The following is a 456,587-nucleotide window of genomic DNA, read 5'->3' as shown; positions in this document are numbered from 1 at the left end:
TCTTGAGCTGATCGGTCATGGAGGAATGTTAGCCGATCAGGCCCGTCTATTCCCCCTGCCGCCAGCAGGGTCGAAGCGCCGCCCCGGGGCGCTCAGCCGATCCGTTTCAGCGCGGTCTTGTAGTGTTGGCCGCGCGCCACGTAATGGGCGGTGTTCTTGTGCAGATTGGCGATTTCCTCGTCCGAGAGCTCGCGGACGATCTTGCCGATGCCGATGACCAGGGAGTTGTCGGGAATGATGCGGTCTTCCGGAATGATGGCGCCGGCGCCGATCAGGCAGTTGCGGCCGATGACGGCATTGTTCAGTACGATGGCCTGCATGCCCACGAGGGCGCCTTCATGGATGGTACAGCCGTGCAGCATGGCCTGATGGCCTACCGTGACGTTGGGGCCGATGGTCATGGGACAGCCGTCGTCCACGTGCAGCACGCTGCCTTCCTGGATATTGGTGCCGCTCTTGATCAGGATGGCGTCGTTGTCGCCGCGGATCGACACGTTGGACCAGATGCTGACGCCTGCCTCCAGCGTTACGTTGCCGATGATGTCGGCGCTGTCGGCCACATAGGCCGCCGGGTCGATGCGGGGAATCAGGTCGTCGAGCTGGTAAATGGGCATGCCTAGGTCTCCGGTTGCGGCGTCACGCCTTGGGGGCGTGCGGCGCGTCTGTAATGGCTGCGGTCATCCGCGAGCGCTCTTCTTCGCGCAGGCGCAGGATGCGGCGCTGGATTTTACCGGTGGTGGTCATGGGCAGCTCGTCGACGAATTCGATCTCCTTGGGGTACTCATACGGGGCCAGGCGCTCGCGCACATGTTCCTGCAGGTTCTCGATGATGTCGTTGCGGTCGCGCTGCGCGAACTCCGGCGTCAGCACCACGTAGGCCTTGACCAGGGCGCCGCGCTCGGCGTCCGGCTTGGGCACGACGGCGGCGTTGGCCACGGCCGGATGCCCGATCAGGCAGCTTTCGATTTCGCCCGGCCCGATGCGGTAGCCGGCGGACTTGAATACGTCGTCGGCGCGGCCTGCGTACCAGAGGTAGCCGTCGGCGTCGATCTTGGCCAGGTCGCCAGTCAGGCACCAGTCGCCCTTGAACTTGGCCTGGGTGGCGGTTTCATTGCGCCAGTAGCCCAGGAACATCACGGGATCCGGGTAGCCATGGATATCGAGCCGGTTGACGGCGATCTCGCCGGTGGCGCCGGGCGCGACCGGCTTGCCGTCCTCGTCCAGCACCGCGACGTTATGGCCCGGGTAGGGGCGGCCCATGCTGCCTGGTTTGGCGGGCCAGCGCTTCTGGCTGTTGCCCACCACGTAGTTCATTTCCGTCTGGCCGAACATTTCGTTGGGCGTTACGCCCAGCGCCGATTGGCACCATTCGAAGACGGTCTCGCCCACGCTTTCGCCGGCGCTCATGATGGAACGCAGGGCCAGCTGGTAGCGGCCGCGCGGCTCCGGCACCGCTTTCATCATCATCTTGAGCGCGGTGGGGAAGAGGAAGGTGTTGGTGACCTGGTAGCGTTCCAGGAGCTCGAATGCGCGCTCGACCGAGAAGCGGCCGCGCGTGCCGACGATGGGGTGGCCGAAGTACAGGGTGGGCAGAAGGGCGTCCATCATGCCGCCGGTCCAGGCCCAGTCGGCCGGCGACCAGAACACGTCGGCGGGCTTGGGGAACCAGTCCTGCGAGGCCACGAAGCCCGGCAGGTTGCCGATCAACACGCTGTGCGGCAGCAGCGCGCCCTTGGGGGCGCCGGTGGTGCCGGAGGTATAGAGCAGGATGGCCGGATCCGAGGAACGGGTCTGGACCATCTTGAATTCGCTGGGTTGGCGCGCCAGCAGGCTGCGCCAGGGCAATACGCGTTCGTCGGCGAAGCCGATGCCGATGACCTGCTGCAGGTTGGGACAGTTGTCGCTTACGGCCAGCAGGTTGGCGCTGGAGGCGTAATCCACGATCGCGACCCGGGTTTCGGAGTCGCGCAGGCGGCTTTCCAGGGCCTCGGGGCCGAACAGGGCGGACAGCGGCAGCACTACCGCGCCGACGCTGTAGATGGCCATATGGGCCACCACGGTCTCGGGCCGTTGCCCCAGCACCACACCCACGCGGTCGCCGCGCCCAACGCCCATTTTCACCAGGCCGTTGGCCAGCTGATTGGCCGCTTCCGCCAGGCGGGCATAGGTCCAGACCTCGCGGTTGCCAGATTCATCTTCGTAGTAGATGGCAATGCGCCGCGCATCCGGACTGCTGGATGCCCAGCGGTGGCAGCACGCTTCCGCGATGTTGAACTGGGTGGGTACCAGCCAGCGGAATGTTTGGTAGAGCGCCTGATATTGGTCGTTCATGGCCCTATGTTGTGAGCATGTTGCAGCGTGAACGGGTCAAGTTGGCCCGTTGCCCCAGATGCAAGCATGACCTAGAGGGCCGTGAACTGCAACATCCCCGTTGCGTAACGGGGACGCATACGGGTTATCACGGGTGTTTGCCTTGGCGGCGCAGTGCGGAGGGCAGGGCCGGCAGCGTCAGCGAGCGGGGCGGCCGGGCGGCGGGATCGGCTTCGCGATCCGCCATGACAGTGGCCCAGTCCAGCAACTGGAGCTGGCCGTCGTGCGTCTCCGCCAGGGCGGACAAGCTCTCCACCCAGTCGCCGTCGTTGCAGTAGAGGATCTCGCCCACGTAGCGCAGTTCGGCCTTGTGGATATGGCCGCAGACCACGCCGTCCAGGCCCCGTCGCCGGGCTTCGCCCGCCAGCGCCTCTTCGAAGTCCGTGATGAAGGACACGGCGTTCTTGACCTTGTGCTTCAGGTATTGCGACAGGGACCAGTAATGCAGTCCCAGACGGTGGCGCAGCCGGTTGAAATGATGGTTGATCCACAGCGCCAGTTGGTAGAGCCCGTCGCCCAGGTGGGCCAGCCAGCGGCTGTGCTGGATCACGCCGTCGAACTGGTCGCCATGCAGCACCAGCAGGCGCTGCCCCTTGGCGGTGGTGTGCACGTCCTCGTCCAGGATCTCGATGTCGCCGAAGGCATAGCCAGCGAACTCGCGCGCGAATTCGTCATGGTTGCCCGGGATGAACACGACCCGGGTACCGTTGCGCGCCTTGCGCAGGATGCGCTGGATGACGTCGTTGTGCGCCCGGGGCCAGTGCCAGTGCTTGCGCAGCTGCCAGCCGTCGACGATGTCCCCCACCAGGTAGAGCGTGTCGGAATCGTTGTGGTCCAGGAAGTCGAGGAGGAATTCCGCCTTGCACCCGGCGGTGCCCAGGTGAATATCGGAAATCCAGAGGGCGCGCCAGTGCGCGGGGCGGATTTCGTTCACGGTCGCTTTCCCAGGGGCTGTGCTCATGCCTGGGAATGAAACCATCCGGCGATGACCGGAACGTGAACGCTGCGTGACGCTGTTGTGACGGCGGGCGAGGCTCTGCGATGCACGGCGGACCGCCGTGCATCGGGTTCATGGGTTCGGGGGGGGCCGCGACCGGAGTCGGCGGTCAGGGCTGCTGCGGGTTGGCCTTCTTGGCCCGCAGGCGCTTCCAGATGCCGCCGCCCAGCGCGGCCGCGGCCAGCAGGCCGACCTTGGCGAACTTGGCCAGGAAGGCGGCGATCACGGCGAACAGGCCCAGTTTTTTGGCCGCTACGCCAGCCACCAGGGCGGCCAGGCCGTACTCGGCCACCTTGTCGGTCGAGGAGTTGAAGTCGGCGTAGCGCTTGCCTTCGACGTAGTTCAGGTTGTCCAGCAGGGTCAGCACGGCCGTCTTGTCCTTGGGCACCATGCTCTTCTGCGTGATCAGGTCCAGCGTGATGTAGCCGTCGCGGCCCAGCGCGTAGGTGTTGTAGTTGACGGTGGGGTTCTCGGTGGCGCTTTCGCCCTTGTGCTTGACCGCGACCGACCAGACCAGGCGCTGCGAGTTGCTGTCGTACTTCGGCGCCTCGACCCAGCCGTCCATGATCAGTTCGGGGAAGCCACGCTTCTTGCGCTCTTCGTTGGACTGCTCGGTGCCTTCGCGCAGGCTGTCCAGCAATTCGTTGACGTTCCAGTTCTTGGCGTCGTCGTCCTTGATGTAGCCGGCCTTGTCGAAATTGACGGTGATGACCCAATCGTCATCGTCGCTCTTGGGCATCACCACGCCCAGCAGGGAAGGATCTTTGCCGTTGCCGTAGGCCGCCATCAGCCGGTCCGCCTGCAGGCGCGGCACGAAGAACATGGATTCGGGCAGATGCACGACCGCCTGCTCGCCCAGTTTGACGTCGGCGGGCCCTTCCTGGGCAGCGGCGAAGGCGGCCTTGGTGGCCGCTTCGATTTCCTGTTGGGCGGCGGCGTTCTGCGCCAGGGCGCCGGCGGGCAGCAGGAACAGGGCGCTGGCGGCGGCCAGCGCAACACGGGAAAGGAAAGCGCGCATGATGGTTCTAGGGCGTCTGAAAAAAGGGGCCCCATTGTCTTTGCGGTCGACTTTCAACTTTCTGAAAGCAAACAGCTAATTCGGCGCACGATGTTGCCGTTTGTCGCAGAATGTATACGGCGCGTCGGCTGACGCTGCCGGCGCAGGCTAGCGGGCCTTCTTGTGGCGCGGCGCGTTGCGCAGCCGCGTGCCCAGGATGCGATCGTGCAGGAACTGGCCGTCGGGATCGAACCAGGACCAGACGAAGATGGTGAAGGGCGCGGCGACGATGAACATGTCCATCGAAGGCCAGCCGGTGGCGCTGGCGGCCGCCCACACGACCGCCGCGCCGGCCAGCACCAGAGGCCAGACCAGGACGTAGCGCAACATCAGGCGGGTCGTGGACGGGGTGTTGCCGTCGCGGTCGACCAGGCGGATGTTCCAGGTTTTCATGGGCAGGGTCTGGCCGCGGCGGCGCCAGCACAGCACGAAATACGCTCCGATGGCGACGAACAGCCAGGCCTGCCGGGCGCCGCGCAATTCCAGCGCGTTCTTGCTCTGGGTCAGGGTATCCAGCAGGTAGCCAGCCAGGAACACCACGCCAAACAGCAGCACGGCTTCGTACATCATGCAGGCGAACCGGCGCAGCCGGTTGGGGGTCTGGTCGAGGAGGGCGTCGGTCGTCATGGGTCGCTATTATCCGACAAAGCCCAGGCCTTCCAAGGCAAAAAAAAACCCACCGGTAAGGGCGGGTCTTAAAAGGGGCTATGCAGCCCCCAAGGGGAAAACTGTTCAGGCCGTAAGCCTGGGCCTTGCTCAGGCGGCGGAGTGCGCGTTCTTGGCGCTCGTCTTGCCAGCCAGGGCACGGATGCCGTGGGCCAGCTTACGCAGGCCGGCGGCCAACGCCCGCATCGGGTGCGGACGGAATTGTTCTTCGATAGCCTGGAGCATCAGTTGGCGCTCGAGTTCGTCGGTCAGGCGGATGGTGTTGTTCGGGTTGATCACAATAGCCTCCACGGGCTTGCACTGTTTGTTTAGCTACTAGGGATAACCCGAATTATAGGGGTTAACCCTGAACTTGTGCAAGTGCCTGGTGCATATTGGCAACACCTTGGTGCGATGATGCGCTCAAACAGTGCTGGGGAAAACCATAAGCAAAGATAAGCGCGCCATGTTGCGGCGCCTTTACAACGCGCTGTTCAAGGGGAAGGGGGCGCCCGGGGGCCGGAACCTCCCGGGGCGCAGGGGCGCTCAGGCGTCGCGGTAACCGGCCGCGACCAGCTCGAAACCGAACATGCGGCAGTCCAGCGAACCGTTGTGCAGCGGCACGCGGCGCTTGGGCTTCAAGCGCATCTGGTTGGGCAAGGTGAGGTCGCTGGTGATGACGTGCAGTTGCCAGCCCGCGAAATTGCGCTTCAGGCAGGTGGCCCAGTCGCGCCACAGATCCGCGTCCTGTTCGGTCCCCATGCGCTCGCCATAGGGCGGGTTGGTGACGATCCAGCCGTGGTCGGCGGGCGCCGTGACGTGGCGGGCATCGCCGACCTCGAAGCGGATCGAGTCTTCGGTCAGCCAGGCGCGTTCGGCGTTGTTGCGGGCGAATTCGATCGCGCGCGGGTCCAGGTCGTAGCCGACCAGCGGCGCGTCCAGTTGCGGCAGGATGCGCGCGCGGGCATCGTCCTTCAGGTCGCGCCAGCGGTAGGCGTCATGTCCGCGCAGGCGTTCGAAGCCGAACGGGCGCGAGATGCCCGGGGGCACGCCGAGGGCGATCCAGGCAGCCTCGATCAGGATGGTGCCCGATCCGCAGAACGGATCCAGCAGCGGGGCGGCCGGATCCCAGCCCGCCAACGCCAGCATGCCTGCGGCCAGGTTCTCGCGCAGCGGCGCCTCGCCCTTGTCCAGGCGCCAGCCGCGCTTGAACAGCGACTCGCCCGAGGTGTCCAGGTACAGCGTCGCGGTATGCCCTGTCAGGAACAGGTGCACGCGGGCGTCCGGACGCACGGTGTCGATGCTGGGGCGTTCGCCTTCCAGTTCGCGCAGGCGGTCGCAGATGCCGTCCTTGGCGCGCAAATTGCAGTACTGCAGGCTTTGCACCGGGCTCTTGATGGCCGAGGTATCCACGCGCAGGGTCTGCTCCGCGCCGAACCAGCGCTCCCAGGGAGTGTCGCGGGCCAGGTCCAGGATGTCGTCTTCGTGCGAAATCTCGGCATGGGCGACCTGCACCAGGATACGGGTGGCCAGGCGCGAATACAGGTTGGCGCGCTGCACGCCGGCCCAATCGGCCGTGAACGAGCAGCCAGCGCGGCCGGCCTGGGCGTCCTCGAAGCCCAGCGCCTGCATTTCGGCCGTCAGCGCCTCTTCCAGTCCTTGCGGGCAGGGGGCGAAGATGGGAAATGTTTCCGCCTGGCGGGTTTCGCGCGGACGGCGGCTGCGGACCTCGACGGCGGGTTCGCGGTGGTCTTGGTCCCGGTTACGTGCTTCGACAAAATCCGATTCGTGCTCGGGTTCAGCCTGATATTCCGGCGCCGGACCGTCGTCCTCGAACGGGTCGTAGAAGCGTCCCGCCGGGGTGGCCGGCGCGATGTACTGGTCGTCGCGCAGGCGCGGCGCGCGCTGCGGGGCGCGGCCGGAGCGGCCGCCGGATTCAGTTTCGCGGCGCGGGCTGTCGGCCCGCTTGCGGTCCGTAGCAGGTCGCCCCGATGCCGCCCGGTCCGAGGCGCCGCGTCCCGGCGCCGCCCGGTCCGACGCGCCGCGCGCGGACTGGCCGCGGCCGGCGCCGCGCGGGCCACGGGCTTCCTCGTCCTTGCGCCGCTGATAGGCGGCGGGATCTTTCTGGCGTTCGATGCTTTCCTTGGTGCGCTCCTGTTGCGCGACCAGACGGGCGCGGGCGCCGCTGCGGGTGCGCTTGGGGGCGTCTTCGGCATAGGCGTCGCGCGCCGTTTTCTTGATCGTCAGCGTCTTGCGCGGGCGGTCCTGTTCATCAGAGGACATACAAATCCTGGCGAATGTGCAGAGGTAGGGGTATCAGAAGGGTTTGACGACGACCAGCGCCACCACCACCAAGAGCAGCAAGACGGGAACTTCGTTGAACCAGCGATAGAACTTGTGCGAACGGGTGTTTTTGCCCTGTTCGAATTTGCGTAGCATCAGGCCACAGGCGTGATGGTAGCCGATGACGAGCAGGACGAAAAAGAGCTTGGCGTGCATCCAGCCGTTGCCGGGGCCCACGCCGATGCGATAACCCAGATAGAGCCACATGCCGAATACCACCGCGACCACGGCCAGGATGGTGGTGAAACGGTACAGGCGGCGCGCCATGCCCAGCAGGGTGGTCTGGACCGCGGGGTCCGATTGCTGCGCCAGATTCACGAATATGCGCGGCAGGTAGAACAGGCCGGCGAACCAGGAAGCGATAAAGACAATATGAAAGGTCTTGACCCAAAGCATGGCCATGGCGCGATCCAGTCGAGGAAAGCCGCATTGTAAGCTGCGCCACTACGCGTTCAGGCCAAGAGGCAAAGCCCCGCGGGCAGGGCTTTGCGAGGAGGCGGCTCAGATCACGTACAGGTCGACGTACTCGTGGACCGGCATGGCTTCCAGCCGCTTCTGGTCCAGCGAGGCCTGCAGGATGCGGTCTTGCTGGCGGGCTGGAAACATGCGCGCCAGATTGGTGCGGAACTTGGTTTCCAGCAGCGGTATGCCTTCGGCGCGGCGGCGCTTGTGGCCGATGGGGTACTCGCAGACGATCTCGTCCAGCCGCGTGCCGTCCTTGAATTCCACCGTCAGCGCATTGGCGATCGAACGCTTGTCGGGGTCGTGATAGTCGCGGGTATAGGCCGGGTCTTCCACGCACACAATCTTGTCGCGCAGCGCGTCGATGCGCGGATCCCGCGCCACCGTGTCCTCGTAGTCGGCCGCGGTCAGGCGGCCGAACAGCGTCGGTACCGCCACCATGTACTGGATGCAGTGGTCCCGGTCGGCCGGGTTGGCCAGCGGTCCCTTCTTGTCGATGATGCGGATGCAGGCTTCGTGCGTGCGGATTGTGATTTTCGCGATGTCGTCGGCGTTCTTGCCGGCGGCCTGCAGCCGGGCGTGGAGTTCCATTGCGCACTCGACGGCGGTCTGCGCATGGAATTCGGCTGGAAACGAAATCTTGAACAGCACGTTTTCCATCACGTAGCTGCCGTAGGGGCGCTGGAACCGGAACGGCTGGCCTTTGAACAGCACGTCGTAAAAGCCCCAGGTCTTGGCCGTCAGCACGGACGGATAGCCCATTTCGCCGGTCCGGGCGATCAGCGCCAGGCGCACGGCGCGGCTGGTGGCGTCGCCCGCGGCCCAGCTCTTGCGGCTGCCGGTATTGGGCGCGTGGCGATAGGTGCGCAGGCTCTGGCCATCGACCCAGGCCAGCGACACCGCATTGATCACTTCATCGCGGCTCAGGCCCAGCATCTGCGCCACCACGGCGGTGGAGGCAACTTTCACCAGCACGACGTGGTCCAGGCCGACCTTGTTGAAGGAGTTTTCCAGTGCGATGCAGCCCTGGATCTCGTGCGCCTTGATCATGCCGGTCAGCACGTCGCGCATCAGCAGGGGCGGTTTGCCGGCCGCGACCGCCGTGCGGGACAGCCAGTCGGCGGTGGCCAGGATGCTGCCCAGGTTGTCGGACGGGTGGCCCCATTCGGCGGCCAGCCAGGTGTCGTTGAAGTCCAGCCAGCGGATCATCGTGCCGATGTTGAAGGCGGCCTGCACGGGATCGAGCTGGAATTGCGTGCCCGGCACCTTGGCGCCGTGGGGCACGGTCGTGCCGGGGACGATGGGCCCCAGCAGTTTCCTGCACGCTGGATACTCCAGCGCTTCCAGGCCGCAGCCCAGCGTGTCGATCAGGCAGTTGCGCGCCGTTTCGTACGCCAGGCCGCTCTGGATTTCATACTTCAGGACGTAGTCGGCGATATCGACCAGAACCAGGTCGGGATCGGGACGGACGTTGGAGATCGGGGCAGACATAGCGGTACCTCTCCATGGAATGAATACAGGTGGCCATGCCGTGCCCTCGTCCGCGCCCTGGTGTCGTGGCTTACTTGCGCTTTTCCAGCGGCACGAACTTCTGGTCTTCCGGGCCCACGTAATTGGCGGTGGGGCGGATGATCTTGTTGTCGATGCGCTGCTCGATGATGTGGGCCGACCAGCCCGCCGTGCGCGCGATGACGAACAGCGGCGTGAACATGGCGGTGGGGACTCCCATCATGTGATAGCTGACGGCCGAGAACCAGTCCAGGTTGGGGAACATCTTCTTGATGTCCCACATGACCGTTTCCAAGCGTTCGGCGATGTCGAACATCTTGGTGCTGCCGGCCTTCTTGGACAGTTTCTTGGCCACTTCCTTGATGACCTTGTTGCGCGGGTCGGACACGGTATAGACGGGGTGGCCAAAGCCGATGATAACTTCCTTGGCTTCGACGCGGCGGCGGATGTCGGCCTCGGCCTCGTCCGGGGTTTCATAGCGCTTCTGCACGTCGAAGGCCACTTCGTTGGCGCCGCCGTGCTTGGGGCCGCGCAGCGCGCCGATGGCGCCCGAGATGGCGGAGAACATGTCCGAGCCGGTGCCGGCGATGACGCGGGCCGTGAACGTGGACGCGTTGAACTCGTGTTCGGCGTACAGGTTCAGCGAGATGTGCATGGCCTTGACCCACTCGTCGCTGGGCTTTTCGCCGTGCAGCAGGTGCAGGAAGTGGCCGCCGATGCTGTCGTCGTCCGTCTGCACGTCGATGATGCGGCCGTTGTGGCTGTAGTGGTACCAGTACAGCAGCGCCGAGCCCAGGTTGGCCATCAGGCGGTCGGCGATGTCGCGCGCGCCCGGGGTGTTGTGGTCGTCTTTTTCAGGCAGCACGCAGCCCAGCACGGACACGGCGGTGCGCATCACGTCCATCGGGTGGCTGGCGGCGGGCAGGGCTTCCAGTGCGGCTTGCAGTTGGGCGGGCAGGCCGCGCAGGCTGCGCAGCTTTTCCTTGTAGGCCTTCAGTTCGGCCTTGTTCGGCAGCTTGCCGTGGACGAGCAAGTGGGCGATTTCCTCGAACTCGCTGGCGTCGGCGATGTCCAGGATGTCGTAGCCGCGGTAGTGCAGGTCGTTGCCGCTGCGGCCGACCGTGCACAGTGCGGTGTTGCCGGCGACGACGCCGGACAGCGCAACCGACTTCTTGGGCTTGAAGCCGGCTTTTTCTTCCGGCTGGGCGTCCGTCTTGGCCACTTGCTTCTTGGGAGCCGTGCTCATGTCTCTACTCCTTCCTTTCGCGATGGTCGTTGCTATTGGGGGTGGGCATGCAAGGCGCCGGGCGGCTGCCGCGACGCCGGAAACCGTGGGCTGGCTTAGGCCTTGCCCTTCTGGAACAGCGCGTCCAGCTTCGATTCGAATTCGTGGTAACCGATGCGGTCGTACAGTTCCTCGCGCGTCTGCATCAGGTCCACCACGTTCTTCTGGTGGCCATCGCGGCGGATGGCGGTGTAGACCGCTTCGGCTGCCTTGTTCATGGCGCGGAAGGCCGACAGCGGGTAGAGCACCATGCCCACGCCCACGCTCTTCAGTTCTTCCACCGAGAACAGCGGCGTCTTGCCGAATTCGGTGATGTTGGCCAGCACCGGCACCTTGACCGCCTTGACGAAGCGGTCGTAGGTAGGCAGGTCGTAGGCGGCTTCGGCGAAGATCGCGTCGGCGCCCGCTTCCACGCAGGCCAGCGCGCGCTCGATGGCGGCGTCCACGCCATGGGAGGCAATCGCGTCGGTGCGGGCGATCAGGTAGAAGTCCGTATCGGTGCGGGCGTCGGCCGCGGCCTTGACGCGGTCGGCCATTTCTTCGGTCGAGACGATTTCCTTGCCGGGGCGATGGCCGCAGCGCTTGGCGCCGACCTGGTCTTCGATGTGGCAGGCGGCGGCGCCGAACTTGATCAGGCTCTTGACGCTGCGGGCGATGTTGAACGCCGACGGGCCGAAGCCGGTATCGATGTCGACCACCAGGGGCACGTCGCAGACGTCGGTGATGCGGCGCACGTCCGTCAGGACGTCGTCCATGGTGTTGATGCCCAGGTCGGGCAGGCCCAGCGAACCAGCCGCGACGCCGCCGCCGGACAGGTAGATGGCGCGGTAGCCGGCGCGCTTGGCCAACAGCGCGTGATTGGCGTTGATGGCGCCGATGATCTGCAGGGGGCTTTCTTCGGCAAGCGCGCGGCGAAAGAGGGCGCCGGCGGATTCGGGTCTGGACATGGGTGGTCTCCGTAATTTGGACCGGGTGTTTTCGTGGGCCCCGGATGAAACGACTGGACTGCGGACTGGCGCGTTGCAGGCCAGGCCGGGATGCGTCCCGTCCTGGTTCCTGACCTTACAGCGGGCCCGGAAAATAAATCTGTCCCCTTCGCGACATTCCTTTGCGCAGGGGCAAAGGGACAGGTTTATGTTTCGGTCTTGCCTAGGAATTGGGCCCGCGCAAACGGGCCCAATTCTTTACTCATGCGCTGCTTACTTCAGCAGGTCCTTGACGCCGTCGCGCTCTTCGAGGAGCTCTTTCAGCGTGAAGTCCAGGCGCTCGCGCGAGAAGGCGTCGATTTCCAGGCCTTCGATGCGTTTGTATTCGCCGTTTTCGGTCGTGACCGGCACGCCGTAGATGATGCCTTCGGGGATGCCGTAGGAGCCGTCCGACGGGATGCCCATCGTGACCCACTTGCCGTTGCTACCCAGGACCCAGTCACGGACGTGGTCGATGGCGGCGTTGGCAGCCGAAGCGGCCGAGGACAGGCCGCGGGCTTCGATGATGGCGGCGCCGCGCTTGCCCACGGTGGGGATGAACGTGTCGCGGTTCCAGGCGTCGTCGTTGATCAGCTTGGACAGCGATTCGCCGCCGACGGTGGCGAAGCGGTAGTCGGGGTACATCGTGGGCGAGTGGTTGCCCCACACGACCAGCTTTTCGATGTCGGCGACGGCCTTGCCGGACTTGGCAGCCAGTTGCGACAGGGCGCGGTTGTGGTCCAGGCGCAGCATGGCGGTGAAGTTCTTGGCGGGCAGGTCCGGCGCCGACTTCATGGCGATGTAGGCGTTGGTGTTGGCCGGGTTGCCGACGACCAGGACCTTGACGTTGCGGCTGGCGACGTCGTTCAGGGCCTTGCCCTGAGCCGTGAAGATCTGGGCATTGACCGACAGCAGGTCCTTGCGTTCCATGCCGGGGCCGCGCGGGCGGGCGCCAACCAGCAGGGCCACGTCGGCGTCCTTGAAGGCGGTGCGCGGGTCGCTGTGGGCGGTGACTTCTTGCAGCAGCGGGAAGGCGCAGTCATCCAGTTCCATGATGACGCCCTTCAGGGCCTTTTGCGCTTTCTCGTCGGGGATTTCCAGCAGTTGCAGGATGACGGGTTGATCTTTACCCAGCATTTCGCCGGAGGCGATGCGGAATAGCAGTGCGTAACCGATTTGGCCGGCGGCGCCGGTGACGGCGACACGCAAGGCAGGCTTGGACATGGACGTTCTCCGTAATGGTTTGGCGAGAAAAAATCTCACCAAGCAGTGTAATCGTTGGGCGTGAAAATCAACGCGTGTGCAACGGCGTGCGCAGCGGCAGGCGCGGGGCCCGGACAGCGTTGAATCCTAGATCGAATTTACGTGTCCGTCAATTGCTCTTCTATCTTATATAAGACATAAGACGTTGGACAGCCGCCCGGCCGATATGCCACAATAGCGCGTTTATTCGAATGCGCCGCAACCCGGTTTCGGTTGCGCGCCTGTATCAAGCCAGAACACTGGCGGCAGCAGCGCATTGCGGATGGGTTCGCTGCCTTGCGCCGCCCTCCCATTTCCCCGGATAAACATGACTCAATCAAAAAGATCCATGGCAGAGCCCCGGCCCGAAACCTCCTTACGCATTCGCGCCGCCCGCACGGCGGGCGAGGGGGCCGCTTTCAGTCCGCTCTACCGGCAAATCAAGGATCTGCTTGTCCAGAGCCTGGAACGCGGCGAATGGAAGCCCGGCGAACTCATCCCCAGCGAAATCGATCTGGCTGCCCGTTTCCAGGTAAGCCAGGGCACGGTGCGCAAGGCGGTCGATGAGCTCGCTGCCGAGCACATGCTGCTGCGCCGCCAGGGCAAGGGCACTTTCGTCGCCACCCACCACGAAGCGCGCGTGCGCTACCGCTTCCTGCGCCTGGCCGCCGATGACGAAGGCGAGGCCGGCCGGGCCGAAAGCCGCATCCTGGAATGCCGGCGCCTGCGGGCGCCCGCCGAGATCGCGCGCGCCCTGGACCTGCGTGCTGGCGAAACCGTCGTCATGATCCGCCGCCTGCTGTCCATGGGGCAGACGCCCACCGTCGTGGACGACATCTGGCTGCCCGGTTCCATTTTCCGTGGACTGACCCTGGAGCTGTTGACCGCCAACAAGGCGCCGCTCTACGGTCTGTTCGAATCCGAATTCGGCGTGAGCATGGTGCGCGCGGACGAAAAGCTGCGCGCGGTGATCGCGCCGGCCGAGGTCTGTCCGCTGCTTAATGTTCCCGCCGGGACGCCGTTGTTGCAGGTTGATAGGGTGTCTTATACGTATGGTGACCGCCCCATGGAAATCCGCCGGGGGTTGTACTTGACCGATCGATACCACTACCGCAATAGTCTGAATTGATGAGTTTTTTACCTACGATTTGATACCGACCCTATCTCTGGGCGAAAATACCGTGTTTGCCCGCAAGGGCTACGGCATTTCCGCCGTAACGATTCCCTAGTTCCGAAACACCGAGGCCGTCATGTCCGACACCGCTGCCAAGCCACGTCCGCAGTTTCGCAATATTGGTATTGCGCAACTCGCCAGCTACCGCCTGCCCCTGGCCGGCAAGCTGTCCATCCTGCACCGCGTCAGCGGTGCGCTGCTGTTCCTCTGTCTTCCCTTGGTCATTCTGCCGCTGTTCGCGGCCAGCGTGGCCGCACCGCAGACGTTCGCAGCCGTGGCCGCGTACGCCGGCAACCCGATCGTCAAGCTTGTCTTCCTGGTCCTGATCTGGGGCTATCTGCACCACTTCTGTGCCGGCATCCGCTACCTGCTGCTGGACCTGCACATCGGTATCGACAAGCTGTCGGCCAAGAAGAGCGCCGGCGTGGTTTTCGGGGTGAGCCTGGCGCTGACCCTGGTGTTCGCTCTCAAACTGTTCGGAGTGCTGTAATGGCCGACGTCAAAAACTACGGACCCAAGCGTCTGGTCGTGGGCGCCCATTACGGCGTCATGGATTTCATCATCCAGCGCATCACCGCCGTCATCATGGCCGTGTATACGCTGGTGCTGCTCATCGGCATCCTGATGATGCCGGCCTTCACGTACGAGCACTGGACCGCGCTGTTCAACTTCTACGTGGGCGTTCTTCCGGTTGGCCAGATCCTGGCCACCCTTGCATTCATTGCGCTGGCCTGGCATGCCTGGATTGGTGTGCGCGACATCTGGATGGACTACGTCAAGTCGGTGGGCGTGCGCCTGCTGCTGCAAGTGCTGACGATCCTCTGGCTGGTCGGTTCGGTCGTTTACTTCGCGCAAATCCTCTGGAGCATTTAAGCCGTGGTCTCTGTCATGAAATCCCTGCCGCGCCGCCAGTTTGATGTGGTGGTCGTTGGCGCCGGTGGAGCCGGCATGCGTTGTTCGCTGCAACTGTCCCAAGCGGGCCTGTCCGTTGCAGTGCTGTCCAAGGTGTTCCCCACGCGTTCGCACACGGTTGCCGCACAGGGCGGCGTGAGCGCCTCGCTGGGCAACATGAGCGAAGACAACTGGTACTGGCACATGTACGACACCGTCAAGGGTTCGGACTGGCTGGGCGACCAGGACGCCATCGAATTCATGTGCCGTGAAGCGCCGAACGCCGTGTACGAGCTCGAGCACTTCGGCATGCCGTTCGACCGCAACCCCGACGGCACCATCTACCAGCGTCCGTTCGGCGGCCACACCGCCAACTTCGGTGAAAAGCCGGTCCAGCGCGCCTGTGCCGCTGCCGACCGCACCGGCCACGCGCTGCTGCACACCCTCTACCAGCGCAACGTCGCCGCGCGTACCCAGTTCTTCGTCGAATGGATGGCGCTGGACCTGCTGCGCAACGAAGCGGGCGACGTCGTGGGCGTGACCGCCCTGGAAATGGAAACGGGCGAAATCTACATCCTGGAAGCCAAGACCACGGTGCTGGCCACCGGCGGCGCCGGCCGCATCTGGGCCGCTTCCACCAACGCCTTCATCAACACCGGTGACGGCCTGGGCATGGCCGCCCGCGCGGGCATTCCGCTGCAGGACATGGAATTCTGGCAATTCCACCCGACCGGCGTGGCCGGCGCCGGCGTGCTGATCACCGAAGGCGTGCGCGGCGAAGGCGGCATCCTGCTGAACAAGGATGGCGAACGCTTCATGGAGCGCTATGCGCCCACGCTGAAGGATCTGGCCCCGCGCGACTTCGTGTCCCGCTCGATGGACCAGGAAATCAAGGAAGGCCGCGGCTGCGGTCCGGACGGCAGCTACGTGGTCCTCAAGCTGGATCACCTGGGCGCCGACGTGATCAACAAGCGTCTGCCCTCGATCCGCGAAATCGCGATCAAGTTCGGCAACGTGGACCCGATCAAGGAACCGATCCCCGTCGTTCCGACCATCCACTACCAGATGGGCGGCATTCCGGCCAACTACCACGGCCAGGTGCTGACGCGCGAAAACGGCGAGAACAAGATCGTCAACGGCCTGTACGCCATCGGCGAATGCGCCGCGGTGTCGGTGCACGGCGCCAACCGCCTGGGCACCAACTCGCTGCTGGACCTGATCGTGTTCGGTCGCGCCACCGGCAACCACATCGTCAATTCGCATCCGGAACGCCAGCACGCGCACCAGCCCGTGCCGCAGCAAGCCGTCGAATTCTCGCTGGACCGCATCAACAAGCTGGAATCGCGCACCTCGGGCGAGAAGACCCAGGACATCGGCAACGCCATCCGCTTCTCGATGCAGCGCCACTGCGGCGTGTTCCGCACGCTGGAACTGCTGAACGAAGGCGTGACCCAGATCGAAGATCTGGCCAAGCAAGCCGACAACATCTACTTCAAGGACAAGTCCAAGGTGTTCAACACCGCGCGCGTCGAGGCGCTGGAATTGGCGAACATGACCGAAGTGGCCCGCGCCACGATCAAGTCGGCCGCCAACCGCACCGAAAGCCGCGGCGCGCACGCGCTGGACGACCACCCGACGCGCGACGACGAGAACTGGCTGAAGCACACGCTGTGGTACTCCGAAGGCAGCCGCCTGGATTACAAGCCCGTGCAGATGAAGCCGCTGACGGTCGAGTCCTTCCCGCCCAAGGCGCGTACCTTCTAAGTCCGGATTGAGCCCACTATGAGCACCAAGAGAATCGTCAAGTTCGAAATCTACCGCTACGATCCGGACAAGGACGAGCGCCCGTACATGCAGAAGCTGGAAGTCGAACTCCAGCCGACCGACAAGATGCTGCTCGATGCGCTGGTGCGCATCAAGAACGACGTCGATGACAGCCTGGCCCTGCGCCGCTCGTGCCGTGAAGGCGTGTGCGGTTCGGACGCCATGAACATCAACGGCAAGAACGGTCTGGCGTGCACGACCAACCTGCGCGAACTGAAGGAACCCATCGTTCTGCGTCCGCTGCCGGGCCTGCCCGTCATCCGCGACCTGATCGTGGACATGACGCACTTCTTCAACCAGTACCACTCGATCCGCCCGTACCTCATCAACGACACGCCGCCGCCCGAAAAGGAACGTCTGCAGTCGCCCGAGGCCCGCGAAGAGCTGGATGGCCTGTACGAGTGCATTCTGTGCGCGTGCTGTTCCACTTCCTGCCCGTCGTTCTGGTGGAACCCGGACAAGTTCGTCGGCCCGGCCGGCCTGCTGCAAGCCTACCGCTTCATCGCCGACAGCCGCGACGAAGCCACGGGCAGCCGCCTCGACAATCTGGACGATCCGTACCGCCTGTTCCGTTGCCACACCATCATGAATTGCGTCGACGTCTGTCCCAAGGGACTGAACCCGACCAAGGCGATCGGCAAGATCAAGGAACTGATGGTTCGCCGTACGGTCTAGTTTTTATTAAGCGCATTTTGCCTCCGGCGGCATTTTTTGCCGCCGGGCCGTCCCAAGGCAAAAACGCCCCCAAGGGGGGGGCAGCAAGCCCGCGTAGCGGGTGCGGCGTGGGGGCTTTTAAAGGTGTAAAGAAGGATGAGCAAGCTAACTGAATTGGAGCGGGCGCGCTTGCGTTGGCGGGCGCGCCGCGGCTTGCTCGAAAACGACTTGATCATCACCCGGTATCTGGATGCCCACGAGGCTGAGCTTACCGATGATGACGTAGCCGCATTGACGCAGCTTTTCGAGATGGGAGACAACGACCTTCTCGACCTGCTGCTGGCCCGCAAAGAGCTTGAGGGCGCGCTGGACACGCCCAGGCTTCGGAGCATCATTGGCCAGATGCGCGCGCTCTGATTAATTGAGAGGAATGAACATGAACCTGTCTGACAAAAAAGCCACTCTATCCTTCTCGGATGGCAGCGCCCCCATTGAGTTCCCTGTTTACAAGGGTACGGTTGGTCCGGATGTGATCGACATCCGCAAGCTGTACGGCCAGACGGGCATGTTCACGTTTGACCCCGGCTTCATGTCCACCGCTGCCTGCGAATCGGGCATCACGTACATCGACGGCGACAAGGGCGAACTGCTGTACCGCGGCTACCCCATCGAGCAATTGGCCGTCAATTGCGACTTCATGGACATCTGCTACCTGATCCTGAACGGCGAACTGCCCAACAAGGACCAGAAGGCCGATTTCGATTCGCAAGTGACCCATCACACGATGGTCAACGAGCAGCTGCACTTCTTCCTGCGCGGCTTCCGTCGCGACGCGCACCCGATGGCCGTGCTGACCGGCCTGGTCGGCGCGCTGTCCGCGTTCTACCACGACTCCACCGACATCACGAACCCGCAGCATCGTCACATCTCGGCCATCCGCCTGATCGCCAAGATGCCGACGCTGGTCGCGATGGCCTATAAGTATTCGCAAGGCCAGCCCTTCATCTACCCGCAGAACGACCTGTCCTACACGGGCAACTTCCTGCGCATGATGTTCGCCACGCCGTGCGAAGACTACAAGGTGAACGAAGTCGTCGAGCGCGCGCTGGACCGCATCTTCATCCTGCACGCCGACCACGAGCAGAACGCTTCGACCTCGACCGTCCGCCTGTGCGGTTCGTCGGGCACCAACCCGTTCGCCGCCATCTCGGCCGGCGTGGCTTGCCTGTGGGGCCCGGCTCACGGCGGCGCCAACGAAGCTTGCCTGCAGATGCTGGAAGAGCTGCAAGCCAACGGCGGCATCGCCAAGGTCGGCGAGTTCATGGAGAAGGTCAAGGACAAGAACTCGGGCGTGCGCCTGATGGGCTTTGGCCACCGCGTCTACAAGAACTACGACCCGCGCGCCAAGCTGATGCAGGAAACCTGCAAGGAAGTGCTCTCGGCCCTGGGCCTGGAAAACGACCCGCTGTTCAAGCTGGCCATGGAACTGGAACGCATCGCCCTGTCGGATCCGTACTTCGTCCAGCGCAAGCTGTACCCGAACGTGGACTTCTACTCGGGTATCGTCCAGCGCGCCATCGGCATCCCGACCTCGCTGTTCACGGCCATCTTCGCGCTGGCCCGCACGGTGGGCTGGATCGCCCAGTGGAACGAAATGCTGTCGGATCCCGATTACAAGATCGGCCGTCCGCGCCAGCTGTTCACCGGTTCGGTCACGCGCGACGTGCCCCCGATGGACAAGCGTTGATACGCAGTCTGGCTTGAACAAGAAACCGCCTTCGGGCGGTTTTTTGTTGCCTGTACGCCGTGTGGCCGCGGCGCGATGGTTTGGCGTGTACCATCCTTGCCATGATTCCGATAGCGCTGCCTTCTGCTGGCTTCTACATTTTTGTTTCCCTGGGTTTTCTTGCCGGTCTGGCGCTGCTGGCCTGGGCCGTGGTCCTGGTCGCCAGCGGCGGCGCGCGCCGTACGGTGCGCAAGTACTGGAAGACTTCTTCCCTGGTGTTCGTCGTGCTGGCCGTGCCGTTCGCCTTCTATGCCTGGGTGCAGACGGTGATCTGGCAAATCGAGCGAGAGGGCGCCCGTGCCGAGGCAGCCCGCAATGTCACGCTGCAGGAAGTCACGACCGTCGGCGGCATCGCCATGCCCGCGGGCACTCGACTGAAGCTGCAGGACGAAGGGCAGCTGGAGACCTATCTCGAAGCGGAATTTCCGCAGCCCGTGGCCATGTATGGCGTGCAGGCGTCGAGCGCGCGGCGCTATCTCAATTCGGACTATGACGACGAAACCTACGCCTTGCGGGGCCGCTATCCGCGCAACGTCATCCTGCGTGGCGCGGGCAGCCAGACCGTGCTGGGCTGGCAGTGCGACGCCACGCAGGATATCGAATTCGAGGTGGCGCGCGATGGCGCGATGAGGGCGCTGGACAAGTGCGTGCTGGGGCCGGGCAACCGCGCCGAAACCCTGGACCTTGCGCCGGGTTCCATCGTCTACGGCTCCGGCGGCACGGTCTACACCGATGGCTCGAGCGATCCGGACCGCTGGCGCATCGAGGTCAAGGATCCGATGGCGGTCCGGATATTCGGGCTGCCCTTGAGCGAGCCCCGGCTGTACCTGGACGAGGCGCGGCGCCTGCTGCGGGTCAGCGATGCGGAACTGGCCTGCCCGACGCGATTCGGCGGCGTGAGCTATGCTGCCGGCACCCAGGTCAAGTCGGTGCGCCGCGGCCGCGGCGATGCGCGCGAGCCGTTCCCGGGCGTGCTGGTGCTGAGCCCCTGGAATGGCCAGGCCGCCACACGCGACGGCCAGGCGGACGTGCCGGAAGGCATGTCGGTGATGCAGACCTTGGCTGGCGAGGTCGTGGACGTGGTCCGGAACGACACGGTGGGCGTCTTCCACTTCGCCACCTTCGTCGTGGGCGACGAGGAACCCGAGGCCCCCCGTCGCGCATCCTGCCCTTGAGCGCACGGCCCTCGCGGGCGGGTGTTACGCGCCGATGCCGCGCGCCATCAGCACGGCGAACAGCGGCAGGAAGATGAACAGGTGCGATTCGATCATGACCCAGCGCCGCGCCCGCTTGATGTCGGCGGCCGCAGGCAAGAAGCCCGGCTGCTGCCGCGACTGCTTGGCCCAGCGCAGGAAGGTCATCGTCGGCGCGATCGAACAGAGCCCGATGATGACGAAGAGCGTGATCTTGGCATGGAACCAGGGATTGCTCATGTAGAACGCGGCGCCCTTGATGCCCAGCGTCAGGCGCAGCACACCAGTGATGAGCACCACCACGGCGCTCAGCGCATAGAGGCGGTCATAGATGACCAGGCGCTTGAGGCCGGCGGCAGTGAGATCGGGCCGCAGCAGCACGGCTTCGGCGGTCAGGACCACCACCAGCAGGAAGATGGCCAGGTAGTGAAACCAGGCATACAAGGCGTCGGCCAGCATGTTGACTCCAGAAAACAAGGTTGAACTTGGTTTTTACCATCAGCCCGTGCCGGCGGGCTATCGCGGCGGCATGAGCCCGCGCAATGAAAATGGGCGCCCCGAGGGGCGCCCATTGCTCAGCGGCTGACTATCATCAACGGCGCTTCTTGGCGGCCTCGGCGGCTTCCTGCTGCGCGTCCACCACGGCCAGCGCCGTCATGTTGACGATGCGGCGCACGGTGGCGCTGGTGGTCAGGATGTGCACGGGGCGCGCCGCGCCCAGCAGGATCGGGCCCATCGCGACGCCATTGCTGCCAGTCATCTTCAGCATGTTGTACGTGATGTTGCCGGTGTCCAGCGTGGGCATGACGAGCAGGTTGGCGCGGCCCTTGAGCGTGCTGTCCGGGTAGGCCAGGACGCGGATCTTTTCCGACAGGGCGGCGTCGGCGTGCATTTCGCCGTCGACTTCCAGGTCGGGAGCGCGGTCCTGCACCATCTGGCGCGCGGCGGCCATCTTGCGCGAGGATTCCGTCACGCGGCTGCCGAAGTTGGAGTGCGACAGCAGGGCGATCTTCGGCACCACGCCAAAGCGCAGCATTTCGTCCGCGGCCTGGATGGTGATGCTGGCGACTTCCTCGGCCGTCGGGTTCTCGTTGACGTGGGTGTCGGTGACGAACAGCGTCTGGTCGGGCAGCATCAGCACGTTCAGGGCGGCGTAGGTCTGGCCTTCCTTCTTGCCGATGATTTCGTCGATGTACTTGAGCTGGTTGTCGTACTTGCTGGCCACGCCGCACAGCAGGGCATCCGCGTCGCCGCGACGCAGCAGCATCGCGCCGATCAGCGTGTTGTGCTTGCGGATCATCGCCTTGGCGATGGCCGGCGTCACGCCTTCGCGGCCCTTCAGCTGGTAGTACGCGTTCCAGGTTTCGTTGAAGCGGCTGTCGTCTTCCGGATCCACGATCTCGAAGTCCTGGCCGGCCGCCAGGCGCAGGCCGAACTTCTTGATGCGCATTTCGATGACGGCCGGGCGGCCGATCAGGATCGGGAACGCCAGCTTCTCATCGGCCACGGTCTGTACCGCGCGCAGCACGCGCTCGTCTTCGCCGTCGGCGTAGATGACGCGCTTGGGCGCCTTCTTGGCCTGGGCGAACAGCGGACGCATCAGCTGGCCCGAGTGGTACACGAAGCCCATCAGCTTCTGGCGGTAGGCTTCGATGTCCTCGATGGGGCGGGCGGCCACGCCGGAGTCGGCGGCGGCCTGGGCCACGGCGGGGGCGATCTGGACGATCAGGCGCGGGTCGAAGGGCTTGGGGATGATGTAGTCCGGGCCGAACGACAGTTCCTGGCCGGCGTAGGCGCGGGCCACTTCGTCGTTCTGCTCGGCTTGCGCCAGTTCGGCGATGGCCTTCACGCAAGCCAGCTTCATCTCTTCCGTGATGCGCGACGCGCCGGCGTCCATGGCGCCGCGGAAGATGAAGGGGAAGCACAGCACGTTGTTGACCTGGTTCGGGTAGTCCGAACGGCCGGTGGCGATGATGCAGTCCGGGCGGGCGGCCTTGGCCACTTCAGGACGGATTTCCGGTTCCGGATTGGCCAGCGCCAGGATCAGCGGGCTGGCGGCCATGGTCTTGACCATGTCGGCGGTCAGCACGCCGGCGGTCGAGCAGCCCAGGAACACGTCGGCGCCGTTGACCACGTCGGCCAGCGTGCGTGCGTCGGTCTTCTGCGCGTAGCGCTTCTTGTTGGCTTCCATGTTTTCATCGCGGCCGTCCCAGATCACGCCGCGCGAATCCACCACGTAGATGTTCTCGCGCTTGACGCCCAGGTGGACCAGCAGGTCCAGGCAGGCGATGGCGGCGGCGCCGGCGCCGGAGCAGGCCAGCTTGACCTTGCCGATGTCCTTGTTCACGACCTTCAGGCCGTTCAGGATGGCAGCCGACGAAATGATGGCGGTGCCGTGCTGGTCGTCGTGGAAGACGGGGATCTTCATGCGCTCGCGCAGCTTCTTCTCGATGTAGAAGCACTCGGGCGCCTTGATGTCCTCGAGGTTGACGCCGCCCAGCGTGGGTTCCAGCGCGGCGATGATGTCGACCAGCTTGTCGGGGTCGTTCTCGGCCAGTTCGATGTCGAACACGTCGATGCCGGCGAACTTCTTGAACAGGCAGCCCTTGCCTTCCATCACGGGCTTGGCGGCCAGCGGGCCGATGTTGCCCAGGCCCAGCACGGCGGTGCCGTTGGTGATCACGCCCACCAGGTTGCCGCGCGAGGTGTACTTCGAGGCGGCGTCATCGCCCTGGTCGAAGATGGCCATGCAGGCGGCTGCCACGCCGGGGGAGTAGGCCAGGGACAGGTCGTCCTGGTTGGCCAGCGTCTTGGTCGGAGTGACCGAGATTTTGCCGGGGGTGGGGTAGGCGTGGTAGTCCAACGCCATTTTGGTGAGGGTTTCGTCCATGGGATACAGGCCTTGCGGGCGCTAAATGGAAAGGAAATGGGATTGCAAAAAGCGGGCTCGCGGCCCGCCGTATTTTCTGGGAAATGCTTGGGAACACCCGTATTTCAACAGAAAGCGCGGGTGCTTGGTTGTTGCGCTGCAGCGAATGGACGATTTTGCGCAAAACCTCGCTGCATTGCGGATTGCAATCCTATCTATCCCAAGGCGGCGTTTGCCGCGCGCCGGCATTCAGGCGCGCGCGCAACGCCTGGGCATCTTCCTGGCGGTCCAGGCTGTCCAGCGCGTACAGCACGATCCAATCCGCGCTGACCTCGAAGAAGTCGCGCAGCTGGGCGCGGGTATCGCTGCGGCCGAAGCCGTCGGTGCCCAGCGTGCGGTAGGGCGCGGGCACCCAGGCGCGGATCTGTTCCGGCACGGCGCGCACGTAGTCGCTGGCGGCGACTACCGGGGCGTTGCTGGCGCCCAGGCAGCTGCGGACCCAGTCGGCGCCGGATGCAAGGCCGAGCACGCGGGCGCGTTCGGCTTCGCGGCCGTCGCGGGCCAGTTCGGAAAAGCTGGTGACGCTCCAGACTTCGGCGTCCACGCCGTAATCGGCCTGCAGGCGCTCCGCCGCGAGTTCGGCCTCGCGCAGCATCGGGCCCGCGCCCAGCAGGCGCACCTGGGCCTGCCCGCGCGCGGGCCGCAGGCGGTACATGCCGCGCAGGATGCCCTCGCGCACGTCGTTGCCTGCCGGCATGTCCGGCTGTGCCAGGTTCTCGTTGGTGACGGTCAGGTAGTAGAACTCGTCGCGCTGTTCGTCCAGCATGCGGCGCATGCCGTGCTCGACGATGATGGCGACCTCGTAGGCATAGGCCGGGTCATAGGCGCGGCAGTTCGGCACGGCGGCGGCCATGATGTGGCTGGAGCCGTCCTGGTGCTGCAGCCCCTCGCCGCCGAGTGTGGTGCGGCCGGAGGTGGCGCCGACAAGGAAGCCGCGCGTGCGCTGATCGGCGGCAGCCCAGATCAGGTCGCCGATGCGCTGGAAGCCGAACATCGAGTAATAGATATAGAAGGGCAGCATCGGCAGGCCGTTGACCGAATAGCTGGTGCCCGCGGCCGTCCACGAGGAAATCGCGCCGGCCTCGGTAATGCCTTCTTCCAGGATCTGGCCGTCGCGCGCCTCGCGGTAATACAGCACCGAGCCGATGTCTTCGGGTTCGTAGAGCTGGCCTTGCGCGGAATAGATGCCGATCTGTCGGAACAGGTTGGCCATGCCGAAGGTGCGCGCCTCGTCCGCCACGATGGGCACGATGCGCGGCCCCACGTTGGCGTCCTTGAGCAGGGCGGTGAGCATGCGCACGATGGCCATGGTGGACGACATTTCCTTGCCGTCGGCGGCCAGCGCGAAGCGCGCCCAGTGCTCCGCGTCCGGCGGCGCCAGGCGCGGCGCCTCGGTATTGCGGCGGGGAATGTGGCCGCCCAGCGCGGCGCGGCGCGCCTGCAGGTGGCGCAGTTCGGCGCTGTCCTCGGCCGGGCGGTAGAACTTCAGCGCCAGGCAATCGGCGTCCGAGATCGGCAGCGCGAAGCGGTCGCGGAAGGCCAGCAGCGCCTCGTCATCCAGCTTCTTCTGCTGGTGCGTGGTCATCTTGCCCTGGCCGGCCGAGCCCATGCCGAAACCCTTCTTGGTCTGCGCCAGGATCACCGTGGGCTGGCCGCGATGGCGCACGGCGCGGTGGTAGGCCGCGTGGATCTTCACCATGTCATGGCCGCCGCGGTGGAGGCGGTCGATGGCTTCGTCGCTCCAGTCGGCCACCAGGGCGGCCAGTTCGGGATTCTGGTTGAAGAAGTGGGCGCGGTTGAAGGCGCCGTCGTTGGCCGCGAAGGTCTGGAACTGTCCGTCCACGGTATTGGCGAAGGCGCGCGCCAGGGCGCCGTTGGTGTCGCGCCGCAGGAGCGCGTCCCAGTCGCTGCCCCAGACCAGCTTGATGACGTTCCAGCCGGCGCCCGCGTACAGCGTTTCCAGTTCGTCGATGATGCGGCCGTTGCCGCGCACCGGGCCGTCCAGGCGCTGCAGGTTGCAATTGACCACGAACACCAGGTTGTCGAGCTTTTCGCGCGCGGCCAGCGTCAGCGCGGCGATGGATTCAGGTTCGTCCATTTCGCCATCGCCGAAGATGCCCCAGACCTTGCGGTCGCCGCCGGGCATCAGCGAACGGTGCTCCAGGTAGCGCATGAAGCGCGCCTGGTAGATGGCGTTGATGGGGCCGATGCCCATCGAGCCCGTGGGGAATTGCCAGAAATCCGGCATCAGCCACGGGTGCGGATACGACGACAGCCCGCGCAGGCCGCGCGCGCCAGCCGTGATCTCCTGGCGGAAATGCGCCAGGTCCTCTTCGCCCAGAAAGCCTTCCAGATAGGCGCGGGCATACACGCCGGGCGCCGAGTGCGGCTGCATGTAGACCAGGTCGCCGGGGCCGTCCGGGCTCTGCGCGCGAAAGAAATGGTTGAAGCCGACCTCGAACAGGTCGGCGGCCGAGGCGTAGCTGGCGATGTGGCCGCCCAGTTCTCCATGCGCCTGGTTGGCGCGCACCACCATGGCCAGCGCATTCCAGCGGTTGATGCGGGCGATCCGTTCCTCCACGGCGAGGTTGCCGGGGAAGGGCGGCTCCTGATCGGCGGGGATGGTGTTGAGGTAGGCGGTGCGGGTCTGGCTGTTGGCGCGCAGGCCCAGCGACGCCGCATGACCCAGCAGATTGTCCAGCACGTAGCCCGCGCGCTCAGAACCTTCCGCCTGTACCAGCGATTCCAGCGCCTCACGCCATTCGGCGGTTTCGGCGGGGTCGGCGTCGTGCTGGATGTCTTGCCCGGGGCGGGCGGAACTGGCGTCGCGCATGGTCTTGTCGTCTCCTGGTTTGACGTCCATGCTAGACCCTAGCCCCTGGCATGGGTGATCAAAATTCTGGGGAAACTTCGGAAAATTCAGCATAATCTTTTGCAAGTTTTACCGCTTGCGGCAGCTTCTGCCGAGGATATGCTTGGTGGTCGTATCAGAGGGGTGACCGCCAGGTGGACGCGAAGGCGCTAGAATTCGCGCCTGGCAAGATAGGAATAACTGCAATGACCCAACCCATCAGCGTCCCGGCAGAGGTCACGTTGCCCGAACTTACGTTCCGCGGCATCCTCCTGGGCGCAATCATCACCGTCATCTTCACGGCTTCCAACGTCTTTCTCGGACTGAAGGTCGGCCTGACGTTCTCATCCGCCATTCCGGCGGCGGTGATCTCGATGTCCGTCCTGCGCCTGTTCAAGGACGCGAACATCCTCGAAAACAACATGGTGCAGACCCAGGCCTCCGCGGCCGGGACGCTGTCGTCCATCATCTTCATCCTGCCGGCCCTGGTCATGATGGGGCACTGGCAGGGCTTCCCGTTCTGGCAGACGCTGGGCATCTGCGCCGCCGGCGGCATGCTGGGCGTGATGTTCACCATTCCGCTGCGCCATGTCATGGTGGTGCAGAGCGACCTGCCGTATCCGGAAGGCGTGGCTGCCGCTGAAATCCTGCGGGTGGGCAGCGCCGAGCGCGCCCAGGACGAGGCCGCGGACAACGGACGCGCGCCAGCCAAGGCCGAGACCGGCATGGGCGACATCGTGGCCGGCGGCGTGGTCGCCGCCGCGGTCAGCTTCGCGGCCAGCGGACTGCGCGTGCTGGGAGACAGCGTCAGCGGCTGGTTCGCGCTGGGCGGCGCGGTGTTCCGGCTGCCCATGGGCTTTTCGCTGGCGCTGCTGGGCGCGGGCTACCTGATCGGCATCGTCGCGGGCCTGGCCATGCTGACCGGGTTGATCATTTCCTGGGGCATCGCCGTGCCCATCCTCACCGCCATGGGCGACATCCCGGCGGGCACGTCGCTGGCGAAGTACGCCACCGGCCTGTGGGCTTCGCAGGTGCGCTTCATCGGCGCCGGCGTGATCGGCGTGGGCGCCATCTGGACGCTGGCCACGCTGTTCATGCCGATGGCGCGCGGCGTCAAGGCTTCGTTCGCGGCGCTGACCAAGGCGGGCGCGGCCCGCGCCGGACGCGCGCCGCGCACCGAGCGCGACCTGTCGGCCGGCTGGATCTCGGCCGTGACGCTGGTGCTGGTGGCGGTCCTGGTGGTGACCTTCCAGGTGTTCCTGTCCGGCGCGCCGCTGTCGCCTGCCGGCATCTGGAAGCTGGTGGCCTACGCCGTGCTGTTTGCCTTCGTCTTCGGCTTCCTGGTGGCCGCCGCCTGCGGCTACATGGCCGGCCTGGTGGGGTCGTCGACCAGCCCGATCTCGGGCGTGGGCATCGTTGCCATCGTGCTGGTGTCGCTGCTGATGCTGGCGCTGGGCGGCGAATTGCTGGGCGCGCAGAACGGCGTGCAGATGGCGATTGCACTGTCGATCTTCAGCACCTCGGCGGTGGTGGCGGTGGCCTCCATTTCCAACGACAACCTGCAGGACCTGAAGACCGGCTGGCTGGTGGGCGCGACGCCCTGGCGTCAGCAGGTGGCCCTGCTGATCGGCTGCGTCGCCGGCGCGGCAGTGATTTCGCCGGTGCTGGAACTGCTTTACAACGCCTACGGTTTTGCCGACGCCATGCCGCGCGAGGGCATGGACCCGGCGCAGGCCCTGTCCGCGCCGCAGGCGACGCTGATGCTGGCGATCGCGCGCGGCATCTTCACGCACCAGCTCAACTGGACCATGATCCTGATCGGCATGGCGGTCGGCGTGGGCCTGATCGTGGTGGACGAGATCATGAAGCGCACCTGCCGCGTGGCCCGGATTCCGGTGCTGGCCGTGGGTATCGGCATCTATCTGCCGCCCACCGTCGCCGCGCCCATCGTGGTCGGCGCGGTCCTGGCATGGCTGCTGGAACGCGCCCTGCGCCGCCGCGCGGCCGCCACCGGCAAGCCCTACGAGCAGTTCGCCGACGCAGCCAATCGCCGCGGCGTGCTGATCGCCTCGGGCCTGATCGTGGGCGAAAGCCTGGTCGGCGTGCTGATGGCCGGCATCATCGGCGCGGCCGGCACCGAAGCCCCGCTGGCGATCGCCGGCGCGGGCTTCGAGCACACGGCCTCGTTCCTGGGGTTGGCCGTCTTCGTGGCGGTGGCGATCCTGTTCTGGCGCCGGGTGATGAAACTGGCGTGAAGCGCCTGGCCATTCCTGCCGGGCGGCCGCCTCAGGCGGCGTCCAGCAGGTCGGCCAGCGTGCGGGCGATGACCTTGGTGGCGCGCCGCAGGTCTTCCAGCACTACCCGCTCATCGTTGCGCTTGGCGTGCGATTCCAGCACGGTGCGCGGTCCGGCGCCGTAGATCACGCCCGGAATGCCCGCTTCGGCGTACAGGCGCACGTCGGTGTAGAGCGGCGTGCCCATGGCGGCGATGGGCTCGCCGAACAATTCCTCTCCATGCTTCTGAATGGCCTGCACCAGCGGCTGGCTGCCGGGCAGCGGGCGCATGGAATTGGCCAGTAACAGGCGCTTGATGTCCACGCTGATGCCGGGCACGGCAGCAGCGGTTTCCTGGATGATGCGGCGGATGTCGGCCTCGACCTCGGCCGCGCTTTCTTCGGGGATCATGCGCCGGTCCAGCTTGAACGCCACCTTGCCCGGCACCACATTGGTGTTGGTGCCGCCTTCGATGCGGCCCACGTTCAGGTAGGGGTGGCTGATGCCCGGCACCTTGGAGCGGATTTCCCGGTACCGTGCGTTCTGCGCGTACAGCGCGTTCAGGATGGCAACCGCGCCTTGCAGCGCGTCCACGCCGCTGCTGGGGATGGCGGCATGCGCCATCTTGCCGTGGACCGTCACTTCCATTTGCAGGCAGCCGTTGTGGGCGGTTACGACCTCGTAGCTGAAACCCGCGGCGATCAGCAGATCGGGCTTGGTCAGTCCTTGGGACAGCAGCCAGCCGGGGCCGAGCAGGCCGCCGAATTCCTCGTCGTAGGTGAAGTGCAGTTCGACGGCGCCGCGGCTGGGGCGGGCGACGGCTTCCAGCGCGCGCAGGGCGAACGTGTAGCTGGCGAAGTCGCTCTTGCTGACCGCGGCGGCGCGGCCGTACAGGCTGCCGTCGTCGATCTCGCCGCCGTAGGGGTCATGTTCCCAGCCTTCGCCCGGCGGCACCACGTCGCCGTGGGCATTGAGCGCCACGCGCGGGCCGCCCGCGCCGTATTCGCGGCGCACGATCAGGTTGGTGATCGATTGCAGGCCATAGTCCCGCACGGCCTCGGCGGGCACGGGATGGGCTTCCGCCTGCAGGCCGAAGCCTTGCAGCAGCTCGGCCGTGCGCTCGGCATGCGGTGCGTTGTTACCGGGCGGCGTGTCGGTCGGCACGCGCACCAGCTCCTGCAGGAAGCGGACTTCCTCGTCAAAGTGGGCGTCAATCCAGGCGTCGAGTCGGGCGTAGTCGGTCATGGTCGGCTATTGGGTGTCGTGGGCAAGGTCGTCGAGCAGGTTCAGGAACGCCAGCACGGCAAGCTGGATGTCGTCGCTGGAGGTGGATTCGCGCGGGTTGTGGCTGATGCCGGAATTCTGGCCGCGCACGAACAGCATGGCCTGGGGCATGACTTCGTGCAGCTTCATGGCATCGTGGCCTGCGCCGCTGGGCATGCGGTGGACCGGCAGTCCCAGCGCATCGACGGCGCGTTCCCAGCGCTGCTGCCAGGCGCGATCGCTGGGCGCGGCGGCGGCGCGCATGGTTTCTTCCAGCGTGTAGCGCAGGCCGCGGCGCTGGCAGATGGCTTCCAGTTCGGCCAGCACGTCCTGCGCCAGCGCATCGCGCTGCGCGTCGCTGGGTGCGCGCAGGTCCAGGCTGAAGCGGCACTCTCCGGGCACCACGTTGATCGACCCGCCGGGCACTTCCAGCATGCCCATGGTGCCCACCGAGTCGCCGTCGCGGGCGGCGCGCTGCTCCACGTACAAGGCCAGTTCGGCGGTGGCGGTGGCGGCGTCGCGGCGGCGGTTCATGGGCGTGGTGCCGGCGTGGCAGGCCAGGCCGTTGATCCGCACCTGGTAGCGCACGCAGCCATTGATCGACGTGACCACGGCCAGCGGCAGCCCCATTTCGTAGAGCACCGGACCTTGTTCGATGTGGACTTCGACGAAGCCCAGATAGAGGGCAGGGTCGCGCTTGAGCTTGGGAATGTCTTCACTGCGCAGGCCGGCTTGCGCCATGGCGTCGCGCATGCTGACGCCGTCGACGTCCTGCTGGTCCAGCCATTGCGGCTTGAAGTCGCCGATCAGCGCGCCCGAGCCCAGGAAGGTGGCGCGGTAGCGCTGGCCTTCCTCTTCCGCGAAGCCGATGACTTCCAGGTGGTAGGGCAGGCGCTTGCCCTGGCGGCGCAGTTCGCGCACGCAGGCCATCGGCACGAAGATGCCCAGCCGGCCGTCGTATTTGCCGGCGTTGCGCACGGTGTCGTAATGGCTGCCCGTCATGAGCGTGGGGGCGTCGGGGCTGGCGGCCAGGTAGCGGCCAACCACGTTGCCGACCGCGTCGATGCCGACCTCGTCGAAGCCGCAGTCGCGCATCCATTGCGACAACAGTCCGGCGCAGGCGCGGTGGGCTTCGGTCAGGTAGGTGACGGTGAGCTGCCCTTTTTCGGCGTAGCCGGGATCGCTGTGGACGGCCAGTTGCTCGCCCCAGTCCCAGATGTCGTTGCCGATGGCGGGTTCGGCGCCGAAGCCATCGCGCAGGCGGATCTCGGCGATGCGGTGCAACTGCTGCTGGGCCTCATCGAACTCCAGGTCCGGCGGGTTGTCCAGGCGTCGGGTGAACTCGTCGATCACCTGCTGGCGCGTCATGCCGGCGCCGCGCGGGCCGCGCACGGCCAGCACGAAGGGAAAGCCGAACCTGGCGCGGTAGTCGGCGTTCAACGCTTGCAGGCGGGCAGATTCGGCGGGCGTACACGCGGCCAATCCGGCCAGGTCCTGTTCGCGCGCCGAATCCGCGTCCTGGGGCGTCCCTGCTGCCAGCTCGGGATGGGCGCGCAGTAGCGCCGTCCGGGCATCGGCATCCGCGTCGTTCACGGCGCGGCGCAGGCGCTGCGCCAGGTCGGCCAGCGAGCGGAACGGCCGGTGGCCAAGCGCGCGTTCGGCGATCCAGGGCGCGCGGCCGTACAGGCCGTCGAGCATGGCGGCGGCGTCCGCGGGCGCTGCCGCATTGAGTTGGGCTAGGGTGTGGGCCATGGCCGTCCTGTTCAGGCGTTGGGGGTGTAGGGATGCGCCGTCTTCCAGTGGCGCGCGATGTCCAGGCGCCGGCAGACCCAGACGCGGTCATGGCTGGCAATGTGGTCCAGGAAGCGCTGCAGCGCAGTGATGCGGCCGGGCCGGCCCAGCAGGCGGCAATGCATGCCGATGCTCATCATCTTGGGGGCCTCGTCGCCTTCGGCGTAGAGCGCGTCGAAGCTGTCCTTCAGGTACTGGAAGAAGGGATCTGCGTGCGAATAGCCCTGCGGCAGCGCGAAGCGCATGTCGTTGCAGTCCAGCGTGTAGGGCACGATCAGTTGCGGCACGACGCTGCCGTCCGTTTTCTGTACGCGCATCCAGAAGGGCAGGTCGTCGCCGTAGTAGTCGCTGTCGTACTCGAAGCCGCCGTAGTCGGCCACCAGACGCCGCGTGCGCGGGCTGTCGCGTCCGGTGTACCAGCCCAGCGGACGGCTGCCGGTCAATTGCGTGATCGCGTCCATGGCCAGGCGCATGTGTTCGCGCTCGGTGGCCTCGTCGATGTGCTGATAGTGGATCCAGCGCCAGCCGTGGCAGGCGATTTCGTGTCCCAGCTCGACGAAGGCGGCGGTCAGCTCGGGGTGGCGCTGCAAGGCCATGCCGACGCCGAACACCGTCAGCGGCAGGCCGCGCTTCTCGAATTCGCGCAGGATGCGCCAGACGCCGGCGCGCGAGCCGTACTCGTAGATGCCTTCCATGCTGAGGTGGCGCTCGGGATAGCTGGCGGGGTTGAACATTTCCGACAGGAACTGTTCGGACCCGGCGTCGCCATGCAGCACGCTGTTTTCGCCGCCTTCCTCGTAATTCAGCACGAACTGCACCGCGATGCGCGCCTGCCCCGGCCATCGGGCATGCGGCGGATTGCGGCCGTAGCCGGCCAGGTCGCGGGGGTAGGGGAGCGTGGAATCGTAGACGGTCATGGACAGGCGGGCGGAGTGCAACGGCGCGCGGCGGCCGGGCGTGGGTGGGCGGACGACTTCCTGATGATCAGCACCATAGCTGGAAATCCTAGTTTTGTATACAAACTATGTACATAATTTTGCGGAGGCGATGTGTCGGGAAGGTCCGGCCACGGAAAAAAGCCCAGCCGGCGGACACGCCGGCTGGGCTGCGCTTCCTGCGCTCATCATGGGCGCTGGCGGCCAGGGCTGGCAAGCCCTGGGGCAAGGCTGGACTTTCAGCGCAAGTCGCCGCAAGGCCAGCCGAAGGCGCCGTAGGCGCCCTTATCCGTTGCGGTAGAGAAAGCTGTAGGCGTTGATCGCCGGCACCCCTCCCAGGTGCGCATACAGAACCCGCGAACCGGCCGGAATCTCGCCGCGGCGGATGATGTCCATCATGCCCTGCATGGATTTTCCTTCGTAGACCGGGTCGGTCATCATGCCCTCGAGCCGGGCGCAGAGGCGGATGGCCTCGTTGGTCTCGGCCGAGGGCAGGCCGTAGGCCGGATAGGCATAGCGGGTGTCCAGCACCACGTCGCGCTCTTCGATGGCAGCCCCGAGTCCGACCATATCGGCCGTGCGCCGCGCGATGCGCAGGATCTGCGCGCGGGTTTGCTCGGGCGTGCCCGAAGCGTCGATACCGATGACGCGGTCCGCGCGGCCATCCGCCGCAAAGCCCACCACCATGCCGGCCTGCGTGCTGCCCGTGACGGCGCAGACAACGATGTAGTCGAACTTGAAGCCCAGCTCGGCTTCCTGGCGCCGCACTTCCTCGGCGAAGCCGACGTAGCCCAGGCCGCCAAGTTCATGGTCGGATGCGCCGGCCGGAATCGCGTAGGGCTTGCCGCCGCGCTTGCGGACGTCTTCCAGCGCCTCTTCCCAGCTGCGGCGAAAGCCGATGTCAAACCCCTGGTCCACAAGACGCACGTCGGCGCCCATCAGGCGGCTCATCATGATGTTGCCGACCCGGTCGTAGACCGCGTCTGAATAGTCCACCCAGTTTTCCTGCACCAGCACGCAGGCCAGGCCCAGCTTGGCGGCCACCGCAGCCACCATGCGGGTGTGGTTGGACTGGATGCCGCCGATGGTGACCAGCGTGTCGCAGCCCTGTTCCAGCGCCTGCGGGATCAGGTACTCCAGCTTGCGCAGCTTGTTGCCGCCGAACGCGAGGCCGCTGTTGCAGTCTTCGCGCTTGGCGTAGATCTCGACCTTGCCGCCCAGATGCGCGGACAGGCGCTCGAGCTTTTCGATGGGGGTGTCGCCGAAGGTCAGGCGATGGCGCGGAAATCGTTGCAGATCCATGGGACTCTCCTGGGCCGGGCCGGGTGGCGCGGATGGAAAAATCATAGGAATTTCAAGGATTTGCCGTCAATTGCGTATTTTTATTATTTAAAAGGAAAATAATTAAATAAACGTCCAGATTTATATTTAATATTTCCTGATTGGCTTTTTGATCGAAATTTAATTTTCAGGGACGTATCAAATGTCGGCAAATTCTGAGCTGGACCGCATCGATCGCCACATCCTGCGCGTGCTGCAGCAGGACGCGCAGATCACCAACCTGGAGCTGAGCGCGCGCGTCCACCTGAGCCCGGCCGCCTGCCTGCGCCGCGTGGAAAAGCTCAAGAACGAGGGCGTCATCCGCAAGACGGTCGCCCTGCTGGAGCCGGCGGAAGTGGACATGGCCACCCTGGTCATCGTGGGCGTGGTGCTGGACCGCTCCACGCCGGAATCCTTCACCGATTTCGAAGCCGCGGCGCGCGGCATCAGCGGCTGCCTGGAATGCCACCTGGTGGCCGGCGAGTTCGACTACTTCCTGATGCTGCGCATCCGTGATCTGGAACGCTTCAACAAGCTGCATGCGGGCGAGATCATCAAGCTGCCCGGCGTACGCCAGATCCGCACCTTTTTCGTCCTGAAAGAGATCCTGTCGACCACCGAATTGCCCGTATGAACGAGGCTAATGCGCAACACTGCAATTTCTGCCAGTGAAAATGATGCGGCGCGGCATTTTGGGTTACCGGAAATTGAATGTGAGTAGACGGCGCAATGGAAGGGGTTGCCTGGACATTCCAATGCTGCATGACGGCATTCCGAATGCGCTTTTGCGTCACGCAAACGCAAGAAGACGTCCTTAAACTCAAAGGGCTATACTCTTATCCCATACGGCTTTTAAGGCTTGTACGCGCCTTCTGCCCCTGCTATCCGCCTAACGGGAAGCCCGTGTCGCGGAAGGTTTTCCTGCATCGTGTCGAGTGAAGCACTCGTAAAGGTGAAGCGATATGTCTTCGGAAATAGAATCTCTATCCACGTCTTATCTCTTTGGGGGTAACGCCCCTTATGTTGAGGAGCTTTACGAAGCCTACCTCGACAATCCCGGTTCGGTACCTGACAACTGGCGCGAATACTTCGACCAGCTGCAACACGCTCCCGCTACCGACGGCCAGGAATCCACCCGCGACCAGGCCCACGCTCCCATCGTCGAATCGTTCGCCCAGCGCGCCAAGGCCAATGCCTTCGTGCAACGCGCGGCCGAACCCGACCTGACCGTGGCCAGCAAGCAGGTTTCGGTGCAGTCGCTGATCGCGGCCTACCGCTCCCTGGGTTCGCGCTGGGCCGACCTGGATCCGCTCAAGCGCCAGGAACGTCCCCCGATCCCCGAACTCGATCCGGCCTTCTACGGCCTGACCGAAGCCGATCTGGACCAGACCTACTCGGCCACCAACACCTACTTCACGACCGCCAGCACGATGACGCTGCGCGACATCCTGAAGGCGCTGCGCGACACGTACTGCCGCAGCATCGGTGCCGAATTCACGCACATCTCCGACCCCGCCGCCAAGCGCTGGATCCAGGAACGCCTGGAAGCCACCCTGGGCGCGCCCGCCTACTCGGCCGAAGAAAAGCGCCACATCCTGCAGCAGCTGACCGAGTCCGAAGGCCTCGAGCGCTTCCTGCACACCAAGTACGTCGGCCAGAAGCGCTTCTCGCTGGAAGGCGGCGAAAGCTTCATCGCCTCGATGGACGAAGTGGTGAACCACGCCGGTGAAAATGGCGTCCAGGAAATCGTGGTCGGCATGGCCCACCGCGGCCGCCTGAACCTGCTCGTGAACATCATGGGCAAGATGCCCGGCGACCTGTTCGCCGAGTTCGAAGGCAAGCACGCCGAAGGCCTGACCGACGGCGACGTGAAGTACCACAACGGCTTCTCCAGCGACCTGTCCACCCGTGGCGGCCCGGTCCACCTGTCGCTTGCGTTCAACCCGTCCCACCTGGAAATCGTCAACCCCGTGGTCGAAGGCAGCGCGCGCGCCCGCCAGGAACGCCGCGGCGACGCCGAAGGCAAGCAAGTGCTGCCGGTGCTGGTGCACGGCGACGCGGCCTTCGCCGGCCAGGGCGTGGTCATGGAAACCCTGAACCTGGCCCAGACCCGCGGCTACGGCACGGGCGGCACGCTGCACATCGTCATCAACAACCAGATCGGCTTCACCACGTCCGACCCCCGCGACTCGCGCTCGACGCTGTATTGCACCGACGTGGTCAAGATGATCGAAGCGCCGGTGTTCCACGTCAACGGCGACGATCCCGAAGCCGTCGTGTTCGTGACCAAGCTGGCGCTGGACTACCGTCTGCAGTTCCGCCACGACGTGGTCGTGGACATCGTCTGCTTCCGCAAGCTGGGCCACAACGAGCAAGACACCCCGTCGCTGACGCAGCCCCTGATGTACAAGCGCATCGGCCATCACCCCGGCACGCGCAAGCTGTACGCCGACAAGCTGACCACGCAAGGCGTGCTGGCCGACGGCGAAGCCGATCAGCTCGTCAAGGATTACCGCCAGCTGATGGAAGACGGCCAGCGCACCATCGAACCGGTGCTGACCGACTACAAGAGCAAGTACGCCATCGACTGGTCGCCGTTCCTGGGCGCCAAGTGGACCGACCAGGCCGACACCGCCGTGCCGCTGGCCGAACTCAAGCGCATCGGCGAACGCATCACCAGCGTGCCGGAAGGCTTCACGGTGCACCCGCTGGTCGCCAAGCTGCTGAACGACCGCCGCACCATGGCCAAGGGCGAAATGAACCTGGACTGGGGCATGGGCGAACACCTCGCCTTCGCGACCCTGGTGTCCTCGGGCTACGCCATCCGCATCACCGGCCAGGACTCGGGCCGCGGCACGTTCACGCACCGCCATGCCGTGCTGCACGACCAGAACCGCGAACGCTGGAACGACGGCACCTACATTCCGCTGCAGAACGTCTCGGAAGGCCAGGCTCCGTTCACCGTCATCGACTCCGTGCTGTCCGAAGAGGCTGTGCTGGGCTTTGAATACGGTTACTCCAGCGCCGAGCCCAACACGCTGACCATCTGGGAAGGCCAGTTCGGCGACTTCGTCAACGGCGCCCAGGTCGTGATCGACCAGTTCATCAGCTCCGGCGAAGCCAAGTGGGGCCGCCAGTCGGGCCTGACCCTGATGCTGCCGCACGGCTACGAAGGCCAGGGTCCCGAGCACTCGTCGGGCCGCATCGAGCGCTTCCTGCAGCTGTGCGCCGACAACAACATGCAAGTGGTCCAGCCGACCTCCGCGTCGCAGATCTTCCACGTGCTGCGCCGTCAGATGATCCGTCCGTTCCGCAAGCCGCTGGTGCTGTTCACGCCCAAGTCGCTGCTGCGCAACAAGGACGCCGGTTCGCCCCTGACCGACCTGGCCGGCGGCAGCTTCCGCCCGGTCATCGGCGAGGTCGACGAGGCCATCGACGCCAGCAAGGTCAAGCGCGTGCTGGCTTGCTCGGGCAAGGTCTACTACGATCTGGTCAATGCCCGCCGCGAGCGTGGCGCCGACAACGTTGCGATCGTCCGCGTCGAACAGCTGTATCCGTTCGCGCACAAGTCGTTCGAAACGGAACTGCGCAAGTACCCGAAGGCAACCGAAGTGATCTGGGTTCAGGACGAACCGCAGAACCAGGGCGCCTGGTTCTACGTTCAGCATCACGTGTACGAGAACATGGTCGAAGGCCAGAAGCTGGGTTACGCCGGCCGCGCCGCGTCGGCATCGCCGGCCGTGGGCTACCTGGCCAAGCACCAGGAGCAGCAGAAGGCCCTGATCGAAACGGCTTTCGCGCCCAAGTTCAAGGTCATGTTGACGAAGTAACACTCGCTTGATGCACGCGCCGCGCGCGCAGGTTTCTGGAATTCCGATTCGAAGCTTGCCGCGCAGCGCGACCAGAACACAAACTTTACGGAACAAACAAAATGGCTATTACCGACGTCGTCGTCCCCCAACTCTCCGAATCCGTCTCCGAAGCGACGCTGCTGACCTGGAAGAAGCAGCCGGGCGCTGCCGTTGAAGCGGACGAAATCCTGATCGAAGTCGAAACCGACAAGGTCGTGCTGGAAGTGCCGGCTCCCGCTTCGGGCGTGCTGGCTGAAATCGTCAAGGGCGACGGCAGCACCGTCACCTCCGGCGAAGTGCTGGCTCGCATCGACACCGCCGGCAAGGCCGCCGTTGCCGCCGCCGCGCCCGCCGCCGAAGCGCCCAAGGCCGCCGAGCAAGCCGCTGCCGCTCCGGCCGCCGCTCCCGCTTCGTCGGCTGCCGCCGGCGTGGCTTCGCCCGCCGCTGCCAAGATCCTGGCCGAGAAGGGCGTTGACGCCGCTTCCGTGGCTGGCTCCGGCCGCGACGGCCGCGTGACCAAGGGCGATGCCCTGGCCGCCAGCGCGCCCGCCAAGGCCGCTCCGGCCAAGGCCGCCGCTCCGGTCGCGCCCCCGACGCTGTCGCTGGACGGCCGTCCGGAACAGCGCGTGCCGATGAGCCGCCTGCGCGCCCGCATCGCCGAGCGCCTGCTGCAATCGCAACAGGAAAACGCGATCCTGACCACGTTCAACGAAGTGAACATGCAGGCCGTCATCGACCTGCGCAACAAGTACAAGGACAAGTTCGAGAAAGAGCACGGCATCAAGCTGGGCTTCATGTCGTTCTTCGTCAAGGCCGCCGTTGCCGCGCTGAAGAAGTTCCCGCTGATCAACGCCTCGATCGACGGCAAGGACATCATCTACCACGGCTACTTCGACATCGGTATCGCTGTCGGCAGCCCGCGCGGCCTGGTTGTGCCGATCCTGCGCAACGCCGACCAGCTGTCGATCGCCGACATCGAAAAGACCATCGCCGACTTCGGCCGCCGCGCCGCTGACGGCAAGCTGGGCATTGAAGAAATGACCGGCGGCACGTTCTCGATCTCCAACGGCGGCGTGTTCGGCTCGATGCTGTCGACCCCGATCATCAACCCGCCGCAATCGGCCATCCTGGGCGTGCACGCCACCAAGGATCGCGCCGTGGTTGAAAACGGCCAGATCGTCATCCGCCCGATGAACTACCTGGCGCTGTCCTACGACCACCGCATCATCGACGGCCGCGAAGCCGTGCTGGGCCTGGTCGCCATGAAGGACGCCCTGGAAGATCCGCAGCGCCTGTTGCTGGACCTGTAATCTCGACGCCCCGGCCCGGCGCCCACCCGACCCCTGGGTCTTGCGGCGCCCTGGCCGGCTTATTGCCGGCCCGCAGGGCGGGGCGTGCTCCACTCAATACCTCATCGCGAGAACACTATGTCCAAACAATTTGACGTCGTCGTCATTGGCGCGGGCCCCGGCGGCTACATCGCCGCCATCCGCGCCGCGCAGCTCGGCATGTCGGTGGCTTGCATCGACGCCTGGCAGAACGGCCAAGGCGGCCCGGCTCCCGGCGGCACCTGCACCAACGTCGGCTGCATCCCGTCCAAGGCGCTGCTGCAATCGTCCGAGCACTACGAACAAGCCAATCACCACTTCGCCGAGCACGGCATCGAAGTCAAGGGCGTCAGCCTGAAGCTCGACACGCTGATCGGCCGCAAGAACACGGTGGTCAAGCAGAACAACGACGGCATCCTGTACCTGTTCAAGAAGAACAAGGTCACGTTCTTCCATGGCAAGGGCGCGTTCGCCGGCCAGGTTGAAGGCGGCTGGGCCATCAAGGTCACCGGCACCGCCGAGGAAGACCTGGTTGCCAAGCACGTGGTGGTCGCCACCGGTTCGTCGGCGCGCGAGCTGCCCGGCCTGCCGTTCGACGAAAAGGTCGTGCTGTCCAACGACGGCGCGCTGAACATCGGCGCCGTGCCGAAGACGCTGGGCGTGATCGGCGCCGGCGTGATCGGCCTGGAAATGGGCAGCGTGTGGCGCCGCCTGGGTTCCGAAGTCACCATCCTGGAAGCCATGCCGGAATTCCTGGCAGCCGCTGACGGCCAGGTGGCCAAGGAAGCCCTGAAGGCCTTCACCAAGCAAGGCCTGAACATCCAGATGGGCGTCAAGATCGGCGAGATCAAGGCGACCGCCAAGTCCGTCACCGTGCCCTACGTCGACGCCAAGGGCGCCGAGCAGAAGCTGGTGGTCGACAAGCTGATCGTCTCGATCGGCCGCGTGCCTTACACCGGCGGCCTGAACGCCGACGCCGTGGGCCTGAAGCTGGACGAGCGCGGCTTCATCGCCGTGGACGGCGACTGCAAGACCAACCTGCCGAACGTCTGGGCAGTCGGCGACGTGGTGCGCGGCCCGATGCTGGCGCACAAGGCCGAGGAAGAAGGCGTGGCGGTTGCCGAGCGCATCGCCGGCCAGCACGGCCACGTCAACTTCGACACCGTGCCGTGGGTTATCTACACCTCGCCGGAAATCGCCTGGGTCGGCAAGACCGAGCAGCAGCTCAAGGCCGAAGGCCGCGAGTACAAGGCTGGCAGCTTCCCCTTCCTGGCCAACGGCCGCGCCCGCGCGCTGGGCGACACCACCGGCTTTGCCAAGGTGATCGCCGATGCCAAGACCGACGAGGTCCTGGGCGTGCACATCGTGGGCCCGATGGCCTCGGAACTGATCTCGGAAGCCGTGACCATCATGGAATTCCGTGGCGCAGCCGAAGACATCGCCCGCATCTGCCACGCGCACCCGACGCTGTCGGAAGCCGTGAAGGAAGCCGCATTGGCCGTGGACAAGCGCGCATTGAACTTCTGATACGCGCATAGCCGATGCAAGACGGGGGCGGGTTCACGGATCCGCCCTTTTTTCATTCTGCTTTTCCTGCTCCCACATGAACGTCCGCGAATACTACGAACACGCCCTGGCCGAACGCGGCTACAAGCCCGACGAAGCCCAGAAAAAGGCGATCGACCGGCTGCAGCGCTATTTCGACGAATGGGTCAAGTTCAAGTCAATGCGCTCGAACGCGCTGAAGAAGCTGCTGAACCGCCCCGACGTGCCGCGCGGCGTGTACCTGTGGGGCGGAGTGGGGCGGGGCAAGAGCTTCCTGATGGACGCCTTCTACGCCACCGTGCCCGTGGTGCGCAAGACGCGCCTGCACTTCCACGAATTCATGCGCGGCGTGCACCGCGAACTCGAAGAAGTGAAGGGCATGCAGGATCCGCTGGACGAAGTGGCCAGGCGCGTGGCCAAACGCTACCGCCTGATCTGCTTCGACGAGTTCCACGTATCCGACGTGGCCGACGCGATGATCCTGCACCGGCTGCTGTTCAAGCTGTTCGAGTACGGCACGTCCTTCGTGATGACGTCCAACTACGAGCCCTCGACCCTGTATCCGGACGGCCTGCACCGCGACCGCATCCTGCCCGCGATCCAGCTGATCCAGGCGCGCATGGACATCATGAACGTGGACGCCGGCGTGGACTACCGCCGCCGCTCGCTGGAACAGGTGCAGTGCTATCACACGCCGCTGGACGAGCGCGCCCAGAAAGCATTGCAGGAAGCATTCGACAGCCTGGCCGACACGCCGCCCCAGGATCCGGTGCTGCATATCGAGCACCGCGAGATCCGCGCGCTGGCGCTGGGCGGATCGGTGGTGTGGTTCGATTTCGCCACGCTTTGCGGCGGGCCGCGTTCGCAGAACGATTATCTGGAGTTGGCCAACCGCTTCCATGCGGTGATCCTGTCGGGCGTGCCGCGCATGGGACCGCGCCAGGCTTCGGAGGCGCGCCGCTTCACCTGGCTGATCGACGTGTTCTATGACCACCGCGTCAAGCTCATCATGTCCGCCGAGTGCGAACCCGAGGAGATCTACACGGAAGGCGCGCTGGCCAATGAATTCCACCGCACGGTCTCGCGCATCCTGGAAATGCAGTCGCGCGAGTACCTGGAATCGGAACGCCGCCACACCGTGTCGTTGTAGTCGCGCCGCATCTGTCCGAATTTTCCGGGCAGATCGCGGTTGAAATTGGTAATACAAGTCATTATCAATTAAGATTTGGAGACTTCTGGTCCAGCACCGCAGTTTCCAACGTGTCTTCCACCCTCTTGTCCGCATCGGCCGCGCGCACCGACCCTTCCGCCGCGCCCGTCGATGGCCTGTACCGCGATCACCGCCCCTGGCTGTTCGGCTGGCTGCGCCGCAGGCTTGGCTGCGAGCACCGGGCCGAAGACCTGGCGCAAGACGTGTTTCTGCGCGTGATCCAGCGCCGCAAGGCGGTGCGCGCCGGCGAAGCCCGCGGACTGCTGACCACCATTGCCAAGGGCCTGGTGGTGGACCACCAGCGGCATGCGGCATTGGAACGGGCCTATCTCGCCTACCTGGCCGCCATACCCGAGGCTTATGCGCCGTCCCCCGAAGAGCAGACCGAGCAACTGCAATCGCTGGCGCGGTTGGACCGCCTGCTGGACGGCTTGCCGCCCAAGGCGCGTTCCGCGTTCCTGCTGTCGCAGCTCGACGGGCTGACCTATCCCGAGATCGCCCAGCGGCTTGAAGTCTCCTTGAGTTCGGTGCAGCAATACATGGTGCGCGCCATGACCGCGTGCTACGCGGCCTTTGATGACTAGCGCCGCGGACCCCGTCGCCGACCAGGCGATCGCCTGGTGGGTGCGGCTGCAATCCGGCCTGGCCGGTGCGGCAGAGCGGCAGTCCTGCGAGGCATGGCTGGCGCAGGATCCCGCGCATCGCTGCGCGTGGGATCGCTTGCAGCGCATCAGTCAGGATGCGCGGCGCGTGCCGGCGGCGTTGGCGCATGACGCGCTGACGCGTTCTGCATCGTCCTCGCCCCGATCGGCCGGCCGTCGCACGGTATTGCGCGGATTGCTGGCTGTTGGCGGCACGGCTTTTACCGGTTGGGCGGGCTACCGGCATACGCCGTGGCAGCGACTGGCGGCGGACCTCAGCACCGGCACAGGCGAACGGCTGGCCGTTGCGGTGGCTGATGGATTGCACATCACCTTGAACAGCGACAGCGCGGTGCGCCTGCACTTGCAGGACGATGCCCGCGGCCTGGACCTGTTGCGCGGCGAAGTGCTGGTGCGGACCGAAATGCGGCCCGCTATAGCGGCTCTGCGCGTGGATACCGGGCATGGCGAACTGCGCGCCGAACGGGCGCGCTTTGACCTGCGGCGCACCGCCGCAGGCGCGCGCTTGGGCGTGTACGAAGGCAGCGTGACGCTACTGCGCGGCGGCGTGGCTACGCATGCGGAAGCCGGGGAGCGCCTGGAATTCTCCGAGCATGGCGAAGTCGGCCGTCTTGCCTCCGATCCCGACCGGCTGGCCTGGACCGACGGGCTGGTGGTGGCCAAGGACTGGCGCCTGGACTACTTCGCGCAATACCTGGCTCGCCAGCGCCTGGGCATGATCCGGGTGGATCCGGCGGTGGCCGGTCTGCGGCTGTCGGGCGTATTCCCGCTGGACGACGCCGAGCGTGCGCTCAAGGCACTGGAGCCCGCCTTGCCCATCCGCGTGACGCGGCATACGCAGTATTGGCTGCAGGTCGGTCCGCGCGAGGCCTGAGCGTTACAAATTTTTTTGCCTGCGGCTTGCAGGTTTTCCGATCCCGTACGGAAGGCAGGGATAGATACCACCGTACAGGGAGAGTTTTGTGTCCGCTTCATCTCACTCGCGCTTGCGCGCCCCCTTGTCTGCCGGCCGCATGGCCCTGCTGGCCGCCATGTGCGCGGGCGGGCTTGCCGCCGGCATGCCGCAGGCCTGGGCGCAGCCGGCGCCCGCTACCGCGAACGCGCCGCGCAGCTACCAGATCGCTGCCGGCTCCTTGGCCGATGCCCTGACGCAGTTCGCGCGCAGCGCTGGCGTGGTCCTGTCGTTCGACCCGGCGCTGGTGCGGGGACGCCGCTCGGACGGGTTGGACGGCGCCTACTCGGTGGGCGCGGGATTCGCCCGCATCCTGTCGGGCAGCGGTTTGCAGGCGCGTGCGCAGTCGGGCAATACCTGGACGCTGCTGCAGGTTGCCGCGCCCGCGGGCGACACGCCCACGCTGGCGCCGGTGACCGTGTCGGGCATGTCCGACAGCGCAATCACGACGGTGGGCTACGTGGCTACGGTGAGCGCCAGCGCCACCAAGACCGACACGCCGCTGATCGAAACGCCGCAGTCGGTATCGGTCGTCACGCGCGAGCAGATCACGGAGCAGGGCGCGCAGACACTGAACCAGGTGCTGCGCTACACCGCGGGCGTGGCCACCGAATCGCGCGGCGCCACCGCCACGCGCCTGGACCAGTTCAGCGTGCGCGGCTTTCAGGCTTCGTCCTACCTGGACGGCTTGCGAGTATTCGGCGGGCGCGACGCCTTGCCGCAGGTGGACACCTATCGCCTGGAGCGCGTGGACGTGCTGAAGGGACCGGCCTCCGTCATGTACGGGCAGGGCGGCCCGGGCGGCGTGGTCAACCAGGTCAGCAAGCGCCCGCTGGAAGAGACGCTGCGCGAGGTCGAGGTGCAGGTCGGCAACTATGACTACCGTCGCGCCAACTTCGATTTCGGCGGTCCGGTCGATGAAGACGGCAAGTTCCTGTACCGCCTGGTCGGCTCGGGCTACATGTCAGACGGCCAGGTCAAGGACACCAAGGAACGCCGCTACTTCGTGTCGCCGGCCTTTACCTGGAAGCCCAGCAGCGACACGACGCTGACGGTGCTGACCAACTTCCAGCGCGATCCCGACATGGGTTCCTATGGCAGCGTGCCGGCCATGCGCACGCTGCTTTCCGCGCCCGACGGCATCCGCCTGCCGGCCGATTACTACGACGGCGACGCCAATTTCGAAAAGAGCGACCGCAAGAGCTATTCGCTGGGCTATGTGCTGGAGCACCGCTTCAATGACAACATCAAGGCATCGCAAAGCCTGCGCTGGACGCGCGCGGAAGCGCAGTACCGCAGCATCTACGGCGCGATGACCAATAACTACGGCTATACCGACAAGACCTACCGCTACCAGCAGCGCGCGTCGATCGCGACTGATGTGGATGTGGGCGCGCTGGTGCTGGACAACAATGTGCAGGCGCGCTTCAACACCGGCCCCTTCGCCCACACCACGCTGCTGGGCTTTGACTATCAGCACGTCAAGACCGACACGCTGTCCGGCTTTGGCACCGCGCCCGCGCTGGATGTGCTGAACCCGAACAATCATCAGAACATCCCGACGCCGGCGTTCTCGACGGATGCGACCAACAAGCAGTACCAGACCGGCCTGTACTTCCAGGACCAGATCAAGATCGATCGCCTCTCGGTGTTGCTGGGTGGCCGCTACGACTGGTCGCGCACCGTGGGCGAGACCACCACGATCGCCACCGGACGGGTCGCGCCGTCCTCGCTGAATGCGGAGAAGTTCACGGGCCGCCTGGGTGCGATCTACAACTTCGACAACGGCGTGGCGCCGTACTTCAGCTATTCGGAATCGTTCGAGCCGCAGTCCGGCACGGGCTGGCAGAACAAGCCGTTCAAGCCGATCGAAGGCAACCAGTACGAGGTCGGCATCAAGTACCAGCCGCCGGGCAGCGCCACGCTGCTGTCGTTTGCGGCGTTCGACATCCGCCGCGAGAACATGACCACCACCGATCCGGATCCGACCCACATCTGCGGCACGGCGGGCGGACGCTGCTCGATCCAGGCGGGCGAGCTGCGCACGCAGGGCATCGAGCTCGAAGCCAAGACCGAGCCCCTGCGCGGCCTGACGCTGGTGGCTGCTTACTCCTTGATGGATAACGAGTACTCCAAGGGCTATCCCAACGCCGCGGGCATGAACCTGAAGGGCAAGACGCCGGTGGGCGTGCCTTCGCAACAGGCGTCCGCCTGGGCCCGCTACCAGTTGCAGGACGGTCCGCTGGCGGGCGTGGGAGTGGGTGGCGGCGTGCGCTACATCGGTTCCTCGTATGCCAACGAGACCAACACCCTGAAGGTGCCGTCGGTCACGCTGTTCGACCTGATGCTGGACTACGACCTGGGCCGCGCGTCGCCGTCGCTCAAGGGCATGCAGGTGGCGCTGAACGTGCAGAACCTGTTCGACAAGGAATACATCGCGTCGTGCTCGGGCGATTCCTGGTGCTGGTACGGCTACCAGCGCTCCATCAAGGCCAGCCTGCGCTATCGCTGGTAAGTCTTGCTGCTAGTTCGAAGTGAGAATGGTTATAATTTAAAACCCTCCGAATCGGGCTTGGGCCGCGGGGCTGGTCCGATCCGGTCCTCTAAAGGAAATCAATAATGACATTCGCAAGAACCTTGGCCGCCATTGCCCTGTTGGGCACGGCGGGCGCCGCGCAGGCGCATTTCGTTTGGTTGGAACGCAGCGCCGAGGGACCGGCCAAGGCGTATTTCGGGGAATGGGCGGATGACGTGCGCGAAAAGCGTGACGGCCTGCTCGGCAAGATCATGGTCGCGCCCGTCGTTACGGGCGCCGATGGCAAGCCGCTGAAGGCCTCGGGCGAAGGCGCCGACTTCCTCGAATTCGCGGCGGCGGGCAAGGGCGACGTGCGCTTGCGCCAGGCCTACCAGTTCAAGGACACCCTGGTGCAGTACGGCGCCAAGGCCGGCCGCGCGGACACCGAGGGCAAGCTGGACCTGGAACTCGTGCCGGTCGCGGCCGGGACCAACGCTTTCGTGCTGCAGTTCAAGGGCAAGCCGCTGGCGAAGACGGAAGTCACCGTATTCGGCCCGCCCAAGTGGGAGAAGCGCTTCCACAGCGATGAGAACGGCCGCATCGAAATCACCACCCCGTGGCCCGGCCAGTACGTGCTCGAAGCCGCCCACGTCGAAGACAAGGCGGGCGAGGCCGACGGCAAGGCATACGCCAAGATCCGCTACGTTTCCACTACTACCTTCAACGTGTCCCAGTGAAAGCTCCCGCTGCCGGCGCAGGCATGATGCGCTACCGTCTGGCCGTCTTTTCCAGGGCGGCGGCCGCCATCCTGGGCGGCTATGTTCTGGCGTCGGCGGCAGCCGCCTGCCTGGCGATCTGGCTGCCCATGCGGCGGCCGGACGCCGTGGTCACGGCGCAGATGCTGTCCTTTGTGTTCTACGCCTGCGGCGTGATCTGGGTTTTTGCCACGCGCAATGCCTGGCGCGCCTGGGCCGGCGTGCTGGCGCCCGCCGCGCTCCTGGGCGGGCTGTTCGCGATCGGCCGCGCGATGGGGGCGGCATGAAGGCGAAAGTGGAAAAGGCGCCGGGCGAGGAAGGCCTGCGCCAATCCATGTCCTGGCTGCACACCTGGTCGGGACTGATCTTCGGCTGGGTGCTGTTCGCGATGTTCCTGACCGGCACGCTGGCGTTCTTCCGCCCCGAGATCACGGCCTGGATGCAGCCCGAGATCCAGACGCGGCCCGCGCCTGCGGCGCAGTCCGTGACTGCTGCACAGAACTACCTGGCGGAACATGCGCCCGACGCCACGCGCTGGTTCATCACGCCGCCGTCCGACCGCGAACCGCTCATCCAACTGCTCTACCAAGTGCCCAAGCCCAAGCCGGGCGAACGCGGTTTCGTGCGCGTGAAGCTGGACCCCGCCACCGGCCAGGCCCTGGCCGCGCGCGAGACGCGTGGCGGCGACTTCTTCTACCGCTTCCATTTCGAACTGGAAACCGCGTTTCCCTGGGGGCGCTGGCTGGCCAGCATCGCCGGCATGTTCATGCTGGTGGCCATCATCAGCGGCATCATCACCCACAAGAAGATATTCACCGACTTCTTCACGTTCCGGCCCGGGAAAGGCGGGCAGCGCGCCTGGATGGACGGCCACAACGCCTTGTCCGTGCTGGGGCTGCCGTTCCACCTGATGATCACGTTCAGCGGGCTGGTGCTGTTCATGGCCATGCTGATGCCGGCCGGCATACTGGCCGTCTACGAGAGCCCCAGGCAGTATTCTGACGAGGTCTTCAAGTCCTTCAGGATCACTCCCGCGCGCAACGAGCCCGCGCCGCTGACCGCGCTGGCGCCGCTGGTGGAGCAGGCGCAGCAGCACTGGCAAGGCGGCCGGGTGGGGCGCATCACCGTCAATCATCCCGGCGATGCCGGCGCGACCGTGACCCTGGTGCGCGACGCCGCGGATGGCGTGTCGTTCGGCAAGCTGGCGCCCTACATGCGTTTTGACGGCGTCACGGGCGCATTCCAGGAAGGCGAGGACGAGCTCGGCGCCACGGCGCGTACGGCGGGCGTCATCGTCGGCCTGCACCTGGGATTGTTTGCCGAACCGTTTTTGCGCTGGCTCTATTTCCTGGTCAGCATGGCGGGCACGGCGATGGTGGGCACGGGCCTGGTCCTGTGGATCGCCAAGCGGCGGCAGAAGGCGCGTCCGGGGGCGCGCGAAGCGTTTTCGTTGCGCCTGGTCGACGCGCTCAACGCCGGCACGGTCGCTGGCCTGTTCATCTCGATCGCCGCCTTTTTTTGGGCCAACCGCCTCCTGCCGATCGACCTGGCGGGCAGGCAGTTCTGGGAGTCGCGCGCCTTCTTCGCCGTCTGGGGCTTGTCGCTGGTCTACGCCTTCCTGTTCCAGCGCAGCAAGTGGCGCGACCTGTTGGCCGCGGCCGCGGCCTCCCTGGCGCTGGTGCCGGTGGTCAACGCCCTGACGACCTCGCGCCATCTCGGGGTGTCGCTGCCTGCGGGCGATTGGGTCATGGCTGGTTTTGACCTGACCTGCCTGGCCGGGGCGCTGCTGCTGGCCTGGATGGCGCGCAAGGCGGCCCGCGCCAGCAAAGCGGGCGCCAAAGCGCCCGCCAAGGGCCGCGCCGCATCCAAGCCGTCCCAGCCCGCCTACGAACCTAGAGGTGATACGCCATGACGCTAGCTGCCTTCTGCCTGGCCTACGCGGGCTTTTCCGCCCTGTGCCTGGGCATGGACCGCCACTACGAAGACCTGTTCGACCGCGCGCTGCCGCGGCGTCACAGGTTGCCTTTGCGCCTGTTCGGCTGGGGGGCGCTGGCTTTGTCCTTGTGCGCCTCGGCGGCGGTCTGGGGCTGGAGCTACGGCACGGTGGAATGGATCGGCATTCTGAGCATCGCCGGGCTGCTGCTGATCTGGTTCCTGACGTTCCGGCCGCGCGCCGCGCTGACCGCGGGCGGGCTGTGCGCGCTGGCGGCGCCAGTGTTGGCCGTCCTGTAGCCGCGCGCCCGGCAAGTTACACTGGGCGTTTCCCCCAGCAAACGCCTCTTCGCCTCATGAATACCCGCGTCCTCACCGGCATCACCACCTCTGGAACTCCCCACCTCGGCAACTACGCGGGCGCGATCCGTCCCGCCGTTCAGGCCAGCGCGCAGCCCGGCGTGGACGCATTCTTCTTCATGGCGGATTACCACGCCCTCATCAAGTGCGACGACCCTGCCCGCGTGGCGCGCTCGCGCCTTGAAATCGCCGCGACCTGGCTGGCGGTGGGCCTGGACCACGAGCGCGTGACCTTCTACCGCCAGTCGGACATCCCCGAGATCCCCGAGCTGACCTGGCTGTTGAACTGCGTCACGGCCAAGGGCCTGATGAACCGGGCGCACGCCTATAAGGCGTCGGTGGACCAGAACACGGAAAAGGGTCTGGAACCGGACGATGGCGTGACCATGGGCCTGTTCTCGTACCCGGTGCTGATGGCCGCTGACATCGTCATGTTCAACGCCAACAAGGTGCCGGTGGGCCGTGACCAGATCCAGCATCTGGAAATGGCGCGCGACATCGCCCAGCGCTTCAACCACCTGTACGGCCGCGACTATTTCACGCTGCCGGAAGTGGTGATCGAAGAAGACGTGGCGACCTTGCCGGGCCTGGACGGCCGCAAGATGTCCAAGAGCTACAACAACACCATTCCGCTGTTCGAGGGCGGCGCCAGCGCGCTGCGCGCGGCGGTGATGCGCATCGTGACCGATTCGCGCGCGCCGGGCGAACCCAAGGACGCCGAGAACTCGCACCTGTACACCATCTACCGCGCCTTCGCCACGCACGAACAGGCTGCCGCGCTGCGCAAGCAGCTCGAAGAAGGCATGGGCTGGGGCGAAGCCAAGCAGGCGCTGTACGACCACCTGGAAAACCTGCTGGCGCCCATGCGCGAGAAGTATTTCGACCTGATGGCCAACCCCGGCCGCATCGAAGACATCCTGCAGGCCGGCGCCGCCAAGGCGCGCAAGCTGGCCACGCCTTTCATGCAGGAACTGCGCCAGGCCGTGGGCCTGCGCAACCTGGAAGCCGGCTCGGGCGCCAAGGCCGCGCAGCCCAAGAAGGAAAAGGGCAAGGGCGCGCGCTTCGTCAGCTTCCGCGACGAGGACGGCAGCTTCCGTTTCCGCCTGCTGGCAGCGGATGGCGAGGAACTGCTGTTGTCGCAGCGTTTCGCCGATCCGAAGGAAGCCGGCGCGTTGATGCGCCGTCTGCAAGCGGAACCGGCCGATGCGGTGCTGAAGGCCGACGGGCAAGGCTATGCCGCGATGATCGACGGCGTGGCCGTGGCCACCGCGCCGGCTGGCGCGCAAGACGAATCCGGCGCCTTGCTGGAACGCGCGCGCGCCGCGCTGTCGTCTTTGTCGCAGGAATAAACCCAAGGGGCCGGCGCGCAGCCGGCCCGGCGGTTCAGGCCGCGCGGGCGCTGGCTACGATGCGCCCGTCGCGCACCTGGAAGCGCTGGGCGCTGCCCTGTCCGGCGATTTCCAGCATGTCGCCTTCCGTGTAGCCCGTGACATTCGGGCAGTCCAGCCATTCGGGGTTGATGAACGGGAAGTACTTGAGCGTGCCGCTGCCCTGGCTGGCAAAATCGAAGGTGGTGTTGGCGACCACTTCCGGATCCCATTGGCTGGCATCGAAAGTCAGCGCGCAACCCGCGCCGATACGGTAGGTGATGCTGGCGCCCATGCTGGCGAATCCCAGTGCGCCGACGTGCAACTGCGCCCCATTGCTCAATTCGATGATGCGGCTGCCCAGCCGCTCCAGCGTGATGTGCTTGAAACTGACTACGGCGCCATCGACAAGCAGGTGCGAATACTGGCCCAGGGTGATTTCGCTGTAGACGCCGCTGGCGTTGGCTTCCTTGGCGGTGAGGGTTGCCGTTTCATTGGCGGCAAGCGTGATGGTATGGGACATGGCTGGGCGGATCTCCGGTCGTTCGGGGCAGGGCGCTGTTGTTCTTGTGCTGCTCCCCGGCAGGCGCTATGCGCCTTGGCTCGCCTGCTCGCGGGGGGCTTGTGCCGCCTTGCGGCCTGGCGCCGCCGGGTTTTATTATTTGGACACAATTAGATATTTTCTATCATTTTTGATAGGTTTGGCTTGAGAGAAGACAAGTAACCCGCCTCTTTACGGGTAAGCCCTAGGTAAAAAAAACCGGCGCATCAGGCGCCGGTTTTCCGTGGGGCGGGTCTCGCTCAACGCTTGAGCTTGGCGAACGCGTCCGCCATGGCGCTGTTCATGCCGGCGCCGGCCCCGGCGCCGCCGCGGCTGCCGTCGCCCTGCGGACGGCGGTTGCGGTCGCCGCCCTTGGGGGCGTCGCCGCTGCGGCGGGCGGGAGCTGCGGTGTCGTTCAGGCGCATGGTCAACGCGACGCGCTTGCGCGCCACGTCCACTTCCAGCACCTTCACGCTGACCGTCTGGCCCACCCGCACGACGTCGCGCGGATCCTTCACGAACTTTTCGGCAAGGGCCGAGATGTGGACCAGGCCGTCCTGGTGCACGCCGATGTCCACGAACGCGCCGAAGTTCGCCACGTTGGTCACAACGCCTTCCAGCACCATGCCCGGGTACAGGTCGTTCAGGGTTTCGACGCCTTCCTTGAACTGCGCCGTCTTGAACTCCGGACGCGGATCGCGGCCGGGCTTTTCCAGTTCGGCGAAGATGTCGCGCACCGTCGGCAGGCCGAAGCGCTCGTCGGTGAAGTCGGACGGCGACACGCCCTTGAGCGCTTCGCGCTGGCCGATGATCTGCTTCACCTCGGCCTTGATCTTGGCGACGATGCGTTCGACCACCGGATAGGCTTCGGGGTGAACCGACGAGGCGTCCAGCGGGTTGTCGCCGTTGGGAATGCGCAGGAAGCCCGCGGCTTGTTCGAATGCCTTGTCGCCAAAGCGCGGCACCTTGCGCAGGATCTCGCGGGTCGGGAAGGCGCCGTTCTCGTCGCGCCAGGCGACGATGTTCTTGGCCAGCAGCGAATTCAGGCCGGACACGCGGGCCAGCAGGGCGGCCGACGCGGTGTTCACGTCCACGCCCACGGCGTTCACGCAATCCTCGACCACGGCGTCCAGCGAACGCGCCAGCTCGCGCTGGTTGACGTCGTGCTGGTACTGGCCCACGCCGATGGCCTTGGGATCGATCTTGACCAGTTCGGCCAGCGGATCCTGCAGGCGGCGGGCGATGGACACCGCGCCGCGCAACGTCACGTCCAGGTCGGGGAATTCCTGGGCCGCGGTTTCAGACGCCGAATAGACGGAAGCGCCGGCCTCGGAGACCACCACGCGGGTGACCTTCAGGTCCGGGAAGCGTTCCATCATGTCGCCCACCAGCTTCTCGCTTTCGCGCGAGGCGGTGCCGTTGCCGATGGCGATCAGGTCGACCTTGTGGCGCGCCACCAGGGCGGCCAGCGTGTTGATGGTGCCGTCGCGGTCGCGGCGCGGTTCGAACGGGTAGACGGTGGTGGTGTCCACGACCTTGCCGGTCTGGTCGATCACGGCGACCTTGCAACCGGTGCGGATGCCGGGGTCCAGGCCCAGCACGGCCTTGGGGCCGGCGGGCGCGGCCAGCAGCAGGTCCTTAAGGTTGGCGGCGAACACCCGGATGGCTTCGGCTTCGCCGCTTTCGCGCAGGCGGCCGATCAGCTCGCTTTCGAACGCCGTCAGCAGCTTCACGCGCCAGGTCCAGCGGCAGACTTCGCCCAGCCAGCGCGCGCGCGGCGTGGCGTCCAGCGCGAACAGGCCGTTGCCCAGCTTGAGGAAGCCGGCGATGCGGGCCACGCAGGGATGCGGCGTCTGCGCTTCCAGTTCGGCTTCCAGGCCCAGGCGCAGTTCCAGCACGCCTTGCTGGCGGCCGCGCAGCAGCGCCAGGATACGGTGCGAGGGCAGGGTGCGCAGCGGTTCGTTGAAGTCGAACCAGTCGCGGAAATTGGCGCCCTCGGTTTCCTTGCCGTCGACCACCTTGGAATGGATCAGGCCGGTGGACCACAGGTGCTCGCGCATGTCGGCCAGCAGATCCGCGTTTTCCGCGTAGCGCTCGGCCAGGATGTCGCGCGCGCCGTCGAGCGCGGCCTTGGCGTCGTTGATGGACGCTTCGGGATTCAGGTATTGCGCGGCGAGCGCGGCGGGGTCGCAGGCGGGATCGGCGAGGATGCCGTCGGCCAGCGGCTCCAGGCCCGCTTCGCGGGCGATCTGGGCGCGGGTGCGGCGCTTTGGCTTGTACGGCGCGTACAAGTCTTCCAGGCGCTGCTTGGTGTCGGCCGTGGCGATTTCCTGCTGCAGCGCTTGCGTGAGCTTGCCCTGTTGCGAGATGGATTCAAGAATGGAGCCGCGGCGCTCTTCGAGTTCGCGCAGATAGCCCAGGCGCACTTCGAGATTGCGCAGCACGGTATCGTCCAGGCCGCCCGTGGCTTCCTTGCGATAGCGGGCGATGAAGGGCACGGTGGCGCCATCGTCCAGGAGTTCCACCGCCGAAGCGATCTGGGAGGCGCGCGTGCCCAGCTCGGTGGCGAGCTGCGCGACGATGCGGGCGTTGTCGACGCCGGCGGCGACGTACGTGATAGCGGAAGTTTCAGACATCTCGATACGACGACAAAAAGGAAAAACAAGGGGCGGATTGTGCCATAAGCCGCTGTTACAAAACGTGCCAGGGTGGACGGATATGTCCCCCTCGCGACGGCCTGGCGGCCAATCCGCGGCCCGGCAGCGGGTATCATTTGGTCCTTTCCCACCCAAGTGTCTGGCGCCCGAACCGCAACCGGCACCGGTTCACCGTTGACTCGCTATGCTGGACCTGGATATCTCCGAATTCTTCGACGCCGACGGGCCTTTGGCCACGGCTTTGCCCGGCTACAAGCCCCGGCCTTCACAGGTCGAACTCTCGCAGGCCATAGGGCAGGCCATCCAGGACCGCGCCACCTTGGTGGCGGAGGCAGGCACCGGCATCGGCAAAACCTGGGCCTATCTTGTACCCGCCTTCATCCAGGGCGGCAAGGTGCTGATTTCCACGGGTACGCGCACCCTGCAGGACCAGCTTTTCGCCCGTGACCTGCCGCGCGTGCGCGCGGCGTTGGCCGCGCCGGTGACGGCCGCGCTGCTCAAGGGCCGCGGCAACTACGTCTGTCATTACCACCTGGATCGCCTGCAGGGCGACGAGCGCGCGCTGAAGTCGCGCACCGAAATCCAGCAGTTGCGCCAGATCCAGGTGTTCGCGGGCATTTCCAAGACGGGCGACCGCGGCGACCTGGCGCAGGTACCGGAAGACGCCGACATCTGGCAGCGCGTGACCTCCACGCGCGAGAACTGCCTGGGCCAGGAATGCCCGCGCATCCGCGACTGCTTCGTGGTGAAGGCGCGCCGCCAGGCGCAGGAAGCCGACGTGGTGGTCGTGAACCATGCCCTGTTCATGGCCGACCTGGTGCTGCGCGAAGAGGGCGTGACCGACCTGCTGCCCGAAGCGGACACCGTGATCTTCGACGAAGCGCACCAGTTGCCGGACACGGCCACCCGCTTTCTGGGCAGCAGCGTGTCCACGCACCAGTTGCTGGATTTCGGCCGCGCGCTGGAAGCGGCCGGCCTGGCCTACGCGCGCGAAGCCGCCAAATGGAGCGACGTCAGCCGCCATGTGGAAACGGCGGCGCGCGAGCTGCGCCTGGTCTGTGCGCCGCTGGACCGTATGCCCGGCCGCAAGGCGACTTTCGAGGCCATCCCCAATCCCGAGGAATTCGACGAAGCGCTGTTGGCGCTGCGCGAGGCCGTGGACGGCGCGGCCAAGGCGCTGGGCGCGGTGGCCGAAAAGCACCCGGACCTGATGGCGGCCGCGCGCAGCGGCGCCGAGATTTCGGTGCGGCTGAAGCGCTGGGCCACGCCGGGACGGGCGGGCGCAGACCATTCCGACGAAGGCTGGGGCCGCGACGACCAGGCGTCCGAACCCGTCGTGCAATCGGCGCTGGGCGACGGACTGCCCACGCCTGCCGCCATCCTGGAGGGCGCGGCCGCCGCGGAACAATGGACCGGCCCGGCGGTGCGCTGGGTCGAACACGGGCAGCACCACGTGCGCCTGCATTCGGCGCCGCTGTCGGTGGCCCAGGCTTTTTCCAAGTACCGCAAGCCGGGCCAGGCCTGGATCATGACCTCGGCCACGCTGTCCGTGAACGGCGAGTTCACGCACTTCACCAGCCAGCTGGGGCTGGAGAAGGCGCGCACGGGCAAATGGGAATCGCCCTTCGACTATCCCGAACAGGCCTTGCTGTTCGTGCCGCGCGGCATGCCCGAACCGCAATCGCCGCAGTTCCTCGACCGCTTCGTGCAGACCCTGCTGCCGCTGCTGGAGGCCAGCCCCGGCGGCACGCTGGTGCTGTGCACGACGCTGCGCGCGGTGGACAAGGTCGCCAACCTGCTGGCCGACGCCTTCGACGATGCCGGCCATGAATGGCCATTGCTCAAGCAGGGCGAGGGCACGCGCCGTGATCTGCTGGACCGCTTCTGCAAACTGGAGCATCCGGTACTGGTGGGCAGCGCCAGTTTCTGGGAAGGCATAGACCTGCCCGGCGACGTGCTGACCCTGGTGGCGATCGACAAGCTGCCGTTCGCGCCGCCCGACGATCCGGTCATCGAGGCGCGCCTGCGCGCCTGCCGTGCGCATGGCGGCAATCCCTTTGCGGAATACCAACTGCCCGAAGCCGCGATCTCGCTCAAGCAGGGCGCGGGCCGTCTGATCCGTACGGAATCGGACTGGGGCGTGCTCATGGTGGGCGACGCGCGCCTGGTCGAAAAGCCTTATGGCAAGCGCCTGTGGCGCGGTCTGCCGCCGTTCGCGCGGACGCGCGAACTGGAAGAAGTACTGGCGTTCTACCGGCGCAAGCAGGAACCGCAGGACTAGCGGCCGTTCACGCCACAATCAGCCAGCCCTGGGGGCTGCCCGCGCCAGCGGGCGCCCCTGCCAGCCGCCTCAGGCCGCGACCCGTTCCGTCCGCCGCGACATCGCCCACCACCCGGTCATGACCGCGGCCAGGCCCACGATGGGCAGCATGGCGGCGTTCAACGTTTCCCAGCCCATGCGCACGAGCGCCGGACCCGCGGCCAGCGTGGCCAGGGCGGTGGTGGCGTAGCGCAGCATTTCGGCGGCTCCTTGTACGCGCGCCCGTTCGGCGGGACGGTAGGACTGCGCCAGCAGCGTGGTGCCGCCGACAAACATGAAGTTCCAGCCCACGCCCAGGCAGAACAATGCCGCGTGGAAGGCCGTGAGCGAAGTCGATTGCATCGCGATCAGCGAGCAGGCCGCGTTCAGCGCCATGCCCATGCCAAGCACGCGGGGCAGCCCCAGCCGGTTGATCAGCGCGCCGGCGAAGAAGGCCGGGGCGTACATGCCGATCAGGTGCCACTGCATGATGCTGGCGCCATCGGCGATGCTGTGCTGGCAGGCGACCGCGGCCAGCGGCGCGGCCGTCATGACAAACATCATCGACACCGAACCCACGACATTGTTGGCCAGGGCCGCCACGAAAATCGGCTGCCGCATGACCTCGCCCAAAGGACGGGCCGGCAGGCCTGCGGCCTGCGTGTCGGCGGGCTGGCCGCCTTCGCCTTCCTGGTCGCGGTAGGCGAAGAGCAGCAGCGCGCTGGCGGCTCCCAGCAGCGCCACCATCAGATAGGCGCCGGAGAAGATCGCGGCGGGAAAGATGTCCTTGGCCCAGGCCGCCAGCGCCGGCCCCGCGATGGCGGCGATGACGCCGCCCGTCAGGACCACGGATATGGCGCGGCTCTTGGCCTCGGCGGGTACCGCGTCGGCGGCGGCCAGGCGGTAGTACTGCGCAAACGCCTGGAACACGCCGACCAGCGCCGTGCCCAGGCAGAAGAGCCAGAAGTCGCTGGCGAACACCGCGGCCACGGAAATCAGCCCGCCGGCCGCGCCCGCCAGCGATCCCAGCATGAAGCCCGCACGGCGGCCGATGCGCTGCATGAGCAGCGATGCATACCAGGTGACCGCGGCGCCCGCCACGGTGATCAGCGCGAACGGCAGCGTGGCCAGGGCCGGATGCGGCGCCAGCATCTGGCCGGTCAGCGCCGTCAGGGTCAGGTCGATGGAGATCGCCGCGATGTACAGGCCCTGGCAGACGGCGAGGATGCGGGCATTGCGCAGGCCGCGCGTGGAGGAGGTCATGGCTGTGGGAGTCCGGAGGATTGACAGGCCCCACTCTAGCGCCGGAAGCTATGGCAAGAATGACTATTTTCCCTCATTTCATGCCATGACCCATCGCGTTTGCATCCTGCCCGTACCCAACTTCCAGCTGCTCGACATGGCAGGCCCGCTGTCGGTCTTCCAGATCGCTGCCGAACTGGTGCCGGGCGCCTACGAAGTGGCCGTGGCGTCGGCCGAAGGCGGCCTGGTCCGCTGTTCGGCCGGCGTGCCCGTGCTGACGCGGCCCTGGCGCGGTCTGCGCGCCGACACCGTGCTGGTGCCGGGTGGCCAGGGCGCGCGCGAACCCCAGGCGGCCCCGGCCATGCTGGCCTATCTGCGCGCCGCGCATGCGCGCGGCCGGCGCGTGGCCAGCGTCTGCACCGGCGCGTTCGTGCTGGCGCAGGCCGGCATCCTGCAAGGGCGCCGCGTGACCACCCACTGGCGTCATGCCGCCGAACTGCAGCAGCGCCATCCTGCGCTTGCGGTGGAAGCGGACCGCATCTACGTCGAGGACCGCGCGGTCTGGACCTCGGCGGGCATCACGGCCGGCATCGACCTGGCGCTGGCCATGGTGCAGGCGGACCACGGCGAGGCGGTCGCCCGCGCCACCGCCCGCGAGATGGTGGTCTATCACCGGCGCACGGGAGGGCAGTCGCAGTTCTCTGCATTGCAGGACCTGGCGCCAGCCAGCGGACGCATGCGCGAGGTGCTGGCCCATGTGGGCCAGCACCTGGACGAAGTCCTGGACATCGAGCGCCTGGCCGGCGTGGCCTGCCTGAGTCCGCGCCAGTTCTGCCGCCAGTTCAAGCTGGAAACCGGGCAGACCCCGGCCAAGGCCGTGGAGCGCGTGCGCGCCGAGGCTGCGCGTGAACTGGTCGAGGAAGGCGAGGCCGGCATGGATGCCATCGCGCGCCGGGTGGGCTTCGGCGATACGGAGCGCATGCGCCGCGCCTTCATCCGCATCTACGGGCAGCCGCCGCAAGCGCTGCGGCGCGGCGCGCCGGCATGAAAAAGCCCCTGCGTGGCAGGGGCTTTGCTTGGTGCGGCGGGCGTTACGTCAGTTGAACGGGTTCCACCAGCTCTTGTCGGCCTTCAGGCCCTTGGTCTTGAATTCGCTGTTGGGGAAGTTCTTGTCGTACACGCGCTGCGAGTCGTTCTTCAGTTCGGTCAGGCCGAGCTTGTCGTAGGACTCGACCATCAGATAGAGCGCTTCCTCGGTGGCGGGGGCGCCTTCGAAGTCGGTGATGACGGTCTGCGCACGGTTGGCCGCGGCCACGTAGGCGCCGCGCTCGTAGTAGTAGCGGGCGACGTGCACTTCGTTCATGGCGATGGTGTTGACCAGCCAGGCGACGCGCTTCTCGGCATCCACCGTGTACTTGCTGTCCGGGTAGCGCTTGATCAGCTCGTTGAACGCGTCGTAGGACGCGCGCAGGCCCTTGGGATCGCGCTCGGCGGGATCCTGGCCGGTGATGCTGCTCATGAAGGCGCTGGCCGGGGTGAAGTTGATCAGGCCCTTCAGGTAAAGGGCGTAGTCGGTGCCGGGGTGATTGGGGTAGAGCTGCTGGAAGCGGTCGATGGCGGCCAGGGCCTGCTCGTTTTCGCCGTCCTTCCAGTTGACGTAGGCAAGCTCAAGCAGGGCTTGCTGGGCGTAGACGCCGAAGGGGTAGCGGCTTTCGATCGCGGTCAGGCGTTCGCGCGCTTCTTTCCAGCCGCCCGAGGCCATTTCCGCCTTGGCGTCTGCGTAGAGCTGTTCGGCGCTCCAGTTGGTGGTCTTGTCGTACTTGCTGTTGCTCGAGCCGCAACCGGCGATGACCATCACGGCGAGCAGCGCGATAACCACGCGCAAGACCGGCCCGCTTCGGGAGGCGGGATTCGAGGGAGCTGCGGAGTGGTGAATCACGAGAATCGTATCCTTGGTGTTAGCATGCAAGGCTGATTATATGATTTGTCTCCATGTCTGATACAGCCTCCGGCGCGGATCTCGTTTCCGACGACGAACTCCTGGGTATTTCCGAAGAAAACCCGCAGGGGGAACCGCAATTTGTAACAGTGCCTTCCGGCACGCGCGCCGACCGGTTGGACAAGGTGCTCGCGGGGCTGATGCCCGAGCATTCCCGCAGCCGGCTGCAGGGCTGGATCGAGGCCGGCAACGTCCACGTGAACGGCAAGCCCGGCAAGATCCGCCAGACGGTCGGACCCGACGACGAACTCACCGTCTGGCCCCAGCCCGCGCCCGAAACCCTGGCCTTCGCGCCCGAACCCGTGGAGTTCGCGGTCGTGGCCGAAAGCCCCGACTGGATCGTGGTGAACAAGCCCGCCGGCCTGGTGACGCATCCTGGCGCTGGCAACTGGAGCGGCACGCTGCTCAACGGCCTGCTGTACCGCTATCCCGAACTGGCGCAGGTGGCGCGCGCCGGCATCGTGCACCGCCTGGACAAGGACACCTCCGGCCTGATGGTCGTGGCGCGCAACGAAACCGCCCAGACCCACCTGGTGCGCCAATTGCAGGCGCGCAGCATGGGCCGCGAGTACGTGGCGCTGGTCCACGGCTGGCTGGCCGCGGCCGGCAAGGTCGATCGTCCCATCGGCCGCGATGCGCGCGTGCCGGTCCGCATGAGCGTGGAGCGCCCGGTGGCGCCCAAGCCCGCCATCACCCATTACATGCCCGCCCGCCGCGGCGAGGCGGATCCCGGCGGCCGCGTCACCGAAGTGGTGTGCCGCCTGGAAACCGGCCGCACCCATCAGATCCGCGTGCACATGGCCAGCCTGGGGCATCCGCTGCTGGCCGATACCATCTACGGCGGCAAGAACATTGCGGGCGCGCAGCGGCAGATGCTGCATGCGCGCGCGCTGCATTTCGAAGATCCGGGCGGTCGCGGCGAAGTCGACTTCACCGCGGCCGTGCCTCCCGACATGAGCTTGGTCCAGGAAGAGATTGCATGGAACGCGTAGTGGCAGGCTTGCCGGTGGTGACGGGCCCGCAATGGCCGGGCGTGAACTACTTCTGCACGACCCGGGCAGGGGGCGTGGGCGTCGCGCCGCACGACACCTTGAATCTGGGCCGCCGCGCCGGGGACGATCCGGACACGGTGACTGAGAACCGGCGCCGCGTGCGCGCTGCGCTGCCGGCCGAACCCCTGTGGCTGCGTCAGGTCCATGGCAGCGTAGTGGTGGATGCCGATCAGGCCGACCTGCCGGATGAGCCGGCGGTCGACGCCAGCGTCACGGCGCAACCCGGCCGCGTGCTGGCCGTGATGGTTGCCGATTGCCTGCCCGTGGTCATCGCCGATGCGCAAGGCACGGTGCTGGGCGCGGCGCATGCCGGCTGGCGCGGCCTGTCGGGCGGCGTGCTGGAGAACACGCTCGCGGCCATGCGCGCCAAGGCGCCGCAGGCCTCGGGCTGGCGCGCCTGGGTCGGCCCCGGCATCGGCCCGCAGGCGTTCGAGGTCGGGCAGGACGTACTGGACGCGTTCACCAAGGACGATCCGGCAACCCTGCGCTACTTCACGCCGCGGCCGGGCATTTCCGGAAAATGGCTGGCCGACCTCGCCGGATTGGCTGATTTCCGCCTGCGCCGCGCCGGAGTACAAGAAGTGTCCTTGAGCGGGATGTGCACGGTGGCCGGGGCGGACCGGTTCTTCTCGTACCGCCGCGACGGCGAAACCGGACGCATGGCTTTGCTGGCCTGGCTAGGCCCGGTTTGATCTGGCGCAAGGCCCGCAGCCGGCCTTGCGTCATACCCTGTCAGGCCTCCTTGTATACCCGCATTGACAGTCCCGGACCCGGAATGCAACATCAATCGCGTAGTTTCGATAACAAGGTGTCGAAGTGAATGCCAATCTCTCCGCAGGGCCCATTCCGGTGAGCGTGGCACCGGAAGTCCTGGCCGACATTCAGGCCGAATTCTCCCGCGAGTGGCAGCGCCTTTGCGATGACGCCCGCCGTGGCGCGCTTGCGCCGCCGCCAGACCGCCGTTTTTCGGGTGATGCCTGGGCCTCCAATCATTCGCACCTGCTGCTGGCGCATACCTATCTGCTGTCGGCCCGCGCCATGTCGCGCATGGTCGACGCGGCCCAGGTCAGCGAGCCCATGCGCGATCGCCTGCGCTTTTCCATCATGCAATGGGTCGACGCGCTGTCGCCGTCGAACTTCCTGGCGTTGAACCCGGATGCCCAGCAATCCATCGTCGAAAGCGCCGGACGCGCGCTCAACGAAGGGCTGGCCAATCTGCTGGGGGACGTCAAGAAAGGCCGCATCACGCAGACCGACGAATCGCAGTTCGAGATCGGCCGCAACGTCGCCGTGACGCCGGGCGAAGTGGTGTTTGAAAACCGGTTGTTCCAGCTCATCCAGTACGCGCCGTCGACCGCCACCGTGCACGAACGGCCGCTGGTCATCGTTCCGCCGAACATCAACAAGTTCTACATCCTGGACCTGCAGCCCGAAAATTCCTTCGTGCGGCACGCGGTGGACCAGGGCTACACGGTATTCCTGATTTCCTGGCGCAATCCGGTGTCCAGCGACACCGATGGCGTGGACCGCGCGACTTGGTCCGATTATCTGGACGACGCGGTGCTGCAGGCGCTGCGCGTGGCCAGCGACATCACCAAACAGCCGCAGGTCAATGCGCTGGGCTTCTGCGTGGGCGGCACGATGCTGGCTTCCGCGCTGGCCCTGGCCGAGGCGCGCGGCGAGCATCCGGTCGCGTCGCTGACCCTGTTGACCTCGCTGCTGGATTTCCACGATACCGGCATCCTCAACGTCTTCGTCGACGAAGCGCACGCGCTGCTGCGCGACCACCAGTTGGGGCAGGGCGGGCTGATGCCCGGGCGCGATCTCGCCACCACGTTCTCGTTCCTGCGGCCCAACGAGCTGGTCTGGAACTATGTGGTCGGCAACTACCTGAAAGGCCAGAAGCCGCCCGCGTTCGACCTGCTGTTCTGGAATGGCGACAGCACCAATCTGCCCGGCCCGTTCTTCTCCTGGTATTTCCGCAATACCTATCTGGAGAACAACCTCAAGGTGCCGGGCCGCGCGCAGGCCGCGGGCCTGCCGCTGGACCTGACGCGCCTGGAAATGCCTGCGTACATCTTCGGGTCACGCGAGGACCATATCGTGCCCTGGGTTTCGGCGTATGCGTCGACCCAGGTGCTGCGCGGACCGCAGCGCTTCGTGCTGGGGGCGTCCGGCCACATCGCCGGCGTGGTGAACCCTCCGGCGAAGAAGCGCCGCAGCTACTGGGCGGCTGACAAGCTTGAACAGTCAGGCCATCATCTGCCTGGCGACCCGAACACCTGGTTCGCGCAAGCGGTCGAGACGCCGGGCAGCTGGTGGCCCGATTGGGCCGGCTGGCTGTCGGGCCATTCCGGCAAGCAGGTCAAGGCGCGTGAAAAATTGGGCAATGCCAAGTACCGGCCGATAGAGCCGGCGCCTGGCAGATATGTGAAAGTCCGGGCAGCCTGAAGCCGCGACCAGCGGTTAGGCCCAGACGAGAAGAAGGTTAATCAACGAGGCGTCCGTCGCACACAGGAGGAAGTCCAATGAGCGGAAAACTGGCTTACGTTACAGGCGGGATGGGCGGTATCGGCACCTCTATTTGCCAGCGCTTGGCCAAGGATGGCTTTCGCGTGGTGGCAGGTTGCGGCCCCAGCCGCAACTACCAGCAGTGGCTGGATGAGCAGGCAGCGCAGGGCTACACGTTCTACGCGTCCGTGGGCAACGTGTCCGATTGGGACTCCACGGTAGAAGCCTTCGAACGGGTCACGAAGGAGCTGGGCCCGGTCGACGTGCTGGTCAACAACGCGGGCATCACCCGCGATGGCCTGTTCCGCAAGATGAGCGCGGACGATTGGCGCGCGGTCATCGACACCAACCTGAACAGCTTGTTCAATGTGACCAAACAGGTGATCGACGGCATGGTCGAACGCCAGTGGGGGCGCATCATCAACATCAGCTCGGTGAACGGGCAGAAAGGCCAGTTCGGCCAGACGAACTATTCGACCGCCAAGGCCGGCATCCATGGCTTCACCATGGCGTTGGCCCAGGAAGTCGCCAGCAAGGGCGTCACCGTCAACACGATTTCGCCCGGCTACATCGGCACCGACATGGTCCGCGCCATCCGTCCCGACGTGCTGGAAAAGATCGTCGCCACCATCCCGGTGCGCCGCCTTGGCACGCCGGAAGAAATCGCGTCCATGACGTCGTGGTTGGCCTCGGACGAGTCCGGCTTTTCGACGGGCGCGGACTTCTCGCTCAATGGCGGCCTGCACATGGGCTGACCCATCGCGGGCCGCCAGCGGGCGGCCCGTCGGCGCCGGAGGGCCTCGGGGAGAGGGCCCTCCGGATTACACTAACCCTATCCGAAGCCTTAGAGATCGCCCGATCCGGGGACAACCATGACGCAAGCACAAACCGGCGCCAGCCTGCGCCTGATTAAAAAGTACCCCAACCGTCGCCTGTACGACACCCGGACCAGCACCTACATCACCCTGGCAGATGTCAAGCAACTGGTCCTGGCAAACGAAGAATTCCAGGTCGTCGATGCCAAGAGCAGCGAAGACCTGACGCGCAGCATCCTGCTGCAGATCATCCTTGAAGAGGAAAGCGGCGGCATGCCCATGTTCTCCTCGAACATGCTGTCGCAGATCATCCGTTTCTATGGCCATGCCATGCAGGGCATCATGGGTTCCTACCTGGAAAAGAACATCCAGGCCTTCATGGAAATCCAGCAACGCATGGCGGAGCAATCCAAGGGCCTGTACGGCAGCCAGTTCGGCCCCGAGGCCTGGGCCCAGTTCATGAACGTGCAGACGCCCATGCTGCAGAACATGATGAACAACTACATCGACCAGAGCAAGAATCTGTTCGTGCAGATGCAGGACCAGATGCAGGATCAGACCCGCGCCATGTTCTCGACCTTCCCGTTCACGCCTGGCGGCACGCAAGGTCCCGGCCGCAAGTAATGGCGGGGCCGTGCCTGGCGCGGCCTCATCGATCAGCACCCCAAAAGCCGGACAGGGATCTGGTTCTTGGGGTGTTTTTTCATCACCGCGTGCAGGTTTTGTTCGCGCAGCAAGCAAGAACAGATACCCCGGAGAGCAAGCATGAGACTGAACAAGGCGTTTTCCCGCCTGGCCTGCGCGGCGCTGGCAGGCTTGACGGCCATGTCCGCGTCGCCCGCCGCTTGGGCTTGCACGCGCGTGGTCTTCCATGGCGCCAACCAGCAGGTGGTTACCGCACGCTCCATGGACTGGAAGAACGACATCACCAGCAACCTGTGGGTATTGCCGCGCGGCATGGCGCGCAGCGGCGAGGCCGGCCCGAACTCCCTGCGCTGGACTTCGCGCTACGGCAGCGTGGTCACGTCCGGCTATGACGTCTCCACCACCGATGGCGTGAACGAGGCGGGCCTGAGCGCCAATCTGCTGTGGCTGGCCGAATCGCAGTACCCGCAATTCGATGCGAAGAGCAAGCCCGGCCTGACCATCGCGGCGTGGGCGCAATACGTGCTGGACAACTACGCCACCGTCAAGGAGGCCGTGGCGGCGCTGGAGCAGGAACCCTACACCATCGTCTCGGACAACGTGCCGGGCGAGGACCGCCTGACGACGCTGCACCTGTCGATCTCGGACGCCAGCGGCGACAGCGCCATCATCGAATACATCGGCGGACGCCAGGTGATCCACCATAGCCGCGACTACCAGGTGATGACCAACTCGCCTCAGTTCGAGCAGCAGCTTGCGCTCGATGCCTACTGGCAGCAGATCGGCGGCACCACCATGCTGCCGGGCACCAACCGCGCAGCCGACCGTTTCGTGCGCGCATCGTTCTACATCAACGCCATCCCCAAGGATCCCGATCCCAACAAGGCGCTGGCCAGCGTCTTCAGCGTGATACGCAACGTCTCCGTACCCTATGGCATCAGCACGCCCGGACAACCCAATATCTCGTCCACCCGCTGGCGCACCGTCTTCGACCACCAGCGCAAGCTGTACTTCTTCGAATCGGCCCTGACGCCCAACACGTTTTGGGTGGACCTGAAGGCCCTGGACTTCAGTCCGGAAACCGGCAAGGTGCTGAAGCTGGACCTGGGGCCGGATCAGCGCCACACGTTTGCGGGCGACGCCACGCGCGACTTCCAGCCCGCGGCGCCGTTCAAGTTTCTCGGGCTCTGAAAAAAGGTCAGGGCCTTTTTCGCCGCTTGATCAAACGCAATGATCCGCAGATTTTCCTGATCCGAGGTTCAGGGTTCTGTCAGTTGATTTGGTTACATTAATGAAAACGGTTCTTGTTTGTATTTTAGGAGCCGTCGTCTCATTTGTGTCTCAAGGATTATGCACATGATCAAGAAAGCCTTGGCCCTGGCCATTGTCGCCCTGAGCGTTTCCGCCGCGAACGCGGCCGAATACCCCATCGGCAAACCGGTGGAAAAGGGCGGCATGGAAATCGGCGCGGTGTATCTGCAGCCGATCGAAATGGACCCCCCGGGCATGATGCGCCCGGCCAAGGATTCGGATGTGCACCTTGAGGCCGACATTCACGCCACCGCCGGCAACAAGACGGGCTTCCCCGAAGGCGAGTGGGTGCCTTACCTGGTCGTGAAGTACGAAATCCAGAAGGTCGGCAGCCAGAACGTGCAGAAGGGCACCTTCATGCCGATGGTCGCCAACGACGGTCCGCACTACGGCGAGAACGTCAAGCTGGAAGGTCCGGGCAAGTACAAGCTGAAGTACTCCATCCTGCCGCCGACCGCGGACAAGATGAGTCACTTCGGCCGTCACGTCGACAAGGAAACCGGCGTGGGGCCGTGGTTCGAGCCCTTCGACCTCGAATATGAATTCGTCTACGCCGGCACCGGCAAGAAGGGCGGTTACTGATCGTGCGCAGCCTGCTTCGCGTTGCCGTCGCATTGCTGATCGGCCTGGCCGGCCTGGCCGGCGGGGCGCCCGCGCAGGCTGACGAACTACCCACGTTCACGCTGACCTTCAAGCCGAACGGTACGTTCGAGCCCGCCACGCTGGAAGTGCCGGCGGGCCGTTTCAAGATCGAGCTCATCAACGAGAGCAACGAGCCGGTGGAGTTCGAAAGCATTCCGCTGCGCAAGGAAAAAGTCCTGGGGCCGGGTGTGAAGTCTTTCGTGGTGATCACCATTTCCCGCCCCGGCGAGTATCCATTTTTTGATGACTTTCACCAGAGCGTGAAAGGCACCTTGGTCGTCAAACCCAAGGAATAAGCGGTAGCAATATATGGAACAGGTCCTCTTTATCGTCTGGCGTGAAAGCGTCGAAGCCATGCTGGTGGTGGGCATACTCTACACCTGGCTGCGCTCCACGCCGGAGGGCAAGCGCGGCCTGAACTACCTGTGGGGTGGCGTCGCGGCAGGCCTGGCGCTGGCCGTGGCCCTGGCGCTGGTGCTGCTGGGCGTCTCCTCCTGGCTCAGCGACGAAGGCCAGGAATGGTTCCAGGCCATCATGTCGCTGGCCGCGTGCGCGCTGGTGGTGCAGATGGTCGTGTGGATGAAGAAGCACGGCCGCACGCTCAAGGGCGAACTCGAAGGCGGGGCCCGCGCTTCCGTCGCCAGCGACAACTGGTGGGGCCTGTTCGTGCTGGTGGCCATTGCCGTGGCGCGCGAAGGCAGCGAAACCGTGGTGTTCCTGTACGGCACCGTGTCGGCGGGCGAGGGCGGCAGCGACATGCTGATGCTGGCGCTGGCTGGCGTGGCCGGTTTTGTGGTGGCGTTGCTGACGTTCTGGCTGTTGCAATTGGGCGGCAAGCTCATCACCTGGCGCCGCTTCTTCCGCGTGACCGAAATCCTGTTGCTGCTGTTGGCCGGCTCGCTGCTGGTGGGCGGCCTGGATCACCTGATTTCGCTGGACGTGCTGCCGACCATCGTGGATCCGGTCTGGGACAGCTCGTGGCTCTTGAGCGACAGCACCGGCGTGGGCAAGGTCCTGGCCGACTTCGCCGGCTACCGCGCGCTGCCTGCGTTGATCTCGGTGCTGTTGTGGGTGGCTTACTGGATCATTGTGTGGGCGCTGCTGCGCTGGGTGGGGAGCAAGCCGGCAGGCGCTGCCACCGCCGCCCGCAGCGCCACCTGAACCCGACTGTTGCCGGACTGAATATTTGAAGGTTTGACCATGGCAGTTGCACTCGGGAGGGCGACCTCCCGTATCGCCGACTTTCTCCGTGACCATGCCCCGCTGTTGCGCAAGCTGCAGTGGGGCATTGTTGCGATATACGCGTTCCTTTTGATCGTGCCCGCGATCCTGCCCTTGCCGGACAACGCGGCCTCGGTCTTCAACAATCTGACCATCGTCGCTCAGTTCGCGTTCTGGGGCGTGTGGTGGCCGTTCGTGCTGATTTCCATGCCCATCCTGGGCCGGGCCTGGTGCGGCTGGCTCTGTCCCGAGGGCATGCTGACTGAATGGGCCAGCGAGCGCGGCCAGGGCCATGCGATTCCGAAATGGATGCGTTGGGGCGGCTGGCCTTTCGTCGCGTTCGCGTTGACGACCGTCTACGGGCAACTGGTCAGCGTCTACCAATATCCGCTGGCGGTGCTGGCGGTGTTGGGCGGGTCCACGGTGGCGGCCATGATCGTCGGCTGGCGCTACGGCCGCAGCAAGCGCGTGTGGTGCAAGTACCTGTGCCCGGTCAACGGCGTCTTCAACCTGTTGGCCAAGCTGGCTCCCTGGCACTTCAAGGTCGACGAAGAGAAGTGGCGTCATCCTGTCATCCGCATCGAGCCCATCAACTGTGCGCCGCTGGTACCGCTGCGCCACATGAAGGGCGCGGGCGACTGCCATGTCTGCGGACGCTGCAGCGGCTATCGCGGTGCGATCGAACTGACGCCGCGTTCGCCCGAAGAAGAAATCGTGCATGTCACCCATGGCGATCCATGGCAGACGGCGCTGCTGTGCTTCGGCCTGATGGGCATCGCGATCGGCGCCTTCCTCTGGAGCGCCAGCCCCTGGTACGTGACCGCCAAGCAGTGGGCCGCGACCTGGCTGGTCGAACACGACATCATGTGGCCGCTGCTGGACAACGCGCCCTGGTTCATCCTGACGCATTACCCGGAAGTGAACGACAGCTTCTCGTGGCTGGACGGCGCCGGCATCCTGATGTTCGTCGTCGGCGCCACGATCTGTGTCGGCGGCGCTTCCTTCCTGTCGTTGTGGATCGCCGACCGCCTGGCGCCCGCCGCGCCTGTGGAAGGCGAACCCGCGACGCGCTGGGGCCGTCCTGGCCTGCACAAACTGGCGCAGGCCCTGATTCCTTCCGCCGGCATCGGCGTGTTCCTGGGCCTGTCGGCCACCACCGTAAATCTGCTCAAGCACGAAGGGATGCAGGCCGCCTGGGCCGCGCCGGTGCGGTTCACGCTGCTGAGCCTGGCGGTGCTGTGGACGCTGCGCCTGTATGCGCGCCTGCTCAAGCCGCGCGCGGCAAGCGGTTGGCGCAAGGGGCTGGCCTGGCTGGTGCTGGCAGCCGGCCTGGCGCCGTTCTGCCTGGCATGGGTGTTGTTCTTCGCGGTCTGGTAGTCCGGGCCCGAGGCTTGCGATAAAGTAGGGAACGCGCCGGCTCAAGCCGGCGCAATGTTTTCAACTATCGCTACCGCCATGGCCACCTACGCTTTCCGCCTGCTCAACGTTTTCGCTTCCTCCACCTTCAGCGGCAACCAGCTCTGCGTGTTCGAAGACGCGCGCGGCATGGACGACGCCACCATGCTGAATCTGGCGGCGCAATTCAATCTGTCCGAAACGACCTTCATCCTGCCCTCCGACAAGGCGGCAGCGCGCGTGCGCATCTTCACGCCGGGCTTCGAGATGAAGTTCGCGGGCCATCCCACCATAGGCACCTCGCAGGTCGTGCGTGACTTGCGGCAGACGGGCGATGCATTGACCCTGGAGTTCGCTGCCGGCGTGGTGCCGGTGACGGCGCGCGGCGATGCCTGGACCTTTACCGCGCCGTGCCCGGATGGCGTGCGCACCGCCGCGCCCGAGCTGGAGCGAGGCGAAATCGCCAGCCTGCTGGGTCTGGATGCGAGCGATCTGCTGGACGATCCGATCTGGCTGGACACCGGCGCCGATCAACTGCTGGTGCCGCTGGCCAGCGTGGACGCGGTACGCCGCGTTGCGCCCGATGCCTCGCGGCTGGACCGTTGGCAGGCCAACAGCCTGGGCCGCAAGGTCATGTATGCCTACGCTTTCGACGACAGCCGCCAGCAGGATGGGCGCCAGGTGGTGGTGGCGCGCTATTTCTACGCCAAGGCGGGCGGCGGCGTGAACGAAGACGCCGGCACGGGTTCGGCCTGCGCCAATCTGGGCGGCTGGCTTTTGCATCAAAAGCGACCCTTGCCCGCCAGCATCCTGGTGGAGCAGGGCGACCAGATGGGCAGGCCCTGCCGGTTGTTGCTGGACGTCCAGGCCGATGGCCGGATCCAGGTGGGCGGACGCGCCCTGGAGATAGGCCGGGGCATAGTGGACGTCTGATCAGGACCGCCGCGCGGGACGCGGCGCAAAAGCAAGGCGGCGCCTGTGTCCGACACAGGCGCCGCCTTGTTTTCAAGACCGGGCCGAAGCGGCCTGGTCGGGCTTACTTCTTGTTCTTGGCCGGGTCGACCTTGATGTTGTTCATCACTTGCTTGACGCCTTCGACGCCGCGCGCCACGGTGGCGGCATGATCGGCTTCGGCTGCGGTGCCGACGGTACCCGTCAGCTTGGTGACGCCCGCATTGGTCTCCACGGCGATGTCCAGCGCGCTCAGCTGCTTGTCGGCCACGATGGCAGCCTTGACCTTGGTGGTCACGGTGGCGTCGGACGCGTACTCACCCACGGACTGTTTCGGCTTGCCGTCATCGGCGGCAAAAGCCATGGAAGTGAAGACGGCGCCCGTGCCCAGTGCAGCGGCGGCGATCAGCTTGCGGAATTCCATAGTCATGCTCCTTGTTAGTGGTTCAGCGCGTCGGGACGCGAGGATTGTGTGGTGTCTTGGGTCCGAGTTCTATTTTTTGCGGAATGCGCCGCCGAGGATGGACAGCAGCGCCAGTACCAGGAAGACGAAGAACAGGATCTTGGCGATGCCGGCAGCGCCGGCGGCGATGCCGCCGAAGCCCAGGACAGCCGCGATGATGGCGATGACGAAGAAAACTACGGCGTAGTGCAACATGTCAGCTTCTCCTGGTGGTTTGTCGGATCAAGGATTGCGGTCGAAGAAGTCGCGGACTTCTTTTTCAGCTTGTTCCTTGGTCTTGCCATAACGCTCCTGGATCAGGCCCGCCAGACGTTCGGCGTTGCCTTCGGTGCGGGTCAGCTCGTCGTCGGTGAGCTCACCCCAGGCGGCCTTGGCCTTGCCTGTCAGTTGCTTCCATTTGCCAGCGATGATGTCGTTGTTCATGGTGACCTCTCCTGTTGCTAGCGGCATCCGGTTTGCGGCCTGTAAACCGGGTTGTCGCGGTTGAGTGGGACACTGATCAGCTAGGGCCTGCCGGTTCAAGAAGTTGCCGTGCAGGCCATGTACTTACCGTACGAGCCTGCGGCATGGCCGTCAAACCTGGCTGTGGGCAAATGTAACGGCCTGGGGGCGGCAAAATGGCCTGGTTTCCGGCGGGGGGATATTGCAGGCGCACTAGGTGCCGCAGTTACATTCCGGCAATGTCTTGTCCCCTTTTGAGGGAGGCTGGTAACTGGATCTGCAAGGCTGGACGCGGGCATGCGCGCTTGGCTTGCCGACGCGCGCGCCGGTATAGTGTCCGCGGAACCCGCAAGCAGGTTCGGCCACAGAATATGGAAAGAGGAACTCGCATGACGCAACGACTTTGCCGCGCTATCTTGCTGACGCTGGCCGCGATGGCCGCGCTCGGATGCACGCACGTGACGGACCGTTATCAGGCCGCTGCGCCTGTGGTGTCGTCCAGCAGCTGATCGGCGCGCGCCGAAGCAAACGGGGCGCCCTTGGGCGCCCCGTTTGCACTTCAGGAACCGCGTACGGCTCAGGCTTGCGCGATGCGGCGCGCGATGTGATCCAGCGCCTCTTCGACCTGGTCGACCAGGATCAGGCACAGGTCGCCTGCGCCCAGGCGCGCCAGCGCAGTGTCGATGGCGAGAAACTCGCCGTGGATCTCTTCGACGTGCTTGCTGCGCGTGGCGTTGGCCAGGCCTTGTTGCAGCAGGGCCAACACTTCGCCGTCGGCGCGGCCGCGCTGGCATTGGTCCTGGTAAAGCAGCACGTCGTCGAAGGCTTCGCCGAGGATCTCGGTCTGCATCCGGATGTCTTCGTCGCGCCGGTCGCCCGCGCCGCTGATGACCACGGAACGGCGCTTGGCCGGCATGGCGTCCACCGCGCGCACCAGGGCCAGGATGGCATCGGGATTGTGGCCGTAGTCGGCGATCACCGTGGCGCCGCGGTAGTCGAACACGTTGAAGCGTCCGGGCGCTGTCTGGGCGTCGTTGACGAAGCTGGCCAGGCCGCGGCGGATGATGTCCGTGTCCAGACCCAGCGCCCAGGCCGCGGCGATTGACGCCATGGCGTTTTCCACCTGGAAGGTGATCGTGCCGTTGCGCGTGAGCGGAATGGCGGCCAGCGGGTAACGGGTCTCTTCGCCGCCCTGCGCGGTGACGATGGAGTCGCCGTCGCGGTACACGCAGCGCAGGCCTTGCGCGCGATGGGTGGCCAGCACGGGATGATTGCGGTCTTCGGCGAAGTAGGTGATGGAACCCGGGCAGCTCGCCGCCATTTCAGCCACGATGGGATCGGCCGCGTTCAGCACCGCGGTGCCGCTGGGGTGCACGTGCTGCACGATCACGCGCTTGACCACGGCCAGGTCCTCGACCGTGCTGATGTAGCCCAGGCCCAGGTGGTCGCCCATGCCGATGTTGGTGACGATGGCCACATTGCAGCGGTCGAAGGCCAGGCCTTCGCGCAGGATGCCGCCGCGCGCGGTTTCGAACACGGCCGCGTCGACGTCCGGGTGCATGAGCACGCTGCGGGCGCTGCGCGGGCCGCTGCAATCGCCGGTGTCGATGCGCAGGTTGTCGACGTAGACGCCGTCGGAATTCGTCATGCCGACGCGGTTGCCGGCGACGCCCAGGATGTGGGCGGTCAGGCGCACGGTGGTGGTCTTGCCGTTGGTGCCGGCCACGGCCACGACCGGGATGCGGCCGTCGTCGCCGTCCGCGTACATGTTGGCGATGATGGCCTCGCCCACGGCGCGGCCCTTGCCGAAGGACGGATTCAAGTGCATGCGCAGGCCGGGGGCGGCGTTCACTTCCACCACGCCGCCGTTCTGGTCTTCAAGCGGGTAGAGCACGCTTTCGGCGACCACGTCCACACCGCAGATGTCCAGCCCGATCATGCGGGCCGCCGACACCGCGCGCGCGGCCATTTCCGGATGCACTTCGTCGGTCACGTCGGTGGCCGAGCCGCCGGTGCTCAGGTTGGCGTTGTTGCGCAGGAAGATCAGGGTGCCGGACGGCGGCACGGAGTCGGCCTCGAAACCCTGCTTCTTGAGCGTCGCCAGGGCAATGTCGTCGAAGCGGATCTTGGTCAGCGAGGTCGCGTGGCCGTCGCCGCGCAGCGGGTCGGCGTTGACCTGGTCCACCAGTTGGCGGATGGTCTGCACCCCGTCGCCCGTGACCTGCGGCGGGTCGCGGCGCGAGGCCGCGACCAGTGCGCCGCCGACCACCAGCAGGCGGAAGTCGTGGCCGGGGATGTAGCGCTCGACGATGACCTCGGAGCTGATTTCCTCGGCCACTTCAAAGGCCTGGATCACGCGCTCGCGGGATTCGATGTTGACGGCGACGCCGCGGCCCTGGCTGCCGTCGCGCGGCTTGACCACGACCGGGCCGCCCAGTTCCTCGGCGGCGGCCCAGGCTTCCTCGGCGGTGGTCACCGAACGGCCCATGGGCACCGGCACGCCGGCGGCGTCCAGCAGCATCTTGGTCAGGTCCTTGTCCTGCGCGATTGACTCGGAGATGGCGCTGGTCAGGTCGGTTTCGGCGGCCTGGATGCGGCGCTGCTTGCTGCCCCAGCCGAACTGCACCATGCTGCCCTGGGTCAGGCGGCGGTACGGGATGTTGCGGGCGGTGGCGGCATTGACGATGGAGCCGGTGCTGGGCCCCAGGCGCACGTCTTCGTCCAGTTCGCGCAGGCGCTTCAAGGCGTCGGCGAGATCAAAGGGGGTGTCGTCCAGCGCGGCGCGCACCAGCACTTGCGCCAGTTCCATCGCCAGCTTGCCGACTTCTTCCTCGCTGTACTCGACCACCACCTGGAACACGCCAGGCTCGATAGTGGAGGCGGTGCGGCCGAACGTGACGGGGCAGCCGGCATGCGCCTGCATCGTCAGGGCCACGATCTGCAGCACGTGCGCGATGGAGACCGCGCCCTGATGGCCTTCCGGACGCAGTAGCCCGGTCTGCGGCAGGCGCGCGCGCAAGCGCGCTTCGAAATCAGGCAGGTTGTCGATGGAGCATTCGGCGTCGGCGCAGGAAACGATGGCCTCGATCGCGGTGTTCTTGCTCCACAGATTGGGGCCGCGCAGTGCTCGGATACGGGAAACTTCCATGGCAGGTATTCCTGTCTAGCTCACGCGCGCCCCGCTAGTGCGAGGGCGCGCGCAGATATTGTCAGTATTGCTGAATCCAGCGGCGGACCAGGTCGATGGTGGGACCGGAGAAGGCTTCGTCGGACTGCAGCAGGACGAAGTCGCCTGCGGCGATGGCGTCGAGCTGGCTCTGGATGGCCTTGCCGTGGTCGGGTTCGTCCTGGATGTCCTTGACGCGGGAGCCTTGCGCCAGGCCCTGGCGCAACAGCGCGCGCGCCTCGCCTTCGGGACGCTTGCTGCGCACGGTCAGGTCGTCGTAGAGCACCACGCGGTCGAAGGCGTCGCCCAGCAGCTTGCCCTGTTCGATCAGGTCCGCGTCGCGGCGGTCGGCGCCGGCCGAGTAGACGGCGGCGCGCGTGGTCGACGGGAACTGGTCGATGGCGGCGATCAGGGGGCGCAACGCCGAGGCGTTGTGCACGTCGTCGACCACCACGGTGCTGCCGTTGCGTTCGAACAGCGTGAACTGCCAGGGAGCGTCGGCCTGGTCGATGTCGAAGGTCTCGATGCCGGCGCGGATCAGCTCCACGGGTATGTCCAGCGCCCAGGCCGCGCCCACCGCGGCCAGCACGTTCTCGACCTGGAAGGCCACGCGGCCGCCATGGGTCAGCGGGATCGAGGCCACCGTGGCCAGGCGCTCCTCGCGGGTGCCATGCGCCAGCACGATGCCGCCGTCGCGCACGAACACGGCGCGGCCGTCTTGTTGCAGGTGAGCGACGATGGCGGGCAGGGCGGGATCGATGCCGAAGAAGATCACGGCGCCGTCGGATAGCTCGGCCATTTCCACCACGCGCGGATCGCGCGCGTTCAGCACGGTGGAGCCGCCGGGCAGCACCACGTCCACCTGCGTGCGGAACACGTTGAACATGCGCTCCGTTTCATTGATGTCGAAGTCGCCCAGGTGGTCGGCGTCGTCGATGTTGGTGACCACGCCAACCTGGCAGCGGTCGTAGGCCAGGCCTTGGCCCAGGATCACGCCGCTGTCGTTCTCGATGACGGCGGCATCCACGTTGCGGTTCATCAGCAGGCGCGTACCGGAAGCGAAATCGGCGCGGTCGCCCTTTTGCACCAGGCGGCGGTCCAGGTACAGGCCTTCACTGCAGGCCAGGCCGGTGCGCTTGCCGGACAGGCTCAGCAGGCGGGCCACCAGGCGCGCCACCACGGTTTTGCCGTTGGTGCCGGTAACGCCGACGATGGGGATGCGGCCCGCATCGCCTTCAGGGAACAGGTGGTCGACGATGGCGCGGCCGACCGGACGCGGCGTGCCGTCGGCAGGCTTCAGATGCATCAGCAGGCCGGGGCCGGCGTTGACTTCGACGATGGCGCCGCGCTGTTCTTCCAGCGGGCGCGAGATGTCCTCGGCCACCAGGTCCACACCGGCGATGTCCAGGCCGACGATGCGCGCGGCCAGGGTCACGGTGGCGGCGATGCTGGGATGCACACGGTCGGTGACGTCGAAGGCGACGTTGCCGCTGCGTTGCACCAGCACGCGCTGGCCTTCGGGCGGAACGCTGTCTTCCGACAGGCCCTGGCGGGCGATTTCCAGCCGCGCGGCGGAATCGAGGCGCACCGGGTTCAGCGGGTGGTTCTCGGTGCGGCCGCGGCGCGGGTCGGTATTGATCTGGCTGTCGATGAGTTCGGTGATGGTGGACTTGCCGTCGCCCGTCACCCAGGCCGGTTCGCCGGCGGCGGCGGCCACCATGCGGTCCCCCACGACCAGCAGGCGGTGTTCGTTGCCCAGCACGAAGCGTTCGACGATGACGCCGCTGCCTTCGTCCACGGCCACGCGGTAGGCCGACACCACTTCCTCGCGCGTCGTCAGATTGGTGAACACGCCGCGGCCGTGGTTGCCGTCATAGGGCTTCACGACCACCGGCAGGCCGATGTCCTCGGTAGCTTCCCAGGCGTCGTCCTCGCTGCGTACGAGGCGGCCTTCGGGCACGGGCACGCCGCAGGTCGACAGCAGTTCCTTGGTTAGGTCCTTGTCGCGCGAAATGCCTTCGGCGATGGCGCTGGTGCGGTCGGTCTCGGCAGTCCAGATGCGGCGCTGGGCCGAGCCGTAGCCGAACTGCACGAGGTTGCCCTCGAACAGGCGGATGTAGGGAATGTCGCGGTCGTCGGCGGCATCCACGATGCAGGCGGTGCTGGGGCCGAGACAGTGCTTGTCGATCAGGCTGCGCAGCTTGGCGATGGCGGCGGGCACGTCGAAGGGGCGGTCTTCGATGCCGGCCATGACCAGGTCGCGGGCTTCGTTCAGGGCGGTGCGGGTGACCTGTTCCTGCCAGGCGCGCACGACGACCTTGTAGACGCCGCGGGTGGAGGTTTCCCGGGCCTTGCCGAAACCGCCGCGCAAGCCGGCCAGGTTCTGCAGTTCCAGGGTGACATGTTCAAGTATGTGGCAGGGCCAGGTGCCTTCTTTCAGGCGCGACAGGAAACCGCCCCGGACTCCCGGACTGCAGCGGTGCTCGATCAGCGTCGGCAGCCATTCGGTCAGGCGTTCGTAAAAGCCGGGAATGGTGTTGGAGGGATAATCCTCCAGTTCACCGATATCCACCCACGCTTCGAGTACCGGACGGTACGTCCAAATGTTCGGGCCGCGCAAAGCCACGACATCGAGAAATTCAATGTCTTTCTTTTTCATGTTTTAATTTACGAGAGAAGCAGGTTGGCACGCGCGGACGCCCCTATGCAAGACCGCGAATTTATTGGGGTTGCGCCTTTAGAATAATGCCAACGAGTGGGGGATCCCAGATATTCCTAATTAGAAAAATCGGCTGCTACTATACGACGCCTTCAAGGCGTGAAATCGTTATGTTGTAAGGAAGGGACACGTTTGCCGCCAGTCCTGGTTGCGAACCGGTTGCCGCCTAGTAGGGCAGAGTCCTGGCCCGGCATGCGTACCAATGAAAAAACCAAACCTGCTTTCCGGCCTTGCCGAAGCCTTTCCTGCCCGCTGGCGCGATGAAATCAGCGCCGAACTGGCGGACGGCGAAACCTTGTTGGCCTGGGTTGAAATAGACCTGGATCAGCGCCTGAAGTTCCGTCCGGGGCTTATCGCCGCCACCGACCGCCGGCTGTTGGCGCGCCATCCCGACGAACCGCGCTGGGAATCCTGGGCATATGGCCCCCAATTAAAACTGAGCCTCACCGACCACGCTGGCGCCGCGCTGCTGGAATTGCACGACGACGGCTCCCGCCTGGGCGCGTGGCGCTTCACGCTGGCGCGCAATCCGGCCGCGTTGCGGCTGCTGGCGCAGTTCGAAACGCAGCAGGCCATCCGTTTGTCCGGCCATCAGGACGAGGATCTGGCGGAGCGCACCTGCACCGTCTGTAATAACGTCATCCCGGCGGGCGAGGAAGAATGCCCGACCTGCAACCAGGAACAGGCAGCGCCATCCACCACTTGGGCGCTGCTGCGCCTGTGGCGTTTCGCCCGCCCTTACCGCGGGCCGCTGCTGGCGGGTTTCGTGCTGACCCTGCTGGGCACCGCCGCCACCCTGGTGCCGCCGTACCTGACCATGCCGCTGATGGACGACGTGCTGATTCCGTTCCAGAACGGCGCGCCCATCGATTACGACAAGGTCCGCCTCTATCTGGGCGGGCTGCTGGCCTCGGCTTTCCTGGCCTGGGGGCTGGGCTGGGCCCGGACCTATATCCTGGCCTGGGTCAGCGAGCGCATCGGCGCGGACCTGCGCACCACCACCTATGAGCACCTGCAGCAGCTGTCGCTGGAGTATTTCGGCGGCAAGCGCACCGGGGATCTGATTTCCCGCATCGGCAGCGAAACCGACCGCATCTGCGTGTTCCTGTCGCTGCACTTGCTGGACTTCGCCAACGACATCCTGATGATCTGCATGACCGCGGTCATCCTGGTGTCCATCAACCCGTGGCTGGCGCTGGTCACGCTGGTGCCGCTGCCGTTCATCATCTGGATGATCCACGCGGTGCGGGACCGCCTGCGCCATGGCTTCGAAAAGGTCGATCGCATCTGGTCGGAGATCACGAACGTCCTGGCCGATACCATTCCGGGCATCCGCGTGGTCAAGGCTTTCGCGCAGGAAAAGCGCGAAGTCGCGCGCTTTCGTGAAGCCAACAACCGCAACCTGGAAGTCAACGACCGCGTGAACACCACCTGGTCGCTGTTCTCGCCCACTGTCACGCTGCTGACCGAAGTGGGCCTGCTGGTGGTGTGGATCTTCGGCATCTGGCAGGTGTCGCAGAAGCAGATCACCGTTGGCGTGCTGGCCGCCTTCCTGGCCTATATCGGGCGCTTCTACATGCGTCTGGATTCGATGAGCCGCATCGTCTCGGTCACGCAGAAAGCGGCGGCTGGCGCCAAGCGCATCTTCGACATCCTGGACCATGTCTCCAGCGTGCCGGAACCGCAGAATCCCGCCAAGCTGCCGCACATCAACGGCCGCATCGAGTTGCGCGACGTGGGCTTCCGCTACGGCAACCGCCAGGTCATCCGCGGCTTGAACCTGAACATCGCGCCGGGCGAGATGATCGGCCTGGTGGGCCACAGCGGCTCGGGCAAGAGCACGCTGATCAACCTGATCTGCCGCTTCTACGACGTATCCGAAGGGGCGGTGCTGGTGGACGGCGCCGATATCCGTTCGGTGCGCGTGGCGGACTACCGCCGCAACATCGGGTTGGTGCTGCAGGAGCCGTTCCTGTTCTTCGGCACCATCGCCGAGAACATTGCCTACGGCAAGCCGGACGCCACCCGTGACGAAATCGTGGCTGCGGCGCGCGCCGCGCATGCGCATGAATTCATCCTGCGGCTGCCGCACGGCTACGACTCGCTGGTCGGCGAACGTGGCCAGGCCTTGTCCGGCGGCGAACGCCAGCGCATCTCGATCGCCCGCGCGCTGCTGATCGATCCGCGCATCCTGATTCTGGATGAAGCCACCTCGTCGGTGGACACCACCACCGAAAAGGAAATCCAGAAGGCGCTGGACAACCTGGTGCGTGGCCGCACCACGATCGCCATCGCCCACCGTCTGAGCACGCTGCGCAAGGCGGACCGCCTGGTGGTGCTGGACCGCGGCCAGATCGTGGAGCAGGGCCCGCACGAAGAACTGATGGCCCGCGAGGGCGCCTACTACCGCCTGTACCAGGCGCAGGCGCGCCAGGCCGAGGCCGACGCGCAGGCGTCGGGCAGCGAAGACATGGCCGCCGTGGCCTGACGCGGAACCGGAATTATCGTCATGACCTTGCCGTCTTTTCAGCTGCGCCGCAATGCCTTCGGGCGCCTGGAGTTCCAGTCCGCCGATGGCCAGAACCACGAGGGCGTGCTGCCCGTGCGCGCCTTTCCCATCAGCGAACCGGGCCGCGGCCTGTCGCTCGTGACAGTGGACGGGCGCGAACTGCTCTGGATCGAGCACCTGTCCGACGTGCCGGCTCCGCAGCGCGAGTTGATCGAGGAAGAACTGGCAAGCCGGGAATTCATGCCCGAGATCCGCAAGCTGGCCAGCGTTTCCACTTTCGCCACCCCCAGCACCTGGCAGGTCGATACCGACCGCGGCCCCACCTCGTTCACGCTGCGCGGCGAAGAGGACATCCGCCGCCTGAGTCCGCAGACCCTGTTGATCGCCGACAGCCACGGCATCTTCTATCTGGTGCGCGACATCCAGTCGCTGGACAAGCACAGCCGCAAGCTGCTGGACCGCTTCCTCTAACCCTCAGCCTTCACGCGGCCGCTTGAACGGGGAGTGCGTTTCCAGCTCTCCCAGATAGTTCGCCACCGCGGCGGTTTCCTCGTCCAGGAAGTTCTGGATCGCGTCCGCGAAACCGGGGTGCGCGACCCAGTGCGCCGACCAGGTGGGCGTGGGCAGCAGCCCGCGCGCCATCTTGTGTTCGCCTTGCGCGCCGCCCTCGAAGCGCGCGATCCCGTGGGCAATGCAATAGGCGATGGACTGCATGTAGCAGGTCTCGAAGTGCAGCCCCGGCACGTATTCGGTCGCGCCCCAGTAGCGCCCATACAGCGCGTCGCCGCCCGCCAGGTTGAGCGCGGCCGCCACCGGCTGGCCGTCGCGTTCTGCCAGGATCAGCACGAAGGCACCGGCCTGTTCGCGATACGCGCGGCGGAAGAATTCGTGGCTCAGGTAGGGTGGATTGCCATGGCTGAAGTAGGTGCGGCAATAGCATTCGTAGAAGAAGTCCAGCTCGACCGCGCCGATCTCGGCCCCGCGCAGCCAGCGGTACGACAGCCCGGCGGCCGCGACCTTCTTGCGGTCCTGGCGGATCTTCTTGCGCTTGTCGTGGCTCATCGTGGCCAGAAAGGAGTCGAAGTCCGCGTAGCCCGGATTGGTCCAGTGGAACTGCACGCTTTCGCGGATCATGAAGCCGGCCTCGCGCAGCGCGCGCATGTCGGCCTCGGCGGGGAACAGCAGGTGCAGCGAAGACACCTTGATCTCTTCGGCGAAGGCGACCAGCCCGCGCACCAGCGTGGCGCGATCCTCATCGTTGCGGGCCAGCAACCTGGGGCCGGTGACCGGCGTGAAGGGAATGGCCGACAGCAGCTTGGGGTAGTAGCGCAGCCCGTGGCGCTGGAAGGCGTCGGCCCAGGCGTAGTCGAATACATATTCGCCGCGCGAATGGGATTTCAGGTAGAGCGGCGCAGCAGCCGCCAGCGCATCGTCGCGCCACAGCGCCAGGTAATGCGGCGCCCATCCGGTCTGGGGCGCGGCGCAGCCGGTCTCGTGCAGCGCGCGCAGGAATGCATGGCGCAGAAAGGGCTGGTCGCCCGCCAGCGCGTCCCATTGCTGGGCGTCGATGCGGGACAGGTCGGTCTCTATGGTCAGGCGCAGGGAATCCATGGGTGAATGATAAAGTCTCCGTGTATGCGCGAGGCCTGCGGCCACGGCGCTTTCAAGGGATTTCGGGCGGGCGCGAGGCCGCCCGGCACAGAGAAGCATATGGATATCAACACGACGCCCGACGCGGCCGGGCATCGCCAGGATTGCCTGCGTGGGCAGGCGCTGGCGGCCCTGGCCGCCACGGCCTGGCAGGACAAGCTGGCGGCAGTGCGCGCCATGTCGGATGAGACGGTGCTGCACTGCGAGCAGGCCTACACGCCCACGGCGGAACTGCCGGGCCGCCCGGCGCGGCCTGAGCTGGTGGTCCCCGCCCAGGTCAAGCAGCGTTCCATGGCCACCGAGGAAGGGCGCGCGGCGCTGCTGCACGCGCTGGCGCACATCGAATTCAATGCCATCAACCTGGCTCTGGATATCATGTGGCGCTTTGCTGGCATGCCGCCAGCCTTCTACCGCGACTGGCTGCGCGTGGCGCGCGAAGAGGCCTATCACTTCGATCTGCTCAGGCAGCGTCTGGCCGCCATGGGCTACGCCTATGGCGACTTCCCCGCCCACAACGGGCTGTGGGACATGGCGCAGCGCACGCAAGACGATCTGCTGGCCCGCCTGGCGCTGGTGCCGCGCACGCTGGAGGCGCGCGGCCTGGATGCTTCTCCCGCGATCCGTGCCAAGCTGGCGGGAGCGGGCGATGCGGAAAGCGCTGCCATCGTCGACATCATCCTGGCCGACGAGATCGGCCACGTGGCCATCGGTAATTATTGGTACAAGCAGCTGTGCGCGCAGGCGGGCAAGGATCCCGTGTCCTGTTATGCCGAACTGGCGCAGCGCTATGACGCGCCCCGGCTGCGCGGTCCCTTCAACCTGGAGGCGCGCCGCGCCGCCGGCTTCGACGACGCCGAGCTTGCCGCGCTGCAGGCCGGCTGACTGGACGACATGAACAACCATAACTTCTTCAAGACGCTGCGGGCCCGCCCGCTGCGCGCGCTGGCCTGCGCCCTGGCCGGCGGCGCCCTCATTTCGCTGGCGCCCGCGGCGTCGGCCGCCGACGCGTTCGCGGCCTGCCTCGCGCAATTGCGCGGCGCGGCGCTCAAGGCCGGCGTGTCCGGCGCCACGTTCGACACCCAGACCGCCGGGCTTGCACCGGACATGACAGTGCTGGATCTGCTGGACGCCCAGCCGGAGTTCAAGACGCCTATCTGGGACTACATGGCGGCCCTGGTCGACGACGAGCGCGTGGCCGACGGCCGGGCCGGCATGGCGCGCTGGCAGTCCGACCTGGACCGCGCCGCGTCGCGCTACGGTGTGGACGCAGCCACCATCGCCGCGGTGTGGGGCGTGGAAAGCAACTACGGCCGCACACTGGGCGGCCGGCCCCTGCTGACGTCGCTGTCCACGCTGTCCTGCTTCGGCCGGCGTCAGGCATATTTCCGCGGCGAATTCTTTGCCACGCTGAAGATCATCCAGGACGAGCACATCGCGCCCGAACGCCTGACGGGCTCCTGGGCGGGCGCTTTCGGCCAGACCCAGTTCATGCCCTCGACGTACTTGCGGCTGGCGGTGGACTTCGACGGCGACGGCCGCCGCGACCTGGTCGACAGCGTGCCGGACGCGCTGGCATCGACAGCCAATTTCCTCAAGCGCGCGGGTTGGAACAGCGCGCTGCAATGGGGCTATGAAGTCCGCCTGCCGGCGGGTCTGGACACTTCAGGCGCGGGCCGCAAGAACAAGCGCGCGATGTCGTACTGGGCAGGGCGCGGCGTGACGCGCGCCGACGGCCAGCCGCTGCCCGCGGGCGACACGCCGGCGGGGCTGCTGCTGCCGGCGGGCAGCAAAGGTCCTGCCTTCCTGGTCACGCGCAATTTCGACGCCCTGTATTCCTACAACGCAGCCGAAAGCTACGCGCTGGCCATCGCCCACCTGTCCGACAGGCTGCGCGGCGGCGGCCCGCTGGTGCAAGCCTGGCCAACCGACGATCCAGGCCTGTCGCGGGCGCAGCGGCGGGAATTGCAACGGCTGTTGATTGCCCGCGGCTATGAGATCGGCGAACCCGATGGCATGATCGGCGCCCGCACCCGGCAGGCCCTGCAGACGGTGCAGCGCGAACTGGGCCTGCGGCCGGACGGCCGCGCCGGCCTGAAGTCGCTGCAGGCCTTGCAGGCGGGAAAGGCCGTCAACTGACGGGATGCAATCGACAAGCTTTGTAAAGATGCCGGGTGTCATCCATCGGATGACAGGCGGGGCGGCAGGCATGGGCCTATACTGGATCTCCGTTTTTTCAGGAGCACGATGATGAGCCTATTGGATACCTTGGCCTCGATGGCCGGCGGCGGTCAGCAAGGGGGCTCGGCTTCGCTGCTGCCCGCGTTGATCGAGCAACTGAACAAGTACCCGGGCGGCCTGACCGGCCTGATCGCCAGCTTCCAGAAGGGCGGCTTGAGCGAGATCGTGGCGTCATGGGTGGGCACCGGCCAGAACATGCCGGTCAGCGCCGATCAGCTCGGTTCCGTGCTGGATCCCGGCGTCGTCAACGAACTGGCCGCCAAGACCGGTCAGGACACGGACTCCGTGCTGGGTTCGCTGTCCTCGCTGCTGCCGCAGCTGGTGGACAAGGCCACGCCCAACGGCGAGGTCCAGGGCGAACAGCAATTCAACCCTGCCGACCTGCTGGCGTCCCTGTCGGGCATCTTCGGTAACCGCGCCGGGTAAATCCTATCGCCAGGCAGCCCATGCAGGCGTCTGCGCCTGCTTCCACCGGCCGGCGACGCCTGTTGCAGGGCTTGGGCGTGGCGGCGCTGGCCGCCAGCCTGCCCGCCTGCGCGCCGGCCTGGTCGGTGCAAAGCACCTTCTGGCAGCTTTGGCCCAGCCACCTGGAATTGAGCCCGCAGGCGTGGCGCGAACGCATCGCCGCCATGCACGCGTTGGGATTCCGCGAGATCATCATTCAGTGGGTGGGCGCCAGCGGCGGGGCGCAGCCCTGGCAACTGCCCGCGTCCACGCTGGCGCTGATCTTCGACGAGGCCGAGCGCCTGGGCATGGGGCTGCAGTTGGGCCTGCCCTACGACGAGCGCTGGTGGCGACAGTTGGGCAATCCGGATGACGCCGCGCTGGCCGCATTCCTGCAGGCCGCGCAGGCGCAGGCGCTGACTTATGCGCAAGCGTCGAACGCAACCGGGCTTGCCGCTTTCCGCGGCTGGTACATCCCTTACGAGATCGAGCAGCACAGCTGGGCCGCGCCCGGCCGCCAGGCGCTGCTGGCGCAATGGCTGCGCGAGCTGTCCGATCCGCTCGTGCAACAGACGGGACGCGTGCCCGCCATCTCCACGTATCACAGCAAATTGCCGGGAGCGCTGAGCCTGGCCGACCTGTGGAACGGATTGTTGGATGTGGTCAGGCTGAGGCCCATGCTCCAGGACGGAGTGGGCGTGTCCGGCATGGCGGCGTATGAGGCGTTGGAGCCCTTGCATCGCATGCTGCTGGCGCGTCGTGCGCCGTTCGACCTGATCGTCGAACTATTCGAGGAACTGCCGTCCGAACGCCAGGACGGCACCACCTTCAATGCCCGCTCCGCCGACGCGGCGCGCGTGCGCCGGCAGTTGCGCATCGCGCGGCGCTACCGCGCGCAACGCGTGGTCGCCTTTGCGGCTGATCCCTGGCTGATCGGGCCTACGCCCGAGGCCGAGCGCCTGAAGCGGGAATGGCCGCTCTAGGCGGCCGATCAGCGGTCTGACGCGGAATGGTTAGCGCGGTTGCGCCGCGGCCATGGCCTTGAGCTGCGCGCAGGTCTTTTCCTTGTCGGCCGCGCTCAACGTGCCCAGTTGCACCTTGGCTTGGCTGTAGGACTTCGAAAAAGCGGCGTCGAAGTCCGCCGCCGACATGCCCTGGGCGCTGGTCGCAGTCTTCTGTTGTTGCTTCATCTGCTCGAGCTGCGCTGCCGTGTAGGCGCCGCAGTACTCGGCGGCGGCATGCATCTGGCCACTCACGGCCGCCAGGTTGGGCATCTGGCCCTGCATGGTCTGCTGGGCAAGGGCGGCGCCGCTGGCCAGGGTCAGGGCGGCGGCGGCCAGGGCGATACGGGCTTGTTTGAACATCGGCAATTCAATCTCCAACGCGGTGAGGGATGAGGTTTGCACGCCTGGCGATCGCTCAGCCTGCGTGGCGCGGAGCACTATGCCCGATTCATTGTTATAGGCTTATGAACCGATGTAATCGTGTGTATCAGCGGCTCAGTACGACAGCGTCATGTTCATGAACCAACCCTTGGCGCGGTCGCTCTCGCCCCCGCCCAGGCTGGTACGGTACTGGACGCCGAAGTCCAGGTAAGAGCGCGGCGCGTTGTAGTGGTCTTCGCGGAACCAGTAGCGCACGTTGAAGCCCGGCCCCACGCCCAGCGACCAAGAAGTGCCGTGGTCGGACAGGACCACCGACTGGCTGCCGTAGCCGGGCAGGTCGTCCAGCTTGGCCACGCTCTTCTGCCACAGCCAGTCCGCGCCGACCACCGCGTACGGAAACAGCACCAGCTTGTCGCTGATGCTGGTGGCGCGGAAGCTGCGGCCCACGCGCAGTTCGCCGGACAGGAAGGCCTGGTCGCGCTTGAGGCGGCCCGAGGAACTGCCCAGATCCTGCTGACGCTGGCCCTTGGAGTCCACCGAATAGGCGGTATAGCGGGCGCTGTTGTCGTCCCAGGCGTAGCCGGCCTGCGCATAGCCTTCGATCGTCAGCCAGCTGGGTACGTCCACGCGCAATTCGCGGCCTTGGTAATAGCCGTAGGTGACGTAGGACATCCAGCCCCCGGCATTGCCGTTGAGTTTGTAGCGCGCCACGGCGCTCTGGTCCTGCAGATTGGGATAGGCGTTGTGGAAGGCCTGCTGCGCCGCGCACTGCACCGCGCTGGATTCGGGGTAGGCATAACCCTGGCGGGTGGCGGATCCCAGAAAGAAGCGGCGTTCGATGCCGAAAGTTATGCCGGTATCGGCCAGCAGATAACGCAGGCCCAGCGCGCCGATGGTGCTGGGGATGCCGGATGAGGTGCTGTTGTTGCGGAAGCGTTCTTCGTTAGAGCGTTCGTCCCGGGTGCTTTCCCCGGTGCAAGGGTCGACATTCCTGCGCGACTCGTAGGTGCTGCCGCTGTCGTACAGCGTGTTGGAGCTGCGCGCGTACGCCTCGAGCATGCCCCAGCGGTTGTTCAGTTGCGGCGGACGCCAGAAGATTTCCGCAGTGCTGAAGATCACGTCGCCAGGGGTGTTGATGGCGGCCCCGCCCAGGCTGGAGCTGGCCGGCCGTGCGCCGCGATAGGACGCGGAGAACGAGCCGCCCCATTCGCGCGACAGGGCGGCGACGCCGCTGCGCGTGTTGTAGCGCTCCAGCGGCGTGAGGCCCAACTGGCCGGCATCGTCCATGTCGATGGCTTGCTTGAGCGAGTCGGTGGCGGCGCGGTTGTCGCCCATTGCCGACTGCGCATAGGCCTGGTCCAGGATCAGGCGCGGCGGCGCCTGGCCGGTGGCGCGCGCGGCCGCGAAGTCGGACGCCGCGCCTGCGGGCTGGCCCAGGCGCTGGCGCGCATAGCCGCGCTGCGCAAGCAGCTGGGCCGAGTCCGGCTGGCGGGCGATGGCGTCGCTCAGCCGGGCTTCCGCCTCGGCGGCTTGCGCCTTGTTGCCCGCGGCCAGCGCGGTCGTCAGCAGCTGGGCATAGCTCTCATTGTCCGGCGCTTGCGCCACGGCCTGGCGGGCCAGCGTGATGGCTTCCTGGTAGGCGCCCTTGTCGTAGGCGGCGTAGGCGCCCGTGGCGGCCTCGCTACCCGGAGCCGGCGCCGCGGGCGCCTGGCTTGCGGCGATCTGCTTCTGATAGGCCTGCTGCCTCGCCTGCAGCGCCGCCTTGTTGGGCGCGCCCAGCGCCAGCGCCGTGTCGACGGCCTGGCTGGCGGCTTCGTAGCGCTGTTGCGCGCCCAGCGATTCCACCCACAGCAAGGCCCATTCGCCTTGCCTGGGCACGGCGCGGAAGGCGCGTTCGGCGCCTGCGGCGGACGCGGCGTAGTCCTGGCGTCCATAGTCCGCATAGGCGCGCGCCGCCACGGGATAGGCGCGCTGGTACGGGGTTTGCGGCGCGGGCTTGCGGACAGGGGCGGGCGTCTGCACGGGCGTCTGCCCGGAAGCTTGCGCAGGCGTTTGCGCCGCGGGCTGTGTGGGCGTGGCGGCCACGGCAGGCGGGCGCTGCAGGTTGGCCTTGGCCTGCCGCAGTTCCGGGGTGCCCAGGCCGTCGGCGATCGCCGCGTCGGCCGCACGGGCGGCCTCCTGCCGTTTGCCTTGCTTTTCCAAGGCATAGACCAGCAACAGGCGCAGGCGAGCCACGTCGGGCCGCAGGCGGATGGCGTTCTCCGCCATGATCTGGGCGGTTTCGTAATGGCCGGCGTCGTACTGCTTGTAGGCCTGGTCGGCCAGTTGGTAGGCGTCGCCTTCCAGCGGACGTTCGGCTGCGGCGACAGGTTGCGCGGCCGCTACAGGGACTGCGGCCACGCACAGCAGGGCGCTGAAAGCCAGCGTACGGGAAAGGACGGTCATGGAGGAGTGGGCCTGTGCGATAGCGGGTCCGCGGGGTGTTCGGTTTGCGTCGGGGCGCCTTGCTGGAATGACAGCGCTTCGTGCAGCGTCTTTTCGTCGAGCCAGCCCCGCTCCATCAGGATTTCGCCCAGCGGCCGCTTCTCGCGCGCCTGGATCTCCAGCGCCTGCTCCAGCATCTGATGATCGATGGCCTGCCAGGACAGCAGCAGGTCGCCCAGGCGCTGGCGCTGCTGCGCCAACTGGTCGGTGGAGGGGAAGTCATGCATGGTCTTGTCCCAGGCCAGCCGCTTGCCCGTGATCAGGTGGCCGATGAACAGGCGCCAGGCCCGCGCCGCCGCCATGGCGTTGATGAAGTTGCCGACGATCATGCGCGGCATGGACAGCAGGGCGTGCTCCCAGCCGTACATGCGGCCGACGAAGTACGCGCGCTGCACCACGCGCAGCAGCAGGGCCCCCGCGTTCAGCCACATCAGCGTCACCAGCCAGCCGCCGGGGCGGAAGTAGGAAGGGTAATAAACCTTCCACCAGCCAAAGCGGTCGGCCAGATAGAAGAGAAAGAAGTTGGCCAGCAGCAGATAGGCCAGTATCGCGATGAACGACGTGAACAGTCCCTTGCGGTCGCGGAACAGCAGATACTTGGTGGCCAGCGAGCCGGTCCATCCCACCTGCTGCCAGCCTTGCAGGCCGATGCCCAGCGTCCAGCGCGCCTTTTGCCGGTAGGCGGTGCGGAAGGTGTTGGGGAAGTATTCGCGCACGCCCAGCGGCATCCTGATGGCAGAGATCTTCTCCCGCCCCAGGCCGAACCATGAGCGGCGGCGCGTCACGTACTCGACCTCGAATTTGCCGAAGATCTGGCGCATGCCGCGCTGGGCCAGGCGCGCGCCGATGTCGTAGTCCTCGGTCAGCGTGTCGGTATTGAAGGGCTGGTTGTTGGTCTCTGCCGCCAGCACCTCCAGCGCGTGGCGCGAGAAGCAGGTGCCGACGCCGGCGGACGGCACCATCTTGGACAGGCTTTCCCGCACCACCAGGTCCTTGGTGTGCCATTCGGCGAACTCGTCCATGTAGGTGCCGGCGACCAGCTCGTGCCACTCCCGTTCCAGCGACGTGACTGGCAACTGGATGAAATCGATGCGCGGCAGCAGATAGTTGTAGTACTTGAGTTCCAGCGGGTGCAGCACGTCTTCGCTGTCGTGCAGGATCACGCCGGCGAAGGGCTCGGGCTGCATGGCATTCTGGGCGAAGATGGCCTGCACGATCCAGTTCAGGCAGTCGGCCTTGCAGGTCGGCCCGTCGTGCGGCACTTCCACCCGTATCAGTTGGCGGTAGCGCCGCCGCATGCGTTCCACTTCCTTGATGGTGCGCTCGTCGTTCTGGTACGTGCCCGCGAAGATCATGTAGTTCTTGTATTCCAGCGTCGACACCATGTTCTCCAGCATGGGCGCGATCACGTCGTACTCCAGCCAGGCCGGCACCATGATCGCCAGCGGCTGTTCCCGCTTGGCGCGCAACTGCTCGGCGGTCAGCGGCGCATACTGGCGCTTGACCGTCAGCCCGCGGCGCAGTTCGCGCAGCCAGAACCAGCCGTCGATGAACAGGTCGTCCAGGCTGGACAGCAGGATGATGACGCCGACTACCGCCGTCACGATCTCCAGGCCGCGGTAGTAGTCGGCGATGAGGTAGGGCCAGTAAAGCGAGGACATGGCGCCTCCGGGTTACTTGCTGTCCTTGTTCTTCCTGCGGGTGACGCGCAATGCGGCGATCAGGATCAGGAGCAGGACCAGCAGGCCCACGCTCAGCGCCGGGACGCTCCACGACAGGTAGTTGCGCCATTCGAAGAAGGCGCTTGCGCCCGCCCCCGGCGGCTGGCCCGCCGCGGGATTGGCGCTGTCGATCCAGGCCAGCGGCCCTGCCGCGCCGATGATGGCGATGTTGCCGCGGTTCAGCACGAAGGGCGCCTGCGGCATGACCGGGCGCTGGCCCAGCGTGTGCCACAGCAGGCCGTCCTGGCCGCCGGCGCGCACCACTTCGGCCGTGCTCAGGTTGTCCAGGCCGGAAACGTCGAGCCAGGGCGCGCTCTTGCCGTCCACCGTCAGCTGCTTGCGGTCCGTGACCTTGACCATGGGCTTGGCGCCGTCGACCGCGACTTCCATCGCCACGAAGGGGCCGCCGGGCTTGGCCGCCTGGCCCGCCGGCGTGAGCGACAGCGCCGCGCGCGTGGCGGACAGGCCGCTGGCCGTGGCGATGCCGATGACGCGTTGCAGGCTGGCCGGCGCGTCGGCCAGATAGCCGTCGGGGATCAGCAACTGGGGGCTGCCGGCCAACAGCGGCAGCAGCCCCACGAAGGTGCCGTCCGGCTGCGCGCGGCCCGGCTTCACATAGCTGGTGGGCAGCACGTTGACGGGGTAGCCTTGCGGGATTTCATTGCAATCCACCGATACCGGCTGGCGCTGGAACGTGACGCGCACCGCGTTGGTAAGGCCCAGGGCGTAGCCGGGCACGCGCGCCGTCAGGCGTTCGGGATGGCCGTCGGCGTCCATCTGCTTGGCGGCCAGCAGGATGCCATTCCAGAACACCGAGGCGACCGGCCGGGTGGCGGACGCGCCCGGCGCGGCGGCCAGGTCCATGACCAGTTCGTCCGGCATGCTGCCGTCCGCCGACACCGCGGCCAGCGCGAACGTGGCGTTCCAGTCGCCGCGCGCGACCACGTCGAAGCTGGCGGACGATCCGCCCAACGCGGTCAGGCGCATGCCATCTTCGCCCGAAGCCTGCGGCGGCTCCGCCGTCTTGACCTGCGCCTGGCGCGTGACCAGGATGCGGCGCCAAGCCGTGTCGAAGGCGCCCGCGCCTTGCGCGCCGGCGTCGGCGGCCACGGCGATGACCGCCTGCCGGCCCAGCGGCGCCAGGCGGATCTCCTTGGAGGGCAGGTCCTGGCCGGCCAGGGGCATGCGCCGCTGGCGCCAGACCTGGAAGGCCTCGGCGGCGTCGCCGTCCTGCGCCAATTGCGCCTGCAAGGCGTCCAGCGCCTCGTTGTAGCGGGCGCGCAGCGCGGCGTCGGCGATCACCACGTCGCCGCTGACGGCGGGCGCGCCCATGACCAGCAGCGCGCCGATCTCCGCGGCGTTGGCCAGCTTGTGCTTGTCCTTGCCCGCCAGGGCTGCGAACGCCTGCACTTGCCCCAGTCCGTTCGGGGCCTGCAGGCCGCGGGTGTCGATCTCGTCGCCCACCGCCGGGAAGGCGCGGACTGCGACCCGCTTGCCGCTGCGCTCCATCGCCACGCCCATGCGCCAGGCGCTGTCGAAAGCCTGCTGGTCGAGCTTGGCGCCCGCCACCATCAGCACGGGCTTGCCGGGCAGGGTGCTCCAGGCTTCGTCCAGGCTGCCGATGGCCGAGGCGTCGTAGCGGTAGCTCAGGCGCGTGCGCGGCGACACCATCAAGGCGTTGGCGGTGGCGCGGTTGCTTTCGCACTGGCGCTGCGCGATCTCCGATTGCCAGTCCACCGCCAGGCGCACGAAGCCGGTGTCGCGCACGCGTTGCTCCACGTTCAGCTTGCGCGTGGCCGACCCCTCGCCGTCGGCGATGCGCTGCGCCGTCTGCGGCACGCCGTCCACCCATAACACCATGCTGGCGCGGCCTGGTTCGCCCTTGATGTAGCGCGCGTCGAAATCGAGCGTGGCGTCGGCTATCGCCACGCCGCGGGGTACCGGCAGGTAGAACTCCTGGCGCGCATCGCTGTTGCTCAGCACCACCGGTTCGCGGATGCCCAGGTCTTCCAGGCTGGTGTCGCGCGTGACCCAGTCGTCGCCCAGCAAGCGCCGCAAGGCGTCGCCCGCGGGACTGGCCATCGCTCCCAAGGGGAGCAGCAACCCGGCGGCGATCAGCGCGCGGCAGAGGGTGCGGGCGGCGGGGGAATGCGGGGCATGGGGCATGAGGGCTCCGGTGGTGGGGGGCATGGGGCGGCTAACGGGCCGCGGCCGGTGCTTGAGGCGCAAACTCGGATACGGCGCGGCCGCAAAGCGCATCGACGATGCGCTGGCTGGCGAGGCCGTCGCCATAGGGATTGATGCGGCGCGAGAACGAAGCGTGCAGTTCCGGGTTGTCGAGCAAGCGGTTCACTTCGGCCAGGATGCGCTGCGTATCGGTGCCGACCAGCGTCACGGTGCCGGCCTGCACGGCTTCCGGGCGTTCGGTGACGTCGCGCATCACCAATACCGGCTTGCCGAGGTAGGGCGCTTCTTCCTGCACCCCGCCCGAGTCGGTCAGGATCAGGTAGGCGCGCTGCATGAACCAGACGAAGTCCAGGTAATCCAGCGGGGCGATCAGATGCACCCGCGACAGGCCGTCCAGTTGAGCCATCACCACGTTGCGCACCTGCGGATTCAGGTGCACGGGGTAGACGATCTGCAGGTCTTCGCGCCGCGCCAGTTCGGCCAGGGCGGCGCAGATGTTCCGGAAGCCCTCGCCGAAGCTTTCGCGCCGGTGTCCGGTCACCAGCAGCAGGCGTCGCTGCGGATCCAGCCAGCCGTAGCGTGCCGCCAATTGCTGCGCCAGCGCACCTTCGGGCGCGAGCTTGGCGCAGGTCATGGCCAGCGCGTCGATCACGGTATTGCCTGTGACCGTGATGCGGCCCGAGAGGTTTTCGCGCAACAGGTTGGCGCGCGATTGCGCAGTCGGCGCGAACAGCCAGTCGCCCACCGCGTCGACCACGCGGCGGTTCATTTCCTCGGGGAAGGGCTTGGCCAGATCGCCGGTGCGCAGGCCGGCTTCGACGTGGCCGATGCGCGCGCGGCGGTGGAAAGACGCCAGCGCGCAGGCCGATGCGGTGCTGGTGTCGCCGTGGACCAGCACGCAATCGGGCTGCTCCGCCTCCAGCACGCTGTCCACCCGGCTGATCAGCCGCGCGTACAGGCCGTTGAGCGTCTGGTTGGGCACCATGATGTCCAGGTCGTGCTGCGCCCGCAGGTCGAACAGGGCCATCACCTGATCCAGCATCTCGCGATGCTGGCCCGTCACGCAGACGACGCTCTGGATCCGGGGTTCGCCTTGCAGCGCGGACACCAGGGGCGCCATCTTGATCGCTTCGGGACGGGTCCCGAATATGGAAAGGACTTTCATCGCAAGAGCGGGCCCCCTACGCCGGTGGCATTTTCTTGCGTAGATTATGGATTGAAAGTAATCGTAATATGTGACGGTTTATTTCAATAAAAGGGGATTGCCGGAAAATTTGGGGACAAACTGTTGCTTTCGCGCGATACCCCGAACTATTTACCCAGCGTCATGCCGCCGTCGATGGTGACGACCGAACCCGTCATGAACAGGAACGGCGGCCTGGTCAACGCGATGATCGACGCCGCGATTTCCTGGGTAGTCGCCAGGCGGTTCATCGGATGCATGGCCGCAAGCCGCGCTTCGTCCAGTTCGCCCGCGTCGATGGAATGCTGGATCAAGGGCGTCTTGACGTAGCCCGGCGCCACCGCGATGACCCGGATGCCGTCCTCGGCCCATTCATTGGCCAGCGACCGCGTCAGCGTCGCCACGCCGGCCTTCGATACGGCGTAGTGGGCGCGGCCCTTCATCATGACCATGCCGGCCACCGACGCGATGTTGACGATGACGCCGCCGCGGGCGCGCAGCGCCGGATACAGGGCATGCGCGCAATGGAAGGTGCCGTTGAGGTTCACCGCCAGGACCTGGGCCCATTCCGCGGGGTCCTTTTCCGCGACCGGGGCACGGCTGCCGGCGATGCCGGCGGCGTTGATCAGCAGGTCTACGCCGTCCAGCTGTGCCGCCGCGCGGGCTACGCTGGCGTAGTCCGAAACGTCGACGGCCACGGCGTCATCCGCGGCGCTCCGGTCCCATACCACGACCTGCCAGCCTTCGGCGCGCAGCTGCCGCGCGCATTCCTGGCCGATCCCGCTTGCGCCGCCGGTGATGACGGCGGTCCTTGCTTGAGTGTTCGTGCTCATGTCTGACTCGCTATGTAGGTTGTGTCGATTTCAGGTGCCGGAGGCCGCTGCTTGCGCGGCCGGCGCCGCGCGCCGGTTGCGCACGCACAGGATCGCCAGGCCCGCGCTCGCCAGCGTCGCCAGGGCGAACACCTGGGCCGCGAGTTCCCATTCGCCGCCGCTGGCCTGCATGACCGCGCCGGTCAGGGTCGGGCCGAAGAAGCCACCCAGCGAGCCGATGGTCGTAACCAGCGCCAGGGGGCCAGCGCTCGCGCCGATGTAGTTCTGCACCGCGGCATTGAGCGGACCGTAGTACGCGATGGTGTAGCCGGTGATGATGGACACCACGGCCAGGAATGCCGCCAGGGACACCGTCGCCGCGCCGTGCAGCATCAGGAAGCCGCCCGCGCCCGCCAGGCAGACGACCGCCAGGTGCCAGCGGATGTCGCCGGTGCGTTCGCTGCTGCGTCCGACCACGTAGCTGAACACCAGCGCCACGACGTTGGGAATCATCAGCAGCGCGCCGATTTCCAGCGGCGTGATGCCGTACAGCTGCTTGAGTATGGTCGGAAGAAAGTACGCCAGGGCAAAGGTCGCGGCATACGCGGCCAGCAAGATCAACAGCAGGCCCCACAGCATGGGCTGGCGGAAGACGGCGAATCCGTGCGTCCAGGAAGCGGAGGGGAAGGCCGTGCGGGCCGGAGCCTCGTGTTCCATGACGGCGCGCAAGCCCTGGCGCTGGCCGTCGCTGAGCCAGCGGGCCTCCTGCGGCGTGCCGGGCAGGTAGCGCAGGATCAGCAAGCCCAGCAGCATGGTGGGCAGGCCTTCGATGAGGAACAGCCAGCGCCAGCCCGGCATGCCGGCGTCGATCTTCAGCAGCGCGCCCGCCAGTGGCCCGCCGAAGATCATGGCCAGCGGCAGCGCCATGATGAAGATCGAATTGATGCGGCTGCGGTAGCGCGGCGGAATCCAGGATGCGATGTAGAAGTTGACGGCGGGAATGAAACCGCCTTCCGTCACGCCCAGCAGGAAGCGCAGCGCGTAGAACGATTTTTCACCGTGCAGCGCGGCCATCAGGCAGGAGACCAGGCCCCAGGCCAGGAACATGCAGGCCAGCCAGCGCCTGACGCCGAAGCGTTGCAGCGCCAGGTTGGCGGGCACGCATACGCTGGCATAGCCGATGAAAAAGAGGCCCGCGCCGAACCCGTAGGCCGCCAGGGAGATGCCCAGGTCCGCGCCCATCTGCAACTGCGCATAGCTGATGTTGGTGCGGTCCAGGAAGTTGAGCAGATATCCTGCGAACAGCAAGGGCAGGACGCGGTTGCGAAAGCCGGCGACAGCCTGTTCGGCATGCGCCAGATCTTCATTGCGGATCATGGTAGGTCTCCTGTCGTCCGCCTTGGTGGCGGATCTCTCTCTAGGCTGGGATGGCGGCGGCGCGGGGCAGCGCAGCGCCGGCTGTGGTTTCAGTTGCGCCCTGTCACCCGGGCGTACAGGTCGGTATCCGGCCACGCGGCGCCGCGCCAGGCGACGTGCTGATCGGGCCGGATCAGGGTGAGCGGGGCGGGGTAGAGGTTGGCCACGCCGCCTTCGTCCGGACGGATCAGCGTCAAGGGCACGCCCGCAGCCTGCGCTGCGGATACGGCGGCATCGACGTCGCGGGCGGCTGCCATGGGCAAGGCCAGCAGGGTAAAACCCGGGCCGAAATGGTCGTACAGCGAGCTGCCGTCATGCAGCCAGGCATGCGGCGCCAGGGCGCCGGGACGGGACGAGGGCGTGTAGTTGATGAAGTCCCGGGCCGGCTCGGGGCTGCCGTCGGGCACGATGACGGGAGAGTCCGCGTACTGGTAGCCCAGCACCACGCCCAGGGTGGAGAACTCGCGCATCTTCGCCGCGCGGATGCGCGCGCCGGCTTCCTGGCGCGCCCGCTCGCCTGCGGCGCCAGCGTCTTCAAGATGGTCCGCCAGCAAATGATTGCCGAGGATCGAATGGTTGTGTTCGGCTTCGTCGAGCACCCATTGGTGCACGGGCCGGCGTTCCCGTTCATAGCTGTCGATGAGGGCGGGGCCGCCCCAGCCTTGCAGCGCCGCGGCCAGCTTCCAGCCCAGGTCCACGCTGTCGGCCACCCCCATGTTCATGCCATAGCCGCCGAAGGGCGGATGCAGATGGCAGGCATCGCCCACCAGGAAGACGCGCCCTTGGCGGTAGCGGTCGCCCAGCAGCTTGCTGGCGGTCCACTCGTCGCTGCTGAGCACCTCGTATGGCAGGTCGATGCCGGTGGCGCGGGCGATCATGGCGCGCGCGTCGATGTCGCTGGCGCGTTGCTGCGGGTCCACGTGAGTGGGCATGAAGAACCAGGTGTCGCCGCTGTCCATCGGACCGATCAGGCTGGGCGCGTCGCCGTTGATCTGCCAGTACATGATGGCGGGGCCGTGCCGATGGGCCTGGGCCAGTCCGGGGGCGCGGAACACGATGTTGTAGTTGCGGGACAGCCCGTAGCTGCCTTCCATGCGCGTGCCGATCAGGTCCCGCACCAGGCTGCGGGCGCCGTCGGCGCCCACCAGGTAATCCACTTCCAGTTCGATGTCCCGGCCTTGCGCCAGATCGCGCAAGCGCGCGTGCACTCCGCCGGCATCCTGCGTCAGGTCCAGCAGCTCGGAGCGGAACCGTATCTCCACGTCGGGTAGCGAGGAGGCATGCGAACGCAAGACCTCTTCCACGGTGTACTGGGGTATCCACTGCGCGTGTTCCGAGTACAGCGGATTGCGGCCGGGGGCGCAGTACATGGCGTTCTCGTGCCGCCCGAGTTCGACGCCGGCCAGGCGGGTGCAGAACACGACGTTGGAGGGGTAGTACGCGCCCAGCGGCGACGCCGCGCGCAATCGGTCGGCGATGCCCCAGCGGCGCAGGTGTTCGCGCGTGCGCACATTGGTCGTCTTGGCGCGCGGCGCGTATCCCACGCGGTCGTTGCGCTCGATGAGCAGGCACGGAATCCTTCTGTGCCCCAGTTCGATCGCCAGACTCAGTCCGGCCGGTCCGGCGCCCACGATCAGCACGCGGGGCGAGGCTCGCTTCTCCACCTTCGGTCTCCTCGGTTGCCTGCTCACCTGCAGGCTTTGGAAGCATCCTAGGCCTATGTCCATGATGCCGAAAGATGGCAGAATTGGCTTGCCGATATCAAATTTGATTCACTTCCATGAAGCTCAACACCCTGCGGGATTTCCTGGCCGTGGCCGAACGCGGCGGCGTCAGGGCCGCGGCCCGCCATCTGGACGCGCCTCAGCCGGCCATCTCGCGCAGCATCCGCGAACTCGAGAAAGAGCTGGGGTGCGTGCTGTTCGAACGGCATGCCAAGGGCGTGCGCCTGACCCCCATGGGCGCCGTGTTCCTCAGGCGGGCCAACGCCATCCGCCATGAGCTGCAGCGTGCGCGCGACGAGATCGGCCAGTTGAACGGCGCGTCCCGCGGACGCGTCACGCTGTGCATGTCGACCGCGCCGCATCTGGGACTGTTCGCCGAAGTGTTGCGCGAGTTCCGGGCGCGCTACCCGGATACTCATCTGGAGATCATCGACGGGGTCTACCCGCTGGTGGAGGCGTCCCTGCTGGATGGCACCGTGGACTTCTACATCGGGCCGGTGCCCGCGCGCACGCCTGGCGAACTACAGGTGGAAAAGCTCTTCGACAACACGCGCGTGATCATCGGCCGCAAGGGCCATCCGCTGGCGCGCGCCCGTTCCCTGCGCGACCTGGCCGGGGCGCAATGGATCACCACCTCCATCACGCACAAGGCCGAAGAAGAGCTGGGTCCGCTGTTCGAGAAGCATGGCCTGCCGCCGCCGCACCTGGCCTTGAAGGCCCAGTCCGCGCTGACCTTCATCACGGCCCTGACCAATTCCGACCTGCTGATGATGCTGCCGGTGCAATGGCTGCAGTATCCGCTGCTGCAAGGCGTGTTCCAGGAAATCCGCGTCAAGGAACCGCTGCCCGCGCCGCCGGTATGCATCGTGCAGCGCGCCGGCCTGCCGCTGACGCCGGCGGCCGAGTACTACTGCACGCTGGCGCGGCGGGCAAGCGCGCGGACCTCGGGCTAGAGGCCGGCCGCCGGCCACTGGAAGCGTTGCGCCACCTTGTCGAGAAAGCGGCCGGCCGCCTCGCGGTGGTAGTCGGTGGAGCGGGCCACGCCCTGGCCCGCGGCTTCCAGGTCCAGCATCGCGTTCAGGTCGCTGTTGAGCGAAGCGTTGAAGCCGCGCTTGGTGATCGCCAGCGCCGCCATGGGCAGTTCTGCCATGGACAGCGCGATCTGCCGCGCGCGCTCGTGGATCGCCTCCTGCGGCTGGATCTCGAACACGATGCCCATGTCGCGGGCTTCCTGCGCCTCGAATTCGCGGGTGGAGAAGGCCAGTTCCTTGGCGCGTTGCAGGCCCACCATGCGCGGCAGCGTGTACATGGTGGCGCAATCGGGGATGGCCCCCAGCCGCAGGAAGGACAGGCAGAAGCGCGCCCGCGGCGAGGCCAGGATCAGGTCGGCGGTCAGGGCCAGGCCCAGCCCGGCGCCATAGGCCGGGCCGTCGACCGCCGCGATCACCGGCCGGTCTAGCGTGATCAGGCCTTCTATCGTCAGGAGCAGGCTGGCCATGCGTTCGCGCGCCTCTTCGGCGGAGCCGCCGGAGCCCATGGTGGAGATGTCGCCGCCCGAGCAGAAGGCGCCGCCCGCGCCGGCCAGGATCACGACGCGCACGCCTCGGTCGCGCCGGATCTCGCCCACCAGATGGGCCAGCTCTTCGCGCATGACCATGTCCAGCGCGTTGCGCTGGGCGGGGCGGTTCAGCGTGATGGTGGCGACGCCGCCTTCCACGGCATAGAGCAGGGTCTTGAACTCGCTAGAGATGACTTGCATCGGATCGGTCTCCATGTCTGCCTTCCATGATGGCCGGGCCGCGCCATGCGGATCCGGCCGCAAGCTGCCGCGGGCGCTCAGGCGATGGCGCCGCGTTCGCGCAGGGCCTGGATCTCGGCTGGCGCCAGGCCCAGTTCCGCCAGCAATTCTTCTGTGTGCGCACCGGGCGCGGGCACTGCGCGAGCCTGCCCGGGCGTGCGCGAAAGCCGCGGCGCGGGGGCGGGGTGCACGATGCCGCCGGTTTCGATGAAACTGTTGCGCGCCACATGGTGGGGGTGCCGCGGCGCTTCCTCGAAGTCCAGCACCGGCGCGAAGCAGGCATCCGTGCCTTCGAGCAGCGCGCACCATTGCTCGCGGGTGCGGCCGGCGATGATGCCGGCCAGCTTGGCGCGCAGCTGCGGCCATTGCGCACGTTCCCATTGCTGCTGGAAGTCCGGGTCGTCGATGCCGCAACGCTCCAGCAGCAGGCGGTAGAACTGCGGTTCGATCGCGCCGATGGAAACGTACTTGCCGTCCGCGCAGGCATAGCAGCCGTAGAAATGGGCGCCGCCGTCCAGCATGTTGGACTGGCGCTGGTTGATCCAGCCTCCGTCTTGCAGTTTGCCGTGGTAGGCGCTCGCCAGCAGGGACGCGCCGTCGCAGATGGCTGCGTCCACCACCTGGCCCCGGCCCGTGCGGCCGGCCTCGAGCAGGCCGCAAAGCACGCCGAAGGCCAGCATCATGGCGCCGCCGCCCATGTCGCCGACCAGATGCAGCGGCGGCGTCGGCGGCCGGTCGGCATGTCCCATGGCGTGCAGCGCGCCGGTGATGGCGATGTAGTTCAGGTCATGGCCGGCCGCCTGCGCCAGCGGTCCGTCCTGGCCCCAGCCCGTCATGCGTCCGTACACCAGCCGCGGATTGCGCGCCAGGCATTCGTCCGGCCCCAGGCCCAGCCTTTCCATCACGCCCGGCCGGAAGCCTTCCAGCAAGGCGTCCGCCCGGTCCAGCAGCCGCAGCACGATGTCGGTCGCGCCGGGCTTCTTGAGATCCAGCGCGATCGTGCGCCGGCCCCGGTCGATGATGGTGCCGCCGCCGCCCAGGAAGCCGGGCGCAAGCCGGTCGATGCGGATCACGTCCGCGCCCATGTCCGCCAACATCATGGCGCAGAACGGGCCGGGCCCGATGCCGGCCATTTCCACCACCGTCAATCCGTTCAGGGGACCAGCCATGTCTATCGTCACTCCATGATGTGTCGGGTTCTCAGGATTCGAAGAATTCGGCGCGCGCGTCCAGGATGACCTGGGTGTACTTCTCCATGTTGGCGTCCATGCGATGGGTCGGGCCGACGATGGACAGGGCAGTCAACTGTCCGCCGACACGCCCGGCGATGCCGATGGCCGAGACGCCTTCATTGCCTTCGTCGCGGGTGTGGAAGTACTTCTTTTCCAGCTGGGATTCGATCTGCGTGCGCAAGGTGCCGGGGTCGGTGATGCTGCTGGCCGTGACGTGTTCGAACGGCAGCGCATCGATCACGGCGTTGCGTTCTGCGGCGTCCATTTCACCCAGCAGCGCCTTGCCCAGCGCCGCGACCTGCAGGTCGAAGGTGGTGCCGGGCTGCACCACGTAGCGCAAGGCGCGCGGGCTTTCCTGGCTGGCGTAGATCTTCACCTTGTTGCCGTCCAGCAGGCCGCACATCGAGGATTCGCCGGACTGGCGCGTCAGGATCTCCAGCGCTTCGGACGCGAAGGCTTGCAGCGGATCGGCCGCCGAAATGCCCTGGGCCACGTCGAGCAGCCTGCCCGTCGGGTGGAAGTAGCGCGACTTGGGCGTGCGCAACAGGTAGCCTGCCTGGCGCAGCGTGTAGAGCAGGTCCGAGCAACTGCTGTCGGCCAGGTCGAGAAAGCGCGCCATTTCCGAATTCGTCAGGGGACGGCGTTCCCGCGCATAGACTTCGAAGACTTGCAGCACGCGCTGTGCGGTAGGGAGGATTTGCGGCATAGGATGTCGGAGTGGATAGTGGAACCGGCCCGGGCGTTTGCGTAGCCGGTCATTTCAACGCGGAAATGCCTAATACGCTTTGCGCCATGAGCAGGGCCTGGATCTGGTTGGTGCCTTCGGCAATGCTCAGGTGGCGGGCGTCGCGGTAATGACGCTCGACGGGGAACAGCGTGGTGTAGCCCGCGCCGCCATGCACCTGCATGGACAGTTCCGCCACGCGCAGCACGGCGTCGGTGGCATGGCGCTTGGCCATCGAACATAGCATCTGGCTGTCGGCGGCGTTGCGGTCCAGCGCGTCGGCGGCGCGCCAGCACAGCAGGCGCGAGGTTTCGACCAGCGTCATCATGTCGGCGATCATATGCTGCACCAGCTGGAAGCCGCCTATGGGCCGGCCGAACTGGACCCGGTCGCCGGCGTATTTTACCGCCGCCTCATAGGCGGCCTCGGCGATGCCCAACGCGGAAAACGCCACCACGCAGCGGCCGATGTTGAGGTACTTCTTGGCCAGCGCGAAGCCCTTGCCCTCGGCGCCGATCAGGTTGGCCGCGGGGATCTCCACGTCTTCGAACAGCAGCTCGCCCAACGGGCAGCTCAGCATGCCCATCTTGTCGATGGGGCTGGACGAGAAGCCTTGCATGGCGCGCTCGAATAGCAGGCAGGACACGCCGCGTTCGCCGCCATCCCGCTGGGTCTGCACGAACACCACGCCCAGCTCGCAGACCGTGCCCAGGCTGATGTAGAGCTTGCGGCCGTTGACCCGCCAGCCGGTTTCGGTCTGCACCGCGCGCGTTTCGACATGGGCCGCGTCCGAACCAATGTTGGGTTCGCTCAGCGCGAAGCTGGCGATCGCGTCGCCCGACAGGACGCGCGGCAGGTACTTTTCCTTGAGGTGGGGCGAGCCGCCGTCGCTCAGCACCGAGGCGGCGAGATTGCTGGTGCTGACGATGCTGCGCAGCGACGGCCAGACGCGCGCGAGCTCGGCTATCAGCATGCCGTAGGTCGTCATCGGCAGGCCGTAGCCGCCGTCCTTTTCCTGCAGCATGCCGCCCAACAGGCCGAAGTCGCGCATGGCGCGGACCATGTCCTGCGGCACCACGCGGGCTTCGGCCTCGTAGCGGTTGACGATGGGCGCGACTTCGGCCGTCAGGTAGCGGCGCAGCGAGTCGCGCAATTCGATCTGGGTGGAGTCCAGTGAGAAGTCCATGCGAGTCCTAGGCGGAGATGGTCGAGGAGGGCGTTGCGGCGGCGGTCATGAGGGGCGTTGCTCCAGGCTGGCATCCGCGCCGGGGCGCAGGCCGATCAGCGCGTCCAGCGGCATCGCGCCCTGTCCTTCGGCGCCGACCCAGACCGGGTTGAGCTCCAGTTCCTGCAAGGTGTCGCGGCGGCTCCAGGCAAAGTCCGAGACCCGCAGGATCAGGTCCTCCAGCGCGGCAAGGTCGGCGGGCGCCTGGCCGCGCACGCCGTCCAGCACGTCGGCGTAACGGATCTCGCGCAGCAGGGCGCGCGCATCGTCGCGCGACAACGGCACCATGCGGTGGGCCACGTCGCGGATGGTTTCGACGAAGATGCCGCCCAGGCCGAAGGTCAGCACCAGGCCGAAGGCCGCATCGCTATGCACGCCGACCAGCACCTCGCGGCCGCCCGGCGGCAGCATGCGCTCCACCAGGATGCCGTCGATGATGGCGTCCGGCTGGTGGCGTGCGACCGATTCATGAATGGTGGCATAGGCTTCGCGCGCCGCGCCGGCGCTGGCGATGCCCAGCTTGACGCCGCCCGCTTCGGTCTTGTGCGCGATCTGGGCGCTGACCACCTTCATCACCACGGGAAAGCCCAGGCGCTCGGCCTCGCGGGCTGCCTGCTCGGCGCTGGCGGCAACCACTCCTTCGGGTATTGGCAGGCCGGCCGCGCGCAGCATGGCCTTGGCCGCGGCTTCGCTAAGCATGCGGGCCTGGTCGGATGCGGCATCGGCGTGCGCGGGCGCTGCCGCCGTCGCGCGTTCGGGCCGCTTCCACGGTATGGCCTTGGACAGGGCCGCGATCGCGTCCGACAGCGACAGGAACGGCAGCAGGCCGGCGGTTTCCAGCAGTTGGAAACCGCCGCCCAACCGCCGGCTCATCCAGACCGGCACGATCAGGGTTTCGGTTTCGGCCGCCACCGTGGCGATGGCCTGCGCCATGCCGTCGGTGATGGAACCGTAATCCATGGGGATGGGGAACAGCACCGTGCCCACCGCCGGGTCGGCGCATATCGCGCGCAGGCAGGCCGCCGAGGCCTCGGGGTTGCGCAGGATGTCGGCAGTGGTGTCTACCGGGTTGTCGATACTGGCGAAATCCGGCAGCAGCTTGCGCAAGGCGGCCTTGGTCTCGGGCGCGAACACCGCCATCGGCAGGCCGGCTGCGCCGGCGATGTCGGCGGCCAGCGCGGCGGTGCCGCCCGAGAAGGTATGGATGCACAGGCCGTTGCCGCTCTTGGGCGTGATGCGCGTCAGCAGGCGCGAGACCGCCAGCAGCTGGTCCAGGTCGTCCACTTCGATTGCGCCGAACTGCCGGAACACAGCGCTGTTGACCGCAGCCGTACCGGCCACCGACGCCGTGTGCGACTGCGCGGCGCGTACGCCGGCTTCCGACCGGCCCACCTTCAGCACCACCACCGGCTTGTTGCGGGCGCGCGCCAGTTCCAGCGCCGCCGTCAGCCGCCTGCCGTGCTTCACGCCTTCCATCAGCAAGGCGATCACGCTGGTTTTCGGATCGTTCGCCATGTGGGCGATGAAGTCAGGAATCTCCAGGTCGACCTCGTTGCCGGCGGAGAACCACAGGCCCACTCCCTGGCCGTAGGACAGGCCCTGCAGCAGGTTGCGGCCCAGTCCGCCGCCCTGGGTCGCCAAGCCGATGGAGCCGGTGTTCAGATCGTCCTTGAAGGCGGGCGAAAAGGTCATGCCCAGGCGGTCACGCACGTTCACGAAGCCCGGACAGTTCGGCCCGTAGACGTGCAGGCCGGTAGCCTCGCACAGCTCGGCGATCTCGCGTTCCAGGCGCCGGCCTTCCTCGCCTGCCTCGGAAAAGCCGGAGGTCATGACCACCGCGAAAGGGATCCCGCGCGCCGCGCATTGCCGCAAGGCATCCAGCACCAGCGAGGCGTTGATCATGATCAGGGCCACGTCGATCTCGGCTGGCGGCAGGGCGCTGATGGATGGCCAGCAGGGCCGGCCGCCGATTTCCTGGTAGGCCGGGTTGACCGCGTACACCTCGCCCGGCACCGACGAATGCAGCACCAGGTTGTCGTACAGGCGGCGCCCCTGGCTGGATTCGCGGGCAGAAGCGCCGACCACGGCCACATTGCGCGGATTGACGAAGCGCGTCAGGTCTGCGAACGGTTTCATGCCGCGCCCTCCATGGACCGCAGCACCATCGCGAAGTCGGCCTGGACCACCACCTCGCCGCGCTGGTTGACGGCTTCGCGCCGGAACACCACCTTGTCCTTGCCCGGCCGGTACTGCCCGGTTTTTTCGGTCACCGTCACTCGCACGACGATGGTGTCGCCGATGAAGGTGGGTTTGGGAAAGCGGCAGTTGATGTCGATCAGCGCCAGCACGTAGGGTTCCAGCTGGCGGTAGCCGCTGGACTGGGTGGTCAGCCCGGACAGCACGGACAGCACCAGCAGGCCGTGGGCGATGCGCTGGCCGAAGGGCGTGGCGCTGGCGTACTCGTGGTCGACGTGCAGGCGGTTGAAGTCGCCGGACAGGCAGGCGAAGTTGACGATGTCGCTTTCGGTAATGGTGCGGCCGGCGGATTCGAAGCAATGGCCGACCTCCAGCGGCTGCTGGACGGGAAGCGGGGATGGGCTGGCAGGGCTTGCGCTTTGCATGGCTGATCGGATTCCGGAAGGGAGGAGCGTTTTACGAAGCGTAGCGGCCGCCGGTCACATGCAGCAGTTCGCCCGTGATGAAGGAGGACCGTTCAGAAGCCAGGAAGGCCACCGCGTTGGCGATGTCCTCGACCGCGCCCAGGCGTGGCACCGGCTGGCGCGCCAGCGCATTGGCGCGCAGGGTTTCGTAGGTGGACAGGCCGCGCACCAGCGGCGTTTCGATCAGTCCCGGGGCGATGGCGTTGGCGGTGATGTTGAACTTGCCCTGTTCCAGCGCCAGCGCGCGGGTGAAGCCGATCAGGCCCGCCTTCGCAGCCGAGTAGTTGGTCTGGCCGGGATTGCCCCAGTGCGCGCGCGAGGCGATGTTGATGACGCGGCCCCACTTCCTTTCCATCATCGAGGGCAGGGCGGCCTTGGTGCAGTAGTAGGCGCCTTTCAGGATGGTGTCGACCACCGAATCCCAGTCCTCCACCGGCATCTTGAGCAGGTACTTGTCGCGCGTGAAGCCGGCGTTGTTGACCAGGATGTCGATGCCGCCGAACTTGTGCGCGGCCAGCTCGGCCATGGTCTGCACCTGTTCCGCGTCGCAGACGTCGAGCACGGCGCCGATGGCCTCGTGGCCGGCCTGCTTCAGGTTGGCTACCGCCTGTTCCACCGATTCGGGATTGATGTCGGTAATGACGATGCGGGCGCCTTCCTGCGCCAGGGCCAGTGCCGACGCGTAGCCAATGCCGCGGCCGGAACCCGTGATGACGGCGACTTTACCGGTGAGTTGCAGGTCCATCTCCATTCCCCTTCTGTAGCTGATGGCGCCCGGCACGCTGGGCCCGAAATCCGATATCCCGGGATAGGCGCCTGGCAAGTTTGAATTTATTCCGAGGTTCCGAACAAATATACACACCACCGGAATTCTTGACAATTAATATCGGCACGTCGTTATACTGTTCGGCATGTCGGAATAAGTTGGCCCGGCATTCCCATATCTCTAAAAAAGCGGAAGGAGATCGACTCATGGCAATGTTGAAGGGATTGTTGGCCGCGGTACTGAGCCTGGCTGCCGCAGGCGCAGCCAGCGGGGCCGACGCTTATCCGGACAAGCCGGTGCGGGTGTACGTGGGCTTCGCGCCCGGCGGCGCCACGGACTTGCTCGCCCGCCTGTACGCCAAAAAGCTCGGCGAACGTTTCAACCAGACATTCATCGTGGAAAACCGCCCCGGCGCGGGCGGCAACATCGCGATCCAGGCGCTGACGCAGGCCCCGGCCGACGGCTACACCATCGCGATGGCGGCCAACTATGTGGCGGCCAACGCCGCCATGAAGCGCAACCCCTACGACTGGGAGCGCGACCTGATGCCCATAGGCATGGTGGCCTCCACGCCCAACATCCTGGTGGTGCCGCCCGGCTCCAGCATCCAGGGTGTCGACGACCTGATCAGCAAGGCCAAGGCCGGCGGCAACAAGCTGACTTTCGCCTCGGCCGGCATGGGCTCGTCCATTCACCTGGCGGGCGAGCTGTTCAAGGTCATGGCCGGCGTCGACATGACCCACGTGCCCTACAAGGGCGTGTCGCCGGCCGAGGTGGACCTGATGTCGGGCACCGTGGACATGATGTTCGGCAGCGTTTCCACGGCCATTCCGCTGGTGCAGTCCAAGAAGCTGAAGGCGCTGGCTGTCACCGGGCGCGAGCGCATGAAGGCGATGCCCGACCTGCCCACCATCGAGGAAGCCGGCCTCAAGGGCTACGACGTGGAAGCGGTGTACTTCATGGCGGCCCCCGCCAAGGTGCCGGCGCCGGTCCTGAAGACGCTGGCCGATGCCGTGGCCGACATCAACAAGCAGCCGGATGTCCAGGAATTCATGGACCGGATCTACGCCCGGCCCCTGACCGGCGGCCCCGAAGAGGCGCGGGCCTTCCTGAAGAGCGAAGTGAAGAAGTGGCAGGGCGTGGTCGATGCCACCGGCATGAAGGTGGACTGACGCGCGGCAACGGGTCCGTTTGCCGGATTCGAGACAGCGGGCGCCACAAGCCCGCGGACACAAGACCAATCAGGAGACATACATGAACACACGCAGGCGATACACGCTGGCAGTGCTGGCCGGCCTGATGACCGCAATGACCTTGCCGCAGATGTCGCACGCGGCCGATGACTATCCGAACAAGCCCCTGCGCCTGATCGCGCCCAGTTCGCCCGGCGGGATCCTGGACATCACCAGCCGGGTGATAGGCAAGAAGCTGTCGGAGCGGCTCGGCCAGCCGGTGGTGGTGGAAAACATGGCAGGCGCGGCCGGCATCCTGGGCATGCAAGGCCTGCTGCGCGCCGAGCCCGACGGCTACACGATGGTCATGGGCAGCAGCGGCCCGAACGCGGTCAATTACACGCTGTACAGCAAACTGCCGTATGCCATGTCCGACTTCGCCCCGGTGATCCGCATCATCACCATGCCGAACGCGCTGGTGGTCAACGCCAACGCGCCGGTCAAGACGCTGGCCGAGTTCCGCGACTATGCCCGCAAGAAGCAGGGCAATCTGTCCATGGCGGTTTCCATGATCGGCACGTCCGGACACCTGGGCGGCGAGCTGCTGAAGAACCGCCTGGACTTCACCGCTGTCACCGTGCCCTACAAGGGCGCCGCGCCCGCGACCAACGACCTGGTCGCAGGCCAGGTCGACTTCACGGTCGAGAACGTGATCACCGTGGCGCCGCTGGTCAAGGCGGGCAGGCTGCGGGCGCTGGCGGTCACCACCCGCGAACGCAGCCAGATCCTGCCCGACGTGCCGACGCTGGCCGAGCAAGGCTATCCCGATGTCGACGTCGGCGCCTGGCTGGGCGTGCTGGTCGCGGCGCGCACGCCGCCAGCGGTGGTCGCGCGGTTGAACAAGGAGCTCAACGCGGTCCTGGCCGATGAAGAGGTGAAAAAGCAGCTGGCGCAGCAGGGCGGCATTCCGCTGGGCGGCACGCCGGCCGAGTTCGACAGCTTCATCCAGTCGGAAAAAGACCGCTGGGAAAAAATCATCAAGGCCGCCGGCATCAAGGCGGAATGACCAGCATGCCGGCGGCCTGGCGCCGCCGGCATGCGTAGGGAGGCATGATCCATGGCAATCGATTATCAAAACCTGCGCAACTGGAAGTTCGAGGACCGCGTCGACCGCTACAGCGCGCGCGACTGCATGATCTACGCGCTGGGCCTGGGCTACGGCAGCGATCCGGCCGATGAAGCCGAGCTGCGCTACGTGCACGAGGACGGGACGGCCGTGGTGCCGACTTTCCTGGCCACCATCGGCGCGCCCAATGGCTGGGCCGCCGATCCGGCCACCGGCATAGACTGGGTCAAGATCCTGCACGGCGAGCACCGCATGACCTTCCATGCGCCGCTGGCCGCGGCCGGCGCGGTGCGCAGCCAGACCCGCATCACGCGCGTCGTGGACAAAGGCGCCAGCAAGGGTGCGCTGGTAGTCACTGTGCGCGACATTTCGGATGCTGAGAGCGGCGCGCCGTTGGCCACGGTGGAGCATGTGTCGTTCTGCCGCGCCGATGGCGGCTTCGGCCAGGGCGACGAGCCGCCCGAGGCATTGCCGGCCACGCCGCAACGCGAACCCGATCAGGTCGTGCTGCTGTCCACGCTGCCGCAGCAGGCGTTGCTCTATCGCCTGAACGGCGATCTCAATCCGGTGCACGCGCTGCCGCACATGGCGCGCACCGCCGGCTTCGACCGGCCCATCCTGCATGGCCTGTGCACCTACGGCATGGCGGCGCGAGCCTTGCTGCAGGCTTGCGCGCCGGCGGCGCCGCAACGGCTGGGCGCCATCGCCGCGCGCTTTTCCGCGCCGTTCTTCCCGGGCGAAACGCTGCGCGTGGAGATCTGGCGCGACGGCGACCGCCTGCAATTCCGCGCGCTGGCCCACGAGCGCGGCACGGTGGTGCTGAGCCACGGCGCCGCCAGCCTGGCGCATTGAGAAAAACCAGAGGTGAACCATGTCAGTACTTGAAGCCCATGCCCGGGAGATGCCCGATGGCATCGCCTACCGCATGATTCCGTCCGGCACCACGGTGACCTGGCGCGAGTTGGAACTGCGCAGCCGCAAATGCGCGGCGGCCATGCTGGACGCCGGCCTGCAATCCGGCGATGTGATCGCGGTATTCCTGGAAAACCATCCGCGCTTCTTCGAACTGTTGTGGGCCGCGCACCGCGTCGGCCTGTACTACACCACCATCAGCCGCCACCTCAAGCGCGAGGAAGCGCGCTACATCATCGAAAACTGCGACGCGCGGGTGCTGTTCTATTCCGGTCACACGCAGGCCGAAACGGATGCGGACGAGCTGGATGCGCGCGGCGTGCTGCGCGTCAGCATGGACGGCGCGGACGCCAGCGCAATCCCGTACGAAGACTGGATCGGCCGCTACGCCGATGACGTGGCCCTGCCTGAAACCCCGGAAGGCACGGACTTCCTGTATTCGTCGGGCACCACCGGGCTGCCCAAGGGCATCAAGCGCCCGCTGTCGGTGGCCAACCGCTATTTCCGCGTTGGCGATGCGCCCAGCAGCGCCTGGAAAGCTTTCGACCGCGACACCGTCTATCTGTCCACCGCGCCGTTCTATCACGCGGCCCCGGTGCGCTGGAATATGGCGGCGCTGCGGGCGGGCGGCAGCTGCGTGATGATGGAAAAATTCGACGCGGCCGCTGCGCTGGAGGCCATCGCCACCCATGGCGTCACGCATTCGCAATGGGTGCCGACCATGTTCATCCGCTTGCTGCGCCTGCCGCAGGAGGAGCGCACGCGCCACGACCTGTCCACGTTGCGCTACGCCGTGCATGCGGCCGCGCCGTGTCCCGCCGACGTCAAGGAAGCCATGATCGCGTGGTGGGGGCCGATCCTGTACGAGTACTACAGCGGCACCGAACTGGTGGGACGCACCTCGCTGGGCTCCGATGAGTGGCTGGCGCACCGCGGCTCGGTCGGCCGGCCGGAGTTCGGCCAGGCCCACATCATGAGCGAGGACGGGCTGAACGAACTGCCCCCGGGCCAGCCAGGCGTCATCTATTTTTCCGGCGGCGGCTCCTTCGAATACCACAAGGACCCGGCCAAGACGCGCGGCGCCTACAACGCGCGCGGCTGGGCCACCTACGGCGATATCGGCTATCTGGACCAGGACGGCTATCTGTACCTGACAGACCGCCTGTCCAACATGATCGTGTCGGGCGGCGTCAACATCTATCCCCAGGAAGCCGAGAACCTGCTGAGCACGCATCCCGCGGTGGCGGACGTAGCGGTGGTCGGCGTGCCGAACCCGGAGTTCGGCGAGGAGGTCAAGGCCGTCGTGCAATTGCGCGATCCGGCCGCGGCCAGCCCCGACCTGGCGCGGCAGTTGATCGACTATTGCCGCGACCGGATCTCGCCCATCAAGTGCCCGAAGAGCGTGGACTTTTCCAGCGACATGCCGCGCACCGAGACCGGCAAGCTGCTCAAGCGCCTGGTCAAGCAACGTTACTGGCCGCAAGCCTAGGCGGCCCGCCATGAAAGATCAGGAGGCAGCATGAATCGGCAGCGCAAGCTTTTCTCGGCGGAGCATGACCTGTTCCGCGACACCGTGGCGCGCTTCATCGCGCAAGAGATCACGCCGCATCACTACCAATGGGAACAGGAAGGCCTGGTGCCGCGCGAACTGTGGCGCAAGGCCGGCGCGGCCGGCATCCTGCTGCCCAGCACGCCCGAGGAATACGGCGGGGGCGGCGGCGACTTCCTGCACACGATCATCGTGGTGGAAGAGATCGCCCGTGCGCTGGCCACCGGCGTCACCGGCTTCACCACCCATTCCGATATCGTCGCGCCGTATCTGCTGAACTTCGGCACCGAGCGCCAGAAGCAGCGCGACCTGCCCGGCATGGCCCAGGGCGATATCGTGGCGTCCATCGCCATGACCGAGCCGGGCGCGGGCAGCGACGTCAAGGCGATACGCACCGCGGCGGTCCGCGCGCAGGGCGGCTACGTCATCAACGGCCAGAAGACCTTCATCACCAACGGCTTCCATGCCGACCGCGTGCTGGTGGTGGCCAAGACCGATCCGGCAGCCGGCGCGCGCGGCATCAGCCTGTTCTGGGTCGATACCGCGACGCCCGGATTCACGCGCGGACGCCTGCTGGACAAAGTCGGGCAGAAGGCGCAGGACACGGCCGAACTCTTTTTCCAGGACATGTTCGTGCCGGACGAGGACATGCTGGGCGAGCCAGGCCAGGGCTTCGGCTATCTGATGAAGGAACTGGTGCGCGAGCGCCTGATGATCGCGGTGCGCTGCGCCATGGCGCTGGAAAGCGCGCTGCAATGGACCGTCGACTACACCAAGGACAGGCGCGCCTTTGACAAGGCATTGATCGACAACCAGCACATCCGCTTCAAGCTGGCAGACATCAAGACCCTGGCCGCCGCCACTCGCGCCTTTGTCGACGGTTGCGTGCAGCAATACCTGGATGGCGAGCTCGATGCCGGCGGCGCGGCCATGGCCAAGCTGTGGGCATCTGAAGCCACCAGCGCCATCGACGACCTGCTGCAGTTCCACGGCGGCTACGGCTACATGCGTGAATACCCCATCGCCCGCGCCTACACCGACGTGCGGCCCAACCGGATCTACGGCGGCGCCTCGGAAGTGATGCGAGAGCTGATCGCACGGACGCTTTGAACTTTCTTCTTCTTCGACTTCGACAGGAACAGATCCCTACATGAGCAAGCATCTCTCGAAATCGGTTGCCATCGTCGGCGCCGCCGAATCCGACCTGGGGAAAGTGCCCGGGATGACCTCGCTGGACCTGCAGGCGCAGGCAGCGGCCCGCGCGCTGCGCGATGCCGGCCTGACGCTCAAGGACGTCGACGGCGTGTTCGCGCACGTGGACGACAAGTTCGCCGGGCTGCACCTGGCGGAATACCTGGGCATACGGCCGCGCTATGTGGATTCGACCAGCGTGGGCGGCATGTCCAGCGTCATGCACATCCGCCACGCCATGGCCGCCATCGAGGCCGGCATGTGCGAGGTGGCGCTGGTGGCCTACGGCAGCACCCAGCTGTCGGACGGCACGCGCAAGGTGGGCGGCACGCCCGAAGACATGCGCATGCCGCGCGGACAGTTCATCACGCCGTATGGGCAGCTGAGCCCTATCGGCTACTACGCGATGGTGGCGCAGCTGCACATGCAGCGCTACGGCACCACCCACAAGGACCTGGCCGAAGTGGCGGTGGCGGCGCGCAAATGGGCGCAGCTCAACCCCAAGGCCTACCGCCGCGAGGACACCTCGATCGAGGAAGTCATGGCGTCCAAGTTGATTGCCGACCCCTTGCGCCAGCGTGACTGCTGCCTGGTGACCGACGCCGGCGGTGCGGTCATCATCACGTCCGCGGCGCGAGCGCGAGAGCTCAAGCGGCCGCCGGTCTACGTGATGGGCATCGCCGAATCCTTCTCGCACCACTACACGCCCTTCAACACGGCGGACTGGCTGGACACCAATGTGGCGCAGACGGCCGACGCCGCGCTCGCCATGGCCGGCGTCACGCGCGCCGACATCGACGTGGTGCAGATCTACGACCATTTCACCATCGGCGTGATCCAGTCGCTGGAAGAACTGGGCTTCTGCAAGCGCGGGGAGGGCGGGGCCTTCGTGGCGGACGGACGCCTGGCTCCGGGGGGCGACTTCCCCATCAATACCTCGGGCGGCGGCCTGTCCTACAACCATCCCGGCCAGTTCGGCATGCTGCTGCTGCTCGAGGCCGTGCACCAATTGCGCAAGGAATGCGGCGAGCGCCAGCTGCCCCGCGCCGAACTGGCCCTGGTGCACGCGCCAGGCCTGGTTTTTTCCTGCAACACCACCCTGATACTCGGAGTCTGACCATGGAACTCGCCCAACGCCCGCTGCCGCAACCGACCCGGATCACCCAGCCTTACTGGGATGCGGCGAAGGAAAGCCGCCTGGTCATCCAGCAATGCGCCTGCTGCAAGACGCGCCAGTTCTATCCGCGCGAATTCTGCACCGCCTGCCTGTCCGACGACATCGAGTGGATCGACTCCGCAGGACTGGGCACCGTCTACACCTACACCGTCAACCGGCGCCCGAGCAATGCCGCCCTGAGCGAAAAAGTGCCATATGTGGTCGCCATGATCGACCTGGACGAAGGCGTGCGCATGATGGCCAACATCATCGACACCCCGCCCGAGGCGGTCCGGATAGGAAGCCGGGTGCGGGTGTGTTTCGAACAGGTGTCGGACGAGATCAGCTTGCCGCAGTTCAGGCTGGAGGTGTGAGCACAGCGCCGGCCGGCGCAGGCAAATAAAAAAGGCCGGTCTGACTTTGAATCAGACCGGCCTTCTGCGGTATTTGGTGGAGCCGGGGGGAATTGAACCCCCGTCCGCAAGCCCTCCGCAACCAGTTCTACATGCGTAGTCGATTTATTTGGTTTTAACCCTGGACTTAGCCAACCGACAGGCCGGACCAGAGCGATTCACGTAATTTAAATTTGAACCGTGTGACCCCAGTTCAAACCGATTCCTTGTGAATGTCGCTGCTGCGGTTCGAGGGTTGCCCCCCTAGGAAGTTGCCTTCCCCCGCCTGACCCAAGGACAGATCAGTGCAGCGGCTCACCGCTTAAGCGGCGAGAGCGAAACGCTCGTCGTTGGCGTTTGTAGTGTTCCAGTGGTTTAACGAGCGTACTGGTGCTCGGCATGCCCTGAGTTGTTTCGCGACCCACGTCGAATCCGGATCGGCCCCAAGAGGATCTATTGTACTGGGAAACGCCATAGCCTGCTGCATCGTCTGCGCCGCCATGCCCGGGCGTGGCGCAGACGATACAGGCGGGCCGTCACACGGCGTTGGCGCAGGCCGCCTTGGGCTCCCGGCGCGGGCGCGAAGCCGCCATCAGCGCGAAGGCCAGGACCACGGAGATGCCGACGATGACGGCCGCGGCCCAGCCCAGCGAGGCCAGTCCGTAGTTGTCGATGACGTACCCGCCGACCACGGCGCCCAGGCCGATGCCGGTGTTGGCGCCCGAGATATTCAGGGACGCGGCAAAGGCCGGCGCTTCCGGCGCGGACTTCATCAGCCGCACGTGGCAGACGATGAAGAGCGCGGCTTGCGCAATGCCCCAGACGCCCAGCGCCACGGCCAGCAGTCCGTGCGACTGCATCACGGGGGCGATCACGGCCAATCCTGCCGCCATCAGCGCCGAGAACAAGGCGGTCGCGCCCAGGGGGCTGCGGTCCACCATGCGGCCGCCCAGGGTGTTGCCGATCAAACCGACGGCGCCGAATGCCATCATCGTCCAACCGACGATCTGGCCGTTGAAACCGGCCAGCCGCTCCAGCATGTCCGCCAGGTAGGTGTAGGCCGTGAACATGCCGGTGAAAACCAGCAGCGACAGTAGCACATGGCCGACCACGATCGGGTTGCGCAGGATGCGCAGCTGCGTGATGAGCTTGACGCTGTCGGCGCGGATGCGGGTGCTGGGGAAGGCGAACAGCAAGAGCAGGGCCTTGGCGAACGCCACCGCCGACAGCACGCCAAAGGCGGCGCGCCAGCCGAAGGCGTCGGAAATCAGCACGCCGATGGGGATGCCGAATACCGTGGCCGCGACGATGCCGAAGGCAACCATGGAGATGGCGCGGCCGGCGCGCGCCGGGCCGACCAGTTCCACGGCCGTGGCGCTGGCCAGCGACCAGAACACCGGCAGAGCCAGGGCAGGGACGAGGCGCGCCACGGCCATGACCCAGATGTTCGGCGCGACGGCCGCCAGGGCGTTGGACAGGCCGAACAGCACCAGCACGCCAATGAACAGGCGCTTGCGCTCTATGTTGGCCATGAGCGCCGTGAGCAGCGGACCGGTCGCCGCCACCGTGAAGGCGAACAGCGATACCAGCAGGCCGGCCTGGGACACGGTGACGTTCAGGTCGCGGGCCAGGCCGGGCAGCAGCCCGATGATCAGGAACTCTGTCGTCAGGATGGTGAAGCCGGCGGCGGAAAGTAACAGGATGGGCAATAGCATAGGCATTCCTCTGGCGCGACGCGGCAAGGCGGCGCGCGGGGGGCGTTGTGGGCGGTCTAAAAAAGGTCAGGTGTGCGCCGGCCTGAATGCCGGGCAGAGCAACGGGGCCGAAGGGCGCCGTGGCAGGGATCAGTGGCGGACGGCGGTGTCCGCAACCTCCGGCATCAGCCGGAAAAGGCAATCGGGAAGCACCCGCATGCCTTGCATAAGCCACACTTTAAGTGACTTTGGTTTCAGGATAAAGGCCCTGGTTTCGGAAATATTGTTCGGGAAACTCAACTAATTTTCGCGAACAACAGCAAGACAGGAGCCGGGCCGCGTGGCGGCCCGGTCAGGCAGGCTTACCGCAGGTCGCTGGGCAGCAGCGGCTGGATGGCGGACCAGAGTTCCGCGGGGGAATTGGCGCAGGTTTCCGCTTCCCAGGCCGTGATGTTGTCGTCTTCGCCGACGTAGCCGTAAGCGGCCGCGACCGCCGGCATGCCCGCCGCGTGCGCGGCCTGGATGTCGCGCAGATCGTCGCCGACATAGACGCAACGGTCTACGGCGAAGCCGGCTTCGCGCGCGGCGTGCTGCAGCGGCAGCGGGTGCGGCTTGGCGTGAGCCGTGGTGTCGCCGCAGACCAGGACGGCACTGTCGCGCGTCAGGTCCAGGTATTCGACGATGGGCAGGGTCAGATAGGTGACCTTGTTGGTCACGATGCCCCAGGACAGTCCGCGGTTGCGGATGTCCGCCAGCAGCGCTTCGATGCCGGGAAACAGCTTGCTGTGGACGGTGGAGCCGGCGGCGTAGTCTTCCAGGAACTGCAGCCGGGTGGGCTCGTAGTCGGCGTCGCCCGGCTTCAGGTCCAGCGCCACGCGCAGCAGGCCGCGGGCGCCCTGGGATGCGACCGGGCGCAGGGCCGCGTACGGCATGGGTTCCAGTCCCTTGCGGGTGCGCTGGCGGTTGGCTGCGGCGGCCAGGTCGGGGGCGGTGTCGGCCAGCGTGCCGTCGAAGTCAAACAGGATCAGGGCGCTCATTTGCGGGTAGCCATCAGGTAATTGACCGAGGTGTCGGACGACAGGGTGTAGATCTGGGTGATCGGGTTGTATTCCATGCCGCGCATGCTGACCGGTTCCAGGTTGGCGCCGCGCGCGGCTGCCGACAGCTCGCTGGGCTTGATGAACTGGTCATAGCTGTGCGTGCCGCGCGGCAGCAGGCGCAGGACATATTCCGCGCCCACGATGGCGAACAGGAAGGACTTGGGATTGCGGTTCAGCGTCGAGAAGAACACCCAGCCGCCCGGTTTCACCAGGGTCGAGCAGGCGCGCACGATGGACGCCGGATCCGGCACGTGTTCCAGCATTTCCATGCAGGTCACCACGTCGTACTGGCCGGGTTGTTCCGCTGCGAGTTCCTCCACCGGAACCTTGCGGTACTCCACCTTCACGCCCGATTCCAGGCCATGCAGGCGAGCCACCTTCAGGGACTTGTCGGCCAGGTCGATGCCGGTCACCTCGGCGCCGCTGCGCGCCATGGCTTCGGACAGGATGCCGCCGCCGCAGCCCACGTCCAGCACCTTCTTGCCCGCCAGGCTGCCTGCGCATTCCTGGATCCATTCCAGCCGCAGCGGGTTGATGGCGTGCAGGGGCTTGAACTCGCTTTCGGGATCCCACCAGCGGCTGGCCAGGGCGCCGAACTTGTCGATTTCAGCCTGGTCGGCGTTGATGGGGCGGGCGGTATCGTGGGTTTGCGTAGTCATGGGCAGGTTCAGCGTAAGGCGACTCTATGACTCTATATATAGAGGGGTCCATCGCGCCGGGCGAGGGAGGGGCGGCGCAGCCCTGCACCGCTTTGGTGCGTGGCTGGCGAAAAAAAGGGCCTCGCTATGCGAGGCCCCCTTATTGTAGCTAGTCCAGCAATTACTTGCGGCTACCCACGATTTCGATCTCAACGCGACGGTTTTGGGCGCGGCCTTCCTTCGTCTTGTTGGAAGCGATCGGGTTCAGCTCACCCTTGCCTTCCGTGTAGATACGGTTCGGGTCGATACCCTTGCTGACCAGGTAGGTCTTGACCGAAGCGGCGCGGCGCTCGGACAGCTTCTGGTTGTAGGCTTCGGTACCGATCGAGTCGGTGTGGCCCACAGCAATGATGGTTTCGAGGTCGATACCGCGAGCTTGCTGGGCGACTTGGTCCAGCAGCTGACGGCCTTCGGGCTTCAGCGTCGACTTGTCGAAGTCGAAGAACGTGTCAGCATTGAACACGACCTTGGCCGCCATCGGGGCCGGCTTCGCCTTCTGTTGTGCAACCGGCACGCCGTCGCAACCGGGGATACCGGTGGCCGGGGTCCAGAATGCATCGCGCCAGCACAGTTCGTTCGTGCCGTTCTTCCAAACGTCACCGAACGGGTTGCGCCAGTTGTCCACGGTTTGCGCGGAAGCTACACCAGAGGCCGTGACGGCGGCGAAGGCGAGCGCCAGAGCGAATTTGGAGGGTTTGTTCATGTTTCTCCTCGTTGAGCTTGAAGCTGGATAAGTGACTCGCAGCGAACCCCCGCCGCATATCAGGAAAACGGGGCCAGTATAGCAACGCCAAGAGCTGGTTCAAAGGAATAGCTACTGGGTTTCCTGCGTGCTGGAAACAATCTTAAGGCATTTGGGGGGCTTTGGCTTCCCTGGAGAGGCGCATTGGCGCTGGATATGACGTTTTCGGCGCTCCTTCGGTTTTCCATGTTGGTTTTTGACAACAGGGCCGCGGGACGCGGGCGGACGCGCGGTTGGTCGCCGCCCCATATCTTCCCGTCCGGCCGGTCGAGGCGCCGCTTGGGGAGCGCCTTCTGACCGCCGCGGGAATCGGATGATAGAATTTCCTGTTTACCCGGCCCGGGTTCCTCCTTACACGATTCTGTCGTTATATATATGGATTCCTTTGCCAAGGAGACGCTTCCGGTATCGCTGGAAGAAGAGATGCGCCGCAGTTACCTCGATTACGCGATGAGCGTGATCGTCGGGCGGGCGCTACCGGATGTGCGGGACGGCCTCAAGCCTGTCCACCGGCGCGTGCTCTACGCGATGCACGAACTGAACAACGACTGGAACCGCGCCTATAAGAAGTCGGCGCGTATCGTCGGGGACGTCATCGGTAAATACCACCCCCACGGCGACCAGTCCGTCTACGACACCATCGTCCGCATGGCGCAGGATTTCTCCATGCGCTACATGCTGGTCGACGGCCAGGGCAACTTCGGCTCGATCGACGGCGACAACGCCGCGGCGATGCGTTACACCGAAATTCGCCTGGCCAAGATCGCCCACGAATTGCTGGCCGACATCGACCAGGAAACGGTGGACTTCGGCCCCAATTACGACGGCAGCGAACAAGAACCGCTGCTGTTGCCGTCGCGCCTGCCCAACCTGCTGGTCAACGGCAGCTCGGGCATCGCGGTGGGCATGGCCACCAATATTCCGCCCCACAACCTCCAGGAAGTGGTCGACGGCTGCCTGTACTGCCTGCGCAATCCGGGCTGCTCGGTCGATGAGCTCATGGAGCTCATCCCGGCCCCCGATTTCCCCACTGGCGGCATCATCTACGGCATGTCCGGCGTGCGCGAAGGCTATCGCACCGGTCGCGGCCGCGTCATCATGCGCGCCAAGACCCACTTCGAGGACATGGAGAAGGGCAACCGCCAGGCCATCGTGGTCGACGCGATCCCCTACCAGGTCAACAAGAAGACGCTGCAGGAACGCATCGCCGAGCTCGTCAACGACAAGAAGATCGAAGGCATCTCGGACATCCGCGACGAGTCCGACAAGGACGGGATGCGCCTGGTCATCGAGCTCAAGCGCGGCGAGGTTCCCGAGGTTGTCCTGAACAACCTCTACAAGAACACGCAGCTGCAAGATACCTTCGGGATGAACCTGGTGGCGCTGGTCGACGGCCAGCCCCGCCTGCTCAACCTGAAGCAGATGATCGACTACTTCCTGCAGCATCGCCGCGAAGTGGTCACGCGCCGCACGGTGTTCCAGCTGCGCAAGGCCCGCGAACGCGGCCACGTGCTGGAAGGCCTGGCCGTCGCGCTTGCCAACATCGACGATTTCATCGCCATCATCAAGGCAGCTCCGACTCCGCCGGTCGCGCGCCAGGAGCTGATGGCGAAGTCGTGGGATTCGTCGCTGGTGCGCGAAATGCTGTCGCGCGCCGACGGCGACACGCCGGGAGGCCGCGCGGCCTTCCGTCCGGACGACCTGGGCGCCGAGTTCGGCCTCCAGGGCGACGGCCTGTACCGTCTGAGCGACACGCAGGCCCAGGAAATCCTGAACATGCGCCTGCAACGCCTGACCGGGCTGGAGCAGGACAAGATCGTCGGCGAATACAAGGACATCATGTCCACCATCGCCGACCTGCTGGATATCCTGGCGCGTCCTGAGCGCATCACCACGATCATTGGCGAAGAGCTGCAGGCCATCAAGGCGGAGTTCTCGACCGGCGCGAAGGATACGCGCCGCTCGGAAATCGAACTCAACGCCACCGAGCTCGACACCGAAGACCTGATCACGCCGACCGACATGGTCGTGACCCTGTCGCACGGCGGCTACATCAAGAGCCAGCCGCTGTCCGAGTACCGCTCGCAAAAGCGCGGCGGACGCGGCAAGCAGGCCACGGCCATGAAGGAAAACGACTGGATCGACCAGTTGTTCATCGCCAACACGCACGACTTCCTGCTGTGCTTCTCCAACCGCGGCCGCGTGTACTGGCTGAAGGTCTGGGAAGTGCCGCAAGGCACGCGCAACTCGCGCGGCAAGCCCATCGTCAACATGTTCCCGTTGGCCGAAGGCGAGAAGATCACCGTGGTGCTGCCGGTCAAGGAATTCAGCGAAGACCACTACGTCTTCATGGCGACCTCGCGCGGCACGGTCAAGAAGACCCCGCTGTCCGACTTCTCCAACCCGCGCAAGGCCGGCATCATCGCCGTGGACCTGGACGACGGCGACTACCTGATCGGCGCCGACCTGACCGACGGCCAGCATGACGTCATGCTGTTCTCGGACGCCGGCAAGGCCGTGCGCTTCGACGAGAACGACGTGCGTCCGATGGGCCGCAACGCCCGCGGCGTGCGCGGCATGATGCTGGAAGACACCCAGACCGTCATCGCGCTGCTGGTGGCTGGCGACGAAACGCAAAGCGTGCTGACCGCCACCGAAAACGGCTACGGCAAGCGCACCCCGATCACCGAGTACACGCGTCACGGCCGCGGCACCAAGGGCATGATCGCCATCCAGACCAGCTCGCGCAACGGCAAGGTCGTGGGCGCGGTGCTGGTCATGCCTTCGGACGAGATCATGCTGATCACGACCGGCGGCGTGCTGGTGCGCACCCGCGTCTCTGAAATCCGCGAAATGGGCCGCGCCACGCAAGGCGTCACGCTCATCAACGTCGACGACGGCAGCTCTCTGTCCGGCGTGCGCCGCGTCGTGGAAAGCGATGCGGACGATGACGGCGACCTGGGCGAAGACGGCCAGGACGCGGACGGCGGCGACGACAACGGCGCTGCGGACTCGACGGATTCGACGGAACCTACGGAGCAATAATGGCCCGCCCCTGGAACTTCTCGGCAGGCCCCTCGGCCTTGCCCGAGGTGGTGCTGCAGCAAGCCGCTGCGGAAATGCTGGACTGGCACGGCAGCGGCATGTCCGTGATGGAAATGAGCCATCGCGGCAAGCATTTCGTGCAGATCTGCGATGAAGCAGAGTCCGATCTGCGCGACCTGCTCGGACTGCCGGCGGACTACGCCGTCATGTTCATGCAGGGCGGCGGTTCCGGGGAAAACGCCATCGTTCCCATGAATCTCATGGGACGCCGCGGTACGCCGGCGGCCGACTTCGTCGTGACGGGCCATTGGTCCAAGCGTTCGTACAAGGAAGCCGGCCGCTACGGCAGCACCCATGTGGCGGCAAGCAGCGAGCAGGCCATCCAGCTGGATGGCCGCGAGCAGGCGCCGCTGACCTGGGTGCCGCCGGTCGATACCTGGCAAGTGCGCCAGGATTCGGCCTATCTGCACCTGTGCAGCAATGAAACCATCGGCGGCGTCGAGTTCATGGACTGGCCCGACACCGCCGCGCTGGGCGCGCCCGACGTGCCGCTGGTCGTCGACGCGTCCTCGCATTTCCTGTCGCGTCCGATGGACGTGACGCGCTGCGGCATGATGTACGCCGGCGCGCAAAAGAATGCCGGCCCGGCGGGCGTGACCATGGTCATCGCGCGCCGCGACCTGATCGGCCACGCCTTGCCGATCTGCCCGTCCGCGTTCGATTACGCCAACGTGGCCGCGGAGCATTCGCGCTACAACACGCCGCCCACCTTCGCCATCTACGTCGCCGGCCTGGTCTTCAAGTGGGTCAAGGCCAATGGCGGCGTGGCCGGCATGGAAGCCGCGAACAAGGCCAAGGCCGATCTGCTGTACGGCTATCTGGACAGCACCAGCTTCTACCGCAATCCCATCCACGCACCGGTGCGCTCGCGCATGAACGTGCCGTTCGTGCTGCGCGACGAATCGCTCAACGACGCCTTCCTGCAAGGCGCGGACGCGGCCGGCCTGACGCAGCTCAAGGGCCACAAGAGCGTGGGCGGCATGCGCGCCTCGATCTACAACGCGGTGCCCCTGGCTGGGGTCACGGCGCTGGTCGAGTACCTCAAGGAATTCGAGCGTCGCTATGGATGACGATCTGCAGCGCAAGCTGCTCCCCTTGCGTCAGCGCATCGACGCGTTGGACGCCCAGATCCTCGACCTCCTGACGCAGCGCGCAAGCGCCGCGCTGGAAGTGGGCGAGGCCAAGCACGCCGCGAATGCCGATGGCCCCGTGCTGCGCCCCGAGCGCGAAGCCGAGGTCATCCGCCGCCTGCAGCAGACCAATCCCGGCCCGTTCCCGAACGCTGGCGTGGCCGCGGTCTGGACCGAAATCATCTCGGCCTGCCGCGGCCTGGAGCGCGGCATGACGGTCGCCTTCCTGGGACCGCAGGGCTCGTTCTCGGAACAGGCGGCGCAGGAGCATTTCGGCCACGCCGTGCAGAAGCTGCCTTGCGCTTCGTTTGACGAAGTCTTCCGCGCCGTCGAGGCGGGGCAGGCCGACGTCGGCATGGTTCCGGTCGAAAACTCCACCGAAGGCGCGGTCAACCGCAGCCTGGACCTGCTGCTGAACACGCCGCTGAAGATTCTGGGCGAGCGTTCGTTGGTCATTCGCCATTGCCTGATGTCGCAGTCCGGCAGCATGGACGGCATCAAGACGATTTCCGCGCATCCGCAGGCGCTGGCCCAGTGCCAGGGCTGGCTCACGCGCAACTATCCCGATGTGGCCCGCGTGGCCGCGTCCAGCAATTCCGAGGCCGCGCGCGCTGCCGCGGGCGACCCGAGCATCGCGGCGATCGCCGGTGAAGTGGCGGCGCCCGCCTGGAACCTGCAGATCGTGGCCGCGGGCATTCAGGACGACCCACATAACCGCACGCGCTTCCTGGCGATCGGCAACATCGAGCCGCTGGTCAGCGGCAAGGACAAGACCAGCCTGATCCTGGCCGTGCCGAACCGCGCTGGCGCCGTCTACGAAATGCTGGCGCCGCTGGCGGCCAATGGCGTGTCCATGACGCGCTTCGAGTCGCGGCCGGCCCGCACCGGCCAGTGGGAATACTATTTCTATGTGGACGTCCTGGGTCACCGCAATGACCCGAACGTCGAACGCGCCCTGGCCGCCTTGCAGGCGCAGGTTGCCTACCTGAAAGTGCTGGGTTCCTACCCGGCGCCGTGAGCCCTTCCGACATGACCACCGCATCCAAGCCCCTCGTTGCTCCGGCGCACGTCAGCGCCATCGCGCCTTACCAGGCCGGCAAGCCCATCGAAGAACTGGCCCGCGAATTCGGGCTGGACCCGGCCGGGATCGTCAAACTGGCGTCCAATGAAAACCCGCTGGGCATGCCCAAGTCGGCGCGCGAGGCGATGCTGGCCGCGGCCGAGTCGCTGGCGCGCTATCCCGATCCCAACGGCTTCGACCTGAAGTCGGCGCTGGCTGAACGCTACGGCGTGCCGATGAGCTGGGTCACGCTGGGCAACGGCTCCAACGACATCCTGGAAATCGCGGCGCTGGCGCTGCTGGAGCCGGGCGTGTCGGCGGTCTATGCGCAGCACTCGTTCGCGGTCTACCGCCTGGCCACCCAGGCGCGCGGCGCCCGCCACATCGTGGTGCCGGCCAAGGACTACGGGCATGACCTGGATGCGATGTTCGATGCCATCGCCGACGATACGCGGCTGCTGTTCATCGCCAACCCGAACAACCCCACCGGCACCTTCGTGCCGGGCGACCAGGTCGCGGCCTTCCTGGAGCGCGTCCACGCCGCCCACGGCGATCGCGTGACGGTGGTCCTGGACGAGGCCTACAACGAGTACCTCGATCCCGAGTTCCGCTTCGACAGCACCGCGCTGGTGCGCCGCTATCCCAACCTGATCGTGTCGCGCACCTTCTCCAAGGCCTACGGCCTGGCGGGGCTGCGCGTGGGCTTCGCGGTGGCGCAGCCGGCCCTGACGGATCTGCTGAATCGCGTGCGCCAGCCGTTCAACGTCAATACGCTGGCGCAGGCCGCGGCCATCGCCGCGTTGCGCGACGCGGCCTACCTGGAAGAGGCCTATGCCTCCAACAAGGCGGGCAAGGCGCAGTTGTGCGCCGCGTTCGAGCGCCTGAAGCTGCGCTACGTGCCCAGCTACGGCAACTTCGTGCTGGTGCATGTGGGCGACGCCCCGCGCATCAACCTGGAGCTGCTCAAGCGCGGCGTGATCGTGCGCCCGGTTGCCGGCGACGGCTTGCCGGAGTGGCTGCGGGTGTCCATCGGACTGCCGCAGGAAAACGAGCGGTTCATCGAAGCCTTGAGCGCCATCCTGTCCGCATGAACGACGCGTCACCGAAATCCGATCAGGGGGCCGCTGGCCCCCTGATTCCTGTATTGGCCGTAGTAGGCGTGGGCCTGATCGGCGGATCCTTCGCCGCGGCCTTGCGCCGGGCGGGGCAGGTGGGCCGGGTGCTTGGGGTAGGGCGCAACGCGCAATCGCTGGCCCGCGCCGTTGAACTAGGGCTGATCGACGAAGCCGCTTCCGCAGAGGATGCCGCGGCGCACGCCGATCTGATCCTGCTGGCGACGCCAGTGGGCGGGCTGGGCGACGTGCTGTCGCGCATGCGCGCGCATCTGCGCTCCGATACCGTGCTGACGGATGGGGGCAGTACCAAGGCCGAAGTGGTCGAGGCCGCACGCGCCGCCCTGGGCGACCGGATCGCGCAGTTCGTGCCTGGCCATCCCATCGCCGGCGCAGAGCGCACCGGACCGGAGGCGGCCGATGCCGAGCTGTACCGCAAGCGCACCGTCATCCTGACGCCGCTGGTCGAGAATGGCGCGGCCTCGCTGGAGCTGGTGCGCCGGGCATGGCAGGCTTGCGGGGCGGACGTGATCGACATGGACGCCGACGCCCATGACCGCGTGCTGGCTTCGGTCAGCCATTTGCCGCATCTGCTATCGGCGGTGTACATGGAGCAAGTGGCCGAGGCCACCGATGCTTCCACGCGCCTGGCGCTGGCGGGCAGCGGTTTTCGCGACTTCACGCGCATCGCCGCGGGTTCGCCCGAGATGTGGCGCGACATTTTTCTGTCCAACCGCGACGCCATGCTGGCCGAACTGGCCGACGTGCGCACGGTGCTGGATCGTGCCGAACGCGCCATTGCCGATGGCGATGGCGCGGCTTTGCTGACGCTGCTGGACACGGCGGCCCGCGCCCGCCGCAACTGGCGCAAGGAGTAGCTGACATGGGCGCTTTGCCTTATCTCGATCTGCCGCGCGTGCGGCAAGCGCGGGGCGTGATGGCCCTGCCGGGTTCCAAGAGCATTTCCAACCGCGTGCTGCTGCTGTCCGCCATCGCCGAGGGTAGCACCGTCATCACCGGTTTGCTGGATTCCGACGACACCCGCGTCATGCTCGGCGCCTTGCGCCAGCTGGGCGTGCAGGTGTCGGAACTGGAGGCGGGCAGTGTCACGGTGCAGGGCGTGCGCCGTTTTCCGGTGGAAAGCGCCGACCTGTTCATGGGCAACGCCGGCACCGCGATCCGGCCGCTGACCGCGGCGCTGGCGCTCATGGGCGGCGATTACCGCCTGTCGGGCGTGCCGCGCATGCACGAGCGCCCCATTGGCGACCTGGTCGACGCACTCAAGGGCTTGGGCGCCAGCATCGATTACCTGGGCCAGCCTGGCTATCCGCCCCTGCATATCGGCCGCGGCGACATCGCGGCGGACGCGGTCACGCGCGTGCAGGGTTCGGTGTCCAGCCAGTTCCTGACTGCCTTGCTGATGGCCGCGCCGCTGCAGGCCGGCCGCAGCGGCGAGCCGGTCACGATCGAAGTGCTGGGCGAGCTCATCTCCAAGCCGTACATCGAGATCACGTTGAACCTGATGGCGCGCTTCGGCGTGCAGGTGCGGCGCGACGGTTGGAGCCGTTTCGTCATCGACGGCGGGGCGGCCTATCGCAGCCCCGGGCAGATCGCGGTCGAAGGCGACGCCTCGACGGCTTCCTATTTCCTGGCGCTGGGCGCGATCGGCGGAGGGCCGCTGCGCGTGACCGGCGTGGGCGCGGACAGCATCCAGGGCGACGTCGCCTTTGCCGGCACGCTGGCCGACATGGGCGCGACCGTGACCTACGGTCCCGACTGGATCGAGGTGACGGGCGCGCGCGTCGCCCAGGGCGAACGCCTGAAGGCCTTCGACACCGATTTCAACCTGATCCCGGACGCCGCCATGACCGCGGCCGCCCTGGCGCTGTACGCCGACGGCCCGTGTCGCCTGCGCAACATCGGCAGCTGGCGCGTCAAGGAAACCGACCGCATCCACGCCATGCAGACCGAACTGGAAAAGCTGGGCGCGCAGGTGGAATCGGGGCCGGATTGGCTGCGCGTGACGCCGCCGGCGCAGGATGCCTGGCGCGATGCGCACATCGGCACCTGGGACGACCACCGCATGGCAATGTGCTTTTCGCTGGCGGCTTTCGGGCCGGCGGCCGTCCGTATTCTCGACCCGGGCTGCGTCAGCAAGACCTTCCCGGGTTACTTTGATGTTTACGCGGGCCTGGTAGCGGCCTAGCGAAGAATCGCCCATGACTTCGATTTCCCCTGCAACTTCCTCCACTGTCCCCGTCATCACCATCGACGGCCCCACCGCGTCCGGCAAGGGCACGGTGGCCCACCGCGTCGCCAAGGCCCTGGGCTGGGCCGTGCTCGACAGCGGCGCGCTCTATCGCCTGACCGCGCTGGCGGCGCTCAACCGCGGCTTGTCCCCCGAGGACGAGCCCGCCGTGGCGCGCGTGGCCGAAACCCTGGATGTGCGTTTCGAAGGGCCTCATGTCTACCTCGAGGGCGTGGATGTCGGCCACGATATCCGTCGCGAGGAAGTCGGCAACTTCGCCTCGCGCGTGGCCGCCTTCCCGGGCGTGCGCCAGGCGCTGCTCGAGCGCCAGCGCGCCTTCCGGCTGGCTCCGGGCCTGGTTGCGGACGGGCGCGACATGGGTACGGTGGTGTTTCCCGATGCGCCCCTGAAGGTGTTCCTGGTAGCCGATGTGGTCGCGCGGGCGCAGAGGCGCTGTAAGCAGTTGATCGAAAAGGGAATTTCTGCTAATCTTGATGACCTCCTACGGGATATGCGCGAGCGGGACGCCCGCGATATGGGGCGGACTACCGCTCCCTTGGCTCCCGCAGCGGATGCACACGTGCTGGATTCGTCTGATTTGACGATTGCAGAAACGGTGCAGGCAATACTGGATTTCTGGAAGAACGCCGCCGCGGATTGAATTACCGGTCCCGGACTTTTCTCTCGAATCCTCCGCAGTTTTCTGTTTTTTTTATCGGCCCTGTTCAAGCCAGGCGCAGCCCCCACGGGACACCCCGCAAGGGTAAACCGGCAAGCAGGCATTTTGACTCCACTGTGGCGGGCAATCCGCTGCGGTGTGTTTTTAACGGCCATTTCGGCCCAATGGATTTCAACCCCATGTCTTCCGTTTCCACTACCGCCACCGGCGGCGAAAGCTTCGCCGACCTTTTCGCACAAAGCCTCAAGAGCCAGGACATGAAGTCCGGCGAGGTCATCAGCGCCGAAGTCGTGCGCGTCGACCACAACTTCGTCGTCGTCAACGCCGGCCTGAAGTCCGAAGCGCTGATCCCCCTGGAAGAGTTCCTGAACGACCAGGGCGAGCTCGAAGTGCAACCTGGCGATTTCGTCTCGGTGGCCATCGATTCCCTGGAAAACGGCTACGGCGACACCATCCTGTCGCGTGACCGCGCCAAGCGCCTGTCGGCCTGGCTGCAACTGGAAAAGGCCCTGGAAAACGGCGAACTGGTTACCGGCACCATCACCGGCAAGGTGAAGGGCGGCCTGACCGTCATGACCAACGGCATCCGCGCGTTCCTGCCGGGTTCGCTGGTGGACCTGCGTCCGGTCAAGGACACCACCCCGTACGAAGGCAAGACCCTCGAATTCAAGGTCATCAAGCTCGACCGCAAGCGCAACAACGTCGTTCTGTCGCGTCGCCAGGTGCTGGAAGCCAGCATGGGCGAAGAGCGCCAGAAGCTGCTCGAAACCCTGCACGAAGGTGCTGTGGTCAAGGGCGTGGTCAAGAACATCACCGACTACGGCGCGTTCGTGGACCTGGGCGGCATCGACGGCCTGCTGCACATCACCGACATGGCCTGGCGCCGTGTGCGTCACCCCTCCGAAGTCCTGCAAGTGGGTCAGGAAGTCGAAGCCAAGGTGCTCAAGTTCGACCAGGAAAAGAGCCGCGTCTCCCTGGGCGTCAAGCAGCTGGGCGAAGATCCGTGGGTGGGCCTGGCTCGCCGCTACCCGCAAGGCACCCGCCTGTTCGGCAAGGTCACCAACCTGACCGACTACGGCGCGTTCGTTGAAGTCGAAGCCGGCATCGAAGGCCTGGTGCACGTCTCCGAAATGGACTGGACCAACAAGAACGTCGATCCGCGCAAGGTCGTGACCCTGGGCGAAGAAGTCGAAGTCATGGTCCTGGAAATCGACGAAGACCGTCGTCGCATCTCGCTGGGCATGAAGCAGTGCCGCCAGAACCCGTGGGAAGAGTTCGCCACCAACTTCAAGCGTGGTGACAAGGTCCGCGGCGCCATCAAGTCGATCACCGACTTCGGCGTGTTCGTCGGCCTGCCCGGCGGCATCGATGGCCTGGTTCACCTGTCCGACCTGTCGTGGACGGAAACCGGCGAAGAAGCCGTGCGCAACTTCAAGAAGGGCGACGAGATCGAAGCCGTGGTTCTGGGCATCGATACCGACAAGGAACGCATCTCGCTGGGCATCAAGCAGCTGGAAGGCGACCCCTTCAACAACTTCGTTGCCACGTTCGACAAGGGCGCCGTTGTTCCGGGCACCATCAAGTCGGTCGAAGCCAAGGGCGCTGTTGTCACGCTGTCCGTGGACGTTGAAGGCTACCTGCGCGCTTCCGAGATCTCCTCGGGCCGCGTTGAAGACGCCACCACTGTTCTGACCGCCGGCGAGAACATCGAAGCCATGATCGTCAACATCGACCGCAAGACGCGTTCGATCCAGCTGTCGATCAAGGCCCGCGACAACGCCGAAACCGCCGAAACGATCCAGCGCATGTCCGACGCCAGCGCTTCGTCCGGCACCACCAACCTCGGCGCGCTGCTGAAGGCCAAGCTGGACCAACAGCGCAACGACGGTTAATTCGTGACCAAGTCGGAGCTGATCGCCGCCTTGGCGGCCCGCTATCCTCAGCTGGCCGCCCGCGACACCGATTACGCGGTCAAGACCGTGCTCGACGCAATGACCCAGGCCCTGGCCTCGGGTCAGCGCATCGAGATCCGCGGTTTTGGCAGCTTCTCGCTGTCGCAGCGGTCTCCCCGCATCGGTCGCAATCCGAAATCCGGCGAACAGGTGCTGGTGCCTGGAAAACAGGTGCCGCACTTCAAGGCGGGCAAGGAATTGCGCGAGCGGGTGGACTTGGCCGGCGGCAATGACGAGGACGCTCAATCTTCTGGATCGAGTGAACCGATGCCGTCGATGGTGAGTCTGCACGCCATGCATTGACGGCACGGCAGTAAGGCCGCCTTCGGGCGGATCGGACCGAGAACCTAGCCCCTTGAGCAATCAAGGGGCTTTGTTTTTTGGCGCCAGGCGGGATCCGTCGCTTACAATTGATAGTCTTGAATTCTTTGGAGCATGCGCCATGCGCTACCTAGTCTGGGCCCTGCGATTGCTCGTGTTTGTTGCAGTATTGATGTTCGCGTTGAAAAACACGGATCCGGTCGCCGTGAAGTTCTACGCCGATTACGTGGTGCAGGACGTGCCCCTCATCGTTGTGATGCTGGTCGTGTTCGTCTTGGGCGCCTTGTTTGGCTTGTTGCTGACCGTGCCCGCCGCCATGCGCCGCCGCCGCGAAGCCATGCGCCTGCGCCGCGAGCTGGACCGTGTCCAGGCCGCCGTCGCCGGCACCACGCCCGCCGTGCCGCCGGAGGCCGTGGCCCCGATGTCGCCGCTGTGATGCCGTTGCGTCAGCACTGAATCCCTTTCCGCACTGAATTACCGCAAGAGCCCGCATAGTGGATTTTGAACCTTGGTGGTTGATTTTCGTGCCGGTATTGTTCGCGCTGGGCTGGCTGGCCGCGCGCTTCGATATCCGGCAAATGCTGCGGGAAACCCGCAGCCTGCCCGACTCCTATTTCCGCGGGCTGAACTTCCTGCTCAATGAAGAGCCGGACCGCGCCATCGACGCCTTCGTCGAAGTGGCCAAGCTGGACCCGGAAACCACCGAGCTGCACTTTGCGCTGGGCAGCCTGTTCCGCCGCCGGGGCGAAATGGAGCGCGCCATCCGCGTGCACCAGAGCCTCCTGAACCGTTCCGACCTGCCCGCCGCCGAACGCGAGCATGCGCAGCACGAGCTGGCGCAGGATTTCCTCAAGGCCGGCATGCTGGACCGCGCCGAAAACGGCTTCGAGCAGCTCAAGGACACCCGCTACGCCTTGCCCGCGCTGCGTTCGCTGATCCGCATCTACGAATCCGAGCACGATTGGCCGCGCGCCATCGAAGCCGTGAAGACGCTGCAGGGCCTGGTCGACGAGCCGGTGCCGCAGCTCGTGCACTATTACTGCGAACAGGCGCAAACCGCGCTGTCGGCCAAGCCCGCCGACATCGACGCGGCCCACAAGGCGCTGGATGCCGCCGACCATGCCTTGTCGACCATCGATCCGGCGTCGAGCAAAGGCGCCATGGTGCGCACCGCCATGCTGCGCGCCCGCCTGGCCCTGATCGAACAGGACCCGAAGCGCGAACGCCTGTACCTGGAGTCGATCATGACCGACGCTCCCGAGTACGCCGGCCTGGTGGCCGAGCAGGTCCTGGCGAACTACCGCGCCGCCAATCAGGAAGCGGCTGGGCTCGACGTGCTGCAGAAGCAGTATGCGCGCCACGCGTCGCTGGACCTGTTCAACGTGCTGTTCCGCGAACTGCGCGCCCAGCAGGGCTCCGCGCCGTCATGGGCATTTGCCCGCAATGCCTTGCGCAGCCATCCGTCGCTGCTGGGGCTGGACCGTCTGCTGGAGGCCGAGCTGGCCAATCCGGAAAGCGGCGCCGAGCAGGCGCCAGTGCCGGGCGCCGACCTGACGTTGTTGCGCAGCCTGATCCACAAGCATACGCAGCGGCTGGACCGCTACGCATGCCGCAGTTGCGGTTTTCAGGCGCGTCGCTTTTACTGGCAATGTCCCGGCTGCAACGCCTGGGAAACCTACGCGCCGCGCCGCTTGGAAGAACTTGAATGAATGCATTTCCCGCCGAAGCCATTTCGCATAGCCGCGTCCTCGTGGTGGGCGATGTGATGCTGGACCGGTACTGGTTCGGCGAAGTCGAACGCATTTCGCCCGAAGCGCCGGTGCCCGTGGTACGCGTGGCGCGCCGCGAAGACCGCCTGGGCGGCGCGGCCAACGTCGCGCGCAACGTGGCGGCCCTGGGCGGCCATGTGACCTTGGTCGGCGTGCTGGGCGAAGACGAGGCGGGCGACAGCGTCCGGCGCTTGTCCGCCGAAGCCGGCATACAGGCCGAGCTGGTCGCCGATCCGTCCTTGCACACGACCTTGAAGATGCGCGTGCTGGGCCGCCAGCAGCAGTTGCTGCGCGTGGACTTCGAACAGCATCCGGCACAGGCCGCGCTGGACAACGTCGATGCCGCTTTCGCGCGCCATCTGGCCAACCACGACATCGTCGTGCTGTCCGACTATGCCAAGGGCGTGCTGGCGCGGGTCGAATCGCTGATCGCGCTGGCCCGCAACGCCGGCGTGCCGGTGCTGGTGGACCCGAAGGGCCACGATTACACCCGTTACCGCGGGGCGACGCTCGTCACCCCCAACCGCTCGGAAATGCAGGAGGCCGTGGGCCGCTGGAGTTCCGAGGCCGAACTCACCGATCGCGCGCAGCGCCTGCGCGCCGACCTGGATCTGGAAGCCTTGCTCGTGACCCGTTCCGAGCAGGGCATGACTTTGTTTACCGACGCGGGGCGCGACCACATCGACGCGCAGGCGCACGAAGTGTTCGACGTGTCCGGCGCAGGCGACACCGTGCTGGCGACGCTGGCCGTGTCGCGCGCCATCGATCTGCCGTGGGTCGACGCGATGGGCTGGGCCAACAAGGCCGGCGGCATCGCCGTGGGCAAGCTTGGCACGTCCATCGTCACCGCCGCGGAATTGGCAGGAGAACTCTCATGATCGTCGTTACCGGAGCCGCGGGCTTCATAGGCAGCAACCTGGTGCGCGGGCTCAACCGCCGCGGCATCAAGGACATCATCGCGGTCGATGACCTGACCGAAGGCGACAAGTTCGTCAACCTGGTCGATTGCCAGATCGCGGACTACATGGACAAGGACGACTTCCGCCGCCGCGTCCTCGACGGCAGCCTGCGGGAAGTGCGTGCCGTGCTGCACCAGGGCGCGTGCTCGGACACGACCGAGCGCAACGGCCGCTACATGCTCGACAACAACTACCGCGTCACGCTGGAGCTGTTCGAGTTCTGCCAGGAGCGCCGCATTCCGTTCCTGTACGCCTCGTCGGCGGCGGTCTACGGCGGTTCCTCGATCTACGTGGAAGACCCCGCCAACGAAGGCCCGCTGAACGTCTATGGCTATTCCAAGCTGCTGTTCGATCAGGTCCTGCGCCAGCGCATGGACAGCCTGACCGCACAGGTGGTGGGCCTGCGCTACTTCAACGTCTACGGTCCGCACGAACAGCACAAGGGCCGCATGGCTTCGGTGGCGTTCCACAACATGAACCAGTTCCTGGAGCATGGGCACGTGCGCCTGTTCGCGGGCTGGGACGGCTACGTGGATGGCGGCCAGAGCCGCGACTTCATTTCCGTCGAAGACGTGGTCGCGGTCAACCTGCATTTCCTGGACCACCCCGAGCAGTCTGGTATTTTCAACTGCGGCACGGGCCGCGCGCAGCCCTTCAACGATGTGGCGGCCGGCGTGGTCAATGCGCTGCGCGCGGAGCGCGGCGAAGCCGAGCTGACGCTGGCGCAACTGGTGGAACTGGATCTGATCCGCTACATCCCGTTCCCGGACGACCTGAAAGGGCGCTATCAGAGCTACACGCAGGCCGATGTCACGCGCCTGCGCGCAGCGGGGTTCCAGGCGCCGATGCGCGATGTGCGGACCGGCGTCACCGAGTACGTGCGTTACTGGCGCGCCCGCAAGTAAGTCTGCGCCACTGCGCCGGGTCTGCAAGAAAAGCCACCGTTCGCGGTGGCTTTTTTTCGCCTGGCGGTTTGCCGGGGCGGATGTTTCCATTCACTGCGCCGCCGTGGCGGGGCGCGTCGCCCGCATGATCTGAGCGTGGCGTGACAGCCGTTGCGCCAGACACCTGGGAGACCCTCCATGAATCCATTCCTTCAATCCGCCGCTGCCCACCCGGCCCCTTTTGCCAGATGGCGCAGGGTGCGCGCCACCCTTGCTTCCGGCGCCCGGCCGCGCCCTTTGCGGCAGGCCTTGGGCGCGCTGCTGGTGACGGCGGGCCTGGGCCTGGCCGCGCCGCAGGCGCACGCGGTGGACCTCAACCAGGCCAATGCCCAGCAGCTCGAAGGCGTCCGGGGCATCGGCCCGCGCATGGCGGAAATCATCATCAAGGAACGCGAACGGGGCGGCAAGTTCGAATCCTTGAACGACCTGGCTGAACGCATGCGCGGCATCGGCCCGAAGAAGGCGCAGGCCCTGCAAGAGGCCGGCCTGCAGGTGGCAGGGACGGGCCCTCAGGCCGGGCAGGGCGATACGGCGGCCAAGCCGGCGCAGGGCAAGCCGGCTGCGGGCAAGGCCGAAGCCAAATCCGAAGCGAAACCGGCGGCGTCCCAGCCCGCGGCCCGCGCCCGGCCCTGAGCGCGTCGCGCGCCGCGCGGGTAGCCCTGGCGGGAGCGCGGCTTTTGGCGGCGCGCGCCGCCAGGCGGGGTTATCATCGTCCGCATGACTACTACCTATCCCACTATCGAGCAAACCGTCGGCAATACGCCGCTGGTGCGCCTGCAGCGCATTCCCGGGGCCGCGGGCGCCGCCCGGGGCAATGTCATCCTGGCCAAGCTGGAGGGCAACAACCCCGCCGGCTCCGTGAAGGACCGTCCGGCCCTGTCGATGATCGCCCGCGCGGAAGAGCGCGGCGACATCAAGCCGGGCGACACCCTCATCGAGGCGACCAGCGGCAATACCGGCATCGCGCTGGCCATGGCTGCCGCCATGCGCGGCTACCGCATGATCCTGATCATGCCGGACAACCTGTCGGTGGAACGCCGCGCGGCCATGACGGCCTACGGCGCCGAGCTGATCCTGACGCCCGCGGACAAGGGCGGCATGGAATACGCCCGCGACCTGGCGTCGGCCATGCAGGCGGACGGCCGCGGTCTGGTGCTGGACCAGTTCGCCAACCCCGACAACCCCCGCGCCCACATCGAAACCACCGGGCCGGAAATCTGGAACCAGACCGAAGGGCGCGTTACCCACTTCGTGAGCGCCATGGGCACCACCGGCACCATCATGGGCGTGTCGACCTACCTGAAGTCGCGCAACCCCGCGGTGCAGGTGGTGGGCGCGCAGCCCGCCGAAGGATCGTCGATCCCGGGCATCCGCAAGTGGCCCGAAGCCTACCTGCCCAAGATCTTCGATCGCAGCCGGGTGGACGCCTATGAATCCATCGAGCAGGCCGAGGCCGAACAGATGGCGCGCCGGCTGGCGGCGGAAGAAGGCATCTTCGGCGGAATTTCATCGGCGGGCGCGCTGGTTGCTGCCCTGCGCGTGGCCGAACGCGTCAACGACGCCACCATCGTGTTCATCGTGTGCGACCGCGGCGACCGCTACCTGTCCACGGGCGTCTTCAACTGAACGCCTGATCGCCTTCGGGCAGAACAAAACCGCCATGCCGGGTTTGCCGGGCATGGCGGTTTTTCATTGGTCGGGCGCGGCGTGCGTCCGTGTTTCTTGCGCGCTTATTCGGGCTGGATGCCGGCGTCCTGCATCACCTTGATCCAACGCTCGCTCTCCGCCAGGTTGAAGGCTTCGGCTTCCTGGTAGCTCATGGTGCTGGGCAGCGTGCCTTGCGACTTCAGCGCTTCAACCACCTTGGGCGATTGCGAGGCTTCGATCATGACCTTGTTCAGCTTGGCGATGATGGGCTGCGGCGTGTCTTTGGGCGCCCACATGCCGTACCAGGTGACGATGTCGAAGCCGGGCAGGACGCTTTCCGCGATGGTCGGCACGTCGGGCAGTTCGGCCAGGCGGGTCTTGGTCGTCACGGCGATCGGGCGGATCTTGCCGCTCTGGATCAGCGGGAGAGCCGGCGCCAGCGGCGCGTACATCAGGTCCACGTGGCCGCCCGCGACGTCGGTCAGGGCCGGGCTGCTGCCGCGGTAGCCGACGTGGGTGATCTTGGCCTTGGTGGAGGTATTGATCAGTTCGCCCGCCAGGTGCGGCAAGGTGGCCACGCCGGGGGATGCGAAGGTCAGCGAACCGGGTTGGGCCTGGCCCTGCTTGATCAGTTCGCCGAAGGTCTTGAACTTCGAGTTGGGCGGGACGACGGCCACCATCGGCACCGTACCCAGCACGCCCACCATCTTGAAGTCCTTGATCGGGTCAAAGCTCAGATTCTTGAATTGGGCCGGATAGATGCCCTGCACCGACGGGTTCATCAGCAAGGTGTAGCCATCCGCCGGCGCCTTGGCGACCTGGGCCGTGCCGATGGTGCCGCTGGCCCCCGCGCGGGTTTCGATCACCAGCGGCTGACCCAGGATCTCGCCCATCTGGACCGCGATCAGGCGGCCGACCACGTCTGTCGGTCCTCCTGCCGCCCAAGGCATGATCACGCGGATGGGCTTGTCCGGATAGTCCGCCTGCGCGTAGGCGGTTGCTGCCGGCACGGCCGCCGTGGCGATCGCCGAGCAGGCCGCGGCGAGGAAGGTGCGTTTGTTCATCTACTGTCTACTCCTACAAAGGTGAGATTGGCCGAGGGCAGCGCTGCTTGCAGCATCGCCTTGACCTCGGCCAGCTGTTTCCCCGTGGTGGCTTCGTTCTTCAGCATCCGGCTCAGCGGGCCGGCCACCACGATGGCAAAGGGTTGTTCGTATGCGCGGAATCCGAGCGAAATGGACATCACGTCCTCGACGTTCTCGCCCACCGAGCGCTGCCAGCCGCGCGCCATGCCCGCCTCCAGGTCGCGGTCGAAGGCTTCCCGGCTGGTGAGCGTGCTGTCCGTGTAGGCGGCAAAGCCGCTGTAGGCCTTGAACCACTTCTGCCGTTCTTCCTGCGACAGCACCGATAGCAGCGCCTTGCCGGAGCTGGTGGCGTGCACCGCCTTGAAGCCGCCCGGCTGATGCGAGAAGCGGATGGTCTGCTTGGACTCGGCGACGATCAGGTACACGACCTTGTCGTCGGCCAGCTTGGCCAGCAAGGCCGTCTCGCCCGTCAGGTCCCGCACCCGGGCCAGCACCGGCTCGATCACCGCGTTCAGCGGGTCGCTATGGCAGATCAGGGTGGCCACGTGTATCAGTTTCTGGGTCGGGTAATAGCCGTGCTTCTTGCCGATTTCGTAGAGATAGCCGCGCGCCACCATGGTCTTCAGCAGCCCATGGCAGCTCGACAGCGGAATCCCCATCTGGGCAGCGATCTCGCTGTACAGCAGGGGCTTCTGCTCCTCCGCAAAAAGGTTCAGCACATCCAGCACTCGGCCAGCAGTTTTCACATCCATGATGTTAGTATCCTATACGTGATAAATTTATGTCAAACAGCATTCAATCGACCAGGAGTTGCAACGCATGAGATGGAAGAACCGTCCTGAGGGATCGAACTGGGGAGATTTCGGGCCTGACGACCAGCGAGGTTGCCTGAATTACATCACCCCCGCGAACGTGCTGAGCGGCATGCGGGAAGTGCGCGAAGGCCTGAGCTTCTGCCTGTCGCTGCCGCTGGATTACCCGGGCGGCAACGGCGTGAACGTGCGGCGCCACCCGCCCAAGCTGCGGCCTACCGAGAGGGACGGCGACCAGTACCTGAATTTCCCGCTGGGACGCCTGCGTCCCGGCTGCGTCGACGTGCTCAGCGACGACATCGTCGAAATGAGCTTGCAGTATTCGACGCAATGGGATTCGCTGGCCCACGTGGGCGCGCTGTTCGACGCCAATGGCGACGGCCTGCCCGAGCGCGTCTACTACAACGGCTACCGGCCCAACGAGCACGTGGTGGGTCCGGTGGACTACGACGTGGACAATGGCTATGCCAAGACCGATCTGGGCCAGGGGCCGGCCTCCAACGCCAAGAAGCTGGACATCACCCAGCTGGCCGAATCGTGCCTGCAGACGCGCGGCGTGATGGTCGATCTGGCGCGCCACTACGGACGGGAGCAGAAGTCGGTCGGCTATGACGAGCTGATGCGCATCCTGGACGCGGACCGGATCGAGATCGAGCAGGGCGATATCGTGCTGTTCCATACGGAATTCGGCGACGCCCTGCTGGAAAAGAACCGCGAGCCGGATCCCCATACGCTGCACGAGATCTGCGCCGGCCTGGACGGCAGCGACGAGAAGCTGCTGCAGTGGATCACCGACTCGAAGGTGGCGGCTATGGCCTCGGACAACCACGCCTTGGAAATCTATCCCACGCAGAAGCCCAATGCCTGCTGCGCGGCGCTGCCTCTGCACCACCACTGCATTTTCAAGCTGGGCCTGCCGATAGGCGAGATGTGGTACCTGGGGGCGCTGGCGCGCTGGCTGACGGCCAACGGCCGCAGCCGCTTCCTGCTGACGGCGCCGCCGCTGAACCTGCCTGGCGCCGTGGGTTCGCCCGTGACGCCGGTTGCGACGGTGTAAAGCGCAGGACCGCGGCGCCTGGCGCCGCGGTCCTGGGGGCTTCAGCGGCCCACGCGCGCTTCGATCTCGCTTGCCAGATCCGCTACCGAGGTCGCGTAGAAGTAGCTGCGGTTGTACTTGGTGAGCGCGAAGAAGTTGGGCGTGCCGACGCGATATTGCGCCGTGCCTCGGGCCTCCTCGACCAGGTCGACCACGCCCAGCGGCTGGCTGCCCCAGCCCGAGGCCGATGCGCCTGGCTGCAGGCGGGCGCCGGCGGCGGTGAGCGTGCCCCAGCTTTGCTTGGGTTCCAGTCCGCCGTCGACGAGCGCGGTGGGATCGGCAGGCAGCACCACGGGTGCGAACACCGGCAGGCCGCGCTGCCAGCCGTGCTGCGACAGGAAGCTGCCCACGGACATGATGGCGTCGCGGGTGTTGTTGCTCAGGTCGATATGGCCGTTGTCGTCGCCGTCCACCGCGTAATGCATGACGCTGGTGGGCATGAACTGCGGCATGCCGATGGCGCCGGCGTACGAGCCGCGGGTTTCCAGGTCCAGCTTGTCTTTCATGACCAGGGTCAGGAAGTCGGCAAGCTGGCCGCGGAACATGGTGGCGCGTTCGGGCTTGGCGGGGTCCGGGTAGTCGAAGGCCAGCGTCGTCAGCGCATCCAGCACGCGGAAATTGCCCATATTGCGGCCGTACAGCGTTTCCACGCCGATGATCGAGGCAATCACCGGCGCCGGAACGCCGAAGCGCTGCGCCGCCTGGTTGAGCAGGTCGCGGTTCTCGTTGTAGAACTCCACGCCCCAGCCGATGCGCTTGGGTTCGACGAAGCGCGAGCGGTAGGTCAGCCAGCTGCGCCAGATCTTCTTGCCCGGGGGCGACGGCGCGATCAGGCGCGCGACGGTGGCGTTGTAGCGCGAACCGGCCAGCGCGGCGACCATGGGGTCCAGCGGCAGTTGGCGCTCGGTGGCCAGGTTTTCCACGAAAGTGCGGACTTCAGGCCGCAACGTGCCATTGGCGGCCAGCGCGGCGGGGGCGTCGTCCGCCAGTTCGGATCCAGGTGTCGGCGCGCTGGGTCCGATGCGGATGGGGGCCGGGGTTGATTCGGCGGCCGGCTGGCCGGCGACGGTGTTGGGTGCAGAGGGGGCGGTGGTGGAGCAGCCCGCCAGCAGGGCGGAGAGCGTTCCGAGTTGCAGTAATCGCCGACAGATGAACATAATCTTCCTTATGGAGACCATGTATCTTACCCACCCGGCATGCCGCCTGCATGAAATGGGCAGTTGGCATCCCGAAAGCCCCCAGAGGCTGGACGCCATTTCAGACCAGTTGCTTGCCAGCGGCTTGATGCCTTACCTGGACGACCGCCAGGCGCCGCAGGCATCCCGCCATGACATATTGCGGGTGCACACTGTCCAGTATCTGAACAGTTTGCGTGAACATACGCCGGAGCAAGGGTATTTCCCTATCGATCCGGATACGCTGATGAATCCCCATACCTACGAAGCCGCCCTGTACGCGGCCGGGGCAGGGGTGGCCGCGGTGGATGCGGTGATGGGCGGAGAGGCCCGCACGGCCTTCTGCGCGGTGAGGCCCCCGGGGCATCACGCCTGCCGTTCTCAGGCCATGGGATTCTGCTTTCTGAACAACGTCGCTATTGCGGCGCAGCATGCGCTGGACTTCCACGGCCTCTCGCGCGTGGCCATCGTCGATTTCGACGTGCACCACGGCAACGGCACCGAAGACATCTTCGCCGGCAACGACCGGGTGCTGATGTGCAGCTTCTTCCAGCATCCGTTCTTTCCCAATAGCGGCGCCGAGAGTCCCGCTTCGAACATGCTGAACGTGCCCGTGGCCGCGTACACCGGCGGGGCGGCGGTCAGGACCATCGTCACCGATACCTGGTTGCCGGCGCTGGAAGCGCACCGGCCCGAACTGATCCTGGTATCGGCCGGTTTCGACGCGCATCGCGAGGACGACATGGGCCAGATGGGCCTGGTCGAGGCGGATTACGCCTGGATAACAGAACAGCTCGTGGAGGTGGCCGAGCGCCACTGTCAGGGGCGCATCGTCAGCACGCTGGAAGGCGGTTACAACTTGTCCGCCTTGGGCCGCAGCGTGGTCGCCCATATACGAGCGCTGGCGAAGCTGTAGAATCGAGAAAAAATTGTGCAATGCGATCCCGGCGCATGCCGGGTAATTATTTTCCATTTGGAGGCAGCGGGATGAAGGTTTTGGTACCTGTCAAACGCGTCGTTGACTACAACGTCAAGGTGCGCGTCAAGTCTGATCAAACCGGCGTGGATATCGCCAATGTGAAGATGTCCATGAACCCCTTTGACGAGATCGCCGTCGAGGAAGCGACCCGCCTGAAGGAGAAGGGTGCTGTCGCCGAGGTCGTGGCGGTTTCTTGCGGCGTTGCGCAATGCCAGGAAACGCTGCGCACGGCCATGGCCATCGGCGCCGACCGCGGCGTGCTGGTCCAGACCGATGCCGAACTCCAGCCGCTGGCCGTGGCCAAGCTGTTGAAGGCGCTGGTCGACAAGGAACAGCCGCAACTGGTGATCCTGGGCAAGCAAGCCATCGACGACGATGCAAACCAGACCGGCCAGATGCTGGCCGCGCTGCTGGACTGGCCGCAAGCCACGTTCGCCAGCAAGGTCGAGCTGGCCGATGGCAAGGTCACGGTCACGCGCGAAGTCGACGGCGGCCTGGAAACGCTGACGTTGAAGCTGCCCGCCATCGTCACCACCGACCTGCGCCTGAACGAGCCGCGCTACGTCACGCTGCCCAACATCATGAAGGCCAAGAAGAAGCAGCTGGACACCGTCACGCCTGAAGAGCTGGGTGTGGACGCCGCGCCGCGCCTGAAGACGCTGAAGGTCAGCGAGCCGCCCGCCCGCAAGGCCGGCATCAAGGTGGCCGATGTCGCGGCCCTGGTGGACAAACTCAAGAACGAAGCGAAGGTGGTCTGAACATGACGACGCTGGTTATTGCCGAACACGATAACGCCCAGCTCAAGGGCGCAACCCTGAACGCCGTCGCCGCCGCCGCCAAGATCGGAGGCGACGTGCACGTGCTGGTCGCCGGCGCCAACGCGCGCGCCGTGGCCGACCAGGCCGCCGCCGCCGCCGGCGTGGCCAAGGTCCTGCTGGCCGACGCGCCGCAACTGGCCGACGGCCTGGCCGAGAACGTCGCCGCCCAGGTGCTGGCCGTGGCCTCGGGCTACAGCCACATCCTGTTCCCCGCGACCGCCTCGGGCAAGAACGTGGCTCCCCGCGTGGCTGCCAAGCTGGACGTGGCGCAGATCTCCGACATCATCGGCGTGGAATCGGCCGACACTTTCCAACGCCCGATCTACGCCGGCAACGCCATTGCCACGGTGCAGTCGGCCGATGCCGTCAAGGTCATCACCGTGCGCACCACCGGCTTTGACGCCGTGGCCGCGCAGGGCGGTTCGGGTGCGGTGGAAGAAGTCGCCGCCGTGGCCGATTCGGGCCTGTCCACCTTCGTGGGCCGTGAAGTCGCCAAGAGCGATCGTCCGGAACTGGCTGGCGCGCGCGTCGTCGTCTCCGGCGGCCGTGGTCTGGGCAGCGCCGAAAACTTCAAGATCCTGGATCCGCTCGCCGACAAGCTGGGCGCAGCGCTCGGCGCCTCGCGTGCCGCGGTCGACGCCGGCTACGCGCCTAACGACTGGCAAGTCGGTCAGACCGGCAAGATCGTTGCCCCGCAACTGTACGTCGCGGTTGGTATCTCGGGCGCCATTCAGCATCTGGCCGGCATGAAGGATTCGAAGGTCATCGTGGCCATCAACAAGGATCCGGAAGCGCCGATCTTCGGCGTGGCCGATTATGGCCTGGTGGGTGATCTGTTCCAGGTCGTGCCCGAACTGACCGGCGCGCTGTAAGCCACAACGCGCAGCCGTATCGAAGGCCCGCCAGCTTCGCGCTGGCGGGCTTTTTTATTATTTTGACGCGAGGACTACACATCTTGTGATTTCAGTATTCCAAATCTTTTGATTTCTCGAAAGATTCTGATAATGTGTTCCGCGCGCAGCTAGATTCGCGCAAGTGCTTGGCCTGTACAGAACGAAGGAGATTCGGGATGGAATGGTTCTTTGACACTCTGCGAAAATATCCGGAACTTGCGATATTCCTTACCCTCGGTCTCGGGTACTGGATAGGCGCCAAGAAACTCTTCGGATTCAATCTGGGAGCCGTGACTGGCACGCTGCTGGTCGGCGTGCTGGTGGGACAGCTCAATATCACGATCGCTCCCGTCCTCAAGCAGGTCTTCTTCCTGCTCTTCCTCTTCGGTCTGGGTTACGGCGTCGGACCGCAGTTCTTCCGAGGGATGAAAAGCGACGGCCTTCCGCAGGTCATCTTTGCCGTCATTATTTGCGTGATCTGCCTGTTGGTGACATGGGCGACAGCCGTAGGCTTTGGCTTCGATGCCGGCACCGGCGCAGGCCTGCTGTCAGGGGCCCAAACCATTTCCGCGGTCATGGGCGTGGCGACGGACACCATCAACGGCTTGGGCATAGACGCAGCAACCAAAAAGAAATGGATTGACAGCATTCCCGTCGCGTACGCGGTCTGCTACATCTTCGGCACGGTTGGAAGCGCCTGGATCCTGGCATCCCTGGGCCCGAAGCTGATGCGCGTGGACATCGTCAAAGAATGCCAGGAATACGAAGCCAAGATGTCGGGGGGCGCCGACTCGATGGAGTTGTCGGGCTACCGCAAGTTCATCGCGCGCGCCTACAAGCTGGACCGCGAGGAATTCGCCGGCAAGACGGTGGGAGAGCTGGAGTCCCGCTTCGTCGAGGCCCGGGTGTTCGTGGAGCGCATCCGGCGCGGCGACCAGATCATCGACAGCGATGCCAAGACGGTGCTGCAGCAAGGCGACGTGCTTGGCGTGACCGGCAGGCATGATGCGTTGGTTACGCAGGCCGCCGGCATCATCGGCACCGAAGTCGAGGACCGCGACCTGATCAACATGCCCGCCGAGGTCGTCGAAGTCGTCTTGACCAACAAGAACATCGCCGGCAAGACCATCAAGGAAATCGCCGACAGCGAAGCGGGCCGCGAACTGGGACGCGGCGTGTTCCTGCGCAAAGTCGTGCGCGGCGGCCACGACATGCCGATCAACTGGGGCTTGAAGCTTGACCGCGGCGACCGCCTGTATGTGCTGGGCGCCAAGCGCGACGTAGAACGCGTGGTCGGCCGGCTGGGCTACGTGGATCGCGCCACCAGCCAGACCGACATGGTCTTCGTCGGCTTCGGCATTCTGCTGGGCGGCCTGTTCGGCTCTCTGGTGCTGACCGTGGGCGGCGTTCCCGTCACCTTGTCGACCTCCGGCGGCGCGCTGATTTCCGGCCTGATCTTCGGCTATCTGCGTTCGGTGCATCCGACCTTCGGCCGTGTGCCGGAACCGGTGCACTGGTTCCTGACATCGGTGGGGCTGACGACGTTCGTCGCGGTCGTGGGTATATCGTCAGGGCCGGGATTCGTGCTGGGCTTCCAGCAATTGGGCGCCAAGCTCTTCATCGCGGGCATCATCGCCACCAGCGTTCCGATGATCGTGGGCGTATACATTGCGCGGTATGTATTCAAGTTCCATCCCGCCATTGCGTTGGGAGTCTGCGCCGGAGCCCGGACCACCACCGCGGCCATCGGCCAGATAACTGAAACGGCGAAGAGCCAGGTGCCTGCCCTGGGCTACACGGTTCCTTACGCCATCGGCAATACCCTGCTCATCATCTGGGGGATTGTCATCGTCATGCTCATGTCCTAGCAGAACGCCCCGCCAGCCCCGCGCTTGCGGGGCGTTTTGCAAGCGCGCCGGCGCGGCCGGCGACGCTCAGCGCCTGTCACCATGCAAACCAGGAGTACTGAACAATGGCTTCCACCGCGCCTCTTACCGTCAGCCTGGCTTCGGCCTTGAAAACCACCCGTTCGCGCCAACGCGACCTGGAGCAGCTTTCTCCGTTTGAACTCAAGGACTACCTGATCACGCTGGCCAAGGACAACCAGCACACCGCCGCCATCACCATGCTGAACGCGGGCCGCGGCAACCCTAACTGGATCGCCACCGAACCGCGCGACGCCTTCTTCCTGATGGGCCAGTTCGCGATGAAGGAAGCGCGCCGCGTGCGCGACGAGTCCATCCTGGCGGGCATGCCGGCCAAGAAGGGCTGCGCCGACCGGATGCGCAAGTTCCTGGCCAAGCACAAAGGCATGGACGGCTACGATTTCCTGGTCGGCGTGCTGGAGTACGGCGTCAAGGTCAAGGGCTTCGACCCCGACGCGTGGGTCCATGAACTGACGGACAGCATCATCGGCGACAACTATCCCGTGCCGCCGCGCGCGCTGGTCCATCTTGAACAGATCGTGCACGATTACCTGATCAAGGAAATGTGCGACGGCCGTCCGCCCAAGGGCAAGTTCGACCTGTTCCCGGTCGAAGGCGGCACTGCGGCCATGTGCTACATCTTCGATTCGCTGATGCAGAACGGCCTGCTCAAGCAGGGCGATACCATCGCGCTGTTCCTGCCGACCTTCACGCCCTATATCGAGATCTCGCATCTGGAGCGCTTCCAGTTCAAGATCGTGCCGATCAACGCCAGCAGCCTGCGGGCCGACGGCACGCACGACTGGCACTATCCGGCGTCCGAAATCGCCAAGCTGGAGAATCCCAAGATCAAGCTGGCGGTCACGGTCAACCCCAGCAACCCGCCGTCGGTGGCGTTCAGCCCGGTCGAGATGAAGCAGATCGTGCGCCTGATCCGCAAGAATCCGGACCTGGTGCTGGTGACGGACGATGTCTATGGCACCTTCGTGCCGAACTTCCGCTCGCTGATGGCGGAAGTGCCGCACAACACCATCTGCGTGTACTCGTTCTCGAAGAACTTCGGCTGCACGGGATGGCGCCTGGGCGTGATTGCGACCCATGAAAAGAACACCATGGACCGCCGCATCGCCGAATTGCCTGCATCCTGGAAACAGCGCCTGAACAAGCGCTATGGCGCCATGACGATGGAGCCCGAAAAGCTCAAGTTCATCGACCGGCTGGTGGCCGACAGCCGCAACGTCGCGCTGAACCACACCGCGGGCCTGTCCTTGCCGCAGCAGGTGCAGATGGGATTCTTCGCGCTGTCGCACCTGATGGACCTGAAGGACTCCTACAAGCACCTGACGATGAAGATCGTGCGCGCGCGCCGCGATGCCTTGTGGCGCGGCCTGGGCATACCCATGCCGCCCGAAGATCCGATGCGCGCCTGGTACTACGTCGAGCTGGATTTCATGGTCTGGGCCAAGATCACGTACGGCGATGCGTTCTGCAAGTACATGATGGCCAACTACGAGCCGGTCGACTTCCTGTTCCGCCTGGCCGAGAAATCCGGCGTGGTGCTGATGGACGGCGGCGGCTTCGGCGGTCCGCCGTGGTCGATCCGCGTGTCGCTGGCGAACCTGGACGACGGCGACTACGCCAAGATCGGCAAGCATATGGTCGAAGCCGCCACCGAGTACGTCGAGGCGTGGAAGGCCGGCGAACTGGTGCGTTCGGGCCCGACGGCCGGCAAGGGCCAGACCACGAAGGCGCCCGCGGCCAAGCGCAAGGCGGGCAAGACCGCGGCAGCCAAGAAAGCGGTCAAGAAGGCAGTGAAGAAGGCCGACACGGCGGCGAAGTCCGCCAAGAAGGCCGTGGCGCGCAAGTAGGCGGGCCGGGCAGCAACCTCCAGGGCGACATGACGACATGACTTGTACGGTCGGGTTTTTCAATAGCGTTCCCATCGCGGTGCTGTTTGTGACGGTGGGCTTGGGATACCTGATCGGCAAGCTGAAAGTCGGACCGATCCAGCTAGGCGGCGTGTGCGGAACACTCATCGTCGCCCTGCTGATCGGCCAGACGGGTTGCCAGATGCGCGGCGACCTCAAGGAAGTCGCCTTCGCCCTGTTCATATTCGCGATGGGGTACTCGGGCGGGCCGCAGTTCTTTGCCAACCTGAACCGCTCCAGCTTGCGCTACATCGCGCTGCCTATCATCGAAGCATTGCTGGTGCTGACCATCGTGCTGGCCGCGGTGCCGCTGTTCGGCCTGGACGCTGGGACGGCGGCGGGCCTCGCGGCCGGCGCGGCCACCGAATCGGCCGTGGTAGGCACGGCGGCAGAGGCGCTCAAGCATCTGGGCCTGGCGGATGCCGAGGTCCAGCGCATGGAAGCCAACATCGCCACGGCCTACACGCTGACCTATCTGGTTGGCCTGATCAGCATCGTGTTCTTCACCAGCCAGGTAGCGCCAGCGCTGTTGCGCATGAATCTGCGCGAGGCTTCCAAGGCATTGGAGGAAAAGCTCGGCGTGGCGGCCGGAGAGGGCGAGGACGCGAACATGCCCACCTTGCCGCGGCTGGTGGGACGCTCGCACGTGGTCAAGGACGCGGATGGCAAAAGCGTGGCTGAAGTGGAAGCCGCGCTGGGCGGACGCACCGTCATCAGCCGCATCCTGCGCAATGGCGAGGCGGTGGACGCCACGCCCGGCGACATGCTGGCCACGGGCGACATCGTGGTGGTGCTGGGCTTGCGGCGCTTCGCGCTGCGCGCGGGTTCCGTCATCGGACCCGAAATCCAGCTGCCGGAGGCGCATGCCGACGACTTGCAGCTGAGCGAGCTGGCCGTCATCGTCAACAAGAAGGCCGTCAATGGCCATACCGTCGGTGAACTGGCGAAGCGGCCCAACGCCCAACGCGCACGTGGCGTGTTCCTGCAGTCCATCGTGCGCTCGGGCCATTCCTTGCCGATCACGCCAGCCACCGTGGTGCAGTACGGCGACCTGGTTACGCTGGTCGGCGCCGAGCCCGAACTCTCCCAGGCCGGCGCGGCGCTGGGCAACGAGCTGCGGCGCAGCGGCGTGACCGACCTGGTGTTCCTGGCGTTCGGCATCCTGGCCGGCTTGTTGATCGGCAGCCTGAGCGCGCGGATGTGGGGCATCCCCGTATCGCTGGGCAGTGGCGGGGGCGCGCTGGTCAGCGGTCTGGTCTGCGGCTGGATCAACGCCAAACGGCCCTCGATAGGCCACATGCCGGACCATGCCGTGCAGTTGCTGAAGGATCTGGGCCTGGCTGTGTTCGTGGCCTGCGTGGGCTTGTCGGCGGGGCCGGAAGCCATCGCGCTGATCCGCGAGCACGGCGCGGTATTGCCGCTCATCGGCCTGCTGGTGTCGCTGGGGCCTGCCTGCCTGTCGCTGTGGGTGGGACACAAGATCCTGAAGATCGAAGGTCCCTTGCTGGTCGGCGCCATCGCTGGCCAGCATGTCAGCACGCCGGCCATCAGCGCCATCCTGACCTCCAGCGGCAGTTCCGTGCCGCTACTGGGCTACACGGTGACCTACGCCATCGCCAACGTGCTGCTGCCAGTGCTGGGGCCGATCATCGTGTCGCTGGCGCACCATCTGGGTTAGCGCGGGCTCTGCTTCAGCAGCGCGCATCCCTGCCACGCCTGATCGTCGATCAGGCGTTTTATTTCGTCCTTGCACAAGGCCATGATCTGGCTCACCGCCGGCGTGGGGGGCAGGCTCTCGCTGGCGCATAGCACCAGTTCGCGCGACAGCGTGTCGTCCAGGGCATGCGCCACGATCGACCCTTCCGCGATTTCGGGCTGCGCGGCCGAGCAGGGCAGGATCGTGGCGGCCATGCCGCTGCGCACCGCGGGGACGAGGATGGCCGAGGTGCTGGCTTCGGCAAACAGATTGCAGGTCAGGCCGGCGGTCAGGAAGGCATGGTCCAGGCGTGCGCGCAGCGTGTTGGGCAGGCTGGGCAGAACCAGGGGCAAGGCGGCGAAGTCCGCGATGGCCAGCGTGCGGCGCGGCAGCGCGACGCTGGCGTGAGCCAGCAGGAACAGGCTCTCGCGCAGCAGTGGCGTGCGCAGCAGTCCCTGCATGGGTTGCTGGTCCGGCGACAAGGAAAAATCGATGCGTCCCTGCAGCACCAGCTTGGTCAGGTCCGCGCTGGGCACATCGACGATTTCCAACACCACCGAAGGCAGCTCCGCCTTGGCCCGGCGCATCAGCGGCAACGCCAGCATGCGCGCGGTGCTGGAGGCCAGTCCTATCGACACCGTGCCGGTGACCTGGTCCCCGGTCTTGGACAGCAGGCTGCGAGTGCTGTCGACCTGACGCAGGATGGTTTGCGCGTGCCGGTACAGCAACAGGCCTTCCGCGGTGGGCTGGGCGCCTTTGACCCCGCGCACCAGCAGTGCGACGCCCAGGCTTTCCTCCAGCAGCGCCATCTGCTGACTCAGCGCGGGTTGCGCCACATGCAGACTTTCGGCGGCCCGGGTCATGTTGCGCATTTCAACCACCCGGACGAAGTACTTGAGCTGACGCAGATTCATTGGATAAGAAAATCTTATGAATGGATCGGAAAACAGTATTTTCGGGACCTGTGAAGCGCTGCCTAGAATGGGCTTCGCATCACGGGAGGACGAACATGAGTCTGCCATTGGCAGGGCTGAAAGTGCTGGATCTGACTCGGGCCCTTTCCGGGCCTTTCTGCACAATGATTCTGGGAGACCTGGGCGCCGAGGTCGTCAAGGTGGAACCCATGCCCGCCGGCGAGATGGCGCGGCAGTGGGGCCCCTTCGATGATGACATAAGTGTTTATTATCTTAGTGCCAATCGCAGCAAGCAAGGCATAGGCGTGGACTTCCGCAAGCCGGAAGGGATCGCGCTGCTGCGCAAGATGGCCCTGGCTTCCGACATCGTGGTCGAGAACTTCAAGGTCGGAACGATGGAGGCGATGGGCCTGGGATACGAGGCGCTGGCGCAAGAGCATCCGGGCTTGATCATGGCGTCGATTTCCGGCTTCGGCAGCAAGGGGCCGGCGCGGGACTGGGCCGGATTCGATCAGGTCGCGCAAGGCTATTCGGGCTTCATGAGCCTGACCGGCACGCCGGAATCGGGGCCGATGCGGGTGGGCGTGGCCGTGGGCGACTTGAGCGCCGGCATGTGGCTGACGATAGGAATACTGTCCGCCGTCGCGCAGCGTGCCTCGACCGGCCGCGGGCAGCATGTCGAAACCTCGCTGCTGGCGGGCCTCATGGCGTTGCTCAGCGTGCAGGGCCAGCGCTATCTCAGCAAGGGAGAGATCCCGGAACCCTGCGGCAACGTGCATCCGGTCATCGCGCCCTACGGCACCTTCGAGACCGCGGATGGGCCGCTCAACCTGGCGCCCGCGACCCAGGCGATGTGGGTCAGGCTTTGCGGCATTCTCGGACTGTCCCATCTGGTGTCCGACGAGCGGTTCCTCACGAATGCCGAACGCATGCAGCACCGCTATGCGTTGAAGCAGGAGCTGGAGGCGGGGCTCAAGCGCAAGACGCGCATGGAATGGACCGCGCTGATGATCGAGGGCGGCATTCCCGCAGGGCCCATCAATACCCTGGAGGATGTGTTCGCCGACGCGCAGGTGCAGGCTTGCGGAGTGGTCCGCTCGTTGACGCATCCGGTGTTGGGCGAATTGCGGCAGGTGGACCTGCCCCTGGGCCTGAGCGGCGCGCAGGCGCCGAGCCGCCGCGCTCCGCCCGTGTTCGGCCAGCACACGCGCGAGGTATTCGCCCGTTACGGGATGGCAGATGCCGAGATCGACCGGCTGCTGGCCGAGGGCGTGGCGCATCAGGCGGAGACGTGCACATGACGGGTCCCGCCGATACGCCCAGCCTTGCCGTCGACGGCCACGTGGCGACCATCCGGCTGCGCAGGCCCGGCCATGCCAACCGGCTCGGGCCGCAGGACCTGGCGGTCCTCAGAGAGCATCTGGACAGGGTCAACGCGGACGACGCCGTGCGGGTGCTGCGCTTTCAATCCGACGGCAAGTATTTTTGCAGCGGGTATGACATTTCGTCCCTGGCGTCCGACAGCGCGCCCAGCTCTCTTTATTTTGGCCAGACCATGGACCTGATCGAGGCGGCGCGGCCAGTGACCATCGCGGCGGTGCAGGGCGGGGCCTATGGCGGCGGCACGGACCTGTGCCTGGCTTGCGATTTCCGCATCGGCACGCCGCAGTCCGACATGTTCATGCCGGCCACGCGCCTGGGCCTGCACTTCTACGCGGGCGGCATGTCGCGCTATGTGACGCGCCTGGGCCTGGACCAGGCCAAGCGCCTGTTCCTGACGGCGGAAAAAATCCAGGCCGACGAAATGCTGCGCATCGGATTCCTGACGGAGCTGGTGCCGCAAGAAATGCTATCGGCCCGGCTGGACGCCTTGAGCGCGCAGATTGCGGCAATGGCTCCGATTCCGCTGCTCGGCGTGAAAGCGCATCTGAACCGCATCGCGCGGGGCGAGCTCGATCTGGCCGCAATCGAGCAGGCGGTGCTGCGTTCCGAGCAGTCCCGCGACCTGGCCGAGGGCGCGCGGGCGTGGAAGGAGAAGCGCGCGCCGGATTTCACCGGCCGCTGACGCGGCCGGCGCATGACCAGAGAGCCGCGCCACAAGCGGCTCCGATTCCATCAAAGGAGACCCTGATGAAACCTGCTATTGCCGTCCATGGCGCCTTGCTTGCCGCCATCGCCTTGTCCGCGATGTCCGGTGCCGCGCATGCCGCCGATCCTTATCCCTCCAAACCCCTGACCTTGGTGATCGGGTTCCCGCCCGGCGGCGGGGCGGATCAAGTGGGGCGGGTCTATGCGAATGCGCTGGCCAGGCAATTGAAGCAGCCGGTGGTCGTGGAAAACCGCCCTGGCGCCGGTTCCACGATCGGCGCCAGCCTGGCCGCGCGCGCCGCCGCCGACGGCTACACGCTGTACCTGGGGAATTCCAGCGTCATGGGCAGCGACAGCGCCTTGTACAAGGTGGATTACACGCCGGACAACTTCGTGCCCGTGGCCCAGCTCACGACCGGCCCCATGGTCCTGATCGCGAATGCAAAGCTGGGGCTGAAAAGCGTGCAGGACCTGATAGACCGGGCCAGGAGCAAGCCGGGGTCCATCAATGTCGCCTCGTCCGGCAACGGGGTCATCACGCATCTGGCCGCGGTCGAGTTCATGACGCTTGCCAACGTGAAGCTGATGCACATTCCCTTCAAAGGGGGCGCCGCGGCGGCGCAGTCCGTGGCGGCGGGCGACACCGATATCTCGTTCGCCACGGCGCCTTCGGCCAAGTCGGTGATCGATACGGGCAAGGTGGTGGCCCTGGCGGTCACGTCTGGCCAGCCCTCGCGCCTGTTGCCCTATCCGACCATCGCGCAGACCGTGCCCGGCTATGACGTGTCCAACTGGTGGGGAATCTTTGCTCCCAAGGGCACGCCGCCGCAGGTGCTGGACACGCTGTTCAAGGCCAGCAACGATGTGCTGGCGCTGGCCGATGTGCAGCAGGGCATGGCGGCCGGATACGAGGAAGTGACGCCGTCCGCGTCCTTGGCCGCGTTCGGGGAGTATGCCCGCAAGGAAGGAAGCAAGGGTTTAAGATTGGCCAAAGAGAGTCAGGAAACGGCCAATTGATGGAGACCCCATGCCCTACGTAACCCCGCTGCAGGACTTCCGCTTCGCTTTGAAGGAGCTGGCAGGACTCGATGACGTCCTGAAACTGCCCGGCTTCGAAGAAGTCACGCCGGATCTGGTGGACGCCATCCTGGAAGAAAACGGCCGCTTCGTCGAGCAGGCCGTGGCGCCTTTGAACGTGCCGGGCGATACGCAGCCGCCGGTCTGGAAGGATGGCCAGGTCACGACCACGCCGGGCTACGGGCAGGGCTTCAAGGATTACGCCGCGGGCGGCTGGCAGGGCTTGCAGCATCCGGTGGAGTGGGGCGGGCAGGGCCTGCCCAAGCTGGTCGCGGCGGCGCCGGGCGAGAACATCCAGGCGGCCAGCCTGGCGTTTTCCCTGTGTCCCATGCTGACGGACGGCGTGATCGAAGCCTTGTTGACGGTCGGATCGGACGCGCAACGCAAGCAGTACGTGCCGCAGCTGATCGGCGGCAAGTGGACCGGCACGATGAACCTGACCGAACCGCAGGCCGGCTCGGACCTGGCGCAGGTCGCGACTCGTGCGGTGAAGCAGGACGACGGCAGCTACCGGCTGACGGGCCAGAAGATCTTCATCACCTATGGCGACCACGATCTGGCCGAGAACATCATCCATCTGGTGCTGGCGCGCACGCCGGACGCGCCGGCCGGCGTGAAGGGGATCTCGCTTTTCATCGTGCCCAAGTTCCTGGTGCAGGCCGACGGCAGCCTGGGCAAGCGCAACGACGTCTGGTGCGCGTCGCTGGAGCACAAGCTGGGCATCCACGGCAGTCCCACCGCCGTGCTCATGTACGGTTCGGGCAAGGGCGACGTGGGCGAAGGCGCCATCGGCTATCTGGTCGGCGAGCAGAACCGCGGCCTGGAATACATGTTCATCATGATGAATGCCGCCCGCTATTCGGTGGGGCAGCAGGGCATAGGCGTGTCCGAACGCGCCTATCAGCATGCCCTGGCCTATGCGCGCGAGCGCGTGCAGGGCCGCGCGGTCGAAGGGTCGGCCGGCCCCGTGGCCATCGTGCGCCATCCGGACGTGCAGCGCATGCTGATGACCATGAAGGCGCTGACCGAGGCGGCGCGCGCCGTGTCCTACGTGACGGCGGCCGCGCACGACAAGGGCACGCATCATCCGGATCCGGAGCAGCGCTCGCGCAACCGGGCCTTCTATGAGTACATGGTGCCCATCGTCAAAGGATTCTCCACCGAGACCGCGGTCGAGGTCGCATCGCTGGGCCTGCAGGTGCACGGCGGCATGGGCTATATCGAGGAAACCGGGGCCGCGCAGTATTACCGCGACGCGCGCATCCTGCCCATCTACGAAGGCACGACCGCGATCCAGGCCAATGACCTGGTCAGCCGCAAGACGCAGCGCGACGGCGGCGCCACCGCCCATGCCGCGATCGCGGCGATGCGCGAGACGCTGCGCGCAGTCGAGAACGAGGCGATGCGCGCGTCGGCGGACGATCGCGAAGGACTGCGCCTGCTGCGCGACAACCTGGACAGCGCCATCCAGGCCTACGAGGCCGGCGTGGCATTCATCCTGGAGCAGTCGCCGACCAATATCAGGGCGGTCTATTCCAGCAGCGTGCCCTATCTGATGCTGGCCGGTGTGGTGCACGGCGGCTGGCAGATGGCGCGGGCCGTGCTGGCCTGCCGCCGGCATCTGGCGGCAGGTTCCACCGATCCGTTCTACGGGGCCAAGCTGGCGACCGGATTGTTCTACGGCGCCCACATCCTGCCGCGCGCGCTGGCCCTGTCCGCCGCAGTGCGGGCCGGGGCGGTGGCGGACGCCTGCGGCGCCAGCTTGAATATTGCATAAGGTTATATGACTTGCGTATTTCCCCGGCTACAGGTTTGATGGAAGAATCGTTTCACAGACGCTGACCTGCGCCATGAAACGCTTTTCCTGCGCTGCCCGCCGCGACGGGCGGCCAGCCCCCAACCTGCATCCGCACACTGGAGACACCATGAGTCATCTACGCCTGGGCGACACCGCCCCTGATTTCGAACAGGAATCTTCGGCAGGGCCGATCCGCTTCCATGAGTATCTGGGCAACAGCTGGGGTGTTCTTTTCTCGCACCCGGCCGATTTCACGCCCGTCTGCACCACTGAACTGGGCTACACCGCCAAGCTGGCCGACGAATTCGCCAAGCGTAACGTGAAGGTGCTGGCGCTGTCCGTGGACGGCACCGATTCGCACACCAAGTGGATCGAGGACATCAACGACACGCAGTCCACCAAGGTCAACTTCCCGATCCTGGCCGACAAGGACCGCAAGGTGTCCGAGCTTTACGACATGATCCATCCGAACGCCAACGCCACGCTGACCGTACGCTCGGTGTTCATCATCGACCCCAACAAGAAGGTGCGCCTGACCATCACGTATCCGGCCAGCACCGGCCGCAACTTCAACGAGATCCTGCGCGTCATCGACTCCCTGCAGCTGACCGACAGCCACAGCGTGGCCACGCCGGTGAACTGGGAAGACGGCGACGATGTGATCATTGTTCCGTCCTTGCAGGACGAGGCCGTGATCAAGCAGAAATTCCCGAAGGGCTACAAGGCCGTGCGTCCCTATCTGCGCATTACGCCTCAGCCGAATAAGTAAATTCGGAAATCGAAGGGGCGGGTCCCCGTTAGCAACCGCCGCCTGCCCCTTGGGGAGGCGGCGGTTTTTCATTGGGGCGCGCATGGGGCCAGGGCAAATTCCCATTGCTGGGACACCGGTCCTATATGCCTGCGAGCGATGAGCAACCAAATAATGATTCGTTCCGTTCAGAACGCCCAGCCAGCACACTTGCTCCCACATTGCCGAACACAGGGAGCATGGGATGTCTTTCAGGAAAGCCGGTTGGTTGGCCGCCTTGGCCGCAGTGACGATGTCGTTTGCCGCGATTGCGCCGGCGCAGGCACAGCAGAAGCAGACGCTCCTGAATGTCTCATATGACCCGACCCGCGAGCTGTATCGCGCCATCGATGATGCGTTCATCAAGCAATACAAGGACAAGGCCAACGTCGACCTGACCATCCGCCAATCGCACGGCGGTTCGGGCCGCCAGGCGCGCTCCGTCATCGACGGCCTGGAAGCCGACGTGGTGACGCTGGCGCTGGCTTATGACATCGACGCGGTTGCCGACCGTGGGCTGCTGCCTGCCGATTGGCAGGCCCGCCTGCCGCAGAACAGCTCGCCCTACACCTCCACCATCGTGTTCCTGGTGCGCAAGGGCAACCCCAAGCAGATCAAGGACTGGGACGACCTGGTCAAGGATGGCGTGCAGGTCATCACGCCCAATCCCAAGACCTCGGGCGGGGCGCGCTGGAATTACCTGGCCGCCTGGGCCTATGCGTTGGAGAAGAACGGCGGCAGCGAGGACAAGGCCCGCGCCTTCGTGGGCGACCTGCTCAAGCACGTGCCGGTGCTGGACACTGGCGCGCGCGGCGCCACCACCACCTTCGTGGAGCGCGGCGTGGGCGATGTGCTGCTGGCCTGGGAAAACGAGGCTTTCCTGGCGCTGGAAGAGCTGGGTCCGGACAAGTTCGACATCGTGGTGCCGTCGCTGTCCATCCTGGCCGAGCCGCCGGTGGCCGTGGTCGACAAGGTCGTGGACAAGAAGGGTACCCGCGCCGCGGCGCAGGCCTATCTGGAATTCCTCTACACGCCCGCCGCGCAGGAAATCATTGCCAAGAACTACTACCGGCCCATCGACAAGACCGTGGCCGCCAAGTACGAAAGCAAGTTTCCCAAGGTCAAGCTCGTGACCATCGACGACAAGATCTTCGGCGGGTGGCGCAAGGCGCAGAAGGACCACTTCAGCGACGGCGGCACCTTCGACCAGATCTACCTGCCGCAAAAGAAATAAGCATCTGACGATCGGATGACGGCCATGACGACAGCCTCGAACCCGGTGGCAAGCGGCGCGCAAGCGCCTTTTGCCTTTCGGCGCAACAGCCCGGGCGTGCTGCCCGGATTCGGCATCTCGATGGGCTACGCGGTGCTGTACCTCAGCATCCTCGTGCTCATTCCGCTGGCGGCCTTGCCGATCAAGAGCGCGGGCCTGGGCTGGCAAGGCTTCTGGGACGCGGTGACCGCGCCGCGGGTGCTGGCCTCGTACAAGCTGACCTTCGGCGCGTCGTTGATCGCGGCGCTGGTGAACCTGGTGTTCGGCACGGTGGTGGCCTGGGTGCTGGTGCGCTACCGCTTTCCGGGCAAGAAGATTCTGGATGCGTTGGTGGATCTGCCGTTCGCGCTGCCCACGGCGGTGGCGGGCATCGCGCTGACCTCGCTGTATTCGCAGAAGGGCTGGCTGGGCGGACCGCTGGCCGACTGGTTCGGCTGGAAGGTGGCATTTACGCCCTTGGGCATCGTGATCGCGTTGATCTTCATCGGCGTGCCGTTCGTGGTGCGCACGGTGCAGCCGGTGCTGGAAGACGTGGAGCGCGAAATCGAGGAGGCCGCGGCCAGCCTGGGCGCCAACCGCTGGCAGACCATACGCCGGGTGCTGCTGCCCATCATCATGCCCGCCTTGATGACGGGCTTCGCGCTGGCGTTTGCACGCGCGGTGGGCGAGTACGGCTCGGTGGTGTTCATTGCCGGCAACATGCCGATGGTGTCCGAGATCACGCCGCTACTGATCATCGCCAAGCTCGAGGAATTCGACTACGCGGGCGCTGCCGCCATTGCCACGGTGATGCTGGTGCTGTCCTTCGCGCTGTTGCTCGTCATCAATCTGCTGCAGGGCTGGCAGGCCCGCCGCAACCTCGGGAGGCTCGCATGAGCGCCGCGGACCGTCCCGCCCATCTGACCGAGCCGCGCTGGGTGCGCGGCGTGCTGCTCTTCATCGCGCTGGGATTCCTGGCGCTGTTCCTGCTGGTGCCGCTGGCAGCGGTATTCGCCGAAGCCTTCAAGAAGGGCTGGCAGCTGTACCTGGACGCCATCGTCGAGCCGGACGCGCTGTCCGCCATCCGACTGACGCTGCTGGTGGCGGCCATCGCGCTGCCGGTAAACCTGGTGTTCGGCGTGGCCGCGGCCTGGGCGATCACCAAGTTCCAGTTCCGCGGCAAGCAGTTCCTGATCACCCTGATCGACCTGCCGTTCTCGGTGTCGCCGGTGGTGGCCGGCCTGGTGTTCGTGCTGCTGTTCGGCACCCAGGGCTGGTTCGGCGGCTGGCTGCAGGAACATGACATCAAGATCGTCTACGCGGTGCCGGGCATCGTGCTGGCCTCGCTCTTCGTGACCTTTCCGTTCGTGGCGCGTGAGCTTATCCCCCTGATGCAGGCGCAGGGCAGCGAGGAAGAGCAGGCTGCGCTGACCCTGGGCGCCAACGGCTGGCAGATCTTCTGGCGCGTCACGCTGCCCAACATCAAGTGGGGCCTGCTGTACGGCGCCATCCTGTGCAACGCGCGGGCCATGGGCGAGTTTGGCGCGGTGTCGGTGGTGTCCGGGCAGATCCGCGGCCTGACCAACACCATGACCCTGCACGTCGAGATTCTCTACAACGAGTACCAGTATTCCGCGGCGTTCGCCGTGGCGTCGTTGCTGGCCCTGCTGGCGCTGGTGACGCTGGTGGCCAAGAACGTCGTCGAGTGGCGCAACGCGCGCTTTCAGCAGGCCGCCGACCTGCCGGTCGAGTATCCCGGCCAGCCGGCCGCCATCAAGCCGGCCCTGGCCTGACAGGAGACAAGCATGAGTATCGAAGTCCGCAATCTATCCAAGCGCTTCGGCCAGTTCCGCGCGCTCAACGACGTCTCGCTGCATATCGAGACGGGAGAGCTGGTCGCGCTGCTGGGCCCGTCGGGCTGCGGCAAGACCACGCTGCTGCGCATCATCGCGGGGCTGGAGTCGGCTGATTCCGGCAGCGTGCTGTTCGCGGGCGAAGACGCTACCGCGGTGGACGTCCGCCAGCGCCAGGTCGGTTTCGTGTTCCAGCACTACGCGCTGTTCAAGCACATGACGGTGTTCGAGAACGTGGCCTTCGGCCTGCGCGTCAAGCACCGCTCGCAGCGTCCTTCGGAGGACGTGATCCAGCGCAAGGTGCATGACCTGCTGGGCCTGGTGCAGCTGGACTGGCTGGCCGACCGCTATCCCGCGCAGCTCTCCGGCGGCCAGCGTCAGCGTATCGCGCTGGCGCGCGCGCTGGCGGTGGAGCCGCGGGTGCTGCTGCTGGACGAGCCCTTCGGCGCGCTGGACGCCAAGGTGCGCAAGGAATTGCGGCGATGGCTGCGCCGCCTGCACGACGAGCTGAATGTGGCCAGCGTGTTCGTCACCCATGACCAGGAAGAAGCGCTGGAAGTGTCGGACCGGGTGGTGCTGATGAACTCGGGCCGCATCGAGCAAGTCGGCACGCCGCGCGAGGTCTGGGAAGCACCGGCCACGCCCTTCGTCTACGGCTTCCTGGGCGACGTCAACCAGTTGCAGGGCTTTGCCACGCGGGGCGTCTGGAACGGCGCCGGCCTGTCCTTGCCCGCGCCAGAGCTGGCGCAGGCCGAAGCGCAGCGCGCCACGGCCTACGTACGGCCGCACGAGTTCGAAGTCGAGCGCTACCGTGCCGGCGCTGACGGCATTCCGGTGCGCCTGGCACACGCCTTCCTTGCCGGTCCCAGTGCCTATCTGGAGCTGGCGAGCGAGGATTCCGACGCCATCATCGAAGCCGAGGTGCCCGAGTCCCTGTACCGGGAGTTGGGCCTGCGCGATGGCGAAATTCTGTTGGCGCGTCCGCGGCGGGCGCGCATTTTCGCGACGCAATCATGAGCACTACCGATCTTTTGCCTGAACTCGAGGCGGGCCTGGCCGCGCGCTGGCGCGAGCTGGGCGCACGCCTGGCCGACGTGCAGCAGCGCTACCCGGACGCCGCGCTGGCGTCCTCGCTGGCGGCCGAGGACATGCTGCTGACGCACGCCATCTACAGCGCCGGCCTGGACCTGGAGGTCTTTACGCTGGACACGGGCCGGCTGCACGCCGAAACGCTGGGCGTACTGGACGCCGTGCGCGAACGCTACGGCCGCGAGGTCTCCGTGTACCGGCCGATAGCGACCGCGGTCGAGCAGCACGTCGCCGTACACGGCGCCTATGCGTTCTATGAAAGCGTGGAGCTGCGCAAGGCCTGTTGCCAGATCCGCAAGGTCGAGCCGCTCAAGCGCGCGCTGGCCGGACGCGGCGCCTGGATCACCGGGCAGCGGCGCGCGCAATCCACCACCCGCGGCGAACTGCCGCTGGAAGAACACGACCAGACCTTCGGCCTCTACAAGTTCAATCCGCTGGCCGAATGGAGCGAAGAGGAAGTCTGGTCCGCCATCCGCGCGCTGGGCATCCCGTACAACCCGCTGCATGACCAAGGCTACCCGTCCATTGGTTGCGAACCCTGTACCCGCGCCATCCGTCCGGGCGAGGACCTCAGGGCAGGGCGCTGGTGGTGGGAGTCGTCGGACTCCAAGGAATGCGGCCTGCATGCGGGCAACCGGGTCATCAGCATCGCGGCGCGCGCCGACTGATGCGGCCCACGAATTCGAAATCTGTTTTAGGGGAAGTGCATATGTCTGCAGTGATCCAACGCAGCCACCTGGATTGGCTGGAATCGGAAGCAATATTCATCCTGCGCGAGGTGGCCGCCGAAAGCGAGAAGCCCGTGCTGCTGTTCTCTGGCGGCAAGGACTCCGTGGTGCTGCTGCGCCTGGCCGAGAAGGCATTCCGGCCGGGACGCTTTCCGTTCCCGCTGATGCACATCGACACCGGCCACAACTTCGACGAAGTGATCGCCTTCCGCGATGCGCGCGCGGCAGAACTGGGCGAGACCCTGATCGTGCGCAGCGTCGAGGATTCGATCGCGCGCGGCAGCGTGGTGCTGCGCCGCGAGACCGATTCGCGCAATGCCGCCCAGGCCGTGACGCTGCTGGAGGCGATCGAGGAATTCGGCTTTGACGCCTGCATCGGCGGAGCGCGCCGCGACGAGGAAAAGGCCCGCGCCAAGGAACGCATCTTCTCGTTCCGCGACGAGTTCGGCCAATGGGATCCGAAGGCGCAGCGTCCGGAGCTCTGGAACCTGTTCAATACCCGCGTGCATCGCGGCGAGAACATGCGCGTGTTCCCGATCTCGAACTGGACCGAGCTGGACGTCTGGCAGTACATCCAGCGCGAGCAGTTGGCGCTGCCGTCGATCTACTACAGCCACCAGCGCGAGGTCGTGCGCCGCAAGGGCCTGCTGGTGCCGGTCACGCGGCTGACCCCGCCGCAGGATGGCGAACAGGTCGAACGCCTGCAGGTGCGCTTTCGTACCGTGGGCGATATCTCCTGCACCTGCCCGGTGGCGTCCGATGCCGCCGACACCCGGGCCATCATCGCCGAAACAGCGGTGACCGACATTACCGAGCGCGGCGCCACGCGCATGGACGACCAGACTTCCGAGGCCTCGATGGAGCGCCGCAAGAAGGAAGGCTATTTCTGATCGCTTGACACGCCGGCATCAGCCGGCGACCAGGAACGCACATGAACGCACTCAACGATTCTTTTCTTTCCGGCGCCGATACGGGCGTGCTGCGCCTGATCACCGCCGGCTCGGTGGATGACGGCAAATCGACGCTGATCGGCCGCCTGCTGTATGACAGCAAGGGCGTGTTCGCCGACCAGCTGGACGCGATCTCGCGCGCCAAGCACAAGCGCGTGGCGGGCGACGGCATCGACTTTTCGCTGCTGACCGACGGCCTGGAGGCCGAACGCGAACAGGGCATCACCATAGACGTCGCCTACCGTTACTTCTCGACGCCCGCGCGCAAGTTCATCATCGCCGACGCGCCGGGCCACGAGCAGTACACGCGCAACATGGTCACGGGCGCGTCGACCGCCGACGTGGCCGTCATCCTGATCGACGCCACCCGCGCGGCCGACGGCGTGCTGCTGCCGCAGACCAAGCGGCACAGCACCATCGCGCGCCTCTTGGGCATCCGCCATATCGTGGTGGCGGTCAACAAGATGGACCTGGTGGACTGGGACCGCGCCGTCTTCGAGCGCATCCGCGATGCTTATGCGGATCTGGCAGGCAAGCTGGGCATCGAGCACTTCGACGCCTTGCCGCTGTCGGCGCTCAATGGCGACAACGTCGTCACCTTGTCGCCGCAGACGCCGTGGTACGGCGGGCAGCCTTTGCTGGCCTTGCTGGAATCGCTGGACCTGGCAAGCGACGGCCGCGCCTTGCCGCTGCGCTTTCCGGTGCAATGGGTGGCACGCCATGACGGCAGTCGCAAGGATGACTTCCGCGGCTATGCCGGCCGCGTCGCCAGCGGCGTGCTGCGGCCGGGCGACGAGATCACGGTGCAACCCTCGGGCGTGACGGCTGTTGTGAGCGAAGTGCGCGCCTTCGACCGCGCGCTGGATGAGGCGGTGGCGGGCGACTCGATCACGCTGGTGCTGGATCGCGACGTGGACGTGTCGCGCGGCGACGTGATCGTGCATGCGTCGGCGCCGGCGCAGGTCGCGCGCGAATTCGAAGCCGAGCTGTGCTGGCTCGATGCGCAGGCCTTGAATCCCGCGCGCAAGTATCTGTTGAAGTCGGGTACGCGCCTGACCTCGGCGAAGATCCGCGCGGTGCTGTCGCATCGTGACATCCACGAATTGCAGGAAGTGGAGAACACCGAGGGCACGCTGCGCATGAACGACATCGGACGCGTCACGCTCACCACGCGCGAGTCGTTGGCGGTCGATCGTTATGCCGATGTGCCCGCGACGGGCGCATTCATCCTGATCGACGAGGCCACGCATCAGACTGCTGCGGCAGGCATGTTGCGCTAATCCGCAAGAGGCCGGAAAACAACGGGTTTCCAGCCCCTGCGGGACCTGTTGTTTTTCTGCTAGATCCAGTATTGGCGCGGGTTTCCGGGCGATCTCGCCTGGTGAAATCGATTTGTCCGGACGGCGCCGGCGTCTTGCGGTAAAGTGGGGCTGTCTTACGAAAAGGCTTTTGGTGCTTGTCAAAACCACTGTGTTTTTGTACAGTAGTTTTCATGGCACGCACCGATCATTCTTTTCCCGCCGGTTCTGGGTCCCCGGCTGCCGCCCCCGCCGCCTTGCGCGGTCGGGGTGCGGTTACTAATGTTCGGCATCGCTTTCAGCGCGATGACCGCGTGCAGGTCGACGACGGCTGGTCCTCCTCCGGCCTGCCCGCCGACTTCATAGATTCCGTCCCCGATAATTTCCCCGAAGCTGCCGCCGGCGAGCAAGCCGCCCGCGTCATTCCCATCCTGCCGGATGCGCGCATAGCGCCCGCCGCTCCCAAGACCACGGTCACTGCTGAAGAAGCGCGCAAGATGCTGTCGCGCAACGATTCGCCCGATATCCCCTTCGACGTGGCGGTGAATCCGTACCGGGGCTGCGAGCATGGCTGCGTCTATTGTTACGCCCGGCCCACGCATTCCTACCTGGGCCTGTCGCCCGGGCTGGACTTCGAAACCCGGCTGGTGGCCAAGGCCAACGCGGTAGAGGCCCTGCGCGCCGAACTCGCGCGGCCCGGCTACAAGCCGTCTCCCATCAACATCGGTTCCGCCACCGACGCCTACCAGCCCATCGAACGCGAATGGCGGCTGACGCGCGGCCTGCTGGAACTGATGCTGGAAACCCGCCATCCGCTCACCATCGTCACCAAGAACGCGCTGGTCGCCCGCGACCTGGACCTGCTGGCCGCGCTGGCCGAGCAGAAGCTGGTGGTGGTGTACATGAGCATCACCACGCTGGACGCCGGCATGGCCCGCACGCTGGAACCGCGCGCCGCCGCGCCGTGGCGCCGGCTGGAAGCCGTGCGCAGCCTGACCGACGCCGGCGTGCCGGTCGGCGTGCTGGTCGCGCCCATCATCCCGTTCATCAACGACGAGTCCATGGAGCACATCCTCCAGGAGTCCAAGGCGGCCGGCGCGCACTATGCCAGCTACACCGTCCTGCGCCTGCCCTGGGAGGTCAAGACCCTGTTCGAGGATTGGCTCAACGCCCATTTCCCGGACCGCGCCCAGCGCGTCCTGCATCGCATCGAAGACCTGCGCAATGGCCGCCGCAACGATCCCAACTTCGGGTCGCGCATGCGCGGAACCGGCGTCTGGGCCGATCTGCTGCGTCAGCGGTTCACCATCGCCACGCGCAAGCTGGGCCTGAACCGCCATCGCCTGGCGCTGGACTGCGACCGTTTCCTGCCTCCTGCCGCAACTGCGGCGAAGGCTGCCGATTTCCTATCCCCGGTTGGCGCGCAAGCGTCTTCAGGGGTCCCTTTTCTCGCCGTATCGCCCGCAGCCGGCGGCGCGCACGGGCGCGTAGCGCGCCAGTTGCAAGCCATGGCCGCAGGCCAGTTGTCATTGTTCGATTGACCGCCGGCTGCCGCCGCGGATGCCTGCCGGGGGGCTACGCCTGGCGCTGGACCGTCTTTCCTAGGAGTTCCCATGAACACCGCTGATATTTCCGTCTTGTCGGACGAACTCGTCGTTACGCTGAACCCGCTGCGCCGCGGCACGAACCGCGCCCGCGCCTGGTGCGCCCGGGTGGCCGGCATGGCGCTGCCCTGGAACACCTCCGTGGCCGATGTCGAGCCGCGCCGCCGCGTGCGGCCCGGCTCCGCGCCGGCTCGCTGGCCGTTCCCGCCCGCGCCGGCCGAGGCTGGAGCGCCGGCAGGCCCGGCCGTCGCCGCGCCGATGCCTGCGCCCGCAGCACCGGTCGAGGCCGCGGTTGCCGCCGCGCCTGCCGCGCGCGAGCGCAGCCTGGGTAACGCCACGGTGGAACCCGTGACGGCTCAAGTGACCATGAAGGCCATGGTCATAGATGTGGTGATGGTGCTGGCCTGGGGCGCGATCATTCCTGGCCTGATGTGGCTGGGTGCGGCCGCCGGATTCTGAACGGTCGGATGCCCGGCGGTAGCCGGCAGGCAAGGCGTAACCGGTACGCGCCAGCCCCGCCAGCCGGAACTGCCCGGAGCAGGGTTCGTCAGCTTGAACCCAGCAGAACGACGCCCGCCAGGATGGCCAGGCAGCCAGCCAGCCGGCCCGGCCCGACTTTTTCGCGCAGCAGGAACATGCCGGCCAGGGTGCCCAACATCATGGACATTTCCCGGGCAGGGGCTACCAGGCTCAGCGGCGCGCCGTTGCGCAGCGCGTACAGCACCAGGATGTAGCCTAGCGGCGACAAGAGGCCCACGGCCAGCGCCAGATGCCAGTGCCCGCGCATGGCCTCCCAGGACTGGGGGCGGCGGCGCAGCATGTGGGGGGCCATCATGGTCGTGCGGGTCACGCAGGTAAACCAGTCGAACAGCACGGGGCTGATCAGCAGCACCTTCACGCCGTAGGCGTCGACGACGGTATAGGCCGCGATGAACAGGCCGATCACCACGCCCCAGCGCACGCCCACCCAGGCCTGGGCCTGCTTGAAAATGGCCAGGCGGCCCTGGGTTGCGATCAGCAGCACCCCGCCCACTACGCAAAGCATGCCGATGATGCCGGTGCTGGTGGCGGGTTCGCCCAGCAGCAGAAAGGCGCCGGTGGTGGACAGCAGCGGCCCGGTGCCCCGTGCGATGGGGTAGACCACAGACAGGTCGGCCACCTGGTACCCGCGTTGCAGGCACAGGCTGTAGCCCAGATGCAACAGGCTGGAAGTCAGGATGGCGCCGACCACGGGCCAGGTCCAGGTCATGCCGTCGTGCAACAGCACCCAGATGACCCACGGCGCATACAGTACCGAGGCGCACAGGCCATAGGCGAAGACGAAGGGAGCGCCCACCATGGCCGCGCGCTTGGCGAGCAGATTCCACGTGGCGTGGGCCATTGCCGCCAGGACGACCAATATCAGGGACGAATACGACATGAAGGAACAGCGCCAGATGACGTGTTTGTTACAGAAGACGGAAGGGTACTCCAAACCGCGAGAACCGGGGCCATGTTACCTGATGCCCGGAGCGATTTTTGGTGTAGAATCATTGGTTTGCCAAATCTCATCCTCTGCTTGCGGCACATGCAACGGGAGCTGGCCTTAGCGTCAGTTGGCCGTGCAACACGCGATGGATGCGGGCTTGTGCTTATAGCGCAATCCTGCAGAAGCCGCGTGAACAACATCGAACGGCAAAAGTTTTAGTCCGCAAAGACATGATGATCTAGGAGTTCTCATGAACCTTATCGCTATCCTGGAACAGGAAGAAATTGCCCGCCTGACCGGCGGTCAAGCCAAGCCTGAATTTGCTCCTGGTGACACCGTCATCGTGAGCGTGAACGTCGTTGAAGGCACCCGCAAGCGCGTGCAGGCTTTCGAAGGCGTCGTGATCGCCAAGCGCAACCGCGGCCTGAACTCCGCGTTCACCGTGCGCAAGATTTCGTCGGGTGAAGCCGTGGAACGTACGTTCCAGCTGTACTCGCCGCAAATCGCCGGCATCGAAGTCAAGCGCCGCGGCGACGTGCGCCGCGCCAAGCTGTACTACCTGCGCAACCGCTCGGGCAAGTCGGCGCGTATCAAGGAAAAGCTGGTCAGCAAGCAAGCCTCGGCGGCTTGATCGCTTATCGGCACACGGCCCTACCAGTGTCGGACGCTCACGCCATCCAGCGTTTTCGTTCGGCACGGGTTTCCGGGTTAAAAAGGCACCTGCGAGGGTGCCTTTTTCTTTTTGCAGAGTCTTTTGCAGAGACGTATGTCTGATTCCTCGTCTTCCCCGCGGCCCCGGCGGCCGCTGGCGCGTCCCGGCTTCGATCCGGCGACGCAACCCTGGGTGGTGGCCAACGCGTCCTTGCCGGCCGTGCCCGCCAGCCTGTTGACCCCGGATTCGTTGCGGGGCACGCTCAGCCAGCCGTCCACCTGGACGCTGGAGCTGTCGCGCGACACCGACCTGCGTTATCCGGGCCGCGAAGGCGTGCCCGTGCCTGCGGCGGTGCTGATTCCGCTGGTAACGCGCGACAATGGCGTGCACATCATGCTGACGCAGCGCGCCGCCCACCTGCATGACCATGCCGGCCAGATCAGCTTTCCGGGCGGGCGCATCGAAACCAGCGACTCCACGCCGGAGGCCGCGGCCTTGCGCGAAGCGCAGGAAGAAACCGGGCTGCCCGCCAACCACGTCGAAGTGCTGGGCAGCATGCCGCCGTATCTGACGGCGACGGGGTTCTCCATCATTCCGGTTGTTTCGCTGGTGCGTCCAGGCTTTGACCTGGCGCCCGACGCCTTCGAGGTGGCGGAAGTATTCGAAGTGCCGTTGTCCTTCCTGATGGATCCCGCCAATCACCGGCTGTACGAGGCCCGTCTGGACGACGGCCGGGTGCGCCAGTACTACGGCATGCCTTACGGCAAGCATTTCATCTGGGGCGCGACAGCCGGCATGTTGCGCAACCTCTACCATCTGCTGCGCCACGGCTTTACGCCCCGTTGATCCCCGCCGCAAGCCGGCCTTGGTTTCCGCCTTTCGCTGCCAATGAATACGGCCCCGTACAGGGGCCGTATTCATTACGGGACGTCCAGGGGAGAGTGTGTCGGACTCCGCAGCAGGTTCCCATTGGACGACACGCTAGTAGCGCTGCTGTCCCGCCAGGTTTTCTTCCAGGATGCGCTGGTACAAGGCGTAGCGCGCCGGATCGATTGCGCCCGCCTGCAAGGCCGCGACCACGCCGCAGCCGGGTTCCTGGCGGTGGGTGCAATTGTAGAAACGGCACTCCTCGATGGGCTTGGTGAACTCCGGGAAGCCGCGGATGATGTCCTCACGGCTCAGATGCTGCAGGCCAAAGGCCTGGAAGCCCGGCGAGTCGATCAGGTCGCCGCCCGGCGCGGGCAGGTGATAGAGCCGCGTGCTGGTGGTGGTGTGCTTGCCCATGTCCAGCGCGGTGGAGTGCTCGCGGGTGGGAGCGGCCGCGTCGGGCACCAGGGCGTTGAGCAGCGTGGACTTGCCCATGCCGCTCTGGCCCAGCAGCAGGCTGGTGTGTCCGGCCAGGCGCGGCGCCAGCAGCGTATGCACCTTTTCGGGTTCCAGCGCGCTGAGTTCGATCACGTCCACGCCCAGCGCGGCGATCGGCGCCAGCCGCGCGCGCGCCGCCGGCAGTTCGTCCGCCAGGTCGGTCTTGTTGAGGATGATGATGGGCGCGATATCCGCGCTCCAGGCGCCGGCCAGGGCGCGGCCGGTCAGGTCGTCCGAAAACGTGGGCTGCACGGCGACCACGATCAGCAACTGGTCGACGTTGGAGGCGAACTGCTTGGAACGCATTTCGTCCGAGCGGTACAGCAGATTGCGCCGCGGCAGGATGGCGTCGATGGCGCCTTCGTCCTTGCCCTGGGGGGTGATGCGCACGCGGTCGCCGACGGCGGCGCCTGCCTTCTTGCCGCGCGGGAAGCACTTGCGCAGCGTGCCGTCGGCGAGCTCCACCGTGTAGTGGCGCCCGTGGGCGGCGATGATGCGGCCTTCGTTGGACGGCGCGGTCATGCAGCGGCCGCCGTCAGGTGGCGGATGCGCACGGCGGCGGGGGGATGGCTGTCGTAGAAGGCGGAGTGCACGGGGTCGGGAGTCAAGGTGGCGGCGTTGTCGTCGTAGAGTTTGACCAGCGCGGACACCAGGCGTTCCGGCGAGCTCTGTTCGGCCGCGTAGCGGTCCGCTTCGAACTCGTCGCGGCGCGAGTACCAGCTGGCCACGGGCGTGAGCATGAAAGTGAAGACGGGGATCACGAGGAAGAACAGCAGCAGCGCCATGGCGTCGTTGCGTCCGCCCAGTTGCGGCATGACGCCCAGTCCCACGTAGAACCAGGGCTGTTGCGAGATCCAGCCCAGGATGGCGAAGAACACCAGCGCGGCGGCGAAGCTGAAGACGATGCGCTTGACGATGTGGCGCTTGGCGAAATGGCCCAGCTCGTGCGCCAGCACGGCTTCGATCTCGTCGCCGTTCAGGCGCGCCAGCAGGGTGTCGAAGAACACGATGCGGCGCGAGCGGCCGAAGCCCGTGAAGTAGGCATTGCCATGGGCGGAGCGGCGCGAGCCGTCCATCACGAACAGGCCGTTGAGCGCAAAGCCGCAGCGCTGGGCCAGGCGCTGGATGCGGCCGGCCAGCTCCGGGTCGAACAGCGGCGTGAATTTATTGAAGAGCGGGGCGATGAACATCGGGTAGACGATCAATAGCGCCAGGTTGAACGCGGTCCACAGCGCCCAGGCCCACACCCACCAGTAGGCGCCCGCGCTGCCCATCAGCCACAGCACCGCGGCCGCCAGCGGCAGGCCCAGCACCGCCGCGACCAGCAGGCCCTTGGCGGCGTCGGCGATGAACAGGCCAGGCGTCATGCGGTTGAAGCCGAAGCGCGCTTCCAGCTTGAACTGCCGCCACAACGTGAAGGGCAGGCCCAGCACGCCCAGCAACAGCGCCACCACGACCAGCAGCAGCATCTGGCGCAGGAAGTCGTTGCTGGTAATCTGGGCCACCATCAGGTCGATGAGCTGCAGTCCGCCCATCAGGGTCAGGCACACCAGCAGGATGGCGTCGTAGGTGCGTTCCAGCATGCCCAGCTTGACCCGCGCCACGGTGTAGTCCGCCGCCCGCTGGTGGCTGGCCAGCCCGATACGGTGAGAGAATTCGGACGGCACCTGGTCGCGGTTGCGCGCGACATGGCGGATCTGGCGCGTAGCCAGCCACAGGCGCACGGCGATATCGGTCAGCAGGAAGGCAACGAACAGCAATGTGAACATGGGCGATGCGGCGTGCTCAAGTGTGGGTATGTGCGAAAATCGAACGTTTTATAGGCAAATTATATGGCTGTGAACGAAAACCGCCTGGTTTGGCTGGACATGGAAATGACCGGCCTGGACCCCGAGAAAGAACGCATCATCGAAGTCGCCGTGGTGGTGACGGAACCCGACCTGACCGTCGTGGCCGAGGGCCCCGTGCTGGTGGTGCACCAGCCCGACAGCCTGCTCGACGCCATGGACAGCTGGAACAAGTCCACGCACGGCAAGAGCGGCCTGATCGACAAGGTCAAGGCGTCCACGATTTCCGAGGCGCAGGCCGAGGATACGCTGCTGGCGTTTCTGGCGCAGCATGTGCCGGCGGGCAAGTCGCCGCTGTGCGGCAACACCATCAGCCAGGACCGCCGTTTCATGTTTGCTTACATGCCGCGCCTGGAGCAGTTTTTCCACTATCGCAACCTGGACGTGAGCACGCTGAAGGAACTGGCCCGCCGCTGGGCGCCGGCCGTCTACAAGGGATTCGAGAAGAAGAGCCGCCACGAAGCGCTGGCCGACATCTACGAATCGATCGACGAGCTCAAGTACTACCGCGAACACTTCCTGAAGGTATAAGCGGCCCCCGCCCATGCCTGCCGCCCCGTCCGCCTGCGAGCCGCTCATCGGGGATCACCCGTCGATGGCGGCGCTGCGCGATCTGGTCGGCCGGGTCGCCCGCAGCAAGGCCAGCATCGTCCTCATCTACGGCGAAACCGGCACCGGCAAGGGGCTGGTCGCCCGCAACCTGCATGCGCAGTCGGCGCGCGCGGCCAAGGGCTATACCGAGATCAACTGCGCCGCCATCCCGGGCAACCTGCTCGAGTCCGAATTGTTCGGCCATGAACGCGGCGCGTTCACCGGGGCGGTGGCGCGCAAGACCGGCCTGCTCGAAGCCGCCAATGGCGGCAGCGTGTTCCTGGACGAAATCCGCGAGCTGGATCCGGTCATGCAGGCCAAGATCCTGACCTTGCTGGACAGCCGGCGCTTCCGGCGCATCGGTTCCGTCCAGGAGGTTTCAGTCGATGCGCGCTTCATCGCCGCCACCAACAAGATCCTGTTGGGGGAGGTGCAGGCCGGGCGCTTTCGCGACGACCTGTATTACCGCCTGCAGGTGGTGTCGATCAACCTGCCACCGTTGCGCGAGCGCGGCGACGACGTGATCGTGCTGGCGCAGCGCTTCCTGGAACGCTACAACGCCACCCACGGCAGCCGTTTCACCGTCATCGATCCCGAGGTGCGGCGCATTTTCAAGGCCTACGCCTGGCCGGGCAATGTGCGCGAACTGAGCAATCTGCTGGAGCGCATCTGCATCCTGGAAGACGGCGACACGGTACTGGCGCGACACCTGCCGCAGCGCATCCTGCGCGAAGCGGGCAAGCCCGCGCCGGCGGCCTCGTCTGCCGCCGCCGGCACCTACGCCGAACTGTCCGCGCAGTTCCAGCGCGGCCTGATCCGGGCGGCCTTGCAGGCCCAGGACGGCAACCTGGGGCGCGCCGCCGAGTCCCTGGGGCTCACGCGGCACGCCCTGCGCCACCAGATGCTCAAGCTGGGGCTGGAAGGCTGAGGCCTATTCCGCGCTGATGTTGTGCTTGCGCGCAATGCCTTGCCACAGGGCCAGTTCCTCGCGCACGCGCGTGCCGAATTCGGCGCTGTCCATGCGCGACGGCACGGTGCCGTCCAGGTCCAGCAATGCCTTCATTTCGGGCGAAGCCGAGATCTCGACGAGCGCGGCGTTGAGCTTGTCGATATAAGGCTGCGGCGTGCCCGCCGGCGCGAACACACCCACCCAGATCTGCACCGAATATCCCGGCAGCGCCTGCGCGGCCGGCGGCAGGTCGGGGAACGCCGCGGAGGGCGATTGCGCGGTGGTAGCCAGCAGCTTGACCTTCTTGCCCTGCACCACGGGGGCCAGCGTGCTGTAGTTGGACAGCATGACATGGATCAGCCCGCCGGCCAGGTCGGAGGCGGCGTTGGCCGCGCCCTTGTAGGGCACGTGGGTCATCTCCGTGCCGGCCGCGTCGTCCAGCATGACGGTGGCCAGATGCGCCAGCGAACCGACGCCGGCGCTGCCGTAGTTCAGGGCGCCCGGCTTGCTGCGCGCCGCTTCCAGCAGCTGCTTCAACGAGGTATAGGGCGTCTGCGCCGAGGCGGCGATGACCAGCGGCCCCTGTCCTATCATCGCCACCGGCGCGAACTGCTTCAGCGGGTCGTAGGGCAGGTGAGGCTGCGTGGCGGCGGTGGTCAGGAAGGTCGACGAGGTCAGAAGCAGCACCGAGCCGTCCTTGGCCGAGCGGGCCACGTACTCGGAACCGATCGCGCCGGCCGCGCCGCCGCGGTTTTCCACGATCACCGTGTTGCCGAAGCGGGCCGCAAGCTGCGGCGCGATCGCGCGGGCGATCGCGTCATTGCTGGCGCCGGCGGTGAACGGCACCACGATCTTGACCTGCTTGGGCACTTCCGTCTGGGCCGCTGTCGCGCCGGCCAGCAGGGATGCCGCCAGGAACAACGTTGTTTGCATTAGCGCTTTCATGATCGATTCTCTAGGAGAGCGGAGGTTGGAGCGGGCGCCGGGTGCGGCGCCCGCGGCGTTCAGTCCGGCATGGGGACGGCGACGTCCAGCAGCGGCGCATATTGCTGCGCGCCGAAGATGTCGCCATCGCCCGCGGACCCGCTGGGAGCCAGCCGGTAGATCGTGAACTTGATGGCCAGGCCGGGATCGTAATGCACGAAGTCCGATATGCGGCTGTCGTCGATGCGGTACAGGGCCGCCATGCTGGCGCGCGTCAGCGCGCCGGAGCGCTTGACCGCCTCGTAGGTCGCCGGCTCGCGGAAGATGATGTCGAAGGTGATCTTGTTCACGCCCGCGTTCTTGCTGCGGATGGTCTTGGCCAGGGTGCTGAGTTTCTGGGTGCTCATGGTCTTGCCGGCTCAGGCGCCAGCCTCGGTGAGGTGGGTCGGGAAGAGTTCGCCGGCGTCTTCCACCGGCAGCGTGTGGTTCAGGGTCCAGCGGTAGGCGGCGCTGGTGCGCACCACCTCGTCCAGCGGGAACGACACCGAACCGGCCGTGCCTTTCACGTCGGGCAGGCGGGCGTAGAACATCTGGCGCAGGCCCGTAAGCGTCAGTTCCTCGGCCATTTCGGCGGTCGGCGCCACGCCCTGGACCATGACGCACAGCTCATGGCCCGGCTGGTCGCGCAGCGGCTCCAGGTCGCCCATGACGCCGTCGCGCCCGTAGACCTTGTAGTGCAGCTCATAGCCCGAGTCGCCGAAGCGTTCGCGCACCTTGTCTCGAGCCCAGGCGATGACGCGGTCGACGTTGGCGATGGTGTAGGGATCGCGTATGCCGCAAAGTCCCATGTAGCGCTCGCCGACCTTGCCGGAGCCTTCCAGCTTTACGCGCACCTGGGCGGCGGGTTCGAAGCGCGAGCCGGTGATGCGGGTGGTCTTTTCGCTCAACTGCTCGTAGCGGCAATCGGCCATGTCCAGCCGGCCGCCTGCGAAGAATTCTTCGTAGGGATTGGAGCGCTCGTACATCGCGTGGCCCGCGACCGACGCGATGGTGCAGCGCTGGTCGGGATGCATGGCCGTGACGCGCACGTCCTCGGCCGAGATCTCGCCCATCACGGTTTCCTTGCCGCCATAGGGTTCGGCGCAGAACGAAGCGCACTCCAGCACCTTGCCCAGGTAATAGGCGCGGTCGGCGTCGTAGCCCCGGTGCAGGGCAGGGGCGGCGAACACGGCGGCATCCGAGCTGCGGCCGCCGATGATCACGTCCGCGCCAGCTTCCAGCAGCTTGATGTAGGGATGCACGCCGGCCACCGCCACGATGCGGTCGCTGGCATCCAGCTCGGCTTCGGTCAGGTCAGCGTAGCCGTCCAGGCCGGCCACCTGCTGGCCCGCGCGCAGCGCGCGGCGCACGCGTTCCTTGTCGACTTCGGAATAGAAGTAGCCGACCTTGAACGGCGCCAGCTTGTGCTCGGCGGCGATCTCCTTGATCAGGCGCACGTACAGGTCGACCCGGCTGTTGGAGCCGGTGTCGCCGGCCGAGCCGATGACCATGGGCACGCCCAGCTTGCGCGCGGCCAGCAGCATCTGTTCCAGGTCGTGGCGCTGCCAGGCTTGCGGGCTGGTGGAGGTGTCGGAGCCCAGCGGCACGGGACCCACGTCGTCGCTGCCCGAGTCGGCGGCGATGCAGTCCGGCCCGGCGGCGACGCCGAGCTGGAAGCTCTCGGTGCGCAAGGGGGCGAATCCTAAGTGCCCGTTCGGGCAGATGATGCTCATGGAACGCATGGGTGTAGTCTCTTCAGTTGAGTCGTCCGGTCTCGCTCGTACCGGCAATGACTACAACGCAAGATGCGTGCCAACTGGCGGGAAGCGTAAATCCCGCGCATTTGCGGGCTTGTCGGCGCGACCTCTTTAAATTTGCGGGTAAATTTTCACGCAATGCGTGAATTTCACACATAAAAAGCGATGCCATCTTCATACCCGGTCGCCCGGATCCGCGACGCCGAACGCCAGGCCTTGGCCGCCGGCAGAAACTTGATGCCCCTGGCGGGGGCCGCTGCGGCCCGTTACGCGGCGGCGCGGCTCGGGCCGGGGGCGAGGGTGCTGGCACTGGCGGGGCCTGGGAACAATGGCGGCGATGCGCTGGAAGCTGCGGCCGGCCTGCGCGCCATGGGACATGACGTGCGGGTGCTGTTGCCGGCGGGGGCGCAGTGCCTGCCGCCGGATGCCGCCCGCGCCTATGCCGGCTGGCTGGCCGCGGGCGGTGAAACCTGGTCGGAACTGGAACCGGGCTTCGTGCCGGAATTGGTCATAGACGGCCTGTTCGGCATCGGCTTGAATCGCCCGCTGGGCGCGGATTGGCAGGCGCTGGTGGACACGGTCAACGCCTGGAGCGTGCCGGTGCTGGCGCTGGACGTGCCCAGCGGCATAGACGCGGACAGCGGCGAGGCCCTGGGGCGGCCCATCCGGGCGCGCTGGACGCTGTCTTTCATCGGCCGGGCCAGGGGGCTGGAACGGCCAGGCCCGGGACGCGACGCCTGCGGCGTGTCGGCAGTGGACACGCTGGGCGTGACCATCGAGCCGGCAGCCTGATCCGAAAGGCAGGTCTTGGCGTCTTGGCCTAGGCGGGCTTGCCGCCGAAGCGCGAGGCGATGTCGGCCGCCAGCGGCGCGTAGCGCTCGTTGTCGCGGCCGGCCAGTGCATCCAGATGCGCTTCCGACGCGTCGAACACCTGCCAGTAGATGCGGCCGCAGATCTCGCGGGCGGCATGGCCGGGCCAGTCGTCAGGGAGCATGGGGCCCGGCAGTTGCGGATCGTGCAGCACGATCCGGCGCCAGCTGTGCAGCAGCATGACCCGCACGATGAACGCATCGGCGGGGGCGGGCGGGGTTTCCAGCAGCTTTTCCAGCGGGCCGAAATTCTTCGCGAACTGGCGGTACTGCTCGGCCAGCTCGTCCAGGTTCCAGCATTGCGATGCCAGGCTGGCTATCGGCAGACCGCCTGCGCCGGCCAGGTCGCGCGCCGACAGCACCAGCGCGCGGTCGGGGATGCCCAGCTTTTCCAGGATGTCGTGCGCGGCGCTTGCCTCGGTGTGCGGATGCGCGAACAGCCCGGGCGCGATCATGCCGAAACCTTCCCAGACCAGTTCCCGGCGCAACTCGGCGCGCTCGGCCAGTCCGTTGCCGGTGCGCGGCAGGGCGACCAGCGTCCATTCGCCGTTCCATTCCAGGGGCGGACCGACATAGATGCGCTGCGAGGCGTGCGCGGTGTGGCGCAGGCCCTGCTCGGAGATCAGGTAGAGGCTGCGCCTTCCGTGGCGTTCGGATTGCAGCCAGTTCTGCGCCACCAGGCGGAACACGCTGGTGCGCAGCAGCCGTTCATTGATGCCCAGCGGGGCCAGCAGCTCGATCAGATCGCCCAGCCAGATGGCGCCGCCGTGCGGCGCCAATGCGTCCCCGAGCAGGCTGACGCAGAGCGATTTCGCGCGCGGCGGATCGTTCTTGATCAGGCGTGACAGAAAGCGGTCCAGGGGCGACTGAGGGTTTGCCATTAGAGGGGGCCAGAGTGGCCGATATCGGGATCCGCAATATGATACATAAATCCAATGTGATACAGATTTGAGTTTGACAATGAATTTTTTGTATTAAATAATCCGCCTATGACATGACGGCACTGCGGAACGTTTGCTTTGCGTTTTCGCAAACCGTCTTCAAGGAGACAGACATGTACGCTCAACTCGTCGAAACCGGCGTCAAGCAGGTCAAGACCGCGGACCAGCTCGAAGGCCGGGAACAGACGTTCCAGCGCCGGATCGACGACGGCGTCCGCATCGAGGCCAAGGACTGGATGCCGGACGCCTACCGCAAGACGCTCGTGCGCCAGATTTCCCAGCACGCGCACTCGGAAATCGTGGGCATGCTGCCCGAAGGCAACTGGATCACCCGCGCGCCTTCGCTCAAGCGCAAGGCCATCCTGCTGGCCAAGGTCCAGGACGAAGCCGGCCACGGCCTCTACCTGTACAGCGCCGCGGAAACCCTGGGCGTGTCACGCGACGACCTGATCGACGACCTGCATGCCGGCCGCGCCAAGTACTCCAGCATCTTCAATTACCCCACGCTCAGCTGGGCCGACATCGGCATGATCGGCTGGCTGGTCGACGGCTCGGCCATCATCAACCAGATCCCGCTGTGCCGCTGTTCCTACGGCCCCTATGCGCGGGCCATGGTGCGCGTCTGTAAGGAAGAGTCCTTCCACCAGCGCCAGGGCTACGACCTGCTGATGCAGATGTGCCTGCACGGCACGCCCGAGCAGAAGGCCATGGTGCAGGACTCCCTGAACCGCTGGTGGTGGCCCGCGCTGATGATGTTCGGTCCCTCGGATGCCGACTCGCCCAACAGCGCCCAGTCCATGGCCTGGAAGATCAAGCTCTTCTCCAACGACGAACTGCGCCAGAAGATGGTGGACCAGACCGTGCCGCAGGCCGAATACCTGGGCCTGAAGGTGCCGGATCCCGAGCTCAAGTGGAACGCCGAACGCGGCCACTATGACTTCGGCGAGATCGACTGGTCCGAGTTCTACGCGGTGCTCAAGGGCAACGGCCCCTGCAACCGCGAACGCCTGGCCGCGCGCGTCAAGGCGCACGAGGACGGCGCCTGGGTGCGCGATGCGCTAGTCGCCTACGCCGACAAGCAGGCCGAGCGCAAGGTAGCTTGAGCCCGCGAGCGGGCTCCACTCTTCTTCACCACCATTGCAAACCGGAGCGCGCCGCGCGCGCCCGGCATTCAAGGACATCCATCATGAGCAAAGACTGGCCCCTGTGGGAAGTGTTCATCCGCAGCCAGCACGGCCTGGCGCACAAGCACGTCGGCAGCCTGCACGCGCCCGACGCCGAAATGGCGATCAACCACGCCCGTGACGTCTACACGCGCCGCAACGAAGGCCTGAGCATCTGGGTGGTGCGCGCCTCCGATATTTCGGCCAGCAGCCCCGGCGACAAGGATCCGCTGTTCGAACCGGCCAACAGCAAGGTCTACCGGCATCCCACGTTCTTCCCGATGCCCGAAGAAATCAAGCACATGTAAGACGGCGGGGGAGACATGGACAAGACTCTGTTTGAATACCTGCTGCGCCTGGGCGATTCCTCGCTCATCCTGTCGCAGCGGCTGGGCGCCTGGACCGGCCACGGCCCGATCCTGGAAGAAGACCTGGCGTTGACCAACACCGCGCTCGACCTGCTGGGCCAGGCCCGCATGTGGCTGACGCTGGCCGGCGAAGTCGAAGGCGCCGGCCGCGACGAAGACGCGCTGGCCTATTTGCGCGATGCGCACCAGTTCCATAACGCGTTGCTGGTCGAACGCCCCAACGGCAACTACGCCGACACCATGGCGCGCCAGTTCCTGTTCGACGTCTGGCACTATTTCCTGCTGCAGCGCCTGGAAAAGTCCAGCGACGAACGCGTCGCCGGCATTGCGGCCAAGGCCATCAAGGAAGTGACCTACCACGTGCGGCGTTCGTCGGACATGGTGGTGCGCCTGGGCGACGGCACGGCGGAAAGCCATGCCAAGATGCAGGCCGCCATCGATGATGCCTGGCGTTTCACCGGTGAGTTGTTCGCCGACGACGCCGTCGACCTGGACGTCGCCGCCCGCGGCATCGGCTGTGAACTGTCGGCCCTGCGCCAGCCCTGGCTGGCCCATGTGCGCGAAGTCCTGGAAGAAGCCACCCTGACGGTGCCCGACGAAGCCGCCGCCAGCCATCTGGCATACCGTGGCGGACGCCAGGGCAAGCACACCGAGGAACTGGGCTACGTGCTCGCCGAAATGCAGTTCCTGCCGCGCGCCTACCCGGGAGCCACCTGGTGAACGCGCTGGCGCCCGTTTCCGCCGACCAGGTCTACGCCTGGCTGCAGGAGGTCCCCGACCCGGAGATCCCCGTGCTGTCCGTGGTGGATCTGGGCGTGGTGCGGGACGTGTCCTGGGACGGCGAGGCCTGTGTCGTGGTCATCACGCCCACATACTCCGGCTGTCCGGCCATGCGCGAGATCACGCAGGATATCCAGCAGACGCTGGCCCGCCACGGCGTCGCCGAGGTCCGCGTGGAAACCCGCCTGGCGCCGGCCTGGACCACCGACTGGATGAGCGAGAAGGGACGCGAGGCGCTCAAGGGCTACGGCATCGCCGCGCCCGCCGAACGCGCCGTCGACATCTCGGGCATCAGCCGGCGCGCGGTCGGCCCCGCCATCGCCTGCCCGCGCTGCGGCTCGAAAGACACGCGCCTGGTCAGCAACTTCGGGTCCACGTCGTGCAAGGCGCTGTATCGCTGCGTGTCTTGCCGCGAGCCCTTCGATTATTTCAAGACTCACTGAGAGCGGTTTCGCAATGAGCCAGAACCAATTCCATTCCTTGACGGTGGCTTCGGTGGCGCGCAACACGCGCGACGCCGTGGTCGTGACCTTCGACCTGCCCGAGACGCTGGCGCAAGAGTTCGCCTTCCTGCCGGGCCAGTACCTGACGCTGCGCACCGAGCTCAACGGCCAGGAACAGCGCCGCTCCTATTCCATCTGTTCCGCGCCCCACGACAAGCTGCTGCGCGTGGCCATCAAGAAGGTGGACGAGGGCGTTTTCTCCAGCTGGGCCAACCATGAACTGCAGCCCGGCCAGACCCTGGAAGTCATGGCGCCGGCCGGCAACTTCACCGTCGATTTTTCCCCCGAGAACAAGCGCCACTATGTGGCGTTTGCCGTAGGCAGCGGCATCACGCCGGTGTTCTCTCTGGTCAAGACCGCGCTGTCGACCGAGCCCGACAGCAAGTTCACGCTGTTCTTCGGCAACCGCGCTTCGTCCGCGGTGCTGTTCCGCGAAGAGATCGAGGACCTGAAGAACCTCTATATGGAGCGTTTCTCGCTGGTCTACATCATGAGCCGCGAGACCCAGGACATCGAACTCTTCAACGGCCGCCTGGACGGCGACAAGGTCGACCAGCTGATGTCGGCCTGGATGAGCCCTGAGGATATCGATTACGCTTTTGTCTGTGGTCCGCAGACCATGACCGAAAGCGTGGTCGAGCGGCTGCAGGCCCGCGGCATTCCGAAGTCGAACATCAAATTCGAACTCTTCGGCGCGCCCAAGGGGCCGCGCGCATTGCGCACCGGCCAGGACGCCCGCCAGGCGCCCGGCAAGGGCCAGTGCGAGGTGACCGTGGTGCAGGACGGCCACAGCCGTATGTTCGTGATTGAAAAGAATAAAGACAGCGTGCTGGATTCGGCGCTGGCGCAAGGTATCGAACTGCCGTATTCGTGCAAGGGCGGGGTGTGTTCCACCTGCCGCTGCAAGGTCATCGAAGGCGAGGTGGACATGGACGCCAACTTCGCCCTGGAAGACTACGAAGTGGCGCGCGGATTCATCCTGAGCTGCCAGAGCTTTCCGGTCAGCGACCGCCTGGTCATCGACTTCGACCAGGAAACCTGACCCGGCCCGCGCCAGGCAGATAAAACCATATCCATTTGGAGAGACGCAGTGTCCCAACAATTCTTCGAACGCCATCAGCCCCTGCTGGAACAAGCCATGGCCGCCGCCTCCCTGCGCGGCTACTGGAGCCCCTTTGCCGAGTCGCCCAGCCCCCGCAACTATGGCGAAACCGCCAACGACGACGGCCGCGCGGCTTTTGAAGCGCTGCAAGGCAAGCCTTTCCCGCTGAACCTGCACGACGCCGACGGTACCGTCGGCGGCGAAAAATCGCCGTTCGGCTTCGACTTGGGCATCACCTATCCGCACGTGCCCGCCGACAAGCTGATCGCCGCCTCCAAGCGCGCGCTGGAAGACTGGCGCCGCGCCGGCCCGCGCGCCTGGGTGGGCGTGTCGCTGGAAATTCTGGCGCGCCTGAACAAGCGCAGCTTCGAGATCGCCTACGCGGTCCAGCACACCACCGGCCAGGGCTTCATGATGGCCTTCCAGGCCGGCGGCCCGCACGCGCAGGACCGCGGCTTCGAAGCCGTGACCTACGCCTGGCAGGAAATGTCGCGCATCCCCGGCGTGGCCGTCTGGGAAAAGCCGCAAGGCAAGAACGACCCGATCCGCATGGAAAAGCAGTTCACCGTGGTGCCGCGAGGCGTGGCGCTGGTGATCGGCTGCTCCACCTTCCCGACCTGGAACGGCTACCCCGGCCTGTTCGCCAGCCTGGCTACCGGCAACACCGTCATCGTCAAGCCGCACCCCGGCGCGATCCTGCCCCTGGCCATCACCGTGAAGGTGGCGCGCGAAGTTCTGCAGGAAGCGGGCTTCGACCCGGACGTCGTCCTGCTGGCCGCGCACGCTGCCGGCGATGACACCGCGCAGAAGCTGGCGCTGGACCCGGCGGTCAAGATCGTCGACTTCACCGGCAGCACCGCCAACGGCGACTGGCTGGAGAACAACGCCCGCCAGGCGCTGGTCTACACCGAGAAGGCCGGCGTCAACCAGGTCATCATCGATTCCACCGACGACCTCAAGGGCGTGGCCCGCAACCTGGCGTTCTCGCTGGCCCTGTACTCGGGCCAGATGTGCACCGCGCCGCAGAACATCTACGTGCCGCGCGACGGCATCCAGACGCCGGAAGGCCGCGTCAGCTTCGACGAGGTCGCTGCTGCCCTGGGCGCCGCGGTCGAGAAGGTCGGCGCCGATGCGGCCAAGGCCGTCGAGCTGACCGGCGCGATCCAGAACGAAGGCATCGTCGAGCGCATCGAGAAGGCCCGCGCGCTGGGCCTGCCGGTGGTGGCCGACAGCAAGGCGCTGACGCACCCGCAGTTCGAGAACGCCCGCGTCCGCACGCCGCTGCTGCTGCGCACGGAAGCTGGCAACGCCGCTATCAGCCAGGAATGGTTCGGCCCGATCGCCTTCGTGGTGGCTACCGATTCCACCACCCACAGCATCCAGCTGGCGCGTGACAGCGTCATCAAGCATGGCGCGTTGTCGCTGTCGGCCTACACCACCAGCGACGCCGTCGCCGACCAGGTGCAGGACGCGGCTGAAGTCTCGGGCGTGTCGCTGTCGCTGAACCTGACGGGCGGCGTGTTCGTCAACCAGACCGCCGCTTTCAGCGACTTCCACGGCACCGGCGCCAACCCGGCCGCCAACGCCGCGCTGTCGGATTCGGCTTTCGTGTCCAACCGCTTCCGCGTGGTGCAAACCCGCCGTCATGTCTGAACGGGGGCGATGACATGAGCTACCAGGATATCCAATTCGACCTGTCCGGCGGCATCGCGCGCCTGACGCTGAACCGTCCCGACAAGCTGAACAGCTTCACCGCCAACATGCACGGCGAAGTGGCCGACGCGTTGACGCGCGTGGAGACCGAGGGCGCGCGTGTGCTGCTGCTGACGGGAGCCGGCCGCGGCTTCTGCGCCGGCCAGGACCTGAGCGAGCGCAAGCCCGCCGCCGACGGCACGCCGCCCGACCTGGGCGAAACCGTCGACAAGTTCTACGGGCCGCTGGTGCGCCGCGTCAACGCCTTGCCCATGCCCGTCGTGGTGGGCGTGAACGGCGTGGCGGCCGGCGCAGGCGCCAACCTGGCGTTTGCGGGCGACATCGTCATCGCCAAGGCTTCGGCAACGTTCATCCAGTCGTTCTGCCGCCTCGGGCTGATCCCCGACACGGGCGGCACCTTTGTGCTGCCGCGTCTGGTCGGCCGTGCCCGCGCCATGGGCCTGGCCATGCTGGGCGACAAGCTCAGCGCCAAGCAGGCCGAAGAGTGGGGCCTGATCTGGCAATGCGTGGCGGACGAGGAATTCGATGCCACGCTGGAACGCCTGGCGCAGCACTTCGCCAAGGCGCCGACCAAGGGCCTGGCGTACACCAAGCGGGCCATGCAGGCCAGCCTGGGCAATGACCTGTCCACGCAGCTGGACCTTGAGCGCGACATGATGCGCGAACTCGGCCGCAGCGCAGACTACGCGGAAGGCGTGGCCGCCTTCCTCGGCAAGCGCGAACCGCAATTCAAGGGGCAATAAGAATGAACGCACACGTTCCCGCGGTCGAAGTGCCGGCCGATCCCCAGGAGCTGGCGCAGGCCGTCGGCACCGTCATGTTTGCGGGCGATGCGGCCTCGCAGGGCCTGGACATGAAAGTCGAGGAAATGGCGCCGGGCTACGCGCGGCTGACCATGCGCGTGCGCGCCGACATGCTGAACGGCCACAAGACCTGCCACGGCGGATTCATCTTCGCCCTGGCGGACAGCGCCTTCGCCTTTTCGTGCAATTCGCGCAACGTCAGCACCGTGGCCTCGGGCTGCACCATCGACTATCTGGCCCCGGGCTTCGAAGGCGATCTGCTGACCGCCGTGGCGCAGGAGCGTTCGCTGGCCGGCCGCACCGGCGTCTATGACGTCACCGTCACCAACCAGGAAGGACGCAACGTGGCGCTGTTCCGCGGCCGCTCCTACCGCATCAAGGGCCAGATCGTCGGCGTCCCCGCGGACGCTTGAGGCAGCCAGCCAACCAAAGCTATACGGCCGCGGGCCGCGCCGCGAGCGGGCAGGGCATACGCCCGCCGCGATCCGGCCCCGCGCAGAGAGAATTTCAGGAGAGAGATAACCATGTCCAACACCATGAGCAAGCCGGGGCTGGACCCCATCGAGCATGCCAGCCAGGATGAGCTGCGCGCGCTGCAGCTCGAGCGCCTGAAGTGGTCGCTCAAGCATGCCTACGACAATGTGCCGCACTACAAGAAGGCTTTCGATGAAGCCGGCGTGCATCCCGACGATCTGAAGCAGCTGTCCGATATCTCGAAGTTCCCCTTCACCACGAAGAAGGAACTGCGCGAGAACTATCCTTTCGGCATGTTCGCCGTGCCGCGCGAGCGCATCTCGCGCATCCACGCCTCCAGCGGCACCACCGGCAAGCCGACGGTCGTGGGCTACACCAAGGGCGACCTGGACAACTGGGCCAACCTGGTGGCGCGCTCGATCCGCGCGGCGGGCGGCAAGCCCGGCGACACGGTGCACGTGGCCTACGGCTACGGCCTGTTCACGGGCGGCCTGGGCGCGCATTACGGCGCGGAACGCCTGGGCTGCACGGTCATCCCGATGTCGGGCGGACAGACCGAAAAGCAGGTGCAGTTGATCAACGATTTCCGTCCGGACATCATCATGGTCACGCCCTCCTACTTCTGCAATATTCTGGAGGAACAGCGCCGCCAGGGGATTGATCCGCGTCAAAGTTCGCTGCGCATCGGCATCTTCGGCGCCGAACCCTGGACCGGGCAGATGCGCGCCGACATCGAGGCCGAAGCCGGCATCGACGCCGTGGACATCTATGGCCTGTCCGAAGTGATGGGGCCTGGCGTTGCCAGCGAATGCGTCGAGACCAAGGACGGTCCGGTGGTCTGGGAAGACCATTTCTACGCGGAAATCATCAATCCCGACACGGGCGAGCCCGTGGCCGACGGCGAGCCGGGCGAACTGGTGTTCACCTCGCTGACCAAGGAAGCGATGCCCATCATCCGCTACCGCACCCGCGACCTGACGCGCCTGCTGCCGCCCACCGCGCGCAGCATGCGGCGCATCGGCAAGATCACTGGCCGCAGCGACGATATGCTGATCGTGCGCGGCGTGAACATGTTCCCGACCCAGGTCGAGGAACTGGTCCTGAAGATCGCCCAGCTGGCGCCGCATTACCAGTTGGTGCTGTCGCGCACCGGCAATATGGACGAGCTGGAAATCCTGACCGAACTGCGCGCCGAATTTTCCACCCTGTCGGATGCCGAGCGCGCAAACCTGGGCAAGCAGCTCCAGCATGCCGTGAAGACGCACATCGGCGTGAGCGCGCGCATCCAGGTGTCGGATTCCGGGCACGTGGAACGCACGCTGACCGGCAAGGCTCGCCGCGTGATCGACAAGCGGCCGAAATAAGGTCCAAAAAAAGCAGCCGCAAGGCTGCTTTTTTACTTGATCGTCCCGCGCACGATGCGCCGGTACCAATAGTGCAGCAAGGCCGCCGACAGTCCCAGGCCGACCATGGCCATCAGCCACATGCTGCCCGCGCCCTGGGGGGAGCCAGGGACCAGGATGGCGCGCACGCCGTCCAGGCCACCGCGGCCCGGGCCGAAACCGAACCACCAGCCGCCGACCAGGCCCACGCCCGCCAGCGCCACCACCTGCAGCAGCAGCGGCACCACCGCGACCTTGTAGGCGCGCAGCAGGTAGGAGTTGATGCACTGCATCGAGTCGAACAGGTGGAACAGGGGCAGGACGGCCAGCAGCGTGGTCGCCACCGCGGCCACCTCCGGATTGTCGGTATAGGCGGCCAGGATCAGCGGACGGCCGGCCAGCAGCACCGCCGCCGTCAGCAGGGCGCCCAGGATGCCCAGCGTCAGGCCGGCCATGCCGGTGCGATGCGCATGGGCGAGGTTGCCCGCGCCGATGGCCTGCGCGGTCAGGGCTGCCGTGGCGACGCCCAGCGCCATGGGCATCATGTAGCAGAGCGCGGCCAGGTTGGACATGATCTGATGGCCGCCGGTCACGTAAGTGCCTTCGCGCGCCACCAGCAGGGCCATGAAAGTGAAGGCCGACACTTCGACCAGGTAGGAACCGCCCATGGGGATGCCCAGGCGCAGCAGTTCCTTGAGCGTCTTCCAGTCGGGCTTGCCGACGTGCAGCTTGAAGCGGCGGTAGTAGCGGTCGTGGGTGATGACCCACAAGCCGAGGCCCAGGCTCATCCACGACACCACGGCGGTGGCCAGTCCGGCGCCGGTGGCGCCCATGGCGGGCAATCCCAGCTTGCCGTAGATGAACAGCCAGTTGAAGAAGGCCTTGAAGACTATGGCTGTCAGGTTGATCGCCATGACCAGCTTGGGCCGCGAAACCGACGTGCCCAACGCGTATATGGTGCGGAACACCAGCGCGGCGGGCAGGGCCAGCACCAGGGCCTGCAGATACGAGCCGATGCGTTCGCGCACGCCGGGAGCGACCTCGCCGGACATGGACAGCCACATGTTGGGGAACAGCATCAGCACGGCGCCCACCACGGACAATCCCAGCGCCAGCCAGACGCCCTGGCCCCAACTGCGGCCGACCTCAAGATTGTTGCCTGCGCCGAAGTGCTGGGCCAGGATGGGGATCAGGGCGTGCACCACGCCCATCAGTCCGACGAAAATGGTGATGTAGATCGACGCGGACAGCGCCATTGCCGCCAGGTCGGCGGCGCTGGAATGGCCGGTCATGGCGGTGTCGAGCACGCCGAAGGAGATGCCGGCCCATTGGCTGACCAGCACCGGCCAGGCCTGCCTGGCGATGCCGCGCAGGGTGGCGCCGAAACTCATCGGCGCGGCGGGCGCGGGCGTCATCGGGGGGCGCCGACTCGGAGCAGGCGGAAAACTTCCTGGCGGTCGGCGCGCCGGCCGCCTTGCCACAGCACCTCGGCGCCGTCGCTGTAGGCGGCGGTGTTGTCCCGCAAGCTCTGGTTGCTGGTCTGCTGCAGCACCAGCGTGCACTTGGAGTCGAACGTGAACGTGAGGTTATTGAAGATCAGGAACGAGGCGCGCTGCCCGCTGCCCAGGCTAAGCCCGCGCACGCACTCGCCGGGGCGCACGTTCTGCTGTAGCGCCTGGGCCAACTGGCCCGACACGGTGCGGTAGCTGCGGGCGTAGTCCACGGCGGGTTGCCACAGCAGCACCAGCAGGATCCAGGTCACCGTCAGGCCGCCGGCCGACAGCACCGTGCCGCGCCACAGCGCCTGCGGCCGCACCCGCAGCCGCCACACCACCAGCGCGATCCAGCCCACGGTGAAACCCACGGCCAGCGCGAACGCGACCCAGGAGATCTCGGGTTGGTAGCCGGTGGTCTGGCGGGCGATATTGCGGGAAATCTGCGCCGGCCAACCGAAGTGCAGGGCAACCCAGCCCAGCCAGACCGTGATGGCCGTCAGCGAAAAGCACATGACGGCGAACCAGTCCAGCGTGTTGACCACGCCGCGGCGCAGCGTGGGCAGCGAGAACGCGCCCAGCACCGCGCAGGGCACGGCCAGCAGCACGTACTCGGAATCCGAGGCTTCTTCCAGGCCGAACAGCACGACCGCCGAGCACACCAGCAGGACCAGCGGCAGCCAGATGTGCGGCGCGTAGAGCCAGGCGCGCCAGCGCCAGATGGCCAGCAGGGCCAGCGGCCAGGTCGGCCACAGGTACCAGGGCAGGTCGCGCAGGGTGCGCCCGATGTCATGCCAGGGCGGCACGGCGAAGGACGACAGGTTCCAGGTCTTCCAGTTGCGGATCCAGTATTCGCTGCTGTGGCTGGCGGGTATCCACCAAGCCAGAATCAGGACGGCGGCCAGCAGCGCGGCCCACGGCAGCCAGCGCCGGCATTTCCACAGTCGGCTGCGGGGGTAGAACGCCAGGGCCGCGCCCACCATGATGGGGATGGCGCCGACCCAGCCGCGGGTCAGGAAACTGGCCGCCAGTGCGATGCCCAGGGTGGTGCTGCCGGTGAATGGCCGGTCTATGCTGCGCGCCAGCGAATAGAAGGCAAGCGCCTGCCAAGCCATGATGGCGGGCACCACGGTGGTTTCGTGGGTGCGCTGCAGGATGCCGACCGTGGCCAGCAGCAACAACAGCGCGGCGTCCGCCAGCATGCGTCCGTAGTCGCGCGGTTCGGGTTCGCCGCCGAAGGGCAGGGCCAGCGGTTGCGCCTCGGCGCGGCGGCCCAGCAGATAGGTGCCGTACCAGACGCTGGTGGCGGTGATGCCGAACCACAGCAGATTGGGCAGGCGGCCGGCGGTGATGTCGCCGATGTAGGGGCCGAACAGCCAGATGCAGATCGCGCCCACCCAGGTGATCAGGGGGCCTTCCTCGGCGTGCGCCAGGTGTCCCACCTGCGGCAGCAACCAGGTGATGCCGCCTTCGCGGATCGCCGTGATCATGGTCGCCAGCCCCACGGCATCGTCTGTTTTCCACGGGTCGCGCATGAACAGGCCGGCCACGATATAGGCCAGCGACAAGCCCAGCAGAATCAGTCTGGGCAGTTTCGCGGTAGCCACGGACGTGAGCCGGGCTGGAGTGGAAATGGAAAGTGGGGACACGGGCGTTAATGTAACCGAGTGGTCTGGTTGCGCTAGTACCCAGCGTCAGAATCGGACGGCCAGGGAGAAAAAAAAGCAGCCCGGAGGCTGCCTTTTCGCTGCGGCTCCCGGGGGAGCGACAGATCAGGAAGCGGACTTGACCGTGCCTGCGGTGCGGGCGAAGCGGGCGCGGAACTTTTCCACGCGGCCGGTTTCGACGATGCGCGTCTGGGCGCCCGTGTAGAACGGATGCGATTCGGAGGTCACGTCGCACTTGAAGAGCGGGTACGTCTTGCCATCCAGTTCGATGCTTTCGCGCGTCTGGACGGTCGAACGGGTGATGAACTTGTTGCCCGTTTGCAGGTCGGCGAAGACGACTTCGCGGTATTCGGGGTGAATGCCTTCTTTCATGGTGCTTTCCTAGGGCTCTGTCGAGCCTTGCAAGTTGTTAGGGTCGCCAGCCGGGTGTCCGGTGTCCCGCCTGCCTGGCGAACCCGCCGATATGCGGATCGGGTTTGCCCAGCGGCCGGATACTCGTTGACTGTTCCAGCCACGTATCCAAAAAGTAACCCCAAATTCTAGCATGGGAATTTTGGCCAGGCCAAGAGGAAAGGAGGCCCCGCTCAGGGGCTCCCCTTGGCCAAAAATTGGGGCCAGATAAATTCGGCGCTTAAAGATCCGTGCGCAGCTTCCAGATCTCGGGGAACAGCACCACTTCCAGCATGCGCCGCAGGTAGTCCACGCCCGACGTGCCCCCGGTGCCGCGCTTGAAGCCGATGACCCGTTCGACCGTCGTGACGTGGCGGAAGCGCCACAGGCGGAACGCGTCTTCCAGGTCGGTCAGCTTTTCTCCCAACTGGTACAGGTCCCAGTAGCGGTCGGGCTGGCGGTAGACCGTCAGCCAGGCAGCTTCCACGCCAGCCGACGATTGGTAGGGTTGGGTCCAGTCGCGTTCGAGGTGATCGGCCGGCACGTCCAGGCCGTGGCGCGCCAGCAGCCGCAGCGCCTCGTCGTACAGCGACGGGGCTTCGTAGGCGCTGCGCACCTGGGCCAGCAGGTCCTCGCGGTGCGCATGCGGCTTTAGCATGGCCGCGTTCTTGTTGCCGAGCAGGAATTCGACCTGGCGGTACTGATAACTCTGGAATCCGCTGGAACGCGCCAGATAGGGACGCAGCGCCGAATACTCGGGCGGCGTCATGGTCGCCAGCACGTCCCAGGCATGGACCAGCTGTTCCATGATCTTGCTGACGCGGGCCAGCATCTTGAAGGCGGGCTGCAAGCGGTCGGCTGCCACATTGGCGATGGCGGCGCGCAGTTCATGCAGCATCAGCTTCATCCAGAGTTCGCTGGTCTGGTGCTGGATGATGAAGAGCATCTCGTTGTGCTCGGGCGACAGCGGATGCTGCGCGCCCAGCAGTTCGTCCAGATGCAGGTAATCGCCGTAGGTCATGTCGCGCGTGAAATCCAGCTGCGCTTTTTCCTGGCGGACGATGTCTTCGGGGCGTTCGGAGTGGCTCATGCGCGGCCTCCCTTGCAGGGCGGGGCGGCGCGGCGCGCCGAGGCGGGCAGGGCGCGCCACGAGGGCGCGTGGGGGCGGGCGCAGGCAAGCGCCGCATGCAAATCGGAATGGTCTTTCATGGTCGTGCTTCCAGAACCGGCGGCCGACTTCGGATCGGCCGCCATGGCCAGCGGACCAGCCTACAGTTCGCGCAGGACGGCGCGAACCGGGCTGGCATCGGCCTGGACCAGCGCCAACGGCAGTGCGATCAACTCGTAATCGCCTTCCGGCACATCGTCGAGCACCAGGTTCTCCAGTACCCGCATGTCGTGCCGCAAGATCGTGTGGTGGCTGTCCAGGGTCTTGCTGGACGCGGGGTCGATGCTGGCCGTATCCAGGCCGATCAGCATGACGCCGCGTTCGGCCAGCCATTCGATGGTCTGGGGCGCGTAGGCGGAGAAATCGTCGGTCCACCAGTCCTGCGCGGCATGCTTGGCGGTGCGGACCAGCACGCGCGGCGGCAGGTTCAGGGCCGCATGGGCCAGGTGGTCCACCGTGATGAGGGGGCCGCAATCGATGGCGTGGATGACGCGACAGGGACCCAGGAATGGTTCCAGTGATACGGCCCCGATGGCTGCGGCGCCGTTCTGGTAGTGCAGGGGAGCGTCAGCGTGCGCGCCGATATGCGGCGACATGGTGATTTCGCTGACATTCACCGGACAGCCGGGCGCAAGCGACCATTTCCATTGCTGGCGGTACGGCGTGTCGCCAGGAAAGACTGGCGATGCGGTGGACACGGGCGGGGAAATGTCCCACAAGCGTTTCATGTCAGGCGGGGGGATCGAGAGATGCGTTAAGCCTAAAGCAATTGCGGGCGCTAGTCTAACGAATTCCGGCGCGGGCCGCAGCCTACAGGCCGCCGAGTTCGGCCATGGACACGACCGTGCCGGCAGCCACGATCAGGTGGTCCACCAGCCGGATGTCCACCAGCGCGAGCGCCTGCTTCAGGTGCTGGGTGAATATGCGGTCCGCGGCGCTGGGCTCGGCCAGGCCGGACGGATGGTTGTGGGCGATGATCAGGGCGGCCGCGTGATGGCGCAGGGCTTCGCGCACGACCTCGCGGGGATAGACCGATGCTTGCGACAGGGTGCCGCGCGCCAGCTCGCCCGTGGCGATCAGGCGCAGGCGGTTGTCCAGGTAGAGCGCAATGCAATGTTCCACCTGCCGGTGCCCCAGCGCCATCTTGCAATATTGTTTTACCGGCAGCGGGTGATCCAGATTGCTGTTGCGGGCCAGATCTTCCTCGATGGCGCGGCGGGCCAGTTCCAGCAGGGCGGCCAGCATGCACGCCTTGGAAACCCCCAGGCCGGGAATCGCGGTCAGTTCCTCGGGCGTCGCGCCCAGCAGGCCTCGCAGGCCGCCAAATCGGGTCAGGAGCCGGCTGCCCAATTCAACCACGTCCAGGCCGGGAATACCGGTGCGCAGGGCGATGGCGAGCAGTTCCGAGTCCTGGAGCGCAGCGGCGCCGTGGCGCAGCAACCGCTCCCTGGGGCGCTCGTGTTTGGGCAGCCGGTCGGACAATTTCATAAGAGGCTCTAAAATCAAGGTTTACTCAATTGCATATACGGTGGCAGATCTTGAGCATCGCCTCTAATGAAGTGAACGTTTTGGTCCGTCCGGATTCTTACCTGACGCTGCACTATCGCATCACGCTGGCCTCGGGCCCGGGCAAGGATTCCGTGTTCGCCGACACCTTCGATGGCCGTCCCGGCACGCTGCAGATGGGCAGCGGCCAATGGGCGCCTGGCCTGGAAGCGGCGCTGGTCGGCCGCGCCGAAGGCGAGCGCTTCAGCGTCACGGTCGAACCCGCCGACGCCTACGGCGAACGCAACCCCGAACTGATCCAGCGCGTCACGCGCGCCATGCTGGCCGAGCATGCGGGCGCCGACGCCACCTTCGAACCCGGCGACCTGGTGGAATTCACCGCGCCCAACGGCGGCCGCTATTCGGGCGTCCTGAAGGAAATCAACGACGAATCGGCCCTGTTCGATTTCAACCACCCGCTCGCGGGCATCAGCTTGCGGGTCGACGTGGCGCTCTTGGGAGTCCTCTGATGAGCCAGGTTGTCACCGCCACCGACGCCGAAGTCCTGCTGGCGCAGCCGCGCGGCTTCTGTGCCGGTGTGGATCGCGCCATCGACATCGTCGAGCGCGCGCTTGAATTGCATGGCGCGCCCATCTATGTGCGCCACGAAATCGTCCATAACCGCTACGTGGTGGAAGACCTGCGCGCCAAGGGCGCCATCTTCATCGATGAACTGGACGACGCGCCCGCCGGCGCCATCGTGGTGTTCTCGGCGCACGGCGTGTCCAAGGCGGTGCGGGCCGAAGCCGACGCCCGTGGGCTGCGCGTGTTCGACGCCACCTGCCCGCTGGTCACCAAGGTCCACATCGAGGTGGCCCGCATGCGCGCGGCCGGCCGCGAGATCATCATGATCGGCCACAAGGGCCATCCCGAGGTCGAGGGCACGCTGGGCCAGGCCCAGGGCGGCATGTACCTGGTCGAGACCGTCGAGGACGTCGCCGGCCTGCAGGTCACCGATCCCGAGAACCTGGCCTACGTCACGCAGACCACCCTGTCGGTGGACGACGCGGCGGCCGTGTCGCGGGCGTTGAAAGAACGCTTTCCCAACATCGTCGAGCCCAAGAAAAGCGATATCTGCTACGCCACCCAGAACCGCCAGGACGCGGTCAAGGTGATGGCGCCGGATTGCGACCTGGTGCTGGTGGTGGGCAGTCCCAACAGTTCCAACTCCAACCGGCTGCGCGAAGTGGCCGAGCGCAAGGGCGTCGCGTCCTATCTGATCGACGGTGCGCAATCGATCGATCCGGCCTGGCTGGTGGGCCGCAAGCGCATCGGCGTGACCGCGGGCGCTTCCGCGCCGGAGATCCTGGTGCAGCAGGTGATCGATCGGGTCAAGGAATTGGGCGCGGTGTCGGTACGCACCATGCCCGGCCTGGAAGAGAATGTGGCGTTCCCGCTGCCCAAGGGCCTGTCCCGCAAGTCGGCGCAGACGGAATCGCTGGAATAAGCAGGCGGGCGCCGCGCGCATGCGCGGCGCCGCAACAGAAAATCAAGGAGACTTCATGCAGTTGTACAGCTACTTTCGCAGCTCGGCCGCGTACCGCGTGCGCATCGCCCTCAACCTGAAGGGCTTGCCCTACGAATACCTGCCCGTGCATCTGCTGAAGGACGGCGGCCAGCAACTGTCGGCGGATTATCGCAAGGTGAATCCGACCGCGCTGGTGCCCACGCTGGTCGATGGCGACGCCGTCATCGGCCAATCGCTGGCCATCATCGAATACCTGGAAGAAACGCATCCTGAAGTGCCGTTGCTGCCGGCGGACGCGGTAGGCCGCGCGCGGGTGCGCGACCTGGCGCTGGGCATCGCCTGCGACACGCATCCCCTGAACAACCTGCGCGTGCTGAAGTACCTGAAGCACACCCTGGGCGTGGACGAGGCGGCCAAGACCGCCTGGTACAAGCACTGGGTGCATCAGGGCCTGGAAGCCCTGGAGGCGCAATTGGCCGGTTCTTCCGCCACCGGCCTCTTCTGCCATGGCGATACGCCCACCATTGCCGATCTGTGCCTGGTGCCTCAGGTGGCGAACGCCCAGCGTTTCGACTGCGACCTGTCGGCCATGCCCAACGTCGTGCGCATCGATGCCGCCTGCCGTGCATTGCCGGCGTTCGACGCGGCCGCGCCGGGCAAGCAGCCCGACGCGGAGTAGCGCCTATCCGGGTGCAGACCGGCTCAGCCGATCTGCACCGGCACGAAGATCTTGTCTTCGCCGCGCTGTACCAGCAGGGCGACCGTCTTGCCCGCCTTGGACAGCGCGTCCTTCACCTGAGCGACGTTGCGCACCGGTACGCCGTTCAGCGACAGCAGCACATCTCCCGGTTCGATCCCGGCCTTGGCGGCCGGTCCGATCGAACGTTCGATCAGCAGCCCCTCGGCGCCAGCCGCCTGCTGCTCTTGCGGGCTCAGCGGACGCAGCGCGAGGCCGAGCTGGCCGCGCTGAACCTCCTGGTCGCCAGCCGAGGCCTGCGTCTTGTCCTTGGGCACGCCGCCCAGGGTGGCGACCAGCTCCTTCTGCGAGCCGTTGCGCCAGACGTCCAGCTTGATCTTTTCGCCCGGAGTCGCCAGCGTGATGGTGGAGGCCAGGTCGCCCGAGGACACGATGGTCTTGCCGTCGATCTTGCGCACCACGTCGCCAGGCTGCAGGCCGGCCTTGTCGGCGGCGCTGCCTTTCTCCACGCTGGAAACCAGCGCGCCCGAGGGGGTATCCAGCTTGAAGGAGTTGGCCAGATCCTGGTTCACTTCCTGCACCGTCACGCCCAGCCTGGCGTGCTGCACCTTGCCGTGTTCGAGGATCTGGTCCTTGATCTTGTAGGCCACATCGATCGGGATCGAGAACGACAGGCCCTGGAATCCGCCGGTGCGGCTGTAGATCTGCGAATTGATGCCCACGACTTCGCCGCGGTCGTTGAACAGCGGGCCGCCCGAGTTGCCGGGGTTGACCGCCACGTCCGTCTGGATGAAGGGCACCGAGGTGTCGTCGGGCAGCGACCGGCCCTTGGCGCTGACGATGCCGGCGGTGGCCGTGTTCTCCAGGCCGTAGGGCGAGCCGATGGCCAGCACCCATTCGCCCACCTGCAGCTGGTTGACGTCGCCCACCTTCACCACCGGCAGGTTCTTGGCGTCGATCTTGAGGACGGCCACGTCGGTCTGCGGATCCGAGCCCAGCACGCGGGCCTTGTATTCGCGGCGGTCGGTCAGCTTGACCGTGACTTCCTTGGCGTCCTGGACCACGTGCGCATTGGTCAGGATGATGCCGTCGGCGCTGACGATGAAGCCGGAGCCTTCGCCGCGCATGGGCACTTCACGCGCGGGCCGCTGGCCGCGCGCGCCGGGAATCTGGCCGAAGAATTGGGCGAACGGATCGCCTTCGTCGGCGGACACCTTGCGGGTGCCGCTGACGCTGATGTTCACCACGGCCGGACCGAAGTCGCGCGTGATCTGCGCAAAGTTGGGCGGGCTGGACGTGCCCGGCGCCTGGAAGGAGGAAGCGATGGCCGGCGCGGTGGCCGCCATCGAAACGCCGCCGGTGAAGGCGGTTGCGCCCGCGCCGCCTATGGCGCCGGCTGCCAGCAGCGCCAGCACCAGGCGCGAGGGTTTCATTTGGGTGGTCTTCATGTCGGCTCCTGCGTTCATGTTGAAGGACATGGCGCTATCTTCGGGCCTGACACTTAGGCGAGTCTTAAGTCGGAAAAACCACCTTCACGCGCAGGCCTGCGCCCACCGGCGTGTCCTGCAGTTCTATGGTGGCGCCGTGCTGGTCGGCGATGCTGCGCGCGATCGCCAGCCCCAGGCCGCTGCCGTGCTGCGAATTGCCTTCGACGCGGTAGAAACGGTCGAACACGCGCTCGCGCTCGTCCGGCGCAATGCCGGGGCCCTCGTCGTCGATCAGCAGGGTCGTCTCGCCGGGAGCCTGTTCCAGATGGAGGTGGACGCGCTTGCCGGCGGGCGTGTACTTGATTGCGTTGTCCAGCAGGTTGCGTGCCAGCAGCGTCAGCGCGTCGCGATGTCCCTGCACCGATGCTTGCGGCGCGCCGTCCAGGTCGATGCTGATCGATTTCGCGTTGGCCTGGGGCAGCATTTCAGAGAGCGCCTGGCGCAGCACGTCGGCCAGGTCCACGGTTTCGGCGGGTGCCTGTCCGGCCGCGCTTTCATGGCGCGCCATGGATAGCAGCTGTTCGACCAGGCGTGTCGCGCGGTCGATGCCGGCTGCCAGCCGCTGTTCGGCCAGCCGGCGCGCTTCCGTGTCGCCCGCGCGTTGCAGGGCCTGCAATTGCAGGCGTAGCGCAGTCAGGGGCGAACGCAGTTCGTGCGCCGCATCGCCGACGAACTGCTTTTGCTGCGCGAAGGCGCCGCGCATGCGCTCCAGCAGCAGGTTCAGTTCCAGCACCAGCGGCCGGATCTCATCGGGCAGGCCCTCCACGCTGACGGGCGACAGATCTTCCGGCTGGCGCGCCGCAACCTGGGCGCGCGCCCGCTTCACAGGCCGTAGCGACCAGCTGACCACGCACCAGACGATCAGCATGAGCAGGGGAGCGGCGGCGGCGATGGGGGCGATGGTGCGCAGCGCCAGCGCGCGCGCCATGCTGGTGCGCACGGTCATGTCCTGCGCCACCTGGATGACCTGGAAGGGCGTGGCCAGCGAATATACGCGGTAGGTGCTGCCCTCCATCTTCGCGTCGGAGAAGCCGAGGATGATCTGGTCCGGCAGCGGCCGGCGGGATCGGGAATTGAAGACGCGCACGCCGTCGGGCGTCCAGATCTGGATGATCAGGTCGTCCGCCACGGGCGAACCCGCGCCGCGCGCGTGCGCCGGACCTGTGCTGAGCAGTCCGTCGCCGGTGCCCAGCGACAGGGCGGTGCGCTGCAGCAGCGAGTCGAAGATATCGTCGGCCTGCGCCAAAGTGCTGCGGTAAGCGATGGCGCCTTGCACCAGCGCGCCGACCACGATGGCGGCCAACAGGAAGAAAAGCAGCCTGGCTCTCAGTGAGTAGCTAAGCGGAATGCTCATGTTTTGGGGATGACATAGCCGACGCCTCTGACGTTCTGGATCAGGTTCGGACCCAGCTTCTTGCGCAGGCCATGAATATAAACCTCAACAGCGTTGCTGCTGATGCCGTCTTTCCAGCTGTACAGCTTTTCTTCCAGCTGGGCGCGCGAAAAAATCATGCCCGGGCGAGCGATCAGCGGTTCGAGCACCGCCCATTCGCGCGCGGTCAGCGTGACCGGAGCGCCGTCCACCATGGCGGCGTGCGACTGGGGATCGATGGCGATGCCCTCATGCTCGAACACCGGTTCCGCGCGGCCTGCGCTGCGGCGGATCAGGGCGCGCATGCGGGCCAGCAATTCATCCACGTCGTAGGGTTTGACCACATAGTCGTCGGCGCCGGCGTCCAGTCCCGCGATCCGGTCGCTCACGGCATCGCGGGCGGTGGCTATCAGCACCGGCGTGCGGTCCTTGCGCGTGCGCAGGTCGCGTAGGAGCGACAGGCCGTCGCGCTTGGGCAGCCCCAGATCCAGAAGTATGAGGTCGTACGTATCGGTGCGCAGCGCGAGCTCCGCGGCATTGCCGTCCTTGACCCAGTCTACGGCGTAGTGTTCGGCGCGCAGGCAGTCCAGCACGCTCTCGCCTATCATGAGGTCATCTTCGACTAGAAGGATGCGCATGGTCGTGTCCGCCAGGATGGTCCAGCAGATTGGACGCGTGGCGGCGGACGGGAGTTCCCGGGTGAGGGTTCGGCGCGCGAACCGGCGCGGAAATGAAAAAAGCAGCCCGAGCGGGCTGCTTTTTGGAATCTGGTGCCGGCAATAGGAGTCGAACCTACGACCTTCGCATTACGAATGCGCTGCTCTACCAACTGAGCTATGCCGGCAAGACCATTTGCTCCGCTCCTGTAAGAGCCGCAAGCAAAACATCTTCGTTTTTTCCGGTCCGTCACCCTGTTTATGGGGTCCGATCTGGAAAGACCGAGATCATATCAGAGTTTTTTTGCGATGGGAAACCAAGCGGGCCAAACAGGCGAAAAAATCAGCGATTTGCACACTTCAAATTTTTAGTTCATAATCTCGTTTCTTAGCAGTTCCCCGATAGCTCAGTCGGTAGAGCGACGGACTGTTAATCCGCAGGTCGCTGGTTCGAGCCCAGCTCGGGGAGCCAAAGAATTCAGGGCCATTCACGCAAGTGAATGGCCCTTTTGGTTTTCTCCATCAGGGCGGCGAGCATGGAAGATCGGGTATGGACGACAAACGCATAGGCGTGACGGTGATTTCCGGCTTCCTGGGTAGCGGCAAGACGTCGCTGCTCAATCGCCTGCTGAGGGATCCGGCATACGCTGACGCTGTCGTCATCGTCAATGAGTACGGTGAGATCGGTGTGGACCATCACCTGGTGCGCCAGGCCCGCGACAACATTGTCCTGGTTGAAGGCGGCTGCCTGTGTTGCGTCGTCAGCGGCGCGGTAGTCGACGCTTTACGCGAATTATTCATGTTGGCGCTCAGCCGCAAGATCAAGCCCTTTCGTCGCGTGGTCATCGAAACCAGCGGATTGGCCGATCCCGCGCCCATCCTGTTCACCCTCAAACACGACCGTTTCCTCGCCGAGCGCTATGCGTACCGGGGCGCGATCGTCCTGGCGGACGCCCGCAATGGGTTGGACCAATTGGAGCGGCAGCCCGAAGCCCCGCGGCAACTGGCCCTGGCGGATGTCGTGGTGTTCAGCAAGCCGGACCTGGCGGACGCCGCGAGTCTGGATCTTCTGGATCAGGCCGTCGCCGCCATTAATCCGGGGGCGCAGCGCTGCGTGCAATGGCCTGATGCGCCGCTTGCGGATCCGCTGCGCACGGGTCTCGACCTGCGGGCCAGGCGCGATGGCGTGACTCTTGCGAATTGGTTGCGGCCCTTCGCACAGTCGAGAGCCGCCGTTCATGGAGATGTGGGCAGTTTCTCGCTGGTATTGGCTGCTCCTGTCGGGCGGGCGGCGTTTCTTGCGGGCATGTCGCGGGTTCTGGAACGCTTTGGGCAGGGCTTGCTGCGCATGAAGGGGCTGGTGTGCTTTGAGGGTGAGGCGCTGCCGTGCGAGGTGCATGGCGTGCGTGGCGAGCTCTATCCGATCAATCAGCTGGAGCAGTGGCCGGACGAGGAGCGGGCGTCACGGCTGGTCTGCATCCTGCGGGGGTTGGATGTCATTGAGGTTCGTGCCGCCTTGGGCGTTGCGCTCGGGCAGCCGGCTCCTTGATCGTCTGCGTCTGAGCGTCTGGTCTGGTCAGGGCTTGCGGGTGGCCGTCTCGATTATGGTGTCGATGTTGCGCCGAAATACGGTATAACCGGAGCGGTCTGGTGCAAGAATCGAGACAATCATGGATCGTTTGAAAGCCATGCAGGTATTCGTGGAAGTCGCTGACAGGGGCAGCCTGTCGGCGGCGGCGATCCATCTGGACATGTCGCGCGCCATGGTGTCGCGCTATCTCGCGGAAATGGAGCAATGGGTGGGGGTGCGCCTGCTGCACCGCACGACGCGGCGCCTGAGTCTGACGCCGGCCGGCGCCGAAACGCTGCCGCGCTGCCGCCAGATGCTGGACATGGTGGGAGACCTGCGCAATGCGGTATCGACCCCGGACGACACGCCCCGCGGGCTGCTGCGCATTACCACCAGCATGTCGTTTGGCTCCCGCCATCTGGCCAGCGCCATTACCGACTACGTCAAGCTGCATCCGGGCACCTCGGTTGACCTGATGCTGGTCGACCGCGCCGTCAATCTGGTGGAAGAGCGCGTGGATCTGGCGGTGCGTATCACCAATGACCTGGATCCCAACCTGATCGCCCGCAAGCTGGCGGTCTGCCGTTCGGTGGTGTGCGCCTCGCCCGAGTACCTGCAGCGCGAAGGCGTGCCGGCGCGCATCGAGGACCTGTCCTTGCGCAACTGTCTGACTCATTCGTATTTCGGCAAGAGCCTGTGGCGCTTCGAGCGCGACGGCGAGCCGGTGGATGTGCCGGTCAGTGGCAATATCAGCGCGAACGAGGTGTCGGTGTTGTCGCGCGCGGCGCTGGAGGGTGCGGGTATTGCGATGCTGCCGACCTACTATGCCGCGGACTACATCGCATCGGGCCGCCTGCGGGCCATCCTGACGCAAAGCAAGCCGCAGGAGCTGGGTATTTATGGTGTTTATGTCTCGCGCCGCCAGATGCCTCTGATCTTGAGGTCCATGCTGGATTTTCTGGTGGACCGCCTGGAATCCACGCCGTGGGACAAGCCTGCTCCGTAGTTTTTGCGCCGCGCAAGGCGCTGTGCGGGCTTGAGGGTGGGGTATATGGCGGTATAATGAAACAACTGCTTGAATATGTTGGACGCGGCGGGCGGATGCCGGCCTTGTCTGGTTAGAAAACATCCAAGAATCGTGGTTGCGGCTTATGTGGGCCGCGGGCATTGCGGAACTGGTTTTTCGCGTGCGCCAGGGGAAGCGTATCGGGTTTGTGGGTTGTGGCGGTCTGTCCGTGGCGCCCGAACCTTGATGATTCAGGTCCTTGATATCGATTGCCGCGGGAAGGCGGCGCCGGGTTGCCGGCGTGCTCCGCGGGCTGGCTGGCGATTTGTGCCGGCTTTTCCAGAATTTGCTTGAGTGTTTGCTGCGCGGGGCGCGGCAGGCATCCCGCTCAATCCCGATTGGCGCGGTCGTTTCGGCACATGTCCGGGGTATCTCTATCCGGGGCGCATGGCGGTAAACACAGGAATCCAGTGAGAACTACGCAAACCCATGCAGTCTGTTGCTGGCGAGCCGCCGAGGCTGCCGGTGCGGCGGCGGGTGCCTGTGCTGCCGTGCTGCGCACGTCGGTGCAGCCGGGTTTGCTGGATCTGCGGATTTTTTCCGGCGCCGCAAATGAAAAAGGCCCGGCGAAATCGCCAGGCCTGAATCAATTTGGTTGCGGGGGCAGGATTTGAACCTACGACCTTCGGGTTATGAGCCCGACGAGCTGCCAGACTGCTCCACCCCGCGTCTGAGAAATGAATAGTAGCCTTATTTTCAACCTAGCGCAAGTTAGCCCTTTTTGAATTTGAATGTCGATGAACGATAGCGAGGCAATACTCGTGTTGGAAACCGCGCTGCTTTGCGCGGCGCAGCCGATGCAACTGTCCGATATGCGCAAGCTGTTCGGGGACGATGAACAATTCGACAACAGCGCATTGCGCACGCTTCTGGAAACGTTGCAGGCCAATTGGGCCGATGGCGGGCTGGAGCTGGTGCAGTTGGCCACCGGATGGCGCTTTCAGAGCCGTCCGCGCATGCAGCGCTACCTTGAGCGCCTCAATCCGGAAAAGCCGCCCAAATATTCGCGCGCCGTGATGGAAACGCTGGCCATCGTGGCCTGGCGCCAGCCGGTGACGCGGGGCGACATTGAGGATATCCGCGGCGTCACCGTGTCTTCGCAGATCGTGAAGGCGCTGGAGGACCGCGGTTGGATCGAGGTCATCGGCCACCGCGACGCGCCGGGCCGTCCGGCGCTGTTCGGCACGACGCGCCAGTTTCTCGATGACCTGGGTCTGCGCGCCCTGGACGAATTGCCGGCGCTGGAATCCGCGCAGGCCGCGGCCGCGCTCGCCGGGCTGGATCTGGGTGAAGTGCAGCAGGTGCTGGGCGGGGAAGCGCCCGCCGCCGAAGACGCGTCCACCGAGGACGCCGAGGCTGCCGGTCAAGCGGTTGCCGAGGCTGCGGAGGGCGTCGAGGGTGAGGCGAGCGCCGAGGGCGAGGTTGGCGGCGAAGCCGAGGCTCGTCCTGACGGCGAACCTGCGGCTACGGCAGGCGAGGGTGAGGCGTCCGAAGTCAGTATTCCGGTTGCGGAATTGTCTGTTTCGGAACAGGATGTACCCATCGCTCCCGTCGATAGCGTAGAATCCATGCTTTCGCGCGCAGAAGAAGGCGCGGATCCCGCCGACGAATCCACCGTCCGGGAGCAAGCCGAAGGCTTGTCCAATACGTCAGCCACATCCGGTTTTCCCGACGATGCGGCTGACAACGACATTTCCGATATGGCCGCCGATGCCCCAGAAGCCGGCGCTGCAAAGGAAAGCGTCGAGAACGCAAAACACGCGGAACCGACCGACCCGATTGACGAGACCGATACCGCGGCGCCTGACGCCGCCGGGCATGAGCCCGCTTCCGGTCTTGCCGATCCTGTTCGGCCTGGCCCGGATGCCGCCTCTCCGGAATCGGACGAGGCAGGCGTCGAGCGGCCCGAGGCCGATCGACAGCCGGCGTCCCCAGATGATGACGAGCCTGCCGCAGGCAGGCCCACCCAAGTTTGAAATTCGGAGCTGTCCCAGTGACAACGAATACAGCAATGCAGGACGACAATCCCCGTTCGGATGATGCCGCTTCCAATGGCCAGCCGGAATCCGCCGCGCGTGAGCCGGCGGCTGAAGGCGAGACGGGAGCCCGCGGCAGGGGCCGCAAGCTGAGAACGCCGTTCCGCCGTCGCCGCGGCGATACCGCCGCCGAGCAGGCGCCGGCCGGCGAAGCGCAGCCCGCGGCGGCTGCCGCCCCTCAGGCCGAGCCGCAGGAGTCGCGCGGCACCGAGCAGGAAGCCGAGCAGGCGTTGTCGTACCTGGAAACCGCTGACCGCATGGAGCAGCGTCTGGGCAAGTACCTGAACAGCGATTCGGTCATGCCCAAGCTGCACAAGGTCCTGGCGGACGCCGGCATCGGTTCGCGCCGCGAAATGGAAGAACTGATCGTTGCGGGCCGCGTGTCGGTCAACGGCGAGCCGGCCCATATCGGCCAGCGCGTGGCGCCCAATGACCAAGTGCGCGTCAACGGCAAGCCCATCATGCGCGTCAATACGAAAAAGCCGCCGCGCGTGATCCTGTATCACAAGCCCGCTGGCGAGATCGTCAGCCATGACGACCCGGGCGGCCGCGCAAGCGTTTTTGCCCGCCTGCCGAAGCTGCGCACGGGCAAGTGGCTGTCGGTCGGCCGTCTGGATCTGAACACGGAAGGCCTGTTGATCTTCACGACCTCCGGCGACATGGCCAACCGCATCATGCATCCGCGCTACGGCACGGAACGCGAGTACGCGGTGCGTGTGCTGGGAGAAATGGACGAGGCTCAGCGCCAATCGCTGGTCGACGGCATCGAGCTGGACGACGGCATGGCTGCCTTCGGCGCCCTGGACTACCTGGGCGGCGACGGCAGCAACCGCTGGTACCGCGTCACCCTGCAGGAAGGCCGCAACCGCGAAGTCCGCCGCATGTTCGAGGCCGTGGGCGTCACGGTCAGCCGGCTGATCCGCACCCGTTTCGGCGACGTGGTCCTGCCGCGTACGCTGCGCCGCGGCCGCTGGGAAGAGCTGGATTCTTCCCTGGTCACGGCCTTGATGGTCCAGTTGGGCCTGGTACGCGACGACGATGAATCCGGCGGCAACCGTCGCCGCTCCAAGCAGCCGCAGTCGCATGACAGCGCGCTGCCCCCGGGTTTCGGCACCATGGACCGCAACGGCATGAACGGCGCGCGCATCGGCCGCCGCGGCAAGCTGCAAGGCGGCCGCTTGGGCAGCGCAGGCCAGGCGGCCGCGTGTCCGTCGGATCCTTTTGGCACGGGCCTGATGATTGCCGGTGGTTATGCCAACGGCCATCCCCTGTCGGGAGAGGGCGCTGGGGGCAACCGCAAGGGCGGCAAGCCTGGCGGCGGCCGTTCCGCAGCGGGGGCGGGCGGCAAGGCCGGCGGCAAGCAGGGCGGGGGCAAGCCTGGTGGCAAGTCCGGCGGCAAGCCGCGCGGTCCGCGCGCGGCTGCGGCGGGCGGCCAGCCTGGCAATGCCGTGTCGGTCGAGGCTGGCGGCGGCAACGTCGCGGAAGCGCCGGCTGGCGGTCGTCGCTCGGCTGGCGGCAAGCCTGCCGGTGCGCGTGGCAATAGCGGTCGCGGCGGCAAGCCGGCAGGCGCCGGTGGCGGCCGTAGCGGTAACAAGTCGGGCGGCGCCGGCGGCAATAAGGGGCCGAACGCTGGCGGCAAGCCGCGCGCACCCCGTAATGCCTCGTCGTCCCCGCGCGGCGATGACTGGCAGCCGCGCGGCGCTTCGGCGCACGAATCCCGTCTGGGCGTGATGGGCGGGCGCGGTCGTCAGGGTCGCTGAAGGCCTGCGGGCGGCGCGCCGGACGCGCCGCTGCGCGGGATATGTCCCGCATAAACGTAAGCCCGCGACGAATCAGGCGTTTTTCCAGTTTATCTGGTAAAATCAATGGTTTTCATGGCTTCGCGCCGTTGCCTTTTGCGTGCCCGCAAGGAAAAGCACGCAAATACAGGGGCGGCAAGAGCTGGCAGTTTGCATCGGACTTTGCGCCTGGTGCTGCCTGGCCCGGGTTGCGGGTTGGGGCGGCGGGTCTTAATGGCCTGGGGCGGCGCAAGCCAAATTTAGGTCGCAATATAGGGCACTGCCCAGCATTGCTCCTTACGTGCAGTAGGGTGGCGGCTGGGCGCTGTGCAATACGGTGGGCTGGGCGTGCAGCCCATTTTTTTTGAGTATATGGCTGATTTATTCGCATTGACCAAAGAGGCTCTGGCCGGCATGGACGTCGAACTCGTGGACGTCGAGCGTGCCGCCCTGGGCCTTTTGCGCGTCACGATCGATCGGGTCGGCGGTGTGCGCATCGAAGACTGTGAACAGGTGTCCCGCCAGTTGTCGCGGGTGTTCGAAGTCGAGAACGTCGACTACAAGCGGCTGGAAGTCGGTTCGCCGGGCGTCGACCGCCCGCTGCGCAACGAGGCCGACTTCCGCCGGTTCGCAGGCGAGCGCATCGAAATCAAGCTGCGCGAGGCATTGGACGGCCGCAAGGTCTTTGCCGGCACCCTGACGGTGCCCGAAGACGACGCCGCAGCCTCCGACGCGGCTGCTGGAATGCAAAAGACCGTGTTCGGTCTCGAATTTGAGGCAAAAAAGAACGACGTCCAGGTATTGAATTTCACGGTCGACGATATCGAACGTGCAAAACTGGATCCCGTTCTGGATTTCAAGGGCAAAAAGCGATGAGTCGCGAAATTCTTCTGTTGGTCGATGCCTTGGCGCGTGAAAAGAACGTCACGCGCGACGTCGTGTTCGGAGCGCTGGAAAGCGCGCTGGCCTCGGCGATGAAAAAGCGCTTCAAGGATGATGCGGACATCCGTGTCGCCATCGATAGGGACACGGGCGATCACGAAGGCTTCCGCCGCTGGCTGGTCGTGCCTGACGAGGCTGGCCTGCAAGAGCCCGACAAGCAGGAAATGCTGTCGGACGCGCAGGAAATCGTCCCCGGCATCAAGGAAGGCGAGTACATCGAAGAGCCGCTCGAACCCATCGAGTTCGGCCGCATCGGCGCGCAGGCCGCCAAGCAGGCCATTCTGCAGAAGATCCGCGACGCCGAGCGCGAGCAGGTGCTGAACGACTTCCTGGACCGTGGCGAGACCATCGTGTCCGGCACGATCAAGCGCATGGACAAGGGCGACGCCATCGTCGAAACCGGCAAGATCGAAGCGCGCCTGCCGCGTTCCGAAATGATCCCGAAGGAAAACCTCCGGGTGGCCGACCGCGTCCGCGCCTTTGTGTTGCGCGTAGACCACGCCGCGCGCGGCCAGCAGGTGATCCTGTCGCGCACCGCGCCGGAATTCATCCGCCAGCTGTTCGAGAACGAAGTCCCCGAAATCGAGCAGGGCCTGCTGGAGATCAAGGCCGCGGCCCGCGACGCCGGCGTGCGTGCGAAGATCGCCGTGGTGGCATACGATAAGCGCATCGACCCGATCGGCACCTGCGTGGGCATGCGCGGTTCGCGCGTGACCGCCGTGCGCAACGAGCTGGGCGGCGAACAGGTCGATATCGTGCTGTGGTCGGAAGACCCCGCGCAGTTTGTCATCGGCGCCCTGGCGCCGGCCAACGTCGAGTCCATCGTCGTTGATGAAGACAAGCACGCGATGGACGTCGTGGTGGACGAGGAAAACCTGCCCAAGGCCATCGGCGCCAAGGGTCAGAACGTTCGCCTGGCTTCCGAGCTGACCGGCTGGCAGATCAACATCATGACGCCGGAAGAAAGCCTGAACCGCCAGGAAGTCGAGCGTTCGGGCCTGCGCGCCACGTTCATGAGCAAGCTGGACGTCGACGAGGAAGTCGCTGACATCCTGATCGACGAAGGTTTTACCGGTATCGAGGAAATCGCCTACGTGCCCATGCAGGAACTGCTGGAAATCGAGGCCTTTGACGAAGACACCATCAATGAGTTGCGCGCCCGTGCCCGCAATGCGCTGCTGACCGAGGCGATCGCCCAGGAAGAGCGCCTTGAGACCGCGCAGGATTTGCTCGAACTCGAAGGCATGACGCCCGAACTGGCTGCCAAGCTGGCCGAGCGCCAAGTGCATACGCGTGATGATCTGGCCGAACTGGCGACGGACGAACTGGCGGAAATCGCCGGTCTGACCGAGCAGGAAGCCAGCGATCTCATCATGCGTGCCCGCGCCCATTGGTTCGACGAGGAATAACCAAAAGGACACGGGTCCGCGGCGGACGGAATATCCGCCGCCGCGAGTTCACGTTGTTTGTAATAGCTGCATATAGGGAAGAGAGAGCCTAATGTCGAGTAATACCGTCGCGCAGTTCGCTACCGAGCTGAAAATGCCTGCCAATGTGCTGCTGGATCAGCTGCGCTCGGCTGGCGTTGACCTCAAATCGGTCGACGATTCCGTCACCGACAGCGACAAGGCGAAATTGCTCGAATCGCTGCGTCGCGCCCACGGCGCGACCGAAGGCAAGAAGATCACCTTGACGCGCCGCCAGACGTCCGAGATCCGCCAGGCGGATGCCACCGGCCGTTCGCGCACGATCCAGGTCGAAGTGCGCAAGAAGCGCGTGTTCGTCAAGCGTGATCCCTCCGAAATCGCCCTGGAACAGGCCGCGTCCGCGCGTGCCGAAGATGAGGCAGCCGCCGAAGCGGCGCCGCAGGAAGTGTCGGCGCCCGTCGCACCCGAAGCTGCCGCTCCTCGCGAGACCGCTCCCGTCCAGGCTGAGGCTATTGCCCCGGCCAAGGCGGAAGAGCCCGTTGCTGCAGAAGCGCCCGCGCCGGTCGAAGCGCCCGCGCCTGTTGAATCCGTCGCGGCCGAAGCGCCCGCTCCCGTCGAGGCGAAAGCCGCCGAAGTCCAGGCCCAGCCTGAACCCGAACCGACGCCGGCGCCTGCTCCTGCCGAGCCCGTGGCCGAAGAGGCCAAGCCCGAAGTCAAGACTGAATCCACCGAGCCCAAGGCTGAAGAAGCCAAGCCGGAACCCGTTGTGCTAGCCAATAAGTCCGAACCATCTTCCTCCCAGGCCGCCGCGCCTGTCGCCCAGGCTCAGCCTGCCGCGAAGTCCGAACCCGTCAAAACCGCCGCGAAGCCCGAGCCCGCCGCGCCCGCCGTCAAGGTTGGCAACCGTGCGGACAACCGCCGCGCCGGCCCGCCTCTCGCGGCTTCCGCCGCGCCGGCGGCCCGCGACGAGGCCCGCCGCAAGGCCGAGGCTGAAGCCGCCGCTCTGCGCGAGATGCTGAACCGTCCGCGCAAGGTGCTGCGCGCTCCCGAACCGGAAGCGCCCGCCGCTGCCGCGCCGATCTCCGGCACGCTGCACAAGCCGGCTGGCAAGCCGGGCGCCGCTCCCGGCGCCAAGAAGGACGCCAAGCCCGCCGCTCCCGGTGCGAAGAAGACCATCAAGACCGCCGAAGTCGCTTCGACCTGGTCCGATGACGCTTCGCGCAAGAAGCCCGCGGACAAGCCGGCAGCCCCGGCCAGCCGCGACGGCTGGCGCGCTGGCGGCAAGGGCGGCGGCAAGGGCGGCCGAGGCGGCCGCAACCAGCAGAACGATCGCCGCAACGAGCCGGCGCCGCAGGAATTCATCGCGCGTGAAGTTCACGTGCCGGAAACCATCAGCGTGGCCGACCTGGCCCACAAGATGTCCGTCAAGGCCGCAGAAGTCATCAAGCAATTGATGAAGCTGGGCCAGATGGTCACCATCAACCAGGTGCTGGACCAGGAAACCGCCATGATCGTGGTCGAGGAACTGGGCCACGTGGCAATCGCCGCCAAGCTGGACGACCCGGAAGCCTTCCTGGACGAAACCGCCAGCGTGTCGGAAGCCGAACAACTGCCGCGCGCGCCGGTTGTCACCGTCATGGGCCACGTCGACCACGGCAAGACCTCGCTGCTGGACTACATCCGCCGCGCCAAGGTTGCCGCGGGCGAAGCCGGCGGCATTACTCAGCACATCGGCGCCTACCACGTTCAGACCGAGCGCGGCATGGTGACCTTCCTTGACACCCCGGGCCACGAGGCGTTTACCGCCATGCGTGCCCGCGGCGCCAAGGCGACCGACATCGTCATCCTGGTCTGCGCGGCCGACGACGGCGTGATGCCGCAGACCCGCGAAGCCATCCACCACGCGAAGGCCGCCGGCGTTCCGATGGTCGTGGCCATGACCAAGATCGACAAGCCTTCCGCCAACCCCGACCGCGTCAAGCAGGAACTGGTTGCCGAGGAAGTGGTGCCGGAAGAATACGGCGGCGACGTGCCGTTCGTGTCCGTGTCGGCCAAGACCGGCGAAGGCATCGACGATCTGCTGGAAAACCTGCTGCTGCAGGCCGAAGTGCTGGAACTGAAGGCTCCCGTCGACGCGCCCGCCAAGGGCCTGGTGATCGAAGCTCGTCTCGACAAGGGCCGCGGCCCGGTCGCGACCATCCTGGTGCAAAGCGGCACCCTGCACCGTGGCGACGTGGTGCTGGCCGGCGCAAGCTTTGGCCGCGTGCGCGCCATGCTGGACGAAAACGGCAAGCCTATCCAGGAAGCCGGTCCGTCGATCCCCGTGGAAATCCAGGGCCTGACCGAAGTGCCGGCCGCTGGCGACGAGCTGATGGTGCTGTCCGACGAGCGCAAGGCGCGCGAAATCGCGCTGTTCCGCCAGGGCAAGTTCCGCGACGTCAAGCTGGCCCGCCAACAGGCCGCCAAGCTCGAGTCCATGTTCGACAACCTGGGCGAGGGCACGCAGACCCTGGCCCTGATCGTGAAGACCGACGTCCAGGGTTCGCAGGAAGCGCTGGTGCAGTCCCTGGTCAAGCTGTCGACAGACGAAGTGCGCGTGCAGGTCGTGCACGCCGCCGTGGGCGGCATCTCGGAAAGCGACATCAACCTGGCCATCGCCTCGAACGCCGTCGTCATCGGCTTCAACGTCCGCGCCGAAGCCAGCGCCAAGAAGCTGGCCGAGAACAACGGCATCGACGTGCGCTACTACAACATCATCTACGACGCCGTGGATGAAGTGAAGGCAGCCATGTCGGGCATGTTGGCGCCCGAGAAAAAGGAAGAAGTCATCGGCTTGGTCGAGATCCGCGAGGTTTACAGCATTTCCCGCATCGGCAACATCGCCGGTTGTATGGTGCTGGACGGCCTGGTGCGTCGCGATTCGCAAGTCCGCCTGCTGCGCAACAACGTGGTCCAGTGGACCGGCCAGCTCGATTCGCTGCGCCGCTTCAAGGACGACGTCAAGGAAGTCAAGTCGGGCTTCGACTGCGGCCTTACGCTGCGCGGCAACAACGACATCCAGGTGGGCGACCAGCTGGAAGTCTTTGAAATCAAGGAAATCGCGCGTACGCTGTAAGGCGACCGCGAGGCATTTTTTCTAATGAGCCGTCACAAGTCCAAAGCCATCCCCGGCCGCAATCTGCGGCTGGCCGACCAGATCCAGAAGGATCTGGCCGGGATCATCCAGCGCGAGATCGACACGACCCGCGCTGGACTGATCACGCTCTCTGGTGTGGAATTGTCGACCGACTACGCGCATGCCAAGGTGTATTTCACGGTTCTGGGCGCCGAGCCCGAAGCCGCGACCGCCTTGCTGAACGAGAAAGCCGGTTGGCTGCATTCCCAGCTGTACAAGCTGCTGCACATACATACTGTCCCCACTTTGCGCTTCTTCCACGACGAGCAGATCGCCCGTGGCATCGAAATGTCGATCCTCATCGACCGCGCAAACCGGCCCGGCCCGCATTCGGGCGTGCCCGACGAACCTGAAGACCAGTCCTGATCGGGCTGTCGTCACTGCTTTAAACCGGATTCCGACGATGGCTAAACGACGCGGGCTTACGCTCGACGGTGTGCTGTTGCTCGACAAACCCGTGGGTTTGTCGAGCAACCACGCCCTGCAACGCGCCAAACGCGCCATGGACGCGGCAAAAGCCGGCCACACTGGCACGCTGGATCCCTTCGCCACCGGTCTGCTGGTGTGCTGCATGGGACGCGCAACCAAGATTTCCGGCGCGATGCTCAACGCCGACAAGGCATATCGCGCTACGCTGCAATTTGGCTCCGAAACCGACTCCGGCGACCTGACCGGCAATGTCGTGTCCACCGCCGAGCCGGGCTTTACCGTGGATGAGCAGGCGCTGCGCGACGCGCTGTCACGTTTCTCGGGCACGATCGAGCAGATTCCGCCCATGTATTCCGCGCTCAAGCGCGACGGCAAGCCCTTGTACGAGTACGCGCGCGCCGGCATCGAGCTGGAACGGCCGCCGCGCCAGATCACGATTTACCGCATCGAACTGCTGTCCCTGAACGGAACCGAGGCAGAGATCGATGTGGCATGCAGTAAAGGCACATACATCCGGACGCTGGCCCAGGACATCGGGCGCGTGCTGGGCTGTTACGCCCACCTGACGGCGCTGCGGCGCACGCACGTCGGGCCGTTTTCCCTGGAACGCGCCGTTGCGCTGGATGCCTTGCAGGCCATGCCAGACCCCAAGCAGGCATTGCTTGCATTGAACGAATTGCCGGAGGGCTTGCTGCCCTCCACCCTGACCTTAAAGGACTCGCTATGACTCGCGCCTTGCGCAACGTCGCCATCATCGCCCACGTGGACCACGGTAAAACCACCCTGGTCGACCAGCTGCTGCGCCAATCCGGCACCTTCCGCGAAAACCAGGCGCTGACCGAACGGGTCATGGACTCGAACGACCTGGAAAAAGAACGCGGCATTACGATTCTGGCCAAGAACTGTGCCGTCGAATACGAAGGCACGCACATCAACATCATCGACACCCCGGGACACGCGGACTTCGGCGGCGAAGTCGAGCGCGTGCTGTCCATGGTCGATGGCGTGCTGCTGCTGGTGGATGCGGTTGAAGGCCCCATGCCCCAGACCATCTTCGTGACCCGCAAGGCGCTGGCCCTGGGCCTGAAGCCCATCGTCGTGGTCAACAAGGTCGACCGTCCGGGCGCCCGCACCGATTTCGTCATCAACGCCACCTTCGACCTGTTCGACAAGCTGGGCGCCACCGACGAGCAGTTGGACTTCCCGGTGATCTACGCCTCGGGCCTGTCGGGCTACGCCGGCCTGAATCCTGAAGTGCGCGAAGGCAACATGCGCCCGCTGTTCGAAGCCATCCTCGAACACGTGCCGCAGCGCGACGACGATCCCAATGGTCCGCTGCAGATGCAGATCATCTCGCTGGACTACAACAGCTACGTCGGCAAGATCGGCGTGGGCCGCATCAACCGCGGCCGCATGCGTCCCGGCATGGAAGTGGCTTACAAGTTCGGTCCTGAAGGCCAGGGCGGCCGCGGCCGCATCAACCAGGTGCTGAAGTTCCACGGCCTGGAGCGCATCGTCGTGGACGAAGCCGAAGCCGGCGACATCGTGCTGATCAACGGCATCGAAGAGCTGGGCATCGGCTGCACGGTGACCGACACCGCCAATCAGGACGTGTTCCCGATGCTGCGCATCGACGAGCCCACCCTGACCATGAACTTCATGGTGAACACCTCGCCCTTGGCCGGCCGCGAAGGCAAGTTCGTGACCAGCCGCCAGCTGCGCGACCGCCTGGACCGCGAACTGAAGTCGAACGTGGCGCTGCGCGTGCGCGACACGGGCGACGACACGGTGTTCGAGGTGTCGGGCCGCGGTGAACTGCACCTGACCATTCTGCTGGAAACGATGCGCCGCGAAGGCTACGAGCTGGCCGTGTCGCGTCCGCGCGTGGTGTTCAAGGATATCGACGGCGTGAAGTGCGAGCCGTTCGAATCGCTGACCGTCGACGTCGAAGACGCCCACCAGGGCGGCGTGATGGAAGAGCTGGGCCGCCGCAAGGGCGACCTGCAGGACATGCAGCCGGACGGCCGCGGCCGTACCCGCCTGGAATACCTGATCCCGGCTCGCGGCCTGATCGGTTTCCAGAACGAGTTCCTGACGCTGACGCGCGGCACCGGCCTGATGAGCCACATCTTCCACGAATACGCGCCCATCAAGGAAGGCTCGATCGGCGAGCGCCGCAATGGCGTGCTGATCAGCCAGGATCACGGCGACGCCGTGGCCTACGCCCTGTGGAAGCTGCAGGATCGCGGCCGCATGTTCGTGAGCCCGGGCGATGCGCTGTACGAAGGCATGATCATCGGCATCCACAGCCGCGACAACGACCTGGTCGTGAACCCCATCAAGGGCAAGCAGCTGACCAACGTGCGCGCCTCGGGCACCGACGAAGCCGTGCGCCTGGTTCCGCCTATCCAGATGTCGCTGGAATACGCCGTGGAATTCATCGACGACGACGAACTCGTGGAAATCACGCCCAAGTCGATCCGTCTGCGTAAGCGCTTCCTGCTGGAAAACGAGCGCAAGCGCGCCGCGCGCGAATCCGCCGTCTGATGGCACGGCGCGCAGCTTGGCTGCGCTGCTACAAAAAAACGCAGCCTTCGGGCTGCGTTTTTTTTGGGGCCGCAGTGTCAGGGGCGATTCGCGCTTGCCGCGCCAGGCAGGCGCTGCACCGCGTCCAGCAGCCGGGCGGCGAACTCCTGGGCGGCGCGGCTGCGCGAGGCTTCCTTGCGCCACAGGATGGCCGCGCGGCGGATGGTGGTGGGGTCGGTCAGCGCGATGCTCTTCAACCCCGATCCGGCCGCGCCCGCCGCATGCTCGGCGGCGATGGTCGCCAGTTCGCCCTGCCGGCACAGGTGGATCAAGGCGTCCACCGACTCCATTTCGACCCGCACGTCGGGCGTCAGCCCTGCCTGGGCGCAGGCCGCGTCTATCATGCGGCGCGTGGCGAAACTGCGCGGCAGCAGCGCCAGCGGCACACCCGCGAGATCGCGCATGCGCAGGCTGCGCCGCGAGGCCAGCGGGTGGTTTTTGCCAACCACGACCTGCAGGCGTTCGTCGAACAGGGGTTGCGCCTCGATTTCTTCCCGCAGCGCCGGATGGAATGAAATGCCCAGGTCCAGCTGGCCGCTGACCAGCAGGTCTTCAATGGGGCCAGCCCGCAGATCGCGCACCTGGATCTGGACCTTGGGAAAGGCCAGGCTGAACCCGGCCACTGCGTCCGGCACGAAATGGGTCAGGAAGGTGGGGATGACGCCTATGGTCAGGGACCCCGCCTGCAGGCCGGCCAGATCCGCCAGCGCCATCTTGCCGGCTTCGATTTCCTGTAGCGCCCGGCTGGCGTGGTCGCGCAGCACCCGGCCCGCCTGCGACAGGCGCAGCCCCCGGCCGATGCGGTCGAACAAGGGCATGCCCAGCTCTTCTTCCAGCTGGCGCAGGCCATGCGACAGGGTGGATTGGGTGACGTGCAGGGCGTCGGCCGAGCGGGTCAGGTGCTCGGTGTCGGCGACGCTGAGAAAGTAGCGCAGCTGGCGCAATTCCATCGAGGGGCTCCTGGCGCTATGCCGGTCTGGGCGGTCGATGATTGTAAGTGTATCGTTCGACCATATCGAATAATAAATGCAATATAAATCATTGGATGCAAAACCGGCCGAGCCCTAACCTTGCCGCATCACTCACGCAGGGCTTCAGGCTTTATGACATCCGTTTCGACCCCGGCTCCGATCACGGCAGACGATGCCACCTGGCGCATCGAGCGCATCCACGCAAGAATCGTCGACATCCCGACGATCCGGCCGCACAAGTTTTCGTTCGGCGCCATCAACCGGCAAAGCCCGGTGATCGTGCAGCTCTGGCTAGCCAACGGCGCCTGCGGTTTTGGCGAAGCGGCCACGATAGGCGGCCCGTCGTGGAACGAGGAATCGCCGGAAACCATCCTGCATGCGATCCAGAACTACCTGGCTCCCGCCGTGGCCGGCGCGGATGCGCGCAGATTCGCTGAGCACCTCAACCGCTTCGATGCGGTCTGCAAGGGCAATACCTTCGCCAAGAGCGCGGTCGAGATGGCGCTGCTGGACGCCGTGGCGCGCAGCCTGGGCGTGCCGGCCTGGCAATTGCTGGGCGGCAAGCGCATCGAACGCCTGCCGCTGGCCTGGACGCTGGCCAGCGGCGATTCGCAACGCGATCTGGAGGAGGCCGAGCAGATGATGCAGGCGCGCCGCCATCGCCTCTTCAAGCTCAAGATCGGCGCGCGCAGTCCGGCGGACGACGTGGCGCACGTGACGCGCATTGCGCGCGGCCTGGACGGCCGCGCCGACATGACGGTGGACGTCAACCAGGCCTGGGACGGCAACACCGCCCGCCGCTATCTGCCGCAACTGGTGGAGGCCGGCGTGACCCTGATCGAACAGCCCGTGGCGAAGTGGGACGTGCAGGCGCTGCGCGAAGCGACGCAGTCGCTGGGTTCGGCCGCGCTGATCATGGCGGATGAAACCGTGTGCTCCGCGCAGGACGCCTACATGCTGGCCGCGCAGCGCGCCTGCCATGTGTTTTCCCTGAAGGTTGCCAAGCACGGCGGGTTGCTGCGCACGCGCGAGGTCGCGGCCGTGGCGCAAGCGGCCGGCATCGGCTGGTACGGCGGCACCATGCTGGAAACCTCGCTGGGAAGCGCGGCGTCGGCGCACGTGTTCGCCACGCTGTCCGACCAGCACCACGGTTGCGAACTGTTCGGCCCGCAATTGCTGGTTGACGACATCGTCGAGCAGCCGATGACCGTGCGCGACTTCGAACTCCACCTTCCCGACGGCCCCGGCTTTGGCGTCGTCGTCGACGAAAAACGGCTGGAACGTTTTGACCGCGCAAGGGCGAGCGTGACGCCCGTCACGGTCGACTTCGGCCGCCGCGGCGAGGCCGCTGCGACCTGACCCATCACTTTCCCGATCATTCCAAAAAGCAGGAGACGCATCATGGCTGAATATACCCAGCAACAACTACTTGACCTGGTCAACAGCTCCCAGGTCAATCCGGGCAACGACCGCGTGCGGCAGATCACGCAGCGCATCGTGTCGGACCTGTTCCGCGCGATCGACGATCTCGACATCAAGCCCGATGAATTCTGGGCGGGCGTGGACTGGCTTGCGCGCCTGGGCGGCAGCGGCCAACTGGGGTTGATCACGGCAGGCCTGGGCTTTGACCGCCTGATCGACATCCGCGAGGAAGAGGCCGACGAGGCCGCCGGCCGCGCCGCCGGCACGCCGCGCGCGATCGAGGGACCGCTCTACATCGCGGGCGCGCCCTTGTCCGACGGCGAAGCCCGCCTGGACGAGGATCCCGCAGCCGGCACGGTGCTGGTGATGGAAGGGCAGGTGCGTGACGTGGACGGCAATCCCGTCGCCGGCGCACTGGTGGACGTGTGGCACGCCAACGAGCTGGGGCGTTATTCGCACTTCGATCCCGACCAGGCGGACTACCACCTGCGCCGCAAGATCAAGACCGACGCGCAAGGCCGCTACCGCTTTCGCAGCTTCATCCCGCCGGGCTACGCGATTCCGCCGAACAGCCCCACGTCCGAACTGTTCGGGGCGCTGGGCCGCCATGGCAACCGGCCGGCCCACATCCACTTCTTGGTGGCGGCCGACGGGCAGCGCACCTTGACCACGCAGGTCAACATCCCGGGCGACACCTTCCTGGACGATGACTTCGCCTTTGCCACGCGCGACGGCCTGGTGGTCGAACTGCAGCCCAATACGCCGGCCGCCGGCTATGAGAGCCTGGGCGTGAACGCGCCGTTCACGCGCGTCTGTTTCGACTTTGTGCTGCAGCCGGCGCTGGACGCCGACGAGGCCCGTCCGCAAGCCCGCATGGACCGCGCCACCGCCTGACCGATGCCCGGGCGGCGCCCGCAAGCGGCGCCGCCATTTTTTCCCCCAAATCACCTAGAACAACCCGCAGGCGCGAGGCCGGGTTCGGCCGCGCCATGGAGACAACCATCATGACCGCGACTTCCAGCTGGTCGATTCCGACGCTGATCGACCAGGAACGACTGGGCGCCTTTCAATGGCGCGTGTTGATCCTGTGCTTTCTGATCGCGCTGTTCGACGGCTTCGACACACAGGCGATCGCCTTCACCGGGCCGGCGATCCTGGCCGCCTTCGATCTGAAGGCGGGCGCGCTGGCGCCCATCCTGACCGCTGGCATCGTCGGCATGACGGTGGGCGCCATGACCCTGGGCCTGATCGGCGACCGCATCGGCCGCCGTCCGGCCATCATGCTGGGGCTGGCCCTGTTCGGCCTGTCCACGCTCGCGACGGCCTGGGCCACCGACACCACCCATATCCTGGTGCTGCGCTTCATCGCCGGCCTGGGCATGGGCGGCTGCACGCCGGTGCTGCTGGCGCTGGCCGCCGAGTACGGTCCGGCCCGTTTGCGCGGCGCCATCATGACCGGCGTGCTGCTGGGCCTGCCGGCCGGCGCCATGCTGGGCGGCCTGTTGGCCGCCCGCATGCTGCCCGTCATCGGCTGGGAAGGCATCTTCATCGTGGGCGGCCTGGCGCCGCTGGTCCTGCTTGCCGTCGCCTTTCTGATGCTGCCCGAGTCGCTGTACTTCAAGGCCACGCGCCGCGATCCGGAAAGCCAGCGCTACATCGCGCGCGTCTTGTCGGCCATCTCGCGCCGCAAGCTGGACGCCGACACGCAGTTCACCGTGCCGGAGGAATCCGTCGCGCGCGCCGGCGTCGGCGCCTTGTTCTCGGATGGCCACGGCGCCAAGACCGTGGCGATCTGGGCGGTGTACCTGCTGAACTGGGTGGCGTGGTTCATGCTGCTGTCGTGGCTGCCCACGGTGCTGAAGGCCGCGGGCCTGCCCGCCGAGCAGGCGCCCATGGGCACGGTCATCGTCAACGCCGTCTTCATCATCTGCGCGATTCCGCTGTCCTTCGTGCTGCCGCGCGTCAACACGAGGAGGCTGCTTGGCGGCATGTTCGCGCTGGGCATCGTGGTGGCCGTAGGCCTGAGCCAGGCTGGCGACAACTGGACGCTGGTCTTCATCCTGGTCGGCGCGGCCGGCTTCGGCATCGGTGGTCAGCAGATTGCACTGAACTACCTGGTGGTGGGCGCTTACCCCACCGCCTTGCGCGCCACCGCCACCGGCTGGGCTATCGGCATGGGCCGCGCGGGCGCGATCGCGGGTTCGGCCATCGGCGGCAGCTTCCTGGCCTGGGGCGGACCGTCGGGATTCTTCATCGCGTTGGCGATACCCCTGGCGGTCGCGGCCCTGGCGGTGCTGAGCCTCAAGCTCAAGCACGCGCGGCCGGACGGCGCGCTTTCGGCGGCCCATTGATATAGCAAAGGACGATACAAGCATGAGCACACATCTACGCTTCGAGGGCCTGGTGGCCCTGGTCACCGGCGCCGCCCAGGGTGTGGGCCGGGCAACGGCCCGGCGCCTGGCGGCTGAAGGCGCGCACGTGGTCGTGGTGGACCGGGCGGAGGAGCAGGGCGCCGCCGTGGCCGAGGAGATCCGCGCCGCGGGCGGACGCGCGAACTTCGCACAGGCTGATCTGGAAACCCATGAGGGCGCGCAGTCCATGGTGCGCGCCGCGTTGGAGATCAACGGCCGCATCGACGTGTCGGTGCATAACGTGGGCGGCACGATCTGGACCCGGCCGTTCTGGGAATACACGCCGGAGCAGATGCAGCGCGAGGTCAACCGTTCGTTGTGGCCCACGCTGTGGTCCTGCCGTGAAGTCATACCGGTGATGCGGGCGCAGGGCGCGGGCGCCATCGTCAACGTGGGTTCCAACGCCACGCGCGGCATCTACCGGGTGCCGTATTCGGCCTCCAAGGGCGGCGTGCACGCCGCCACCGTCTGCATGGCGCTGGAGCTGGCGAAGTCGGGCGTGCGTGTCAATTGCGTGTCGCCGGGCGCGCTGGACAACGGCGTGCGCGCGATTCCGCGCAATCACGAGACGCCATCCGCGCAGGAAGCCGCCTGGGTCAGCGAGATGTATGCCTCCTGCCTGCGCGACACGCCGCAGGACCGCCTGGGCCAGGCCGAGGAAGTCGCCGCGGCGATCTGCTTCATGGCGGCGCCCGAGGCGTCCTACATCACCGGGCAGATCATGTATGTGGCGGGCGGCGACATAGGCTGAAGACCTGGCTGGCTCAGCTGGCCTTGCGCCCGGCCGCCAGCCAGTCCAGGAAATCGCGGCCCGGTCCCTGGTCGCGCACGATCGCGCCGATGGGCTGGAATGAACCGGGCGATTCGATGCGCACGCGCTGGAAATGTCCGTGCTGCATGTACCAGTTGCCCAGGGTCTGCGGCACCATGGCCAAGGCCTTCTGCGCCTGCATGACGGCGATGAGCAGCGGCATGGGCGGGGCGGCGCTGCTCAGCCGGCACAGCCGCGGCACCACGCCGGCGCGTTCGAAGAAGGCCTTGAAGACCGCATGGATGGCCAATTCCGGGCGAGGTTCTATCCATAGTTGGGATGCCACCTGCGCCAGCGTGGGGGCGTCGTCCGGATCCAGCAGCGGGTGGCCGGCAGCGGCTACGATCACCGCCGCGTCTTCCTGCAGCGGCACGAATTCCAGGCCGGCGGGCACGGCCTCCGGACGCCGGCACAGCAACATGTCCAGGCTGCCGCTGGCGGCTTGCGGCAGTAGTTGCTCGCGGCTGCCTTCCACCACCTCTACTTGCAGTCCGGGCCGCGCGTTCATGTAGGCGGGCAGGCGCTCGGCCAGCAGGCCGCCCGTGGCTGCCGGGATGGCGCCCAGGCGCAGATTGCCCGTGGCGCCCTGGCGCAGGGCCGCCACCGAATCGGTGGAAGCGCGCAGCGTCGTCAGCATGCTGCGGGCGCACTCCGCCATGAGCTGGCCGCTGCGCGTGGTGCGCATGCCGCGGGCATGGCGCTCGAACAGTTGCACGCCCAGCAGATCTTCGATGTCGGCCAGCGCATGGGTGGCCGCGGGTTGGCTCAGGCCGATATGGCTGGCCGCCTGCTGAATGCTGCCGAGGTCGGCGATGCTGGCCAGCAATTGCAGGTGGCGCAGGCGGCCTTTGGCGAGCAGGCGGGACAGCAGGGTGGCGGGAGCGACGTCCATGGCTCGGGGAGGGAAGCTATTCAAAACACGAATATATCCACGCATTAATGTATTTGAAATAAGGATATGCCCTGGACACAATGCAGTGATCCCTTACATCGCTTCCGTTCCCCAGGAGTGGCCGGTCCATGAAGTCCCGTCTGCTGCACGCGCTGGTTTGCGCCGTAACTTTCAGTGTTTCGTCCCTGGCCGCCGCCCAGGATGCCTATCCCTCCCAGCCCTTGCGGCTGATCGTGCCGTTCGCGCCCGGCGGGTCCACGGACGCGCTGGCCCGCGCGGTGGCCGAGGGCCTGCGCAAGGAACTGGGCCAGAGCGTGGTGGTGGAGAACCGCGCCGGCGCGGGCGGCCTGCTCGGCACCGAGGCGGTGGCCCGGGCCGAACCCGACGGCTACACGCTGGGCATGGCCACGGTCAGCACCATGGCCGTCAATCCGCTGCTGTACGGCACCAAGCGGGTCAACCCCGAAACGCAGCTCAAACCAGTGGCCTCGGTGGCGACGGTGCCGGTCGTGTGGATGGTGAATCCGGCGTTTCCGGCGCAGGATTTTGCGCAGTTCCTGGCTGAGCTGCGGGCCCATCCGGGCAAGTATTCCTATGGTTCGCCCGGCGTCGGTTCGCTTGGCCACCTGAATCTGGCGGCGATGAATGCCGATCTGAAGGTCGATGTGCTGCACGTGCCGTACCGCGGCATGGGGCCGGCGCTGACCGCCGCGGTGGGCGGCGAGGTGCAGGTGCAGCAGGACCAGTACGCGTCCGCGCAATCGCTGGTCAAGGCTGGCAAGCTGCGCGCCATCGCCGTGTCGGCGCCCGCGCGGATGCCTGATATGCCGGACCTGCCGACCATGACGGAACTGGGTTATCCGCAGCTGAACGCGCTGGGCCAGACCTGGTTCGGCCTGGTCGTGCCCGCCGGTACGCCCGATGCCGTGGTGCAGCGCCTGAATCAGGCCGCGGTGCGTGCGCTGGCCGAGCCTGGGCTGGTGCAGCGCCTGGCGGGCATGGGCGCGCAGCCCGACGCCGGCACGCCGCAGGCCTTTGCCGAGCGCATCGCGCAGACGCTGGCCGCCAACCGCAAAATCATTGAAACTGCCGGCATCAAGCTCGACGAGTGACCTGACCGGTTTTTTCCCCGCCATTACAGCCACAGGAGAAACAATGGGTGCCATCGATAAACTTGCGCCGTTCATCGACGCGCGCAGCGAGCGCTACGCGGAACTGAGCGACCGCATCTGGAGCCTGGCCGAACTGCGCTACGACGAACACAAGTCCGCCGAGCTGCACATCGCGATGCTGGAAGTAGCGGGTTTCCGCGTCACGCGCGACGCCGCCGGCATTCCCACCGCCTTCGTGGCCGAGGCCGGCAACGGCGGCCCGGTGATCGGCATCCTGGGCGAGTACGACGCGCTGTCGGGCCTGAGCCAGGAGAGCGGCGCCTACGCCTGCCAGCCTTCGCCGGAAACGCCGAACGGCAACGGCCACGGCTGCGGCCATCATCTGCTGGGCACGGCCGCGCATTTTGCGGCGGTGGCGGTGAAGGAATTCCTGGAGGCCAACGGCCTGCCCGGCACCATCCGCTTCTACGGCTGTCCGGCCGAAGAGGGCGGTTCGGGCAAGACCTTCATGGCGCGCGCGGGCCTGTTCGACGACGTGGATGCGGCGCTGACCTGGCATCCCGCATCGCACACCGGGATCTTCCACCAGTCCTCGCTTGCCAACATCCAGGCCTATTTCCGTTTTCGCGGCGTTGCCGCGCACGCGGCCAATTCGCCGCACCTGGGCCGCAGCGCGCTGGACGCGGTCGAGCTGATGAACGTGGGCGTGAACTACCTGCGCGAGCACATGGTGCCGGATGCGCGCGTGCATTACGCCGTGACCAACAGCGGCGGCATTTCACCGAACGTGGTGCAGGCACGCGCCGAAGTGTTGTACCTGGTGCGCGCACCCATCAATTCGCAGGCGTCCGAACTATACGAGCGCGTGCAGAACGTGGCGCGTGGCGCGGCGCTGATGACGGGTTGCGAACTGGAAATCGTGTTCGACAAAGCCTGCTCGAACTACATTCCCAACGGCGTGTTGAACCAGATCATGTACGCCAACATGCTGGCCTTGCAGGGGCCCGATTACACCGCGGGCGAGCAGCAGGCCGCTCGCCGCATGTGGGATGCGATCTCTACGGACGACATCGACAACGCCGGCAAGAACCTGGGCGCGGTGCTGCGCAATCCCACGCCGCTGTTTGCCGGCGTGGCGCCCTACGAGCCCGGCAAGGCTGAGATCACCTACGGTTCCACCGACGTGGGCGACGTGAGCTGGGTCGCGCCCACCGCGCAATGCTGGGGCGCTTGCTACGCCTACGGCACGCCGTTCCATTCCTGGCAGATGGTGGCGCAGGGCAAGATGTCCATGGCGCACAAGGGCATGGTGCACGCGGCCAAGATCATCGCGGCGACCGCCGCCGATCTGTACACGCAGCCCGAGGCGCTGGCGCGCGCCAAGGAGGAACTGATGGAGACGCGCCGCGGGCAACCTTACGTCTGCCCGATTCCGCCGGACGTGCTGCCCTCGTTCATGCGCAAATAACAGGGAAAGGGCCCCCACGCTGCGCACGCTTCGCGCGCTTGCTGCCCCTCCGAGGGGGCGGCAAGCGGGCCTTGAGCTACATGCGATTTCAGGCCGGCAGGGACGGCGCGTATTGCGCGTCCGAATTGACCTTGGCGTGGAATTCCACCACCTTGCGCACCACCTTGACGGGATCGTCTTCGATGATGAAGAGATCCAGGTCATGCGCGCCTATCATGCCATTGGCCAGCACCTGGCCGCCCAGCCATTCGACCAGTCCGGACCAGTACTCGCTGCCCACCAGCACGATGGGAGCGGGCGGGACCTTGCCCGTCTGGATGAGCGTCAGCGCTTCGAAGAGTTCATCCAGGGTGCCGAAACCGCCAGGCATCGCCACATAGGCGAAGCTGTGCATGAAGAAGGTTGCCTTGCGCGAGAAAAAATACTCGAATGACAGGCTGATGGTTTGGTATTCGTTGTTGTGCGCTTCGTGGGGCAGGCTGATGTTCAGACCGATGCTGGTGCCGCCTGCTTCGAACGCGCCCTTGTTGGCTGCCTCCATGATGCCGGGACCGCCGCCGGCGATCACCGCGAAACCCGCATCCGCCAGGGCGGCGGAAATTGCGACGGTGGTTTCATAGTGGGGGGAATTACGGCTGACTCGCGCACTGCCGAAGACGCTGACAGCAGGCCCGATGTTCGCGAGCTTGTCTGCCGCCGTCCGTATCTCTGACATAATCAGCGGAATTTGTTTGTTGGCGGGTGTTTCCGCAGCTATTGCCATATCTGCCTTTGTAACCATGAAAAAAACCTTATTACTGGTCGACGGTTCAAGTTACTTGTACCGCGCTTTCCACGCTATGCCTGATTTGCGCAACGCGCAAGGCGAACCCACGGGGGCGCTCTACGGCGTGGTGAATATGCTGCGCAAACTTGTCTCTGATCATAAGGCAGAGTATGCCGCATGTATTTTCGATGCCCGCGGCAAGACCTTCCGTGACGATATCTATCCGGAATACAAGTCGCATCGCCCGCCCATGCCGGAAGACCTGGCCGCGCAGATCGAGCCCATCCACCGCGCCGTGCGCGCGCTGGGCTGGCCGGTGCTGGCCATCGAGGGCGTCGAGGCCGACGATGTGATCGGCACCCTGGCCAAGCGCGCCGCCGAGCATGACGTGCACACCATCGTGTCCACCGGCGACAAGGATCTGGCGCAGTTGGTCAACAGCCACGTCACCCTGGTCAACACCATGACGGGCGAAGTGCTGGACGAGGCCGGCGTGGTCAACAAGTTCGGCGTGCCGCCCGACCGCATCGTGGATTACCTGATGCTGGTGGGTGACGCCGTGGACAACGTCCCCGGCGTCACCAAGGTGGGCCCGAAGACGGCGGTCAAATGGCTTACGGAATTCGGCTCGATAGACAAGCTGATTGAAGGCGCGGAAGGCGTCAAGGGCGTGGCGGGCAGCAACCTGCGCGAGGCCATTCCCAACTTCCCGCTGACGCGCCAATTGCTCACCGTGAAGTACGACTGCGACCTGGCCGGCCACGTGGACAACGTGGATGACCTGACGCCGCGTCCGCGCGACGATGCGACGCTGACCGAACTCTATGAACGCTACGGTTTCCGCACCTGGCTGCGCGACCTGACCGGTGACGCCGAACGCGTGCCCGCGGGCGACGCCCGCGTTGCGCACGAGGCGCCCGCCGCGCCCGTGGAGCTGGATTATCAGATCATTTCCGATTGGGCCGCGTTCGACGCCTGGATGGAAAAGCTGAAGGACGCGCCCCTGGTCGCGGTGGACACCGAGACCACCTCGCTGGACGAAATGCAGGCCAGGATGGTGGGCATGTCGCTGGCGGTGGCGCCGGGCGTGGCGTGCTACATCCCGGTCGCGCATCGCGGTCCGGACAATGCGCCGCAGCTGCCCAAGGCCGAGGTGCTGGCGCGCCTGAAGCCCTGGCTGGAAGACGCGTCCCGCGCCAAGCTGCTGCACCACGCCAAGTACGACGCGCACGTGTTCGCCAACGAAGGCATCAAGCTGGCCGGCATCGCCGAAGACACGATGCTGCAGGCCTATGTGCTGGAATCGCACCGCGGCGTGGGCCTGAACGACCTGGCCCAGCGCTATCTGGGCCGCAGCGGCGTGTCCTACGAGGACCTCTGCGGCAAGGGCGCCAAGCAGATCGGCTTTGACGAAGTGGCGGTGGACAAGGCGGGCCATTACGCGGCCGAAGACTCGGACTTCACCTTGCAGCTGCACCAGGTGCTGCGCCCCATGGTGACGGCCGATGCGGGACTGAACCGTATCTACCTGCTGGAAATGCAGGTGTCCTCGGTGCTGACCACGGTCGAGCGCAACGGCGTCAAGGTAGACGCCGCGGAGCTTGGCCGCCAGAGCCACAAGCTGGGCCAGGAGATGCTGCAGCTGGAACAGAAGGCCTATGAACTGGCCGGCCAGCCCTTCAACCTGAATTCCCCCAAGCAGCTGGGCGAGATCCTGTTCGGCCGTATGCAGCTGCCGGTGGTGCGCAAGACCGCCAGCGGCGCGCCGTCCACCGACGAAGAGGTGCTGAGCAAGCTGGCCCAGGACTATCCGCTGCCGCAGGTGCTGCTGGAGTACCGCGGCCTGTCCAAGCTGAAGTCCACCTATACGGACAAGCTGCCGCGCATGATCAACCCGGATACCGGGCGGGTGCACACGCATTATTCGCAGGCCGCGGTGATTACCGGCCGCCTGGCTTCGTCCGATCCCAATCTGCAGAACATCCCCGTGCGCACCGAGGCCGGCCGGCGCGTGCGCGAGGCGTTCATCGCCGAGCAGGGCATGCTGCTGTCGGCGGACTATTCCCAGATCGAGCTGCGCATCATGGCGCACGTGTCGGACGACGCCAACCTGCAGCGCGCCTTCGCAGCGGGCGAGGACATCCACCGCGCCACCGCTTCGGAAGTGTTCGGCGTGTCGCTGGCCGACGTCTCCACCGACCAGCGCCGCGCCGCCAAGGCCATCAACTTCGGCCTGATCTACGGCATGGGGGTGTTCGGCCTGGCGTCCAACCTGGGTATCACGCGCGATGCCGCGCAGGCCTACATCGACCGCTATTTCGCCCGCTATCCCGGCGTGGCCATGTACATGGACGACACCCGCCGCCGCGCGCGCGAGCAGGGCTACGTGGAAACCGTCTTCGGACGCCGCCTGCAGCTGCCGGAAATCCGCGGCGCCTCGGGTCCGCGCCGCCAGGCGGCCGAACGCGCGGCCATCAACGCGCCCATGCAGGGCACGGCGGCCGACCTGATCAAGATGGCCATGGTGGCGGTGCAGGACTGGCTGGAAGCCGAAAAGCTGCAGACGCGCATGATCATGCAGGTGCACGACGAACTGGTGCTGGAAGCGCCCGACGCCGAGCTGGAACTGGTCAAGGAAGCGCTGCCGCGCCTCATGTGCAACGTGGCGGAACTGCGCGTGCCGCTGGTGGCGGAAGTCGGCATGGGCAAGAACTGGGAGCAGGCCCACTAGAGCCGGGAGCACCCGGTCCCAGGACACATGGGCCGCCTGCGGGCGGCCCATTTCCGTTTTTGGTATTGAAACAATATAATGTTTCGCTTCCCTCCGCCTTAAAGCATCCCCCCAAAAATGTTGCTGCTCTGGATTTTGCTCGCCACCGTCACCGGCGGGCTTATCGCCGTCCTTGTCGCCAGCTGGCTGGCCTACAAGGTTTTCGCGCAATACCTGCACCACATGGTCAGCCTGTCGGTGGGGGTGCTGCTGTCGGTGGCGCTGCTGCACCTGCTGCCCGAGGCCTTCGAGACGGGGGTGGGCGATGCCCACGTGCTGTTCGGCCTGATGCTGGCATCGCTGATCGGCTTTTTCGTGCTGGAGAAGATTGCGCTGCTGCGCCACAGCCATCACCACGAGGGCGACGGCCATCACCACCACAAGGGGCATGACCGCCACGAGGCGGGCCGCGGCGGCGTGCTGATCCTGATCGGCAGCTCGCTGCACAACCTGTGCGACGGGGTGCTGGTGGCGGCGGCTTTCCTGACCGATCCGCTGCTGGGCGTGCTGACCGCGGCGTCCATCATCATCCATGAGGTGCCGCACAAGCTGGGTGACTTCGTGGTGTTGCTCAACGCGGGCCTGGCGCGCCGCCGCGCGTTCTCCCTGATCCTGTTCACCAGCTTGTGTTCAGCCGTGGGCGGCATAATAGGGTACTTCGTGCTGCAGCAGGCGCAGCAATGGGTGCCGTATGTCCTGGTGGTTGCAGCCAGCAGCTTCCTCTACATTTCGGTGGCCGACCTGATGCCGCAGATGCACGAACGGGTATCCCTGGCCGATGCCGTCCCGCAATTGCTGCTGGTCGGCGTGGGCGTGGTGCTGATCTACAGCGTCACCACGGTGATGCACCATGGGCACGACCACGAGGCCGAAGCCGGCCAGGCCGCGCCGCAAGTGGAGCATGGCCACCGGCACTAGGACAGGCGCGGGGCCGTGCATGCGCTGACGGGATATCCGGCTTGGTTGATCATCCCTACACAGGAGTTCTTCATGAGTTTTTCCGCCGCAGCCGGCAACGTCGCGCCCACCGTGATCCACACGGACACCCAGGGCCTGGTCCACGGGGATTTCAAACTGCCCGTGGCCGACGGCACGATCGCCGCCTATTACGCCGCGCCCGAAGGCAAGCGCGACCTGCCCATCGTGCTGGTTGTGCAGGAGATCTTCGGCGTGCACGAGCACATCAAGGACCTGTGCCGCCGGGTCGCCAAGGCCGGCTACCTTGCCGTCGCCGCCAATCTGTACGAACGCCAGGGCGATGCCTCGGTCTACACCGACATCCCGAAACTCATTGCCGAGCTGGTCAGCAAGGTGCCGGACGAACAGGTGTTCGCCGACCTGGACGCCAGCGTGGCCTGGGCGGCCGCGCACGGCGGCGATCCCAAGCGCGTGGCGGTGACGGGCTTTTGCTGGGGCGGTCGCCTGACCTGGATGTACGCCGCGCACAATCCCGACGTGAAGGCGGGCGTGGCCTGGTACGGCAAGCTCAGCGTGGGCCATGGCCCGCTGATCAAGCGCGTTGCCTTCGACGTGGTCAACGAACTGCACGCCCCGGTGCTGGGCCTGTATGGCGGCAAGGACGCCAGCATTCCGCTGGCCGATGTCGAAACCATGAAATCCAAGCTGGCCGCCGGCAACGACAACGCCCGGCGCTCGGAATTCGTGGTGTATCCCGAGGCCGACCACGCCTTCCTGGCGGACTACCGCGCCAGCTACAAGGCCGAGGCCGCGCAGGATGGCTGGAAGCGCATGCTGGAGTGGTTCAAGCGCTATTTGTAGGATGCGGGGCAGCGAAAGCTGCCCAAGAGCGCGGTGAAAAAAGCCGACCACATAAGGTCGGCTTTTTCGTTCTGCTCAGTTCCCAGCCTCGCGCAAGCGGCTGGGCAGCAGTTCGCCGTGCCGCGCCAGCAGCGGATAGGCCGCCGCGCCGACCAGATGGGAATTGATGCCCTTCATGTCGCGCAGGATGTCCAGGTAGAGCGCGCCCACCTCGGCGGCGTCGACCTCGCCGCCCTTGATTTTCTGCAGGTGCGTGTCCGCGGCATGGGTTTCGATCGAGCGGAAGCGCGCCTTTTCACCCGCCAGCGCACGGGCCTGGCGCAGGTCGTCGTTGACGAACAGGGCGGCGGCGGTGCGCTGGTTGGCGATGAGCTGGCCCAGCGTGTCGTCCAGGCTGGCGCGCTGTTCGGGCGAAAAGATCCAGCCCTGCTTGCGCAGCTTGGCGACGTGGCTGAGCAGGCCGTGGTGGGCGATGTCGCCGGCATGGCCGATATTGCTGGTGAAGGCCAGGATGTCGTCCAGGCGCTGGATGTCCTCGCGCGTCATGTTCTCCTGGTCCAGGGTGGCCAGGTAGGTGGTGATGGCGTTTTCCAGCTTGTCCAGCGCGGCGTCCAGCTGGCGCGCCTGCACCATGCGGTGGCGGTTGTCGCGCTTGAAGCCGGCGCGGGCGTAGAGCAGCAGCGTCTGCAGCATGTCGGCCATGCGCAGGGCCTCGCGCGCGGCGTTGCCCAAGGCCACGGCGGGCACGTCATGAGCCCATTCATCCAGGTACTGCGGGCGCGACGGGTCGTTCGGATCCGCGCGCTTGGGAAGCCAGCGCGTCAGCAGGGCGGCGTAGGGCGTCAACAGCGGCAGGAACACCAGGGCGATGACGGCGTTGAACAGGGTGTGGAAGTTGGCCACGGCGCGGGCTGGGTCGGAGGCCAGATCGCTCATCATCGGCTGCAGGTAGGGCAGCAGTATCAGCCCGATCAGCACGCCCAGCACCCGGGTCAGCAGGTTGCCCAGGGGCAGGCGGCGCGCGGCGGGGTCGTCTCCGGTCACGCCTTCGATCATGGGGTTGATGGCAGTGCCCAGGTTGGCGCCCAGCACCAGCGCGAAGGCTACGTGCGGGGCCACCATGTGGTGGCTGGCCAGCGACATGACCAGCACCACCACGGCCACGCTGGAATGCGCCGCCCAGGTGAAGGCGGCCGCCAGCAGTACCGTGGCCACGGGCTGGGTCGCCAGCGCGTCCAGGATCATGCCCAGCATGGGCGCGGTCTGGAAGGGCTGGAACAGTTCGACCAGTTGGTGCAGCGACAGTAACAGCAGGCCCAGGCCGATGAAGACGCGCCCCAGGTCGCGCGTGCGCCCCGGCGGGTAGCGGCGGAACATCCATACGCCCGCGAGGATCAGGATGGGGGCGAGCGAGGTCAGGTCGAAGGACAGCAGCTGGACGATGAGCGTGGTGCCGACGTTGGCGCCCAGCATGGCGGCCAGGGCCGGCGCCAGGCCGACGACGCCGCCGGCCGCGAAGCCGGTGATCATCAGGCCCGTGGCGGTGCTGCTCTGCAACGCGGCGGTAATGCCCAGTCCGGCGGCGAATGCCCGCAGCCGGGTTCCCAAGGCCTTGCCCAACGCCGCGCCCAGGGCGGCCCCGAAGGCGCGCTGCACGCCTGTTTGGACCATATGCACGCCCCAGAGGAGCAGGGCGACGTAGCCGGCGAAGTCAAGCAGGGTAATGAGTCCGGACATCCTGGCGTATTTCCATTCTTTTATGACAAGTAATAATTCTGTAATGATCGCATGCGTGGCGCTGCCGGGGGAACCTGTCCCCGCAATACAGCATACGCCTGCGGGCGCATCTACGGGGCAGGACGCTAGCTGCGCGTGGGCTGGCCTACGCGTATCATTGCCTCATCAATCGCAGATGCAATGGAGTTTTGCGTGGCTGTTTCCGTATTCGACCTGTTCAAGATAGGCATAGGCCCGTCTAGCTCCCATACGGTGGGCCCCATGCGGGCCGCCCTGTTGTTCGCGCAAGGCCTGGAGCGCGACGGCCTGATGCCCAATGTGGCCACGGTGCGCGCCGAGCTTTACGGCTCGCTGGGCGCCACGGGCAAGGGCCACGGCACCGACAAGGGCGTGCTGCTGGGCCTGATGGGCGAAGCCCCCGACACCGTCGACCCCGCCGCCATCGCCGGCATGATCGCGTCGGTGCGGGCCAGCCGCCAATTGCCGCTGCTGGGACGCTATCCGGTTCCTTTCGTCGAAAAGGAACACATGATGTTCTACCGCCGCGAAGCCATGGCAGAACATCCTAACGGCATGAAGTTTCACGCCTTTGACGCCAATGGCGAATCCCTGCGCGAGGCCCGCTACCTGTCGGTGGGGGGCGGTTTCGTGGTGACGGCCGGCGCGTCCAACAGCCAGGTCATCGCCGCGCACGACCAGTTGCCGTACCCGTTCCGCATGGGTCGCGAACTGATGGGCATGTGCAGCGAGAGCGGCCTGTCGGTGGCGCAGCTGATGATGAAGAACGAGCTGACCTGGCGCGACGAGGCCGAGGTGCACGCCGGGCTGGACCGCATCTGGCAGGTCATGCAGGACTGCGTGTCGCGCGGCTGCGGCATCAACTATCCGGAAGCGGACGGTGAACTGCCCGGCCCCCTGCGCGTGCGCCGCCGCGCGCCCGAGCTTTACCGCAACCTGACCCAGCGCGCCGAGCGCACCCTGTCCGATCCCCTGTCCGTGATGGACTGGGTCAATCTGTACGCCATGGCGGTCAACGAAGAGAACGCCGCGGGCGGGCGCGTCGTGACGGCGCCGACCAATGGCGCGGCCGGCATCATCCCGGCAGTGCTGCATTACTACGACCGCTTCGTGCCTGGTTCCAACCGCGAGGGCGTGCGCGACTTCCTGCTGACCGCGGCGGCCGTGGGCCTGCTGTACAAGTACAACGCCTCGTTGTCGGGCGCCGAAGTCGGCTGCCAGGGCGAGGTCGGCGTGGCCTGCTCGATGGCGGCGGGCGGCCTGGCCGCGGCCCTGGGCGGCACGGTCGAACAGGTCGAGAACGCGGCCGAGATCGGCATGGAGCACAACCTGGGCCTGACCTGCGACCCCGTGGGCGGCCTGGTGCAGATCCCCTGTATCGAGCGCAACGCCATGGCCTCCATCAAGGCCGTGAACGCTGCCCGCATGGCGCTGCGCGGCGACGGCCAGCACTACGTGTCGCTGGACTCCGTCATCAAGACCATGCGCGAGACCGGCGCCGACATGAAGACCAAGTACAAGGAAACCGCGCGCGGCGGGCTGGCGGTGAACATCGTCGAGTGCTGAGGGCACGGGGTGACGACGATGCGGGAGGGCGAGCGGCTGTCATGGCCTCGGGGTTCCTTCCCGAAGCAAGGGAAGAACGCAGGCCGGGGAGGAAATGGCAAACGGCACGCCTGCAGCCTGCAGCTGGCCGCTGTCCGGGTCGATGCGCAGGCAGGAAATGCGGTGCTCGTCCTGGCTGGCGACCAGCAGGAAGCCGCCGTCCGGGGTGATGGCGGCGTCCCGCGGGGTGCGCCCGCCGGCGGGCCACAAGCCTATCGGCTCAAGCCAAGGGGCGGATTCCAATAGCCGAAATCCTGCGATGCTGTCGTGGCCGCGGTTGGTCGCGTAGAGCCAGCGTCCGCTCGGATGCAGGCAAAGCGCGGACGCGGAGTTGGCGTTTTGCCAATCTGCCGGCAGCGTGCCGATCCGGGCGAGCGCTTGTGCATGGGGATCGCGTGCCGTGGGCAGTTGAACGACGCTCACGCTATTGGACAGTTCGTTGAGCACGAAGGCGCGGGTACCGGCCGGATTCAGCCGCAGGTGGCGCGGCCCGGAACCCGGTCCTATCTGCACCTGCAGGTCCGGGAGCAGATCCAGCGCGGCGCCCCGCAAGGCATGGCGGGCGACGCTGTCGGTACCCAAGTCACACAGGTAGACCGCATCGCCGGACGGGGTCGGCTGGGCGCAATGCACATGGGGGCTCGCCTGGCGGTCGCTGCGCGGACCGCTGCCATGGCGCACGATGATGTCGGGCGGGGCGCTGGGCAACCCCTGCCGGTCGAGCCGGTAGCTCAGGAGTTCGCCGCTGCCATAGTTGGATACGAAGAGGCGGTCCGCCGCAGGCGTCAGGCTGATGTGGCAAGGGCTGGCGCCAGGCGTAGGCACATTGAGCAAATGCCGCAGCGTGGCCGCGCCGTCGACCGCGTAGACGTCGATGCTGGCGCCCACTTCCTGCTCGCTCACGCCGTACAGCAGGCCGAGGGACGCGGAATGGCACAGGTAAGAGGGATTGACGCCATGGCTGTCCACCTGCAATTCACGCAGCGTGGCCGTCGCGGCGTCGAACCTCAGCAAGTGGATGCCGCGCCCTATGCCGTGCACATGCGGCATCGGCCGCGTATACGTGCCCACGGCAACCAGCCAGCTGCCCGTTCCGCGGGCCGGGGAGTGCGTACTCGATTCAGCCACGGTCTGCCCTCGACATCACGTCTATCCATACGGCCAGGACCGGCGCCAGGCCCCTGAAATTATGCGCCCACCCCATTGAAGCAGGAATGTCTGATCGTTGGTCGTCTTCGGGGTCTGCCTCGCATCCTGGGGACCTTTTTTGGCCGGAGCCGGAAAAGACGATGGCCCGCGCAAGCGGGCCATCGAGTCAGGGCTGCAGGGCGCGAGGCCCGTCTGAGCGAAAGGCTTAGATCACGCGCGCATTCTGCAGCGCGGCGATGCGGGCCGGAATCGGCGGGTGCGAGGCGAACATCGCGGCCAGGCCGCCCTTGCCGGTGATGCCCGAGGCCTCGAAGGACTTGGGCAGCTCGCCCGGTTCCAGGCCGCCCAGGCGGGCCAGGGCGCGGATCATGGGTTCGCGGGCGCCCATCAGGTGGGCCGAGCCGGCGTCGGCGCGGTACTCGCGCTGGCGCGAGAACCAGGCCACGATGATCGAGGCCAGCACGCCGAAGATGATTTCACAGACCAGCACGGTGATGTAGTAGCCCGGGCCGATGCCGCGTTCGTTCTTGAACACCACGCGGTCGATGAAGTAGCCGACCACGCGGGCCAGGAACACGACGAAGGTGTTCACCACGCCCTGGATCAGCGTCAGCGTGACCATGTCGCCGTTGGCGATGTGCGCGACTTCGTGCGCCAGCACGGCGGCGACTTCTTCCTCGCTCATGCTTTCCAGGAGACCGGTGGACACCGCGACCAGCGAGTCGTTCTTGAAGGCGCCGGTGGCGAAGGCGTTGGGGGCGCCTTCATAGATGGCGACTTCCGGGCGGCCGATGCCGGCGCGGTCGGCCAGCTGGTGCACGGTGTCGACCAGCCAGGCTTCGCGCTGGTTGCGGGGCGAATTCGGGTCGAGCACCTGGGCGCCGGTGCTCCACTTGGCCATGGGCTTGCTGATCAGGAGCGAGATGATCGCGCCGGTGAAACCGACCACCACCGAGAAAATCAGCAGGGCGTTCAGGTTCAGGCCGTTGGCGGTGATGTAGCGGTCCACGCCCAGGATGCGCAGCGTGGCCGACAGCACCAGCATGACAGCCAGGTTGGTCAGGACGAACAGGACAATGCGTTTCATGTTTTTTGTGTTCCTCTGCGAGCAGGATATGCCGGGATTCGACACTGCTGCGGGCCGCCAGTTCCCCGACTCGCGGCGCCGCTTCCGGTGACGGAGAGTATAGTATCGCTTTCCCTTATTCCTCCTCACTTTTCCCTTAGCGTAGACCCCCATGCAGGCACTCTGGATGTTGCTGGCGTCCGCCATGTTCGCCATCATGGGTTCGTTCGTGAAGCTCGGCACCGAACACGGCGCCTCGCTGCCGCAAGTCGTTCTATTTCGCGGATTGCCGTCGGTCATCCTGCTGCTGATCTGGGCCCGCGCCGGCCGCCAGTCCATCATCCCCGTCAGCTGGAAACTCCACCTGTGGCGCAACCTGTCCGGCGTCACCTCGATGTGGCTGGGCTTTTTCGCCATCGCCCATCTGCCCCTGGCCACCGCCACCAGCCTGAACTACACCGCGCCGCTGTTCATCGCCTGCTGGATGCTGGGCTGGGGCGGCGCGCAGCGCGACCCCGTGCGCATCGTGGCGGTGGCGCTGGGGTTCCTGGGCGTGATCGCGGTGCTGCGGCCCAGCATCAACGAGGACCAGTGGCTGGCTGCCCTGCTGGGGATGACCGCCGGCGCCATGTCGGCCATCGCCATGATGCAGATCCGCCAGTTGGGCCGGGTCGGCGAACCCGAATGGCGCACGGTGCTGTTCTTCTCCGTGGCCGTTTGCGTGTCCAGCCTGGCCGGACTGTTGTTCGAGGGCTGGGGCCACGCCGACTGGACCGGCTACCTGTCGCTGCTGGGCGTGGGCGTGACGGGCCTGTTCGGCCAGTTGGCCATGACCCGCGCCTTCGGCCTGGGGTCGGCGCTGCTGACGGCGGCGCTGCAGTACAGCACCATCATCTTCGCGGCCCTGCTTGGCATGGGTTTCTGGGGCGAACAGCTGGACGCTCTGGCCTGGGCCGGCATGGGCTTGATCATTTTCGCGGGCCTGTTGTCGATCTGGCGCACCATGCGCGATCCCAAGCCGGCCTGAGCCGCGGTCGCCCAACACCCTTACAGGAGCACACCGAATGACGATGACCCTGATTTCCGCCGCCGACCTGGCCGCGCGCCTGGATGCGCCGGACGTGCGCGTGTTCGACGTGCGCCACGACCTGACCAACCATGCGGCGGGCCGTCAGGCCTATGACGCGGGCCACATCCCCGGCGCGCGCTACCTGGACCACGAAACCGAACTGGCCGCGGCCCGCACCGGCAAGAACGGCCGTCATCCGCTGCCGTCGCGCGCCGCGTTCGGCGCGCTCATGGCCGCCCACGGCGTGACGCCCAAGACCCTGGTGGTGGCCTATGACGCCAGCGGCGGCATGTACGCTGCGCACCTGTGGTGGATGCTGCGCTGGCTGGGGCATGACCAGGTGGCAGTGCTGGACGGCGGCTGGCAGGCCTGGACGGCGGCCGGTTTGCCGACCACGACCGAGGCGGGCGCCGCCGTGCGCGCGGGCCAGCCCGTCGAGCCGGGCGCCTCGCTGGCGGGTTCGGTGGATGCGCAGGCGGTGCTGGACAACATTCCCCGCCAGGCCTTCACCGTGATCGACGCGCGCGCGGCCAACCGCTACCGCGGCGAGGTCGAGCCCATGGACCCGGTCGCCGGCCACATTCCGGGCGCGCTGAACCGCCCCAACGGCGAGAACCTCCAGGCCGACGGCCGTTTCAAGCCGGCCGCGCAGTTGCGCGAGGAATTCGCCACGCTGCTGGACGGCCGCGATCCGGCTGCCATCGTGCACCAGTGCGGCTCGGGCATCACGGCTTGCCACAACCTGCTGTCCATGGAGATCGCGGGCCTGTCCGGTTCGCGCCTGTACCCGGGCTCCTGGAGCGAGTGGTGCAGCGATCCGTCCCGCCCGGTGGCTACGGGCGCTCAGTGACCTGAGGCCTGGACCTGATGCCCGGGCCTGGACGCCCGGGCGTCGGCAAAGACCCGGGAACCCAGAAAGTCCACTAGCGCCCGGACCTTCGGCGACGGGTGCTTGCTGGCGGGCCACAGGATGTGGAAGACGTTGGTCCGCTCCGATTTTCCTTTCAGGACCTGCACCAGGCGGCCGTCCGCCAGGGGTTCGCGGATGGCGAAGTCCGGCAGGTAGGCAATCCCCAATCCTTGCAGCGCGAAGCAGGCGCGCGTCTCGATGTTGTTGCAGATCATCGAGACGGGCAACTGCAGTTCAGGCTCGTCGTCGGCTTGCCGCAGGGCCCAGGTCTCCAGCTTGCCGCTGCTGGGAAAGCGGTAGTGCAGGCAGCTGTGGCGCGCCAGGTCGGCCGGCGTTTTGGGCGTGCCGCGGCTGGCCAGGTAGGCGGGGGAGGCGACCAGCAGGATCTGGAAGGCGCCCAGGCGGCGCGCCGACAGGCGTGAGTCGGCCGGCTCGCCCGTGCGCACCACGGCATCGAAGCCTTCTTCGATCACGTCCACCATCCGGTCGGTGAAATCCAGGTCGAGTTCGATCTCGGGATACTCGCGCATGAACTCGCCCAGCACCGGCAGCACCAGCCCGCTGACCAGCGGCAGGCTGACGCGCAGGCGTCCGCGCGGCGCGGCGGCGGCCTGCGACAGCTCCAGTTCGGCCGCTTCGATCTCGGCCAGGATGCGGCGGCTGCGTTCCAGGAACAGCGCCCCCTCGGCCGTCAAGGTGACGCTGCGCGTGCTGCGGTGGAACAGGCGCACGCCCAGTTTTTCTTCCAGCCGCGCCACGCTTTTGCCGATGGCGGATGCCGACACGCCCAGCAGCCGGCCGGCGGCGACGAAGCTGCGCGTTTCGGCGACCTGCACGAATACGACAAAGCCATTGAGGCTATCCATCTGTTTCCTCGATTGCGGACATATAGTTCCGCATAAGAAGGAAATGTAGCCTACTTTTTCTTTAATCCGGGGGGCTCTATCGTCTCGGCACCAAGCTTCAACCAAGGTGCCTGAGATGAAAAAAGCCACGAATTCCCCGCGTCCGCGCACTGCGCCCACGCATCCCCCCGCCGGTCGCGACCGCCTGCCGCTGGGCGCCTTGCTGGCGCTGGCGATGGCCGGCTTCATCACCATCCTGACCGAGGCGCTGCCGGCCGGGCTGCTGCCGCAGATGGCGCAGGGCCTGGCCGTGTCCCAGGCCAGCATCGGCCAGACCGTCACCATCTACGCGATCGGGTCGTTGGTGGCGGCGATCCCGCTGGTCGCCGCGACCCAGGGCGTGCGGCGGCGTCCGCTGCTGCTGGCGGCGATCGCCGGGTTCGTGCTGGCCAACACGGTGACCGCGCTGTCATCCGGCTATGTGCTGACCCTGGCCGCGCGCTTCCTGGCCGGCGTGTCGGCGGGACTGTTGTGGGCGCTGCTGGCAGGTTACGCCGCGCGCATGGTGCCCGCACATCAGCAAGGGCGCGCGATCGCGGTGGCGATGCTGGGTGCGCCGCTGGCGCTGTCGCTGGGCGTTCCGGCCGGCACGTTCCTGGGCGCGCTGTGGGGCTGGCGCGCAGGCTTTGGCATCATGAGCGGGCTGGCCTTGGTCCTGATGGTCTGGGTGCGTTTGCGGGTGCCGGACTTTGCGGGACAGGCCCGAGGCCGGCAACTGCCGCTGCGGCGCGTATTCCTGCTGCCCGGCGTGCGCCCGGTGCTGTTCGCGGTGCTGGCGTTCGTCCTGGCGCACAACATTCTCTACATCTATATCGCGCCGTTCCTGGCATCGCTGGGCATGGCTGCAAACACCGAGCTGGTGCTGCTGGTGTTCGGACTCAGCTCCCTGGCCGGCATCTGGCTGATCGGGACGTTGATCGACCGTCATCTGCGGGCGCTGATTTTGGCCTGCATCGCCCTGTTCGGCCTGGCCGCGCTGGCGCTGGGTATCGCGGGCGGCATGCCGGCCATGCTTTATCTGTCGGTGGGGGCTTGGGGCGTGGCGTTCGGCGGCTCGCCGACGCTGTTCCAGACCGCGCTGGCCAAGACGTCGGGCGATGCCGCGGACGTGGCGCAGTCCATGCTGGTGACCGCGTGGAACACGGCGATTGCCGCAGGCGGGATCGTAGGCGGCGCGTTGCTCGAACGCCTGGGCGTGGCCGCGTTCGTACCGGTGCTGCTGGCGCTGTTGGCGGCGACGCTGGCGGTGGTCTGGGCCGCCAGGACGCACGGCTTTCCGGCCAGCCCTACCAGATGGCAGCCAGCTTGACCCGGCCCGAGATGCTCTCGGCGATTTCCAGGAAGTGGTCCAGGGGCGGCGTTGCCAGCCCCGGAACCTTGGCCATGTCGTCCCAGCGCCTCAGGCGGATCGCATCCGGCGCGCCCGGCATGCTCGCGAATTCCACCGCCTGGCTCGCATCGAAACTGCCCCCCTGCAGCGCCAGGCTGCGTTTCGAATCCTCCGAGAGCGACGCTTCATATTGCGGTTCCACATAGCAGAGGTAGCGCTTGGCTTCCACGTGCAGCCGGATCGGGTCCAGCACCGCCGAGCTGAACAGGCCGCGCAGGAAGGGCAGGACGAAGTACTGGTGCTTGTCGTCGATGCCGCGCAGCGTCGGCGTGCCAGGCCGGTCGGCGATGAGATGGCCCAGGTCGTGCAGCAGGCTGGCGGTGATCAGGTGGGCGCCGGCGCCGTTGCGCTCGGCCAGCGACGCGGTCTGCAGCGCATGCCGCAGGTGGCTGACGGATTCGCCGTCATAGGAGCGGTGCCCGCGCTCCAGGAAAATCTGCTCGATATCTTGCAAGGTCAAGGCCATGGTTGTCTCCTGGGTGGCCGCATAGGGGAGGGCGGCGCTCAGCCGGCGGCTGGCGCCATCTCCAGAAAGCGCGCGATCAGCTGCACCGGTTGGCGCTCGCGCAGGCAGTACAGGTATTCGTGCATCACGATGTCGGCGCCCTCGATGTCCAGGGCCGCCAGATCGGGATGGGACGGGATTTCGCGCGAGGGGATCAGGCTGATCCCCAGGCCGCACAGGATGGCCTGGCGGATGGACTCGCGGCTGCCGATTTCCAGCGTGCGGCTTACCGTGACGCCGGCCGCCTGCAAGGCGTCCTCCGTCAGTTGCCGCGTCATGGAGCCGGGTTCGCGCAGCAGCAGCGCGTGTTCGGCCAGGTCGGCCAGGCGGACGTGGCCGTGGCGCGCCAAGGGATGGTCGCGATGCGCCACCACCCGGATGGGGTCGGCCGCGATCATGCGGCGGTACAGGTGCTTGTCATCCATCAGAAACGACGACGTGGCAATCTCGATGCGATAGTCATGCAGCGCCTGCAGCATGCTTTGCGAATTGCCGATAGCCAGCGTCAGGTCTATGCCCGGATAACGCTGGTTATAGGCGCGCACCGTGTCCATGATGTAGTAGGGGCCGGTGGCGCCGATGCGCAGATTGCCTTCGCGCAGGTCGCTGGCGTCGCGCAGCCGGAAGTCGATCTCGGTTTCCTGCTGGACCAGCTTTTCGACCATGGGCATCAGGCTGTGGCCGGCGTCCGACAGGCGCATGCCGCGCCCCTGGCGGTGGAACAGTTCGACGCCGTAACGCGACTCCAGCTGGCGCAATTGCCCCGTCACCGTGGGCTGGCTGACGCCCAACTGGGCGGCGGCCTTGGTGACGGTGCCGCAGCGGGCCACGGCGTAGAAGGATTTGAGTTCGGCGACAAGCACGGTGCAGGGGGCGGAATAGGGGCGCAATGCGCAAGACCGCCAGTACACCAAAATAATTTGATGTTTTTATTACTGCATTTGCGCGAAGTGTCATAAACACTCAATACGCGTCTTCCATACTGCCTTCGTTCCCAAACCGGAGGCCCCATGGCCGAACGCGATACCGCATTTCTCTCTGTCAGGCATCTGGTGAAGCGCTTTGGCAGCCACACCGCGCTGTCGGACGTCTCGCTCGACATCCGCGCCGGGGAGTTGGTGTGCCTGCTGGGCCCCTCGGGCTGCGGCAAGACCACCTTGCTGCGCGCCATCGCCGGCCTCGAGCGCCAGGACAGCGGCACCATCGTGCTGTCCGGGCGCGACATCTCGCACGCCGAACCGCAGGCGCGCGACTACGGCATCCTGTTCCAGTCGTACGCGCTGTTTCCCAACCTGACGGTGGCCCAGAACGTGGCCTACGGCCTGAGCGGCAAGCGCGCCCACCGCAACCACGTCGCCAACCGCGTCGAGGAAATGCTGACGCTGGTCGGCCTGGCGGGCGCGGCGGATAAATATCCGGGACAGATTTCCGGCGGACAGCAGCAGCGCGTGGCCCTGGCGCGCGCGCTGGCGCCATCGCCGTCCCTGCTGCTGCTGGACGAGCCCATGTCGGCGCTGGACGCCCGCGTGCGCGAGCATCTGCGCATCGAGCTGCGGGCCCTGCAGAAGCGCCTGTCCATCACCACGCTGATGGTCACGCACGACCAGGAAGAGGCCATGGTGATGGCCGACCGCATCGCCGTAATGAATGGCGGCATCATCGAGCAGTACGGCACGCCGCGGGAACTCTACCGCCAGCCCGGCTCGGCCTTCATCGCCGATTTCGTGGGCGAGGCGAACTGGCTGCCGTTCGAACGCATGGACGCGCACCGCGCCCGCGTCGGACGCCAGGAGCTGGCCGTGGACGAGGCGCTGGACGCCGCCAGCGGCAAGCTGTTCGTGCGCCCGGAAGCGGTGCGCGTCAGCACCGCGCGCCCGGATCAGCCCAACGCCATGCTGGCCGATGTGCTGGACGGCGTGTTCCTTGGCCGCGGCTATCGCCTGGCCTTGCGCCTTGAGGGCGTGCCCGGCAGCACGGTGCATTCCATCGTGTCCCCCGAAATCGGAGACGCCCTGCTGGGCCCTCACGCCGCCAGCCGCTGCTGGGTGGAGCTGCCGCGCCATGCGATACGCGCCTACGCTTGATCCGGCCATGAACCGTTCCTCCAACGCCGCCGCGCCGGCTGCTGGAAATATCGCAGCGCCCATGCCGGCCCCGGCGCTGGGCCGCCGCCCGCTGCCGGCCTGGGTTGGCGCCTTCGGCCTGGCCACCGGGCAGGGCGCCCTGGCGCTGGGCCTGTTGCTATTCCTGGCGCTGCCGCTGGCCGCCATCCTGCTCAAGTCGGTGACCGACAGCGATGGCGCCTGGGCCGGGTTGTCGGTGCTTGCGGACATCATCGGCGGCGACGGCTTCATGGCCATGGTCGCGCGCAGCCTCGCGGTGGGCGTGGTGACGACCTTGCTGGTCGTGCCCTGCGCCTATGGATTCGCCTATGGCCTGACCCGCACGCGCCTGCCGGGCAAGGGCCTGCTGCGCACCGTCGCCTTGCTGCCGCTGCTGGCGCCGTCGCTGCTGCCGGGTATCGCGCTGGTGTACCTGCTAGGCAACCAGGGTCTGCTCAAGAGCCTGACGGGCGGCGCGACCATCTACGGTTTCTGGGGCATCGTCGTGGGCGAGGCTTTCTATACCTTCCCGCACGCGCTGATGATTCTGCTGACCGGCCTGGCCCTGGCCGACGGCCGTCTTTATGACGCCGCGCGCGCCATGGGCGCCGGCCCCTGGCGCACCTTCCTGACCGTGACCCTGCCGGGCACCCGCTACGCCGTGTTTTCGGCCTGCTGCGTGGTGTTCACGCTGACGGTGACCGACTTCGGCGTGCCCAAGGTCGTGGGCGGCGATTACAACGTGCTGGCGATGGAAGCCTACAAGGCCGTGGTCGGCCAGCAGAACTTTCCCAAGGGCGCGGCCATCGGCATCCTGCTGCTGCTTCCCGCGATCCTGACCTTCGCCCTGGACCGGCGGCTGCGCGCCCGACAAGGCGCTCAGCTGAGCGGCCGGGCCCAGCCCTATGCCGCGGGCGTCAACCGCCGCCGCGATGCCGCGTTCCTGGCGCTGGCCGGCGTGCTGGCGGCGTTCCTGCTGCTGATCATCGGCGTGGCGGTGTGGGCGTCCTTCGTGAAGATGTGGCCCTACAACCTGTCGATGTCGCTGCGTTCGTACGACTTCGACAATATGGACGGCGGCGGCTGGCTGGCCTGGCGCAACAGCCTGCAGCTGGCGTTCTGCACCGCCCTGGCCGGCACGGCCGTGGTCTTCACCGGCGCATGGATGATGGAGAAGGTGCCCGCCCGCGGCCAGCTTGCGCGCGGCCTGCGGGGCATGGTCGGCATGCTGGCGTTGATGCCCATGGCGGTGCCGGGCCTGGTGCTGGGCCTGGGCTACATCTTCTTCTTCAATAGCCTCTCGAACCCGCTGAACGTGTTGTACGGCACCATGCCGCTGCTGGTCCTGTGCACCATCGTCCACTTCTACACCAGCGCGCACCTCACCGCCGCCACCGCGCTCAATGCGCTGGACCCGGAATTCGAAGCGGCCTCCGCGTCGCTCAAGGTGCCGCGCCTGACGACCTTCCTGCGCGTGACGCTGCCGATGTGCCTGCCGGCCGCGCTGGACGTGGCCCGCTATCTGTTTGTTTCCGCCATGACCACGGTGTCCGCGGTCGTGTTCCTGTACAGCCCGTCGACGGTGCTGGCCGCGGTCGCGGTGCTGAACATGGACGACGCCGGCTTCATCGGTCCCGCTGCCGCCATGTGCACCGTGATCATGGCCAGTTCGGCCGTGGCCGCCCTGGTCCTGCATCTGGCCAGCCGCGCGCTGGTGGCGCGCAGCCAGGCCTGGCGCCGCCCCGCGGCCCATTGAACGATTTTTCAAGGATGACCCTCATGACTGTTTCGCCTTTGCCCGTCCGCCTGGAGGCGGTGATCTTCGACTGGGCCGGCACGCTGGTCGACTTCGGTTCCTTCGCGCCCACCAAGGTGTTCGTGGACGCGTTCTCGCAGTTCGGCGTGGAAATGTCGCTGGCGCAGGCCCGCGGCCCGATGGGCATGGGCAAGTGGGACCACATCCGCACGCTCTGCAATGAGCCGGTCATCGCCAGCCAGTACCAGGCCCAGTTCGGCCGCCTGCCCACCGATGACGACGTGACCGCCATCTACGAGCGCTTCCTGCCGATGCAGCTGGACAAGGTTGCCCAGTATTCGGCGGCGATCCCCGGCGCGGCAGAACTGCTGCGCGCTCTGCGCCAGCACGGCCTGAAGATCGGCTCGTGCTCGGGCTACCCCGCCAGCGTCATGCGCCGCGTGGTCGAGCGCGCCGCCACCGAAGGCCTGGAGCCTGATTGCATCGTCGCCAGCGACGACGTGCCGCGCGCGCGCCCGGCGCCCGCGATGGCACTGAAGAATGTGGTCGAACTCGGCCTGTCCGACGTGGCCGCCTGCGTCAAGGTCGATGACACCGCGCCCGGCATCGAAGAAGGACGCCGCGCCGGCATGTGGACCGTGGGCCTGCTGCTGTCGGGCAACGCCGCCGGCCTGACGCTGGAGGAATACCTGAGCCTGGACGACGCAGGCCGCCAGAAAGCGCGCACCGCCGCCAGCCTGGAGCTGTCGCCCGCCGCGCCGCACTACCTGATCGATACCGTCGCCGACCTGCCTGGCGTGATCTCCGATATCGAAGCCCGCTTGTCCGCAGGCCAGCGCCCCTAACCCTCTCACCTGTCTGCACCGCTTGCCGGGGCCGGTTCGCGCCAGCCCCGGGGGCCTCCCTCAGCCTTTTTCCGCCTACCCACGGAGTACTTCATGAATCGCTACAAGCTGCTTGCACTGGCCGCCGCCCTGACGGGCGTGATGGGCGCCGCCTCCGCCGAGACCACGCTGACGGTCTACACCGCGCTCGAAGCCGACCAGATCAAGGTCTACCAGGCCGCGTTCGAGAAGGCCAATCCCGACATCAAGATCCAGTGGGTGCGCGACTCCACCGGCATCATCACCGCCAAGCTGCTGGCCGAAAAGAACAACCCCAAGGCCGACGCCATCTGGGGCCTGGCCGGCACCTCGCTGGGCCTGATGGACAAGGAAGGCATGCTGCAGCCCTACGCCCCCAAGGGCCTGGACCAGATCGCCGCCAACATGCGCGACGCCAAGGCCGAGCCCAGCTGGGTCGGCATGGACGGCTTCGCCGCCGCCATCTGCTTCAACACCATCGAAGCCGAAAAGCAGAAGCTGCCCAAGCCCACTTCGTGGCAGGACCTGACCAAGCCGGTGTACGCCGGCAAGATCGTGATGCCGAACCCGGCTTCGTCGGGCACCGGCTTCCTGGACGTCAGCGCCTGGCTGCAGATCTTCGGTGAAGAGAAGGGCTGGGCCTACATGGACGCCCTGCACAAGAACATCGGTTCGTACACGCACTCGGGCTCCAAGCCCTGCAACATGGCTGCCGCCGGCGAATTCCCGATCGGCGTGTCGTTCGACTACCGCGCCGCCAAGCTGAAGGCCGACGGCGCGCCCGTCGAAGCCGTGTTCCCCTCGGAAGGCCTGGGCTGGGAAGTGGAAGCCACCGCCATCATGAAGGGCACCAAGAACCTGGAAGCCGCCCGCAAGCTGGCCGATTTCTCCGCCAGCCGCGAAGCCAACGAACTGTACAAGGCCAACTTCGCCGTGCTGGCCATCCCGTCGATCGCTACGTCCAATCCGAACCTGCCGGCCGACCTGATGCAACGCATGATCAAGAACGACTTCACCTGGGCCGCCACCAACCGCGACCGCATCATCGCCGAGTGGACCAAGCGCTACGACGGCAAGTCCGAGCCGAAGAAGAAGTAAGTCCGTTTGACCGCGGCGGCGCCGGACGCCGCCGCGCCCCGGGGGCGCCCGCCAGGGCGGCTCCCGCCGCATTTCCCTTTGCAATGTTCCACAGATGAAAAATTTCGACGTAGTCGTGGTGGGCGCCGGCATGCTGGGCATCGCCCACGCCTGGGCCGCCGCCAAGCGCGGCCTGTCGGTGGCCGTGATCGAGCGCAGCCGCCAGGCGCATGGCGCCACCATCCGCAATTTCGGCCAGGTCATCGTGACGGGCCAGGCCCCCGGCATGATGCTGTCGCACGCCCAGCAGGCGCGCGAACTGTGGCTGGAACTGGCGGACCGCGCGGGTTTCCATGTGCGCGCCAACGGCGCCCTGGTGCTGGCGCGCAATGCCGAAGAGGCGGACGTGCTGCAGGAATTCGCCGACACGCGCATGCGCCAGGAAGGCTATCGCGCCGACCTGCTGTCGGCCCGCGAGGTGGCCCGGTTGTACGGCGGCCAGCTGGCGCACCACTGCGCGGGTTTGCAAGGTCATGACGATCTGCAGATCTATTCGCGCGAGGCGCTGCCGGCCATTACGCGCTACCTCGCGGAATCGCTGGGTGTGCAGTTCATCACCGGCACGCTGGCGCGCGCGGTCGAGGGCGGGCTGGTGTGTACCTCGGCTGGCGAATTCAAGGGCGGACACGTGTTCGTCTGCCCCGGGCATGACTACCTGACCCTGCTGCCCGAGCGCTTTGCGCCGATGAACCTGGAGGTCACGCGCCTGCAGATGTTGCGCGCCGCGTTCGAGACTCATCCCATCGCGCTGGACCGCCCCTTGCTGACCGGCCTGTCCTGCGTGCATTACGGCGCATTCTCGGACCTGCCGTCGGCGCTGGCGTTGCGCGACGTGATCCAGGCGCGCACGCCCATGCTGCTGGAGAACGGCATCCACCTGCTGATCAGCCCCACGCCTTATGGCGAACTGATCATCGGCGATTCGCACCGCTACGGCCAGGACGCGCCGCCGTTCAACGACGAGGCGGTCGACAATGCCATGCTGGACCTGGCGACCCAGGCGCTGGGCGCGCGCCTGCGCGTGCTGGAGCGCTGGCAGGGCGTCTATGGTGCGCATGGCCCCGCGCCGTTCTCGGTCATGCCGGTGGACCCGGCCACGACGGTTGCGGTGATGCATTCGGGCGTGGGCATGACGGTGGGACTGGCCATCGGCGAGCGCACGGTGGCGGGTGTGCTGGGCCGCTGATCGCGGCAGCCGGAAAGAAGAAAGGCCTCGCATGTGCGAGGCCTTTTTGCATGGGACAGGCGCCGGAGCCAGGCTTCAGACCCGCTCCTGCATGATGCGGCGATACCATTCATGGAAGTGCTGCATGCCGTCTTCCATGGGCGACTGGTAGGGACCGGTTTCGTTCACGCCGCGCAGCATCAGCGCCTTGCGGCCCGCGTCCATGCGCTCGGCGATCTCGTCGTCCTCGATCGCCGTTTCCATGTAGGCGGCGCGCTGCGCCTCGACGAATTCGCGTTCGAAGGCGGCGATTTCCTCGGGGTAGTAGAACTCGACCACGTTCACAGTTTCCTGCGGGCCCTTCGGATACAGCGTGGAGAGCACCAGCACATGCGGATACAGCTCGATCATGTGGGTCGGGAAGTACGTGACCCAGACCGCGCCGAAATCAGGCGCATCGCCTTCGCGGAACGCCAGCAGGCGGTCGTGCCATTGCTTGTACACGTCGGACCCCGGCTGCGCCAGGGCGTTGTGCACGCCGACCTTCTGCAGGCTGTACCAGTCGTTGAACTCCCAGCTCAGGTCGTCGCAGGTGACGAAGCGGCCCAGGCCCGGATGGAACGGACCGACGTGGTAGTCCTCGAGGTAGACCTCGATGAAGGTCTTCCAGTTGTAGTTGCACTGGTGCACTTCGACGTGGTCCAGCACGTAGTCGCCGAAGTCGAATTCCGGGCGCGAGAACAGCGGCGCCATGTCGGCGGCCGGATCGCGCGGGCCTTCGAACAGCAGGCCATGGCAGTCGCGCAGGCGGAACTTCTGCAGGTTCATGCAGGGCGTGGTGGCGAACTGGGGCGCGCCCAACAACTCGCCCTGGTTGTTGTACGTCCAACGATGCAAGGGGCAGACGATATTGCCGCCGGTTGCCTTCAGATTGCCATGCGTATTGCAGTTGCCGGCCACATTGCCGGTTTCGCCGCCAAGCATCAGCGCCTGGCGGTGGCGGCAGACATTTGAGATGAGTTCGACGCCTTGCTGGTTGCGAACCAGCACGCGTCCTCCGTCTTCCTGGACCAACGTACGCCAATCCCCGATTTCGGGCACCACTTTCTGGTGGCCGACGTATTGTGAGGATTGCTTGAAAATGAGTTCTTGCTCGCGGGCAAAGAGGGCTTCGTCAAAATACGCGCTGACGGGTAGCTGGGTGCGAGCTGGCACTACATGTGCCATCCGACCGATGTCGGTCATGATTCCCCCCGCTCGGATAAAAAAGCCAGGACGGAGGGGCTTTTGCCTGGCGGCTTTGAAATCCGCAGGATGCGTTCCGTGCTGGCGCGAAGAAAAATCGGTGTCTGGCCGATCAAATAAGCCGTGAATTGTACCCCAAGCCCTTACCCCGCGCCCGTGAAGATCTGCGAAGCTTCGTGAAGTTATGCCGTAGCCGTCGTGCACGCGCTGCGCGAGGCATAACCCCTTGAAGATGTAGGCCTTTCAGACGAAGCGCCGGGTGGCCGGATGGCGTCTCATCAGCCAGCTGCTGGCCGCCGACAACATGAACACGGCCACCGCCAGCATGGGCAGCGTCCAGGCCTCGTTGCGCGCGCCCGTCAAGGCGCCGGCGCGATGCGCCACGTCCAGGAACAGTGGATGGATCAGGTAGACGCCGAAGGTCAAAGGCGCCAGCGAGGCCAGCCGCGGCAGGCGCGGCGACCCAACGATCCACTGGAATGCGGCCAGCGACATGAACGGCACCGTGAGACTGAAGTAATCGTAGAAGTAGGTATCCAGCGCGCGGTTGCTCGACATCGTGTACACGCCCAGCGCGGTCGCGGCGACGCTGGCCGCCAGCATCAGGCCCGGACGCGGGATGCGCATCTGGCCGTCGAAGATCAGGCGGCCCGCCACGAAGTAGCCCAGATAGGGCAGGAACCAGGTCAGGAAGAAGCCCGCGGGCGCGCCCAGCGCGCGGCGGTACAGCGCGTCCAGGATCGCCACGCCCAGGATGCCGACCACCCACAAGGCGCGGGCGCGCGGCGTGCTGCGCGCATACAGGACGCGCACCAGCGGCGCGAACAGATACAGGCCCACGATCATGTACAGGTACCACAGGTGGTAGTACGGCTCGCCCTGCACCAGCTTGCGCGGCCAGAACGAAAAATCGATGCGGCCGTCGTCCCACCAATCCAGCGCCGTGCGCCAGGCCAGATAGAAAAACGTCCAGAACAAGAGCGGCGCGCAGATCCGCGCCATGCGCCGGCTGTAGAACTGGCGCGCGTCCTGCGGCTTGTCGGGATCCAGCAGCAGGGCGCCGCTGACCATGACGAACACGGGCACGCACCAGCGCGCCGCCGAGTCGTACAGATTGGCCGCCAGCCACGCTCCCCCGCCGTACACCGCGGGGTTGCTTACCACCATGGCGGCGCTGTGCAGCAGCACGACGGCTACCGCCGCCAACCAGCGGGCGGCATCCAGGCGCGCATATTTCTCTTCGGCGTACGGCATCGGGCTCCCATGGCGGTGTCTACTTTTTCACCATAGCAGCGGGCAGCGTCCTGGTTCTGTATCCAGGGGTTAGAGGGCATATCGACGCGCATGAAAAACCGGCAGGGGCGCTGGAGCCCTCTGCCGGCGGACGCCGCGCGGCGCGGCGCATTCACGGGCGGGCGCGGGCCCGCCTACGTTTTGTCACGAAACCAGCCGCGCCATCATTGCAGGACGATATTGGCCTGCTTGATCAGTTGCGCCACGATCGGCTGTTCGGTCTTGATCTGCTTGTCCAGTTCGGCAGCCGTGCCCGAGCGCGGGTCGATGCCCATGTCCAGCATGCGCTTCTTGATGGTCTCGTCCTGCAGGGTCTCGGCCAGGGCCTGCTGCAGCTTTTCCATCACGGGGGCGGGGGTGCCCTTGGGCGCCACGAAGCTGAACCAGGCGGTCATGTCGAACGCGGGATAGCCTTGTTCGGCCAGCGTCGCCAGCTTGGGCTGCGTCGCCAGGCGGCCCGGGCTGGTGATGGCGAAGACCTTGACCTTGCCGGCATCGGCCTGCGGCATGCCGGTGGCCACCATGTCGAAGAACAGGTCCACGTCGCCGCTGACCAGGGCGGGCAGGGCCTGGGTCGCGCCCTTGAAGGGCACGTGCAGGATGTCGATGCCCGCGCGTTCCTTGAAGAGTTCGCCCGCCAGGTGCGAGGACGTGCCCGGGCCGAAGGTGGCGAAGGTCAGCTTGCCTGGATTCTGCTTGGCGTAGGCCACCACGTCCTGGGTGCTGTTGAACGGCCGCTTGGGGCTGGACAGCAGGACCAGCGGCCCGACGCCGACCATGCCGATGCGGGCGAAGCCATCGGGATCGTAGGGCAGTTCCTTGTACAGATAGCGGTTGGTGACCAGCGTGGAGTTGGTCGCCATCAGGATGGTGTAGCCGTCCGGCGCTTCGCGCGAAACAAAGGCCGCCCCGATCGAGGTGCCGGCGCCTGCCTTGTTCTCGACGATCATGGGCTGGCCCAGCGTCTTGGCCATGCGCTCGGCCAGGATGCGGGTCAGCACGTCGGTGGCGCCGCCGGCGGGGAAGGGCGAGACCACCTTGATCGGCCGGGCCGGATAGGTTTCGGCCTGGGCGCCCAGTGCGGCGGCGCTGAGCAGCAGGGTGGCCAGCAGTTTGAAGCTAGTGCGAATCATGTTTTCCCCTTGAAATCGCGTGCATGAGTGGATGGTCGGGCCTGGCTTGGCGCTGCGGGTAGCGCTTGCCAAGTCTCCTTGGGTACATTAAATTCCGTCAAATGGAATTTAATTTTGTTATTCGAAATAAACTATAAAAACGAAGCGAATAGAAATGCAATCTTTTTCTGACGCCAAGCGCATCGCCCATCCCGCCGCCAAACCGGACGGCAAGGTCGAACTCAGCCTGCCCGCGCGCCGCAAGCGCGCCGCCGGCGCGGGCGGGGGCGCCAACTCGCCTGATTTCATTACCGCACTGGCGCGCGGGCTGGATGTACTGCGCTGTTTTCGCCATGGCGTGACGGCCTTGGGCAATCTGGACCTGGCGCGCCTGACCGGTTTGCCCAAGCCCACCATCAGCCGCATCACCTACACCCTTACTGAATTGGGTTATCTGCGCTATCACCCGGACACCGGCAAATATTCGCCTGGCTATGGCGTGCTGGCGCTGGGCTTCGGCCTGCTGGCCGGGCTGGAGGTGCGCGAACTGGCCAAGGCCTCGATGACCGAGCTGGCGCGCGCCACCGGCGGCGCGGTGGCCCTGGGCGCCTTCGATGGCGATGCCATGACCTACGTCGAGGCCATCCATGGGTCTTCGGCGCTCTACCTGCGCCTGCCCGTCGGCTATCGCGCCAGCCTGGACAGCGCCATGGGCCGGGCCTACCTGGCCAGCCTGCCGCCCCAGGCCTGCGCCGACGCGTTGGCCCGGCTGGGCGAGACCGCGCCGGACGCGGCCGCCATGGAGCGCGCCCGCGCCGAACTGCGCGACACGGGCTGCTGCTACGCCATCGGCGAATGGCAGTCGGGGATCAATGCGGTCGCCGTGCCGTTTGCCTCCATCACGGGCGAGGGCGTCTTCGTCATGAGCTGCGGCGGGCCCGCCAGCCTCTTGCCCGAGGCGGACCTGCGTACGCGCGTGGCGCCGCTGCTGCAGGGCGCCATTGCGGGGCTGGCAGGCGCTGCGGCCTGAGACGCGCCGCGCGCGGCGGCAAGCCCGACGGCCTTGCGGGTATCTCGTACAATTCACGGATTGATCCACCCCTAGCGCCCTCGGAGACCCGTTTGGCCAAATCTTCACAAGCCGATCCGCAGATCGATGACCGTCCCTTGCCCCAGGATTTCGAAACGGCGCTGGCCGAACTCGAATCGCTGGTAGCGGCCATGGAAGACGGCTCGTTGCCGCTGGAGCAGTCGCTGGCCGCCTACCGGCGCGGCGTGGCGCTCACGCGGGTCTGCCAGGAACGCTTGGCGCAGGCCGAACAGCAGGTCAAGGTCCTGGAGGGCGACTTGCTGCGTCCGCTGGACCCGGCGGCGCTGGATGACGAGTAAGAACCCGATGAAGCAAATTCAACTCGCCTTCCCGGAATGGTTGCAAGGCCGTGTCCAGCACGTCGAAGACGTCCTGGACGATCTGCTCCCCCCGGCGGACGCGTTGCCCGCGCGGCTGCATGAAGCCATGCGCTACGCCGTGCTTGGCGGCGGCAAGCGGGTGCGCGCCGCGCTGGTCTACGCGGCGGGGCAGGCCTGCCCCGTCAGCGGCAGCGTGCTGGCCGTGCAGGCCTCGCTGGACCGCGCCGCCGCGGCGGTGGAACTGATCCACGCCTATTCGCTGGTGCATGACGATCTGCCCTGCATGGACGACGACACGCTGCGCCGCGGCCGTCCCACCACCCACGTGAAGTTCGACGAAGCCACCGCCATGCTGGCGGGCGATGCGCTGCAACCGCTGGCCTTCGATCTGCTGGCTTCCATGCCGATCGCGCCCGCGCTGATCGTGCAGGCCACTCAGTCGCTGGCGCGCGCCGCCGGCAGTCAGGGCATGGCCGGCGGCCAGGCCATTGACCTGTTCAGCGTCGGCCGCGCGCTGTCGCGCGACGAGCTGCAAACCATGCACAGCATGAAGACGGGCGCCATGCTGGCTTGCAGCGTGGCCCTGGGCGGCATCGTGGCGGGCGCCAGCTCGGCCTCGCGCCAGGCGCTGGACGCCTACGCGCAGGCGGTGGGCCTGGCCTTCCAGGTGGTCGACGACATCCTGGACGTGACCGCCGACAGCGCCAGCCTGGGCAAGACGCCGGGCAAGGACGCCGCCGAGAACAAGCCCACCTATGTATCGCTTCTGGGCCTGGACGGCGCGCGCGCGTTCGCTCAGGAACTGCGTGAGGACGCGCTGGCCGCCCTGGCTCCGCTGGGCGAGGCCGGATCGCGCCTGGCTGAACTGGCCGACTTCATCGTCCTACGAGACCGCTGAACCGGGACCAGCCCGGGCTGGAGGCAGGCCGGGCCAACGAACCACATAAAAGCATGACGACAGATTTACTGGACCGCATTCAATCCCCGGCTGACCTCAAGCGCCTGGATCGCCGCGAGCTGAAGAAGCTGGCCGACGAGCTGCGCGGCTTCGTGCTGGAATCGGTGTCCAAAACGGGCGGGCACCTGTCGTCCAACCTGGGCACGGTCGAGCTCACCCTGGCCCTGCATCAGGTGTTCGACACGCCGCATGACCGCATCGTCTGGGACGTAGGCCACCAGTCCTACCCGCACAAGATCTTGACTGGCCGCCGCGCCGGCATGGCCAAGCTGCGCCAGCAGGGCGGGATTTCGGGTTTCCCCAAGCGCAGTGAATCCGAGTACGACGCCTTCGGCACCGCGCATTCGTCCACTTCCATCTCGGCGGCGCTGGGCATGGCGGTGGCCTCGCGCAACGCCGGCGTGCAGCGCCAGCACATCGCCATCATCGGCGACGGCGCGATGTCGGCGGGTATGGCCTTCGAAGCCATGAACAATGCCGGCGTCACGCCCGACATCAACCTGCTGGTGATCCTGAACGACAACGACATGTCGATCTCGCCGCCAGTGGGGGCGCTGAACCGCTACCTGGCGCGCCTGATGTCGGGCCGCTTCTATGCGGCCGCCAAGAACGTCGGCCGCGCGGTGCTGCAACACGTGCCGCCGGTGCTGGAACTGGCGCGCCGCTTCGAAGAGCATGCCAAGGGCATGGTCACGCCGGCCACGCTGTTCGAGGAATTCGGCTTCAACTACGTCGGCCCGATCGACGGGCACGACCTGGACGCGCTGGTGCCCACGCTGCAGAACCTCAAGGCCCTGGAAGGCCTGCAGTTCCTGCACGTGGTCACCAAGAAGGGCCAGGGCTACAAGCTGGCCGAGGCCGACCCGGTGCTGTACCACGGTCCGGGCAAGTTCGATCCGGCCGTCGGCATCCAGCAATCGAAGGCGCCGGGCAAGCGCAGCTTCACGCAGGTGTTCGGCCAGTGGCTGTGCGACATGGCCGAACAGGATTCGCGCCTGGTCGCCATCACGCCCGCCATGCGCGAGGGCAGCGGGCTGGTGGAATTCGAAAAGCGCTTTCCGCAGCGCTACTTCGACGTGGGCATCGCCGAGCAGCACGCCGTGACGTTCGCTGCGGGCATCGCCTGCGAAGGCCAGAAGCCCGTGGTCGCGATCTACTCCACCTTCATGCAGCGCGGCTACGACCAGTTCATCCACGACGTGGCCCTGCAGAACCTGGACGTGACCTTCGCGCTGGACCGCGCCGGCCTGGTGGGCGCGGACGGCGCCACGCATGCGGGCAATTACGACATCGCCTTTCTGCGCTGCGTGCCCAACATGGTCGTGGCCACGCCCTCGGACGAAAACGAAACGCGGCTGCTGCTGTCGACCTGTTATCAGTATCCCGGCCCGGCGTCGGTGCGCTATCCGCGCGGCGCGGGCTGCGGCGCGGCTGAAGCGCCCGGCCTGGACACGGTCGAGCTCGGCCGCGGCGTGGTGCGCCGCGAGGGCCGCAAGATCGCCATCCTGGGTTTCGGCATGCTGCTTCAGGCCGCGTTGGGCGCGGCTGAAAAGCTCGATGCCACCGTGGCCGACATGCGCTTCGTCAAGCCGATCGACCGCGAACTGATCCTCGACCTGGCCAGCCGCCATGACGCCCTGGTTACGCTGGAAGACGCTTCCATCATGGGCGGCGCCGGCAGCGCGGTGCTGGAAACGCTGAGCGCGGCGGGGGTTGCGATCCCGGTCCTGCAACTGGGCCTGCCCGACGAGTTCATCGACCACGGCGAGCAGTCGGCGCTGTGGGCCGGCATCGGCCTGGACGCGGCGGGCATCGAAAGCGCGATCCGCGCCCGTTACGCCAATCTGCTGGGCTGAATCCGGCCCGATTCCGCGGGCAGGGGCCAGGCCACTGTCCGCGGCAATGAAACACACTGTTCCGGCCCCGCCAACCTACGGATAAAAGGGTTTTCCCTGGCGATCCGCGGACTATGGGCGATAATGGCCCCCTTCTCAAAGATTCCTAGGCCCGTGCGTTTTCACGACTGATTGCCTAGACAGGTAAGCCGAAATGAATTCTCCGATCGACCCCGCCATCGTGATGCCCGACGTCCAGAGTTCGGCGGACACCCGGCACATCCCGATTCAGCGCGTGGGCATCCGTGGCGTGCGCCACCCCATGTTGATTGAAAGCGGCGACGGCTCGCCCCAAGGCACCGTGGCCAACTGGACGCTCACGGTGGCGCTGCCGCCCGAAGAAAAAGGGACGCACATGTCCCGCTTCGTGGCCCTGCTGGAAAAGTACCGCAGCATCCCCATGACGCCGACCCTGTTCCGCGCCATGGCTGCCGACATGCTGCCGCTGCTGCATGCCGAGCGCGGCGACATCACCGCCGCCTTCCCGTACTTCATCAACAAGTCCGCCCCGATTTCCGGCGTGCAAAGCCTGTTGGACTACGAAGTGCAATGGATCGCCCGCGCCCAGGGCGACGAGGTCGAGTTCGAGTTGATCGTGCAGGTGCCCGTCACCAGCCTCTGTCCCTGCTCCAAGGCCATCTCCGAATACGGCGCGCACAACCAGCGCTCGCACGTCACGGTGTCGGCCATCCTGAATGCCGACATCGGCATGGACGGCGTCATCCGCCTGATCGAAGAAGAAGGCTCGTGCGAACTGTGGGGCCTGCTCAAGCGCCCGGACGAGAAGTACGTCACCGAGCGCGCCTACGACAATCCCAAGTTCGTCGAGGACCTGGTGCGCGACGTGGCTGCCCGCCTGAACGCGCATCCCGGCATCGCCCGCTACCGCGTGGAAGCCGAGAACTTCGAATCCATCCACAACCACTCGGCCTACGCCGTCGTGGAAGGCTGAGCTTTCCGTGAGCCATCCGGCGGCCAATGACTGGCCGCTCATCGCGGGGCTGCAGGAGTGGGAATCGCGGCTGGCCAGCAATCTGGCCGGCCGCGGCCGTTTTGGCGTGGCCCTTTACGAGTTCTTCCGCTTTGGCGTGAAGCAGGCCTGGGCCTGCCTGTTCGGCGGCCTGATGTGCGCGCTGCTGCTGGGCACGCACTGGTGGTATCCGAAAGACGCCGCGCTGGCCCGCTACGACTTCCTGACCCTGGCCGCGCTGGGCATCCAGGCGCTGCTGCTGGCGCTGCGCATGGAAACCTGGAGCGAAGCCCGCGTGATCCTGCTGTTCCATGTGGTGGGCACGGGCATGGAAGTGTTCAAGACCGCCGCGGGTTCGTGGATCTATCCCGAGGCCAGCGTGCTGCGCATCGGCGGCGTGCCGCTGTTCACGGGCTTCATGTACGCGGCGGTGGGCAGCTATCTCGCCCGCGTCTGGCGCCTGTTCGACTTCCGCTTCCGCGCGCATCCGCCGCTGGCGGCCTGCGTGGCGCTGTCGGTGCTGATCTACCTGAACTTCTTCGCGCACCACTACATCATGGATATCCGGTGGGCGCTGTTCGCGCTGACCGCCATCCTGTTCGCCCGCACCTGGGTGTATTTCCGCATTTGGCGAGTCTACCGCCGCATGCCGCTGCTGCTGGGTTTCGTGCTGGTGGCCCTGTTCATCTGGTTCGCCGAGAACATCGGCACCTTCGCCAACGCCTGGCGCTATCCAAACCAGTCGCAGGGCTGGCAACTCGTGTCCATCGCCAAGCTGGGCTCATGGTTCCTGCTGATGATCATCAGCTACGTGATGGTCGGCGTGGTCAACCGTCCCCAGGAAATCGATGTTGCCGATTTGCCTCGGCAGGCGGGGCAGGGCGATGGAAATAGTCCGTCCCTTATTTCCTGACCTGCCTCTGGCTTGCGTCTGACCGCTCAATCGGTGATAATCGAGAGCTTTCTTGCTCGACCGCCCATGGTTTTTGGGTAGCGGGCTGCCCCTTGCGGGCCACTGTTCAAGATGCATATTGCGATCCGCCCCTGATGGGAAAGCGGGGGCGCAGGACGGTCGGCCAGCGAGACATCCTCAAGGAGTTTTACTCATGCGTCACTACGAAGTGGTGTTTATCGTTCACCCCGACCAAAGCGAGCAAGTGCCCGCCATGGTCGAGCGTTACCAAGCGCTGGTCACGGGCCAAGGCGGCTCGGTTCACCGCCTGGAAGACTGGGGTCGCCGTCAACTGGCCTACCCGATCCAGAAGCTCGTCAAGGCTCACTACGTCTGCCTGAACATCGAGTGCGGCCAAGCCACGCTGGATGAGCTGGAACACTCGTTCCGCTACAACGACGCCGTTCTGCGCCACCTGGTCATCAAGACCAAGAAGGCTCAAGCCACGCCCTCGATCATGATGAAGTCGGTCGAACGCGAAGAAGCCCGCAAGGCTTCGGCTGAAGCAGCAGCGCCGGCTCAGGCCGAGTAAGCAGGGCTCACGCAGAGCTCATCCCATGAAGTCCCCTCGGTGCCTGGCAGGATGAACAAGCTGGAACTCAGCGCCCGCGTTCTCGAATGCGAGCCTTTGCGCCACACTCCCGCCGGTTTGCCCGCACTGGAAATGGTGCTGGCGCACGAGTCCGAAGTCATCGAAGCAGGCCACCCGCGCCGCGTCGAACTGACTATCGCGGCCGTGGCACTGGGCGATCTGGCGTTGCTGCTGAAGGACACCGCGCTAGGGTCCGAATTGCTGGTGCAGGGGTTTCTGGCTCCCACCCGCAAGGACTCGGTGAAGGTCAAGCTGCATTTGCAGCAGGCACGCAGGATCAGCGGCAGCGCAGGGCGCGATCCGCTGGTGGCTTGAAGGGAATTGGGCAAGAGGCGCGATGAGCGCCTTCTGATTACGGATAGGTTATGGGGGTTTGGGCCCGTTTTGGGTAGAACCCGGCCCCCTCAAACAAAGAGGCACATATCATGGCTTTCTTCGGAAAACGCAAGGAAAAACGCAAATTCACGCAGCAGAACCCGCTCTTCAAGCGTCGTAAGTTCTGCCGCTTCACCGCTGCCGGCGTGGAAGAGATCGACTACAAGGATCTGGACACCCTGCGCGACTTCGTGCAAGAAAACGGCAAGATCATCCCGGCTCGCCTGACCGGCACCAAGGCAATCTACCAGCGTCAGCTGGACACCGCCATCAAGCGCGCGCGCTTCCTGGCCCTGTTGCCTTACACCGACAACCACAACTAATCCGGGGCACTGAAATGCAAGTTATTCTGCTCGAAAAAGTCGTCAACCTGGGTAACCTCGGCGAAGTCGTCCGCGTGCGTGATGGCTACGCCCGCAACTTCCTGATCCCCCAGCGCAAGGCCCGTCGCGCAACCGACGCCGCCCTGAAGGAATTCGAAGCGCGCCGCGCCGAACTGGAAAAGGCCCAGGCTGAAAAGCTGGCCGCCGCCCAGGCTCTGGGCGAGCGCGTCGCCGGCTTCCAGCTGAAGATCGTCCAGAAGGCTGGCGTCGACGGCCGCCTGTTCGGCTCGGTCACCAACGCCGACATCGCTGAAGGCCTGCGCAAGGCCGGCTTCGAAGCCGTGGAAAAGGCGCAAATCCGCCTGCCCAACGGCCAGCTGAAGTCGATCGGCGAGTTCCCGGCCCAGGTTGCCCTGCACGCCGACGTTCTGGTCGACGTGACGATCCTGGTCGAAGGCGAACTGTCCTAAGCCGGTACCCGCAGTAAAAAAGAAGCCGGCCCGCGCGCCGGCTTTTTTTCTTTTTGTCCATCGCGTATTGCGTGTAGTCTTCGGACTCCACGATCCAGGCCCCGCGCCGCATTCCTCAGAGGACGTCTTGACTCAGCCCCCCGTTCACCACAACGCGCCCCCCGGCCTGCGAGCCTGGTTGGATAGCGTGGATGCGTCGCGTGAACCTTCGGTGAGGGATGTGACGATAGATGGCGTGCGCTGCATCATCAAGCGCCGCCGTCCCGGCATCGGTCAGGGCGTGAGCTACGCGCTGCGCTATGTGCGCGCCCTGTTCCTGGGCGTGGGATGCAAGATTTTCCTCGGCGAGTTTCCACGTCCGGGCGTGTTGCTGCGCAACGGCCTGACGCACGAGTCGCAGCGCCTGGCGCAACTGCTCAAGGCCGGTTGCCGCGTGCCCGAGGTCTGGTGGCAGGAGCAAGGCCTGCTGGTGCTGGAATACGTGGGCGAAGACCTGGCCGACCTGATCCGCAACGAGGACACGACGTCCCGCTTGTGGCTGGCGCGCGCCGCGGCAGCAGATCTGGCCGCTTTCCATGCCCGCGGCATGTGGCATGGCGGCGCCCAGATCCGCAACATCACCCTGCAGGACGGCGAGCTGTGGCGCATCGATTTCGAAGAGAACATCGGTTCGACCCTGTCGCGCCCGCTGGCCCAGGCCTATGACCTGTTCCAGATGCTGGCCTCTCTGGTGTCTTTGCGTAAATTGCCGGACGACGTGGCCCGCACGCTGGGTAAACTGGCGTTCGAAGTCTATTTCGAAAGCAACCCCGACCCCGAGGTCCGAGCCCGCCTGACGCGCCTGGCGCGCGTGCTCTGCGGCATTGCCGCGCCCTTGCGCGTGGTGCTGGGCCGATTGCCCTCGCGCGATATCCAGGGATTCTTCCGCGTCGCGGACATCCTGCAGCCGTTACTATTGAAGTCATGAATACACCTGCCGACTCCCAGCTCGAATACCTGCGCGTTCCCCCCCATTCCATCGAGGCGGAACAGTCGGTTCTGGGCGGCCTGCTGCTGGACAACGCAGCCTGGGACCGCATCGCCGACGTGCTGGTCGAAGAGGATTTCTACCGGCACGACCACCGGCTTATCTGGCACCATATTGCCCGCCTGATCGGGCTGGCGCGCCCGGCGGACGTCATCACCGTCCACGAGTCGCTGGTCAGCGCCGGCAAGGCCGAGGATGCCGGCGGCCTGGCCTATTTGAACGCGCTGGCCCACAACACGCCGTCGGCCGCCAACATCCGCCGTTATGGCGAGATCGTGCGCGAGCGCGCCATGCTGCGCAAGCTGGTCGCGATCGCCGACGAGATCTCCGCGGCCGCCATGAGCCCGCAGGGCAAGGAAGCGCGCCAACTGCTGGACGAGGCCGAGTCCAAGGTGTTCCAGATCGCCCAGGAAGGCGCACGCGGCGCCGCGGGCTTCCAGGAAATCCAGCCGCTGCTGACGCAGGTGGTGGAGCGCATCGACGAGCTCTATCACCGCGAGAGCACCTCCGACGTGACCGGCGTGCCCACGGGCTTCACCGATCTGGACAAGATGACCTCGGGCATGCAGGGCGGCGACCTGATCATCGTGGCCGGCCGCCCATCCATGGGCAAGACCTCGTTCTCGATGAACATCGGCGAACACGTCGCCATCGAGGAAGGGCTGCCGGTGGCGGTGTTCTCCATGGAAATGGGCGCGGTCCAGCTGGCCATGCGTATGCTGGGCTCCGTGGGCCTGCTGGACCAGCATCGCATGCGGACCGGCAAGCTGATCGCCGAGGACTGGCCACGCGTGACCCACGCAGTCCAGCTGATGCAGGACGCGCAGGTCTACATCGACGAATCGCCGGCGCTCAGCCCGATGGAAGTGCGGGCGCGCGCGCGCCGCCTGGCGCGCCAATGCGGCCAGCTCGGCCTGATCATCATCGACTACCTGCAGCTCATGTCGGGCAATGGCTCGGGCGAAAACCGGGCCACCGAAGTGTCGGAAATCAGCCGCTCGCTCAAGGGTCTGGCCAAGGAACTGAACTGCCCGCTGATCGCGCTGTCGCAGCTGAACCGAAGCCTGGAACAGCGTCCCAACAAGCGCCCCGTGATGAGCGACCTGCGCGAATCCGGCGCTATCGAACAGGACGCGGACGTGATCCTGTTCATTTACCGCGACGAGGTCTACAACCCCGATTCGCCGGACAAGGGCACCGCCGAGATCATCATCGGCAAGCAGCGTAACGGTCCCATTGGTTCCGTGCGTTTGACCTTCCAGGGCTCCAGCACGCGCTTCCTGAACTTCTCGGGCGCGCAGCCGCGCGACATGTACTGAACCTGTCCGCTCCAAGAAAAAACCGCGCCTCGGCGCGGTTTTTCATTGCAGCTGCGAACCCGCTTCAGGCTTGCGCCTCGGGACGCTTGCCGAAGCGCGCGGCCAGCACGCCGCACACCATCAGCTGGATCTGGTGGAACAGCATCAGCGGCAGCACGATCGCGCCCACGGCGTGGCCGGCGAACAGCACCTGCGCCATCGGAATGCCGCTGGCCAGGCTTTTCTTCGAGCCGCAGAACAGCAGCGTGATGCGGTCTTCGACATTGAAGCCGAATACGCGGCCGGCCAGGGCCGACAGACCCAGCGCCAGCGCCAGGATGACGGCGCAAGCCACCACCAGGCCGGCCAGCGCGGGGATCGGGGTCGAACTCCACAGACCTTCGTTGATGGCTTCAGAAAACGCCGTGTAGACCACCAGCAGGATGGAGCCCTGGTCGACGAACTTCAGCATGGCCTTGCGCTTGTGCACCCAGGCGCCGATCCAGCGGCGGGCGAACTGGCCCAGCACGAAGGGCAACAGCAGTTGCAGCATGATCTTGCCGACGGCGTCGAACGAGATCGGCGCGCTGCCCGCGTTGGCGACCACCGTGCCCACCAGCAGCGGGGTGATGAAGATGCCGAGCAGGCTGGAGGCGGAGGCGCTGCACACGGCAGCCGGCACGTTGCCGCGCGCCATCGAGGTGAAGGCGATGGCCGATTGCACCGTGGCGGGCAGGCAGCACAGGAACAGGATGCCCAGATAGAGTTCGGGCGTGACCAGCGGTTCCAGCACCGGCTTGAGCGCCAGGCCCAGCAGCGGGAACATGAGGAAGGTCGCGGAGAAGATCGTGAGGTGCAGCTTCCAGTGCGTCAGGCCGGCGATGATGGCCTCGCGCGACAGGCGCGCGCCGTGCAGGAAGAACAGCAGGCCGACCGCGATGTTGGTGATCCAGCCGAACACCACCACGCCTTGCCCATGAGCGGGCACGATGCTGGCGATGATGACGGTGCAGATCAGGTAGAGGGTGAAGCGATCGGGAAGAAGGCGGGCAAGGCGTGACATGAGGGATGGAAGGGGGAGGGCGGACGGAAAGCGCCGCGGGCGCCGTAAACGGGCAGTATTGTAGTCCCCGGGACGTCTTGCTTCCTGACATCCAGTTGTCAGCGCTGCAGGTCGCAGCAGCGCCGCAGCGCGGCGCTCAGGGCGTCATGGCCAGCGCCAGGTCGAACGCCGCGACCAGCGAGGCATGGTCGGCCAGGCCCTTGCCCGCGATGTCGAAGGCAGTGCCGTGGTCCACGCTGGTGCGCACGAAAGGCAGGCCTACCGTCACGTTCACGCCGTGGTCCAGGCCCAGGTACTTGACCGGAATGAGTCCCTGGTCGTGGTATTGCGCCACCACGATATCGAACTCGCCGCGCCGGGCGCGCATGAAGATCGTGTCGCCGGGCCAGGGCCCGCTCGCGTCTATGCCTTGCGCGCGGGCAGCGGCGATTGCGGGCTCGATGATGTCGATGTCTTCGCGGCCGAACTTGCCGCCTTCGCCCGCGTGCGGATTCAGGCCCGCGACCGCGACGCGCGGCTGGGCGATGCCCATCTGGCGGCAGGCCTGGTCGGCCAGCCGCATGGCAGTCAGTTCCGCCTGCGGCGTGATGCGTGCGATCACGTCGGCCAGCGCCACGTGTATGGTCACCAGCAGCACGCGCAACTCGTCGTTGGCCAGCATCATCGCGAAGTCTTGCGTATCCGAGCGTTCCGCGAGGATCTCGGTGTGGCCGGGATAGTCGATGCCGGCGGCATGCATGGATTTCTTGTTCAGCGGCGCGGTGACGATGGCGCGGATGCGGCCGGCCTGCGCGTCGTCGATGGCGGCGCAGACATAATCGTAGGCGCCGCGTCCCGCGGCCGCGCTGATCTGCCCCAGGGGCAGGTCGGCGGGCAGGGCGGGGCTGCAGGCGATGACGTTGATGTGGTCCGCGCCCGGCGCTGCCTGGCCGACGTCGGCGACCTCGACGATCTCCAGCCTTGCGCCCAGCTGGGCGGCGGCGCGGCGCAGTGCGCCCGCATCGCCATACACCACGCAAGGCGCGTTCAGGCCTTGCGCGTAGGCCTTGACGACGATTTCGGGACCGATGCCGGCGGCATCGCCCATGGTGATGCCTACGGGCAGGGAGGTGTTCACGATGCGGGGACTGAGGTTGTGTTGCGGATCTGGGTGGGCCGCCGCCTTACTTCGAGGAATTCTTGGGCGGCTCGATGACGCCGCATTCGAAGGTCACGGTGGCGCGCTTGGGGCCCAGGCCGGTCGCGTGGTTGGAGGTGATCTTGGGCTTGACCAGCTTGCGGTCGATCGACTGGCAATACTGTTCGGCCCGCAGCAGGGCCTGGTTCTTGATTTCCACCCAGGTCATCATCTGCGAGCCGGAGCTGTGGGTGACGCTGTAGGTGTCCTTGCCGGCGGGCGTGACCTCGCTCATGCTGGAACAGGCGGTCAGCAGGGCAAGCAATACGGCGGCGGGGGCAAGGCGTGCAAACATGAGGCGTCCTGGAATGGCGATTACCTCAATTACACCATCATTTCATGGCGCGGCCACGGCGCTGCGGCGGTCGAGCTTGCGGCTCAGGACGATGGAAGTCTGGGTCTGCTTGACCCCGTCGATCAGGCCGATGCGGTCCAGCAGTTCGTCCAGCTGTTCGTGGGTTTCGCAGCGCAGGAAGATGAGGTAATCGTAGGGGCCGCTGACCGAGGAGACCTCCTCGACTTCGGGCATCTTCTCCAGTTCGCGTATGACCGCGGCGGGAGTCTTGGGCAGCACGCTGATGAAGCAATAGGCGCGCACCGCCGCTTCTTCCAGCAAGCGCCCCAGGCGCACGCCATAGCCCGCCACGATGTGCTCGCGTTCGAGCCGCGCAATGCGCGCCACCACCGTGGTACGGGCCAGGCCGAGCTTGCGCGCCAGGATGGCCGCGGGTTCGCGCGCATTGGCTTGCAGCAGGCTGAGCAGTTGCCGGTCGATGGCGTCGAGTCGTTCGTTCATACGGAAATGGGCGGCATGGAGCGAGAGGGCGCGAGTGCCGACGGTACAGGCCCGGGCCTGCCCGCGTCAATGCGCAGCCGGCCCTCGCACGCCAGCATGGCGCCAGGCGCTAGCCATCGGATTCGGGTGGAATGCCGCCTTGATAGATGCGCCCGTCGAACTCGAAGCGCGTGATGGTCTTGCGCGCAGCATCGAAGATGCGATCGCGGCTGGCATCGTCCAGGCCGTCGTGGTCGGCGAAGCTGAAGCGGCACAGATCGATGTCGCTATCGTAGAAGGCCGAATGCACATAGCGGCTGACATCGGCCTCGTGCGCGAAATGCGCGAATTCGCGCAACTGCTCCATTTCGTGGAAGGAGCCGTTACGGCTGACCAGCAACATGCCGAACTTGCGCTCTTCGTCGGCGACGGGTTCCGGCGCGGGCAGGGCGTCGGGATGCCGGGTGTCCTGATAATCGAAACGCGCGCCCAGGTCATGCATGGCCGCCAGCACACGCTGCCATTGCGCTTCGTCCAAGGTGAGGCGGGCCGCCACGTAGAACAGGCGCTGGCGGCCCAGCGAGCGCGGTTCGGGGCCGCCGATGAAACTGTGCCAGGGAATGGCTGCGTCGAGTCCGGCAAGCTCCGCCATGCGCGCGTCGCTGTATCCCAGCCGGTCCTGCAGGCGCCGCATGGACTGGGCGTCCGGCGCAACGTAGTTCTGGATCGTCTTCATCGGAGGCCTCCGGTTGCACCGGATGCTCGCGGGCGCGCAGCCCTGGAGACGGAGCCGGTGACGTGCGCCGCCGTGCCTCTGCGGCTACGCTTCATGCTAGCGCGGCGCGCAGGGCTTGCCTAGCATGGGCCGGCGTGGCGCCGTGCTAGGATTTGCGCCGACTTCAATGCCAGGAGGCTTACACATGGACATCCAGGAACAAATCGCCGTCATCGTGCATACCATTTCGCATCAAGGCGGCCGCATCGATGCGCTGAATTCGACCGTGCTGTCGATGCTGCATCTGGCCAAGGCTTCGCCCGGCCTGCGCGAGGCCATCGAAGCCCAGCTCGAACAGAACTATTCCAGCCTGCTGGCCCGCTCCGAGAATCCGCAGTACGTGGCCGGTTTCGAGAGCGTGCGCGACATGATTCTGGGCGCCTTGAAATAGGCTGGCTTGCGGGTCCAGGCTTGCGGGAGTTACCCACAACTTCTGTGGACAAGCCTTGGGATAGTGCGGGCATAGATGTTCATTTTCCTTTAATTACAAAGGCTTGCATGGGGCGGTCAAAGCTGGCTCCATTTGCTCGCTGCGGCAGCGCTTGCTGCACGCTGCCGCAGGTCACGCAAGCCGGGTAATATGCGGCCCCATGCGGAATCAGTATTCATTGGAATGCCGGGGCGGATCGATCGCGATGCGCGTCTCGGAAGCAGCAAAGCTGGCGGCGTTCGACCCCGGCAAACTTTCCCCCGAGGCGCGCCAGAGCTGGGAGCGCATGGGGCATGGCTTCAAGGCCTGGCACGACTTCGACCAGCGCCACCCCATCCTGCGCCGCCTGGCGCGCTTGCCCCTGGTGGGCCGCTGGTACCGCAACGCGCGGCGCCGTTATGTGCTGCGCGCCAGCGGCAAGCTGGTGGTCTGAGCGCAGTTATTTGCGGCGCCTGCCCAGCAGGTGATAAGCCAGCCAGATGAGCACGCCGATCGCGATGGCCACGGCCAGCTTGGTCTCGACGCCGTGCAGGCGTCCCAGCATGGATTCGATCGTCTGGCCGAACAGATAGCCCAGGGTGCTGAAGCACACCGCCCAGATGGCGGCGGCGATGGCGTTGAGCACCAGGAAGCGCAGCGGCGGCACATTCGACACGCCCAGCGCCACTGGCCCCACCGTGCGCAGGCCGTACAGGAAACGCAGGCTCAGGATGAAGCCGTGCGGATAGCGGTCCACCGCGGCCAAGGCCTTTTCGAAAGCGGGCTTCTCGCGGATGCGCCGGACATAGCGATGATCGCGATAGCGGCGGCCCAGCAGGAACAGGGCCTGGTCCGCAAGGAATGAACCGGCGAACGCGCACAGCACCACATAGGGCAGGTGCAGCAGGTGCTGGTGTGCCAGGAAGCCGGCGAAAACGACCACGCTTTCGCCTTCGAGCAGCGTGCCGGCCAGCACCGCCCACAGGCCGTAGTCGACGATGAACTGGTGCAGGGCGGGATTCATCTGGGCCGCTCGCCCACGATGCGCGCGAGCGTTTGCAGCGCAGCGGTGATCTCGGGCGTGGTGCGTTGTCCGCAGCTGATGCGCAGGAAATGGTTGTAGCGTGTGCCATTGGAGAACATGGCGCCCGGCGCGACCCGTATGCCTTGCCGGAGCGCGGCTTCGAACACGTCCATGCCCGAGCGTCCGTCGGGCATCTCCACCCAAAGCAGCATGCCGCCCTGCGGCACGCTCAGGCGGGTGCCGGAAGGGAAGTGCGCAGCGATGGTCTCGGCCGTCTGGTCGCGCTGCATCTTCAGGTGCCGGCGCAGGCGCGACAGATGGCGGTCGTAGGCGCGCGAGCCCATGAACTCGGCCACGGCAATTTGCGCCAATGGTTCGTTGGGCCGGCTCTGGGCGAACTTCAGCATGGCGATGCGGGCCTTCCAGCGGCCGCCCAGCAGCCAGCCCAGGCGCATGCCTGGCGCCAGCGTCTTGTGCATGGACGAACAATAGATGACGTTGCCGGTCGCGTCCCAGGACTTGGCGGCGGCCAGCGGCGTGTCGTCGTCCGTCAGCGCGCCGTAGGTGTCGTCTTCGATCAGGGGCACCTGCTGGCGTTCGCACAGCGCAACCAGCCGCGCCTTTTCCGCGTCGGGCATGACGCAGCCCAGCGGGTTCTGGAAATTGGGCACCACCACCACGGCGCGGATGTTGCCGTGGGTCTGGAACGCCAGGTCCAGCGCTTCGATCGACAGGCCGTGCTGCGGGCTGGTGGGAATCTCCAGCGCCCGCATGCCCAGGCTTTCCAGGATCTGCAGCAGGCCGAAGTAGGCGGGCGATTCGACCGCAATCGTGTCGCCGGGGCGCGCCACCGCGCGCAGCGCCAGGTTCAGCGCCTCGATGCAGCCATGCGTGACGATGACGTCGTCCGGCGTGGCGTTGATGCCGTTGGCCAGTGCGCGGCGGGCGAGCACGGTGCGCAGGTCCGGATGCCCCTGCGGCGGAACCGGGCTGACCAGCACCTGCGGCGACTGGCGCAGAGCGCGGATCATGGCCTGCTTAAGTTCTTCCAGCGGATAGGCTTCGGGCACTGCCGCGGCCAGGGCGAAGTTGGCGCTGACCGGATGCGCTTCGCACTTGGCCACGAAGTCCGAGACCCGATCGTGGATGCCTACGTATTGCGCCGCGCCCAGTGCCTGGCGGATGTCCGGCTCGTCCACGGGCGGGATGGTGTTGCGGCGGGGCTTGAGCACGAAGTAGCCCGAGCGGGGCCGCGCTTCGATCAGGCCGTCGTCTTCCAGCTGGCGGCAGGCCTGCAAGGCCGTGGACAGGCTGACGTGGTGGGTGCGCACTAGCGTGCGGACCGAGGGCATGCGCTGGGCGGGCGCCAGCACGCCGGTCTGGATGGCGCGCCGGTAATGGTTGGCCAGGCGTAGATAGAGCGGTTGCGGATCCATGCGCCGATCATGCTCCCCGAGGTTGGTGTGAGACTAGGCACAGATTTAAGCAAAGTACACCATAACAGCGACGAAATCGAGGATCTGCATCGGTACAGAAACCTCAGGGGTGTGACTGTTGCGCATAGCAGGGCGCGCGTAGTCTGTAGTTGTCCGACAGGAGACGACGATGATTGCGACTTACACCCCAGATGCCCAGGCCCGCCGCCTGGAACTTGCCGCCGGCGCCAGCCGGAAACTGGTCCTGCGCGCCGGCGCCACGCTGGTGTGCGTCAGCGGCAGCGTGCGGATCGAGGAACCCGTGAATGGCCCGGAAGCCGCGGGCGGACTGCCTCGCGCGGTATCGGTGCGCATTAATGCGGGTGAGGGGCATGGCCTGGGCTACGGCGGCGTGGCGCAGGTCACGGCCATCGGCCAGGCCGAGGTGATATGCATGGATGTACCGGGCTATGCGCAGCGTTTTTTTCAGGCAGCGGCCGCATTTTTTCGGCTGGATTTGGCCAGAAGCCGAAAAAATTCCCTCGGTGCGCTGCACAAGATTTCAAAATGATGTATGATTCACACATCAGACGCGGGGTGGAGCAGTCTGGCAGCTCGTCGGGCTCATAACCCGAAGGTCGTAGGTTCAAATCCTGCCCCCGCAACCAGTTTCAAGCAGAAGAAAGCCGCGATACTAATCGCGGCTTTTTTTCGTCTTGCGGCAGGATTTCCCGCGCCGCTTGCTCTGCGTCAAACCTTTGTTCCAGTCCGGACTTTCCCTGGTGTTCACGGCCGCACAGGCCCGCAGCCCTGCGCTACCATGGGTCACGCGCGCTAGGTTGCCGCACTCGAGGAGGGTCCATGGGAACAGCAAAATACGATCATCCCGGCTATGTCGCCGATACGGGCGCTGACGGCAAGTACCACGTGGGCATCTGGTGCCCCCATGGCTATCCCGCCCATATCCATATCGGCAGGCCCGCCGAACGTGGCGATCCCCAGGCGATGCTGCGCCTGCGCATACCGGACGGGGTGTTCCAGTCCTTGCCCGACGATCCTGAAACCCTTTGCCGCCGTGCGCTGGGGCAGGCGCTGGGCGCGGGCCTGTTGCCGTCCGTCTCGGTGGATGGCGAATACCAGGAACTGCGTTTCCAGATCGACGCCGAACCCTGGTCCGGCCCGATGCAGTCGGCCGCCCACGCCTGAATCCTGGCCGCGAGCCCAGGTTGAATTACCCACAGCAACTGTGGACAAGCCTTGGGATAGCCTCTGCGCATTTCGGGTTTTCCCCGCCAGAACAATGACTTGGTAACGCCGGTCAATAAACGCCCCACTGGGGCGTTTATTGCTTCCCTCCTGCACGACGGTCCGGCTATGCGACAATCTTTTCCCTCCCTGGCGTGCCCGCCCCTGTTTTGCCATTCCCTCCCGGTCCGTTCCCCATGCTTAGTGCTACGCGTATCCATTCCTGCGGCCTGAAGGCGCCGACGCCATGAGTCCAGCTGTCGCGCGCGTCGCCGTCATCGGCGGCGGTCCCGCCGGTCTGATGGCCGCCGAGCGCCTGAGCGCGCAAGGCGTGCAGGTGGATGTGTTCGATGCGATGCCATCGGTCGGCCGCAAGTTCCTGATGGCGGGGCGGGGCGGCCTGAATCTGACCCACAGCGAGCCGGCCGAGCCGTTCCTGGCGCGTTACGGCGACCGCGCGTCCCATGTCGCGCCTTGGCTGCAGGCGCTCGACGCGGACGGATTGCGGGAATGGACCCACGGACTGGGCATCCAGACCTTCGTGGGTTCGTCCGGCCGGGTTTTTCCCCAGGAGATGAAGGCGGCGCCCCTGTTACGGGCCTGGCTGGCCAGGCTGCGCGCCGGCGGCGTGCGCCTGCACATGCGGCACCGCTGGCTGGGATGGCCGGCGGGTTCCCGGCCTGGCCCGGGCGCGCTGCGCTTTGATACGCCCGAGGGCGAGCAGTGCTACGCGGCTGACGCCGTGGTGCTGGCGCTGGGCGGAGGCAGCTGGGCCAAATTGGGATCGGATGGCGCCTGGGTCGACGGACTGCAAGCGCACGGCGTTGCGGTCGCGCCGCTGCGGCCGGCCAATTGCGGATTCGACGTGGCGTGGTCGGATCATTTTCGCGAACGCTATGCGGGACAGCCCGTGAAATCCGTGGCCATGGCCTGCGAAACCGCAGCCGGCGTGGCTCCCGCCCGTCAGGGAGAGTTCGTCGTGTCGGAAACCGGCATAGAAGGCAGCCTGGTGTATGCCCTGTCCGCGCCGCTGCGCGACCGTATCGATGCCCAAGGCCATGCCGTCGCCATGCTGGATCTGGCTCCGGACTGGTCGCAGGAGAAAGTGATGGCTGCCGTGACGCACCCGCGCGGCTCGCGGTCAATGTCCAGCCATCTGCAAAGCCGGTTGGGGCTGACCGGGGTCAAGGCGGGGTTGCTGCGCGAATGCGCCTCGGCGGAAGATTTCCGCGCCCCCGAGCTGCTGGGCCTGCGCATCAAGGCCTTGCCGCTGCGTCTGCTGCGTGCGCGGCCTATCGACGAAGCGATCAGCACCGCAGGCGGCGTGTCGTTCGCCGCGCTGGATTCCGGCCTGATGCTGCGCGAAATCCCTGGCGTGTTCTGCGCAGGGGAAATGCTGGATTGGGAGGCGCCGACAGGCGGCTATCTGCTGACGGCCTGCATGGCGAGCGGCGTGGCCGCCGCGGCCGGGGCGATTGAATTCTTGCGATCGGGTGGGCGCGGCCAGGCGGATGCCTGAAGCCGCATGAGCTCAGGAGCCCGAGGAATAGGGCGCCAGGCCCAGCGGCGCGCGCGGCGCCAGATCGCCGACGACGTGGCCCACGACGGGTTCGCCCCCTTCCGGTTGCGTGACGATGCCGATGACGCGGGTAATCGCGCTGGCCGGAATGTCCGTGCCGTGCGCGGGATCCTGCACCAGTTGCCAGATGGTGGCTTCTTCGGGGACTGCGGTCTGTTCGGTCAGGTCGGAGCTGTCCAGGCAGCTGCGGGCAAAGGCCGACCAGTCCGATGCGTTGCAAGGCAAGCCGTGAGCGGTGGCCAGGCGGGCCAGGGCCAGCGGCGCGTCTGCCTGGCTGGCCGCATGCTGGGCGGCGGCTCCCAGGGAGACATCCAGCGACAGCAGGCGCAGGAACTCTACGACGTTGTCGGTATTCTTCATTGTGCGGTCTCCTGTGGTGACTGTTCTGGTTATGGCCCTGAGCCTGCAGGCAAGCCGGGCGGCGTTTCAGGCCGGGCCTTGGCCCAGCATCGATACCAATGACTTTTTCAGGCGTGCCGAAAAAATCGGTACCGTATGGGACACCCCATCGCGGTCGACGCCCTCTTTGAGTTCGACCGATTGGCCGAGGAAAATATCCGGTGCGGCGCCAATTTCGTTGTAGCGGGCCAGCAATTCGTTCACGTTCTGCTGCGCGTCGGCGAGCGTGCTGCTTTCAGCCAGCTTGCCAGCGGCATGCGCCTGCAAAATGCGATGGAGATCGTCGATGAAGAGCGCCAAAGCCGCCTGCCCGCGGCACTGCGGCTGTTCCCAGCCCCAGCCCTGGTGGGCCGAGCCGGCGCTTTGCGATGTGTGTTTCTTGGTCATGTCCGCATCCTAATCGATTGGCGCTAAATGCGCGACAGGCGAACGCAAGCCTTTCCAACGGCGTTTGATCCCGGCTCAGCCTCCCATAGGGGAGCCGCCGCGAGCCGGTCCGGTCGATGCGCAAATGAGGGTCTTTGGGGTATGCTGGCTTCACTTTCCAAGCCCAGACAGGAGATGTCTATGAAGAACAAAGTCTTTCTCGTCATGTTGCTTTCGATCGCCGCGCTCTCGGCCGGTTGCAACACCGTAGCGGGGGCAGGCAAGGATATCCAGCGGGGCGGCGAGAAGATAGAGGGCGCCGCCACCAAGTAGGCCCGCGCCCTGCGCCGCAATCCGGCCTGGAAGCCGCGAGACATGCCTTGGCATCCCTCTCGCGGCTTTTTTTGTTGGCGCGCTACGTAGGGAGGAGCTGCAAGCGGGAGGCGATGCGAGGGCTTTCCCCCTGGCATAATTCGCGGAGTTGAATTCGATCGTGGGAAGTGTCATGCGCAAGTCTTTGTGGTTGGGAATGGCGTTTGCGGCCTTGTTGGCCGGCTGCGCGAGCAAAGGGGTCTACGAATCCGATGCCGTCGTCACGGAGACCTTCACCGTCAATACCAACTACGAAGCGGCTTTCCGCCGGGCCGGCGAGTACGTGCGCACCTGCCACGTGCAAGTGCAGCACGCCTATAACGTCGCCTATGCCTGGCGCCACGTGAAGGGCGAAAAGGGTGCGCCGGACGAAGTGCAGCTCTATAAGGTGACGGAACCCGCCAAGGTGCTGGAACTGATTGCCGCCGAAAGCGCCAGCCCCTCCACCGCCAAGGTAACCATCACGGTCTTGGGCGAAGGGCGTTGGGACGCTGCTGAAATCGCCGCTGCCCGCGCCTCCATCCAGAGCGCAACGCCGGTCTGCCGCAAGGGCGGCGAAGGCTGATCCATGGATGCCCGCGCCCAGCAGATCCGTGCTAGCGGCCTGTCGTTCTCGCTGCTGGCGGGGGCGTTCCGCTTCCTGGGCTGGCTCAATGGGGGCGCGGCGCTGGTCCTGACGGGGTTTTCGCTGGGCGTGGTCGGCGGCGATATCGCCGCGCCGGATCTGCAACTGCCGCTGGCGCTGCTGCTGGGCGGCCTGCTGGCCGCCTGCCTGGGAATTCTGTTTGCCTACCTGGCGCAGGTCAGCCTGTTGCGCCAGGGCTACACCGGACATCTGACGCGTGCCCACTGGCCCGCGCAGCTTCTGGCCATGGTTTGTTATCTGATCAGTGCGCTTGCCTTCTGCGCCGCCTGCTGGCTGGCGGCTGGACAGGCGGTCACGGATGCGCCTCAGACGACGACCGCCTATGCGAGGCGGTAGTTGCGGGTAAACCCGTGTGCGCAAAAGTGTTGGACTTGAATTTGTGTTGAGAATAATATGCGCAGTGCGTATATAAATCTCCTGTTCGGGGCCCGTCATGACCATTTCCCAGCAAGCCTTCCTGCGCGACGCCATGCGGCGCCTGAATCTCACCCGCGACGTGTTCGCGACCCGCATCGGCGTCAAACGCCGGGCGCTTGATACCTGGTTGCTGCCCGAGGGCTCGCAGGAATTCCGCGCCATGCCGGAAGTGGTGCAGCGCTTCGTCAGCGAAATCGTCCAGAACGGTGTTTTGCTGGAAAAATATACGCAAAGCGTACAAGAAGGTCCGCTGCGTGACCGCATCGCCGTGGAAGGCAAGCACCAACTGCTGTCGGTGGACCAGTTCACCCGTGAATCGGTCGAGGACCTGTTCCGCGTGGCCGACATGATGCAGCCCATCGCCCGCCGCCAGAAAGTGTCGCGCGTGCTGGAAGGCGCGGTGCTGGGCAACCTGTTCTTCGAGGCCAGCACCCGTACCCGCGTGAGCTTCGGTTCGGCATTCTGCCGCCTGGGCGGCTCGGTCTGCGACACCACCGGCTTCACGTTCTCGTCCATGGCCAAGGGCGAGTCGATCTACGACACCAGCCGCGTCATGAGCGGCTACGTCGACGCCATGGTCATCCGCCATCCGGACCAGGGTTCGGTCGCGGAATTCGCGCGCGCCACCAACATCCCCGTGGTCAACGGCGGCGACGGCCCGGGCGAACACCCTAGCCAGGCCCTGCTGGACCTGTACACGATCCTGACCGAGTTCTCGCGCCTGGGCAAACTGCTGGACGGCGCGCACATCGCCATGGTCGGCGACCTGAAGTACGGCCGCACCGTGCACTCGCTCATCAAGCTGATGGCGCTGTACAAGAACGTGAAGTTCTCGCTGGTGTCGCCCAAGGGCCTGGAAATGCCGGCCTACATCATCGAGCAGGCCAGCCGCAACGGCAACATCATCGAGCAGAAGAGCACGCTGGCCGAAGGTCTGGCCGGCGCCGACGTGATCTACGCGACGCGCGTGCAGAAAGAGCGCTTCGCCAACGAAGAAAACGAAGGCTACACGCCGGATTTCCAGATCAGCCGCGCCATCATCGACGCCTACTGCGGCCCCGATACCATCGTGATGCACCCGCTGCCGCGCGACAGCCGTCCCGGCGCCAACGACCTGAGCGTGGACCTGAACCACGATCCGCGCCTGGCCATCTTCCGCCAGACCGACAACGGCATTCCCATCCGCATGGCGATCTTCGCAGTGCTGCTGGGCGTGGAGGGCCTGGTGCAGCACTCCTTGCGCGACGTGACCTGGCAGCATCCGTCGCACGTGGGTCCGGACGATTCCGCTTTCCACGGACTCGAATAAGCGCGCGGCGGCGGGTCGAATACCCCTTGGACTCCAGCCGCTACGCGGCCTGGAGCCGGGGTTTTCAAGCATAATCCGCGCTGGCTTTTTCTGTCGCGTGTCGTTTCCGGACACGCCGTAGGGCCTACGGACGGATTATCTATGTCTACTAGCAGTGTTGGCGTCGCGCCATCTTCCGATCGGCACGCCGGCGCATCCGGCCAGGCGTGCTACCTGAGCGCATCCGACGAGCAGGCCTGGATAGCGGTCTACCAGTCGGTTGACGCCTATACGCGCGGGCAGGTCGCCGCAGTGGTGGGCGACAGCCTGTCCGCCCTGGTCGACGCCTTTTATTCCACGCTGCTGGCCGACGCCGAAGCCGGCCCCCGCCTGTCCCACGACATCGTATCCAGCCGTTTGCACGCGGGCATGACCCGCTGGCTCAAGGGGCTCCTGTGCGTGCGCGACCAGGGCGACATCGCCGTCCTGATGGCTACGCAGAAAAAAGTGGGCGAGGTGCACGCCCGCGTCCACATTCCGATCCATCTGGTGATGGCGGGCGCCCGCATCCTGAAGAACGAGATCGCGCTGCGCCTGCGCGCCAGCGACCTGGACGGCATGGCCGCATCGGTCGCCACCCAGTACGTGTGCAATCTGTTCGACCTGGCGGTCGAGCAGATGAGCCGCGCCTTCATGCGCGACATCAGCCGCGGCGCCCGCAACGACGAGGCCTATCGCCTTTTCGCCCTGGGCCAGAACATTTCCACGGAACGCGAACGCCAGCGCGCCGCCTTGCTGGAATGGAGCCAGGCGGTGCTGATCGGCTTGCATTACCGTGCGCCAGGGCAAAGCCTGCCGCGGCTTGCGGCCTCGGAATTCGGGCTGTGGCTGCAGCACAAGGGCGGGGCGATGTTCGAAAGCGCTCCGGGCCTGCAGCAGATCACGGACGCCGTCGCGCAGTTGGACTCGGTAGTGCTGCCGCAATTGATGCGGGGCGAAGAACAGGGGCTCGCCGCCTCGATGCCGGACCACGTGCGCGAATTGCAGGAACTGGTGGCGCGCATCAAGCATCTGCTCAACGGCCTGTTCGACATGGTGGCCGAGATCGAGAGCGGCAGCGATCCGCTGACCAATGTGCTGAACCGGCGCTTCCTGCCCTCGGTGGTCGGGCGCGAAATCTCGATCGCGCGGCGCCAGCGCAGCGCATTCTCCGTCCTGTTGCTGGACATCGACCATTTCAAGGCCATCAACGACCAGCACGGCCATTCGGGCGGCGACCAGGTGTTGCGCCAGTTTGCGGAAGTGCTGCACCAATCGTGCCGCTCCAGCGATTTCGTGTTCCGCTACGGCGGCGAGGAATTCCTCGTGGTGCTGGTGGATGCGCAGCAGGAGGCCGCGCTGGCGACGGCCGAGAAGCTGGGCGCGGAGATCCGCCGCCATGTGTTCAACATCCCCGAGGCGGGGCCGCTGCATATCACGGCCAGCATTGGCGTGGCGACCTTCGACGGCCACCCGGACTATGCCTATCTGATCGACCGCGCCGACCAGGCGCTCTACCAGGCCAAGCAGGCCGGCCGCGACCGCGCCGTGGCGGCCTGAGGCCCGGCGCGCGCATGAAAAAGGCCGCCCGGTCAGGGGCGGCCCGCGGTTTGCCTGGCGCCATGGCGCCCGCGGCTTACACCTTCTTTTCGCCGCCGAGCGCGTCGACCAGTTCGGCCATCATCTTGGCCAATTCGCCCGTCATCAGCATCATGTCGGAATCGAACTTCTCGTCGTCGTTGGCGGCCACGCCTTCGTTGCCTTCCTTCAGCACGTCCAGGGGCGCGACGCGCTTGACGTCCAGGCCTTCGGTCAGCACGAACGAAATGCGGTCGGCCCAGGTCATGGCCAGGCGGGTGCACTGCTTGCCCGACTGGATATGGCGGCGCACGTCATCGGCGTCGATCGAATGCTTGACGTAGCGGATCGCTGCGCCGCTTTCGCCCGACGAACGCAGCTCGGTGTCCTGGTCGATCGAGAAGTTGGCCGGAGCCTCGTCCTCGGCCAGCCAGCCGGTCATGGCCGAAGCCGGCGACTGCGCCACGTACAGGTTTTCGAGCGGGAACGGATCCACGCACTTGGCCAGGAGGCCGATGACTTCGTCGGCCTTGGCCGAGGCGGCCGCGTCGATCACCAGCCAATGGTTCTGCGGATCGATCCAGACGCGCGTGTCGCGGTACACGCTGAAGGCGCGCGGCAGGAGCTCGTCGGTGACGCGTTCCTTGATTTCCTTCATTTGCTTGCGGCCCGGCTTGTAGCCTTGCTGCTCTTCGATTTCCTGGGCGCGGGCCTTGGCGACCTGGTTCACCACGGTGCCAGGCAGCAGCTTCTTTTCGGCGCGCAGGCTCAGCAGGATCTGGCCGTTGACCACATGCGCCAGGCCGCCGTTCTCGCGCGGAGGAACCCAGCCCAGGCTTTGCATTTCGAGGTTGTTGCCGCTTTGGTAGGCATGCCGCGCGAGCGTTTCTTCAAGCTGGTCGCCGACCAGCGTCCACGGCGAGGAGAGGCGATAAATCTTGAGATTCTTGAACCACATGAGCGTCGGCCAAAAGGGTTGATTCTATACGACCCGGCCGCTTTGCCGAAGTGCGGCAATACCGCAGCGTGACGCGACACCTTCTGTCACTGACAGCGGCGGGCCGATGCGCTACTGTCCGCGCAGCAAGTCGAACTGGAGATAAAAAATGAAGATCATCGGCGCCATTCTGATCGGCCTGGGTATCGCCGCCCTGGCCTACAAGGGCTTCAACTACAAGTCCGAGGAGACCGTGCTGCAGATCGGTTCGGTGAAGGCCACCGCCGAGACCGAGAAGTCGGTGGCGATTCCGGCCTGGGCCGGCATTGCGGCCATCGTGGCCGGCGTGGTGGCGATCGGCGTCGGCATGCGCCGCTGACTGCGGGCTGTCTGCAAGATCCGCCGATGGCGACCGCAGGGTCGCCATTTTTTCGCGCGCAGGCAAAAAAAAGCGGCCCGGCTCATTGAGGGCCGGGCCGGTACGGGAGCACGCAATACCGCGTCATAAAAGGCTCGCGGGGAACGCGGTATCGGTGTCAGAACACTGGCCCTGCAATCGGCCGACAGGGGGATCAATCGTCGGTCAATCTGGCGCAAGGCCGTAATCTGAGCGCCCAGTCTAATGGCGCGGGTCTGACATGGTCCTGAAAGTGCGGACTCAATTGCGATGGAGCGACATAGGCGAATTCGGACAGGGCCTATCGTCGGCGACCTTGGTCTGGGACTGGGCTGATTTTCCGCCTCGGGTCGAAAAAATACACTTTTCTCTCGCTATCGAGGTTTGTCGATGCCGGTCTTCGGTACTCAGAACTCGTACTTTTCGGCGAGGTGATGCGTGATGCGAGGTGAAACATGAAGAAAGCAGTCCGGCTCCTGGCTGCGGCTGGCGCAATTGTCCTGTCGCACTTGTTTGCAAACGACAGCTCGGCGGCAATTTGTACGAATCCGTACGCGTTCACGCTTCAAGGTCCCGCTTCTATTGCCTTCGACCCTGCGCTTACTGTCGGCGCCACGCTTTGGAGCGGTTCTGTCAATGCATCCAGTGGCGGTAGCGGTGGCTGCAGTTCCGGTACGTTCAGGATTGATTTCGTGGGTTCGAAGACCTACCAGGGAAACAATCTCTACGATTCTGGGATTTCGGGGATCGGCTACAGGCTGAAGTTCACAAGCTCGGGATCTTGCACCAAAGTCTGGTGGCCGTCTTCGTGCACCGACTCATGGTCGGGCACGATGGGTACTCACAGCCTTCTGGTCGAACTGGTGAAGACCGGGCCGATCACAACCGGCGGAACGTTGAGCGGGATATTCGCGGAATGGAAGGTCGGCGCTGAACAGTACTTGCGCTACAGTTGGCGGGGCAGTGTCACCGTCAAGCCGGTGATCCCTACCTGCAAAGTCGCCACGCCGTCCATTCCCGTCCCGCTCGGCACCATTCCAGCCAGCAAGTTCTCTGGGGTGGGAAGCACTTCGAAGTCCGAGAGCTTCAACATCGCATTGCAGTGCTCGGGTGGCGACGCCGGCCGCACCACCGACATCCATCTGACCTTGACCGACCAGACTGCGCCTTCCAACCGCACGGCCGTGCTGTCGCTGACCTCGGGGTCAACGGCGCAGGGTTTAGGCATTCAGGTCAAGAGCGGGACGACGCTTATCAGCTATGGCCCCGACTCGGCTGCGCAGGACAACCCCAATCGTTGGTACGCGGGGGCGGCCGCCAATGGCACGTTCCTGATCCCGCTGTCGGCGAGCTACGTGCAAACCGGGGCCACGGTCAAGGGTGGATCGGCCAATGGCCGGGCGACGTTCACGATGAGCTATCCATAGCCCCCAATGCGCGCGCAAAAAAAAAGCTCCATAAGGAGCTTTTGAAAGGCCGGGCGGGCGCAGCAGTCCCGTCCGGCGGGGGATGGCCTTTTAAGCGTTGATGTCGTTGTCCTTGGATTCGCGCACGAACAGCGTGCCGATGACCAGGGTCATGACTGCAATGATGATCGGATACCACAAGCCGTCGTAGATGTTGCCGGTGGCGGCGACCACGGCGAAGGCGACCGGGGGCAGGAAGCCGCCGAACCAGCCGTTGCCGATGTGGTAAGGCAAGCTCATCGACGTGTAGCGGATGCGCGTCGGGAACATTTCCACCAGCATGGCGGCGATCGGGCCGTAGACCATGGTCACGTAGATCACCAGGATGGTCAGCAGCACCACGACCATGACGTTGTTGCTCTGGGCCGGATCAGCCTTGGCGGGGTAGCCGTGGCTGCGGATGGCGGTGGTGAGCGACTTGTCCAGTTCGGCGGCCTTGGCCTTGAAGTCGGCGGGCGCCAGGGCCTTGCCGTCGAACGAGGCGAACTCGTCGTTGCCGATCTTGACCTTGGCGACCGAGCCGGCCGGGGCCGCTTCGTTCTTGTAGTTCACCGAGTTGCGGGCCATGAACGACTTGACCACGTCGCAAGAGCTGGTGAACGAGGCGGTGCCCACGGGGTTGAACTGGAACGAGCAGGTGGCCGGGTCCGCGATCACGGTGACCGGCGCCGAAGCCTGGGCCTTTTCCAGCGCCGGGTTGGCGAAGTGCGTGATGCCCTGGAAGATCGGGAAGTACGTCGCCGCGGCGATCAGGCAGCCGGCCATGATGATGGGCTTGCGGCCGATCTTGTCGGACAGCGCGCCGAAGATCACGAAGAAGGGCGTGCCGATCAGGAGCGCGATCGCGATCATGATGTTGGCGGTGTTGGCGTCGACCTTCAGCGTCTGCGTCAGGAAGAACAGGGCATAGAACTGGCCCGTGTACCAGACCACGGCCTGGCCGGCGGTCAAGCCCAGCAGCGCCAGGATCACGACCTTCAGGTTCTTCCACTGGCCGAACGATTCTGCGATCGGCGCCTTGGAACCCTTGCCTTCGTCCTTCATGCGCTGGAAGGTCGGCGATTCGTTCAACTGCAACCGGATCCACACCGAGATGCCCAGCAGGACGACCGAGATCAGGAACGGAATGCGCCAGCCCCAGGCCTTGAAGTCGTCTTCGCCCATGAACGTGCGGATGCCGAGGATGACCAGCAGCGACAGGAACAGGCCCAGGGTCGCGGTGGTCTGGATCCAGGACGTGTAGAAGCCACGGCGGCCATGCGGCGCGTGTTCGGCGACATAGGTCGCCGCGCCGCCGTATTCACCGCCCAGCGCCAGGCCTTGCAGCAGGCGCAGGACGATCAGGATGGCGGGAGCGGCCAGGCCGATGCTGGCGTAGCTGGGCAGCACGCCCACGAGGAACGTGGACAGGCCCATGATCACGATCGTGACCAGGAAGGTGTACTTGCGTCCGACCAGGTCGCCCAGTCGGCCGAACACCAGTGCGCCGAACGGACGCACGGCGAAACCGGCGGCGAACGCCAGCAGGGCGAAGATGAAGCCCGCGGTGGGGTTCACGCCCGAGAAGAAGTGTTGCGCGATGATGGCGGCTAGCGAGCCGTACAGGTAGAAGTCGTACCACTCGAAAACCGTGCCCAGCGACGACGCAAAGATGACGCGGCGTTCATCCTTGGTCATCGGGCGCGGATCCGCGGATGGACCGCGGCCTGCCATGGTTGTTGTGCTCATGATGTCTCCTCGGTTTTATGGCCGGCGGTGGTCCGCCGTGCTGCGCCCGCCGCCGGCGAGCCGACATTGAGCTATATGCAACATTGGGGGGTGAGGCTGACGAGGTTCTGACGGGATACTTACTTGAGTCTTAAAATTGAAACTGAAAGTAACTGTTCCCTGGGAGGCTAGGGATAGTCCTAGGAGACGTCGGAGAGGTCTGACAACTCGGCGTAAAGCGGAAAGATCACGCGAATCCGCATACCGGGGAGGTTCGAATACGTCGTGGGGTGATCGCTGATTTCGACGCTGGCCTGGTGCTTCTGGGCGATCTCGCGCACGATGGCCAGGCCCAGGCCGCTGCCGTCGGACTGGGTGCCCAGCACGCGGTAGAAGCGGTCGAACACCCGTTCGCGCTCTTCAGGCGGGATGCCGGGGCCGGAATCCTCTACCTCCAACACCGCATGCGCACCCAGGATCTGCGTGCGCACCGTGATGTGGCCGCCGCGCGGCGTGTAGCGCAGCGCGTTGTCCACCAGGTTGTTGAGCAGTTCGGCCAGCAGCAGCGGGTTGCCGTTGATCTCGACCGGGTGGTCCGAGCCTTCGAAGCCCAGGTCGGTACTCAGCGAGAGCGCCTGCGGCACCCAGTGCATGGCCTGTTCGTAGGCGATGGCGTTGATGTCCGTGCGGGTCATGCCGATCGCGCTGGGGTTTTCGGCCCGGGCCAGCAACAGCAACTGGTTCACCAGGCGCGTGGCGCGCTCGGAACCGGTCACGAGCTGGCGCAGGCTGGACTGCATTTCCTCGGGGCTGGCGTCGCGCAGGGCCAGTTCGGCCTGGGTGCGCAGGCCGGCCAGCGGGGTTTTCAGCTGGTGCGCGGCGTCCGCGACGAAGCGGCGCTGCGCCTGCACGTTGGACGATAGCCGGTCCAGCAGGTCGTTCATCGCGGCCACCAGGGGCGCGATCTCGGTGGGCGCGGCGCGCTCGTCGATGGGTGACAGGTCGTCGGGCCGGCGGGCCCGCAGGCGCTGCTGCAACGCGTTCAAAGGCGCCACCCCGCGCGACAGCCCGAACCACACCAGCAGCACGGCGACAGGCAGCACCACGAACTGCGGAATGATCACGCCCTTGATGATGTCGTTGGCCAGCTGGGTGCGCTTTTCGACGGTCTCGGCCGCGATCAGCAGCGCCGGCTGGGTATCGGGCAGATGCAGGTCCACCCAGGTGAACGCCAGCCGGACCCCGAAGCCGCGCAAGGTCGCGTCCTCGTACTGCACTTCGCCGGGCCGGGGCTGGCCCACGGTGGAAGGCAGGGGCAGGGCGCGGTCGCCGCCCAGGTATTCGCCGCGGCTGCCCAGCGCCAGCCAGAACACGCTATCGGTCTCGTCCGCGTGCAGTACTTCCCGCGCGGTGTTGGTCATCTTCAGCACGGCCCGGCCGTCCTGCGCATGTACCTGCAGCGTCAGCACATGAAGATTATTGGCCAGCGCACGGTCGTAGGGCACGTTGGCGATGTTCTGCGCCACCACATAGGTGATGGCCACGCTCATCGGCCACAGCAGGAATAGCGGCGCCAGCATCCAGTCCAGGATTTCGCCCAGCAGGGAGCGCTGCGGCGGCGCGAAGCTGGGGCCCTTGGCCCCCGCCCGCATGACATCCAGTGCTTCCTGGTTCAGCGCTTCCGGCGGCGCCGCTTCAGCTTGCGAGGTACGCCGCACCCTGGTCCCGCTCAAGACAGTAGCCCAGGCCGCGCACGGTCACGATCTTCACGCCGCTGGGCTCCAGCTTCTTGCGCAGGCGATGGACGTAGACCTCGATGGCATTGGTGCTGACCTCTTCGCCCCATTCGCACAGGTGGTCGACCAGCTGGGTCTTGCTGACCATGCGGCCGCTGCGGGTCAGGAGGATCTCGAGCAGGCTGACTTCGCGCGCCGACAGGTCCAGGGTCTGGTCGTCGACCATGGCGACGCGGCCGGTCTGGTCGAACAGCAGGCGGCCATGCTTGATCATGGTGGCGCCGCCGCCCGCGCCGCGCCGGGTCAGGGCCCGCACGCGGGCTTCGAGCTCGGACAGCGCGAAAGGCTTGGCCATGTAGTCGTCGGCGCCCAGGTCCAGGCCCTTGACGCGCTGTTCGATGCTGTCGGCAGCCGTCAGGATGAGCACCGGCAGGGCGGAATTGCGGGCGCGCAGGCGGCGCAGCACTTCCAGTCCGGCCAGTTGCGGCAGGCCCAGGTCGAGGATGAGCAGGTCGAATGCCTGGGCCGCCAGCGCCGAGTCGGCCGCCAGTCCGTCGCGCACCGCATCCACGGCATAGCCGTTGTGGCGCAACGAACGGGACAGGCCGTCGGCCAGGATGCTGTCGTCTTCGGCGATCAGGATACGCATGGGCTACAGTGAGAAAAGGCCCCGCGGCGCAAAGGGGACAAAACGCCGGGTTCGTCTGGCATTCTGGCATAGGGCGCCATGCTTGCCACTCAGGGTATACGTGCAAAACACTGGCACACTGGTTTTATGTACAGTATAATCCGATGCCATAATCTGACCCGTTGCTCAAAGCACCCGCCTAACCCTGCGGCACTTCCCTAGACACCAGATACGTTACAGACAGGACTCTACATGGACGACAAAACCACCAAGGCCGCCGCATCGGAAAAGGCCAAGGCGCTTGCCGCCGCGCTTTCGCAGATCGAAAAGCAGTTCGGCAAGGGCTCGATCATGCGCTACGGCGACAACGAGGTGTCGCACGACATCCAGGTGGTTTCCACGGGCTCCCTGGGCCTGGACATCGCGCTGGGCGTCGGCGGCCTGCCGCGAGGCCGCGTGGTCGAAATCTACGGTCCGGAATCCTCGGGCAAGACCACGCTGACGCTGCAGGTGGTCGCTGAAATGCAAAAGCTGGGCGGCACCTGCGCCTTCGTCGACGCCGAACACGCGCTCGACGTGCAATACGCCTCCAAGCTGGGCGTGAACCTGGCCGACCTGCTGATCTCGCAGCCGGACACGGGTGAACAGGCGCTGGAAATCACCGACGCGCTGGTGCGCTCCGGCTCGGTCGACCTGATCGTGGTCGACTCGGTGGCCGCACTGGTCCCCAAGGCCGAAATCGAAGGCGAAATGGGCGATTCCCTGCCCGGCCTGCAAGCCCGCCTGATGAGCCAGGCGCTGCGCAAGCTCACCGCCACCATCAAGAAGACCAATTGCATGGTCATCTTCATCAACCAGATCCGCATGAAGATCGGCGTGATGTTCGGCAACCCCGAAACCACCACCGGCGGCAACGCGCTCAAGTTCTACGCCTCCGTGCGCCTGGACATCCGTCGCATCGGCTCCATCAAGAAGGGCGACGAGGTCGTCGGCAACGAAACCCGCGTCAAGGTCGTGAAGAACAAGGTCGCGCCGCCGTTCAAGCAGGCCGAATTCGACATCATGTATGGTGCCGGTATCTCGCGCGAAGGCGAAATCATCGATCTGGGCGTGGCCGCCAACGTGGTCGACAAGTCCGGCGCCTGGTACAGCTACAACGGCAACCGCATCGGCCAGGGCAAGGACAATGTCCGCGAGTACCTGAAAGAGCACAAGGAACTGGCCATCGAAATCGAGAACCGCGTTCGCGAAAACCAGGGCATCGTCAGCCGCGCGGCAGAATTCGTGCCCACCGCGGAAGATACCTCCGAAGAGTAATCGGATTGGTGGCGGGCCTGGCGCGGCGCAATTCAAGTTCGCCGCAAACGGACCGCCTATCGCGTCGGGGCAGCCCGAACAGTTGCGGCAGGCGCCAGGACGGGCCTGCCGTTATGCATACCAAGCAGGAAACGCATGAGCTGGAAATCGCCGCCCGCTTCAGCCGAGCGCCTACGCGCCAAGCTGGACGATGAATTCGAAACCGTGGCCAAGCCCCAGGGCTTGCGCCGCACTTCGGATGCGCGCCGCGATCAGGAAGCGGAATCCAGCGATGCGCCAGAGCAATGGAGCCGCAGCTCGGAAGCCGGCAATGTGCGCCGAGGCCGGCGCGCCGCCGCTGCCGAGGACGGCCCGGACGCGGACGGCCAGTCCGCCCGCAAGGGGCCATCGCTGAAGATGCGGGCCGTGGGCTATCTGTCGCGGCGCGAGCATGCCCGCGAAGAGTTGGCGCGCAAGCTTGCCGCCTACGCCGAGGACCCGGGCGAAGTCGAGGCCGTGCTGGATGCCCTGGAAAAAGAAGGCTGGCTGTCCACCGAACGTTTTGCGCAAAGCCTGGTGCACCGCCGCGCGTCGCGCCAAGGGGCGGCGCGCATCGTGCAGGAATTGCGGCAACATGGCGTGGACGACAACCAGGTCGCCGAATTGCGCGAACAACTGCGGGCCACCGAGTACGACCGCGCGCTGGAAGTCTGGAAGAAGCGCTTCAGCGCCAAGCCGGAAGACCGCGCGGCCTATGCCAAGCAGGCCCGCTTTCTGGCCAGCCGCGGGTTCGCGCATGACGTGATCCGCCGCATCCTGGGTGCAGGCGGCGACGAGGACTGAGCGCTACGCCCGAAGCGCCTGGCCTCTTACTTTGCCGACTTGATCCCCGACAGCGTCTTGAAGCAGACATCCCGGGTAATGGTCAGGAACTCATCGATGTACGACGCGTCCGTGTCTTCGCTACGCACCGTCGCGTACAGCGTGCGCCATACGCCTTGCGGGCCCAGCCGGCACAGCCGCAGCCAACCCTGATTCATGTATTCCGTCAGCGCCCAGTTGGGCAGCGCGGCCACGCCGCGGTTGCTGGCTACCAGTTGCGCGATGATGGGAGTGAGTTCCGCGCGGCGGACGGCGGCCGGTTCCACGTCGGCGGGGTCGAGGAAGGCCGTGAAAATGTCCAGGCGCTGCTTGTCCACGGGATAGGTGATGAGCGTCTGGTCGGCCAATTGCTCCGGCATGACGAACTTGCTGCCTGCCAGCGGATTGGATTCCGACACGGCCAGCACCAGCTCGTACTTGAATAACGGCAGGTATTCCACCGCCTCGAGCGGCTGGGGATCTGACGTGATGACCAGGTCCAGGTCGCCGCGCACCAGAGCGGGCAGGGGGGCGAAGGAAAACGCCGCCGACAGGTCCAACGCCACGTCCGGCCATTGCACGCGGAAGGCATCCAGGGCCGGCATCAGCCACTGGAAGCAGGAATGGCAGTCGATGGCCAAATGCAGCCGGCCGGTGCGGCCCGCGGCCAGCCGCTGCAGGTCCCGTTCCGTCGCGCGGATGCGCGGCAGCACGTCATCCGCCAGCGCCAGCACCCGCAGTCCCGCCGTCGTCAGCCGAGCCGGCCGCGTGCGGCGGTTCAGCAGCGGCGTGCCCAGCCGGGTTTCCAGGTCGCGCAACTGATGCGACAGGGCCGACTGGGTCAGGTGCAGGCGCTCGGCGGCTTCCTGCAGGCTGCCGCCGTCGCGGATGGCGGAAAGCGTTTCAAGGTGGCGGATTTCAAGCATGGGTGACCGCAGGATTTGGGAATAAGCTCATATTCTATGAGATTTGCTCATTTTATGAATGTAGACATTGATTTTGATTCATTTTGATTTGGCTTCAAAATGGCTGTCACTTGAACAAATTTTGTCTAACGGTGGTGATCCATGACTACGATTCATAATTTGGGGTTCCCCCGCATCGGCGCCCAGCGTGAACTGAAGCGCGCAGTCGAAGCTTATTGGGCCGGCAGGCAAACCGCCGAGGAACTGGAACAGACGGGCCGCGAGCTGCGCGCCAGGCACTGGAAGCTGCAGGCCGCCGCCGGCCTGAAGTTCGTGCCGGTGGGCGACTTCGCCTGGTACGACCAGATCCTGGAATGGAGCACGCTGCTGGGCGCCGTGCCTGCCCGCTTCGGCCAGCACGACAACGAACCCGTCACGCTGGACACGTTGTTCCGCATGGGCCGTGGACGCGCGCCGTCGGGCAAGCCCGCCGCCGCCTGCGAAATGACCAAGTGGTTCGATACCAACTATCACTACATCGTGCCGGAACTGGCGCCGGGCCAGACCTTCCGCATCGCCCGCGAATCGCTGTTCGAACAGGTCCAGGAGGCGCAGGCCCAGGGGTACGCCGTGAAGCCCGTGATCCCCGGCCCGCTGACCTGGCTGTACCAAGGCAAGGGCGACGCCTTTCCCGCCGGCGCCGCCGATGAGGGCAAGCTGCAACTGCTGGCCGCGCTGCTGCCGGTCTACCAGGAAGTGCTGGCGCGCTTCGCCAAGCTGGGCGTGCAGTGGGTGCAGATCGATGAACCCATCCTGGCGCTGGATCTGCCGCAAGCCTGGCGCCGCGCGTTCAAGCAGGCCTACGACCAGCTATCCTCCAGCCCGGTCAAGCTGTTGGTGGCCACCTACTTCGACGGCCTGAAGGACAACCTGCCGACCGCCCTGGGCCTGCCCGTGGCCGGCCTGCATGTGGATCTGGTCCGCGCACCCGAGCAACTGGCGGAAGTGGTTGCGGGCCTGGGCTCCGGGCAGGTGCTGTCCGCCGGCATCATCAACGGCCGCAACATCTGGCGCACCGACCTGGATTCGGCCATTGCCACGCTGACCCCGATCAAGCAGCAATTGGGCGACCGCCTGTGGCTGGCGCCGTCGTGCTCGCTGCTGCACGTGCCGGTGGACCTGGCGCATGAAACCGAGCTGGACGCGGAACTCAAGAGCTGGTTGTCGTTTGCCGCGCAGAAGCTCGAAGAACTGAGCCTGCTGGGCCGCGCCCTGGACGGCGCCACGCAAGCGGCCGCGCAGGAAGGCCTGGCCAGGCAGCGCGCCGCGCTCGCCGCCCGCCGCGCTTCGACCCGCATCCACAATCCGGCCGTCGCCCAGCGCATGGCCGGCGCTGCGGCCGTGTCGCGCGATCGCGCGCCGTTTGCCGGCCGCATCGCCCGCCAGCAGGAACAGCTGGGCTTGCCCGCCTACCCGACGACGACCATCGGCTCCTTCCCGCAGACCGCGGAAATCCGCGCCTTGCGCCGCGACTGGAAGTCGGGCGCGTTGACGGACTCGGGCTACGAGACCGCCATCCGCAAGGAGATCGAGGAAGTCATCCGCTTCCAGGAAAAGGTAGGCCTGGACGTGCTGGTGCACGGCGAACCCGAGCGCAACGACATGGTGGAGTACTTCGGCGAGCTGCTGGCCGGCTTCGCCTTCACCAAGAACGGCTGGGTTCAGAGCTATGGCTCGCGCTGCGTCAAACCGCCCGTCATTTTTGGCGACGTTGCGCGCCCGGCGCCGATGACGGTGGGCTGGTCGTCGTACGCGCAGTCGCTGACCGACAAGCCGGTCAAGGGCATGCTGACCGGGCCGGTCACCATCCTGCAATGGTCGTTCGTGCGCGACGACCAGCCGCGCGAGCAGACCTGCCGCCAATTGGCGCTGGCGCTGCGCGACGAGGTGGTGGACCTGGAAGCCGCCGGCATCAGTGTCATCCAGATCGACGAGCCCGCCATCCGCGAAGGCCTGCCGCTGCGCCGCGCCGATTGGCAGGCCTACCTGGACTGGGCCGTGGATTGCTTCCGCCTGTCGACCGCCGGCGTGCGCGACGAAACGCAGATCCACACCCACATGTGCTATTCGGAGTTCAACGACATCATCGAGTCCATCGCCGCCATGGACGCGGACGTGATCACGATCGAAACCTCGCGCTCCAACATGGAGCTGCTCAAGGCGTTCGAGGACTTCCGCTATCCGAACGATATCGGCCCCGGCGTGTACGACATCCATTCGCCGAACGTGCCCGAAGTGGACTGGATGGTCGGCCTGATGCAGAAGGCCGCGGCCCGCCTGCCCAAGGAGCGCCTGTGGGTCAATCCTGACTGCGGCCTGAAGACGCGCGCCTGGCCTGAAACCGAAGCTGCGCTGCTTGGCATGGTGCAGGCGGCCCGAGCCTTGCGCCAGGCGGCCTGAGCAAGCAGCTTGCCCTGACGCCGCCGGGATCCCAAGGGTCCGGCGCCAGCCCTGATCCGTGCACGTCGCGCGCGGAGCAGGGCTTTTTTCTCTGCAGCCGCAAGGTCCTTCTGATGGCTGCAAGCCACAGCCTGCGCGCAGCGTGGATGTTTTTTTTCAAACTTGCTTGAACGAAATTCCGCGGCGGGGGTCAATACGCAAAAATCCCATTGCTGGATCCTTGTCGTTCCTATGATTCTCCAAGGCCCCTGTCGGCCCGACCTGCTGCTCGCAGAGACGCTGCCCGACATTCTGGAAGCCACGATCCGCCGGCATCCCGCCGCCGTCGCCATTCATTGGCTGGATCACACTCTCACCTACGACATGCTCGGCCAGCGCGCCGATCTGGCCGCGCATCATCTGATGCAGGCCGGCGTGCGGCCTGGCGATATCGTGGGCCTGTGCCTGCCGCGCGGCGCCGACCTGCTGGTGATGCAGGCGGCCATCGCGAAGGCGGGCGCGGCCTGGCTGCCGTTCGAGTCCGACACGCCGGTGGACCGCATGCTGGTCTGCCTGCAGGACGCGGGCGCTCGCGGGCTGATCGCGGGCGCCGAGGTCCGGCTGGACGGCATGGCCACCTGGACCACCTGGGCCTTGTCGGAGCCGGTCGAAGGCGCTTTGCGCAGGCGGGAAGGGCTGCTGCCCGAGCATCCCGCCTACGTCATCTACACCTCGGGCTCCACCGGCAAGCCCAAGGGCGTGCCTGTCAGCCATGCCAGCATCTGCCACTTCCTGCGCAGCGAAAACGCGGTGCTGGGCGTGCGCCACGAAGACAAGGTCTATCAGGGCTTCTCGGTAGCCTTCGACATGTCGTTCGAAGAGATCTGGATCAGCTATCTGGTCGGCGCGTCCCTGTGGGTGGCGCCCAAGATGCTGACCACGGACCCCGAAGGCCTGCCGGACGCGCTGGTGCGGGAAGGCATTACCGTGTTGCACGCCGTGCCGACCTTGCTGGCGCTGTTCGCGCGCGACGTGCCCGGATTGCGCATCGTCAACCTGGGCGGCGAGGTCTGTCCGGACTTCCTGGTGCCGCGCTGGGCCACGCCCGGCCGGCGCCTGTTCAATACCTACGGCCCCACCGAGACCACGGTGTCCGCCAGCCTGGCCGAACTGCTGCCCGGCCAGCCCGTGACCATAGGCACGCCGCTGCCCAACTACGGCATGCTGGTGCGCGGCGAGGATGGCGCGGTGCTGCCGCAAGGGCAGGTGGGCGAGCTGTGCATCACAGGCCCCGGCGTGGCTGGCGGCTATCTGGGCAGGCCCGAGCTGACGGCCGAGAAATTCCTGGCCAATCCGCGTCCGGCCGGCGATCACGACACGCGCATGTACCGCAGCGGCGACCTGGCGCGCATCGACGAGCACGGGCAGATCCACTGCCTGGGCCGCAGCGACGACCAGGTCAAGGTGCGGGGGTTCCGGGTCGAACTCGGGGAAATCGAGGCCGCGCTTTACCGCCTGCCGGGCGTGGGCGCGGCCGCCGTGGTGCTGCGCGATCTCGCGGGCATCGAGCAGCTGGTGGCTTTTCTCAAGCCCGAGGGCGAGGCGCGGCTGGACCCGCATGCGATGCGCGCCGCGCTGGGCGCGGACCTGCCCGCCTACATGATTCCGGCGCGCTTCGAACTGGTGGCCGATGTTCCCCGTTTGACCTCGGGCAAGATCGACCGCAAGGCGCTGAAGGCGCGCGAACTGGTGGCCGTGTCCGAGCCCGGCGGCGAAGACGACGAACCCGTCACGCCGGGCGAGCGGGCCTTGTTCGACGCCTTGCGTCCGCTGTTCCCGGGACAGCCGCTGCGGCTGGCCAGCGACTTCTTCCGCGACCTGGGCGGCCATTCGCTGCTGGCCGCGCGTCTGGTGTCGTCGCTGCGCAAGCATCCGCATTTTTCCGCGCTGACCATGCACGAGCTTTACCAGCATCCTGTGCTGGCGACGCTTGCGGCCCGGCTGGACGCGCTGGCTTCGGCCGAAAGCGACGCGGCCCGAGCGGCGGGCGTCGCCGGCATTGGCGCCGATCCCGCGCCCGCGCCCGAGTGGCGCCGCTGGACCTGCGGCCTGGCGCAGTTGGCGGCCTTGCCGCTGCTGATCGGCGTACGCATGCTGATCTGGCTGACGCCGTTCTTCACGTATCACTATTGGACGGGCGACGAAGGCGACTCGGTCTGGCGTGCGGTGGTCCTGTCCATCGCCAGCTATCTGGCCTGCAATCTGTTGAGCTTCGGCGTGGCCGTGGCCTGCAAGTGGGGCATTCTTGGCCGGCTCAAGCCCGGCAGCTATCCGATGTACGGCTGGCTGTTCTACCGCTGGTGGCTGGTGGACCGGGTGATGGACATTCCGCCCGCGCATCTGCTTGCGGGCTCCCCGTTGCAGGTCTGGTACCTGCGGGCGCTGGGCGCGCGCATCGGCCGCGACGCTGCCATCAGCCGGGTGTCCGTGCGTGCGCCCGATCTGCTGTCGGTGGGCAACGGCGTGAGCATCGGCGCGGCGGTCAACCTGGAGAATTTCTCGGTGCGCGGCGGCGAGTGGACGGTGGCGCCGATCACGTTGGCGGACAACACCTACATCGGTTCCTATTCGGTGCTGCAAGGCGACGTGGCGATGGGCGAGGGCGCACGGCTGGACGGACTGTCTTCGCTGGCGCAGGGCGCCCGCGTGCCTGCGGGCCAGATCTGGAGCGGGGCGCCAGCGCGCCACGATCCGCAGGCCCGCGCTCCCGAATTGCCGCCGCGGCCGCAACGCCACGGCATCTGGAGCCGGCTCGACTGCATGGCCTATGCGGCCGGCGGTACGCTGATCGCCGCGCTGTTCTTCATGCCGGTGTTCCCGAGCTTTGTGCTGATCGACTGGATCGACGCGCGCTGGCTGGACCTGATGGGCGCGCGAGTGCCCTGGCCTCAAGCCTTCCTGAGCTATCTGCTGCTGGCCTTGCCTGCCAGCGCATTGCTGTTGATGCTGACGGTGCTGGTATCGGCGTTGCTGCGATGGACGCTGTTGCCGCGTCTGGCCAGCGGCCGCTGGCCTGTATACGGCCAGATCTACCTGCGGCGCTGGTTGACGAACCAGATCCAGGAATCGAGCCTGAGCGTGCTGCACGGCCTGTACGCGTCGATCTACGCGGGCAACTGGTATCGCCTGCTGGGCGCGAAGGTCGGACGCGGCACCGAAATTTCCACCGCCATGGGCGTGGTGCCCGACATGCTGACCCTCGGCCGAGACAGCTTCATCGCCGACGGCGTCATGCTGGGCGACGAGGAAATCGACGCCGGCTGGATGACCTTGCGGCCCACCGTCATCGGCAACCGCAGTTTCGTCGGCAACGGCGCCTATGTGCCGGACGGCTCGGTACTGCCCGACGACGTGCTGATCGGCGTGCAGAGCCGCGCGCCGGCCAATGCCCGCATGGCCAGCGGCCAGACCTGGCTGGGCAATCCGCCGCTGGCGCTGCCGGCGCGCGAACAGACCGCGGGCTTTCCGGCGCACCTGACTTTCCGCCCCAGCCTGGGGCGCAAGATCCTGCGCGGCGGCGTCGAAGGCATGCGCATGGTCCTGCCGCTGGCCGTGGTGATCGCGGTGGGCTATCTGACCGTGATGAAAGTCATCCCCATGGCCGCCCGCGAAGGCTTTGTCTCCGCTTTCGACGAGCTGATGCTGGCCGGCGTGTTGTACGGCGTCGGCGCGTTCCTGTTCCTGGTGGCGCTGAAATGGGCCTTGATCGGCCGCTACAAGCCGCGCGCCGAGCCCATGTGGACGCCGTTCGTCTGGAAGAGCGAAGCGGTCACCAGCCTGTATGAATCCATAGCGGTGCCCAACTTCTTCAACTTCCTGCGGGCCACGCCCTGGCTGCCGCTGGCCCTGCGCTGCATGGGCGCCCGCATCGGCAAGCGCGTCTTCATGGACACCACCGACATCACCGAGTACGACTGCGTGTCGATCGGCGACGACGCGGTGCTGCACGCCTGGTCCGGACCGCAGACCCATCTGTTCGAAGACCGCGTGATGAAGATCGGCATGGTCCGCATCGGCGATGCCGTCAACGTCGGGCCGCGCAGCACCATCCTGTATGACACCCGGGTCGAAGCGGGCGCGCGCCTGGGGCCGCTGACGCTGGTGCTCAAGGGCGAGGCCATTCCGGCGGGCCAGGCCTGGATCGGCAGTCCGGCCACGCCTTGGGAGCAGCGGTGACCGGACCCCGGAGGCTGACCGGGGAGGGCGCCCCGGTCGAATTGTGGCTGCTGCACCTGCCTGCCTCCCGCCACAGGCAACGGGAGGCAGCCCGGAATTGGCTGGCCACGGAATTGGCGCGGCGCGATCCGCAAGCCGCGCCCGGCTGGACGGAAACGTCCAAGGGTCCGCAAATGCCCGCAGGCGCGCGCTGGAACAGTTCCTTCTCTTACTATGGCCCCTATATTCTCTGCGGCCTGTCCCGGCTGGGCCTGCCGGGCGTGGACCTGACCGGCGCGCAGGCCTGGGCGGGCGATGCGGACGTGATCCGTCTCTATTGCGGCCCGCAGGCCGCCGCCGAACTGGCCGCCAGTCCGCCGGCCGCCCGGGCGGACGCCTTCGCCCGCGCCTGGAGCGCGCTGGAGGCGCGCCTGAAAGCCTGCCGGCGGGGACTGGAGGAATACTCCCCCGAGCGCGAGCGGCACCTGGCCGCTGCCCGCATCACCTGCCAGCTTCGGCACCAGGGCCTATGGGCGGCAGCCGCACTCTGCGGCGGCGCGTCAGGCGCCAGTCAGGGGGCTTGATCGCAGGCCGCCTGCGCTATACTTTGAAGGTTTTGTTGCCGCGCACCATGCGCAGGCATCTCGCCCCGCAGGCCCCCAGCATGCCCTTGCCACCGCCGGACTATCCTCGCCAACCATTGCACACGCGTTCCATACGCGTGCAGTCGTATGCGCGCGAAGACGGGCACTGGGACCTGGAAGCCGAGCTGATCGACGTCAAGGCGTACGATTTCCCCAAGCGCGACGGCGAGATGTTCAAGGCCGGACAACCCATCCACCACATGCATCTGCGCATCACCATCGACGAGAACTTCTCGATCGTGGCGGCGCAGGCCGTCTATGACGCCGCTCCCTACGGCGAGCATTGCATGGCCATCGAACCGGCTTACACTGATCTGATCGGAATGAACCTGCTCAAGGGGTTCCGCCGGCAGGTCAAGGAGCGGTTCGGGCACGTGGAGGGCTGTACGCACATGACCGAACTGTCGCAGGTGCTACCCACCGCGGCGGTGCAGACCATGGCCAACCGCCGGCGGCAGGAAAACAACCCGAACCGGCGTCCATTCCAACTGGACGGCTGCCACGCGCTAAGCACCAGCGGCCCGGTGGTGGCTGAGCACTATCCCAAGTGGTACACCGGGGGTAGCGCTGAGGCATCGGCCGATTCGTCCTCCGATTCACCTTCTTTTTCTCATACGTCCTGACAGGTAACACATGAAAATCCACGAGTATCAAGGCAAGGAACTGCTGAAGCAATTTGGCGTCCCCGTGCCGCGCGGGATTCCCGCTCTTTCCGTCGACGAGGCCGTGGCTGCCGCTGAAAAGCTGGGTGGACCGGTTTGGGTCGTCAAGGCACAAATTCACGCGGGCGGCCGCGGCAAGGGCGGCGGCGTGAAGCTGGCGCGCTCGCTGGACGACGTCCGCAAGCTGGCCTCGGAAATCCTGGGCATGCAGCTGATCACGCACCAGACCGGCCCGGAAGGCCAGAAGGTCCGCCGCCTGTACATCGAAGACGGCGCCGACATCCAGAAGGAATACTACGTGTCGCTGGTCACCGACCGCGCCACCCAGAAGGTTGCCTTCATCGCCTCCAGCGAAGGCGGCATGGACATCGAGGAAGTGGCCCACTCCACTCCCGAGAAGATCATCACCGAATACATCGACCCGCTGACCGGCCTGTCGGCCGAGCAAGCCACCAAGATCGCCAACGCGATCGGCCTGCCCGCTGACTCCACCGCCCAGGCCGTGGACGTGTTCCAGAAGCTCTACAAGTGCTACATGGACACCGACGCCTCCCTGGTCGAAATCAACCCGCTGAACCGCGACAGCAAGGGCAACATCATCGCCCTGGACGCCAAGTTCAACTTCGACTCCAACGCCCTGTTCCGTCACCCGGAAATCGTCGCCTACCGCGACCTGGACGAAGAAGATCCGGCTGAAATCGAAGCCAGCAAGTTCGACCTGGCCTACATCCAGCTCGACGGCAACATCGGCTGCCTGGTGAACGGCGCCGGCCTGGCCATGGCCACCATGGACACCATCAAGCTGTTCGGCGGCGAGCCGGCCAACTTCCTGGACGTCGGCGGCGGCGCCACGGCCGAGAAGGTCACGGAAGCCTTCAAGATCATGCTCAAGAACAAGGGCGTGAAGGCCATCCTGGTCAACATCTTCGGCGGCATCATGCGCTGCGACGTCATCGCCGAAGGCGTGATCGCTGCTTGCAAGGCCGTCAACCTGAACGTGCCGCTGGTCGTCCGCATGAAGGGCACCAACGAAGAACTCGGCAAGAAGATGCTGGCTGACTCCGGTCTGCCGATCATCAGCGCCGACACGATGGCCGAAGCCGCCACCCGCGTCGTAGCCGCCGTCAAGTAAAGAAAAATCCAAGGATTCACAAATGTCGATTCTGATCAACAAGGACACCAAGGTCATCACCCAGGGCATCACGGGCAAGACGGGCCAGTTCCACACCCGCATGTGCCGTGAGTACGCCAATGGCAAGGCCGCTTTCGTGGCCGGCGTGAACCCCAAGAAGGCGGGTGAAGACTTCGAAGGCGTGCCGATCTTCGCTTCGGTGAAGGACGCCAAGGCTGACACCGGCGCCACCGTGTCCGTCATTTACGTGCCGCCCGCGGGCGCCGCTGCCGCCATCTGGGAAGCCGTCGAGGCCGAACTGGATCTGGTGATCTGCATCACCGAAGGCATCCCGGTCCGTGACATGCTGGAAGTCAAGAACCGCATGAAGGCCAAGGGCAGCAAGACCCTGCTGCTGGGCCCGAACTGCCCGGGTCTGATCACCCCCGACGAAATCAAGATCGGCATCATGCCCGGTCACATCCACCGCAAGGGCCGCATCGGCATCGTCAGCCGTTCGGGCACCCTGACGTACGAAGCCGTGGCGCAAGTCACCGAGCTGGGCCTGGGTCAATCCAGCGCCGTCGGCATCGGTGGCGACCCCATCAACGGCCTGAAGCACGTCGACGTGCTGAAGATGTTCAATGACGATCCCGACACCGACGCCGTCATCATGATCGGCGAAATCGGCGGACCCGACGAAGTCAACGCTGCCGAGTGGGCCAAGGACAACATGAAGAAGCCGGTCGTCGGCTTCATCGCTGGTGTCACCGCTCCTCCCGGAAAGCGCATGGGCCACGCCGGCGCGCTGATCTCCGGCGGCGCCGACACTGCCGACGCCAAGCTGGAAGTCATGGAAGCCTGCGGCATCCGCACCACGCGCAACCCGTCCGAAATGGGCAAGCTGCTCAAGTCGGTGCTGTAAAAAGCGCCTGGCCGCGCGTCCGGACGCTGCTTGCGTCCGGCGCCCGCGGCCTGCTGGCGGAAGTCCCGCTTCCGGCGTCAAACCCCTGGCTCCCGGCAACTGGCATCCGCCAATCGAAGCCCGCTCCGGCGGGCTTTTTTTCGTCTTTTTTTCCGTAATCCTAGGGAAATCCCGCGTCCACGTCGCGGCCTGGCAAACATACGGAAAGCTGAACGAAACTATAATGAAAGAAATTCTGCACGTACCCAGCAAGAATGCCGTCGGGCTCGCACCAAGACGGCCAGTACGTTTTTTTCGTCTTATTTCACCCATTCATTTGGTTTGTCCTAGGGGGATCACACCTAGGAAAGAGAGGCATGGAACTCAGTTCAGCGGCATTCTGGATAGCATTGCTCCAGATCATTTGGGTCAACATTCTGCTATCGGGCGACAACGCCGTGGTTATTGCGCTGGCGGCGCGTTCGCTGCCTCCGGCCCAACAGAAAAAAGCGATCGTGGTCGGCTCCGCCGCGGCGATCATCATGCGTATCGTGCTGACGCTGGTAGCGGCCAAGCTGCTCCTGCTGCCCTGGCTCAAGCTCATCGGCGCGCTGCTCCTGGTCTATATCGGCGTGACGCTGCTGTTGCCCGAGGGCGAGGAAGACGGGGCCGGTAAGACGCAAGGCAATCTGCTGACCGCAATCCGCACTATCATGATTGCCGACCTGGTCATGAGCCTGGACAATGTGGTGGCCGTTGCCGCCGCCGCCATGGGCGACACGACCTTGCTGGTGTTGGGTCTGGCCATCAGTATTCCGCTGGTCATCTTTGGCAGTACGCTGCTCCTGAAGGTCATCGAGCGCTTCCCGGTCATCGTCTGGGTGGGGGCGGCGCTGCTGGGTTTCATCGCGGGCGAACTGCTGGTGGGCGATCCGGCCTTGCAGGAACCGGTGGCGCGCATCGACGCTGCCCTGGGCGTGACGCAGCACAGTTTTGCGCTGATGACAGGCGCGTTGGGCGCGGTGCTGGTGCTGGCTATCGGCAAAGTTTTGCTGATGCGCCAGAAAGCTGACTGAAAGCTGAATTATACTAATACGTTGTACTGAATAAGCCCGCCGCGTCGCGCGCGGCGGGCTTTGCCGGACCGGGACCGGCCACTCTTTTCATAAATGCCTTCGGGGGTTCATAGTGCTTGAGTTTTTCCAGACGCTGAGTTGGACAGCGGTATTCCAGATCATCCTCATCGACATCCTGCTCGGCGGCGACAACGCCGTCGTGATCGCGCTGGCCTGCCGCAATCTGGCGCCCAAGCAGCGCATGCAAGGCATTCTGTGGGGTACCGCGGGCGCCATCATCCTGCGCGTGGTCCTGATCGCCTTCGCCCTGACGCTGTTGTCGATCCCCTTCCTGAAGGTCGTGGGCGGCCTGCTGCTGGTCTGGATCGGCGTCAAGCTGCTGATTCCCGAGGACGATGCCCATGGCAACATCAAGGGCGGCACATCCATCGCCGCCGCGATCAAGACCATCATCATCGCCGACTTCGTGATGAGCCTGGACAACGTGATCGCCATTGCCGGCGCGGCCCAGAACGCCCACGCCGACCACCAGATCGGCCTGGTCGCGTTCGGCCTGATCGTCAGCGTGCCCATCATCATCTGGGGCAGCACCCTGGTGCTCAAGCTCATCGACCGCTATCCGCTGGTCGTCACCTTCGGCGCGGCCTTGCTGGGCTGGATCGCCGGCGGCATGCTGATCACCGACGTGGTTGTCGAGCGTCAATTCGGCGTGCAGCCCACTGCGGTTAAAATCGGCGCAGAAATCATTGGCGCCTTGCTCGTTGTTGTCCTTGGACGGTGGCTGGCAAGCCGCAAAACCGCTTCCAAGGAATCAGCACATGAGTCTGCGTAGATCCACCGATCCCCAGCAATCCGAATCGGGCCTGAGCCTCCTTCAGGGCCTTTTCGTGCTGGCCATCCTCGGGGTGGTCGCGACGGTCATCGTCTCCAATTTCGTTTGATGCCGTCTCGTGTCTCTACCGCAACGCCTGGTCATCGCGACCCGCGCCAGCCGGCTTGCCCTGTGGCAAGCCGAGCATGTGCGCGACCGGCTGCGCACGCTGTACCCGGCGTGCGCGGTTGAGCTACTCACCCTGACGACCCGAGGCGATCAGATCCTCGACCGCACGCTCTCCAAGGTGGGCGGCAAGGGTCTCTTCGTCAAGGAACTCGAAAACGCGCTGCTCGACGGCCGCGCCGATCTGGCCGCGCACTCCTTGAAGGACGTGCCGGTCGATCTGCAGGCGCCGTTCGAGCTTTGCGCTGTCCTCGATCGCGCGGATCCGCGCGATGCCTTCGTCTCCAATACCCATGGCTCGCTGGCCGACCTGCCCGCAGGCGCCGTTGTCGGCACGTCCAGCCTGCGCCGCGAATCCCAGATCCGTGCGCGCTATCCCGAGCTGGTCGTGAAGCCGCTGCGCGGCAATCTCGATACGCGCCTGGGCAAGCTGGACAAGGGCGAATACGACGCCATCGTGCTGGCCGCTGCCGGCCTGGAGCGGCTGGGCCTGGGCTCGCGCATCCGCAGCCTGCTCGAACCGGAAGACAGCCTGCCGGCGGCCGGGCAGGGCGCCTTGGGCATCGAGATCCGCGACGACCGCGATGACATGCGCGCCTGGCTGGCCCCCTTGGTCAGCGCCGACACCACGTCCTGTGTGGTGGCCGAGCGCGCCGTGTCCCGCAAGCTGGGCGGATCCTGCCAGGTGCCCCTGGCGGCGTACGCTGAAATTGCCGGCGGCACCTTGTCGTTGCGCGCCTTGGTGGCGTCGCCCGACGGCGTGCGCATGGTCCATACGGCCCGCAGCGGTCCGGTGGCCGAGGCCCAGGCCATCGGCGAGGCCGCGGCGCAGGCGCTGCTGGACGCAGGCGCCCAGGACATCCTGCGCGAACTGCTGCAAGACCCGCCCAGGGCCGACTGATGGTCATGGCGTCCGCAGCCGCCGAACCGCCGCGGGTCGCCATCCTGACGCGGCCCGACGGCCGCAACGAGGCCCTGGCAGGCCGCCTGCAGAGCGCCGGCTGGACGCCCTGCATTCTTCCCGCCCTGGAAATCCAGGTTTTGCCGGCCGCGACCGGCGGGCCGCCGCGTCCGTCCGACTACGACATGGTCGTGTTCGTCAGCGGCAATGCGGCCAGGCTGTACCTGGAACAATGGGCGCAGGCGGACGGGCCGGCTCCCTGGCCGGCGGGCGTCATCGCCGCCACAGTCGGGCCGGCCAGTGCGCAGGCCTTGCGCCTGTCCCCCTGCTTTGGCGCGAATACAACAGTTTTGCATCCCCCTGAAAGCGCGCCCAGCCACGATTCCGAGGCGCTCTGGGCGGTTTTGCTGGGGCTGCCGCAAATGCCCGCGCGCGTGCTGCTGGTGCGCGGCACGCAGGGCCGCGACTGGCTTGGTGACAAGCTCGAGGCGCACGGCGCGGCCGTGACGCGCCATGCTGCCTACCTGCGGCGCCCCGCGAGCTGGGGCGCCGATCAGGTTGCCAGCCTGCGGCGCTGGGCGGACGCGGGCATTCCGGCCACTTGGCTGATCACCAGCGGCGAGGGCGCGGATGCGTTGCGGGCAGGCCTGGAGGCGGCTGGCCTGGCGGACTGGTGGGCGCGGTGCAGCTTTGTGCTGACGCATCCCTCCCTGGAGCGCCGGCTGCCACAGCCCTGTCATGAAGGCGGGGCGCGGCCGATGGTAAAAATCTGCTTGCCCAACGACGAGTCGATATTCCAGGCTTTTGTTGCTGCTTGATTCGTTGCATCGGACTGACACCGAATACAATCGCGTCATGACAGACAAGACTCCCGCTACCGATCCGGTCGTTCCGACGGCCGCCCCGGGTGCAAGCGCGCCCGCGTCGGCCCCGGCCGATTCCGTCAAGGCCCGCCCGGCCAAGCGCCGCAGTGGCCCGCTGGTCCCCGCCCTCATCATCCTGATCCTGTTGGCCGCCGGCCTGGGTTACGCCCTCTGGATGCAGCGCACCCAGTTCGTGTCCGCCGGCCGCGAGGTCGCCACGCGCCTCGAAACGCTGACCACCGATCTGGCGCAAGCCCGCAAGGACACCCGCGAGGCCCTGGCCCTGGCCCAAGCCCAGGCCGGCCGCGTCGGCGAACTTGAAGACACCGTGCGCGAAACCCAAAGCCAGTACAACGCCTTGCAGCTGGCTTGGCAGAACTTCAACGACAGCGCCAGCGACGAACTGCTTGCCAACGACGTCGAGCGCCTGTTGACCATCGCCAACCAGCAACTGCGGCTGGCCGGCAATGTCTCCAACGCGATCGTGGCGCTGGAAACGGCGCAATCGCGCCTGGCGCGCGCCGACCGCCCGCGTTTCTCCAGCCTGCAGCAAGCCATCAACGGCGACCTGGACCGCTTGCGCGCCGTGTCCACCGTGGATATCCCTGCCCAGTCGGCCCGCATCGACCGCCTGGTGGCGCTGATCGGCAAGGCGCCGCTGCTGGTGCCGGACGCCGCCGCCCCGGGTGTGGCGCCTGCCGGCGAAGCCGCGCCGGCGGCCGCACCTGCCCCCGCGGTCGATCCGCTGGCGGGCTTGCCGGCCGACGCGCCCTGGTGGCAGCGCTGGCGCGCCGAGATGGCCTCCTGGCCCGGCCGCGCCGGCTCCGCGCTGGCGCATGAACTGGGCGGCCTGATCACGATCCAGCGCGTGGACGAGCCGGCTGCCTTGCTGCTGTCGCCCGACCAGGCCGACCAGGTGCGCGGCACGCTGCGCCAACGCCTGCTGACGGCGCAACTGGCCATGCTGATGCGCCAGCCCGCCGTCTGGAAGAGCGAACTCGACAACGTCGGCGTCACGCTCGCCAAGTATTTCGACGGCCGGTCCCCCGACACCGTCGCGGCCCAGACCCTGGCACGCGAACTGGCGCAGACCGACATTGCCGTGCGCATGCCGGAAGTGGCCGACAGCCTGAACGCCGTGGCCGCGCTGCGCGCCGCGGGCTTCAAGACCAGCGGACAGGACTGAGGCTTATGCGTACCTGGTTCTGGACACTGCTGCTCGCCGTCGTCGCCGTCGCCCTGGCGGTGGTGCTGCGTTCGCACTCCGGCAACGTGCTGTTGCTGGTCTGGCCGTGGCGCATCAGCATGTCGCTGACGTTGGCGGTCCTGCTGATCGTCGCGGCCTTCATCGTGCTGTACGTGGGCCTGCGCCTGCTGGCGTGGCTGCTGGCCATTCCCGACCGCGTGCGGGCCTGGCGCGGCAAGCGCGCCCAGGCGCGCGACCACGAATTGCTGGAACGCGGCTGGATCGGCCTGCTGGAAGGGCGTTACACCACCGCCGAAAAAGACCTGACCAAGCTGCTGGATCAGACCAAGGTCCAGACGCGCCGCGTGCTGGCGGCCTTGTCCGCCGCCCGCGCCACGCATGGCCTGGGCGAGTTCGACCGCCGCGACCGCCTGCTGGCGATCGCGCAGGAGCAAGCCGGCACGGATGCCGGCCTGATCGAAGCCACTGCCACCGTGTCGGCCGACATGCTGCTGGACCAGGGCCGCGCCGAGCGCGCGCTGGCCGTGCTGGAGCCGCTGGCCGGCGGCGGCGCGCGCCATCTGCACACCATGCGCCTGCTGCTGCGTGCGCACACCGCCCTGCATCATGACGAGCAGGTGTTCACGCTGGCGCGGGGCCTGGTGCGCCGCAATGCGCTGGCCCGTTCCGAAGCCGATCAATTGATCGACGCTTCGGGCGCGGCGCGGCTGCGCGCCGCCGCCGCAGGTGGCAGCGACGCCTGGCGCGCCATCTGGAAGGATCTCAAGGCCGAGGAGCGCCTCCTGCCGGAAATCGCGCTGGCGGGCGCGGCGGCGTTCGAGGCCGCCGGCGAAGCCAGCGAGGCCGCACGCGTGCTGGAAGCCGCAGTCGCCGTGAAGTTCAATCCCGCCCTGGTGGCGGCCTACGCCCGCTGCGAGGCCGAGCAGGTGTCGCGCCGGCTGGCCCGTGCCGAAACCTGGCTGCAACAGCGTCCCACCGATCCGGACCTGCTTACCGCGCTGGGCATGCTGTGCCTGAACGGCCAGCTCTGGGGCCAGGCCGAACGCTATCTGTTGCGCAGCCTGAGCCGCCGCAGCGATGCGCAGACGCATGCGCTGCTGGGCAGCCTGTACGACCGCCTGGACCGTCCCGCCGACGCAGTGCGCCACTGGCGCCTGGCAACGGCGGCCAGCATGGCGCTGCCGGTGCTGGCGGCGGATGCCGCCTTGCCGGCCGCGGACACCGGTTCGGATCCTTACCGCGTGGACGCCGAAGGCGGCTATGCGGTGGGCCTGTCCGACGTCGACAGCGACACCGAACTTGGCGGCGATTACCCCGCGCTGCCGCCGGCCGTGGCGGCGTCGGCCTCCGACTACGTGCTGGATCCGGACGCCCGCGAGAACAAAGAACAGCGCGAGCGTGCGCTGGCTCCCGAGGATGCCCCGCTGGCCGGCGGCGGCACCTCCGACATCGACGAGTACTTCGACAGCGCCCCCATCCCGGCGGCGGCTTTCGATGATCCCGTGCCCACGTACGCTCCGGCTACGCCCGCCGGGTCCAAGCCCGCGCCTGCCGCCGCGCCCGTGCCGGCTACCAAGCCGCCGTTCAAGGACGACGGCTCGATTTGAACAATCCTTCAGACACACAACAAGGTTGAATCATGAGTCTTGATCGCGTCTCCCCTGGCAAGAAGCTGCCGGAAGACTTCAACGTCATCATCGAAATCCCCATGAACGCCGACCCGGTGAAGTACGAGGTCGACAAGGACACGGGCGCGATTTTCGTTGACCGCTTCATGCTGACTGCCATGCACTACCCGTGCAACTACGGCTACATCCCGCAAACCCTGTCCGAAGACGGCGACCCCGCCGACGTGCTGGTGCTGACCCCGTTCCCGATCCAGATCGGCGCGGTCGTGCGCTGCCGCGCCATCGGCGTGCTGGAAATGGACGACGAGTCGGGCGGCGACGCCAAGCTGTTGGCCGTGCCGATCGAAAAGCTGTACCCCCCGTACCGCAACATCAAGTCCTACGAAGATCTGCCGGCGGAAGACATCTCCCGCATCCAGCATTTCTTCGAGCACTACAAGGACCTGGAAAAGGGCAAGTGGGTCAAGGTCAAGGGCTGGAAGGGCCTGGACGCCGCGCACGAGGAAATCGTCCGCAGCGCCGAGCGCTACAACAAGGCCTGATTACGGCTTCCTGGATTTGGCCGGCGCAGCGCCGCCGGCTGACGTCTTGATGCGGCGCGGCCGCGACGGCATGATGCCGATCGCCGCCGCGCCGTTGCTTTGCGGAGCCTGCAGATTGCGCGACACCTGCGCGGCCGCGATCTGGATGCGCGCCTGCAGTACCTCCAGCCGCTCGGCCGAGGTGCGCGCTTCCGCGGCGATGAACACCAGGCTGCCCACGACTTTCTGTTCGGCGCTGAAGATGGCCGAGCCTATGCCTATCAGCCCAGGGTCGACCTCGCCGTGCGACACGTAGACGCCGGCTGCGCGCAGGCGCTTGAGGTTGGCGCGGAATTCGTCCCAATCCTCCCCCAGCCCGGCTTCGCGGATTTCCGCGGCGTGCCACAGCATCAGGTTGCGCAGCTGGTACGGCGGCAGGTTGGCCAGGATGGGCTTGGCGGTGGCGCCATGGAACATGGTGTAGGGACGGCCGCGCGCGTAGCTCGATTCGATCGAATCATCGGTCCAGTAGCGGTCCACGCACATGACCTTGTCGCCGTAGTAGTTGCACAGCATCAGATTGGCGTGCAGCTCGTCGCCGGTGGCTCGCATGACCTCGCGCGCCGCGCGCATCAGCGGATCGTGCTGGCGAAGATGGCGGTCCAGCTCGATGATGCGCGACCCCAGCACGTAGGCGCCGCCCGAGGTGGGCGCCAGCAGCCCGCTTTCGGTCAGCGACTTGAGGTAGCGGTAAGCCGTGGCGCGCGAGCAGTCCAGATGCGCCATGACGTCTTCCTGGAACGCGGCGGTGGTGTCGTCGCGAAAGAGGTCGAGGATGGACAACATGCGGTCTGGAGTGCTCATTGCGGGAGGGCGCGCCTAGTGAATGTGGAAGCCGCCATTGACGTCGACCACGATGCCGGTTGAGTAGGAGGACAGGTCCGAGGCCAGGAAAAGTATGGCCTGGGCGACTTCGGCGGGCGAGCCGAAACGCTGTAGCGGAATGCCCTGTTTGAGTTCTTGTTCCCAATTTTCGCCGAATTTTCCCAGCGTCATGTCCGTTTCGATGATGCCGGGCGCCACGCAATTGGCGCGCACCCCGCGCGGGCCGAGCTCGCGCGCCAGCGCCTTGGTGAAGCTGATGACACCGCCCTTGGATGCGGCGTAATGCGAGCCGCCCAGCAGGCCGCCGCCGCGCAAGGCGGCGGTGGAGCCCAGATTGACGATGGCCGGACGCCGCGCGCTTTGCAGCAATTCCGGCAGCGCCGCATGCGTGACGTTGTAGGTGCCGGTCAGGTTCACCTCCACCATGCGGCGGAACTCGTCCTCGGGCAGGTCCCAGATGCGCGTGGCCGCGACGATGCCGGCATTGTTGACCAGCACGTCGATGCCGCCGAGCGCCTCCCGGACGCGGGCGACTGCCGCCTCGCAGGAGGCCGCGCGGGACACGTCGCAGTGCAGGTCGATGCGGCCCGCGGCCAGCGCCGTGTTGGCGCCTTCCGGATAGGCCTGGTCCAATACCGCGACCGTGGCGCCCTGGGCGATGAAAAGCTCGACGATGGCAGCGCCTATGCCACGGGGGTTGGCGCCCCCCGTGACTATGGCGCGCTTGCCGGCCAGCAGTCCAAGCGCGCCGTCCATCACGATTTCACCAGCGGGCAGGCGCCGTCCTTGAGCGGGCGGAAGGCCTGTTCCGCCGGAATCTTGCGCACCAGGTTGTAGTAGTCCCAGTCGCGCTTGGACTCCGAGGGCTTCTTGACCTGGAACAGGTAGAGGTCGCGCATGATGCGGCCATCCTCGCGGATGCGGCCGTTCTCGGTCATGAAGTCGTTGATGGGCGTCTCATGCATCTTTTTCAACACCGGTTCGGAAGCATCCGTGCCGGCGGCCTTGACGGCGTTCAGATAGTGCATGGCGGCGCTGTAGTTGCTGGCCTGGACCATGGACGGCATGCGGCCGGTGCGTTTGAAATAACGCTCGGACCATTGCCGCGACTTGTCGTCCAGATCCCAGTAGAAGGGTTCCACCAGATTCAGGCCCTGCGCGTATTCCAGCCCCACGCTGCGCACGTCCACGATGCTCATGAAGAGGGCGGCCACGCGCTGCTTGCTGCCCATGATGCCGAACTCGAACGCCTGCTTGATGCTGTTGATGGTGTCGCCGCTGCCGTTGGCCAGGCCGATCACCTGGGCCTTGGAGGCCTGCGCCTGCAGCAGGAACGAGGAGAAGTCCGCGCTGGCGATCGGGTGGCGCACGCTGCCTACGACCTGGCCACCCTTGGCCTTGACCACCGCCATGGCGTCGCGCTCCAGCGAATGGCCGAAGGCGTAATCGGAAGTGATGAAGTACCAGCTCTTGCCGCCGTCTTCCATGACGCCGTTGGCCACGCCGGTGGCATAGGCATAGGTGTCGTAGGTCCAGTGCATGCCGTTGGGCGAGCAGGCCTTGCCCGTCAGGTCGGCGGAGCCTGCGCTGGTGAAGATCACCACGCGCTTCATCTGGCGGGTCAGGTCCTGCACCGCCAGTGCGATCGCGGAGTTGGGCACGTCCAGGATCAAGTCCACCTTGTCATTCTCGTACCAGCGGCGCGCGGTCGCCACGCCGATGTCGACCTTGTTCTGGTGGTCGGCCGAGATCACTTCGATGGGCTTGCCCAGCACGGTGCCGCCGAAATCCTCGACGGCCATCTTCACGGCTTCCACGCCAAACTTGCCGGACAGGTCGGCCATCATGCCGGACTGGTCGCCGAGCACGCCGATCTTCACGACGTCATCGGATACCTGCGCCTGGGCCGATACGGACAGGGCGCCCAGCACGCAGGCGGCCAGGCTGTTCTTCAAACGGGTCTTCATGGGTATGTCTCCTCGGGGGCTAGTTTCTTTGCGCGCCGTCCTGTGCCGGACGGTCGCGCCGGGGCCGCTTACTCCAGCGTCTGGCCGGCGTAGGCGTCGATGAACATATTGGGTTTCAGGAAGAAGCTCAGCACCAGGGCGCCATTGGGCGCGCGCGCCACGTGCCGGTTGCCGCGCGGACGCCACACGTAGTCGCCAGCGCAGACCTCGCCTTCGGCGTCGACGATCGAGCCTTCCAGGACGAAGGTCTGTTCGACCTCCACGTGCTCATGCAGCGGCAGCTCGGTGCCGGGCTGCCAGCGGAACAGGGCGGTCAGCAAGCCGGTCTCCTTGTCCTGCATCAGCACCTTCATGTCTATGCCTTCCACTTGCGTCGGTTTCCACGGCAGATCGGCAACTTTGAGGAAGCGTGAAGCCAGGGGCGGCAAGGCGTTGGCTGCGGGGCAGCCGGGCGTTTCCAGGGCCATGATGTCTCCTACCAGAACTCTTTATGAGAGATAAAGAAAAAATCTTGTTATTGAGTGTTTAAAAATAGTCGCGTATATTGAGATTTATGTCAATCATGTTTTTGCCCGGCGCAAGCATGCAGCGACACAGGCCGGGCCAAGAAATCCGGCGCATATAAGACCAAGGAGACAAGCTTGAAACACGACTATCTGGACCGCACGTTCGGTCTGGCGGGGCGCGTCGCGCTGGTGACGGGCGCAGCAAGGGGACTGGGCTACGCCATCGCGCGGGCATTGGGCCAGGCTGGCGCCCAGGTGGTAATCAACGATCTTTCCGGCGAGGCCTGCGCGGCCGCCTGCGAGCGCCTGGCGGCCGAAGGCATCAAGGCCCACGGGGCGCCTTTCGATGTCGCCGACGAAAAGGCCGTGGCCGATGCCGTCGCGCAACTGGATAACGCAGGGCTGGCGGTCGACGTACTGGTCAGCAATGCCGGCAACCAGAACCGCAAGCCCGTGGTGGAGATGAGCTCCGCCGAATGGCAGGCCTTGCAGAACGTGCACGTCAACGGCGCCTTCCATTGCGCGCGGGCCGTGCTGCCCGGCATGGGCAAGCGCGGCTTCGGCCGCATCGTGCTGATGTCGTCCGTGGCAGGGCAGGCCACCATGCCCAACATCGCCGCCTACGCCACGGCCAAGGGCGCGATCGCGGCCTTCACGCGCGCGCTGGCGGTCGAATACGGCGCCAGCGGCATCACCTGCAATGCACTGGCGCCCGGTTTCGTGCGCACCGATTTCACGCAGGGGCTGCAGGACAATCCGCAGTTCCAGTCCTTCCTGGCCACGGCGGTGCCCGCCGGCCGCTGGGCCGCGCCGGAAGACATTGCACCCGCGGTGGTCTACCTGGCCTCGCCGGGCGCCGCGTTCGTCAACGGACACGTCCTGGCGATCGACGGCGGCCTGCTGGCCCGCATGTAGGAGCGCGCCCATGAACACCCCAGCGGTCCTGTCCGCCCAGGGATTGGTCAAGCGGTTCGGCGGCTTCAATGCCGTCGACGGCGTGTCCCTGTCCCTGCGCGAAGGCTCCATCCATGCCTTGATCGGCCCCAATGGCGCAGGCAAAACCACCTGCTTCAACCTGCTGACCAAGTTCCTCGCGCCCGACGCGGGCGTCATCCACTATCGCGGCCGCGACATCACGGCGCTGGCGCCCGAGCAGATCGCGCGCCTGGGCATCGTCCGCTCGTTCCAGATATCCGCCGTGTTCCTGGGCCTGACGGCGCTGCAGAACATGCGCGTGGCGCTGATGCGCCAGCACGGCGATGGCTGGCGCTTCTGGCGCAGCCGCAGCAGCATCGACCGCCTGAACGGCCGCGCCATGGAACTGCTGGACGCGGTCGGCCTCTCCGGCCTGGCGCACACCACTGCGGCGCTGCTGCCATATGGACGCAAGCGCGCACTGGAAATCGCGATGACTCTGGCGCTGGAGCCCGAAATCATGTTGCTGGACGAGCCCATGGCGGGCCTGGGCCAGGAGGACGTGACCCGCATCGCCGCGCTGATCCGGCGCGCGTCCGCCAACCGCAGCATCCTGATGGTCGAACACAACCTGTCGGTAGTCGCGGATCTGTCCGACACCATCACGGTGCTGGCGCGCGGCGCGGTGCTGGCCGAGGGCGACTACGCCACCGTGTCGAGCGACGAGCGCGTCATCACGGCCTACATGGGCTCCGACGAGGAGGCGCACTGAGATGCTGGTTATCAAGGACCTCAACGCCTGGTACGGCGAATCCCACGTGCTGCACGGCGTGGACATGGAAGTCAGGCGCGGCGAACTCGTCACCATCCTGGGCCGCAACGGGGCGGGCAAGACGACCACGCTGCGCGCCATCATGGGCATCATGGACAAGCGGCGCGGTTCCATCCGCTTGAACGGCCAGGAGACCGTGGGCATGGCGGCGCACCGCATTCCGCGGTTGGGCGTGGTGTATTGCCCCGAAGAACGGGCCGTGTTCCGCAGCCTGGACGTGACCGAAAACCTGATGCTGCCGCCGCGCCTGGCCGATGGCGGCATGTCGCTGGACGAAATCTACACGCTGTTTCCCAACCTGCGCGAACGCAGCGCCAGTTCGGGCGGCAACCTGTCGGGCGGCGAACAGCAGATGCTGGCGATCGCGCGCATCCTGCGCACCGGCGCCCAGCTCATCCTGCTGGACGAACCCACCGAGGGCCTCGCGCCCGTCATCGTGCAGCAGATCGGGCATGCCATCCGCACCCTGAAGGAGCGGGGCTTCACCATCGTGCTGGTCGAGCAGAACTTCCGTTTCGCGACCAAGGTGGCTGACCGCCACTACGTCATGGAGCACGGCTGCGTCGTCGACCAGCTGTCGGCAGAAGAAGCGCGCAACGATCCCGAGCGGATCAAGCGCCGCCTGGGCGTCTGAGGGGAGAATCCACGTGTTCGAAATATTCGGCGTGCCGTCCACGGCACTATTCGGCCAACTGCTGCTCGGCCTGATCAACGGTTCGTTCTACGCACTGCTGTCGATCGGGCTGGCGGTGATCTTCGGCCTGTTGAACATCATCAACTTCGCCCATGGCGCGCAGTACACGGCGGGCGCATTCCTGGCCTGGATGCTGCTGAACTATCTGGGCGTGAACTACTGGGCAGCGCTGGTGCTGGTGCCGCTCATCATGGCCGTGTTCGCCATCGTGGTCGAGCGCCTGCTGATCTCGCGCACCTACCGCATGGATCACTTGTACGGGCTGTTGCTGACCTTTGGCATCGCGCTGCTGATCGAAGGCGGCCTGCGTCAGGCCTATGGCGTATCGGGGTTGCCCTACACGATACCCAAGGCGTTGTCTGGCGGCGTCAACCTGGGCTTCATGTTCCTGCCCTGGTATCGCGGCTGGGCGGTGGCGGTGTCGCTGGTGCTGTGCCTGGCCGTGTGGGTGCTGATCGAGAAGACCCGCGTGGGCGCGATGCTGCGCGCGGCCACCGAGAATCCGACGGTGGTGCGCTCCTTCGGCATCAACGTGCCGCTGCTCATCACGCTGACCTACGCGCTGGGCGTGGCGCTGGCGTCGGTGGCGGGCGTGATCGCCGCGCCGATCTACCAGGTCAGTCCGATGATGGGCTCCAACCTCGTGGTGGTGGTGTTCGCGGTGGTGGTGATCGGCGGCATGGGCTCCATCATGGGCGCCATCATCAGTGGTTTCGGGCTGGGCATCATCGAAGGCCTGACCAAGGTGTTCTATCCCGAGGCCGCCAACCTGGCGATCTTCATCATCATGGTGCTGGTGCTGCTGTGCAAGCCCGCGGGCCTGTTCGGCAAGCCGCTGCAGGTGCAGAACGTGCTGGCCGCCGAGGCCACGCGCGAGCCGGTGCAGCTGAGCCGCCGCGGCATGCGCGTGGCGATGGCTGTGCTGGCCGTGGCCGCCATCGCCGCGCCCTGGTTCATCTATCCGACCTTTCTGATGAAGGTGCTGTGCTTCGCGCTGTTTGCCGCGGCCTTCAATCTGCTGGTGGGCTACGTGGGCCTGCTGTCGTTCGGCCATGCCGCGTTCTTCGGCGCGGCTGCCTACGCGACCGGCATCGTGATGAAGCTGCTGAGCGCCACGCCCGAACTCGGCCTACTGGCCGGGGTGCTGACGGGGGGGCTGCTGGGTCTGGCGTTTGGCGCCGTCGCGATCCGGCGCCAGGGCATCTACTTCGCGATGATCACGCTGGCGTTGTCGCAGCTGGTCTACTTCATTGCGGTCCAGGCGGGTTTTACCGGCGGCGAGGACGGCCTGCAAAGCGTGCCGCGCGGCAAGCTGTTCGGCATCTTCGATCTTGATGGCGTGATGCCGATGTATTACTTCACGTTGGCCGTGTTCGCGCTGGGCTATGCCTTTGTGCTGCGCGTGCTGAACTCGCCCTTTGGCGAGGTGATCCGTTCGGTGCGCGACAACGAGCAGCGCGCGCGCTCGCTGGGCTATTCCACTTCGCGCTACAAGCTGATGGCGTTCACGCTGTCGGCCTCGGTGGCGGGGCTGGCCGGCGGCCTGAAGGTGCTGGTGTTCGGCGTCGCGTCGTTGACGGACGTGCATTGGCACGCCAACGGCGAAGTGGTGCTGATGGCGCTGCTGGGCGGCATCGGCACGGTGTTCGGCCCGCTGGCCGGCGCGTTCACCTTCGTGTCGCTGCAGAACTACCTGGCGCCGCTGGGCTCCTGGGTGCTCATCGTCCAGGGCGCAATCTTCGTCCTCTGCGTCCTCCTGTTCCGCGACGGCATCATGGGATTGGTCTCGCGGGCCTGGCTGGCGCTTACCCGTACGAAAAAGGAATCCTGATGTACTTGCATGTCGTAATGCTGCAGCTGTCCGAGGCCGCCGACGCGCGCTTCCATGACCGCGTCCAGGGCTATTGCCAACGCATCCTGGCCGAATGCGAAGGCGTGGCGGGCTACGCCTTCCGGCCCAACGAAGCCAGCCGCTCGGACGGCCTGACCCACGCCGTGGTGGCGGCCTTTGCGGACAGCCCCGCGCATGACCGCTACCAGGTCTCGCCCGCGCACCAGGAGATGAAGGCCTACATGGCCGGCTTCATCGAGCGCCTGGTGGTGTATGACGGGGAAATTCCTACGTTCAGCTGAATGGCCCGAACCGCGCCCGGGCTCCCGGAAAGGGATAAACTCGCGGATGACTTTTCATCGTCTGGCCGCCTGCAGGGCAGGCCGCCCGCGGTAGCGGGCGCCTCGCGGGGCTGGCTGTTTTCTATTGCCGGATTCCGGCCACGTATTCTTCATAGGTCGAGTGAACATGGACTACGTATTGCCCCCTCAGCCGCCCGTCGCGGTTCCCGTTGCCGGCAGCGCCGCGCTGTTTCCGGTGCGTCGCGTCTATTGCGTCGGCCGCAATTATGCCGAACACGCCAAGGAAATGGGCTTCACGGGCCGCGAGGATCCGTTCTTCTTCTGCAAGCCGGCCGACGCCGTGCTGAGCGTGGCCGACGGCGAAACCGGCAAGATGCCGTATCCGCCCAAGACCTCCAACCTGCACTACGAAATGGAATTGGTCGTGGTGCTGGGCAAGGGCGGCCGCGACATCCCGGTCGAACAGGCCAATGAGTGTGTGTGGGGCTATGCGCTGGGCCTGGACATGACCCGCCGCGACCTGCAAGGCGAAATGAAGAAGCAGGGCCGCCCCTGGGAAATCGGCAAGGCCTTCGACCTGTCCGCGCCGCTGGGTCCGATCCATCCGCGCAGCGTCGTCGGCACCCTGGAAAAGGGCGCCATCTGGCTGGACGTGAATGGCCAGCGCAAGCAGTCCAGCGACATTTCGCAGATGCTGTGGAACATTCCTGAGAGCATTTCCTACCTGTCCGGCCTGTTCGAACTGCAACCCGGCGACCTCATCTTCACCGGCACGCCCGAAGGCGTGGGCGCCGTGCTGCAAGGCGACGTGATCACCGGCGGCGTCGAAGGCCTGGGTGAACTGCGCGTCCAGATCGTTTAAAGTACGCCCCGGATCCGTTTTCACCACTTCAGGAGCGCCAGCATGCGCAGCAAGATCGTGCTGACCGCCTTCGTCGTGTTCGGCTTCGTTCTCGCCGGTTGCAACACCGTCGCGGGCATGGGCAAGGACATGTCGAAGGCAGGCAACGCCATTACCAACGCCGCCGACAAGTAATTGCCGGGGCGGTTTTGAGAAGGCCTGAGTTGGGAGTCACGCCCCGCTCAGGCCTTTGCACGTTCAGGCGCTAGGAAGCAAGGTGTGCTTCTGCGCCCGCTATGAAAATCCTGAGTGAGAAATCGAGTTGCTCGGGCCCGTAGGTGTCGATTCCCAATGCGACGGCCTGGCGTAGCCGTGAATAGGACTTTCCATCGACCGAATCCAGCCATTTCTGAAGCTGGCGAGGTCTGGTGCGATCGACCGCTGACCTGGCCTGCCAGATATCCTTCACATGGCCAACGCAGAGGGCGGCCAGCAGCACGGCCAGGCGCACCGCGGCCGCTTCGCTGAAGCCCGCCCGATTCAGCTGTTCGAGCAATTCCTCGGTCGGCAGCAGGTTCCAGCTCATCAGCTCGGAATCGTCAAAGCGAAGATGTTCCGCCAAGCCCCCCATGGCGACGGCTGCGTCGACCAGGTGGGTCGCGTAGGTCCTGCATGCGTCTTGCCATGTGGCCGCGTGAGCGATGTCGGCGCTGCTGAAGCTGGCCGTCAGCGTGTCCTTCGCGACAAGCGCCAGCAGCGTCTGGCGATCTTTCACGTGATAGTTGAGCGCCTTCCGGTCCACATTGAGCGCATCCGCCAGTGCCTGCATCGACAATTTGTCGTGACCGATGCGCCTTGCCGCCCGCAAGATCCGGTCCAGATCAAGGCCGGCTCGTTCTCCTCTTCCGCGCTCAACTTCCCCTAAAACGTCTTTTTTCATCGTCTTTTCGGCGTGATGTTTGGTCAACAAGCAGGCCGCCTCAAGTCTGCTTGAGCGCGGAAAGCATGGCACATCCTGAGGAAAACCCTGCTTGACCTCAGTTGATCGTAACACTAACTTCAACGCCATATTCCCGGCCGGGAATAAGGCGTTGAAGAGGCGGGATGCTGATCAGAGGGTGCATGGATCGCTGCCAACAACGTCGTGACCAGCAGCAGGCTGCACGGAATGGAGGTGGTTCGCCCAGTGATCAACTTTCGACACCGGTCGGCATGAAATATCTCAATTGGCCCCAAGCTTGGAGCATCCGGGCCGGGCTATTGAGACGGCTGCGGACGCGCTATCGGGATGCCTCCCCTCCCTGAATTCTTGCATCGACCATGACCTATGCGTACATGCCCGATTGTTATGTCTAAACAATCCAGATTTTTCAGAGAACCAGCGAGAAATCCGGGATTGAAGGAGGCCGCGTGCCAAACCAGATCATCAATTCGCGCCAGGTCAAAGTGCCGGCGCACTCGATCGTGTCGATCTTTACCGCCATGGGGGCGATTGCATGGGACTGCAATGCCTCTGAATCCCGAACGGGGCTCGAGCGCGGAACCGTCGCTCAGCTACGGCCCTCATCCGAGGCCTCGGTCGCGGAATCCGCGCCGCCGCCTGCGTCTGATTTTGCGTCTCTTGAGCGCCTGATGGAGCAGGGCGCGCTGGTCCGGATTCCGTCGATTCGAGACACAGTGCTGCGGGATGCCGGCGGATTTCGTTCCGACCTGGCGCGGCACGGGATAGGTTTTCAGATAGTCAGCTTGAACTCCGCGGCTTACGACCTCAAAGGCGGAAACCCGAGGACGCATCGCAAGCAGTCGTACAACGGCCAGGTTCCCACCGTCGCGGAGACACAGCAGCTTGTCCTGACTTATGACCTGGGTCAGCACGGAAACGATCAAAGCCAATTGATTTTCAGCGCCATGACGGGGCACGCGAGCTGGGCGCCGAAGGGGCCTTCGGCGGACATTGCGCTGAGCCGGCTGGCGTACTTCACCACATTCAACAACCGTCAGTGGGAGTTGAAGGCAGGCTATCTCAGCAATGCCCTGGAGTTCGTGGGCTTGTACGTTGGCGGTTCGTTGGCGGTCGGCGCGCAAGGGATGAATGCCATCATTCCCTTTCAGGTCGGCCTGTCACGCCTGCCTTTCGCCACCCCGGGCGTAAACGTGACCTACAACGGCTCTGGCGGCTTCTACAACAAGACCGGAATTCAGCGCAGCATAAGCCCCTATGGAGCAGAGGCCGAAGAGTCGGAACATCAGCATGGGCTGAAGTGGAAAACGCCGGGAAGCGGGTGGTTGGCGATCAACGAAACCGGAGTGAAGCAGCAAGCAAGTCCCGACAACCCTTCGAGATGGTTTCGGATCGGGGGGATTTTCAATACGTCCGACTACGCCAGGTTCGATTCCCGCCAGCGCAGCTCGAACAACTACGCGCTCTATGCCGCGGGAGACCAGCAGATTTCGCGGCTGACGCCCAACTCCTCGTCTGCGCAGGGATGGTACGCCGGCCTTTCCTTGCACCTTGCTCCCGCGGATCAGAATCTGTACACCAAGTTCGTGGAGGCCAGGCTATATACGATAGGGACGTTTCCATCGCGACCCTATGACATGCTATCCGCCACGGTCACCTGGTCGGATTTCAGCGATACCGCGAAGGACGCGTTCGGCAAGCGGGGCGTGGACACGGCCAACTCGAGCAGTGCGGCCATGGTGTCCTACATGGCGCGCCTCTATCCCGGCGTCTATCTGAGCACGGGACTCAGCTACATCCGATCCCCGTCATTCGTGCCCGTGGACAACAATGCCTTGAATTTTCTGGTGGGGTTCAACATGTTCATGTAAGGGGGGCATTCTTCCCTTCCGCCCCATGGCCATCTTTACTATATGGGGACTGCCAAAAAAAACGCCCGATGAGATTCATCGGGCGTTCATTCCTTGGGCCAAGCCTGCGCTGGTCGCCTGCGGCAGGAGGCGCATGGGGGCGAGGCCTACAGCACATCTCCAGCATAGTCGGCCAGGCGCGAACGCTCGCCGCGCTGCAGGGTGACATGCCCCGAATGCGGCCAGCCCTTGAAGCGGTCGACCACGAAGGTCAGGCCGGAACTGCCTTCGGTCAGGTAGGGCGTATCGATCTGGGCAATGTTGCCCAGGCAAATCACCTTGGTGCCCGGGCCCGCGCGCGTGACCAGCGTCTTCATCTGCTTGGGCGTCAGGTTCTGCGCCTCGTCGATGATCAGGTACTTGTTCAGGAAGGTGCGGCCGCGCATGAAGTTCAGGGACTTGACCTTGATGCGCGAACGGATCAGATCCATGGTGGCGGCGCGCCCCCAGTCCCCGTTGCCTTCGCCTTCGCCCATGTTCAGGACGTCCAGGTTGTCTTCCAGGGCGCCCATCCAGGGCAGCATCTTCTCTTCTTCCGTACCCGGCAGGAAACCGATGTCTTCCCCGACCGGCACCGTGACGCGGGTCATGATGATTTCGGTGTAGCGCTTGGTTTCCAGCACCTGGGTGATGCCCGCGGCCAGCGCCAGCAGCGTCTTGCCCGTGCCCGCCTGACCTAGCAGTGACACGAAGTCGCACTCCGGATTCATCAGCAGGTTCATGGCGAAGTTCTGCTCGCGGTTGCGCGCGGTGATGCCCCAGACGTTGTTCTTGCCGTGGGTGTAGTCGCGCAGCGTGGCCAGCACCGCCATCTTGCCGCTGACCTCGCGCACCTGCGCGTACAGCGGCATCTGGCCTTCGAAGTAGACGAACTGGTTGACCACGAACTGCGAGCACAGCGGGCCATGGATGCGGTAGAAGGTGGTGCCGCCCTGTTGCCAGGATTCCACGTCCTTGCCGTGCTTGTTCCAGAAGTCCTCGGGCAGCTGCATCACGCCCGAGTACATCAGGTCCGAGTCCTCCATGACATGGTCGTTGAAGTAGTCTTCAGCGGCCATGCCCAGCGCGCGCGCCTTCAGGCGCATGTTGATGTCCTTGGACACCAGCACGACTTCGCGCTGCGGGTACTTTTCCTGCAGGGCGCGCACGACGCCCAGGATCTGGTTGTCGGCCTTGCCCATGGGCAGGTCGGACGGCAGCGTGCTGTGGATCGCGGTCGTCTGGAACATCAGGCGGCCGGTGGCGTCCTTGTTGCCCAGCTTGGTCAGCTCCAGGCCTTCGTCCAGCTGGGTCGCGTCCTGCACCAGCGCGTCCAGCGAACGGCTGACCTGGCGCGCGTTGCGCGCCACTTCCGACATGCCCTTCTTCTGATGGTCCAGCTCTTCGAGCGTCATCATCGGCAGGAAGATGTCGTGCTCTTCGAAGCGGAACAGGGAACTGGGATCGTGCAGCAGCACGTTGGTGTCCAGCACGAACAGCTTGCGCGGTTCGTTCTGGGCGCGGGCTTTGGTGCGCTTGGCGGGCGCCGGCTTGGCGCGGCGCGTTTCGGCGCGCGCAGCGGGAGCGGCTGGCGCCGGCGGCGGCACCTGGCGGGCGGGCGCGGGGATCTGCGCCTTGCGGGCCGGTGCGGCCAGGCCTTCAAGTTCGGGCTGGACGAGGAGCTCGTCTTCGTTGTCCTCGGCGAGGACTGCCTGGGTACTGGACCGCGCAGCGGCGGTCTTGGTGCTGCGGGCCTGCGCCCGGGCGGATTCGCCCGAGGGGAAGGTCAGGATGGCTGCGGGACGGGTGGGCAACTTCGGAAGCGGCATATTTGTCACTCTCCAGTGTGGGCCGGCTATAGCGCCTGACGGGTAAAACCTGTGCTGACGGCTAACCGATGCTCTTCGCTGCTTGCAGGACTTCCTTGGCGTGGCCCGGGACCTTCACCCCGCGCCACTCCTGCACCAGCACGCCATAGGCATCGATCAGGAAGGTGCTGCGCTCGATGCCGCGCACCTGCTTGCCGTACATGTTCTTCTGCTTGATGACGCCGAACAGATTGCAGACGGTTTCGTCGGCGTCGGAGATGAGAGGGAAGGGAAGTTCGTACTTGGCCTTGAAGTTCTCGTGCGATTTCAATGAATCGCGCGAGATGCCGATGACCACCGCGCTGGCCGCCAGGAATTCGGCGTGCAGGTCGCGGAAATCCTGGCTTTCGGTGGTGCAGCCAGGCGTGTTGTCCTTGGGATAGAAATACAGGATCACGGCGCGGCCCTGGCATTGCTCCAGGCTGATCGGACCTATGGTGCTTTCGGCGGTGAACAGCGGGGCGGGTTTGCCTATGGTCGGCGTCATTTCTGGGATTCTCCGTTGGGGGGGATGAGGGCCACGACCACGCGCCGGCCCTCCGCCATCAGGATGTTGTAGGTGCGCGAGGCGGCGTGCGTGTCCATGATCTCGACGCCGATGCCGGCCGCCAGCAGGGGGCGCAGCACCTCGGGGCGCAGGAACTGCTGGCGCGCGCCCGTGCCCACCAGCAGCACTTCCGGCGCATTCGCGGGACGGCTGGGGCTGGCTTCCGGTTCGTCCAGAAAGTCCATGGGGTCGCGGACGGGCTCGGACAATCCGGCCGCCTGGCGCAAGAGGGTGGGGGTGATGTCGGCCGGCGACTCAACAGGCCAGTGGGTCACTTCGCCTTCGGGGCCGAACGCGACCGAGGAGGAAAAACGTACCTGGTTGACCTCGATATAGCCATCGCCATAGGCGGTGACGGTATTCAGAGCGGCCGTCGCAGGATCGGTATGCAGCTTCAATAAAAACTCCGGCTATATGGCCCGATAATAGCGCATCGGGATGACGCCATGTTGCAGGGTATCCACGAGAGAGACCCCTACGCCGCACTCGCTGCGCCCGCTTGCTGCCCCCAAGAGGGGGCGCGTTTTGCCTTGGGGCGGCCCGGCGGAGAACCGAGGCCCCCACGCCGCACTCGCTGCGCTCGCTTGCTGCCCCCCGAGGGGGTGTTTTGCCTTGGGGCGGCCCGGCGGAGAAACGAGGCCCCCACGCCGCACTCGCTGCGCTCGCTTGCTGCCCCCCGAGGGGGCGTTTTGCCTTGGGGCGGCCCGGCGGAGAAACGAGGCCCCCACGCCGCACTCGCTGCGCTCGCTTGCTGCCCCCGAGGGGGCGCGTTTTGCCTTGGGGCGGCCCGGCGGCAAAACAGGGCTTCTTTGCCACGCGATTTCCCTCGGGCGGACCCTGAAATCGGCCCCTTTTTTTCCCCATTTGCCGCACAGCCCTCCTTGCGCTAGATTACAGGGTTTTGCTGCACTGCAATCCCTTGCCGGCGCAGCGTTTCGGACCCTTTTCCCCTTCGCGCATTCGCGCCCTGGTTTTTTCGCCCTTTTTATCGCCCCCTAAGGATTCCCATCATGAGGAAGTTCTCCCGCATCGAGCGTCTGCCCCCGTACGTTTTCAACATTACCGGCGAGCTCAAGATGGCGGCGCGTAGGCGTGGCGAAGACATCATCGACATGTCGATGGGCAACCCGGACGGCGCGACTCCCAAGCACATCGTCGACAAGATGGTGGAAGCGACGACCCGCCCGACCACGCACGGCTATTCCGTGTCCAAGGGCATTCCGCGCCTGCGCAAGGCGATCTGTGACTGGTACCAGCGCCGCTATGCGGTCGAGTTCGATCCGGATTCCGAAGCCATCGTCACCATCGGCTCCAAGGAAGGCCTGGCCCACCTGATGCTGGCCACGCTGGACCGCGGCGACACCGTGCTGGTACCCAACCCCAGCTATCCGATCCATATCTACGGCGCGGTCATCGCCGGCGCCAATATCCGTTCCGTGCGCATGACGCCGGGGGTGGACTTCTTCGAGGAACTGGAACGCGCCGTGCGCGAGTCCATCCCGAAGCCCAAGATGATGGTGCTGGGCTTTCCCAGCAACCCGACCGCGCAATGCGTGGACCTGTCGTTCTTCGAGCGCGTGGTGGCGCTGGCCAAGGAACACGACATCCTGGTCGTGCATGACCTGGCCTACGCCGATATCACCTTCGACGGCTACGTGGCGCCGTCCATCATGCAGGTGCCCGGCGCGCGCGATGTCGCCGTCGAGTTCTTCACGATGAGCAAGAGCTACAACATGGCGGGCTGGCGCATCGGCTACATGGTCGGCAACCGCGAGCTGGTCAACGCGCTCGCGCGCATCAAGAGCTATCACGACTACGGCACGTTCACGCCGATCCAGGTGGCATCCATCGCCGCGCTGGACGGTCCGCAGGACTGCGTGAACGAAATCGTGGCGCAGTACCAAAGCCGCCGCGACGTGCTCGTGCGCGGCTTGCATGAAGCAGGTTGGAATGTGGAAATTCCCAAGGCGTCCATGTACATCTGGGCGCAGATCCCCGAACCCTACAGGGCGATGGGCTCTTTGGAATTTGCCAAGCGCGTCCTGTCGGATGCGAAGGTGGCCGTGTCCCCCGGGATCGGCTTTGGCGAGTATGGCGACGAATACGTGCGCTTCGCTTTGATCGAAAACGAGCAGCGCACCCGGCAAGCGGTGCGAGGCATCAAAGACATGTTCCGCAAGGACGGATTGCTGCGCTAGGCCCACCCCCGAAGCGCTGCGCGCTTCCCCCTCAAGGGGGCGCCGCAGCGGACCGGCAAAGCCGGCTCCGCGCGGCCCCGCGTGGCGCTGCCAAGTGTGGAGTCTTTCGTACAGCAGTTATGGAGAACCGAAAATGAATTCCCCTCAACGCCCGCCTGCTGAAGGCGCCGCGATGAAACCCATGAAAGTCGGCCTGCTCGGCCTGGGCGTGGTTGGCGGAGGCACCTGGTCGGTGCTGTCGCGCAATGCTGAAGAAATCGCACGCCGCGCCGGTCGCCGCATTGAAGTGACCCGCGCCGCCGTGCGCGACGTGGCCAAGGCGCGTGCGCGCGTGGGCGACGCCATCCTGGTCGATACCGATGTGCGCGCGCTGGTGCGCGATCCCGAAATCGACATCGTGGTCGAACTGATCGGCGGCGACACGCTGGCGCGCGAGCTGGTGCTGGAAGCCATCGCCAACGGCAAGCACGTCGTGACCGCCAACAAGGCGCTGCTGGCCAAGCACGGCAACGAGATCTTCGCTGCAGCCCATGAACGCGGCGTGATGGTGACCTTCGAAGCCGCCGTCGCGGGCGGCATCCCCATCATCAAGGCGATCCGCGAAGGCCTGACCGCCAACCGCATCCAGTGGGTGGCCGGCATCATCAACGGCACCACCAACTTCATCCTGTCCGAAATGCGTACGCGCGGCCTGCCGTTCGCCGACGTGCTGGCCGAGGCGCAACGCCTGGGCTACGCCGAAGCCGACCCCACGTTCGACGTGGAAGGCGTGGACGCGGCGCACAAGCTGACCCTGCTGGCGTCGCTGGCCTTCGGCGTGCCGGTCCAGTTCGACCGCGCCTACATCGAAGGCATTTCGCAGCTGGCCGCCGAGGACATCGAGCATGCCGAACGCCTGGGCTACCGCATCAAGCTGCTGGGCGTCACCAAGCGCCGTCCGGACGGCATCGAACTGCGCGTGCATCCCGCGCTGGTGCCGGCCGAGCGCCTGCTGGCCAACGTCGAAGGCGCGATGAACGCCGTGCTGGTCAAGGGCGACGCCGTCGGCCCCACGCTGTACTACGGCCAGGGCGCGGGCGAAGAACCCACCGCCTCGGCCGTGGTGGCCGACCTGGTCGATGTGACCCGCCTGCACACCGCCGATCCGGGCAACCGCGTGCCGCACCTGGCGTTCCAGCCGGACGCCATGTCCGATACGCCGATCCTGCCGATCGAAGATGTCAGCACCTCGTACTACCTGCGCCTGCGCGTGGACGACCAGCCGGGCGTGCTGGCCGACATCGCCCGCATCCTGGCCGACCGTTCCATCTCCATCGGTTCGATGATCCAGCAGCCGTCGCACATCGGCGGCGCCGACATCATCTTCCTGACGCATGAAGCGGTTGAAGGCAACGTCAATCAGGCGATCGAGCGCATCGAAGCCCTGCCGTTCGTGCGCTCGAAAGTGACGCGCCTGCGCGTGGAAAATTTGCTATGAAATACATCTCCACCCGCGGCGGCATGACGCCGCTGCAGTTCTCGGACATCCTGCTGGAAGGCCTGGCGCCGGACGGCGGCTTGGCCGTGCCGGAGCAACTGCCCCAGGTTTCGGCGGAAACGCTGGAGTCCTGGCGCGGCCTGCCGTATGCCGACCTGGCGTTCGAAGTGCTGTCGCTGTTCGCCACCGACATTCCGGCCGACGACCTGCGCCGCTTGACGCGCGCGGCCTACAACCAGCAGACCTTCAACAGCGAGGACATCGTCCCGCTGCGTCCGCTGGACGGCGGCCTGTCGCTGCTGGGCCTGTCTGAAGGGCCGACGCTGGCCTTCAAGGACATGGCCATGCAGTTCCTGGGCCAGGTCTTCGAATACGTGCTGGCCAAGCGCGGCACCACCCTGAACATCGTGGGCGCCACCTCCGGCGACACGGGTTCGGCGGCGGAGTACGCCTTGCGCGGCAAGAAGGGCGTGGCGGTGTTCATGCTGTCGCCCCACGGCCGCATGAGCGCCTTCCAGCGCGCGCAGATGTATTCGCTGCAGGACGAGAACATCCACAACATCGCCGTGCGCGGCGTGTTCGACGAAGCCCAGGACATCGTCAAGGCCCTGGCCGGCGATCTCGAGTTCAAGAGCAAGTACCGCCTGGGCGCGGTCAACTCCATCAACTGGGCGCGCATCGCCGCCCAGGTGGTGTACTACTTCCACGGCTGGCTGCGCGCCACCAGCAAGGCCGGCGAGCAGGTTTCGTTCGCGGTGCCCTCGGGCAATTTCGGCAACATCCTGTCCGGCCACATCGCGCGCAGCATGGGCCTGCCGATCCGCCGCCTGGTGCTGGCCACGAACGAAAACAACGTGCTGGAAGAGTTCTTCCGCACGGGCGTCTATCGTCCGCGTCCCGCCGAGCAGACCTACGCCACCTCCAGCCCGTCCATGGACATTTCGCGCGCGTCGAATTTCGAGCGCTTCGTGTTCGACCTGGTCGGCCGCGACGCGGCGCGCGTCAAGGAACTGTGGGCCGGCATGGCGCGCGACGGGTCTTTCGATCTGTCCGCCCTGAAGCCGCAGTTCGAGGAACGCTATGGCTTCGTGTCGGGCGCAAGCACGCACGAAGACCGCCTCGCGACGATCCGTTCGGTCTACGACGAAACCGGCGTGCTGATCGATCCGCACACCGCCGATGGCGTCAAGGTCGCGCGTGAATTCGTCGAGCCCGGCGTGCCCATGCTGGTCCTGGAAACCGCCTTGCCGGCGAAGTTCTCGGAAACCATTGAAGAGGCCCTGGGCCGTCCGGCCACGCCGCCGGGCAACCTGGCCGATCTTGAATCCTTGCCGCAGCGCGTCGAACTCATGGATTGCGATGCGGGCGCCGTGCGCCGTTTCATCGAGGCGAACGCCAAGGTGTAAAGGCCGCTTGCGTCTTGTATGCGTGTGCAACCCCTCGCAGGCCGGGCCTTCGAGGGGTTTCTTTCATTTTGGCGGGTCAGCGGCTTTACCTTCGCATGCATTTTGACCACAACCCGTCACGAATGCGGGGACAGTGTCAGATACAGTGAATTCACGATTCACTTTCGGAGAACACGCCCATGAAACTGAAGACCATGACGCTCGCCCTGGCCGTGACCGGATTCGGAGTGCTGGCGGGATGCTCGTCTCCGTCGGTCATTCAGCAGCGGGATGGCAGCTCGACCGTGACGCCGGACAAGCCCGAGTACGACAAGGATTCGGGCATGTACGAATACGACAAGGACGGCAAGAAGGTCCAGATCAACAAGGACGACGTGAAGTCGATCGAACAGGTGAAGTGACCGCCGTTCCGATATGCTTGTCCATGCAAAAAGCCCCGGCCGCTCAAGGCGCCGGGGCTTTTTCGTTGGCGCAGGGCGCCCGCAGCGTTACTGCTTGGCTGCGTCTTCGGCGTGGTAGCGGCCGACGCGGTCGACTTCGTTCTTCGAGCCCAGGATCACGCTGACGCGCTGGTGCAGCTTGTCAGGCTGGATCTCCATGATGCGCTGCGTGCCGTTGATCGCGGCGCCGCCGGCCTGTTCGACCAGGAAGCTCATGGGGTTGGCTTCGTACATCAGGCGCAGCTTGCCGGCCTTGCCAGGTTCGCGGGCATCCCACGGGTACATGAAGATGCCGCCGCGGGTCAGGATGCGATGCACGTCGGCCACCATGGAGGCGATCCAGCGCATGTTGTAGTCCTTGCCCAGCGGACCGGTCGTGCCGGCCAGGCAATCGTCGACGTAGCGCTTGACCGGGGCAGCCCAGTGGCGCATGTTCGACATGTTGATGGCGAATTCCTTGGTGTCCTCCGGCACGCGGATGTTCTCGTGCGTCAGCACCCACGAGCCCATTTCGCGGTCCAGCGTGAAGCCCACCACGCCATTGCCGATGGTCAGCACCAGCATCGTCTGCGGACCATAGACGGCATAGCCGGCCACGACCTGCTTGTCGCCCGGTTGCAGGAAGTCCTGCTCGCACACCGGCGCGCCCGATACGTCATGCGGGGCGTGCAGCACCGAGAAGATGGTCCCGATGGAGACGTTGACGTCGATGTTCGAAGAGCCGTCCAGGGGATCGAACAGCAGCAGGTATTCGCCCTTGGGGTAGCGGTTCGGAATCAGATGGATGGTTTCCATCTCTTCCGAGGCCATGGCCGCCAGATGGCCGCCCCATTCATTGGCTTCGAGCAGGATTTCGTTGGACAGCACGTCCAGCTTCTTCTGCACTTCGCCCTGGACATTCTCGCTTTCCAGGCTGCCGAGGACGCCGCCGAGCGCGCCCTTGCTCACCGCATGGCTGATGGCCTTGCAGGCGCGCGCGACCACTTCGATGAGCAGCCGCACTTCCGGCGCGAGGGCTTGGGCGGAGCGCTGCTGCTCCACCAGGTATTGGGTCAGTGTTTTACGTTTCAAAGGAACCTCCTATGCTGCGAATTCTAAAGCCTTGGATACGATTTCCTGCACATTGCGCGACAGGCCTTCCTGTGCGCGCACCCGCTGCAGGGCGGCCTGCATAGGCGTGCGCAGGGCGGGCACGAAGCGTGCCCAGTTGTCCAGCGCGCGCGCCAGGCGGGCGGCAATCTCGGGGTTGAGGGCATCCAGCGCCAGCACCTGCTCGGCCCAGAAGGCGTAGCCGGTGCCATCGGGGTGATGCATGCCGCGGGCGTTGTTCAGGCAGAACTGGAAGATCAGCGAGCGCGCGCGGTTCGGGTTGCGCAAGGTGAACGCGGGGTGCTGCATCAGCTCGCGCGCGGTCTGCACGGTGGTCGAGCGGGCCGCAGCCTGCAGGGCGAACCACTTGTCCACCACCAGGGCGTTGTCGCGCCATTTGTCGTAGAAAGCGGCAAGCGCCTTGTGCGGGAAGTCGCCCTGGCCGAAATTGATCAGCGCGGACAGCGCCGCCATGCTGTCGGTCATGTTGCCGGCCTTCTCGTACTGCTGCTCGGCCAGGCGCTGGGCATCCGGTTCGCCCGCCGCCATCAGGTGGCTGAGCGCCAGGTTCTTCAAGGCGCGCCTGCCGGCCGGAACCGGCGCCGGACTGTATTCGCCCGGGGTCTGGTTGTCGTCGAATGCCTGGCGGAATTCGGCGGACAACTGGCGTCCCAGTTCGGCGCGCAGGAAGTCGCGCGCGACCGCGAGGGCCGGCGGGTCCACCTGCTGCATGCGTTCTGCCAGGGTCTTTTCGGACGGCAGGGCCAGGGCGCGGGCGCGATAGGCGGCGTCCAGCGCCGGATCGGTCAGCAACGCGCGCCAGGTCTCGATGAAGGCGGCGTCGGCATGCAGGGTCTTGCCGGCCTGGCGGGCCTCGGCCAGCGCCAGGATCTGGCGGGTGGCGAATTCCTGGCCGGCCTCCCAACGCGCGAAGGGATTGCCGTCGTGCGCCGACAGCAGGGCCAGTTCTTCGTTGGTCCAGTCGTAGTCCACGATGACCGGGGCCGAGAAGTCGCGCAATAGCGACGGCACGGGACGCTCGGCGATATCCTCGAATACCCATTGCTGGCTTTGCTGCGTCAGTTCCAGCAGCGCGGTGTCCAGGACCGCGCCAGCATGGCGCAGTGGCAGCGCGCGGCCGTCGCGGTCCAGCAAGCCGATGGCGAACGGGATGTGGAAGGGGGCCTTGACGTAGTCGGCGCCGGCCTTCTTCTCCACGCCGACCGGCGGGCATTCCTGGGTGAGCGTCACGGTGCAGCGGCGCGCGGCGGCGTCGTGGTCGAGCTTGACGGTCACGCGCGGCGTGCCGGCCTGGCGGTACCAGCGGCGGAACACGGACAGGTCGCGGTCCGGATGCTGGCGTACGTAGACGGATTCCATGGCGGCGACGAAGTCGTCGCAGGTCACGGCCTGGCCGTCATGGCGGCGGAAGTACTCGTCCATGCCGGCGCGAAAGCCTTCCTCGCCCAGCAGAGTGTGCTGCATGCGGATGACTTCGGCGCCTTTCTCGTACACGGTGGCCGTGTAGAAGTTGCCGATCTCCTGGTAACTTTCAGGCCGGATCGGATGGGCCATGGGACCGGCGTCTTCCGGAAACTGGGCGGCGCGCAACGCCACAACGTCGTCGATGCGCTTGACCGCGCGGGCGCTCGCGGCCTCGGCGGCATCCATGCCGTGGGCCATCATGTCGGCGCTGAATTCCTGGTCGCGAAAGACGGTCAGGCCTTCCTTCAGGCTCAGCTGGAACCAGTCACGGCAGGTGACGCGGTTGCCGGTCCAGTTGTGGAAGTACTCGTGTCCGATGACGGATTCGATGCCTTCATAGTTGGCGTCCGTGGCCGTATCCGCATCCGCCAGCACGTAGGCGGCGTTGAAGATGTTCAAGCCCTTGTTTTCCATCGCGCCCATGTTGAAGTCATGGACGGCCACGATCATGAAGCGGTCCAGGTCCAGCTCCAGGCCGAAGCGGCTTTCGTCCCAGCGCAGCGCGCGCACCAGCGAATCCAGCGCCCATTCGGTCTTGGATTCCGAGCCCGGGTCGCTGTAGACCTGCAGCAGCACGTCGCGGCCGCTGGACGTCTTCACGGTGGTTTCGCGGTGGGTGAGCTTGCCTGCCACCAGCGCGAACAGGTAGCAGGGCTTGGGGAAGGGATCTTCCCATTCGACTTCGTTGCGGCCGTCGGGCAACTGGCGCGTGGCCAGCAGGTTGCCGTTGGACAGCAGCACCGGATACTCGGGCTGGGCGCGCAAGGTCACGCGGTAGCGCGACATCACGTCGGGCCGGTCGGCGAACCAGGTGATGCGGCGAAAACCTTCGGCTTCGCATTGGGTGAAGAAGTTGCCGCCCGAGACGTACAGGCCCATCAGCGTGGAATTGGCCGACGGTTTGCATCGGCTGACGATTTCCACCGTGGCGGCGGGGGGCAGGCCGTAAAGGGCCAGGCTGTGTTCGGAAAGGCGGTAACTGTCGGCGGGCAGGGCCGTGCCATTCACGCCTACCGAGACGAGTTCCAGGTCTTCGCCGTCCAGGATCAGGGCGGCGTCGGCGCTGGCCCCGGCCTTGCGTTGCACTTGCATCGTGCAGCGCACTTCGGTCGCGTCCGGCGCGAGGTCGAAGGCGAGGGCGACTTCGGGAATGTCGTAGGGGTAGGGCTGGTAATCCTTGCGATATACGGTTACGGGCGTGTCTGTGCGCATGGGATTGCAGTCCTGTATGAACGAGGGTTCTATTGTAGTGGCTGGGCAAGACGCGCCGACCTGGGCCGTTTGGCGTACCGTAAACTTTTTGTAGCGGTCTGAGTCAAAGTCAGTATCATGGCGCCGTCGCGCGCCAGAGGGGTGTCAAATGTCGAGGTTGTCCATGTTCAATATGCGCCGCTGGGCCGGTCTGCTGGCCGTGGCGGGGGCGTTTGCCCTGACGGGTTGTGCCGCGCCCACGGTTTCCGCGCGGGTCACTTCCTTTCAGCAATGGCCCGCAGGCGTGGAGGGGCAAACCTACCAGTTCATTGCCGCCGACGCCTCGCAAAACAATAATCTCGAATATCAGTCCTATCAGGACATGGTGCGGGCCGGCATAGGCGCAACCGGCCTGGTCGAGGCCAGGCCTGGCGCCAAGGGTCGTTTCGACGTGTCGTTCAACTACGGCACCTCGCAGACCCAGATAATGGTGCAGCGTCCGTACGACCCATATTTCTACGGCGGCTACGGCTACGGAGGTTTCTACGGTCCGCGTCCGTGGGGAGCGGGATATGGCTACTGGGGGCCGGACTGGGTGGACGTGCCCATGGTCGTGCAGCGCAATACCCTCACCCTGCATATCTACGACACGCAGCGCAGCGGCGCCGAGGTATACCGTTCCAGCGCTTTCATATTGAGCGAGCGCGACGATTTCCTGCGTACCATGCCGTACCTGGTGCGCGCAATATTTGATAATTTTCCCGGGAATAATGGCGCGGAACGCGAAATCCGCTTCCCCGTGCAATGAAATCGGCGTGGCTTTTCGGTCCCGCCTTTAAATAAAATCGGCGCACCAAAATGGTGCGCCGATTTTTTTCTTACTGGCGAATAGGTTCTTATTCTTTGATAAGAAAACTGTCGCGGGTCGCGCCTGCGGCTTCTTCCGCGGCGAGCCAGCGGGGAGCCTTGCCACGGCCGCTCCACGTTTCCCCTGTTTGAGGATGGCGGTACTTGGGCGCAACGGCGCGTTTGGCGGCGTTGGCCGGACGGGCAGCGGCGCCAGCCTTGCGGCGGCCGCCGGTGGCGGCGCGGGCGGGTTTGCCGGCGCCATAGGCTGCGACGATTTCTTCAGGCGTGATGTCGTACTCGCGCATCGACGTGATGATCTGCGTGATCACGGGCTTGCGACGCTTGGTTTGCAGGACTTCAGCCTTCTTTTGTAGCTTGTTGATTTCCTTTTCGATCTTTGCTTGCAGTGCTGCGTAGGATTCTCGGGCCATGGTTTATTCCTGATTATGGAACTGCTGTAATCGCCGGCGAAGTTATTGTGTAATTGTTGTGCCTCGCATAATACAGAAGTTACGGCTTGACTTCCTGGTTTCTGAAGCAATTACTTTGTATCAAAAGAGTCCGATACCGTTTTCAGGCGCGCGAGTGCCCGCGACGAGCCAAGTATTGGGAAGGATATTCTCGAATTTGGGACAACTTGAAACAATAGGGGTATTGGTTCACGAGGCGGACGAATAGCCGCGCGTGCCCTTGCATCTGCCCGATTTGTCTCGCAAAGCGCGCAAATGCGGGGCTTCCAGGCTTGGCGCCTGCCTCGAGCAAGCGGTGTGCGAGGCGTTCCCAGAAGTCTGATGACGTGATGGCGGGAACGAATGAATTGTCTAGCAGTCTGATATTGGTCCAACCTGATCAGATGGGGTCCTCGCGCTGCGAGCCCTGCGAGCTGTTTGGCATATTTCATTTTGATGTCAGGTTGTATGACGAGTTTGGCCCGAGATGTCTGAATCCCTTTGCCTATATGCCAGGTGGCTGCAAATGCTCCATGGCGACCAGGAAAAAGGGGCGCATCGAACATCGTTTGAGCTCGTCAATTCAACTTGATATGTAATATTCCGGCCCCATGCATACCTCCGCAGATAATGCCCGCGGTATTTTTGGCCGCCGACGCGTACCTTCCGGAGATCCGTGGCTGGCGCCATGTCGCCGGGCCGCGCCAGCGTTACGATATGATCTCGAGTATCACCGCGAGCGCGCGCCAGCGCGCCGCCGTCTCCTGTACAGAGCCCATGAAAATCATCGATCCCGCCATTGCTTCCCTCGCCACCGCCAAATCTCTGCTGCTCGACCCCTGGGGCCTGACCGAGGCGGACATGGCGCGCGCGCTGGGTGAGATCTTCACGCACAAGGTCGACTACGCCGATCTGTATTTCCAGTACACGCGCAGCGAGGGCTGGAGCCTGGAAGAGGGCATCGTCAAGACCGGCAGTTTTTCGATCAGCCAGGGTGTCGGGGTACGCGCCGTGAGCGGCGAGAAAACCGCCTTCGCCTATTCGGATTCGCTGTCGCCCGAAGCGCTGTTGTCGTCCGCGCACGCGGTTCGCGGCATTGCGCGCCGCGGCGCTGGCAAGGTAAAGGTGGCGGCGCAGGTCGAAGCCGAGATCGGCCGCAGCCTGTATGCCGATATCGATCCGGTTGCCACCTTGAGCGCTCCCGAGAAGGTCGCGCTGCTGGAACGCGTGGAGCGCATGGCGCGCGCGCGCGATCCGCACGTGATCCAGGTCATGGCGGGGCTGGGCGCCGAATATGACGTGGTGCTGGTGGCCGGCAGCGACGGCCGCCTGGCCGCCGACGTGCGTCCGCTGGTGCGCCTGTCGCTGACTGTCATTGCCGAACGCAATGGCCGCCGCGAAATGGGTCACGCGGGCGGCGGCGGCCGCCTGGGCCTGGCCTATTTCACGGACGAAATGCTGCAGGGTTATGTCGAGCGCGCGGTGCACGAGGCCATGGTGAACCTGGAAGCGCGCCCGGCGCCAGCGGGTGAAATGACCGTCGTGCTGGGTTCGGGCTGGCCCGGCATTCTGCTGCACGAGGCCGTCGGCCACGGGCTGGAAGGCGACTTCAACCGCAAGGGCTCCAGCGTGTTCTCCGGCCGCATCGGTGAGCGCGTGGCCTCCAAGGGCGTGACCGTGGTCGACGACGGCACGATCCCGGATCGCCGCGGCTCGCTCAATATCGACGACGAAGGCAATGCCACCCAGCGCAACGTGCTGATCGAGGACGGTATCCTGCGCGGCTACATGCAGGACACGCTGAACGCGCGCCTCATGAAGACCGCCGCCACCGGTAACGGCCGCCGCGAATCGTTCGCGCATCTGCCCATGCCGCGCATGACCAATACCTACATGCTGGCGGGCGACAAACCGGCCGAGGAAATCGTGTCTTCCGTCAAGCGCGGCTTGTACGCGGTCAACTTTGGCGGCGGCCAGGTCGACATCACCAACGGCAAGTTCGTGTTCTCGGCGTCCGAAGCCTACATGATCGAAAACGGCAAGGTGACCTATCCGGTCAAGGGCGCCACCCTGATCGGCAACGGTCCGGACGCCATGAACCGCGTCACCATGATCGGCAACGACCTGCAGCTGGATTCCGGCGTGGGCACTTGCGGCAAGGATGGCCAGAGCGTGCCCGTGGGCGTGGGCATGCCCACGGTCCGCATGGAAGGCCTGACCGTCGGCGGCACCGCCTGACTCAAAAACACGGATGACGGCTCGAAAAAATTGTGCTAGAGTCATTCCCCATGAAATTCGCGTCCCCCGCTTTTTATTTTTATTTTTATGGTTTTCTGAAGCCGCTGGCGGAGGAAGGGACGCGCTCAATCTGAAGTTTGGAAAGAATCCCCCCAAAAAAGCCGCCAGCGAACTGGCGGCTTTTTTTGCGCCGCCAGTTGAGGAAACCATCTCGGGAACATCCCCGCGGCGGGCAACCCAGGAGCAGTACCGTGTCACACAATACCGATGACCTTCGCATTCGAGAAATCAAAGAGCTGAACCCGCCCGCGCATGTCATGCGCGAGTTCGCCTGCACCAAGGAGGCGTCCGACACCGTGTTCGCCGCCCGCCAGGGGATGCACCGCATCCTGCACGGCATGGATGACCGGATGATCGTCGTGATCGGCCCTTGCTCCATCCATGACACCCGCGCGGCTATCGAATATGCGAAGCGCCTGAAGCCCGTGCGCGACCGGCTGAGCGCCGACCTGGAAATCGTGATGCGCGTGTACTTCGAGAAGCCACGCACCACCGTGGGCTGGAAGGGCCTGATCAACGATCCGGACCTGGACGGCAGCTTCGACATCAACAAGGGCGTGCGCGTCGCCCGTGAACTGCTGCTGGACATCAACAGCATGGGACTGCCGGCGGGTTGCGAGTTCCTGGACATGATTACGCCGCAATACATCGCGGATCTGGTCTCCTGGGGGGCGATCGGGGCTCGGACGACGGAAAGCCAGGTGCATCGCGAGCTGGCATCGGGACTGTCGTGTCCGGTGGGGTTCAAGAACGGCACCGACGGCAATGTGAAGATCGCGGTCGACGCGATCAAGGCGGCGTCGCAGCCGCACCATTTCCTGTCGGTGACCAAGGGTGGGCATTCCGCCATCGTGTCGACGGCCGGCAACGAGGACTGCCACGTCATCCTGCGCGGCGGCAAGACGCCGAACTACGATGCGGCCAGCATCGAGGCGGCCTGCCAGGACATGTCCAAGGCCGGCCTGGCGCAGCGCATCATGATCGACGCCAGCCACGCCAACAGCAGCAAGAAGCCCGAGAACCAGCCGTTGGTCATCGAAGACGTGGCGCGTCAGATGGAAGCGGGCGACAGCCGCCTGGTGGGCGTCATGGTTGAAAGCCACCTGCTGGGCGGCCGCCAGGACATGGTGCCGGGTACGCCGCTGGTCTACGGCCAGAGCATCACCGACGGCTGCATCGACTGGGACGCCTCGGTCGCCGTGCTTGAACGCCTGGCCCATGCCGTGCGCGAACGCCGCCGCGTCGCCCTGACTTCCGGCAAATAAGCCCCTGGCAGCGCCGCGGATCGCCAAGGCCTGGCGGTTTGCGGCGCGGTGCGCGCGGCGGCGTAGAATAATCAGGTTAACGAACCCGAGATCACGCTGACCATGAACGCTCCCTTGCACGCAGAATCGTTGCGCCGCCCGGTGCCGGCCGCTTGTCTGGATGCCTTGCGCGCCCGCTTTGGCGACCGCCTGTCCGAATCCTCCGCCATGCGCGACCATCATGGCCGCGATGAATCTCCCTATCCGGCCATGCCGCCGGACGCCGTGGTCTTCGCGCACACGACCGAAGAAGTGGCCGAGATCGCCAAGCTGTGCAACGAGCATCGCGTGCCGCTGATTCCCTATGGCGCCGGCTCTTCGCTCGAAGGCCATATTCTGGCGATCCAGGGGGGCATCAGCCTGGACCTGTCGCAGATGAACAAGGTGTTGGCGGTCAACGCCGAGGATCTGACCGCCACCGTGCAGGCAGGCGTGCTGCGCAAGCAGCTCAACGAGGAAATCCGCGACACCGGCCTGTTCTTCCCGATCGATCCGGGCGCCGACGCGAGCCTGGGCGGCATGGCGGCCACGCGCGCTTCCGGCACCAACGCCGTGCGCTACGGCACCATGCGCGAGAACGTCATGTCGTTGACCGTGGTGACGGCGGACGGGCGCATCATCCGCACAGCGGGCCGCGCCCGCAAGTCCTCGGCCGGCTATGACCTGACGCGCATCTTCGTCGGCAGCGAAGGCACCCTGGGCATCATCACCGAAGTGACGGTGCGCCTGTATCCCCAGCCTGAAGCCGTGTCGGCCGCGGTCTGCAATTTCCCCACGCTGGATTCGGCGGTGCAGAGCGTGATCGAAATCATCCAGATGGGAGTGCCGGTCGCGCGCGTCGAGTTCATGGACGCGGCCAGCGTGCGCGCGGTGAACCTGCACAGCAAGCTGACCCTGCGCGAAACGCCGCTGCTGGTGTTCGAGTTCCACGGCAGTCCCGCCGGCGTGCAGGAGCAAGCCGAAACCGTGCAAGCGATCACGGCAGACCATGGCGGCATGGACTTCGAATGGGCAGAGCGTCCCGAAGACCGCAGCCGCCTGTGGACCGCGCGCCACAATGCCTACTTCGCCGGCCTGCAACTGCGCCCCGGCTGCCGCGCCAGCACTACCGACGTCTGCGTGCCGATCTCGCGCCTGGCCGATTGCGTGCGCGACACGGTCGAAGAACTCGACCGCGCCAGCTTCCCCTACACGATCGTGGGCCACGTCGGCGACGGCAACTTCCATGTGCTGATGCTGCTCGATGCGGACAGCGCCAAGGAATGGGAAGAATCCGAAACCATCAACCACAACCTGGTGCGCCGCGCGATCGCCGCCGACGGCACCTGCACGGGCGAGCACGGCGTGGGCCTGCACAAGATGCAGTTCATGGCCGAAGAGCATGGCGAGGACGCCCTGGATCTGATGCGCAGCCTGAAGCACGCGTTTGATCCGAACAACATTCTCAATCCTGGCAAGATCGTGTCCTGGTAAGCCTGCTTCGGCAGCGCAGCCGATATCCGAAGCCGACGGCGCGCCGTCGGCTTTTTTCTTGCCGTCCTCAGGCGCGAACGAGGAGGGCGGCTTTCGCGGTGCGGCAGGCGATTACGGCTGGTTACTTATCTGGCGTGCCATAGGTGCACGGATGCGGGTAAATCCCGGTCTGCTAGTGACGGGCGCTCGCGCTATTGTTGCGCTCATGAATTCATTGGTCGAAACCGGCCTGGCACAAGTGCAGGCGCCTTATTCCTTGCAGCAGCTCATCGAGGCGTTGTCGGCCGTGTTGCCCGCGCACTGCGTGTTGTTCCGCGAAGAAGATACGCGTCCCTACGAGTGCGACGGCCTCTCCCTGTATCGCGCGCTGCCTGCGGTCGTCGCCCTTCCTGAAACGGAAGAGCAGGTGCAGGCCGTCATGCGCATCTGCAAACGCCTGAATGCGCCCGTGGTCGCGCGCGGCGCCGGCACCGGCTTGTCCGGCGGCGCCATGCCGCATAGCCGCGGCGTGTTGCTCGGCTTGTCCAAATTCAATCGCATCAAGCACATAGACCTGGCCAGCGCCACGGCCATCGTGCAGCCGGGCGTACGCAATCTGGCGATCTCGGAGGCGGCCGCGCCTTACGGGCTGTATTACGCGCCTGACCCTTCCAGCCAGATAGCCTGTTCCATCGGCGGCAACGTGGCGGAGAATTCCGGCGGCGTGCATTGCCTGAAGTACGGACTGACCGTGCACAACGTGCTGCGCGTGCGGGTCGTGACGATCGATGGCGATGTGGTTGAACTGGGTTCCGAAGCGCCCGATGCGCCGGGCCTGGACTTGCTGTCCGTCTTCATCGGTTCGGAAGGCATGCTGGGCGTGGTCACGGAAGTGACGGTCAAGCTCATTCCCAAGCCGGCCTGCGCGCAGGTCGTCATGGCCAGTTTTTCCAGCGTGGAAGCAGCGGGCAATGCGGTCACGCAGGTGATCGCGGCCGGCATGATACCCGCGGGCCTGGAGATGATGGACCGCCGCGCGACCCACATGGTCGAACCCTTTGTGCGCGCCGGCTACGACATGGATGCGCAAGCCATCCTGCTGTGCGAATCCGACGGCACGCCTGAAGAGGTGGAGCACGAGATCGCGCGCATGGAGGCCGTGTTCCGCGAGGCCGGAGCCACGCGCTGCCAGGTCTCGTCATCAGAGGCCGAACGCCTGAAGTTCTGGGCCGGCCGCAAGAATGCCTTCCCGGCCGCGGGGCGCGTATCGCCCGATTACTATTGCATGGACGGCACGATACCGCGCCGCCATCTGGCGCGCGTGCTGGGCGCCATCGAACAGATGGAAGACGAATTCAGCCTGCGCTGCGCCAACGTCTTTCACGCAGGCGACGGCAACCTGCACCCGTTGATCCTGTTCGATTCAAACAAGCCGGACGAGGTGGAGCGCGCCGAGAAATTCGGCGCCGCCATACTCGAGCTGTGCGTGCAGGTAGGAGGGACCGTGACCGGAGAGCACGGTGTGGGTATGGAGAAAATAAATCAAATGTGCGTGCAATTCTCTCGCGAAGAACTCGACGCGTTCCTGGCGGTCAAGCGGGCCTTCGATCCGCCCTGCCTGCTCAATCCTGAAAAAGTCATCCCTACGCTGGCCCGCTGCGCCGAATACGGCAAGATGCACGTCCATGCGGGAGAGTTGCGCTTCCCCGATCTCGCCCGTTTCTAGGACCTGTCCTTATGGATTTCGTCCTGTCGGAATTGTGCGACCAGGTCATGACGGCCCGTGCCGGCCATAAACCCCTGTTTGTGATGGGCGGGGGCAGCAAGGCGTTCTATGGCAATTACCGCCCGGTGACGCCGCAGGACGGCCACTGCCTGCTGGACATGACTCCCTATCGCGGCATCGTCAGCTACCACCCGTCGGAGCTGGTGGTGACGGTGCGCGCGGGTACGCCGCTCGCCGAACTTGAAGCCGCGCTGGCCGAGAACGGACAGATGCTGGCCTTCGAGCCGCCGCATTTCTCGGCGTCCGCCACGGTGGGCGGATGTGTCGCGGCGGGGCTGTCAGGCCCGCGCCGCATGAGCGCCGGCGCGCTCAAGGACTTTGTCCTGGGCGCGCAACTGCTGGATTCGGAAGGCCGCATCCTCTCGTTCGGCGGCGAGGTCATGAAGAACGTGGCGGGCTATGACGTGTCGCGCCTGTTGGCCGGTTCGCATGGCATCTTCGGCGCCATACTCGAAGTCTCCCTCAAGGTCGTGCCGCGGCCGATGGAAGAGATCACCCTGGCGTTGCCCGCGACGCAGGCGCAGGCCTTGGCCAGCTTCGCCCTGTGGCGCGGCAAGCCGTTGCCGATCTCGGCCACCAGCTGGAGCGGTGACGAGGCGGGCGCCGAAGGCCAGATGGCCGTGCGCCTGTCGGGCGCGCCGCCCGCGATCGCCAGCGCCCGCCAACTGATAGGCGGCGCGCCGATGGCGCCCGAGGCCGCGCAGGCCTGGTGGCGGTCGCTGCGCGAGCAGACGCATTCCTTCTTCGCGCCGGGCCGGCCCTTGTGGCGCCTGGCGTTGCCGCCCACCGCCGCCGCGTTGGCGCTGGGGCCGACCTTGCTGGAATGGGGCGGAGGCCAGCGCTGGCTGTCGGGTGAGCAAGACGCCGCCGCGCTGCGCGAGACCGCCGAGCGGCTGGGCGGCCACGCCACGCTGTTCCGCACCGGGCAGGGCAAGCCGCCTGCCGACGGCGTATTCCATCCGCTGGCGCCCGGGATCGCCTCGATCACGCGCCGCCTCAAACAAGAGCTCGATCCGGCCGGCCTGTTCAATCCCGGCCGCCTGGTCCTGGATCTATAGGGCATCATGCAAACCAATCTTGCATCCTGGGCACGCGATACCGATCTGGGCAAGGAGGCCGACGCCATCCTGCGGCGGTGCGTGCACTGCGGTTTCTGCACCGCTACCTGTCCGACGTATCAGGTGCTGGGCGACGAGCTGGACAGCCCGCGTGGGCGCATTTATCTGATCAAGCAAGTGTTGGAGGGCGCCGAGCCCACGCAGTCCACGCAGCAGCACCTGGACCGCTGCCTGACTTGCCGCAATTGCGAAACCACCTGTCCGTCCGGCGTCCAGTATGGCCATCTGGTGGATATCGGCCGCAAGATCGTGGAAGAGCGCGTGCCGCGCAGCTGGGCCGACAAGACCAAACGCAGCTTGTTGCGCAAGACCATGCTGTCGCCGCTGTTCGCGCCCGCGATGCGGCTGGGGCAGGCGGTGCGCGGCATGCTGCCGGAGGCGCTCAAGCGCAAGGTGCCGGAACGCCGCGCGGCGGGGCCGCTGCCGCAGGTGGCGGGCCATGCGCGGCAGGTGCTGATGCTGGCGGGATGCGTGCAGCCCGCCATGATGCCAACCATCGATGCGGCCACCATCCGCGTGCTGGACGCGGTGGGCATAGGCGCGCGCATCGCGCCCGGCGCCGGCTGTTGCGGCGCGGCCAGTTTCCACCTGGACGCGCAGGAAGAGGCCTTGGTGCAGATGCGCGCCAACGTCGATGCCTGGTGGCCGCTGCTGCAGGATGGCAAGGTCGAGGCCATCGTGATGAACGCGTCGGGCTGCGGCGCCATGGTCAAGGAGTATGCGCATCACCTGCGGCACGATCCGGCCTACGCGCAAAAGGCCGCGGACATCGTGGCGCTGGTGAAGGATGTGGCCGAGATCGTCGCGCCGCATGCGGCGCAATTGCGCGCGCGGCTGCCTGCGGGCACGCGCGCGGCATTCCATCCGCCATGCACGCTGCAGCATTGGCAGGGCCTGCGGCCGCTGTCGGAACAATTGCTGGCGGATCTGGGTTTTGCGTTGCAGCCGTTCGCCGACAAGCACTTGTGCTGCGGTTCGGCGGGCGCCTATTCGGTATTGAATCCGGAGATTGCGCTGGAACTGCGCGACCGCAAGCTGGGCGCGATCGCCGCGGGCGGACCGGACGTGATCCTGTCAGCCAACATCGGCTGCATCGGCCATTTGCAAAGCGGCACCGACACGCCGGTGCGGCATTGGATCGAAGTGGTTGACGAGCAATTGCGCCAGCCTGCGGGCCAGCGCGGCGCGTAGGCGCCGGACGCCTGGCGGCATCCGGCGCCGGGCGTCTTACTCCACGGCCTTGACCATGTCTTCAAGCACCTTCTTGGCGTCGCCGAAAACCATCATCGTGCGGTCCATGTAGAAGAGCTCATTGTCCAGGCCCGCGTAGCCCGATGCCATGGACCGCTTGTTCACGATCACGGTGCGGGCCTTGTAGGCTTCCAGGATGGGCATGCCGGCAATGGGCGACTTCGGGTCGTTCTTGGCGGCCGGGTTGACCACGTCGTTCGCGCCCAGCACCAGCACCACGTCGGTCTGGCCGAACTCGCTGTTGATGTCTTCCATTTCGAAGACCTGGTCGTAGGGCACCTCGGCCTCGGCCAGCAGCACGTTCATGTGGCCGGGCATGCGTCCCGCCACCGGGTGGATGGCGTACTTGACCGTCACGCCGCGCTCGGTGAGCTTTTCCGCCAGTTCCTTCAGCGCGTGCTGCGCGCGCGCCACCGCCAGGCCGTAGCCGGGAACGATGGTCACGCTTTCGGCGTTGGTCATCAGGAAGGCGGCGTCGTCGGGACTGCCCGACTTGACGCTGCGCTGCTGCGCATCGCCCGCCGCAGCGGCGCCGCCAGCCTGGCCGCCGAAGCCGCCCAGGATCACGTTGAAGAACGAACGGTTCATCGCCTTGCACATGATGTAGGACAGGATCGCGCCCGAGGAACCCACCAGCGAACCGGCGATGATCAGCATGGGGTTGTTCAGCGAGAAACCGATGCCGGCCGCCGCCCAACCCGAGTAGCTGTTCAGCATGGACACCACCACCGGCATGTCGGCGCCGCCGATCGGGATGATGATCAGCACGCCCAGCACGAAGGCGATGAGCGTCATGATGATGAAGGGCGTCCATTCCTGCGTGAGCATGAACCAGATGCCGCAAGCCAGCATCAGCAGCGCCAGCGCCAGGTTCAGCATGTGCTGGCCCGAGAACACCACCGGCGCGCCCTGGAACAGGCGGAACTTGTACTTGCCCGACAGTTTGCCGAAGGCAATGACCGACCCCGAGAACGTAATGGCGCCGACGAAAGTGCCGATGAACAGCTCGAAGCGGTTGCCGGTGGGAATCGGCACGCCGACGGGCACGATGCCGAAGGCATGCGGCTCCGCCACCACGGCCACCGCGATGGCGACCGCCGCCAGGCCGATCATGCTGTGCATGAAGGCGACCAGCTCGGGCATCTTGGTCATCTCGACGCGCTTGGCCATCAGCGTGCCGATGGAGCCGCCAACCAGCAGGCCCAGCACGACCCAGCCCAGGCCGATGGTGGCGGCGCCGTCGCGCGCCAGGCCGACGATGAGCGCGGCCGTGGTCAGCACGGCGATCGCCATGCCGGCCATGCCGAACGCATTGCCGAGTCGCGACGTGGTCGGATGCGACAGGCCCTTGAGCGCCTGGATGAAGCAGACCGAGGCGATCAGGTACAGCAGGGTGACGAGGTTCAGCGAGATCATTTCGCTTCCTCCTTGCCCGCCTTGCGGTCCTTTTTCTTGAACATTTCCAGCATGCGCCGGGTCACGAGAAAGCCGCCGAACACGTTGACCGCGGCCAGCGCCACGGCGAAGACGCCCATGCCGCGCGCCAGTCCGCCTTCGGTCAGCGCGGCCGCCAGCATGGCGCCCACGATGATGATGGCGGAGATGGCGTTGGTGACTGCCATCAAGGGCGTGTGCAGGGCGGGGGTGACGTTCCACACGACGTGGTAGCCGACATAGATGGCCAGCACGAAGATGATGAGATTCATCAGGGTGGGGTTGATCGCTTCCATGCTGTTAGTTCCTCCGCGCCACGTTGCCGCCTTCGCACACCAGGCAGGCCGCGACGATCTCGTCGTCGCGCTGGATCGCCAGCGCGCCGTCCGCATTGATGATGAGCTTCAGGAAATCCTGGATGTTGCGCGCATACAGCGCCGAAGCGTCGGTCGCGACCAGGCCGGGCAGATTGGTCAGCCCGATGATCGTCACGCCATGCTTTTCCACCACCAGGCCTTTCTCGGACAACGGGCAATTGCCGCCGCGCTCGACCGCCAGGTCCACCAGCACCGAGCCCGGCTTCATGGCCGCGACGGTTTCCGCGGACACCAGTGTGGGGGCGGGGCGGCCGGGAATCAGCGCGGTGGTGATGACGATGTCGGCCTGCTTGCAGCGTTCGGACACGAGCGCGGCCTGCCGAGCCATCCAGGCGGGCGGCATGGGCCGGGCGTAGCCGCCCGTGCCTTGCGCGATCTCGCGTTCTTCGTCCGTTTCGAAAGGGACGTCGATGAACTTGGCGCCCAGCGATTCCACCTGTTCGCGCGCGGCGGGACGCACGTCCGAGGCTTCGACCACCGCGCCCAGCCGCTTGGCGGTGGCGATGGCCTGCAGCCCGGCCACGCCGGTGCCCAGCACGACGGCGCGGGCGGCCTTCAGCGTGCCCGCGGCGGTCATCATCATGGGTATCAGGCGGCCGTAGTGGTGCGCCGCCAGCAGCACGGCCTTGTAGCCGGCCAGGTTGGCCTGCGAGGACAGCACGTCCAGGCTTTGGGCCCGCGTGATGCGGGGCGCGGCTTCCAGCGCGAATCCGGTGAGTCCGGCGGCCGCGATCTGCTGGATGCCTTCGGCGTCGAAGGGGTCCAGCATGCCGACCACGACGGCGCCGGATTTCATCTGGGGCAGTTCCGCGGCAGAAGGCGCGCGCACCTTCATGACGAGTTCTGCCCCCAACGCGTCCTGGGCGCTGCCGAGCGTTGCGCCCGCTGCCTCATAGGCTTCGTCGAGATAGCGGGCGGCAGTGCCTGCCCCGCGCTCCACGATGACGGTGTGTTTTCCGCCTACGTACTTCTTGACGGTCTCCGGTGTTGCTGCGACACGAGTTTCCCCGTCTCGGGTTTCTTTTGGTATCCCGATGTGCATCTACGCCTCTCCTCATTAGTTGGCATCAGTTATACACGGGAAAGTGAAAGGAAAGGTGTCGCGCCCCTGGGAAGTGAGGGAGAAGAACCAAGGTTGCATCGGCCAGCCGATGCCCGGCGGCAGACCAAAAAAAACCCCATGGCGAACCATGGGGCTGGGGTCTTGCAACCCAACTGCTCCGGCCAGTCTGACTTTTGCGCTGGCCGGCACCTGCGCGCAAACGTCCGGCGTCAAGCCGTTTGCGCGCGAGTCCAGGTGATCAGCGCGGCGGTGAGTTCGCGCAGATCGGCCTTCAGGCGGCCGTAGTTTTCGGAAGGACGCAGCGAAACTTCGTCCATGTAGAGTTTGCGGTTGATCTCGATCTGCAGACTGTGGCGGCCTTCTTCGGGGCGGCCGAAGGCGCGCACCAGCTCCACGCCCTTGTAGGGATCGTTGACGGTCACGTTGTAGCCGCGTTCGCGCAGCCAGGCGGCGATGAATTCACGGAAGGCCGGGTCGCTGGTGCTGCCGTCGCGGTCGCCCAGCACGAAGTCGGGGTGGACCAGGCCCGGGCGGTCGGTGGCGTAGGCGCCGGCGACGCTGGGCATGGAGTGGCAGTTGATGTGCCAGACCTTGCCGAACTTCTTGTGGGCTGCGTCCAGCACCTGGCCCAGCGCGGCGTGGTAGGGCTTCCAGCAGGCGTCGATGCGGTGGCGCACTTCCGCGACCGTGAGCTTGCGGTTGTAGAGCGGCGTGCCGTCGTCCAGCATGCGCCAGATCAGGCCCTTGCCCAGCTTGACCTTGGGCGAGGCGTTGATGGCGTCGGGCCAGGCGGCGTCCAGCAGCAATTCGTCGATTTCGTCGGGCGAGCGGTTGGCGTCGATGTAGGCGCGCGGGAACGCGGCGGCAATCATCGGCACGCCCATTTCGATGGCGTCGCCCCACAGGTCGTCAACCCAGGTGTCCTCGGCGGTGCGCAATGCGCCAAAGTCCACCGCAGCCGCGAAATCGGGGGGGTAGGCGGTGCCGCTGTGCGGGGAGTCCAGCACGAGGGGAGCCGAGGAGTCCGAATCAGGATATTGCTGCGGGAGGTCGAGCCGGTAAGACAGGGGTTGGGTAATTCGCATAAGGGGGTGTTGCGTTCGTTAATCGGAGGTCCTCGCGCACCGGCGGGCGCGCGAGGACCGAAGATCGCTTAGTCGATCTTCACGTTGGCTTCTTTGGCGATGCGCTTGTTCTTGGCGATTTCAGCCGAGATCTGCGCCGCGAATTCGGCCGGAGTGTTGGCGGCCGGCGCGGCGCCCAGGGCTTCCAGGCGGGTCTTGACGTCGGCTTCGGCGCTGACCTTCTGCACGGCTGCGTTCAGCTTGTCCAGCACGGGCTGGGGCAGCTTGGCGGGAGCCACCAGGCCGAACCAGGACGCGTCGTTCACGGCCGGCAGGCCGGCTTCGGCGAACGTGGGCACGTCGGGCAGGGCGGCCACGCGCTTGGGCGAGGCCACGGCCATGGCGACCAGGCGGCCGGATTGCACGTGCGGCAGCGAGGAGGGCAGGTTGTCATACATGACGTCGACCTGGCCGGCCAGCGCGTCGTTCAGCGCCGGGCCCACGCCGCGGTACGGCACGTGCATCAGGTTGGTGCCCGAAGCCATCTTGAACAGTTCGCCCATCATGTGCGAGACCGAACCGTTGCCGGCCGACGCGTAGGTCAGCTTGCCCGGCTCGCTCTTGGCCAGCTTGATGAAGTCGGCGATGTTCTTGGCCTGGACCTTCGGGTTGATGGTCATGATGTTGGGCACGGCCGCCAGGTTCGAGATGGGCGTGAAGTCCTTCTCGCCATCGAACGGCAGGTTCGGGTAGATGGCCGGGTTGATGCCGTGCGTGCTCACGGTGGCGATGCCCAGGGTGTAGCCGTCCGGCGCGCTGCTGGCGACGAAGGCGCTGCCGATCGAACCGCCGGCGCCGCCGCGGTTTTCCACCACGACGGTCTGGCCCAGCTCCTTGCCCAGCTTGTCGGCGAACAGGCGACCGACGATGTCGGTGGTGCCGCCGGGCGGGAAGGGAACGATCAGGCGGATGGGCTTGGTCGGATACGCGTCTTCAGCGTGCGCGATACCCGAGGTCAGCGGCGCGGCGAGGGTCGCGGCGGCGACGCACAGGCCCAGTACTACGTTACGGCGTTGCATGGATTCCCCTAATGAATTGGAAAGCGGATGCGCAAAGGCAGACGCAAACGCAACGATTCTTTCCTGGCGGTCCGGTTTGCGCAAACGAAAGTTTCTCCGTAAGCTATGACTTTTTTTCATGCCTCTTTTTGCGGCGGCCCGCAACAGGGCCGTTTTCGTTGCGCGGCCTGAAACAATTTGCGTACCTTATCCATGCGGCGATTCTGTCCCTCACTCACGGATCTCCAGGCGTTCGAAGTCGCCGCGAGACATAGCAGTTTCACGCGCGCGGCGCAGGAATTGTGTGTCACGCAGGGCGCGGTCAGTAAGCAGGTGAAACATCTGGAGGAGTTCGTCGGCATCGAACTATTCCTGCGTATCAGGCAAGGCCTGGTCCTGACCGAGGCCGGACGCAGTTACCTGACCAAGATCCAGGCCGGGCTGGGCCAGATCGAAGCCGCCACCGTGGAACTGATCGCGCACCAGGGGCAGGGCGGCACGCTCAACCTGACCTGTATGCCGACTTTCGGGGCGCGCTGGCTGATCCCGCGCCTGACCGCCTTCATGCGCCTGCGGCCGGACATCCACGTCGAATTCCTGCCTCACCGCCAGGGCTATGATTTCTCCACCCCTGAACTGGACGCTGCCGTGCGCTTCGGCGAAGGCATCTGGCCGGGCAGTGGGGCGGACTACATCGTCGGCCGCGAAATCCTGCCGGTCTGCAGCCCGCGCCTGATCCCGGGCGGCTGTGCGGCGCCCGCGGACCTGCTGGCCTATCCGCTGCTGCACCATACCTCGGCGCTGGAAGGCTGGCGCGACTGGTTCGAGCAGGCTGGATGCGATACCCGGCGCAGCCTGGAAGGCGCGCGCTTCGACCAGTACGCGCTGCTGTCGCAGGCGGCCGCGGCCGGCTTCGGCGTGGCGCTGATTCCGCGCTGCCTGATCGAGGACGAGCTGCGCGACGGCAAGCTGGCCGTCGCCATCCAGCTGCCGATACGGGCGCGCATGGGGTACTACCTGTGCTATCCGGAGCAGAAGGCCAACCTGCCCACCCTGCAGGCTTTCCGTACCTGGCTGATGGAAGTGTCGCGGGCGGCCGAGCCGCAGCCGCAGGAAGATGTGCGGACCGATCTAAAATAGACCCATCATGAGTCAAAAACTTACCAAGAAAGGCCGCGTTGTCGTCGGCATGTCCGGCGGGGTCGATTCTTCGGTCACCGCCTGGCTGCTCAAGCAGCAAGGCTACGAGGTCGTCGGCCTGTTCATGAAGAACTGGGAAGACGACGACGATTCCGAATACTGTTCCACCCGCCAGGACCTGCTGGACGCCGCCAGCGTCGCGGATCTGGTCGGGGTCGAGTTCGAGTTCGTCAATTTCGCCGCCGAATACAAGGACCGCGTGTTCGCGGAGTTCCTGCGCGAGTACTCCGCGGGCCGCACGCCCAACCCGGACGTGCTGTGCAATGCCGAGATCAAGTTCAAGGCCTTCCTCGACCATGCCATGGCGCTGGGCGCCGAGCATATCGCCACCGGCCACTACGCGCGGGTGCGCGAGGTGCCGGCCGAAGGCGGCGGCACGCAGTTCCAGCTGCTCAAGGCGCTGGATGCGTCCAAGGACCAGAGCTACTTCCTGCACCGCCTGAATCAGGCGCAGTTGTCGCGCACCATGTTCCCGCTGGGCGAGATCCACAAGACCGAGGTGCGGCGTATCGCGCACGAGATCGGCCTGCATAACGCCGCCAAGAAGGATTCCACGGGTATCTGCTTCATCGGCGAGCGGCCGTTCCGCGAGTTCCTGAATCGCTACCTGCCGACCGAGCCGGGTCCGATCATGACGCCGGAAGGTCAGAAGGTAGGCCGTCACGAAGGGCTGTCGTTCTATACGCTAGGCCAGCGCAAGGGCCTGGGCGTGGGCGGGGTGAAGGGGCGCCAGCGCGAGGACGGCACGGCCGAAGCCTGGTACGTGGCGCGCAAGGACCTGGAGCGCAATGTGCTCTACGTGGTGCAGGGGCATGACCATCCCTGGCTGCTGTCGGGCGAGCTGCGGGCGCAGGACGCGAGCTGGGTCGCCGGCCACGCGCCAGCCCCGGGCGCCTATGGCGCCAAGACGCGCTACCGCCAGGCCGATGCCGCGTGCAGTCTGGCTGGCGCTGCCGACGGCACCTTCAGCCTGAGCTTTACCGAACCGCAGTGGGCGGTCACGCCCGGGCAGTCCGCCGTGCTTTACGATGGCGAGGTTTGCCTGGGCGGCGGCATCATCCTGTAGGTATGGGCGCCGCGCCGGCATTCGCCGCGTGACGTGCACGGATTTCAATCAAAGCCCCTCGGGCGCGGCCCTTGGGGCTTTGTTCATTACCAAGAAGAAAGAGGAGACAGTTGTGGATGTAACGATGGTGATTTGCCTGCTGGTGCTGGGCGGCGTGGTGGGTTTCGCCGCGGGCCTGCTGGGCATAGGCGGAGGCATGTTGCTGGTGCCTTTCCTGACGATGCTGTTCGCGTGGAAGGGCATGCCCGCCGACCTGGTTGTTCATGCCGCCATCGCCACGTCGATGACCTCGATCCTGTTCACTTCCATTTCCAGCGTGCGGGCGCACCAGCAGCGCGGCACGATCAAATGGAACATCGTCTGGGCGATGGCGCCGGGCATCATCATCGGCGGCCTCCTTTCGGGCGGCGCGGTCTTTGCCGCGCTCAGCACGCTGTGGCTGTCGCTGTTCTTCGCGCTGTTCGTCGGCTATTCCGGCTGGAGCATGCTGCAGAACAAGAAGCCCAAGCCCAGCCGCCAGATGCCGGGCGTGGTGGGCACCAGCGCGGCTGGCGCGGGCATCGGCTTTCTGTCTGGCCTGGTGGGCGCGGGCGGCGGTTTCCTGTCGGTGCCTTTCATGGTCTGGTGCAACGTGGCCCTGCACAACGCGGTGTCGACTTCGGCCGCGCTGGGCTTTCCCATCGCGCTGGCCAATAGCGTCGGTTACGTGGTGTCGGGCCTGAACTCGGGCGAAACGCGTCCGGGCATGCTGGGCTATATCTACTGGCCCGCCTTGATCGCGCTAGTCTGCACCAGCGTGCTGACGGCCCCGCTGGGCGCGCGCATGGCCCACCGCCTGCCGGTGCAGACCCTGAAGCGCGTGTTCGCCTGCCTGCTGTTCGCGCTGGCCGCGTACATGCTGTTCAAGGCCTGGCAGACGTTCAACGCCTGAGCCAGGTAGGGCTGCGCCGATAGAAAGGCGCAGCTCACGCAAAAGCGCCGCCGATGCAGAAGCACAGGCGGCGCAGAGGCAAAGGCAGAACGGAAGCGCGGGCGGAGCAGGGGCGAGGCCAAGTAGAAGCCGGGCCGCACGGATCCGGCTCCGCCGGTCCGTAGCGGCGCCCCCTGGGGGGAGGCGCGCAGCGCCTCGGGGGGGGCTTATCCTGGAACGGTATCGATGAAGGACTGGCGCTGCGACAGCTTGTCGTACAGGCGGGCCAGGTTCTGGTGGTTGGTGCGCCAGTCGAGCGCGGCGAAGCGCAGGTCCAGATAGCCCAGCGCGCAGCCGACGGCGATGTCGGCCAGGCTGTAGTTGATGCCCATGCAGTGGGCGTTGTCGCCCAGGCTCTTGTTCATCGCGTCAAGGCTGGCATGGATCTTGGAATACTGGCGCTCGATCCATTCGGGGCTGCGCTGAGCCTCGGGACGCTGGTTTTCCTTGACGATGGTCACGCAGGCGTCCAGGAGGCCATCGGCGATGGCTTCCCAGCACTTGACCGCGGCGCGATCGCGCCCCGGCTGAGGAATCAGGCGGGCAACAGGGGACAGGGTGTCGACGTATTCGACGATGACGCGCGAATCGAAGAGGGCGCCGCCATCTTCCATGACCAGGCAAGGTACCTTGCCCAGCGGGTTGTACGTTTGGATCTGCGTGTCGGCGGACCAGACGTTTTCGAGTTCAAGCCGGTAGTCCAGCTTTTTCTCGGCCATGACGATACGCACTTTGCGCACGTAAGGACTGGTAAGCGAGCCGATCAGTTTCATGGAGTCACAAGCGGAGTCGGAAAGCGGCCGAAGTATAGCAGGCCGCATGACGGCAAGACGGCCAAAAGGCCGGAATCTTCGTCAGTTTGCCACAATGTTGCGCGCTTCCGGATGATAAAATCGCCCGATTCGCTCATTCCCCGCTTTTTCTCTTCCAGACCATGCAAATCGCCGATCAGCTCAGCCAACTCAACGCCCTTTCGCCACTGGATGGCCGGTACGCTTCCCGGGGCGACGCGCTGCGCGGCCTGCTCTCCGAAGCCGGTTTCATGGCGCACCGCGTCGAGGTCGAGGTGGCCTGGCTGGTCGCGCTGTCCGACGCCGGCCTGCCGGAGCTGCCCGCCTTCTCCGAAGCCGCCCGCGCCCGCCTGCAACAATTGGTGCGCGACTTCTCCGAGGCCGACGCCGCCCGCATCAAGGACATCGAACGCGTCACCAACCATGACGTCAAAGCCGTCGAGTACTGGCTGAAGGAAAAAGTGGCCGATGACGCCGAGCTGGCCCGCGCCGCCGAGTTCATCCACTTCGCCTGCACCTCCGAGGACATCAACAACACCTCGCACGCGCTGATGCTGACGCGCGCCCGCAACGAGGTCGTGGTGCCGCGCCTGCGCGAACTCGCCGCCAAGCTGAACGACATGGCGGTGGCCCAGGCCGATCAGCCCATGCTGTCGCGTACCCACGGCCAGCCCGCCAGCCCGACGACGCTGGGCAAGGAATTCGCCAACGTGGCCGCGCGCCTGAACCGCGCCATCGCCGCGGTCGAGGCCGTCGAACCGCTGGCCAAGCTGAACGGCGCCACCGGCAACTACAACGCGCACCTGTCGGCCTACCCCGAAATCGACTGGCCCGCCTTCAGCCAGCGCGTGCTGGCCGGCCTGGGCCTGACCCAGAACCGCCACACCATCCAGATCGAACCGCATGACTGGATGTCGGCCCTGTTCGACGCCATCACGCGCGCCAACATCATCGTGCTGGACCTGGATCGCGACGTCTGGGGTTACGTGGCGCTGGGCTATTTCAAGCAGCGCCTGAAGGAAGGCGAGGTCGGCTCCTCCACCATGCCGCACAAGGTCAACCCGATCGACTTCGAAAACTCCGAAGGCAACCTTGGCCTGGCCAACGCCGTGCTGCGCCACCTCGCGGACAAGCTGCCGATCTCCCGCTGGCAGCGCGACCTGACGGACTCCACCGTCCTGCGCAACCTGGGCGTGGGCCTGGGCTACTGCCTGGTGGCTTGGGATGCCTGCATGCGCGGCCTGGGCAAGCTTGAAGTCAACACCGTCGCCATCGACGCCGACATCGACGCCTGCTGGGAAGTGCTGGCCGAGCCGGTGCAGACCGTCATGCGCCGCTATGGCCTGCCGCAGCCGTACGAACAGCTCAAGGCCTTGACGCGCGGCAAGGGCATCACCGAGGAAGGCCTGCGAGAATTCATCCAGGGCCTGGCCCTGCCCGAAGAGCCCAAGGCGCGCCTGTTGGCGATGACCCCGCGCTCCTACATCGGGCTGGCCGCTGACTTGGCCCGGGCGGTATAGTCGCCTTGCCGCGCGCCCGGGGTGCGCGGCTTCTGTTGACCTTACGGGAGATTGCAATGAAGAAGTTGTCCACGCTCGCCGCGTTGGCCTGTATGACGGTTGGGCCCCTGCTGGCGACGAGCGCGTCCGCGCAGTTCGCCAAGCCCGAGGACGCCATCAAGTACCGCCAGTCGGCGCTGACGCTGATGGCTTCCCACTTCGGCCGCATGGCGCCGGTGGTCAAGGGCCAGCAGCCCTATGACGCCGCGCAGATCAAGGCCAATGTGGAAGTGCTGAAGACCTTGTCGGCCTTGCCGTGGACGGCTTTTGGCGCCGGAACCGAAGGCGGTGACGCGCGTCCTGAAGTCTGGAGCGACGCCGCGGGCTTCAAGCAGAAGCAGCAGGCCTTCCAGGACAATATCGTCAAGCTGTCGGCCGCTGCCGATGCCGGCGACCTGGACAAGCTGCGCGCTGCATTCGGCGACGTCGGCGCAAGCTGCAAGGCCTGTCACGACGCGTATCGCAAGAAGAAATAAAGCGCCTGCCGTCCGCGGACGGCATATGGACAAAGAGGCGCCAGCGTAACCGTTGGCGCTTTTTTTTATGGCGTTGCCGAGCGTGAGTCCCTGGGATTGCGCGTCGGTCCCGCGCAGGGGAGAGGGGATGAAATCCTTTGATGAACTGGTGGCAGAGGCCGACGCCGCCGATGTCAGCGGGTGGGGCTTCGGCTGGCTGACGGGGCGCGCTTCCGAGGAGCGTCCGCCGTGGGGCTACGCCAGGCTGCTTGCGCAGCGCCTGGCCACAGTGCGGTCGGCGCTGGACCTGGATACGGGCGGCGGCGAAGTGCTGGACGAGGCTCCGTACTTTCCACCGACGATGTGCGCGACCGAAGCCTGGCCGCCCAATGCCAGGAAAGCGCATGAACGCCTGGCCGCTCGTGGCGTGCGGCTAGTGCTGACTGCGCCGGGCGCTGGCCTGCCGTTTGCCGATGCGTCGTTTGAGCTCGTGACGTCCAGGCATCCCGTGAGCCCGGCCTGGGCAGAAGTCCGCCGGGTTCTCAAGCCGGGCGGGTGTTACTTCGCCCAGCACGTGGGGCCGGCTTCGGCCTTTGAACTGATCGAGCATTTCCTGGGGCCTTTGCCGGCAGAGCGGCGCCTGCGGGATCCGCAGGATGAGGCGGCCGCCGCAGGGGCCGCGGGACTTGCCGTGACGGACTTGCGCACGACCCGTTGCCAGATGGTGTTCCATGACGTCGGCGCCGTGATCTGGGTCCTGCGCAAATGCGTGTGGTGGGTGCCCGATTTTTCGGTGGCGAGGTATCGCGATGCCCTGCTGGCGCTGGATCAGCGGATGCGCCGGGGAGAGCCGTTCGTGGCCCATTCGACGCGGCACTTGATCGAGGCGCGGCGTTGAGTGGGCCGCAGCGCTGTTTTCACGCTGCGTGAACCGTCAGGAAAAAGACATGTCGGCCGCCACTTCCAGCGACCGGATCCACAGCACCAGGCCCGTGACACAGGCGCCCAGCACCAGCGCGCGCAGCCAGACGGCGAAACCGTCCTGCGTGGGGGGCGTGCCGGCGGGCACGTCCTTGGCATCGACCTTGCCGGTGATGATGGCGCGCACCAGGCGCTTGCGGCGCACCAGCGCGTACCAGAGCACAGCTGCAATATGAAGGGCGACCAGGGCCAGGATGACCCACTCGTTCAGCTTGTGCCAGGACGTCATGGCGGCGGAAATGGATTCGCTGACGTGGCCGAACAAGGGGCCCTGCGTCATGATGTCGTCGGTGGTGAACAGGCCGCTGAGCGCCTGGAAGCCGATGACCAGCAGCAGCGCCAGCACCGATAGCGCGCCCAGCGGGTTGTGGCCTGCGGGCGCCGCGGCGCCCTTCAGATAGCGGGCCACGGCCGCCGGGCCGCGCACGAAGTGCGAGAAGCGGGCGTAGCGCGGGCCGACGAATCCCCACAGCAGGCGAAACAGGATCAGGCCCAGCGCCGTACAGCCGAAGCGCACGTGCCAGTCCATGTACAGGCCGCCCAGCTTCACGCTGACGAACGCGCCGACGATGCAGACGACGAGCGCCCAATGGAAGAGGCGGGTGGGAAGGTCCCAGATGTGGACCGCGAGACGGTTGTTCTGCATGGTGGGATCGCCAGGGCTGTATTGCCGGGGACTTTATCACGCACAAATTGCCCCGTTGCTGGCGCGACGGGGCGGGGTACCGCTTCAGTGAGTGGCGCTGCGCACCGGTTCGATGCGATGCACGTGCTCATGGCGGAAGCGGATGCGCTGGCCGGGGGCCTTTTGCGCGGGTGCGCCGCAGGGCACGACTTCCGTCGTGTAGGTGGTCGTGCCATCGATGGGCGCGTTGTAGATGACCGTGGCGCGGATTTCCGGGCCATTTGCGGGCTTCAGGTAAACGATGTCGCCGATATGGATCGGCATGTTGTCCAGCGTGGTATGGGCCGGGCGTCGGATCAGGTCCGAAGTCGTGAAACGAGTATTCATGGTGTTTGTTCTCTTGGTTTCTAGTTATGGGAAAAGCCGCGTCTGGTCGCGTGGCGTGCAGCATTCCTGCCGCGTGCCGCTGCCAGCCGTATCGAATCGGACAGGCGTGTCGTGACACTAACGCATATTTGCCGCCGTCCTTTTGCGCATTCTCATGTTTTGCGCGCACGGCCAGGCGGCGCAATGCTGTCCATCAGTCCGGGACAGCATCGTTTCGGGCTGCGCGATGCGCAAACATGCGCAAAGCATGCGTGCGGACGTGCGCGGCCCGAGGGTTCGTGCAGGACAGGCAGGCCCTGCTGATTGCGGCGCGGTTATCGGTAATCGTCGCTTGCGCGTGTTGTAAGCGCCGCTGATTGTCTTGTTGCTTCTTGCCAAGCCGGACTGGCGGTTTGGTGAAGGCGTCTTGTTCCAGGCCGCAATCCGGATTTGCGGTTTTCGCAAATGGGACGGGATGCTTGGGCTTGGATGTTTTCGAGGGTCTGCTTCGGCGTCTGGGGAGGGGCTGATGTACAGGCCTCAGTGCCAGCGCCGTCGTTTATCACCGCGTTTTTTCGTATGGAATTTGGCGAAAACGGCAGAACTCAACCGGTAATATTACAGGTGGTTGATGCTTTTGGCAAGTGTTTTGTGGTAGGGAGGAGACTCCTCCCCCGTCCTTGGCCTTTAATGGGTTGCCGGGCGAGCCTGGCGCTGGGCTTCGATGATGAGGCCTTCCAGGCGCGGCGACATGCGCAGCGCCACTTGCGCGCTGGTCTGGCCGTCCGGCTGGTTTTCGGTTTCCAGGGCGAGTTCGATGCGCTCGTTGTCGAAGGCTTCGGGGGCGGCCTGGATCTCCACATAGCGGGCCAGCAAGGCGTCGACCGCCTTTTGCGCGTCGGCCAGCGCCTCGTCGGACAATTGCCCAGGGCTCAGGTACTGGTTGACCACCCGCGCCAGATCGGTCATGAAGAACAGCAGGGCGGCCGCGCCGCGGCAATCGGGATGGGCAAAGCCCCAGGTATCGGAGGTGGCGTTTTGAGTCATGTCTTGGGGCTGAGCTGTGTTGCAGGGCCGTAATGGCGGAAAACGCCATTTTATGGGATCGGACTACAGGCCCGCATCAGGCATACTGCCATGCCTATGATCAGACTCGCACGACCTTCAGACCTGGCCAGCCTGGCCGATATCGAACGCTCCGCCGCGCGGCGCTTCCTGGGCACGCACATGGCGTGGGCCGCTGGCGACGATACGGCGCCGCACGCCGAGCTGGCGCAGGCGCAGGCGGCCGGATTGCTTTGGATCGCAGAAGGCGAGGGCCAAGCCGCAGGCTTTGCGCTGACCCGGTCCATGGATGGCGATCTCTACCTGGCCGAAATGGCGGTAGCGCTGCCGTGGCAGGGGCGCGGCCTGGGCCGGGCGCTTCTGGCCGCCGTGTGTGCGCATGCCCGCAATGCCGGCTGCTACCGGTTCGTGGTGCTGACCACCGACCGCGAACTATCCTGGAACAGGCCGTTTTATCTGCGGCAAGGTTTCGTCGACGTCGCGACAGGGGAACTCTCGCCCGGGTTGCGGACGCGCCTGAGCCATGAGGCGGCCATGGGTTTTGATCCTGCCCGCCGCTGCGCCATGGCGTATCCCCTGGAGCCATGATGCGGGCGGCGCACCCTGTGTCAACACGCTTCGATAGCAACAAAATCCGCCCGCTGGCAGCGTCGGAAAGCGCCTTCGGGATAATCTGCCGGAGGGCGGCCGCCCGGTTTGCGGGCGGCGCCGGTTTCGCGAACCCGCATGCAAGGAGGATGGGCATGGCATTGCTGCGAGCTTGCCTGCTGGGCCTGGCGATGGCATCGATGCTGTTTCTGTCGGCCTGCGTCAACAAGGAACCCCAGGAGCGGGCCGCCTTCATCCAGCTGCTGCAAAGCCGGATGAACAGCGCGTCGCTGCTGCCCATCGGCAGCCTGAGCGAACCTGAAAAGGAGGCCATCGGCGGCTATGCCGATGCCTATGAGGTCATCGCCGATTTTCAGGAAATCCTGACGCAGGCAGCGGCGTCCATGCGTGACGCGTCGGAAGCCGAGACCCTGCGTTCCGTGGCCGATATCGTGGAACGGCGGGACCGCCTGGAGGCCGCGCGCAAGACGCTGGCCGAGCAGGCAGCCGAGGTGCAGCGGGCCCAGGCCAAGGCGGATAAGGCGCGTGCGGCGCTGGCGCTCCCGGCCGATCTGGCGCCCGTCTACGATGGTGTTTATGACGAAGCCGTGACGGCGCCCGCGGCCGAGGTGTTGGATGCCGCGGCCGCCATGGACGCGGTGGCGCGCGATGCGCTGGGCGTGGCGGATTTCGTCGCCGCCCATGCGCAGGACATCCTGCTGACGGACGGGCAGGCGCGTGTCGCCACGCCCACGCTGCAGCAGGAGCTGAACCTGCGCCTGCAGGGATTGAACGCGCAGTCGGATGTTCTGGAGCACGCGCGCGCGGCCTTGCGCCAGGCTGCCGGGCAGCCGCAGGACGCCCGCTGAACGGCGCTTTGTACAATGCGGGTCTCGCGGCGTCAGCCGAGCCTGGGACGTAATATGAGCGAATCTTCCAGCATGCACTACAGAACCTTTCTGCTCCTGCTGGTGGTGGTCACCATCGCATTCGGCTGGTTGTTGTGGCCTTTCTACGGCGCTGTTTTCTGGGGCGCTGTCCTTGCCATCATCTTTGCGCCGCTGCAGCGCCGGCTGGTGGCGCGCATCGGCGGACGGCGCAACCTGGCCGCGCTGATCACCTTGCTGCTGGTGCTGCTGCTGGTGATCCTGCCGCTCATCGTCATCAGCGGATCGCTGGTGCGCGAAGGGGCGAACCTCTATCAGAGCGTCAAGTCCGGGCAGATCAACTTCGGCGACTATTTCCAGCAAGCCATGGCGGCTTTGCCGCCGTCGGTGCATGATCTGCTGTCGCGCTTCGATCTGGCCGACATACCGAGCCTGCAGGAAAAACTCAGCGCGGGCGCCATGCAGGCCAGCCAGTTCCTGGCGACCCAGGCCTTGAACATAGGGCAGGACACGTTCCAGTTCGTGATTAGCTTCGGCATCATGCTGTACCTGCTGTTCTTCCTGTTGCGCGACGGCCCGCAGCTATCGGCGCGGCTCAAGCGCGCCATGCCGCTGAGCGACACGCACAAGCAGCATCTGCTGCGCAAGTTCACCACCGTGGTGCGCGCCACCGTCAAGGGCAACGTCGCGGTGGCCGCGGCGCAGGGCGCGCTGGGCGGCATCATCTTCTCGATCCTGTCGATCCAGGGTGCGCTGCTGTGGGGCGTGATCATGGGCTTTCTGTCCTTGCTGCCGGCGATCGGCGCGGGGTTGATCTGGGCTCCGGTCGCGATCTACTTCCTGTTGACCGGGGCCACGATCAAAGGCGTCGTGCTGATCCTCTTCGGCGTGCTGGTCATCGGCATGGTGGACAACGTGCTGCGCCCCATTCTGGTCGGCAAGGACACCAAGATGCCGGACTATGTGGTGCTGATATCCACGCTGGGCGGCATGGCTTTGTTCGGCCTGAACGGCTTCGTGATCGGCCCCTTGATTGCCGCGCTGTTCATGGCAAGCTGGGATTTGTTTGCCCCGCCGGTGGAAGGATTCACGGACGACGCCGCAGACAAGTCGCGCGCCCGAAAGTAGGCGCGGCGGATCGCCCGTCAGTCCGTCCGTTGCAAGACGGGTGTATGGTGTAGCAGGCCGGCTTCCATCGGGGCCGGCCTGTCGTATCAACCTCGACTTTTCGGGAGCGCGTCGGACATGGAATGGAAACTGCATCGATCGGGCTGGATCGAAGAACGCAACTTCGACATCGAATTCGCCGAGACGCCCGACGGCTACCACGCCCGGGTGCGGGTCTTCGGATTCCCGGTGCTGGAAGACACCAAGCATGTGTTTCCCAATGAGGCGCTGGCTGAAAAAGGGGCGCTGACGCTGCTCAAGACCCAGTTCACCGGCACCCCGGATCTGGAAGACCGGTAGACGTACCCGGCGGCGCGCCTCTGTAGTAAATTGGGGACGCGCCAGTTACGCCACATCCGTCTTGACGCGGCGAGGGGATTCCCATGGCGCGGATTGTGCGATTGCGAACTTCTGCAATAATTTCTGACGTTCGTTCGTCCTCTGGCCGTGGGCCGAGCGGAGCGTATCGGGAGGCGCATGGGTCCAGAGGTGTGGTTTCGATCGGCAGGCCGACGTTTGCGGACGTCGCAAGGCGAGGCCCCCGTGGCTGACGCCGAGAGCCTGGCCGTCGCGCGGACGCGTCGGCCGCGCCGCTATTCCATGCGCACGGGCCTGCTCACACTCGTGTTCGCGTGTATCACGCCCGCGCTGGTCATGGCGTCCGTGGCGGTCTACGAAAGCTACGTCATCCAGAAAGAGCGGATCTTCCGCGACACGATATTCCTGGCGCGCAATCTCACCGCGATTCTCGACCGCGAGCTCACCGGCGTGGAGGCCGGCCTGCAAATGCTGGCGTCGTCGCCAGATCTCGTCGCCGGCGATCTGGCCGGTTTTCATCGGCGGGCGCGTGAATCCGTGCGTTTCCAGATCATCGACAGCTATGTCCTGACCGACAAGGATGGCCGCCAGTTGATCAATACGTCCGTGCCGTTCGGCAACGCCTTGCCGCCGACCGGCGCGTCCGCCGAGCTGGCCCACGTTTTCCAGACGCGCACGGCGGTGCTGACGGGGCTGTTCACCAGCAGGGTCAATCAAGGCCCCCTGATTGCGCTGGGCGTGCCGGTGCTGCGCAACGGCGAGGTCGCATACAGCTTGAACGTTGGCATCCTGCCTGAACGCATCGGCAATCTGCTGGGCAGGCGCGCCCTGCCGGACGGCTGGGTGGCAGCCGTGCTGGACGACAGCGGCACGATCCTCGCGCGCACACGAGACACCTCGAAATTCGTGGGCCAGAAGGCCGTTCCCGAACTGGCGCGGGCGGTGCAGCAGGAAAGCGAGGGCTCGCTGGAAACCATTACCAAGGAAGGCACGCCCGTCTACACCGCCTTCAGCCGCTCGTCGTTATCCGGCTGGACGGTTGCCGCCGGCGCTCCGATGAGTCTGCTGACCACGGATCTTTACCGCTCCATCGCCTGGATTGCCCTGGGCACCTTGTTGGCCTTCGGCCTGGGCTTGCTGCTGGCCTTGCGGTTGGCCAGCCGCCTGACCTCGTCCGTGCAGAGCCTGGTCGCGCCGGCGCTGGCGCTGGGCAAGGGGCATGCGGTGACGGTGCCGGGCACGCGCGTCAAAGAGGTTGCGGAAGTGGGCGGCGCCCTGGTACAGGCCTCGCGCATGCTGACGCATGCCCAGCACCTGGCGCACTACGATCCGCTGACCGGCCTGTGCAACCGCGTGCTGTTCAACGAATTGGTGCTGCGCGAGCTGGCGGTGGCGCAGCGCAGCGGTGAATCCTTCGCCATCCTGGCGATCGATCTGGACGGCTTCAAGGCGGTCAACGACCTGCATGGCCACGCCGCCGGCGATGCCGTGCTGCAGGAAGCGGCGGAGCGCATGGCAGACGCGATCCGCGTGTCCGACGTGGCGGCGCGGCTTGGGGGCGATGAATTCGCGGTCCTGCTGCTGGGCGCGGACAAGGAAAACGCCGGGCATGTCGCGCAGGCGCTGGTCGAAAACCTGTCCCTGCCGTATCCCGACGTCACTGTCGCCGTGTCCGCCAGCGTGGGCATTGCCGTGTATCCGCAATCCGGCGTCACCGTGCGCGAATTGCTGGAGCGCGCGGACCGGGCGCTGTACAAGGCCAAGGGACAGGGCAAGCGCAGGGTGGAGGCGGATCAGTAGCTCCGCGCGCCTCAGGACTCGGAGAGCGGCGGCGCCAGGGCGGTCAGGACTTCGCCCGATTTCAGCCTGTACCGGTTCCGATCCAGCGGCAACACCAGCTCCCCCTCGGTGGTGCGGTGTATGTAGCGGGCCGCGTCAGGCCGGGCCGCGTCAGGCCGGGCCGCGCTAGGCCGGGCCGCGGCTGTTCCCGGCATTTCCGCCCGCAAGAACACCTCAATCCGGTAGAGCCGGCCCGATTCCGTGCTGGCCAGCACGTCGCTCAATCTGCGTGTGGATATGGTCATGCGGCGCTTGCTCCTTTTTCTGCATTGTTCCGGCGGGCATTCTGAATACGGGGGGGGGGGCTGGCTTCATTGCAAGGCGGAGCGCCGCCGCGGGACGTGCGGCTTTTCGCTAAACTGCCCGGCTTGACGCCCCAAGGCGGGCAATCGGAATCGGTAATGCAACTCTCCCTGAGCCGGAACACGGCGACTTCACTGGGCTTGCTGGCGGTGCTGCTATGGGGCACCGTGGTCGGCCTGATCCGCAGCGTCAGCGAAAGCTTTGGGCCGGTCGGCGGCGCCGCGCTTATTTACACGGCGGGTTCGGCGTTCCTGGTGCTGCTGCTGGGCTTTCCGAAGCTGCGGACCTTTCCGCGTTCCTATCTCATCGTCGGCAGCCTGCTGTTCGTTGCCTACGAGATCTGCCTCTCGCTCTCCCTGGGATTCGCCGCCAATCGGGGGCAGGCGATCGAGCTGGGTATCGTCAACTATCTCTGGCCCTGCTTTACCGTGATTCTGGCCATGCTCATCAATGGCCAGCGCGCCAATGCGTGGGTGGTGCCCGGCATACTGCTGTCGCTTGCCGGCATCGTCTGGGTCCTGGGCGGATCCGGCGGGCTATCCTGGGAGCGCACCCTCGCCAACGTATCCAGCAATCCCCTCAGTTATGGGCTGGCCTTCAGCGGCGCCGTGATCTGGGCCGTCTATTGCAACGTCACGACGCGATTCGCCGATGGCAAGAACGGCGTTGCCTTGTTCTTCATGCTGACCGCGCTTGCCCTGTGGATCAAGTACCTGTCGGGCGCCGAGCCTGCGTTGGCCTTCACGTGGCCCGCCACGCTGGAGCTGCTGGTGACCGGCGGCGCCATGGCAGCGGGCTATGCGCTGTGGAATGTAGGGATACTCAAAGGCAACCTGACCTTGCTGGCCACGGCTTCCTACTTCACCCCGGTCTTTTCAACGTTCTTTGCCGCCGTGTGGCTGTCGACCCGCCTGACCGCGTCGTTCTGGCAGGGCGTGGCCATGGTGACCGCCGGGTCGCTGCTGTGCTGGGCCGCAACGCGCGGCAAAGCCGCCCGGGGCGCGTAGCCCCAGGCGCATGCGTTGCAATGATGGAATTATTCGATCAGCACGGTCTGCGCGACCGCGTATCCGAGCGGAATCAACAAGAGTGAAGCAAACAAGGAACTGGTAATCGCCGCCGAGATTCTCAGCCAGGGTTCGGACCCTGCGCTTTGAACCGTTTGAATCACCAACGCGACGATACCCACAACCATCAAACAGCTGATAACCACTGCTACATAAGTCATGTTGTCTCCGTCCTCGCCTGATTAAAGGGATGCGGCTGCCGCTGAGCGGTCTAGATGTTTGTATTGATTGTGCGCCTGTATTGGCGCAACCGGCCCTAGGGTTTTCCTGACGCAATGCGCGGTTTGTGGTGTTTTTGCTGCGGGGTGTGCAGCATGAATTCATGTGCGGTCGCAGCATTCATGGCCGTGTCGCCAGCGCCGGGTTTGCGCCGGCGCGTCTTGCGCCGGCGCGTCTTGCGCTACGATGGCGGCGTCGAGTCACGTTAAAGGCCGCCCCATGCCGCAACTGCGCCCAGGCACGCGCGCCACGTTGCAAGTCAGGCAATTGATGCCGGGAGAATTCGCCTGGATCATCACCTTGTTTGATCCCGAATCCGGCAATGTGCGCAGCACCAATTATTCGCCCAGGCGTTATGCCAGCCAGGACGAAGCCTCCGCCGCGGGCAAGGCCGCCGTCGTTGAGTTCCTGGGCAGCGGCGGGCAGAAAGCCGCCGAACCGGCCAGGGAAGGCAAGAGCAAATCCTGACCCCGCCGGCTGCGCACGCCTGAAAGCCCTCGCACAGAGGGCTTTTTTGCATTCACGCGCAACGGGCCGGGAATGCGGTTTGCTGATGGGACTGGGCGGCGCGCCTGGCGCCGCTTTCAGGAGCAAGCCATGTCCCAGTCCATGCATCGCGAACCCGGCGGGGGCGACCCGCCCGAACCCGACGATCCCGCCTTTCCCAACAATCCGCCGCCGGACGACCCGCCGCTGGATCCGACGCGGCCGCGCAGAGATCCCGACGTCATCGATCCCGTGCAGCCGCCGCCGAATCCGCGCGCGCCCGGCACGATCGACCTGGCCTGAGCGCTGCGCGCAACGCGCAGGACATCATCCAAGGAGGCTTTATGCGTTCCATCTTGCTGTGGCTGTTGGGCGTGCCCATTCCCATCATCATTCTGCTGGCGCTTTTTTGGCATTGAACCGAGAGGTTTTCCGCCGCGGCGGCACGTATTCGAGCAGCCGCGATGAACCGTGAACAAGGAACAGATCCATGGAAAACGCAACTTCATTGAGCCAGCCCTATCCCGGCGGCGTGCCGCCGAGGGAGTCCGCCATCTCCGCCGTATCCTGGGCCGCGGTGATCGCCGGGGCGGTCATCGCCGCAGCCCTTTCCCTGGCATTGTTCGCAGGCGGCACCGGGCTGGGCTTTCTTTCTGTTTCACCCTGGAGCGGCGAGGGCGCGACTGCGCCTGCAATAGGCATCGGCCTCATCGTGTGGATGCTGGCCACGCAGATCGTTGCCTATGGCATCGGCGGCTACGTCGCGGGGCGGCTGCGCACCAAATGGGTCGACGTGCACTCTGACGAGGTTTACTTCCGCGACACAGCGCACGGCTTTCTGGTGTGGGCGTTGAGCGCGGTCGTCAGCGCCGTGCTGCTGGGCGCTTCCATCGCGGCCTTGGCTTCGGGCGTCGCCAAGGCGGGCGCAGCCGTTGCGGCCGGCGCCGGCACCGCTGCGACGGCCGCCGCTGCCGCGGGCGGGAGCGAGGGAGTGTCGCAGATGCAGGGCTATTTTTCAGACGCCTTGCTGCGCTCCGAACGGCCCGACGCCAGCGCCGACCGCAACGGCGCGAGAGTAGAGGTGGGCCGCATCATGGCGATGAGCGCGGCGCGCGGCTCGATGACGGGCGAGGACCGCGACTATGTCGTGAAGGTCGTGGCTGCGCAGACCGGCATGGAGCCGGCGGCGGCGCAGCGCCGCGTCGAGCAGGCCGTGCAGAACATGAAACAGGCTGCCGACGACGCCCGGCAAAAGGCCAAGGAGGCCGCAGACCAGGCCCGCAAGGTCGCGGCAGCATTCGCGCTGTGGGGCTTCGCCTCGATGCTGATCGGCGCCTTCGTGGCCAGTCTGGCGGCGACCTGGGGCGGGAGGCGGCGCGACGCGGTGCGGTTGCCCTGAAGATAGGGGGCTTCGAATGCGCCGAGATCGGGCGCCACAACGAAAAAGCCCGGAGCCACCAAAGTGGTTCCGGGCTTTGAATCTTGGTGGCGCATCCCTGATTCGAACAGGGGACCTGCGGATTATGATTCCGTCGCTCTAACCGGCTGAGCTAATGCGCCATTTCGATTAATCCCTGGATTTGCGTCACATCTGTGCCGCAATCAGTGATCAACGAAGAACGAAATTCTAGCACGAAATTTTTGATGCGTGCAAGCGATCAGCGATCGAATTTCAAAGAAACGCTTCAGGCGTCTCGCGCCAGCCGGATGCCCGAGAACTGCCAGCGGGCCTCGGGCGGGAAAAAATTGCGGTAGCTGGGGCGGATGTGGTCCCTGGGCGTGGCGCAGGAGCCGCCTCGCAGGACGTACTGGTTGCACATGAACTTGCCGTTGTATTCGCCCACCGCGCCGCTGTCGGGTTTGAAGCCGGGGTACGCGTCGTAGGCGCTGGAGGTCCATTCCCAGGCGTCGCCGAATAGTTGCACGGGGCCGCCCGTGCCGTTGCGCGCAGGGGCCGGGCGCGTGTCCAGGTGGCCGTTCTCCAGCATGTTGGCGCGCCCGGCCAGCGCGCCTTCGGGCAGCTGGCGGGCGGCATGTTCCCATTCGGCTTCGCGCGGCAGCCGCACGCGCGCCCAGCGGGCGTAGGCATCGGCCTCGAAATAGCTGACGTGCGTGACCGGCGCCTGCAGTTCGAGTTCCTGCATGCCGCGCAGCGTGAAGATGCGCCAATCGTCGCGCTGTCCTTCCCAGTAGAGCGGCGCGCGCCAGCCTTCAGCGCAGACCATGTCCCAGCCCAGCGACAGCCAGAGTTCGGGCCGCTTGTAGCCGCCGTCCCGGATGAAGGCCAGGTACTCATGCTGGGTCACCAACCGGTCGGCCAGGTGAAACGGGGCCAGCAGCACGTCATGGGCCGGACCTTCGTTGTCGAATCCGAAGCCATTGCCGTCATGGCCGATGCGGGTGATGCCGCCGGCATAGCGCGTCCAGCCGGCGGGTGTGGAGGGCGGCAGTGCAGGCGGGCCGGGTGCGACGTAGGCCGGTTTGAGCGGGTTGGCCGACAGCATGTGCTTCAGGTCGGTCAGGATCAGCTCCTGGTGCTGCTGCTCATGATTCAGGCCCAGTTCCAACAAGGCGTCGAAGGCAGGATCGTTGCCGCCCAGCCGCGAGATCAGTTCATGCATCGCGCCGTCCACATGCCGGCGGTAGTGCTGCACTTCCGTCAGCGCGGGACGCGACAGCAGGCCGCGGCGCGGACGCGGATGCTTGGCGCCGACGGCGTTGTAGTAGGAGTTGAACAGCATGCGGTACTGCGGATGGAAGACCGCATAGGACGGGTGAAAGCGCGTCAGCAGAAAGGTCTCGAAGAACCAGGTGGTGTGGGCCAGATGCCATTTGACCGGGCTGCAGTCCGGCATGGATTGCACCTGGCAATCCTCGGGACTCAGCGGGGCGGCCAGGGCCGTGCTGGTCGAGCGCACCGCGTCGTAGCGGTCGTGCTGGCCCGCCTGGCCGGCAGCGTAAGGTCCGGTGGCAGGGTGAGTCAGCAGGCACGCAGGTTCCATGGCGATCCTCCAGTGGCGTTGAGGGCAGGTCCGCGTTATGCGCGGGCGCTGAAAATCGAGAACCAGCCGCGGGAATCCGACCAGTGCGCGACGTCGCGGTAGCCGGCGCTTTGCAGCAGGTCGGCGAAGGCTTGGGGAGTGAACTTGTAGGAGTTTTCAGTGTGGATGCGTTCGCCGGCGCCGAACGCGCGCGCGCCGCCTGGCCAGGCTACGCGCACTGCGCGCAACGCTTCCAGATGCATTTCGATGCGCGAGTCGGCGCTGTTGAACAGCGCCACATGGCGCCAATCGTCCACGTCGAAATCGGCGTCCAGCACGCTGTTCACGTGCCGCAGCAGGTTCAGGTTGAAGGCCGCGGTCAGGTGCAGCGCATCGTCGTAGGCGGGCTCCAGCACTTGTTTGGGCTTGACGCGGTCCACGCCCACCAGCAAGCCGCCGCCCGCGCACTGTCCGCGGATTCGCCGAAGCATGGCGTGCGCGTCCGCGGGGCTGAGGTTGCCGATGCTGGAGCCGGGATAGAAGAACAGCCGCTGTTCGGCGGGAATGCTGGCCGGCAGAGCCAACGCGTGCGTGAAGTCCTGGCCGATGGCGGTGATTTGCAGGTCGGGGTAGGACAGCTGCAGGCGGCGCACTGCCGCTTGCAGGTAGTCGGCCGAGATGTCGATGGGCACGTAATGACGCGGACGCAGGCTGGGGAACAGGCGTTCAGCCTTGACGCAATCGCCCGCGCCCAGGTCGATCATCGAGAGCACCGGTCCGACGTGGCGCGCAATATCGGCGCCGTGGCGCTGGAAGATCTCGGACTCGCAGCGCGTCGGGTAGTACTCAGGGAGCTGCGTGATGGCGGTGAAGAGCGCCGAACCCAGCGCGTCATAGAGGAACTTGGGATCGATGTGCGCGTGGCGCGCCACCAAGCCTTCGTGCAGTTCAAGCTGCTCGGCGCTGGGAGGCTGCGACTCTTGCGCGATGAATTTCGGCGCGGCGGGGGCAAACAGTGCGGAAGGCGAAACCATGCGTCCTGTTCCTTTTCTGTCGTCGGGACGGCCCGTCGCCGGGGCGCCTCGGATGGGGCGGCTGGCGGTCGGGAGGCGCGGCGTTGGGAGGCTCAGACCAGGCGGTTCTGGCGCATTGCAAAAGTCTATTGTGGCCGTCAGGGCGGGGCCGGTGTCAAGCGCCAAGCCGCTGAATGCAATGGACTTTTACGAATTTGGAAGAGGCTTGCGAGGAGACCGGCCACCGGGCGTCGCAGCGGATACACGCGATACTTTTGCTTGCGTTGAAATATCGGTTTACGGCTGGTTGCCAAAGCTCGGGCGGGGTCGGGCGATGGCGGTCACAATGGCATCTTGCGTTGCACAGGCACGTGAATGCGGCGTGTTGCATCGCATCAGGCGGCCCGACTCCGCGAGGCCCGACAATTACAAGGAGCGACCATGAACCGAAAGCATCAACGCGCCGAAATGGCCCTGCACCGTGAACGGGTGAGCGACAGCTTCCACGAATTGCTGGCGGGTACGGAAGACCTGCTGCGGTCGACGGCGTCGTATACGGGCTCCGAGATCGAGTCGGCGCGAGCTCGCCTGAAGCGCCAATTGGCCGACGCGCGCGAGTCCGCCGGCGATTGGGAGGGCGCGGCGCGGGAACGCGCGCGCCGCGCAACCGCCTATGCTGACGAGTACGTGCATGAACATGCCTGGAAGTCGGTGGGCGTAGCGGCGCTGGTGGGCGCCTTGCTAGGCTGCCTTCTGGCCTCGGGCGGCCGCCGCTAAGGCCTGACGCCATGAAGCCGCCCGGGGCTGCGCGCCGGTCGGGATTGAGGCGGGATTGGTGGCCGTGGATGGCCCGCGCACGCCGGCTCCTGTTGCCGCTGGTGTGCGCGGTCTTGCTTGCGGCCTGCGCCAGCGTTCCTGACTCGCAGGAGCGCCGCGCGCGCGCATCGCAGGCCAGTCTGTCGGCCGACGCGGCGTCAGACAGCTATCGCCGCGGGCAGGGCATCGCCGCCGATCCGCGGACTCCCAAGAGCGATTTTCTCGCGCGTCACCTTGCTGTCGAGCAGGCAGTCAGCGGCGCGCCATTGGTGGCCGGCAACCGTGTCCGGCTGCTGGCGGACGGCCCCAGCACCTACCGCGCCATGCTGCAGTCCATCGCGCAGGCCCGCCGGTACGTGCACATGGAAACCTATATCTTCGATGACGATGCCGAGGGTTCGCGCTTTGCCGAAGCCCTGATTGCGGCGCGCAACCGCGGCGCCGAAGTGTCCTTGATGGTCGACGCGGTCGGCACGATCAAGACGCCCGATGCCTTGTTCCAGCGCCTGCGCGATGCGGGCGTACAAGTCGCGATCTTCAATCCGGTAAACCCGGCGAGCGGCCGTGCGGGCTGGTCGCCGAACCAACGCAACCATCGCAAGGTGCTGGTCGTGGACGGCAAGGTCGGCTATCTGGGCGGCATCAACGTGAGCAGCGTCTACGAGTCCTCGCCAGGATCTGGATCAGGTTCGGGTTCGGGCTCGGGGTCGGGGTCGGGAAAGGGCGCCGGCAAAGCCGATTCACCGGCAGCCACAGATGCCAAGGCGGCGCCCTGGCGCGACACGCATCTGCGCATCGAAGGGCCCGCAGTGGCCCAGCTGGAGCAGGTCATCCGCGCGGGTTGGGAATCCCAGTCCAAGGAGCCGATCAAGGGGGGCGATTCACAGGTGGCGCCGCCCGTGGGTGCAACGACGGTGCGGATACTGGCCAATCAGCCGGACCGCAGCGATGGCTACACCGTCTACCTGACGCTGATGTCGGCGTTTGAAAGCGCGCAGGAATACATCCATATCACCATGGCGTACTTCGTGCCGGATCCCGCCTTCATCGAAGTCCTGACGGACGCGGCCCGGCGCGGCGTCGACGTGGCGCTGGTGTTGCCTGGCTTCAGCGACTCGTCGCTGGTGTTCCATGCGGGACGTTCGCACTATACGGACCTGCTGCGGGCCGGCGTGAAAATCTACGAGCGGCGCGATGCGCTCTTGCATGCCAAGACTGCGGTGGTGGACGGCGTGTGGTCCACGGTGGGGTCCAGCAACCTGGATTGGCGCAGCTTTGCGCTGAACTACGAAATCAATGCCGTAGTGCTGGGGCCTGAATTCGCGGCCGAAATGGAGGCGCTGTTCCAGCGCGATCTCGCCGAGTCGGTGCGGATCACGCCCGAGGCCTGGCAGGCCAGGGGCGTGGGTGACCGTTCGATGGAGTTCTTCTCGCGCATGTTCGAGCGCTGGCTGTAGCGCCCGGCGCCAGCCGGATCAGACCTGTGCGGCGGCCGGCGTGGCATGGGCGGCATGTTCTTGCGCCAATGCGGTTGTGATGTCGTGGGTAGGCTGGAACGAACTGGCCTGGGCCATGGCCCAGCCCGCGCGGAACACCTGGTGGCGGAATTCTCCGCGCAGCAGTTCGCCGGGCGCGAGTTCCGGGAACAGGGCCGACAGCAGCCGGATTTCGCTGGAGGAGATGCGGCGCGCGATATGGTGCGGGCGCAGCTGGCCGGGGTGGGTCAGGCCGGCCGCGGCAAGCAGTTCCGCCAGTGCATGCAGCGTGTTGCGGTGGAAGTTCGCCACGCGCTGCGCCTTGTCCGGCACCACCAGCGCGCGCTGGCGCAGCGGGTCTTGGGTCGTGACGCCGGTGGGGCATTTGCCGGTGTGGCAGGCCTGGGCCTGGATGCAGCCGATGGCGAACATGAAGCCGCGCGCGGCGTTGCACCAGTCCGCGCCCATGGCCATGACGCGGGCCATGTCGAAAGCGGTGATGATCTTGCCGGACGCGCCCAGCTTGATGCGGTCGCGCAGGTTCACGCCGATCAGCGTGTTGTGGACCAGGCGCAGAGCCTCGCGCAGCGGCGTGCCGACGTGGTCGACGAACTCCACGGGCGCGGCGCCGGTGCCGCCCTCGGCCCCGTCCACCACGATGAAATCCGGCGTGATGCCGGTTTCCAGCATGGCCTTGACGATGGCGAACCACTCCCAAGGGTGGCCCACGCAGAACTTGAAGCCCACCGGCTTGCCGCCGGACAGTTCGCGCAGGCGCGCCACGAACTTCATCAGGCCGATGGGCGAATCGAAGGCGGAATGGGTGGCCGGCGAATTACAGTCCTGCCAGGCCACGACGCCGCGCGCTTCGGCGATCTCCGGCGTCACCTTGCCCGCGGGCAGGATGCCGCCATGGCCCGGTTTGGCGCCTTGCGACAGCTTGATCTCGATCATCTTGACCTGCGGCGTACAGGCATTCTTGACGAAGGCCTCTTCGGAGAAAGCGCCGTGTTCGTCGCGGCAGCCGAAGTAGCCAGAGCCGATGTTCCAGACCAGGCCGCCGCCCGGCTGGCGGTGATAACGGCTGATGCCGCCTTCGCCGGTGTCGTGCGCGAAGTTGCCCTGGCGCGCACCTTCGTTCAGGGCCAGGACGGCGTTGGCCGACAAGGCGCCGAAGCTCATGGCCGACACGTTGAACGCGGACATGGAGTAGGGCTGCTTGCATTCGGGGCCGCCCACCGTGACGCGGAAGTCGATGTCGGGGATTTGCGACGGCGACATCGAATGGTTGATCCATTCGTAGCGATCGCCGTAGACGTCTTCCTGGGTGCCGAAGGGGCGCTTGTCGATCTCGCGCTTGGCGCGCTGGTAGACGATGGAGCGCTGCGCGCGCGAGAACGGCGCGGCCTGAGTGTCGTCTTCCAGGAAGTACTGGCGGATCTCGGGCCGGATGAATTCGAACAGGAACCGCAGATTGCCCAGGACCGGATAGTTGCGGCGGATGGCGTGGCGTGTCTGTGCCAGGTCATAGACGCCCAGCGCGGCCAGCAGCGTCAGCGGCACGGCCAGCCAAAGCCACCAAGGCGAGCTGGTCGCGGCCAGGGCGGCGGTGATTGCGGCGCCGATCAGGGTCAGTAAAAAAGCCGTGTAGCGGCCGAAAATCCAGCTCATGTCCATCTCCGTATTTCGGGATGGAGCAACCATACACCAGGAGCTGTCCCCCTGTGCCGGCGGACAGTCCTGGAATACTGTTTCTCAGCAGCTGGACGCCGCCGGGGTCTTTTCGACGGCGAGGCCGAAGGCCGGGCGCAGGCGCACGCCCAGGGCGCTGCCGGCGAAGGCGGCCGGCAGCCACAGCCAGGCGTGCAGGCTGCCCGACAGGATGCCGCTGAAATAGGCGCCGATATTGCAGCCGAAGGCCAGGCGCGAACCATAGCCCAGCAGCAGGCCGCCGATGACGGCGCCGGCCAGCGAGCGGGCCGGCACCTTCCAGATGGGGGCGAACTTGCCGGCGGCGCTGGCGGCGGCAAGCGCGCCCAGCATCAGGCCGATGTCCATGACGGTGGTGACGTCCTGGCGCAGCGGCGCGGCCAGCGAGGGCTGCTTGGCCCAGTAGGCCCAGGTGGCCACGTCGCCGCCGAAGGCGTCCAGGGTCTTGGCGCCCCACAGCGCAAAGGCGGAGGTGATGCCCCAGGGGCGGCCAGCCAGCGCCAGCGTGGCGAAGTTCAGCACTACCAGCGCCACGCCGCCCCAGATCAGCGGCCAGGGGCCTTGCAGCAGGGACGCCGGGCGCGCGGTACGCGAGGCGAACGAAATCACATGGCCGTGGCGGCGCTTCTCCAACGCCGTGGCTGCCCACGCGATCAGCGCGAACACGGCCAGGTTGATGGCCAGCGCGGGCGCCAGTCCCCAGGTCTTGATCAGCGAGGTCGGCGCCAGCGCCGGCAGGTTCGACCACCAGCCGAAGTTGGCGGTCGCAATGACCGAGCCGATGATGAAGAACAGCAGCGTGACCACCATGCGCGTGTTGCCGCCGCCGACTGCGAACAGCGTGCCCGAGGCGCAACCGCCGCCCAGCTGCATGCCGATGCCGAACAGGAAGGCGCCCAGCAGGACAGAGACTCCCGGGGGCGACACGAAGCCGCTGACGGGTTGGCCGAACAACGTGCCGGCTGCCAGGAAGGGGAAGAACAGCAGCACGCCTGCGGCCAGCATCAGCATCTGCGCGCGCAGCCCCGCGCCGCGGCGATCGGACACGAACACGCGCCAGGCCTGCGTGAAGCCGAAGGAGGCGTGGTACAGGGTCACGCCCAGCAGCGCGCCGACGACCCACAGCGCGCCCTGGCGCCAACTGACGGTCTCATGCAGGTACAGGGCGCCTGCCAGCACCAGCAGCACGGCGATCCACAGCGGCTTGCGGTTGATCTGGATGGGCGGCAGGGCCGAGGTAGGCAGGGGGAGAGTCGAGGCGTTGGTGCTCATGGGCGAGTCCCGGGATCTTGATACGTAAGAAAGCAAAAACGGGCGCGCGCAGGCACCCGTGTGATGTTTGAAAGTCTAAAGCGGTAGACGCTTGGATCAAACCACCAATTAATGCCTTTTATATAACTAAATGCTATATAGGCGCTTATTGCAGGCGCCAAGCCAAGGCGGCCAGCGTCAGCAGCAGCACCGGCAGGGTCAGGACGATGCCTACCTTGAAGTAGTAGCCCCAGGTGATGCGCAGGCCCTTGCGCGCCAGCACGTGCAGCCACAGCAGCGTGGCCAGGCTGCCGATCGGCGTGATCTTGGGGCCCAGATCGCTGCCGATGATATTGGCGTAGATCATCGCGTCCTTCACCGCGCCGGTGGCGCTGGTGTCCGCAATCGACAACGCGCCCACCAGCACGGTGGGCAGGTTGTTCATGATGGACGACAGGAAGGCGGTGATCAGGCCCGTACCCATCGCCGCGCCCCAGACGCCATACTCGGCGCACCGGTCCAGCACTTGCGCCAGGTGCGAGGTCAGCCCGGCGTTGCGCAGGCCATACACCACCAGGTACATGCCCAGCGAGAACACCACGATGTGCCAGGGCGCCTCGCGCATGATGCGGCGCGTGCCGACGATGTGCTGTCGTCCCGCGATCAGCAGCAGGCCCAGCGCGCCGACGGCGGCGATGGCGCTGACCGGGATGCCCATGGGTTCCAGGATGAAAAAGCCCGCCAGCAGCAGGGTCAGCACGACCCAGCCGGCGCGGAACGTGGTCAGGTCGCGGATCGCGGAAGCGGGCGCGGGCAGTTGGCTCACGTCGTAGCGCGGCGGAATGCTGCGATGGAAGAACAGCAGCAGTACCGCCAGCGTGGACGCCACGGCCATCAGGTTTACCGGCAGCATCACCGATGCGTACTCGCCGAAGCCGATATTGAAGAAGTCGGCCGACACGATGTTGACCAGATTGGATACGATCAATGCGATGCTGCCCGTGTCCGCGATGAAGCCCGCGGCCATCACGAAGGCCAGCGAAGCGCCGGGGCCGAAGCCCAGCGCCACCAGCATTTCCATGACGATGGGCGTAAGGATCAGCGCCGCGCCGTCGTTGGCGAACAGCGCCGAAACCGCGGCGCCCAGCAGCACGATCAACACGAAAAGCAGCCGGCCGCGGCCGCCGCCCCAGCGCGCCACGTGCAGCGCCGACCATTCGAAAAAGCCGGCCTCATCCAGGATCAGGCTGGTGACGATGATGGCGATGAAGGTGGCGGTGGCGTTCCAGACGATGCGCCAGACGTCCGCGATGTCGGCCAGGTGAACCACGCCCGTGGCCAGGGCAAGCGCCGCGCCCAGCACGGCGCTCCAGCCTATCGACAGGCCCCTGGGCTGCCAGATGACCAGCGTGATGGTGAGTACGAAGATGGCGACGGCGAGCAGCATGATGAAGAACGATCAGGAAATCGGGTGCGCGCTGATCCAGGCGACCAGCAGGCTGACGGTCAGCACCGATGCGACGGTGGAAACCAGGATGGCGCGCGAGGTTACGCGGGCGTCGCGCCCGTACATCTGCGCCAGCATGAAGGGGCCGGTGCCGATGGGCAGCGCGCTCATCAGCACGGCGGTCCAGGCCCATACAGGCGGCATGGCGAAGACGTAGAACGCCAGCACCGCCGTGACGGCGGGCTGCAGCAGCAGCTTGCCGGCGACCAGGCGCATGACGCCGGGTCCCGAACTGGACGTTTCCGTCTGCGCCAGGAACAGGCCGATCGTGACCAGCGCGCAGGGACTGGCGGACGCGCCCAGCAAGGCCACGTAGCGGTCCACGCCTTCCGGCAGCGCCAGGCCGGTGAAGGCCCAGGCCAGGCCCAGCAGCGGAGCCGCCAGCAGGGGGTTGCGCAGCAGCGCGCGGCCGACCTTGAGCAGGGTCAAGGACAGATTGGGCGTCTGTTGGCGGTCGAACTCGATCAAGGCGATGGCAAAGCCGAACAGCACGCTTGCGGTGAGCAGGGTGGTGAAGGTGGCCGGCGCCATGCTGTCAGGGCCGAGTAACGCCAGGCACAGCGGAATGCCCATGTAGCCGGCGTTGGCGTAGGACGCGGCCAGCCCCTGGATGCCGCGGTCGGTCAGCGCGCGCTGCGAGCGGCGCGCGCCGATAAACGAGGCGAGGAACGTGACGGCGATGCCGCCCGCGAAGGCGCCCACGAAACCCCAGTGCGCCATATGCGTCAGATCGACCTGCGTCATGGCGCGGAACAGCAGCGCGGGCAGCGACAGATACACGACGTAGCGGTTCAGCGCGTCGGTGGCGCCGGAACCCAGGATGCGCCAGCGGGCGGCGAGCCAGCCAGTCAGGATCAGCGCGAAGACCGGCAGGGCGGAGGTAACGACAGCGTTCATGGACAGGGACCTGGAGGGGCGCTCATTCTACTTGGCGGCGGTATGCGCCGTGCGCGTCACCAGCAGGATGCCGAGCGCCGCCAGGGCCATGCCCGGCCAGGCCAGCGCGGGAATGGCTTCGCCCAGGATGATCAGCGCAATGACGGCGGTGCAGGGCGGCACCAGGAAGAACAGCGCCGACACGCGGGAGGCCTCGCCATAGCGGATCATGGTCAGCAGCAAGGTGATCGCCACCAGCGAATTGCCCACGACCAGATAAGCCAGCGAAGCCAGCAGGGGCCCGGTCCATTCGATGTGCATCGGCTCCAGCCAGTACGCCAGCGGCGCGGTGGCGATCAGGCCGACCGCGTACTGCACCATGTTGGACGTGACGGGATGCGTTTGCACGCCATAGCGTTTTTCATACAGCGTGCCGCCGGTGATGCAGAGCAGGGCGCTGATGGCGAACGCCAGGCCCAGCGGCGAGAGCACATCGATCGAAGCCTTGGCGATGATCACCAGCGCGGCGCCTGACACCCCCAGGCCCAGGCCTGCCCAGCGGCGGGCGTCGACTTTCTCGTGCGCGATCGCCGGCGCCAGCAGGCCGATCAGGATAGGTTGCAACGAGGTGATCAGCGCCACGCCGCCCGCCGACATGCCTTGCTTGAGAGACAAGTAGGTGAAACAGAAGTAGCCTGCCTGCAACAGCAGTCCGACCATCGCCAGATGGCCCCAGGCGCTGGCGCCGCGCGGCAGCGGCGGGCGCAGGAACAGCATGAAGGGCGCAAGTATCAGCACCACGCAGGCGTAGCGCAGCGCCAGGAAGGTCATGGGGTCGGCATAGGCCAGGCCCACTTTGAGCACGACGAAACCGCTGGACCAGAGAAGCAGGAAGAGCGCGGGCGCGGCTTTCAACCAGGCGGGGGGAGCGGCAGGCGGCATGTGGCGGAACATGGACGACATGGGCAAGCCGCGATCGTACCCCCTTTTGGCCATTGTTCATCCCTGCCAAAATGAGGTTTAGGATTCTTTTATTCATTTGCTGCACGCGAGGGATGGACATGTCGACCAACAAACAATCTACGGTGCGTATCGCCCTGGGCACCTGGGACCGCTTGCGCGACGACGCGTATTCGGTGCGCCATGAAGTGTTCGTCGTCGAACAGAAAGTGCCGCCCGAGGTCGAGCTGGACGACGATGACGCGGTGTCGGTCCACGCCGTGGCCTACGGCCCGGACGGCACGCCCATGGGCACGGGCCGGCTTCTGCCCGACGGCCACATCGGCCGCATGGCGGTCCACAAGAAGGCCCGCGGCATGGGCGTCGGCAGCCAGTTGCTGGACGCGCTGATCGAACAGGGCCATGGCGACGGCCACCGCATGCTGGTGCTGCACGCGCAGACGCATGCGGCAGGTTTCTACCAGGCCCATGGCTTCAATGTGGAAGGCGAGGAATTCGTCGAGGCCGGTATTCCGCACGTGGTCATGACCCGCGTGCTGAAGTAGGGCGGGCCGCCCGGCTCAGAGCGTCTGCCTGCGGGCCGGGCAAATCAAATAGGCGGGATAAAGAAAAGGGCCGCAAGAAAAGGGCCACACAAAGAAAAAACCCCGGACGCTTACGCGTTCGGGGTTTTTTTGGCGCATCACGCAGGTACCTCGTGATGTAATAATTGGTGCCCAGGAGAGGACTCGAACCTCCACACCTTGCGGCACATGGACCTGAACCATGCGCGTCTACCAATTCCGCCACCTGGGCGCTGATGCTTTACTTGTCGCTTCGCTTTCGCGTTGTTTCTTGTTCAGCAGCAGAGGAATGAGATTATGCACACTTTTTTTGAAGTGTGCAAGTCGTGTGGCTTTTTTTTCATATTTTTTTGCTGCCGGGCGCTTTCGAACTTTCGATATAGTGTCGCCCCATGTCCCGTACCCTCTGCACGCGTTGTCTGCGTCCTCTGTCGCACTGTCTGTGCGCGCTGATTCCCTCGCTTTCCTGCCGCACTCGCGTCGTGGTGTTGCAGCATCCGAGCGAGGCGCGCCATGCCTTGAACACCGCAAGGCTGGCGGTGCTGGGGCTGGCGGGCGCGCAACGCGTGGTGGGCGAATATTTTTCGGAAGAGGATTGGGCGCTGCCAGGCCATCTGCCTCGCCTGCTGTTTCCGGGCGAGGGCGCCGAGGTGTTGGCGCCGGGCTACGGGCAGGACCTGGGCGCGCCCATCAGATTGATCGTGCCTGACGGCACCTGGGGACATGCGCGCAAATTGCTGCATATCAACCCGGCGCTGGCCGCCTTGCCGCGCGTGATGTTGCCCGCGGGGCTTTCCACGCGCTACCGGGTTCGTCACGCCGACGTGCCGGGCGCGCTGTCCACGATAGAGGCCGTGGCGCATGCCTTGAATGCGATTGAAGCGCCGACGAATTTCGATGCGCTGCTGCGGCCTTTCGAAGCGTTGATCGATGGCCAGATCGAAGGCATGGGCGCGGATCTGTACGCGCGGCATCATTTGAATCGCAAGGTGCCGTGGCGTTGAAACAGGCAGTGGCGGGGCGCAAAGCAAAAGCCCCGGGAATCTTGCGATTTCCGGGGCCTTTTAGCCGTTGCCATCAAGACCGCCTTGCATGGTCTTGATTGAAATTCCGTGGTGCCCAGGAGAGGACTCGAACCTCCACACCTTGCGGCACATGGACCTGAACCATGCGCGTCTACCAATTCCGCCACCTGGGCACTGAGAGATACTGTCAGAAGTATGTGATACGCTGCCGCTCTAGTCGCATCGCTTCAGTTAAAACAGATTAACTAAAACATGCGTCCAAAGTGCAGTTGGTTCTACAATAAGGTTTTTAAGCAACTTGCTTTTCAAACCCCGGCTGGGTTTTAAACTTCCCGGCCCTTCTGACCATTTTCTGCTTCAGTGTTCAGCCTTGGGCGAACCACAGAAGCTGCGCATTATATACGGAAATTTTAGCTTTGGCAAAACGATCGAATAACGAATCGAATAACAACAGATCAACACCCTTGCCCGAAGCGCCGCCGGACTTCGATCCTGATGTCCCGTCCCGTGAAGCCATCCTGAAAGCGCTGCGCGCCGCAGGCTCGCCGCTGTCTCCGGTGGAACTGGCCGAACGCATGGGCGTCGAGCGCGCCGCGACGATGGTGGGATTTGAGCGCCGCCTGGGCGCCATGGAGCGCGACGGCCAATTGATGCCCAACCGCAAGGGCGTGTTGCTGCTGGCCACCAAACTGGACTTCGTCGCCGGCAAGGTGCTGGGGCATCGCGACGGCTTCGGCTTCCTGTTGCGTGACGACGGTGGCCCGGACCTGTTTCTGTCGCCGCGCGAAATGCTCAAGGTGCTGCATGGCGACCGTGTGCTGGTCAAACCCACTGGCGAATACCGCGGCAAGCCGGAAGGCACCATCGTCGAAGTCATCGAGCGCCGCACCAACAAGCTGGTGGGGCGCTTCCTGCACGAGCATGGCCTGTCCATCGTCGTGCCCGAGGACCAGCGCATCAAGCATGACATCCTGATTCCGCCCAGCGACACCAACGGCGCCCAGCATGGGCAGGTGGTCGCGGTTGAAATCATGGAGCAGCCCACTCGCCACACGCAGCCGCTGGGCCGTGTGGCCGAGGTGCTGGGCGAGATCGACGATCCCGGCATGGAAATCGAGATCGCGGTGCGCAAGTTCGACGTGCCGGTCGATTTCTCGGAAGCCGCGCTCAAGCAGGCCGCACGCCTGCCGGACGTGGTCAGGAAGACCGATCTCAAGGACCGCGTCGACCTGCGCGACGTGCCGCTCATCACCATCGACGGCGAGGACGCGCGCGACTTCGACGACGCGGTGTACTGTGAGCCCGTGGAGCTGGGCGCGGGCCAGCGCAAGCGCCCGGGCTGGCGCCTGCTGGTGGCCATCGCCGACGTCAGCCACTATGTGCGTCCGGGTGACGCCCTGGACGACGACGCGATCGAACGCGGCACCAGCGTGTACTTTCCGCGCCGGGTCATCCCGATGCTGCCGGAGTCGTTGTCCAACGGCTTGTGTTCGCTGAACCCGGACGTCGACCGCCTGGTGCTGGTTTGCGACATGGTCATTCCGGCCAGCGGCGCCAAGGCTGGTACGGTCACGGCCTACCAGTTCTATAACGCGGTCATGCACTCGCATGCGCGCACCACCTATACGAACATCTGGGCCGCCCTGCAACAGCCCGGCGGTCCTGCCGCGCACGCCATGCGCAGCGTCATGCCCCAGGTCCAGCACCTGTATGAACTCTTTCAGCTGCTGGCGCAAGGGCGCAAGAAGCGCGGCGCCATCGACTTCGACACGGTCGAGACCAAGATCGTCTGCAATGAGCTCGGCCGTATCGAGCAAATCGTGCCGTCGGTGCGCAACGATGCCCACAAGCTGATTGAAGAGTGCATGCTGGCCGCCAATACCTGCGCGGCCGACTTCATGACCCGCAGCAAGCATCCCGGCCTGTACCGCATCCACGAAGGCCCCACGCCCGAACGCCTGCAGTCGCTGCGCGAATTCCTGCGCACCATGGGCCTGTCGCTGGGCGGCGGCGAGACGCCCACGGCCAAGGATTACGGCGACTTCCTGGATTCGGTGCGCGGACGCCCCGACTACCAGCTGTTGCAGACGATGTGCCTGCGCTCCATGCAGCAGGCGGTCTACAGCCCCGACAATATGGGCCACTTTGGCTTGTCCTATCCCGGCTACAGCCACTTCACCTCGCCCATCCGCCGCTATCCCGACCTGCTGACGCATCGTGTCATCAAGGCGTTGCTGGCCGGTCAGCGCTATGTGCCCAGCCTGGAAGACCAGCCTGTGGTGATCGGCCGCACGCAGCGCGAGCACGAACATGCCATCTGGGAAAAGATGGGCCTGGTGCTGTCCGCCAGCGAGCGCCGCGCCGACGAGGCGTCGCGCGACGTCGAAGCCTGGCTCAAGTGCTGGTTCGTCAAGGAGCGCGTGGGCGAGGACTTCAGCGGCACCGTTACCGGCGTCGCCAGCTTCGGCATCTTCGTCACGCTGGACACCCTGCACGTCGAAGGGCTGGTGCATGTTTCCGAACTGGGCGGCGAGTATTTCCAGTTCAACGACGCCCTGCACGAGTTGCGCGGCGAACGCACGGGCATGCGCTACCGCCTGACCGACAAGGTGCAGGTGCAGGTGTCGCGCGTGGACCTCGAAGCCCGCCGCATCGAGTTCCGCCTGGTGCAGGGCACGAGCTTCGACGCCTTGCGCAAGGCGTCGGCCCGCAGCCCGGACGAGCCCTCGCGCCGTGTCAAGAAGGCCGCGTCGCCCAAGCCCGCCGCCCTGAAGGGCCAGACCGCCAAGGAGCGCCGCGCCGAGGCCAAGAAGGCCAGCAAGCCGCCGCGGGCGCCCAAGGCATCCAAGCGCGCAGCGCCGGCCAAGAAGGCCGCGCACAAGCGCCACTGACACTTCCTTATGGCGAGGCCGTCGTATGGCGGCTGCGCCATAAGGGGTAACATTGCATCTATGGCCGGCTTGGTCCGGTGGCCCGCCCCGCTCTGGGGCGGGTATTCGTTTATCTAAAGGTATTGCATTTATGGCGTCGACCCAAGTCCTGGCCGGGTTTCACGCGGTTGTTGCGCGGCTGCGCCACGCGCCCGACTCGATCAAGGAAATCTATGTAGAGGCGTCGCGCCGCGACAAGCGGATGCAGACGTTCATCGAGCAGGCCGAAAAAGCGGGCTGCCGCCTGCATCCGGTCCCCATGGAGCGCCTGGACGGCCTGTCCCGCGGCACCCGCCATCAGGGCGTGGTGGCGCTGGCCGAAGAGCGCCAACTGGCGGTGGACGTGGATGAGGTACTCGATGTCATCGAAGGCCCGCCGCTGCTGTTGATCCTGGATGGCGTGACCGATCCCCACAACCTGGGCGCCTGCCTGCGTACCGCGGATGCCGCCGGCGTGCACGCCGTCATCGCGCCGCGCGACCGGGCCGTCGGCCTGAACGCAACCGTGCAGCGCGTGGCTTGCGGCGCGGCCGATACCGTGCCCTATCTGATGGTGACCAACCTGGCGCGCACCATGCGCAGCCTGAAGGACCGTGGCGTGTGGCTGGTGGGCACCGACGACCAGGCCACCGACAGCATGCATCAGATCGATGCGCGCCAGCCCATGGCCTGGGTCATGGGGGCGGAAGGCGAGGGCATGCGCCGCCTGACGCGGGAAACCTGCGATCAACTGGTGAACATCCCCATGCTGGGTTCGGTGGAAAGCCTGAACGTCAGCGTGGCCAGCGCCGTCTGCCTCTATGAAACCGTGCGCCAGCGCCGTTCCTGATTCATCCGTCTTACCTATCTTGTAGACCATATCCTCTTCGCGTCAGCCCATCATGCACCAGAACGGCTTTACCACCACGATCCTCCATTCCGACCGCAAGCAATCCGTCGAGCACGGAGCGGTGCACAAGCCCATGCATCCGTCCTCGGAGTTCGCCTACGAAGACGCCCGTGAGCTGGCCGCGGTCTTTCAGGGCAAGGCCGGCTTTACCTACGCCCGCCAAGGCACGCCCACCACCACCGCGTTGGAGGCCAAGGTCAACCAGATGGAAGGCGGCAAGGGCACGGTCAGCTTCGCGACCGGCATGGCGGCGCTGGCCGCCATCTTCACCACGCTGCTGCGCCGAGGCGACCATCTGGTGTCCAGCCAGTTCGTGTTTGGCAACACCAACAGCCTGCTGGGCACGCTGCTGGAACTGGGGGTGGAAATCACCTTCGTGGACGCGACGGATTCGGCGCAGGTGCGTGCGGCGATCCAGCCCAACACCCGCATGGTTTTCACCGAGACCATCGCCAATCCGGGCACGCAGGTTGCTGACCTGGCCGTGATTGGAGAAATCTGCCGCGAGAAGGGCCTGGTCTACGTGGTCGACAATACGCTGACCTCGCCCTGGATGTTCCGGCCTGTCTCGGTCGGGGCGTCCCTGGTGATGAACTCGCTGTCCAAGTACATCGGCGGCCATGGCAATGCGTTGGGCGGCGCCGTCACGGACACGGGGCTGTATGACTGGTCGAATTACGCGAACATCTACGAGGCCTATCGCAAGGGACCGTCCACCAGTTGGGGGCTCACGCAGGTCAAGAAGAAGGGCCTGCGCGACATGGGCGGCACCCTGGCTGCCGAGCCTGCGCACCGCATCGCGGTAGGCGCCGAGACCCTGGCCCTGCGCATGGCCAAGCACTGCGCCAACGCGTTGGCGCTGGCGCGCTTCCTTGAGGATCATCCGGGCGTGGCCAAGGTGCATTACCCTGGGCTGGCCAGCCACCCGCAGCATGCGCGCGCGGCGGCGTTGTTCGGCTCGCGCTTCGGCGGCCTGTTGGGCGTCGAACTGGCGGACGGGGTGGACTGCTTTGATTTCCTGAACCGCCTGCGCATCGTGCTGATGGCGACTCACCTGGGCGATACGCGCAGCCTGGCGCTGCCTGCCGCCCACACCATCTATTACGAGATGGGCGCCGAGCGCCGCAAGCAGATGGGCATCGCGGACAGTCTCATCCGCGTGTCCGTGGGCATCGAAGACGAGGCCGATCTGCTGTTTGATTTCGATCAGGCGCTCAACGGCTGCCTGCAGGGATAATGCGGCACGCGCGCGACCGGTGGCCGGGCGCGCCTGCAACGCAATCGGGATAGCGCCCATGCTCATACAGATCGCAGAAGTCTTCACGCCAGAAGAGGCGGCCGAGATCCGGCGCCGCCTGGACGCCGCCGATTGGGTCGACGGCAAGGTCACCGCCGGCTATCAGTCGGCCGAGGTCAAGCGCAACCGCCAGCTGCCGGAGCAGCATCCCCTGGCGCAGGAGCTGGGCAACCTGATCCTGCAGCGCCTGGCGGCCAACAACCTGTTCATGTCGGCCGCGCTGCCGCGCAAGATCTTTCCGCCCTTGTTCAATCGCTATGAGGGCGGGGAAGCGTTCGGCTATCACGTGGACAATGCGGTGCGCGGCATCGCCGGCACGGCTGAGCGCGTGCGCACGGACCTCTCGGCCACGCTGTTCTTTTCCGAGCCCGATTCCTACGATGGCGGCGAGCTGGTCATCGACGACACCTATGGTCCGCGCGCAGTGAAGCTGCCCGCAGGGCATATGGTGCTGTACCCGGGCACCAGCCTGCATAAGGTCAATCCGGTGACGCGGGGCGCGCGCGTATCGTCGTTTTTCTGGATGCAGAGCCTGGTGCGCGAAGACAGCCAGCGCGCACTGCTGCTGGACATGGATGTGGCCATACAGCGCTTGAATCAGGATGCCGCGGGGCATCCCTCCATCGTGCAACTCACCGGCATTTATCACAATTTGCTGCGTCGATGGGCCGATGTCTGACGCAAGTTAACGATCGCGTTCGAGGGTGTCGCGCAAACCCCGAAATGCGTGTTTCTGTTTATTGCGAAACGGTCTAAAAGCTAGTATTGACGCGGGTTGTGGTGAGGTTTTCGCTTGACAGCCGCGCCACGCCAAGGCCTAATACACGTCTGCGTCGCTGGTGATTTGAAGGCAATTTGCCATTGAATCCAGGCGGCGCAGCAGTTTAAAAGTTGTGCTTCGCAGCGCAAGAAAAAAGTTTATCCACTGTCTGTTCGTCGTTTGTCGGTTTTGCGTCTTCTGCGGCGTCCATCATGACGGCCATGAACTGCACTCCGGCAGACTCCATACCTTGTGAGGGGTACACCTGAATGAACAAAACCGAACTCATCGATCACATCGCCAGCAAGGCCGACATCTCCAAGGCCGCCGCTGGTCGCTCGCTCGACGCCCTGATCGGTGCCGTCAAGACCACCCTGAAGAAGGGCGGTACGGTTACGTTGGTTGGCTTTGGCACGTTCGCTGTGTCGGCTCGCGCCGCGCGCACCGGCCGTAATCCGCGCACTGGCGAAACCATCAAGATCAAGAAGGCCAAGGTGCCGAAGTTCCGTCCGGGCAAGGCCCTGAAGGACGCCGTCAACTAATGGACGGCGGGCGGGTCGCAGGCATTCAGGCCTGGCGATTTGCCCACAACTGCGCGGTCCGGTATACTCCGGCCCGCGTATTGCTTTTGAGTGCCCCGGTTGGCAGTTGCTTGTACGGATTTTTCGCGAATTTCGTCTTGAGGCTGCATCAAAATGGGTGCTTAGCTCAGTTGGTAGAGCGGCGCCCTTACAAGGCGTAGGTCACAGGTTCGACCCCTGTAGCACCCACCAAAAGCTCCGATATGCGCTCCACACAAAACCCGCACACGTCATGGTGGCGGGTTTTTTGTTTTGCGCGCGCCGCATCGCTCGTGCCAGTTGATCTCGCTCAGAAATGTAGGACGGGATCAGATGAAATAGGACGTGCGAATCATTCGCATTTAAGATATTATTGTGGGCTTGTACCGGTCAGCCGGCGTCGCCATCGCGTGTGCGTCTTTCCTGGCTGGCCGGATAAGTCAATGCACCCTGGCTGATTCATGCCTAGTTTTCAACGCGGTTGGAATTCTTCTTCGCGCTCTTCATTCGGTATACGCGCAGGCGCTGGCCTGACGGTCCTGGCGCTGCATGCGGCAGTGGTAGGCGCCATCTTCATGGCACCCGAGAATCGTCCTGAACTCGAAGAACCCGAAGCCATCATGGTGAGCGTGGTGGATGCGCCCATTCCCCAGATCGCCAAGGCCGAGCCCACTCCCGAGGAGCCGCAGCCGGTGACGGAAACGCCGCCCGAGCCGCCGCAGCCCGAGGTCGAGCCCGAACCGGAGCCTGAACTCAAGCCCGAGCCGGAACCTGAACCCGAACCGGAGCCGGTGGTTGAAAAGCCGCCGATGCCGGCGCCCAAACCCAAGCCCAAGCCGCCACCCAAGCCTAAACCCAAACCCGAGCCCAAGCAGGACGTCAAGGTCGAGCCCAAGCCGGAAGCGCCAAAGGCGCCGCCCAGTGGCGCGCCCGAAGGCACGCAGGCGCCGCAAGGGCCGCAGCAAGGGCCGCCGCCGGATCAGCCGGTGCTGGTATCCAGCATCGAATTCCAGGGGGCGCGCCCCATGCCCAATTACCCGATGGCATCGCGCCGCATGCGGGAAGAGGGCCGCGTGGTGGTGCTGGTCGAGATCAACACCCAGGGGCTGGTCGAGCGGGCAACCATCGATGCGTCCTCGGGCTTTCCGCGCCTGGACGAATCGGCGCTGGCAGCCGCCCGCAAGGGTCGTTTCAAACCGTATACCCGTAACGGCGTGGCCTATCCCGCCAAAGCCAAAATTCCGTTCGATTTCGTAATGAGGAACTGAGATGTCCAACGCACTGCATAGCGCCACCCTGGTGGCGCAGGCGACCACCAGCCCGGCAGCGCCGGCTGCCGCCGCCGCTGCGCCTGCCGCGGCTGCGGCCGCGCCCGCAGCTCAACAAGCCGCCTCGGCGGTCGGTGCCACGGCTCAGCAAGCCGCCGGCGCTGTCCAGCAATCGGCCGACGCGCTGCACGGCGCCGCCGCCGCGCTGCCCTCGGCGCTGCCTGCCGCGCCGGCCCCCGCCGCGGTCCCCGACATGGGCTTCATGCACTTCATCGCGCAAAGCGACTTCGTCGGCAAGGGCCTGTTCATCATCCTGATCCTGATGTCGCTTGTGACCTGGTACCTGATCCTGGTCAAGGTCGCGAGCAACGTCAGCATGCGCAAGCGCTCCGCGGACTTCCTGAACAAGTTCTGGAACGCCAGCTCGCTCGAACAGGTCGAAAACGAAATCGTCACGCATGGCGCGCGCGATCCGTTCTCGCACCTGGCCAGTCACGCCATGCATGCGCAGGCGCATCACAACAAGTTCGGCGCGACCAAGCTTGAAGAGTCGGGCAGCAACTCCGATTTCGTTACGCGCACCATGCGCAAGGTCATCGACGAAGAAACCGCGAAGCTGGAAAACGGCCTGACCGTGCTGGCTTCGGTGGGTTCGACGGCGCCGTTCGTGGGCCTGTTCGGCACGGTGTGGGGCGTGTACCATGCTCTGGTCGGCATCGGCCTGTCCGACGGCGTGACCATCAACCGCATCGCCGGTCCGGTGGGCGAAGCGCTGATCATGACGGGGCTGGGCCTGGCGGTCGCCATTCCCGCGGTGCTGGCCTACAACACCTTTGTGCGCAACAACCGCGTGTTCCTGTCGCGCCTGGATGCCTTTGCGCATGACTTGTTCGCGTTCCTGACCACCGGCCAGCAGGTCGCTCTGTCCGACGGCAAGGTGCGCGCCCTGCGCCGCCAGAACGGCAACGGCGCTGCGGCTCAACGCGGGAGCGAATAATGGCCTTTGGCAGCTTCGAGGGCAAGGGATCCGGAAGCCATACGGTTTCCGAGATCAATATGGTGCCCCTGATCGACGTGATGCTGGTGCTGCTGGTGATCTTCATCATCACCGCGCCGCTGCTGGCGCATTCGATCAAGATCAACATGCCCCAGGTGGCCGCCGAGCAGATCGAGGAAGAACCCAAGACCGTCGACCTGGCCATCGATGCCAGCGGGGCGCTGTTCTGGGACGAGAAGCCGGTCAATATCGATGACCTGCCCAACCGTTTCAAGTCGATCGCCGGCACCAAGCCGCAACCCGAGATCCGCATCCGCGCGGACCAGAACACGCGTTACGAGACCCTGGCCAAGGTCATGGCTTCGGCCCGCCGTTCGGGCATGACGCGCATCGGGTTCGTGACCACGCCTCCGTCCGGCGGCGTCGCCGGCTCAGCAGCGCCCGCTGCGGCCGGGGCCGCCCCGGCTCCGTCCGCACCTTGAACGCTTCCCGGCCCCGGGGCGCATTTCGCGCCCCGTTCCGGCCGGGATCGCGCTAGAATCGCCGCATGCGAGTTCTGGTAATCGAAGACGACACCACCCTGGGCCACGCGCTCCAGGAATTTCTGGCCGACCAAGGCTATGCGGTCGACTGGCTGACCGAGGGCGACCGGGTTCTGGGCGCCTTGGCGGGGCAGCCTTACGACCTCATGCTGCTCGACCTCAACCTTCCGGGCATGAGCGGGCTGGACGTGCTGCGGCAATTGCGCCAGGACGGCAACCAGGTTCCCGTGTTGATCCTCACCGCCCGCGATGGCATCGAGGACCGCGTCGCCGGCCTGGACGCCGGGGCGGACGACTACGTCACCAAACCTTTCGAACTGCCCGAGCTGGCGGCGCGCGTGCGCGCCTTCGGCCGGCGCCGCGCCGGCCAGGCGCAGCCCCTGATTGAAGTCGGCCCGCTGGTGTTCGACACCGTTGGCCGCGAAGTCCGCGCCAATGGCCAGCGCCTGTCGCTGTCGGTGCGCGAGCTTTCCGTGCTGGAAATGCTGATGGCCCGTGTCGGTCGCGTCGTGACCAAGCGCCAGATCGTGAACTCGCTGTCGGCCTGGGATGCCGATTTCAGCGAAAACGCCGTCGAAGTCTACGTGTACCGCCTGCGCAAGCGCCTGGAAGGCACTGGTGCCAGCATTCAAACGGTACGCGGCTTTGGCTACATGTTGGATGTGGAAACGGCCTGACGGGCCGGCTGCGGCCGCGTCGCACCGGCCGCGCGCATCCATACGCCTAGGCGAGGGCATTGCGTCATGATGCAGGAACGCACTCCTACCGCTACTCCGGTTTCCCGCCCCTTGCTTCCCTCCCGTTCGCTGGCGCGGCATCTGGTCATCCGCCTGATGCCGCCGATCCTCCTGCTGGTCCTGTTGGACCTGGCGGCCACCTGGGTCATCACGCACAAGATCGACATGTCGCTCTGGATGCTGGAAGATTTCTTCTGGCTGATGGTGGTGGGGCAGGTCGCGTTGATCGCGCTGTTCACCTGGGTGGTGATGCAGGGCGTGCGTTCGGGGCTGCGGTCGGTCAACCACCTGTCCGAAGAGATCCGGCAACGCTCCATCGACGACATGCAGCCGCTGGAAGTGGCCGGCGTGCCGGTCGAAATCGAGCCACTGGTCACGCACACCAATGATCTGCTGCTGCGCCTGGATGCCTCGCTGGCGGCGCAGCGCCGCTTCATCGGCCATGCGGCGCACCAGCTGCGCACGCCTTTGTCGGGGTTGCGCCTGGAGTCGGAATTGATGCTGGCGCGCCCCTTGCCCGACGACGTGCGCGCGCGGGCCGAACGCATCAAGGCGGTGAGCGACCGCATGATCCGCCTGGGGCAGCAGTTGCTGGTTCTGGCGCGCGCCGATCCTAACGCCCGTCCGCAGGACAGCTTCGTGCGCATCGACCTTTGCGAATGGGTGCGGGCGAACGGCGCGGAATGGTTTCCGCGGGTGCGCGAGGCGCACTACGAGCTGGATCTGGTCGCGCCGGACGCGCCCATCTGGATCGACGCCGATCCCTTGCTGCTGGCCGAACTGCTGGGCAATCTCATCGACAACGCGCTGCGCTATGGCAACAAGACCGGCCGCATCACGCTGATCGTCGGCGCCAATCCGCCTTCGCTGACCGTGGAGGACGATGGGCCGGGCATTTCTCCCGATGAGCGCGAACGGGTGTTCGAGGCGTTCTACCGTTCTCCCACCGCGACCGCGGGCGGGTCGGGCCTGGGACTTGCCATCGTGCGGGAAATCGCGCACGCGCATGGCGCCTGGTGGAAACTCACCAGCCGTCCGGACTTTTCAGGAACACGGCTGTCCGTCGTGTTTCCCGGCCCCCGCAAGGGCGCCCAACTTACTCGTCAAGAACCTACATCATGAGCCAAGGTTCGGCCAGCGTTCCTTCGTCGTCCAACGGGCAAACACTCGGCGGGCACGCGCCATCGTCGCGGGCCGCCCTCATCATGGGGGCGCTGGGCGTGGTGTACGGCGATATCGGCACTAGTCCCTTGTATACGCTGCGTGCCTGTCTGACGGGACTGAGCGTGCACACCGACCTGGAGCCTGCCCACCTGCTGGGCGTGCTGTCCATCCTGTTCTGGATGCTGATGGTGGTGGTGTCGTTCAAGTACGTGACGCTGGTGCTGCGCGCCGACAACCGCGGCGAGGGCGGCACGCTGGCCTTGCTGGAACTGGCGGTGCGCGGGCGTGAAGGCAAGCTGCGCTGGGCGCTGATCGTGCTGGGAATTTTCGGCGCGGCGCTGTTCTACGGCGACAGCATGATCACGCCAGCCATTTCAGTGCTGTCGGCGCTCGAAGGGATAGGCATCGTGTCGCATCAGCTGGATGCCTGGGTCGTGCCGCTGTCGCTGGTGGTGCTGATTGCGCTGTTCGCGATCCAGTCGCACGGCACGGGCGCCATGGGCAAGCTGTTCGGTCCGGTGATGCTGTTGTGGTTCGGCACGCTGGCGGCGCTGGGCGGCTGGCAGATCTGGCAGACGCCGGAAGTGCTGCGGGCCTTGAATCCGATGTGGGGTTTGCGTTTCATCGTCGAGTTTCCGTGGATCAGTTTCGTGCTGCTGGGGGCGGTGGTGCTGGCCTTGACCGGCGCCGAGGCGCTGTATGCCGACATGGGCCACTTCGGCCGTCCGGCGATCCGCCGCGCCTGGTTCAGCATGGTGCTGCCGGCCCTGACGCTGTGCTATTTCGGCCAGGGCGCGCTGTTGTTGCGCGATCCGACCGCGATCCGCAATCCGTTCTTCATGATGGCGCCGGAGTGGGGGCTGGCCCCGCTGGTGGCCTTGGCCACCATTGCGACCATCGTGGCGTCGCAGGCGGTGATTTCGGGCGCTTATTCGGTCACGCGCCAGGCGGTGCAGCTGGGCTTCTGGCCGCGCATGCAGATCCTGCATACGTCGGCCATCGAGAAGGGCCAGATCTATCTGCCGCAGGTCAATGCGCTGCTGCTGTGCGCGGTGCTGATCCTGGTCCTGCTGTTCCGCAATTCGGACAACCTGGCTGCCGCTTATGGCTTCGCGGTCACGGGGACGATGTTCACGACGTCGGTGCTGGCTTTCGCGGTGTTGCCGCGCGGTTCGACCGGCATCAAGCGTGTGCTGTGGATGGTGGCGCTGGGCCTGTTGCTGTTGTTCGATGTGCTGCTGTTCTCGGCCAATGTGTTCAAGATCCACGAGGGTGGCTGGCTGCCGCTGCTGGTGGCGATCGTGGTGTTCACGCTGATGATGACGTGGCGCCGCGGCCGCCGGCTGCTGTCGGAGATGCAGCAGCGGGACCGCCAGCCGCTCAAGGAATTCATGGCGCAGCTCGAAGAGTACCCGCCGTCGCGCGTGCCGGGCACGGCCATCTTCATGACGATGAACTCGGGCAATGTGCCGCCGGCGCTGCTGCACAACCTGAAGCACAACAAGGTGCTGCATGACCATGTGCTGTTCCTGACCATTCTGGTGGCGGACGTGCCCTATGTTTCGCCCGAGGAGCGCTTCTCCGTGACCAAGCTGTCGGCGTCCAGTTGGCAGGCGACGATCAACTACGGCTTCAAGGAAGATCCGGATGTGCCGGAGGCGCTGCGGCTGGTGGCCGAGGCGTATCCGGAGATCGATCTGGAGCCGATGCGGACTTCCTACTTCCTGTCGCGGCAGACGGTGGTGGCGGCGAAGAAGCCGGCGCTGTGGCGCTGGCGGCGGGCGGTGTTTTCGTTCATGGCGCGGAACTCTACTCGGAGTACCAAGTTCTTCAAGATTCCGGCTAATCGGGTGGTGGAGATGGGGATGCAGGTGGAGCTTTAGGCTCTTGCTTGCTCCTTGGTGGTGATTTGCATTCTGTTGACGCCTGGGGCGGCGGGGGCCTGCCGCCCCAGGCTGCGTCGGCTGAATGTGTCCCGTTGCTGGGGAGGGCGGTGTGCTTGGCGTTCTCGCCTAGGGTGGGGTGTGGTGGACGATCTTGCGGGGCTCGCCCCCGGCCGGCCGCGCAGGCGGCCTTTGGGGGCTTACGCGGTGTCTTGCGGTAGGTGATGACGCTGCGCGCTGGTCGTGACTGTCTTTAGTGGGCTCGCTCTCATCGAGGTTGGCGCCCGATCGCTCTTCGCCAAACAAAAAGCCCTTCGGCGTGCCGAAGGGCTTTCTGGTTTATGGCGTTGAAGAATTACTTCTTCTTGCCTTCGTCGCTCAGCTGCGGCAGCGAGCTGCCGGAGGAGGCGAGCAGGCCGGTCTTCACGTAGGTGAAGAGCTTGCCGCGGGTGTCGACGATGTCGAGGTTGCGCATGGTGAGCTGGCCAATGCGGTCCGCGGGCGTGAACGGGGCGTTTTCGACCTTTTCCATGGACAGGCGCTCGGGGGCGTAGGTCAGGTTGGGCGATTCCGTGTTCAGCAGCGAGTAGTCGTTGCCGCGGCGCAGTTCGATGGTGACTTCGCCGGTGACGGCGCGGGCGACCCAGCGTTGGGCGGCTTCGCGCAGCATGATGGCTTGCGGGTCGAACCAACGGCCCTGGTACAGCAGGCGGCCGAGCTTGCGGCCGCTTTCGCGGTACTGCTCGATGGTGTCTTCGTTGTGGATGCCGGTGACCAGGCGCTCGTAGGCGATGAACAGCAGGGCCAGGCCCGGGGCTTCGTAGATGCCGCGGCTCTTGGCTTCGATGATGCGGTTTTCGATCTGGTCGCTCATGCCCAGGCCGTGGCGGCCGCCGATGCGGTTGGCTTCGAGCATCAGTTCGACGGGGTCGCTGTATTCCACACCGTTCAGGGCGACCGGGTGGCCTTCCTCGAAGCGGACGGTGACTTCCTCGGCCTTGACGGCGACGTCGTCGCGCCAGAAGGCGACGCCCATGATGGGCTTGACGATGCGGATGCCGGAGTTCAGGTGCTCCAGGTCCTTGGCTTCGTGGGTGGCGCCCAGCAGGTTGGAGTCGGTGGAGTAGGCCTTTTCAGCCGACATCTTGTAGTCGAAGCCGGCCTGGCGCATGTACTCGGACATTTCCGAACGGCCGCCGAGCTCGTCGATGAAGCGCTGGTCCAGCCAGGGCTTGTAGATCTTCAGGTCCGGGTTGGTCAGCAGGCCGTAGCGGTAGAAGCGCTCGATGTCGTTGCCCTTGAAGGTGCTGCCGTCGCCCCAGATGTTGACGTCGTCTTCCTTCATGGCGGCCACCAGCATCGTGCCGGTCACTGCGCGGCCGATCGGGGTGGTGTTGAAGTAGGTGATGCCGGCGGTCGAGATGTGGAACGCGCCCGATTGCAGGGCGGCGATGCCTTCGGCCACCATCTGCGCGCGGCAGTCGATCAGGCGGGCCTTTTCAGCGCCGTAGGCCATGGCCTTGCGCGGGATCTCGTCGTAGTCGGACTCGTCGGGCTGGCCCAGGTTCGCGGTGTAGGCGTAGGGGATGGCGCCGTTGTTGCGCATCCAGAGGAGCGCTGCGCTGGTGTCGAGGCCGCCGGAGAAGGCGATGCCGACCTTCTGGCCGGTGGGAAGGTTCGGGAGGATAGTGGTCATTGTTTGAAGTGAGACGCCAACAGGACTTGGACAGCAGACTTTGACAGCTGCTAGCCGCCAAACAAGAGAAACGGACGCTATTTTAACTCTTTTGCCGCGGTCGGGCCGCCGGGGCGAACAGGGCCGGCAGCTCCAGCTGGCGGATCAGGAGCGCGGTGGCGGCGGCCAGCCGGGTGGCGGGGCGGTGGCGGGCGCTGGCCAGCACCAGATCATTGGTGATGGTCGGGTCGACGATGTCGCACAACGACAGCTCATGTTCCGCCGCCGGGCCGCGTGCGGCCGAGCGCGGCAGGATGGCGTAGGCGTCGCCCTGGGCGGCCAGTTCGACGATGGTCTGGACGGCGTCCACCTCGACGGCGATGGTCAGACGCACGCCCTGGGCGCGGCACACGCTTTCGACCAGGGTGCGGATGGCGTTGGGCAGGCTGGGCACCACCAGCGGGTAGTCGCCCAGTTGGGCCACGGTGACGCGCGGGGGCAGCGCGGGCTGGTGGCCGGCCGCGGCCACCAGCACCAGGTCCTCGCGGAACAGCGATTCGTAGGCCAACTGGGGCGAGGGCGCGGGGTCGTAGAGCAGGGCCAGGTCGACGCGGCCGGCCAGCAGCCATTCGCGCACCTGGGCGCTGAGGCCTTCAGCAACGGCGATGGAGGCCTCGGGGAAGCTGCGGCGGAAGGCCTGCACCAGCGGGGGCGTGAGCACGCGCGCGATGCGGGGCGGCAGGCCGACCACGACCTTGCCCGTGGGCGTCTCGCGCAGGGTCTGCAGGTCCTCCTTGGCGCGTTCGGCCAGGGTCAGCAGGGCGCGGGCATGCTCCAGGAAGCGCAGGCCGGCTTCGGTGGGTTCGGCGCCGCGGCCGTTACGGTAGAGCAGATGCTGGCCGAGTTCCAGTTCCAGCAGGCGGACCTGGCGGCTGAGCGTGGGTTGCGCCACGTCCAGCATTTCGGCCGCGCGCGAGAAGCTGCGCCTCTCGGCCACGCGCAGGAAGTATTCGATCTGCTTGAGGTCCATCGGATATTTGGAAAATCTATATCTGAAATCAAAGATATAGCATTGTTGGGCGGCGGGCAATCCGGGACCATGGCGTTTTCAACGCAGGAACCCGCCCGTGCCCGATTGCCGTCCTCCGCTAGCCGCGCCGTCCCGTCCCCGCCACGCCTTGCCGCCGGGCGCCTGCGATGCGCATTGCCACGTGTTCGGGCCGGCCGACGTGTTTCCGTACGCCGAGGGGCGCTCGTACACGCCGCCGGATGCGCCTTGCCAGGCCATGGCGGCGCTGCACAGTCGCCTGGGTGTGGAGCGCGCGGTGGTGGTGCAGGCCAACTGCCATGGCTCGGACCACCGCGCCTTGCTGGACGCGCTGGCCCAAAGCGGCGGCCGCTATCGCGGCGTGGCCCTGCTGGGAGCGGATGCGACCGAGGCCGGCGTCAGGCAATTGCATGAGGGTGGCGTGCGCGCGGCCCGTTTCAACTTCGTGCCGCATTTGGGCGGCGCGCCGGATCCGGCGGTCTTCGACCGGGTCGTGGCGCTGATCGCGCCGTTGGGCTGGCATCTGTGCCTGCACCTGGACGGCGCGATGCTGCCGGAGCTGCTGCCGCGCCTGGCCGCGCTGCCGCTGCCCTTCGTGGTCGACCACATGGGGCGGTTGAAGGCGGGCGATGGCTTGGCGTCGCCTGCGATGCAGGCGCTGCTGGGGTTGGCGCAGGTGCCGCAGGCCTGGGTCAAGGTGTCGGGCATCGACCGCATCGCATCGGGCAAGCGGCCGTTCGCGGAGGGCCTGCCCTTTGTGCGCGCGCTGGCCGAGGCGTTGCCCGATCGCTGCCTGTGGGGCACGGACTGGCCGCATCCGAACGTGGCGGGCGATATGCCCGACGACGGCGAGCTGGTCGACCTGTTTTTTGAAGCTTGTCCCGATGCGGCCTTGCGCCAGCGCATCCTGGTGGACAACCCGGCGCGGCTGTACGGATTCGAGTAGGCGCGGCAAACGCCGCCGCCATGAGGCGGCGCGCGAACGACAAGAAAATTCCATTCAATCAGGAGACACCATGTTCAAGAAAATACTGTCCGCCGGCCTGCTGAGCCTGGCCGCCCTGGGATCCGCCCATGCCGATGGGCCGGTGCGCCTCATCATTGCCTTCCCGCCTGGCGGGCCGGTGGATCTGGTCGGCCGGGTGCTGGCCGAGCAATTGGGCAAGGAGCTCAAGCAGCAGGTCATCGTGGAGAACAAGGCCGGCGCCAACGGCAACATCGCCGCGGCCTACGTGGCCAAGGCGCCCGCCGACGGCTCGGTGCTGTTCCTGACCAGCGTGGGCGCGGTCGCGATCAGCCCGGCGCTGTACAAGGATCTGCCGTATGACCCCGTGCGCGATTTCGCGCCGGTGTCCAAGGTGGTCAACAACGCCACGGTGTTCGTGGTCAATCCGTCCAATCCGGCGGTCGACGCGGCGGACTTCGTCAAGAAGTCGCAGGCCGCCTCGCAATCGGTCGCGATCGGCTCGTCGGGCATCGGCAGCATTCCCCACCTGACCCTGGAAATGTTCGCCGATTCCAGCAAGGCGAACGTGATGCACGTGCCATACAAGGGCGCGGCGCCGGTCATCAATGACGTGATGGGCAACCAGGTGTCCGGCTTCTTCGGCGACGTGCCGGGCCTGATCGGCCATATCCAGGGCGGCAAGTTGAAGCCCCTGGGCATCGCCGCGCCGACCCGCCATCCGCTGCTGCCCGAGGTCAAGACCCTGGCGGAGCAGGGCATCGCCGGCGTGGAGTCCAACAACTGGTACGGCATCGTCGCGCCCGCCGCCACGCCGCCGGCCACGATCGACAAGCTCAACCAGGCCGTGCGCGCCGCGCTGAACACGGAAAGCGTGCGCGCCCGCCTGGAGAAGTTCGGGGCCCAGGCCGCTCCCGGCAGCCCGCAGGAACTGGCTGCCCTGATCGCGTCCGACCGCGAAAAGTGGACCTCGCTGATCCAGCGCAAGAACATCCGTCCGGAGTGAAGATGAACGCATGCAGAGTAGGGCTGGTGACGCCGGGCAGCCGCCCGGAACTGGCCGCGATCGAGGCGCGGATATCGGCTGCGCGGGGGCGCATCTCGCCGCTGTACCAGGTGCTGTTGAACAGTCCGGCCGTGGTCCAGGGCTGGGAAGCCATGCTGACCGCGATCCGCCTGAACACGGCGGTGCCGCCGCGTCTGCGCGAGCTGATCATCCTGCGCGTGGCGACCTTGAACAACGCACCGTACGAGTTCGAGGCGCATGTGCCGCACGCGCTGGCTGCCGGCATGCCGCAGGCGCTGGTGGACGCGTTGCGCGGCGGTCCGGCGCCGTCGGAACTGCAAGGCCTGGAAGCCGGCGAGGCCGAAGTGCTGGCGCTGACGGACGCCATGACGCGCGACATCGAGGTGCCGGACGCCGTGTTCGCGCCGCTGCGCGCGCGCTACGATGACACGCAGTTGGTGGAACTGGCGGCGACCGTGGGCGCGTACAACATGGTGTCGCGCTTCCTGGTGGCCTTGCGCGTAGGACATTAAAGGAGACTGGAGTGCAGGAAACCGTATTGCTGGTGTCGCTGGGCGAGCGCTTCGACGAGCCGCGCGCACGCGAACTTGAACAGACCTTGACCCAGGGATTGGAAGGCTTGTGCGCCGCCGCGTACGCCGCCGTGGAAGAGGACGAAACCTACGTCTATCTGCGCGGATCGGCGGCGGCTCTGCCCGAAGCGCAGGCGCGCGTGGCCGAGAGCTTCCCGGGCGCGCACAGCCGCGTGCTGCACCTGACGCTGGACCTGGCAGGCGCTTCGGCGGGGCAGGACGCGCCGTGGCATTACATCGTCGAAACCGACGTGCTGCCCGAGGCCGACGCCGACCTGAATGCCTGGTACGACCAGGAGCACCTGCCGGGCCTGGCATCGGTGCCTGGCACGGTGCGCGCCATGCGCTATGAGTGCCGCGACGAGTCGCCGCGCTACCTGGCCTGCTACGACCTGCACACGCGCGAAACCTTTGGCAGCCCGCCCTGGCTGGCGGTGCGCGCCAGCGACTGGAGCGGCCGTGTGCGTCCGTCGTTCCGCAATACGCGCCGGACCATGTTCAAACGGATTCTGTAATTGCGCGGCGTCCGCCGCATCCATCGGATTCGAATGCGGGCCTGCCGCGCCCATGAAAAAAGCCTGCGCATCGCAAGATGCGCAGGCTTTTCCGTCTGGGGGCGGTGTTACTTGATCTGGCCCAGCAGCAGGAATTCCATCAGCGCCTTCTGCACGTGCAGGCGGTTTTCGGCTTCGTCCCAGACCACGCTTTGCGGGCCGTCGATGACTTCGCCGGTGACTTCCTCGCCGCGGTGAGCGGGCAGGCAGTGCATGAACACGGCCTGGGGATCGGCGGCGGCCATCATTTCGGCGTCCACGCACCAGTCGGCGAAAGCGGCGCGGCGCTCTTCGTTTTCGGCTTCATAGCCCATGCTGGTCCAGACGTCGGTGGTGACCAGGTGCGCGCCCTTGCAGGCTTCCATGGGATCCTTGAACTGGCGCAGCACCGTGGCGGGCGGCGTGCCGATGCGCGAGGCTTCGAGCTCGTACCCGGCCGGGGTGGACACGTGCAGCGTGAAGCCCAGCATTTCCGCGGCTTGCAGCCAGGTGTAGGCCATGTTGTTGGCATCGCCCACCCAGGCCACCGTCTTGCCGGCGATGGGGCCGCGGTGCTCGATGTAGGTGAAGATGTCCGCCAGGATCTGGCAGGGGTGGAATTCGTTGGTCAGGCCGTTGATCACCGGCACGCGCGAGTGCGAGGCGAAGCGCTCGATGCGGGTCTGCTCGAACGTGCGGATCATGACGATGTCGACCATGCGCGAGATGACGCGCGCGGTGTCTTCGATGGGCTCGGAACGGCCCAGCTGCGAATCGTTGGAGGTCAGGTTGATGACCGAACCTCCCATCTGGTACATGCCGGCCTCGAACGACACGCGGGTGCGCGTGCTGGCCTTTTCAAACACCATTGCCAGCGTGCGGTCGTGCAGCGGCATGTGGGGTTCGTAGCGTTTGAACTTGTCCTTGATCAGGCGCGCGCGGTCCAGCACGTAGGCGATCTCGGCGGACGAGAAGTCCTTGAACTGCAGGAAGTGCCGCAGCGGGCCGTTTTGAGTCGTGGGAGGTGTCATGGTGATGTCGCAGGTCATGGGGCCCGGCCAGGCTCATGGCCCGGGCGGGACGTTGATTTTATGGTGTTTCGGCCAGGAATTCCTGGATGAGCGGAACCAGGATGGCGACGATGCGGTCGGCTTCGTCGCGGTTGAGGATCAGTGGCGGCAGCATGCGGATCACGCGGTCGCGCGTGACGTTGATGAGCAGGCCGGCCTGCATGGCGCGCAGGGCCAGCACGCCGCAGGGGCGCGCCAGCTCGATGCCCAGCATCAGGCCGCGGCCGCGGATGTCGGTGACGCCCGCGACGCCGGCCAGCGCATCGGCCAGGGCGGCTTTCAGGTGATTGCCTACATCGTGGGCGTTGGCGAGCAGGTTTTCGGATTCCAGCGCATCCAGCACGGCCAGCCCGGCCGCACAGACCAGCGGGCCGCCGCCGAAGGTGGTGCCATGACTGCCTGGCGTGAATACGCCCGCGGCCGGGCCGGCGGCCAGCATGGCGCCGATGGGCACGCCGCCCGCCAGGCCCTTGGCCAGCGTCATGACGTCGGGGACGATATCGGCCCACTGGTGGGCGAACCATTTGCCGGTGCGGCCGATGCCGGACTGGACTTCGTCGATCATCAGCAGCCAGCCGCGCTCGGTGCACAGCCGGCGCACTTCCTGCAGATAGGCGATGTCGGAGGGGCGGATCCCGCCTTCGCCCTGCAGCACTTCCAGCAGCACCGCGGCCACGCGCGGCTCGGCGTCGCCGGCGGCGCGCACCGCGTCCACGCTGTTGTAGGGCACCTGGATGAAGCCCGAGGGCAGGGGCTCGAAGCCCTTGCGCGCCTTTTCGCTGCCCGTGGCCGCCAGCGTGGCCAGCGTGCGGCCATGCCAGGACGAATCCATCGTGATGATGTGGGCGTGCTTGTTGCCGCGCTGGTACGCGTAATAGCGCGCCAGCTTGATCGCGGCTTCGTTGGCCTCGGAGCCGCTGTTGTTGAATGCGACCTCCTGCATGCCCGACAGTTGCGTCAGACGAGCGGCCAACGCAGTCTGCTGCGGCACTTCGTAGATGTTCGAGGTATGGATGACGCGGGCGGCCTGCTCGCTGATGGCGGCCACCAGTTTCGGATGGGCGTGGCCCAGGCAGGACACCCCGATGCCGGCCAGCGCGTCCAGGTACTTGCGGCCTTCGGCGTCCCACAGCCAGACGCCCTGGCCGTGCGTGAACGATACCGGCAGCCGGGCGTAGATATTGGCCAGAGGCGAAGTCATCGCGGATCCTCCCGTGGATGAAGCGGATTGCGCCGGGACTCAGCCGGAGTCCCCGTGGGATGCCGCCGGGTTTGGCAGCGCCGGCAGCTCGTTTTCCCAGGCGAATCGCTTTTTGAAAGAGGGCAAAGGATCAATCATATACAATTCGCGGCGCAGGGCGCATGTTTGATCACGCCGAAGATCCGGCTTTCGTGAAGGGCGCGCTGTAGTGAAGAACTCATGGCAACTCGCGTCAGACAATTCGTAATTCATGGCGTTACCGAAAGCGGTAGCCGCTTTCGCCCCAGCGATTGGGCGGAACGGCTCGCCGGCGTAATGGCACAATTCCGGCCCGCCGGCTGTGCCGGTAACCACCTCACCTATTCGCCCTATGTGCTGCCCGTCGTGATCGACGGCGTGCGCGGGATCGTGGTCGATCTGCGTTTGCGCGATCTGGAACCGCTGGCGTACAAGTTCGTGGTGGATTTCGCTCGCGACAATAACCTCAAGACGGAAGAGCGCGAAATCTAGCCTCCCCAACCAAAAAAGCGCCCTCACCGGGCGCTTTTTCGTTGGGGGACGCCGCACGCCCCTAGGTGCCGTAGCGGTCCAGGATCTTGCGGATATCGCGCACGCCCTGGCCGTCCGCGGTCAGCAGCGCGCGCGCGGTCACCGATTCCAGGTGGTGTTCCAGCAGATGCAGCACGTGCTTCTCGTCGCGCGCGCGCAGGCCCGCCACGATCTCCATGTGCTCGCTGACCGCGCATTCGCTCGAGTGCGGCCGGCCGTAAAGCGCCAGGATCAGCGAGCAGCGCGACACGATCTCGTTCACGTAGCGCGCATACACCGCATTGCCCGACAGCTCCGCCATCAGGATATGGAACTCGCCTGACAGCCGGATGGACTCGTTGGCGCTGTTGCGCTTGCGGGCTTCCTCCTCCTGTGCCACGTGCTGTTCCAACCTGGCCAGTCCAGCCTCGGTGATGTGCTGCAACAGCCGGCGCGCCACGTCGCGTTCCAGGCAGCGGCGCGCCTCGAAGATGTCGTGCGCTTCTTCCAGGCTGGGGCGGGCCACCGCGGCGCCGCGGTTCGGCCGCAAATCCACCAATCCTTCGCTGAACAGGCGCGTCAGGACGCTGCGGACGATGGTCCGGCTGACGCCGAAACGTTCGCCGATGATGTCCTCGGGCAGCTTGTCGCCGGGAAGCAGAGCCTGCTCGATGATGGCTCTGCGCAAATTTTTGTATACGATTTCGTTGCGGCTGATGTCTTTCTTGGCAGACTCGTCGGCCGCCGGCGCGAGGGACTTCATCTTCTTGTTGGCTCCTATGCCTGCGCGCTTTTCTGGGTGTTGGAATGGTGCGGCAGGCGCTGCCGGCGCGCATTTTTCTGTGTGCTGGAAAGCATACTACACCCGGGGCTAAGGGTTAGCGATAGCTTGTCTGCGAGATTGTGCGGAGTACATTGGCGACATAAATCGTATACAAATTTTTATACAAAACAGATCTGATTATTCTTTAATGATTCGATTGTTTGTATACAAATTCACAAAGGCTGATCCATGTCCGCTGTACCGCAGGCCGCCGCAACCGAGCCGTCCCTTTCCGCGCCTTACCGCCTGCTGGTGGTCAATGGCAACACCACGTCCGAACTGACGAGCAGCCTGGCCAGCCAGGCCGAGGCCTTTTACGGGGACATGGTCCGCATCCATGCGGTCACCGCCGGGTTCGGCCCCGCCTACATCGCCAGCCGCGCGGAGGCGGCCGTTGCCGCCCATGCCGTGCTGGACGTCGTGGAGCGCGCGACAGGCGAGGCGCCTGACGGCGGATTCGACGCCTGCCTGCTGGCCTGTTTTGGCGAACCCGGCATCGGCGCGGTGCGCGAACGCCTGGACGTGCCCGTGGTGGGCATGGCCGAGGCCTCCATCCTGAGCGCCATGCAGCGCGGCGACCGCTACGCCATCGTGACGGTGGGCCAGCGCTGGCCCGGCATGCTGCGCGAACAGATCCGCCAGTTGGGGCTGGAGTCCCGCTGCGCCGGCATCCTGGCCCTGCCGGGCAATGCCCTGGACTACGTGTCGCGTTCGGCCGAGTCGGCCTTGCACGTCAGTCGTGCGCTGGACGCCGCAGTGGCGCAGGGGGCGGACGTGGTGATCGTGGCGGGCGCCGCGCTGGCCGGCTACCTGCCCAGCCTGCCGCGCCTGCCGGCCGTGCCCATCATCGATTCCTATCGCGCCGCCCTGGCCCAGGTGCTGGCGCTGGCGTCCCTGGAGCGCGCGCAGCGGTTGTCGCTGATCCGTCCGGGCGCGCATTCCTAGTCTTTTCGCCTTACCCACCGCGCCGGGCCCGACCCCGGCGAGTTCAGACCGATACACAAGGGAGAGTTGCAGCCATGAAGACTTTGCTCAAGTGGACCGCGGGCGCCGTGATCGCGCTGTCGGCCATCACGGGGGCCAGCGCCGCCAACACGCTGAAGTGGGGCGCGGCGCGGGACCTGGATTCGCTGGATCCGTATTCCTACGGCAGCACCTTCAACCTGGCGTTCCTGAACCATGTGTATGAAGCGCTGATCCGCTATGACGACAAGTTCAACATCACGCCCGCGCTGGCGGAGTCCTGGGAGACGCCGTCGCCCACGGTGCTGCGCTTTCATTTGCGCAAGGGGGTGAAGTTCCACAATGGCGCGCCGTTCTCGGCGGACGATGTGGTGGCGTCGATGACGCGGGTTTCGGACGAAGCCTCGCCCCTGAAGGGCAACCTGCCGGCCTTCAAGGCGGTGCGCAAGGTCGATGACTACACCGTCGACATCGAAATGACGCATCCGTATCCGCTGATGCTCAACGACCTGACCAACATCTTCATCTTCAACCGCCAATGGCTGGTGGACAACAACAGCCTGAAGCCCACCGACGCCGCCAAGAAGATCGAAGGCTATGCCACACATAACGCCAACGGCACCGGCCCCTTCAAGGTGGAGTCGTACCGCCCGGACACGCGCACCGTGCTGGTGGTCAACCCCGCCTGGTGGGACAAGCCGCGCCACAACCTGGACCGCATCGAATTCACGCCCATTGCGTCCGCGCCCACGCGAGTGGCGGCGCTGCTGTCGGGCGATATCAACTTCACCGAGAACGCGCCGCTGCAGGACCTGGACCGGCTGCGCGCGGCGTCCAACGTCAAGGTGCTAGCCTCGACCGAGCTGCGCACCTTGTACTTTGGCTTCAATCTGGGCGACAAGCTGGTCGGCTCCAACATCACCGACAAGAATCCGCTGAAGGACCTGAAGGTGCGCCAGGCGCTGTACATGGCGCTGTCGCCGGAGCTGATCCAGAAACGCGTGATGCGCGGCCTGTCGCGTACCACGGGCGCACTGGTGGCGCCGTCCATCCCGGGCTACGAGCCCAAGCAGGAAGAGCGCCTGCCGTTCGACGCCGCGCGCGCCAAGAAGCTGCTGGCCGAGGCCGGCTACCCGGACGGCTTCACGGTGTCGTTGCTCTGTTCGAACGACATGTTCGTCAACGAGGAGGAAATCTGCCAGGCCGCCGCCTCCATGTGGGCGCGCATCGGCGTGAAGGCCTCGCTGGCCAGCGGGCCGCGTTCCCTGCAGAACCCCAAGCGTTCGCGCGGCGAGTTCGACATCACCATCCACGGCTGGGCCAACGAGCCGCAGATCGACGCGCTGTCCATCCTTTTGCAGGTGATGCATAGCCGCAGCGGCCCGGCCGGCGTCTTCAACTGGGGCCAGTGGGGCGATCCGGCGCTGGACGCCAGGATCGACGCGGCCGCGGCCGAGATGGACCGTCCCAAGCGGGTGCAGATGATGGCCGACGTGCTGCAGACGCTGCATGACGACGCGCGCTTCCTGCCGCTGCACCAGCAGCCGATGGCCTGGGCCGTGGGCAAGAACGTGGGCGAGGTGCTGCAGATGCCGGACAACAAGGCGCGCCTGTGGACCGTGCGCATGCAGTAACGCCGCGGACCGCCGCCCGCCGGCGGTCCTGCGTATGACTAGGGTCTGAAGGGGAGCCGCACATGCTGGCATTCATAGTGAGACGGGTCTTCAACGCGGTCGGCGTCATGCTGGCGGTGGCGCTGATGGCCTTCGTGATTTTCCGGTTCGTCGGCGACCCCGTCGACATGATGCTCAACGAGCAGGCCTCGCAGACGCAGCGCGATGAATTGCGCGAACGCCTGGGTCTGAACGCCTCGGTGGGCATGCAGTTCGTGCACTTCGTGACCAACGCGGCGCAGGGCGAGTTCGGCATTTCCTACCGCAACCAGCAGGACGTATTTGCGCTGGTGGCCGAACGCTTCCCCGCCACGTTCGAACTGGTCCTGATGGCGACCCTGCTGTCGCTGGTCATCGGCGTGCCGCTGGGCGTGCTGACCGCCATCTACCGCAAGTCGCGCCTGGCGCAGGCGCTGCAGTTCGTTTCCATCCTGGGCATATCGCTGCCCAGCTTCGTGGTCGGGATCATGCTGATCCTGATCTTCTCGGTGCAGCTGGGCTGGCTGCCGGGCTTTGGGCGCGGCGACACGGTGAAGATCGGCTGGTGGACCACCGGCCTGCTCACGCCCTCGGGCCGCGCCGCGCTGGTGCTGCCGTCCATCACGCTGGCGCTGTTCCAGATCACGCTCATCATGCGCCTGGTGCGGGCCGAGATGCTGGAGACGCTGCGCACCGAGTTCATCAAGTTCGCCCGCGCGCGCGGCCTGCCGGATCGCATCGTGCATTTCCGGCTGGCTCTGCGCAACTGCCTGATGCCGGTGATCACCGTGACCGGCATGCAGATCGGCAACCTGATCGCCTTCGCGCTGATTACCGAAACGGTCTTCCAGTGGCCCGGCATGGGGCTGCTGTTCATCCAATCGGTCATGTTCGTGGACATCCCCGTCATGGCCGCCTATCTGGTGATCGTGTCCTTCATTTTCGTGGCGCTGAACACGCTGGTGGACATGATGTACGGCGTGGTCGACCCGCGCCTGCGCAGCCAGCACGTCAAGGGAGGCGCCAATGCTCACTAAGCCATTTTCCGCAACGGGGCAGGGCCGGCTTGCCCGCTTCCTGCAGAGCGACCTCTGGTGGAGTTTGAGGCAGGACTATGTGGCCATGGGCGCGGGCATCGTGCTGCTGGCGGTGGTGCTGCTGGCCGTGTTCGCGCCCTGGATCGCGCCGCAGAATCCCTACGACCTGGCGCAGCTGGACCTGTTGAACGCGGAGCTGCCGCCTGTGTGGGAGGCCGGCTCGGACCTGCAGTTCCTGCTGGGCACGGACACGCAGGGCCGCGATGTCTGGTCCGCCATCCTGTACGGCTCGCGCATGTCGCTGGTGATCGGGTTGGCCACGGTGGTGCTGTCGCTGGCCATCGGCCTGCTGGTGGGGCTGGCGGCGGGCTATTTCGGCGGCTGGGTCGACAACGCGCTGATGCGCCTGGGTGACACGCTGCTGAGCATCCCGACGATCCTGGTCGCGATTTTGGTGACGGCGGTATTCCGCCAGCTGTTGCCGCCCGGCATGCGTGAAACGTTGTCGGCCGTGATCCTGATCCTGGCCATCTCCATGACCAACTGGGTGCAATACGCGCGTACGGTGCGGGCTTCGGCCCTGGTGGAGCGCGGCAAGGAATACGTGCAGGCGGCGCGCCTGATCCGCGTGAGTTCGCTGCGCATCATGCTGACGCACATCCTGCCCAACACGCTGACGCCGGTCATGGTGACGGCCACCCTGAACCTGGGCCTGGCGATCCTGATCGAGGCCACGCTCAGCTTCCTGGGCGTGGGCATGCCGCCCACCGAACCGTCGCTGGGCACGCTGATCCGCCTGGGCAACCAGTTCCTGTTTTCGGGGCAGTGGTGGGTGGTGGTGTTTCCCGCGCTGTACCTGAGCCTGATCGTGCTGGTGGTGAACCTGCTGGGCGACTGGCTGCGCGACGCCCTGAACCCCCGCCTGCGCTGAACGCAAACCGACAAGAGTAGAACCATGGAAAACGCAACGCTGTATACCCAAGTCCGCCCGGCCGGCGGCGAGATGACCTCGGTGTTGGTGCGCGACGGCCGCATCCAGGCGCTGGGCGGGCCGGCGCCCGCCGGCGTGCCGGTGGTGGACGGGGGCGGCGCGCTGATGCTGCCGGGCCTGATCGACGCCCACGCGCACCTGGACAAGACCATGTACGGCATGCCCTGGTACCGCAACGAGGTCGGCCCGCGCCTGATCGACAAGATCGAGAACGAGCGCGCCGAGAAGAAGCGCCTGGGCATCGATCCGTACCGCCAGTCGGCCCGCCAGTTGGTGATGTCGATCGGCGACGGCACCAGCCATATCCGCAGCCATGTGGACGTGGACACGGACATCGGACTGGGCGCGATCGAAGGCGTGATGCGCGCGCGCGAACAGTATCGCGACCAGATCGACGTGGAGATCGTCGCGTTCCCGCAGAGCGGGCTGCTGATCCGCCCGGGCACGCTGGAACTGATGGACGAGGCCTTGCGCATGGGCGCGGAAGTGGTGGGCGGGCTGGACCCGGCCGGCATGGACCGCGATCCCAAGGGCCATCTGGACGCCATCTTCGGGCTTGCACAGCGGCATGGAAAGCCCATCGACATCCATCTGCACGAAGCGGGCGAACTCGGCGCGTTCTCGATGCAGATGACCATAGACCGGGTGCTGGCGCTGGGCATGCAGGGCAAGGTCACGCTGTCGCATTCCTTCTGTCTGGGCATGCCCGACACGCAGGCGGTGCAGGCCCTGACGGAAGGTTTGCTGAAGGCCGGCGTGCACATCATGACCACGGGCTCGGCCTCGCGGCCGGTGCCCAATGTAGCGAAGCTGCACGCGGCCGGCGTCACGGTCTGCACGGGCAACGACGGCATGCGCGATACCTGGGGTCCCTACGGCAAGCCCGACATGCTGGAACGGACCATGCTGGTGGGCCTGCGCAACAACTTCCGTCGCGACGACGAGCTGGATCTGGCGCTGCACGTGGCGACCTACGGCAATGCGCAGGTCATGGGCCTGTCCGACTACGGTTTGGCGCCAGGCTGCCACGCCGACTTCGTGCTGGTGGACGCCGAGACGGTGGCCGAAGCGATCGTATCGCGCCCGCAACGCAAGCTGGTCGTCAAGGGCGGGCGCGTGGTCGCGCGCAACGGCCGGGCGCTGGCGGAGGCGCCGTGATGAGCGCGCCGCAAGGTCCCATCCTGCTGACCGCCCGCTGGGTGGTGGGCCACGAGAACGGCCGCCATTGCCTGTACGAGAACGGCGAGGTGGTGTTCGAGGGCGACCGCATCGTCTACGTCGGCCACCGCTACCCGGGGCAGGTCGCGCAGCGTCGCGACTATGGCCGGGCGCTGATCGGCCCGGGTTTCGTGGACCTGGATGCGCTGTCCGACCTGGACACGACCATCCTGGGCTTCGACAACTCGCCCGCCTGGAAGAAGGGCCGCATCTGGCCCGAGACCTACATGAAGCGGGGGCCGTACGAGATGTACACGGCGGCCGAACTCGCATTCCAGAAGCGCTACGCGTTTGCCCAGCTGATACGCAACGGCATCACGACGGCGCTGCCGATCGCGTCGCTGTTCTACCGCGTGTGGGGCGAGACCCGCGATGAATTCCTGTCTGCGGCCAATGCCGCCGGCGAGCTGGGCCTGCGCGTCTACCTGGGACCGGCCTATCGCAGCGGCCATACATATGTGGACGCCGGCGGCACGATCCGCTGTCATTACGACGAGGCGCGCGGCTTGGCGGGACTGGAGGCGGCCCTGGCCTTCTGCGACGAAATCGAAGGCCGTCACAACGGCCGCGTGCGCGCCATGCTGTCGCCCGACCGCATCGAAACCTGCACGCCTGCGCTGTTGCGCGCATCAGCTGCGGCGGCGCGCGAGCGGAATATCCCGATCCGGCTGCATTGCTGCCAGTCGCGCCTGGAGTACGACCTGGTGCTGGAGCAGCATGGCATGAGCCCGCCGGAATGGCTGCAAAGCCTGGACTTCCTGTCCGAGCGCGCTTTGCTGCCGCATGGCACTTATGTGTCGGGTTCGCGCCATATCGAGCGGCCCGGGCGCGACCTGGAGATCATCCGCGACGCCGGCGCCAGCATCGTGCATTGCCCGCTGGTGTCGGGGCGACATGGCGCCACGCTGGAATCGTTCGCGCGCTACCGCAAGCTGGGCGTGAACATCGGCATGGGCACGGACACCTGGCCGCCCGACATGGTTCTGAACATGCAGGTGGGCATGATGCTGTGCCGGGTGGCCGACGGCTCGACCGAGGCGGTCCGCTCCGAGGACTACTACGACGCCGCCACCGTGGGCGGGGCTGACGCCCTGGGCCGTCCGGACCTGGGCCGGCTGGCCGTGGGCGCCAAGGCCGACATCGTGGTGTTCGATTTTTCGCACGACCGCAACGGCCAGCTGATCGATCCCATCCAGACGCTGATGGTGAGCGGCAGCGGGCGCGACGTATCGCAGGTCGTGATCGACGGCCGCTTCGTCATGGTGGACGGGCGGATCCCCGGCTTCGATGCGCGCCTGGCGCAAGAGCAGGCGCAGACGCAGTTCGACGGGCTGGTGGCCCGCTACCCTGACCGCACCTGGGGGCATCCGCCGGCCGAGCAGATTTTTTCCTCCAGCTATCCGCGTCCCGCAAGGAGTCCGTCATGATGGCCCTCGTTCCCAACTCCACGCAGCCGCCGGCCGCGGCCAACACCGCGCCGACCCTGTCGGTGCGCGGCCTGTCGGTCGAGTTCCCGACGCGCCACGGCGTCCTGGTTGCCACACGCGACATCAGTTTCGACATCCAGCCGGGCGAGATCCTGGGCATGGTCGGCGAATCCGGCGCCGGCAAGTCGCTGACCGGCATGGCGGTGATCGGCCTGCTGGAGCCGCCCGGGCGGCTGGGCGGCGGCGAGATCCACCTGGCGGGCAGGCGCATCGACAACCTGCCACCCAAGGCGCGCCAGCGTTTGCGCGGCAAGGAAATCGGCGCGATCTTCCAGGATCCGCTGACCAGCCTGCATCCTCTGTTCACGGTGGGCGACCAGTTGGTCGAGACGATCCGCCACCATGACAAGGTGAGCGCCCAGGCCGCGCGCCAGCGGGCGCTGGAGCTGCTGCTGGCCGTGGGCATCCCGGCGGCGGACAAGCGCATCGATCACTATCCGCACCAGTTCTCTGGTGGCATGCGCCAGCGCGTGGTGATTGCGCTGGCCCTGGCGGCGCGGCCGGCGCTCATCATCGCCGACGAGCCCACCACGGCGCTGGACGTGTCGGTGCAGGCGCAGATCACGGCGCTGTTGCGGCGCTTGTGTCGCGAGCAGGGCACTTCGGTGCTATTGGTGACGCACGACATGGGCGTGATCGCCGAGACCGCGGACCGCGTGGCGGTGATGTATGCGGGGCGCATCGTCGAGATCGGACCGGTGCTGGACGTGCTGCGCCGCCCGGGCCATCCGTACACGCAGGGCCTGATGAATGCGATTCCCGGCCTGCGCCAGCGCGCTGCCCGGCTGAACCAGATCGACGGCGCCATGCCGCGCCTGCACGCCATGCCCGACGGCTGTGCTTTCCACCCGCGTTGCTCGATGGCGGGGCCGCGTTGCGGCCAGCAGCGCCCGCCGCTGGCCGCATCTCCGGCCGGCGCCACCGTCAGCGCCTGCTGGCTGCATCAAGGAGGAGTCGCCCATGCCGCTTAACGATGATGTGTTGTTGCGGGCCGATGACCTGGCCTGTTGGTTCGACGTGTCGCCGCCCTGGCTGGAACGCACGTTGTCGCGTCAGCCCGAGCAGACCTTGAAGGCGGTGGACGGGGTGTCGCTATCCGTGCCGCGCGGTACGACTTTGAGCATTGTGGGCGAATCGGGCTGCGGCAAGTCCACGCTGGCGAAGCTGCTGGTTGGGCTGGTGGCGCCGACGCGCGGAACGCTGCGCTACGGGCGCAACCGCAAGGGCGGCGTGCTGCATCCGCAGATGATCTTCCAGGACCCCTACGCCAGCCTGAATCCGCGCTGGCGGGTGGGCAATATCGTGGCCGAACCGATCACGACGCAGGGCTTGCGAGCCACGCCGGCGGAAACGCGACGGAGGGTGGACGAGCTGCTGGAACTGGTTGGCCTGTCCGCCAGCGACGCCGGCCGCTTTCCGCACGAGTTTTCGGGCGGCCAGCGCCAGCGGATTTCGATCGCGCGGGCGCTGGCGACGGAGGCGGAATTCCTGGTGTGCGATGAACCGACCTCGGCGTTGGATGTGTCGGTGCAGGCGCAGATCCTGAACCTGATGGGGGATCTGCAGAAGGAGTTCGGGCTGACTTATGTGTTCATCAGCCACAACCTGTCGGTGGTGCGGCACGTGTCGGACAGCGTGGCGGTGATGTATCTGGGGCGCATCGTGGAGCAGGCGCCTGCGGATCAGCTGTTCGACTCGCCACAGCATCCGTATACGCGGATGCTGCTGGATACGATTCCGGACCTGGATGATCCGCGGCGGGATCGGGAGCCGATGGGGGGTGAGGTGCCTAATCCCATCTTGCCGCCGTCGGGGTGTACGTTTCATCCTCGGTGTTCGATGGCGCGGGAGCAGTGCAAGGTGGAGGCGCCGGTGGTTGTCGGGGTGGGCGGGCGGCAGTTACGGTGTCATGCCGTGACGTGGGATGTAGTGCGCGCCGCGTGATCTGGTCGAAGATCGGTTCTTAGGGCGCCAACCGCGCCGTGGATGAGCCGGTTTCAGTCGGATCTGAGTGCTTCAATCGGACTCAATTTCGAGGCTGCAAAGGCGGGGTAGATACCGAAGAAAAATCCGGTCAAAAGCGACATGCCGAACCCGAGAAGTGCCGCCAGAGCCGATAGCGTAGGCTCCCAGCCTGTGAACCACGCGTAGAGCACGGAGGCGAACATGCCGAGCAGGGTGCCTGCTCCGCCTCCCACGAACGAGAGGCTGACTGCCTCCGTGACGATCATTGTCATGACGCCCCACTGGTCGGCGCCGATGGCCATGCGCAGCCCGATCTCGCGGCGTCGTTCGGCGATACCGGCCAGCATGACGTTCATGATGCCAATGCCGCCAACAAGCAGCGAGATGCAGGCCACTCCACCCAGCATCCATTTGAACATCTGCCCTTGCTGCCGCATGCCGTCGAGCAGCAGCAGCGCTCCCTGCGCCTGGGCGTTGCTGCCCTTGCGCTGAAGAAACGAGGAGACCTCGGTGAGCGCATGCAGAGGGTCGTGGCCCTCGGCAACGCGCAGCAGGATGTTGGATAACGCTCCGGTCGCGGAGTTCGCGCGGCGATCCGCCTTGATCGGCAGAATCAGGGCGTTGTCGAGATCGAACGGCAGTAGTGGGTTGCGTGGAGCACTACGCAGGACTCCCACGACCGTATAGCGGTAGTTGTCCATGCGGATCTCATCGCCCAGCGCCAGCTCTGTGCCGCCGCCGACGAGTTGCGTAGCCAGATTTCCTCCGACCACCACCACGGTGTTCAATCCATCCCGGTGGGAAATGAATCGGCCGCGGGCGAGTTCCAGCCGAGCTGCGGTCATCAGGTGTTCCGTGGTGCCAATGGCCGTCGCGTCGAGCAACTTTCCTCCTGTGCCGGTCTTGACTGGCGTCGTCGATAGCGGAGCGGCCAGGGAAACCCCAGCGATACTCTTTGCCATTTCTTGTGCGTCTTCGCTCCTGAGTGGAGGGGCTTTGCGCTGTCCGCCGAGGGTGGGGCTGTCCTGAACAATGATGAGGTCCGTCCCCATCGACTTGAATTGGCGCGCAGCCTCGTCCGAGGTGTTCTCTCCGATGTTCAAGAGCGCCACGACGGCCGCAGCGCCGATGGCTATGCCGATCAGGGAAAGCAGGGTGCGTTGCCGAACCGCGCGCATATTGTCGATGGCATCCTCGACAATGGCGCGCAAGGAGCCGGTTGCGCGCGGGAAATTCATCCACGCCATGGCGCACTCTCGCGAACAACGACCCGCCCGTGACTGACCACGATTTCCCGCTGACACTTGACGCTGATGGCAGGGTCGTGGGTCACGATGACGACCGCGACGCCGGACTCCCGGCTCAGTTCGCCCAGTAGGCTGAGAATGTCCTGCGCCGCCTTCTGATCAAGGTTGCCGGTGGGTTCATCGGCGAGCACGAGCTGCGGCGCTCCGACCAGGGCCCGCGCAATGGCGACTCGCTGCTTCTGTCCGCCGGATAGCGAGTCCGGCAGGTGCTCCGCGCGATCGGCCAACCCGACGCGCTCCAGCCAGCGCTGTGCCCGTCGGCGGCGCTCGGACTTGCCGATGCCGCGGTAGAGCAGGGGAAGGCCGACGTTGTCGAGTGCGCTCATGCGTGGCAGCAGATTGAAGGCTTGGAATACGAATCCGATGTGGCGATTGCGCAGGTTGGCTCGCGTCTTCAAGTCCGCATCATGCACGGGCTTCCCCCGGTAGAGCACGGCGCCGCTATCCGGCGCGTCGAGCAACCCCATGATGTTGAGCAACGTGCTCTTGCCCGACCCGGAGGCTCCGATGATGGCGCACATTTCGCCAGCGCCGACCTCGAGGCAAACGTCTTGCAGCACAGGTACTGTACCGCTGCCATTGTGGTAGGCCTTGCTGATCCGATCCAGTTTCAGCATTTCAGTTTCTTGTCTGCACAGGCGCCCTGCCGATACGCGCTGGGCCGCCTGACTCGGGATTCGCGGCGCTCCGGGTTTCTATGCGAAGGTTGCAGGTCATTCCGACGCGCAGCTTCCCTCGCTGCTCCTCGCTCAATGCCGGCAGATCGACGCTCACGTCGAACAGGGCGCTGCGGACGCCGTTGCCGCTTTGGATGGCCTGTGCCGAGATACTGGCAAGGTGTCCTAGGAGGGGGGCGATCTCCTGTGAATCGATCCACATTTCCACAGGCATGCCTGTGGCGAGGCTGACGACGTCCGCTTCGTCGACCCGGGCCGACACGCGCAGCTTGCCGGTAAGCGCGACGTTGAACAGTAGCTGACCCTTCGTGATCCGGCTTCCCGCATCAAGTGTCGCCGGTGCCTGTCCAGAGGATGCTGGCGCCTTCGACAGAATGCCGGAACGCGGCGCGGCGATGCGTGCCAGCAGCGCGCTCCTGGCCAAGTCCTCGTGCTTCGCCCTGGCCTGCTCATACTCGATTTTGGCGATTTCCATGCTGCTCTTGTCGGCTTTTTCCTGGGTGGCCTTCAGGTCATCCGCTGCCGCCGCCAACTGGGCCTTGAAACCGGTGAGCTGTTCCGCCACGATGTCGTACTCGTTCCGGGCGAGAATGCCCTTCTTGACCAGCCCGTCGGTTTCCCGCACTTTGCGCTCAGTTTGTTCGACCTGCTGGCGGGCCAGCACGAATGTGCGTCTCGCCCGCGAGACTTCGGCGCCACTGTCCCAGCGCTCAAGTTCCTGCATGGTCTTGGCGGCCTTGAGCATCGCCACCCTGGCTTCCTGGACGCGTTGGTTCAAGTCCGTTGGGTCCAGTATCAGCAGCAACTGATCTTGCTTGACTTCCGTGTCGAACGAGAAGTGCCTTTCTTTGATGACGCCATCGAAAGGGGCCGAAACGCCGAGCGTTTCGTTGGCCTCGATGGTGCCGATGACGGAAATGTAGGCCGGGGTGGTGGGTGCCATGATTGGCGTCATCGAAGCCGATGCGGCTGCACTCGCTCCAGATGAGGCCGTCGGCGGAGCCGCGTCGGGGCCAAACGTTTTTCCAAGCAGCACAGCGACCAAGAGGGCCGCCGAGCTACCGGCGGCCAGCGTGGGAATTTTGGTGTGCCCCGCGCGCCGCGCTGCGGCTGCTGGTGCGACCGAGGGGAGCGGGGTATCGAGCAGAATCAGCCAACGGCCATCAGCTTCGGCGCCGGGAAGCCGTTCGCAGTGCACGAACAGCCGTGTGGCGTGATGGTGTCTTTCTCGAGCACTGCCGCCGCGCGGCGGTGTGCCGAACCGTGAGATCAATGTGCTCGCGGACGTTTCGTCAGCGATATCGAGCAATGTCGCGATGGCCGGCTGGCCGATGAGCGATACACTCGGTAGCCGCAGAAGCACCTCCGCCTCGATGTTGAGTGATTCGATGATGCCGACGGCGCTCACGACCACGAGGCCGACCTGCCGGGCTGACGGCATGGACTCTTCAGTTCTCATAGCCATTGGTCTGGATGATGGGGATGCTCCAGACGTCGAGGGTCTTGCCCATGCGTTCGTCCAGTTCAGTGAGCGTGTTCAGGTACGTGATCTGCGCATTGAGGCGGGCGTTCTCGGCATTGCGCAGGTCGTTCTCGAAGGACAGCACCTGGAAGTTCGACGATTGGCCGACCTGTAGCTTTTCCTTCTCCGCCTCAAGCTTCTGCCGGGACAAGTCGCGGGCCTTGATCGAGAGTTCCAGTTGGCGCCATCGGGTTTGGACATTGCGCGTGGCATCGCGGATTCGGTGCTCCACCGTTTGACGCGTTTCAAGCAACTTGAGTTCTTGGGTGTGCAGATCTACGGAGGCGCGCACCTCGGGTTGCTTGATGGAGCGGTCCCCGAAGGGGATGGTGAGCTGCAGGCCCGCGTAGCTGCCGCCGGTCCGGGCGCCGGACGCCTGAATGTCCATGGCTCCCGGCGACGCGCCGCCGCTCCGGGCCTGGGTTCTGGTGGCCACCAGCGACAAATCCCATAGCTGCTGGTTCTTGGCATAGTCCAGACTGATCTTGGCCCGTTCGACCAGGATTTTCATGGAGAGGTAGTCGGGCTGAAGCGTGAGCGCCGTTTCCAGGGCGCGCGTCGGGTCGGTAGGACGCCAGTCCACGCTGGTTGGAGCGGTCGCGTATAGAGGTGTGCGCGGCTCCAGAGCAAGCAACGCTACAAGGGCCAGTCGGGCCGCGTCGATCTGGTTCTCCGCTTCTTCCAGCGCCACTTCCCGATTCGCGACTTCGGCCTGCGTTTGCAGGATCTCCACCTTGGCCATGCGTCCTGCCGCAATCAACGAGCGGTTGACCTCGTACAGGTCTTTGTTGCGTGCCAGGGCTGCCTCGGCGATCACCTTCTGTTCCTGGGCGCGCAGGAGCTCGCGGTAGGCGTAGATCACCTGCGCGACGGTTTGGGATAGTGTTGCCTTGAGTGCTAGCCGGCTGATTTCATCATCGAGGCGCGCGATGCGGACTGAGGCCCTGTTCGCATCGATGCCAGCATTTTTCAGCAGGGGCTGGCTCAGCGTGACCGATGTAGACGAAGATTTGCCTGCGGTGCTCCTGCCCTGGACATTGGCGATAGATACGGTCGCCCCGGTCGGCAAGGTGACCGACGCGTTGGTGTTCAGGTCTTTCGCGTTGCTGGAGGTACCGTTGACTTTGCTCGTCAATGCGGACGTTGTGAGCAGCAGTTTCGGGTAGAACTTCCCTTCGCTGACATAGAGATCGAATTTCTGGCTGATGCGCTGGACGTAGGCGCTTTTCACCAACCTGTTGTTCCTCACCGCCAGCGCGATGGCTTCTTCCAGGGGAAACGCGAACGCACTTTGCTGCTGTTTGGCTTGGTACTCGGAATAGAGAACATCGGCACCGAACACGGCGTCGCACGTCAAAAGAAACAATCCGGTCAGCGCGGCCGGGAGGTAGCGCTGAGGGTTATGTGTCTTGCGCTGAGAATGCGTGTGCGTGGCATGAAAGAAGTCAGAAAAGTCCCATTTTTCGCTCGCTTTTTGGACGTAAGGCTCGCAATCCTTCAATCTAGTATCAGGCGACAAGTTAGGACGCAGTTCTATCAACGTAGCTTTCCGGGGCGTAGGTGCCAAGAACATTGAGCAAAAATGCTTCAAGGGGCGGCACTTCCTATATTGATTGGGGATGCAAGTGAATATTCAGTCTGGCTATAGCGTTCTTTCGTTCCAAGGCGCAGATCGAGTGGGCCTTTCGAGACCGAGTTCGACTACGGCGAAATCGACGTCGATGGACGTGGCGGGTTTAGGGGGATTCGATTCTTCGTACACACAAGTGAGCATTTCCGATGCGGCGCGCAAGCGCTCGAACCAGGCGGGGACCGCGACGCAGGGCCGCACCGCGATTCAGGAAAAGTGGTTGAATTCCGCAGCTTCCGACCCGCAATACGCTGAACAGTTCGCGTCTGACATGGTGAACATACCCAGCACGATCTGGTACGACATTCGCGACCAGCTTGCACCGGGAAGGGGAGGGGAACCGTTGAATAAGCTCTCTTCCGGGCGCATCATCGACGAAGCCTTCAAGGAAAGGTTTTCCAAGGAGGCCGCCGTGATTGACGCGCAGCGCAAGGCGATATACGACTCCGAGAAGGCAAAGGGTACTCCTGCAGATCAGATTCTTGCCAAGCTCTTTGACCATACGAACTCGCAATCCGAAGACTACCTTGAGGCCAGTGGCTGGCTCGCACCGGCGGGCTGAAAGGCCGCGTAGTTGCAGATTCATCATTCACGGCGAGCCGGGGTGAGACCCATTGCCCGCTCGCCGAATGCCGGATCAGTCGTCGTAGTTCACCGACACGTTGGCGGTGCCATCACCCACCAGGGGCGACATCGTGCCATTGCCAGCGACGCGTGCTTGGAAGCGGACAGGCGTGTTGGCCTTGACACCTTTGCCTTTGAAACTGACCGAGCCCGAGCCCCTGGAGGTCACGTCGGTGCAGTTGGTGCCGCTGTTGTCGCACAGCAGCACTTGGAAGCCTGCCGGGCGCGGAAAGCGATAGCCGTAGCTGTAGTACACCGTGGTGATGGTTGCAGTGCTCGGGGGACTCCCGAGCACGGGCGGTGCCACGGTGTACCAGTGATTCTTGCTGTAGATGGTCGGCATGACCGCGGAACTCGAGTAGGCGCCCTCAGCCATGGCGTTCTGGGCGAACGCCGCGAGTGTCAGGGAGGCGACAGCTAGCACAGCACGTTTCTTGAATGTCATAAGACGACTCCAGTGCGTGATATTGAGTTGATGGAACAGGTGCGAGCAGATCTGGACGAATCCCTCGCGTAATCCGACCATGTCAATTCGTGAATTCCTCCTCGTGCGAAAAATGACATGGCGAACGCAGGCTATCTGATAGGCATCAGCTGCACATCTCTACAAAAGACTAGGTGCATGAATGGCGATGTCGTGCGTCAGAGCCCAGATAGAGCCGTTTCGCTTACAGGGCTAATGGCGTGACAATCCGTCAGCAACGAAACGTGCGACAGCTACACGTGCTGCGGGGGGCTGCAATCCGCAGATGATCTTCCGAGATCCGTACGCGAGCTTGAATCCGCCCTGGTGCGTGGACAACATTGTGGTCCGAGGCAATCACGACGCAGGGTCTGAGGGGGCAGCGGCCGAGACGCGGCGCGGGGTCAACGAGTTGCTTCCGCCGGATGGGTGGCGCGCGCGAACGGATCTCGATGTGTAAACGGCTGCTCGCCGCGCGCCACCCATCACCGCCCACATCCCCCCAACTGCCGAAGCCACTAGCAAGCAGCTCCCCGCATTTGCGCAAGCGCAGATAGCAACGACGACCACCAATGCGTATGCTGCTTGCGGCCGCCCGCGCGGCCGCAAGCAGCGGGCAACGCAAGACTCGCCACCAACCACAGGTCTAGCAGCGCAACAGGCCAAGAATTCGGTAGCTCGCCGGCGCGGGCGCCTTGGCGGCGAGCAACCTCGATGCGCCCGAGGGAATCTGAAGGGAGGGCCGCAGGCCCGGACGAAGATGACGAAGGGGCAGTCCGGAGCGAAGGCTCCGGACCGCAATCGTGGGCGCTCGCCGCCAAGGCGCCCGCGCCGGCGAGCGGCCTACGAAGAAGCCCTGACGCCCGCCACTACAACAGAACCTGCAAACAGACCTACTTAGCGTAGACCAGGTCCCGCAACCCCAGCGACAACCCCGGCCAATAAGTAATGACCATCAGGCAAACAATCACCACCCCCACAAACGGAATCAACGGCTTGATCAACCTCTCCAACGGCAACTTGGCCACTGCGCAAGCCGCGAAAAGATTCACGCCGAACGGCGGCGTAATCATCCCCAGCGCCAGGTTCACCACCATGATGATCCCGAAGTGCACCGGCTCCACGCCGAATTTCAGCGCCACCGGCAGCAGCAAGGGCGCCAGCACCACGATGGATGCCGAGGTTTCGATGAACATGCCGATCACGAACAGCGCCGCGTTCACGCCCATCAGGAAGGTGAACTTGGTGTCGAAGATCTGCGCCAGCCACACGCCCAGCGCGTCCGGGATGCCCGCGCGGTTGAGCAGGAAGCTGAAGATGCCGGCATTGGCGATCACGAACATGATCACCGCCGTCGACACCACCGACTTGTGCAGCGTGGCGGACAGCTGCTTGAAGCTCAGGCGGCGGTAGATGAACTTGCCCACCACCACGGCGTACATCACTGCCACGACCGAGGCTTCGGTCGGCGTGAAGATGCCGCCGTAGATGCCGCCCAGGATGATGACCGGCATCATCAGCGCCAGCCAGGCGTTCTTGAACGCAGGCCACAGCGGCAGGCGGCCTTCGCCGTCGCGCTTGCCCAGGTTGTTGCGCTTGGCGTAGAGCCAGACGTAGAGCATCAGCGCCACGCCGATCAGGATGCCCGGCATGACGCCGGCGATGAACAGTTCGCCGGTCGAGGTGTCGGTGGACACCGCGAACAGGATCATCGGGATCGAAGGCGGGATGATCACGCCCAGTTCCGCCGCGCTGGCCTGCAATGACGCCGCGAAGGGCGCCGGGTAGCCGTGCCGGATCATGGCGGGAATCAGGATCGCGCCCACCGCGAAGGTGGTGGCCACGCTGGAGCCGGCCACGGCGGCGAAGATCATGCAGGTCAGCACGCAGGTGCAGGCCAGGCCGCCCTGGATGCCGCCCACCACGCTCTTGGCGAACTCCACCATGCGTTCGGAGATGCCGCCGGCTTCCATCAGGTTGCCGGCCAGGATGAAGAAGGGGATGGCGACCAGCGGGTACTTGTCCAGCGCGGCGAAGAGTTGCTGGGCCACCACCACCCAGGGCAGGCCGGCAGCGCCGACTCCCGCGAGGCTGGCCAGGCCGATCGACACGGCGACCGGCACGGACAGCCCGAAGAAAATCAGCATCGAGACAATCATTAATTGGGACATGGCGATATCTGCTGCTTATGTTCTGTGGGGGGGCGGCTCAGCCTTGCGCGTCGTTGCGCACAGGCACGTCGTCTTCTTCGCCGGCGCACCAGCGGGCCAGCACGGCGATGGCGGCCAGGGTGGCGCCCACGGGGATGGCCAGATAGATCCAGGAAATCGAAATGTCCAGGCTCGGCACGGTCTGGAAGCGCACGCGGTAGGTCATGTTGCCGCCAATCCAGGCCAGAAAGCCGAGGAATCCGGCGCAGATCAGGCCGATCACGGCTTCGAGCACGCGGCGGCGCGTGCCGCCCAGCAGGTTGCGCAGCAGTTCCACGCTGATCATGGCGCCGTGGCGAAAGGCCAGGGCCACGCCCAGCAGCACGGTCCAGATCAGGAGGGCGCGGGTTAGCACCTCGCTCCAGTCGGCCGGGGAGTGCAGCACGAAGCGCGCGATGACTTGGTAGAAGGCGGCGGCCGCGGCGGCCACCAGCAGCAGTTGGGCAAGGACCGAGACCAGTTTGAACAGGCCGCGGTCGAAGGCGCAGAGCAAACGCATGATGAATCCCGTTGGCGTTGTACGCAAAGGATGGGAACAAAAGCGGCGGGACCGGGATCCCGCCGCCAAGGGGATGCGCCCCGGATCGGGGCGACCCCTGCTTACTTGGTGTCGCGGATCGCGTCGATCAGCTTCTTGTCGAACTTCTTGTAGTACTCGGGGTAGGCAGGCTCGACGGCGGCGGCGAAGGCGGCGCGGTCCACTTCGGTCACCTGCATGCCTTCCTTCTTCAGTTGTTCGACGCCCGTCTTCTCGATGTTGTCCACGTAGGCGCGCATGGCCTGGGCGGATTCCTTGCCAGCCTTGTCGAAGTTGGCCTTGTCCGCGGCCGACAGGCCCTCGTACACGTTGGCCGACATCAGCACCAGGGCCGGGCCGTAGACGTGGCCGGTCAAGGACAGGTATTTCTGCATCTGCGACAGCTTGGCCGAGGTGATCACCGACAGCGGGTTCTCCTGGCCGTCGATGGTGCCTTGCTGCAGGGCGGTGGCGACTTCAGGCCAGGCCATGGGGGTCGGCAGGATGCCGATCTGGCGGAAGGCCGTGATGTGGATCGGGTTTTCCGTGGTCCGGATCTTCAGGCCCTTGGCGTCGGCCGGCGTCTTGACCGGGCGGACGTTGTTGGTCAGGTGGCGGAAGCCCTGTTCGCCCCAGGCCAGGGCGATGATGCCGCGGCTGGGGAACTTTGCCAACATATCTTGTCCGATCTTGCTGTCGAGCACGTTGCGGGCGTGCGGCAGGTCGCGCAGCAGGAAGGGGATGTCGAACACGCCGGTTTCGGGAACAAAGTTCAGCGTGGCGCCGGTGGACACGATGGCCAGGTCGATGGTGCCGATCTGCAGGCCTTCGATCACTTCGCGTTCGCCGCCCAGCGCGCTGTTGGCGAATTGCTGTACCTTGTACTTCCCGCCCGTGGAGGCTTCGATGGACTTGGCCAGCGCGTCGGCGCCGGCGCCATAGTGCGAGGACGTGGACAGCGCGTAGGCCATCTTCAGGGTGTTCTGCGCCACGGCGGGCAGGGCGGTTGCGGCCGTGCAGGCGGCCAGTATCGTGGCGGCAAGCCAGGATTTACGCATCGTCTTCTCCAGGTTTTGAGTATCTTTATGGGTGGCTTAGCCTCCCGCCCCGGGATGATATCGGGATTCGGCCCCGATCTAGGCCGTTGGTTAACATTGTGGAATGATGGATTTCCCTGATACGTCACGGGCCAGGCGCCCAGGTTTTTGGTCCACCTTGCGCCAGGGCGCCAGGATGATGATGCGCGACGCCCGCGCCGGGGAACTGCGGCTGCTGGTGCTGGCGCTGGTCGTGGCGGTTGCCGCGGTGACCAGCGTCGGCTTCCTGGCGGACCGGGTCGGCCGGGCGCTGGAGCGCGACGCCGGGCAGATGCTGGGCGCCGACTTGGTGCTGGACGCCGACGAGCCGGTGCCAGCGGTCTTCATGGATCAGGCCCGCGAACGCGGTTTGGCCGTCTCCAGCACCTGGCAGTTTCCCTCCATGGTCGGAGCCGGAGACGGCGCCCAACTGGCTGCGCTGAAGGCGGTGGAGCCGGGCTATCCGCTGCGCGGCGCCCTGCGCGTGGCGGGCGCACCGTTCGAACCCGATGCCCCGACTCGCGATATTCCGCCTGAAGGGGCGGTCTGGGTGGACGCCCAATTGCTGTCCCTGCTGAACCTGAAGGTGGGCGACACGCTGAACGTGGGTGACGCCCACCTGCGGGTGGACCGCGTCATTACCTATGAGCCGGACCGCGGCATGCAATTCGTCAACGTGGCGCCCCGGGTGCTGCTGCGCGCCAGCGATCTGCCCGCCACCGGCCTGATCGCGCCGGGCAGCCGCATCGGCTACGCCATGCTGGTTGCGGGCCAGCCCGACGCCGTGGCGGGCTACTCGACGTGGCTCAAGCAGAATCTGAAGCGCGGCCAGAAGGTTGCCACCCTGGAGTCCGGCCGGCCCGAAGTGCGCCGCACGCTGGACCGGGCGCAGCGCTTCCTGTCGCTGGTCGCGCTGCTGGCGGTGCTGATATCGGCCGTGGCCGTGGCCCTGGCCGCCGGCCGCTACATGACGCGCCACCGCGACGGCATCGCGGTCATGCGCTGCCTGGGGGCGGTGCAATCGCAAGTGTCGCGCATGCTGACGCTGGAGTTCACCCTGGTCGGCCTGTTCTCGTCGGCCGCGGGCTGCCTGCTGGGTTATGCGGTGCATCAGGTGCTGGTCATGCTGCTGGGTTCGCTGATCGATACCAGCTTGCCTGCGCCCTCGGCCATCCCGGCCTTGCAGGGGCTGTTGACCGGCCTTTTGCTGTTGCTGGGTTTTGCCTTGCCGGCGCTGGCCCAGTTGCGCCACGTGCCGCCGGCCCGGGTGCTGCGCCGCGACGCCGACGCGCTCAGCGCGCGCAGCGCCCTGGGCTATGTCCTGGGGGCCGCGGGCTTCGCGCTACTGATTTGGTGGTTTGCCGGCGACGCCAAGCTGGGCGGCGTGGTGGCGGGCGGCTTCTTGGGAGCCTTCGCCGTGTTCGCGCTGGTGGCCTGGCTCTGCATCCTGGGCCTGGCACGCGTGCGCCGGCTGGCCGCCGGCCTGCCGGCGCTGCGTTTCGCGCTGGCTGGCGTAGTGCGCCGGCGCGCCGCCACCATCACCCAGGTGTGCGCTTTGGCGGTGGGCCTGATGGCGCTGTTGTTGCTGACCATGACGCGCACCGACCTGATCCAGGGCTGGCAGCGGACCTTGCCGCCGGACGCACCCAACCGTTTCCTCATCAATGTGCAGCCCGACCAGCGCCAGGCCGTGACCGACGCGCTCACCCGCGAAGGCCTGGGCCGCATCACGCTGGCGCCGATGGTGCGCGGGCGGCTGATCGCCATCAACGGCAAGCCCGTGGGGCCGGACGACTACGAGGAGCCCCGCGCCAAGCGGCTGGTGGACCGGGAGTTCAACCTGTCCTATGGCGACGAATTGCCGTCTTCCAACCGTATTGAGCAGGGCCGCTGGCTGCAGCCGGGCGCGTCCGAGGTGTCGCTGGAGTCAGGCCTGGCCAAGAGCCTGGGCCTGGCGCTGGGCGACAAGATGACCTTCGATGTGGCGGGGCAGCAGGTCGAGGCGGCAGTCACCAGCACCCGACGGGTCGATTGGGATACGATGCGCGTCAATTTTTTTGCCATCCTGACGCCCGCCGCGTTGGCCGACATGCCCCAGAGCTGGATCACGTCCTTCTACCTGCCGCCCGAAAAGGCCTCGGTCCTGCCCGCGCTGGTGCGCGAGTTCCCGAACCTGACGGTGTTCGACGTAGGCGCCATCCTGCAACAGTTGCAGTCCGTGCTGAACGAAGTGGGGAAGGCCGTTCAACTGCTGTTCCTGTTCACGCTGGCCGCCGGCGTGCTGGTGCTGTCCGCGGCGCTGACGGCCACGCGCGACGAGCGCATGCGCGAAGCCGCCGTGCTGCGCGCGCTGGGCGCCACCCGTAGCCAACTGGCGCGCTCCCAGCGCATCGAGCTGTGGGCCGTGGGTGGCCTGGCTGGTCTGCTGGCAGCGGCCGGCGCCACCGCGATCGCTTGGGCTTTGTCAACGCAGGTCTTTGATTTCACTATTACTCTTAGCCTTTGGCCGTGGCTGGCGGGCATCGCCGCGGGCATGTTGGGCGCCTGGGCCGGCGGCGCCCTGGCCCTGCGCGGCGTGTTGCGCACGCCGCCCCTGGTCACCCTACGAGAAACCTGATGCCGACGCGCGTCCATACGATTACCGAACCCGTGGAAAACTCCAGCAGCATTTTTGACCTACTTGGCGGCGAGCCGGGCGTGCGCGCCCTGGTGGACCGCTTCTATGACCTGATGGACATGGAGCCCGACCTGAAGGAGCTGCGGGCGGCCCATGGTCCCAGCCTGGACCAGGCGCGCGACAAGCTGTTCTGGTTTCTTTGCGGTTACTTTGGCGGCCCGGACCACTATATAGAACGCTTCGGCCATCCCCGGCTGCGCGCCCGCCACCTGCCGTTCTCGATCGGTGAGGTCGAGCGCGACCAGTGGGTGACCTGCATTGGCCGGGCCATGGAAGACCAGGGGATCGAACCGGCCCTGGTCGAACGCCTGCTGCAGTCCTTCTACGGCGTAGCCGACTGGATGCGCAATCGTGAAGGCTGAAGGCGATTCCCGATCCGGTGAACGGCGCCAGGCCTGGTCCGGCCCCCTGGGCGGAGCCATGCTGAGCGATCCCTCGCGCCTGACCGAAGCCGGCCCGGACCTGTTCAACCCGGCGCACTATGGCGACCGGGCGCGGCCGGTGGATGCCGGCGGACGCCAGGCCGCCTGGTTCGTGCAGGGGGCGGGCTGGCAGGGCGTGCTGCGCCGCTACCGCCGCGGCGGGATGGTCGCGCGCATCAGCCGCGACGCCTATCTCTGGAACGGCGAGGCCCGCACCCGCAGCTTTCGCGAATACCGCCTGCTGGCCGCCATGCGCGCCCAGGGCCTGGCGGTGCCTGCGCCGCTGGCCGCCGCCTATTGGCGGCAAGGCCCGATCTACCGCGCCGCCATCGTGGTCGAGCGCATTCCCGGCGTGCGGCCGCTGGCCCACATGCTGGCCGAGCCGGTCTGGCAGGCGGCGGCCGAGGCCATCGTGCGCATGCACCGGGCGGGCGTCTGGCATGCCGACCTCAATGCCTTCAACATCCTGGTGGGCAGCGACGGTCGCATCTGGCTGATCGATTTCGACCGCGGCACGCAAGGTTCCCTGTCCGACCGCCAGCGCGAGGCCAACCTGGAACGCCTGCGCCGTTCGCTGCGCAAGGTTGCCGGGGAAGAGGGCGAGCGCTTCTGGCTGCGCCTGCGCGACAGCTACTGGACGGCCTGGGGCGTGGGGATCCAGCCCTGATCCCGGCGGGGGCGGCCAAATGCCGCCATCTGGCCCAAATCGCGCCAATCACCCGGCAAAGTTGGGCAGGTCCTCGCTAAAAAGCTTTATCATTTCGCCTTTTGGTACTCCTGTCACATACGGCATAACGCAAGGGGGCTGGTGATGAAACTACGGGCGGGTATGCGCTTGGCGCTTGGGGCGATGCTGGTCATGGCGGCCTCGTCGGCGGCGGTGGCGCAGAACAAGGTCGTCAACGTCTACAACTGGGCCGAATACACGGCTCCGGACACAATTCCCGGTTTTGAAAAGGAAACCGGCATCAAGGTCCGCTATGACGTCTACGACAGCAACGACACCCTGCAGGCCAAGTTGTTGGCCGGCAAGTCGGGTTATGACGTCGTTGTCCCGTCCACGCATTACGCCTCGCGCCAGATCGAAGCCGGCCTGTTCCAGAAGCTGGACAAGTCCAAGATCCCGAACTGGAAGTACCTGGATCCCGAAATCATGGCGCTGGTCGCCACCGTCGATCCCGGCAACGAATACGCCATTCCCTGGGGCTACGGCACCAATGGCCTGGGCTACAACGTCACCAAGGTCAAGCAGATCATGGGCGACGGCGTGGACCTGGCCAACTGGGACATGATCTTCAAGCCCGAGAACGCCGCCAAGCTGAAAGAGTGCGGCATCTCCATGCTGGACGAAGCCGCCCAGGTGTTCCCGGCCGTGCTGAAGTACCTGGGCAAGGATCCCAACAGCACCAACGCCGACGACTACAAGGCCGCGCTGGACGTGTTGATGAAGATCCGCCCGTACATCCGCCAGTTCAGCTCGTCGGGCTATATCGACGAGCTGGCCGTGGGAGACCTGTGCATGGTCTACGGCTTTTCCGGCGACGTGATGATCGCTCGCAAGCGCGCCCAGGACGCCAAGAAGTCCTATGAAGTGAACTACTTCATCCCCAAGGGCGGCGCGCCCGCGTGGTTCGACCTGATGGTCATCCCCAAGGATGCTCCGCATCCCGAAGAGGCGCTGGCCTTCATCAACTACATCGAAACGCCCAAGGTGCACGCGGCCATCACCAACACCATGTTCTATCCCAACGCCAACAAAGAGGCGCGGCAGTTCGTGGTCAAGGACGTGGCCGACAACCCCATGATCTACCCGCCGGCGGACGTCTCCAAGACCCTGTATGTGATCAAGGCGCTGCCCTTGAACATCCAACGCCTGCAAAACCGGATGTGGTCCGAGCTGAAGTCTGGAAGATAAGTCATCATGAGCGATAGCCGTTACTCGGCGCAGCATTCGGCCGATCCGGACGAGTTCGTCCGGATTTCCGATGTCGTAAAGATCTTCGGCGATGTGGTCGCCGTCCGTTCCGTCAATCTCTCGGTCAAGCGCAACGAGATCTTCGCCCTGCTCGGCAGTTCGGGCAGCGGCAAGTCCACCTTGCTGCGCATGCTGGCGGGCTTCGAGGAAGCCACCTCGGGCCAGATATTCCTGGACGGCGAAGACATCACGCACGTGCCGCCGTACCGCCGGCCCGTGAACATGATGTTCCAGTCCTACGCGCTGTTCCCGCACATGACGGTCGAGGCCAACGTGGCCTTCGGCCTGAAGCAGGAAGGCGTGGACCGGGCCGAGATCCATGACCGCGTGTTCGAAGCCCTGGACCTGGTCCAGATGGCCGGTTATTCGCGCCGCAAGCCCAACCAGCTGTCGGGCGGCCAGCAGCAGCGGGTGGCGCTGGCGCGCAGCCTGGTCAAGCGGCCCAAGCTGCTGCTGCTGGACGAGCCCATGTCCGCCTTGGACAAGCAGATTCGCCAGAAGACCCAGATCGAACTCGTGAAGATCCTGGAGCAGGTCGGCGTGACCTGCATCATGGTCACGCACGACCAGGAAGAAGCCATGACCATGGCCCACCGCCTGGCCGTCATGACCGAAGGCCAGATCGTCCAATGCGGCACGCCGCAGGACGTCTACGCCTTTCCGAATTCCCGCTTCGTTGCCAGCTTCATCGGGTCGACCAACATGTTCACCGGCACCATCGTGGTCGATGAACCGGACCACGTCGCCATCGAGTGCGGCGAGCTGACCCGTCCGCTCTTCGTCAACCACGGCGTGAGCGAGCCGCTGGGCATGGAAGTGCACGTCTCCATCCGCCCTGAACGGTTGGTGGTGTCGCGCGAGCAGCCCGAAGCCGAATACAACTGGGCCCATGGCATGGTCAGCCACATGGCCTGGATGGGCAGCTACGCGCTCTATCAGATCCGCCTGGATTCCGGCAAGACGGTCGAGGCCAGCGTGCCCAGCCAGTTGCTGGCCCAGATGGACGCGCCCGGCATCGATGAAGAGATCTTCGTCAGCTGGGACGCCGACAGCGCCACGGTGCTGGCGTCATGATCCGCTTTTCGCCCCGCGACTGGTTGCCGTCGGGCCGGGCGCTGGCGGTGGTGCCGCCGTTCGCCTGGCTGGTGCTGTTCCTGCTGGTGCCGTTCCTGCTGGTCCTGAAGATCAGTTTCGCCGAGCTGAAGTTCGGCATTCCGCCCTATACGTCCCTGGCGGAATTCAAGGACGAGGCGGTGCAGTTCAGCCTGCACCTGCGCGGCTACATCCTGCTGTTCACGGACAGCCTGTACTTCGCCACGTATCTGAATTCGGTGAAGATCGCCGCCATCACCACGCTCTTCTGCGTGCTGATCGGCTATCCCATCGCCTATTACATCGCGCGTTCGTCGCCGGCGGTGCGCAACCTGCTGCTTTTGGGTGTGATCCTGCCGTTCTGGACTTCGCTGCTCCTGCGCGTGTACGCCTGGGTCGGCATCCTGCGCAACGACGGGCTGCTCAACAACCTGCTGCAGGGCCTGGGCATCATTTCCAGTCCGCTGGAAATCTACCGCACCGACGTCGCCGTCTACATCGGCATGGTTTACGCCTACCTGCCATTCTTCATCCTGCCGCTGTACGCCACGCTGGTGAAGATGGACCTGCGCCTGCTGGAAGCCGCCTACGATCTGGGCGCCAAGCCCTGGCAGGCGTTCTGGCAGATCACGGTGCCGCTGTCGCGCCAGGGCGTGATTGCCGGCGCCATGCTGGTGTTCATCCCGGCGGTGGGCGAGTACGTGATCCCCGAAATGCTGGGCGGCGCCAACACGCTCATGATGGGCCGCGTGATGTGGAATGAGTTCTTCAACAACGCCGACTGGCCCATGGCTTCGGCCGTGACCTGCGTGATGGTGCTGTTGCTGCTGGTGCCGCTGGTGTACTTCCAGTACAACCAGGTCAAGCAGCAGGAACAGGCGAACGGAGGCCGCAAATGAACGGGCCCAACAAGACTTTGCGCGCCGTCGTGCTGGGACTGGGGTACTTTTTCCTGTACGTGCCCATCATCAGCCTGATGGTGTTCTCGTTCAACGAGTCGCCCACCGTCACGTCCTGGACCGGTTTCTCGTTCCGCTGGTATCACTCGCTGTTCAACGACGACGCGCTGCTGCGCGCGGCCTGGCTGTCGTTCCGCATTGCCGCCATGACTGCTACCGCCGCCGTCATCATCGGCACCTGGGCCGGCTACGTGCTGGGGCGCATGGGGCGCTTCCGCGGCTTCGCGCTGTACGTGGGCATGCTCAGCGCGCCGCTGGTCATCCCCGAAGTGGTGCTGGGCATCTCGCTACTGCTGATGTTCGTGGAGCTGCGCGGCAGCCTGGGCTGGCCCGCCGAAAACGGCATCTTCACGATCTGGGTCGGCCACGTGACCCTGTGCATGGCCTTTGTCGCGGTGGTCATCCAGACCCGCATCCGCGACCTGGACCGTTCGCTGGAAGAAGCCGCGCTGGACCTGGGCGCCACGCCCATGACCGTGTTCTTCAAGATCACGCTGCCGCTGATCGCGCCGGCGCTGGCCTCGGCCTGGCTGCTGTCCTTCACCCTGTCGCTGGACGACGTGGTGCTGGCCTCGTTCCTGTCCGGCCCCAGCTCCAGCACGTTGCCCATGGAAGTTTTCTCGCGCGTGCGCCTGGGCCTGAAACCCGAGATCAACGCGCTGGCGACCCTCTTCATCCTGGCGGTCGGCACTTGCGTGATCCTGGCCAACCGCATGCAATGGCGCAAGGAGTCCGAACCCAAATGAAGCAAACCACCCTGTATGGCCTGACCAAGTGCAGCACCTGCGTCAAGGCGCGCGACTGGCTGACGGCGCATGGCGTCGCCCACGCGTTCGTGGACTACCGCGACAACCCGGTGCCGGCCGCCACGCTGAAAGCCTGGGCGGACCAGGTCGGCGGCTGGGAAAAACTGGTCAACCGCACGTCCATGACCTGGCGCAACCTGCCCGAAGAGCGCAAGACGGCGCACACCGATGCGCAGTGGACCCAGTTGATCGCCGAGTATCCGGCATTGGTGCGCCGCCCGGTCACGGTCACGCCCGATGGCGAGGTGAGCGTTGGCTTCAGCGAAAAGCGCTACGGCGAACGTTTCGCCTGAGGCGCCGGCCCAGGCCGGCCTGGCGCCGGGCGCGTCCGGCCGGGCCTTGCCTGACGCCTTCTTCGACCGCGACGCCGCCCAGCTGGCGCGCGAGCTGCCGGGCAAGGTCATCCGCCACCGCGTGGGCGACCTGTGGCTGTCGGCCCGCATCATCGAGACCGAAGCCTATTACCTGGAAGAGAAGGGCAGCCATGCGTCGCTGGGGTACACCCATAAGCGGCGCGCGCTGTTCATGGACGGCGGTACGGTCTACATGTATTACGCCCGCGGCGGGGATTCGCTGAATTTCAGCGCGGGAGGGCCGGGCAATGCCGTGCTGATCAAATCCGCCTATCCCTGGACGGACGCGCTGTCCGGACCGCAAGCGCTGGCCCGCATGCTGGAGTTGAACCCCGATGCACAAGGGCGGCCGCGACCGGTCTCCGGCCTGTGCGCCGGCCAGACCCTGCTGTGCCGGGCGCTGGGCCTGAAAGTGCCGGACTGGGACGCACGCGGTTTCGACCCGCAGGCGCTGTATGTGGAGGATGTGGGGGAGTCGCCCGAAGCCCTGATCTGCACCACGCGCCTGGGCATTCCGCTGGGCCGGGACGAACACCTGCACTACCGTTTTGTGGACCCTGCTTACGCGGCCTTTTGCACGCGCAATCCCTTGCGCCGCGGACAGCGCGCCGGCCACGACTACGTATGGGTGGACCGCCAGGGCGTGGTGTTGCCAGAGGCGCCGCAGGCGTAACCGACCGGCCCGCGCCCCGGCCGCGTCTGCGCAGGGCGCGTCAGAACCCGCCGGTGGCAATGCGTTCGGCCAGGGCCGCGCGCATGCGCACGTACTTGCGGTGGATGCGCCGGCTGTTCAGGCGCTTGCTCCAGGCATAGATCGGGATCAGCGGCAGGCCGCCGAAGCCGTCGATCAGGTACAAGCCCTGCTTGCCGTCGGCATTCAGGCCACAGGCGATGTTGCTGGCGGAGACATCGTGCAGAACCACGTGGGCATCGGCCAGATCCTGGAAGAATTCGTCCAGCTGCGCGCTGAGGGCGTCGTCGAGCTTGCCCTGCCTGGCCAGGTCCGTCACGGTGGGGGCGATGTTGCCGTCGGCGTCGCGGATTTTCTCGACGACCAGACCCAAGCCCAGCGTGGTTTGGGCCACGCCGAGTATGCGCGCCATGGGCACCTGCCATACGCCCGAGGGGCGGGTGGTGGTGGTGACGTATTCGTAGATTTCGGTCAGGTAGACGCGGTACGCGCTTTCGCGCTGGTATTGCTTATACCAGCGCTTGAACGGGCGGGCCTCCAGATAAATCGCGCGGGCGCGCATGTCCATGACCTTGACGAGCAAGGACGGCATGTTGGGGTGCTGGAAGATGTGCCGGTCATGGCCGGAGGCGACCGGCGTGGCGGCGTTCAGGTCCAGCGGCCCGAAGATGGACTGGAAAGACGCCGCGGGCGTACAGAGAGAAGGATCTGCGGGGTTCAAGGGGAGATCAAGCCTGTTTGGATGCTCCCGAGTTTAATCCTTGGGCTGGAGCATGAGTCCGCCAGATGCCGAATCTCGGCCGGATTTACCAGGGAAGGCGTGGCCGGAGTCCTACAATCCCGGCTTTGGAGACGCATCTTTTGAACGACATACATCTGCTTTGGATCGCCGCGGGCGGCGCCGTTCTGGCTTTTTTGGCGACCTTGCTGGCATGGCTGCGCCCGCCCGCGCAGGATGCCCGGCTCGACGCGCTGCTGGAAAGCCTGGAACGCACCGAGCGCGCGCTGCGCGCCGACATCGCGGAAGGGCAGCGCGGCCTGCGCAGCGAATTCGCGGACTCCACCCGCGCCTTGAGGGTGGAGCTGTCGCAGTCGCATGGCGATTTGCGTGCCGGGTTGTCGCGTGACGCCCAGGCCGCGCGCGCGGAGTCGGCGGAATCGCTGGCGCGCTTTGCGGCGGGTTTCTCCGAGCAGCTGCAGGGCCTCATCCAGATCAACGAGCGGCGCCTGATGGAAGTGCGCGCCACGGTCGACCAGCGGCTGCAATCGTTGCAAACCGACAACAGCGCCAAGCTCGACGAAATGCGCCGCACCGTGGACGAAAAGCTCCACGCCACGCTGGAGCAGCGCCTGGGCGAGTCCTTCAAGCTGGTGTCGGACCGCCTGGAGGCCGTGCACAAGGGCCTGGGCGAAATGCAGGCCCTGGCGGCGGGCGTGGGCGACCTGAAGCGGGTGCTGACCAACGTCAAGTCGCGCGGCACCTGGGGCGAGGTGCAACTGGCCAGGCTGATCGAGGACAACATGACGCCGGACCAATACGCCAGCAACATCAAGCCCGTGCCGGGCAGCGATGCCGTGGTGGAGTTCGCCATCCGCCTGCCGGGGCGCGGCGATGGCGGCGAACCCGTCTGGCTGCCGATCGACGCCAAGTTTCCCAAGGAAGAGTACGAGCGCCTCATGGACGCGCAGGAAGCCGCCGACACCGAAGGCGTGAAGAACGCCGGCGCCGCGCTGGGCCGCGCGGTGGAACTGCAGGCGCGCCTGATCGCCGGCAAGTACGTGGCGCCGCCGCACACCACCGACTTCGCCATCATGTTCCTGCCTACCGAGAGCCTGTACGCGGAGGTGCTGCGCCGCCCGGGCCTGCTCGATAAGCTGCATGACCTGCGCGTCAACGTGGCCGGCCCCAGCAACCTGGCGGCATTGTTGAACAGCCTGCAGATGGGGTTTCGCACGCTGGCGATCGAACAGCGCTCGTCCGAGGTCTGGCAGGTGCTGCGCGCGGTCAAGACGGAGTTCGGCAAGTTCGGCGAATCCCTGGCCAGCGTCAAGAAGACGCTGGACACCGCCAGCAACAAGATCGGCCAGACGGAAGTGCGCACCCGCGCCATGCTCAAGAACCTGAAAGCCGTCGAGGCGCTGCCCGAAGCCGACGCCCGGCTCCTGCTCGGCACTGCGGACGAGGGCTACACCGGGGACGACGACGAAGACCAGGCCGCAGGCCAGAACTGATCCGGCCGCGGCGGCATCGCAGGGGCGTGAGCTTGTTGCCCGCAGCGACTGCCGATATCCTGGCGTCAGCGGCAATCCGCCGTCAGTCACCTGGAGCATTGCAAGCATGAGCACCGCTGAACGCCATGATTCCTCCACCCTGGACGCGACGGCGCTGGGCGCCGATATCGCACAAGGGGTCACCACTGCGCTTGCTGCGATGCAGCAGGCGGTGGACCGGGTGGCGGCCCGCAATCCCTTGATCAACGCCGCCTGCGGCATGCAGGCGGAAATCGGCCTGCGCCTGGCGCAGTCATTGGACGAGGAGCTGGGCGGCCTGTCGCAGGAACAGCGGTTGGCGCAATTGCAGAAACGGCCGTTCCTGGGCGTACCCACCTTGCTCAAGGACCTGGGTACGGCGGCGCTGGGCCTGCCCAGCGCCATGGGTTCGGTGCTGTACGGCCAGGTGGAATGGAACGTCGACGCCGAGATCGTCAAGCGCTACCGCCGCGCGGGCCTGATTCCGTTCGGCCGCACGACCAGCGCCGAATTGGGCCTGAGCCCCACCACCGAATCGCCGGTCTACGGGCCGGCCACCCAGAACCCCTGGAAGGCGGGCCATAGCGCGGGCGGGTCCAGCGGCGGCGCGGGCGCTGCGCTGGCCAGCGGCATGGTGCGCATCGCCCATGGCAGTGACGGCGGCGGGTCGATCCGCATTCCTTCGTCCTGCTGCGGCGTGCTGGGCCTGAAGCCTTCGCGCGGCTTGATGCCGCTGGGCCCGCTGAAGGGTGAAGGCTGGGGCGGCCTGGCCACCGAACACATGATGACCCTGTCGGTGCGCGACTGCGCCGCGTCGCTGGACATCAGCGCCGGCGCCGACGTGGGTGCGCCTTACGCCGCGCCGGCACTGCCGGCTGACTCCTACCGCGCCGTGGTGGCGCGCGTCGCTGCTGATCCGCAATCGGCCGCACGGCGCCGCATTGCCTTCGTCAACACGACCTACGAGGGCGAGGCCATCCATCCTGAAGTGGCGGCCGCCGTGGACGAGGCCGCGCAGCTTTTCGCGTCGCTGGGCCATGAACTCGTGCCTGCCGCGCCGCCGGTGGGATCCGAGGAGGTGCTGTCGCCGATGCTGCCGCTGATCGCGAGCGCGGCGGCCAACGCCATTGACGCCTTCGTGGCCGCGCGCGGCCGCCGCCTGGCCGCCGATGAATTGCAACCGACAACGCTGGGCGCGCGCGAATACGCCCGCGCCATCTCCGGCGCGCAGTACGTGGCCTGCGTCGATACCTGCCACGAGATCACGCGCCGGGTCGGCCGCTTCCTGGAACGCGACGGCGCGCAAGGCTACGACCTGTTCCTGAGCCCGGTGCTGGCGCAGCCGCCGGCGCCCATCGGCCGCTACGCCATGGACAACGCCGACTACCTGGCCTACCGTTTGGGCAAGAAGGGCGTCATCGGCTATTCGCCGTTTGCGCCCTTGGCCAATCTGACCGGCATGCCCGCCATCTCCATCCCCTTCGGCATGTCGTCCGACGGCCTGCCCATCGGCATCCAGCTGATGGGGCCGCTGGGCAGCGAGGCGCTGCTGCTGGAGCTGGCGGCGCAGGTCGAGGCGCTGCGGCCCTGGGCCCTGGTGGCGCCGATGGCCAGATAGGCCCGAAGGGGCTGACCGCGCCGCGGGCTGGCGGCACATCAGTGGACCGATCCAGGGAGCAGCCATGTCTTCGTTCGCGACACATACCGTATCCAACCAGGTGCCGCCCCTGGAGGACTACTCCTTGTACGAAACCGACCCGGCCTTGCGCGAGGCGGTGCGGCGCGAAGGCGCGCAAGCCTGGGAGCCGGACCTGGCGGCGCATGGCGCCTGGCTGGGCCGCGCGCAGACGCTGGAAGCCGGCGCGCAGGCCAACCGCTGCACGCCGCGCCTGGTCAGCTACGACCGCGGCGGCCACCGCATCGACCGCGTCGAATTCCATCCGTCCTGGAATCTGCTGATGGGCGGCATCATGGCGCGCGGCCTGCACAGCCGCGCCTGGGTGCAGCCCGAGCCGGGCGCGCAGGTGGCGCGGGCCGCGGCCTATGTCATGCAGGGGCAGGTCGAGGCGGGCAGCCTGTGTCCCACCACCATGACGTTTGCCGCGGTGCCGCTGTTGCAGCGTGAACCTGCGGGCGTCGTGGATTTCGGCGGGCAATGGCTGAACGCCCTGTATTCGCGGGAGTTCGACGGCGCCGACGCGCCGCTGGCCGCGAAGCGCTCGGCCCTGATCGGCATGGGCCTGACGGAGAAGCAGGGCGGCTCCGACCTGCGCGCCGTCACCACGCGCGCCACGCCAGTAGGCGCGCCCGGCCGCGGCCGCGCCTATTTGCTGGTCGGCCACAAATGGTTTTTCTCGGTGCCGCAGGCCGACGCGCATCTGGTGCTGGCGCAGACCGACGAAGGACTCAGTTGCTTTTTCGTGCCGCGCTGGATACCGGACGGACCGCGCAATGCCGTGCGCGTGCGCCGGCTGAAGGACAAGCTGGGCAACCGCAGCAACGCCAGCGCCGAGGTCGAATTCGAGGAAGCCTGGGGCGTCATGGTGGGCGAACCGGGCCGCGGCCTGGCCGTGCTGCTGGAGATGGCCGCCACCACCCGGCTGGATTGCGTGCTGGGCAGCGCGGCGCTGCTGCGGCAGGCGCTGGTGCAGTCGGCGCATCATGCGCGCCACCGTCACGCCTTCGGCAAGCCCTTGATCGAGCAGCCGCTGATGCGCAACGTGCTGGCCGACCTGGCGCTTGAAAGCGAGGCGGCCATGATGCTGGGCCTGCGGCTGGCGCGCGCCGTGGACGAGCGCGCCGACGCCGCGGCGCGGGCCCTGGTCCGCGTGGGCACGCCGGCCGCCAAGCTCTGGGTCTGCAAGCGCGCGATCGCCGCGGTGGCCGAATGCATGGAGGTCTGGGGCGGCAACGGCTACGTGGACGACGGCCCTATGCCCCGGCTTTACCGCGAAACCCCGGTCAATTCCATCTGGGAAGGCTCCGGCAACGTCATGGCGCTGGACGTATTGCGCGCCTTGCAGCGCGAGGCCGGGGCGCTGCCCGCGCTGGAGCGCGAGTTTGCGCAGGCGGCGGGGCAGTACCAGGACTTCGACGACGCGCTGGCGCGCTGGCGGACCTTGCTGGCTGATGGCGTCCAGGCCGAGTTCCAGGCTCGCCGCATCGCCGCCGGCCTGGCGCGCTTGTGGCAGGCCGCCTTGCTGATCCAGCATGCGCCTGCGCCGGTGGCGCAGGCTTTTGTCGCCAGCCGCCTGAACGCGGGCGGCGGCGTGTTCGGCGAACTGGCGGCGGGCGCGGATGTGCAGGCCATCCTGGCGCGGGCGTGGCCTGCTGCCGCATGCTAAATTTCCTGGCTTGACCAACCTTCCCGCATTTTTCGCCATGCTTTCCCAGCAAGAACTCAAGCAGCAAGCCGCCGACGCGGCCCTGGAATTCGTTGAACAGGTCGCAGGACCCGACGCCATCATCGGCGTGGGCACGGGCTCCACGGCGGATCTCTTCATCGACGGCCTGGCCCGTTTCAAGGGCCGGATAGGCGGCACGGTGGCCAGTTCCGAGCGCAGCGCCGCCCGGCTTGCCGGACACGGGCTGAAGGTGCTGGACCTGAACGACATCACGACGATGCCGATCTACGTCGACGGCGCCGACGAGATCGACGCCAACCTGCACATGATCAAGGGCGGCGGCGGCGCGCTGACGCGCGAGAAGATCGTGGCTTCGGTGGCCGAGCGCTTCATCTGCATCGCCGACGAGTCCAAGCTGGTGCAGACCATGGGCAAGTTCCCGCTGCCCGTCGAAGTCATCCCCATGGCGCGCGCATCCGTGGCGCGCGCCCTGGCGGCGCTGGGCGGTCAGCCCAAGCTGCGCGAGGGATTCGTCACCGATAACGGCAACGTCATCCTGGACGTGTCCGGCCTGTCCATCACCGACGCGCCAGGCCTGGAAGCCCGGGTCAACAATCTGGCGGGCGTAGTGACCTGCGGCCTGTTCGCGATCGCGGGCGCCGACGTGGCCCTGCTGGCCACGCAAAACGGCATCCGCCGGCTGGACCGCCGCGCCTGAGTCCGCTTGCCGACGCCTCCCGGCGTTGCCCCGGCCGGCCCGCCTTGTGGCCGCCGGGGTCCGTGTTCATAATCCTGTCACACTTGGGTCATAACCTTGCGGGTTGTGCAGGCCCATCTCGTAATATCCTTTTTTCAGGGCAGTGCAATGAGACCAAACACGCAGGGAGCCCGGATGTCGGAGCATACAAACAAGCAGTTCGATGCGGACCTCGAAAGCGTCCGTTCGCAGTTCCTGCAAATGGGCGGCCTTGTGGAAGCCATGATCCAGGAGGCCATCGACGCGCTCGCCAGCGGCGACATTTCGCTGGTCGAGAAAGTCCGTGAGCGTGAAAAGGAAGTCAACCGCCACGAAGTCGAAATCGACGAGAGCATCAGCCGCATCCTGGCGCGCCACCAGCCCACCGCCATCGACCTGCGCATGCTGATGGCCGTGTCCAAGATGCTGACCGACATGGAGCGTTCCGGCGATGAAGCCGAGAAGGTCGCCACCGTCGCGCGCCGCATCCACGAAGCCGAACTGCGCCACATCCCGGTGATCGAACTGCGCCACATGGCTGCCAATGTGCGCACCATGCTGCATCAGGCGCTGGACGCGTTCGCCCGCCTCGATCCCATCCAGGCCGCCGCCGTCGTGCGCAGCGACAAGGAAGTGGACAAGGAATGGAAGGGTGCGCTGCGCCACCTGATCACGTACATGATCGAAGATCCGCGCACCATCTCGCGCGCCATCGACATGATCTTCATCGCGCGCGCGCTGGAACGCATCGGCGACCACGCCAAGAACATGTCCGAGCGCGTGATCTACATGGTCAAGGGCGCCGACGTGCGCCATACCGGCGTGAAGAACACCGAGCGCCTGGCGCGCGGTGAAGAAGAAGACACGGAAGAGTAAGCGTCAGTCCAGGGGCAGCGTCGCCCCTGCCTGCAGGCGCGGGTCCGGCAGGCCGGCTTTGCCGGCGTCGATGCGGCCCGCCAGCCTGCGGCCGAATGCCGGCAAGGCAAGCGCGGTGATCTCCAGGTCGTACCATCCCTGGCAACCGCCGTAGGCAAGATCCAGCGAGCCGTCCGCTTGCACGTGCGCCATGGCGCACCAGCCGTCGCCCATGCGCGACTCCACTTTTACTGCCTGCGGCGTTTCGCCGCGATTGACGAGACGCAGGCTCAGGCCGGTCGCCGCCGGTATCACTTGCGCCTCCAGCGTGCCGGCATCGCGCGCATCGCCGCGGAAGTGCCGGTGCAGGCCGTCGGGGCCCAGCAGCCACAAGTCATAGGCGCCATCGGCGTGCAGGCGCCAGCCGTCGTCCAGCCGCGCGCCTGCGCTCGCGGTATAGCGGCGCGGCGCGTGTTCCAGCGCGTGGCGGTCGTAGACATGCAGCACCGCGCCTGCGGCGCCGGGATTGCGCAGGGTCAGCCGGTAATGTCCGCCGTCGGCAGCCATGCGGCCTTGGACGTCCAGCGCGTACGGCAGGGCGCAAGCCTGGCGCAGGCCTTCGGCGTGCGCGCCGCGGGCGGCAGCGAAGTCGAAGGCCGAGGTCAGGTCGCCGGCGATCTCGCGCCGCCAGGCGCTGATATTGGGTTCCAGCACGCCAAATCGCGCTTCCAGGAAACGGATCACCGACGTGTGGTCGAACACCTGGGAATTGACCCAGCCGCCACGGCTCCAGGGCGAGACCACCAGCATCGGCACGCGCGGCCCCAGCCCGAACCCGCGCCCATGCAGTCCGGCAGGGTCGTCGGGCGTGGCGGCGCTGGGCCCATGGCGCGCGTCGTGGTATTCGCCGTCCAGCTCGACCGTGGAGAGGCCGCCCGATAGGCCGTCGGCCGCGCGGGCAGGCGGCGCAGGCGGCGGCATGTGGTCAAAGAAGCAGTCGTTCTCGTCGTAGGTGACGAAGAACACGCAGCGGCTCCAGACCTCGGGATTGCGGGTCAGGATGTCCAGCACGCGCTCCGTGTAGGCACCGCCCCTTGCCGGCGACGAGACCTCGGGGTGTTCGGAATCGGCCGTGGGCGCAATGATCCAGGACACCTGCGGCAGCGTGCCAGCGGCGACGTCGCGGGCCAACTGGTCCAGCGTGCACGTGGACAGGCCGCGGTCGCGCAGGGGCGCGTCGCCGGCCGCGCCCGCATGCTGCCGGCGGTACTGCTGGAAGCCGGCCAGCGGATTGTCGTGATAGTTGTCCGCCATGTCCTGGTAGATGCGCCAGTCCACGCCGGCGTCCTGCAGGCGTTCGGGATAGGTGGTCCAGGCATAGCCTTCGCTGGCGGGGCCCAGGCGATCGAAGGTATTCACCAGGGCTGGGCCGCCCGCCAGGCCTTGCGGATCATTGGTGCCGGTCCAGAGGAACAGCCGGTTGGGATTGGTGCCGGCATGGATCGAACAATGATAGGCGTCGCACAGGGTGAAGGCGTTTGCCAGCGCGGTCTGGAACGGCACCTCCTCGCCACGGTAGGCGCCCATGCCCAGGCGGCTCTTGGAGGGCAGCCATTGGTCCATGCGGCCGTCGTTCCAGGCGCGCTGCGCGTCGTCCCAGGTGTGCGGCGTGATGTAGCCCACCTGTGCATCGCTGGCGTATTCGGCCTGCAGGGCATAGGGGCGGACCTGCGCCGCGCCATCCGCCTGCGTCAGCACATTGCCCGCAAGCGTGGGTGCGGGATGCGGATCGGCGAAGCCGCGCACGCCGGGCAAGGTGCCGAAATAGTGGTCGAAAGAGCGGTTTTCCTGCATCAGGATCACCACGTGCTGCACGTCCTGCAGCGTGCCCGCGCGGCGGTCGGGCGCGATGCCGAGCGCGCGTTCGATGGGCGAGGAGGGGGACAGGCGCGATTCTTCTTTCATGACAGCGATGATACGGCCAGCAGTACTTGAATCTTAAGGCCGGCGCCAAGGCGGACGCTGGCGCCGGAAATGAACAGCCCCTCGCGGGCGAGGGGCTGCATCGGGTGGGCCGCCATCAGCTTGCGGCCGGAAAAGGCGCGGCTGGATCAGGCCGAGGGCGGAACGTAGCCCTGCGCTTCGACGGTGCCGTCTTCGAACAGGAAGCGCTCCATCTGTTCCTTCAGGTACTTGCGGGCGCGGGCGTCCGCAAGGTTCAGGCGGTTTTCATTGACCAGGCGCGTCTGGATGGCCTTCCATTCTTCCCAAGCTTCCTTGGAAATGCTCTGCCAGATCTTGGTGCCGAGTTCGCCGGGGTAGGGGGGGAAATCCAGCCCTTCGGCTTCACGCTTCAGTTTTACACAGTTGACGATACGGGCCATGGTTCGCTGCCGGAAGAAATGAGTAATCCTGCATTTTAACGGGCTTGGCGACCTGATGGCGCCAAGCCCCTGCGGACCCTGCGGGTAGCCCGGGTGTTACAGCTTCTTGATGAAGACCAGGCTGTTGCGCGAACGGTTGTAATTGTGCTGTTTTTCACGCGGCAGGTCGGCGATGCCGCCCTGCACGAAACCGCGCTTCATGAACCAGTGCGAGGTGCGCGTCGTCAGTACGAACAGGCGCTTGGCGCCGACGGCGCGCGCGCGCGATTCCATGTGGCGCAGCAGGATTTCGCCTTCGCCCGAACCCTGCCATTCCGGATGCACGATCAGGCAGGCCATTTCGGCCATCTGCTCTTCGGGGAAACTGTGCAGGGCCGCGCAGCCGTAGATGACGCCGTCGTGCTCCAGCACGGTGAAGTTTTCCACGTCGCGCTCGACCACGCTGCGTGGACGCGGCACCAGCGTGCCGTCGGCTTCCAGCGGTTCGATCAGGCTGAGGATGGCGCCGACGTCGTCGATCGTGGCGGCGCGCAGGTCGTCCAGCGTGTCTTCCACCACCATGGTGCCGACGCCGTCGTGGGTGAAGATTTCCAGCAGCACGCTGCCGTCCAGCGCGAACGGCAGCAGATGGGCGCGGGCCACGCCGCGCTTGACCGCGAGCGAGGCGTACTGCAGGAAGGCGTGGGTCTCTTCGTCGAGTTCACCGCCGGCCAGCAGGGCGTCGGCGTCCACGCGGGCGAGTTCAGTGTCCAGCGTGCCGTCGTCGTTCAGCACGCCCTGCGAGCTGGACAGGAAGATGAGTTTTTCAGCGCGCAGCGCCACCGCGACGCTGGTGGCCAGGTCTTCCATGGCCAGGTTGAACGCGTCGCCGGTGGGCGAGAAGCCCAGCGGCGACAACAGCACCACGGACGAGCCCTTTTCGATGGCGAACTTGAGCGCGTCGATGTCGATCTTGCGCACCTGGCCGGTGTGCTTGTAGTCCACCCCGTCCAGCACGCCGGTCGGGCGGGCGGTGACGAAGTTGCCGGAGATGACACGGATATGGGCGTGCGACATGGGCGTGTTCGGCAGCCCCTGGCTGAAGGCGGCCTCGATGTCCAGGCGGATTTCGCCGGCGGCTTCCTTGGCGCATTCCAGCGCGGCGGCGTCGGTGGGCGACAGGCCGCGGTCGAATTGCTGGGTAAAGCCCTTCAGGCGCAGCTGCTCATTGACCTGCGGACGCGAGCCGTGCACCAGCACCAGGCGGATGCCCAGCGAGGACAGCAGCGACAAGTCCTGCACCAGCGCGTTCAGCGCGCCGGCCTGCACCAGTTCACCGCCGAAAGCCACCACGAACGTCTTGCCTCGGAACGCATGCACATAAGGCGCCACTTCTCGGAACCATCGGACGAATTGGGCGGGTGCGAATTCTGGGGCTTCAAGGGCGGAGACGGTGTCTGGTTCCAGGTCGGGCATGATGGGCGGAAGGATTCCTGAGAGTAAGCAAAAACGCGGCGCCGTGCCGCGCCATAGCGCCGTCGGACGACGGCGTGGCGAAATTATATGACCGTCGCACCCCGGCGCAGGCGGAAAAGAGTGCCAATTTGGTGCCGGATTTGCCGGTTTGCGCCCGCGGCGCCGGCAGCGGGCTCGCGGAAATTTATAATGCCGGGCTAACCGGACTAATCGTACATGCCTGAATCCTCCAGCCCGCGTGCGCCCAAGGCCGCGGACGCGGCGGCTCCGGCGGCAGCGGCGGACGCGCAGAACGCGCGCCGCGCGCCGCGCCCCGAGCGGCCCATACCCGTGGTGACCTACCCCGAAGACCTGCCCGTCAGCGCGCGGCGCCAGGAGATCGCGCGTGCCATCGCCAGCCACCAGGTGGTGATCGTCAGCGGCGAAACCGGGTCGGGCAAGACCACCCAGCTGCCCAAGATCTGCCTGGAGCTGGGCCGCGGCCGCCAGAAGATGATCGGCCACACCCAGCCGCGCCGCCTGGCCGCGACGTCGGTGGCCAAGCGCATCGCCGAAGAGCTGAACACCCCCATGGGCGAGGTCGTGGGCTACCAGGTGCGTTTCAACGACCGCACCGGCCCCAACGCGTCCATCAAGCTGATGACGGACGGCATCCTGCTGGCCGAATCGCAGCGCGATCCGCTCTTGCGCCGCTACGACACCATCATCATCGACGAGGCGCACGAGCGCAGCCTGAACATCGATTTCCTGCTGGGCTACCTGAAGCAGCTGCTGCCCCGCCGCCCGGATCTGAAGATCATCATCACCTCGGCGACCATCGACGCCGAGCGCTTCGCCCGGCACTTCGGCGCTTCCGAGGACCGGCCCGCGCCCGTCATCGAGGTGTCCGGCCGCCTGTACCCCGTCGAGGTCCGCTACCGTCCCGTGCGCGAGGAGCTCCCGGAAGACGAGGCCGCCCCGGCCAAGCCCGGCCGGGACCGCGAACGGATGTCGGGCGACGAAGAGCGCGACCTGATCGACGCCATCGTGGACGCGGTGGACGAGTGCGCGCGCCATGGCCCGGGCGACGTGCTGGTGTTCCTGCCTGGCGAGCGCGAGATCCGCGAATCCGCCGAGGCGCTGCGCAAGCGCCATCCGGCCGGCACCGAAGTCTTGCCGCTGTACGCGCGCCTGTCGCAGGCCGAGCAGGAGCAGATCTTCCATCCGCGCACCAATGCGCGGCGCATCGTGCTGGCCACCAACGTGGCGGAAACCTCGCTGACCGTGCCGGGCATCCGCTTCGTGGTCGACAGCGGGCTGGCGCGCATCAAGCGCTATTCCTGGCGCAACAAGGTCGAGCAGCTGCGCATCGAGCCGATCAGCCGCGCTTCGGCCAACCAGCGCGCCGGCCGTTGCGGCCGGGTCGGGCCGGGCGTCTGCATCCGGCTCTACGACGAGCTGGACTTCAACAACCGGGCGCCGTTCACGGACCCGGAAGTCCTGCGCTCGTCGCTGGCCTCGGTCATCCTGCGGATGAAGTCCCTGAAGCTGGACGACATCGAGCAGTTCCCCTTCGTCGAGGCGCCGCCCGGGCGCGCGGTGGCCGACGGCTACCATCTGCTGCAGGAACTGGGCGCGATCGAGCTGGCGTCGGCCTCGGACGACGACACGGACGCTTCCCGTACCGGCTCGTCCTTCGTGCTGACGCGCACGGGACATGAACTGGCCAAGCTGCCGGTGGACCCGCGCATCGGCCGCATGATCCTGGCCGCGCGCGAACATCAGTGCCTCGCCGAGATGCTGATCATCGCCTCGGCCCTGTCGGTGCAGGACGCGCGCGATCGCCCCATGCAGGAACGCGAGGCGGCTGAAGCCGCGCACGCCAAGTTCGCCGACGACAAGTCCGAGTTCATCTCCTTCCTGAAGCTGTGGCGCTGGTACGGCGAGCAGGTGCAGCACAAGGCCTCGCAGCGCAAGCTGGTGGCCCTGCTGCGCCAGAACTTCCTGTCGCCGATCCGGCTGCGCGAATGGCACGACGTGCACACGCAGCTGGCCGCGCTGGTGGGCGAGCAGGGCTGGCGCCTGAACCAGACCGAGGCCACCTACGAGCAGCTGCACATGGCGCTGCTGTCGGGCCTGTTGGGTAATATCGGCTTCAAGAGCGACGAAGGCGGTCATTACCAGGGCGCGCGCGAGATCCGCTTCCATATCCACCCCGGTTCGCGGCTGGTGAAGAAGGCGGGGCGCTGGATCGTGGCGGCCGAACTGGTCGAGACCACGCGGCTGTATGCGCGTTGCGTGGCGCGCATCGATCCGGTGTGGCTGGAAAAAGTCGGCGCGCACCTGATCCGCAAGAACTGGTCCGATCCGCGTTGGGAAAAGAAGGCCGGGCAGGTGGTGGCCAATGAACGGGCCACGCTTTACGGGCTGACCATCTACACCGGCCGGCGCATCCAGTACGGCCGGGTCAATCCGACCCAGGCGCGCGAGCTGTTCATCCGTCAGGCATTGGTGCCGGGCGAGATCGACACGCGGCTGGCGTTCGTGGCGCACAACCGCAAGCTGATCGCAGGCATCGAAAAGCTGGAACATCAGACCCGCCGCCCGGACATCCTGGTCGACGACGAGCTGATCCACGCCTTCTACGACCGGCAACTGCCGGCCGAAATTTCGCAGACGGCGACGCTGGAAAAGTGGGTGTCGGGGCTGGACAAGGCTGCCGCCGCCAAGCTGCTGCTGACGCGCGACGAACTGATGCGCCACGAGGCCGCGGGCGTCACGACCGATGTCTTTCCCAAGAAGGTGGAATGGCAGGGCGTGTCGATGGCGCTGGATTACCACTTCGAACCCGGTTCGCCGCGTGACGGCGTGACCCTGTCGGTGCCGCTGTTCGCGCTCAACCAGATCGATCCGGCGCGCTGCGAATGGCTGGTGCCCGGGATGCTGAAGGAAAAGGTGCACCTGCTCCTGAAGTCGCTGCCGCAGAAGCTGCGCCGCCACTGCGTGCCGCTGCCGGACTATGCCGCAGGCTTCTACGACCGCTGGTTCGAGCGCCAGGCCGACCCGCAGCAGGGGTTGGTCGATGCCATCATCGCCGACATGTGGGACCAGGTGCAGGTCCGCCCAGCCGCGGCGGACTTCAAGCTGGAGACACTGCCGGCCCACCTGTTCATGAATTTCCGGGTGGTGGATGAGCACGGCCGCATGCTGGCGGCCGGACGCAACCTGGCGCAACTGCGCGCCGAGTTCGGCAAGCAGGCGCAGGCCACGTTCCAGCAGCTGGCGGCCAGCGACACCCAGGTGGCCCAGGCGCTGGCGCACGAGAACCTGACCTCCTGGTCCTTCGGCCCCTTGCCGGAGATCATGGAGATCAAGCGGCGCGGGCAGTCGGTGATCGGCTATCCGGCGCTGGTGGACCGCGGCGCGCATTGCGACCTGGACGTGTTCGACGATCCGGACGAAGCGCGCAAGCACCACCGCGCGGGCTTGCTCAGGCTGTTCCGGCTGGGCTTGCGCGAGCAGGTGAAGTTCCTGGAAAAGAACCTGGCGGACCTGACCAAGATCAGCATGCTCTACATGACGCTGGGGACGCAGGAAGAGCTGCGCGACCAGATCATCGATTGCGCGCTGGGGCAGGCTTGCCTGGCCGATCCCTGGCCGGTCAACGAGCAGCAGTTCGAGGCCCGGCGGGCCGAGGGCAAGGGCCGGCTGGGTCTTTTGGCGCAGGAAGTGGCGCGGCTGGCGGGGGCGGTGCTGACGGAATGGGCGGCAGTGCAGCGCAAGTTGCCGCAGGCCAAGCCGCATGCTGCTGCCTACGCGGACTTGCAGGCGCAGCTGGGGGCGTTGATGCCCAAATGGTTCATCCGCGATACGCCGTATGCGCAGCTTGCGCATTTTCCGCGGTATCTGAAGGCGGTTCTGGCTCGCATCGACAAGCTGCGGGCGGATCCGGCCAGGGATGCCAAGCTGGTGGCGGAGATGGCGCCTTTGCTGACGCAGTATCAGCGGGCGCGGTCGGCGCTGAAAGGGGCGCCGGATCCGCGGCTGGATGAGTTCCGGTGGCTGCTGGAGGAGCTGCGGGTGGCATTGTTTGCGCAGGAGTTGCGGACGCCTATGCCGGTTTCTGTGAAACGGTTGATGAAGAGCTGGGAGTCGCTTAAGCGTTGATTGCTTTTGTGGTTTGTTTTATTTCTATTGTGATTGATCGTCGGGCGGGGTCTTCGTAGGCCGCCCGTCGGCGCGGACGGCGTGGCGGCTCGCGCCCACGATTGCGGTCCGGAGCGTTCGCTCCGGACTGCCCCTTCGTCATCTTCGTCAAGGCCTGCGGCCTTTCCTTCAGATTCCCTCGGGCGCATCGAGGTTGCGAGCCGCCACGCCGCCCGCGCCGACGGGCTACGAGCGTCTCGGGACGTCGCGATGTCGAAGTCGTGGGTGGGGAGAGTCTAGCGAGGCCCGCCGCATTTGGCCGCCCGGGCGGCCAAATGCGGCCTACGCGCTGTCTTGCGTCGCAGCTATGGACGCTCGCGCGATGTGACTGGGTAGGGGGCAGAGAAGCTGTAGGAAACAGGGGGGGTAGACGCCCGGATGTCCGGGCGCCTTTTCTTACAGGGCCAGGAAGCCCACGACCACCAGGGCGATCAGGCCGTACTTGGTGGCCTTGTAGACATTGCGGTTCCAGGCCTTGAAGGCCTTGCGCTTCTGGTCGATGACCCAGTGGGCGTGGGTCAGCTTGTTGATGGCGCCGGTCTGGTCGCCGCCGTCGTTGGGCGAGCTGGCGGCGGACATGACGACGCGGCCGAACCAGCGGTTGAAGGCTTCGGCCCAGCGCCACTTCAGCGGGCGTTCGACGTCGCAGAACAGGATGATGCGGTTCTGGTCGGTGTGGTTGTAGGCTTCGTGCACGTAGGTTTCGTCAAAAACCACGCTTTCGCCGTCGCGCCAGCTGTAGTGTTCGCCGTCGACGATGATGTGGCAGCCGTCGTCGTTCGGGGTGACCAGGCCCAGGTGGTAGCGCAGGGACCCGGCGAACGGGTCGCGGTGCGGGTTCAACTGGCCGCCCGGCGGCAGTTCGGCGAACATCGCGGCCTTGACCTTGGGCAGGGTCTTCAGGATGGCGACGGTCTTGGGGCAGAGTTCTTCGGCGGACGGGTGGCGCGCGTCGTACCACTTCAGGTAGAAACGCTTCCAGCCGTACTTGAAGAAGGAATTGAAGCCGATGTCGTTATGCGTGTCGGCGGCCTTGATGCGGCGCAGCTCGGCCATCTGTTGGGCTTCTTCGCGGATCGTTTCCCAGTTGTCGTCCAGCACCTTGAGTTCGGCGATTTCGCTGGTCGTCAGGTAGGGCGTGGTGGGAACCCGCGAGGTCAGCACCATGAAGGCGTTGACGGGGGCTAGCAGTACGGAATGGTCCAGCAATTGGCGGCCCAGCGGCAGCTTGACGCGGCCGCGGAAGTGCGCAAACAGGATGGCGCTCAGCCAGATCCCGGGAATTAGCCATTTCATAGGTGAATCTCGTGCGTAAATCTCATGTCAACAATGGAAGATGACGTGCAACGTGTATTGTTACACAGGCGCTTGCGTAGTCCTTTGCGCGAGCGCACAGGCCTCGGCTTGGACCGCATTGACTAGGTACAATTCCCTTTATGTCCGAAGAAGCCGTAACGACCCCGTCCCCATTTGTTCACCTGCGCGTACACTCCGAATTTTCGGTCGTGGACGGCATCGTGCGCATCCCCGACCTCATCAAGCGCGTGGCCAAGCTGGGCCAGCCCGCCGTCGCCTTGACGGATCTGTCGAACCTGTTCGGCCTGATCAAGTTCTACAAGGGCGCGCGCGGCGCCGGCATCAAGCCGATTGCCGGCTGCGATGTCTGGCTGTCCAACGACGACGACCCCGCCAAGCCTTTCCGCTTGCTGCTGCTGGTGCGCAACCACCAGGGCTACCTCAATCTTTGCGAACTGCTGACCAAAGCCTTCCTGACGAACCAGGGCAAGGGCCGCGCCGAGATCCGCCGCGAATGGCTGCAGGGGCAGGAGGGCCTGATTGCCCTGTCGGGCGGGCGCGGCGGCGACGTGGGCCAGGCGCTGGACGCGGGCAATGCCGTGTCGGCGCTGGCGCTGGCGCGCCAGTGGGCGCACCTGTTCCCGGGCAGCTACTACATCGAGTTGCAGCGCGCCGGCATGGACGGCGACGAAGCCTACACCCAGGCCGCCATGCGCCTGGCGAGCGAGGCCGGCCTGCCGGTGGTGGCGACGCATCCGGTGCAATTCCTGGACGAATTCGAATTCCAGGCGCATGAGGCCCGCGTCTGCATCGCCGAAGGCGAAATCCTGGCCAACCCGCGCCGCGTGCGCCGGTTCAGCAAGGAGCAATACCTGCTCAGCTCCGAGGAAATGGCGCGGCGCTTCGCCGACGTGCCCTCGGCGCTGGCCAACACGGTGGAAATCGCCAAACGCTGCAACCTCAGCCTGGTGCTGGGCAAGCCGCGCCTGCCCAATTTCCCCACGCCGGACGGCGTGAGCCTGGACGACTACCTGGTCCAGCTGTCGGAAGAGGGCCTGGAAAAGCGCATGGCGTTCCTGTTCCCGGACGAGGCCGAACGCCAGTCCAAGCGCGAGCAGTACTACGAACGCCTGCGCTGGGAATGCAAGACCATCATCCAGATGGGCTTCCCCGGCTACTTCCTGATCGTGCAGGACTTCATCAACTGGGGTAAGAACAACGGCGTGCCGGTGGGTCCGGGCCGGGGTTCAGGCGCGGGCTCGCTGGTGGCCTATGCCCTGGGCATTACCGACCTGGATCCGATCCGCTACGACTTGCTGTTCGAGCGCTTCCTGAATCCCGAGCGGGTCTCCATGCCCGACTTCGATATCGACTTCTGCCAGGACAACCGCGAACGGGTCATCGACTACGTCAAGGAAAAGTACGGCCGAGCCGCCGTGAGCCAGATCGCGACCTTCGGCACGCTGGGCGCCAAGGCCGTGGTGCGCGACGCCGGCCGGGTGCTGGACATGCCGTACATGTTCTGCGACGGCCTGTCCAAGCTGATCCCGTTCAATCCGATGGATCCCTGGTCGCTCGAACGCACCCTGAAGGACGAGCCCGCCTTCAAGGACCGCTACGAGCAGGAAGAGGAAGTGCGCGCGCTGGTGGACCTGGCGCAGCCGCTGGAAGGCCTGACCCGCAACATCGGCATGCACGCCGGCGGCGTGCTCATCGCGCCGGGCAAGCTCACTGACTTCTGCCCGCTGTATTGCCAGCCCGGCCAGGAAAACAGCGCGGTTTCGCAGTTCGACAAGGACGACGTCGAGGCCGCCGGCCTGGTGAAGTTCGACTTCCTGGGCTTGCGCAACCTGACCATCCTGGATTGGGCCGTGCGCTACGTGCGCCAGTTCAACGAGGACAAGCGCGACTTCGACGTCATGGCCCTGGCGCTGGACGATCCGGCCGCCTACAAGATCCTGTGCGACGCCAACACGACCGCCGTGTTCCAGCTGGAATCGCGCGGCATGAAGGAACTGCTGAAGAAGCTGCGGCCCAACACCTTCGAAGACATCATCGCCATGCTGGCCCTGTATCGACCGGGGCCGCTGGAATCGGGCATGGTGGACGACTTCGTCAACCGCAAGCACGGCCGCGCTGCAGTGGATTATTTCCACGACGACCTGGAGAACACCCTCAAGAGCACCTACGGGGTCATCGTCTACCAGGAACAGGTGATGCTGATCTCGCAGATCATCGGCGGCTACTCGCTGGGCGGCGCCGACCTGCTGCGGCGCGCCATGGGCAAGAAAAAGCCCGAGGAAATGGCCAAGCACCGCGAATTGTTCGAGCAGGGCGCCAAGGAAAAGGGCCACGATCCGGACCTGGCGGTCAAGCTGTTCGACCTGATGGAGAAGTTCGCGGGCTACGGCTTCAACAAGTCGCACTCGGCTGCGTACGCGCTGATCTCGTACCAGACGGCCTGGCTCAAGGCCTACCATCCGACCGAGTTCCTGGCCGCGACCATGTCCTCGGACATGGACGACACCGACAAGGTCCAGATCTTCTGCCGCGACGCCCAGGACAACGGCGTCGAAGTGCTGCCGCCTGACGTCAATTTCTCGGGCTACCGCTTCGAGCCGGTCGCCGACAAGCACACTGAAAAAGGCAGGCCGCCGCGCACCATGCGCTATGGCCTGGGCGCCGTCAAAGGCACGGGGCAGGGCGCGGTCGAGGAAATCCTGCGCGCGCGCAAGGAAGCCGGCCCGTTCCAGAACCTGTTCGACTTCTGCCGCCGCGTCAATAAGCACGCGGTCAACCGGCGCACCATCGAAGCCCTGATCAAGGCCGGCGCGTTCGATACCATCGAGCCCAATCGGGCCGCGATGCTGGCTTCGGTGCCCACCGCCATGGAAGCCGCCGAGCAGGCGGCCCGCAGCGCCAACCAGGCCTCGCTCTTCGGCGACGACAGCGGCGACGTAGTGGCGGGCGAACTGGCCAAGGTCGCACCTTGGGACCTGCACAAGAAGCTGACGGAAGAAAAGTCCGCGCTGGGCTATTACTACAGCGGCCACCTGTTCGACGCTTGGCGCGACGAAGTGCGTCGCATCGTGCCGATGCAGCTGGTGCGGGTCGAACCGCAGCGCGACCTGCAATGGATGTGCGGCGTGCTGGCCAGCGTGCGCGTCATGATGACCCGCCGCGGCAAGATGGTTTTCGCGGTGCTGGACGACGGCACCGCGCAGGTGGAAATCTCGGTCTTCAACGAGCTCTACGAAAAGCACCGCAACCGCCTGCGCGAGGACCAGCTCGTCATCGTCCAGGGCAAGGTCAGCAATGACGACTACTCCGGCGGCATGCGCATCGTCGCGGAACAGCTCTACGACCTGCAGCTGGCGCGCGAAGCCCGGGCCAAGTCCCTGCGCGTCAAGCTCAATGGCAGCGCCGACGCGGCGCGCCTGAGGCAGATGCTGAATCCGTTCCGGGCCGAACCCGAAAACGGCATTCCCGGCGTGCCGGTCGATATCGTCTATACCAAGAATAATTTCCTGTGCACGGTCCGCCTGGGCGAGGAGTGGCGCGTCCGCATGGCCGACACGCTGCTCGCCAACCTGAATGAATGGACCAAGCCGGATGGCGTGGAGGTCACCTATTGATGCCGATGCGTATCGTTCACTCGGAAGCCGCAACCAGCTTTGGCGGCCAGGAAGGCCGGATTTTCAAGGAGATGACCGCCATGCGCGCGCGGGGCCATCACATGGAAGCCATCTGCCAACCCAAGGCGCTCTTGGCTGAACGCCTGTCGGATGCCGGTTTTCCCGTGCACACCCTGGAAATGGATGGCGCGGTGAATTACCTGAAGGGCATCGCCACCATCCGTGGCATCCTGCGCGAAGGGCGCTTCGACGTGCTCAATACCCACAGCCGGCGCGACACGGTCATCGCGGCCGCCGCCGGCCGTCTGGCGGGGACGCCGCTCATCGTGCGGACCCGGCACCTGTCCAACAAGGTAGGGTCGCTATGGTCCTACACCTGTCTGCCGCACAGGGTCACGACGGTCAGTGACCATGTGCGCCAACACCTCATCGACCGCGGCGTACCTGCCGGCAAGGTAGCCACCGTCTATTCCCCCATCGTGCTGCCGCCGCCCGTGGAACGCTCCACGTTGCGCGAAGAACTCGGCCTGGCCGATGACGACATCGTGGTCGGCTGCGTGGCCGTCATGCGCGCCACCAAGGGCCACAAGGACCTGATCGACGCGATCGCGCCGCTGATGGCCAGCCGGCCCAAGCTGCACCTGGTGTTCGTCGGCGGCGGTTCGCCGGTGTTCGAGCAGACCCAGGCCTATGTGGCCGAACTGGGCCTGCAGGACCGCATCCATCTGATGGGCATGCGGCGCGACGTGCCCAACCTGCTGGCCGGCTTCGATCTCTTCGCGCTGGCCACGCAGCAGGAAGCGTCCGGCACCGTCTACGTCGAGGCGCAGGCCAGCGGCCTGCCCGTCATCGGCACGGACGTGGGCGGCGTGTCGGAAATGTTCCGCGACGGCGAAACCGGCATCCTGGTGCCGCCCAAGAACCCCGAGGCGCTCACCGCCGCCCTGGTGCGCCTGATTGACGACGCCGGTTTGCGGCGGAGCATGGGCGAGGCCGGCCGCAAGATGGTCTGGGACGAGGGCGTGTTCTCGCCCGCCCGCCTGGCGGAAACCACCGAAGCCGTCTATGCCAAATGGCTGGCGGAGCGCGCGGGATGAATGCACCCAACGTTCCGGTGCTGATGTATCACCACGTCACGCCGGCCGGCGGCATGATCGCCGCCACGCCCGATGTGTTCGAGGCGCAGATCTCGCGCCTGGCCCGCGCCGGCTACCAGTCCTTGTCGGCCGATCAGTTCGCGGCCTACCTCGCCGGCGGCGCCGCGCCCGAACGCTCGGTGCTGATCACCTTCGACGACGGCTACCTGAACAACTGGGTGCATGCGCACCCGGTGCTGGCGCGCCACGGCATGCGCGCGGTGCTGTTCACGATCACCGGCTGGATCGGCGACGGGCCGGTGCGCCCGCATGCGGGCCAGGGCGTCCCCTTGCCCGCCACGCCCGACCACGACGCTTGCAAGCAACTGGTGGCGGCAGGCCGGACCGACGAGGCCATGTTGCGCTGGAGCGAGATCGAGGCCATGCAGGCGGCAGGCACGTTCGAATTCCATTCCCACACGCATACCCATACCCGCTGGGACAAGGTCTGCGGCACGGACGTCGACGCCAAGCGCGCCCGCATCGCCCAGGAATTGCAGGATTCCCGCGAGACGCTGACAAGCCGCCTCGGCTCGGTCAGCGACCACCTCTGCTGGCCGCAAGGCTATTTCGACGCGGACTACGTGGCCGCGGCGCGGGCCGCCGGGTTCCGGCACTTGTACACTACCGACCCTTTCGGCCAGAACACCCCCGGCGCGGACCCCGAACACATCTATCGTTTCGCGGTGCGCAACCAGGGCGGCTCCTGGCTGAACCGGCGCATCTGGCTGTCGCGCGATCCCTTCTGGGGGCCGCGCTTTCATGCCTGGAAAGCCTGGAAAAAGCGTCTCAGGAATCGCGGATGAAGCTATCTGTCATCATCATCACCAAGAACGAGGCGGCCAACATCGCCGCCTGCCTCAAGTCCGTGGCGTTCGCCGATGAATTCATCGTGGTGGACTCGGGCAGCACCGACGGCACCGTCGAAGTCGCGCGCGCCCTGGGCGCGAGGGTTGAAGTCACCCCGGACTGGCCCGGCTTCGGGCCGCAGAAGAACCGCGCGCTGGATCTGGCCACGGGCGACTGGGTGCTGTCCATCGACGCCGACGAGCGCGTCACGCCGGAACTGGCCCAGGAAATCCAGGAAGCGCTGCGCGCGCCGCGCGCCGACGCCTACGAGATCGCGCGCCTGTCGAATTTCTGCGGCCGCGACATCCGCCACAGCGGCTGGTGGCCCGATTACGTGCTGCGCCTGTTCAAGCGCGGCACGGCGCGGTTCAACGACGTGGCCGTGCATGAACGCGTGGTGCCGGCCAACGGCAAGCCGCTGCAGATGCGCGGTTATTTCCACCACTATCCCTACGACAACCTGGATGCGCTGATCACCAAGGTCAACCGCTATTCGTCCGATGCCGCCGCCATGATGTACGCCAAGGGCCGGCGCACCTCGGTCTTCGGCGCGCTGGGCCATGGCTTCTGGACCTTTGTGCGGATCTACCTGATCCGGCGCGGCTTCCTGGACGGCAAGCACGGCCTGGTGCTGGCCGTCGTCGCCTCGGCCGGCAGCTTCTTCCGCTATTCGAAGCTGATGTTCCTGGCCGAGAAGAAGAAGTGAAGATCCTCTACACCAACTTCCACGGCGGTAACGGCGGCGGACACGTCACCTACATCATCAATCTGGCCAAGGCCCTGTCCAAGGACCACCAGATCACGATCGCGGCGCCGGCCACCAGCCGCCTGTACCGCTACGCCAAGGCGATTCCGGGCGTGACGGTGGAGGACATGCAATACACCACGCGGCCTTCGTCCTGGTTCAAGGACCGCGCGCAGTTGCGCCGGCTGATCAAGGCCGGCGGTTTCGACATCATCCACGCCAACGGCTCGGCCGACCACAAGCAGGTCATGCTGGCCACGCTGGGCATGCGCCGCCGCCCGCGCATCGTCTTCACCAAGCACAACGACCATCCGCTGGCGAGCCTCGGCCACAAGTTGCGGGTGGCGCTGGCCACCGACCATGCCATCGCGGTCAGCGACTACGTCCATGGCCTGATGCAGCAGTCGCCGTATGGCAAGCGTCCCATCACCACCATCCGCCACGGCATCGACACCAATTTCTTCGCGCCGCCGCCGCCAGAAAGCCTGGACAAGCTGCGCGCCATCTTCTTCGGGCCCGACTGGCAGGGCAAGCTGCTGCTGGGCAGCGCGGGCGGCACCGACTACGACAAGGGCTGGCTGGACCTGGTGGCAGCGGTCGCCGCCTTGCCGCCGGAGGACCGCAAGCGCGTGCTGCTGATGGTGGCGGGCGATCCGCCCAACGAAGCCAAGCTTGCCCGGGTGCGCGAGTTGGGCATGATCGACCAGGTCCGTTTCCCCGGCTTGCTGGATGACGTGCGGGCGGCGCTGGCGTCCTGCCATGCGGGTTTCGTGCTGTCCTACCGCGAAGCCCTGTCGTTCGCCTGCCGCGAGATCATGGGTTTGGGATTGCCCGCCCTGGTCAGCGACGCGGGCGGACTGCCCGAGAACGTCACCGATGGCGTCGACGGCTGGATCGTGCCCGCGCGCGACGTGCCCGCCATCACGGCCAAGCTGCGTTTCATGCTGGACCATCCCGATGCCGTGCGCGCCATGGGCGCCCAGGCACGGGAAACCAGCCTGCGGGACTTCAATCTGGACCGTTTCGCCGCCGCCACACTGGACGTATACCGACGCGCGCTGGGATAAGGCCGGGCTTTATAATCTGTCCCTATGTCTATCCCCATACTCATGTACCACCAGATCGGCGAGCCCAATCCCAAGGGCACGCCGTTTCGCGGGCTGACGGTGCACCCCGACAGCTTTGCCCGGCAGATGCGCTGGATGCGGAGGCTGGGCTATCGCGGCCTGTCCATGCGCGACGTCATGCCCTATGTCCGTGGCGAACGCCAGGGCAAGGTATTCGGCATTACGTTCGACGACGGCTATCGCAACGTGCACCACAACGCCATGCCGGTGCTGAACGAACTGGGTTTTACCGCCACCAACTATTTCGTGGCGCACCAGTTCGATGGCGGCAATGTGTGGGATCTGGAAAAGGGTATTCCGTTTTCTGCGTTGATGACCGTGAACGAAATGCGGGAATGGGCGCAGGCCGGCCACGAAGTCGGCTCGCACACGCTGGACCATGTGCACCTGCCCCAGATGTCGCCCGACGAGGCCCGCCGCCAGATCGTCCAGTCCAAGGACGAGCTGGAGCAGGCGCTGGGGGCGCCGGTCACCGCCTTCTGCTATCCCTATGGCGACCACGGTCCCGAACACCGCGCCATGGCGCGCGAAGCCGGCTACGACAACGCCACGCTGACCCAGCGCGGCCTGGCCGCGGCCTCGGATGATCCCTACGGGCTGCCGCGGGTCACGGTGTCGCGCTCCACCAACATCATCCGCTTCCTGCAGAAGTGCCTGACCCGGTATGAAGACTCCCGCCGGCGCGGTTGAACGGCGGCTGCGCATCGCGCTGCTGGTCGACCGCTTCGGCAATCGCTTTGGCGGCGCCGAAGCCTACGGCGTGGAACTGATGCGGGTGCTCGGACAGCGCCATGACGTATCCATCGTGGCGCGCGACTTCGACAGCGACCTGCCGTTTCCCTTCCTGCCCGTGCGTTTTCCTGGCTGGCTGCCCAGCTGGATGCGCGTGCTGTACTTCGCCTGGCGCGCCGACCGGCTGACCCGCGGCCGCTATGACATCGTGCATTCCCACATGAATGGCTGGGCCGGCGAAATCCAGGTCATGCACGTGACGCCGGTGCGCTACAACCGGCTGACCCGCGTCAAGCCGTTGCAGCGCCTGACCGCTTGGCTCTCCCCACGGCTGGCCACCTATCTGCTGCTGGAAAAGCTGCGCGTGCGCCAGGCGCCCGCAAGGCGCGTGGTGGCGGTGTCAGGACTGATCATGGACCAGCTGCACCGCAGCTACGGTCCGCAGCTGCCGGTGGACATCATCGCGCCCGGGGTCAAGCTGCCGACCGCGGCGCAAATGGAAGGCCGCGAGGCCACCCGCGCCAGCCTGGGCTGGGGCGCGGATACCATCGGCTGTCTGCTGGTCGCCCGCAATCCCTTGCGCAAGGGATTGCCGGCGCTATTGGACGCGCTGGCGCAACTGCCGCCGCAGTACCGGCTGCTGGTCGTGGGCGCGGACGAACCTACCCGCGAACGCGTGCGCGCGGCAGGCGCCATCGCCAGCCGCGTCACCCTGATCGATCCCACGCCCGACGTCGCCCGCTACTTCAGCGCCGCCGACATCTACGCGCATCCGACGCTGAACGACAGCTACGGCATGGCGCCGCTGGAAGCCATGTCGCACGGACTGCCGGTCGTGGTGAGTTCGCCCGCTTACTGCGGCTTCGCGCAGTACCTCTCGGCGGGCAAGGACGCGCTCATCCTGCAGGACCCGCGCGACGGCGCCCAACTGGCGCAGGCGCTGGAACGGCTGGGCTCCGAACCCGCGTTGCGGGCGGCACTGGCCGAACGCGGCCTTGAGATTGCGCGCGAGCAAAGCTGGGAAACGGTGGCGGCGCGCTACGAGGCGCTGTACCGCCAGGTGCTGCAGGAACGCAGCTGAGAGCTGGATCGAGCTGGCGCGTGGCCCGCCTCAATAGCCGGGCGCCGTCGCCTGTTCGAGTTCACCCAGCCAGTGGATCGCGTGGTCGCGGTCGGCGCCGCACATCTCGGCCTGAGGCTGCAGCCCGCCGCAGAAATCCGGGCGCGACGGCTGGCCGAAAATCGCGCAGCGCATGTCAGGCAGCAGCTGGATACAGGGTACGCCAGCGGGTTTGCCCTGCGGCATGCCGGGTATAGGCCGGGTGATTGACGGCGCGATGCAACAGGCGCCGCAGCCGGGCCTGCATTCCAGCGCGGCCACGGCCGTCGAGGTCAGACCCATCCGCGCAGCCAGTAGACGAACAGGCCGGCGTACTCCTTGATAATGGAGCGACTCGCATCGAACGTACGCTGGTCCGGAAGCCACAGCGCTAGCGAACCGTCCGTGGGCTCCACGATCTGCGGTGGCGCGGGGGCGGCTATCGCCTCCACGCCCTGCTTGGAAAAGGCCGCCATCGCGCGCGGCATATGCAACGCGGAAGTCACCAGCAGCACCTTGCCGATGCCGCGCGCCTTGAGTTGATCCTCGGTCAAGGCCGCGTTCTCATACGTGGTGCGGCTGGAGTTTTCCAGGATGAGCGCCGTGTCCGGCACGCCCTGCTGGCGGATGGCGTGCGCCATGCCGCGGGCTTCGCTGACGTCGCCTTCCAGCGCGCCGCCCGACAGCAGCACCTTGGGAGCGCGTCCGGCCAGATAAAGCTGCGCCGCCGTGTCGATCCGGACCACGGCGGTTTCCTTGTCATACGGCAGGAACCAGTTGGCGCGCCCGTTGGCGGTGTTGCCGCCCAGCACCACGATGGCGTCGGCGGTCGGGGATTCCGCTGGCGGCAGATGCGGATAACGGTGTTCCAACGCGCCGCCGGCCCAGATCGACGTCGCGGGTAGAGACCAGGCCAGCGACCACAAAAGACCGGCGACGATGAGCGAACCGCCGGTCTTGCGGAACCGGAACAGACCCAACACCAGTCCGATGGCTACCAGGGTCAGGCTCAAGTTGTAAGGAATGATCAGATTTGTGAGATAGCTGGACAAGGGCATCTTGAAAAAAATCCTGATTACTACGTCTCGTCCAGCAGGAGGCGGGCTTGCTGTTCCACCTCATCGCCGGACGGCCATGCATGCTCCGTGCCTACGCAGACGGCGCGTGGCGACCACGGGCCGGTGCGTCCCGGACGCGTGACGCCGAACAGCGTCAGTTCGCTGGCGTTGGCGGCTGCGGCGACGTGCGAGACACCAGAATCGTTACAAATCACCAGCGCCGCCCGCGCCGTCAACGCTGCGAATGCGCCCAGGGACAGGGGAGGCAGCAGCAGCGCCGTAGGGGCATTGCGCCGCGCCTCCTCGGTTTCGGCCGGAGGAGGGCACATTACCACGGTATGACCGCGGGCCTGCAAGGCCCGGGTTAGTGTATCGAATCCCGGCCACACCTTGATCTTGCCCTTGTGCAGGCCCGTGGCCGTCGGCGCGATCAGCACGAAACGTTGGCCTGCCAGCCCGGCGGCTTCCAGCGCCAGATCGGCGGCGCTCTGGTGGGCGGACGTCAGCGGCAGGTCCAGGGTGGGACCGGGTTCGGCCGGGCCGCTGGGCAGGCCCCAGCGGGTCAGGGCTTCGCGGGTCAGGTGATGCCAGGACTGGACCGCGTGCAGCGTGTCGCTGGGTTTGGCAAAGGGCCAGCGCAACAGGAAGCTGCGGCCGTCGTCGCGATAGCCGGCCGAGGGCAGTCCGGCCAGCCGGAATACCAGCGCGCTGGACAGCGAGTCCGGCAGCAGCAAGCCGCGGGCGCGGCGCCCCTGGGCGCCCAGGCTGCGCCGGTGGGCGCTGACCGTCGCTCGGTCCGGCCCGACCTTGCCGCGCATGGGGATGAAATCCTGCTTGGCCACGCCGTCCAGCAGGTCGCGGGCCCAGGGGCGGGCGCAGATCACCAGGGGCAGGCCGCTAGCGTGCAAGGCGCGCAGGCTGGGCAGGCTCATGCAAACATCGCCCACCCAATTGGGTAACCGGACGTACAAGCAGCTGATATCGGACATGGAAGGGCGCTGGGCGCGTTAAGGCTGAAGGGGACATGGCCCGGGCGGCGACTTGTCGCGCAGCCGGTACAATTCTGGCCACAATTGTATAAAAGCGAGTGATTCCTTTGAATTCTGCCGCACGCAACGCGCCCGCGAGTTCCCAACCTGTCAAAGCCGAACTCTGGAGTCGGATCTACAGCCGCGTGGGCTCCTACTGGAAGGGATTGTTGCTTGCCGTCCTGCTGATGGCCGGCGCGGCCGCCACGCAGCCCGTCCTGGCAGTCATCATGAAGCCCTTGCTGGACGGCGGCTTTTCGGGCGCCAAGCCATACTACGTCTGGGCGCTGCCGCTGGCGGTGGTCGGCCTGATCCTGCTGCGCGGCATCTGCAACTTCTTCAGCGATTACCTGCTGGCCTGGGTCGCCAACAACGTCCTGCTGGGCATGCGCAAGGATATGTTCGAGCGCCTTCTGGGCCTGCCCGACGCCGACTTCAAGCAGGGCGACACCGGCCGCCTGCTCAATCGCTTCACCATCGATGCCGGCAACGTCACCGGCTACGCCACCGACGTCATCACCGTGCTGGTGCGCGAAACCCTGGTCGTCGTCGCGCTGATCTGCGTGCTGCTGTACATGTCCTGGGTGCTGACGCTGATCATCCTGATCATGCTGCCGGTGTCGGTGCTGATCTCGCGCTTCTTCATCAAGCGCCTGCGCCGCATCAATCGCGAAACCGTCAACATGAACGCCGAACTGACCCGCGTGGTCGGCGAAGGCATCGACGGCCAGCGCGTCATCAAGCTGTTCGACGGCTATGAAGTCGAACGCGGCCGTTTCGATTTCGTCAGCCGCCGCCTGCGCCGCTTCGCCATGCGCACGGCCACGGCGGACGCCGCCCTGACGCCGCTGACCCAGGTCTGCATTTCCATCTCGGTGGGCGCGGTCATCGCCGTGGCGCTCAGCCAGGCCAACCACGGCGCCTTGACCGTGGGCAGCTTCGCGTCCTTCATGGCGGCGCTTGCCCAGATTTTCGACCCCATCAAGCGCCTGACCAACGTCGCCGCCCGCATGCAGAAGATGCTGGTGTCGGCCGAAAGCGTGTTCACGCTGATCGACCAGGTACCCGAAAACGATACCGGCACCAAGGAACTGGCCGAGCCCGTGCGCGGCAAGGTGGAATTCCGCAGCGTCTCGCATCGGTTCCCCGATGCCGACCGCGATACCGTCAATGGCATTTCCTTCACAGTGGAACCCGGCCAGACCGTGGCCCTGGTAGGACGCTCGGGCAGCGGCAAGACCACTCTGGTCAACATGCTGCCGCGCTTCGTGCTGGCCGATAGCGGCTCCATCCTGGTGGACGACACGCCGATCGACGAACTGACGCTGCGCAGCCTGCGCTCGCACCTGTCGCTGGTGAGTCAGGACGTGGTGCTGTTCGACGACACCATCGCAGCCAACGTCGGCTACGGCGCGCTGGGCAAGTCGAGCGAACAGAAGGTGCGCGATGCGCTGGCGGCCGCCAATCTGCTGGAGTTCGTGGAAGGCTTGCCGCAAGGGCTCAATACGCCGGTGGGCGAAAACGCCGCCCGCCTGTCCGGCGGCCAGCGCCAGCGCCTGGCGATCGCCCGCGCGCTGATCAAGAACGCGCCCATCCTGATTTTGGACGAAGCCACTTCCGCACTCGACAACGAATCCGAGCGTCAGGTCCAGGCCTCGCTGGAGCGCCTGATGAAGGGCCGGACCACGCTGGTCATCGCCCACCGCCTGTCCACCGTGCAGAACGCCGACCGCATCATCGTGCTGGATGCCGGCAAGATCGTCGAGCAAGGCCCGCACGCCGAGCTGCTGGCCGCCAACGGCCTGTACGCCTCGCTCTACAAGATGCAATTCCGCGACGATTGATCCAGTCAACCGCCTGTCCCGGGCGGTTGTTCGTTCCTGTCGCATTTCCGGATTGCCAAGCGCCCGGATTGCCGGAAAATGGAGCCGGGCCTGCCGGCAGGCCCGGCTCCCGCCCGCTGCGGGCGGAGCGGCGCCCCCGAGGCGCTTTGGTCCGCCGTGCATCTGGAGCGTCCCATGTCCCTGCCTGCCGAAGGCAATCAGCTAGTCAATGTCGTCGTCCTGCTGGGGGCTGCGGTCGTCGCGGTTCCGCTGTTCAAGCGCCTGGGGTTGGGGTCCGTCCTGGGATACCTGGCCGCCGGCCTGGTGATCGGGCCCTTCGGCCTCGGCTTGTTCTCCGATCCCAAATCCATCCTGCACGTAGCCGAATTGGGCGTGGTGATGTTCCTGTTCATCATCGGCCTGGAAATGCAGCCCTCCCGGTTGTGGAAGCTGCGCGGCGAGATCTTCGGCCTGGGCGTCGCGCAGGTGCTGGCCTGCGGCGGGCTGCTGACGGCGGTGGGCCTGCTGGCGGGGCTGTCGGGCCCGGCGGCTTTCATGGCCGCGATGGGCTTCGTGCTGTCGTCCACTGCCATCGTCATGCAGATACTGGGCGAGCGCGGCGACACCGCCAGCGCGCAGGGCCAGCGCATCGTCTCGATCCTGCTGCTGGAAGACCTGGCCATCGTGCCGCTGCTGGCCCTGGCCACCCTGCTGGCGCCGGCCGACACTTCCAGCCGTGGCGATCCGTGGATTCAGTCGGCCATCGCGGTGGCCTGCATCCTCGCATTGCTGGCCGCCGGCCGCTGGCTGCTCAATCCGCTGTTCCGGTTATTGGCCGCCGCACATGCGCGCGAGGTCATGACGGCCGCCGCATTGCTGGTGGTGCTGGGCGCGGCGCTGCTGATGGAACTGGGCGGCCTGTCCATGGCGATGGGCGCTTTCCTCGCGGGCGTGCTGCTGTCCGAGTCTACCTTCCGCCATCAGTTGGAAGCCGAAGTCGAGCCGTTCCGCGGCATATTGCTGGGCCTGTTCTTCCTGGGCGTGGGCATGTCGCTGGACCTGTCGGCGGTGGCGCGCGAATGGCCGCTGATCCTGGCCGCGGTGGTGGTGTTCATGCTGGTGAAATCGGTGGGCGTGTACGTGGTGGCGCGAGTGCTGCGCGCGACCCACGCCGAGGCCATGACGCGCGCGGCCCTGTTGGCGCAGGGCGGTGAATTCGCCTTCGTCCTGTACGGGGCGGCGGCCGCCGCCGGCATCTTCGATGCCCACACGGGCGCCGTGCTGACTGCGGTCGTCATCATTTCCATGGCGCTCACGCCCTTGTGCGTGCTGGCGTTGCGCTGGCTCCTGCCCAAGCCGCAGCCCTCAATGGAAGACGTGGATGTGGCCAAGGATCTGGAGGGCTGTGCGCTCATCGTGGGCTTTGGCCGTTTCGGCCAGATCGTGACCCAGGCGATGCTGGCCCGCGACCTGACGGTCTCCATCCTGGATACCGACACCGACGCGATCCGGGCAGCGGCCAAATGGGGCGTCAAGGTCTATTACGGCGACGGCACGCGCATCGACATGCTGCGCACCGCCGGCGCGGAAAATGCCTGCGCCATCCTGATCTGCATCGACGATCCGAAGGCGGTCAACCACATGGTCAAGCTGATCAAGGCCGAATTCCCGCTGGTGCGGGTGGTGGTGCGCGCCTATGACCGCATCCATTCGTTGGCGCTGGCCAAGGAAGGGGTCGACTATCAGGTGCGCGAAACCCTGGAGTCGGCGCTGGCCTTCGGCGAGGCCGCGCTGCGCGTGATCGGAGTGCCTCCTGATGAAGCCGCCGAGGTGGTGCAGGATGTGCGCCGGCGCGACACCGAGCGTTTTGACCTGGAGGTGGCGGGCGGCCTGTTCGCCGGCCGCTCGTTGCTTTACGGCAATATGACCAGCGCCCCGGACGGCCGCAACGACCAGCCCGACCGGGAAACCGAGAGGGCGGCCAGCCCGATCGCGTAACCGACTATTTCCATATCGTTGCATTACTTTTCGCATCATGTCATGCGCAGGCGCTGGCGGCTGAGGTAGATTTATCCGCACTGACTCTTCATCCACGACGAGCATTTGCCAGGGGGCTGCCATGCTGCAATCGGATCGGATTTCCACGACGCCGCACGCTGTTGGAGTAGAACTGGCCCGGCGGCAGGCCCGGACCCTGCGCTGCGGATTTTCGGCGGGCTCGATGCGCGAGCTGGTGTCGCATACGGGCGGAGCGGGCCCGGCATGGTCCATCGGCGCGCACCGCGAAGCCGGCAGGGCCAGAGGCGCCAAGGCCTTTCCCTTCCGCATTGCGGCGGTCGCGGCGACTTGAGGAAGCCGTCGCGCAGAAGGCGCCATGCGGGCGTTGCTCGGGTTTTTTAGGGGCGGATCTTGCGCGGCATGTCCGGCGGCGGCATCATCTGCGGCGTAAATCTCTGCCGGAGTGATCCGCGTCCCCCGGACGTCCCCGGCGTAGGAGCGCCGTATTGAAGTCTCGCGGGTTTGTGCAACGCGCCCTGTATGCGTTGGGGGTGCTCGTCGCAATCGGCATCTGCGCGGCCGCGGTCGCGCTGCTCTGGATCGACCGCCGCGCCACCTGGGAGGCCGCCCATGCTTCGGCGCGCAACATTACTGGCGTGCTTTCCGCGGACATCAGCCGCACCCTGCATGTCTACGACCTGTCGCTACAGGGCATGGCCGAACGCCTGCGCGAACCGGGCCTGGCTCAGCTGGCTCCTGAAACCCAGCGCCGTTTCCTGTTCGACCGGCCATCCACCGCCGAATACCTGGGCGCCGTCGTGGTGCTGGATAAGAACGGCGATATCCGTTACCACTCCGGGGACCTGGATACGCCGGATGTGAGTTTCGCCGACCGGGATTTCTTCCAGGTGCACCGCGATGCCGATGACGTCGGCATGTATGTCAGCAAGCCCTACCGCAGCCGCCTGCGCGGTGGCGACGAGAGCATCGCCGTCAGCCGGCGCCTTTCCAATCCGGACGGCAGCTTCGCCGGCGTGGTGGGCGGTTCGCTGCGCCTGGCGTATTTCCGCGACCGCTTTGCCGAGCTGTCGATCGGCGAGCGCGACGAGATCAGCGTCTTCCGCAACGACGGTCTGGTGCTGCTGCGCGCCCCATATTCCCGGAGCGACCTGGGCAGCGACATCGGCATGGCGCTGGATTTCCAGCAGTTCCTGATCCGCCGCGAAGGCTCGTTCGTTGGGGAGCTGTCGCCGGACGGCGTGAACCGCTACTACACCTTCGCCAGCATCGAGGACACGCCGCTCATCATCGACGTGGCCATGGACGTGGATGAGCTGATGGAGCCCTGGGACCGCCGCGCGTTCTTCATCATCCCCGTGACCACGGCGCTGCTGCTGTCGGTCGTGGCGCTGATTGTGCTGTTCAGGCGCGAGATGACCCTGCGCAAGGCGGTCGAGACGCAGCTGGCTATACAGGCGCGCACGGATGGGCTCACTGGCCTGGCCAACCGGCGCGCGTTCGACGAAGCGCTGGAACGCGAATGGCAGAATGCGCGCCGAGAGCGCGTGCCGCTGTCGCTGCTGTTCCTGGATGCCGACCATTTCAAGCGCTACAACGACCGCTACGGCCATCAGCAGGGAGATCAACTGCTGGCGGCGCTGGCGCGAGTGCTCAAGAAAAAGGCCCGGCGTCCCCGCGATCTGGCGGCGCGCTATGGCGGCGAGGAATTCGTCGTGTTGCTGCCCAATACCAGCCGCCAACGCGCCGCGGAGATTGCGGAAGGCATCAGGCGGGCGGTTGCCGCCCTGAAGGTGCCGCATGCAGACGCCGCCGCCGGTATCGTCACCATCAGCGTCGGGGTCGCGACGGCGGTGCCGCAGGCCGACGACGCGGTCGCCAGCCTGGTAGAGGCGGCCGATGCGGCCGTCTACCAGGCCAAGGAGTCCGGCCGCAATCGCGTGGCAGTGGCCGGGACCTGAGCTGGCGCCGCATTAAAAAACCCCGCCGCGCTCATCGCGCGGCGGGGTTTTTTTAAGCGCCGCGTGGCTTAGCGGCCGACCATGACGGCCTGCATGCGCGTTTGCGCCTGCTGCACGTTCTTGGCTTGCGCGTTCAGGTCCTGCAGCAGCTTGTTCAGCTCGGTCTGCACGGCGGGATCCTGGACCTTGACGATGGGTCCGGAAATATCGATCTGCGCGGCGTGCGCGGCGACGTAATCGGCGATCTTCAGGCTGCTGTCGAAGGTCGCGTTCAGCTGCGGCAGCACGTCGCGGAAGGTGTCGGCCGGCAGGCTCACGGTCTTCTCGTAGGCCTTGTCGTACACCGCCTTCAGGTCTTCCGGCTGCTTGAGCTGAGCGCGCGCGGCGTCAGCCTTGGCCTGCTGTTCCTTCAGCGCCACGCCCATTTCATTGAGCGAGGCTTGCACGGCCTTGAGGTCGTCGCGACGCGTCACGATATCGTTCAGCGAACGCATGGAGCCCTTCTGCATGATGCCCGACAAGGGCTTCACCGAAGCATCCATGCCCGCATTGAAGTCGGTGATCACCGCATATTGCGCGGCGTAGTCGCCGAAGGACTTCTTCTCTTCATCCGTCAACTGCGGGACGCGCACGCCGGGCTTGTCGACGATGCGGGTCTGCAGGAACTGCGTGAACGCGGCACGCTGTTCGGGTTCCTTGTTGCCGCAAGCGGCCAGCATCAACGGCAGCGCTGCGGCCAATACCAGGAACGGACGGAAAAGGGACTTCATCGCATCGAACTCCTAAAAGCGAAAGAAAGAAATTTTCAGGGTATACCCTGAAGGCGCCCGCAGCTTATCGGGTCGTCCTCGTTGCCGCCATCGCTTTCAGAATTGTTTGCAATCGAATCTTTAAGACACAAAATTCACACATAATGAAGTGAAGTTGCGTCCGCCACCTGTTACGCGTGCGCGCGCGTTTCCGTGTTTCCGCTATTCCTGGACGGCGATTTCCCGCAATGCCGCAGTCAGCAGTTCCGCGGACCTCGACAGCGAGCGGCCCGCGCGCCGCAGGATCCCGATGTGCCGATATAACGGCGGGCTGCTGATCGAAACGCAACGCAGGCGGTTGGTATCGCCTTCGCGGGCAGCCAATTCAGAAAGAATGGCGACGCCCAGTCCCTGTGCCGCCATCGCCAGCACGGTCGAGTTGTAGACGACCTCATAGGCCGCCGGCAGCGAGATCTTCAACTTGTCGGCCGCCGCCTCGATGTGCGTGCGGATGCTGCTCTCCCGCACCGGCAATATCAACGGATGCTCGGCCAGATCCTTGAGCGTCACGGTGTCCGGCGCAGCCCAGGGATAGTCATGCGCCATGTAGGCGCAAAAGCGGTCGGTCACCAGTTGCTCCCAGACCAGCTCCTGATCGCGCTTGATCGGACTGCCGATCCCAAAATCGACCTCGCCGCTGCGGGTCATGTCGTTGACGCGCGAGGCCACGGTGTCCCGCACGCAGACGGTGATCCGCGGGTAGTCGCGGTTCAGCCTGTGGATCGCTTGCGGCAACAGGCCGGCGGCCAGGGAGGGCAGCACGGCAACGGTCACCGTGCCGCGTTCACGATCGCTGGTGTCGCGGGCCTGGGTCACCAGGTCTTCGATTTCAGCCACCAGTTTCTCGATGCGCGGATAGAGCTCCTGGCCCCGTGGCGTCAGGCTGACGCTGCGGTGGTTGCGGTCGAACAGCCGCGTACGCAGATGGGACTCGAGCTGCTGGATCTGTATGGTCAGCGCCGACTGGGAAATATTCAGTTCGTGAGCCGTCCTGGTGAAGTTGCCTAAACGCGCGATCGTGAGGAAAGCGCGTAACTGCTTGAGATCACTCAACATTATCGAAACTCCGGTTCAAGGCGCGAGGGCTCGGCGATCGTTTTTTTTGAAAAGAATGTTCCGTTATTTGAATTTTACGAATCGCATGCCGCTGAGTATATTTCCTATCGAACGCCTGGCTCAAAAAGGCGGCAAATAAATAAATGAGACAAAGAGGGAGGGCTCCGCATGGCCGGGTATTGTGCCTCACACCAGAGGCTTCAATCGCTGCAGCGAATAATGGATTCGATAAATGCTGCGGCTGAAAAGTGCGCCGGACTGTTTCTTATAGGAATGGTCCTGGCTATTTCAATTTCTGTATTTGTACGGCTGCTTTACACCTACACCGGCATTCCATTTTCCACGCCCTGGGCGGAAGAACTGGGCCGTTTCATGATGGTCGGCAGCGTCTTCATTGGCGGCGCGGTCGCGACTTACCGCCTGCGCCTGATCGGCGTCGACGCCTTCATCGGCATGGTGCCGGAGTCGGTCGCGCGCTGGCTGCGTGTTGTTGCCCATATCCTGACCTTGATGCTGGCCGTGCTGCTGGCCTGGAAGTCGATCAGATTGATCGAACTCGGCATGAGGCAGACCTCGCCCGCGATGGAAATGCCCATGGCGTACATCTATGTGTTCATGTTCATCGGTTGCGTGCTGATGAGCCTGAATACCTTCGCGCACGTCATCAAGGAATTGATGAGCGTTGAAGCATCGCAGCAGGGCGGCGAGACGGAAAGAGCCGCCGCCGCCATGCAAAATAGTGAAGGAGGGGCGCTGTGATCCCGGTCCTGTTTTTATCGTTTACTGCGATCCTGATAATCGGCGCGCCCATCGTCACCGCGCTGGGCATGTCCGCCGCGTTCGCCCTGCAGGCGGGCGACCGTTCGCTGCTGATCGTGGCGCAGATGGCGTTCCAGTCGCTCGATTCGTTCAGCCTGATGGCCGTGCCATTCTTCATCCTGGCCGGGCATCTGATGTCCTCGGGCGGCGTCGCTGCCAGGCTGGTGCAACTGGCCAATGCCTTCGTCGGCTGGATCCGCGGCGGGCTGGGCGCGGTCGCGGTGCTGACCTCGCTGCTGTTTGCGACGGTTTCCGGCTCCTCGTCCGCAACGACCGCCGCGATCGGCTCCGTGCTGATCCCGGAAATGGAAAAGAAGGGCTACCCCAGGTCGTTCGCGGCTTCCATTGCCGCATCCTCCGGCGAGCTGGGGGCGATCATCCCGCCCTCGATTCCCATGATCGTGTATGCCCTGACGGCGAACGTGTCGGTCGGCTCGCTGTTTCTCGCGGGCATCCTGCCGGGTCTGCTGATCACCGTGTCGCTGATCCTCACGGTCTGCCTGGTTGCCCGTTTCCAGGGCTTTGACGAAGTCACTGCGGTGAGCTTCACCGCATGGCTGAAGGGTGTGCTGGTCGCCCTGAAGGACGCGACGCTGGCGCTGATGATGCCGGTAATCATCCTGGGCGGGATCTACGGCGGCTTGTTTACCGCGACCGAGGCCTCCTGCATCGCCGTGCTGTACGGGCTTGCGCTCGGGCTGTTCGTCTACAAGGAAATTACGGTCAAGGATCTGCTCGGCATTTTCGCGCGCTCCGCGGTGATGTCCTCCATCATCCTGCTGATCGTGGCGTTCGCGGCCGTGTTCGCCTACCTGCTGACGATCAATCAGGTGCCGCAGCAGGTCGCTGCGATGCTCGGCTCGGTGACGACTAATCCGATCGTGTTCCTGTTGCTGGTGAACGTCATGCTGTTCCTGGTCGGCATGTTCATCGAGGCGCTGGCGGCGATCCTGATTATCGTGCCCATCCTGGCGCCCATCAGCGTGGCTTTCGGCATCGATCCCATCCACTTCGGCATGATCGTCATCACCAACCTGGCGGTCGGCATGGTGACGCCTCCGGTCGGTGTGAACCTGTTCGTGGTGTGTGAAGTCGCCCAATTGAAAATGCACCAGTTGGCGAAGTATCTGGTCATCTTCCTCGCCGTCCTGGTGCTCGACGTCCTGATTATTTCTTACGTGCCCGCCATTAGTACCTTTTTCTTATAAAAACTAGATCGGCTGCCCGAGGACAGTGTCTTCCGGGCGGCTGGAAAACCGAGGAGATGGAAGTGAAGCTATTCAAGAAGATGTTTGGCGCCGGCGTCCTAAGCGCCCTCATGTTTTCTGCGCCGTCGCACGCGTTGAACATGGACGTCGGGCATACGCTCACGACGGACAGCCCTTTTCACGTGGGAGCGCAGAAATTCGCCGAAGTGCTGAAGGCGAAATCGAACGGGAAGATCACGATTTCCGTGTTCCCGCATTCGCAGCTGGGCGGCGAACTGACCATGATCCAGGGCGCGGTAGCGGGTGCTACCGACCTGGTCATCACGGGCCAGCCGACACTGAATGGCATCGTCAAGGAATTCCTGGTCTTTGATTCGCCGTTCCTGTTCGACAGCGTCGAGCAGGCCAATCAGATCCTCAACGGGCCGGCCGGCGACAAATTCATGGAAGTCCTGCCCAAATACGGCCTGGTTGGCTTGGGCTGGTTTTCAGCGATCGAACGCAACGTCTTCGGCAACCGGCCCGTCAATTCGGCCGAAGACCTGAAAGGCATGAAGATCCGCGTCATCCAGTCGCCGGGTTACGTGGAAAGCTACAAGGCCCTGGGGGCGCAAGCCACTCCCATGGCGTACTCGGAGCTGTATCTGGCCCTGCAACAGAAAGTGCTCGATGGCGGCGAGACGACGCCGGACCAGTTCGTCTCGGATAAATTCATCGAAGTCTCCAAGTACTTCAACATGACGCACGTGAACATCCATCCGGCGCTGCTGCTCATGTCCAAGGACCGCTGGGACCGCTTCTCGCCCGCGGAACAGAAAATGATCAAGGAGTCGGCGGACGAGGCCATGGCCTACGCGCGCGACTATTACAAGAAGGTCTACGACGAGGGTATGAAAACGATGCAGGCAAGGGGCGTGTCCATTGTCTATCCCAGCAATCTCGATTCGCTGGTGCAGGCCACGCGGCCGGTCGTGAAAAAGCTCGTCGGCGAAGCCCCCAACGGCCAGGCGCTCTACGACGCCGTGATCGCCGCCAAGCAGAAACAGTAACCGGCGCAAACGACATCGGCCCCGGCGCTTTCATATTCAAGAAAAACTGGACAGATTGATGACACCCTTCAACCAACCCGAAAACCTGCGCGTGCTGATTACCGGAGCGGCCGGCAACATCGGCCTTTGCCTGCGTACTCACTTGCGCGGCCGCTATGCCTTGCTGCGCCTGGCTGACATTGCGCCGCAGGAACCGGCGCAAGCCGGCGAGGAAATCTGCACGATGGACGTCCGGGACATCGAGTCCCTGGAACGCTGCATGGAGGGTATTGATTGCGTCATCCATCTGGCCGGCATACCCGGCGCCGATGTCTGGGAAAAAATCCTGCCGATGAATATCGAGGGCTGCTACAACGTATTCGAGGCGGCTCGGCGCCAGAACGTGCGCCGGGTGGTGTTCGCCAGCTCGAACCACGCTATCGGCTATCACCGCCGGGAAAAATTCCTCGATGACACCGTACAGCCTCGGCCCGACTCGCTGTATGGCGTCTCGAAGGTGTTCGGCGAGGGCCTGGGCCGGATGTATGCCGACAAGTACGGCATGTCTGTCGCCTGCCTGCGGATCGGGACGTTCCGTACGCCCGACCGCCCGAGCGAGGCCCGCCAGCTGTTGACCTGGATCAGCCACCGCGACATGGCGCAACTGGCAGCGCGCTGCGTCGAGCATGCGTCCTACCATTTCACGGTGGTCTACGGGGTGTCGAACAACCTGCGCAACCGCTGGGACAATTCCAACGCGAAATTCCTGGGCTACGCGCCGCAGGACGATTCCGAAGTGTTCGCCCCGGAAATCCTGGCTCAGAACATCCCCGAGGACCCCATCGCGGCCCAGTTCCACGGGGGCTTTTATTGCCCCCTGGAATTCGTCGGGACCACGGACAGGATTTCCTGAAATCAGACCAGGATGATGTCGTACTGCTCTTGAGAGTACGCGCCTTCCACTTCCAGCGAAATGCGCTTGCCCACGAAGTCGCCCAGCATCGCCAGATGCTGGCTTTCTTCTTCCAGGAACAGGTCAACCACCTCTTGCGAGGCGAGGATGCGGAATTCCTTGGGATTGAATTGCCGCGCCTCGCGCAGGATCTCGCGCAGGATTTCATAGCAGACCGTACGCGGCGTACGCACATTGCCGCGCGCCTCGCACATGGGGCAGGGCTCGCATAGCTGATGCGCCAGCGAGTCGCGGGTGCGCTTGCGCGTCATTTCCACCAGCCCCAGTTGTGTAAAGCCGTTGACCGTCATGCGGGTGCGGTCGCGCGCCAGCGCCTTCTTCAGTTCGGCCAACACCGTTTCGCGGTGCTCCTGTTCCTCCATGTCGATGAAGTCCAGGATGACGATGCCGCCCAGGTTGCGCAGCCGCAGTTGGCGCGCAATGGCCTGGGCCGCTTCCAGGTTGGTCTTGAAGATGGTGTCGTCGAAATTGCGGCCGCCCACGAAGCCGCCGGTATTGACGTCGACCGTGGTCAGCGCCTCGGTCTGGTCGATGATGAGATAGCCGCCCGACTTCAAGTCCACTCGTCGAGAGAGCGCCCGGGCAATCTCATCGTCCACATTGGCGGTGTCGAACAGGGGGCGCTCCCCGCTGTAGTGCTGGATGCGGCCCACGACCGAGGGCGTATAGATGCGCGCCCATTCCAGCATCGCGGCACTGGTCGTGCGGGAATCCACAAGAATGGTTCCGGTGCTCGGGCCCACCATGTCGCGCAGCACGCGCTGCGCCAGGGTCAGATCCTGGTGCAGCAGGGCGGGGGCCGGCTGGGTGCGCGCCGCCGCCTGGACGCTGGTCCACAATTTACGCAGATACTCCAGATCGGCCGTCAGCTCCTCGTCATTGGCGCCTTCGGCCTGCGTGCGGACGATGAAGCCGCCTTTTTCCTCTGCCGGCATCAAGGCTTGCAGGCGTTCGCGTAGCTGGATGCGTTCGGATTCGTCGTCGATCTTCTGCGAAATGCCGATATGCGGATCGTGCGGCAGGTAAACCAGCATCCGGCCCGCCATGCTGATCTGGGTGGAAAGTCGTGCGCCCTTGGTGCCCAGGGGATCCTTGACGACCTGAACCATGATGGTCTGTCCCTCGAACAGCAGCTTTTCGATCGGGGTGGGAGTCAGCCCCTGGCTTCTTTCGCCCCGGTTCTCGCGCAGGTCTGCGATGTGGATGAATGCCGCGCGCTCCAGTCCGATATCGATGAAAGCGCTCTGCATGCCCGGCAGTACACGGACGACACGCCCCAGATAGATATTGCCGACATGGCCCCGCTGGATGCTGCGTTCTACGTGCAGCTCCTGTACCGACCCTTGCTCCACCAGCGCAACGCGGGTTTCGAAGGGGGTGACATTGATCAGGATATCTTCGCTCAGGGCGATGGCTGGGGGCATAGCGTGTTCGTCTCCAGTAAGGTGCGGCGTACAGGAGAATAGTAAACGTAGGGCAAGGCGGACAAGACAACTATCTATATGGGGCAACCGCGGGAATCACCACTATATATAGGGGAGGCCACCGGGGCAGCCGCTGAACAAGCAGGGGGATCGGCCTTTTTGCGCCACGCGAAAAAACTGTGCTATAGTCTCGCTCCTTCGCAGTTCGGACAGTTTTGAACCGCGAGGCCAAGCAAGCACAACAGGTCGGGCAAGAGGATTCGAGCCAGGTCTGCCGCAAAGCAGTCAGAAATGAATGCCCCGCGGTTATTGCAAGGATTGCAGCAAGTTAGGCAGAAGCCAGTTGCACAATCTGCAAAAATCGTGTTATAGTCTTGGGCTTGGCAGTTGCTGAAAACTTAGGGTTAACCCTGATATTTCGATAGCTGCTAAGAGAGGCAGACCTGAAGAGGTCGCAAGCAAGAAAGCGAAACGCAGTATGTGACGCCGACTTGACAAGCGAAAAAAACTTCTTCATAATCTCGTTTCTCTGCTGCAAACGACGCGGCGCCAGCGAAAGCGGCGTAGCAAAGCGAGCAGGCAGTAAGTAGCACAGAATTTGGCAGTACCGCTCTTTAACAATTAAACAACCGATAAGTGTGGGCGCTTGATGCGAGTGCATAGTGACTTCGGTCACAGGCACAATGAAATCAAGTGCTCACTAGAAGTGAAGTGCCTTAGATGTCAAGTCTAAGCACATACCTCACTTCCTTTGAGTAGCGACGTATGACTCGACCCTTTCGGGGGTTAAGAAATACGAAACAAATACAGAGATTAAACTGAAGAGTTTGATCCTGGCTCA

General features: G+C 65.9%; 411 protein-coding genes, 8 tRNA genes and 1 other RNA gene (1 of these 420 running past the window's edge). 266 read left to right on the top strand and 154 right to left on the bottom strand.

Annotated elements, in window-relative coordinates:
- The 13 genes from hslO to IB268_RS16810 form a co-directional block, all read right to left on the bottom strand.
- Positions 1-19: the 5' portion of an Hsp33 family molecular chaperone HslO gene (gene hslO / locus IB268_RS16870; protein ID WP_054450725.1), read on the bottom strand. Its footprint begins 911 nt before the window's first position; 19 of the gene's 930 nt are visible here — the first part of the coding sequence; it begins with the start codon at positions 17-19; the stop codon falls past the left edge of the window.
- A gap of 73 nt (positions 20-92) precedes the next feature.
- Entirely contained in the window at positions 93-614 is a 522-nt protein-coding gene (locus IB268_RS16865) for a gamma carbonic anhydrase family protein (RefSeq protein WP_054450727.1), read from the bottom strand.
- Positions 615-636: 22 nt separating this feature from the next.
- On the bottom strand, positions 637-2,331 hold the full coding sequence (locus IB268_RS16860; RefSeq protein ID WP_192354549.1) for an acyl-CoA synthetase: 1,695 nt from the start codon (positions 2,329-2,331) through the stop codon (positions 637-639).
- A 127-nt stretch (positions 2,332-2,458) separates the two neighbouring features.
- Positions 2,459-3,331 (bottom strand): UDP-2,3-diacylglucosamine diphosphatase, encoded by an 873-nt coding sequence (locus IB268_RS16855; protein ID WP_119450948.1) that lies wholly within the window; start codon positions 3,329-3,331, stop codon positions 2,459-2,461.
- 145 nt (positions 3,332-3,476) lie between these two features.
- Entirely contained in the window at positions 3,477-4,385 is a 909-nt protein-coding gene (locus tag IB268_RS16850; protein WP_054450732.1) for a DUF2167 domain-containing protein, read from the bottom strand.
- Positions 4,386-4,532: 147 nt separating this feature from the next.
- Complete coding sequence (locus IB268_RS16845) at positions 4,533-5,051, bottom strand: RDD family protein (protein ID WP_054450734.1); 519 nt, start codon at positions 5,049-5,051, stop codon at positions 4,533-4,535.
- Between the two features lie 129 nt (positions 5,052-5,180).
- On the bottom strand, positions 5,181-5,369 hold the full coding sequence (locus tag IB268_RS16840) for a hypothetical protein (RefSeq protein WP_006389355.1): 189 nt from the start codon (positions 5,367-5,369) through the stop codon (positions 5,181-5,183).
- Positions 5,370-5,615: 246 nt separating this feature from the next.
- Positions 5,616-7,352 (bottom strand): class I SAM-dependent RNA methyltransferase, encoded by a 1,737-nt coding sequence (locus IB268_RS16835; protein ID WP_192354548.1) that lies wholly within the window; start codon positions 7,350-7,352, stop codon positions 5,616-5,618.
- 33 nt (positions 7,353-7,385) lie between these two features.
- Positions 7,386-7,814, bottom strand: coding sequence for a CopD family protein (locus tag IB268_RS16830; RefSeq protein WP_175163653.1), 429 nt, complete (start codon positions 7,812-7,814; stop codon positions 7,386-7,388).
- Positions 7,815-7,913: 99 nt separating this feature from the next.
- Complete coding sequence (locus IB268_RS16825) at positions 7,914-9,365, bottom strand: bifunctional 2-methylcitrate dehydratase/aconitate hydratase (protein WP_192354547.1); 1,452 nt, start codon at positions 9,363-9,365, stop codon at positions 7,914-7,916.
- Between the two features lie 70 nt (positions 9,366-9,435).
- Complete coding sequence (prpC, locus tag IB268_RS16820) at positions 9,436-10,629, bottom strand: 2-methylcitrate synthase (protein ID WP_042792448.1); 1,194 nt, start codon at positions 10,627-10,629, stop codon at positions 9,436-9,438.
- A 95-nt stretch (positions 10,630-10,724) separates the two neighbouring features.
- Complete coding sequence (prpB, locus tag IB268_RS16815; protein ID WP_054450739.1) at positions 10,725-11,615, bottom strand: methylisocitrate lyase; 891 nt, start codon at positions 11,613-11,615, stop codon at positions 10,725-10,727.
- Positions 11,616-11,867: 252 nt separating this feature from the next.
- A complete protein-coding gene (locus IB268_RS16810) occupies positions 11,868-12,857 on the bottom strand; it encodes a malate dehydrogenase (RefSeq protein WP_013392305.1) in 990 nt (329 codons plus the stop codon).
- Positions 12,858-13,224: 367 nt separating this feature from the next.
- Between IB268_RS16810 and IB268_RS16805 the strand changes: the two genes are divergently transcribed.
- The 8 genes from IB268_RS16805 (at position 13,225) to IB268_RS16770 (ending at position 20,379) form a co-directional block, all read left to right on the top strand.
- Positions 13,225-14,004: a GntR family transcriptional regulator gene (locus IB268_RS16805; protein ID WP_042792450.1), complete on the top strand. Its 780-nt coding sequence runs from the start codon at positions 13,225-13,227 to the stop codon at positions 14,002-14,004.
- A 121-nt stretch (positions 14,005-14,125) separates the two neighbouring features.
- On the top strand, positions 14,126-14,539 hold the full coding sequence (sdhC, locus tag IB268_RS16800; protein ID WP_013392307.1) for a succinate dehydrogenase, cytochrome b556 subunit: 414 nt from the start codon (positions 14,126-14,128) through the stop codon (positions 14,537-14,539).
- A complete protein-coding gene (sdhD, locus tag IB268_RS16795) occupies positions 14,539-14,922 on the top strand; it encodes a succinate dehydrogenase, hydrophobic membrane anchor protein (RefSeq protein ID WP_013392308.1) in 384 nt (127 codons plus the stop codon). Before sdhC ends, sdhD begins: the two co-directional genes overlap by 1 nt.
- 15 nt (positions 14,923-14,937) lie before the next feature.
- A complete protein-coding gene (sdhA, locus tag IB268_RS16790) occupies positions 14,938-16,704 on the top strand; it encodes a succinate dehydrogenase flavoprotein subunit (protein ID WP_225589297.1) in 1,767 nt (588 codons plus the stop codon).
- 18 nt (positions 16,705-16,722) lie between these two features.
- The gene (locus IB268_RS16785; RefSeq protein ID WP_054450743.1) at positions 16,723-17,439 is read left to right on the top strand and encodes a succinate dehydrogenase iron-sulfur subunit; all 717 of its coding nucleotides are present in this window, start codon (positions 16,723-16,725) and stop codon (positions 17,437-17,439) included.
- Positions 17,440-17,574: 135 nt separating this feature from the next.
- Entirely contained in the window at positions 17,575-17,835 is a 261-nt protein-coding gene (locus IB268_RS16780; protein ID WP_013392311.1) for a succinate dehydrogenase assembly factor 2, read from the top strand.
- 19 nt (positions 17,836-17,854) lie between these two features.
- Positions 17,855-19,165, top strand: a complete 1,311-nt coding sequence (locus IB268_RS16775) for a citrate synthase (RefSeq protein WP_013392312.1) — start codon at positions 17,855-17,857, stop codon at positions 19,163-19,165.
- 101 nt (positions 19,166-19,266) lie between these two features.
- Entirely contained in the window at positions 19,267-20,379 is a 1,113-nt protein-coding gene (locus IB268_RS16770; RefSeq protein ID WP_119450944.1) for a hypothetical protein, read from the top strand.
- A 24-nt stretch (positions 20,380-20,403) separates the two neighbouring features.
- Here IB268_RS16770 and IB268_RS16765 read toward each other — a convergent pair whose 3' ends face one another.
- Positions 20,404-20,856: a DUF2214 family protein gene (locus tag IB268_RS16765; protein WP_054450746.1), complete on the bottom strand. Its 453-nt coding sequence runs from the start codon at positions 20,854-20,856 to the stop codon at positions 20,404-20,406.
- On the opposite strand from IB268_RS16765, the gene IB268_RS31190 reads away from it, so the two are divergent.
- Positions 20,855-20,983 carry a hypothetical protein gene (locus IB268_RS31190; protein ID WP_255423521.1) on the top strand — a complete coding sequence of 43 codons (129 nt, stop codon included), beginning with the start codon at positions 20,855-20,857 and terminating at the stop codon, positions 20,981-20,983. The two genes, IB268_RS16765 and IB268_RS31190, sit on opposite strands and share 2 nt — an antisense overlap.
- Positions 20,984-20,989: 6 nt before the next feature.
- Here the strand turns inward: IB268_RS31190 and IB268_RS16760 are convergent, their stop codons facing one another.
- Positions 20,990-23,287 (bottom strand): NADP-dependent malic enzyme, encoded by a 2,298-nt coding sequence (locus IB268_RS16760; protein WP_054450748.1) that lies wholly within the window; start codon positions 23,285-23,287, stop codon positions 20,990-20,992.
- 190 nt (positions 23,288-23,477) lie between these two features.
- Positions 23,478-26,159 (bottom strand): alpha-ketoglutarate dehydrogenase, encoded by a 2,682-nt coding sequence (gene mdeB, locus IB268_RS16755; RefSeq protein ID WP_192354724.1) that lies wholly within the window; start codon positions 26,157-26,159, stop codon positions 23,478-23,480.
- Between the two features lie 224 nt (positions 26,160-26,383).
- Between mdeB and IB268_RS16750 the strand changes: the two genes are divergently transcribed.
- The gene (locus tag IB268_RS16750; protein WP_192354546.1) at positions 26,384-28,432 is read left to right on the top strand and encodes an OPT family oligopeptide transporter; all 2,049 of its coding nucleotides are present in this window, start codon (positions 26,384-26,386) and stop codon (positions 28,430-28,432) included.
- A 31-nt stretch (positions 28,433-28,463) separates the two neighbouring features.
- Here IB268_RS16750 and IB268_RS16745 read toward each other — a convergent pair whose 3' ends face one another.
- The 4 genes from IB268_RS16745 to IB268_RS16730 all read right to left on the bottom strand — a co-directional run bounded on the left by IB268_RS16745 (position 28,464) and on the right by IB268_RS16730 (position 33,742).
- Positions 28,464-29,696 carry a M20/M25/M40 family metallo-hydrolase gene (locus IB268_RS16745; protein ID WP_175163657.1) on the bottom strand — a complete coding sequence of 411 codons (1,233 nt, stop codon included), beginning with the start codon at positions 29,694-29,696 and terminating at the stop codon, positions 28,464-28,466.
- A gap of 6 nt (positions 29,697-29,702) precedes the next feature.
- Entirely contained in the window at positions 29,703-31,466 is a 1,764-nt protein-coding gene (gene uraD / locus IB268_RS16740) for a 2-oxo-4-hydroxy-4-carboxy-5-ureidoimidazoline decarboxylase (protein WP_192354545.1), read from the bottom strand.
- Between the two features lie 11 nt (positions 31,467-31,477).
- A complete protein-coding gene (gene puuE / locus IB268_RS16735; RefSeq protein ID WP_175163661.1) occupies positions 31,478-32,422 on the bottom strand; it encodes an allantoinase PuuE in 945 nt (314 codons plus the stop codon).
- Positions 32,423-32,725: 303 nt separating this feature from the next.
- Positions 32,726-33,742, bottom strand: a complete 1,017-nt coding sequence (locus tag IB268_RS16730) for a 1-aminocyclopropane-1-carboxylate deaminase (protein ID WP_054450759.1) — start codon at positions 33,740-33,742, stop codon at positions 32,726-32,728.
- Positions 33,743-33,923: 181 nt separating this feature from the next.
- Here IB268_RS16730 and IB268_RS16725 point away from each other — a divergent pair, with 181 nt between their 5' ends.
- From IB268_RS16725 to IB268_RS16665, 13 genes are all read left to right on the top strand, one after another.
- A complete protein-coding gene (locus IB268_RS16725; RefSeq protein WP_192354544.1) occupies positions 33,924-34,394 on the top strand; it encodes an Lrp/AsnC family transcriptional regulator in 471 nt (156 codons plus the stop codon).
- A 328-nt stretch (positions 34,395-34,722) separates the two neighbouring features.
- Positions 34,723-37,590, top strand: a complete 2,868-nt coding sequence (locus IB268_RS16720; protein ID WP_054450764.1) for a 2-oxoglutarate dehydrogenase E1 component — start codon at positions 34,723-34,725, stop codon at positions 37,588-37,590.
- Positions 37,591-37,691: 101 nt separating this feature from the next.
- Complete coding sequence (gene odhB / locus IB268_RS16715; RefSeq protein ID WP_054450766.1) at positions 37,692-38,921, top strand: 2-oxoglutarate dehydrogenase complex dihydrolipoyllysine-residue succinyltransferase; 1,230 nt, start codon at positions 37,692-37,694, stop codon at positions 38,919-38,921.
- A 117-nt stretch (positions 38,922-39,038) separates the two neighbouring features.
- Complete coding sequence (gene lpdA, locus IB268_RS16710) at positions 39,039-40,466, top strand: dihydrolipoyl dehydrogenase (RefSeq protein WP_119450936.1); 1,428 nt, start codon at positions 39,039-39,041, stop codon at positions 40,464-40,466.
- A gap of 76 nt (positions 40,467-40,542) precedes the next feature.
- Positions 40,543-41,634 carry a cell division protein ZapE gene (zapE, locus tag IB268_RS16705; RefSeq protein ID WP_054450771.1) on the top strand — a complete coding sequence of 364 codons (1,092 nt, stop codon included), beginning with the start codon at positions 40,543-40,545 and terminating at the stop codon, positions 41,632-41,634.
- 110 nt (positions 41,635-41,744) lie between these two features.
- Positions 41,745-42,278, top strand: coding sequence for a sigma-70 family RNA polymerase sigma factor (locus IB268_RS16700; RefSeq protein ID WP_192354543.1), 534 nt, complete (start codon positions 41,745-41,747; stop codon positions 42,276-42,278).
- Complete coding sequence (locus IB268_RS16695; RefSeq protein WP_175181946.1) at positions 42,271-43,230, top strand: FecR domain-containing protein; 960 nt, start codon at positions 42,271-42,273, stop codon at positions 43,228-43,230. The genes IB268_RS16700 and IB268_RS16695 overlap by 8 nt, the downstream gene beginning before the upstream one ends.
- Before the next feature lie 139 nt (positions 43,231-43,369).
- Positions 43,370-45,823 (top strand): TonB-dependent siderophore receptor, encoded by a 2,454-nt coding sequence (locus IB268_RS16690; protein ID WP_370540028.1) that lies wholly within the window; start codon positions 43,370-43,372, stop codon positions 45,821-45,823.
- A gap of 104 nt (positions 45,824-45,927) precedes the next feature.
- The gene (locus IB268_RS16685) at positions 45,928-46,560 is read left to right on the top strand and encodes a DUF4198 domain-containing protein (RefSeq protein WP_119450933.1); all 633 of its coding nucleotides are present in this window, start codon (positions 45,928-45,930) and stop codon (positions 46,558-46,560) included.
- 23 nt (positions 46,561-46,583) lie between these two features.
- Positions 46,584-46,865, top strand: coding sequence for a DUF3649 domain-containing protein (locus IB268_RS16680; protein WP_054450781.1), 282 nt, complete (start codon positions 46,584-46,586; stop codon positions 46,863-46,865).
- Entirely contained in the window at positions 46,862-48,490 is a 1,629-nt protein-coding gene (locus IB268_RS16675) for a PepSY domain-containing protein (protein WP_192354541.1), read from the top strand. The genes IB268_RS16680 and IB268_RS16675 overlap by 4 nt, the downstream gene beginning before the upstream one ends.
- Complete coding sequence (locus tag IB268_RS16670; protein ID WP_054450784.1) at positions 48,487-48,810, top strand: DUF3325 domain-containing protein; 324 nt, start codon at positions 48,487-48,489, stop codon at positions 48,808-48,810. Before IB268_RS16675 ends, IB268_RS16670 begins: the two co-directional genes overlap by 4 nt.
- Positions 48,811-48,866: 56 nt before the next feature.
- Complete coding sequence (locus IB268_RS16665; RefSeq protein WP_054450785.1) at positions 48,867-50,219, top strand: tryptophan--tRNA ligase; 1,353 nt, start codon at positions 48,867-48,869, stop codon at positions 50,217-50,219.
- A gap of 34 nt (positions 50,220-50,253) precedes the next feature.
- Here IB268_RS16665 and IB268_RS16660 read toward each other — a convergent pair whose 3' ends face one another.
- Both IB268_RS16660 and tex read right to left on the bottom strand, forming a co-directional pair.
- On the bottom strand, positions 50,254-50,760 hold the full coding sequence (locus tag IB268_RS16660) for a hypothetical protein (RefSeq protein WP_192354540.1): 507 nt from the start codon (positions 50,758-50,760) through the stop codon (positions 50,254-50,256).
- 278 nt (positions 50,761-51,038) lie between these two features.
- Positions 51,039-53,414: an RNA-binding transcriptional accessory protein Tex gene (gene tex / locus IB268_RS16655; RefSeq protein WP_054450789.1), complete on the bottom strand. Its 2,376-nt coding sequence runs from the start codon at positions 53,412-53,414 to the stop codon at positions 51,039-51,041.
- Positions 53,415-53,619: 205 nt separating this feature from the next.
- Between tex and IB268_RS16650 the strand changes: the two genes are divergently transcribed.
- Positions 53,620-55,716 (top strand): ATP-dependent DNA helicase, encoded by a 2,097-nt coding sequence (locus IB268_RS16650; protein WP_054450791.1) that lies wholly within the window; start codon positions 53,620-53,622, stop codon positions 55,714-55,716.
- Positions 55,717-55,785: 69 nt separating this feature from the next.
- Here the strand turns inward: IB268_RS16650 and IB268_RS16645 are convergent, their stop codons facing one another.
- Entirely contained in the window at positions 55,786-56,997 is a 1,212-nt protein-coding gene (locus tag IB268_RS16645) for an MFS transporter (RefSeq protein WP_175213975.1), read from the bottom strand.
- Positions 56,998-57,082: 85 nt separating this feature from the next.
- On the opposite strand from IB268_RS16645, the gene IB268_RS16640 reads away from it, so the two are divergent.
- On the top strand, positions 57,083-58,024 hold the full coding sequence (locus tag IB268_RS16640; protein ID WP_054450795.1) for a GlxA family transcriptional regulator: 942 nt from the start codon (positions 57,083-57,085) through the stop codon (positions 58,022-58,024).
- A gap of 48 nt (positions 58,025-58,072) precedes the next feature.
- Here the strand turns inward: IB268_RS16640 and IB268_RS16635 are convergent, their stop codons facing one another.
- A complete protein-coding gene (locus tag IB268_RS16635) occupies positions 58,073-58,831 on the bottom strand; it encodes an outer membrane protein assembly factor BamD (RefSeq protein WP_233564578.1) in 759 nt (252 codons plus the stop codon).
- Between the two features lie 137 nt (positions 58,832-58,968).
- Here IB268_RS16635 and IB268_RS16630 point away from each other — a divergent pair, with 137 nt between their 5' ends.
- From IB268_RS16630 to IB268_RS16580, 11 genes are all read left to right on the top strand, one after another.
- The gene (locus IB268_RS16630; RefSeq protein ID WP_054450799.1) at positions 58,969-59,967 is read left to right on the top strand and encodes an RluA family pseudouridine synthase; all 999 of its coding nucleotides are present in this window, start codon (positions 58,969-58,971) and stop codon (positions 59,965-59,967) included.
- Positions 59,955-60,719, top strand: coding sequence for a peptidoglycan editing factor PgeF (pgeF, locus tag IB268_RS16625; protein ID WP_054450801.1), 765 nt, complete (start codon positions 59,955-59,957; stop codon positions 60,717-60,719). The genes IB268_RS16630 and pgeF overlap by 13 nt, the downstream gene beginning before the upstream one ends.
- Before the next feature lie 124 nt (positions 60,720-60,843).
- Positions 60,844-62,478 (top strand): class I poly(R)-hydroxyalkanoic acid synthase, encoded by a 1,635-nt coding sequence (gene phaC / locus IB268_RS16620; protein WP_054450803.1) that lies wholly within the window; start codon positions 60,844-60,846, stop codon positions 62,476-62,478.
- A gap of 77 nt (positions 62,479-62,555) precedes the next feature.
- Positions 62,556-63,293 (top strand): acetoacetyl-CoA reductase, encoded by a 738-nt coding sequence (phbB, locus tag IB268_RS16615; protein WP_054450805.1) that lies wholly within the window; start codon positions 62,556-62,558, stop codon positions 63,291-63,293.
- A gap of 117 nt (positions 63,294-63,410) precedes the next feature.
- Positions 63,411-63,977 (top strand): polyhydroxyalkanoate synthesis repressor PhaR, encoded by a 567-nt coding sequence (gene phaR / locus IB268_RS16610; RefSeq protein ID WP_042792481.1) that lies wholly within the window; start codon positions 63,411-63,413, stop codon positions 63,975-63,977.
- A gap of 201 nt (positions 63,978-64,178) precedes the next feature.
- A complete protein-coding gene (locus IB268_RS16605; RefSeq protein ID WP_370528711.1) occupies positions 64,179-65,189 on the top strand; it encodes a linear amide C-N hydrolase in 1,011 nt (336 codons plus the stop codon).
- 165 nt (positions 65,190-65,354) lie between these two features.
- Positions 65,355-65,891 carry an iron transporter gene (locus tag IB268_RS16600; RefSeq protein WP_013392347.1) on the top strand — a complete coding sequence of 179 codons (537 nt, stop codon included), beginning with the start codon at positions 65,355-65,357 and terminating at the stop codon, positions 65,889-65,891.
- Between the two features lie 2 nt (positions 65,892-65,893).
- Positions 65,894-66,247, top strand: a complete 354-nt coding sequence (locus IB268_RS16595) for a cupredoxin domain-containing protein (protein ID WP_370540024.1) — start codon at positions 65,894-65,896, stop codon at positions 66,245-66,247.
- Between the two features lie 13 nt (positions 66,248-66,260).
- Complete coding sequence (locus IB268_RS16590; RefSeq protein WP_054450811.1) at positions 66,261-67,112, top strand: FTR1 family protein; 852 nt, start codon at positions 66,261-66,263, stop codon at positions 67,110-67,112.
- Positions 67,113-67,151: 39 nt separating this feature from the next.
- A complete protein-coding gene (locus tag IB268_RS16585; protein WP_192354539.1) occupies positions 67,152-68,549 on the top strand; it encodes a 4Fe-4S binding protein in 1,398 nt (465 codons plus the stop codon).
- Between the two features lie 78 nt (positions 68,550-68,627).
- A complete protein-coding gene (locus tag IB268_RS16580) occupies positions 68,628-69,500 on the top strand; it encodes a PhzF family phenazine biosynthesis protein (RefSeq protein ID WP_192354538.1) in 873 nt (290 codons plus the stop codon).
- A gap of 103 nt (positions 69,501-69,603) precedes the next feature.
- Here the strand turns inward: IB268_RS16580 and IB268_RS16575 are convergent, their stop codons facing one another.
- The 5 genes from IB268_RS16575 to cphA (IB268_RS16555) form a co-directional block, all read right to left on the bottom strand.
- A complete protein-coding gene (locus IB268_RS16575; RefSeq protein WP_013392352.1) occupies positions 69,604-69,942 on the bottom strand; it encodes a BON domain-containing protein in 339 nt (112 codons plus the stop codon).
- A gap of 69 nt (positions 69,943-70,011) precedes the next feature.
- Positions 70,012-70,176, bottom strand: a complete 165-nt coding sequence (locus tag IB268_RS16570; protein WP_006389411.1) for a DUF1328 domain-containing protein — start codon at positions 70,174-70,176, stop codon at positions 70,012-70,014.
- 27 nt (positions 70,177-70,203) lie between these two features.
- Entirely contained in the window at positions 70,204-70,404 is a 201-nt protein-coding gene (locus IB268_RS16565) for a CsbD family protein (RefSeq protein WP_006389412.1), read from the bottom strand.
- A gap of 595 nt (positions 70,405-70,999) precedes the next feature.
- Complete coding sequence (gene cphA / locus IB268_RS16560) at positions 71,000-73,570, bottom strand: cyanophycin synthetase (protein ID WP_175164107.1); 2,571 nt, start codon at positions 73,568-73,570, stop codon at positions 71,000-71,002.
- Positions 73,571-73,631: 61 nt separating this feature from the next.
- The gene (gene cphA, locus IB268_RS16555; RefSeq protein WP_192354537.1) at positions 73,632-76,247 is read right to left on the bottom strand and encodes a cyanophycin synthetase; all 2,616 of its coding nucleotides are present in this window, start codon (positions 76,245-76,247) and stop codon (positions 73,632-73,634) included.
- 262 nt (positions 76,248-76,509) lie between these two features.
- Here cphA (IB268_RS16555) and IB268_RS16550 point away from each other — a divergent pair, with 262 nt between their 5' ends.
- Positions 76,510-78,795, top strand: coding sequence for an ABC transporter ATP-binding protein (locus tag IB268_RS16550; RefSeq protein WP_054450820.1), 2,286 nt, complete (start codon positions 76,510-76,512; stop codon positions 78,793-78,795).
- Positions 78,796-78,816: 21 nt separating this feature from the next.
- Complete coding sequence (locus IB268_RS16545; RefSeq protein WP_054450822.1) at positions 78,817-79,287, top strand: DUF1854 domain-containing protein; 471 nt, start codon at positions 78,817-78,819, stop codon at positions 79,285-79,287.
- Between the two features lie 3 nt (positions 79,288-79,290).
- Here IB268_RS16545 and IB268_RS16540 read toward each other — a convergent pair whose 3' ends face one another.
- Positions 79,291-80,427, bottom strand: coding sequence for a GNAT family N-acetyltransferase (locus tag IB268_RS16540; protein WP_192354536.1), 1,137 nt, complete (start codon positions 80,425-80,427; stop codon positions 79,291-79,293).
- Between the two features lie 99 nt (positions 80,428-80,526).
- Between IB268_RS16540 and IB268_RS16535 the strand changes: the two genes are divergently transcribed.
- The 4 genes from IB268_RS16535 to IB268_RS16520 all read left to right on the top strand — a co-directional run bounded on the left by IB268_RS16535 (position 80,527) and on the right by IB268_RS16520 (position 84,131).
- Positions 80,527-81,348, top strand: a complete 822-nt coding sequence (locus IB268_RS16535; RefSeq protein ID WP_192354535.1) for a ferritin-like domain-containing protein — start codon at positions 80,527-80,529, stop codon at positions 81,346-81,348.
- Between the two features lie 9 nt (positions 81,349-81,357).
- Positions 81,358-82,602, top strand: a complete 1,245-nt coding sequence (locus IB268_RS16530) for a lytic murein transglycosylase (protein WP_192354534.1) — start codon at positions 81,358-81,360, stop codon at positions 82,600-82,602.
- A gap of 81 nt (positions 82,603-82,683) precedes the next feature.
- Positions 82,684-83,130, top strand: coding sequence for a YidB family protein (locus tag IB268_RS16525; RefSeq protein ID WP_225589308.1), 447 nt, complete (start codon positions 82,684-82,686; stop codon positions 83,128-83,130).
- A 20-nt stretch (positions 83,131-83,150) separates the two neighbouring features.
- Positions 83,151-84,131, top strand: coding sequence for a DUF4434 domain-containing protein (locus IB268_RS16520; RefSeq protein WP_192354533.1), 981 nt, complete (start codon positions 83,151-83,153; stop codon positions 84,129-84,131).
- Between the two features lie 30 nt (positions 84,132-84,161).
- On the opposite strand, the gene IB268_RS16515 is transcribed toward IB268_RS16520, so the two are convergent.
- From IB268_RS16515 to IB268_RS16480, 8 genes are all read right to left on the bottom strand, one after another.
- Positions 84,162-84,512: a hypothetical protein gene (locus IB268_RS16515; RefSeq protein WP_054450831.1), complete on the bottom strand. Its 351-nt coding sequence runs from the start codon at positions 84,510-84,512 to the stop codon at positions 84,162-84,164.
- A gap of 135 nt (positions 84,513-84,647) precedes the next feature.
- Positions 84,648-86,978 carry a hypothetical protein gene (locus IB268_RS16510; RefSeq protein ID WP_192354532.1) on the bottom strand — a complete coding sequence of 777 codons (2,331 nt, stop codon included), beginning with the start codon at positions 86,976-86,978 and terminating at the stop codon, positions 84,648-84,650.
- Complete coding sequence (locus IB268_RS16505; RefSeq protein ID WP_054450835.1) at positions 86,975-88,678, bottom strand: glycosyl transferase family protein; 1,704 nt, start codon at positions 88,676-88,678, stop codon at positions 86,975-86,977. The genes IB268_RS16510 and IB268_RS16505 overlap by 4 nt, the downstream gene beginning before the upstream one ends.
- A gap of 12 nt (positions 88,679-88,690) precedes the next feature.
- The gene (locus tag IB268_RS16500) at positions 88,691-90,904 is read right to left on the bottom strand and encodes a cellulose biosynthesis cyclic di-GMP-binding regulatory protein BcsB (protein WP_192329988.1); all 2,214 of its coding nucleotides are present in this window, start codon (positions 90,902-90,904) and stop codon (positions 88,691-88,693) included.
- 31 nt (positions 90,905-90,935) lie between these two features.
- Complete coding sequence (gene wecB, locus IB268_RS16495; RefSeq protein WP_119450919.1) at positions 90,936-92,090, bottom strand: non-hydrolyzing UDP-N-acetylglucosamine 2-epimerase; 1,155 nt, start codon at positions 92,088-92,090, stop codon at positions 90,936-90,938.
- Positions 92,091-92,236: 146 nt separating this feature from the next.
- Complete coding sequence (locus IB268_RS16490; protein ID WP_054450840.1) at positions 92,237-92,941, bottom strand: SDR family NAD(P)-dependent oxidoreductase; 705 nt, start codon at positions 92,939-92,941, stop codon at positions 92,237-92,239.
- A 30-nt stretch (positions 92,942-92,971) separates the two neighbouring features.
- Positions 92,972-94,297, bottom strand: a complete 1,326-nt coding sequence (locus IB268_RS16485) for an MFS transporter (RefSeq protein ID WP_192354531.1) — start codon at positions 94,295-94,297, stop codon at positions 92,972-92,974.
- An 89-nt stretch (positions 94,298-94,386) separates the two neighbouring features.
- Complete coding sequence (locus tag IB268_RS16480) at positions 94,387-96,000, bottom strand: FAD-dependent monooxygenase (RefSeq protein ID WP_313389517.1); 1,614 nt, start codon at positions 95,998-96,000, stop codon at positions 94,387-94,389.
- A gap of 116 nt (positions 96,001-96,116) precedes the next feature.
- On the opposite strand from IB268_RS16480, the gene IB268_RS16475 reads away from it, so the two are divergent.
- Positions 96,117-97,013: a LysR family transcriptional regulator gene (locus IB268_RS16475; RefSeq protein ID WP_054450843.1), complete on the top strand. Its 897-nt coding sequence runs from the start codon at positions 96,117-96,119 to the stop codon at positions 97,011-97,013.
- On the opposite strand, the gene IB268_RS16470 is transcribed toward IB268_RS16475, so the two are convergent.
- The 7 genes from IB268_RS16470 to fabG form a co-directional block, all read right to left on the bottom strand.
- Positions 97,010-97,834 carry an enoyl-CoA hydratase/isomerase family protein gene (locus IB268_RS16470; RefSeq protein ID WP_054450846.1) on the bottom strand — a complete coding sequence of 275 codons (825 nt, stop codon included), beginning with the start codon at positions 97,832-97,834 and terminating at the stop codon, positions 97,010-97,012. The genes IB268_RS16475 and IB268_RS16470 overlap by 4 nt on opposite strands.
- A 62-nt stretch (positions 97,835-97,896) precedes the next feature.
- On the bottom strand, positions 97,897-99,027 hold the full coding sequence (locus tag IB268_RS16465; protein ID WP_192354529.1) for a CaiB/BaiF CoA-transferase family protein: 1,131 nt from the start codon (positions 99,025-99,027) through the stop codon (positions 97,897-97,899).
- Between the two features lie 31 nt (positions 99,028-99,058).
- The gene (locus IB268_RS16460; protein WP_125472800.1) at positions 99,059-99,796 is read right to left on the bottom strand and encodes an IclR family transcriptional regulator; all 738 of its coding nucleotides are present in this window, start codon (positions 99,794-99,796) and stop codon (positions 99,059-99,061) included.
- A 49-nt stretch (positions 99,797-99,845) separates the two neighbouring features.
- Positions 99,846-101,000: an acyl-CoA dehydrogenase family protein gene (locus tag IB268_RS16455; RefSeq protein ID WP_192352629.1), complete on the bottom strand. Its 1,155-nt coding sequence runs from the start codon at positions 100,998-101,000 to the stop codon at positions 99,846-99,848.
- A gap of 45 nt (positions 101,001-101,045) precedes the next feature.
- Entirely contained in the window at positions 101,046-103,175 is a 2,130-nt protein-coding gene (locus IB268_RS16450) for an acetate--CoA ligase family protein (RefSeq protein WP_054450852.1), read from the bottom strand.
- On the bottom strand, positions 103,172-103,660 hold the full coding sequence (locus tag IB268_RS16445) for a MaoC/PaaZ C-terminal domain-containing protein (RefSeq protein ID WP_054450854.1): 489 nt from the start codon (positions 103,658-103,660) through the stop codon (positions 103,172-103,174). The genes IB268_RS16450 and IB268_RS16445 overlap by 4 nt, the downstream gene beginning before the upstream one ends.
- Positions 103,661-103,691: 31 nt before the next feature.
- Entirely contained in the window at positions 103,692-104,444 is a 753-nt protein-coding gene (gene fabG, locus IB268_RS16440; protein WP_119450912.1) for a 3-oxoacyl-ACP reductase FabG, read from the bottom strand.
- Between the two features lie 227 nt (positions 104,445-104,671).
- Between fabG and IB268_RS16435 the strand changes: the two genes are divergently transcribed.
- From IB268_RS16435 to IB268_RS16405, 7 genes are all read left to right on the top strand, one after another.
- Positions 104,672-105,637 (top strand): tripartite tricarboxylate transporter substrate binding protein, encoded by a 966-nt coding sequence (locus IB268_RS16435; RefSeq protein WP_054450858.1) that lies wholly within the window; start codon positions 104,672-104,674, stop codon positions 105,635-105,637.
- Positions 105,638-105,719: 82 nt separating this feature from the next.
- Positions 105,720-106,703, top strand: a complete 984-nt coding sequence (locus IB268_RS16430; protein WP_192354528.1) for a tripartite tricarboxylate transporter substrate binding protein — start codon at positions 105,720-105,722, stop codon at positions 106,701-106,703.
- Between the two features lie 51 nt (positions 106,704-106,754).
- A complete protein-coding gene (locus IB268_RS16425; protein WP_125472805.1) occupies positions 106,755-107,615 on the top strand; it encodes a MaoC/PaaZ C-terminal domain-containing protein in 861 nt (286 codons plus the stop codon).
- A gap of 19 nt (positions 107,616-107,634) precedes the next feature.
- Complete coding sequence (locus IB268_RS16420) at positions 107,635-109,164, top strand: AMP-binding protein (RefSeq protein WP_054450866.1); 1,530 nt, start codon at positions 107,635-107,637, stop codon at positions 109,162-109,164.
- 30 nt (positions 109,165-109,194) lie between these two features.
- Positions 109,195-110,334 carry an acyl-CoA dehydrogenase family protein gene (locus IB268_RS16415; RefSeq protein WP_054450868.1) on the top strand — a complete coding sequence of 380 codons (1,140 nt, stop codon included), beginning with the start codon at positions 109,195-109,197 and terminating at the stop codon, positions 110,332-110,334.
- A 40-nt stretch (positions 110,335-110,374) separates the two neighbouring features.
- Entirely contained in the window at positions 110,375-111,532 is a 1,158-nt protein-coding gene (locus IB268_RS16410) for an acetyl-CoA acetyltransferase (protein WP_119450909.1), read from the top strand.
- Positions 111,533-111,534: 2 nt separating this feature from the next.
- A complete protein-coding gene (locus IB268_RS16405) occupies positions 111,535-111,945 on the top strand; it encodes a Zn-ribbon domain-containing OB-fold protein (protein ID WP_192354527.1) in 411 nt (136 codons plus the stop codon).
- A 74-nt stretch (positions 111,946-112,019) separates the two neighbouring features.
- Here IB268_RS16405 and ssrA read toward each other — a convergent pair.
- The 5 genes from ssrA to ompA all read right to left on the bottom strand — a co-directional run bounded on the left by ssrA (position 112,020) and on the right by ompA (position 116,158).
- Positions 112,020-112,408, bottom strand: a transfer-messenger RNA (tmRNA) gene (gene ssrA, locus IB268_RS16400).
- A 91-nt stretch (positions 112,409-112,499) separates the two neighbouring features.
- The gene (locus IB268_RS16395; protein ID WP_119450907.1) at positions 112,500-113,678 is read right to left on the bottom strand and encodes an MFS transporter; all 1,179 of its coding nucleotides are present in this window, start codon (positions 113,676-113,678) and stop codon (positions 112,500-112,502) included.
- 341 nt (positions 113,679-114,019) lie between these two features.
- Positions 114,020-114,694 (bottom strand): HAD-IA family hydrolase, encoded by a 675-nt coding sequence (locus IB268_RS16390; RefSeq protein ID WP_192354526.1) that lies wholly within the window; start codon positions 114,692-114,694, stop codon positions 114,020-114,022.
- Positions 114,691-115,416 carry a bifunctional 2-polyprenyl-6-hydroxyphenol methylase/3-demethylubiquinol 3-O-methyltransferase UbiG gene (gene ubiG / locus IB268_RS16385; RefSeq protein ID WP_054450880.1) on the bottom strand — a complete coding sequence of 242 codons (726 nt, stop codon included), beginning with the start codon at positions 115,414-115,416 and terminating at the stop codon, positions 114,691-114,693. Before ubiG ends, IB268_RS16390 begins: the two co-directional genes overlap by 4 nt.
- 160 nt (positions 115,417-115,576) lie before the next feature.
- Entirely contained in the window at positions 115,577-116,158 is a 582-nt protein-coding gene (ompA, locus tag IB268_RS16380) for an outer membrane protein OmpA (RefSeq protein WP_013392385.1), read from the bottom strand.
- Between the two features lie 414 nt (positions 116,159-116,572).
- On the opposite strand from ompA, the gene gyrA reads away from it, so the two are divergent.
- The 15 genes from gyrA (at position 116,573) to cysM (ending at position 133,102) form a co-directional block, all read left to right on the top strand.
- Positions 116,573-119,242, top strand: coding sequence for a DNA gyrase subunit A (gyrA, locus tag IB268_RS16375; protein WP_054450882.1), 2,670 nt, complete (start codon positions 116,573-116,575; stop codon positions 119,240-119,242).
- A complete protein-coding gene (gene serC / locus IB268_RS16370; RefSeq protein ID WP_054450883.1) occupies positions 119,242-120,372 on the top strand; it encodes a 3-phosphoserine/phosphohydroxythreonine transaminase in 1,131 nt (376 codons plus the stop codon). Before gyrA ends, serC begins: the two co-directional genes overlap by 1 nt.
- Positions 120,365-121,450, top strand: a complete 1,086-nt coding sequence (gene pheA, locus IB268_RS16365) for a prephenate dehydratase (protein ID WP_054450886.1) — start codon at positions 120,365-120,367, stop codon at positions 121,448-121,450. The genes serC and pheA overlap by 8 nt, the downstream gene beginning before the upstream one ends.
- A gap of 11 nt (positions 121,451-121,461) precedes the next feature.
- Positions 121,462-122,583 (top strand): histidinol-phosphate transaminase, encoded by a 1,122-nt coding sequence (hisC, locus tag IB268_RS16360; RefSeq protein ID WP_054451323.1) that lies wholly within the window; start codon positions 121,462-121,464, stop codon positions 122,581-122,583.
- On the top strand, positions 122,580-123,482 hold the full coding sequence (locus IB268_RS16355; RefSeq protein ID WP_192354525.1) for a prephenate dehydrogenase/arogenate dehydrogenase family protein: 903 nt from the start codon (positions 122,580-122,582) through the stop codon (positions 123,480-123,482). Before hisC ends, IB268_RS16355 begins: the two co-directional genes overlap by 4 nt.
- Positions 123,483-123,487: 5 nt before the next feature.
- On the top strand, positions 123,488-124,810 hold the full coding sequence (gene aroA, locus IB268_RS16350; protein WP_192354524.1) for a 3-phosphoshikimate 1-carboxyvinyltransferase: 1,323 nt from the start codon (positions 123,488-123,490) through the stop codon (positions 124,808-124,810).
- Positions 124,811-124,823: 13 nt separating this feature from the next.
- The gene (gene cmk / locus IB268_RS16345; protein ID WP_054450894.1) at positions 124,824-125,513 is read left to right on the top strand and encodes a (d)CMP kinase; all 690 of its coding nucleotides are present in this window, start codon (positions 124,824-124,826) and stop codon (positions 125,511-125,513) included.
- Positions 125,514-125,710: 197 nt separating this feature from the next.
- Positions 125,711-127,423 (top strand): 30S ribosomal protein S1, encoded by a 1,713-nt coding sequence (rpsA, locus tag IB268_RS16340; protein WP_026382780.1) that lies wholly within the window; start codon positions 125,711-125,713, stop codon positions 127,421-127,423.
- A 3-nt stretch (positions 127,424-127,426) separates the two neighbouring features.
- Positions 127,427-127,786 carry an integration host factor subunit beta gene (locus tag IB268_RS16335; protein ID WP_013392394.1) on the top strand — a complete coding sequence of 120 codons (360 nt, stop codon included), beginning with the start codon at positions 127,427-127,429 and terminating at the stop codon, positions 127,784-127,786.
- Positions 127,787-127,925: 139 nt separating this feature from the next.
- On the top strand, positions 127,926-128,240 hold the full coding sequence (locus IB268_RS16330) for a lipopolysaccharide assembly LapA domain-containing protein (protein ID WP_013392395.1): 315 nt from the start codon (positions 127,926-127,928) through the stop codon (positions 128,238-128,240).
- A gap of 58 nt (positions 128,241-128,298) precedes the next feature.
- Positions 128,299-129,513 carry a lipopolysaccharide assembly protein LapB gene (gene lapB / locus IB268_RS16325; RefSeq protein ID WP_054450896.1) on the top strand — a complete coding sequence of 405 codons (1,215 nt, stop codon included), beginning with the start codon at positions 128,299-128,301 and terminating at the stop codon, positions 129,511-129,513.
- A complete protein-coding gene (rfaE1, locus tag IB268_RS16320; protein WP_054450899.1) occupies positions 129,510-130,451 on the top strand; it encodes a D-glycero-beta-D-manno-heptose-7-phosphate kinase in 942 nt (313 codons plus the stop codon). The genes lapB and rfaE1 overlap by 4 nt, the downstream gene beginning before the upstream one ends.
- Entirely contained in the window at positions 130,448-131,437 is a 990-nt protein-coding gene (gene rfaD / locus IB268_RS16315; RefSeq protein WP_054450903.1) for an ADP-glyceromanno-heptose 6-epimerase, read from the top strand. Before rfaE1 ends, rfaD begins: the two co-directional genes overlap by 4 nt.
- Before the next feature lie 177 nt (positions 131,438-131,614).
- Positions 131,615-132,109, top strand: a complete 495-nt coding sequence (locus tag IB268_RS16310) for a helix-hairpin-helix domain-containing protein (RefSeq protein ID WP_192354523.1) — start codon at positions 131,615-131,617, stop codon at positions 132,107-132,109.
- A gap of 84 nt (positions 132,110-132,193) precedes the next feature.
- On the top strand, positions 132,194-133,102 hold the full coding sequence (gene cysM / locus IB268_RS16305) for a cysteine synthase CysM (RefSeq protein WP_041655288.1): 909 nt from the start codon (positions 132,194-132,196) through the stop codon (positions 133,100-133,102).
- Between the two features lie 104 nt (positions 133,103-133,206).
- Here cysM and IB268_RS16300 read toward each other — a convergent pair whose 3' ends face one another.
- Entirely contained in the window at positions 133,207-134,187 is a 981-nt protein-coding gene (locus tag IB268_RS16300) for a tripartite tricarboxylate transporter substrate binding protein (RefSeq protein ID WP_054450908.1), read from the bottom strand.
- Positions 134,184-134,960 (bottom strand): IclR family transcriptional regulator, encoded by a 777-nt coding sequence (locus tag IB268_RS16295; RefSeq protein ID WP_054450911.1) that lies wholly within the window; start codon positions 134,958-134,960, stop codon positions 134,184-134,186. The genes IB268_RS16300 and IB268_RS16295 overlap by 4 nt, the downstream gene beginning before the upstream one ends.
- Before the next feature lie 67 nt (positions 134,961-135,027).
- Here IB268_RS16295 and IB268_RS16290 point away from each other — a divergent pair, with 67 nt between their 5' ends.
- The gene (locus IB268_RS16290; RefSeq protein WP_054450914.1) at positions 135,028-136,077 is read left to right on the top strand and encodes a cyclase family protein; all 1,050 of its coding nucleotides are present in this window, start codon (positions 135,028-135,030) and stop codon (positions 136,075-136,077) included.
- A gap of 41 nt (positions 136,078-136,118) precedes the next feature.
- Here IB268_RS16290 and mltB read toward each other — a convergent pair whose 3' ends face one another.
- Complete coding sequence (mltB, locus tag IB268_RS16285) at positions 136,119-137,273, bottom strand: lytic murein transglycosylase B (protein WP_119450899.1); 1,155 nt, start codon at positions 137,271-137,273, stop codon at positions 136,119-136,121.
- Between the two features lie 10 nt (positions 137,274-137,283).
- On the opposite strand from mltB, the gene IB268_RS16280 reads away from it, so the two are divergent.
- From IB268_RS16280 to aspT (IB268_RS16255), 6 genes are all read left to right on the top strand, one after another.
- Positions 137,284-138,207, top strand: a complete 924-nt coding sequence (locus IB268_RS16280; RefSeq protein ID WP_082400679.1) for a histone deacetylase family protein — start codon at positions 137,284-137,286, stop codon at positions 138,205-138,207.
- 71 nt (positions 138,208-138,278) lie between these two features.
- Complete coding sequence (locus IB268_RS16275; protein WP_013392406.1) at positions 138,279-139,028, top strand: electron transfer flavoprotein subunit beta/FixA family protein; 750 nt, start codon at positions 138,279-138,281, stop codon at positions 139,026-139,028.
- Positions 139,029-139,030: 2 nt separating this feature from the next.
- A complete protein-coding gene (locus tag IB268_RS16270; RefSeq protein WP_054450918.1) occupies positions 139,031-139,960 on the top strand; it encodes an electron transfer flavoprotein subunit alpha/FixB family protein in 930 nt (309 codons plus the stop codon).
- Between the two features lie 197 nt (positions 139,961-140,157).
- Positions 140,158-141,849: an aspartate-alanine antiporter gene (gene aspT, locus IB268_RS16265; protein WP_119450898.1), complete on the top strand. Its 1,692-nt coding sequence runs from the start codon at positions 140,158-140,160 to the stop codon at positions 141,847-141,849.
- A gap of 104 nt (positions 141,850-141,953) precedes the next feature.
- The gene (locus IB268_RS16260; RefSeq protein WP_119450897.1) at positions 141,954-143,774 is read left to right on the top strand and encodes a bifunctional aspartate transaminase/aspartate 4-decarboxylase; all 1,821 of its coding nucleotides are present in this window, start codon (positions 141,954-141,956) and stop codon (positions 143,772-143,774) included.
- A 37-nt stretch (positions 143,775-143,811) separates the two neighbouring features.
- Positions 143,812-145,512 (top strand): aspartate-alanine antiporter, encoded by a 1,701-nt coding sequence (gene aspT / locus IB268_RS16255; RefSeq protein WP_054450923.1) that lies wholly within the window; start codon positions 143,812-143,814, stop codon positions 145,510-145,512.
- Here aspT (IB268_RS16255) and IB268_RS16250 read toward each other — a convergent pair.
- Positions 145,509-146,444 carry a LysR substrate-binding domain-containing protein gene (locus IB268_RS16250; protein ID WP_054450925.1) on the bottom strand — a complete coding sequence of 312 codons (936 nt, stop codon included), beginning with the start codon at positions 146,442-146,444 and terminating at the stop codon, positions 145,509-145,511. The two genes, aspT (IB268_RS16255) and IB268_RS16250, sit on opposite strands and share 4 nt — an antisense overlap.
- Positions 146,445-146,539: 95 nt before the next feature.
- Between IB268_RS16250 and IB268_RS16245 the strand changes: the two genes are divergently transcribed.
- From IB268_RS16245 to IB268_RS16180, 14 genes are all read left to right on the top strand, one after another.
- Positions 146,540-147,745, top strand: a complete 1,206-nt coding sequence (locus IB268_RS16245; protein ID WP_192354522.1) for a CaiB/BaiF CoA-transferase family protein — start codon at positions 146,540-146,542, stop codon at positions 147,743-147,745.
- Positions 147,742-148,509, top strand: coding sequence for an enoyl-CoA hydratase/isomerase family protein (locus tag IB268_RS16240; protein ID WP_192354521.1), 768 nt, complete (start codon positions 147,742-147,744; stop codon positions 148,507-148,509). Before IB268_RS16245 ends, IB268_RS16240 begins: the two co-directional genes overlap by 4 nt.
- A gap of 65 nt (positions 148,510-148,574) precedes the next feature.
- The gene (locus tag IB268_RS16235) at positions 148,575-149,549 is read left to right on the top strand and encodes a tripartite tricarboxylate transporter substrate-binding protein (RefSeq protein ID WP_054450932.1); all 975 of its coding nucleotides are present in this window, start codon (positions 148,575-148,577) and stop codon (positions 149,547-149,549) included.
- Between the two features lie 10 nt (positions 149,550-149,559).
- Positions 149,560-151,386, top strand: a complete 1,827-nt coding sequence (locus IB268_RS16230; RefSeq protein WP_192354520.1) for an acyl-CoA dehydrogenase — start codon at positions 149,560-149,562, stop codon at positions 151,384-151,386.
- Positions 151,387-151,534: 148 nt separating this feature from the next.
- On the top strand, positions 151,535-152,176 hold the full coding sequence (locus IB268_RS16225) for a peroxiredoxin (RefSeq protein WP_042792543.1): 642 nt from the start codon (positions 151,535-151,537) through the stop codon (positions 152,174-152,176).
- A 271-nt stretch (positions 152,177-152,447) separates the two neighbouring features.
- On the top strand, positions 152,448-153,428 hold the full coding sequence (locus IB268_RS16220) for a sulfate ABC transporter substrate-binding protein (protein ID WP_225589316.1): 981 nt from the start codon (positions 152,448-152,450) through the stop codon (positions 153,426-153,428).
- Between the two features lie 24 nt (positions 153,429-153,452).
- A complete protein-coding gene (gene cysT, locus IB268_RS16215) occupies positions 153,453-154,343 on the top strand; it encodes a sulfate ABC transporter permease subunit CysT (protein WP_054450938.1) in 891 nt (296 codons plus the stop codon).
- On the top strand, positions 154,340-155,239 hold the full coding sequence (gene cysW / locus IB268_RS16210) for a sulfate ABC transporter permease subunit CysW (protein WP_054450940.1): 900 nt from the start codon (positions 154,340-154,342) through the stop codon (positions 155,237-155,239). The genes cysT and cysW overlap by 4 nt, the downstream gene beginning before the upstream one ends.
- Before the next feature lie 12 nt (positions 155,240-155,251).
- Complete coding sequence (locus IB268_RS16205; protein WP_054450941.1) at positions 155,252-156,316, top strand: sulfate/molybdate ABC transporter ATP-binding protein; 1,065 nt, start codon at positions 155,252-155,254, stop codon at positions 156,314-156,316.
- Positions 156,313-157,056, top strand: a complete 744-nt coding sequence (locus IB268_RS16200; protein ID WP_192354519.1) for a phosphoadenylyl-sulfate reductase — start codon at positions 156,313-156,315, stop codon at positions 157,054-157,056. The genes IB268_RS16205 and IB268_RS16200 overlap by 4 nt, the downstream gene beginning before the upstream one ends.
- A 41-nt stretch (positions 157,057-157,097) precedes the next feature.
- On the top strand, positions 157,098-158,006 hold the full coding sequence (gene cysD / locus IB268_RS16195; RefSeq protein WP_059379315.1) for a sulfate adenylyltransferase subunit CysD: 909 nt from the start codon (positions 157,098-157,100) through the stop codon (positions 158,004-158,006).
- Positions 158,007-158,047: 41 nt separating this feature from the next.
- Positions 158,048-159,346 (top strand): sulfate adenylyltransferase subunit 1, encoded by a 1,299-nt coding sequence (locus IB268_RS16190; protein WP_175213997.1) that lies wholly within the window; start codon positions 158,048-158,050, stop codon positions 159,344-159,346.
- A 212-nt stretch (positions 159,347-159,558) separates the two neighbouring features.
- The gene (locus IB268_RS16185) at positions 159,559-160,905 is read left to right on the top strand and encodes a PA0069 family radical SAM protein (RefSeq protein WP_192354518.1); all 1,347 of its coding nucleotides are present in this window, start codon (positions 159,559-159,561) and stop codon (positions 160,903-160,905) included.
- 72 nt (positions 160,906-160,977) lie between these two features.
- Positions 160,978-161,427 carry a hypothetical protein gene (locus IB268_RS16180; RefSeq protein ID WP_192354517.1) on the top strand — a complete coding sequence of 150 codons (450 nt, stop codon included), beginning with the start codon at positions 160,978-160,980 and terminating at the stop codon, positions 161,425-161,427.
- 88 nt (positions 161,428-161,515) lie between these two features.
- Here IB268_RS16180 and IB268_RS16175 read toward each other — a convergent pair whose 3' ends face one another.
- The gene (locus IB268_RS16175) at positions 161,516-162,388 is read right to left on the bottom strand and encodes a DMT family transporter (RefSeq protein WP_054450952.1); all 873 of its coding nucleotides are present in this window, start codon (positions 162,386-162,388) and stop codon (positions 161,516-161,518) included.
- Positions 162,389-162,686: 298 nt separating this feature from the next.
- Between IB268_RS16175 and rplS the strand changes: the two genes are divergently transcribed.
- Both rplS and IB268_RS16165 read left to right on the top strand, forming a co-directional pair.
- On the top strand, positions 162,687-163,067 hold the full coding sequence (gene rplS / locus IB268_RS16170; protein ID WP_006218237.1) for a 50S ribosomal protein L19: 381 nt from the start codon (positions 162,687-162,689) through the stop codon (positions 163,065-163,067).
- Positions 163,068-163,202: 135 nt separating this feature from the next.
- Complete coding sequence (locus IB268_RS16165; protein WP_119450892.1) at positions 163,203-163,934, top strand: CoA pyrophosphatase; 732 nt, start codon at positions 163,203-163,205, stop codon at positions 163,932-163,934.
- A gap of 135 nt (positions 163,935-164,069) precedes the next feature.
- On the opposite strand, the gene rsgA is transcribed toward IB268_RS16165, so the two are convergent.
- Positions 164,070-164,975, bottom strand: a complete 906-nt coding sequence (gene rsgA / locus IB268_RS16160) for a ribosome small subunit-dependent GTPase A (RefSeq protein WP_054450957.1) — start codon at positions 164,973-164,975, stop codon at positions 164,070-164,072.
- On the bottom strand, positions 164,972-166,222 hold the full coding sequence (locus IB268_RS16155) for a M48 family metallopeptidase (RefSeq protein WP_192354516.1): 1,251 nt from the start codon (positions 166,220-166,222) through the stop codon (positions 164,972-164,974). Before IB268_RS16155 ends, rsgA begins: the two co-directional genes overlap by 4 nt.
- 63 nt (positions 166,223-166,285) lie before the next feature.
- Here IB268_RS16155 and orn point away from each other — a divergent pair, with 63 nt between their 5' ends.
- A complete protein-coding gene (orn, locus tag IB268_RS16150) occupies positions 166,286-166,831 on the top strand; it encodes an oligoribonuclease (protein ID WP_042792554.1) in 546 nt (181 codons plus the stop codon).
- A 13-nt stretch (positions 166,832-166,844) separates the two neighbouring features.
- Positions 166,845-167,819, top strand: coding sequence for a sigma-54-dependent Fis family transcriptional regulator (locus tag IB268_RS16145; protein ID WP_054450961.1), 975 nt, complete (start codon positions 166,845-166,847; stop codon positions 167,817-167,819).
- Between the two features lie 3 nt (positions 167,820-167,822).
- Here IB268_RS16145 and IB268_RS16140 read toward each other — a convergent pair whose 3' ends face one another.
- The 3 genes from IB268_RS16140 to IB268_RS16130 all read right to left on the bottom strand — a co-directional run bounded on the left by IB268_RS16140 (position 167,823) and on the right by IB268_RS16130 (position 170,545).
- Complete coding sequence (locus IB268_RS16140; RefSeq protein ID WP_225591406.1) at positions 167,823-168,773, bottom strand: tripartite tricarboxylate transporter substrate-binding protein; 951 nt, start codon at positions 168,771-168,773, stop codon at positions 167,823-167,825.
- A gap of 71 nt (positions 168,774-168,844) precedes the next feature.
- Positions 168,845-169,171 (bottom strand): DUF4387 domain-containing protein, encoded by a 327-nt coding sequence (locus tag IB268_RS16135; RefSeq protein WP_013392433.1) that lies wholly within the window; start codon positions 169,169-169,171, stop codon positions 168,845-168,847.
- 12 nt (positions 169,172-169,183) lie between these two features.
- Entirely contained in the window at positions 169,184-170,545 is a 1,362-nt protein-coding gene (locus IB268_RS16130; protein ID WP_054450963.1) for an acyclic terpene utilization AtuA family protein, read from the bottom strand.
- Positions 170,546-170,725: 180 nt separating this feature from the next.
- Between IB268_RS16130 and IB268_RS16125 the strand changes: the two genes are divergently transcribed.
- The gene (locus IB268_RS16125; protein ID WP_192354515.1) at positions 170,726-171,352 is read left to right on the top strand and encodes an NAD(P)H-hydrate epimerase; all 627 of its coding nucleotides are present in this window, start codon (positions 170,726-170,728) and stop codon (positions 171,350-171,352) included.
- A gap of 28 nt (positions 171,353-171,380) precedes the next feature.
- On the opposite strand, the gene paaX is transcribed toward IB268_RS16125, so the two are convergent.
- Positions 171,381-172,310, bottom strand: coding sequence for a phenylacetic acid degradation operon negative regulatory protein PaaX (gene paaX, locus IB268_RS16120; RefSeq protein WP_119450889.1), 930 nt, complete (start codon positions 172,308-172,310; stop codon positions 171,381-171,383).
- Between the two features lie 173 nt (positions 172,311-172,483).
- Here paaX and paaA point away from each other — a divergent pair, with 173 nt between their 5' ends.
- The 9 genes from paaA (at position 172,484) to paaK (ending at position 180,640) form a co-directional block, all read left to right on the top strand.
- Complete coding sequence (gene paaA / locus IB268_RS16115) at positions 172,484-173,473, top strand: 1,2-phenylacetyl-CoA epoxidase subunit PaaA (protein ID WP_054450966.1); 990 nt, start codon at positions 172,484-172,486, stop codon at positions 173,471-173,473.
- A gap of 83 nt (positions 173,474-173,556) precedes the next feature.
- Positions 173,557-173,841, top strand: a complete 285-nt coding sequence (gene paaB / locus IB268_RS16110) for a 1,2-phenylacetyl-CoA epoxidase subunit PaaB (RefSeq protein ID WP_006388300.1) — start codon at positions 173,557-173,559, stop codon at positions 173,839-173,841.
- 15 nt (positions 173,842-173,856) lie between these two features.
- A complete protein-coding gene (gene paaC, locus IB268_RS16105) occupies positions 173,857-174,621 on the top strand; it encodes a 1,2-phenylacetyl-CoA epoxidase subunit PaaC (protein WP_119450888.1) in 765 nt (254 codons plus the stop codon).
- Positions 174,618-175,124 (top strand): 1,2-phenylacetyl-CoA epoxidase subunit PaaD, encoded by a 507-nt coding sequence (gene paaD, locus IB268_RS16100; RefSeq protein WP_175181716.1) that lies wholly within the window; start codon positions 174,618-174,620, stop codon positions 175,122-175,124. The genes paaC and paaD overlap by 4 nt, the downstream gene beginning before the upstream one ends.
- 13 nt (positions 175,125-175,137) lie before the next feature.
- Positions 175,138-176,226 carry a 1,2-phenylacetyl-CoA epoxidase subunit PaaE gene (gene paaE / locus IB268_RS16095; RefSeq protein ID WP_054450969.1) on the top strand — a complete coding sequence of 363 codons (1,089 nt, stop codon included), beginning with the start codon at positions 175,138-175,140 and terminating at the stop codon, positions 176,224-176,226.
- Between the two features lie 48 nt (positions 176,227-176,274).
- The gene (gene paaN / locus IB268_RS16090; protein ID WP_054450970.1) at positions 176,275-177,939 is read left to right on the top strand and encodes a phenylacetic acid degradation protein PaaN; all 1,665 of its coding nucleotides are present in this window, start codon (positions 176,275-176,277) and stop codon (positions 177,937-177,939) included.
- A 14-nt stretch (positions 177,940-177,953) separates the two neighbouring features.
- Positions 177,954-178,742: a 2-(1,2-epoxy-1,2-dihydrophenyl)acetyl-CoA isomerase PaaG gene (gene paaG, locus IB268_RS16085; protein ID WP_119450887.1), complete on the top strand. Its 789-nt coding sequence runs from the start codon at positions 177,954-177,956 to the stop codon at positions 178,740-178,742.
- A 2-nt stretch (positions 178,743-178,744) separates the two neighbouring features.
- Complete coding sequence (paaI, locus tag IB268_RS16080) at positions 178,745-179,215, top strand: hydroxyphenylacetyl-CoA thioesterase PaaI (RefSeq protein ID WP_054450972.1); 471 nt, start codon at positions 178,745-178,747, stop codon at positions 179,213-179,215.
- A gap of 111 nt (positions 179,216-179,326) precedes the next feature.
- Positions 179,327-180,640 (top strand): phenylacetate--CoA ligase PaaK, encoded by a 1,314-nt coding sequence (gene paaK / locus IB268_RS16075; RefSeq protein ID WP_054450973.1) that lies wholly within the window; start codon positions 179,327-179,329, stop codon positions 180,638-180,640.
- A gap of 32 nt (positions 180,641-180,672) precedes the next feature.
- On the opposite strand, the gene IB268_RS16070 is transcribed toward paaK, so the two are convergent.
- From IB268_RS16070 to radC, 6 genes are all read right to left on the bottom strand, one after another.
- Complete coding sequence (locus IB268_RS16070; RefSeq protein ID WP_119450886.1) at positions 180,673-182,073, bottom strand: MATE family efflux transporter; 1,401 nt, start codon at positions 182,071-182,073, stop codon at positions 180,673-180,675.
- Positions 182,070-183,800, bottom strand: coding sequence for a glycosyltransferase family 39 protein (locus IB268_RS16065; RefSeq protein WP_054450975.1), 1,731 nt, complete (start codon positions 183,798-183,800; stop codon positions 182,070-182,072). The genes IB268_RS16070 and IB268_RS16065 overlap by 4 nt, the downstream gene beginning before the upstream one ends.
- Positions 183,801-183,923: 123 nt before the next feature.
- Entirely contained in the window at positions 183,924-184,190 is a 267-nt protein-coding gene (locus tag IB268_RS16060; protein WP_054450976.1) for a type B 50S ribosomal protein L31, read from the bottom strand.
- A gap of 259 nt (positions 184,191-184,449) precedes the next feature.
- Positions 184,450-185,298, bottom strand: coding sequence for a tryptophan 2,3-dioxygenase (gene kynA / locus IB268_RS16055; protein WP_054450977.1), 849 nt, complete (start codon positions 185,296-185,298; stop codon positions 184,450-184,452).
- Between the two features lie 179 nt (positions 185,299-185,477).
- Complete coding sequence (gene kynB, locus IB268_RS16050) at positions 185,478-186,104, bottom strand: arylformamidase (protein ID WP_054450978.1); 627 nt, start codon at positions 186,102-186,104, stop codon at positions 185,478-185,480.
- Between the two features lie 82 nt (positions 186,105-186,186).
- Positions 186,187-186,864, bottom strand: coding sequence for a DNA repair protein RadC (radC, locus tag IB268_RS16045; protein ID WP_175163872.1), 678 nt, complete (start codon positions 186,862-186,864; stop codon positions 186,187-186,189).
- A gap of 50 nt (positions 186,865-186,914) precedes the next feature.
- Here radC and IB268_RS16040 point away from each other — a divergent pair, with 50 nt between their 5' ends.
- Genes IB268_RS16040 through maiA form a run of 3 tightly spaced genes read left to right on the top strand, consistent with a single transcriptional unit; the run spans position 186,915 to position 189,068 of the window.
- Positions 186,915-187,391 carry a peptidylprolyl isomerase gene (locus tag IB268_RS16040; RefSeq protein WP_119450885.1) on the top strand — a complete coding sequence of 159 codons (477 nt, stop codon included), beginning with the start codon at positions 186,915-186,917 and terminating at the stop codon, positions 187,389-187,391.
- Positions 187,391-188,368, top strand: a complete 978-nt coding sequence (gene ispH, locus IB268_RS16035) for a 4-hydroxy-3-methylbut-2-enyl diphosphate reductase (protein WP_125473831.1) — start codon at positions 187,391-187,393, stop codon at positions 188,366-188,368. Before IB268_RS16040 ends, ispH begins: the two co-directional genes overlap by 1 nt.
- Positions 188,369-188,423: 55 nt before the next feature.
- A complete protein-coding gene (gene maiA, locus IB268_RS16030; protein WP_054450982.1) occupies positions 188,424-189,068 on the top strand; it encodes a maleylacetoacetate isomerase in 645 nt (214 codons plus the stop codon).
- 23 nt (positions 189,069-189,091) lie between these two features.
- On the opposite strand, the gene IB268_RS16025 is transcribed toward maiA, so the two are convergent.
- From IB268_RS16025 to IB268_RS16010, 4 genes are all read right to left on the bottom strand, one after another.
- Positions 189,092-190,534 (bottom strand): DegQ family serine endoprotease, encoded by a 1,443-nt coding sequence (locus IB268_RS16025; protein ID WP_054450983.1) that lies wholly within the window; start codon positions 190,532-190,534, stop codon positions 189,092-189,094.
- Between the two features lie 64 nt (positions 190,535-190,598).
- On the bottom strand, positions 190,599-191,927 hold the full coding sequence (locus IB268_RS16020; protein WP_192354514.1) for an ATP-binding protein: 1,329 nt from the start codon (positions 191,925-191,927) through the stop codon (positions 190,599-190,601).
- The gene (locus IB268_RS16015) at positions 191,924-192,583 is read right to left on the bottom strand and encodes a response regulator (RefSeq protein WP_192354513.1); all 660 of its coding nucleotides are present in this window, start codon (positions 192,581-192,583) and stop codon (positions 191,924-191,926) included. The genes IB268_RS16020 and IB268_RS16015 overlap by 4 nt, the downstream gene beginning before the upstream one ends.
- Before the next feature lie 130 nt (positions 192,584-192,713).
- Positions 192,714-192,789: transfer RNA gene (locus IB268_RS16010), tRNA-Thr, on the bottom strand.
- 208 nt (positions 192,790-192,997) lie between these two features.
- Here IB268_RS16010 and IB268_RS16005 point away from each other — a divergent pair.
- From IB268_RS16005 to IB268_RS15995, 3 genes are all read left to right on the top strand, one after another.
- Positions 192,998-193,073: transfer RNA gene (locus IB268_RS16005), tRNA-Asn, on the top strand.
- 78 nt (positions 193,074-193,151) lie between these two features.
- A complete protein-coding gene (locus IB268_RS16000; RefSeq protein ID WP_192354512.1) occupies positions 193,152-194,150 on the top strand; it encodes a GTP-binding protein in 999 nt (332 codons plus the stop codon).
- A gap of 121 nt (positions 194,151-194,271) precedes the next feature.
- Positions 194,272-195,177: a LysR family transcriptional regulator gene (locus IB268_RS15995; protein ID WP_119450881.1), complete on the top strand. Its 906-nt coding sequence runs from the start codon at positions 194,272-194,274 to the stop codon at positions 195,175-195,177.
- Positions 195,178-195,829: 652 nt separating this feature from the next.
- Here IB268_RS15995 and IB268_RS15990 read toward each other — a convergent pair.
- Positions 195,830-195,906 (bottom strand) — tRNA-Met (locus IB268_RS15990).
- A 62-nt stretch (positions 195,907-195,968) separates the two neighbouring features.
- On the opposite strand from IB268_RS15990, the gene scpB reads away from it, so the two are divergent.
- From scpB to typA, 8 genes are all read left to right on the top strand, one after another.
- Entirely contained in the window at positions 195,969-197,213 is a 1,245-nt protein-coding gene (scpB, locus tag IB268_RS15985; protein WP_192354511.1) for an SMC-Scp complex subunit ScpB, read from the top strand.
- 35 nt (positions 197,214-197,248) lie between these two features.
- Entirely contained in the window at positions 197,249-199,033 is a 1,785-nt protein-coding gene (locus IB268_RS15980) for a pseudouridine synthase (RefSeq protein ID WP_054450989.1), read from the top strand.
- Positions 199,034-199,423: 390 nt separating this feature from the next.
- Positions 199,424-199,927: a ribosome maturation factor RimP gene (gene rimP, locus IB268_RS15975; RefSeq protein WP_054450990.1), complete on the top strand. Its 504-nt coding sequence runs from the start codon at positions 199,424-199,426 to the stop codon at positions 199,925-199,927.
- On the top strand, positions 199,924-201,402 hold the full coding sequence (nusA, locus tag IB268_RS15970; RefSeq protein ID WP_054450991.1) for a transcription termination factor NusA: 1,479 nt from the start codon (positions 199,924-199,926) through the stop codon (positions 201,400-201,402). Before rimP ends, nusA begins: the two co-directional genes overlap by 4 nt.
- A 91-nt stretch (positions 201,403-201,493) precedes the next feature.
- Positions 201,494-204,535: a translation initiation factor IF-2 gene (gene infB, locus IB268_RS15965; RefSeq protein ID WP_054450992.1), complete on the top strand. Its 3,042-nt coding sequence runs from the start codon at positions 201,494-201,496 to the stop codon at positions 204,533-204,535.
- 24 nt (positions 204,536-204,559) lie between these two features.
- The gene (gene rbfA, locus IB268_RS15960; protein WP_006388333.1) at positions 204,560-204,961 is read left to right on the top strand and encodes a 30S ribosome-binding factor RbfA; all 402 of its coding nucleotides are present in this window, start codon (positions 204,560-204,562) and stop codon (positions 204,959-204,961) included.
- 37 nt (positions 204,962-204,998) lie between these two features.
- On the top strand, positions 204,999-205,751 hold the full coding sequence (gene truB / locus IB268_RS15955; RefSeq protein WP_054450994.1) for a tRNA pseudouridine(55) synthase TruB: 753 nt from the start codon (positions 204,999-205,001) through the stop codon (positions 205,749-205,751).
- Entirely contained in the window at positions 205,748-207,571 is a 1,824-nt protein-coding gene (gene typA, locus IB268_RS15950; RefSeq protein ID WP_054450995.1) for a translational GTPase TypA, read from the top strand. The genes truB and typA overlap by 4 nt, the downstream gene beginning before the upstream one ends.
- A gap of 77 nt (positions 207,572-207,648) precedes the next feature.
- Here the strand turns inward: typA and cynR are convergent, their stop codons facing one another.
- Positions 207,649-208,560, bottom strand: a complete 912-nt coding sequence (gene cynR / locus IB268_RS15945; protein WP_054450996.1) for a transcriptional regulator CynR — start codon at positions 208,558-208,560, stop codon at positions 207,649-207,651.
- A gap of 153 nt (positions 208,561-208,713) precedes the next feature.
- On the opposite strand from cynR, the gene IB268_RS15940 reads away from it, so the two are divergent.
- The 4 genes from IB268_RS15940 (at position 208,714) to IB268_RS15925 (ending at position 213,165) form a co-directional block, all read left to right on the top strand.
- Positions 208,714-209,940, top strand: coding sequence for a muconate cycloisomerase family protein (locus tag IB268_RS15940; RefSeq protein ID WP_192354510.1), 1,227 nt, complete (start codon positions 208,714-208,716; stop codon positions 209,938-209,940).
- A 42-nt stretch (positions 209,941-209,982) separates the two neighbouring features.
- Positions 209,983-210,897: a dioxygenase gene (locus tag IB268_RS15935; RefSeq protein ID WP_175214004.1), complete on the top strand. Its 915-nt coding sequence runs from the start codon at positions 209,983-209,985 to the stop codon at positions 210,895-210,897.
- A gap of 110 nt (positions 210,898-211,007) precedes the next feature.
- Positions 211,008-212,354, top strand: coding sequence for an MFS transporter (locus tag IB268_RS15930; RefSeq protein WP_054450999.1), 1,347 nt, complete (start codon positions 211,008-211,010; stop codon positions 212,352-212,354).
- A 22-nt stretch (positions 212,355-212,376) separates the two neighbouring features.
- On the top strand, positions 212,377-213,165 hold the full coding sequence (locus IB268_RS15925) for a 1,6-dihydroxycyclohexa-2,4-diene-1-carboxylate dehydrogenase (RefSeq protein ID WP_192330028.1): 789 nt from the start codon (positions 212,377-212,379) through the stop codon (positions 213,163-213,165).
- Positions 213,166-213,178: 13 nt separating this feature from the next.
- Here IB268_RS15925 and IB268_RS15920 read toward each other — a convergent pair whose 3' ends face one another.
- Positions 213,179-214,117, bottom strand: a complete 939-nt coding sequence (locus IB268_RS15920; RefSeq protein WP_054451001.1) for a LysR family transcriptional regulator — start codon at positions 214,115-214,117, stop codon at positions 213,179-213,181.
- A 128-nt stretch (positions 214,118-214,245) separates the two neighbouring features.
- On the opposite strand from IB268_RS15920, the gene IB268_RS15915 reads away from it, so the two are divergent.
- Both IB268_RS15915 and IB268_RS15910 read left to right on the top strand, forming a co-directional pair.
- Entirely contained in the window at positions 214,246-215,229 is a 984-nt protein-coding gene (locus IB268_RS15915) for a tripartite tricarboxylate transporter substrate binding protein (protein ID WP_082400683.1), read from the top strand.
- A gap of 43 nt (positions 215,230-215,272) precedes the next feature.
- Entirely contained in the window at positions 215,273-216,697 is a 1,425-nt protein-coding gene (locus IB268_RS15910; protein ID WP_054451003.1) for a M20 family metallopeptidase, read from the top strand.
- An 88-nt stretch (positions 216,698-216,785) separates the two neighbouring features.
- Here IB268_RS15910 and IB268_RS15905 read toward each other — a convergent pair whose 3' ends face one another.
- Complete coding sequence (locus IB268_RS15905; RefSeq protein ID WP_042792592.1) at positions 216,786-217,412, bottom strand: TIGR00730 family Rossman fold protein; 627 nt, start codon at positions 217,410-217,412, stop codon at positions 216,786-216,788.
- Between the two features lie 64 nt (positions 217,413-217,476).
- On the opposite strand from IB268_RS15905, the gene polA reads away from it, so the two are divergent.
- From polA to IB268_RS15890, 3 genes are all read left to right on the top strand, one after another.
- Positions 217,477-220,194, top strand: coding sequence for a DNA polymerase I (gene polA / locus IB268_RS15900; protein WP_175181711.1), 2,718 nt, complete (start codon positions 217,477-217,479; stop codon positions 220,192-220,194).
- A gap of 117 nt (positions 220,195-220,311) precedes the next feature.
- On the top strand, positions 220,312-221,151 hold the full coding sequence (locus IB268_RS15895; RefSeq protein WP_054451005.1) for a ZIP family metal transporter: 840 nt from the start codon (positions 220,312-220,314) through the stop codon (positions 221,149-221,151).
- A 72-nt stretch (positions 221,152-221,223) separates the two neighbouring features.
- Positions 221,224-222,012, top strand: coding sequence for a dienelactone hydrolase family protein (locus tag IB268_RS15890; protein ID WP_125470911.1), 789 nt, complete (start codon positions 221,224-221,226; stop codon positions 222,010-222,012).
- A gap of 75 nt (positions 222,013-222,087) precedes the next feature.
- On the opposite strand, the gene IB268_RS15885 is transcribed toward IB268_RS15890, so the two are convergent.
- On the bottom strand, positions 222,088-223,749 hold the full coding sequence (locus tag IB268_RS15885; RefSeq protein WP_054451007.1) for a Na/Pi cotransporter family protein: 1,662 nt from the start codon (positions 223,747-223,749) through the stop codon (positions 222,088-222,090).
- Positions 223,750-223,941: 192 nt separating this feature from the next.
- Between IB268_RS15885 and IB268_RS15880 the strand changes: the two genes are divergently transcribed.
- Positions 223,942-225,333, top strand: coding sequence for an L-serine ammonia-lyase (locus IB268_RS15880; protein ID WP_119450578.1), 1,392 nt, complete (start codon positions 223,942-223,944; stop codon positions 225,331-225,333).
- A 39-nt stretch (positions 225,334-225,372) separates the two neighbouring features.
- On the opposite strand, the gene IB268_RS15875 is transcribed toward IB268_RS15880, so the two are convergent.
- Both IB268_RS15875 and htpX read right to left on the bottom strand, forming a co-directional pair.
- Entirely contained in the window at positions 225,373-226,500 is a 1,128-nt protein-coding gene (locus IB268_RS15875) for a lactonase family protein (RefSeq protein ID WP_192354509.1), read from the bottom strand.
- Positions 226,501-226,726: 226 nt separating this feature from the next.
- Entirely contained in the window at positions 226,727-227,608 is an 882-nt protein-coding gene (gene htpX / locus IB268_RS15870) for a protease HtpX (protein WP_013392481.1), read from the bottom strand.
- Positions 227,609-227,759: 151 nt separating this feature from the next.
- Here htpX and IB268_RS15865 point away from each other — a divergent pair, with 151 nt between their 5' ends.
- Both IB268_RS15865 and IB268_RS15860 read left to right on the top strand, forming a co-directional pair.
- Positions 227,760-228,614, top strand: coding sequence for a DMT family transporter (locus IB268_RS15865; protein WP_054451009.1), 855 nt, complete (start codon positions 227,760-227,762; stop codon positions 228,612-228,614).
- Between the two features lie 37 nt (positions 228,615-228,651).
- Complete coding sequence (locus IB268_RS15860; protein WP_054451010.1) at positions 228,652-229,506, top strand: sulfurtransferase; 855 nt, start codon at positions 228,652-228,654, stop codon at positions 229,504-229,506.
- Here IB268_RS15860 and IB268_RS15855 read toward each other — a convergent pair.
- Positions 229,500-230,432: a LysR family transcriptional regulator gene (locus tag IB268_RS15855; RefSeq protein ID WP_192354508.1), complete on the bottom strand. Its 933-nt coding sequence runs from the start codon at positions 230,430-230,432 to the stop codon at positions 229,500-229,502. The two genes, IB268_RS15860 and IB268_RS15855, sit on opposite strands and share 7 nt — an antisense overlap.
- A 115-nt stretch (positions 230,433-230,547) precedes the next feature.
- Between IB268_RS15855 and IB268_RS15850 the strand changes: the two genes are divergently transcribed.
- Positions 230,548-231,780 carry an MFS transporter gene (locus IB268_RS15850; RefSeq protein ID WP_370540023.1) on the top strand — a complete coding sequence of 411 codons (1,233 nt, stop codon included), beginning with the start codon at positions 230,548-230,550 and terminating at the stop codon, positions 231,778-231,780.
- Here the strand turns inward: IB268_RS15850 and IB268_RS15845 are convergent.
- Positions 231,758-232,327, bottom strand: a complete 570-nt coding sequence (locus IB268_RS15845) for a phosphonate degradation HD-domain oxygenase (protein WP_192354507.1) — start codon at positions 232,325-232,327, stop codon at positions 231,758-231,760. The genes IB268_RS15850 and IB268_RS15845 overlap by 23 nt on opposite strands.
- A 38-nt stretch (positions 232,328-232,365) precedes the next feature.
- Complete coding sequence (locus IB268_RS15840) at positions 232,366-233,229, bottom strand: LysR family transcriptional regulator (protein WP_054451329.1); 864 nt, start codon at positions 233,227-233,229, stop codon at positions 232,366-232,368.
- 147 nt (positions 233,230-233,376) lie between these two features.
- Between IB268_RS15840 and IB268_RS15835 the strand changes: the two genes are divergently transcribed.
- From IB268_RS15835 to IB268_RS15815, 5 genes are all read left to right on the top strand, one after another.
- Positions 233,377-234,450 carry a putative 2-aminoethylphosphonate ABC transporter ATP-binding protein gene (locus IB268_RS15835; protein ID WP_175162474.1) on the top strand — a complete coding sequence of 358 codons (1,074 nt, stop codon included), beginning with the start codon at positions 233,377-233,379 and terminating at the stop codon, positions 234,448-234,450.
- Positions 234,451-234,457: 7 nt separating this feature from the next.
- Entirely contained in the window at positions 234,458-236,224 is a 1,767-nt protein-coding gene (locus IB268_RS15830; protein ID WP_225589135.1) for a putative 2-aminoethylphosphonate ABC transporter permease subunit, read from the top strand.
- Between the two features lie 23 nt (positions 236,225-236,247).
- The gene (gene phnX / locus IB268_RS15825; protein ID WP_054451015.1) at positions 236,248-237,069 is read left to right on the top strand and encodes a phosphonoacetaldehyde hydrolase; all 822 of its coding nucleotides are present in this window, start codon (positions 236,248-236,250) and stop codon (positions 237,067-237,069) included.
- Between the two features lie 93 nt (positions 237,070-237,162).
- Positions 237,163-238,185 (top strand): putative 2-aminoethylphosphonate ABC transporter substrate-binding protein, encoded by a 1,023-nt coding sequence (locus tag IB268_RS15820; RefSeq protein ID WP_192354506.1) that lies wholly within the window; start codon positions 237,163-237,165, stop codon positions 238,183-238,185.
- 94 nt (positions 238,186-238,279) lie between these two features.
- On the top strand, positions 238,280-239,410 hold the full coding sequence (locus IB268_RS15815; protein WP_119450560.1) for a TIGR03364 family FAD-dependent oxidoreductase: 1,131 nt from the start codon (positions 238,280-238,282) through the stop codon (positions 239,408-239,410).
- Between the two features lie 75 nt (positions 239,411-239,485).
- On the opposite strand, the gene IB268_RS15810 is transcribed toward IB268_RS15815, so the two are convergent.
- The 3 genes from IB268_RS15810 to IB268_RS15800 form a co-directional block, all read right to left on the bottom strand.
- Positions 239,486-240,634 (bottom strand): aromatic ring-hydroxylating dioxygenase subunit alpha, encoded by a 1,149-nt coding sequence (locus IB268_RS15810; RefSeq protein WP_054451018.1) that lies wholly within the window; start codon positions 240,632-240,634, stop codon positions 239,486-239,488.
- Positions 240,635-240,877: 243 nt separating this feature from the next.
- Complete coding sequence (locus tag IB268_RS15805; protein ID WP_054451019.1) at positions 240,878-241,888, bottom strand: acyltransferase; 1,011 nt, start codon at positions 241,886-241,888, stop codon at positions 240,878-240,880.
- Positions 241,889-242,091: 203 nt separating this feature from the next.
- Positions 242,092-243,060 (bottom strand): tripartite tricarboxylate transporter substrate binding protein, encoded by a 969-nt coding sequence (locus IB268_RS15800; RefSeq protein WP_054451020.1) that lies wholly within the window; start codon positions 243,058-243,060, stop codon positions 242,092-242,094.
- Positions 243,061-243,214: 154 nt separating this feature from the next.
- Here IB268_RS15800 and IB268_RS15795 point away from each other — a divergent pair, with 154 nt between their 5' ends.
- The 12 genes from IB268_RS15795 (at position 243,215) to IB268_RS15740 (ending at position 253,330) form a co-directional block, all read left to right on the top strand.
- The gene (locus IB268_RS15795) at positions 243,215-244,069 is read left to right on the top strand and encodes an IclR family transcriptional regulator (protein ID WP_054451021.1); all 855 of its coding nucleotides are present in this window, start codon (positions 243,215-243,217) and stop codon (positions 244,067-244,069) included.
- A 92-nt stretch (positions 244,070-244,161) separates the two neighbouring features.
- Positions 244,162-244,428: an exodeoxyribonuclease VII small subunit gene (locus IB268_RS15790; RefSeq protein WP_054451022.1), complete on the top strand. Its 267-nt coding sequence runs from the start codon at positions 244,162-244,164 to the stop codon at positions 244,426-244,428.
- A 7-nt stretch (positions 244,429-244,435) separates the two neighbouring features.
- The gene (locus tag IB268_RS15785) at positions 244,436-245,347 is read left to right on the top strand and encodes a polyprenyl synthetase family protein (protein WP_054451023.1); all 912 of its coding nucleotides are present in this window, start codon (positions 244,436-244,438) and stop codon (positions 245,345-245,347) included.
- 53 nt (positions 245,348-245,400) lie between these two features.
- The gene (dxs, locus tag IB268_RS15780) at positions 245,401-247,263 is read left to right on the top strand and encodes a 1-deoxy-D-xylulose-5-phosphate synthase (protein WP_192354505.1); all 1,863 of its coding nucleotides are present in this window, start codon (positions 245,401-245,403) and stop codon (positions 247,261-247,263) included.
- 193 nt (positions 247,264-247,456) lie between these two features.
- Positions 247,457-248,254, top strand: coding sequence for a GTP cyclohydrolase FolE2 (gene folE2, locus IB268_RS15775; RefSeq protein WP_054451025.1), 798 nt, complete (start codon positions 247,457-247,459; stop codon positions 248,252-248,254).
- A 7-nt stretch (positions 248,255-248,261) separates the two neighbouring features.
- Positions 248,262-249,185: a DUF817 domain-containing protein gene (locus tag IB268_RS15770; protein WP_119450556.1), complete on the top strand. Its 924-nt coding sequence runs from the start codon at positions 248,262-248,264 to the stop codon at positions 249,183-249,185.
- Positions 249,186-249,378: 193 nt separating this feature from the next.
- Entirely contained in the window at positions 249,379-249,756 is a 378-nt protein-coding gene (gene rpsF, locus IB268_RS15765) for a 30S ribosomal protein S6 (protein WP_013392507.1), read from the top strand.
- Positions 249,757-249,807: 51 nt separating this feature from the next.
- Positions 249,808-250,131 carry a primosomal replication protein N gene (gene priB, locus IB268_RS15760; RefSeq protein WP_054451027.1) on the top strand — a complete coding sequence of 108 codons (324 nt, stop codon included), beginning with the start codon at positions 249,808-249,810 and terminating at the stop codon, positions 250,129-250,131.
- Between the two features lie 110 nt (positions 250,132-250,241).
- The gene (rpsR, locus tag IB268_RS15755; protein WP_006218308.1) at positions 250,242-250,514 is read left to right on the top strand and encodes a 30S ribosomal protein S18; all 273 of its coding nucleotides are present in this window, start codon (positions 250,242-250,244) and stop codon (positions 250,512-250,514) included.
- A 14-nt stretch (positions 250,515-250,528) separates the two neighbouring features.
- Complete coding sequence (rplI, locus tag IB268_RS15750; protein ID WP_054451028.1) at positions 250,529-250,984, top strand: 50S ribosomal protein L9; 456 nt, start codon at positions 250,529-250,531, stop codon at positions 250,982-250,984.
- 127 nt (positions 250,985-251,111) lie between these two features.
- A complete protein-coding gene (locus tag IB268_RS15745; RefSeq protein WP_054451029.1) occupies positions 251,112-251,951 on the top strand; it encodes a hypothetical protein in 840 nt (279 codons plus the stop codon).
- The gene (locus IB268_RS15740; RefSeq protein ID WP_054451030.1) at positions 251,948-253,330 is read left to right on the top strand and encodes a replicative DNA helicase; all 1,383 of its coding nucleotides are present in this window, start codon (positions 251,948-251,950) and stop codon (positions 253,328-253,330) included. Before IB268_RS15745 ends, IB268_RS15740 begins: the two co-directional genes overlap by 4 nt.
- 64 nt (positions 253,331-253,394) lie before the next feature.
- On the opposite strand, the gene IB268_RS15735 is transcribed toward IB268_RS15740, so the two are convergent.
- The 5 genes from IB268_RS15735 to IB268_RS15715 form a co-directional block, all read right to left on the bottom strand.
- Positions 253,395-254,372 (bottom strand): bile acid:sodium symporter family protein, encoded by a 978-nt coding sequence (locus IB268_RS15735; protein WP_054451031.1) that lies wholly within the window; start codon positions 254,370-254,372, stop codon positions 253,395-253,397.
- 136 nt (positions 254,373-254,508) lie between these two features.
- Positions 254,509-255,489 (bottom strand): 4-hydroxythreonine-4-phosphate dehydrogenase PdxA, encoded by a 981-nt coding sequence (gene pdxA, locus IB268_RS15730; RefSeq protein WP_082400687.1) that lies wholly within the window; start codon positions 255,487-255,489, stop codon positions 254,509-254,511.
- Between the two features lie 46 nt (positions 255,490-255,535).
- Positions 255,536-255,844 carry a hypothetical protein gene (locus IB268_RS15725; RefSeq protein ID WP_054451033.1) on the bottom strand — a complete coding sequence of 103 codons (309 nt, stop codon included), beginning with the start codon at positions 255,842-255,844 and terminating at the stop codon, positions 255,536-255,538.
- A 42-nt stretch (positions 255,845-255,886) separates the two neighbouring features.
- Positions 255,887-256,345 carry an Lrp/AsnC family transcriptional regulator gene (locus IB268_RS15720; protein WP_054451034.1) on the bottom strand — a complete coding sequence of 153 codons (459 nt, stop codon included), beginning with the start codon at positions 256,343-256,345 and terminating at the stop codon, positions 255,887-255,889.
- A gap of 109 nt (positions 256,346-256,454) precedes the next feature.
- Positions 256,455-257,060: a hypothetical protein gene (locus IB268_RS15715; protein ID WP_054451035.1), complete on the bottom strand. Its 606-nt coding sequence runs from the start codon at positions 257,058-257,060 to the stop codon at positions 256,455-256,457.
- Between the two features lie 184 nt (positions 257,061-257,244).
- Between IB268_RS15715 and IB268_RS15710 the strand changes: the two genes are divergently transcribed.
- Positions 257,245-257,490 carry a hypothetical protein gene (locus tag IB268_RS15710; protein WP_054451036.1) on the top strand — a complete coding sequence of 82 codons (246 nt, stop codon included), beginning with the start codon at positions 257,245-257,247 and terminating at the stop codon, positions 257,488-257,490.
- 244 nt (positions 257,491-257,734) lie between these two features.
- Positions 257,735-257,962, top strand: a complete 228-nt coding sequence (locus IB268_RS15705; protein ID WP_223283424.1) for a hypothetical protein — start codon at positions 257,735-257,737, stop codon at positions 257,960-257,962.
- 6 nt (positions 257,963-257,968) lie between these two features.
- Here IB268_RS15705 and IB268_RS15700 read toward each other — a convergent pair whose 3' ends face one another.
- Both IB268_RS15700 and IB268_RS15695 read right to left on the bottom strand, forming a co-directional pair.
- On the bottom strand, positions 257,969-258,532 hold the full coding sequence (locus IB268_RS15700) for a DedA family protein (RefSeq protein ID WP_054451038.1): 564 nt from the start codon (positions 258,530-258,532) through the stop codon (positions 257,969-257,971).
- Positions 258,529-259,968 carry a PLP-dependent aminotransferase family protein gene (locus IB268_RS15695; protein ID WP_054451039.1) on the bottom strand — a complete coding sequence of 480 codons (1,440 nt, stop codon included), beginning with the start codon at positions 259,966-259,968 and terminating at the stop codon, positions 258,529-258,531. Before IB268_RS15695 ends, IB268_RS15700 begins: the two co-directional genes overlap by 4 nt.
- 169 nt (positions 259,969-260,137) lie before the next feature.
- Between IB268_RS15695 and IB268_RS15690 the strand changes: the two genes are divergently transcribed.
- The 4 genes from IB268_RS15690 (at position 260,138) to IB268_RS15675 (ending at position 262,711) form a co-directional block, all read left to right on the top strand.
- The gene (locus IB268_RS15690) at positions 260,138-260,518 is read left to right on the top strand and encodes a hypothetical protein (protein WP_054451040.1); all 381 of its coding nucleotides are present in this window, start codon (positions 260,138-260,140) and stop codon (positions 260,516-260,518) included.
- A 20-nt stretch (positions 260,519-260,538) separates the two neighbouring features.
- Positions 260,539-260,615 (top strand) — tRNA-Met (locus IB268_RS15685).
- A 193-nt stretch (positions 260,616-260,808) separates the two neighbouring features.
- The gene (locus IB268_RS15680) at positions 260,809-261,153 is read left to right on the top strand and encodes a hypothetical protein (RefSeq protein WP_054451041.1); all 345 of its coding nucleotides are present in this window, start codon (positions 260,809-260,811) and stop codon (positions 261,151-261,153) included.
- Positions 261,154-261,439: 286 nt separating this feature from the next.
- Positions 261,440-262,711, top strand: a complete 1,272-nt coding sequence (locus IB268_RS15675; RefSeq protein WP_054451042.1) for a TIGR03862 family flavoprotein — start codon at positions 261,440-261,442, stop codon at positions 262,709-262,711.
- Between the two features lie 12 nt (positions 262,712-262,723).
- Here IB268_RS15675 and IB268_RS15670 read toward each other — a convergent pair whose 3' ends face one another.
- Both IB268_RS15670 and IB268_RS15665 read right to left on the bottom strand, forming a co-directional pair.
- Positions 262,724-263,131, bottom strand: coding sequence for a hypothetical protein (locus IB268_RS15670; protein ID WP_054451043.1), 408 nt, complete (start codon positions 263,129-263,131; stop codon positions 262,724-262,726).
- Positions 263,132-263,197: 66 nt separating this feature from the next.
- Positions 263,198-263,557 carry a hypothetical protein gene (locus tag IB268_RS15665; RefSeq protein ID WP_054451044.1) on the bottom strand — a complete coding sequence of 120 codons (360 nt, stop codon included), beginning with the start codon at positions 263,555-263,557 and terminating at the stop codon, positions 263,198-263,200.
- Between the two features lie 180 nt (positions 263,558-263,737).
- On the opposite strand from IB268_RS15665, the gene IB268_RS15660 reads away from it, so the two are divergent.
- From IB268_RS15660 to IB268_RS15640, 5 genes are all read left to right on the top strand, one after another.
- Positions 263,738-263,869: an entericidin A/B family lipoprotein gene (locus IB268_RS15660; protein WP_042792633.1), complete on the top strand. Its 132-nt coding sequence runs from the start codon at positions 263,738-263,740 to the stop codon at positions 263,867-263,869.
- Between the two features lie 172 nt (positions 263,870-264,041).
- Positions 264,042-264,473, top strand: a complete 432-nt coding sequence (locus IB268_RS15655; protein ID WP_054451045.1) for a BPTD_2524 family lipoprotein — start codon at positions 264,042-264,044, stop codon at positions 264,471-264,473.
- Between the two features lie 3 nt (positions 264,474-264,476).
- Complete coding sequence (locus IB268_RS15650) at positions 264,477-264,890, top strand: hypothetical protein (protein WP_054451046.1); 414 nt, start codon at positions 264,477-264,479, stop codon at positions 264,888-264,890.
- Positions 264,891-264,987: 97 nt separating this feature from the next.
- Positions 264,988-266,280 (top strand): aspartate carbamoyltransferase, encoded by a 1,293-nt coding sequence (locus IB268_RS15645; protein WP_054451047.1) that lies wholly within the window; start codon positions 264,988-264,990, stop codon positions 266,278-266,280.
- Positions 266,281-266,421: 141 nt separating this feature from the next.
- Positions 266,422-267,858, top strand: a complete 1,437-nt coding sequence (locus IB268_RS15640; protein ID WP_119450549.1) for a diguanylate cyclase — start codon at positions 266,422-266,424, stop codon at positions 267,856-267,858.
- Between the two features lie 76 nt (positions 267,859-267,934).
- Here IB268_RS15640 and IB268_RS15635 read toward each other — a convergent pair whose 3' ends face one another.
- A complete protein-coding gene (locus IB268_RS15635; RefSeq protein WP_054451049.1) occupies positions 267,935-268,834 on the bottom strand; it encodes a recombination-associated protein RdgC in 900 nt (299 codons plus the stop codon).
- A 148-nt stretch (positions 268,835-268,982) separates the two neighbouring features.
- Here IB268_RS15635 and IB268_RS15630 point away from each other — a divergent pair, with 148 nt between their 5' ends.
- Positions 268,983-269,192 carry a hypothetical protein gene (locus IB268_RS15630; protein ID WP_054451050.1) on the top strand — a complete coding sequence of 70 codons (210 nt, stop codon included), beginning with the start codon at positions 268,983-268,985 and terminating at the stop codon, positions 269,190-269,192.
- A 473-nt stretch (positions 269,193-269,665) separates the two neighbouring features.
- The gene (locus tag IB268_RS15625) at positions 269,666-270,637 is read left to right on the top strand and encodes a fimbrial protein (protein ID WP_082400689.1); all 972 of its coding nucleotides are present in this window, start codon (positions 269,666-269,668) and stop codon (positions 270,635-270,637) included.
- Positions 270,638-270,727: 90 nt separating this feature from the next.
- Here the strand turns inward: IB268_RS15625 and IB268_RS15620 are convergent, their stop codons facing one another.
- The 3 genes from IB268_RS15620 to IB268_RS15610 all read right to left on the bottom strand — a co-directional run bounded on the left by IB268_RS15620 (position 270,728) and on the right by IB268_RS15610 (position 274,768).
- Positions 270,728-272,389 carry an MFS transporter gene (locus tag IB268_RS15620; protein ID WP_054451052.1) on the bottom strand — a complete coding sequence of 554 codons (1,662 nt, stop codon included), beginning with the start codon at positions 272,387-272,389 and terminating at the stop codon, positions 270,728-270,730.
- A gap of 194 nt (positions 272,390-272,583) precedes the next feature.
- Entirely contained in the window at positions 272,584-273,963 is a 1,380-nt protein-coding gene (locus IB268_RS15615; RefSeq protein WP_156337320.1) for a sensor histidine kinase, read from the bottom strand.
- Between the two features lie 115 nt (positions 273,964-274,078).
- Entirely contained in the window at positions 274,079-274,768 is a 690-nt protein-coding gene (locus tag IB268_RS15610; protein WP_013392535.1) for a response regulator transcription factor, read from the bottom strand.
- A 231-nt stretch (positions 274,769-274,999) separates the two neighbouring features.
- On the opposite strand from IB268_RS15610, the gene recA reads away from it, so the two are divergent.
- Together recA and recX are read left to right on the top strand one after the other, a co-directional pair.
- Entirely contained in the window at positions 275,000-276,064 is a 1,065-nt protein-coding gene (gene recA, locus IB268_RS15605) for a recombinase RecA (protein WP_054451054.1), read from the top strand.
- Positions 276,065-276,199: 135 nt separating this feature from the next.
- Positions 276,200-276,886, top strand: a complete 687-nt coding sequence (gene recX, locus IB268_RS15600; RefSeq protein WP_175162454.1) for a recombination regulator RecX — start codon at positions 276,200-276,202, stop codon at positions 276,884-276,886.
- 26 nt (positions 276,887-276,912) lie between these two features.
- On the opposite strand, the gene IB268_RS15595 is transcribed toward recX, so the two are convergent.
- Positions 276,913-277,830: a LysR family transcriptional regulator gene (locus IB268_RS15595; RefSeq protein ID WP_054451055.1), complete on the bottom strand. Its 918-nt coding sequence runs from the start codon at positions 277,828-277,830 to the stop codon at positions 276,913-276,915.
- 141 nt (positions 277,831-277,971) lie between these two features.
- Here IB268_RS15595 and metE point away from each other — a divergent pair, with 141 nt between their 5' ends.
- The 14 genes from metE (at position 277,972) to ppa (ending at position 294,998) form a co-directional block, all read left to right on the top strand.
- Positions 277,972-280,269 (top strand): 5-methyltetrahydropteroyltriglutamate--homocysteine S-methyltransferase, encoded by a 2,298-nt coding sequence (metE, locus tag IB268_RS15590; RefSeq protein WP_192354504.1) that lies wholly within the window; start codon positions 277,972-277,974, stop codon positions 280,267-280,269.
- Positions 280,270-280,500: 231 nt separating this feature from the next.
- Positions 280,501-284,484, top strand: a complete 3,984-nt coding sequence (locus tag IB268_RS15585; RefSeq protein ID WP_192354503.1) for a Pls/PosA family non-ribosomal peptide synthetase — start codon at positions 280,501-280,503, stop codon at positions 284,482-284,484.
- Positions 284,481-285,047: a 4'-phosphopantetheinyl transferase superfamily protein gene (locus IB268_RS15580; RefSeq protein ID WP_119450543.1), complete on the top strand. Its 567-nt coding sequence runs from the start codon at positions 284,481-284,483 to the stop codon at positions 285,045-285,047. Before IB268_RS15585 ends, IB268_RS15580 begins: the two co-directional genes overlap by 4 nt.
- An 80-nt stretch (positions 285,048-285,127) precedes the next feature.
- Positions 285,128-285,730 (top strand): DUF2889 domain-containing protein, encoded by a 603-nt coding sequence (locus IB268_RS15575; protein WP_054451331.1) that lies wholly within the window; start codon positions 285,128-285,130, stop codon positions 285,728-285,730.
- Between the two features lie 10 nt (positions 285,731-285,740).
- A complete protein-coding gene (gene sucC / locus IB268_RS15570; RefSeq protein WP_054451059.1) occupies positions 285,741-286,901 on the top strand; it encodes an ADP-forming succinate--CoA ligase subunit beta in 1,161 nt (386 codons plus the stop codon).
- Positions 286,902-286,923: 22 nt separating this feature from the next.
- The gene (gene sucD / locus IB268_RS15565) at positions 286,924-287,805 is read left to right on the top strand and encodes a succinate--CoA ligase subunit alpha (RefSeq protein WP_013392545.1); all 882 of its coding nucleotides are present in this window, start codon (positions 286,924-286,926) and stop codon (positions 287,803-287,805) included.
- A gap of 356 nt (positions 287,806-288,161) precedes the next feature.
- On the top strand, positions 288,162-288,860 hold the full coding sequence (locus tag IB268_RS15560; protein ID WP_054451060.1) for a TerC family protein: 699 nt from the start codon (positions 288,162-288,164) through the stop codon (positions 288,858-288,860).
- A gap of 112 nt (positions 288,861-288,972) precedes the next feature.
- Positions 288,973-289,692 (top strand): TerC family protein, encoded by a 720-nt coding sequence (locus IB268_RS15555; protein WP_054451061.1) that lies wholly within the window; start codon positions 288,973-288,975, stop codon positions 289,690-289,692.
- Complete coding sequence (locus tag IB268_RS31185; protein ID WP_042792647.1) at positions 289,679-289,801, top strand: hypothetical protein; 123 nt, start codon at positions 289,679-289,681, stop codon at positions 289,799-289,801. Before IB268_RS15555 ends, IB268_RS31185 begins: the two co-directional genes overlap by 14 nt.
- Before the next feature lie 9 nt (positions 289,802-289,810).
- Positions 289,811-290,758 carry a hydroxymethylbilane synthase gene (gene hemC / locus IB268_RS15550; protein WP_192354502.1) on the top strand — a complete coding sequence of 316 codons (948 nt, stop codon included), beginning with the start codon at positions 289,811-289,813 and terminating at the stop codon, positions 290,756-290,758.
- Entirely contained in the window at positions 290,758-291,576 is an 819-nt protein-coding gene (locus tag IB268_RS15545) for a uroporphyrinogen-III synthase (RefSeq protein WP_192354501.1), read from the top strand. The genes hemC and IB268_RS15545 overlap by 1 nt, the downstream gene beginning before the upstream one ends.
- Before the next feature lie 37 nt (positions 291,577-291,613).
- Complete coding sequence (locus IB268_RS15540; RefSeq protein WP_054451064.1) at positions 291,614-292,807, top strand: uroporphyrinogen-III C-methyltransferase; 1,194 nt, start codon at positions 291,614-291,616, stop codon at positions 292,805-292,807.
- Between the two features lie 5 nt (positions 292,808-292,812).
- Positions 292,813-294,435 carry a heme biosynthesis HemY N-terminal domain-containing protein gene (locus tag IB268_RS15535; RefSeq protein WP_192354500.1) on the top strand — a complete coding sequence of 541 codons (1,623 nt, stop codon included), beginning with the start codon at positions 292,813-292,815 and terminating at the stop codon, positions 294,433-294,435.
- 32 nt (positions 294,436-294,467) lie between these two features.
- Positions 294,468-294,998, top strand: coding sequence for an inorganic diphosphatase (ppa, locus tag IB268_RS15530; protein ID WP_013392552.1), 531 nt, complete (start codon positions 294,468-294,470; stop codon positions 294,996-294,998).
- Here the strand turns inward: ppa and IB268_RS15525 are convergent, their stop codons facing one another.
- The 4 genes from IB268_RS15525 to IB268_RS15510 all read right to left on the bottom strand — a co-directional run bounded on the left by IB268_RS15525 (position 294,999) and on the right by IB268_RS15510 (position 298,296).
- Positions 294,999-295,841, bottom strand: coding sequence for an IclR family transcriptional regulator (locus tag IB268_RS15525; protein ID WP_054451066.1), 843 nt, complete (start codon positions 295,839-295,841; stop codon positions 294,999-295,001). It lies immediately after the preceding gene.
- Between the two features lie 15 nt (positions 295,842-295,856).
- On the bottom strand, positions 295,857-296,618 hold the full coding sequence (locus IB268_RS15520; RefSeq protein ID WP_192354499.1) for an SDR family NAD(P)-dependent oxidoreductase: 762 nt from the start codon (positions 296,616-296,618) through the stop codon (positions 295,857-295,859).
- The gene (locus IB268_RS15515; RefSeq protein WP_054451068.1) at positions 296,618-297,829 is read right to left on the bottom strand and encodes an ABC transporter substrate-binding protein; all 1,212 of its coding nucleotides are present in this window, start codon (positions 297,827-297,829) and stop codon (positions 296,618-296,620) included. Before IB268_RS15515 ends, IB268_RS15520 begins: the two co-directional genes overlap by 1 nt.
- 68 nt (positions 297,830-297,897) lie before the next feature.
- A complete protein-coding gene (locus IB268_RS15510; protein WP_054451069.1) occupies positions 297,898-298,296 on the bottom strand; it encodes a cupin domain-containing protein in 399 nt (132 codons plus the stop codon).
- A 174-nt stretch (positions 298,297-298,470) separates the two neighbouring features.
- On the opposite strand from IB268_RS15510, the gene IB268_RS15505 reads away from it, so the two are divergent.
- The 7 genes from IB268_RS15505 (at position 298,471) to IB268_RS15475 (ending at position 303,945) form a co-directional block, all read left to right on the top strand.
- Positions 298,471-299,250, top strand: coding sequence for an SDR family NAD(P)-dependent oxidoreductase (locus IB268_RS15505; RefSeq protein ID WP_054451070.1), 780 nt, complete (start codon positions 298,471-298,473; stop codon positions 299,248-299,250).
- A gap of 10 nt (positions 299,251-299,260) precedes the next feature.
- The gene (locus tag IB268_RS15500) at positions 299,261-300,022 is read left to right on the top strand and encodes an ABC transporter ATP-binding protein (protein WP_119450537.1); all 762 of its coding nucleotides are present in this window, start codon (positions 299,261-299,263) and stop codon (positions 300,020-300,022) included.
- A 1-nt stretch (position 300,023) separates the two neighbouring features.
- Positions 300,024-300,716: an ABC transporter ATP-binding protein gene (locus IB268_RS15495; RefSeq protein WP_054451072.1), complete on the top strand. Its 693-nt coding sequence runs from the start codon at positions 300,024-300,026 to the stop codon at positions 300,714-300,716.
- A gap of 13 nt (positions 300,717-300,729) precedes the next feature.
- Positions 300,730-302,607: an ABC transporter permease gene (locus tag IB268_RS15490; RefSeq protein WP_192354498.1), complete on the top strand. Its 1,878-nt coding sequence runs from the start codon at positions 300,730-300,732 to the stop codon at positions 302,605-302,607.
- Positions 302,607-302,909 carry a Dabb family protein gene (locus IB268_RS15485; RefSeq protein ID WP_054451074.1) on the top strand — a complete coding sequence of 101 codons (303 nt, stop codon included), beginning with the start codon at positions 302,607-302,609 and terminating at the stop codon, positions 302,907-302,909. The genes IB268_RS15490 and IB268_RS15485 overlap by 1 nt, the downstream gene beginning before the upstream one ends.
- Positions 302,910-303,075: 166 nt before the next feature.
- On the top strand, positions 303,076-303,771 hold the full coding sequence (locus tag IB268_RS15480; RefSeq protein ID WP_054451075.1) for a fumarylacetoacetate hydrolase family protein: 696 nt from the start codon (positions 303,076-303,078) through the stop codon (positions 303,769-303,771).
- Positions 303,772-303,813: 42 nt separating this feature from the next.
- Positions 303,814-303,945, top strand: coding sequence for an entericidin A/B family lipoprotein (locus IB268_RS15475; protein ID WP_042792660.1), 132 nt, complete (start codon positions 303,814-303,816; stop codon positions 303,943-303,945).
- A gap of 70 nt (positions 303,946-304,015) precedes the next feature.
- Here the strand turns inward: IB268_RS15475 and IB268_RS15470 are convergent, their stop codons facing one another.
- Positions 304,016-304,720, bottom strand: a complete 705-nt coding sequence (locus IB268_RS15470) for a TetR/AcrR family transcriptional regulator C-terminal domain-containing protein (protein WP_119450535.1) — start codon at positions 304,718-304,720, stop codon at positions 304,016-304,018.
- Positions 304,721-305,160: 440 nt separating this feature from the next.
- Here IB268_RS15470 and IB268_RS31325 point away from each other — a divergent pair, with 440 nt between their 5' ends.
- On the top strand, positions 305,161-306,582 hold the full coding sequence (locus tag IB268_RS31325; RefSeq protein WP_125470877.1) for a carbohydrate porin: 1,422 nt from the start codon (positions 305,161-305,163) through the stop codon (positions 306,580-306,582).
- A 146-nt stretch (positions 306,583-306,728) separates the two neighbouring features.
- Here IB268_RS31325 and IB268_RS15460 read toward each other — a convergent pair whose 3' ends face one another.
- The 3 genes from IB268_RS15460 to IB268_RS15450 form a co-directional block, all read right to left on the bottom strand.
- Positions 306,729-308,429: a PhoH family protein gene (locus IB268_RS15460; protein ID WP_054451078.1), complete on the bottom strand. Its 1,701-nt coding sequence runs from the start codon at positions 308,427-308,429 to the stop codon at positions 306,729-306,731.
- A gap of 61 nt (positions 308,430-308,490) precedes the next feature.
- A complete protein-coding gene (locus tag IB268_RS15455) occupies positions 308,491-308,955 on the bottom strand; it encodes a peroxiredoxin (RefSeq protein ID WP_054451079.1) in 465 nt (154 codons plus the stop codon).
- A complete protein-coding gene (locus IB268_RS15450) occupies positions 308,952-309,413 on the bottom strand; it encodes an Mth938-like domain-containing protein (protein ID WP_119450533.1) in 462 nt (153 codons plus the stop codon). Before IB268_RS15450 ends, IB268_RS15455 begins: the two co-directional genes overlap by 4 nt.
- A gap of 612 nt (positions 309,414-310,025) precedes the next feature.
- On the opposite strand from IB268_RS15450, the gene alaC reads away from it, so the two are divergent.
- The 4 genes from alaC to IB268_RS15430 all read left to right on the top strand — a co-directional run bounded on the left by alaC (position 310,026) and on the right by IB268_RS15430 (position 314,497).
- Positions 310,026-311,213 (top strand): alanine transaminase, encoded by a 1,188-nt coding sequence (gene alaC / locus IB268_RS15445; protein ID WP_054451081.1) that lies wholly within the window; start codon positions 310,026-310,028, stop codon positions 311,211-311,213.
- A gap of 172 nt (positions 311,214-311,385) precedes the next feature.
- Entirely contained in the window at positions 311,386-312,690 is a 1,305-nt protein-coding gene (locus tag IB268_RS15440) for a homoserine dehydrogenase (RefSeq protein WP_054451082.1), read from the top strand.
- Positions 312,687-314,096, top strand: a complete 1,410-nt coding sequence (gene thrC / locus IB268_RS15435) for a threonine synthase (protein WP_119450532.1) — start codon at positions 312,687-312,689, stop codon at positions 314,094-314,096. Before IB268_RS15440 ends, thrC begins: the two co-directional genes overlap by 4 nt.
- Before the next feature lie 179 nt (positions 314,097-314,275).
- Positions 314,276-314,497: a YgdI/YgdR family lipoprotein gene (locus IB268_RS15430; RefSeq protein WP_054451084.1), complete on the top strand. Its 222-nt coding sequence runs from the start codon at positions 314,276-314,278 to the stop codon at positions 314,495-314,497.
- An 87-nt stretch (positions 314,498-314,584) separates the two neighbouring features.
- Here IB268_RS15430 and IB268_RS15425 read toward each other — a convergent pair whose 3' ends face one another.
- Both IB268_RS15425 and pepN read right to left on the bottom strand, forming a co-directional pair.
- Positions 314,585-315,607 carry a class 1 fructose-bisphosphatase gene (locus IB268_RS15425; protein ID WP_054451085.1) on the bottom strand — a complete coding sequence of 341 codons (1,023 nt, stop codon included), beginning with the start codon at positions 315,605-315,607 and terminating at the stop codon, positions 314,585-314,587.
- A gap of 9 nt (positions 315,608-315,616) precedes the next feature.
- A complete protein-coding gene (gene pepN / locus IB268_RS15420) occupies positions 315,617-318,322 on the bottom strand; it encodes an aminopeptidase N (RefSeq protein WP_175163229.1) in 2,706 nt (901 codons plus the stop codon).
- Positions 318,323-318,470: 148 nt separating this feature from the next.
- Here pepN and IB268_RS15415 point away from each other — a divergent pair, with 148 nt between their 5' ends.
- Positions 318,471-319,109 (top strand): DUF4136 domain-containing protein, encoded by a 639-nt coding sequence (locus IB268_RS15415; protein WP_082400691.1) that lies wholly within the window; start codon positions 318,471-318,473, stop codon positions 319,107-319,109.
- 88 nt (positions 319,110-319,197) lie between these two features.
- Here IB268_RS15415 and IB268_RS15410 read toward each other — a convergent pair whose 3' ends face one another.
- Positions 319,198-319,581: an H-NS family nucleoid-associated regulatory protein gene (locus IB268_RS15410; protein WP_054451087.1), complete on the bottom strand. Its 384-nt coding sequence runs from the start codon at positions 319,579-319,581 to the stop codon at positions 319,198-319,200.
- A 795-nt stretch (positions 319,582-320,376) separates the two neighbouring features.
- Between IB268_RS15410 and tldD the strand changes: the two genes are divergently transcribed.
- The 6 genes from tldD (at position 320,377) to glcF (ending at position 328,748) form a co-directional block, all read left to right on the top strand.
- Positions 320,377-321,837, top strand: coding sequence for a metalloprotease TldD (gene tldD / locus IB268_RS15405; RefSeq protein WP_013392574.1), 1,461 nt, complete (start codon positions 320,377-320,379; stop codon positions 321,835-321,837).
- 251 nt (positions 321,838-322,088) lie between these two features.
- Positions 322,089-323,162 carry a 3-deoxy-7-phosphoheptulonate synthase AroG gene (gene aroG, locus IB268_RS15400; RefSeq protein ID WP_054451088.1) on the top strand — a complete coding sequence of 358 codons (1,074 nt, stop codon included), beginning with the start codon at positions 322,089-322,091 and terminating at the stop codon, positions 323,160-323,162.
- 102 nt (positions 323,163-323,264) lie between these two features.
- Positions 323,265-324,674, top strand: a complete 1,410-nt coding sequence (locus tag IB268_RS15395; RefSeq protein ID WP_119450530.1) for an FAD-binding oxidoreductase — start codon at positions 323,265-323,267, stop codon at positions 324,672-324,674.
- Between the two features lie 205 nt (positions 324,675-324,879).
- Positions 324,880-326,379, top strand: coding sequence for an FAD-linked oxidase C-terminal domain-containing protein (locus IB268_RS15390; protein ID WP_054451090.1), 1,500 nt, complete (start codon positions 324,880-324,882; stop codon positions 326,377-326,379).
- Between the two features lie 11 nt (positions 326,380-326,390).
- Positions 326,391-327,497, top strand: a complete 1,107-nt coding sequence (glcE, locus tag IB268_RS15385) for a glycolate oxidase subunit GlcE (protein ID WP_054451091.1) — start codon at positions 326,391-326,393, stop codon at positions 327,495-327,497.
- 6 nt (positions 327,498-327,503) lie between these two features.
- Entirely contained in the window at positions 327,504-328,748 is a 1,245-nt protein-coding gene (gene glcF / locus IB268_RS15380) for a glycolate oxidase subunit GlcF (protein WP_119450529.1), read from the top strand.
- Positions 328,749-328,784: 36 nt separating this feature from the next.
- Here glcF and IB268_RS15375 read toward each other — a convergent pair whose 3' ends face one another.
- From IB268_RS15375 to IB268_RS15355, 5 genes are all read right to left on the bottom strand, one after another.
- Entirely contained in the window at positions 328,785-330,224 is a 1,440-nt protein-coding gene (locus IB268_RS15375) for an NAD(P)(+) transhydrogenase (Re/Si-specific) subunit beta (RefSeq protein WP_054451093.1), read from the bottom strand.
- A complete protein-coding gene (locus IB268_RS15370; protein WP_013392581.1) occupies positions 330,221-330,538 on the bottom strand; it encodes an NAD(P) transhydrogenase subunit alpha in 318 nt (105 codons plus the stop codon). Before IB268_RS15370 ends, IB268_RS15375 begins: the two co-directional genes overlap by 4 nt.
- A 4-nt stretch (positions 330,539-330,542) precedes the next feature.
- On the bottom strand, positions 330,543-331,661 hold the full coding sequence (locus IB268_RS15365) for a Re/Si-specific NAD(P)(+) transhydrogenase subunit alpha (protein ID WP_054451094.1): 1,119 nt from the start codon (positions 331,659-331,661) through the stop codon (positions 330,543-330,545).
- Positions 331,662-331,891: 230 nt separating this feature from the next.
- Positions 331,892-332,767, bottom strand: coding sequence for an N-formylglutamate amidohydrolase (locus IB268_RS15360; protein ID WP_054451095.1), 876 nt, complete (start codon positions 332,765-332,767; stop codon positions 331,892-331,894).
- Positions 332,768-332,835: 68 nt separating this feature from the next.
- Positions 332,836-333,825: a tripartite tricarboxylate transporter substrate binding protein gene (locus tag IB268_RS15355; protein ID WP_192330057.1), complete on the bottom strand. Its 990-nt coding sequence runs from the start codon at positions 333,823-333,825 to the stop codon at positions 332,836-332,838.
- Between the two features lie 192 nt (positions 333,826-334,017).
- On the opposite strand from IB268_RS15355, the gene gcvA reads away from it, so the two are divergent.
- From gcvA to IB268_RS15340, 3 genes are all read left to right on the top strand, one after another.
- Positions 334,018-334,944, top strand: a complete 927-nt coding sequence (gene gcvA, locus IB268_RS15350) for a transcriptional regulator GcvA (RefSeq protein ID WP_054451097.1) — start codon at positions 334,018-334,020, stop codon at positions 334,942-334,944.
- A 7-nt stretch (positions 334,945-334,951) separates the two neighbouring features.
- Positions 334,952-336,070, top strand: a complete 1,119-nt coding sequence (gene mnmA / locus IB268_RS15345; protein WP_054451098.1) for a tRNA 2-thiouridine(34) synthase MnmA — start codon at positions 334,952-334,954, stop codon at positions 336,068-336,070.
- Positions 336,071-336,182: 112 nt separating this feature from the next.
- Positions 336,183-337,001: a sulfite exporter TauE/SafE family protein gene (locus tag IB268_RS15340; protein WP_054451099.1), complete on the top strand. Its 819-nt coding sequence runs from the start codon at positions 336,183-336,185 to the stop codon at positions 336,999-337,001.
- A gap of 206 nt (positions 337,002-337,207) precedes the next feature.
- On the opposite strand, the gene IB268_RS15335 is transcribed toward IB268_RS15340, so the two are convergent.
- The gene (locus IB268_RS15335) at positions 337,208-337,813 is read right to left on the bottom strand and encodes a glutathione S-transferase (protein WP_054451100.1); all 606 of its coding nucleotides are present in this window, start codon (positions 337,811-337,813) and stop codon (positions 337,208-337,210) included.
- A 161-nt stretch (positions 337,814-337,974) separates the two neighbouring features.
- Here IB268_RS15335 and purB point away from each other — a divergent pair, with 161 nt between their 5' ends.
- The 3 genes from purB (at position 337,975) to IB268_RS15320 (ending at position 340,743) form a co-directional block, all read left to right on the top strand.
- Positions 337,975-339,351: an adenylosuccinate lyase gene (gene purB, locus IB268_RS15330; RefSeq protein WP_054451101.1), complete on the top strand. Its 1,377-nt coding sequence runs from the start codon at positions 337,975-337,977 to the stop codon at positions 339,349-339,351.
- 56 nt (positions 339,352-339,407) lie between these two features.
- Entirely contained in the window at positions 339,408-339,866 is a 459-nt protein-coding gene (locus IB268_RS15325) for a cytochrome c (protein ID WP_054451102.1), read from the top strand.
- A gap of 127 nt (positions 339,867-339,993) precedes the next feature.
- On the top strand, positions 339,994-340,743 hold the full coding sequence (locus IB268_RS15320) for a class I SAM-dependent methyltransferase (RefSeq protein ID WP_192354497.1): 750 nt from the start codon (positions 339,994-339,996) through the stop codon (positions 340,741-340,743).
- Between the two features lie 36 nt (positions 340,744-340,779).
- Here IB268_RS15320 and IB268_RS15315 read toward each other — a convergent pair whose 3' ends face one another.
- The 3 genes from IB268_RS15315 to IB268_RS15305 all read right to left on the bottom strand — a co-directional run bounded on the left by IB268_RS15315 (position 340,780) and on the right by IB268_RS15305 (position 342,864).
- Complete coding sequence (locus IB268_RS15315) at positions 340,780-341,472, bottom strand: cytochrome b/b6 domain-containing protein (protein ID WP_175163215.1); 693 nt, start codon at positions 341,470-341,472, stop codon at positions 340,780-340,782.
- Between the two features lie 84 nt (positions 341,473-341,556).
- A complete protein-coding gene (locus IB268_RS15310; RefSeq protein ID WP_054451105.1) occupies positions 341,557-341,838 on the bottom strand; it encodes a hypothetical protein in 282 nt (93 codons plus the stop codon).
- 666 nt (positions 341,839-342,504) lie between these two features.
- Positions 342,505-342,864, bottom strand: coding sequence for a hypothetical protein (locus IB268_RS15305; RefSeq protein ID WP_119450525.1), 360 nt, complete (start codon positions 342,862-342,864; stop codon positions 342,505-342,507).
- A 90-nt stretch (positions 342,865-342,954) separates the two neighbouring features.
- Here IB268_RS15305 and IB268_RS15300 point away from each other — a divergent pair, with 90 nt between their 5' ends.
- The 5 genes from IB268_RS15300 (at position 342,955) to IB268_RS15280 (ending at position 347,642) form a co-directional block, all read left to right on the top strand.
- Complete coding sequence (locus IB268_RS15300; protein ID WP_225591405.1) at positions 342,955-343,470, top strand: GNAT family N-acetyltransferase; 516 nt, start codon at positions 342,955-342,957, stop codon at positions 343,468-343,470.
- Between the two features lie 155 nt (positions 343,471-343,625).
- Positions 343,626-344,339 (top strand): DUF3053 family protein, encoded by a 714-nt coding sequence (locus IB268_RS15295; RefSeq protein ID WP_119450575.1) that lies wholly within the window; start codon positions 343,626-343,628, stop codon positions 344,337-344,339.
- 54 nt (positions 344,340-344,393) lie between these two features.
- Positions 344,394-345,485, top strand: coding sequence for an AI-2E family transporter (locus IB268_RS15290; protein WP_175214026.1), 1,092 nt, complete (start codon positions 344,394-344,396; stop codon positions 345,483-345,485).
- A 117-nt stretch (positions 345,486-345,602) separates the two neighbouring features.
- Positions 345,603-345,824: a hypothetical protein gene (locus IB268_RS15285; RefSeq protein ID WP_054451109.1), complete on the top strand. Its 222-nt coding sequence runs from the start codon at positions 345,603-345,605 to the stop codon at positions 345,822-345,824.
- A gap of 243 nt (positions 345,825-346,067) precedes the next feature.
- Positions 346,068-347,642 (top strand): diguanylate cyclase, encoded by a 1,575-nt coding sequence (locus tag IB268_RS15280; RefSeq protein ID WP_054451110.1) that lies wholly within the window; start codon positions 346,068-346,070, stop codon positions 347,640-347,642.
- Between the two features lie 11 nt (positions 347,643-347,653).
- Here the strand turns inward: IB268_RS15280 and IB268_RS15275 are convergent, their stop codons facing one another.
- Positions 347,654-347,926 (bottom strand): hypothetical protein, encoded by a 273-nt coding sequence (locus tag IB268_RS15275; protein ID WP_054451111.1) that lies wholly within the window; start codon positions 347,924-347,926, stop codon positions 347,654-347,656.
- A 156-nt stretch (positions 347,927-348,082) separates the two neighbouring features.
- Here IB268_RS15275 and yddG point away from each other — a divergent pair, with 156 nt between their 5' ends.
- Positions 348,083-348,991 (top strand): aromatic amino acid DMT transporter YddG, encoded by a 909-nt coding sequence (gene yddG, locus IB268_RS15270; RefSeq protein ID WP_054451112.1) that lies wholly within the window; start codon positions 348,083-348,085, stop codon positions 348,989-348,991.
- Positions 348,992-349,020: 29 nt separating this feature from the next.
- On the opposite strand, the gene IB268_RS15265 is transcribed toward yddG, so the two are convergent.
- The gene (locus IB268_RS15265; RefSeq protein ID WP_054451113.1) at positions 349,021-349,212 is read right to left on the bottom strand and encodes a hypothetical protein; all 192 of its coding nucleotides are present in this window, start codon (positions 349,210-349,212) and stop codon (positions 349,021-349,023) included.
- 277 nt (positions 349,213-349,489) lie between these two features.
- Between IB268_RS15265 and IB268_RS15260 the strand changes: the two genes are divergently transcribed.
- The 3 genes from IB268_RS15260 to IB268_RS15250 all read left to right on the top strand — a co-directional run bounded on the left by IB268_RS15260 (position 349,490) and on the right by IB268_RS15250 (position 351,155).
- Entirely contained in the window at positions 349,490-349,738 is a 249-nt protein-coding gene (locus IB268_RS15260) for a hypothetical protein (RefSeq protein ID WP_119450523.1), read from the top strand.
- A gap of 129 nt (positions 349,739-349,867) precedes the next feature.
- On the top strand, positions 349,868-350,059 hold the full coding sequence (locus tag IB268_RS15255) for a hypothetical protein (protein WP_054451115.1): 192 nt from the start codon (positions 349,868-349,870) through the stop codon (positions 350,057-350,059).
- A gap of 187 nt (positions 350,060-350,246) precedes the next feature.
- Positions 350,247-351,155: a hypothetical protein gene (locus tag IB268_RS15250; protein ID WP_192354496.1), complete on the top strand. Its 909-nt coding sequence runs from the start codon at positions 350,247-350,249 to the stop codon at positions 351,153-351,155.
- Between the two features lie 84 nt (positions 351,156-351,239).
- Here IB268_RS15250 and IB268_RS15245 read toward each other — a convergent pair.
- The 3 genes from IB268_RS15245 to egtD form a co-directional block, all read right to left on the bottom strand.
- Positions 351,240-351,316, bottom strand: a tRNA-Met gene (locus tag IB268_RS15245).
- A gap of 125 nt (positions 351,317-351,441) precedes the next feature.
- On the bottom strand, positions 351,442-352,758 hold the full coding sequence (gene egtB / locus IB268_RS15240) for an ergothioneine biosynthesis protein EgtB (protein WP_192354495.1): 1,317 nt from the start codon (positions 352,756-352,758) through the stop codon (positions 351,442-351,444).
- A 35-nt stretch (positions 352,759-352,793) separates the two neighbouring features.
- Entirely contained in the window at positions 352,794-353,771 is a 978-nt protein-coding gene (egtD, locus tag IB268_RS15235; RefSeq protein ID WP_054451118.1) for an L-histidine N(alpha)-methyltransferase, read from the bottom strand.
- Positions 353,772-354,191: 420 nt separating this feature from the next.
- Between egtD and IB268_RS15230 the strand changes: the two genes are divergently transcribed.
- Together IB268_RS15230 and IB268_RS15225 are read left to right on the top strand one after the other, a co-directional pair.
- Positions 354,192-354,527, top strand: coding sequence for a YqjD family protein (locus tag IB268_RS15230; RefSeq protein WP_054451119.1), 336 nt, complete (start codon positions 354,192-354,194; stop codon positions 354,525-354,527).
- Positions 354,528-354,595: 68 nt separating this feature from the next.
- On the top strand, positions 354,596-356,023 hold the full coding sequence (locus IB268_RS15225; RefSeq protein WP_125473629.1) for a phospholipase D-like domain-containing protein: 1,428 nt from the start codon (positions 354,596-354,598) through the stop codon (positions 356,021-356,023).
- 18 nt (positions 356,024-356,041) lie between these two features.
- Here the strand turns inward: IB268_RS15225 and IB268_RS15220 are convergent, their stop codons facing one another.
- The 5 genes from IB268_RS15220 to IB268_RS15200 all read right to left on the bottom strand — a co-directional run bounded on the left by IB268_RS15220 (position 356,042) and on the right by IB268_RS15200 (position 362,327).
- Positions 356,042-357,712, bottom strand: coding sequence for an FMN-binding glutamate synthase family protein (locus IB268_RS15220; RefSeq protein WP_119450520.1), 1,671 nt, complete (start codon positions 357,710-357,712; stop codon positions 356,042-356,044).
- A gap of 84 nt (positions 357,713-357,796) precedes the next feature.
- Positions 357,797-359,023, bottom strand: a complete 1,227-nt coding sequence (locus tag IB268_RS15215) for a YeeE/YedE family protein (RefSeq protein ID WP_119450519.1) — start codon at positions 359,021-359,023, stop codon at positions 357,797-357,799.
- 145 nt (positions 359,024-359,168) lie between these two features.
- Positions 359,169-360,449 (bottom strand): arsenic transporter, encoded by a 1,281-nt coding sequence (locus tag IB268_RS15210; protein WP_192354494.1) that lies wholly within the window; start codon positions 360,447-360,449, stop codon positions 359,169-359,171.
- A gap of 12 nt (positions 360,450-360,461) precedes the next feature.
- Complete coding sequence (locus IB268_RS15205; RefSeq protein WP_054451124.1) at positions 360,462-361,406, bottom strand: AEC family transporter; 945 nt, start codon at positions 361,404-361,406, stop codon at positions 360,462-360,464.
- A gap of 27 nt (positions 361,407-361,433) precedes the next feature.
- Positions 361,434-362,327 (bottom strand): DMT family transporter, encoded by an 894-nt coding sequence (locus tag IB268_RS15200; RefSeq protein WP_175163411.1) that lies wholly within the window; start codon positions 362,325-362,327, stop codon positions 361,434-361,436.
- A gap of 113 nt (positions 362,328-362,440) precedes the next feature.
- Between IB268_RS15200 and IB268_RS15195 the strand changes: the two genes are divergently transcribed.
- A complete protein-coding gene (locus tag IB268_RS15195; RefSeq protein WP_370126826.1) occupies positions 362,441-362,890 on the top strand; it encodes a GNAT family N-acetyltransferase in 450 nt (149 codons plus the stop codon).
- A 165-nt stretch (positions 362,891-363,055) separates the two neighbouring features.
- On the opposite strand, the gene IB268_RS15190 is transcribed toward IB268_RS15195, so the two are convergent.
- Positions 363,056-363,140 (bottom strand) — tRNA-Leu (locus IB268_RS15190).
- 160 nt (positions 363,141-363,300) lie between these two features.
- Here IB268_RS15190 and IB268_RS15185 point away from each other — a divergent pair.
- Positions 363,301-363,912: a tRNA-uridine aminocarboxypropyltransferase gene (locus tag IB268_RS15185; protein WP_054451125.1), complete on the top strand. Its 612-nt coding sequence runs from the start codon at positions 363,301-363,303 to the stop codon at positions 363,910-363,912.
- A gap of 109 nt (positions 363,913-364,021) precedes the next feature.
- On the opposite strand, the gene IB268_RS15180 is transcribed toward IB268_RS15185, so the two are convergent.
- Positions 364,022-364,106, bottom strand: a tRNA-Leu gene (locus tag IB268_RS15180).
- A gap of 243 nt (positions 364,107-364,349) precedes the next feature.
- On the opposite strand from IB268_RS15180, the gene rnr reads away from it, so the two are divergent.
- The 12 genes from rnr (at position 364,350) to IB268_RS15120 (ending at position 376,960) form a co-directional block, all read left to right on the top strand.
- A complete protein-coding gene (rnr, locus tag IB268_RS15175; RefSeq protein ID WP_119450517.1) occupies positions 364,350-366,824 on the top strand; it encodes a ribonuclease R in 2,475 nt (824 codons plus the stop codon).
- Positions 366,825-366,954: 130 nt separating this feature from the next.
- Positions 366,955-367,692, top strand: a complete 738-nt coding sequence (rlmB, locus tag IB268_RS15170; RefSeq protein WP_013392619.1) for a 23S rRNA (guanosine(2251)-2'-O)-methyltransferase RlmB — start codon at positions 366,955-366,957, stop codon at positions 367,690-367,692.
- A 52-nt stretch (positions 367,693-367,744) separates the two neighbouring features.
- Complete coding sequence (locus tag IB268_RS15165) at positions 367,745-368,989, top strand: cystathionine gamma-synthase family protein (protein WP_054451127.1); 1,245 nt, start codon at positions 367,745-367,747, stop codon at positions 368,987-368,989.
- A 58-nt stretch (positions 368,990-369,047) separates the two neighbouring features.
- Positions 369,048-369,728 (top strand): Fe2+-dependent dioxygenase, encoded by a 681-nt coding sequence (locus tag IB268_RS15160; protein WP_119450515.1) that lies wholly within the window; start codon positions 369,048-369,050, stop codon positions 369,726-369,728.
- 350 nt (positions 369,729-370,078) lie between these two features.
- Complete coding sequence (locus tag IB268_RS15155) at positions 370,079-370,351, top strand: HU family DNA-binding protein (RefSeq protein ID WP_003812968.1); 273 nt, start codon at positions 370,079-370,081, stop codon at positions 370,349-370,351.
- A gap of 155 nt (positions 370,352-370,506) precedes the next feature.
- A tRNA-Val gene (locus IB268_RS15150) sits at positions 370,507-370,582 on the top strand.
- A gap of 248 nt (positions 370,583-370,830) precedes the next feature.
- A complete protein-coding gene (locus IB268_RS15145) occupies positions 370,831-371,637 on the top strand; it encodes an energy transducer TonB (protein WP_054451129.1) in 807 nt (268 codons plus the stop codon).
- A 1-nt stretch (position 371,638) separates the two neighbouring features.
- On the top strand, positions 371,639-372,634 hold the full coding sequence (locus IB268_RS15140; RefSeq protein WP_054451130.1) for a MotA/TolQ/ExbB proton channel family protein: 996 nt from the start codon (positions 371,639-371,641) through the stop codon (positions 372,632-372,634).
- Positions 372,634-373,116, top strand: a complete 483-nt coding sequence (locus tag IB268_RS15135; protein WP_054451131.1) for a biopolymer transporter ExbD — start codon at positions 372,634-372,636, stop codon at positions 373,114-373,116. The genes IB268_RS15140 and IB268_RS15135 overlap by 1 nt, the downstream gene beginning before the upstream one ends.
- Positions 373,117-373,181: 65 nt before the next feature.
- Entirely contained in the window at positions 373,182-373,853 is a 672-nt protein-coding gene (locus IB268_RS15130; RefSeq protein ID WP_006218435.1) for a response regulator transcription factor, read from the top strand.
- Between the two features lie 66 nt (positions 373,854-373,919).
- Positions 373,920-375,035, top strand: a complete 1,116-nt coding sequence (locus tag IB268_RS15125) for a HAMP domain-containing sensor histidine kinase (protein WP_225589140.1) — start codon at positions 373,920-373,922, stop codon at positions 375,033-375,035.
- Positions 375,032-376,960 (top strand): potassium transporter Kup, encoded by a 1,929-nt coding sequence (locus IB268_RS15120; protein ID WP_192354493.1) that lies wholly within the window; start codon positions 375,032-375,034, stop codon positions 376,958-376,960. The genes IB268_RS15125 and IB268_RS15120 overlap by 4 nt, the downstream gene beginning before the upstream one ends.
- A gap of 355 nt (positions 376,961-377,315) precedes the next feature.
- Here the strand turns inward: IB268_RS15120 and argG are convergent, their stop codons facing one another.
- Both argG and IB268_RS15110 read right to left on the bottom strand, forming a co-directional pair.
- Positions 377,316-378,656: an argininosuccinate synthase gene (gene argG, locus IB268_RS15115; RefSeq protein WP_013392627.1), complete on the bottom strand. Its 1,341-nt coding sequence runs from the start codon at positions 378,654-378,656 to the stop codon at positions 377,316-377,318.
- 82 nt (positions 378,657-378,738) lie between these two features.
- Positions 378,739-379,665, bottom strand: coding sequence for a LysR family transcriptional regulator (locus tag IB268_RS15110; RefSeq protein WP_175181686.1), 927 nt, complete (start codon positions 379,663-379,665; stop codon positions 378,739-378,741).
- Positions 379,666-379,762: 97 nt separating this feature from the next.
- Between IB268_RS15110 and IB268_RS15105 the strand changes: the two genes are divergently transcribed.
- The 4 genes from IB268_RS15105 to IB268_RS15090 all read left to right on the top strand — a co-directional run bounded on the left by IB268_RS15105 (position 379,763) and on the right by IB268_RS15090 (position 382,761).
- On the top strand, positions 379,763-380,629 hold the full coding sequence (locus tag IB268_RS15105) for an amidohydrolase family protein (protein ID WP_192354492.1): 867 nt from the start codon (positions 379,763-379,765) through the stop codon (positions 380,627-380,629).
- Between the two features lie 70 nt (positions 380,630-380,699).
- Positions 380,700-381,653, top strand: a complete 954-nt coding sequence (locus IB268_RS15100; RefSeq protein ID WP_119450511.1) for a tripartite tricarboxylate transporter substrate binding protein — start codon at positions 380,700-380,702, stop codon at positions 381,651-381,653.
- Positions 381,654-381,655: 2 nt separating this feature from the next.
- Positions 381,656-382,186 (top strand): carboxymuconolactone decarboxylase family protein, encoded by a 531-nt coding sequence (locus IB268_RS15095; protein WP_054451135.1) that lies wholly within the window; start codon positions 381,656-381,658, stop codon positions 382,184-382,186.
- 11 nt (positions 382,187-382,197) lie between these two features.
- Positions 382,198-382,761: a DUF4286 family protein gene (locus tag IB268_RS15090; RefSeq protein WP_192354491.1), complete on the top strand. Its 564-nt coding sequence runs from the start codon at positions 382,198-382,200 to the stop codon at positions 382,759-382,761.
- Positions 382,762-382,868: 107 nt separating this feature from the next.
- Here IB268_RS15090 and argF read toward each other — a convergent pair whose 3' ends face one another.
- Positions 382,869-383,810 (bottom strand): ornithine carbamoyltransferase, encoded by a 942-nt coding sequence (argF, locus tag IB268_RS15085; protein WP_054451338.1) that lies wholly within the window; start codon positions 383,808-383,810, stop codon positions 382,869-382,871.
- A gap of 58 nt (positions 383,811-383,868) precedes the next feature.
- The gene (locus IB268_RS15080; RefSeq protein ID WP_054451137.1) at positions 383,869-385,050 is read right to left on the bottom strand and encodes an aspartate aminotransferase family protein; all 1,182 of its coding nucleotides are present in this window, start codon (positions 385,048-385,050) and stop codon (positions 383,869-383,871) included.
- Positions 385,051-385,269: 219 nt separating this feature from the next.
- Here IB268_RS15080 and IB268_RS15075 point away from each other — a divergent pair, with 219 nt between their 5' ends.
- Complete coding sequence (locus tag IB268_RS15075) at positions 385,270-385,560, top strand: DUF3579 domain-containing protein (protein ID WP_013392635.1); 291 nt, start codon at positions 385,270-385,272, stop codon at positions 385,558-385,560.
- Positions 385,561-385,621: 61 nt separating this feature from the next.
- Here IB268_RS15075 and IB268_RS15070 read toward each other — a convergent pair whose 3' ends face one another.
- Positions 385,622-386,341: a GntR family transcriptional regulator gene (locus IB268_RS15070; RefSeq protein WP_054451138.1), complete on the bottom strand. Its 720-nt coding sequence runs from the start codon at positions 386,339-386,341 to the stop codon at positions 385,622-385,624.
- Between the two features lie 249 nt (positions 386,342-386,590).
- On the opposite strand from IB268_RS15070, the gene IB268_RS15065 reads away from it, so the two are divergent.
- From IB268_RS15065 to IB268_RS15030, 8 genes are all read left to right on the top strand, one after another.
- Positions 386,591-387,346 (top strand): aspartate/glutamate racemase family protein, encoded by a 756-nt coding sequence (locus IB268_RS15065; RefSeq protein ID WP_192330071.1) that lies wholly within the window; start codon positions 386,591-386,593, stop codon positions 387,344-387,346.
- A 74-nt stretch (positions 387,347-387,420) separates the two neighbouring features.
- On the top strand, positions 387,421-388,998 hold the full coding sequence (locus IB268_RS15060; RefSeq protein WP_119450508.1) for an ABC transporter substrate-binding protein: 1,578 nt from the start codon (positions 387,421-387,423) through the stop codon (positions 388,996-388,998).
- A gap of 62 nt (positions 388,999-389,060) precedes the next feature.
- The gene (locus IB268_RS15055) at positions 389,061-390,053 is read left to right on the top strand and encodes an ABC transporter permease (protein WP_054451141.1); all 993 of its coding nucleotides are present in this window, start codon (positions 389,061-389,063) and stop codon (positions 390,051-390,053) included.
- On the top strand, positions 390,043-390,984 hold the full coding sequence (locus IB268_RS15050) for an ABC transporter permease (RefSeq protein WP_192354490.1): 942 nt from the start codon (positions 390,043-390,045) through the stop codon (positions 390,982-390,984). The genes IB268_RS15055 and IB268_RS15050 overlap by 11 nt, the downstream gene beginning before the upstream one ends.
- A 24-nt stretch (positions 390,985-391,008) precedes the next feature.
- Complete coding sequence (locus tag IB268_RS15045) at positions 391,009-392,202, top strand: amidohydrolase family protein (protein WP_054451143.1); 1,194 nt, start codon at positions 391,009-391,011, stop codon at positions 392,200-392,202.
- Positions 392,202-393,689: an amidohydrolase family protein gene (locus IB268_RS15040; RefSeq protein ID WP_054451144.1), complete on the top strand. Its 1,488-nt coding sequence runs from the start codon at positions 392,202-392,204 to the stop codon at positions 393,687-393,689. Before IB268_RS15045 ends, IB268_RS15040 begins: the two co-directional genes overlap by 1 nt.
- Positions 393,686-394,720 carry an ABC transporter ATP-binding protein gene (locus tag IB268_RS15035; RefSeq protein ID WP_119450505.1) on the top strand — a complete coding sequence of 345 codons (1,035 nt, stop codon included), beginning with the start codon at positions 393,686-393,688 and terminating at the stop codon, positions 394,718-394,720. Before IB268_RS15040 ends, IB268_RS15035 begins: the two co-directional genes overlap by 4 nt.
- Positions 394,710-395,693 carry an ABC transporter ATP-binding protein gene (locus IB268_RS15030; protein ID WP_192354489.1) on the top strand — a complete coding sequence of 328 codons (984 nt, stop codon included), beginning with the start codon at positions 394,710-394,712 and terminating at the stop codon, positions 395,691-395,693. The genes IB268_RS15035 and IB268_RS15030 overlap by 11 nt, the downstream gene beginning before the upstream one ends.
- 53 nt (positions 395,694-395,746) lie before the next feature.
- On the opposite strand, the gene IB268_RS15025 is transcribed toward IB268_RS15030, so the two are convergent.
- The 4 genes from IB268_RS15025 to IB268_RS15010 are packed head-to-tail and all read right to left on the bottom strand — an operon-like array spanning position 395,747 to position 400,721.
- Positions 395,747-396,961, bottom strand: a complete 1,215-nt coding sequence (locus tag IB268_RS15025; protein ID WP_192353301.1) for an ABC transporter permease — start codon at positions 396,959-396,961, stop codon at positions 395,747-395,749.
- Positions 396,949-397,638, bottom strand: coding sequence for an ABC transporter ATP-binding protein (locus tag IB268_RS15020; RefSeq protein ID WP_192354488.1), 690 nt, complete (start codon positions 397,636-397,638; stop codon positions 396,949-396,951). The genes IB268_RS15025 and IB268_RS15020 overlap by 13 nt, the downstream gene beginning before the upstream one ends.
- A 1-nt stretch (position 397,639) precedes the next feature.
- Positions 397,640-399,157 carry an efflux RND transporter periplasmic adaptor subunit gene (locus IB268_RS15015; protein ID WP_192354487.1) on the bottom strand — a complete coding sequence of 506 codons (1,518 nt, stop codon included), beginning with the start codon at positions 399,155-399,157 and terminating at the stop codon, positions 397,640-397,642.
- The gene (locus tag IB268_RS15010) at positions 399,147-400,721 is read right to left on the bottom strand and encodes a TolC family protein (protein WP_192354486.1); all 1,575 of its coding nucleotides are present in this window, start codon (positions 400,719-400,721) and stop codon (positions 399,147-399,149) included. Before IB268_RS15010 ends, IB268_RS15015 begins: the two co-directional genes overlap by 11 nt.
- Positions 400,722-400,986: 265 nt before the next feature.
- On the opposite strand from IB268_RS15010, the gene IB268_RS15005 reads away from it, so the two are divergent.
- Positions 400,987-401,412, top strand: coding sequence for a hypothetical protein (locus IB268_RS15005; protein WP_156337312.1), 426 nt, complete (start codon positions 400,987-400,989; stop codon positions 401,410-401,412).
- Positions 401,413-401,487: 75 nt separating this feature from the next.
- On the opposite strand, the gene IB268_RS15000 is transcribed toward IB268_RS15005, so the two are convergent.
- The 4 genes from IB268_RS15000 to IB268_RS14985 form a co-directional block, all read right to left on the bottom strand.
- Positions 401,488-401,919 (bottom strand): flagellar protein FlhE, encoded by a 432-nt coding sequence (locus tag IB268_RS15000; RefSeq protein WP_054451152.1) that lies wholly within the window; start codon positions 401,917-401,919, stop codon positions 401,488-401,490.
- Between the two features lie 911 nt (positions 401,920-402,830).
- Positions 402,831-404,108 carry a TRAP transporter large permease gene (locus tag IB268_RS14995; RefSeq protein ID WP_054451153.1) on the bottom strand — a complete coding sequence of 426 codons (1,278 nt, stop codon included), beginning with the start codon at positions 404,106-404,108 and terminating at the stop codon, positions 402,831-402,833.
- Positions 404,109-404,145: 37 nt separating this feature from the next.
- The gene (locus tag IB268_RS14990; protein ID WP_054451154.1) at positions 404,146-404,646 is read right to left on the bottom strand and encodes a TRAP transporter small permease; all 501 of its coding nucleotides are present in this window, start codon (positions 404,644-404,646) and stop codon (positions 404,146-404,148) included.
- 101 nt (positions 404,647-404,747) lie between these two features.
- Entirely contained in the window at positions 404,748-405,722 is a 975-nt protein-coding gene (locus IB268_RS14985) for a TRAP transporter substrate-binding protein (RefSeq protein ID WP_054451155.1), read from the bottom strand.
- A 103-nt stretch (positions 405,723-405,825) separates the two neighbouring features.
- Here IB268_RS14985 and IB268_RS14980 point away from each other — a divergent pair, with 103 nt between their 5' ends.
- The 9 genes from IB268_RS14980 (at position 405,826) to IB268_RS14940 (ending at position 414,697) form a co-directional block, all read left to right on the top strand.
- A complete protein-coding gene (locus IB268_RS14980; RefSeq protein ID WP_119450501.1) occupies positions 405,826-408,357 on the top strand; it encodes an ABC transporter permease in 2,532 nt (843 codons plus the stop codon).
- Positions 408,357-408,779, top strand: a complete 423-nt coding sequence (locus IB268_RS14975; RefSeq protein WP_054451157.1) for a group II truncated hemoglobin — start codon at positions 408,357-408,359, stop codon at positions 408,777-408,779. Before IB268_RS14980 ends, IB268_RS14975 begins: the two co-directional genes overlap by 1 nt.
- The gene (locus IB268_RS14970; RefSeq protein WP_346547394.1) at positions 408,769-409,506 is read left to right on the top strand and encodes a 3-deoxy-D-manno-octulosonic acid kinase; all 738 of its coding nucleotides are present in this window, start codon (positions 408,769-408,771) and stop codon (positions 409,504-409,506) included. The genes IB268_RS14975 and IB268_RS14970 overlap by 11 nt, the downstream gene beginning before the upstream one ends.
- Before the next feature lie 144 nt (positions 409,507-409,650).
- A complete protein-coding gene (locus IB268_RS14965; protein ID WP_119450499.1) occupies positions 409,651-410,754 on the top strand; it encodes a polyamine ABC transporter substrate-binding protein in 1,104 nt (367 codons plus the stop codon).
- 6 nt (positions 410,755-410,760) lie between these two features.
- A complete protein-coding gene (locus IB268_RS14960; protein WP_054451160.1) occupies positions 410,761-411,888 on the top strand; it encodes an ABC transporter ATP-binding protein in 1,128 nt (375 codons plus the stop codon).
- Positions 411,885-412,805: an ABC transporter permease subunit gene (locus IB268_RS14955; protein ID WP_119450498.1), complete on the top strand. Its 921-nt coding sequence runs from the start codon at positions 411,885-411,887 to the stop codon at positions 412,803-412,805. Before IB268_RS14960 ends, IB268_RS14955 begins: the two co-directional genes overlap by 4 nt.
- On the top strand, positions 412,802-413,611 hold the full coding sequence (locus IB268_RS14950; RefSeq protein WP_042792726.1) for an ABC transporter permease subunit: 810 nt from the start codon (positions 412,802-412,804) through the stop codon (positions 413,609-413,611). Before IB268_RS14955 ends, IB268_RS14950 begins: the two co-directional genes overlap by 4 nt.
- Entirely contained in the window at positions 413,608-413,964 is a 357-nt protein-coding gene (locus tag IB268_RS14945) for an arsenate reductase (RefSeq protein WP_054451162.1), read from the top strand. The genes IB268_RS14950 and IB268_RS14945 overlap by 4 nt, the downstream gene beginning before the upstream one ends.
- A gap of 19 nt (positions 413,965-413,983) precedes the next feature.
- Entirely contained in the window at positions 413,984-414,697 is a 714-nt protein-coding gene (locus IB268_RS14940) for a DNA-3-methyladenine glycosylase (RefSeq protein WP_125473255.1), read from the top strand.
- 40 nt (positions 414,698-414,737) lie between these two features.
- On the opposite strand, the gene IB268_RS14935 is transcribed toward IB268_RS14940, so the two are convergent.
- Complete coding sequence (locus IB268_RS14935) at positions 414,738-415,436, bottom strand: PhoP regulatory network YrbL family protein (protein WP_054451163.1); 699 nt, start codon at positions 415,434-415,436, stop codon at positions 414,738-414,740.
- A 140-nt stretch (positions 415,437-415,576) separates the two neighbouring features.
- Between IB268_RS14935 and rmuC the strand changes: the two genes are divergently transcribed.
- The 5 genes from rmuC to phoU all read left to right on the top strand — a co-directional run bounded on the left by rmuC (position 415,577) and on the right by phoU (position 421,921).
- Positions 415,577-416,947 carry a DNA recombination protein RmuC gene (gene rmuC, locus IB268_RS14930; protein ID WP_192353306.1) on the top strand — a complete coding sequence of 457 codons (1,371 nt, stop codon included), beginning with the start codon at positions 415,577-415,579 and terminating at the stop codon, positions 416,945-416,947.
- A 106-nt stretch (positions 416,948-417,053) separates the two neighbouring features.
- Positions 417,054-418,583: an amidase gene (locus tag IB268_RS14925; protein WP_192354485.1), complete on the top strand. Its 1,530-nt coding sequence runs from the start codon at positions 417,054-417,056 to the stop codon at positions 418,581-418,583.
- Positions 418,584-418,647: 64 nt separating this feature from the next.
- Entirely contained in the window at positions 418,648-420,309 is a 1,662-nt protein-coding gene (locus IB268_RS14920) for an isovaleryl-CoA dehydrogenase (protein ID WP_175181678.1), read from the top strand.
- A 37-nt stretch (positions 420,310-420,346) separates the two neighbouring features.
- Positions 420,347-421,027 (top strand): ribose-5-phosphate isomerase RpiA, encoded by a 681-nt coding sequence (gene rpiA, locus IB268_RS14915; RefSeq protein WP_054451340.1) that lies wholly within the window; start codon positions 420,347-420,349, stop codon positions 421,025-421,027.
- Between the two features lie 174 nt (positions 421,028-421,201).
- A complete protein-coding gene (gene phoU, locus IB268_RS14910) occupies positions 421,202-421,921 on the top strand; it encodes a phosphate signaling complex protein PhoU (RefSeq protein ID WP_054451167.1) in 720 nt (239 codons plus the stop codon).
- A 3-nt stretch (positions 421,922-421,924) separates the two neighbouring features.
- Here the strand turns inward: phoU and IB268_RS14905 are convergent, their stop codons facing one another.
- The 3 genes from IB268_RS14905 to argA form a co-directional block, all read right to left on the bottom strand.
- Positions 421,925-423,865 (bottom strand): phosphocholine-specific phospholipase C, encoded by a 1,941-nt coding sequence (locus IB268_RS14905; protein ID WP_192354484.1) that lies wholly within the window; start codon positions 423,863-423,865, stop codon positions 421,925-421,927.
- Between the two features lie 146 nt (positions 423,866-424,011).
- Complete coding sequence (locus IB268_RS14900) at positions 424,012-424,284, bottom strand: oxidative damage protection protein (protein WP_054451169.1); 273 nt, start codon at positions 424,282-424,284, stop codon at positions 424,012-424,014.
- Positions 424,285-424,380: 96 nt separating this feature from the next.
- Positions 424,381-425,739 carry an amino-acid N-acetyltransferase gene (gene argA, locus IB268_RS14895; protein ID WP_054451170.1) on the bottom strand — a complete coding sequence of 453 codons (1,359 nt, stop codon included), beginning with the start codon at positions 425,737-425,739 and terminating at the stop codon, positions 424,381-424,383.
- A gap of 216 nt (positions 425,740-425,955) precedes the next feature.
- Between argA and hrpA the strand changes: the two genes are divergently transcribed.
- Positions 425,956-429,885, top strand: a complete 3,930-nt coding sequence (gene hrpA, locus IB268_RS14890; RefSeq protein WP_192354483.1) for an ATP-dependent RNA helicase HrpA — start codon at positions 425,956-425,958, stop codon at positions 429,883-429,885.
- A gap of 435 nt (positions 429,886-430,320) precedes the next feature.
- Here hrpA and lpxO read toward each other — a convergent pair whose 3' ends face one another.
- The gene (gene lpxO / locus IB268_RS14885; RefSeq protein ID WP_054451172.1) at positions 430,321-431,220 is read right to left on the bottom strand and encodes a lipid A hydroxylase LpxO; all 900 of its coding nucleotides are present in this window, start codon (positions 431,218-431,220) and stop codon (positions 430,321-430,323) included.
- 140 nt (positions 431,221-431,360) lie between these two features.
- Here lpxO and dnaE point away from each other — a divergent pair, with 140 nt between their 5' ends.
- From dnaE to IB268_RS14850, 7 genes are read left to right on the top strand one after another with little or no spacing between them, the layout of a single operon-like run.
- A complete protein-coding gene (gene dnaE / locus IB268_RS14880) occupies positions 431,361-434,855 on the top strand; it encodes a DNA polymerase III subunit alpha (RefSeq protein ID WP_054451173.1) in 3,495 nt (1,164 codons plus the stop codon).
- The gene (locus IB268_RS14875) at positions 434,852-435,952 is read left to right on the top strand and encodes a glycosyltransferase family 4 protein (protein WP_054451174.1); all 1,101 of its coding nucleotides are present in this window, start codon (positions 434,852-434,854) and stop codon (positions 435,950-435,952) included. Before dnaE ends, IB268_RS14875 begins: the two co-directional genes overlap by 4 nt.
- Positions 435,949-436,797, top strand: a complete 849-nt coding sequence (locus IB268_RS14870) for a polysaccharide deacetylase family protein (protein ID WP_119449140.1) — start codon at positions 435,949-435,951, stop codon at positions 436,795-436,797. Before IB268_RS14875 ends, IB268_RS14870 begins: the two co-directional genes overlap by 4 nt.
- A complete protein-coding gene (locus tag IB268_RS14865; protein WP_054451176.1) occupies positions 436,794-437,546 on the top strand; it encodes a glycosyltransferase family 2 protein in 753 nt (250 codons plus the stop codon). The genes IB268_RS14870 and IB268_RS14865 overlap by 4 nt, the downstream gene beginning before the upstream one ends.
- Entirely contained in the window at positions 437,543-438,652 is a 1,110-nt protein-coding gene (locus IB268_RS14860) for a glycosyltransferase (RefSeq protein WP_192354482.1), read from the top strand. Before IB268_RS14865 ends, IB268_RS14860 begins: the two co-directional genes overlap by 4 nt.
- Before the next feature lie 24 nt (positions 438,653-438,676).
- Positions 438,677-439,402, top strand: a complete 726-nt coding sequence (locus IB268_RS14855; RefSeq protein WP_119449142.1) for a polysaccharide deacetylase family protein — start codon at positions 438,677-438,679, stop codon at positions 439,400-439,402.
- A complete protein-coding gene (locus IB268_RS14850; RefSeq protein ID WP_175214049.1) occupies positions 439,377-440,525 on the top strand; it encodes a glycosyltransferase family 4 protein in 1,149 nt (382 codons plus the stop codon). Before IB268_RS14855 ends, IB268_RS14850 begins: the two co-directional genes overlap by 26 nt.
- A gap of 30 nt (positions 440,526-440,555) precedes the next feature.
- On the opposite strand, the gene IB268_RS14845 is transcribed toward IB268_RS14850, so the two are convergent.
- From IB268_RS14845 to IB268_RS14835, 3 genes are read right to left on the bottom strand one after another with little or no spacing between them, the layout of a single operon-like run.
- Positions 440,556-440,846: a YkgJ family cysteine cluster protein gene (locus IB268_RS14845; protein WP_175214050.1), complete on the bottom strand. Its 291-nt coding sequence runs from the start codon at positions 440,844-440,846 to the stop codon at positions 440,556-440,558.
- Positions 440,837-441,601 (bottom strand): YdcF family protein, encoded by a 765-nt coding sequence (locus IB268_RS14840; protein ID WP_192354481.1) that lies wholly within the window; start codon positions 441,599-441,601, stop codon positions 440,837-440,839. Before IB268_RS14840 ends, IB268_RS14845 begins: the two co-directional genes overlap by 10 nt.
- Before the next feature lie 20 nt (positions 441,602-441,621).
- Entirely contained in the window at positions 441,622-442,590 is a 969-nt protein-coding gene (locus IB268_RS14835; RefSeq protein ID WP_192354480.1) for a glycosyltransferase family 9 protein, read from the bottom strand.
- Positions 442,591-442,697: 107 nt separating this feature from the next.
- On the opposite strand from IB268_RS14835, the gene msbA reads away from it, so the two are divergent.
- The 3 genes from msbA to IB268_RS14820 all read left to right on the top strand — a co-directional run bounded on the left by msbA (position 442,698) and on the right by IB268_RS14820 (position 448,429).
- Entirely contained in the window at positions 442,698-444,473 is a 1,776-nt protein-coding gene (gene msbA / locus IB268_RS14830) for a lipid A export permease/ATP-binding protein MsbA (RefSeq protein ID WP_054451341.1), read from the top strand.
- A gap of 174 nt (positions 444,474-444,647) precedes the next feature.
- Positions 444,648-446,450, top strand: coding sequence for a monovalent cation:proton antiporter-2 (CPA2) family protein (locus IB268_RS14825; RefSeq protein WP_192354479.1), 1,803 nt, complete (start codon positions 444,648-444,650; stop codon positions 446,448-446,450).
- A 506-nt stretch (positions 446,451-446,956) separates the two neighbouring features.
- A complete protein-coding gene (locus IB268_RS14820) occupies positions 446,957-448,429 on the top strand; it encodes a sensor domain-containing diguanylate cyclase (RefSeq protein ID WP_175214054.1) in 1,473 nt (490 codons plus the stop codon).
- 68 nt (positions 448,430-448,497) lie between these two features.
- Here IB268_RS14820 and IB268_RS14815 read toward each other — a convergent pair whose 3' ends face one another.
- Both IB268_RS14815 and IB268_RS14810 read right to left on the bottom strand, forming a co-directional pair.
- Positions 448,498-449,199, bottom strand: a complete 702-nt coding sequence (locus IB268_RS14815) for a DUF3053 domain-containing protein (RefSeq protein ID WP_119449148.1) — start codon at positions 449,197-449,199, stop codon at positions 448,498-448,500.
- A gap of 201 nt (positions 449,200-449,400) precedes the next feature.
- The gene (locus tag IB268_RS14810) at positions 449,401-450,294 is read right to left on the bottom strand and encodes a LysR family transcriptional regulator (protein ID WP_054451187.1); all 894 of its coding nucleotides are present in this window, start codon (positions 450,292-450,294) and stop codon (positions 449,401-449,403) included.
- A gap of 219 nt (positions 450,295-450,513) precedes the next feature.
- On the opposite strand from IB268_RS14810, the gene IB268_RS14805 reads away from it, so the two are divergent.
- Genes IB268_RS14805 through IB268_RS14790 form a run of 4 tightly spaced genes read left to right on the top strand, consistent with a single transcriptional unit; the run spans position 450,514 to position 454,262 of the window.
- Positions 450,514-451,053 carry a TRAP transporter small permease gene (locus IB268_RS14805; protein WP_225589142.1) on the top strand — a complete coding sequence of 180 codons (540 nt, stop codon included), beginning with the start codon at positions 450,514-450,516 and terminating at the stop codon, positions 451,051-451,053.
- Complete coding sequence (locus IB268_RS14800; RefSeq protein ID WP_082400714.1) at positions 451,050-452,321, top strand: TRAP transporter large permease; 1,272 nt, start codon at positions 451,050-451,052, stop codon at positions 452,319-452,321. The genes IB268_RS14805 and IB268_RS14800 overlap by 4 nt, the downstream gene beginning before the upstream one ends.
- Before the next feature lie 56 nt (positions 452,322-452,377).
- Positions 452,378-453,370 (top strand): TRAP transporter substrate-binding protein, encoded by a 993-nt coding sequence (locus IB268_RS14795; protein WP_119449150.1) that lies wholly within the window; start codon positions 452,378-452,380, stop codon positions 453,368-453,370.
- A 58-nt stretch (positions 453,371-453,428) separates the two neighbouring features.
- Complete coding sequence (locus IB268_RS14790) at positions 453,429-454,262, top strand: NAD(P)-dependent oxidoreductase (protein WP_054451190.1); 834 nt, start codon at positions 453,429-453,431, stop codon at positions 454,260-454,262.
- A 2-nt stretch (positions 454,263-454,264) separates the two neighbouring features.
- Here IB268_RS14790 and rng read toward each other — a convergent pair whose 3' ends face one another.
- Positions 454,265-455,728, bottom strand: a complete 1,464-nt coding sequence (gene rng / locus IB268_RS14785; protein ID WP_192354720.1) for a ribonuclease G — start codon at positions 455,726-455,728, stop codon at positions 454,265-454,267.
- Positions 455,729-456,587 lie beyond the last annotated feature (859 nt).

This window comes from Achromobacter sp. ACM01 (assembly GCF_014851745.1).
Lineage (GTDB): Bacteria > Pseudomonadota > Gammaproteobacteria > Burkholderiales > Burkholderiaceae_B > Achromobacter > Achromobacter aegrifaciens.
Note: the sequence above shows the minus strand (reverse complement) of the source record. Positions and strands in the feature narration are given on the sequence as shown.

Coding starts and splice junctions, on each gene's coding strand:
- paaB (WP_006388300.1), top strand. CDS start 173,557: ATGAGCAAAGACTGGCCCCTGTGGGAAGTGTTCATCCGCAGCCAGCAC.
- IB268_RS16860 (WP_192354549.1), bottom strand. CDS start 2,331: ATGAACGACCAATATCAGGCGCTCTACCAAACATTCCGCTGGCTGGTA.
- sucD (WP_013392545.1), top strand. CDS start 286,924: ATGTCGATTCTGATCAACAAGGACACCAAGGTCATCACCCAGGGCATC.
- IB268_RS16420 (WP_054450866.1), top strand. CDS start 107,635: ATGTCAGTACTTGAAGCCCATGCCCGGGAGATGCCCGATGGCATCGCC.
- IB268_RS15055 (WP_054451141.1), top strand. CDS start 389,061: ATGCTGGCATTCATAGTGAGACGGGTCTTCAACGCGGTCGGCGTCATG.
- IB268_RS16270 (WP_054450918.1), top strand. CDS start 139,031: ATGACGACGCTGGTTATTGCCGAACACGATAACGCCCAGCTCAAGGGC.
- IB268_RS15935 (WP_175214004.1), top strand. CDS start 209,983: ATGGCTGAATATACCCAGCAACAACTACTTGACCTGGTCAACAGCTCC.
- IB268_RS14920 (WP_175181678.1), top strand. CDS start 418,648: ATGTCTTCGTTCGCGACACATACCGTATCCAACCAGGTGCCGCCCCTG.
- IB268_RS15690 (WP_054451040.1), top strand. CDS start 260,138: ATGATTGCGACTTACACCCCAGATGCCCAGGCCCGCCGCCTGGAACTT.
- IB268_RS15165 (WP_054451127.1), top strand. CDS start 367,745: ATGCACCAGAACGGCTTTACCACCACGATCCTCCATTCCGACCGCAAG.
- IB268_RS14850 (WP_175214049.1), top strand. CDS start 439,377: ATGAAGACTCCCGCCGGCGCGGTTGAACGGCGGCTGCGCATCGCGCTG.
- IB268_RS16865 (WP_054450727.1), bottom strand. CDS start 614: ATGCCCATTTACCAGCTCGACGACCTGATTCCCCGCATCGACCCGGCG.
- IB268_RS16580 (WP_192354538.1), top strand. CDS start 68,628: ATGGCCACCTACGCTTTCCGCCTGCTCAACGTTTTCGCTTCCTCCACC.
- IB268_RS15520 (WP_192354499.1), bottom strand. CDS start 296,618: ATGGACGGCGCGCTTGGACTGCTGGCCGGCAAGCGCGCCATAGTCACG.
- IB268_RS15630 (WP_054451050.1), top strand. CDS start 268,983: ATGAAGATCATCGGCGCCATTCTGATCGGCCTGGGTATCGCCGCCCTG.
- fabG (WP_119450912.1), bottom strand. CDS start 104,444: ATGGACCTGCAACTCACCGGTAAAGTCGCCGTCATCACGGGTTCCGGC.
- kynA (WP_054450977.1), bottom strand. CDS start 185,298: ATGAGCCACTCCGAACGCCCCGAAGACATCGTCCGCCAGGAAAAAGCG.
- IB268_RS15675 (WP_054451042.1), top strand. CDS start 261,440: ATGAGTCCAGCTGTCGCGCGCGTCGCCGTCATCGGCGGCGGTCCCGCC.
- IB268_RS15575 (WP_054451331.1), top strand. CDS start 285,128: ATGCCCTTGCCACCGCCGGACTATCCTCGCCAACCATTGCACACGCGT.
- IB268_RS15585 (WP_192354503.1), top strand. CDS start 280,501: ATGATTCTCCAAGGCCCCTGTCGGCCCGACCTGCTGCTCGCAGAGACG.
- IB268_RS15260 (WP_119450523.1), top strand. CDS start 349,490: ATGCCGCAACTGCGCCCAGGCACGCGCGCCACGTTGCAAGTCAGGCAA.
- IB268_RS16550 (WP_054450820.1), top strand. CDS start 76,510: ATGAAAAAACCAAACCTGCTTTCCGGCCTTGCCGAAGCCTTTCCTGCC.
- IB268_RS16855 (WP_119450948.1), bottom strand. CDS start 3,331: ATGAGCACAGCCCCTGGGAAAGCGACCGTGAACGAAATCCGCCCCGCG.
- IB268_RS15830 (WP_225589135.1), top strand. CDS start 234,458: ATGAACCGTTCCTCCAACGCCGCCGCGCCGGCTGCTGGAAATATCGCA.
- IB268_RS15225 (WP_125473629.1), top strand. CDS start 354,596: ATGGCCCGCGCACGCCGGCTCCTGTTGCCGCTGGTGTGCGCGGTCTTG.
- mltB (WP_119450899.1), bottom strand. CDS start 137,273: ATGTTCATCTGTCGGCGATTACTGCAACTCGGAACGCTCTCCGCCCTG.
- IB268_RS15110 (WP_175181686.1), bottom strand. CDS start 379,665: ATGGACCTCAAGCAGATCGAATACTTCCTGCGCGTGGCCGAGAGGCGC.
- IB268_RS15025 (WP_192353301.1), bottom strand. CDS start 396,961: ATGGCGTGGATGAATTTCCCGCGCGCAACCGGCTCCTTGCGCGCCATT.
- cysW (WP_054450940.1), top strand. CDS start 154,340: ATGAGCGCCGCGGACCGTCCCGCCCATCTGACCGAGCCGCGCTGGGTG.
- cphA (WP_175164107.1), bottom strand. CDS start 73,570: ATGGAAGTTTCCCGTATCCGAGCACTGCGCGGCCCCAATCTGTGGAGC.
- aspT (WP_119450898.1), top strand. CDS start 140,158: ATGGAATGGTTCTTTGACACTCTGCGAAAATATCCGGAACTTGCGATA.
- rpiA (WP_054451340.1), top strand. CDS start 420,347: ATGCTTTCCCAGCAAGAACTCAAGCAGCAAGCCGCCGACGCGGCCCTG.
- sdhD (WP_013392308.1), top strand. CDS start 14,539: ATGGCCGACGTCAAAAACTACGGACCCAAGCGTCTGGTCGTGGGCGCC.
- IB268_RS16130 (WP_054450963.1), bottom strand. CDS start 170,545: ATGCGTTCCATGAGCATCATCTGCCCGAACGGGCACTTAGGATTCGCC.
- IB268_RS15140 (WP_054451130.1), top strand. CDS start 371,639: ATGTCCAACGCACTGCATAGCGCCACCCTGGTGGCGCAGGCGACCACC.
- cynR (WP_054450996.1), bottom strand. CDS start 208,560: ATGGAATTGCGCCAGCTGCGCTACTTTCTCAGCGTCGCCGACACCGAG.
- IB268_RS14855 (WP_119449142.1), top strand. CDS start 438,677: ATGTCTATCCCCATACTCATGTACCACCAGATCGGCGAGCCCAATCCC.
- IB268_RS15320 (WP_192354497.1), top strand. CDS start 339,994: ATGAAATCCTTTGATGAACTGGTGGCAGAGGCCGACGCCGCCGATGTC.
- mdeB (WP_192354724.1), bottom strand. CDS start 26,159: ATGCGCGACGCCAGTTCCGCCCGCCCCGGGCAAGACATCCAGCACGAC.
- IB268_RS16635 (WP_233564578.1), bottom strand. CDS start 58,831: ATGGTCATCGCCGGTTGCGGCTCGAGCAACAGCAAGTACGACAAGACC.
- polA (WP_175181711.1), top strand. CDS start 217,477: ATGAAAAAAACCTTATTACTGGTCGACGGTTCAAGTTACTTGTACCGC.
- IB268_RS15535 (WP_192354500.1), top strand. CDS start 292,813: ATGCGTACCTGGTTCTGGACACTGCTGCTCGCCGTCGTCGCCGTCGCC.
- IB268_RS15540 (WP_054451064.1), top strand. CDS start 291,614: ATGACAGACAAGACTCCCGCTACCGATCCGGTCGTTCCGACGGCCGCC.
- rplS (WP_006218237.1), top strand. CDS start 162,687: ATGAACCTTATCGCTATCCTGGAACAGGAAGAAATTGCCCGCCTGACC.
- IB268_RS15395 (WP_119450530.1), top strand. CDS start 323,265: ATGAACGCTCCCTTGCACGCAGAATCGTTGCGCCGCCCGGTGCCGGCC.
- IB268_RS16395 (WP_119450907.1), bottom strand. CDS start 113,678: ATGCTATTGCCCATCCTGTTACTTTCCGCCGCCGGCTTCACCATCCTG.
- IB268_RS16785 (WP_054450743.1), top strand. CDS start 16,723: ATGAGCACCAAGAGAATCGTCAAGTTCGAAATCTACCGCTACGATCCG.
- IB268_RS15680 (WP_054451041.1), top strand. CDS start 260,809: ATGGGAACAGCAAAATACGATCATCCCGGCTATGTCGCCGATACGGGC.
- IB268_RS16235 (WP_054450932.1), top strand. CDS start 148,575: ATGAAACCTGCTATTGCCGTCCATGGCGCCTTGCTTGCCGCCATCGCC.
- IB268_RS16670 (WP_054450784.1), top strand. CDS start 48,487: ATGACGCTAGCTGCCTTCTGCCTGGCCTACGCGGGCTTTTCCGCCCTG.
- IB268_RS16530 (WP_192354534.1), top strand. CDS start 81,358: ATGAACAACCATAACTTCTTCAAGACGCTGCGGGCCCGCCCGCTGCGC.
- IB268_RS15660 (WP_042792633.1), top strand. CDS start 263,738: ATGAAGAACAAAGTCTTTCTCGTCATGTTGCTTTCGATCGCCGCGCTC.
- aroA (WP_192354524.1), top strand. CDS start 123,488: ATGGGCGCTTTGCCTTATCTCGATCTGCCGCGCGTGCGGCAAGCGCGG.
- pgeF (WP_054450801.1), top strand. CDS start 59,955: ATGGAACGCGTAGTGGCAGGCTTGCCGGTGGTGACGGGCCCGCAATGG.
- IB268_RS15815 (WP_119450560.1), top strand. CDS start 238,280: ATGAAAAATTTCGACGTAGTCGTGGTGGGCGCCGGCATGCTGGGCATC.
- IB268_RS16260 (WP_119450897.1), top strand. CDS start 141,954: ATGGCTTCCACCGCGCCTCTTACCGTCAGCCTGGCTTCGGCCTTGAAA.
- IB268_RS16565 (WP_006389412.1), bottom strand. CDS start 70,404: ATGAACAACGACATCATCGCTGGCAAATGGAAGCAACTGACAGGCAAG.
- egtD (WP_054451118.1), bottom strand. CDS start 353,771: ATGGTTTCGCCTTCCGCACTGTTTGCCCCCGCCGCGCCGAAATTCATC.
- IB268_RS16330 (WP_013392395.1), top strand. CDS start 127,926: ATGCGCTACCTAGTCTGGGCCCTGCGATTGCTCGTGTTTGTTGCAGTA.
- IB268_RS15895 (WP_054451005.1), top strand. CDS start 220,312: ATGTTGCTGCTCTGGATTTTGCTCGCCACCGTCACCGGCGGGCTTATC.
- IB268_RS15050 (WP_192354490.1), top strand. CDS start 390,043: ATGCTCACTAAGCCATTTTCCGCAACGGGGCAGGGCCGGCTTGCCCGC.
- folE2 (WP_054451025.1), top strand. CDS start 247,457: ATGAATTCTCCGATCGACCCCGCCATCGTGATGCCCGACGTCCAGAGT.
- argG (WP_013392627.1), bottom strand. CDS start 378,656: ATGACCACTATCCTCCCGAACCTTCCCACCGGCCAGAAGGTCGGCATC.
- IB268_RS15120 (WP_192354493.1), top strand. CDS start 375,032: ATGAGCCAAGGTTCGGCCAGCGTTCCTTCGTCGTCCAACGGGCAAACA.
- infB (WP_054450992.1), top strand. CDS start 201,494: ATGTCGAGTAATACCGTCGCGCAGTTCGCTACCGAGCTGAAAATGCCT.
- IB268_RS15560 (WP_054451060.1), top strand. CDS start 288,162: ATGGAACTCAGTTCAGCGGCATTCTGGATAGCATTGCTCCAGATCATT.
- IB268_RS15185 (WP_054451125.1), top strand. CDS start 363,301: ATGTCCCGTACCCTCTGCACGCGTTGTCTGCGTCCTCTGTCGCACTGT.
- rimP (WP_054450990.1), top strand. CDS start 199,424: ATGGCTGATTTATTCGCATTGACCAAAGAGGCTCTGGCCGGCATGGAC.
- IB268_RS15100 (WP_119450511.1), top strand. CDS start 380,700: ATGTTCAAGAAAATACTGTCCGCCGGCCTGCTGAGCCTGGCCGCCCTG.
- IB268_RS15800 (WP_054451020.1), bottom strand. CDS start 243,060: ATGATTCGCACTAGCTTCAAACTGCTGGCCACCCTGCTGCTCAGCGCC.
- IB268_RS16690 (WP_370540028.1), top strand. CDS start 43,370: ATGGCCCTGCTGGCCGCCATGTGCGCGGGCGGGCTTGCCGCCGGCATG.
- IB268_RS15510 (WP_054451069.1), bottom strand. CDS start 298,296: ATGGCCCTGGAAACGCCCGGCTGCCCCGCAGCCAACGCCTTGCCGCCC.
- IB268_RS15030 (WP_192354489.1), top strand. CDS start 394,710: ATGCCGCTTAACGATGATGTGTTGTTGCGGGCCGATGACCTGGCCTGT.
- IB268_RS16430 (WP_192354528.1), top strand. CDS start 105,720: ATGAACACACGCAGGCGATACACGCTGGCAGTGCTGGCCGGCCTGATG.
- scpB (WP_192354511.1), top strand. CDS start 195,969: ATGTCGATGAACGATAGCGAGGCAATACTCGTGTTGGAAACCGCGCTG.
- IB268_RS16535 (WP_192354535.1), top strand. CDS start 80,527: ATGGATATCAACACGACGCCCGACGCGGCCGGGCATCGCCAGGATTGC.
- IB268_RS14805 (WP_225589142.1), top strand. CDS start 450,514: ATGGATTCGATAAATGCTGCGGCTGAAAAGTGCGCCGGACTGTTTCTT.
- IB268_RS16545 (WP_054450822.1), top strand. CDS start 78,817: ATGACCTTGCCGTCTTTTCAGCTGCGCCGCAATGCCTTCGGGCGCCTG.
- IB268_RS15325 (WP_054451102.1), top strand. CDS start 339,408: ATGAAGAAGTTGTCCACGCTCGCCGCGTTGGCCTGTATGACGGTTGGG.
- cphA (WP_192354537.1), bottom strand. CDS start 76,247: ATGAAAAAGAAAGACATTGAATTTCTCGATGTCGTGGCTTTGCGCGGC.
- IB268_RS15485 (WP_054451074.1), top strand. CDS start 302,607: ATGTACTTGCATGTCGTAATGCTGCAGCTGTCCGAGGCCGCCGACGCG.
- IB268_RS16835 (WP_192354548.1), bottom strand. CDS start 7,352: ATGTCCTCTGATGAACAGGACCGCCCGCGCAAGACGCTGACGATCAAG.
- IB268_RS15040 (WP_054451144.1), top strand. CDS start 392,202: ATGAGCGCGCCGCAAGGTCCCATCCTGCTGACCGCCCGCTGGGTGGTG.
- IB268_RS15925 (WP_192330028.1), top strand. CDS start 212,377: ATGAGCACACATCTACGCTTCGAGGGCCTGGTGGCCCTGGTCACCGGC.
- IB268_RS15620 (WP_054451052.1), bottom strand. CDS start 272,389: ATGGCAGGCCGCGGTCCATCCGCGGATCCGCGCCCGATGACCAAGGAT.
- rplI (WP_054451028.1), top strand. CDS start 250,529: ATGCAAGTTATTCTGCTCGAAAAAGTCGTCAACCTGGGTAACCTCGGC.
- IB268_RS15155 (WP_003812968.1), top strand. CDS start 370,079: ATGAACAAAACCGAACTCATCGATCACATCGCCAGCAAGGCCGACATC.
- IB268_RS16845 (WP_054450734.1), bottom strand. CDS start 5,051: ATGACGACCGACGCCCTCCTCGACCAGACCCCCAACCGGCTGCGCCGG.
- IB268_RS15655 (WP_054451045.1), top strand. CDS start 264,042: ATGCGCAAGTCTTTGTGGTTGGGAATGGCGTTTGCGGCCTTGTTGGCC.
- IB268_RS15360 (WP_054451095.1), bottom strand. CDS start 332,767: ATGCGAATTACCCAACCCCTGTCTTACCGGCTCGACCTCCCGCAGCAA.
- IB268_RS15855 (WP_192354508.1), bottom strand. CDS start 230,432: ATGGATAGCCTCAATGGCTTTGTCGTATTCGTGCAGGTCGCCGAAACG.
- IB268_RS15455 (WP_054451079.1), bottom strand. CDS start 308,955: ATGACGCCGACCATAGGCAAACCCGCCCCGCTGTTCACCGCCGAAAGC.
- sdhA (WP_225589297.1), top strand. CDS start 14,938: ATGAAATCCCTGCCGCGCCGCCAGTTTGATGTGGTGGTCGTTGGCGCC.
- IB268_RS16675 (WP_192354541.1), top strand. CDS start 46,862: ATGAAGGCGAAAGTGGAAAAGGCGCCGGGCGAGGAAGGCCTGCGCCAA.
- IB268_RS16520 (WP_192354533.1), top strand. CDS start 83,151: ATGCAGGCGTCTGCGCCTGCTTCCACCGGCCGGCGACGCCTGTTGCAG.
- IB268_RS16410 (WP_119450909.1), top strand. CDS start 110,375: ATGAGCAAGCATCTCTCGAAATCGGTTGCCATCGTCGGCGCCGCCGAA.
- IB268_RS15645 (WP_054451047.1), top strand. CDS start 264,988: ATGACCATTTCCCAGCAAGCCTTCCTGCGCGACGCCATGCGGCGCCTG.
- IB268_RS16485 (WP_192354531.1), bottom strand. CDS start 94,297: ATGATCCGCAATGAAGATCTGGCGCATGCCGAACAGGCTGTCGCCGGC.
- IB268_RS15375 (WP_054451093.1), bottom strand. CDS start 330,224: ATGATCTCGCTGAACCTCGTCACCCTGCTGTACCTGATCGCCTCGGTC.
- IB268_RS15290 (WP_175214026.1), top strand. CDS start 344,394: ATGAGCGAATCTTCCAGCATGCACTACAGAACCTTTCTGCTCCTGCTG.
- IB268_RS16505 (WP_054450835.1), bottom strand. CDS start 88,678: ATGTCCTCGCTTTACTGGCCCTACCTCATCGCCGACTACTACCGCGGC.
- IB268_RS15910 (WP_054451003.1), top strand. CDS start 215,273: ATGGGTGCCATCGATAAACTTGCGCCGTTCATCGACGCGCGCAGCGAG.
- gcvA (WP_054451097.1), top strand. CDS start 334,018: ATGCGGCGATTCTGTCCCTCACTCACGGATCTCCAGGCGTTCGAAGTC.
- IB268_RS15650 (WP_054451046.1), top strand. CDS start 264,477: ATGGATGCCCGCGCCCAGCAGATCCGTGCTAGCGGCCTGTCGTTCTCG.
- IB268_RS15705 (WP_223283424.1), top strand. CDS start 257,735: ATGCGCGTCTCGGAAGCAGCAAAGCTGGCGGCGTTCGACCCCGGCAAA.
- IB268_RS16250 (WP_054450925.1), bottom strand. CDS start 146,444: ATGAATCTGCGTCAGCTCAAGTACTTCGTCCGGGTGGTTGAAATGCGC.
- IB268_RS15125 (WP_225589140.1), top strand. CDS start 373,920: ATGATGCAGGAACGCACTCCTACCGCTACTCCGGTTTCCCGCCCCTTG.
- IB268_RS16280 (WP_082400679.1), top strand. CDS start 137,284: ATGGAGACCATGTATCTTACCCACCCGGCATGCCGCCTGCATGAAATG.
- IB268_RS15905 (WP_042792592.1), bottom strand. CDS start 217,412: ATGTCAGAGATACGGACGGCGGCAGACAAGCTCGCGAACATCGGGCCT.
- IB268_RS15475 (WP_042792660.1), top strand. CDS start 303,814: ATGCGCAGCAAGATCGTGCTGACCGCCTTCGTCGTGTTCGGCTTCGTT.
- odhB (WP_054450766.1), top strand. CDS start 37,692: ATGGCTATTACCGACGTCGTCGTCCCCCAACTCTCCGAATCCGTCTCC.
- IB268_RS15410 (WP_054451087.1), bottom strand. CDS start 319,581: ATGGCCCGAGAATCCTACGCAGCACTGCAAGCAAAGATCGAAAAGGAA.
- IB268_RS16025 (WP_054450983.1), bottom strand. CDS start 190,534: ATGAAGACCACCCAAATGAAACCCTCGCGCCTGGTGCTGGCGCTGCTG.
- IB268_RS16685 (WP_119450933.1), top strand. CDS start 45,928: ATGACATTCGCAAGAACCTTGGCCGCCATTGCCCTGTTGGGCACGGCG.
- IB268_RS16240 (WP_192354521.1), top strand. CDS start 147,742: ATGACGGGTCCCGCCGATACGCCCAGCCTTGCCGTCGACGGCCACGTG.
- IB268_RS15285 (WP_054451109.1), top strand. CDS start 345,603: ATGGAATGGAAACTGCATCGATCGGGCTGGATCGAAGAACGCAACTTC.
- IB268_RS16665 (WP_054450785.1), top strand. CDS start 48,867: ATGAATACCCGCGTCCTCACCGGCATCACCACCTCTGGAACTCCCCAC.
- IB268_RS31190 (WP_255423521.1), top strand. CDS start 20,855: ATGTTGACTCCAGAAAACAAGGTTGAACTTGGTTTTTACCATCAGCCC.
- IB268_RS15915 (WP_082400683.1), top strand. CDS start 214,246: ATGAAGTCCCGTCTGCTGCACGCGCTGGTTTGCGCCGTAACTTTCAGT.
- IB268_RS16020 (WP_192354514.1), bottom strand. CDS start 191,927: ATGAGCATTCCGCTTAGCTACTCACTGAGAGCCAGGCTGCTTTTCTTC.
- IB268_RS15365 (WP_054451094.1), bottom strand. CDS start 331,661: ATGCACATCGGGATACCAAAAGAAACCCGAGACGGGGAAACTCGTGTC.
- dxs (WP_192354505.1), top strand. CDS start 245,401: ATGACGACAGATTTACTGGACCGCATTCAATCCCCGGCTGACCTCAAG.
- IB268_RS15000 (WP_054451152.1), bottom strand. CDS start 401,919: ATGACATTCAAGAAACGTGCTGTGCTAGCTGTCGCCTCCCTGACACTC.
- IB268_RS15145 (WP_054451129.1), top strand. CDS start 370,831: ATGCCTAGTTTTCAACGCGGTTGGAATTCTTCTTCGCGCTCTTCATTC.
- rpsR (WP_006218308.1), top strand. CDS start 250,242: ATGGCTTTCTTCGGAAAACGCAAGGAAAAACGCAAATTCACGCAGCAG.
- recA (WP_054451054.1), top strand. CDS start 275,000: ATGGACGACAAAACCACCAAGGCCGCCGCATCGGAAAAGGCCAAGGCG.
- IB268_RS15015 (WP_192354487.1), bottom strand. CDS start 399,157: ATGAGAACTGAAGAGTCCATGCCGTCAGCCCGGCAGGTCGGCCTCGTG.
- IB268_RS16660 (WP_192354540.1), bottom strand. CDS start 50,760: ATGTCCCATACCATCACGCTTGCCGCCAATGAAACGGCAACCCTCACC.
- IB268_RS15075 (WP_013392635.1), top strand. CDS start 385,270: ATGGCAACTCGCGTCAGACAATTCGTAATTCATGGCGTTACCGAAAGC.
- paaI (WP_054450972.1), top strand. CDS start 178,745: ATGAACGCACACGTTCCCGCGGTCGAAGTGCCGGCCGATCCCCAGGAG.
- IB268_RS15230 (WP_054451119.1), top strand. CDS start 354,192: ATGAACCGAAAGCATCAACGCGCCGAAATGGCCCTGCACCGTGAACGG.
- recX (WP_175162454.1), top strand. CDS start 276,200: ATGAGCTGGAAATCGCCGCCCGCTTCAGCCGAGCGCCTACGCGCCAAG.
- IB268_RS14960 (WP_054451160.1), top strand. CDS start 410,761: ATGAGCGATAGCCGTTACTCGGCGCAGCATTCGGCCGATCCGGACGAG.
- IB268_RS15335 (WP_054451100.1), bottom strand. CDS start 337,813: ATGAAACTGATCGGCTCGCTTACCAGTCCTTACGTGCGCAAAGTGCGT.
- IB268_RS15640 (WP_119450549.1), top strand. CDS start 266,422: ATGTCTACTAGCAGTGTTGGCGTCGCGCCATCTTCCGATCGGCACGCC.
- IB268_RS15310 (WP_054451105.1), bottom strand. CDS start 341,838: ATGAATACTCGTTTCACGACTTCGGACCTGATCCGACGCCCGGCCCAT.
- IB268_RS16465 (WP_192354529.1), bottom strand. CDS start 99,027: ATGGCTGGTCCCCTGAACGGATTGACGGTGGTGGAAATGGCCGGCATC.
- rfaE1 (WP_054450899.1), top strand. CDS start 129,510: ATGAATGCATTTCCCGCCGAAGCCATTTCGCATAGCCGCGTCCTCGTG.
- prpC (WP_042792448.1), bottom strand. CDS start 10,629: ATGAGCACGGCTCCCAAGAAGCAAGTGGCCAAGACGGACGCCCAGCCG.
- IB268_RS16405 (WP_192354527.1), top strand. CDS start 111,535: ATGGAACTCGCCCAACGCCCGCTGCCGCAACCGACCCGGATCACCCAG.
- IB268_RS15785 (WP_054451023.1), top strand. CDS start 244,436: ATGAAGCAAATTCAACTCGCCTTCCCGGAATGGTTGCAAGGCCGTGTC.
- IB268_RS15205 (WP_054451124.1), bottom strand. CDS start 361,406: ATGAACGCTGTCGTTACCTCCGCCCTGCCGGTCTTCGCGCTGATCCTG.
- IB268_RS15460 (WP_054451078.1), bottom strand. CDS start 308,429: ATGCCGCTTCCGAAGTTGCCCACCCGTCCCGCAGCCATCCTGACCTTC.
- IB268_RS16190 (WP_175213997.1), top strand. CDS start 158,048: ATGAACGCACTCAACGATTCTTTTCTTTCCGGCGCCGATACGGGCGTG.
- IB268_RS15845 (WP_192354507.1), bottom strand. CDS start 232,327: ATGGCCTTGACCTTGCAAGATATCGAGCAGATTTTCCTGGAGCGCGGG.
- IB268_RS15930 (WP_054450999.1), top strand. CDS start 211,008: ATGACCGCGACTTCCAGCTGGTCGATTCCGACGCTGATCGACCAGGAA.
- IB268_RS16175 (WP_054450952.1), bottom strand. CDS start 162,388: ATGTCGTATTCGTCCCTGATATTGGTCGTCCTGGCGGCAATGGCCCAC.
- IB268_RS15980 (WP_054450989.1), top strand. CDS start 197,249: ATGCAGGACGACAATCCCCGTTCGGATGATGCCGCTTCCAATGGCCAG.
- IB268_RS15710 (WP_054451036.1), top strand. CDS start 257,245: ATGGACATCCAGGAACAAATCGCCGTCATCGTGCATACCATTTCGCAT.
- htpX (WP_013392481.1), bottom strand. CDS start 227,608: ATGAAACGCATTGTCCTGTTCGTCCTGACCAACCTGGCTGTCATGCTG.
- orn (WP_042792554.1), top strand. CDS start 166,286: ATGGCTGTGAACGAAAACCGCCTGGTTTGGCTGGACATGGAAATGACC.
- uraD (WP_192354545.1), bottom strand. CDS start 31,466: ATGGCCCACACCCTAGCCCAACTCAATGCGGCAGCGCCCGCGGACGCC.
- aspT (WP_054450923.1), top strand. CDS start 143,812: ATGACTTGTACGGTCGGGTTTTTCAATAGCGTTCCCATCGCGGTGCTG.
- argA (WP_054451170.1), bottom strand. CDS start 425,739: ATGCCCGACCTGGAACCAGACACCGTCTCCGCCCTTGAAGCCCCAGAA.
- IB268_RS14925 (WP_192354485.1), top strand. CDS start 417,054: ATGAGCACCGCTGAACGCCATGATTCCTCCACCCTGGACGCGACGGCG.
- IB268_RS15390 (WP_054451090.1), top strand. CDS start 324,880: ATGAATTCATTGGTCGAAACCGGCCTGGCACAAGTGCAGGCGCCTTAT.
- IB268_RS15500 (WP_119450537.1), top strand. CDS start 299,261: ATGAACACCCCAGCGGTCCTGTCCGCCCAGGGATTGGTCAAGCGGTTC.
- IB268_RS14815 (WP_119449148.1), bottom strand. CDS start 449,199: ATGAAGTCCCTTTTCCGTCCGTTCCTGGTATTGGCCGCAGCGCTGCCG.
- IB268_RS15250 (WP_192354496.1), top strand. CDS start 350,247: ATGGAAAACGCAACTTCATTGAGCCAGCCCTATCCCGGCGGCGTGCCG.
- pheA (WP_054450886.1), top strand. CDS start 120,365: ATGGATGACGATCTGCAGCGCAAGCTGCTCCCCTTGCGTCAGCGCATC.
- IB268_RS15045 (WP_054451143.1), top strand. CDS start 391,009: ATGGAAAACGCAACGCTGTATACCCAAGTCCGCCCGGCCGGCGGCGAG.
- zapE (WP_054450771.1), top strand. CDS start 40,543: ATGAACGTCCGCGAATACTACGAACACGCCCTGGCCGAACGCGGCTAC.
- IB268_RS14835 (WP_192354480.1), bottom strand. CDS start 442,590: ATGTCCGATATCAGCTGCTTGTACGTCCGGTTACCCAATTGGGTGGGC.
- rpsA (WP_026382780.1), top strand. CDS start 125,711: ATGTCTTCCGTTTCCACTACCGCCACCGGCGGCGAAAGCTTCGCCGAC.
- cmk (WP_054450894.1), top strand. CDS start 124,824: ATGACTTCGATTTCCCCTGCAACTTCCTCCACTGTCCCCGTCATCACC.
- IB268_RS16455 (WP_192352629.1), bottom strand. CDS start 101,000: ATGGACTTCTCACTGGACTCCACCCAGATCGAATTGCGCGACTCGCTG.
- IB268_RS16570 (WP_006389411.1), bottom strand. CDS start 70,176: ATGTTGCACTACGCCGTAGTTTTCTTCGTCATCGCCATCATCGCGGCT.
- IB268_RS16425 (WP_125472805.1), top strand. CDS start 106,755: ATGGCAATCGATTATCAAAACCTGCGCAACTGGAAGTTCGAGGACCGC.
- IB268_RS16060 (WP_054450976.1), bottom strand. CDS start 184,190: ATGAAAGAAGGCATTCACCCCGAATACCGCGAAGTCGTCTTCGCCGAC.
- IB268_RS16475 (WP_054450843.1), top strand. CDS start 96,117: ATGAAGCTCAACACCCTGCGGGATTTCCTGGCCGTGGCCGAACGCGGC.
- IB268_RS16680 (WP_054450781.1), top strand. CDS start 46,584: ATGATGCGCTACCGTCTGGCCGTCTTTTCCAGGGCGGCGGCCGCCATC.
- IB268_RS15695 (WP_054451039.1), bottom strand. CDS start 259,968: ATGGATCCGCAACCGCTCTATCTACGCCTGGCCAACCATTACCGGCGC.
- IB268_RS15065 (WP_192330071.1), top strand. CDS start 386,591: ATGTCCGCTGTACCGCAGGCCGCCGCAACCGAGCCGTCCCTTTCCGCG.
- IB268_RS15740 (WP_054451030.1), top strand. CDS start 251,948: ATGAATACACCTGCCGACTCCCAGCTCGAATACCTGCGCGTTCCCCCC.
- IB268_RS16070 (WP_119450886.1), bottom strand. CDS start 182,073: ATGACGCCCGCGCCCGCCGCGCCGATGAGTTTCGGCGCCACCCTGCGC.
- IB268_RS16725 (WP_192354544.1), top strand. CDS start 33,924: ATGTCGGCAAATTCTGAGCTGGACCGCATCGATCGCCACATCCTGCGC.
- IB268_RS15095 (WP_054451135.1), top strand. CDS start 381,656: ATGAACGCATGCAGAGTAGGGCTGGTGACGCCGGGCAGCCGCCCGGAA.
- IB268_RS31185 (WP_042792647.1), top strand. CDS start 289,679: ATGAGTCTGCGTAGATCCACCGATCCCCAGCAATCCGAATCGGGCCTG.
- paaE (WP_054450969.1), top strand. CDS start 175,138: ATGAGCCAGAACCAATTCCATTCCTTGACGGTGGCTTCGGTGGCGCGC.
- IB268_RS15940 (WP_192354510.1), top strand. CDS start 208,714: ATGACATCCGTTTCGACCCCGGCTCCGATCACGGCAGACGATGCCACC.
- IB268_RS15265 (WP_054451113.1), bottom strand. CDS start 349,212: ATGACTTATGTAGCAGTGGTTATCAGCTGTTTGATGGTTGTGGGTATC.
- kynB (WP_054450978.1), bottom strand. CDS start 186,104: ATGAAACGCTTGTGGGACATTTCCCCGCCCGTGTCCACCGCATCGCCA.
- IB268_RS15720 (WP_054451034.1), bottom strand. CDS start 256,345: ATGAACGAACGACTCGACGCCATCGACCGGCAACTGCTCAGCCTGCTG.
- IB268_RS16575 (WP_013392352.1), bottom strand. CDS start 69,942: ATGGAATTCCGCAAGCTGATCGCCGCCGCTGCACTGGGCACGGGCGCC.
- sdhC (WP_013392307.1), top strand. CDS start 14,126: ATGTCCGACACCGCTGCCAAGCCACGTCCGCAGTTTCGCAATATTGGT.
- alaC (WP_054451081.1), top strand. CDS start 310,026: ATGAGGAAGTTCTCCCGCATCGAGCGTCTGCCCCCGTACGTTTTCAAC.
- IB268_RS15480 (WP_054451075.1), top strand. CDS start 303,076: ATGGACTACGTATTGCCCCCTCAGCCGCCCGTCGCGGTTCCCGTTGCC.
- IB268_RS15160 (WP_119450515.1), top strand. CDS start 369,048: ATGCTCATACAGATCGCAGAAGTCTTCACGCCAGAAGAGGCGGCCGAG.
- IB268_RS16590 (WP_054450811.1), top strand. CDS start 66,261: ATGGAACAGGTCCTCTTTATCGTCTGGCGTGAAAGCGTCGAAGCCATG.
- ispH (WP_125473831.1), top strand. CDS start 187,391: ATGAGCCAGGTTGTCACCGCCACCGACGCCGAAGTCCTGCTGGCGCAG.
- dnaE (WP_054451173.1), top strand. CDS start 431,361: ATGTCCGAAGAAGCCGTAACGACCCCGTCCCCATTTGTTCACCTGCGC.
- serC (WP_054450883.1), top strand. CDS start 119,242: ATGGCCCGCCCCTGGAACTTCTCGGCAGGCCCCTCGGCCTTGCCCGAG.
- hrpA (WP_192354483.1), top strand. CDS start 425,956: ATGCCTGAATCCTCCAGCCCGCGTGCGCCCAAGGCCGCGGACGCGGCG.
- argF (WP_054451338.1), bottom strand. CDS start 383,810: ATGACACCTCCCACGACTCAAAACGGCCCGCTGCGGCACTTCCTGCAG.
- IB268_RS15920 (WP_054451001.1), bottom strand. CDS start 214,117: ATGGACGTCGCTCCCGCCACCCTGCTGTCCCGCCTGCTCGCCAAAGGC.
- IB268_RS14845 (WP_175214050.1), bottom strand. CDS start 440,846: ATGGGTCTGACCTCGACGGCCGTGGCCGCGCTGGAATGCAGGCCCGGC.
- IB268_RS15440 (WP_054451082.1), top strand. CDS start 311,386: ATGAAACCCATGAAAGTCGGCCTGCTCGGCCTGGGCGTGGTTGGCGGA.
- IB268_RS16415 (WP_054450868.1), top strand. CDS start 109,195: ATGAATCGGCAGCGCAAGCTTTTCTCGGCGGAGCATGACCTGTTCCGC.
- IB268_RS15810 (WP_054451018.1), bottom strand. CDS start 240,634: ATGACCGACATCGGTCGGATGGCACATGTAGTGCCAGCTCGCACCCAG.
- IB268_RS14790 (WP_054451190.1), top strand. CDS start 453,429: ATGACACCCTTCAACCAACCCGAAAACCTGCGCGTGCTGATTACCGGA.
- IB268_RS16275 (WP_013392406.1), top strand. CDS start 138,279: ATGAAGGTTTTGGTACCTGTCAAACGCGTCGTTGACTACAACGTCAAG.
- lpxO (WP_054451172.1), bottom strand. CDS start 431,220: ATGAAATGGCTAATTCCCGGGATCTGGCTGAGCGCCATCCTGTTTGCG.
- IB268_RS16630 (WP_054450799.1), top strand. CDS start 58,969: ATGTCTGATACAGCCTCCGGCGCGGATCTCGTTTCCGACGACGAACTC.
- typA (WP_054450995.1), top strand. CDS start 205,748: ATGACTCGCGCCTTGCGCAACGTCGCCATCATCGCCCACGTGGACCAC.
- IB268_RS16515 (WP_054450831.1), bottom strand. CDS start 84,512: ATGTTCAAACAAGCCCGTATCGCCCTGGCCGCCGCCGCCCTGACCCTG.
- rfaD (WP_054450903.1), top strand. CDS start 130,448: ATGATCGTCGTTACCGGAGCCGCGGGCTTCATAGGCAGCAACCTGGTG.
- IB268_RS16695 (WP_175181946.1), top strand. CDS start 42,271: ATGACTAGCGCCGCGGACCCCGTCGCCGACCAGGCGATCGCCTGGTGG.
- cysD (WP_059379315.1), top strand. CDS start 157,098: ATGTCTGCAGTGATCCAACGCAGCCACCTGGATTGGCTGGAATCGGAA.
- cysM (WP_041655288.1), top strand. CDS start 132,194: ATGACTACTACCTATCCCACTATCGAGCAAACCGTCGGCAATACGCCG.
- IB268_RS15670 (WP_054451043.1), bottom strand. CDS start 263,131: ATGAAGAATACCGACAACGTCGTAGAGTTCCTGCGCCTGCTGTCGCTG.
- ubiG (WP_054450880.1), bottom strand. CDS start 115,416: ATGACTACGCAAACCCACGATACCGCCCGCCCCATCAACGCCGACCAG.
- IB268_RS15200 (WP_175163411.1), bottom strand. CDS start 362,327: ATGCCGCCTGCCGCTCCCCCCGCCTGGTTGAAAGCCGCGCCCGCGCTC.
- IB268_RS15625 (WP_082400689.1), top strand. CDS start 269,666: ATGAAGAAAGCAGTCCGGCTCCTGGCTGCGGCTGGCGCAATTGTCCTG.
- IB268_RS16450 (WP_054450852.1), bottom strand. CDS start 103,175: ATGAAACCGTTCGCAGACCTGACGCGCTTCGTCAATCCGCGCAATGTG.
- IB268_RS16500 (WP_192329988.1), bottom strand. CDS start 90,904: ATGCCCCATGCCCCGCATTCCCCCGCCGCCCGCACCCTCTGCCGCGCG.
- IB268_RS16645 (WP_175213975.1), bottom strand. CDS start 56,997: ATGACCTCCTCCACGCGCGGCCTGCGCAATGCCCGCATCCTCGCCGTC.
- IB268_RS16390 (WP_192354526.1), bottom strand. CDS start 114,694: ATGAGCGCCCTGATCCTGTTTGACTTCGACGGCACGCTGGCCGACACC.
- paaX (WP_119450889.1), bottom strand. CDS start 172,310: ATGGCAAACCCTCAGTCGCCCCTGGACCGCTTTCTGTCACGCCTGATC.
- IB268_RS15430 (WP_054451084.1), top strand. CDS start 314,276: ATGAAACTGAAGACCATGACGCTCGCCCTGGCCGTGACCGGATTCGGA.
- paaG (WP_119450887.1), top strand. CDS start 177,954: ATGAGCTACCAGGATATCCAATTCGACCTGTCCGGCGGCATCGCGCGC.
- IB268_RS14975 (WP_054451157.1), top strand. CDS start 408,357: ATGCCGACGCGCGTCCATACGATTACCGAACCCGTGGAAAACTCCAGC.
- paaC (WP_119450888.1), top strand. CDS start 173,857: ATGGACAAGACTCTGTTTGAATACCTGCTGCGCCTGGGCGATTCCTCG.
- IB268_RS14840 (WP_192354481.1), bottom strand. CDS start 441,601: ATGCCCTTGTCCAGCTATCTCACAAATCTGATCATTCCTTACAACTTG.
- IB268_RS14810 (WP_054451187.1), bottom strand. CDS start 450,294: ATGTTGAGTGATCTCAAGCAGTTACGCGCTTTCCTCACGATCGCGCGT.
- IB268_RS16510 (WP_192354532.1), bottom strand. CDS start 86,978: ATGACCGTCCTTTCCCGTACGCTGGCTTTCAGCGCCCTGCTGTGCGTG.
- IB268_RS15215 (WP_119450519.1), bottom strand. CDS start 359,023: ATGAGCACCAACGCCTCGACTCTCCCCCTGCCTACCTCGGCCCTGCCG.
- IB268_RS14945 (WP_054451162.1), top strand. CDS start 413,608: ATGAAGCAAACCACCCTGTATGGCCTGACCAAGTGCAGCACCTGCGTC.
- ppa (WP_013392552.1), top strand. CDS start 294,468: ATGAGTCTTGATCGCGTCTCCCCTGGCAAGAAGCTGCCGGAAGACTTC.
- IB268_RS16470 (WP_054450846.1), bottom strand. CDS start 97,834: ATGGAGACCGATCCGATGCAAGTCATCTCTAGCGAGTTCAAGACCCTG.
- puuE (WP_175163661.1), bottom strand. CDS start 32,422: ATGACCGTCTACGATTCCACGCTCCCCTACCCCCGCGACCTGGCCGGC.
- IB268_RS14870 (WP_119449140.1), top strand. CDS start 435,949: ATGAATGCACCCAACGTTCCGGTGCTGATGTATCACCACGTCACGCCG.
- IB268_RS15255 (WP_054451115.1), top strand. CDS start 349,868: ATGTCCCAGTCCATGCATCGCGAACCCGGCGGGGGCGACCCGCCCGAA.
- gyrA (WP_054450882.1), top strand. CDS start 116,573: ATGGATTCCTTTGCCAAGGAGACGCTTCCGGTATCGCTGGAAGAAGAG.
- IB268_RS16000 (WP_192354512.1), top strand. CDS start 193,152: ATGGACGACAAACGCATAGGCGTGACGGTGATTTCCGGCTTCCTGGGT.
- IB268_RS15020 (WP_192354488.1), bottom strand. CDS start 397,638: ATGCTGAAACTGGATCGGATCAGCAAGGCCTACCACAATGGCAGCGGT.
- IB268_RS14950 (WP_042792726.1), top strand. CDS start 412,802: ATGAACGGGCCCAACAAGACTTTGCGCGCCGTCGTGCTGGGACTGGGG.
- truB (WP_054450994.1), top strand. CDS start 204,999: ATGGCTAAACGACGCGGGCTTACGCTCGACGGTGTGCTGTTGCTCGAC.
- IB268_RS15315 (WP_175163215.1), bottom strand. CDS start 341,472: ATGCAGAACAACCGTCTCGCGGTCCACATCTGGGACCTTCCCACCCGC.
- IB268_RS16015 (WP_192354513.1), bottom strand. CDS start 192,583: ATGCGCATCCTTCTAGTCGAAGATGACCTCATGATAGGCGAGAGCGTG.
- IB268_RS16310 (WP_192354523.1), top strand. CDS start 131,615: ATGAATCCATTCCTTCAATCCGCCGCTGCCCACCCGGCCCCTTTTGCC.
- IB268_RS16230 (WP_192354520.1), top strand. CDS start 149,560: ATGCCCTACGTAACCCCGCTGCAGGACTTCCGCTTCGCTTTGAAGGAG.
- rsgA (WP_054450957.1), bottom strand. CDS start 164,975: ATGACCGCGCCGTCCAACGAAGGCCGCATCATCGCCGCCCACGGGCGC.
- IB268_RS16640 (WP_054450795.1), top strand. CDS start 57,083: ATGACCCATCGCGTTTGCATCCTGCCCGTACCCAACTTCCAGCTGCTC.
- IB268_RS15805 (WP_054451019.1), bottom strand. CDS start 241,888: ATGCCGTACGCCGAAGAGAAATATGCGCGCCTGGATGCCGCCCGCTGG.
- IB268_RS15665 (WP_054451044.1), bottom strand. CDS start 263,557: ATGACCAAGAAACACACATCGCAAAGCGCCGGCTCGGCCCACCAGGGC.
- IB268_RS15700 (WP_054451038.1), bottom strand. CDS start 258,532: ATGAATCCCGCCCTGCACCAGTTCATCGTCGACTACGGCCTGTGGGCG.
- rbfA (WP_006388333.1), top strand. CDS start 204,560: ATGAGCCGTCACAAGTCCAAAGCCATCCCCGGCCGCAATCTGCGGCTG.
- cysT (WP_054450938.1), top strand. CDS start 153,453: ATGACGACAGCCTCGAACCCGGTGGCAAGCGGCGCGCAAGCGCCTTTT.
- IB268_RS16585 (WP_192354539.1), top strand. CDS start 67,152: ATGGCAGTTGCACTCGGGAGGGCGACCTCCCGTATCGCCGACTTTCTC.
- IB268_RS15835 (WP_175162474.1), top strand. CDS start 233,377: ATGGCCGAACGCGATACCGCATTTCTCTCTGTCAGGCATCTGGTGAAG.
- tex (WP_054450789.1), bottom strand. CDS start 53,414: ATGTCTGAAACTTCCGCTATCACGTACGTCGCCGCCGGCGTCGACAAC.
- IB268_RS16445 (WP_054450854.1), bottom strand. CDS start 103,660: ATGCAAAGCGCAAGCCCTGCCAGCCCATCCCCGCTTCCCGTCCAGCAG.
- IB268_RS16805 (WP_042792450.1), top strand. CDS start 13,225: ATGGCAGAGCCCCGGCCCGAAACCTCCTTACGCATTCGCGCCGCCCGC.
- lpdA (WP_119450936.1), top strand. CDS start 39,039: ATGTCCAAACAATTTGACGTCGTCGTCATTGGCGCGGGCCCCGGCGGC.
- tldD (WP_013392574.1), top strand. CDS start 320,377: ATGAAAATCATCGATCCCGCCATTGCTTCCCTCGCCACCGCCAAATCT.
- IB268_RS16295 (WP_054450911.1), bottom strand. CDS start 134,960: ATGGATGTGAAAACTGCTGGCCGAGTGCTGGATGTGCTGAACCTTTTT.
- nusA (WP_054450991.1), top strand. CDS start 199,924: ATGAGTCGCGAAATTCTTCTGTTGGTCGATGCCTTGGCGCGTGAAAAG.
- IB268_RS15820 (WP_192354506.1), top strand. CDS start 237,163: ATGAATCGCTACAAGCTGCTTGCACTGGCCGCCGCCCTGACGGGCGTG.
- IB268_RS15850 (WP_370540023.1), top strand. CDS start 230,548: ATGAAAAAAGCCACGAATTCCCCGCGTCCGCGCACTGCGCCCACGCAT.
- ompA (WP_013392385.1), bottom strand. CDS start 116,158: ATGAACAAACCCTCCAAATTCGCTCTGGCGCTCGCCTTCGCCGCCGTC.
- hisC (WP_054451323.1), top strand. CDS start 121,462: ATGACCACCGCATCCAAGCCCCTCGTTGCTCCGGCGCACGTCAGCGCC.
- IB268_RS15635 (WP_054451049.1), bottom strand. CDS start 268,834: ATGTGGTTCAAGAATCTCAAGATTTATCGCCTCTCCTCGCCGTGGACG.
- metE (WP_192354504.1), top strand. CDS start 277,972: ATGACTACGATTCATAATTTGGGGTTCCCCCGCATCGGCGCCCAGCGT.
- IB268_RS16135 (WP_013392433.1), bottom strand. CDS start 169,171: ATGAGCACCCAGAAACTCAGCACCCTGGCCAAGACCATCCGCAGCAAG.
- IB268_RS15725 (WP_054451033.1), bottom strand. CDS start 255,844: ATGTTTGCACGCCTTGCCCCCGCCGCCGTATTGCTTGCCCTGCTGACC.
- rlmB (WP_013392619.1), top strand. CDS start 366,955: ATGGCGTCGACCCAAGTCCTGGCCGGGTTTCACGCGGTTGTTGCGCGG.
- IB268_RS16540 (WP_192354536.1), bottom strand. CDS start 80,427: ATGGATTCCCTGCGCCTGACCATAGAGACCGACCTGTCCCGCATCGAC.
- IB268_RS15070 (WP_054451138.1), bottom strand. CDS start 386,341: ATGAAGTCCCTCGCGCCGGCGGCCGACGAGTCTGCCAAGAAAGACATC.
- rpsF (WP_013392507.1), top strand. CDS start 249,379: ATGCGTCACTACGAAGTGGTGTTTATCGTTCACCCCGACCAAAGCGAG.
- IB268_RS16770 (WP_119450944.1), top strand. CDS start 19,267: ATGATTCCGATAGCGCTGCCTTCTGCTGGCTTCTACATTTTTGTTTCC.
- IB268_RS15715 (WP_054451035.1), bottom strand. CDS start 257,060: ATGAAGACGATCCAGAACTACGTTGCGCCGGACGCCCAGTCCATGCGG.
- IB268_RS14985 (WP_054451155.1), bottom strand. CDS start 405,722: ATGCGTAAATCCTGGCTTGCCGCCACGATACTGGCCGCCTGCACGGCC.
- IB268_RS14900 (WP_054451169.1), bottom strand. CDS start 424,284: ATGGCCCGTATCGTCAACTGTGTAAAACTGAAGCGTGAAGCCGAAGGG.
- IB268_RS15865 (WP_054451009.1), top strand. CDS start 227,760: ATGCAGGCACTCTGGATGTTGCTGGCGTCCGCCATGTTCGCCATCATG.
- IB268_RS16830 (WP_175163653.1), bottom strand. CDS start 7,814: ATGGCCATGCTTTGGGTCAAGACCTTTCATATTGTCTTTATCGCTTCC.
- IB268_RS14905 (WP_192354484.1), bottom strand. CDS start 423,865: ATGAAAGAAGAATCGCGCCTGTCCCCCTCCTCGCCCATCGAACGCGCG.
- IB268_RS15370 (WP_013392581.1), bottom strand. CDS start 330,538: ATGGAAGCGATCAACCCCACCCTGATGAATCTCATCATCTTCGTGCTG.
- IB268_RS14825 (WP_192354479.1), top strand. CDS start 444,648: ATGTCCCTGCCTGCCGAAGGCAATCAGCTAGTCAATGTCGTCGTCCTG.
- IB268_RS14965 (WP_119450499.1), top strand. CDS start 409,651: ATGAAACTACGGGCGGGTATGCGCTTGGCGCTTGGGGCGATGCTGGTC.
- IB268_RS15595 (WP_054451055.1), bottom strand. CDS start 277,830: ATGCTTGAAATCCGCCACCTTGAAACGCTTTCCGCCATCCGCGACGGC.
- IB268_RS16225 (WP_042792543.1), top strand. CDS start 151,535: ATGAGTCATCTACGCCTGGGCGACACCGCCCCTGATTTCGAACAGGAA.
- IB268_RS16155 (WP_192354516.1), bottom strand. CDS start 166,222: ATGTTCACATTGCTGTTCGTTGCCTTCCTGCTGACCGATATCGCCGTG.
- IB268_RS14980 (WP_119450501.1), top strand. CDS start 405,826: ATGATGGATTTCCCTGATACGTCACGGGCCAGGCGCCCAGGTTTTTGG.
- IB268_RS16825 (WP_192354547.1), bottom strand. CDS start 9,365: ATGTCTGCCCCGATCTCCAACGTCCGTCCCGATCCCGACCTGGTTCTG.
- IB268_RS16205 (WP_054450941.1), top strand. CDS start 155,252: ATGAGTATCGAAGTCCGCAATCTATCCAAGCGCTTCGGCCAGTTCCGC.
- purB (WP_054451101.1), top strand. CDS start 337,975: ATGCAAATCGCCGATCAGCTCAGCCAACTCAACGCCCTTTCGCCACTG.
- IB268_RS15995 (WP_119450881.1), top strand. CDS start 194,272: ATGGATCGTTTGAAAGCCATGCAGGTATTCGTGGAAGTCGCTGACAGG.
- IB268_RS16300 (WP_054450908.1), bottom strand. CDS start 134,187: ATGAACAAACGCACCTTCCTCGCCGCGGCCTGCTCGGCGATCGCCACG.
- IB268_RS15525 (WP_054451066.1), bottom strand. CDS start 295,841: ATGAGCACTCCAGACCGCATGTTGTCCATCCTCGACCTCTTTCGCGAC.
- IB268_RS14955 (WP_119450498.1), top strand. CDS start 411,885: ATGATCCGCTTTTCGCCCCGCGACTGGTTGCCGTCGGGCCGGGCGCTG.
- IB268_RS16780 (WP_013392311.1), top strand. CDS start 17,575: ATGAGCAAGCTAACTGAATTGGAGCGGGCGCGCTTGCGTTGGCGGGCG.
- IB268_RS15130 (WP_006218435.1), top strand. CDS start 373,182: ATGCGAGTTCTGGTAATCGAAGACGACACCACCCTGGGCCACGCGCTC.
- IB268_RS16765 (WP_054450746.1), bottom strand. CDS start 20,856: ATGCTGGCCGACGCCTTGTATGCCTGGTTTCACTACCTGGCCATCTTC.
- wecB (WP_119450919.1), bottom strand. CDS start 92,090: ATGAAAGTCCTTTCCATATTCGGGACCCGTCCCGAAGCGATCAAGATG.
- IB268_RS15545 (WP_192354501.1), top strand. CDS start 290,758: ATGGTCATGGCGTCCGCAGCCGCCGAACCGCCGCGGGTCGCCATCCTG.
- IB268_RS16125 (WP_192354515.1), top strand. CDS start 170,726: ATGCCATCTTCATACCCGGTCGCCCGGATCCGCGACGCCGAACGCCAG.
- IB268_RS15890 (WP_125470911.1), top strand. CDS start 221,224: ATGAGTTTTTCCGCCGCAGCCGGCAACGTCGCGCCCACCGTGATCCAC.
- IB268_RS15515 (WP_054451068.1), bottom strand. CDS start 297,829: ATGAAGACCCGTTTGAAGAACAGCCTGGCCGCCTGCGTGCTGGGCGCC.
- IB268_RS16220 (WP_225589316.1), top strand. CDS start 152,448: ATGTCGTTTGCCGCGATTGCGCCGGCGCAGGCACAGCAGAAGCAGACG.
- IB268_RS15795 (WP_054451021.1), top strand. CDS start 243,215: ATGCAATCTTTTTCTGACGCCAAGCGCATCGCCCATCCCGCCGCCAAA.
- IB268_RS15220 (WP_119450520.1), bottom strand. CDS start 357,712: ATGAGCTGGATTTTCGGCCGCTACACGGCTTTTTTACTGACCCTGATC.
- IB268_RS16720 (WP_054450764.1), top strand. CDS start 34,723: ATGTCTTCGGAAATAGAATCTCTATCCACGTCTTATCTCTTTGGGGGT.
- yddG (WP_054451112.1), top strand. CDS start 348,083: ATGCAACTCTCCCTGAGCCGGAACACGGCGACTTCACTGGGCTTGCTG.
- pepN (WP_175163229.1), bottom strand. CDS start 318,322: ATGCGCACAGACACGCCCGTAACCGTATATCGCAAGGATTACCAGCCC.
- IB268_RS14865 (WP_054451176.1), top strand. CDS start 436,794: ATGAAGCTATCTGTCATCATCATCACCAAGAACGAGGCGGCCAACATC.
- IB268_RS16600 (WP_013392347.1), top strand. CDS start 65,355: ATGATCAAGAAAGCCTTGGCCCTGGCCATTGTCGCCCTGAGCGTTTCC.
- IB268_RS14990 (WP_054451154.1), bottom strand. CDS start 404,646: ATGCGTTTGCTCTGCGCCTTCGACCGCGGCCTGTTCAAACTGGTCTCG.
- IB268_RS15300 (WP_225591405.1), top strand. CDS start 342,955: ATGCCTATGATCAGACTCGCACGACCTTCAGACCTGGCCAGCCTGGCC.
- maiA (WP_054450982.1), top strand. CDS start 188,424: ATGCAGTTGTACAGCTACTTTCGCAGCTCGGCCGCGTACCGCGTGCGC.
- IB268_RS15615 (WP_156337320.1), bottom strand. CDS start 273,963: ATGCTGGCGCCGCTATTCCTGCTGTGGCCGATGAGCGTGGCCATCACC.
- IB268_RS16245 (WP_192354522.1), top strand. CDS start 146,540: ATGAGTCTGCCATTGGCAGGGCTGAAAGTGCTGGATCTGACTCGGGCC.
- phbB (WP_054450805.1), top strand. CDS start 62,556: ATGAGCGGAAAACTGGCTTACGTTACAGGCGGGATGGGCGGTATCGGC.
- IB268_RS16165 (WP_119450892.1), top strand. CDS start 163,203: ATGTCTGATTCCTCGTCTTCCCCGCGGCCCCGGCGGCCGCTGGCGCGT.
- mnmA (WP_054451098.1), top strand. CDS start 334,952: ATGAGTCAAAAACTTACCAAGAAAGGCCGCGTTGTCGTCGGCATGTCC.
- IB268_RS15495 (WP_054451072.1), top strand. CDS start 300,024: ATGCTGGTTATCAAGGACCTCAACGCCTGGTACGGCGAATCCCACGTG.
- IB268_RS15035 (WP_119450505.1), top strand. CDS start 393,686: ATGATGGCCCTCGTTCCCAACTCCACGCAGCCGCCGGCCGCGGCCAAC.
- IB268_RS16745 (WP_175163657.1), bottom strand. CDS start 29,696: ATGACCGACTACGCCCGACTCGACGCCTGGATTGACGCCCACTTTGAC.
- IB268_RS15210 (WP_192354494.1), bottom strand. CDS start 360,449: ATGCTGCTCGCCGTCGCCATCTTCGTACTCACCATCACGCTGGTCATC.
- IB268_RS15860 (WP_054451010.1), top strand. CDS start 228,652: ATGACGATGACCCTGATTTCCGCCGCCGACCTGGCCGCGCGCCTGGAT.
- IB268_RS16185 (WP_192354518.1), top strand. CDS start 159,559: ATGGCACGCACCGATCATTCTTTTCCCGCCGGTTCTGGGTCCCCGGCT.
- IB268_RS16810 (WP_013392305.1), bottom strand. CDS start 12,857: ATGTCCAAGCCTGCCTTGCGTGTCGCCGTCACCGGCGCCGCCGGCCAA.
- IB268_RS15355 (WP_192330057.1), bottom strand. CDS start 333,825: ATGCAACGCCGTAACGTAGTACTGGGCCTGTGCGTCGCCGCCGCGACC.
- IB268_RS16145 (WP_054450961.1), top strand. CDS start 166,845: ATGCCTGCCGCCCCGTCCGCCTGCGAGCCGCTCATCGGGGATCACCCG.
- IB268_RS15080 (WP_054451137.1), bottom strand. CDS start 385,050: ATGACTTCGCCTCTGGCCAATATCTACGCCCGGCTGCCGGTATCGTTC.
- IB268_RS16290 (WP_054450914.1), top strand. CDS start 135,028: ATGAGATGGAAGAACCGTCCTGAGGGATCGAACTGGGGAGATTTCGGG.
- phoU (WP_054451167.1), top strand. CDS start 421,202: ATGTCGGAGCATACAAACAAGCAGTTCGATGCGGACCTCGAAAGCGTC.
- phaR (WP_042792481.1), top strand. CDS start 63,411: ATGACGCAAGCACAAACCGGCGCCAGCCTGCGCCTGATTAAAAAGTAC.
- IB268_RS14995 (WP_054451153.1), bottom strand. CDS start 404,108: ATGTCCCAATTAATGATTGTCTCGATGCTGATTTTCTTCGGGCTGTCC.
- priB (WP_054451027.1), top strand. CDS start 249,808: ATGAACAAGCTGGAACTCAGCGCCCGCGTTCTCGAATGCGAGCCTTTG.
- prpB (WP_054450739.1), bottom strand. CDS start 11,615: ATGTCCAGACCCGAATCCGCCGGCGCCCTCTTTCGCCGCGCGCTTGCC.
- IB268_RS15275 (WP_054451111.1), bottom strand. CDS start 347,926: ATGACCATATCCACACGCAGATTGAGCGACGTGCTGGCCAGCACGGAA.
- egtB (WP_192354495.1), bottom strand. CDS start 352,758: ATGGAACCTGCGTGCCTGCTGACTCACCCTGCCACCGGACCTTACGCT.
- IB268_RS16460 (WP_125472800.1), bottom strand. CDS start 99,796: ATGCCGCAAATCCTCCCTACCGCACAGCGCGTGCTGCAAGTCTTCGAA.
- IB268_RS15415 (WP_082400691.1), top strand. CDS start 318,471: ATGTCGAGGTTGTCCATGTTCAATATGCGCCGCTGGGCCGGTCTGCTG.
- thrC (WP_119450532.1), top strand. CDS start 312,687: ATGAAATACATCTCCACCCGCGGCGGCATGACGCCGCTGCAGTTCTCG.
- IB268_RS16750 (WP_192354546.1), top strand. CDS start 26,384: ATGACCCAACCCATCAGCGTCCCGGCAGAGGTCACGTTGCCCGAACTT.
- IB268_RS16760 (WP_054450748.1), bottom strand. CDS start 23,287: ATGGACGAAACCCTCACCAAAATGGCGTTGGACTACCACGCCTACCCC.
- IB268_RS15135 (WP_054451131.1), top strand. CDS start 372,634: ATGGCCTTTGGCAGCTTCGAGGGCAAGGGATCCGGAAGCCATACGGTT.
- IB268_RS15885 (WP_054451007.1), bottom strand. CDS start 223,749: ATGTCCGGACTCATTACCCTGCTTGACTTCGCCGGCTACGTCGCCCTG.
- glcE (WP_054451091.1), top strand. CDS start 326,391: ATGGATTTCGTCCTGTCGGAATTGTGCGACCAGGTCATGACGGCCCGT.
- IB268_RS16355 (WP_192354525.1), top strand. CDS start 122,580: ATGAACGACGCGTCACCGAAATCCGATCAGGGGGCCGCTGGCCCCCTG.
- IB268_RS15610 (WP_013392535.1), bottom strand. CDS start 274,768: ATGCGTATCCTGATCGCCGAAGACGACAGCATCCTGGCCGACGGCCTG.
- paaA (WP_054450966.1), top strand. CDS start 172,484: ATGTACGCTCAACTCGTCGAAACCGGCGTCAAGCAGGTCAAGACCGCG.
- paaK (WP_054450973.1), top strand. CDS start 179,327: ATGTCCAACACCATGAGCAAGCCGGGGCTGGACCCCATCGAGCATGCC.
- IB268_RS15295 (WP_119450575.1), top strand. CDS start 343,626: ATGGCATTGCTGCGAGCTTGCCTGCTGGGCCTGGCGATGGCATCGATG.
- IB268_RS16605 (WP_370528711.1), top strand. CDS start 64,179: ATGTCCGCGTCGCCCGCCGCTTGGGCTTGCACGCGCGTGGTCTTCCAT.
- IB268_RS16140 (WP_225591406.1), bottom strand. CDS start 168,773: ATGCAAACAACGTTGTTCCTGGCGGCATCCCTGCTGGCCGGCGCGACA.
- IB268_RS16435 (WP_054450858.1), top strand. CDS start 104,672: ATGGCAATGTTGAAGGGATTGTTGGCCGCGGTACTGAGCCTGGCTGCC.
- IB268_RS15305 (WP_119450525.1), bottom strand. CDS start 342,864: ATGACTCAAAACGCCACCTCCGATACCTGGGGCTTTGCCCATCCCGAT.
- IB268_RS15195 (WP_370126826.1), top strand. CDS start 362,441: ATGGACATGTCGACCAACAAACAATCTACGGTGCGTATCGCCCTGGGC.
- glcF (WP_119450529.1), top strand. CDS start 327,504: ATGCAAACCAATCTTGCATCCTGGGCACGCGATACCGATCTGGGCAAG.
- IB268_RS15060 (WP_119450508.1), top strand. CDS start 387,421: ATGAAGACTTTGCTCAAGTGGACCGCGGGCGCCGTGATCGCGCTGTCG.
- IB268_RS16730 (WP_054450759.1), bottom strand. CDS start 33,742: ATGGATCTGCAACGATTTCCGCGCCATCGCCTGACCTTCGGCGACACC.
- IB268_RS16650 (WP_054450791.1), top strand. CDS start 53,620: ATGCTGGACCTGGATATCTCCGAATTCTTCGACGCCGACGGGCCTTTG.
- sucC (WP_054451059.1), top strand. CDS start 285,741: ATGAAAATCCACGAGTATCAAGGCAAGGAACTGCTGAAGCAATTTGGC.
- IB268_RS16180 (WP_192354517.1), top strand. CDS start 160,978: ATGAACACCGCTGATATTTCCGTCTTGTCGGACGAACTCGTCGTTACG.
- IB268_RS16200 (WP_192354519.1), top strand. CDS start 156,313: ATGAGCACTACCGATCTTTTGCCTGAACTCGAGGCGGGCCTGGCCGCG.
- IB268_RS16850 (WP_054450732.1), bottom strand. CDS start 4,385: ATGCGCGCTTTCCTTTCCCGTGTTGCGCTGGCCGCCGCCAGCGCCCTG.
- radC (WP_175163872.1), bottom strand. CDS start 186,864: ATGAAATTGTCCGACCGGCTGCCCAAACACGAGCGCCCCAGGGAGCGG.
- IB268_RS16490 (WP_054450840.1), bottom strand. CDS start 92,941: ATGAGCACGAACACTCAAGCAAGGACCGCCGTCATCACCGGCGGCGCA.
- IB268_RS14795 (WP_119449150.1), top strand. CDS start 452,378: ATGGAAGTGAAGCTATTCAAGAAGATGTTTGGCGCCGGCGTCCTAAGC.
- phnX (WP_054451015.1), top strand. CDS start 236,248: ATGACTGTTTCGCCTTTGCCCGTCCGCCTGGAGGCGGTGATCTTCGAC.
- IB268_RS15735 (WP_054451031.1), bottom strand. CDS start 254,372: ATGTCACGCCTTGCCCGCCTTCTTCCCGATCGCTTCACCCTCTACCTG.
- IB268_RS16775 (WP_013392312.1), top strand. CDS start 17,855: ATGAACCTGTCTGACAAAAAAGCCACTCTATCCTTCTCGGATGGCAGC.